This is a genomic window from Bacteroides sp. RCH18 (assembly GCF_058231005.1).
The window spans coordinates 2,018,498-2,479,870 of record NZ_JBIPTC010000001.1; the positions used below are offsets into that span (position 1 = coordinate 2,018,498).

At 44.1% G+C, this 461,373-nt stretch carries 352 protein-coding genes, 3 tRNA genes, 8 pseudogenes and 2 riboswitches (2 of these 365 only partly in view); of the genes and pseudogenes, 157 read left to right on the forward strand and 206 right to left on the reverse strand.

The window, feature by feature from the left end:
* From ACHLI0_RS08065 to ACHLI0_RS08075, 3 genes are all read right to left on the reverse strand, one after another.
* On the reverse strand, positions 1–261 hold the 5' end (the start) of the coding sequence (locus ACHLI0_RS08065; RefSeq protein WP_016269591.1) for a 2-aminoethylphosphonate--pyruvate transaminase. It extends 828 nt beyond the left edge of the window; 261 of the gene's 1,089 nt are visible here — the first part of the coding sequence; it begins with the start codon at positions 259–261; the stop codon falls past the left edge of the window.
* 40 nt (positions 262–301) lie between these two features.
* Positions 302–1,087: a phosphonoacetaldehyde hydrolase gene (phnX, locus tag ACHLI0_RS08070; RefSeq protein ID WP_016269590.1), complete on the reverse strand. Its 786-nt coding sequence runs from the start codon at positions 1,085–1,087 to the stop codon at positions 302–304.
* Positions 1,088–1,336: 249 nt separating this feature from the next.
* On the reverse strand, positions 1,337–2,713 hold the full coding sequence (locus tag ACHLI0_RS08075; protein WP_490748851.1) for a DUF5690 family protein: 1,377 nt from the start codon (positions 2,711–2,713) through the stop codon (positions 1,337–1,339).
* Between the two features lie 190 nt (positions 2,714–2,903).
* Between ACHLI0_RS08075 and ACHLI0_RS08080 the strand changes: the two genes are divergently transcribed.
* A complete protein-coding gene (locus ACHLI0_RS08080) occupies positions 2,904–3,785 on the forward strand; it encodes a hypothetical protein (protein ID WP_258973328.1) in 882 nt (293 codons plus the stop codon).
* 288 nt (positions 3,786–4,073) lie between these two features.
* On the opposite strand, the gene rseP is transcribed toward ACHLI0_RS08080, so the two are convergent.
* From rseP to tsaB, 7 genes are all read right to left on the reverse strand, one after another.
* A complete protein-coding gene (gene rseP, locus ACHLI0_RS08085; RefSeq protein WP_258973329.1) occupies positions 4,074–5,429 on the reverse strand; it encodes an RIP metalloprotease RseP in 1,356 nt (451 codons plus the stop codon).
* 124 nt (positions 5,430–5,553) lie between these two features.
* Positions 5,554–6,726, reverse strand: coding sequence for a 1-deoxy-D-xylulose-5-phosphate reductoisomerase (locus ACHLI0_RS08090; protein WP_074856225.1), 1,173 nt, complete (start codon positions 6,724–6,726; stop codon positions 5,554–5,556).
* A gap of 63 nt (positions 6,727–6,789) precedes the next feature.
* Positions 6,790–7,647 carry a M23 family metallopeptidase gene (locus ACHLI0_RS08095; protein WP_008766371.1) on the reverse strand — a complete coding sequence of 286 codons (858 nt, stop codon included), beginning with the start codon at positions 7,645–7,647 and terminating at the stop codon, positions 6,790–6,792.
* A 12-nt stretch (positions 7,648–7,659) separates the two neighbouring features.
* Entirely contained in the window at positions 7,660–8,199 is a 540-nt protein-coding gene (gene rimM / locus ACHLI0_RS08100) for a ribosome maturation factor RimM (protein ID WP_008761107.1), read from the reverse strand.
* Entirely contained in the window at positions 8,196–9,500 is a 1,305-nt protein-coding gene (gene murA / locus ACHLI0_RS08105; RefSeq protein WP_490748852.1) for a UDP-N-acetylglucosamine 1-carboxyvinyltransferase, read from the reverse strand. Before murA ends, rimM begins: the two co-directional genes overlap by 4 nt.
* A gap of 133 nt (positions 9,501–9,633) precedes the next feature.
* Positions 9,634–10,248, reverse strand: coding sequence for a DUF4290 domain-containing protein (locus tag ACHLI0_RS08110; RefSeq protein ID WP_008761105.1), 615 nt, complete (start codon positions 10,246–10,248; stop codon positions 9,634–9,636).
* Between the two features lie 121 nt (positions 10,249–10,369).
* Positions 10,370–11,065 (reverse strand): tRNA (adenosine(37)-N6)-threonylcarbamoyltransferase complex dimerization subunit type 1 TsaB, encoded by a 696-nt coding sequence (gene tsaB / locus ACHLI0_RS08115; protein WP_008766373.1) that lies wholly within the window; start codon positions 11,063–11,065, stop codon positions 10,370–10,372.
* Between the two features lie 89 nt (positions 11,066–11,154).
* On the opposite strand from tsaB, the gene ACHLI0_RS08120 reads away from it, so the two are divergent.
* The 4 genes from ACHLI0_RS08120 (at position 11,155) to nadD (ending at position 13,638) form a co-directional block, all read left to right on the forward strand.
* Positions 11,155–12,033 carry a YicC/YloC family endoribonuclease gene (locus tag ACHLI0_RS08120; protein WP_055220118.1) on the forward strand — a complete coding sequence of 293 codons (879 nt, stop codon included), beginning with the start codon at positions 11,155–11,157 and terminating at the stop codon, positions 12,031–12,033.
* Positions 12,034–12,113: 80 nt separating this feature from the next.
* Positions 12,114–12,683 (forward strand): guanylate kinase, encoded by a 570-nt coding sequence (gmk, locus tag ACHLI0_RS08125; protein WP_490748853.1) that lies wholly within the window; start codon positions 12,114–12,116, stop codon positions 12,681–12,683.
* Positions 12,680–12,934, forward strand: coding sequence for a hypothetical protein (locus ACHLI0_RS08130; RefSeq protein WP_008761101.1), 255 nt, complete (start codon positions 12,680–12,682; stop codon positions 12,932–12,934). Before gmk ends, ACHLI0_RS08130 begins: the two co-directional genes overlap by 4 nt.
* A 95-nt stretch (positions 12,935–13,029) precedes the next feature.
* Positions 13,030–13,638 (forward strand): nicotinate (nicotinamide) nucleotide adenylyltransferase, encoded by a 609-nt coding sequence (gene nadD / locus ACHLI0_RS08135; RefSeq protein ID WP_490748854.1) that lies wholly within the window; start codon positions 13,030–13,032, stop codon positions 13,636–13,638.
* Positions 13,639–13,642: 4 nt separating this feature from the next.
* Here nadD and ACHLI0_RS08140 read toward each other — a convergent pair whose 3' ends face one another.
* Positions 13,643–14,698, reverse strand: a complete 1,056-nt coding sequence (locus ACHLI0_RS08140; RefSeq protein WP_490748856.1) for a metallophosphoesterase — start codon at positions 14,696–14,698, stop codon at positions 13,643–13,645.
* A 113-nt stretch (positions 14,699–14,811) separates the two neighbouring features.
* On the opposite strand from ACHLI0_RS08140, the gene ACHLI0_RS08145 reads away from it, so the two are divergent.
* Positions 14,812–15,708: a 1,4-dihydroxy-2-naphthoate polyprenyltransferase gene (locus ACHLI0_RS08145; RefSeq protein WP_490748857.1), complete on the forward strand. Its 897-nt coding sequence runs from the start codon at positions 14,812–14,814 to the stop codon at positions 15,706–15,708.
* Position 15,709: 1 nt separating this feature from the next.
* Here the strand turns inward: ACHLI0_RS08145 and rfbB are convergent, their stop codons facing one another.
* The 3 genes from rfbB to ACHLI0_RS08160 all read right to left on the reverse strand — a co-directional run bounded on the left by rfbB (position 15,710) and on the right by ACHLI0_RS08160 (position 18,307).
* Positions 15,710–16,846: a dTDP-glucose 4,6-dehydratase gene (gene rfbB / locus ACHLI0_RS08150; RefSeq protein WP_008761096.1), complete on the reverse strand. Its 1,137-nt coding sequence runs from the start codon at positions 16,844–16,846 to the stop codon at positions 15,710–15,712.
* Positions 16,847–16,862: 16 nt separating this feature from the next.
* Complete coding sequence (gene rfbA, locus ACHLI0_RS08155; RefSeq protein ID WP_011108090.1) at positions 16,863–17,738, reverse strand: glucose-1-phosphate thymidylyltransferase RfbA; 876 nt, start codon at positions 17,736–17,738, stop codon at positions 16,863–16,865.
* Between the two features lie 77 nt (positions 17,739–17,815).
* Complete coding sequence (locus ACHLI0_RS08160) at positions 17,816–18,307, reverse strand: metallophosphoesterase family protein (RefSeq protein WP_055220106.1); 492 nt, start codon at positions 18,305–18,307, stop codon at positions 17,816–17,818.
* Positions 18,308–18,362: 55 nt separating this feature from the next.
* Here ACHLI0_RS08160 and ACHLI0_RS08165 point away from each other — a divergent pair, with 55 nt between their 5' ends.
* Entirely contained in the window at positions 18,363–20,447 is a 2,085-nt protein-coding gene (locus ACHLI0_RS08165; RefSeq protein WP_490748858.1) for an RNA degradosome polyphosphate kinase, read from the forward strand.
* A gap of 1,083 nt (positions 20,448–21,530) precedes the next feature.
* Complete coding sequence (locus tag ACHLI0_RS08170) at positions 21,531–23,783, forward strand: inorganic phosphate transporter (protein ID WP_008766433.1); 2,253 nt, start codon at positions 21,531–21,533, stop codon at positions 23,781–23,783.
* 657 nt (positions 23,784–24,440) lie between these two features.
* Here ACHLI0_RS08170 and ACHLI0_RS08175 read toward each other — a convergent pair.
* Complete coding sequence (locus tag ACHLI0_RS08175) at positions 24,441–24,968, reverse strand: HU family DNA-binding protein (RefSeq protein WP_008766435.1); 528 nt, start codon at positions 24,966–24,968, stop codon at positions 24,441–24,443.
* Positions 24,969–25,259: 291 nt separating this feature from the next.
* On the opposite strand from ACHLI0_RS08175, the gene ACHLI0_RS08180 reads away from it, so the two are divergent.
* Entirely contained in the window at positions 25,260–25,466 is a 207-nt protein-coding gene (locus tag ACHLI0_RS08180) for a DUF4248 domain-containing protein (protein ID WP_490748859.1), read from the forward strand.
* 71 nt (positions 25,467–25,537) lie between these two features.
* Here the strand turns inward: ACHLI0_RS08180 and ACHLI0_RS08185 are convergent, their stop codons facing one another.
* Positions 25,538–28,237: a sensor histidine kinase gene (locus ACHLI0_RS08185; RefSeq protein ID WP_490748860.1), complete on the reverse strand. Its 2,700-nt coding sequence runs from the start codon at positions 28,235–28,237 to the stop codon at positions 25,538–25,540.
* A gap of 539 nt (positions 28,238–28,776) precedes the next feature.
* Positions 28,777–29,430, reverse strand: coding sequence for an RNA helicase (locus ACHLI0_RS08190; RefSeq protein ID WP_490748861.1), 654 nt, complete (start codon positions 29,428–29,430; stop codon positions 28,777–28,779).
* A gap of 303 nt (positions 29,431–29,733) precedes the next feature.
* On the opposite strand from ACHLI0_RS08190, the gene ACHLI0_RS08195 reads away from it, so the two are divergent.
* The 7 genes from ACHLI0_RS08195 (at position 29,734) to ACHLI0_RS08225 (ending at position 34,560) form a co-directional block, all read left to right on the forward strand.
* Complete coding sequence (locus ACHLI0_RS08195) at positions 29,734–30,072, forward strand: SH3 beta-barrel fold-containing protein (protein WP_490748862.1); 339 nt, start codon at positions 29,734–29,736, stop codon at positions 30,070–30,072.
* Between the two features lie 67 nt (positions 30,073–30,139).
* Entirely contained in the window at positions 30,140–30,289 is a 150-nt protein-coding gene (locus tag ACHLI0_RS08200) for a hypothetical protein (protein WP_490748863.1), read from the forward strand.
* Positions 30,286–30,459 carry a hypothetical protein gene (locus tag ACHLI0_RS08205; protein WP_490748864.1) on the forward strand — a complete coding sequence of 58 codons (174 nt, stop codon included), beginning with the start codon at positions 30,286–30,288 and terminating at the stop codon, positions 30,457–30,459. Before ACHLI0_RS08200 ends, ACHLI0_RS08205 begins: the two co-directional genes overlap by 4 nt.
* A 37-nt stretch (positions 30,460–30,496) precedes the next feature.
* Complete coding sequence (locus ACHLI0_RS08210) at positions 30,497–31,357, forward strand: HNH endonuclease family protein (protein ID WP_490748865.1); 861 nt, start codon at positions 30,497–30,499, stop codon at positions 31,355–31,357.
* Positions 31,354–31,791 carry an N-acetylmuramoyl-L-alanine amidase gene (locus ACHLI0_RS08215; protein ID WP_490748866.1) on the forward strand — a complete coding sequence of 146 codons (438 nt, stop codon included), beginning with the start codon at positions 31,354–31,356 and terminating at the stop codon, positions 31,789–31,791. The genes ACHLI0_RS08210 and ACHLI0_RS08215 overlap by 4 nt, the downstream gene beginning before the upstream one ends.
* 383 nt (positions 31,792–32,174) lie before the next feature.
* The gene (locus ACHLI0_RS08220) at positions 32,175–33,494 is read left to right on the forward strand and encodes a DUF4373 domain-containing protein (protein WP_490748867.1); all 1,320 of its coding nucleotides are present in this window, start codon (positions 32,175–32,177) and stop codon (positions 33,492–33,494) included.
* A 151-nt stretch (positions 33,495–33,645) separates the two neighbouring features.
* Entirely contained in the window at positions 33,646–34,560 is a 915-nt protein-coding gene (locus tag ACHLI0_RS08225) for an Rpn family recombination-promoting nuclease/putative transposase (protein ID WP_490748868.1), read from the forward strand.
* Positions 34,561–34,758: 198 nt separating this feature from the next.
* Here ACHLI0_RS08225 and ACHLI0_RS08230 read toward each other — a convergent pair whose 3' ends face one another.
* On the reverse strand, positions 34,759–34,980 hold the full coding sequence (locus ACHLI0_RS08230; RefSeq protein WP_008766446.1) for a carboxypeptidase-like regulatory domain-containing protein: 222 nt from the start codon (positions 34,978–34,980) through the stop codon (positions 34,759–34,761).
* 333 nt (positions 34,981–35,313) lie between these two features.
* Here ACHLI0_RS08230 and ACHLI0_RS08235 point away from each other — a divergent pair.
* Together ACHLI0_RS08235 and ACHLI0_RS08240 are read left to right on the forward strand one after the other, a co-directional pair.
* A pseudogene (locus tag ACHLI0_RS08235) lies at positions 35,314–38,316 on the forward strand (SusC/RagA family TonB-linked outer membrane protein); the annotation flags it as partial.
* A gap of 21 nt (positions 38,317–38,337) precedes the next feature.
* On the forward strand, positions 38,338–39,900 hold the full coding sequence (locus ACHLI0_RS08240; protein ID WP_008766448.1) for a RagB/SusD family nutrient uptake outer membrane protein: 1,563 nt from the start codon (positions 38,338–38,340) through the stop codon (positions 39,898–39,900).
* A gap of 437 nt (positions 39,901–40,337) precedes the next feature.
* On the opposite strand, the gene ACHLI0_RS08245 is transcribed toward ACHLI0_RS08240, so the two are convergent.
* On the reverse strand, positions 40,338–40,736 hold the full coding sequence (locus tag ACHLI0_RS08245; RefSeq protein ID WP_008761074.1) for a response regulator: 399 nt from the start codon (positions 40,734–40,736) through the stop codon (positions 40,338–40,340).
* A gap of 144 nt (positions 40,737–40,880) precedes the next feature.
* Between ACHLI0_RS08245 and ACHLI0_RS08250 the strand changes: the two genes are divergently transcribed.
* The 6 genes from ACHLI0_RS08250 (at position 40,881) to ACHLI0_RS08275 (ending at position 49,822) form a co-directional block, all read left to right on the forward strand.
* Positions 40,881–42,518 carry an ABC-F family ATP-binding cassette domain-containing protein gene (locus ACHLI0_RS08250; RefSeq protein WP_008761073.1) on the forward strand — a complete coding sequence of 546 codons (1,638 nt, stop codon included), beginning with the start codon at positions 40,881–40,883 and terminating at the stop codon, positions 42,516–42,518.
* A 105-nt stretch (positions 42,519–42,623) separates the two neighbouring features.
* Positions 42,624–43,034 carry a DUF6769 family protein gene (locus ACHLI0_RS08255; protein WP_011108102.1) on the forward strand — a complete coding sequence of 137 codons (411 nt, stop codon included), beginning with the start codon at positions 42,624–42,626 and terminating at the stop codon, positions 43,032–43,034.
* A gap of 86 nt (positions 43,035–43,120) precedes the next feature.
* Positions 43,121–44,413, forward strand: coding sequence for an efflux RND transporter periplasmic adaptor subunit (locus ACHLI0_RS08260; protein WP_490748871.1), 1,293 nt, complete (start codon positions 43,121–43,123; stop codon positions 44,411–44,413).
* Positions 44,414–44,542: 129 nt separating this feature from the next.
* A complete protein-coding gene (locus ACHLI0_RS08265) occupies positions 44,543–47,671 on the forward strand; it encodes an efflux RND transporter permease subunit (protein ID WP_490748873.1) in 3,129 nt (1,042 codons plus the stop codon).
* 49 nt (positions 47,672–47,720) lie between these two features.
* Positions 47,721–48,914: a TolC family protein gene (locus tag ACHLI0_RS08270; RefSeq protein ID WP_490748875.1), complete on the forward strand. Its 1,194-nt coding sequence runs from the start codon at positions 47,721–47,723 to the stop codon at positions 48,912–48,914.
* Between the two features lie 83 nt (positions 48,915–48,997).
* Complete coding sequence (locus ACHLI0_RS08275; protein ID WP_490748877.1) at positions 48,998–49,822, forward strand: Ig-like domain-containing protein; 825 nt, start codon at positions 48,998–49,000, stop codon at positions 49,820–49,822.
* 74 nt (positions 49,823–49,896) lie between these two features.
* Here ACHLI0_RS08275 and ACHLI0_RS08280 read toward each other — a convergent pair whose 3' ends face one another.
* Positions 49,897–51,375: a methyltransferase RsmF C-terminal domain-like protein gene (locus ACHLI0_RS08280; RefSeq protein ID WP_490748879.1), complete on the reverse strand. Its 1,479-nt coding sequence runs from the start codon at positions 51,373–51,375 to the stop codon at positions 49,897–49,899.
* Between the two features lie 108 nt (positions 51,376–51,483).
* Between ACHLI0_RS08280 and ACHLI0_RS08285 the strand changes: the two genes are divergently transcribed.
* The 6 genes from ACHLI0_RS08285 to ACHLI0_RS08310 all read left to right on the forward strand — a co-directional run bounded on the left by ACHLI0_RS08285 (position 51,484) and on the right by ACHLI0_RS08310 (position 55,964).
* A complete protein-coding gene (locus ACHLI0_RS08285) occupies positions 51,484–52,236 on the forward strand; it encodes a DUF6249 domain-containing protein (RefSeq protein ID WP_490748881.1) in 753 nt (250 codons plus the stop codon).
* Entirely contained in the window at positions 52,233–52,781 is a 549-nt protein-coding gene (locus ACHLI0_RS08290) for an RNA polymerase sigma factor (protein ID WP_008761066.1), read from the forward strand. The genes ACHLI0_RS08285 and ACHLI0_RS08290 overlap by 4 nt, the downstream gene beginning before the upstream one ends.
* Entirely contained in the window at positions 52,765–53,094 is a 330-nt protein-coding gene (locus ACHLI0_RS08295) for a DUF5056 domain-containing protein (protein ID WP_054958789.1), read from the forward strand. Before ACHLI0_RS08290 ends, ACHLI0_RS08295 begins: the two co-directional genes overlap by 17 nt.
* Positions 53,095–53,361: 267 nt before the next feature.
* A complete protein-coding gene (gene cls / locus ACHLI0_RS08300; RefSeq protein WP_165938090.1) occupies positions 53,362–54,633 on the forward strand; it encodes a cardiolipin synthase in 1,272 nt (423 codons plus the stop codon).
* 37 nt (positions 54,634–54,670) lie between these two features.
* A complete protein-coding gene (locus tag ACHLI0_RS08305; RefSeq protein WP_490748882.1) occupies positions 54,671–55,465 on the forward strand; it encodes a thymidylate synthase in 795 nt (264 codons plus the stop codon).
* Between the two features lie 4 nt (positions 55,466–55,469).
* Positions 55,470–55,964, forward strand: a complete 495-nt coding sequence (locus ACHLI0_RS08310) for a dihydrofolate reductase (protein WP_490748883.1) — start codon at positions 55,470–55,472, stop codon at positions 55,962–55,964.
* Positions 55,965–55,983: 19 nt separating this feature from the next.
* Here ACHLI0_RS08310 and ACHLI0_RS08315 read toward each other — a convergent pair whose 3' ends face one another.
* Positions 55,984–56,463: an Lrp/AsnC family transcriptional regulator gene (locus ACHLI0_RS08315; protein ID WP_008761061.1), complete on the reverse strand. Its 480-nt coding sequence runs from the start codon at positions 56,461–56,463 to the stop codon at positions 55,984–55,986.
* A gap of 152 nt (positions 56,464–56,615) precedes the next feature.
* Here ACHLI0_RS08315 and ACHLI0_RS08320 point away from each other — a divergent pair, with 152 nt between their 5' ends.
* Both ACHLI0_RS08320 and ACHLI0_RS08325 read left to right on the forward strand, forming a co-directional pair.
* Positions 56,616–57,893 carry an IgA Peptidase M64 gene (locus tag ACHLI0_RS08320; protein ID WP_490748885.1) on the forward strand — a complete coding sequence of 426 codons (1,278 nt, stop codon included), beginning with the start codon at positions 56,616–56,618 and terminating at the stop codon, positions 57,891–57,893.
* Between the two features lie 180 nt (positions 57,894–58,073).
* The gene (locus tag ACHLI0_RS08325; protein ID WP_119200048.1) at positions 58,074–58,610 is read left to right on the forward strand and encodes a GNAT family N-acetyltransferase; all 537 of its coding nucleotides are present in this window, start codon (positions 58,074–58,076) and stop codon (positions 58,608–58,610) included.
* Between the two features lie 181 nt (positions 58,611–58,791).
* Here ACHLI0_RS08325 and ACHLI0_RS08330 read toward each other — a convergent pair whose 3' ends face one another.
* The 9 genes from ACHLI0_RS08330 to ACHLI0_RS08370 all read right to left on the reverse strand — a co-directional run bounded on the left by ACHLI0_RS08330 (position 58,792) and on the right by ACHLI0_RS08370 (position 64,704).
* On the reverse strand, positions 58,792–59,262 hold the full coding sequence (locus tag ACHLI0_RS08330; RefSeq protein ID WP_008761058.1) for an ExbD/TolR family protein: 471 nt from the start codon (positions 59,260–59,262) through the stop codon (positions 58,792–58,794).
* A gap of 3 nt (positions 59,263–59,265) precedes the next feature.
* On the reverse strand, positions 59,266–59,859 hold the full coding sequence (locus tag ACHLI0_RS08335) for an ExbD/TolR family protein (protein WP_008761057.1): 594 nt from the start codon (positions 59,857–59,859) through the stop codon (positions 59,266–59,268).
* 35 nt (positions 59,860–59,894) lie between these two features.
* Positions 59,895–60,380 carry a hypothetical protein gene (locus tag ACHLI0_RS08340; protein ID WP_008761056.1) on the reverse strand — a complete coding sequence of 162 codons (486 nt, stop codon included), beginning with the start codon at positions 60,378–60,380 and terminating at the stop codon, positions 59,895–59,897.
* A 6-nt stretch (positions 60,381–60,386) separates the two neighbouring features.
* Entirely contained in the window at positions 60,387–61,190 is an 804-nt protein-coding gene (locus ACHLI0_RS08345; protein WP_008766463.1) for a MotA/TolQ/ExbB proton channel family protein, read from the reverse strand.
* A gap of 75 nt (positions 61,191–61,265) precedes the next feature.
* A tRNA-Ser gene (locus ACHLI0_RS08350) sits at positions 61,266–61,353 on the reverse strand.
* A gap of 120 nt (positions 61,354–61,473) precedes the next feature.
* Positions 61,474–62,250 carry a TatD family hydrolase gene (locus ACHLI0_RS08355; protein WP_016269566.1) on the reverse strand — a complete coding sequence of 259 codons (777 nt, stop codon included), beginning with the start codon at positions 62,248–62,250 and terminating at the stop codon, positions 61,474–61,476.
* Positions 62,244–62,960: a hypothetical protein gene (locus tag ACHLI0_RS08360; RefSeq protein WP_008761053.1), complete on the reverse strand. Its 717-nt coding sequence runs from the start codon at positions 62,958–62,960 to the stop codon at positions 62,244–62,246. Before ACHLI0_RS08360 ends, ACHLI0_RS08355 begins: the two co-directional genes overlap by 7 nt.
* Before the next feature lie 15 nt (positions 62,961–62,975).
* Complete coding sequence (locus ACHLI0_RS08365; protein ID WP_490748886.1) at positions 62,976–63,950, reverse strand: polyprenyl synthetase family protein; 975 nt, start codon at positions 63,948–63,950, stop codon at positions 62,976–62,978.
* A gap of 70 nt (positions 63,951–64,020) precedes the next feature.
* Positions 64,021–64,704: an energy transducer TonB gene (locus ACHLI0_RS08370; RefSeq protein WP_008761051.1), complete on the reverse strand. Its 684-nt coding sequence runs from the start codon at positions 64,702–64,704 to the stop codon at positions 64,021–64,023.
* 222 nt (positions 64,705–64,926) lie between these two features.
* On the opposite strand from ACHLI0_RS08370, the gene cmk reads away from it, so the two are divergent.
* The 3 genes from cmk (at position 64,927) to pfkA (ending at position 67,613) form a co-directional block, all read left to right on the forward strand.
* Positions 64,927–65,616: a (d)CMP kinase gene (cmk, locus tag ACHLI0_RS08375; RefSeq protein ID WP_008761050.1), complete on the forward strand. Its 690-nt coding sequence runs from the start codon at positions 64,927–64,929 to the stop codon at positions 65,614–65,616.
* Positions 65,617–65,634: 18 nt separating this feature from the next.
* Entirely contained in the window at positions 65,635–66,504 is an 870-nt protein-coding gene (locus tag ACHLI0_RS08380; RefSeq protein WP_055220064.1) for a 4-hydroxy-3-methylbut-2-enyl diphosphate reductase, read from the forward strand.
* Positions 66,505–66,632: 128 nt separating this feature from the next.
* Positions 66,633–67,613, forward strand: coding sequence for a 6-phosphofructokinase (gene pfkA, locus ACHLI0_RS08385; protein WP_005678872.1), 981 nt, complete (start codon positions 66,633–66,635; stop codon positions 67,611–67,613).
* Between the two features lie 131 nt (positions 67,614–67,744).
* Here pfkA and ACHLI0_RS08390 read toward each other — a convergent pair whose 3' ends face one another.
* The 7 genes and pseudogenes from ACHLI0_RS08390 to ACHLI0_RS08420 all read right to left on the reverse strand — a co-directional run bounded on the left by ACHLI0_RS08390 (position 67,745) and on the right by ACHLI0_RS08420 (position 76,106).
* Positions 67,745–69,118 carry a PepSY-associated TM helix domain-containing protein gene (locus ACHLI0_RS08390; RefSeq protein ID WP_258973358.1) on the reverse strand — a complete coding sequence of 458 codons (1,374 nt, stop codon included), beginning with the start codon at positions 69,116–69,118 and terminating at the stop codon, positions 67,745–67,747.
* Between the two features lie 67 nt (positions 69,119–69,185).
* A complete protein-coding gene (locus tag ACHLI0_RS08395; protein WP_234134099.1) occupies positions 69,186–69,560 on the reverse strand; it encodes a DUF4374 domain-containing protein in 375 nt (124 codons plus the stop codon).
* Positions 69,540–70,526 (reverse strand): annotated as a pseudogene (locus tag ACHLI0_RS08400) (DUF4374 domain-containing protein); the annotation flags it as partial. The gene ACHLI0_RS08395 and the pseudogene ACHLI0_RS08400, both read right to left, overlap by 21 nt.
* A gap of 121 nt (positions 70,527–70,647) precedes the next feature.
* Positions 70,648–73,038: a TonB-dependent receptor gene (locus ACHLI0_RS08405; RefSeq protein WP_490748888.1), complete on the reverse strand. Its 2,391-nt coding sequence runs from the start codon at positions 73,036–73,038 to the stop codon at positions 70,648–70,650.
* 196 nt (positions 73,039–73,234) lie between these two features.
* Positions 73,235–74,086 carry an SDR family oxidoreductase gene (locus tag ACHLI0_RS08410; protein ID WP_490748889.1) on the reverse strand — a complete coding sequence of 284 codons (852 nt, stop codon included), beginning with the start codon at positions 74,084–74,086 and terminating at the stop codon, positions 73,235–73,237.
* The gene (locus ACHLI0_RS08415) at positions 74,083–75,306 is read right to left on the reverse strand and encodes an NADH:flavin oxidoreductase (RefSeq protein WP_490748890.1); all 1,224 of its coding nucleotides are present in this window, start codon (positions 75,304–75,306) and stop codon (positions 74,083–74,085) included. Before ACHLI0_RS08415 ends, ACHLI0_RS08410 begins: the two co-directional genes overlap by 4 nt.
* A gap of 38 nt (positions 75,307–75,344) precedes the next feature.
* Positions 75,345–76,106, reverse strand: a complete 762-nt coding sequence (locus tag ACHLI0_RS08420; RefSeq protein WP_490748891.1) for a DUF1295 domain-containing protein — start codon at positions 76,104–76,106, stop codon at positions 75,345–75,347.
* Between the two features lie 171 nt (positions 76,107–76,277).
* Here ACHLI0_RS08420 and ACHLI0_RS08425 point away from each other — a divergent pair, with 171 nt between their 5' ends.
* Both ACHLI0_RS08425 and ACHLI0_RS08430 read left to right on the forward strand, forming a co-directional pair.
* Complete coding sequence (locus ACHLI0_RS08425) at positions 76,278–76,436, forward strand: hypothetical protein (RefSeq protein WP_008761044.1); 159 nt, start codon at positions 76,278–76,280, stop codon at positions 76,434–76,436.
* A 3-nt stretch (positions 76,437–76,439) separates the two neighbouring features.
* Complete coding sequence (locus ACHLI0_RS08430; protein WP_062694589.1) at positions 76,440–77,075, forward strand: GNAT family N-acetyltransferase; 636 nt, start codon at positions 76,440–76,442, stop codon at positions 77,073–77,075.
* A gap of 396 nt (positions 77,076–77,471) precedes the next feature.
* On the opposite strand, the gene ACHLI0_RS08435 is transcribed toward ACHLI0_RS08430, so the two are convergent.
* From ACHLI0_RS08435 to ACHLI0_RS08445, 3 genes are read right to left on the reverse strand one after another with little or no spacing between them, the layout of a single operon-like run.
* Positions 77,472–78,815 carry a citrate/2-methylcitrate synthase gene (locus tag ACHLI0_RS08435; protein WP_008766471.1) on the reverse strand — a complete coding sequence of 448 codons (1,344 nt, stop codon included), beginning with the start codon at positions 78,813–78,815 and terminating at the stop codon, positions 77,472–77,474.
* Between the two features lie 25 nt (positions 78,816–78,840).
* On the reverse strand, positions 78,841–80,031 hold the full coding sequence (icd, locus tag ACHLI0_RS08440; protein WP_016269563.1) for an NADP-dependent isocitrate dehydrogenase: 1,191 nt from the start codon (positions 80,029–80,031) through the stop codon (positions 78,841–78,843).
* A 14-nt stretch (positions 80,032–80,045) separates the two neighbouring features.
* Positions 80,046–82,289: an aconitate hydratase gene (locus ACHLI0_RS08445; protein ID WP_490748892.1), complete on the reverse strand. Its 2,244-nt coding sequence runs from the start codon at positions 82,287–82,289 to the stop codon at positions 80,046–80,048.
* A gap of 66 nt (positions 82,290–82,355) precedes the next feature.
* Here ACHLI0_RS08445 and ACHLI0_RS08450 point away from each other — a divergent pair, with 66 nt between their 5' ends.
* A complete protein-coding gene (locus ACHLI0_RS08450; protein WP_490748893.1) occupies positions 82,356–84,299 on the forward strand; it encodes an AAA domain-containing protein in 1,944 nt (647 codons plus the stop codon).
* Between the two features lie 57 nt (positions 84,300–84,356).
* Here the strand turns inward: ACHLI0_RS08450 and ACHLI0_RS08455 are convergent, their stop codons facing one another.
* The 6 genes from ACHLI0_RS08455 to ilvD form a co-directional block, all read right to left on the reverse strand.
* A complete protein-coding gene (locus ACHLI0_RS08455; RefSeq protein ID WP_490749563.1) occupies positions 84,357–86,219 on the reverse strand; it encodes an LruC domain-containing protein in 1,863 nt (620 codons plus the stop codon).
* A 913-nt stretch (positions 86,220–87,132) separates the two neighbouring features.
* Complete coding sequence (gene ilvC, locus ACHLI0_RS08460) at positions 87,133–88,176, reverse strand: ketol-acid reductoisomerase (protein WP_008761037.1); 1,044 nt, start codon at positions 88,174–88,176, stop codon at positions 87,133–87,135.
* Between the two features lie 64 nt (positions 88,177–88,240).
* Positions 88,241–88,984 (reverse strand): acyl-[acyl-carrier-protein] thioesterase, encoded by a 744-nt coding sequence (locus ACHLI0_RS08465; protein WP_490748894.1) that lies wholly within the window; start codon positions 88,982–88,984, stop codon positions 88,241–88,243.
* The gene (gene ilvN / locus ACHLI0_RS08470) at positions 88,984–89,547 is read right to left on the reverse strand and encodes an acetolactate synthase small subunit (protein WP_008761035.1); all 564 of its coding nucleotides are present in this window, start codon (positions 89,545–89,547) and stop codon (positions 88,984–88,986) included. Before ilvN ends, ACHLI0_RS08465 begins: the two co-directional genes overlap by 1 nt.
* 18 nt (positions 89,548–89,565) lie before the next feature.
* Positions 89,566–91,263 carry a biosynthetic-type acetolactate synthase large subunit gene (gene ilvB, locus ACHLI0_RS08475; RefSeq protein ID WP_234119507.1) on the reverse strand — a complete coding sequence of 566 codons (1,698 nt, stop codon included), beginning with the start codon at positions 91,261–91,263 and terminating at the stop codon, positions 89,566–89,568.
* Positions 91,264–91,310: 47 nt separating this feature from the next.
* Positions 91,311–93,113: a dihydroxy-acid dehydratase gene (gene ilvD, locus ACHLI0_RS08480; RefSeq protein WP_490748896.1), complete on the reverse strand. Its 1,803-nt coding sequence runs from the start codon at positions 93,111–93,113 to the stop codon at positions 91,311–91,313.
* 477 nt (positions 93,114–93,590) lie between these two features.
* Between ilvD and ACHLI0_RS08485 the strand changes: the two genes are divergently transcribed.
* Complete coding sequence (locus ACHLI0_RS08485; RefSeq protein ID WP_195440392.1) at positions 93,591–94,166, forward strand: FKBP-type peptidyl-prolyl cis-trans isomerase; 576 nt, start codon at positions 93,591–93,593, stop codon at positions 94,164–94,166.
* A 152-nt stretch (positions 94,167–94,318) separates the two neighbouring features.
* Here the strand turns inward: ACHLI0_RS08485 and ACHLI0_RS08490 are convergent, their stop codons facing one another.
* Positions 94,319–95,608 (reverse strand): L-cysteine desulfidase family protein, encoded by a 1,290-nt coding sequence (locus tag ACHLI0_RS08490; protein ID WP_490748897.1) that lies wholly within the window; start codon positions 95,606–95,608, stop codon positions 94,319–94,321.
* 133 nt (positions 95,609–95,741) lie between these two features.
* On the opposite strand from ACHLI0_RS08490, the gene ACHLI0_RS08495 reads away from it, so the two are divergent.
* Together ACHLI0_RS08495 and ACHLI0_RS08500 are read left to right on the forward strand one after the other, a co-directional pair.
* Positions 95,742–96,827, forward strand: coding sequence for a PCMD domain-containing protein (locus ACHLI0_RS08495; protein ID WP_490748898.1), 1,086 nt, complete (start codon positions 95,742–95,744; stop codon positions 96,825–96,827).
* A 91-nt stretch (positions 96,828–96,918) separates the two neighbouring features.
* Positions 96,919–97,704, forward strand: coding sequence for a porin family protein (locus ACHLI0_RS08500; RefSeq protein WP_490749564.1), 786 nt, complete (start codon positions 96,919–96,921; stop codon positions 97,702–97,704).
* A 15-nt stretch (positions 97,705–97,719) separates the two neighbouring features.
* Here ACHLI0_RS08500 and ACHLI0_RS08505 read toward each other — a convergent pair whose 3' ends face one another.
* Positions 97,720–98,283, reverse strand: a complete 564-nt coding sequence (locus ACHLI0_RS08505; RefSeq protein ID WP_490748899.1) for a calycin-like domain-containing protein — start codon at positions 98,281–98,283, stop codon at positions 97,720–97,722.
* 158 nt (positions 98,284–98,441) lie between these two features.
* Between ACHLI0_RS08505 and aroC the strand changes: the two genes are divergently transcribed.
* Positions 98,442–99,518, forward strand: a complete 1,077-nt coding sequence (gene aroC, locus ACHLI0_RS08510) for a chorismate synthase (protein WP_008766481.1) — start codon at positions 98,442–98,444, stop codon at positions 99,516–99,518.
* 101 nt (positions 99,519–99,619) lie between these two features.
* Positions 99,620–100,984: a dipeptidase gene (locus ACHLI0_RS08515; RefSeq protein ID WP_490748900.1), complete on the forward strand. Its 1,365-nt coding sequence runs from the start codon at positions 99,620–99,622 to the stop codon at positions 100,982–100,984.
* Positions 100,985–101,109: 125 nt separating this feature from the next.
* On the opposite strand, the gene ACHLI0_RS08520 is transcribed toward ACHLI0_RS08515, so the two are convergent.
* Positions 101,110–102,168, reverse strand: coding sequence for a linear amide C-N hydrolase (locus ACHLI0_RS08520; protein WP_008766483.1), 1,059 nt, complete (start codon positions 102,166–102,168; stop codon positions 101,110–101,112).
* 240 nt (positions 102,169–102,408) lie between these two features.
* Here ACHLI0_RS08520 and ACHLI0_RS08525 point away from each other — a divergent pair, with 240 nt between their 5' ends.
* Positions 102,409–103,284: a hypothetical protein gene (locus ACHLI0_RS08525; RefSeq protein ID WP_490748901.1), complete on the forward strand. Its 876-nt coding sequence runs from the start codon at positions 102,409–102,411 to the stop codon at positions 103,282–103,284.
* A gap of 613 nt (positions 103,285–103,897) precedes the next feature.
* On the opposite strand, the gene ACHLI0_RS08530 is transcribed toward ACHLI0_RS08525, so the two are convergent.
* From ACHLI0_RS08530 to mutA, 3 genes are all read right to left on the reverse strand, one after another.
* Entirely contained in the window at positions 103,898–106,060 is a 2,163-nt protein-coding gene (locus tag ACHLI0_RS08530; protein ID WP_490748902.1) for a DNA topoisomerase 3, read from the reverse strand.
* Positions 106,061–106,212: 152 nt separating this feature from the next.
* Positions 106,213–108,360 (reverse strand): methylmalonyl-CoA mutase, encoded by a 2,148-nt coding sequence (gene scpA / locus ACHLI0_RS08535; protein WP_490748903.1) that lies wholly within the window; start codon positions 108,358–108,360, stop codon positions 106,213–106,215.
* A 1-nt stretch (position 108,361) separates the two neighbouring features.
* A complete protein-coding gene (gene mutA, locus ACHLI0_RS08540; RefSeq protein ID WP_055220027.1) occupies positions 108,362–110,263 on the reverse strand; it encodes a methylmalonyl-CoA mutase small subunit in 1,902 nt (633 codons plus the stop codon).
* Positions 110,264–110,581: 318 nt separating this feature from the next.
* Here mutA and ACHLI0_RS08545 point away from each other — a divergent pair, with 318 nt between their 5' ends.
* Complete coding sequence (locus ACHLI0_RS08545) at positions 110,582–112,246, forward strand: putative transporter (RefSeq protein ID WP_008766579.1); 1,665 nt, start codon at positions 110,582–110,584, stop codon at positions 112,244–112,246.
* Positions 112,247–112,335: 89 nt separating this feature from the next.
* On the opposite strand, the gene ACHLI0_RS08550 is transcribed toward ACHLI0_RS08545, so the two are convergent.
* The 4 genes from ACHLI0_RS08550 to ACHLI0_RS08565 form a co-directional block, all read right to left on the reverse strand.
* Positions 112,336–112,971 (reverse strand): cytidylate kinase-like family protein, encoded by a 636-nt coding sequence (locus tag ACHLI0_RS08550; RefSeq protein ID WP_008766580.1) that lies wholly within the window; start codon positions 112,969–112,971, stop codon positions 112,336–112,338.
* 165 nt (positions 112,972–113,136) lie between these two features.
* The gene (locus ACHLI0_RS08555) at positions 113,137–115,188 is read right to left on the reverse strand and encodes a TonB-dependent receptor (RefSeq protein ID WP_490749565.1); all 2,052 of its coding nucleotides are present in this window, start codon (positions 115,186–115,188) and stop codon (positions 113,137–113,139) included.
* Positions 115,189–115,263: 75 nt separating this feature from the next.
* Positions 115,264–116,331: a YncE family protein gene (locus ACHLI0_RS08560; RefSeq protein ID WP_490748905.1), complete on the reverse strand. Its 1,068-nt coding sequence runs from the start codon at positions 116,329–116,331 to the stop codon at positions 115,264–115,266.
* A gap of 180 nt (positions 116,332–116,511) precedes the next feature.
* Positions 116,512–116,724, reverse strand: a riboswitch (cobalamin riboswitch).
* 127 nt (positions 116,725–116,851) lie between these two features.
* Positions 116,852–117,829: a GntR family transcriptional regulator gene (locus ACHLI0_RS08565; RefSeq protein ID WP_008766583.1), complete on the reverse strand. Its 978-nt coding sequence runs from the start codon at positions 117,827–117,829 to the stop codon at positions 116,852–116,854.
* Positions 117,830–117,995: 166 nt separating this feature from the next.
* Here ACHLI0_RS08565 and ACHLI0_RS08570 point away from each other — a divergent pair, with 166 nt between their 5' ends.
* The 7 genes from ACHLI0_RS08570 (at position 117,996) to ACHLI0_RS08600 (ending at position 126,816) form a co-directional block, all read left to right on the forward strand.
* Positions 117,996–120,059 (forward strand): glycoside hydrolase family 127 protein, encoded by a 2,064-nt coding sequence (locus tag ACHLI0_RS08570; RefSeq protein ID WP_490748907.1) that lies wholly within the window; start codon positions 117,996–117,998, stop codon positions 120,057–120,059.
* Positions 120,060–120,251: 192 nt separating this feature from the next.
* Positions 120,252–121,391, forward strand: a complete 1,140-nt coding sequence (locus ACHLI0_RS08575; protein WP_490748908.1) for an ABC transporter substrate-binding protein — start codon at positions 120,252–120,254, stop codon at positions 121,389–121,391.
* Positions 121,388–122,404: a FecCD family ABC transporter permease gene (locus ACHLI0_RS08580; protein ID WP_008759785.1), complete on the forward strand. Its 1,017-nt coding sequence runs from the start codon at positions 121,388–121,390 to the stop codon at positions 122,402–122,404. The genes ACHLI0_RS08575 and ACHLI0_RS08580 overlap by 4 nt, the downstream gene beginning before the upstream one ends.
* Positions 122,401–123,156, forward strand: a complete 756-nt coding sequence (locus tag ACHLI0_RS08585) for an ABC transporter ATP-binding protein (RefSeq protein ID WP_234119484.1) — start codon at positions 122,401–122,403, stop codon at positions 123,154–123,156. Before ACHLI0_RS08580 ends, ACHLI0_RS08585 begins: the two co-directional genes overlap by 4 nt.
* A gap of 63 nt (positions 123,157–123,219) precedes the next feature.
* Positions 123,220–123,432: riboswitch (cobalamin riboswitch) on the forward strand.
* 265 nt (positions 123,433–123,697) lie between these two features.
* Positions 123,698–124,753: a DUF4465 domain-containing protein gene (locus tag ACHLI0_RS08590; RefSeq protein WP_225680244.1), complete on the forward strand. Its 1,056-nt coding sequence runs from the start codon at positions 123,698–123,700 to the stop codon at positions 124,751–124,753.
* A gap of 130 nt (positions 124,754–124,883) precedes the next feature.
* Positions 124,884–126,239 carry an MATE family efflux transporter gene (locus ACHLI0_RS08595; RefSeq protein WP_490748910.1) on the forward strand — a complete coding sequence of 452 codons (1,356 nt, stop codon included), beginning with the start codon at positions 124,884–124,886 and terminating at the stop codon, positions 126,237–126,239.
* A 13-nt stretch (positions 126,240–126,252) separates the two neighbouring features.
* Positions 126,253–126,816, forward strand: coding sequence for a Crp/Fnr family transcriptional regulator (locus tag ACHLI0_RS08600; protein WP_195365109.1), 564 nt, complete (start codon positions 126,253–126,255; stop codon positions 126,814–126,816).
* Positions 126,817–126,840: 24 nt separating this feature from the next.
* Here the strand turns inward: ACHLI0_RS08600 and ACHLI0_RS08605 are convergent, their stop codons facing one another.
* Positions 126,841–127,575 carry a GntR family transcriptional regulator gene (locus ACHLI0_RS08605; protein ID WP_008766589.1) on the reverse strand — a complete coding sequence of 245 codons (735 nt, stop codon included), beginning with the start codon at positions 127,573–127,575 and terminating at the stop codon, positions 126,841–126,843.
* Between the two features lie 129 nt (positions 127,576–127,704).
* Here ACHLI0_RS08605 and ACHLI0_RS08610 point away from each other — a divergent pair, with 129 nt between their 5' ends.
* From ACHLI0_RS08610 to ACHLI0_RS08655, 10 genes are all read left to right on the forward strand, one after another.
* The gene (locus tag ACHLI0_RS08610) at positions 127,705–130,398 is read left to right on the forward strand and encodes an ROK family protein (RefSeq protein WP_490748912.1); all 2,694 of its coding nucleotides are present in this window, start codon (positions 127,705–127,707) and stop codon (positions 130,396–130,398) included.
* Between the two features lie 31 nt (positions 130,399–130,429).
* Entirely contained in the window at positions 130,430–133,573 is a 3,144-nt protein-coding gene (locus ACHLI0_RS08615; protein WP_490748913.1) for a GH92 family glycosyl hydrolase, read from the forward strand.
* 10 nt (positions 133,574–133,583) lie between these two features.
* On the forward strand, positions 133,584–134,744 hold the full coding sequence (locus tag ACHLI0_RS08620; RefSeq protein ID WP_490748914.1) for an MFS transporter: 1,161 nt from the start codon (positions 133,584–133,586) through the stop codon (positions 134,742–134,744).
* Positions 134,745–134,980: 236 nt separating this feature from the next.
* Entirely contained in the window at positions 134,981–138,133 is a 3,153-nt protein-coding gene (locus ACHLI0_RS08625) for a SusC/RagA family TonB-linked outer membrane protein (protein WP_234119477.1), read from the forward strand.
* A gap of 7 nt (positions 138,134–138,140) precedes the next feature.
* On the forward strand, positions 138,141–140,069 hold the full coding sequence (locus tag ACHLI0_RS08630; RefSeq protein WP_061473408.1) for a RagB/SusD family nutrient uptake outer membrane protein: 1,929 nt from the start codon (positions 138,141–138,143) through the stop codon (positions 140,067–140,069).
* A 23-nt stretch (positions 140,070–140,092) separates the two neighbouring features.
* Positions 140,093–141,292 (forward strand): DUF5000 domain-containing lipoprotein, encoded by a 1,200-nt coding sequence (locus ACHLI0_RS08635; RefSeq protein WP_490748915.1) that lies wholly within the window; start codon positions 140,093–140,095, stop codon positions 141,290–141,292.
* 19 nt (positions 141,293–141,311) lie between these two features.
* Positions 141,312–142,541 (forward strand): DUF4998 domain-containing protein, encoded by a 1,230-nt coding sequence (locus tag ACHLI0_RS08640; RefSeq protein WP_054958709.1) that lies wholly within the window; start codon positions 141,312–141,314, stop codon positions 142,539–142,541.
* 106 nt (positions 142,542–142,647) lie between these two features.
* Positions 142,648–145,776 carry a GH92 family glycosyl hydrolase gene (locus tag ACHLI0_RS08645; RefSeq protein ID WP_490748916.1) on the forward strand — a complete coding sequence of 1,043 codons (3,129 nt, stop codon included), beginning with the start codon at positions 142,648–142,650 and terminating at the stop codon, positions 145,774–145,776.
* A 22-nt stretch (positions 145,777–145,798) separates the two neighbouring features.
* Positions 145,799–146,836, forward strand: coding sequence for a glycoside hydrolase family 43 protein (locus ACHLI0_RS08650; protein WP_413555046.1), 1,038 nt, complete (start codon positions 145,799–145,801; stop codon positions 146,834–146,836).
* Between the two features lie 43 nt (positions 146,837–146,879).
* Positions 146,880–150,305: a glycoside hydrolase family 38 N-terminal domain-containing protein gene (locus ACHLI0_RS08655; protein ID WP_490748918.1), complete on the forward strand. Its 3,426-nt coding sequence runs from the start codon at positions 146,880–146,882 to the stop codon at positions 150,303–150,305.
* A gap of 120 nt (positions 150,306–150,425) precedes the next feature.
* Here the strand turns inward: ACHLI0_RS08655 and ACHLI0_RS08660 are convergent, their stop codons facing one another.
* Positions 150,426–151,202 (reverse strand): hypothetical protein, encoded by a 777-nt coding sequence (locus ACHLI0_RS08660; protein ID WP_490748919.1) that lies wholly within the window; start codon positions 151,200–151,202, stop codon positions 150,426–150,428.
* 483 nt (positions 151,203–151,685) lie between these two features.
* Here ACHLI0_RS08660 and ACHLI0_RS08665 point away from each other — a divergent pair, with 483 nt between their 5' ends.
* Both ACHLI0_RS08665 and ACHLI0_RS08670 read left to right on the forward strand, forming a co-directional pair.
* Positions 151,686–151,979 (forward strand): nucleotidyltransferase family protein, encoded by a 294-nt coding sequence (locus ACHLI0_RS08665; protein ID WP_103877828.1) that lies wholly within the window; start codon positions 151,686–151,688, stop codon positions 151,977–151,979.
* A gap of 124 nt (positions 151,980–152,103) precedes the next feature.
* Positions 152,104–152,538 (forward strand): DUF6078 family protein, encoded by a 435-nt coding sequence (locus ACHLI0_RS08670; RefSeq protein WP_490748920.1) that lies wholly within the window; start codon positions 152,104–152,106, stop codon positions 152,536–152,538.
* 210 nt (positions 152,539–152,748) lie between these two features.
* Here the strand turns inward: ACHLI0_RS08670 and ACHLI0_RS08675 are convergent, their stop codons facing one another.
* Positions 152,749–154,110 carry an MATE family efflux transporter gene (locus ACHLI0_RS08675; protein WP_461601529.1) on the reverse strand — a complete coding sequence of 454 codons (1,362 nt, stop codon included), beginning with the start codon at positions 154,108–154,110 and terminating at the stop codon, positions 152,749–152,751.
* 105 nt (positions 154,111–154,215) lie between these two features.
* Between ACHLI0_RS08675 and lysS the strand changes: the two genes are divergently transcribed.
* The 3 genes from lysS (at position 154,216) to ACHLI0_RS08690 (ending at position 158,519) form a co-directional block, all read left to right on the forward strand.
* Positions 154,216–155,946 carry a lysine--tRNA ligase gene (gene lysS / locus ACHLI0_RS08680; protein WP_151209635.1) on the forward strand — a complete coding sequence of 577 codons (1,731 nt, stop codon included), beginning with the start codon at positions 154,216–154,218 and terminating at the stop codon, positions 155,944–155,946.
* A 94-nt stretch (positions 155,947–156,040) separates the two neighbouring features.
* Complete coding sequence (locus tag ACHLI0_RS08685) at positions 156,041–157,036, forward strand: NAD(P)H-dependent glycerol-3-phosphate dehydrogenase (RefSeq protein ID WP_008759775.1); 996 nt, start codon at positions 156,041–156,043, stop codon at positions 157,034–157,036.
* A gap of 145 nt (positions 157,037–157,181) precedes the next feature.
* A complete protein-coding gene (locus ACHLI0_RS08690; RefSeq protein ID WP_008759774.1) occupies positions 157,182–158,519 on the forward strand; it encodes a glucose-6-phosphate isomerase in 1,338 nt (445 codons plus the stop codon).
* Positions 158,520–158,620: 101 nt separating this feature from the next.
* Here ACHLI0_RS08690 and ACHLI0_RS08695 read toward each other — a convergent pair whose 3' ends face one another.
* Positions 158,621–159,121 carry a DUF5035 domain-containing protein gene (locus ACHLI0_RS08695; protein WP_185981448.1) on the reverse strand — a complete coding sequence of 167 codons (501 nt, stop codon included), beginning with the start codon at positions 159,119–159,121 and terminating at the stop codon, positions 158,621–158,623.
* Positions 159,122–159,315: 194 nt separating this feature from the next.
* On the opposite strand from ACHLI0_RS08695, the gene ACHLI0_RS08700 reads away from it, so the two are divergent.
* Genes ACHLI0_RS08700 through ACHLI0_RS08710 form a run of 3 tightly spaced genes read left to right on the forward strand, consistent with a single transcriptional unit; the run spans position 159,316 to position 163,701 of the window.
* Complete coding sequence (locus tag ACHLI0_RS08700) at positions 159,316–160,122, forward strand: DUF8479 domain-containing protein (protein ID WP_151209633.1); 807 nt, start codon at positions 159,316–159,318, stop codon at positions 160,120–160,122.
* 29 nt (positions 160,123–160,151) lie between these two features.
* Positions 160,152–160,826 (forward strand): inorganic diphosphatase, encoded by a 675-nt coding sequence (locus tag ACHLI0_RS08705; protein WP_055220002.1) that lies wholly within the window; start codon positions 160,152–160,154, stop codon positions 160,824–160,826.
* Between the two features lie 4 nt (positions 160,827–160,830).
* Positions 160,831–163,701, forward strand: a complete 2,871-nt coding sequence (locus ACHLI0_RS08710; protein WP_490749566.1) for a bifunctional fucokinase/fucose-1-phosphate guanylyltransferase — start codon at positions 160,831–160,833, stop codon at positions 163,699–163,701.
* A gap of 62 nt (positions 163,702–163,763) precedes the next feature.
* On the opposite strand, the gene ACHLI0_RS08715 is transcribed toward ACHLI0_RS08710, so the two are convergent.
* Positions 163,764–163,836, reverse strand: a tRNA-Arg gene (locus tag ACHLI0_RS08715).
* Between the two features lie 219 nt (positions 163,837–164,055).
* On the opposite strand from ACHLI0_RS08715, the gene asnA reads away from it, so the two are divergent.
* From asnA to ACHLI0_RS08730, 3 genes are all read left to right on the forward strand, one after another.
* Positions 164,056–165,093, forward strand: coding sequence for an aspartate--ammonia ligase (gene asnA, locus ACHLI0_RS08720; RefSeq protein ID WP_008759769.1), 1,038 nt, complete (start codon positions 164,056–164,058; stop codon positions 165,091–165,093).
* A 5-nt stretch (positions 165,094–165,098) separates the two neighbouring features.
* Positions 165,099–165,761, forward strand: a complete 663-nt coding sequence (gene ung, locus ACHLI0_RS08725) for a uracil-DNA glycosylase (protein ID WP_062694581.1) — start codon at positions 165,099–165,101, stop codon at positions 165,759–165,761.
* Between the two features lie 430 nt (positions 165,762–166,191).
* Positions 166,192–166,542 (forward strand): hypothetical protein, encoded by a 351-nt coding sequence (locus tag ACHLI0_RS08730; protein ID WP_011108146.1) that lies wholly within the window; start codon positions 166,192–166,194, stop codon positions 166,540–166,542.
* Between the two features lie 972 nt (positions 166,543–167,514).
* On the opposite strand, the gene ACHLI0_RS08735 is transcribed toward ACHLI0_RS08730, so the two are convergent.
* Both ACHLI0_RS08735 and ACHLI0_RS08740 read right to left on the reverse strand, forming a co-directional pair.
* Positions 167,515–170,226: a putative LPS assembly protein LptD gene (locus ACHLI0_RS08735; protein ID WP_490748921.1), complete on the reverse strand. Its 2,712-nt coding sequence runs from the start codon at positions 170,224–170,226 to the stop codon at positions 167,515–167,517.
* Positions 170,227–170,316: 90 nt separating this feature from the next.
* On the reverse strand, positions 170,317–170,853 hold the full coding sequence (locus tag ACHLI0_RS08740) for an HD domain-containing protein (RefSeq protein WP_011108149.1): 537 nt from the start codon (positions 170,851–170,853) through the stop codon (positions 170,317–170,319).
* 75 nt (positions 170,854–170,928) lie between these two features.
* Here ACHLI0_RS08740 and ACHLI0_RS08745 point away from each other — a divergent pair, with 75 nt between their 5' ends.
* Positions 170,929–172,092: an exo-beta-N-acetylmuramidase NamZ family protein gene (locus ACHLI0_RS08745; protein ID WP_490748922.1), complete on the forward strand. Its 1,164-nt coding sequence runs from the start codon at positions 170,929–170,931 to the stop codon at positions 172,090–172,092.
* On the opposite strand, the gene ACHLI0_RS08750 is transcribed toward ACHLI0_RS08745, so the two are convergent.
* The 3 genes from ACHLI0_RS08750 to ACHLI0_RS08760 all read right to left on the reverse strand — a co-directional run bounded on the left by ACHLI0_RS08750 (position 172,081) and on the right by ACHLI0_RS08760 (position 176,482).
* A complete protein-coding gene (locus tag ACHLI0_RS08750; protein WP_490748923.1) occupies positions 172,081–173,439 on the reverse strand; it encodes a purple acid phosphatase family protein in 1,359 nt (452 codons plus the stop codon). The two genes, ACHLI0_RS08745 and ACHLI0_RS08750, sit on opposite strands and share 12 nt — an antisense overlap.
* Before the next feature lie 732 nt (positions 173,440–174,171).
* On the reverse strand, positions 174,172–175,275 hold the full coding sequence (locus ACHLI0_RS08755; RefSeq protein ID WP_490748924.1) for a PDDEXK nuclease domain-containing protein: 1,104 nt from the start codon (positions 175,273–175,275) through the stop codon (positions 174,172–174,174).
* A gap of 253 nt (positions 175,276–175,528) precedes the next feature.
* Entirely contained in the window at positions 175,529–176,482 is a 954-nt protein-coding gene (locus ACHLI0_RS08760) for a bile acid:sodium symporter family protein (RefSeq protein WP_165938066.1), read from the reverse strand.
* An 80-nt stretch (positions 176,483–176,562) separates the two neighbouring features.
* On the opposite strand from ACHLI0_RS08760, the gene ACHLI0_RS08765 reads away from it, so the two are divergent.
* From ACHLI0_RS08765 to dnaA, 3 genes are all read left to right on the forward strand, one after another.
* Positions 176,563–177,828 (forward strand): N-acetylmuramoyl-L-alanine amidase family protein, encoded by a 1,266-nt coding sequence (locus tag ACHLI0_RS08765; RefSeq protein ID WP_234119470.1) that lies wholly within the window; start codon positions 176,563–176,565, stop codon positions 177,826–177,828.
* A gap of 8 nt (positions 177,829–177,836) precedes the next feature.
* Positions 177,837–178,730, forward strand: a complete 894-nt coding sequence (locus ACHLI0_RS08770; RefSeq protein ID WP_008759761.1) for an MlaD family protein — start codon at positions 177,837–177,839, stop codon at positions 178,728–178,730.
* 351 nt (positions 178,731–179,081) lie between these two features.
* Positions 179,082–180,494: a chromosomal replication initiator protein DnaA gene (gene dnaA, locus ACHLI0_RS08775; RefSeq protein ID WP_055219810.1), complete on the forward strand. Its 1,413-nt coding sequence runs from the start codon at positions 179,082–179,084 to the stop codon at positions 180,492–180,494.
* Between the two features lie 102 nt (positions 180,495–180,596).
* Here dnaA and ACHLI0_RS08780 read toward each other — a convergent pair whose 3' ends face one another.
* On the reverse strand, positions 180,597–181,337 hold the full coding sequence (locus ACHLI0_RS08780; protein ID WP_234119468.1) for an NADPH-dependent oxidoreductase: 741 nt from the start codon (positions 181,335–181,337) through the stop codon (positions 180,597–180,599).
* A gap of 285 nt (positions 181,338–181,622) precedes the next feature.
* On the opposite strand from ACHLI0_RS08780, the gene ACHLI0_RS08785 reads away from it, so the two are divergent.
* The 5 genes from ACHLI0_RS08785 to folB all read left to right on the forward strand — a co-directional run bounded on the left by ACHLI0_RS08785 (position 181,623) and on the right by folB (position 189,776).
* The gene (locus ACHLI0_RS08785; protein WP_090616350.1) at positions 181,623–184,160 is read left to right on the forward strand and encodes an adenosylcobalamin-dependent ribonucleoside-diphosphate reductase; all 2,538 of its coding nucleotides are present in this window, start codon (positions 181,623–181,625) and stop codon (positions 184,158–184,160) included.
* 131 nt (positions 184,161–184,291) lie between these two features.
* Complete coding sequence (locus ACHLI0_RS08790; protein WP_490748925.1) at positions 184,292–186,973, forward strand: 4-alpha-glucanotransferase; 2,682 nt, start codon at positions 184,292–184,294, stop codon at positions 186,971–186,973.
* A gap of 213 nt (positions 186,974–187,186) precedes the next feature.
* Positions 187,187–188,203: an acyltransferase family protein gene (locus ACHLI0_RS08795; RefSeq protein WP_490748926.1), complete on the forward strand. Its 1,017-nt coding sequence runs from the start codon at positions 187,187–187,189 to the stop codon at positions 188,201–188,203.
* 91 nt (positions 188,204–188,294) lie between these two features.
* Positions 188,295–189,266 (forward strand): glycosyltransferase family 4 protein, encoded by a 972-nt coding sequence (locus tag ACHLI0_RS08800; RefSeq protein WP_490748928.1) that lies wholly within the window; start codon positions 188,295–188,297, stop codon positions 189,264–189,266.
* Between the two features lie 141 nt (positions 189,267–189,407).
* Entirely contained in the window at positions 189,408–189,776 is a 369-nt protein-coding gene (gene folB / locus ACHLI0_RS08805) for a dihydroneopterin aldolase (protein ID WP_490748929.1), read from the forward strand.
* A 404-nt stretch (positions 189,777–190,180) separates the two neighbouring features.
* Here the strand turns inward: folB and ACHLI0_RS08810 are convergent, their stop codons facing one another.
* The 4 genes from ACHLI0_RS08810 to mtaB are packed head-to-tail and all read right to left on the reverse strand — an operon-like array spanning position 190,181 to position 193,955.
* Positions 190,181–190,705, reverse strand: coding sequence for a methylglyoxal synthase (locus tag ACHLI0_RS08810; protein WP_008759753.1), 525 nt, complete (start codon positions 190,703–190,705; stop codon positions 190,181–190,183).
* A 4-nt stretch (positions 190,706–190,709) separates the two neighbouring features.
* Positions 190,710–191,738, reverse strand: a complete 1,029-nt coding sequence (locus tag ACHLI0_RS08815) for a glycosyltransferase family 2 protein (protein ID WP_113748191.1) — start codon at positions 191,736–191,738, stop codon at positions 190,710–190,712.
* A gap of 2 nt (positions 191,739–191,740) precedes the next feature.
* Positions 191,741–192,634, reverse strand: coding sequence for a lysophospholipid acyltransferase family protein (locus ACHLI0_RS08820; protein ID WP_490748930.1), 894 nt, complete (start codon positions 192,632–192,634; stop codon positions 191,741–191,743).
* On the reverse strand, positions 192,624–193,955 hold the full coding sequence (gene mtaB / locus ACHLI0_RS08825) for a tRNA (N(6)-L-threonylcarbamoyladenosine(37)-C(2))-methylthiotransferase MtaB (protein ID WP_113748189.1): 1,332 nt from the start codon (positions 193,953–193,955) through the stop codon (positions 192,624–192,626). The genes ACHLI0_RS08820 and mtaB overlap by 11 nt, the downstream gene beginning before the upstream one ends.
* Positions 193,956–194,064: 109 nt before the next feature.
* On the opposite strand from mtaB, the gene ACHLI0_RS08830 reads away from it, so the two are divergent.
* Positions 194,065–195,738 (forward strand): long-chain fatty acid--CoA ligase, encoded by a 1,674-nt coding sequence (locus ACHLI0_RS08830; protein ID WP_008759749.1) that lies wholly within the window; start codon positions 194,065–194,067, stop codon positions 195,736–195,738.
* Between the two features lie 159 nt (positions 195,739–195,897).
* Positions 195,898–196,119, forward strand: coding sequence for a hypothetical protein (locus ACHLI0_RS08835; RefSeq protein ID WP_490748931.1), 222 nt, complete (start codon positions 195,898–195,900; stop codon positions 196,117–196,119).
* Between the two features lie 68 nt (positions 196,120–196,187).
* On the opposite strand, the gene ACHLI0_RS08840 is transcribed toward ACHLI0_RS08835, so the two are convergent.
* The 8 genes from ACHLI0_RS08840 to rpsF form a co-directional block, all read right to left on the reverse strand.
* Complete coding sequence (locus ACHLI0_RS08840; protein WP_258969708.1) at positions 196,188–197,102, reverse strand: sugar phosphate isomerase/epimerase family protein; 915 nt, start codon at positions 197,100–197,102, stop codon at positions 196,188–196,190.
* A 139-nt stretch (positions 197,103–197,241) separates the two neighbouring features.
* On the reverse strand, positions 197,242–198,114 hold the full coding sequence (locus tag ACHLI0_RS08845) for a 3-keto-disaccharide hydrolase (protein WP_008763946.1): 873 nt from the start codon (positions 198,112–198,114) through the stop codon (positions 197,242–197,244).
* 52 nt (positions 198,115–198,166) lie between these two features.
* Positions 198,167–199,642 carry a glycoside 3-dehydrogenase gene (locus ACHLI0_RS08850; protein ID WP_016268292.1) on the reverse strand — a complete coding sequence of 492 codons (1,476 nt, stop codon included), beginning with the start codon at positions 199,640–199,642 and terminating at the stop codon, positions 198,167–198,169.
* A gap of 7 nt (positions 199,643–199,649) precedes the next feature.
* On the reverse strand, positions 199,650–200,768 hold the full coding sequence (locus ACHLI0_RS08855; RefSeq protein ID WP_008763948.1) for a disaccharide 3-dehydrogenase: 1,119 nt from the start codon (positions 200,766–200,768) through the stop codon (positions 199,650–199,652).
* Positions 200,769–201,020: 252 nt separating this feature from the next.
* A complete protein-coding gene (gene susR, locus ACHLI0_RS08860) occupies positions 201,021–202,667 on the reverse strand; it encodes a SusR family glycan utilization regulator (RefSeq protein WP_234120421.1) in 1,647 nt (548 codons plus the stop codon).
* A gap of 80 nt (positions 202,668–202,747) precedes the next feature.
* Positions 202,748–203,191 (reverse strand): 50S ribosomal protein L9, encoded by a 444-nt coding sequence (rplI, locus tag ACHLI0_RS08865; protein ID WP_234120413.1) that lies wholly within the window; start codon positions 203,189–203,191, stop codon positions 202,748–202,750.
* A 14-nt stretch (positions 203,192–203,205) separates the two neighbouring features.
* Positions 203,206–203,478: a 30S ribosomal protein S18 gene (rpsR, locus tag ACHLI0_RS08870; RefSeq protein ID WP_008759740.1), complete on the reverse strand. Its 273-nt coding sequence runs from the start codon at positions 203,476–203,478 to the stop codon at positions 203,206–203,208.
* A 2-nt stretch (positions 203,479–203,480) separates the two neighbouring features.
* A complete protein-coding gene (rpsF, locus tag ACHLI0_RS08875; RefSeq protein ID WP_008759739.1) occupies positions 203,481–203,825 on the reverse strand; it encodes a 30S ribosomal protein S6 in 345 nt (114 codons plus the stop codon).
* A gap of 160 nt (positions 203,826–203,985) precedes the next feature.
* Between rpsF and ACHLI0_RS08880 the strand changes: the two genes are divergently transcribed.
* Together ACHLI0_RS08880 and ACHLI0_RS08885 are read left to right on the forward strand one after the other, a co-directional pair.
* Positions 203,986–204,432, forward strand: coding sequence for a MarR family winged helix-turn-helix transcriptional regulator (locus ACHLI0_RS08880; protein ID WP_008759738.1), 447 nt, complete (start codon positions 203,986–203,988; stop codon positions 204,430–204,432).
* A 139-nt stretch (positions 204,433–204,571) separates the two neighbouring features.
* Entirely contained in the window at positions 204,572–204,748 is a 177-nt protein-coding gene (locus ACHLI0_RS08885) for a hypothetical protein (RefSeq protein ID WP_008759737.1), read from the forward strand.
* A 72-nt stretch (positions 204,749–204,820) separates the two neighbouring features.
* On the opposite strand, the pseudogene ltrA reads toward ACHLI0_RS08885, so the two are convergent.
* From ltrA to fusA2, 4 genes and pseudogenes are all read right to left on the reverse strand, one after another.
* Positions 204,821–206,264, reverse strand: a pseudogene (ltrA, locus tag ACHLI0_RS08890) (group II intron reverse transcriptase/maturase).
* 483 nt (positions 206,265–206,747) lie between these two features.
* The gene (rprY, locus tag ACHLI0_RS08895; RefSeq protein WP_005678712.1) at positions 206,748–207,449 is read right to left on the reverse strand and encodes a response regulator transcription factor RprY; all 702 of its coding nucleotides are present in this window, start codon (positions 207,447–207,449) and stop codon (positions 206,748–206,750) included.
* Position 207,450: 1 nt separating this feature from the next.
* Positions 207,451–208,998 (reverse strand): sensor histidine kinase, encoded by a 1,548-nt coding sequence (locus ACHLI0_RS08900; RefSeq protein WP_008759736.1) that lies wholly within the window; start codon positions 208,996–208,998, stop codon positions 207,451–207,453.
* Positions 208,999–209,263: 265 nt separating this feature from the next.
* On the reverse strand, positions 209,264–211,420 hold the full coding sequence (gene fusA2 / locus ACHLI0_RS08905; protein ID WP_008759735.1) for an elongation factor G2: 2,157 nt from the start codon (positions 211,418–211,420) through the stop codon (positions 209,264–209,266).
* 257 nt (positions 211,421–211,677) lie between these two features.
* Between fusA2 and hemW the strand changes: the two genes are divergently transcribed.
* The 6 genes from hemW (at position 211,678) to ACHLI0_RS08935 (ending at position 218,561) form a co-directional block, all read left to right on the forward strand.
* On the forward strand, positions 211,678–212,808 hold the full coding sequence (hemW, locus tag ACHLI0_RS08910) for a radical SAM family heme chaperone HemW (RefSeq protein WP_258894135.1): 1,131 nt from the start codon (positions 211,678–211,680) through the stop codon (positions 212,806–212,808).
* 19 nt (positions 212,809–212,827) lie between these two features.
* The gene (locus ACHLI0_RS08915) at positions 212,828–213,376 is read left to right on the forward strand and encodes an RNA polymerase sigma-70 factor (RefSeq protein WP_234120409.1); all 549 of its coding nucleotides are present in this window, start codon (positions 212,828–212,830) and stop codon (positions 213,374–213,376) included.
* A 134-nt stretch (positions 213,377–213,510) separates the two neighbouring features.
* Positions 213,511–213,945: a hypothetical protein gene (locus tag ACHLI0_RS08920; RefSeq protein WP_048695600.1), complete on the forward strand. Its 435-nt coding sequence runs from the start codon at positions 213,511–213,513 to the stop codon at positions 213,943–213,945.
* Positions 213,946–213,969: 24 nt separating this feature from the next.
* On the forward strand, positions 213,970–214,842 hold the full coding sequence (locus ACHLI0_RS08925; protein ID WP_490748933.1) for a FecR family protein: 873 nt from the start codon (positions 213,970–213,972) through the stop codon (positions 214,840–214,842).
* Positions 214,843–214,847: 5 nt separating this feature from the next.
* Positions 214,848–217,541 carry a TonB-dependent receptor domain-containing protein gene (locus ACHLI0_RS08930; protein WP_490748934.1) on the forward strand — a complete coding sequence of 898 codons (2,694 nt, stop codon included), beginning with the start codon at positions 214,848–214,850 and terminating at the stop codon, positions 217,539–217,541.
* 6 nt (positions 217,542–217,547) lie between these two features.
* Complete coding sequence (locus ACHLI0_RS08935; protein WP_195365367.1) at positions 217,548–218,561, forward strand: DUF4249 domain-containing protein; 1,014 nt, start codon at positions 217,548–217,550, stop codon at positions 218,559–218,561.
* Between the two features lie 29 nt (positions 218,562–218,590).
* Here the strand turns inward: ACHLI0_RS08935 and ACHLI0_RS08940 are convergent, their stop codons facing one another.
* Together ACHLI0_RS08940 and ACHLI0_RS08945 are read right to left on the reverse strand one after the other, a co-directional pair.
* Positions 218,591–219,268, reverse strand: coding sequence for an ATP-binding cassette domain-containing protein (locus ACHLI0_RS08940; protein ID WP_054960560.1), 678 nt, complete (start codon positions 219,266–219,268; stop codon positions 218,591–218,593).
* Positions 219,247–219,552 (reverse strand): hypothetical protein, encoded by a 306-nt coding sequence (locus ACHLI0_RS08945; RefSeq protein ID WP_055220269.1) that lies wholly within the window; start codon positions 219,550–219,552, stop codon positions 219,247–219,249. The genes ACHLI0_RS08940 and ACHLI0_RS08945 overlap by 22 nt, the downstream gene beginning before the upstream one ends.
* A gap of 194 nt (positions 219,553–219,746) precedes the next feature.
* Between ACHLI0_RS08945 and ACHLI0_RS08950 the strand changes: the two genes are divergently transcribed.
* The 3 genes from ACHLI0_RS08950 (at position 219,747) to ACHLI0_RS08960 (ending at position 221,287) form a co-directional block, all read left to right on the forward strand.
* Complete coding sequence (locus tag ACHLI0_RS08950; RefSeq protein WP_055230131.1) at positions 219,747–220,034, forward strand: LysO family transporter; 288 nt, start codon at positions 219,747–219,749, stop codon at positions 220,032–220,034.
* Positions 220,031–220,639 carry a LysO family transporter gene (locus ACHLI0_RS08955; protein ID WP_490748935.1) on the forward strand — a complete coding sequence of 203 codons (609 nt, stop codon included), beginning with the start codon at positions 220,031–220,033 and terminating at the stop codon, positions 220,637–220,639. The genes ACHLI0_RS08950 and ACHLI0_RS08955 overlap by 4 nt, the downstream gene beginning before the upstream one ends.
* 291 nt (positions 220,640–220,930) lie before the next feature.
* On the forward strand, positions 220,931–221,287 hold the full coding sequence (locus tag ACHLI0_RS08960) for a hypothetical protein (protein ID WP_055219770.1): 357 nt from the start codon (positions 220,931–220,933) through the stop codon (positions 221,285–221,287).
* A gap of 61 nt (positions 221,288–221,348) precedes the next feature.
* Here the strand turns inward: ACHLI0_RS08960 and ACHLI0_RS08965 are convergent, their stop codons facing one another.
* Positions 221,349–222,413: a DUF2027 domain-containing protein gene (locus ACHLI0_RS08965; RefSeq protein WP_055219768.1), complete on the reverse strand. Its 1,065-nt coding sequence runs from the start codon at positions 222,411–222,413 to the stop codon at positions 221,349–221,351.
* 126 nt (positions 222,414–222,539) lie between these two features.
* Here ACHLI0_RS08965 and ACHLI0_RS08970 point away from each other — a divergent pair, with 126 nt between their 5' ends.
* Positions 222,540–223,235, forward strand: a complete 696-nt coding sequence (locus tag ACHLI0_RS08970) for an HAD family hydrolase (RefSeq protein ID WP_490748936.1) — start codon at positions 222,540–222,542, stop codon at positions 223,233–223,235.
* A gap of 40 nt (positions 223,236–223,275) precedes the next feature.
* Here the strand turns inward: ACHLI0_RS08970 and ACHLI0_RS08975 are convergent, their stop codons facing one another.
* Positions 223,276–224,049 (reverse strand): response regulator transcription factor, encoded by a 774-nt coding sequence (locus tag ACHLI0_RS08975; RefSeq protein ID WP_490748937.1) that lies wholly within the window; start codon positions 224,047–224,049, stop codon positions 223,276–223,278.
* A gap of 81 nt (positions 224,050–224,130) precedes the next feature.
* Between ACHLI0_RS08975 and ACHLI0_RS08980 the strand changes: the two genes are divergently transcribed.
* Positions 224,131–224,802 (forward strand): DUF1349 domain-containing protein, encoded by a 672-nt coding sequence (locus ACHLI0_RS08980; RefSeq protein WP_055230125.1) that lies wholly within the window; start codon positions 224,131–224,133, stop codon positions 224,800–224,802.
* A gap of 403 nt (positions 224,803–225,205) precedes the next feature.
* On the opposite strand, the gene ACHLI0_RS08985 is transcribed toward ACHLI0_RS08980, so the two are convergent.
* The gene (locus ACHLI0_RS08985; RefSeq protein WP_490748938.1) at positions 225,206–226,261 is read right to left on the reverse strand and encodes a winged helix DNA-binding domain-containing protein; all 1,056 of its coding nucleotides are present in this window, start codon (positions 226,259–226,261) and stop codon (positions 225,206–225,208) included.
* A 194-nt stretch (positions 226,262–226,455) separates the two neighbouring features.
* Between ACHLI0_RS08985 and ACHLI0_RS08990 the strand changes: the two genes are divergently transcribed.
* From ACHLI0_RS08990 to ACHLI0_RS09010, 5 genes are all read left to right on the forward strand, one after another.
* Entirely contained in the window at positions 226,456–226,950 is a 495-nt protein-coding gene (locus ACHLI0_RS08990) for an RNA polymerase sigma factor (protein WP_016268625.1), read from the forward strand.
* Positions 226,937–227,527 (forward strand): hypothetical protein, encoded by a 591-nt coding sequence (locus ACHLI0_RS08995; protein ID WP_490748939.1) that lies wholly within the window; start codon positions 226,937–226,939, stop codon positions 227,525–227,527. Before ACHLI0_RS08990 ends, ACHLI0_RS08995 begins: the two co-directional genes overlap by 14 nt.
* A 43-nt stretch (positions 227,528–227,570) precedes the next feature.
* Positions 227,571–228,800 carry a 3-phosphoshikimate 1-carboxyvinyltransferase gene (locus tag ACHLI0_RS09000; protein ID WP_490749567.1) on the forward strand — a complete coding sequence of 410 codons (1,230 nt, stop codon included), beginning with the start codon at positions 227,571–227,573 and terminating at the stop codon, positions 228,798–228,800.
* 13 nt (positions 228,801–228,813) lie between these two features.
* On the forward strand, positions 228,814–229,383 hold the full coding sequence (locus tag ACHLI0_RS09005; protein ID WP_008763969.1) for a Crp/Fnr family transcriptional regulator: 570 nt from the start codon (positions 228,814–228,816) through the stop codon (positions 229,381–229,383).
* A gap of 74 nt (positions 229,384–229,457) precedes the next feature.
* Complete coding sequence (locus ACHLI0_RS09010) at positions 229,458–230,174, forward strand: SDR family NAD(P)-dependent oxidoreductase (RefSeq protein ID WP_195365197.1); 717 nt, start codon at positions 229,458–229,460, stop codon at positions 230,172–230,174.
* A gap of 23 nt (positions 230,175–230,197) precedes the next feature.
* Here ACHLI0_RS09010 and ACHLI0_RS09015 read toward each other — a convergent pair whose 3' ends face one another.
* The 7 genes from ACHLI0_RS09015 to ACHLI0_RS09045 all read right to left on the reverse strand — a co-directional run bounded on the left by ACHLI0_RS09015 (position 230,198) and on the right by ACHLI0_RS09045 (position 244,268).
* Positions 230,198–231,196, reverse strand: a complete 999-nt coding sequence (locus ACHLI0_RS09015; RefSeq protein ID WP_490748940.1) for a M28 family metallopeptidase — start codon at positions 231,194–231,196, stop codon at positions 230,198–230,200.
* 160 nt (positions 231,197–231,356) lie between these two features.
* A complete protein-coding gene (locus ACHLI0_RS09020; RefSeq protein ID WP_490748941.1) occupies positions 231,357–234,941 on the reverse strand; it encodes a glycoside hydrolase family 2 TIM barrel-domain containing protein in 3,585 nt (1,194 codons plus the stop codon).
* Between the two features lie 18 nt (positions 234,942–234,959).
* Positions 234,960–236,414, reverse strand: coding sequence for an alpha-L-fucosidase (locus ACHLI0_RS09025; RefSeq protein WP_490748942.1), 1,455 nt, complete (start codon positions 236,412–236,414; stop codon positions 234,960–234,962).
* Between the two features lie 26 nt (positions 236,415–236,440).
* Positions 236,441–238,114 (reverse strand): GxGYxYP domain-containing protein, encoded by a 1,674-nt coding sequence (locus ACHLI0_RS09030; protein ID WP_490748943.1) that lies wholly within the window; start codon positions 238,112–238,114, stop codon positions 236,441–236,443.
* A 17-nt stretch (positions 238,115–238,131) separates the two neighbouring features.
* Entirely contained in the window at positions 238,132–239,103 is a 972-nt protein-coding gene (locus ACHLI0_RS09035; protein ID WP_070102994.1) for a BT_3987 domain-containing protein, read from the reverse strand.
* Positions 239,104–239,134: 31 nt separating this feature from the next.
* Positions 239,135–240,877, reverse strand: coding sequence for a RagB/SusD family nutrient uptake outer membrane protein (locus ACHLI0_RS09040; protein ID WP_490748944.1), 1,743 nt, complete (start codon positions 240,875–240,877; stop codon positions 239,135–239,137).
* 28 nt (positions 240,878–240,905) lie between these two features.
* Entirely contained in the window at positions 240,906–244,268 is a 3,363-nt protein-coding gene (locus tag ACHLI0_RS09045) for a SusC/RagA family TonB-linked outer membrane protein (RefSeq protein ID WP_490748945.1), read from the reverse strand.
* A 477-nt stretch (positions 244,269–244,745) separates the two neighbouring features.
* On the opposite strand from ACHLI0_RS09045, the gene ACHLI0_RS09050 reads away from it, so the two are divergent.
* Entirely contained in the window at positions 244,746–245,021 is a 276-nt protein-coding gene (locus ACHLI0_RS09050; protein ID WP_147331055.1) for a hypothetical protein, read from the forward strand.
* Between the two features lie 167 nt (positions 245,022–245,188).
* On the opposite strand, the gene ACHLI0_RS09055 is transcribed toward ACHLI0_RS09050, so the two are convergent.
* Both ACHLI0_RS09055 and ACHLI0_RS09060 read right to left on the reverse strand, forming a co-directional pair.
* Positions 245,189–246,850: an ATP-dependent helicase gene (locus ACHLI0_RS09055; RefSeq protein WP_009016686.1), complete on the reverse strand. Its 1,662-nt coding sequence runs from the start codon at positions 246,848–246,850 to the stop codon at positions 245,189–245,191.
* The gene (locus ACHLI0_RS09060; protein ID WP_039848520.1) at positions 246,835–248,880 is read right to left on the reverse strand and encodes an AAA family ATPase; all 2,046 of its coding nucleotides are present in this window, start codon (positions 248,878–248,880) and stop codon (positions 246,835–246,837) included. Before ACHLI0_RS09060 ends, ACHLI0_RS09055 begins: the two co-directional genes overlap by 16 nt.
* Positions 248,881–249,716: 836 nt before the next feature.
* Here ACHLI0_RS09060 and ACHLI0_RS09065 point away from each other — a divergent pair.
* The 11 genes from ACHLI0_RS09065 (at position 249,717) to ACHLI0_RS09115 (ending at position 255,608) form a co-directional block, all read left to right on the forward strand.
* Positions 249,717–249,932 (forward strand): hypothetical protein, encoded by a 216-nt coding sequence (locus ACHLI0_RS09065; RefSeq protein WP_039848519.1) that lies wholly within the window; start codon positions 249,717–249,719, stop codon positions 249,930–249,932.
* 11 nt (positions 249,933–249,943) lie between these two features.
* Positions 249,944–250,165: a hypothetical protein gene (locus ACHLI0_RS09070; RefSeq protein ID WP_007366491.1), complete on the forward strand. Its 222-nt coding sequence runs from the start codon at positions 249,944–249,946 to the stop codon at positions 250,163–250,165.
* A gap of 12 nt (positions 250,166–250,177) precedes the next feature.
* The gene (locus tag ACHLI0_RS09075) at positions 250,178–250,774 is read left to right on the forward strand and encodes a hypothetical protein (RefSeq protein ID WP_009016683.1); all 597 of its coding nucleotides are present in this window, start codon (positions 250,178–250,180) and stop codon (positions 250,772–250,774) included.
* 15 nt (positions 250,775–250,789) lie between these two features.
* The gene (locus tag ACHLI0_RS09080) at positions 250,790–251,212 is read left to right on the forward strand and encodes a PcfK-like family protein (RefSeq protein WP_009016682.1); all 423 of its coding nucleotides are present in this window, start codon (positions 250,790–250,792) and stop codon (positions 251,210–251,212) included.
* A 2-nt stretch (positions 251,213–251,214) separates the two neighbouring features.
* On the forward strand, positions 251,215–252,504 hold the full coding sequence (locus ACHLI0_RS09085) for a PcfJ domain-containing protein (protein WP_046147715.1): 1,290 nt from the start codon (positions 251,215–251,217) through the stop codon (positions 252,502–252,504).
* A gap of 24 nt (positions 252,505–252,528) precedes the next feature.
* A complete protein-coding gene (locus tag ACHLI0_RS09090; RefSeq protein WP_005850441.1) occupies positions 252,529–252,786 on the forward strand; it encodes a DUF8466 domain-containing protein in 258 nt (85 codons plus the stop codon).
* Positions 252,787–252,806: 20 nt separating this feature from the next.
* Entirely contained in the window at positions 252,807–253,067 is a 261-nt protein-coding gene (locus ACHLI0_RS09095) for a DUF3873 domain-containing protein (RefSeq protein WP_009016679.1), read from the forward strand.
* Positions 253,064–253,309 carry a DUF6956 domain-containing protein gene (locus ACHLI0_RS09100; RefSeq protein ID WP_009016678.1) on the forward strand — a complete coding sequence of 82 codons (246 nt, stop codon included), beginning with the start codon at positions 253,064–253,066 and terminating at the stop codon, positions 253,307–253,309. The genes ACHLI0_RS09095 and ACHLI0_RS09100 overlap by 4 nt, the downstream gene beginning before the upstream one ends.
* A gap of 45 nt (positions 253,310–253,354) precedes the next feature.
* Entirely contained in the window at positions 253,355–253,663 is a 309-nt protein-coding gene (locus ACHLI0_RS09105) for a hypothetical protein (RefSeq protein WP_009016677.1), read from the forward strand.
* Between the two features lie 174 nt (positions 253,664–253,837).
* Complete coding sequence (locus tag ACHLI0_RS09110) at positions 253,838–254,938, forward strand: DUF262 domain-containing protein (RefSeq protein WP_046147714.1); 1,101 nt, start codon at positions 253,838–253,840, stop codon at positions 254,936–254,938.
* Positions 254,925–255,608 carry an MAE_28990/MAE_18760 family HEPN-like nuclease gene (locus ACHLI0_RS09115; RefSeq protein ID WP_009016675.1) on the forward strand — a complete coding sequence of 228 codons (684 nt, stop codon included), beginning with the start codon at positions 254,925–254,927 and terminating at the stop codon, positions 255,606–255,608. Before ACHLI0_RS09110 ends, ACHLI0_RS09115 begins: the two co-directional genes overlap by 14 nt.
* Positions 255,609–255,707: 99 nt before the next feature.
* Here ACHLI0_RS09115 and ACHLI0_RS09120 read toward each other — a convergent pair whose 3' ends face one another.
* The 21 genes and pseudogenes from ACHLI0_RS09120 to ACHLI0_RS09220 form a co-directional block, all read right to left on the reverse strand.
* Positions 255,708–256,235 (reverse strand): glycoside hydrolase family protein, encoded by a 528-nt coding sequence (locus tag ACHLI0_RS09120; RefSeq protein WP_046147713.1) that lies wholly within the window; start codon positions 256,233–256,235, stop codon positions 255,708–255,710.
* On the reverse strand, positions 256,232–256,738 hold the full coding sequence (locus tag ACHLI0_RS09125) for a DUF3872 domain-containing protein (protein ID WP_046147712.1): 507 nt from the start codon (positions 256,736–256,738) through the stop codon (positions 256,232–256,234). Before ACHLI0_RS09125 ends, ACHLI0_RS09120 begins: the two co-directional genes overlap by 4 nt.
* Before the next feature lie 18 nt (positions 256,739–256,756).
* The gene (locus ACHLI0_RS09130; RefSeq protein WP_046147711.1) at positions 256,757–257,629 is read right to left on the reverse strand and encodes a DUF8464 domain-containing protein; all 873 of its coding nucleotides are present in this window, start codon (positions 257,627–257,629) and stop codon (positions 256,757–256,759) included.
* Between the two features lie 10 nt (positions 257,630–257,639).
* Positions 257,640–258,215 (reverse strand): conjugal transfer protein TraO, encoded by a 576-nt coding sequence (locus tag ACHLI0_RS09135; protein ID WP_046147710.1) that lies wholly within the window; start codon positions 258,213–258,215, stop codon positions 257,640–257,642.
* Between the two features lie 2 nt (positions 258,216–258,217).
* Entirely contained in the window at positions 258,218–259,204 is a 987-nt protein-coding gene (traN, locus tag ACHLI0_RS09140; RefSeq protein ID WP_490748946.1) for a conjugative transposon protein TraN, read from the reverse strand.
* Between the two features lie 46 nt (positions 259,205–259,250).
* Entirely contained in the window at positions 259,251–260,627 is a 1,377-nt protein-coding gene (gene traM / locus ACHLI0_RS09145; protein ID WP_490748947.1) for a conjugative transposon protein TraM, read from the reverse strand.
* Complete coding sequence (locus ACHLI0_RS09150; RefSeq protein ID WP_046147707.1) at positions 260,608–260,916, reverse strand: TraL conjugative transposon family protein; 309 nt, start codon at positions 260,914–260,916, stop codon at positions 260,608–260,610. Before ACHLI0_RS09150 ends, traM begins: the two co-directional genes overlap by 20 nt.
* Before the next feature lie 6 nt (positions 260,917–260,922).
* The gene (gene traK / locus ACHLI0_RS09155) at positions 260,923–261,546 is read right to left on the reverse strand and encodes a conjugative transposon protein TraK (protein ID WP_004308925.1); all 624 of its coding nucleotides are present in this window, start codon (positions 261,544–261,546) and stop codon (positions 260,923–260,925) included.
* Positions 261,547–261,728: 182 nt separating this feature from the next.
* Positions 261,729–262,733 (reverse strand): conjugative transposon protein TraJ, encoded by a 1,005-nt coding sequence (traJ, locus tag ACHLI0_RS09160; protein ID WP_046147706.1) that lies wholly within the window; start codon positions 262,731–262,733, stop codon positions 261,729–261,731.
* Positions 262,734–262,736: 3 nt separating this feature from the next.
* Positions 262,737–263,366, reverse strand: coding sequence for a DUF4141 domain-containing protein (locus ACHLI0_RS09165; protein ID WP_005850484.1), 630 nt, complete (start codon positions 263,364–263,366; stop codon positions 262,737–262,739).
* Between the two features lie 23 nt (positions 263,367–263,389).
* A complete protein-coding gene (locus ACHLI0_RS09170) occupies positions 263,390–263,770 on the reverse strand; it encodes a DUF3876 domain-containing protein (RefSeq protein WP_044129772.1) in 381 nt (126 codons plus the stop codon).
* 36 nt (positions 263,771–263,806) lie between these two features.
* A pseudogene (locus tag ACHLI0_RS09175) lies at positions 263,807–264,391 on the reverse strand (TraG family conjugative transposon ATPase); the annotation flags it as partial.
* A 110-nt stretch (positions 264,392–264,501) separates the two neighbouring features.
* Entirely contained in the window at positions 264,502–266,313 is a 1,812-nt protein-coding gene (locus tag ACHLI0_RS09180; protein WP_490748948.1) for a reverse transcriptase domain-containing protein, read from the reverse strand.
* Between the two features lie 602 nt (positions 266,314–266,915).
* Positions 266,916–268,832, reverse strand: a pseudogene (locus ACHLI0_RS09185) (TraG family conjugative transposon ATPase); the annotation flags it as partial.
* Positions 268,829–269,161, reverse strand: coding sequence for a DUF4133 domain-containing protein (locus tag ACHLI0_RS09190; protein WP_007366512.1), 333 nt, complete (start codon positions 269,159–269,161; stop codon positions 268,829–268,831). The pseudogene ACHLI0_RS09185 and the gene ACHLI0_RS09190, both read right to left, overlap by 4 nt.
* A 10-nt stretch (positions 269,162–269,171) precedes the next feature.
* Positions 269,172–269,483, reverse strand: coding sequence for a DUF4134 domain-containing protein (locus ACHLI0_RS09195; protein WP_009016663.1), 312 nt, complete (start codon positions 269,481–269,483; stop codon positions 269,172–269,174).
* Positions 269,484–269,681: 198 nt separating this feature from the next.
* A complete protein-coding gene (locus tag ACHLI0_RS09200) occupies positions 269,682–270,398 on the reverse strand; it encodes a hypothetical protein (protein WP_046147704.1) in 717 nt (238 codons plus the stop codon).
* The gene (locus ACHLI0_RS09205; RefSeq protein WP_046147703.1) at positions 270,395–270,637 is read right to left on the reverse strand and encodes a DUF3408 domain-containing protein; all 243 of its coding nucleotides are present in this window, start codon (positions 270,635–270,637) and stop codon (positions 270,395–270,397) included. The genes ACHLI0_RS09200 and ACHLI0_RS09205 overlap by 4 nt, the downstream gene beginning before the upstream one ends.
* 19 nt (positions 270,638–270,656) lie before the next feature.
* Entirely contained in the window at positions 270,657–271,004 is a 348-nt protein-coding gene (locus ACHLI0_RS09210; RefSeq protein WP_046147702.1) for a DUF3408 domain-containing protein, read from the reverse strand.
* A gap of 2 nt (positions 271,005–271,006) precedes the next feature.
* The gene (locus ACHLI0_RS09215; RefSeq protein WP_005944168.1) at positions 271,007–271,447 is read right to left on the reverse strand and encodes a DUF3408 domain-containing protein; all 441 of its coding nucleotides are present in this window, start codon (positions 271,445–271,447) and stop codon (positions 271,007–271,009) included.
* A gap of 2 nt (positions 271,448–271,449) precedes the next feature.
* The gene (locus ACHLI0_RS09220) at positions 271,450–272,499 is read right to left on the reverse strand and encodes a ParA family protein (protein WP_082207583.1); all 1,050 of its coding nucleotides are present in this window, start codon (positions 272,497–272,499) and stop codon (positions 271,450–271,452) included.
* A 423-nt stretch (positions 272,500–272,922) separates the two neighbouring features.
* Between ACHLI0_RS09220 and mobA the strand changes: the two genes are divergently transcribed.
* From mobA to mobC, 3 genes are read left to right on the forward strand one after another with little or no spacing between them, the layout of a single operon-like run.
* Positions 272,923–273,348, forward strand: a complete 426-nt coding sequence (mobA, locus tag ACHLI0_RS09225; protein ID WP_005944180.1) for a conjugal transfer protein MobA — start codon at positions 272,923–272,925, stop codon at positions 273,346–273,348.
* Positions 273,327–274,577 carry a conjugal transfer protein MobB gene (gene mobB / locus ACHLI0_RS09230; protein WP_046147701.1) on the forward strand — a complete coding sequence of 417 codons (1,251 nt, stop codon included), beginning with the start codon at positions 273,327–273,329 and terminating at the stop codon, positions 274,575–274,577. The genes mobA and mobB overlap by 22 nt, the downstream gene beginning before the upstream one ends.
* Before the next feature lie 32 nt (positions 274,578–274,609).
* Positions 274,610–276,619, forward strand: coding sequence for a conjugal transfer protein MobC (gene mobC, locus ACHLI0_RS09235; RefSeq protein WP_046147700.1), 2,010 nt, complete (start codon positions 274,610–274,612; stop codon positions 276,617–276,619).
* A gap of 61 nt (positions 276,620–276,680) precedes the next feature.
* Here the strand turns inward: mobC and ACHLI0_RS09240 are convergent, their stop codons facing one another.
* The 12 genes and pseudogenes from ACHLI0_RS09240 to ACHLI0_RS09295 all read right to left on the reverse strand — a co-directional run bounded on the left by ACHLI0_RS09240 (position 276,681) and on the right by ACHLI0_RS09295 (position 295,915).
* The gene (locus ACHLI0_RS09240; RefSeq protein WP_046147868.1) at positions 276,681–277,133 is read right to left on the reverse strand and encodes a hypothetical protein; all 453 of its coding nucleotides are present in this window, start codon (positions 277,131–277,133) and stop codon (positions 276,681–276,683) included.
* A gap of 118 nt (positions 277,134–277,251) precedes the next feature.
* On the reverse strand, positions 277,252–277,857 hold the full coding sequence (locus ACHLI0_RS09245; RefSeq protein ID WP_490748950.1) for an RteC domain-containing protein: 606 nt from the start codon (positions 277,855–277,857) through the stop codon (positions 277,252–277,254).
* Positions 277,858–278,095: 238 nt separating this feature from the next.
* On the reverse strand, positions 278,096–278,518 hold the full coding sequence (locus ACHLI0_RS09250; RefSeq protein ID WP_004291474.1) for a dihydrofolate reductase family protein: 423 nt from the start codon (positions 278,516–278,518) through the stop codon (positions 278,096–278,098).
* Positions 278,519–278,797: 279 nt separating this feature from the next.
* On the reverse strand, positions 278,798–280,120 hold the full coding sequence (locus ACHLI0_RS09255) for a sigma-54-dependent transcriptional regulator (protein WP_004291471.1): 1,323 nt from the start codon (positions 280,118–280,120) through the stop codon (positions 278,798–278,800).
* On the reverse strand, positions 280,113–282,431 hold the full coding sequence (locus tag ACHLI0_RS09260; RefSeq protein ID WP_490748951.1) for a hybrid sensor histidine kinase/response regulator: 2,319 nt from the start codon (positions 282,429–282,431) through the stop codon (positions 280,113–280,115). Before ACHLI0_RS09260 ends, ACHLI0_RS09255 begins: the two co-directional genes overlap by 8 nt.
* The gene (gene tet(Q), locus ACHLI0_RS09265) at positions 282,431–284,356 is read right to left on the reverse strand and encodes a tetracycline resistance ribosomal protection protein Tet(Q) (RefSeq protein ID WP_004291466.1); all 1,926 of its coding nucleotides are present in this window, start codon (positions 284,354–284,356) and stop codon (positions 282,431–282,433) included. The genes ACHLI0_RS09260 and tet(Q) overlap by 1 nt, the downstream gene beginning before the upstream one ends.
* Before the next feature lie 867 nt (positions 284,357–285,223).
* A pseudogene (locus tag ACHLI0_RS09270) lies at positions 285,224–290,851 on the reverse strand (N-6 DNA methylase); the annotation flags it as partial.
* Positions 290,841–291,293, reverse strand: a complete 453-nt coding sequence (locus ACHLI0_RS09275) for a DUF1896 domain-containing protein (RefSeq protein ID WP_046147970.1) — start codon at positions 291,291–291,293, stop codon at positions 290,841–290,843. The pseudogene ACHLI0_RS09270 and the gene ACHLI0_RS09275, both read right to left, overlap by 11 nt.
* A gap of 163 nt (positions 291,294–291,456) precedes the next feature.
* The gene (locus ACHLI0_RS09280) at positions 291,457–293,547 is read right to left on the reverse strand and encodes a type IA DNA topoisomerase (RefSeq protein WP_046147969.1); all 2,091 of its coding nucleotides are present in this window, start codon (positions 293,545–293,547) and stop codon (positions 291,457–291,459) included.
* 60 nt (positions 293,548–293,607) lie between these two features.
* Positions 293,608–295,185 carry a DUF3945 domain-containing protein gene (locus tag ACHLI0_RS09285; RefSeq protein WP_046147968.1) on the reverse strand — a complete coding sequence of 526 codons (1,578 nt, stop codon included), beginning with the start codon at positions 295,183–295,185 and terminating at the stop codon, positions 293,608–293,610.
* Positions 295,186–295,204: 19 nt separating this feature from the next.
* Entirely contained in the window at positions 295,205–295,555 is a 351-nt protein-coding gene (locus ACHLI0_RS09290; RefSeq protein ID WP_009016627.1) for a helix-turn-helix domain-containing protein, read from the reverse strand.
* 3 nt (positions 295,556–295,558) lie between these two features.
* Positions 295,559–295,915, reverse strand: a complete 357-nt coding sequence (locus ACHLI0_RS09295; RefSeq protein WP_046147967.1) for a helix-turn-helix domain-containing protein — start codon at positions 295,913–295,915, stop codon at positions 295,559–295,561.
* A gap of 208 nt (positions 295,916–296,123) precedes the next feature.
* Between ACHLI0_RS09295 and ACHLI0_RS09300 the strand changes: the two genes are divergently transcribed.
* The 3 genes from ACHLI0_RS09300 to ACHLI0_RS09310 are packed head-to-tail and all read left to right on the forward strand — an operon-like array spanning position 296,124 to position 297,824.
* Positions 296,124–296,417, forward strand: coding sequence for a helix-turn-helix domain-containing protein (locus ACHLI0_RS09300; RefSeq protein WP_082207589.1), 294 nt, complete (start codon positions 296,124–296,126; stop codon positions 296,415–296,417).
* A 30-nt stretch (positions 296,418–296,447) separates the two neighbouring features.
* The gene (locus ACHLI0_RS09305; RefSeq protein WP_008151629.1) at positions 296,448–296,753 is read left to right on the forward strand and encodes a helix-turn-helix domain-containing protein; all 306 of its coding nucleotides are present in this window, start codon (positions 296,448–296,450) and stop codon (positions 296,751–296,753) included.
* Between the two features lie 57 nt (positions 296,754–296,810).
* Positions 296,811–297,824, forward strand: a complete 1,014-nt coding sequence (locus tag ACHLI0_RS09310; RefSeq protein ID WP_046147966.1) for a DUF2971 domain-containing protein — start codon at positions 296,811–296,813, stop codon at positions 297,822–297,824.
* Positions 297,825–297,931: 107 nt separating this feature from the next.
* On the opposite strand, the gene ACHLI0_RS09315 is transcribed toward ACHLI0_RS09310, so the two are convergent.
* From ACHLI0_RS09315 to ACHLI0_RS09360, 10 genes are all read right to left on the reverse strand, one after another.
* Entirely contained in the window at positions 297,932–298,294 is a 363-nt protein-coding gene (locus ACHLI0_RS09315) for a virulence RhuM family protein (protein ID WP_009016622.1), read from the reverse strand.
* A 12-nt stretch (positions 298,295–298,306) separates the two neighbouring features.
* Entirely contained in the window at positions 298,307–299,542 is a 1,236-nt protein-coding gene (locus ACHLI0_RS09320) for a site-specific integrase (RefSeq protein ID WP_046147965.1), read from the reverse strand.
* A 518-nt stretch (positions 299,543–300,060) separates the two neighbouring features.
* Positions 300,061–301,029: a FecR family protein gene (locus ACHLI0_RS09325; protein ID WP_490748952.1), complete on the reverse strand. Its 969-nt coding sequence runs from the start codon at positions 301,027–301,029 to the stop codon at positions 300,061–300,063.
* 148 nt (positions 301,030–301,177) lie between these two features.
* Positions 301,178–301,759: an RNA polymerase sigma-70 factor gene (locus tag ACHLI0_RS09330; RefSeq protein ID WP_048694054.1), complete on the reverse strand. Its 582-nt coding sequence runs from the start codon at positions 301,757–301,759 to the stop codon at positions 301,178–301,180.
* A 149-nt stretch (positions 301,760–301,908) separates the two neighbouring features.
* A complete protein-coding gene (locus ACHLI0_RS09335) occupies positions 301,909–304,185 on the reverse strand; it encodes a GH92 family glycosyl hydrolase (protein ID WP_490748953.1) in 2,277 nt (758 codons plus the stop codon).
* 102 nt (positions 304,186–304,287) lie between these two features.
* Positions 304,288–306,177: a hypothetical protein gene (locus tag ACHLI0_RS09340; protein ID WP_490748954.1), complete on the reverse strand. Its 1,890-nt coding sequence runs from the start codon at positions 306,175–306,177 to the stop codon at positions 304,288–304,290.
* 33 nt (positions 306,178–306,210) lie between these two features.
* A complete protein-coding gene (locus ACHLI0_RS09345; protein WP_490748955.1) occupies positions 306,211–307,854 on the reverse strand; it encodes a RagB/SusD family nutrient uptake outer membrane protein in 1,644 nt (547 codons plus the stop codon).
* Between the two features lie 14 nt (positions 307,855–307,868).
* Positions 307,869–310,859: a SusC/RagA family TonB-linked outer membrane protein gene (locus tag ACHLI0_RS09350; RefSeq protein ID WP_490748956.1), complete on the reverse strand. Its 2,991-nt coding sequence runs from the start codon at positions 310,857–310,859 to the stop codon at positions 307,869–307,871.
* 22 nt (positions 310,860–310,881) lie between these two features.
* Positions 310,882–311,946, reverse strand: coding sequence for a LamG domain-containing protein (locus tag ACHLI0_RS09355; protein ID WP_008763984.1), 1,065 nt, complete (start codon positions 311,944–311,946; stop codon positions 310,882–310,884).
* A 134-nt stretch (positions 311,947–312,080) separates the two neighbouring features.
* Positions 312,081–314,654 (reverse strand): Kelch repeat-containing protein, encoded by a 2,574-nt coding sequence (locus ACHLI0_RS09360; protein ID WP_234120387.1) that lies wholly within the window; start codon positions 314,652–314,654, stop codon positions 312,081–312,083.
* A 335-nt stretch (positions 314,655–314,989) separates the two neighbouring features.
* Between ACHLI0_RS09360 and ACHLI0_RS09365 the strand changes: the two genes are divergently transcribed.
* The 4 genes from ACHLI0_RS09365 (at position 314,990) to ACHLI0_RS09380 (ending at position 316,994) form a co-directional block, all read left to right on the forward strand.
* On the forward strand, positions 314,990–315,415 hold the full coding sequence (locus ACHLI0_RS09365) for a YidH family protein (protein WP_151209498.1): 426 nt from the start codon (positions 314,990–314,992) through the stop codon (positions 315,413–315,415).
* A 108-nt stretch (positions 315,416–315,523) separates the two neighbouring features.
* Positions 315,524–316,333: a metal ABC transporter permease gene (locus ACHLI0_RS09370; RefSeq protein ID WP_008759703.1), complete on the forward strand. Its 810-nt coding sequence runs from the start codon at positions 315,524–315,526 to the stop codon at positions 316,331–316,333.
* Between the two features lie 14 nt (positions 316,334–316,347).
* Entirely contained in the window at positions 316,348–316,761 is a 414-nt protein-coding gene (tsaE, locus tag ACHLI0_RS09375) for a tRNA (adenosine(37)-N6)-threonylcarbamoyltransferase complex ATPase subunit type 1 TsaE (protein ID WP_490748957.1), read from the forward strand.
* Positions 316,758–316,994: an immunity 17 family protein gene (locus ACHLI0_RS09380; RefSeq protein ID WP_016268643.1), complete on the forward strand. Its 237-nt coding sequence runs from the start codon at positions 316,758–316,760 to the stop codon at positions 316,992–316,994. Before tsaE ends, ACHLI0_RS09380 begins: the two co-directional genes overlap by 4 nt.
* Before the next feature lie 60 nt (positions 316,995–317,054).
* On the opposite strand, the gene ACHLI0_RS09385 is transcribed toward ACHLI0_RS09380, so the two are convergent.
* The 6 genes from ACHLI0_RS09385 to ACHLI0_RS09410 are packed head-to-tail and all read right to left on the reverse strand — an operon-like array spanning position 317,055 to position 323,192.
* Positions 317,055–318,365, reverse strand: coding sequence for a DUF58 domain-containing protein (locus ACHLI0_RS09385; protein WP_011108171.1), 1,311 nt, complete (start codon positions 318,363–318,365; stop codon positions 317,055–317,057).
* Positions 318,366–318,424: 59 nt separating this feature from the next.
* A complete protein-coding gene (locus tag ACHLI0_RS09390) occupies positions 318,425–319,399 on the reverse strand; it encodes an AAA family ATPase (protein ID WP_225679651.1) in 975 nt (324 codons plus the stop codon).
* 11 nt (positions 319,400–319,410) lie between these two features.
* Positions 319,411–320,685: a DUF4350 domain-containing protein gene (locus ACHLI0_RS09395; protein ID WP_490748958.1), complete on the reverse strand. Its 1,275-nt coding sequence runs from the start codon at positions 320,683–320,685 to the stop codon at positions 319,411–319,413.
* A complete protein-coding gene (locus ACHLI0_RS09400; protein ID WP_490748959.1) occupies positions 320,682–321,296 on the reverse strand; it encodes a DUF4129 domain-containing protein in 615 nt (204 codons plus the stop codon). The genes ACHLI0_RS09395 and ACHLI0_RS09400 overlap by 4 nt, the downstream gene beginning before the upstream one ends.
* A gap of 20 nt (positions 321,297–321,316) precedes the next feature.
* A complete protein-coding gene (locus tag ACHLI0_RS09405) occupies positions 321,317–322,249 on the reverse strand; it encodes a hypothetical protein (protein ID WP_016268646.1) in 933 nt (310 codons plus the stop codon).
* The gene (locus tag ACHLI0_RS09410; RefSeq protein WP_055220261.1) at positions 322,230–323,192 is read right to left on the reverse strand and encodes a stage II sporulation protein M; all 963 of its coding nucleotides are present in this window, start codon (positions 323,190–323,192) and stop codon (positions 322,230–322,232) included. The genes ACHLI0_RS09405 and ACHLI0_RS09410 overlap by 20 nt, the downstream gene beginning before the upstream one ends.
* 100 nt (positions 323,193–323,292) lie before the next feature.
* Here ACHLI0_RS09410 and ACHLI0_RS09415 point away from each other — a divergent pair, with 100 nt between their 5' ends.
* On the forward strand, positions 323,293–324,018 hold the full coding sequence (locus ACHLI0_RS09415) for an RDD family protein (RefSeq protein WP_016268648.1): 726 nt from the start codon (positions 323,293–323,295) through the stop codon (positions 324,016–324,018).
* 9 nt (positions 324,019–324,027) lie between these two features.
* On the opposite strand, the gene ACHLI0_RS09420 is transcribed toward ACHLI0_RS09415, so the two are convergent.
* From ACHLI0_RS09420 to dnaE, 5 genes are all read right to left on the reverse strand, one after another.
* A complete protein-coding gene (locus ACHLI0_RS09420; RefSeq protein WP_225679655.1) occupies positions 324,028–324,633 on the reverse strand; it encodes an HU family DNA-binding protein in 606 nt (201 codons plus the stop codon).
* Positions 324,634–324,935: 302 nt separating this feature from the next.
* Positions 324,936–325,430, reverse strand: coding sequence for a GNAT family N-acetyltransferase (locus ACHLI0_RS09425; protein WP_490748960.1), 495 nt, complete (start codon positions 325,428–325,430; stop codon positions 324,936–324,938).
* Positions 325,431–325,591: 161 nt separating this feature from the next.
* Positions 325,592–325,927, reverse strand: coding sequence for a hypothetical protein (locus tag ACHLI0_RS09430; RefSeq protein ID WP_008759609.1), 336 nt, complete (start codon positions 325,925–325,927; stop codon positions 325,592–325,594).
* 43 nt (positions 325,928–325,970) lie between these two features.
* On the reverse strand, positions 325,971–326,285 hold the full coding sequence (gene trxA / locus ACHLI0_RS09435) for a thioredoxin (RefSeq protein WP_008759608.1): 315 nt from the start codon (positions 326,283–326,285) through the stop codon (positions 325,971–325,973).
* A 68-nt stretch (positions 326,286–326,353) separates the two neighbouring features.
* On the reverse strand, positions 326,354–330,157 hold the full coding sequence (gene dnaE, locus ACHLI0_RS09440) for a DNA polymerase III subunit alpha (RefSeq protein WP_490748961.1): 3,804 nt from the start codon (positions 330,155–330,157) through the stop codon (positions 326,354–326,356).
* A 161-nt stretch (positions 330,158–330,318) separates the two neighbouring features.
* Here dnaE and ACHLI0_RS09445 point away from each other — a divergent pair, with 161 nt between their 5' ends.
* The 3 genes from ACHLI0_RS09445 to ACHLI0_RS09455 all read left to right on the forward strand — a co-directional run bounded on the left by ACHLI0_RS09445 (position 330,319) and on the right by ACHLI0_RS09455 (position 332,089).
* Entirely contained in the window at positions 330,319–331,005 is a 687-nt protein-coding gene (locus tag ACHLI0_RS09445) for a phosphatidylserine decarboxylase family protein (protein ID WP_490748962.1), read from the forward strand.
* Between the two features lie 10 nt (positions 331,006–331,015).
* Positions 331,016–331,723 carry a CDP-diacylglycerol--serine O-phosphatidyltransferase gene (gene pssA, locus ACHLI0_RS09450; protein WP_008759605.1) on the forward strand — a complete coding sequence of 236 codons (708 nt, stop codon included), beginning with the start codon at positions 331,016–331,018 and terminating at the stop codon, positions 331,721–331,723.
* A 66-nt stretch (positions 331,724–331,789) separates the two neighbouring features.
* On the forward strand, positions 331,790–332,089 hold the full coding sequence (locus ACHLI0_RS09455; RefSeq protein ID WP_414203029.1) for a DUF4834 family protein: 300 nt from the start codon (positions 331,790–331,792) through the stop codon (positions 332,087–332,089).
* A 54-nt stretch (positions 332,090–332,143) separates the two neighbouring features.
* Here the strand turns inward: ACHLI0_RS09455 and ACHLI0_RS09460 are convergent, their stop codons facing one another.
* Together ACHLI0_RS09460 and ACHLI0_RS09465 are read right to left on the reverse strand one after the other, a co-directional pair.
* Positions 332,144–332,584: a nucleoside deaminase gene (locus ACHLI0_RS09460; protein ID WP_008759603.1), complete on the reverse strand. Its 441-nt coding sequence runs from the start codon at positions 332,582–332,584 to the stop codon at positions 332,144–332,146.
* Between the two features lie 2 nt (positions 332,585–332,586).
* A complete protein-coding gene (locus tag ACHLI0_RS09465; protein ID WP_008759602.1) occupies positions 332,587–332,820 on the reverse strand; it encodes a hypothetical protein in 234 nt (77 codons plus the stop codon).
* A 67-nt stretch (positions 332,821–332,887) separates the two neighbouring features.
* Between ACHLI0_RS09465 and ACHLI0_RS09470 the strand changes: the two genes are divergently transcribed.
* The 4 genes from ACHLI0_RS09470 to ACHLI0_RS09485 all read left to right on the forward strand — a co-directional run bounded on the left by ACHLI0_RS09470 (position 332,888) and on the right by ACHLI0_RS09485 (position 336,177).
* A complete protein-coding gene (locus tag ACHLI0_RS09470; RefSeq protein WP_490748963.1) occupies positions 332,888–333,253 on the forward strand; it encodes a YraN family protein in 366 nt (121 codons plus the stop codon).
* Positions 333,254–333,303: 50 nt separating this feature from the next.
* On the forward strand, positions 333,304–333,660 hold the full coding sequence (locus tag ACHLI0_RS09475) for an MmcQ/YjbR family DNA-binding protein (protein WP_008764003.1): 357 nt from the start codon (positions 333,304–333,306) through the stop codon (positions 333,658–333,660).
* Positions 333,644–334,408 (forward strand): biotin--[acetyl-CoA-carboxylase] ligase, encoded by a 765-nt coding sequence (locus ACHLI0_RS09480; RefSeq protein WP_490748964.1) that lies wholly within the window; start codon positions 333,644–333,646, stop codon positions 334,406–334,408. The genes ACHLI0_RS09475 and ACHLI0_RS09480 overlap by 17 nt, the downstream gene beginning before the upstream one ends.
* Before the next feature lie 65 nt (positions 334,409–334,473).
* Positions 334,474–336,177, forward strand: a complete 1,704-nt coding sequence (locus tag ACHLI0_RS09485) for a S41 family peptidase (protein ID WP_490748965.1) — start codon at positions 334,474–334,476, stop codon at positions 336,175–336,177.
* A gap of 61 nt (positions 336,178–336,238) precedes the next feature.
* On the opposite strand, the gene ACHLI0_RS09490 is transcribed toward ACHLI0_RS09485, so the two are convergent.
* On the reverse strand, positions 336,239–336,922 hold the full coding sequence (locus ACHLI0_RS09490) for a tetratricopeptide repeat protein (protein WP_490748966.1): 684 nt from the start codon (positions 336,920–336,922) through the stop codon (positions 336,239–336,241).
* A 111-nt stretch (positions 336,923–337,033) separates the two neighbouring features.
* Between ACHLI0_RS09490 and ACHLI0_RS09495 the strand changes: the two genes are divergently transcribed.
* From ACHLI0_RS09495 to ACHLI0_RS09505, 3 genes are all read left to right on the forward strand, one after another.
* On the forward strand, positions 337,034–338,353 hold the full coding sequence (locus tag ACHLI0_RS09495; protein WP_490748968.1) for an MATE family efflux transporter: 1,320 nt from the start codon (positions 337,034–337,036) through the stop codon (positions 338,351–338,353).
* Between the two features lie 73 nt (positions 338,354–338,426).
* On the forward strand, positions 338,427–339,137 hold the full coding sequence (gene pyrH, locus ACHLI0_RS09500) for a UMP kinase (protein ID WP_008759596.1): 711 nt from the start codon (positions 338,427–338,429) through the stop codon (positions 339,135–339,137).
* A gap of 139 nt (positions 339,138–339,276) precedes the next feature.
* Positions 339,277–341,757, forward strand: coding sequence for a tetratricopeptide repeat protein (locus tag ACHLI0_RS09505; protein WP_490748970.1), 2,481 nt, complete (start codon positions 339,277–339,279; stop codon positions 341,755–341,757).
* 5 nt (positions 341,758–341,762) lie between these two features.
* Here ACHLI0_RS09505 and ACHLI0_RS09510 read toward each other — a convergent pair whose 3' ends face one another.
* From ACHLI0_RS09510 to ACHLI0_RS09525, 4 genes are read right to left on the reverse strand one after another with little or no spacing between them, the layout of a single operon-like run.
* Entirely contained in the window at positions 341,763–342,848 is a 1,086-nt protein-coding gene (locus ACHLI0_RS09510; protein ID WP_008764009.1) for a carboxypeptidase-like regulatory domain-containing protein, read from the reverse strand.
* Positions 342,849–342,854: 6 nt separating this feature from the next.
* Positions 342,855–343,910 carry a hypothetical protein gene (locus ACHLI0_RS09515; protein ID WP_490748972.1) on the reverse strand — a complete coding sequence of 352 codons (1,056 nt, stop codon included), beginning with the start codon at positions 343,908–343,910 and terminating at the stop codon, positions 342,855–342,857.
* 20 nt (positions 343,911–343,930) lie between these two features.
* Entirely contained in the window at positions 343,931–345,979 is a 2,049-nt protein-coding gene (locus ACHLI0_RS09520; protein ID WP_490748973.1) for a hypothetical protein, read from the reverse strand.
* 3 nt (positions 345,980–345,982) lie between these two features.
* A complete protein-coding gene (locus tag ACHLI0_RS09525; RefSeq protein ID WP_048693997.1) occupies positions 345,983–346,285 on the reverse strand; it encodes a RyR domain-containing protein in 303 nt (100 codons plus the stop codon).
* Positions 346,286–346,714: 429 nt separating this feature from the next.
* Between ACHLI0_RS09525 and ACHLI0_RS09530 the strand changes: the two genes are divergently transcribed.
* The 3 genes from ACHLI0_RS09530 to ACHLI0_RS09540 all read left to right on the forward strand — a co-directional run bounded on the left by ACHLI0_RS09530 (position 346,715) and on the right by ACHLI0_RS09540 (position 350,845).
* Complete coding sequence (locus tag ACHLI0_RS09530; RefSeq protein ID WP_490748974.1) at positions 346,715–347,875, forward strand: MFS transporter; 1,161 nt, start codon at positions 346,715–346,717, stop codon at positions 347,873–347,875.
* 13 nt (positions 347,876–347,888) lie between these two features.
* Positions 347,889–349,211: a sedoheptulokinase gene (locus tag ACHLI0_RS09535; RefSeq protein ID WP_490748975.1), complete on the forward strand. Its 1,323-nt coding sequence runs from the start codon at positions 347,889–347,891 to the stop codon at positions 349,209–349,211.
* Positions 349,212–349,354: 143 nt separating this feature from the next.
* Positions 349,355–350,845, forward strand: a complete 1,491-nt coding sequence (locus tag ACHLI0_RS09540) for a glycoside hydrolase family 172 protein (RefSeq protein WP_490748976.1) — start codon at positions 349,355–349,357, stop codon at positions 350,843–350,845.
* 571 nt (positions 350,846–351,416) lie between these two features.
* Here the strand turns inward: ACHLI0_RS09540 and ACHLI0_RS09545 are convergent.
* The 6 genes from ACHLI0_RS09545 to ACHLI0_RS09570 form a co-directional block, all read right to left on the reverse strand.
* Complete coding sequence (locus ACHLI0_RS09545) at positions 351,417–353,486, reverse strand: glycoside hydrolase family protein (protein ID WP_490748977.1); 2,070 nt, start codon at positions 353,484–353,486, stop codon at positions 351,417–351,419.
* A gap of 63 nt (positions 353,487–353,549) precedes the next feature.
* Positions 353,550–354,461, reverse strand: a complete 912-nt coding sequence (locus ACHLI0_RS09550) for a BT_3987 domain-containing protein (protein WP_490748978.1) — start codon at positions 354,459–354,461, stop codon at positions 353,550–353,552.
* Between the two features lie 9 nt (positions 354,462–354,470).
* Positions 354,471–356,456, reverse strand: coding sequence for a RagB/SusD family nutrient uptake outer membrane protein (locus tag ACHLI0_RS09555; RefSeq protein ID WP_490748980.1), 1,986 nt, complete (start codon positions 356,454–356,456; stop codon positions 354,471–354,473).
* A gap of 12 nt (positions 356,457–356,468) precedes the next feature.
* Positions 356,469–359,549 (reverse strand): SusC/RagA family TonB-linked outer membrane protein, encoded by a 3,081-nt coding sequence (locus tag ACHLI0_RS09560; RefSeq protein WP_490748982.1) that lies wholly within the window; start codon positions 359,547–359,549, stop codon positions 356,469–356,471.
* Between the two features lie 31 nt (positions 359,550–359,580).
* Positions 359,581–360,891 (reverse strand): SMP-30/gluconolactonase/LRE family protein, encoded by a 1,311-nt coding sequence (locus ACHLI0_RS09565; protein ID WP_490748984.1) that lies wholly within the window; start codon positions 360,889–360,891, stop codon positions 359,581–359,583.
* Positions 360,892–361,046: 155 nt separating this feature from the next.
* Positions 361,047–362,534, reverse strand: coding sequence for a family 43 glycosylhydrolase (locus ACHLI0_RS09570; RefSeq protein WP_055219682.1), 1,488 nt, complete (start codon positions 362,532–362,534; stop codon positions 361,047–361,049).
* Between the two features lie 282 nt (positions 362,535–362,816).
* On the opposite strand from ACHLI0_RS09570, the gene ACHLI0_RS09575 reads away from it, so the two are divergent.
* The 4 genes from ACHLI0_RS09575 to rsgA all read left to right on the forward strand — a co-directional run bounded on the left by ACHLI0_RS09575 (position 362,817) and on the right by rsgA (position 366,709).
* Entirely contained in the window at positions 362,817–363,908 is a 1,092-nt protein-coding gene (locus ACHLI0_RS09575) for a GntR family transcriptional regulator (protein WP_055219681.1), read from the forward strand.
* 256 nt (positions 363,909–364,164) lie between these two features.
* Positions 364,165–365,076 carry a DMT family transporter gene (locus ACHLI0_RS09580; RefSeq protein WP_490748986.1) on the forward strand — a complete coding sequence of 304 codons (912 nt, stop codon included), beginning with the start codon at positions 364,165–364,167 and terminating at the stop codon, positions 365,074–365,076.
* A 51-nt stretch (positions 365,077–365,127) separates the two neighbouring features.
* Positions 365,128–365,688, forward strand: coding sequence for a ribosome recycling factor (frr, locus tag ACHLI0_RS09585; RefSeq protein ID WP_008759590.1), 561 nt, complete (start codon positions 365,128–365,130; stop codon positions 365,686–365,688).
* Between the two features lie 88 nt (positions 365,689–365,776).
* The gene (gene rsgA, locus ACHLI0_RS09590) at positions 365,777–366,709 is read left to right on the forward strand and encodes a ribosome small subunit-dependent GTPase A (RefSeq protein ID WP_008759589.1); all 933 of its coding nucleotides are present in this window, start codon (positions 365,777–365,779) and stop codon (positions 366,707–366,709) included.
* Positions 366,710–366,806: 97 nt separating this feature from the next.
* On the opposite strand, the gene ACHLI0_RS09595 is transcribed toward rsgA, so the two are convergent.
* The 8 genes from ACHLI0_RS09595 to ACHLI0_RS09630 form a co-directional block, all read right to left on the reverse strand.
* Entirely contained in the window at positions 366,807–368,432 is a 1,626-nt protein-coding gene (locus ACHLI0_RS09595) for a PKD-like family lipoprotein (protein ID WP_081030513.1), read from the reverse strand.
* 9 nt (positions 368,433–368,441) lie between these two features.
* Positions 368,442–369,149 (reverse strand): DUF4843 domain-containing protein, encoded by a 708-nt coding sequence (locus tag ACHLI0_RS09600; protein ID WP_490748988.1) that lies wholly within the window; start codon positions 369,147–369,149, stop codon positions 368,442–368,444.
* A 24-nt stretch (positions 369,150–369,173) separates the two neighbouring features.
* Positions 369,174–370,589, reverse strand: a complete 1,416-nt coding sequence (locus ACHLI0_RS09605) for a RagB/SusD family nutrient uptake outer membrane protein (RefSeq protein WP_490748990.1) — start codon at positions 370,587–370,589, stop codon at positions 369,174–369,176.
* Between the two features lie 14 nt (positions 370,590–370,603).
* A complete protein-coding gene (locus tag ACHLI0_RS09610) occupies positions 370,604–373,744 on the reverse strand; it encodes a SusC/RagA family TonB-linked outer membrane protein (RefSeq protein ID WP_055219673.1) in 3,141 nt (1,046 codons plus the stop codon).
* Between the two features lie 73 nt (positions 373,745–373,817).
* On the reverse strand, positions 373,818–376,142 hold the full coding sequence (locus tag ACHLI0_RS09615) for a Gldg family protein (RefSeq protein ID WP_055219671.1): 2,325 nt from the start codon (positions 376,140–376,142) through the stop codon (positions 373,818–373,820).
* Between the two features lie 28 nt (positions 376,143–376,170).
* Complete coding sequence (locus tag ACHLI0_RS09620) at positions 376,171–377,094, reverse strand: ABC transporter ATP-binding protein (protein ID WP_055219669.1); 924 nt, start codon at positions 377,092–377,094, stop codon at positions 376,171–376,173.
* Between the two features lie 31 nt (positions 377,095–377,125).
* Positions 377,126–379,420, reverse strand: a complete 2,295-nt coding sequence (locus ACHLI0_RS09625) for a Gldg family protein (RefSeq protein ID WP_490748993.1) — start codon at positions 379,418–379,420, stop codon at positions 377,126–377,128.
* A gap of 25 nt (positions 379,421–379,445) precedes the next feature.
* Positions 379,446–380,384: an ABC transporter ATP-binding protein gene (locus ACHLI0_RS09630; RefSeq protein ID WP_022300904.1), complete on the reverse strand. Its 939-nt coding sequence runs from the start codon at positions 380,382–380,384 to the stop codon at positions 379,446–379,448.
* 552 nt (positions 380,385–380,936) lie between these two features.
* On the opposite strand from ACHLI0_RS09630, the gene ACHLI0_RS09635 reads away from it, so the two are divergent.
* From ACHLI0_RS09635 to pelA, 4 genes are all read left to right on the forward strand, one after another.
* Positions 380,937–382,019 carry an efflux RND transporter periplasmic adaptor subunit gene (locus tag ACHLI0_RS09635; protein ID WP_008759588.1) on the forward strand — a complete coding sequence of 361 codons (1,083 nt, stop codon included), beginning with the start codon at positions 380,937–380,939 and terminating at the stop codon, positions 382,017–382,019.
* Positions 382,020–382,034: 15 nt separating this feature from the next.
* Positions 382,035–385,067, forward strand: a complete 3,033-nt coding sequence (locus ACHLI0_RS09640) for an efflux RND transporter permease subunit (RefSeq protein WP_490748995.1) — start codon at positions 382,035–382,037, stop codon at positions 385,065–385,067.
* Positions 385,064–386,410, forward strand: a complete 1,347-nt coding sequence (locus tag ACHLI0_RS09645; RefSeq protein WP_490748997.1) for a TolC family protein — start codon at positions 385,064–385,066, stop codon at positions 386,408–386,410. The genes ACHLI0_RS09640 and ACHLI0_RS09645 overlap by 4 nt, the downstream gene beginning before the upstream one ends.
* Before the next feature lie 149 nt (positions 386,411–386,559).
* Complete coding sequence (gene pelA, locus ACHLI0_RS09650) at positions 386,560–387,654, forward strand: pectate lyase (RefSeq protein ID WP_490748999.1); 1,095 nt, start codon at positions 386,560–386,562, stop codon at positions 387,652–387,654.
* A gap of 233 nt (positions 387,655–387,887) precedes the next feature.
* Here the strand turns inward: pelA and ACHLI0_RS09655 are convergent, their stop codons facing one another.
* From ACHLI0_RS09655 to ACHLI0_RS09705, 11 genes and pseudogenes are all read right to left on the reverse strand, one after another.
* Positions 387,888–389,048: an acyltransferase gene (locus ACHLI0_RS09655; protein ID WP_490749000.1), complete on the reverse strand. Its 1,161-nt coding sequence runs from the start codon at positions 389,046–389,048 to the stop codon at positions 387,888–387,890.
* Between the two features lie 125 nt (positions 389,049–389,173).
* Positions 389,174–390,808 carry a fumarate hydratase gene (locus ACHLI0_RS09660; protein ID WP_008759583.1) on the reverse strand — a complete coding sequence of 545 codons (1,635 nt, stop codon included), beginning with the start codon at positions 390,806–390,808 and terminating at the stop codon, positions 389,174–389,176.
* Positions 390,809–391,119: 311 nt separating this feature from the next.
* Positions 391,120–393,111 carry a DUF4954 family protein gene (locus tag ACHLI0_RS09665; protein WP_008759582.1) on the reverse strand — a complete coding sequence of 664 codons (1,992 nt, stop codon included), beginning with the start codon at positions 393,109–393,111 and terminating at the stop codon, positions 391,120–391,122.
* A 56-nt stretch (positions 393,112–393,167) separates the two neighbouring features.
* Entirely contained in the window at positions 393,168–394,427 is a 1,260-nt protein-coding gene (hflX, locus tag ACHLI0_RS09670; RefSeq protein ID WP_016268682.1) for a GTPase HflX, read from the reverse strand.
* Positions 394,428–394,533: 106 nt separating this feature from the next.
* Positions 394,534–395,994, reverse strand: a complete 1,461-nt coding sequence (locus tag ACHLI0_RS09675; RefSeq protein WP_490749003.1) for a SusD/RagB family nutrient-binding outer membrane lipoprotein — start codon at positions 395,992–395,994, stop codon at positions 394,534–394,536.
* Between the two features lie 19 nt (positions 395,995–396,013).
* Entirely contained in the window at positions 396,014–398,914 is a 2,901-nt protein-coding gene (locus tag ACHLI0_RS09680) for a SusC/RagA family TonB-linked outer membrane protein (RefSeq protein WP_490749005.1), read from the reverse strand.
* Between the two features lie 468 nt (positions 398,915–399,382).
* Positions 399,383–399,883: a lipid-binding protein gene (locus tag ACHLI0_RS09685; RefSeq protein ID WP_195380828.1), complete on the reverse strand. Its 501-nt coding sequence runs from the start codon at positions 399,881–399,883 to the stop codon at positions 399,383–399,385.
* Positions 399,884–399,893: 10 nt separating this feature from the next.
* Positions 399,894–400,586 (reverse strand): BT_2262 family domain-containing protein, encoded by a 693-nt coding sequence (locus ACHLI0_RS09690; protein WP_490749006.1) that lies wholly within the window; start codon positions 400,584–400,586, stop codon positions 399,894–399,896.
* Positions 400,587–400,613: 27 nt separating this feature from the next.
* Entirely contained in the window at positions 400,614–402,110 is a 1,497-nt protein-coding gene (locus ACHLI0_RS09695) for a SusD/RagB family nutrient-binding outer membrane lipoprotein (RefSeq protein WP_055219653.1), read from the reverse strand.
* A 12-nt stretch (positions 402,111–402,122) separates the two neighbouring features.
* A pseudogene (locus ACHLI0_RS09700) lies at positions 402,123–405,128 on the reverse strand (SusC/RagA family TonB-linked outer membrane protein); the annotation flags it as partial.
* A gap of 821 nt (positions 405,129–405,949) precedes the next feature.
* A complete protein-coding gene (locus ACHLI0_RS09705; RefSeq protein WP_055219651.1) occupies positions 405,950–407,140 on the reverse strand; it encodes a site-specific integrase in 1,191 nt (396 codons plus the stop codon).
* Between the two features lie 450 nt (positions 407,141–407,590).
* Between ACHLI0_RS09705 and ACHLI0_RS09710 the strand changes: the two genes are divergently transcribed.
* Complete coding sequence (locus tag ACHLI0_RS09710) at positions 407,591–410,686, forward strand: SusC/RagA family TonB-linked outer membrane protein (protein WP_303442654.1); 3,096 nt, start codon at positions 407,591–407,593, stop codon at positions 410,684–410,686.
* Positions 410,687–410,705: 19 nt separating this feature from the next.
* Complete coding sequence (locus ACHLI0_RS09715) at positions 410,706–412,115, forward strand: RagB/SusD family nutrient uptake outer membrane protein (protein ID WP_490749008.1); 1,410 nt, start codon at positions 410,706–410,708, stop codon at positions 412,113–412,115.
* Positions 412,116–412,243: 128 nt separating this feature from the next.
* On the opposite strand, the gene ACHLI0_RS09720 is transcribed toward ACHLI0_RS09715, so the two are convergent.
* The 5 genes from ACHLI0_RS09720 to ACHLI0_RS09740 form a co-directional block, all read right to left on the reverse strand.
* Positions 412,244–412,903: a MarC family protein gene (locus ACHLI0_RS09720; protein WP_010535335.1), complete on the reverse strand. Its 660-nt coding sequence runs from the start codon at positions 412,901–412,903 to the stop codon at positions 412,244–412,246.
* 61 nt (positions 412,904–412,964) lie between these two features.
* The gene (locus ACHLI0_RS09725; RefSeq protein WP_234120486.1) at positions 412,965–413,657 is read right to left on the reverse strand and encodes a YjjG family noncanonical pyrimidine nucleotidase; all 693 of its coding nucleotides are present in this window, start codon (positions 413,655–413,657) and stop codon (positions 412,965–412,967) included.
* 102 nt (positions 413,658–413,759) lie between these two features.
* Positions 413,760–414,614 carry a Cbp1 family collagen-binding glycoprotein adhesin gene (locus ACHLI0_RS09730; RefSeq protein WP_008763834.1) on the reverse strand — a complete coding sequence of 285 codons (855 nt, stop codon included), beginning with the start codon at positions 414,612–414,614 and terminating at the stop codon, positions 413,760–413,762.
* A 34-nt stretch (positions 414,615–414,648) separates the two neighbouring features.
* Positions 414,649–415,323: a 16S rRNA (cytidine(1402)-2'-O)-methyltransferase gene (gene rsmI, locus ACHLI0_RS09735; protein WP_490749011.1), complete on the reverse strand. Its 675-nt coding sequence runs from the start codon at positions 415,321–415,323 to the stop codon at positions 414,649–414,651.
* Positions 415,324–415,329: 6 nt separating this feature from the next.
* Positions 415,330–416,055, reverse strand: coding sequence for a DUF8457 domain-containing protein (locus ACHLI0_RS09740; protein ID WP_490749013.1), 726 nt, complete (start codon positions 416,053–416,055; stop codon positions 415,330–415,332).
* 141 nt (positions 416,056–416,196) lie between these two features.
* On the opposite strand from ACHLI0_RS09740, the gene ACHLI0_RS09745 reads away from it, so the two are divergent.
* From ACHLI0_RS09745 to ACHLI0_RS09755, 3 genes are all read left to right on the forward strand, one after another.
* On the forward strand, positions 416,197–416,796 hold the full coding sequence (locus ACHLI0_RS09745; protein ID WP_008763837.1) for a thymidine kinase: 600 nt from the start codon (positions 416,197–416,199) through the stop codon (positions 416,794–416,796).
* Between the two features lie 18 nt (positions 416,797–416,814).
* Positions 416,815–417,948, forward strand: coding sequence for an AI-2E family transporter (locus ACHLI0_RS09750; protein ID WP_008764031.1), 1,134 nt, complete (start codon positions 416,815–416,817; stop codon positions 417,946–417,948).
* Between the two features lie 94 nt (positions 417,949–418,042).
* Positions 418,043–418,115: transfer RNA gene (locus tag ACHLI0_RS09755), tRNA-Lys, on the forward strand.
* Between the two features lie 97 nt (positions 418,116–418,212).
* Here ACHLI0_RS09755 and ACHLI0_RS09760 read toward each other — a convergent pair.
* The 4 genes and pseudogenes from ACHLI0_RS09760 to ACHLI0_RS09775 form a co-directional block, all read right to left on the reverse strand.
* Positions 418,213–418,329: pseudogene (locus tag ACHLI0_RS09760) on the reverse strand (helix-turn-helix domain-containing protein); the annotation flags it as partial.
* Positions 418,316–419,449 (reverse strand): site-specific DNA-methyltransferase, encoded by a 1,134-nt coding sequence (locus tag ACHLI0_RS09765; protein ID WP_101604254.1) that lies wholly within the window; start codon positions 419,447–419,449, stop codon positions 418,316–418,318. The pseudogene ACHLI0_RS09760 and the gene ACHLI0_RS09765, both read right to left, overlap by 14 nt.
* The gene (locus ACHLI0_RS09770; RefSeq protein ID WP_005778575.1) at positions 419,446–420,813 is read right to left on the reverse strand and encodes a DNA double-strand break repair nuclease NurA; all 1,368 of its coding nucleotides are present in this window, start codon (positions 420,811–420,813) and stop codon (positions 419,446–419,448) included. The genes ACHLI0_RS09765 and ACHLI0_RS09770 overlap by 4 nt, the downstream gene beginning before the upstream one ends.
* Positions 420,810–422,939, reverse strand: a complete 2,130-nt coding sequence (locus ACHLI0_RS09775) for a helicase HerA domain-containing protein (RefSeq protein WP_065739781.1) — start codon at positions 422,937–422,939, stop codon at positions 420,810–420,812. Before ACHLI0_RS09775 ends, ACHLI0_RS09770 begins: the two co-directional genes overlap by 4 nt.
* A 581-nt stretch (positions 422,940–423,520) precedes the next feature.
* Between ACHLI0_RS09775 and ACHLI0_RS09780 the strand changes: the two genes are divergently transcribed.
* Both ACHLI0_RS09780 and ACHLI0_RS09785 read left to right on the forward strand, forming a co-directional pair.
* A complete protein-coding gene (locus ACHLI0_RS09780; RefSeq protein WP_490749017.1) occupies positions 423,521–424,324 on the forward strand; it encodes a DUF6597 domain-containing transcriptional factor in 804 nt (267 codons plus the stop codon).
* An 81-nt stretch (positions 424,325–424,405) separates the two neighbouring features.
* A complete protein-coding gene (locus tag ACHLI0_RS09785; RefSeq protein WP_113748165.1) occupies positions 424,406–424,774 on the forward strand; it encodes a DUF6463 family protein in 369 nt (122 codons plus the stop codon).
* Positions 424,775–425,003: 229 nt separating this feature from the next.
* Here ACHLI0_RS09785 and ACHLI0_RS09790 read toward each other — a convergent pair whose 3' ends face one another.
* The 3 genes from ACHLI0_RS09790 to ACHLI0_RS09800 all read right to left on the reverse strand — a co-directional run bounded on the left by ACHLI0_RS09790 (position 425,004) and on the right by ACHLI0_RS09800 (position 428,337).
* Positions 425,004–426,401 carry a bacteriophage abortive infection AbiH family protein gene (locus tag ACHLI0_RS09790; protein ID WP_490749019.1) on the reverse strand — a complete coding sequence of 466 codons (1,398 nt, stop codon included), beginning with the start codon at positions 426,399–426,401 and terminating at the stop codon, positions 425,004–425,006.
* 1,092 nt (positions 426,402–427,493) lie between these two features.
* On the reverse strand, positions 427,494–427,904 hold the full coding sequence (locus ACHLI0_RS09795) for a helix-turn-helix domain-containing protein (protein ID WP_221647307.1): 411 nt from the start codon (positions 427,902–427,904) through the stop codon (positions 427,494–427,496).
* 43 nt (positions 427,905–427,947) lie between these two features.
* Complete coding sequence (locus ACHLI0_RS09800) at positions 427,948–428,337, reverse strand: helix-turn-helix domain-containing protein (RefSeq protein WP_010535380.1); 390 nt, start codon at positions 428,335–428,337, stop codon at positions 427,948–427,950.
* A 330-nt stretch (positions 428,338–428,667) separates the two neighbouring features.
* Here ACHLI0_RS09800 and ACHLI0_RS09805 point away from each other — a divergent pair, with 330 nt between their 5' ends.
* Together ACHLI0_RS09805 and ACHLI0_RS09810 are read left to right on the forward strand one after the other, a co-directional pair.
* Entirely contained in the window at positions 428,668–431,754 is a 3,087-nt protein-coding gene (locus ACHLI0_RS09805) for a SusC/RagA family TonB-linked outer membrane protein (protein WP_490749022.1), read from the forward strand.
* Positions 431,755–431,772: 18 nt separating this feature from the next.
* Positions 431,773–433,605, forward strand: a complete 1,833-nt coding sequence (locus ACHLI0_RS09810; RefSeq protein WP_490749024.1) for a RagB/SusD family nutrient uptake outer membrane protein — start codon at positions 431,773–431,775, stop codon at positions 433,603–433,605.
* Positions 433,606–433,710: 105 nt separating this feature from the next.
* On the opposite strand, the gene ACHLI0_RS09815 is transcribed toward ACHLI0_RS09810, so the two are convergent.
* From ACHLI0_RS09815 to ACHLI0_RS09825, 3 genes are all read right to left on the reverse strand, one after another.
* Positions 433,711–436,173 (reverse strand): glycoside hydrolase family 31 protein, encoded by a 2,463-nt coding sequence (locus ACHLI0_RS09815; RefSeq protein WP_490749026.1) that lies wholly within the window; start codon positions 436,171–436,173, stop codon positions 433,711–433,713.
* Between the two features lie 88 nt (positions 436,174–436,261).
* Complete coding sequence (locus tag ACHLI0_RS09820) at positions 436,262–437,869, reverse strand: alginate lyase family protein (RefSeq protein ID WP_490749028.1); 1,608 nt, start codon at positions 437,867–437,869, stop codon at positions 436,262–436,264.
* 13 nt (positions 437,870–437,882) lie between these two features.
* Positions 437,883–439,187, reverse strand: a complete 1,305-nt coding sequence (locus tag ACHLI0_RS09825) for a family 43 glycosylhydrolase (RefSeq protein ID WP_490749030.1) — start codon at positions 439,185–439,187, stop codon at positions 437,883–437,885.
* Between the two features lie 324 nt (positions 439,188–439,511).
* On the opposite strand from ACHLI0_RS09825, the gene ACHLI0_RS09830 reads away from it, so the two are divergent.
* Both ACHLI0_RS09830 and ACHLI0_RS09835 read left to right on the forward strand, forming a co-directional pair.
* Positions 439,512–443,549 (forward strand): hybrid sensor histidine kinase/response regulator transcription factor, encoded by a 4,038-nt coding sequence (locus ACHLI0_RS09830; protein ID WP_490749032.1) that lies wholly within the window; start codon positions 439,512–439,514, stop codon positions 443,547–443,549.
* Between the two features lie 86 nt (positions 443,550–443,635).
* Positions 443,636–445,693 (forward strand): TonB-dependent receptor, encoded by a 2,058-nt coding sequence (locus ACHLI0_RS09835; protein WP_490749033.1) that lies wholly within the window; start codon positions 443,636–443,638, stop codon positions 445,691–445,693.
* A 146-nt stretch (positions 445,694–445,839) separates the two neighbouring features.
* Here the strand turns inward: ACHLI0_RS09835 and ACHLI0_RS09840 are convergent, their stop codons facing one another.
* From ACHLI0_RS09840 to ACHLI0_RS09875, 8 genes are all read right to left on the reverse strand, one after another.
* Complete coding sequence (locus ACHLI0_RS09840) at positions 445,840–447,276, reverse strand: Ig-like domain-containing protein (protein ID WP_490749034.1); 1,437 nt, start codon at positions 447,274–447,276, stop codon at positions 445,840–445,842.
* A 26-nt stretch (positions 447,277–447,302) separates the two neighbouring features.
* Positions 447,303–449,240: a RagB/SusD family nutrient uptake outer membrane protein gene (locus tag ACHLI0_RS09845; protein ID WP_490749035.1), complete on the reverse strand. Its 1,938-nt coding sequence runs from the start codon at positions 449,238–449,240 to the stop codon at positions 447,303–447,305.
* Between the two features lie 11 nt (positions 449,241–449,251).
* Positions 449,252–452,335: a SusC/RagA family TonB-linked outer membrane protein gene (locus ACHLI0_RS09850; RefSeq protein ID WP_490749036.1), complete on the reverse strand. Its 3,084-nt coding sequence runs from the start codon at positions 452,333–452,335 to the stop codon at positions 449,252–449,254.
* An 18-nt stretch (positions 452,336–452,353) separates the two neighbouring features.
* Positions 452,354–454,207: a RagB/SusD family nutrient uptake outer membrane protein gene (locus tag ACHLI0_RS09855; protein WP_055219600.1), complete on the reverse strand. Its 1,854-nt coding sequence runs from the start codon at positions 454,205–454,207 to the stop codon at positions 452,354–452,356.
* 3 nt (positions 454,208–454,210) lie between these two features.
* Positions 454,211–457,213 carry a SusC/RagA family TonB-linked outer membrane protein gene (locus ACHLI0_RS09860; protein WP_225720923.1) on the reverse strand — a complete coding sequence of 1,001 codons (3,003 nt, stop codon included), beginning with the start codon at positions 457,211–457,213 and terminating at the stop codon, positions 454,211–454,213.
* Positions 457,214–457,418: 205 nt separating this feature from the next.
* Entirely contained in the window at positions 457,419–457,925 is a 507-nt protein-coding gene (locus ACHLI0_RS09865; protein WP_178069545.1) for a sigma-70 family RNA polymerase sigma factor, read from the reverse strand.
* Between the two features lie 121 nt (positions 457,926–458,046).
* On the reverse strand, positions 458,047–459,990 hold the full coding sequence (locus ACHLI0_RS09870) for a glycoside hydrolase family 97 protein (protein ID WP_490749037.1): 1,944 nt from the start codon (positions 459,988–459,990) through the stop codon (positions 458,047–458,049).
* A 38-nt stretch (positions 459,991–460,028) separates the two neighbouring features.
* Positions 460,029–461,373, reverse strand: partial view of a glycosyl hydrolase family 28 protein gene (locus ACHLI0_RS09875; protein ID WP_055219592.1) — the 3' portion only. 44 nt of this gene lie beyond the right edge of the window; the window shows 1,345 of its 1,389 coding nt (coding positions 45–1,389); its start codon lies beyond the right edge, outside the window — the gene reads right to left on this strand; it ends in the stop codon at positions 460,029–460,031.

Genomic DNA, 461,373 nt, shown 5'->3' on the forward strand with positions numbered 1-461,373 from the left:
GCTGCAAATCAAGAGTTTATCTTTGGGAGTGATCGTTGCACCGAGTACAGCTTCCACGCAGTAAGTGCCGCTGCCTTGCAAAAGGATTGAGGTGTAATCTTCTGTCATTGCGGTGGCAAGGGAGACAAGTTCTTTGCGCAGTTCCTCTACAATGCCGAGGTTGTAATCTTCATCCCATGTACACCAGTCGGTCATCATGGCTTCTTTTACAGTGGTTGAAGTGGTTAGCGGTCCGGGAGTTAATAATAAATATGGTTTCATAATGAAGTTCCTTTTAAAATAAATGATGTTCTTTTTAAACTTATCTGTCGGCATTAATCTGATCAATCAATGCGGGCAATTCCTCGATTGTGCGGATGACGTAAGAAGCGCCTGCGGCCAGCATCCGTTCTTTCACTTCCGCTATGCGGGCTTCCAATTCATCGACGGGCATCGACTTCGTTTCTTCTTCAGTCAATGCCATCTCGTTACTTCCGAGAATGACGCCTACACTCCACACTTTGGCGTTGACGCCTTCCTTAATATCAGCAATCGTATCTCCTACTTTCACCACTGCGTCAAGGCTGGGAATCGCCAGTTTCGTCAGATTCTCAAAGATCATGTAAGGGGCCGGGCGACCGGAAGGAAGCAGATTCGGAGTAGCGCAATAATCCACTCGGTAGCCTTTTGCCTGTGCAGCCGGAAGAACGACATCCATCATCTCACGGGTATATCCGGTAGTGGAGCCGATTTTAAGTCCTTCGGCACGCAACTTTTCCAATGTCGGGATGACACCCGGAATAGGATCGGTATAATTTTCGAGCGAAGCAAACAGGTGTTTTTCGAAAAGACGGTTCAGCTCTGCCACGTCTTCTTCGGTCCATGCACGCTGATTGCGGGCAACAAACTGTTCATTCACTTCGGGCATCGAGAGCAGTTCACGGATATGCTGAATTTTCGGCAATCCCATCGGTTTGCGGGTCTGTACGACGTCAATCACCAGCCCTTTTTCCGCAAATGCTTCTATAAAAGCGGCAACAGGAGCAAAACATCCGTAATCGACAGCTGTACCCGCCCAATCCATAATAATACATTTAATCTTTTTCATTCTTGCTTTATATAATTTATATAAGTTTCGCATGTACTTGTATCCCGTATGGTTTCCCCTCCTTCCGGAAAGGAGGGGTGGCTGAAAGCCAGGGTGGTAGGTGCGCCTATCTGTGTATACAACATACTTGTGCATACACCTACCACCTCCCCCTACGGGGACTCCTCCTTCCAAAAGGAGGAGAAGCTATGCAGAATACTTAAGAAACATAAGTAATTTATTGATTCAGTTCTATTTAAGTTCTTTTTCTCAGATTCCCCGCTGCGCTCTGAACGACTGTACAGCAGGCTCGGTAACAGGAATCAAGCCCGTAGCAAGCTCTTTATCCATCACCTCTTCCTGTCGTTTTCCTTTTCGATAACGCTGTATCATATACAGCAAAGAGAGCGTAAATGCCGTGCAACAAACAATTCCGACTGTCCCCGCCATCGTGTTATAAAACTCCAGCCAGTCCAAATCCGGATTGAAACATTCTTTGAAAAGCAGCACCAGCACCGTACCCGTATATCCGATGGAATCGATCATCGCAATAAAGAAACCGACATTCCCCCTGATGCGGAAACAGGCAATGAACCGGTCGAAGAAGATCGTCTGAAAACTCAGATACGAGAAGTAAAGGCAGAGGCTCTGAATGAACAGCCACGCCAGCGGAGAAAGCTGCAACGTCTCATAATTGAACGCGACAAAGCTGAGTGTAAATGCTCCGGCAATAACCAGCGTGAGCAGGATGGATAACACCTTCACATGACTCTTGACCAGTGCAAGGGAAGCAAAAACCGCTAAAATAATCAGCGTGACCACACCGTCCACTTTGGCAAATATCCACGAGGAGAAGCCTGCGGCATTCACATCGACAATCTTCACCAGAAAATCTTCCTTCACATCCTGAAGCACGGTCAGGAAGAGATTGGCAAAGAAAAGCAGCGTCAGCACGGGGGCAAAGTTGCGGAACAGTTCCCAACGCTGCCGTTTGTCGAGCGTCACACGTTCCACACGCAGCGCCTTATCTTCGGCTGTCGGTCGGGGAAGGTGGTCGAGGATATAGCCCAGCGTTGCCAGCAGGGGCAATGCCACCGCACCGATGAGCGCAGGCATCCAAAATTCGCTCACGTTGAGCGTATTCACTACGAAGAGCCCGATTGATTTCACCGTTCCGCTGCTCACCGCAATGCTCAGTCCGAACAGGGAAGCCAGCAAGTCCGTCACCCGCCTTCCTTCGAGGAAGCTGAAAATCACTCCCCACATACATCCCAAGGACAGGCCGTTGAAGAACAGCGCCAGCACATTGAACGGACGGGGCAGGCATCCGAAAAGAACCAAAGAGAGCTCGGCAACCAAAATGGAGACAAGAATGAATTTCAGGCGGCCTTCTCTCTTCAGTTCTGAAATAAGTTTGATCCCGATGAATTTGGATACCATGTATCCGAAAATCTGGATGATGCTGGTCGCTATCTTATAGTCCATGCCAAACAGTTCCATGCCGTCGAATGTGGCGGCAGTGAACGGTTTGCGAAGCGCATAAACCAATGAGTATGACAGCAGTGCCGCTCCTCCCGCATAGAGGATAAAGAGCAAGTCGGAAAGTTTCTTTTGAGCCGAGGGCGACAGTTTTTCTTTGAAATTCATGATTCGTCATTTTTTTGTTTCCGGTGCAAAAGTAGGGGGGCCGGACGAGTGAAAAAATGAATTTCAATGAATCATATCGTATATATTCGCATTCCGGCGGGGTGTAATATTAATGTAATATTCATGCAATATATTCATAATACATTAGTCATTCCTTTGCAACGAAATCAATTTTACAGTCCCCAAAATCATGAACGAACTGACAGAAATATACAAGCGAATTGAATACTTGCGCAACAACGGAGTGAAGATGAAAGAAATAGCGGACCGGGTGGATATGGCACCCAGCGTATTGTCCGCCTTATACTCCAGCGTACTCCCCGCCTACATCGACCTGCTGAAAACACGCACACCGGACGAAGCACTGGACGAAGCGCTGGCACTGGTCAACAACGTCTCCAAAAAGCGCTTATTAAACAATGTAAGCTCGATGAAACTGTTGCTGCTCGAAATGGAGCCCGAACAGCAAAGCGAAGCGGAAAGCGGCAACCCATTAGTCAAACTGCTGGGAAAGGAGATGAAGGACTCGGTGCAGGAGATTTTCAACTACAGCGGAATGTATCTCAGCTACAGCCTCTCCTCTTCTACCGACAGTCTGAAGATAGAGCCGTACCTGATCTGCACTTCCGAAAACAGCGAATATGTCAAGGTCGGTATGATAAACGCTTATAAGTCAGTGCACTGGGGAGGAGGCATCATCAGCAATCATCAGAACTCCTATCTGATGTTTAACGAAAGGGACTTGCCGCAGTTCGCTCTGGTCACCATTTACCTGCAACTTCCGCACTACGAATTTCCCCATATGCTGAAAGGGCTGTATCTCTGTCTGGACTACAATCATAACCCGATAGCAAGGCGAATCGTACTCGTGAAACAGTCGGACAGCACGGACGTCAATGAGTTTCTGGCAATGGAAGGCAGACTGGTGCCGAAAGCGGAATTAACGCCGGAACTGGAAGTGTATTACAATTATACCTGTCAGGAAGGCGACTTCATTAAAACGTGCACCGTGCCCTCCCCCAAACTGGATGCGACGGACTTGGAACGGGAGAAGAGAATGTTAATGATTTAACATTCGTCTCCGGGCATCCAGAGAGCCCAAAGGAGAAAGGGCGTATCATCGTTGGCAGACTAAGGCATTTATCGTATATAGAAACGGCGCTTTAACGTAGTGTTAAAGCGCCGTTTCTATATATGATAAATAGTACGTTCTATTTTACTGTATTTCAGCAATATACATTGCTTCATCGCCGGCATCCTCCTTTTATCCGCCAGCAGTCCGCTGTCGCCGGGATTGCTGTTCTGACAACTTCCGGTCTGCACGCGGGAGGACGGATGTGTATGCCTTGCCGGTCCCTGCTTAGAAGAAGAACCTCAATATATCATTGAAGTTTGCCCAGATCAGCAAGCCGAACAGAAGCACCATACCGGTCATCTGAGCGTACTCCATAAACTTGTCACTCGGTTTACGACGGGCTATCATCTCGTAGAAGAGGAAGAGCACGTGTCCGCCGTCCAATGCGGGGATCGGAAGAATGTTCATGAAGGCAAGGATGATGGAAAGGAAAGCGGTCATGTACCAGAACTGGTGCCAGTCCCACGTAGCAGGGAAAATGCTTCCGATAGTGCCGAAGCCGCCCAACTGTTTGGCTCCTTCTTTCGAGAAGAGATATTTCATGTTGCCGACGTATCCTTTCAATGTCTTCACACCCAGAGAGACGCCTGCGGGGAAAGATTCAAAGAATGTGTATTCCTTCTTCACCATAGGCAGCAGACGATCCGTTGTCAGACTGGCAACTACGCCCATCAGATAAGCGGAATCCACGCGCAGGGAAGTCGTATCGGTCACACCGCCACGCACATACGTCAGCGTGATCAGACGAGGGTCGATGCTGTCTTTCAGAAGTGCTTCGGCGTTTTTCTTGCGTTCCGCCATCGTCTGCTTGAAATCAGAGAAGGAGATGGGTTTCCCGTCCAATGCGATGATACTGTCGCCCGGCAGGATGCCTGCCTGCGCAGCGGGAGAATTAACCATCACGCTGTCAATCACATACGGAAAACGGAAAGAAGCAAAACGAACGCTGTCCACCATCAGGCGCTGCATCATGTCTTCGGGAATGTAGACGGAGGCTTTCTTGCCGTCACGAAGCACTGATACCTCACGGGCATCGGCAATCTGACTCAGCATATCGCCGTCATAACGCACGAAAGGCACATTGTCGGCAGACAAAAGGATGTCGCCATCCTGAAAACCGACCGCTTTTGCCGTTTCGTTGAAGTCCATACCGAGGGGAGCTTCTTGGACCTTTATATACTGGTCGCCCCAAGCGAAAAGAATCATTGAATAAATAAAGAGCGCCAACAGGAAGTTGAACAGCACACCGCCCACCATGATCAGAAGGCGCTGCCAAGCCGGCTTGGAACGGAACTCCCAAGGTTGCTCAGGCTGTTTCATCTGTTCGGTGTCCATCGACTCGTCTATCATTCCGGCTATCTTGACGTAACCGCCCAGCGGCAGCCATCCTACTGCATACTCCGTATCACTTCTCTTGGGTTTGAACTTGAACAAGGTAAACCACGGGTCAAAGAACAAGCAGAATTTTTCTACACGCACCTTGAACAACCGGGCAAAAAGGAAATGCCCGCCTTCATGGATAATAACGAGCAAGGATAAGCTCATTATCAGTTGCAGGGCACGAATTAAAAATGTTTCCATATAGTCTATTTACAATTTAAAGCCTCATCCAAACCCTCTGCTCATAAGAGGAAAACCGAGGCGCTTTCTAATTTATATTACTTATTTATATTTTTCATTGTTCACGAAATCAGCTCCAGTGCTATCACGGAATCAATTCCGCAGCTATTCTCCGCGCTTCGGCGTCGGTAGCCACATAGTCGTCGTAAGTAGGAGCGGCTACAAATGCGGCACGTTCCATCGTCTTTTCGATCACGTCGCTCATGCCGAGGAAGCTGATGCCGTCCCGGAGGAAAGCGGCTACCACTACTTCGTTGGCGGCATTGACGATGCAAGGCATATTTCCGCCCCGATACATCGCCTCATAAGCCAAGGCAAGGTTGCGGAAACGTTTCGTATCCGGTTGCTCGAACGTCAGGTTCGTGCACTGGGTGAAGTCGAGCCTGTCGAAAGAAGAGCAGATACGGTCGGGATACGAGAACGCATACTGGATGGGCAGACGCATATCCGGCATGCCTAGCTGTGCCTTGACGGCACCGTCCTCAAACTGCACCATGGAATGAATGACCGACTGCGGATGCACCACCACCTCGATCTGGCTGGGCTGCACGCCGAACAGCCATTTCGCTTCGATGACCTCAAAGCCTTTGTTCATCATGGATGCGGAGTCAATGGTGATCTTGGCTCCCATCTCCCAGTTGGGATGTTTCAATGCCTGTGTCTTGGTGACGGACTTCAGCTGCTCCAGCGTGCAGGTCCGAAACGGACCGCCGGAAGCGGTCAGTATCACCTTCTCAATCGGGTTCCCGACTTCTCCAGCTAAACACTGGAAAACTGCCGAGTGTTCAGAGTCCACCGGCAAAATGGGAGTGCGGTATTGCTGTGCCAGCTGGTTGATCAGTTCTCCCGCCACCACAAGCGTCTCCTTATTGGCAAGCGCAATGGCTTTCTTGGCACGGATGGCGTTGATCGTCGGCTTCAGTCCGGCATAGCCCACCATTGCCGTCAGCACCATATCCACCGGTCCGGCTTCCACGATCTGGCAGACCGCGTCGATTCCGGCATATACTTTGATCGGAAGGTCGCTCAGCGCTTCCTTCAGTTGGGCGTACTTTTCTTCGTTGGCTATCACCACCACTTCCGGCTGGAACTTGCGTGCCTGTGCAATCAGCAGTTCTACCCGGTTGTTGGCCGTCAGGGCATAGGCTTCGTAGAGGTCGGGGTGTTCTTCGATCACCTGCAACGCCTGCGTCCCGATAGAGCCCGTAGAGCCTAAAATAGCTATTTGTTTCTTCTTATTCTTCTTTTCTGAATCCATTATTATCTAATTCCTCTGTCACTTGTCACTTATAATCGTATATCCCACTTCTCGTCATTGGCTTTAAAACACGATGTACTTCTCCGGATTGACAGGATGTCCCTTGTACCACAGTTCGAAGTGGAGATGCGGCCCTGTGCTGAGCGTTCCGCTGTTTCCCACCAGTGCGATGGCTTCGCCTCCTTTCACGCGGTCGCCTTCTTTTTTCAGCAGCGAGCCGCAGTGCTTGTAGATCGAGACGAAATCCTGACTGTGCTGTACGCCTATCACGTAACCGGTTTCGGCGGTGTAGGTGCTCAGAAAGACGGTGCCGTCCATAGTTGCCAGCACGCTTTCGTTGGGGTTGGCAGCAATATCCGTTCCAAAGTGTTTCTTATCGGTGTTGAAATGGTCGGAAACCATTCCACGGGTCGGACGATACAGGATCAGTCCGTTGACATCCGGCTGCGAAACGATCGTAGTCAGATTATATTTTTCATTTTCTTCGTATTGGCGGCGAAATTCCTCTTCACGTCTGGTACGTTCCATCAGGGTGTCTTCGCGGGCGGCGGTCAGCGAGTCGAGCGTCTGCACGCTGTCTATGGGCACTTTTCCGCTGAAAATATCCTGTATGTTCATGATGTAGAGGTTCTGCCTGTTGAGCAGTTCCTGCAAGGAATCCACACGGAGCGCGTTGTCCACGATCTGACTGCGGACTTCACTGTTCATATATCCGGGGAGGTAATTGCGCAAAGGGGTGAAGGCAATGATGCAGGCGGCAATCAGAAAAAGCACCGCCAGCACGGACAACAGCACCGAAAGCCCGTTCAGCTTGGATACCCGAAGCCCCACGATTTCTTCAAGCGTATTCTCATTGATAATGGTGAGTTTATACTTGAACTTGAAATTGTTCCAAAATGCTTTACTCCGTTTTCTTGGCATCTTTATTAATTATTAATCTTCCTCCAAATCTTCCAAATTCAACAATCCTTCAGGAAGCTCGACTGTGATGAGCTTCTTTTCCTGATTGATCTCCACTATAAATTCTTCCTGTGCAGGGACGAGGAGTTCTTCTCCGTCCTCCTGTTCGACCACAAAAAGGGTATTCACCGTCGCGGTATCCACTTCGACCACTTCGCCCAGCTCGCCGTGACGAACGTCTTCCATGCGGAAACCGACGAAGAAGTTCCACGACAGTTCGCCGTCTTCTGCCTCTTCCGCGTGCTTCACCGGGAAGTAGACTTCGACGTTGGTGAACATACGCGCGCGTTCCGCCGTATCTATGCCTTCGAGCTTCACCAGTGCGGTGGAGTCCGAACGGAAACGGTATTCTTCGATGAAAAACGGTACGAAAATACCGTCGAGCAAACAGATCAGATAATCGCAGTCCACACGGTCGAAGATGTCGTCCGTGAAGGTAAACTGCAACTCGCCGTGAATGCCGTGCGGCTTGTTGAATAGTCCGATTTTATATACTTCTTCTTTCTTTATCATATTCGAGTGATTCTGGCTCCGATGGCGTTAAGTCGTCCTTCGATGTTCTGGTAGCCACGGTCTATCTGTTCGATATTGCTGATCGTGCTGGTTCCTTCGGCGCTCATGGCGGCGATGAGAAGGGCGATTCCTGCACGGATATCGGGCGAAGTCAGTCGGGCGCCGCGCAGCTTGAAGCCGTGGTTGTGTCCGATTACTACGGCACGGTGAGGGTCGCAAAGGATGATCTGAGCCCCCATGTCGATGAGCTTGTCTACAAAGAACAGGCGGCTTTCGAACATCTTCTGATGGATCAGTACGCTTCCTTTGGCTTGGGTGGCCACTACAAGCATCACGCTCAGCAAGTCGGGTGTCAGTCCCGGCCAGGGGGCGTCGGCAATGGTCATGATGGAGCCGTCGATGAATGATTCTATTTCGTATGTTTCCTGTGCGGGGACGTAGATATCGTCTCCCCTCTGCTCCAGTTTGATGCCCAACCGGCGGAAACTTTCGGGGATGATGCCGAGGTTCTCGTAGGAAACGTTTTTAATGGTTATTTCGCTTTTGGTCATGGCAGCCATGCCGATGAAGCTCCCGACTTCAATCATGTCGGGCAATACGGTATGCTGTGTGCCGTGCAATTCTTCCACGCCCTCGATGGTGAGCAGATTGGAAGCGATGCCGCTGATCTTTGCTCCCATCCGGTTGAGCATACGGCAGAGCTGCTGCAAGTAGGGTTCGCAGGCGGCATTGTAAATGGTGGTAGTACCTTTTGCCAGTACGGCAGCCATCAGAATGTTGGCTGTACCGGTCACGGACGCTTCATCAAGCAGCATATAGCTGCCTTGAAGCCTGTCGGCCGTTATCTCATAGATGCCCCGCGACTCATCATAACGGAAGTCAGCTCCCAAATTCTGAATCCCCACAAAGTGGGTGTCCAGACGACGGCGACCGATCTTATCTCCGCCCGGCTTCGAGATCAACGCCTTCCCGAAACGTGCCACCATCGGACCGATCAGCATCACCGACCCCCGAAGGCTTGAACACTTCTTCAAAAACTCATCACTCTCCAAATAAGCCAGATCGACGTTCTCCGCCTTAAAACTATAGGTACCAACGCCTTCCTTTGCAACCGTTACTCCCATCTCCCGCATAAGCTGAATCAGATTGTTGACATCCAGAATGTCAGGTATATTGTTCACCGTCACTTTTTCAGCAGTCAGCAACGTGGCACAGATAATCTGCAAAACTTCGTTTTTGGCTCCTTGCGGATGAATTTCCCCGCTAAGCCGATGTCCTCCTTCAATTACAAATGAAGCCATTTATTTTAAGTAATAGGTAATAAATAACAAGTAATAAATAACAAGTAATAGGTAATAATAAGTAAGATTCTCAATACACGCAACACGCCGAACGCAGCTATGCTATTACTTATTACCTATTACTTATTACCTTTTAATATCTTCTCCGCGGATTATTATTCCGATTATTATTGTAGTTCACCTTTGGGCGGTAGTTCTGGTTCAGGCGTTCTGCCATCAGTCGGATGATGTCGTCTGTCAGTTGTAGTTTGCCGCCGGAAAGTTCGTAGAGGTCTTCCGCAATTTTGCGATCGTCTACGGTATCTTTGTTCCATGCCATGTAGTCTTTCTTCATGTGGTTGCAGATCATGGCTGTCAGATTTCTCTTGTCGTTTCCTTCGGGAAGTTCGCAGGCTTTCTTGATCAGCACTTCCAGCGTGTGTCCGTAGTGGCGGTAGCGCATGCGGGTAGTAGAATATGGGATCGGTTCCGGCTTGGTCACCAGGTTGTCTTCGCGGATGATTTCGTAGGGATAGTCAATATCCAGCTCAAAACCGGACATGATGGCCAGGTGATCCCAAAGTTTATGCTTGAAATCGGGCACATCACGCAAATGGGGGAACATATTTCCCATAATGTTGATAATTGTGTTAGCACAACGCTGACGCTCGGCACGGTCCTGAATGGTCAACGCATAATCTACCATGTTCTGTATGCTGCGGCCGTACTCGGGAAGCGGCATTCTTTTCTGCTGGGTATTGTATTGCATCTTTTAAATTAAAAGTTTTGAAATTAAAAATTAAAAGTCGGAGGACGACGGTCACTCACTAATCACTGTTTCCCGCCAAAGGCGGTTCACTTACTGAGGCACTTTATTCTACCGAAGTGCGTTATTCAAGAAGCGACTTCTTCGGCAACGAGGCTACAAATTCTTTCAAATAGAAAGGTTCGAAGTAGGCCACGTCTTTATAGTCTTCCCTGGCAACTGCTTTTTCTGCCAGCGGATACATCATCTTCGCCAACGGATGGATGTCATCGATAAAATGCGCATTCGGATGCGTAATCTTCTCACGACACTTGGCGGCTCCATTTCCGTAGAAATAAACGGGCGCTTCGTTCAGAAACTCCAGATAGGAATTCTCATCGACAATATCGGCGGCGATAGCACGCTTCACGTTCAATGCACGGTCGTAAACGGCAGCGTACACTTCCATACGGCGGGCATCGAGCATCGGGCAGAGCAACGCATCTTCCGGCAAATCGTGATACAGCAACACGGGCACACTCAGCACTTCGAGCGTAGGAAGACCGATCAAGGGTACATTCCGTCCGTAACAAATGCCTTTTGCCATCGAAACTCCAATCCGCAATCCTGTGTATGATCCCGGACCGCAACTCACTGCAACTGCATCCAAAGGTATGGCATGACTATCAATGAACGACAACGCTTCATCAACAAATACTCCCAAAGACACGGCGTGTGAAGGGCCCTTCAAGTCTTCTTTCACAAAAATCGTCTGTCCGTCTTGACTTGCCGCTACCGAGCAAACAGTGGTAGAGGTTTCAATATTCAGTATACACGACATAAAAATCAGCTTATTAAATTGTCGCAAATTTACATGATTATTTCCAATTCTTAAAATATTCGTGTACTTTTGCACAAAACTTTAAGTATATGATACAGTCGATGACAGGATACGGCAAAGCTACGGCCGAACTTCCAGATAAAAAGATAAACGTAGAAATCAAGTCGCTCAACAGCAAAGCAATGGATCTTTCCACTCGCATCGCTCCGGCTTATCGTGAAAAAGAGATCGAAATCCGCAACGAAATCTCCAAAATGCTGGAACGTGGAAAGGTGGACTTCAGCCTCTGGATAGAGAAAAAAGAGAGTGCGGAAAGCGCGACTCCTATCAACCAAGTGTTGGTGGAAGGCTACTACAAACAGATTCAGGCGATCTCGGAAAATCTTGGCATCCCCGTCCCCACCGACTGGTTTCAGACGTTGCTCCGTATGCCGGACGTTATGTCTAAGACTGAAATCCAAGAGTTGACGGAAGAAGAATGGGAAATGGTACGTGCCACCGTTCTCGAAGCAATCGGTCATCTGGTGGACTTCCGCAAACAAGAAGGCGCCGCACTGGAAAAGAAGTTCCGCGAAAAGATAGCTAACATCGCACTGCTGCTCGAAAAGATAACTCCTTACGAAAAAGAACGGGTGGAGAAAGTCAAGGAACGTATCACCGACGCGCTCGAAAAGACGCTGAACACGGACTATGACAAGAATCGGCTGGAACAAGAACTGATCTACTACATCGAAAAACTGGATGTCAACGAGGAAAAACAACGCCTCACCAACCACCTGAAATATTTCATCAGCACGCTGGAAAGCGGCAACGGACAAGGCAAGAAGCTCGGTTTCATCGCTCAGGAAATGGGACGGGAAATCAATACGCTTGGCAGCAAGTCCAACCATGCCGAAATGCAGAAAATCGTTGTGCAAATGAAAGATGAACTGGAACAGATCAAGGAACAGGTGCTGAACGTAATGTAATTATTTAATAGTAAGTTGAAAATTGAAAATGTCGACATTTTCAATTTTCAACTTACTATTCTCAATTCTCAATTAAACAAATGACTGGCAAGTTAATTATTTTTTCCGCCCCGTCCGGTTCGGGCAAATCGACTATTATCAACTATCTGCTGACGCAGAACTTAAATCTCGCGTTCTCCATTTCTGCAACCAGCCGCCCACCGCGCGGGACGGAGAAACACGGGGTCGAATATTTCTTCCTTACTCCCGAAGAGTTCCGTTGCCGCATTGAGAACAACGAGTTTCTAGAATACGAAGAAGTGTACAAGGATCGGTATTACGGAACGCTGAAAGAACAAGTGGAAAAGCAGTTGGAAAAGGGGCAGAACGTGGTATTCGACTTAGATGTAGTGGGCGGATGCAACATCAAAAAGTATTACGGTGACCGTGCATTGTCCATCTTTGTACAGCCGCCCTCCATCGAAGAACTCCGTTGCCGACTGACGGGTCGGGGTACGGATGATCCCGAAGTTATCGAGTGCCGCATCTCAAAGGCAGAATACGAAATGACTTTTGCTCCCCAGTTTGATCGTGTCATCGTCAATGATGATTTGGAGGCGGCAAAGGCTGAGACGCTGAAAGTTATCAAAGAATTTCTGAATAAGGAATGAAAGAATCTCTGAAAAAACGAATAGAGAGCATAGAAAAGAAGGAGGGTTCGACCGAAAAATTCATGTATCTGTGCGGCATTATCGGCATTGTAGATATAGTGTTCGGCATCCTTTCACTTTATCTGCATTTTTGGATTGCCGCCGGCATCTTTTTCTTAATTGCTGTGAGGCAGGCTATCGTTTTTCCCAAATGGAGAAAAAAGCTGAGAATGGAAAGGGAAGCCAAGAAGATGACAGAAAGTCAAGGCTGAAAAAGAAAGTCTAAAAGAGAACCCAAAAGAGCAAAAAAAGAACAAAGAATAGAAAGATAAGAAGGCGTCAAGAAGAAAAAAGTAAAAACGAGAAGATGAGAATGGCAGAGAGCAATAAACTAAAAACCGGAATCTTCAGCGGGTCATTCAATCCGGTACACATCGGACATCTGGCCTTGGCCAACTATCTTTGCGAGTATGAAGGACTGGACGAAATTTGGTTTATGGTCAGCCCGCAAAACCCGCTGAAAGCGGGAACGGAGCTATGGCCGGACGACCTGCGCCTCCGGTTAGTAGAACTTGCCACAGAAGAATATCCCCGCTTCCGCTCTTCAGACTTCGAGTTTCATCTGCCCCGCCCTTCATACAGCGTACATACGTTGGAAAAGCTACATGAAACCTATCCGGAACGGGACTTCTACTTAATTATCGGCTCGGATAACTGGGCCCGCTTCGACCGCTGGTATCAATCGGAGCGCATCATCAAAGAAAACCGTATTCTTATCTATCCCCGCCCCGGATTCCCGGTAAATGAAAACGGGCTGCCCGAAACAGTCCGTCTGGTCCATTCGCCTACCTTTGAAATAAGTTCTACGTTTATCCGTCAGGCACTTGATGAAAAGAAAGATGTAAGATACTTCTTGCATCCAAAGGTTTGGGAGTATATTAGAGAATATATCCGACAGAGTATAACGGAGCACTGATCATCTACTCTTTGAGACGATGAAGCGTAATCATTATGATTTCTGCCGGAGCACCGATTCGTACAGGCATCTGAGAAGTACCGATCCCATTAGTAACAATCAATGGCATTTTAGTTGAATTGTACGCCAGTCCGGTCAGAAAGCGGGTGCCGTAGTGGGAGTTCTGTATCGGGGCGTAACCAAATACGCGTACCTGTCCACCATGAGTATGTCCCGCCAAAGCGATGTCCGTGTTGGCCACCGAAACATCCTCCACGTAGTCGGGAGTATGCACCAACAAGATGACGAAGTCGTTGGGAGAAAGCGCCAGCGTGGGCGACACCCCATTTTGTTTCAAGTCGAAAGGATTGCGTACTCCGGCAAGGATAATCTGCTGACCGTCTTTGCGTAATGTATCGACTTCGTGTTCCAGCGGACGCATCCCGTAATGCTTCATCGTGCGGATTATTTCGTCATGGCAGCGTTCATAATCATTATTTCCCATTACTCCGAAAGTTCCCATCGGTGTTTTCACACGGGCCAATGCGGCAAATAACGGTTCTACGTATTCGCAGCCTTCCTGATAGTCTCCTCCCATCAGCAAGACGTCCGGTTTCTGAGCGATCAAAAGATCGACGAGGTTGTTCAAGCCTTTCTCTTTCAGCAGACTCTTGTAATGCAAGTCGGAAATGAAGGCGATGCGGAAGCCTTCGAAGGCTTCGGGGACATCACGGTGGGTGAAGTCATATTCTACGACACGGTCTATGCCGCTATAAGTGGCAGGGACGTTCACGGTAGAAGACGTGATCTTCGTTCCGCGAAGTACTAAATTACGTTCTTCCTGCTCGGTCACAGCTTCTTTCTTCTCTGTTTTCTTCTGCTTCTTCGTCGAAACTTTCAAGTCGGCAAGCTGAGAGTGATCCGGAGCAAACAGGCCGTCGACAGCGGCGGAGCTGTCCGGACGGACGGAATCGACATTGAGCACAGGACGAGGCAGGGTCGATACAACATTCTTCTTTGACTTACAAGATACGAACAGGAATAATACGAATATTATGAACAGGTAATTTATTTTTTTCATCTTCTTTGGTTTATTTTCTTCTATATATAACACATTCCCCCACTATTTGAGGCGCAAAGATAGGAAAAATCATGTATCTTTGTCCGTCAAAACTTATTATTATATATTAAAGCATGGAAGAAGTAAAGCGTAACTCGCTGCGTGCGTGGATATTAGCAGCACGTCCCAAAACTCTGACAGGAGCCATTACGCCGGTCATGATCGGTAGCGCACTTGCCTATATGGATGGACATTTTCAATGGTTGCCGGCCCTTATCTGTTGCCTGTTCGCCAGTCTGATGCAAATTGCCGCCAATTTTATCAACGACCTCTTCGACTACCTCAAAGGAACCGACCGCGAAGACCGGCTGGGACCGGAACGAGCCTGCGCACAAGGCTGGATTTCACCGAGAGCCATGCGAAACGGAATCATCGTCACCGTCCTGTTCGCCTGTCTGATCGGATCTGCGCTGCTGTTTTATGCCGGATGGGAGCTGATCATAGTAGGACTTCTCTGCGTACTCTTCGCTTTCCTCTATACCACAGGCCCTTATCCATTATCCTACAACGGCTGGGGCGATGTTCTGGTCATCGTATTTTTCGGATTCGTCCCCGTGGGTGGAACGTACTACGTACAGGCGCTGACATGGACTTCGGACACAACGGTAGCTTCTCTGATCTGCGGACTGCTGATTGATACCTTGCTGGTAGTCAACAATTACCGAGACCGTGAAGCGGATGCACGGAGCGGAAAGCGGACGGTCATCGTTCGTTTTGGCGAGAAGTTCGGACGTTATCTTTATTTGATGCTGGGGGTGGCAGCAAGTCTTCTGTGTTTCTGGTTCTTCTTCGAAGGACACTTGTTTGCCGCACTTCTTCCGTTACTCTACCTGATTCCTCATGTCCTCACATGGAGATGGATGGTGCAGATTCACAGTGGTAAAAAATTAAACAGCATACTAGGTGAGACTTCACGTAATATGCTGTTAATGGGTATTTTGCTATCAATAGGATTCTTGATCCGACATTGATTTATTTTCCGTACATCTTTTCGTAATAACCTTGATAGTCTCCGCTGGTCACCTCTTCCACCCAGTCCTGATTTTCAAGATACCATACGATTGTCTTCACGATGCCATCTTCAAATTTCGTTTCGGGATACCAGCCCAAGGCGTTCGTGATCTTCGTGGGATCAATGGCATAACGCTGGTCGTGCCCCAGACGGTCTTTGACAAAAGTGATCAGATCGTTGTTGATCCAGTCAACGGAGATTTCTCCGTCTTCACCTTTCACTTTCTTTTTGAGGACCTGACGATATTCCGGTTTCTCGGTCATTAGTTTACGGATAGTGGCAATGGTCAGCTTCACAATTTCAAGATTGGTTTCTTCGTTGTGACCACCTACGTTGTACACTTCGCCCTCTTTGCCTTCGCGCACTACCAAGTCGATCGCTTTGCAGTGGTCTTCTACGTAAAGCCAGTCGCGTACGTTGCTTCCGTCCCCGTAGACAGGCAGGTGTTTGCCTTCGAGTATATTCTTGATAATCAGCGGAATCAGTTTTTCGGGAAAATGATAGGGGCCGTAGTTGTTGGAACAGCGGGTGATCGTTACCGGCATTTTATAAGTGTCGTGATAAGCCATGACTACCATGTCGGCACTGGTTTTCGAAGCGCTGTACGGGCTGTGCGGACAAAGCGGGGTTTCTTCCGTGAAGTAGCCTTCCGCACCGAGTGAGCCGTACACCTCGTCGGTAGATACCTGATGGTAGCGCACTCCTTTTCTCCAGGTAGGATATCCCTGTTCGTCCTTGCCCATCACCCAGGCACGGCGGGCACAATCCAGCAGATTCTGCGTACCGAGGATGTTGGTGATCAGAAACAGTTGCGGGTTTTCGATACTGCGGTCTACATGGCTTTCGGCGGCGAAGTTCACGACATAGTCGAAACGGTATTCGGCAAAAAGGCTGTCCACCACTTCGCGGCTGCAAATGTCTCCTTTGATAAAGAAACAACGTTCGTTGTCGATATCTTTGGCAATAGTTCCCAGATTACCCGCATACGTCAGGGCGTCAAGAACCACCACTTTTATATCGCTGTGCTTGGCCAAGATATACTTAATATAATTGGCGCCAATAAATCCTGCGGCACCGGTCACCAGATAAGTTTTCATATATGATTATTTATGTTTATTTCAAGGGTTGTTTAGACAGTTCTATCAGGTATTTACCGTATTCGGTCTTTTCGAGTTTCTGTCCGAGCAGCAGCAATTGTCCGGACGAAATCCATCCTTGCCGCCAGGCTATCTCTTCGATACAGCTGACGTAGAAGCCTTGCCGGTTCTGAATGGTAGCCACGAAGTTGGAGGCTTCGAGCAGGCTGTCGCAGTTTCCGGTATCCAGCCACGCGAATCCGCGTCCGAACAGTTCCACGTTCAGTGTTCCTTCTTCGAGGTACAGGCGGTTCAGGTCCGTTATCTCATATTCTCCACGTGCCGAAGGGCGGAGAGAAGCCGCTTTTTCCGTCACGGTAGCGTCGTAGAAATAAAGTCCGGGAACGGCATAATTACTTTTCGGCACCAGTGGCTTTTCTTCCAGAGAAATCACTTTGCCTTGTTCGTCGAACTCCACTACCCCGTAAGCCCGAGGATCTTTCACGTAATAGCCGAAGATGCAGGCTCCCTTCTCCACACCGGCAGCACGCCGGAGCATAGCGGAAAACCCTTGTCCATAAAACATATTGTCCCCAAGTATCAGACAACCTGCCTCACCGTTCAAGAAATCAGCTCCCAACACAAAGGCTTGTGCCAGTCCGTTAGGCTGCTCCTGTATTTTGTAAGAGAAAGACATCCCGAGCTCCTCACCTGAGCCCAACAAGTCCCGAAACATCGGCAAATCACGCGGAGTAGAGATGATCAAGACCTCCCGTATCCCTGCCAGCATAAGCGTAGACAGCGGATAATAGATCATCGGCTTGTCGTATACAGGCATGATTTGTTTGGAAATCGCTTTGGAAAGCGGATAAAGACGAGTGGCGCTTCCACCGGCCAGAATAATTCCTTTCATTGTCGTCTGAGTTATTCATTTTACTGTGTGCAAAGGTCGGAAAGAAATCTGACGTGACAAAATGAATTGTAAGAAATCTATCCTGCCAGTTCAATAACTTCGAGGTCTTTGAACGTTCCGTTGTCGATGACAAAGCGCACCATTGTCCGCACTTTATGGAATCCGGACATCCCTGCGGCTCCGGGATTGATGTGCAGCATGTCCAACGTTTTGTCGTATTTCACCTTTAATATATGGGAGTGTCCGCTGATGAAAAGTTTCGGCGGGCGTGCCATCAGGCTGCCGATAATCGAAGGGTCGTACTTGCCCGGATACCCGCCGATATGCTTGATCAGCACTTCCGCTCCGTCCACCGTGAAGCGGTTCACCTGCGGAAACATCTTCCGTATTTCCTGCCCGTCTATGTTGCCGTAAACTGCCCGCAGGGGACGGAAAGCCGCCAGCTTCTCGGCTACTTCTACCGAGCCGATATCTCCGGCATGCCAAATTTCGTCGCACGATTCAAAATATTCGAGATATTTTTCGTCCCAATAAGCGTGGGTATCGGACAATAATCCAATTCTTGTCATAATTTTCTTTGTTTAGTCCTGCAAAGATACTATATTTGGGAAAATCTTAAAGCACATGGAAAGCAAATATAATTATTTCAAACGTGATATCAGCTGGCTCTCATTCAACTATCGGGTGTTGCTCGAAGCGCTGGATGAGCACCTGCCGCTATACGAGCGCATCAATTTCATCTCCATCTACTCCTCCAATCTGGAAGAGTTTTACAAAATCCGGGTGGCGGACCACAAGGCCGTGGCATCCGGCGCAACGGAGAGCGATGAAGAAACCGTACAATCCGCCCGCGAACTCGTGGAAGAAATCAACCACGAAGTAAACCGCCAGCTGGACGACCGTGTACGCATTTACGAAGAAAAGATACTGCCCGCCCTGCGCAAAAACCACATCATCTTCTACCAGGACAGACACGTGGAACCGTTTCACCAGCAGTTTATCAAGGACTTTTTCCGGGAAGAAATCTTCCCCTACCTGCAACCCGTGCCCGTATCGAAAGACAAAATAGTCTCTTTTCTGCGAGACAACCGGCTCTACCTCGCCATCCGCCTCTATCCGAAGGAAAACGGGAACGCCGCCAACCGGCAGCCTTTCTATTTCGTCATGAAGCAGCCGTACGCCAAAGTGCCCCGTTTCATCGAACTTCCGCCCCGTGGAGACAACTATTACATCATGTTCACCGAGGACATCATCAAAGCGAACCTCAACCTTATTTTCCCCGGCTACGACGTCGATTCGAGCTACTGCATCAAAATATCCCGTGACGCCGACATTCTGATAGACGACACCGCCAGCAGCGCCGACCTCGTAGCTCAACTGAAAAAGAAGGTAAAAAAACGCAAGATAGGCGACGTCTGTCGCTTTGTCTACGACCGTGCCATGCCGCAAGACTTCCTCGACTTTCTGATCGACGCCTTCCGCATCCACCGTGACGAACTTGTCCCCGGCGACAAGCACCTGAACCTCGAAGACCTGCGCCACCTGCCCAACCCGAACAAGTCTCTCCGCCGCATCGAAAAGCCGCAACCGATGAAGCTGAACATCCTCGACGAAAAAGAATCGATCTTCAACTACGTCGCCCAAAAGGACCTGCTGCTGTATTACCCGTACCACTCCTTCGAGCACTTCACCCACTTCCTCTACGAAGCAGTGCACAATCCGGAGACGCGCGAAATCATGGTCACCCAATACCGTGTAGCCGAAAACTCGGCCGTCATCAACACCTTGATAGCCGCCGCGCAGAACGGCAAGAAAGTCACCGTATTTGTCGAGCTCAAAGCCCGTTTCGACGAAGAGAACAACCTCGCCACCGCCGAAATGATGCAAGCCGCCGGCATCAAAATCATTTACAGCATCCCCGGACTAAAAGTACACGCCAAAGTGGCCCTCGTCCGTCGCCGCGGACTGAATGGAGAGAAAATCCCCAGCTACGCCTACATCAGCACGGGCAACTTCAACGAAAAGACCGCCACCCTATACGCCGACTGTGGACTTTTCACCTGCCGCAAGGAAATAGTGAACGACCTTTACAACCTCTTCCGCACCCTGCAAGGCAAGGAAGATCCGAAATTCACCACTCTCCTCGTCGCCCGCTTCAACCTCATACCGGAACTGAACCGCCTCATCGACCGTGAAATATCCCTTGCCGACCAAGGCAAAGGCGGACGTATCATCCTCAAAATGAACGCCCTCCAAGACCCCGCAATGATCGACCGACTCTACGAGGCCTCCGAACACGGCGTGCAGATCGACCTCATCGTCCGCGGCATCTGCTGCCTCATACCAGAGCAGTCATACAGCCGTAACATCCGTGTCACCCGCATTGTCGACAGTTTTCTGGAGCACGCCCGCATCTGGTATTTCGGCAACGAAGGGCACCCCAAAGTATACATGGGCTCGCCCGACTGGATGCGCCGCAACCTCTACCGCCGTATCGAAGCCGTCACCCCCATCCTCGACCCTGACCTGCGCGCCAGTCTGATCGAAATGCTCCATATCCAGCTCGCTGACAACCAAAAAGCCTGTTGGGTAGACGACAAACTGCAAAACGTATTCAAAAAAAGAGCATCCGGCACCCCTGCTGTCCGTGCCCAATACGATTTTTATGAATGGCTGAGTAAAAAAGCGCAGGAAGCGCAGCACTCATAACTTTTTGATCATCTCCAACTGCTTGCCCTCCGGTCCGATGTTTTTCGACCGGAGGAAAGCAGTCATTGAGCTACACCCAATGTCAGTCTTGATAATCTTAACAGAATCGTGCTTATTGCTTTCGTTCATCTTCTGAAAAAGCAATTAGCCGATTCCCCTTCGACAATATTCTTTGTCAGCAGTTATCTGACTAACATCACGGGACGAGGGGCAAAGCCTTCGTAGGCAAGAAGTTTTTTCGGACGAAAAAACACCCATACAAATAAAATCTTCGACAAATAATATAAAATTAAATATTTACAAGCAATTCAATATATTACAACACAACCGTCACACTTTTATCATTTCCATGACAAAACTCGGGCAGTCCGAAAACCCAGTTTTGGCTCCATACTTTACAGTTTTGAATTAAATGATAGTCAATAGTATCTTAAAATCTCCTCCTTCGGGAAGGAGGAGTACCCGTAGGGGGAGGTGGTAGGTGAATGCATAATCCTATCATTTACAAAGAAATAGGTATAAACATTATTTTTCCTACCACCTCGGTCTGCGACCACTCCTCCTTCCCGAAGGAGGAGAATAGAGATAGAATCGACTTTTTAGTCACCCCCCAATAGAGATACTACCGTTTGATTCATTTTTCATTCGGATTCATTTTTCATTCGAAAGAAACAAACTGGAAACAACCTTTTTTCTCGGATTGATCCCAAAACTCCCACACCCCTCACACATCACCTCACACATCCCTCACATGCCACCTCACACATCACCTCCCCCCGCACCGCCTCCCACCGCTCCACCCCACCCGCACGGTCCCCCGGCCTACTTTTTTCTCCGTCAAGCGAGCGCCCGCAACGGAGCGTTAAGAAGGGCAGACTGTTTGAGCGGAGCGAGTTTCTGCCCTTTAGCGTAGTGAAGGAAGCGAGTAGGAGAAAAAAGTAAGCCTTGAATTTTTCTTTGGTTCTTTCTTTTGTTTCAAGACAAAAGAAAGAACGTTGTAACACAAATGTAACATGTATGACATCCCCCTGCAACCTCAAACCCCGTCCTTTGCACCCAGAAATAACATACACAACTTTCTTTATGGAGACAATTTACTTATGCATTATCATTTTCCTGTTCGTGCTGGCCGTGTTCGATCTCATCGTCGGAGTCAGTAATGATGCAGTCAACTTTCTGAATTCGGCGGTAGGCGCCAAGGCCGCTTCGTTCAAAACCATTCTTTTCATAGCCGGGATCGGTATTTTCATTGGCGCATCCCTGTCCAATGGCATGATGGATATAGCCCGTCACGGAATCTATCAGCCCGAGCATTTCTACTTTGCCGAAATCATGTGTATACTGCTCGCCGTCATGCTGACCGACGTAGTCCTTCTGGACGTCTTCAACTCTATGGGCATGCCCACCTCCACGACCGTTTCGCTGGTCTTCGAGCTGCTCGGAGGAACTTTTGCCCTCTCCCTGATCAAAGTAAACAATGACGCCACCCTTGCTTTGGGCGATCTGATCAACACCGACAAAGCACTTTCCGTGATCATGGCCATTTTCGTGTCCGTGGCCATCGCCTTCTTCTTCGGTATGTTAGTACAGTGGCTCGCCCGCATCGTTTTCACGTTCAATTACACGAAAAACATCAAATACAGCATCGGCCTTTTCGGTGGGATCGCCGCCACCTCCATCATCTACTTCATGCTGATCAAAGGGCTGAAAGACAGCTCCTTCATGACCCCCGAAAACAAACAGTGGATACAGGACAACACGCTGCTGCTCATCGCCAGCTTCTTCGTCTTCTTCACGGCACTGATGCAAGTGCTTCACTGGCTCAAAGTCAACGTTTTCAAAGTAGTGGTACTGATGGGCACCTTTGCCCTCGCCCTCGCCTTCGCCGGCAACGACCTCGTCAACTTCATCGGAGTTCCCCTCGCAGGCTACTCCTCCTTCATAGACTACACCACCAACGGAGCCGGAGCAAGTCCGGACAGCTTCCTGATGACCTCGCTGCTGGGCCCCGCCAAGACACCGTGGTACTTCCTTATCGGTGCCGGCGCCATCATGGTCTACGCCCTCTGCACCTCCAAAAAGGCGCACGCCGTCATCAAGACCTCGGTAGACCTCTCCCGTCAGGATGAAGGAGAAGAGAACTTCGGAAGTACTCCGATGGCACGCACACTGGTACGTTTCAGCATGACACTTGCCAACGGCACCTCCCGCATCATGCCCGAAAGCACGAAGCAGTGGATCAACTCCCGTTTCCGCAAAAACGAAGCCATCATAGCCGACGGAGCCGCTTTCGACCTCGTCCGCGCCTCTGTCAACCTCGTCCTCGCCGGGCTGCTCATCGCCTTGGGAACGTCGCTGAAACTGCCGCTCTCTACCACCTACGTCACCTTCATGGTAGCAATGGGTACGTCGCTCGCCGACCGTGCATGGGGACGTGACTCCGCCGTTTACCGCATCACAGGCGTTCTAAGCGTCATCGGCGGCTGGTTCATCACTGCCGGAGCCGCCTTCACCATCTGCTTCTTCGTAGCCCTCGTGCTGCACTACGGCGGCAACATCTCCATCATCGCACTGATCGGAATAGCGATTTTCATCCTCATCCGCAGCCAGGTGATGTATAAGAAACGCAAGGCGAAAGAGAAAGGCAACGAAACGCTGAAACAACTCATGCAGACCGCCGACAGCGAAGAAGCGCTGCAACTGATGCGTAAACATACCCGCGAAGAACTCGCCAAAGTGCTGGAGTACGCCGAAACGAATTTCGAACTGACCGTCACCTCCTTTATACACGAAAACCTGCGCGGACTGCGTCGTGCCATGGGTTCCACGAAATTCGAAAAGCAGCTCATCAAGCAGATGAAACGCACCGGAACCGTTGCCATGTGCCGCCTCGACAACAACACCGTGCTCGAAAAAGGACTCTACTACTATCAAGGCAACGACTTCGCCAGCGAACTGGTGTACAGCATCTCGCGCCTCTGCGAACCGTGTCTTGAACACATCGACAACAACTTCAACCCGCTCGACGCCATTCAGAAAGGTGAATTCAGCGACGTGGCCGAGGACATCACTTATCTGATTCAGCAATGCCGCAAGAAGTTGGAAAACAACGATTATCAGAATATGGAAGAGGAAATCCGCCGTGCCAACGACCTCAACGGACAGCTATCGCAACTGAAACGCAAAGAGTTGCAGCGCATCCAAAGCCAGTCGGGCAGTATCCGGGTAAGTATGGTTTATCTGACCATGGTGCAGGAAGCTCAAAATGTAGTGACTTACATCATTAACCTGATGAAGGTAAGCCGGAAATTCCAAATGGAAACAGAAATGCCGTAAGGTGGCTCATCCCCCAAAAGCACACAACAAAAGGGTTTATCTTCAAAAAGTCTATCTGATTAAATAAAATGCATTAGAGATAAACCGGAAAAAGCAAGAAGGGCTGCTCCCAAGTAGAATTGGGGCAGCCCTTTTTATGGTTGGGCGGTTGACTGTTATCCAATCTGCCGGGATATTCTTTTATAGATGTCAAAATTCTCCAACTACCGCATTATCGGGCTCAAAAAACATAATGTAGCAAACAGGGGTATAGGTGACCCATTTTTTGATACTACACTTTTCCATAAATCCTACATCTCAGAGCAGGTATGAATCATTTCGCACAAGAAATGAAATGAATTAAATTCCACTACCTATTACTATACAATTACCTATTACTTTCCCATACAAAAATCCCCTTTATTCAACCCCATATCATAGACAGATACGGTTTTAAATAAAAGGGGATTCTCTAGTTTTTAAGAGAGGAGGTCGGTTTATGAATCTCCCGTCTTTTTAGCTTTCCGACGACGGAAGCGCAAGAGCGCTTCCAAAATATCCAATAACTTTTCTAAAAATAATTTCATAGCTTCCTTCTTTAGAGTTAAAAAACAGAGTGAATGGAGCAATTTAATAAGGGAACCGATCATGCATTAGTGAGTCAGCGATTCAGCCTCATTAAACGGTTGGGTCCGGAGCCTCATCGTCGTCGCCTCCGGGAGTGCTTCCTCCGCCGGGGTTGTCTCCGCCTCCCGAATGATTTTTATCATCGTCGTCCACAAAGCCGCCCGCTACGTCCTTGACGTGGACAAATTCTACTCCGGAAGTCAGTGCACGGGTAGTGACGCCATCGGCAGAACGGGTATATTCGGGAGTAAACTGACAGCGCAGCGAAACGATCTGCGAACTGCTGACTTTACTTTCCAACACGACTCCCTTTCCTCCGGCTTTGGCGATCATCGTAAATGTGCCCAAGCCTTCGAGACGTACTGTGCGGCTGTTGAGCAACTGTTCACGCATCACGGACATCAAGTTTCGAATCACGTTGTGGACATCACCCGGTGTCAGAGAAGCCTTCTCAGCGATCAGTTCCGCCATCTTCTGCGTGTTGACCATTTTCGAGAATTTCACGAGGCGAGGATAATACAGTTTCTGTCCCGCTTTGTTGGCGATATTCGCCTGGTAAGGTTTGTAAATTAATGGCATAAGGTTGTTTTCCTTTCTTTTTTTAATGGTTGATGTAAGTTTTCTATGTGCAATCGATTACGGTGACAAAAGTAGGCGATGGCAAAAAAGACCCGATACACGATGTAACGACTTGTAACGGAAGAGCACCAGTCGGCACGGCTTCGCACAAATACTGCCTCCAAGGGCTTCTGTACAAAGCGACATCAAACGACTAAAAAAGGCGTACCTTTACATTGGCAACGAAAATAAAAGAAAGAAATATAGAAAAGATAGTAAAAGCAGTATCAAAAGACAATAAAAGCAAAAATCATGAAACCAACTTCCGAAGAAAATGCAGCCCTGCCCCGCATACAGGCATACAGCAAAAGCCAACTGGCCACTCTCTACCTGCCCCACATACAGCCCGCCTCCGCACGTCGCACCCTCCGCAGCTGGATCGCCAAGAACACGGCACTACAAAACGAACTCGCCCGCACGGGATATTCCGAGAAAGCCATCCTGCTCACTCCGGCATAAGTAAGGCTCATCTTCCGTTTCTTGGGGGAGCCTTGAAAGGCACGGAACTAAAAAAATGAGCCACGCTCCTCTCAGACCATCTTCTCGCCAGCCGTATAAGGCAGTGTAAACCAAAAGGTACTCCCCTCACCCTGCTGTGAGACGACACCGATCTTTCCACCCAACTTCTCGACAATCGTCCGGCAGATAGGAAGTCCGAGTCCCGTGCCCTGCACAAAGCTATTCAGCTTGACGAAACGACCGAAGATTTCATTAAGATGCTCCGCCGGTATTCCGTATCCGGTGTCCGTGACATAGAAATACAGAAAACCGTCCTCCCGCAGATAATATCCGAACTCGATACTGCCCTGCTCCGTAAATTTCATCGCATTATTGATCAGATTCATAACCACTTGCATCAGACGACTCCGGTCAGTATGTATGACGCATTCGGTCATCTGCACATGATACCAAATACGGACACCGGGCTTTTTATTTCTCAGCCGGATGGTATCTTCGAGCTCCACGAACAGCCCGTGCACATCTATATCGGTATACACAAAATCCAGCGTTCCCGCCTCGATCTTCGAAAGGTCGAGCACATCGCTGATAAGCTGAAGCAGGAGCGCATTGTTGTTCTCAATGATGCGGACATACTCTTGCCTCTCTTCCGAAAGTTCCCCTTCTTCCGATGCCAACAGGTCGGAGAAGCCGACAATGGCGTTGAGAGGAGTCCGGATTTCGTGGCTTATATTGGCAAGAAAGGCAGATTTGAGCGTGTTCGCTTCCTCAGCCTTCACTTTGGCCTCGACGAGTGCTTCCTCCATTTTTTTCCTTTGAGTGACTGTCAAGGACGAACCGACAAGACTCAGAGGCCTGCCGTTCTCGTCCCACTCGTCTACCGCTGCCCGAACTTCCACCCACTCATAATGGGAAGTATCACCTTGTCGGGGGGCGATCCGATATTCCTCCTTCACTTTATGCACTTCGCCATTGATGAGCTGTTCGCAGGCAAGCAACACCCGCTCCCTGTCCGGTTCGTAGATTTTGGAGAAATAGACGGAGGCGGGAATCAGCAGTTGATCGCCGTCGGTCACAGCTTCTTCTTTCATTATATATAGGTGACGGTCGATGTCGCAAATAAACATATCGGTTTCCAATTCCCACCTCCAAGGCGTCATGTCGGCAGCGTCCAGCACGGCAGCCAGCTTGTGATTGGTGGAACGCAGCATCTGCTGGGTCAGCGACAGTTCGGTATTGTCCACGCAAAAGACATCGATGCAGCCCTCCGTTCGGGAACATACGGCAATGACGGTGAGATACGTTTTCGTTTTTTCAAGATAATACTGAAAGGTCATTTCCTTCTTGCCTTTCAGTGCATTATAGCAGTCGAGCAGTTCCGGACTGTAAACTTTGTTCAGTTCACTGTATTTCTTTCCGAGTATTTTTTCTTTCGGCAGAATGTATTTTTCGAAAGTCGGGTTCACTTCCTGATAGATAAAGTCGACGATCCGTCCGTCGGTATCGTACACCAGTTCCTCACGGGCATACATGACGGGCATATTTTCGATCAGACTGCTGTAATTTCGCATGATGTCCAGCCGCTTGCTTCTTTCGGCCAGTGTCCGCCTCAGCCATACCACGTAAAGAACCGCCAAAATGATCATGATGAGAAACATGGCAAGGTAATATTTATATTGCTCGAAAAACGTGGGAGGTTTCATGCAAAAAATCGCATTGGCGGGGCACAGGTCGGGCGACAGACCTGCGTCCAAGTAGTCAGTATAATTGATGACGGGACGGGGTGTGCCCATCGTCACTATTTTCACCTCCTGCTGATGTGGTTCCTCCAGCAGAGTTTTGATCAGCGGGAGCAGATGTTCTTTTATTTCGCTGTCGTTCCAGAAACAGCCGCCGATCAGTCCGTTGGCTTCGGCAGCGTTATTGTGAAGTGTGAAAATAGGTGAGTCGGAATAGTAGCTCAGCAGTCGTGAAATGTTGGAAGTGAGAATCGTATTTCCGTGCTGTTCCTCCTTCTGCCATGACAGAAAAAGGACTGCCGTCGATGAGTCCGACACCTTCAGAGAGTCGACAAGGTCGTCGTTAGTGACTTCGTCAGCTATCAGACAGTCCGACAACACCTGCGGAAATTCCGTTCTCATCACCTCCTCCACTTCTTTCCTGCACTGCGCGCTGATCCAGCGTCTGTCGGACAAAAAGACGATCTTACGCATATCGGGGACGATGGCAGCCATCATTTCCAGCGTCTCCCTCACGTAAAAAGGTACGTAAAACACAGTCAGAGGAATGTCACCTTTATAATCCCTCAACGGCACTTCAGTGCCTGCGGGTGCAATGTATTTTTCCAGATATATTTCGGGCGGCCCTACGGTTTCGCGCTCGGCACAAAGAAGCACGGGGACACCGTGCCAACGTTTGCCGATCGTCTCGTGGAGCAGTACCCATGCCGGATTGCCCAACAGGATAATCAACTTCGGCTCTACGCGGGCATATCTTCTGAGCAGTTCGGATTTGTATCGCTCCAGCCCCTCACCGGTGTTGATGGAAAACATACTCATGTGCTCGGTGTATATATTGGCCGGGGCGTTCTGAATCCGAAAATCTTTATAGACGGGCGCTATAAAATCATCGCTCCAAAGGCAGTTTTCGGTATAAGAATTGATAATCAAGATGTCGTAGGATGACGAATCATCGGCATACATGTTGGTTCGGAACACACTGATCAGAAGAATGACAAGTACTGCCGTTTGTCGAATTATCTGCACTTTCATATATATGATTGCTTTGATTGTTTTTTTAATCTGTCACCGGATAGCTTAAAATATTGCTACTAAATCTTTAAATATTACTATACACGAATATAAGTTCTTTGAGAACTTGGTAAAAACGGCAAATATTTGATTTACAATATTTTACCAAACAAGTCATAAATCAACCGGCTCACCCGAAGGATTCATTCACATTCTCTGTTCAGAAAGCAGAATAACTGCTGTACGAACAGAGAATCTTTTTTCTATATATGTAAACATATAAGAAGTACAAAACACGGTAGAAAGGAGCAGGAAAAAAGATATCCTTTCCATCAAAAGTTCGGGTGACAAATTACGATATCCCGCCTGCAATTCAATCGGATAAAAAACTTATTTTTCAGATTTAGAGGGCTTCTGCATTGATTTTACAATAAGTATGACTACATTTGCAGTGATATACTTTATTAGGTAATAAACAGAAAGTAATCGCTGATAGCAAAGAATTATCTACGAAAGCGGGATACCAAGTTCTCAAAGGACTTACTTCAAATTATTAATAATTAATTCCTTTCACCCGGCTTTTCCTCCTGTTGTTTTCCACCTCTGTCTTCCGGTTTTTCCATCTTGCCATCTTTATCTTTCTTATACAATGATTTATTCTTACTGAAATCAATCTCAATGACAGCTTTGGAAGGTGACAGGACACGACAATGTACCACTCCGGCACCGTTGAGCAGAAAATTCACCACAGAGACCAACAATGCCAACAGATGTTCGGCAAACACGCAATTGACAGACAGGCACGTCGTCATATTAAAAATCGTAGTCCAATTGGACATCGACTTGCACATCCAAGCGCCCAAAATCCGCCTGATCGACGATTCCGAACAGTCGGAATGTTCCCTCAGAAAATTCTCGTCAAACCCATTATCGTCAATAATATCTCTAATTTCCTCGATGATTTCTAACTTTTCTTTATCATCGCTATGCTGCAAACCGCTATATTTTTTCTCCAGCTTATGCTTCAGCTCAATCTTTTGCAGAATCAATGCCCGGTTTATCGCAACTTTTGACTGGACGCTGTCCGAAGTTGCATTTTCTTGGGGAGTATCTCCTTGAGGTACATTTTCTTGCAGTGTATTCTCTTGAGATTTAGTCCTCTGCACCATATTTTTCGGGAATGCAGTAGACTGATTTTCAGTTTTTTGTTTCATGTTCATCTTTTCCGAATTTGCGTTTTGAAGATTTGCTTTTTCTTCACTTGTACTTCTTTGTTTGATACATCTTTGTTTTGTACTACTCTGTTTACCATTATTACTAACACCTGAATTAATTTTCATTTTTTTATTATTTTATTGTTTCAAGTTAATTCGACAAAATTCCGAAAATCCTTTTAACATTCTCCGTCACGCGTGACACTTTCTCAATATATCTTTCATTTTCGTCAAGCGTGAACGAAATATGTTCTACCCATAATCTACTTTTGCCCCGAAATCAATAAAAAACAATTGAACAGTATGACTGAAATTAAAAAGCAACATTCCCTCCAACGGGTGCGACTCATGAGACGGGCCGCCGTCATCCGCCGCAACAATGACATGAACCGACGTGACTCGCTTATCATCGCCCACCGGATCGGTGAATTGATCCGGAAGATGCACAGGGAGAACGTGAAATTCTGCTACACCAAGCAGGACGGAAGCGTGCGCCACGCTGTCGGCACGCTCACCGGGTATCAACACTGTTTTCACCGCCCCTATATGCCTCGACCGGAAAATACGTTTGTAGTCTACTACGATCTCGAAGCCAAAGGGTGGCGCACGTTTCATGCCGAAAATTTCCTTTGCGTCGAATGAGTTTCGAAGAGCAGGTGAGTTTCGGGCAACCAATGAGATTCGGAAAACAAATAAGACTTGGCAACAAATGACTTCAGAAGAACGAAAAGAATGGGAAACGCTTTGCAGGATGTATCATGTGGACTCTTTGTACGAGGCCATTCAAGGGTGTCGGGAGGAACTGGAGTTTCTCGTTCGCTGTGCAGAACGGCTCGAACCCCGTGCAGAGGAGGAATGAGAAAGGGCAAAGACCGGAGTAAGCGGGCGGAACCGTCTCATGTCAGCGAGGAGGCTACGCCGTTTAACAGTCCTTGTTTATGCCTTTTCTACCTTGCAGGCTACGCCGTTTCTGCCTTGCAGGCTGCGCCGTTTATCCCCGGCGGTTTCGGAAAAGGGATTTCTTTTTAACGAAGTGTAATTTTATTAACAATATAAAGAATAAAGTATGGAAAATTGGAGATTTATCGAAGCAAATTCCGACTATATGATTTCGGATCACGGACGGATATTGAGTTTCAAAGGCAAATCGAAGTTGATAATCAGCAGCACCATTACCTCAAAAGGTTATGAGTACGTGGCCATCCGTCAGAAGGGGATATACGTCGGCTACTCTGTACACCGCTTAGTGGCAACAGCTTTTATCCCCAACCCGAAGCGTCTCCCCCAAGTGAACCACCTCGACGGAAACAAGCTGAACAACCACGTCGCCAACCTCGAATGGTGCGATGCCTACGATAACATCATGCACGCCATCCGGACCGGTCTGCGTCCGTCGTCGCCCGCCCTCTCCCCCGTACCCTGTGCCACGACGGACGAGGCAGGAAATATCCTGCAAGCCTATCCATCCATGAACGCCCTGGTAAAAGGGGAGCAAATGAGTCCTAAACAACGCAATTGGCTGGTGCTGCATTTATTGCATCCCGAAAGGCTGAAGCAATCTGCCATGAAGAAAAAGCCAAGAGCCGAAAGAAGCGGTTCGGAAGAATGCTTTCTGATAGCGCCCGAAATGCCTGTGCTGCCTGTCACAGTTGATTCAGTCGGGGAGTTCGAAGCAGGCAATTCACTTGGGATAGGCAAATCGAGAAGTTCAGTCGAGGAGTTCGAAGCAGGCAATGTATGTGTGCAGCCAGTTTCTTTTTCCTTTGTTTCATCGCCTTTTCCTCTTATTTCTCTCTTTGCCCCTATACATCATTCAGTGACGCAGCACTATTACCGCCGCCTGTCTCCCGAAGAATCCGCCATTTTTGGTTTCAACACTTATATATTGCCCAGAGAAAGAGGACAAAGAAAGGAGTTTCTGCAATGAAAGACACCATCATCATCCACTGTTCCGCCACCCGTGCGGGACAGGACATCACCGCTGCCGACATCGACTGCTGGCACCGTGCCCGTGGCTTCTGGTCCATCGGCTATCATTACGTCATCCGCCTCGACGGCACCATCGAACCGGGACGAGACGTCACCCTCGACGGGGCGCATTGTATGGGCTGGAACCAGCGTTCCATCGGCATCTGCTACGTCGGCGGACTGGACAAGGAAGGCCACCCCGCAGACACACGGACAGAAGCACAACGCACCGCCCTCATCCGACTGGTGAAATCTTTGCAACTGGCCTTCCCCAACGTGAAACAGGTCATCGGACACCGGGACACAAGCCCCGACCTCAACGGAGACGGCATCATCTCACCCAATGAATACATGAAAGCCTGTCCCTGCTTCGATGTGAAAAAGGAGTCCTAGGGAGTAGTTGTACGCAATAGTAACTCGAGTAGTTGTACACAATAGTAACTCTATTCTCCTCCTTCGGGAAGGAGGAGTACCCGTAGGGGGAGGTGGTAGGTGAATGCATAATCCTATCATTTACAAAGAAATAGGTATAAACATTATTTCTCCTACCACCTCGGTCTGCGACCACTCCTCCTTCCCGAAGGAGGAGATTCAAGATAGAATCGACTTTCTAGTCACCCCCAATTGAGATAGAATCGACTTTTTAGTCACCCTCAGTTGAGATACAGAACTGACTATCAAGTAGCTTATCACCATACTGAAATGAGCTAAATTAAAATTACCGATTCGCCTTATTCATTATTTATCATTCAATATCACTCTAAATATTCAAAAAGATGGCCCGTATTTCCAAACCCGGATTAGATTATTTCCCGCTTGATGTCAACTTCTTCCAAGACAGGAAGGTACGCCGCATTTCCAACCGTCATCATGCGGCAGGAATTGCCGCACTCACTTCCCTGCTCTGCCTCATCTACAAAGAAAAGGGATTTTACGTCGCATGGAATCAAGATACCTTGTTCGACATTTCGCAGGAAGTGTGTTGCGAAGAGGAGGAGATGCAGGCCATCATTGACGACTGTCTGTCCGTCGGACTGTTCGATACCTATATATATAAGGAGTACGGGATTCTGACTTCGCAAGCTATCCAAGAGCAATACCACAAAATCATTACCGACAGCCGAAGGAAATACAAACTTCCGCTGGAACAGTTTTGGCTCATCAAGGAAGAAGAGGATGGAACGGAAAATAATTCCGCAGAAATAAGAAGCAATATAAATTCAAAAGGTACAGAAGTGGATGAAGCGGAAAGCAAGATAGTAGATGCAGGAGTCAACGCAACAAAAACAGGAGTCAATATCACAGCTACAGAAGTTACTAAAACAAAGCCAGGAATCGGCACGACAGGCACAAACATCCATGCAGCAGGCACAGGAATCTATGCTACAAAAACAGTGACCGACGAAGCAGCTATGAAAATTAATGCTGCAAAAAAACGAGAAATTGCAGCAACAATCCCACAAACAAAACAGGAAACGGATACAGAAATCGAAAGTAAATCGGAAAGAGAAAGAGACAAAGAAAGGGAAAGACAAAGCAAAACCGAAAATGAATGGGAGAAGGATAGAGAGCAGCCGCCCGTTCCGTCAAACGGCGTTTTTCAGGCTGCGCCTGTTGCTGTCAAAGGTTTGTCTTTAGAAATCTCATCCGGAAAAAGAGGAGAGGAAAATAAGGAAGAAAGAAGAAATGGAGGAATAGATCAGAAGGGAGAAGCTAGATATAACGGACCCCAATACGAAAGAAACCAGCTGGAAGAACCCAAGCACAACGGAACCCAGTACGAAAGAAACCAGCAGGAAGAAGCCCCGAACGAAAGCACTGCTTCCGGAGGATTCTCCGAATCCCTGCTGCGCCTCAACATGGACGCCATCGGCATCCGGAACGAACAAACCGTGAAAGGCATCCTCGCCCTCGCCCGACGCAGAAAGCTGGGTGGTCCCTGCGGCACCTTATGGAAAGTCCTCAGCTCCGAATACCGCTCCACCCTGCTCAAAAAGAACGAGCCGGGCGACTACATCCTCTGGGCGCTCAATCACCCGGCAGAATTTGAAGACACCTACACCGGCATCCTCAAAAAGCGAGTCAGAGGGAGATGAGCATTTTTGAGCGCCCACGTCATTTATTTCTCCCGCCAAACGCATCATAAAACAATAATTTATCCTATCTTTGTGGAACAAAGAAAAAGCCTCTTTACCGTATGCAAAGAGAAACCTCTCTTTACAACCTAAAAGAGCAACAACCAAAACAATGAGCAAATTTATCAATCCGTTCACCGACTACGGATTCAAATTAATATTCGGCAGAGAAGTCTCCAAGGATTTACTAATCGAATTTCTGAACGACCTTCTCGAAGGTGAACGAGTGATAACCGACTTAACGTTTTTGAACAACGAACAGCTGCCGGACTACCCGGAAGGACGAGGCATCATCTACGATGTCTACTGCACCACGGACACGGGCGAAAAGATAATTGTCGAAATGCAAAACCGCATGCAGAGCAACTTTAAAGAACGCTCCATTTTCTATCTCTCCCGTGCCATCGTCAACCAGGGCCGGACGGGGCACGACTGGAAATTTGAAATAAAAGCTGTTTACGGAGTCTTTCTGATGAATTTCATCATGGACAAGAACATAAAACTCCGGACAGACGTTATTCTTGCAGACAAGGAGACAGGTGAACTCTTCTCGGAGAAATTCTGGCAAATATTCATCGCCCTCCCCCTCTTCAAAAAAAGCGAAGAGGAATGTGAAACGAATTTTGAACGTTGGATTTATATATTAAATAATATGGAAACTTTAAAACGCCTGCCATTCAAGGCACGAAAAGCCGTCTTCGAAAAACTCGAAGAGATCGCTGATGTGGCTTCTATGTCTCCAAAAGAGAGGGAGCTATACGATAATAGCGTCAAAGTGTACCGGGATTATTTGGTGACAATGGATGCAGCGGAAAAGGAAGGAATAAAAAAAGGGATGAAAGAAGGAATGAAAGAAGGACTGAAGAAAGGACTTGAAGAAGGACTTGAGGAAGGCCTGAAGAAAGGTCGCGAAGAAGCCTTGAACATCTTTCAGACAGCCATCGACATGAAAAAGCAAGGAATTGACAATCAACTCATTGCCGAAAAGACCGGTCTGCCCCTATCGCTCATAGAAAGCCTCAAATAAAGGTAGAACCTAAGCATCCGCCCCCCTGAAAACAAGCCGAGTACCTGCCCGAAAAAGATGACTGAGATCGAAAAAGAAAGGGAAAAGGTTGCGATTATAGTAAGTGAGCCGGGAAGCCAAGTTGCAGAAAGCAGCACTTACTTTCTGATTTACAATAAGATAGGACGAAAAAGGAGGAAAAAGAGAGGCTATAAAATATCAATAAGTCTTAGAAGAACTTGGTACATTCGTGATTGTAAACTTACCATCAATATCCGTGATAGTACCAAGAGTAGTGCCATTCACCAATACCGAAGCACCTACAACAGGCAGGCCATCTTCCTCGGCGGTTACCACACCGGTAACTCGGGACGTCTGCGCTGTCACCAGACCTATACCCACAAAAAGGAAGGTCATAAAGAACATCAATTTTCTTTTCATAAATTCTCTCTTAAATTTAACCTATAAATAGACTTCTAGTCTCTAACAGGGTGCAAAGATAACACTATTTATATCAAAATTAAAAAAGTGTTACGTTTTTAACTATAAAGTATCATATTGAAAGAATTTAATCGAAAAATAGATAAAAAGAGAAGGTAAACAGACGCATTTAGCAATCCTTAAGCATTGATCTCTAACAGAAAGAAAGTGTTAAAACCGCTATTTTCATAAAAAAAACATCAGGAATTCGTTCGAAATGGTATCTTTTTATCATTTTATGCCTTAAATAGCCCCAAAAACACTTAACGCTTCCCGAAAGGGCAACTCCCCGCCGTACCAAGTTCTTCTAAAACTTTGCGCGTTTCCTATGTAGGAATGACTCCGCAAACTGTTACGATCACACAAGGCGTTATCAAAGTAGTATTAAAAAGTGACGCCAAGTCACTAGACGAAGTCGTAGTAACGGCCATGGGTATCTCCCGCGAAAAGAAAGCGCTGGGATACGCCGTTCAGGACGTGAAGTCAGACCAGCTGACACGCGCGGCCAACACCGACCTCGCAGGAGCACTGCAAGGAAAAGTTTCGGGTGTGGACATCTCTCCGTCTTCCGGTATGCCGGGTGCATCTTCCAAGATCACGATCCGCGGTTCCCGTTCGTTCACGGGCGACAATACACCTCTGTATGTCATCGACGGCATGCCAATCTCTTCCGCTGCCGACGTAACGACTACCGACAACGCTAACGGCGCCGCCTACGGTACCGACTACGCCAACCGTTCGGTGGACATCGACCCCAACGACATCGAAAGCATCAACATCCTCAAAGGTCAGGCAGCTTCTGCCCTCTACGGTATGCGTGCGTCAAACGGTGTCATCGTCATCACCACCAAAAGCGGTAAAGGAGTGGCCAAAGGCAAACCGACGATCACATTCCGCAGCAATCTTTCGTTCGATGTCGTGTCCACACTGCCCGAACTGCAAAACGAATTCGGACAAGGCAGCGGCGGCTCATACGACCCTTATTCCGGTCACAGCTGGGGACCGAAAATAGCCGACCTCGCCAACGATCCTACATACGGCGGCAACACCGACAACGCTTTCACCCAGAAAATGGGAAAACGTCAGGGACAATACTACGTGCCCCAACGTGCCGAAGCCGGCCTTGACCCGTGGGCAACGCCGAAAGCATACAACAACATGAAGGATTTCTTCGACACCGGCATTACCTGGAGCAACAACGTCAACGTTTCCCAAAATCTGGACAAAGGAAACTACTCTTTCTCGCTGGGTAACAGCCACCAGGAAGGCATCATCCCGACTACCGGCATGGACAGATACAACGCCAAAATGTCTGCCGAAGTTCAGCTCAGCCCCAACTGGTCGACTGGCTTCAACGGTAACTTCGTGACTTCCAAGATCAAAAAGCAGTCTACCGCCAACTCCGGCGTGACGGCTACCATCTACAACGCTCCGGTGAGCTACAACATGAAAGGAATCCCCTCGCACGTCGAAGGCGACCCGTACGAGCAGAACACGTACCGCCAGGCATGGATCGACGATGCCTACTGGGCTGTGGACAACAACCTGTTCACCGAACGCTCGCAACGTTTCTTCGGAAACGCATTCGTGAAATTCACGACCAAATTCGGCACGGACAACCACAAACTGGACGTGAAATACCAACTCGGTGACGACGCCTACACCACCAACTACAGCGAAATCTACGGATACGGCAGTACAATGGCAGACACCGGCGACGCCATCGAATACCACTACAGCATCAACGAGCTGAACTCGCTGCTGACGGCTTCTTACCGCTGGGACATCAACAAGGACTGGGTATTCGACGCCCTGATCGGTAACGAACTTGTAGAGAAAAGAACGCAATATGCCTTCTCCGAAGGGATGAACTTCAACTTCCCGGGATGGAACCACATCAACAATGCTTCTATCTACCAGAGTTCCAAGTCGTACAACAAGAAACGTACGGTAGGTAACTTTGCCAACCTGTCTCTGGCATGGAAAAACATGGTATACCTCAACGGAACAATCCGTAACGACGTCGTTTCAAATATGCCGCGCGACAACCGTTCGTTCACTTATCCTTCCGTATCGCTCGGATTTGTGTTCACCGAACTCGAACCGCTGAAAAACAACATCCTCACATTCGGTAAGCTGCGCGCATCGTACGCCGAAGTAGGTATGGCAGGCGACTATATGCAAAGCTATTACTACACCCCGAGCTACGGCGGCGGATTCTTCAACGGCACGCCCATCGCCTACCCGATCAACGGAACGATGGCATATATCCCTTATTATAAGGTGTACGACCCGAACCTGAAACCGCAGAACACGAAGTCATACGAAATCGGTGCCGACCTGACATTCTTCAACGGACTGTTCACTTTGAACTATACCTACTCGCGTCAGAACGTAAAAGACCAGATCTTCGAAGTGCCTTTGTCAGGCTCTACCGGCTACGACAGCATGATCATGAACGGTGGTAAGATTCATACCAACTCGCACGAACTTACACTGGGCGTTTCGCCGGTCAACAACCGCAACTTCAAGCTCGACTTCGCCTTCAACTTCTCGAAGATCGACAACTACGTAGACGAACTTGCACCGGGTGTTGAAAGCATCTATCTCGGCGGATTCGTCACTCCGCAGGTGCGTGCCGGTATCGGCGAGAAATTCCCCGTAGTATACGGCAGCACGTACAAGCGCAACAAGGCCGGACAGATCGTAGTAGACGCCAACGGACTTCCGCAGGTGGGCGAAGACGACGTGATCGGCCGGGTTTCTCCCGACTTCCGTCTGGGCTTCAACACGAATATCGAGCTTTACAAATTCCGTATCGCTGCCGTGTTCGACTGGAAACAAGGCGGACAAATGTACTGCGGTACTGCCGGTGAAATGAACTTCTACGGTGTCACCAAAGAATCGGGCGAAAAACGCAAGAGCAACTTCGTCGTCCCCAACACCGTGAAAGAAACCGGAACAGACGCGCAAGGCAACCCGACGTATGCCGCCAACGACATCGAAGTGACTAACGCACAGGCTTATTACACCCGCCTGCGTTCTATCAACGAATCTTATATCTACGATTCATCGTTCATCAAACTGCGTGAGCTTTCTGTAAGCTACCCGGTATACGCCAGCAAATGGCTAAACGTAGATGTAAACGTATTTGCCCGCAACCTCATCGTATGGTCCGAGCTGAAGGGATTCGACCCGGAAGCATCTCAGGGTAACGACAACATGGGAGGTGCCTTCGAGCGTTTCTCTCTGCCGGGAACTGCAAGCTACGGTTTTGGTGTAAATGTAAAATTCTAATTAGCTAAACGAAAGAAGATTATGAAAAGATATGATAAAATAACCGGTGTACTGGCTGTTGCCGCTCTGTCTTTGTTCTCTGCTTGCTCGGAGGACACGATGGACAGAATCAACAAGGACCACGACCACACCACCAGTGTTGCCTCAAGATTTATCTTGGCAGATGTAATCACTTCTACCGCTTTCTCCAACGCCAGCGGTGACATCAATACATACGCCTCTTCGTACATCGAATACGAAGTAGGTGTAGACAACCAGCTTTACTACGCCGAAGTCCGCGAAAACGAGCCGTCGTCCTCGTCTACTTTCAATAACTCATGGAACGGCATCTATTCTTCATTGAAGAACGCCCGCATCATCATCGACCAATGTGGCGAAGGAGGCAGAGATCACGGCAACGACGTCACCCGGGGAATGGCCGAAGTGATGGCCGCTTACAACTGCGCACTGATTGCCGATTTCTTCGGTGATGCCCCGTGCAGTCAGGCTGCGCTGGTGGACGAAAAAGGCTCTCCGGTCTATATGACCCCGAAAATGGATACGCAACAGGAAATCTATACTCAAATCATCAGTTATCTCGACGACGCCATCGCCAATCTTCAGAAAGAAGACTTGGCAGACGTGACCGAGCAGGATTTCCTTTATGCCGGCGACGCGGACAAATGGCTGAAATTCGCTTACGGCCTGAAAGCCCGCTACACCATGAGACTGATCAACCGCTCAAGCAACAAATCGGCCGATTATGAAAAGGTACTGGACTATGTAAGCAAATCGTTCACTTCGGCTGACGACCAGGCTGCATTCGACATCTACGACTCTAACAACATCAACCCGTTCTACGGTTTCTACAACTCTCGTGCCGGATTCGGAGCCAGTACAAGCCTCGGAACCAAGCTGTTGGCCTACAATGATCCGCGTGCCAACCGTGCTTTCTTCACTCCGATCGTCGACAAAAAACGTTCGCAGGTAGCAGCCAACGATCCCAGCCTTGTTCCGGCTCCCAACGGCAGCCCGGATCAGAGTACGTCCAAATACGGTATTTCCGCATTCGTTTACGCCAAAACCGCACCGACTCTGCTGATGAGCTATCACGAACTGATGTTCCTGAAAGCAGAAGCTCTGTGCCGTCTGAACCGTGATGCGGAAGACGCGCTGAAAGAAGCGGTAGTAGCCGGCTTGCTGAATGCGGAAAACAGCATAAGCATTGCCATCAAGGAGTTGGGAAGCGGTTTGAACACCAATTCCAGCGAAGTAATCACGGAAACGTCTGCCGGAAAGTATTTCGACGACGTAGTGAAAGCGAAATATGCAGCCAACCCATTGCAGGAAACAATGATTCAGAAGTACCTTGCCATGTGGGGTGCTTCCGGTGAAGCTACGGAGACGTACAACGATTTCCGTCGTATGAAGGGACTGAACGAAAACTTCATCACGCTGACCAACCCGAACAATTCCAGCAAATTCCCGCTGCGCTACCCATACGGAAACAGCGACACAGCTGCCAATCCGGAAGTGAAAGCCGCTTACGGCAACGGTGACTACGTATACTCCGAACCCGTTTGGTGGGCAGGCGGAAGCCGATAAAAATCGCTCTTAAAATCTCTCAAAGGAGAGACTTTACATAGAGTCGTTTCTGAACTCTAACAAATTAACGGAAACGAACAGAAATAGGCCGACCGTGAGGTCCGCCTATTTTACTTTTACAGCCTTCTGCCGAAAGTGTCGGACAGAGGCATTCCAGACAATACATCCGGATTGATACAGTAATATCCGGATTGACATAGAAACGTCCGGACACAGCTGACGGGGATAATGTGGATTTTCATATAGTAAGAATCCATATTATCCCCGTCAGCTATTTGTTAATATCACAAATACAAAACAGGAAAAAACACCCGAATTGTTATACCGTTTTTCTACTCAGCGATACCGTTTTACCGGATAAAGATCCTGTTTGCCGGAGCAAAGACCGGTTTAACAAACAAAAAAAGATCAGTCTACCGGACAAAAAAAGGATCGGTCTACCAGACCAGTTCGGGGAAATACTTCGTCAGCGTATTGCGCAGAATCGACAGTGTGATCGGTTTCACCAGCACTTCGCTCGCTCCCGCGTTCATCGCATTCTCCTTGTCAGAGCTGAAAGCGTAGGCGGTCTGCATGATAATAGGGATTTCCTTGTTTTCTCCGCGGATGATTTTCGTAGCATCCAGTCCGTTCATTACAGGCATTTTGATGTCCATCAGGATCGCTTTGGCCTCGTTGCCGTATTCCTTGAACAGTGCCACGATTTCTTCGCCATTCTTGGCCCACTGTATATCACATTTCTTTCCGATGATTGCTTTGATCAGTTTGAAGTTGCTGTCGTCGTCCTCAGCCACTAAGATAAGAGGTCTGAATTCATTTGTTTGTCCGCCTTCCATATCGTTTCTATATTATTTTTAAAATTATTCTTTTAAATTACTTTTTAGTCAACATATTTCAGTTAATAATGCTTTTCAGCCCGCAAGTTATAAAAAAGATTGATATATTTCGCTATCTTTGCGCCTCAAATTATAAAGAATTGTATGATTTCGATAGACGGACTAGCCGTAGAGTTTAGCGGCACTACCCTATTTAGTGATATTTCTTTCGTTATTAATGAAAAAGACCGCATCGCCCTGATGGGAAAAAACGGAGCGGGAAAAAGTACCTTACTCAAGATTCTGGCAGGAGTCAGACAGCCTACCCGTGGCAAGGTTTCGGCCCCCAAGGATTGCGTAGTAGCCTATCTCCCACAGCATTTGATGACGGAAGACGGCAGAACCGTGTTTGCCGAAACGGCACAGGCTTTCGCGCATCTGCACGAGATGGAAGCACGGATCGACGCACTGAACAAGGAGCTGGAAACACGGACGGATTACGAAAGTGACAGCTACATGGCACTGATCGAGGAAGTGTCCGCCCTCAGCGAAAAATTTTACTCCATCGACGCAACCAATTACGAAGAGGATGTAGAGAAATCATTACTCGGACTCGGATTCACACGCGAAGATTTTCAACGTCAGACGAGTGACTTCAGCGGAGGCTGGCGCATGCGCATCGAGCTCGCCAAACTGCTGCTGCAAAAACCGGACGTACTCTTGCTTGACGAGCCGACCAACCACCTCGACATCGAATCGATCCAATGGCTGGAAGATTTTCTGATCAATAACGGCAAAGCGGTCATCGTGATCAGCCACGACCGCAAATTCGTGGACAACATCACCACCCGCACCATTGAAGTAACAATGGGCCGCATCTACGACTATAAAGTAAACTACTCCCAATACCTGCAACTGCGCAAGGAACGCCGCGAACAGCAACAGAAGGCTTATGACGAGCAACAGAAGTTCATCGCCGAAACGGAAGCCTTCATCGAACGTTTCAAGGGGACGTATTCGAAGACTTTGCAGGTGCAGAGCCGTGTCAAGATGCTGGAAAAGCTGGAATTGCTGGAAGTAGACGAGGAAGACACTTCGGCACTGCGGCTGAAATTCCCGCCTTCGCCCCGTTCGGGCAGTTATCCCGTCACGATGGAAGGTGTCGGAAAGACGTACGGCGACCATGTCGTGTTCCGCAACGCCAACCTGACAATTGAACGTGGCGACAAGGTGGCTTTCGTAGGCAAGAACGGTGAAGGTAAATCGACACTGGTGAAATGTATCATGAACGAAATCGACCATGACGGCACGCTGACGCTGGGACATAACGTGCAAATCGGATATTTCGCGCAGAATCAAGCCTCGCTGATGGACGAAAACCTCACGGTTTTCCAAACGATTGACGACGTGGCAAAAGGAGAAATCCGCAACAAGATACGTGACTTGCTGGGCGCCTTCATGTTCGGCGGGCCGGAAGAGTCTATGAAGAAAGTGAAAGTGCTCTCGGGTGGCGAACGTACCCGCCTGGCAATGATCAAGCTCCTGCTGGAACCGGTCAACCTCCTGATTCTGGACGAGCCGACCAACCACCTCGACATGAAAACCAAAGATATTCTCAAGCAAGCGCTGATGGATTTCGACGGCACACTGATCGTCGTTTCACACGACCGTGACTTCCTTGACGGACTGGTGACCAAGGTCTACGAGTTCGGCAATAAGAAGGTGACGGAGCATCTTTGCGGCATCTACGAATTCCTCGAAAAGAAGAAAATGGATTCGTTGCAGGAACTGGAAAAGAAATAATAAACAATAAAAAGACATTACCTGCTTTAGGTGAAAGAAAAAGTATTTGTATATTTGTGCAAATTTAATAATAGACTTAGAGCAGATAATGTTCTGCAATAAAGGATGAAAGGGAAGAAACGATTCATAGTAACGATGCTATTCTTTATCAACATCATTATGTTGGTAGCCGCCGTTATTCCCCATCACCACCACCCCAACGGGATGATCTGCATGAAGCAGGACCAACCGGTAGAGCAGCAATGCCCCAACCACCATCATCACCCCGCAAGCGATTCATGTTGCAGCAGCGAATGCATGACCCGCTTCCACTCTCCCATCCCCTCCGTGCACACGGACAGCGGACCGAATTACGTATTCGTCGCCACCCTGTTTACGGATACGATCATCGAACATTTATTACGACCGCAGGAAAGACGAGTCAAAAATTACTACATCTATCGTGAATCCCTGCACGGTACGAAAATACCTCGTACCTCCTCCCTTCGGGCCCCTCCCTACTCTGTTTTTGCGTAATGACGTAAATGCAAGCAAGTTGCATCTGCGTTACTCTATCTTTGTAGCGTACAAAAACAGTAAAACTTAGTAGGAAAACAACATTTATGAAGAAACTTATCTTTATAGGAGTCGTGGGATTATTCGTCCTGGGCTCTTGCAACAGTAAAAATACTGGTCATGAAGGCCATGACCACGAGACCGTCACACACAATCATGATGAACACGAAGGACATGACCACGAAGCGGAAGGTCATGACCACGAAGCAGAAGGACATGACCACGAAGCCGAAGGAGCCGACCATTCACACGAAGGTGAATGCAGCGGAGGACACGATCACGGCAAAGCTGCCACCAGCGAACCCGCCGGCGAGCACAGCGACGAAATCATCCTCCCGAAAGCGAAAGCTGACGCTGCCGGTGTGAAGGTAAATGCCATCACACCGGCCCCCTTCCAGCAAGTGATCAAGACAAGCGGACAGGTACTCGCTGCCCAGGGCGATGAATCGGTGGCCGTAGCCACGGTGGCCGGAGTCGTTTCTTTCCGCGGCAAGGTGACGGAAGGAATGAGCGTAGGTCGCGGCACTCCGCTGGTGACTATTTCTTCGCACAACATCGCCGACGGTGACCCCGTGCAACGTGCCCGAATCGCTTACGAAGTATCCAAAAAGGAATACGAACGAATGAAGTCGCTCGTCAAAAACAAGATTGTGTCCGACAAGGATTTCGCACAGGCGGAGCAGAACTACGAAAACGCACGTATCAGCTACGAAGCGCTCGCCAAAAACCACTCGGCCATCGGTCAGAATATCACCGCGCCCATTGCCGGATACGTGAAAAGTATTCTGGTCAATGAGGGAGACTACGTAACCATCGGTCAGCCACTGGTCAGCGTGACACAGAACCGCCGGCTTTTCCTCCGTGCCGAAGTATCGGAAAAATACTACCCGTATCTCCGCACAATCAGTTCCGCCAATTTCCGGACACCTTATAATAATGAGGTCTACGAACTGAATGAACTGAGCGGCAGACTGCTTTCCTTCGGAAAAACTTCCGGAGACAATTCTTTCTACGTGCCCGTCACCTTCGAATTTGACAATAAAGGAGAAGTGATTCCGGGGTCATTCGTCGAAGTTTATCTGCTTTCCTCCCAACTGGAAAACGTGATTTCCGTGCCCCGCACCGCCCTGACGGAAGAGCAAGGCATCTTCTTCGTCTACCTGCAACTCGATGAAGAAGGCTACAAGAAACAGGAAGTGACCCTCGGCGCCGACAATGGCAAAAGTGTACAAATCCTGACCGGAATCAAACCCGGAGACCGTGTAGTGACCGAAGGCGCATACCAAGTTCGCCTGGCAAGCGCAAGCAACGCCATCCCTGCCCACAGTCATGAGCACTAGCGGCAAGGTGCCGCATCCAAGTTCCCTTGCGGCACACACAGAACTCATTTATAGTCACGCAAGTTTATCCCCTGCCCGGCACTGCTCAAAAGTAAACCGGGAGGAACCAAACTTAATCAATGAAATATCATGCTAAATAAAATCATACATTACTCCCTGCACAACCGACTGGTTGTGCTCTGCGCGGCCATCCTCCTGCTTATCGCGGGGACTTACACCGCCATGCACACGGAAGTAGACGTGTTTCCCGACCTGAACGCCCCGACAGTGGTCATCATGACCGAAGCCAACGGTATGGCAGCCGAGGAAGTGGAACAACTCGTCACCTTCCCCGTCGAAACAGCCGTAAACGGGGCTACCGGCGTACGCCGTGTCCGTTCTTCTTCGACCAACGGTTTCTCCGTTGTCTGGGTAGAATTTGACTGGGGCACAGACATATACCTCGCCCGTCAGATCGTCAGCGAAAAGCTCGCCGTAGTCAGCGAGTCACTTCCCGTCAACGTGGGCAAGCCGACTCTCGGCCCCCAATCGTCCATCTTGGGCGAAATGCTCATCGTCGGTCTGACCGCCGACTCCACCTCCATGCTCGATCTGCGGACGATTGCCGACTGGACGATCCGCCCGCGCCTGCTCTCCACCGGAGGCGTGGCACAGGTGGCAGTGCTCGGAGGCGACATCAAGGAATATCAGATTCAGTTAGCCCCCGAACGGATGCGCCACTACGGCGTATCGATGGGAGAAGTGATGGCCGTCACCCAAGACATGAACCTGAACGCCAACGGCGGCGTACTTTACGAATTTGGCAATGAATATATCGTACGCGGAGTGCTCTCTACCACCAAAGTGGAAGAACTCGGCAAAGCGGTAGTGAAAACGGTGAACAGCTTTCCGGTGACGCTGGAAGACATCGCCGACGTGAAAGTAGGTCCCAAAGCCCCGAAACTGGGCACAGCCTCGGAGCGTGGCAAACCTGCCGTACTCATGACCGTCACCAAACAGCCCGCCACCAGCACGCTGGAACTGACGGACAAGTTGGAGGCCTCTCTGCAAGACTTACAGAAGAATTTGCCTGCGGATGTCAAAGTCTCCACGGATATTTTCCGCCAGAGCCGCTTTATCGAAAGCTCTATCGGCAACGTGAAAAAGTCTCTTTTTGAAGGAGGAATCTTTGTCGTCATCGTACTTTTCCTGTTTTTGGCCAATGTGCGCACTACGCTGATTTCCCTTGTCACGCTACCGCTTTCACTGCTCGTCTCCATCCTCACGCTCCACTACATGGGGCTGACGATCAACACGATGAGTCTGGGAGGTATGGCGATTGCCATCGGTTCGCTGGTCGACGACGCCATTGTCGACGTGGAAAATGTATACAAGCGACTGCGGGAAAACCGTCAGAAGGCGGAAGCCGAACGCCTCAGCACGCTCGAAGTGGTATTCAACGCTTCGAAGGAAGTGCGAATGCCGATTCTTAATTCAACGCTGATCATTGTCGTCAGCTTTGTGCCGCTGTTCTTCCTGAGTGGAATGGAAGGCCGTATGCTGGTACCGCTAGGCATCGCTTTCATCGTGGCGCTGTTCGCTTCTACGGTCGTTGCCCTCACGCTGACTCCGGTGCTCTGCTCTTACCTGCTGGGCAGCAACAAGACGAACAAGGAACTGAAAGAATCCTTCCTTGCCCGCTGGATGAAAGGCATTTACGAAAAGGCGCTGACATGGGTGCTGGCTCACAAACGGGTGACACTCGGCAGCACCATCGTCCTTTTCCTGATCGCCTTAGGGGTATTCTTTACGCTCGGGCGCAGCTTCCTTCCTTCGTTCAATGAAGGCTCGTTCACCATCAATATCAGTTCGCTGCCGGGCATATCCCTGGAAGAAAGCAACAAGATGGGACACCGTGCCGAAGAATTGCTGCTAACAATCCCTGAAATACAAACCGTGGCCCGCAAAACGGGACGTGCCGAACTGGATGAACACGCGCTCGGCGTAAACGTTTCGGAAATCGAGGCACCGTTTGAACTGAAAGACCGCCCGCGCGGCGAACTCGTTGCCGAAGTGCGCGAGAAACTCGGAACGATCACCGGAGCAAACATCGAAATCGGTCAGCCCATCAGCCACCGTATCGACGCGATGTTGTCCGGTACGAAGGCAAATATCGCCATCAAACTCTTCGGAGACGACCTGAACAAGATGTTCTCGCTGGGCAACCAAATCAAGGGAGCTATCAGCGACATTCCGGGAATTGCCGACCTCAACGTGGAGCAACAAATCGAACGCCCGCAGCTGAAGATACAGCCCAAACGGGAAATGCTGGCGAAATTCGGCATCACTCTGCCGGAATTTTCCGAATACGTGAATGTGGCACTGGCAGGAAAAGTGATTTCGCAAGTGTACGAACAGGGCAAGAGCTTCGACCTCATCGTCAAAGTGAAGGACGACGCACGCGACGAAATGGAGAAAATCCGCAACCTTATGGTCGACACCAACGACGGACGCAAAGTTCCTCTGAACTACGTGGCGGAAGTGGTTTCCTCCATGGGACCGAACACGATCAACCGCGAAAATGTAAAACGGAAAATCGTTATCTCCGCCAACGTTGCCGACCGTGACCTGCGCAGTGTTGTAAATGATATTCAGAAACAGGTAGACGCCACTATCCAGTTGCCCGAGGGCTACCACATCGAGTATGGCGGACAGTTCGAAAGCGAACAGGCTGCCAGCCGTGTATTGGCGCTGACATCTTTCATGAGTATTGTCATTATTTTCCTGTTGCTTTACCACGAATTCCGCAGCGTCAAGGAGTCCGGCGTGATCTTGCTGAACCTGCCCCTGGCATTGATCGGCGGCGTTTTTGCTCTTGTCATCACGACCGGCGAAGTAAGCATTCCGGCAATTATCGGTTTCATTTCGCTGTTCGGTATCGCGACCCGTAACGGTATGCTGCTCATCAGCCACTACAACCACTTGCAGCAAGTGGAGGGACTGAACGTATACGACAGCGTGATACAAGGCTCTCTCGACCGTCTGAATCCGATCCTGATGACGGCTCTCTCCTCTGCGCTGGCGCTGATTCCGCTGGCTCTGGGCGGTGATCTGCCGGGCAACGAGATTCAAAGTCCGATGGCCAAAGTGATTTTGGGCGGACTTTTAACATCTACTTTCCTGAACGGTTTCATCGTTCCGATTGTTTATCTGATGATGCATCGCCAGCGTAGCGCCGAAGCAAATTCTCCGTGCGGCGTACCGGCGGAACAAGCATAATTATCAGTTAAATATAGCTACTATGTATATAGAAACAAATAAAAAAAGTATGAAACGAATCATCATCATAGGCTCTTTGGTAAGCTGCGCACTTCTCGCCCTCACGGGCGAAGTGCAGGCCCAAAGCGGCATCGAACAGGTTTTGAAGAATATCGAAACCAACAACAAGGAGTTGCAGGCGAACGCCCAGCTCATCACCTCGCAAAAGCTGGAAGCCAAAACGGACAATAACCTGCCGGACCCGACTTTATCATACGCCCACCTCTGGGGAGCGAAAGATAAAAACGAAACGATCGGCGAACTTGTGGTGTCGCAAAGTTTCGACTTTCCGAGCCTGTATGCCACCCGCAACAAGCTGAATCGTCTGAAAGCGGGTGCTTTTGACAGTCAGGCGGATGTCTTCCGCCAAGAGAAACTGTTGCTCGCCAAAGAAGTGTGTCTGGACATTATCATGCTCCGCCAGCAAAAACACATCTTGGAGGAACGGCTGCGAAACGCGGAAGAACTCGCCAAAATGTACGCCAAGCGCCTCCAAACCGGAGATGCGAACGCCCTCGAAACGAATAAAATCAATCTGGAACTGCTGAATATTAAAACGGAGACTTCGCTGAACGAAACGGCACTGCGCAATAAGTTGCAGGAACTGAACACGTTAAACGGCAATATCCCCGTAGTGTTCGAAGAAAGCGCGTATCCCGCGACGCCTTTCCCTGCCGATTATCAGATACTGAAATCGGAAGTGCTCTCCGCCGACCGCACGTTAATGGCGTTCAACAACGAAAGCCTCGTTGCCCGCAAACAGATCGCCGTCAACAAGTCGCAATGGCTGCCGAAACTGGAACTCGGCTACCGCCGGAACACCGAAACCGGAACGCCTTTCAACGGAGTAGTAGTGGGATTCTCCTTCCCGCTTTTCGAGAATCGCAACAAGGTGAAAATAGCCAAAGCGCAAGCGCTGAACATCGACTTGCAGAAAGACAACGCCACCCTGCAAGTGGAATCCGAACTGGCACAGCTCTATCGGGAAGCCAAAACGCTGCACGCCTCTATGGAGGAATACAGGAAAACTTTTCAGGCGCAACAAGACCTCGCACTGCTGAAACAGGCTCTGACAGGCGGACAGATCAGCATGATCGAGTATTTTGTCGAAGTATCCGTCATTTATCAAAGTCATCAGAATTACCTCCAGCTGGAGAATCAATATCAGAAGGCAATGGCACGAATTTATAAGAGCAAGCTATAAATTCCGCTTTATTTCGCCCGATTATTGAATAAATAAAAAGAATGCATTACATTTGGGGACTGTAAAAAAAACACTAAACTATTATGAAAACTAAAACCCTCTCTTACACCCCCATCTTGTTTTGCATTCTTATTTTATGGAGTGCCTGTAAAGACGATGCCGATGCCCCCCTGCGGTTTTACGACAGCAAATACGAAGTGCCCATGGGAGGAAGACGCTACCTCGGAATCGAAAGTGGAAACGGAGACTACTCTTTGGAAATCGGAAATCCCCGCATCGCAAGTGCCGGAATCGAAAGTGGCTGGAGCGGAGTTCCCGCCGGACGAATGATTTACATATCCGGCATTCTCACCGGAAGCACGTATCTGAAAGTGACAGACAACGCCACACAGGAAACGCTCACTCTGCCCATCAAAGTGGTGGACTACTACGAAGATCTCAATCTGATACACGGCTCGTCATCCCTGCGTCCCAATGGGGACGAGAATCTACTGCCGGGTGTTGACGACATTTTCCTTGTCAGCAACGCTGCCCGTGACGCTTATTTCTTCAAACAAGGACAGCAAACCGCTTTTTCATCGGGACTCGAACTTATCACCAAAGGAACTTATGCACTGAAACAAGGAGAAGACAACAAAGCCACGCTGACTCTTACCTTTTCATTGGATGCCTCACCGGCTACGGAACACCATTTCACCGTATGGGGAAACGCGTACCTGCTTCATCGACTGGACAAGAATTTACATCTGAACTGGGGCACGCCGCCCATTGGAGAAACACGGACATCACCCGCACCGCCTCCGGCCTACACACTGGAAGAAATAACGGAAGGAGCAGAACCGGGAACAGGCAGACAGGTCGGTTTCATTCTGAATTATAAGGAAATACCCACTGGAATACTTCCCTAAATTATAAATGATAAATTAGCTGCGCTATCTCGCTAAGTATTCTATCCGTTCTCCATTTCTTTCGGGAATGATCTTTACAGCGTACGTATCTCCTCCGGCAAATATCCGCTGCGGATACGCCACTCCTGGGGATAAAGATTATTGGCACGATTTCCGATATTCTTCACAAATCCGAGAAAAATATTCCGGTAAGTAAGTAAGATATAACCACGAGGGGCTGTTTCCGACAAGGCAATAGCCTCTTTTCGTAAATAAGCGATAGCCTGTTCATAGCTCACCTCTTCCGTATCAAAAGCATCCTGCCGCAAGAGCGTAGCACTCATCGCCAGCGCATGAGCGGGAATCAAATCTCTCCCTTTCACTTCACCAGTCAGAACGCCTGCCTGTATCACTTTCAGATACTGTTTCATGGCAGCCAGTTCATCGGTATATCGTTGCGGAAATGCGACGATGCCCGCGCCTTCCGCAGACAGGGTGTATCTTTCGGCATTTTCCTGCTTCAGCCAGTTCAGTGCCATCCTCATGTGTTCTTTGGAAACGGGAGAAGCAGCCGCTCCGCCTTTCTTATCTTTTTTCTTGGACGACTTTGCTTTTGAGAATGAATAGGTTGCCGGTTCATCTTCCGCATCCGGTTTGCGAAGTGCCGCCAGAAAGAATCCTTCGCCTTTTGTCTTATGAGGAAGAAAATGACAGACAGACAAACTTCTCTGAGATTCATCCTCTCCATCGAGTAAATTCCCCGTTATATTCCACTCGTCCTGCACCTCCAGCGGCAAGAGTTCCGCACCGAATTCCTGCTGAATCCAGCAGACGTTCTCTTCATCTTCTTTGCTATTATAGGTACACGTACTATATATTAATATGCCGCCCGGTTTCAGACAGGGCCAAATATCCGCAATAATCCGCCGCTGACGCTGCCAGCAGATCTCTACATTCTCCGGACTCCATTCCTCCACGGCTACGGGGTCTTTACGAAACATTCCCTCGCCCGAACAAGGCACATCGGTCAGAATGACATCGAAAAAAGACGGAAGTGCCGAGAAATCAGCCGGATCATTGTTGGTAACCACCACATCCGGATGCCCCCACTTCGTCAGATTCTCCGCCAGCACCTGTGAACGGTTCCGGATCACTTCATTCGCCACCAGCAGACTCCCTTCCGGAAGCACGCTGCGCGCATGGGTTGATTTTCCTCCGGGGGCCGCACAAAGATCGAGCATCACCACCGGAGACTCGACATACTGCCGCAGCACCTGCTCCACAAACATGGACGAAGCCTCCTGAACATAGTAGCAACCGGCATGAAACAACGGGTCGAACGTAAAAGTCAGACGCTCGTCAAGATAGTAGCCATCGGATGCCCAGGGAACTTTATTGAAGGAAAAACGGGCAGAACTGTCTGTCAGCGAGCTTACTCCTTCCTCCTTCATTCTCAATTTATTGATCCGAATGCTGACGGGAGGCTCCTGTTGCAAGGCGGCAGCCAGTTTTTCATATTCTTCATTGCCCAGTAAGGCACGGGTATAGTCGATAAAAGAAGCGGGTAAATTCATTTTTCATTTATTAATTCCTGCAAATATCAAAAATATTTCGTCTCTTTGCAACTTTCTGACATACGAACTACGTCTAACAGACAAAGAAACAAATAAAAGAATTAATATATGAAACGGATTTTAATTGCTTTACTGGTCATGATGACCATTTTCTCGCTGGCAAACGCCCAGAAACAAACAACTGTTGTGAACGACTCTACCGGAAACGTAAAAGTGACCGTAACGAAAGGGAAAGGCAAGGATGCCAAGGTAAATGTCGGCAACACGGCCGTCACTGTGATCGGCATCGATGACGAAGACACCGACACGACAAGTGTAGATACGGGCAAAGTGAGTAGTTCCTCGCGCGGTCCTCACGGAAAAGCGAGCTTCACCATCAGCTCTGACGACGATGACTTCCCGTTCAATAATTTCGGAAATGCAGTCGGAGGAGGTATTCTGGTAGCCATCATCAGCATCATTGCCATATTCGGAATGCCGGTATTCATCATATTTGTAGTCTTCTTCTTCCGCTACAAGAACCGGAAAGCACGCTATCGCCTTGCCGAACAGGCTCTCGCAGCCGGTCAGCCTCTTCCGGAAGAATTCATACGGGAGCACAAATCGACAGACCAACGTACACAAGGAATCAAAAACACCTTTACAGGCATCGGGCTCTTCATATTCCTCTGGGCCATCACCGGCGAATTCGGAATTGGCGCTATCGGACTGCTTGTCATGTTTATGGGACTGGGACAATGGCTGATCGGCTACAAGCAACATGCCAACGAGGAAACCAAGAACAGAGAAACCGCCATCAGAAGCAACGACATCATCATCTCGGAGAGGAACGACGAAGAGAAGAACGAAGAAAATAGATGAGCCAACTCAACGATATATCGCTAGTCGCACAGGTCGTGGTGTTCAAGAACACCAGGGCCTTCGACCAGTTGGTACAAAAATACCAGTCGCCTGTCAGACGCTTCTTCCTGCATCTGACTTGCGGTGACAGCGAATTGAGTGACGACTTGGCACAGGATACATTCATCAAGGCATATACCAATCTGGCCTCGTTCCGTAACTTGTCGAGTTTCTCCACGTGGCTATACCGTATTGCTTATAATATTTTTTATGATTATATTCGCAGCCGGAAAGAGATGGCAGACCTGGATACCAGGGAAGTAGACGCCGTCAACTGCACCGAACAAGCGAACATAGGGCAGACAATGGATGTTTATCAGTCACTCAAATCGCTGAAGGAAGTGGAACGAACCTGCATCACGCTGTTTTACATGGAAGATGTAAGCATCGACAAGATTGCAGGAATAACGGGAATACCGGCAGGGACGGTGAAAAGCCACCTGTCGCGTGGAAAAGAAAAATTAGCAACGTATTTAAAAAGAAACGGTTATGACGGAAATAGATAATGATAAACTTCTGAAAGATTTCTTCGCAGAAAACAAGCGGGAAATAGCCGACAACGGATTCAGCCGCCGCGTCATGCACCACTTGCCCGACCGCAGCAACCGGTTGGCACGCCTTTGGACTGTATTCGTAATGACAGTAGGAGCCACGCTCTTTGTCACCCTGGGCGGACTGGAAGCCGTATGGGAAACACTGAAAGATGTACTCATCGGCATGATCAACCACGGCGCAACCAGCCTTGATCCGAAATCAATCATCATTGCAACGGTCGTCCTGCTATTCATGGCCGGACGGAAAGTAGTATCAATGGCATAACAATGCTTGTCACACTCTGTGCCAAGGACTTGGCACAGTTGTGACACCGCACTGGCACAGCAGTGCCACGCCGTTGGCACAAGTGTGACAACGGCAGGGAACACAGCAGACAGTTCAGATGTATCGAACGAATATAATTCCCCAGATCAAGAGATCCTTGTTCATTTCTTCTGTTAAAGTATAATAAATTTGCTCTCCTCTCCCGATAGCTCCAAACATAGATGTTGTATCTTTGTTACTTTGTAAACTAAAATAGCGAGAAGAGTTTTGAAACTACGTATATTTCTTTTATTTCTGTTTCTGTCTTTATTCCGTGCTCAGGCAGATGTCATCGACAGTTTGATGACGCATCCCAGAGACTCCATAGCTCTGACAAGTGACTCCCTTGTATTACGTTTCTTATCGGAGTCAGGGATTCCTATATCCGACAATAACAAAGTCAGGTTACTGAAAAGCGGACGAGAAAAATTCATTGATTTATTCAGCGCCATCCGCGACGCCAAACACCACATCCATCTGGAATATTTCAATTTCCGCAATGACTCTATAGCCAATGCGCTGTTCGACCTGCTGGCCGAAAAGGTAAAAGAAGGCGTGGAAGTACGGGCCATGTTCGATGCGTTCGGCAACTGGTCGAACAATAAACCGCTCAAAAAGAGGCATCTCAAAAAAATACGCGAACAGGGAATCGAGATTGTCAAGTTCGACCCGTTCACCTTTCCCTACATCAATCATGCGGCACACCGTGATCACCGCAAAATAGCCGTCATCGACGGCGAAGTCGCCTATACGGGAGGAATGAACATCGCCGACTACTACATCAACGGACTCCCCAAAATCGGTACATGGCGTGATATGCACATGAGAATAGAAGGCGATGCCGTCAATGATCTGCAAGAAATATTTCTTACCATATGGAACAAGGAGACTAAACAAAATATTGGTGGAGAAGCATACTTCCCCAAGCATAAGGGGCAGTCGGACACCACCAATGTAGTCGTCGCCATCGTAGACCGTACACCGAAGAAAAACAGCCGTATGCTCAGTCATGCTTATGCCATGTCGATCTATTCGGCACAGAAAAACGTGCACATCGTCAACCCGTATTTTGTGCCCACATCCTCCATCAACAAAGCGCTTCAACGCACCATCGAACGAGGTGTGGATGTCACGATTATGGTTTCTTCCGCCTCCGATATTCCGTTTACTCCGGACGCCGCCCTCTACAAACTTCACAAACTGATGAAAAGGGGGGCCACTGTCTATATGTACAATGGCGGTTTCCACCATTCCAAAATCATGATGGTCGACGATATTTTCTGCACGGTAGGCACCGCAAACCTGAACAGCCGCAGCCTCCGGTACGACTACGAGACGAACGCTTTCATCTTTAACAAAGAAATTACAGGCGAACTGAACGAAATGTTTCGGAACGATATAGAGCACTGTACGCAGCTGACACCGGAATTCTGGAAAAAGCGCTCACCGTGGAAGAAGTTCGTCGGATGGTTTGCCAATTTATTCACGCCATTTTTGTAATTTTGCATCGCACCAACTTATTGGAAAATTATTCGCTATGAAACAATATTTAGATTTACTCAATCGCGTATTAACTGAAGGAACTGAGAAAAGTGACCGTACAGGAACCGGAACGATCAGTGTGTTCGGACATCAGATGCGTTTCAACCTCGACGAGGGTTTCCCGTGTCTGACCACCAAAAAACTGCATCTGAAATCAATCATCTACGAGTTACTCTGGTTTCTGCAAGGTGATACGAACGCGAAATATCTGCAAGAACACGGTGTACGCATCTGGAACGAATGGGCGGACGAAAATGGTGATTTAGGTCATATCTATGGCTATCAGTGGCGTTCGTGGCCCGACTACGACGGCGGATTCATCGACCAGATCAGCGAAGCGGTAGAGACGATCAAGCACAATCCCGACTCCCGACGTATCATTGTCAGCGCCTGGAATGTAGCCGATTTAAAGAATATGAATCTGCCTCCCTGCCATGCCTTCTTCCAGTTTTACGTGGCAGACGACCGGCTGAGCCTGCAACTTTACCAGCGCAGCGCGGATATATTTCTCGGAGTCCCGTTCAATATCGCATCATATGCACTGCTGCTACAAATGATGGCGCAGGTGACAGGACTGAAAGCGGGTGAATTTATCCATACACTTGGCGATGCCCATATCTATCTGAACCACTTGGATCAGGTCAAATTACAGCTTAGCCGCGAACCACGCGCATTGCCTCAAATGAAAATTAATCCGGATGTGAAGAGTATCTATGACTTCCAGTTCGAAGACTTCGAACTGGTGAACTACGATCCGCATCCACATATTGCCGGAATAGTAGCGGTATAAAACCATGAGTAAAATATCAATTATTGCCGCCGTAGACCGCCGAATGGCGATCGGCTTTCAGAATAAACTGCTTTTCTGGTTGCCCAACGACTTGAAACGCTTCAAGGCACTGACTACCGGAAACACCATCATAATGGGAAGAAAAACCTTCGAATCGCTGCCGAAAGGTGCGCTGCCCAATCGCAGAAACGTTGTATTATCCACCCGTCCGGATACGGTATGTCCCGGTGCGGAAGTCTTCCCGTCGCTGGAAGTCGCCCTGCAAAGCTGCAAGGAAGATGAGCACATCTATATAATAGGTGGCGCAAGCGTCTACCGACAGGCACTTCCTCTTGCCGACGAACTTTGTCTGACGGAAATAAACGACGTTGCTCCCGAAGCCGATGCCTTCTTTCCGGAAGTATCTCCGGCTCAATGGCACGAAAAAAGCAGAGAAGCTCATCCCGTGGATGAGAAACATCTCTGCCCGTATGCTTTTGTAGATTACGTGAAACAGTAAGCTATTTTATTCTGTACGATTAATCTTCGTCTTCTATGTCGACCATAATCGGCATCTGCCGCTTTATGGCTTCATGGAAAGAGATTAGTGTCTCCGTACGCGCCAACCCCAAAGGTTGCAATTTATCATGTATGATACTCAGCAAATGGTGATTGTTCTTAGCGTAAATCTTGATAAACATATCATATTTACCAGTAGTGAAATGGCACTCTACTACTTCCGGAATAGCTTCCAAAGCTCTTGTTACCGAATCAAAGGATTCCGGATCTTTCAGATATATACCAATATAAGCACAAGTTTCATATCCTATCTTCTCAGGATCGATCACATATTCCGATCCTTTCAATATTCCCAGATTAGTCAACTTCTGAATGCGCTGGTGGATAGCCGCCCCGGAAACGTTACACGCTCTTGCTACTTCCAAAAAAGGAATACGCGCGTTCCCTGCTATTAATTTCAGAATTTGCTCATCTAAAGCATCTAATTGATGATGTCCCATTTTTGAATCAAATTGTTTTAATCAATGAATCTTTCATGCAAAGTTAGCTATTTTTCGGCAACAAATACTATGATTTATTACTTTTATTTGCAAATATCGAATAAGTCAACAATAGTTTGTACCTTTGTGAAAAACATAAATATACTATTTATATGAAACAAATTTGCAGTATTCTTCTTTTTTTCCTGATTTCGGCAGGAAGTTATGCGCAAAACTTTGCAGATTATTTTCAGAATAAGACATTGCGGGTAGATTATATCTTCACCGGAAACAATAAGCAGCAAACGATCTATCTGGACGAGCTGTCTCAGCTTCCCTCCTGGGCAGGTCGTGAACATCATTTGTCCGAACTTCCGCTCGAAGGCAACGGGCAGATTATCGTCAGAGACCTCGCCACCCGACAGTGTATCTACAAGACTTCCTTTTCTTCTCTGTTTCAAGAGTGGCTGTCCACCGATGAAGCCAAGGAGACAGCCAAAGGCTTCGAAAATACATTCTTGCTTCCCTACCCCAAACAGCCGGCAGAGGTAGAAATCGTGCTGTTCTCTCCCCGCAAGGAAGTGATGACCAGCTTCAAGCACATTGTCCGTCCGGACGATATCTTGATTCATAAACGGGGAACATCGCACGTCACTCCACACCGGTATATGCTTCAGAGCGGTAACGAAAAAGAGTGCATAGATGTCGCTATCCTGGCAGAAGGCTACACGGAAAAGGAAATGGATTTATTCTATCAGGATGCGCAGAAAGCCTGCGAAAGCCTGTTTGCGCACGAACCGTTCCGGTCGATGAAAAACAAATTCAACATAGTGGCTGTAGCCAGTCCGTCGATTGACAGCGGAGTCAGTGTTCCCCGCGAAAATCAATGGAAACACACGGCCGTTCATTCTCATTTCGATACTTTTTACTCGGACCGTTACCTGACTACAAGCCGGGTGAAGGCCATCCACAACGCTTTGGCCGGCATTCCTTATGAGCATATTATTATCCTTGCCAATACGGATGTGTACGGAGGCGGAGGAATTTACAACTCATATACGCTGACTACCGCTCATCATCCGATGTTCAAGCCTGTAGTGGTCCATGAATTCGGACATAGCTTCGGAGGCTTGGCGGATGAATATTTTTATGATGACGATGTAATGACGGACACGTATCCGCTGGATGTAGAGCCGTGGGAACAGAACATCAGTACACGGGTAAATTTCGCCTCGAAATGGGAAGATATGCTTGCACCGAATACGCCTGTCCCCACACCTGTAGCACAACATCAAAACTATCCGGTAGGTGTATATGAAGGCGGCGGTTACTCAGCCAAAGGTATTTATCGGCCGGCATTCAATTGTCGCATGAAAACAAACGAATATCCTGAGTTCTGCCCGGTATGCCAGCGTGCTATCCAGCGGATTATTGAGTTCTATGTCCCTTAATTAAAGGCAGATGCAGGAATTCTTTTTCTTTTAGAATTCCTGTCTGACTCCTGACATAGTAACATCTCATAGTATCATATAACTGATATAATATAACACCCGATAGAGTATAACATTTGGTATAGCAATACCGGGTATAGCAACAAAAAACAATATTGTCAAACTTAAAACCCAAACCGTATGATCAGATTTCAACCGATCACCACATCAGACGTACAACATTACAAATTTATGGAAGAGCTTCTCGTCGAATCGTTTCCACCCGAAGAATATCGCGAACTGGAACATCTTCGTGAATATACAGACCGGATAGGCAACTTCCATAATAATATCATTTTTGACGATGACCTGCCCATTGGCTTTATCACATATTGGGATTTCGATGAATTCTATTACGTAGAACACTTCGCTACCAATCCTGCATTGCGCAACGGAGGCTACGGGAAACGCACATTAGAGCATTTATGTGAGTTTCTGAAACGCCCCATTGTACTGGAAGTAGAACGCCCGGTAGAGGACATGGCCAAACGCCGTATCAACTTCTACCAACGCCACGGGTTTACACTGTGGGAAAAAGACTATTACCAGCCGCCATATAAAGAAGGAGACGATTTCCTGCCTATGTATCTCATGGTACACGGCAATCTGGATGCAGCAAAGGATTATGAAGGAATAAGACATAAACTCCATACAATCGTTTACGGAGTCAAGGAATAAAGGAACAAAGGAATCGGAAGAAACATACTTCGGATAGATTTTAGATCATATCCGGCAGACGAAGTTCAGACATAAAGTCTGCCTCTGCCGGAGAATAATAAACAGAGAGGCTAAAAGAGAAGCTAAAAAGAAAGGGCGTCCAATTGCTTGGACGCCCTTCTCTATATATCAAATTAACTAATTATTTCTCACCACGTTTAGTAGAAGAATAGTTAATCTTCAAAGCGTAAGATTTTCTAAGAGCATTCTTCACGTCTGTGATAATACCCATTTTAGTCTTTTGGTCTACTTTCAGAGACACAGTCATCTTAGCTTGGTCACCCTCATTCATACTTGCACGTTCCTGGAAAATGAAGTCTTGTACTTCGCCAACTTCGGCATAGCTGTCGTTGAGCTGAATACGACTTTCAGTACCCATTTTCGCACGATATTCCTGAGTCGGTTCACCCACATAAATGAATGTTACCAGCGATTTCTTCTCCAGTTTTTCGAGTTCAGTACCTACCGGAAGTGTAAACTGTACCTTTAATGTTACCTCGCGCATTGTTGTTACAATCATAAAGAAGAACAACAAAGTAAAGATAAGGTCAGGCAACGAAGAAGTATTCAATGCCGGCATTTCACGTTTACCAGTTTTATTAAATTTTCCCATTACTTACTTCCTTTTTTCTCCGTATTTTTTAGGTTCTGCCTCAGAAATTCTCTGCGGATAGATTTCACGAATTGCTTTTTGCTGTTCGTCGTTCAATTCCGCATAAGGTCTTTGCCATTTCTGAAGGGCCAGTTCATCTCTCAATTCATTGTATGCAGCAACAAGTTCGTTCTGCACGCTGATGTATGCCTGATAAGAAGATCCACGGTCATTCTGCAAAGAAATTACATGCTTGTCGTTAACGAGAGTCGTACCGAAAAACTCCACATTCTTCTGTGTCTTTTCAGGCATGTGCTCTGCATTGCCGGCATTAGCAATAAATTCTTTAGCTTTTTCCCTTAGTTGCTCAACACCGATATAATCATTACCGCACATCAAAGCATCATCCTTATTCAGGTATACCTGCAAAATGTTACGTTCTTTGATCTTATCTGTATTCTGTTGATCTTGATCTTCGGGTGGTGGAGGCAAAAGTCTTGCCAAACCACGGTCCGTATCCATTGATGTTGTAATCAAGAAGAAGATCAGCAACAAGAAAGCGATATCCGCCGTAGAACTTGAGTTAATATCAGGAACTTTTCTTTTTCCTCTTGCCATTGTAATTACTTATTAAATTGAGTATCCTCAATTGATTATGATATTTTTTTCTTTATGCCACTTGCAATGATTGCAACGATTGTTACAAACAACAAGATGTAGATGGAATAAAGGAACATATCAGTTAATTTCAGCCAGAAAGGAACGTTGTCAGTACCGTCATAACCTGGGATATTCATCGGTGTTCCATCACCAGCAGCCCAAGCAATCACTAAAACAACAACCAAAAGAACCAAACCAAGCAATGACTTAATTGCATTTGCAGGGCTATCTTTCAAAGCTGCTCCAAATTGGAATACAGCAGCAACTACTGTAGCAGCAACAGCCAAACCAAATAACCCATAAATGAGCATCAGTAAGGCATTTGTGTTTGCCGGTTGCCACATTTCAGGATCTACTCCCGCAATGACATCTGCTCCTTGAGCATCACCACCCAGGTAGAAAAGCCCCAGGACAATGAGGATGATGGCAAACATCGCATACAGTGCGTAATACGATACTTTATATGATAACTTACTCATTTCGAATTATTTTTTGTATTTCAGATCATATTTGATTACCATGTCAAGCAAAGAGATAGAAGAGTCTTCCATTTCGCTTGTAAGAGCTTCAATCTTAGCAAGTACGTAGTTGTAGAATACCTGAAGAATCAAAGCAACGATCAAACCGAAAATAGTTGTAATCAAGGCAACTTTCATACCACCTGCAACAACCGTCGGAGAGATATCACCTACCTGCTGGATCTTATCAAATGCCTGCACCATACCGATTACAGTACCCAAGAATCCGAGTGACGGAGCCATAGCGATAAACAGTGTGATCCAAGAACATCCTTTTTCAAGGTAACCAGCCTGTACACCACCGTAAGATACTACTGACTTCTCAACTACATCGATACCTTGGTCGATTCTCATCAAACCCTGGTAGTAGATAGAAGCAACAGGACCTCTGGTGTTACGTGCGATGTCTTTAGCAGCTTCAACATCACCTTTTTCCAAAGCAGCTTCGATAGATGCCATGAATTTTTTTGTGTTGATTTCAGCCAAGCTCAAATAGATGATACGTTCGATACAGAAAGCCAAACCGATTACCAAAGCAATAGCAACCAAACTCATGAAAGATGCAGTACCTTCGATGAATTTAACTTTGATTTCTTTGTGAATACCACCTTCTTCTGCAGCAGGAGCAGCGGCCGGAGCAGCTTGAGCAGCAGCAGGAGCAGCTTGTTGTTCAGTTTGTTCTGCTGCAGGAGCGTCTTGAGCCTGAGCAAGTTGAATTGAGCCAAATGTAAAGGCCCCAATCACAGCAACAATTGCAAATAACTTTTTCATTGTGTGTCTAATTTTTAAGATTAATTAATTGATTATTATTTATTGTATTTACTTCACGTTTCAACTTTTGTTCTGCGGAGAGACGGGGATTCGAACCCCGGATACACTTTTGGCGTATACACGCTTTCCAGGCGTGCCTCTTCAACCACTCGAGCACCTCTCCTTATGAGTTTTCCGCATTTTCAGCTACAAATGTATCCTTTTTTTTCTTTTCCTAAAGCATTATCCCTTTTTTATCTTAAATAAATACTGCAAATTAATATAATTTAAAACCTTTGGAACCTTATTTGACCATTCCGAACACTTTTAGCGCATTTTCGGAAGTGGCTTGTGAAAGGTGCTCCGGGGTGGTCCGATAAATTTCTACCAGTTTCAGGAACGTATCATGCACATTCGCACTTTCATTCCTCTTCCCCCGATTGGGGGCCGGGGTCAGATACGGTGAGTCCGTTTCGAGCACAATCCGCTCCAAAGGCACTGTTAGCAAGGTATCCGGCAGTGAGGACTTTTTAAAAGTGACCACTCCGTTGATTCCCAACATGAAACCGCCAAATTCAAGCAACCGGGCCGCTTCTTCGGCATTTCCGGTGAAACTATGAAAAATACCGGTCAAAGCAGTGTTTTTATAGGGCTCCATTACCTTATATATATAGTCGAATGCCTCCCGCGAATGAACCACGATGGGCAATTTATATTCGAGCGCCCATTCTATCTGTTTCTCAAAAACGTACAGTTGTTCGTTCAGAAAGGTTTTATCCCAATACAAATCAAGCCCAATTTCGCCAATGGCTACAAAATTATTGGGTGCTTCCAGACGCTCCCGGACAATTGACAGTTCCTGCCGGTATGACTCGTTCACCGAGGTAGGATGCAATCCGATCATCGGATAACAGAAATCAGGATAATCCGCACAAACCGACAGCATGGATTCAATCGTCGTACTGTCAATATTGGGCATGTAAATACGCGAAACACCTGCCTGACGTGCACGTTCCATCACCTGTGGCAGGTCATCGGAAAATTCTTCCAAAAAAAGATGGGAATGAGTATCTATTAACATGACAATTTGCTTTCTTCTTTTACTTTTTCGTTGGAACGGTAGTAATATACCAGTCCATAGTCACGACATTTTGCCAACCGGGCTTCATTAGGATTCACTTCCTGAAACTTCGCTTCCACCTGATTCCAGATATCCAGAATCAATTCATCCGCCCGGTCACGCATCGAAGCCAGTTCATCCAGACTCCGGTTGGTGGCAGACTGGTAATTTTTCTGACGTTCGTAGCTATCCAGAAAAATATCATAATGCACTTTTACGCGCGCAATAGTCGGGTTATAAATGGGGATCCCCCCTTGAGAGGTTCTCCGCTGCTCTCCTTCAATGATTTTTCTCCCCCACTCTACCAAAGCTGCTTCACTTAATAAATCCGGTACCACATTCGCTTCCGGAAGATCATAAAGTTCTTTATGCACCGGTTTGATTTCATCGCGAAGCACCGCGAGGTTGAGCACTTGAATAAAATGGGATATATACAGCCGTGCCATCCGCACATTCGCCTGATGCTTGCGACTGGCTCTCGACTGGTTGTCATAACATTGGGTATAGTAAATCTGCGCAGCTTCAAACTTCAGCAGAAAATTACGGGCTTCGAATAATGTTTTCAGTGAGATAGCCAAGTCCCGCACATTATACACGTCACCCTTCTCGACCGCTGCTTTCAGCGCCCGTACTCTGGCTTGATCCGTATTTGGCAATCGTCTGTAAGGCATTTCCCACCAACTTTACTACATTTCCCGATACATCAGTAATTTCACTAAATTCTTAAGTTCTTTCTTCTTCTCTTCGGCAACCGCAACTGCTTCAAGGCTCTCCATAGCCAGCGTATAATATTCGCGCATTTTGTTTTCACAAACGCTACGGATAGTCAACTGATTATAGATCTCCGTCACTGCCGCTATCTTTTCTGCCGGCTGACAGTTCTCTGCATTCAGCCAGCGGTTCAGTTCTTCCAGCTGTTCTCCGCTTGCACGTTCCAGTGCTTTGATCAGCATATATGTCTTCTTATTGCAAAGGATGTCTCCACCGATTTTCTTTCCGAACACTTCCGGATCGCCATAAACATCCAGCAAATCATCCTGTAACTGGAATGCAACCCCTATCTGCATACCAAAATTATAAAGATTCTCCGCATCAGCGGCAGACGCTCCTGCCAGAATCGCACCGGTCTTCAGACTTGCGGCAAGCAATACAGCCGTTTTCAGACGAATCATTTCAATATATTCGTCTTCCGCCACATCGTTGCGCGACTCAAATTCCATATCCAACTGCTGCCCTTCACAAATTTCCAACGCAGTCAGACTAAACAAATCAATGACTTCTTTCAAATGCTCGGGCGCACAACCGGCTACATACCGGAAAGCCAGTATCAGCATGGTATCACCCGACAAAATAGCTGTGTTATCGTTCCAGACCTTATGCACAGTAGGTTTTCCTCTGCGCATATCCGAACGATCCATCAGATCATCATGCAACAAGGTGTGATTATGATAAACTTCGATACCGATAGCAGGATCGTAAATTGATGAAACATCTTCCTTATACAAGTTATATGCCATCAGCATCAATACAGGACGAATCCGCTTTCCTCCCAGAGAAAGGATGTATTCGATTGGTTCGTAGAGTCCTTCCGGAGTCCGGGTTATCTGAATTTCAGATAGGTGGTTGTTTATTTTATCAAGTAATTGAGAAGCTGTAAACATGATGAAAACAAAGATTAATGAATAAAAAGAGGCTGCATTCGCAGCCTCTTAAATGTATGAGTGTTACAAATTACTGCAATCTGAACATTACAGGAACTGTAAATTTAACGCGAACCGGTTTACCACGCTGCATACCTGGTTTCCATTTCGGCATCGTGTTGATCACACGGAGAGCTTCTTTATCCAGATACGGGTCTACACTGCGTACAACTTTTGCATCTACGATACTACCGTCTTTGTTAACAACGAACTGTACGATAACACGACCTTGAGTACCATTTTCCTGTGCGATAGTCGGATATTTGATATTTTTAGCCAGATACTGCATCAATGCTGCCTGTCCACCCGGGAAGTCCGGCATGTTTTCTACAACTTCGAAGATAGTCTGTTCTTCCGGCTCTTCCTCAACTACTTGTACCGGTACGTATTTTACTTCCACTTTCGGTGTGTTATCCTCATTAAGGATGGTAGTTGATTCTTCAATATCTGCCTGGTCATCGACAATTTCCAGCAATTCGGCCACCTTCGGTGCCTCGGGTGGTGGTGGAGTCGCTTGTTCAGGGGTTTCGGTAATAGGAATGATTTCCTCTTCAAAAACAACATCAGCTACAGCCTGGCTTGTATCGATTTTCACGTCACGCTGGGTCCATTCGAACGCCACGAACATAAAAGCCAATACCACCACGTAACCGATCAGCAGCCATGTGGATTTCTTTCCTTCCAGGTCTGCCTTGGGTGATTTTTTAACTTCCATAATTTTGTTAATATAATGATTAATAAAAAAAAGTGTCTTCCTATGTGTCTCTGGGCAAATATACTACATTTTCAGATAACCGTCCGTTTCTTCGTATCTTTTTATCCGGCTTTTTAACTTTTTTAATTCTTTCATACTCATTCAGTTGCTTTTACAGTCAAATCTATGGCTGATTTTCAAAATAAGCGTATCTTTGGCGGACAAATATAAGAAGCAGATAATATGAAAAAGATAACAATCGCAATCGACGGCTTTTCCTCCTGCGGAAAAAGTACAATGGCCAAAGATCTCGCCCGCGAAGTAGGATACATTTATATAGATAGTGGGGCAATGTATCGCGCAGTCACCTTATATAGTATTGAAAATGGGATATTTAACGGAGACGTTATTGATACGGAGAAGCTGAAAGAAGCAATCCGGGATATCCGGATTACTTTCCGCCCCAATCCGGAGACGGGACGTCCGGACACCTACCTCAACGGGGTGAACGTAGAGAATAAAATCCGTACAATGGGGGTTTCGTCCAAAGTCAGCCCTATCAGCGCACTCGATTTTGTACGCGAAGCGATGGTAGCACAGCAACAGGCCATGGGTAAAGAAAAAGGGATTGTGATGGACGGACGGGACATCGGAACCACGGTTTTCCCGGATGCGGAACTGAAAATATTTGTTACGGCCACACCGGAGATTCGTGCCCAACGCCGTTTTGACGAACTGAAAGCAAAAGGCCAGGAAGGCAGTTTCGAGGAAATTCTTGAGAACGTAAAGCAACGGGATTACATCGACCAGCATCGTGAAGTGAGCCCATTGCGCAAAGCGGACGACGCTCTGCTGCTCGACAATTCCAATCTGAGCATCGAACAGCAGAAGGAATGGCTGTCGGAACAATTCGGGAAAGTAGTAAAGGAATAGAGGATAGAAATCGAGTGTATGATTAAAGTAGAGATAGATGAAGGTTCCGGCTTCTGCTTCGGCGTGGTCACAGCCATCCACAAGGCGGAAGAAGAACTGGCAAAAGGAGAAACGCTCTATTGCCTGGGAGATATTGTACACAACAGCCGGGAGGTAGAAAGGCTGAAGGCAATGGGACTGATTACGATCAACCGTGATGAATTCAGACAATTGCGCAATGCCAAAGTGTTGCTTCGCGCACACGGAGAGCCACCGGAGACTTACCAGATCGCCCACAAGAATAATATCGAAATCATCGATGCAACCTGTCCGGTCGTACTGCGGCTTCAAAAGCGCATCAAACAAGAGTTCCGGAAGGAAGATTTTGAAGAAAAGCAAATTGTGATCTACGGCAAGAACGGTCATGCAGAAGTGCTGGGACTGGTAGGGCAGACCGGCGGTCAAGCCATTGTCATCGAAAGTGCGGAAGAAGCCAAAAAGCTGGATTTCACTAAAAGCATCCGCCTTTTCTCGCAGACCACAAAGTCTCTGGACGAGTTTCAGGAGATTGTAGAATACATCAAACTCCACATTTCACCGGACGCCACTTTCGAATATTACGATACAATCTGCCGGCAGGTAGCTAACCGTATGCCCAATCTCAGGGAATTTGCGGCAACGCACGATCTGATTTTCTTCGTCAGCGGGAAAAAGAGTTCGAACGGAAAGATGCTTTTTGAAGAATGCCTGAAAGTAAACGCCAACTCACATCTAATTGATAATGAGAAAGAAATCGATCCTTCTTTACTCCGGAATGTAGAATCGATCGGCGTATGCGGAGCGACTTCCACTCCCAAATGGCTGATGGAAAAAATACATGACCATATCCAGCTATTGATAAAAGATTAAAAAGAAAGATAGAAGAGACAATTTGAATATTTTTAATGGTTTCGACACACGAAAAAAAACTTATGAAACACTGCTTTCAACTTTTTGTTGTACATTTGCCACGTCAAACTAATTAATGAAAGATTGTTATGGGAACAGTTAAATGTATCGGTATTTTGACTTCGGGAGGTGATGCTCCGGGAATGAATGCGGCCATCCGCGCAGTAACACGTGCAGCTATCTACAACGGACTACAAGTAAAAGGTATATATAGAGGATACAAAGGTCTGGTGACAGGCGAAATCAAAGAGTTCAAGAGCCAGAACGTAAGTAATATCATCCAACTGGGTGGAACCATCCTGAAAACAGCCCGCTGTAAGGAGTTCACCACACCGGAAGGCCGCCAGCTGGCTTATGATAATATGAAAAGAGAAGGCATCGATGCTTTGGTGATCATCGGTGGTGACGGTTCGCTGACAGGCGCCCGAATCTTCGCACAGGAATTCGATGTTCCATGTATCGGACTTCCGGGAACGATTGACAACGACCTTTACGGCACGGATACCACTATCGGATACGATACCGCATTGAACACCATTCTGGATGCAGTAGATAAAATCCGCGACACCGCCACTTCACACGAACGTCTGTTCTTTGTAGAGGTGATGGGACGTGACGCCGGATTCCTCGCTCTGAACGGTGCCATTGCTTCGGGAGCCGAAGCAGCCATTATTCCGGAGTTCAGTACGGAAGTCGACCAACTGGAAGAATTTATCAAGAACGGATTCCGCAAATCCAAGAATAGCAGTATCGTACTGGTAGCGGAAAGCGAACTGACAGGTGGTGCCATGCACTATGCGGAACGTGTGAAAAACGAATACCCGCAATACGATGTGCGTGTGACAATCTTAGGACACTTGCAACGCGGTGGAAGCCCTACAGCTCACGACCGCATCCTGGCAAGCCGTTTGGGTGCCGCTGCCATCGACGCTATCATGGAAGACCAGCGCAACGTGATGATAGGTATCGAGCACGATGAAATCGTTTATGTACCATTCAGCAAAGCTATCAAGAATGATAAGCCGATCAAGAGAGATCTGGTCAATGTATTGAAAGAACTTTCAATATAATAAAGGTAATACATTCATATAAGGTAATATAAAGAACGGTGGACGCAATGAGAGATTCAATGGTCCACCGTTCTTGTTTCAATAAAGCTATCACTATTTCCAGGAGTCCGGACCGATATACCGGCATTCTTTCAAGCAATATCTCTTTTCCCCGCGGCAGATAAAGCGATCGTCTTTTCACGCTTTCTCTTATTCATCATTTTCTTAATCCACAAATAATAACCGGTCAACGGCAAGGAAGCACCCACTAATGCAGCCAAAAAAGTAAGTATACGTGTCGTCATACCTCCCCAGTTGCCTACATGAACAGAGTAAATCCAACCGCGTATTTTTCCCGCCTTATCCTGATGCTGATAAAGACTCGTCTCTGTAAATTCACCATTTTCCGTATTAAATGAATAACGGTCAGCAGCACGTTGATTCCCCAAACGGTCGAAAGCAACGCTAGCCGTACCGGAGGAAACACTGATCTGTTTGTATGCCGGATTCTGAAGACTCAGTTTGTCATATATTTCCTGCCAATAAGCAAAGGCAGAAACAACAGGCTTTGGCTGTTCAGTTTGCTGGTGTTTCCAATGTCTGCCGCCCTCATGCAGGTTGCCTTCCTGCCGTTCACTTTGTGAATAATCTGCGGATAAGCCTTCCTGTTTTTCTCGATGCGGCCTGTCCGGACGACCTCTTCTGCCACTTCCACGTTCTTCGGCATTCTCCCGTCCTTCAGTTTCAGCCTTCGGCTTTCCATCCTGCAAAGCCAGTCGGGCATCTCCTTTCGAAGTGCTTTCTTTCTGCCCGTGCCCATGCCCGCCCTGCTGCTGCACTTCCACACCAAAAACTTTATAAAAAGCTGTCCGATACCAAGTGAAAGACCACGTCAGTCCGGTCAGCGACATAGCCAGCAGAAGAACCAGCGCATACATTCCTCCCGCCACATGCAAGTCATACCAAAACCGCTTCCAGCCTTTCGTGCCCGATATCTTCAGACTATTTTTCAATGCCTTACGTGTACGCGGCCACCAGACAATGATTCCGGAAATCAAGACTACGACAAACATCAAAGTGCTGACGCCTACAATCATCTTTCCCCAGAAAATCCCCTCACCTCCCGGATTCATACTATCCAGCAACCAGCGGTGCATCCGAAACATAAACGCAAAGAAACCGCTGCGCTGATTCTTTCCGGTAATCTCGCCCGTATACTGATCGACATACACCGAAGAACGGCGGGGTTTGGAAAGACTCACCTGATAAGTGCGTTCCGGATCAGAGGAAATGCTGACACCCGACACAGAAACATCGTCGGGCAACGTGGCAGCCACCTTTTCCAACAACTGATCAACCGGTAGCGGAGCTGCCTCAACTTGTTTCACAAAGTAAAGTTCCGGCCACATCAGTTCATTTACCTCATTCTCGAACACCAGCATGGCGCCGGAGAAACAGATAAGCGTGATTATTATTCCGAAGGGGACTGAGAGCCACAAATGAATTTTTCGAAAAAACTTTCTCATTGTATTTGTATGGGTTACTTTTGGCACAACCTTGCTGATTTCATGATTGGCAAAGAATATTCAACATTTAGTCTGTGAAAGTAGCGTCAACAGCTGATGAAGAGATGATATTTTCTCCAAAAATACCGTAAGTGGTAAAGCGGGTAATCGTATATTCGTTCGAACGTTTCGCAATACCGCCGTTTGTATTCAGTTCATAGGCTGTGGTTACACCTTCATTTCCCTGATTGTATTGGAGGCGATACAGATATTGGTCTTTGTAGAAAATCCAAGCAGTACCGGTAGCAGTTTCAAATCCGTTATTGTTGCCGGGAGTTACACTGCCACTTTCGAGAGTCGAGGTAGCCAATAAGTAGTTGGCTGTACTGTTGGCCGATGTTACGGTAGCCGATACGACGTAAGTTGAGTGCGAATCCTTGGCAAGTCTACCTATCGCAGTGATTCCGGTAGCGTTGACAGTCAGCCCTTTTGTTGCCGTATGAGTAACCGGATCAATTTTATAAATAGCCGGATGATTGGTTTCTCCGTCTGCAGTAATGGGAATGACGCCGACATAAGCCACGCCGTTCTCACAAAACGGGGTACCGGAGAAAGAAGAGATACGATCCGGTTCAGGCAGTCCGTCTACATAGTGCAGTTCTCCCTTATCACCATTTCCTGTCGCCTTGAAGACAGCCATTCGCGTAGCTCCCGTGCCACGTGAGTTGATTTCGCCTGTGTACATCTGCAACAAGAAATAGTCTCCGGCGATGTGCCAGCAGCGCAGGAATGACTTGCCGCCCGAGAGTTCTTCCAGATTACAGTAATAGCTGTCAAAGTCAGTCGCGCCAGCTTTGATGCGGACCACTCCTGCCGGTAAGTTGGTTTTCTGTACGTCGGCATCCATGATCTTGGCATAACTCGGGGAAAACACATATACGTCTCCATTGTCGGCAGCCCAAATCGTCTGATAATACTGTGAACGCATACGTCCGCAAGCATAACTGATTTTGTCCGTCCTGATCAGCGTCGGGTTGTTGAAGTTTTCATCGTTGTAGATAGCCACCCATGCTTCGTTGGGGTACTGAGTCCACTGCAGTTCCCCTTTCTCATAGCTGGAGCTGTTGCTGCCTCCGTCTTCGGTTTTCACCAGTTCCGGATATTTCACCCACTTTCCATCTTCAAAAGCCGATCCGTATACACTTAGTCCCATAGAAATAGGAGCGGTATAAATTTTATTGTTGGCTTCAAGAATACCGGCGAAAGTAACGTACTCGCCATTTCCCAAAAAGTTTTCGCCACGGATGACATCTCTGTTTTTCATGATCTGGTCAGTCACATGCAGATAGGTAATAGCTATTCCCTTCTGTACGGATTGCGTTTCTTCCGGAGCAACGGCTCCCTCAGTTTCATCACAAGAGGTACAAAGCGTACCTGTCAACAGAGCCATTGCAAAGCTCCACATCAAAAAATTCTTCTTCATCTTTTTTTGAGTATTTGTAGTTAATCAAATTGTTTTTATTTCTCTCAGGTTTAAAATTCTTTCTGTTTCAATTTCCGCCGAAGTACACTCTCACTTTCCCATAGAAGGCACGACCGGCTTTCTGGAGACTGAAGTTATCATAGAGTTTTTCGTCAGTGAAGTTTTTACATTCGAACGATACGTTATATCGTCCATTCTTCAGACTGTAGGTGATGCCCAGATTATGTGAAAACTGTGTAGGCACTATGTCTTTGGTTTCCACCGCTCCCAATGCTTCGGAGTAAAGCGGAAAACCATGTACATACATATTGTCATAGGTAACGGTCAGCGTATTTCCTTTCTTCCAGAGGTTCCGCCAGAAGAAAGAGATGTCCGAATTGGCAAAACGGTAAGGCAGGTTCGGCATACGTGCGCCATAAGTCAGACTTTCCTGCCCGGTCTGCGTTTTCTCCACATTGTCACGCACGTCCATTTGTGTAAAGTTTCCGCCGATACTGACCCAGCAGGAGTAATTATAACGCGCGGAAATATGATAGCCTTTTGTTTCAACACTTCCATAGTTGCTGTAAGAACCGTATGAACGGTTGCTCGTAGTTTCGATACTGCGATAGATATAATCGGAAGTATTCCGGTAAATCAGTCCGGTTTCCACATACAAACCGTGTTTACCCAATTGGCGATTATAGCTCAAATTAAAATTGAGGTTATCACTTTTTTCCGGATTCAGTCCTATTTTTCCCAGTTCAAGGTCTTCGTCACCAAAAAGTTCTTCGTTCGTAGGCAGTCGGTAAGCCTTCTCATAAGAAAGTTTTGCCTGCAATCCCGAGAGGATGAAATAAGTACCGGCCGCGCCATATCCCACAGAGCTTACATTATTGGTGAGACGGACGTAGTTACTCGTTCCACTGGTCGATGCGGACACGGGCCCCGCATTATATTGGTTGTAATATTTCCCGAATACGGATAAATTCCAGTGCTCCGAAGGCATCAGCCTGTATGAAAATCCGGTTATATTTTTGCGGGTCACTTTGGCGATAGTGTTCGATTCATCGACAGAAACGGAGTTGTGGTTTTCACGATGAAAGGCGTTCAAGACGTGGTTCAGCACAAATGTATGCGCAGTGCCGATGTGGTAGTTGGCGGTAAAAGTAGCGTTCCAGTTGTCGTTGTCGGACTTCATATCCTGATATGACTGTTCTCCTTTTCTCCCTTTCAGAGAGGTTTTCTCACCAAGCCAGTTGAAACGGTACGTTGCCGTATCGACATTGTTTGTAAAGTTCCGGTTGTAATTGGCTGTAAATGCTACGTCCAGATTCCTGACGAATAAATTACGTTTACGATATTCCAGGGAAGGCATCAGAGAGTTTCCCTTACGATATTTTTCACCAAATACGACCTTTTGTACCACTCCTGTCTGGATTTCTTTGTACATACGCGAGTACGCCAGTCCGATCATCAGACGATCCGCCCATTTCTTGTCAACCAGCCCTACTTTGCCGACAACAGCCTCGTTGTGATAGTTATCATGAAAGCGTTTCACATGTTCTACCTTGTCCGTATTGATAGCCGAGCCGCCGCCTTCATAAAACTCTTCGACAGGGGTATCCACATAGTAACTGTTGTCAGAATAGTTTTGGAAAGCATTGATTTCGTAAGTCAGTCCATTCTTGAAGGTCTGTCCGAAGTTGACGTACGATTTATGTGTATTGAATGAGCCGTAAGAGTAGGATGCGTCCAGAAACCAGTTTTTCCGGTTTTTATTGGTTACGATATTGATAACTCCGCCCAAGGCATCCGTCCCGAACCCGACAGGCACTACGCCACGGTACACTTCGATGCGGTCAGCAAAGTTAATGGGAATGTTGTTCAGTCCGAAAGAACTTCCTACGCCCTCCTGCGGCACTCCGTCAATAAACAGCTTGACGTGCTTGCCGGAAAATCCGTCCAGCGAAAGAATCATATCCGACCCCACTCCTCCGGCTTCCCGAAGTTTGAGTCCCGGAACTTTTGCCAAGGCATCAGAAAGGTTTTGTGTACTGTTATGCAGACTTTTCGCATCAATTGCCACCGCATTAAAGGCAGATTTATTCACCCGGCTCACTGCAGAAGTGGACACTACCACTTCATTCAGTTCCGTCACCTGCGGAGCAATCGTTACATTGACCCTTATTCTTTCACCGGCTTTCAGTGTCACTTTCTTTTCTACTGTCGTATACCCAATGGCCGATACAACCAGTGTGTAGTCGCCTGCTACCGCTTTCAAGTGATACAATCCCTTTTCATCTGTAGTCGCTCCTCTGTTCGTCCCTTTCAGATATACAGTCGCAAAGTCCACCACTTCTTTTTCTACAGTAGAAATCACTCTTCCGGAAATCATCCCTCCGGATCGCCCATATTGAGAAAATGCTGACACTGAAAATAAGAACGCAAGAAAAACCAGAAAACTTTTATTGATCATCTCTTTTTACTCTATTTACTTAATACCTACTATATAGCTCCGATAACGAATTCTAAAACGATACAAAGGTAGTGACAAATAGAGATGCGGGACAATCCCCATCTATTGGTAAAAATAGATCAACAAAAAGAAGATATCCGGAGATACACAATACCTAAAAATAAGTAATCACAGCATAAATTAAATAAAAACAGTCTTATTTCAACCAGCGTTCCAAAGCCTGTTCCGTTTCCTGCCACAGTTGTTTTTGCTGCACATGGCAGAGGTATTTTTCGGACAGCTGCTTCCTGTGGCTGCTCGCATAAAGCTGTCCGCTGACTCCGGCCACTGCCTCATCCAGCAAGAGGCCGACGGCAGTGGAAGCCCCTTTCTTCGGCGTGCGGATAAAGGGGCGGAAAAAGAGATCCGTCAGCGGGTCAAACCACTGGTGCATAGTGATGATGTTGGTAGAAACAATGCCGGGATCGGCGGCATTGACAGTGATTCCTTTTTCACGGAGGCGTTCCGAAAGTTCGATAGTAAACAGCATCAAAGCCAGTTTTGTATTGCTGTAAACAGGGATTCGCCAAAAACTTCCCTTTCTTCCCTGCCGGAAGAAATCGGGAAAATCGAGGCGACCGATCGCATACGTGCAAGAAACCATGTTTACAATACGGGCTCCGCGTGTCAATGCCGGAAGGAGTTTCCGGGTAAGCAGATACGGCCCCAGATAGTTCACACTGACCGTTCGTTCAAAGCCGTCGGAGGTGATGTGAAGTCCGGTTTCCATCGTTCCGGCGTTATTCATCAGCAGGGAAACGGGGAGATGGCGCTCCACAATCCGGTCGGCAAAAGAAGCTGTCGATGCCATGGAAGACAGATCGACTGCCATGACTTCCAGGTTTACGTTTCCTATCTCGTTCACTAGACGCTGCCGTATCGGTTCCGCTTTGGACGGACGATAGCAAGCCATAATAATATGGTAACCGGCTTCGGCTACGGCACGGGTGATTTCCGTTCCCATGCCGCCGTCGGCACCGGTGATGATTGCCCATTTCTCTTCACTCATTGCTTTTCCAGTTTTTCAATCTCCCGTTGCAGGCAGGGAGGCAGTTTTTCTTTCAGATGTTGGTGGCAGGCCATTTCGATAGTGTACATCCGCCCGATGCAGTAGTTGCTGTGTCCGCAGTTACAGCGCGCCTGCTCTTCCCGCCTCATCCGGTTGACAAACTCCGGTTCGTTGAGCAACGCACGTGCCATCTGGACGGCATCGAAGCCGGCATCCAATACTTCATCTATCTTTTCGCGGGACACTAGTCCGCCCACATAAATCAACGGGGCTTCCGGAAGTGCCGCCCGAAATTTCAGTGCATCCTCCAGGAAATAGGCTTCCCGGAAAGGAACGGTCGGAATCATCCACTTTCCAAACATCCGGACTCCGTATTTCAGCCACCAGCAGTCCATGTAGTAAGCCATCGAACGAATCGGCATCGCTCCCCGCATGACGTACATTGGGGCCTTGCTGACGAATCCTCCGCTCAGTACCAATGCGTGCGCGCCCAATGCCAACAGGCGTCTGGCCACTTGCAGAGATTCATCGGTTTCCATGCCGCCTTTGAAGCCATCGCGCATATTCATTTTTACAATGACTGCCATGTCGCTTCCCGCCGCTGTCATCACCTCGTTCATCACCATTTCCATAAAGCGCATCCGGTTTTGGAGCGAGCCGCCGTATTCGTCTTTCCGGTGATTGGTGTAGGGAGACAGGAACTGGCTGATCAGATATCCGTGTCCGGCGTGTACCTCAACGGCGTCGAAGCCGGCTTCCCGTGCCAAGTGGACAGCCCGTCCGTAGGCTCTGGCCATCTCCGGCAACTCTTCTCTCTTCATGCCACGCACGAATGTAGGAGAATAGAGATTGAAACCGGAAGAAGCTGAAATGGGAGTGGTTCCGCAAATCTTTTTATGGGACATATTTCCGCAGTGCCCTATCTGAATGCCTGCTGCTGCACCTTCCGCGTGTATAGCTCCGGTCACTTCACGCAAACCGGAAATGATTTCCGGACGCAGCCACAGCTGGCGGTCAAAGGAAAGTCCGCTTTGTGTCACGGCTGCATAGGCTACAGTCGTCATCCCTACTCCGCCCGCAGCCACCGAGCGGTGGTAATCGAGCAGCATTTGTGAAGGGGCGTTACCTGGACACATGCTTTCAAAAGCGGCAGAGCGGATCGTACGATTCCGCAGCGTCAATGGACCGAAAGTGACAGGGGTGAAAAGTTTAGATTCCATAGTACGCTATTTTATGTCAATAGATAATTTATTTCAAATCAATAGATAAAAGGAAATACACGTTTGCGTTCGCCTACTTCCGAGCCAAATTCTTCACGGTAGCGATGCCAGATTGCATTGGCACGGGGGACGAGATTGGCCACTGTCCACCAGAAGAATACAAGTCCGGACAGTGAACAGGTCAGTATTGCCCAGCCTGCCCATTCGATGATTTCGCCCAGATAATTGGCGGAAGTAACATAGCGGTACATCCCTTTTTGGGGCAGATAATGACGGGTATCCCCCGGTTTGCGCAAATGACGGATGATATAGTCCGAATGCCAGTTCATCAACATGCCCGCAAAGAAAAGCAGACTGCCCGCAATAAACCATGCGGAAGTGAACCAGCCGGAATGATACATTCCCTCGGGTGAGAGATAAAATATCCATTCACCCTGCATATAGCCGTTCAATAGATTGAACAGGATTCCCATCGACATGATTGCCAGCGGCATTTTACTTTTTCCGGTCAGCAGCAGGGGAAAGACGAAGGCGCGCTGAAAATAATGAATCTGAAAGAAGACAAAGAATGTCAGTATGACCGGATCAAAACGACGCTCCGATTGCATCCACATCCAGCACATGACCAGAAATACGGGGGCTTCCATCAGTATCCACGCCAGCTTGTTGGAAATGGCAACTCCCCAGGAGGCGGTGCGAAATATCCCGTAACCGGCTTTCACAAAGTAGAGGGCGATGAAAACAATCAGAGCGGTCAGACTCATGACGCCCAAAAATAGATTAAAGGCAGCTATACTCATCTTGATTTTCTTTTGAGATTCACAAAAATAACAAAAAAAGAAAAGAATGGTCACAAAAATAACTCAAATAAAAAACAGATCAAACGACAACAGACTTCCGGCATTCTTTGTTTATTCATTAAAAATCAGCTATCTTTGCAGTTGGTTATGAACTAAATAATAGAAAAAGCAATGGCAATGGAAATTAAAGCCATACCGACCTTAAAAGGAAAAGAAGCGGAACACTTCGTTAAGGCAGCGGACAAGGCTTATAAAAATCAAAACAAACAAGACTTCAGCAAACATGTGCTGGAAGCCCGTGCTGTGCTCAAAAAGGCTAAAATGTTATAAAACATGGGATTTCTTTTTGAGAAATGTACTTTTGCCGTACTTGATGAAGATACGATTAAAGAATGTGACCCTTTCTCATGTGGGCACCAAGACTTAGACGACTTCTTTCATAACGATGCTCCTCTCTATAATGCACAGCTATTAGGAAAAAGTTACTGTTTTCGTTCTGATAAAAAGCCTTCGGACATAGTATGTGCCTTCACTGTTTCTAACGATAGTATCAGAGTAAATATCCTCCCCAACAGCAGGGAAAAGAAAGTTCAGAAAGACATTCCCCGAGCCAAACAAATGCGCCGCTATCCGGGTGTATTAATCGGCAGACTTGGAATCAATAAAGAATACAAGCATCAGGGCATAGGCAGTGATCTGATGACTTTCATAAAATCATGGTTCATTGATGCGGGAAACAAAACAGGGTGTCGCTTTTTAATTGTTGACGCTTACAATGAAAATATTCCTCTGAACTATTATCTGAAAAACGGTTTCAAATACCTTTTCTCTACGGAAGCGCAAGAAGTGGAATATACAGGCTTTGAAACCGGAACGCATCTAAAAACACGCTTAATGTATTTTGATTTAATAGACATTATACCTTATCCCAATAATAGCAGCAAAGACGCAATCGACGGTAATTATTAAAATAACAAGTTTGTTCTCAACAGGTCACCTGTCCATAATCTCTCCTCCAGCAAAGGGAAAGATCATAGTTCACTGATATCCAAAGAAATAGAATGTATAATTCATCGGTTGTAGAAACGCCCTTTTAACGTAGCGTTAAAAGGGCGTTTCTACCTGCCAGGCTGTGCCCTTTCTACCAACGATAAATGCCTTAGCCTCCATCGGATGAAAAATACAGCAGCCGCAAAGTGTTAAATGTTAAATGAACATCGGATGTTCTTCCTGAAACAAGTCACCCCAGACGTACAACCGGGTACTACCAAGATGTACAACTGGGGATTACCAAGACGTACATGCAGGGATTGCCGAGATGTACGTCTGAGGTTAGTTATTATTGCATAAAAGGATTTGTTCTTATCAGCGTTTCTTGATGGGGATATAAGCCAGATCATCAAGAACATTTTTATAAGCCGGACGGATAATACGTTTGCCCTCGAAGTTCAGTTCTTCATTGCGGTGCGCACACCAGCCGACAATACGAGCCATGGCAAACAGCGGAGTGAAAATCTCCTGCGGCAAACCAATCATCTCATATACGAAGCCCGAATAGAAGTCGATATTGCTGGAAACCGTCTTTCCGTTGTTCTTCACACGTCCGAAAGTAGCGATGGCACGCTCTTCAAGCAGTTCGAGGAAAGCGAACTCCTCTTCTTTTCCTTTCTCACGGGCAAGGTCACGAGCCAGTTCTTTCAGCAACAGCGCACGAGGATCAGAAATTGTGTAAACAGCATGACCGATACCGTAAATCAATCCGGTCTTATTATACACTTCCTTATTCAGCATTCGTGTGAAATAGGTATCTATCTCGTCCACGCTCTTCCAGTCCTTGATGTTCTCCTGCAAGTGATGGAACATATCGGCCACCTGGATATTTGCGCCTCCGTGAAGCGGACCTTTCAACGAACCGATACCTGCGGCGATGGCCGAATATGTATCTGTTCCGGTGGAAGAAGTCACACGAACCGTGAAAGTCGAGTTGTTACCACCGCCGTGTTCTGCCTGCAAAATCAATAGCAAGTCGAGCGTACGGGCATCCAGTTCCGTATAATCTTTTTTGAGCATATAGAGGAAATTCTCGGCAATAGAGAGTTTCTCCTGCGGATGACGGATGTGCAGGGAACGGCCGAATGTAGCATGGCGGAGCATATTATAAGCATACGCAATGATGGTCGGAAACTTGGAGATAAGATCGATACTCTGGCGCATCAGATTATCGCGGGAAGTATCGTCGGCATCGGGATCGAAACGGTACATTTCGAGTACGCTGCGCGAAAGAATATTCATGATATTATTTCCCTCCAGCTCGATAATATTCATTTTCGTCTTCTGTTCGAGCGCCATATTGTCATTGATCAGTTCGCGGAAAGAAGCCAGTTCTTCCTTGTCCGGCAGGCGACCGGAAAGCAGCAGATAAGCCACTTCTTCGAAGCCGAAACGTTTTTCCTTGATGATGGCGTGGGAAATGTCTTCCACATCGTAGCCCCGATAGAACAATTTTCCCGGAATTGGCTTCAGACCGCCGCCGGGGATACGTTCGTAACCTACCACATTACCAATCTTTGTCAGACCTACCAATACACCGGTGCCATCTTCATTACGCAGTCCACGCTTCACGTCAAACTTGGGGAACAATTCATTGTCAATCCGGGTTGCCTCTTTCATCTCCTCGGAGAGCTTGTAAATCAAATACTCTTTCTTCATAATACTTCGTTTTTAATCGTTACATTTACTTTTCGATTCTTTCCACAATTTCGCGTGTGAAAGCGGTGGTAGACAGGGATGTACCTCCCGGCATAAAGCGAGCCAGATCGTGCGTGGCACGGGCATCGAGGAAACTCTGTTCCAACGCCTTTTCGATAAGCGCGGCCGCTTCTTTCCATCCCAGATATTCAAGCATCATCACCGCCGAAAGAATGATAGAACAAGGATTCACGACATCCTTTCCGGCAATGTTGGGGGCGGTTCCATGAGTCGCTTCAAAAATGGCGTGCCCCGTCTTGTAGTTAATATTTGCTCCCGGAGCAATGCCGATGCCGCCTACCATTGCCGCCAACTGGTCGGAAACGTAGTCTCCGTTCAGGTTCAGCGTGGCAATCACGGAATACTCTTCGGGAATCAGTAATGTATTTTGCAGGAAAGCATCGGCGATGCAGTCCTTTATCACCAACCGGCCGTCTGCCAAGGCGTCGCCGAACTCACGTTGCGCCAGCTCATAGCCCCATTTCTTGAAGCCTCCTTCGGTGAACTTCATGATGTTTCCTTTGTGCACCAGTGTCACGGAAGGCAGATGATGGTCGAGCGCATACTGGCAGGCAGCCCGCACAAGACGTTCCGTGCCCTCACGGGAAACAGGTTTCACTCCAAAAGAAGAGGTCTCGGGGAAGCGGACTTTCGTCACTCCCATCTCGTTTTTCAGGAATTGATAGAACTTTTCGGCTTCGGGAGTACCTGCCTCCCACTCGATTCCTGCATATATATCCTCCGTATTTTCACGGAACACGCACATGTTCACTTTTTCCGGTGCTTTCACCGGAGAATGAACGCCTTGATACCAACGGACCGGACGCAGACAAACATATAAATCCAAGGTTTGGCGCAAAGCCACGTTCAAAGAACGGATTCCACCGCCGACAGGGGTCGTCAGCGGACCCTTGATGCCGATCAGATATTCTTGGAAAGCCTTCATCGTTTCATCCGGCAGCCAAGAGCCTGTCTCGTTGAAAGCGCGTTCGCCCGCCAGCACTTCTTTCCATTCAATCCGGCGTTTGCCGCCGTATGCTTTCTGAACAGCCGCGTTCACAACGGCTTGCATCGACGGAGTTACTTCCGCTCCTACTCCGTCTCCGGTAATATAAGGTACGACAGGCACATCGGGCACCGACAGCGTACCATCTTTTTGCATGGTTATTTTGTTCATTTCTATCATTTTAATTATCTGGCATTCAAGGCAGAGCCGGCACGGAACCAGGCAATCTGCTGTTCGTTGTATGTATGTTGCGCTTCAAAACTCTCTTTCGTTCCGTCTTCATGATGGAGAACGACGGTCAGATTCCGTCCCGGAGCAAAGTCGGGCAAACCGATGACTGAAAGGAGATCGTGCTCCTGTATCTTGTCATAATCCGCTTTGTCCGCAAAGGTAAGGGCAAGCATACCCTGCTTTTTCAGATTCGTTTCGTGGATACGGGCGAAGCTCTTGGCGAGAATCACACGCACATTCAGGAAACGGGGTTCCATTGCCGCATGCTCGCGACTGGAGCCTTCTCCATAGTTTTCTTCGGCCACGACAATGGAGGGGATTCCTTCGGATTTATACATTTTGGCTGTGCCCGAAACGGTTCCGTAGGTGTTTGTCGAACGGTTCCACACGTTGTTCGTTTCGCCATTGAACGCATTCACGGCTCCCATCAGCATATTATCCGAAATATTCTCCAAATGTCCGCGGAAACGCAGCCACGGTCCCGCCATCGAAATATGGTCGGTAGTACATTTGCCCTGCGCCTTAATCAGCAGAGGCATATTGAGTATATCTTGTCCGTCCCAAGCAGGGAAAGGAGTCAGCAGTTGCAGGCGTTGGGAAGCCGGGTTGACGTTGATCGCTGTTTTCGTCCCGCCGGGGGTGATATAGCCTTCATTGCCGGAGGTAAAACCTCTCAAGGGGAGTTCATCTCCTACGGGTTCGGCCAGTTTCACTTTCTCGCCGTCATGGTTCATCAATCTGTCTTTCAGCGGATTGAAGCAAAGATCACCGGCAATGGTCAGTGCCATCGTCAGTTCGGGAGAAGCAACAAAGGCGTATGTGTTCGGATTGCCGTCCGCACGTTTGGCAAAGTTACGGTTGAAGGATGTGACGATCGAGTTCTTCCGCGTCGGGTCGTCCGTATGACGTTTCCACTGACCGATGCAAGGACCGCAGGCATTTGCCATGATCACGGCGCCGATCTGCATGAAGTCATCCATCATTCCGTCTCTTTCGGCAGTAGCGCGGATTTGCTCGGAACCCGGATTGATGATCAACGGGGAAGCCACACTCAGATTCTTTTCCTTCACCTGCCTCGCAAGGGATGCGGCACGGCTGAGATCTTGGTAAGAAGAGTTGGTACACGAACCGATCAGTCCGACTTCCATCTTACGCGGATAGCCGTTCAGTAATACTTTTTCTGCAAATTCAGAGATAGGGGTAGCGGCATCCGGTGTGAAAGGGCCGTTGATATAAGGTTCGAGCGTGGACAAGTCAATGTCGATGACACGGTCGTAGTACTTTTCCGGTTCGTCCGTCACCTGTTGGTCCGCACGGAGCTCACAGTCCACGGCTTCCGCCAGTTCCACGATACGATCTCTGCCGGTGGCTCTCAGATAAGTAGCCATGCGCCCGTCGAACGGGAAAAGCGAAGTGGTAGCTCCTACTTCCGCACCCATATTGCAAATGGTCGCTTTGCCGGTAGCCGACAGGGAAGCTGTTCCCGGTCCGAAATATTCGATGATGGAGTTCGTTCCTCCTTTTACGGTCAGAATCCCAGCAAGTTTCAGGATGACATCTTTCGGGGAAGTCCAGCCGCTCAGTTTTCCGGTCAGGCGGACACCGATAATCCTTGGCATTTTCAGTTCCCATTCCATACCTGTCATCACGTCTACGGCATCCGCACCGCCGACACCGATGGCCACCATGCCCAGTCCTCCGGCATTCGGAGTGTGAGAGTCGGTTCCTACCATCATTCCGCCGGGGAAAGCGTAATTTTCGAGCACTACCTGGTGAATGATTCCGGCGCCCGGCTTCCAGAAGCCGATGCCGTAACGAGAGGATACATCGCACAAAAAGTCGTAAACTTCTTCGTTTGTTTTGGTTGCCGTAGCGATGTCCTCCTTTGCTCCTTTGTACGCTTGTATCAAGTGGTCACAGTGCACGGTGGAGGGAACAGCCACTTTTTCTTTTCCTGCATTCATGAATTGAAGCAATGCCATCTGGGCAGTCGCGTCCTGCATAGCGACGCGGTCGGGACGGAAATTTACGTAGTCTTCACCCCGTTTGTAGTTTTTCACATCGCCCTCATTGAACAGATGGGCATACAGAATCTTTTCGGCTAACGTCAAAGGGCGTTTCAAAACAGCCCGCACGTGTTCCACTTTTCCTTTATAAGCAGAATAAAAAGCCTCTAACATAGTCAAATCATACACCATATTGCTTTTATTTTTTTTAGTCTATCTATAAAAATAACGAACGGCGTTCGAGGAATGTTTAACAAAATGAAATATATTTTCTTCTCAGGAAGAAGATTTATTACCTTTGCATCTATTATGAATAATCATCCGAAAAGTCCAATCATCGACCTTCAGCAACAACAACTCCTGCTACGCATGGAGTATGAACACGAAAAGGAGGAATTCAAGCGGCAGACTGAAACAATGGGTGTCGCCCGCAAAGTGAAACGTGGTCTGTGCTGGTATCCCGCCTCTCCCGGTCGAAGTTACTACAATTCTCTAAATCAACTTGTAATAGATATTACACGTACCGAAAATAAAGAAATCGAGCATTCCTTCGAATTCGGTCGTCCCGTCTGCTTTTTCCGGCAGTCATTTGACGGAAAAGTGAATTACATGAATTTCATTGCAACAGTGAGTTATGCGGACGACGAACGGATGGTGGTCGTGCTTCCCAGTGCGGGCGCCTTGCTGGAACTGCAAACGGAAGAGGTGCTGGGTGTACAACTTTATTTCGATGAAACGTCCTATCGTGCCATGTTTGAAGCGCTGGAAGACACGATCCGCGCTAAGGGCAACCGCCTTGCCGAACTCCGGGACACCTTGCTGGGAACACAAAAGCCGGGATTCCGCGAATTGTATCCCGTCCGTTTCCCGTGGCTGAACAGCACGCAGGAAACAGCCGTAAACAAAGTGTTATGCACACGCGATGTCGCCATCGTTCACGGCCCTCCGGGAACGGGAAAGACTACCACGCTCGTGGAAGCCATTTACGAAACGCTTCACCGCGAACCGCAGGTGCTGGTCTGCGCCCAAAGTAATACGGCAGTGGACTGGATTTGCGAGAAACTAGTGGACCGGGGTGTGCCTGTGCTCCGCATTGGTAACCCTACACGTGTTAATGACAAAATGCTCTCTTTCACCTACGAACGCCGCTTTGAGAATCATCCTGCCTACCCCGAACTTTGGGGAATCCGAAAATCGATCCGTGAAATGGGCAGCCGGATGCGTCGGGGAAGTTACTCCGAAAGGGAAGGAATGCGCAGCCGGATGAGCCGCCTCCGCGACCGTGCCACCGAACTGGAAATCCTGATCAACGCCGATCTTTTCGACAGTGCCCGTGTGATTGCTTCTACGCTGGTCAGCAGCAATCACCGTTTGCTCAACGGACGGCGTTTCCCCACCTTATTTATTGATGAAGCCGCCCAGGCACTCGAAGCCGCCTGTTGGATCGCCATCCGAAAGGCCGACCGGGTGATTCTTGCCGGCGACCATTGCCAGCTCCCTCCTACAATCAAATGTATCGAAGCCGCCCGTGGCGGACTGGACCACACTTTAATGGAAAAGGTCGTGCAGCAAAAACCTTCTGCCGTCTCGCTGCTCAAAATGCAATACCGGATGCACGAAGCAATCATGCGCTTTCCCTCCGAATGGTTCTACAACGGGGAACTGGAAGCCGCACCGGAAGTGCGCAACCGGGGCATCCTTGACTTCGACACTCCCATGAACTGGATAGATACCTCGGAAATGGACTTCCACGAAGAGTTTGTAGGCGAGAGCTTCGGGCGCATCAACAAGCAGGAAGCCAACTTGTTACTGCAAGAACTGGAAGCCTATATCAACCGGATCGGCAAAGCACGCATCCTAGACGAAAGCATCGACTTCGGTCTGATTTCGCCCTACAAGGCGCAAGTGCAATATCTGAGAAGTAAAATCAGAGGAAGCAGTTTTCTCCGCCCTTTCCGCAGCCTCATCACTGTCAACACGGTAGACGGCTTTCAGGGACAGGAACGGGACGTCGTCTTTATCAGCCTTGTCCGGGCGAATGAGGACGGACAGATCGGTTTTCTGAATGATTTAAGACGAATGAACGTAGCCATTACCCGCGCCCGGATGAAACTCGTGATTTTAGGGGATGCAACGACGCTTACCAAGCATGCGTTCTACCGGAAATTAATTACATATATCAAACAAAGCGGCCTATCATAAAATAAGGGAGCCTCCTTCAGTCGAAGGAAGCCCCACTTACAAACAAAACAAACTATATTATTTTCCCAAATACCAATCTTTGTCCTTTGCTCCATTGGACTCAGCCCAGGAGACAAAACGGGGATAAGTCTTGTCTACTGCCTCCCTTTCCTCCGTCGAATAGACCTCCGCATCAGATAAGTTGATTGCAAACGGATATTTTGAAGCAGATACATAATAAATCCCAGCATTCAAATCGGATAAATCCTCACCTGTATGGAACAAGGCTTTCTTCGCTTTCTCCGTAGGTTTATGATTGACTAAATGTACTTCTGTCCGGTCATATCCCGTATACTTAAAAACGCTGATAAATGGATTATATGGAGCTCCTCCTAAGACCTCGTGATCGACGGGAGTCTTAAATTTATTCGTGACATTCACTGTTGATGTCTTCGTATTATCACCTGTCTCAGTTTTAACATCCACAAATACCGGAATAGTAGCAAGAGCCAAATCCTGATCTACCTCAAGAGACGATTCGACATTCGATTTATCTGTATTTAACTGATAAATAAAACTATTGCTATAAGAGGCTCCGGACCACAATGCAGTGAACGTGTCTTTCGTAGAAAGCACTTCATTCTTTGTATTAAAACTTAATACAGAATTGTATTTTACAACTACATCATTCAAATCGTAATCCCCCTTGGACGGCCAGTTATCCTCAAAAGCTAAAATACCTTTGTAGGTCATACTATATGCAATTGAACTATCGTCAGGGTTTCCGGGAGGAGTAACCTCAGGCAAATCCGGAGTGACAATAGCTTCAATAGGGTCTGACCATACATTAAACATCACGTCATTATAATCCTGGTCAGTCCAGTCTTCAAAAGAGAGAACAACAAAATCATTAATTCTAAAAGCAACAGTATGAGTACGTCCATCAGTATTCAACTTTGGAGTTGAATAGAACATTCCTTTTCCGGCACCAATATTTCCTTTCCAAAAAGCTGCATTTCTAATGAACCAGCCAATTTTTATACCTTCGGGAAAATCGGTTCCACGATCCACCCCGTTTTCATCAATATAATGTAACGCGACACATTCCCCTCCTTTTATACCGATTCCAGTTCTTGTATTAGGAAATACAATATATTTCTTGGCTTTCTTTATTTCTTCAATAGAAGCATCCGCCTTGTAACAATAATATCCAAATGTACTGTAAGCACTACTCTTACCGCCAATAAAACGTACCTTTACATGGGCAGGTTCCTTTATTTCAAAATCAACCGACTGACGATATTTTTGCGGACATTTCCCATCTTCCGGAAGTGTACGGTTTATTGCATTCATTATTGATTGAGACAAGCTTAGCGCTCCCTCACTATCCAAATAATCAGGACGACCATTTTCATCCCAGTCACCCAATATATTAAAAGCCTTTGGATACGTAAAATTACTTTCCGCTCGTGTTGGAGCCGCGGAAACAAAATCATACATAGTATCCCAGGATATATCAGCTTGAATCTTATTTCCCTGAAGAGTTGTCTTATAGAGCGCAGGCACTCCGATATAAGAAGAATAAATATAAATGTCACCATCCAAATAACCGGGAATCACTTCCAAGCCGGTATATTTACCATTTCCATCAGTCATTCTGGTCACTTTCGGCACAACATCAGTACGTTTTACAACTTGTCCTTCTTCATCTATTTTAAATGGATTCTCAAAATAGACATCAAAAAGTACTTGATAACCTTCAGGAACCTCATACTGCACATTTAACTGTACCTGTTGAGTTGTACTGTAATCAAAGTTGTTAGGAGTTTGGGGTTCATCCGGACGAGAATAGTCTGTATCTTTACCGATACAACTTGCAATAACAATGCCAAGTAAAGCATAAACAACTATTACTTTCAAAATACATGAATAGCTTCTCATTTTTAAATTTGTTTTAGTTTGTTGAAGCAAAGATAAATATAAACTTGCATATTTTATGCATAATTCTAATATATTTTTAATAAAAGACGAAAATACATATCTTACAGCCTCTCGCAAAGTTGTATAATATAACTATATTTACTGTTTTTTGGACTCACTTTATAGACAGAAATAACAAGTTTCCGCATATCTGATGAAAAGATGACCTCTTCACTCTAATCCTCAGTTAAGTTTATTGAGCACATGATATTGCTTGACAACAGGCTCAATTCTCTCCCCTTGAGCAACTCCGGCAGGAGTTGATGTAATCCTAGTCCCCGCCATAACACCAACATTCAGATATTTATGGATGAGAGGAATTAATCCTAAAACATGCGCCTATGTTGGGTATATCAAAAAGAAGCCCCCTTTCTCACGAAAGAGGACTCCCATTTACAAACAAAACAAACAATGTTATTTTCCCACTAAATTCTGTTCCAAAAGCTCTGTCTTAAATACAATTTAACGCATACTTTTTCCTGCTACAGAATAAAATTCTGCATCATATCAACGAATCACTAATGGAACACGAAATATAAAAAGGACTTGAAATGGTATTACAGCTACCATTCGGTAGAGAATAACTTAAATATCTTTTAATGTAACATTCTGATATACTATTCATTAAAGAAGAAATCATCTTCATACGTATCGATCTTCTGTAAGTAAAAAGTTTCTTCATTGCCTATTCTGTTTTATTTGTTGCCGTAAAGGTAATCATAAATGCTCTTTTTCACCTATATTATCAGTATCTTTTAATCTTTTTTTCTACTTTCATCCTTTTTCTATTACTCAAAAGACCGGTATCTACATAGAAAAGGCGGGAAAATACGCTTTTCCCGCCTTTTGAAAAACTTATATAGTATAAGTCTGATTAATTATTTTCCGGACGAAGTTTACGAACTGTCACGGCAGTCTGCCACATTTCGCTTTCGCGCAATGCTTTCAGTTCTTCTTCCAGTTTCTCACGATAATCCGGTTTGGAGTTAGAGTCGATTGAAATCTGTGCTTCGTTACCAGTCTTCACACTGTGATACAACTTTTCAACGACCGGTTTGATAGCATCGTGGAAGGGGCCCATCCAGTCGAGAGCACCACGTTGAGCTGTAGTAGAGCAGTTAGCATACATCCAGTCCATACCGTTCTTTGCAAACAACGGCATCAATGACTGAGTCAGCTCTTCTACAGTTTCGTTGAATGCTTCGGAAGGAGTGTGACCGTTTTCACGCAACACTTCGTATTGTGCCAGCAACAGACCCTGGATAGCTCCCATCAGTGAACCACGTTCGCCTGTCAGGTCGGAAGTAGCTTCGCGGATGAAAGTTGTTTCGAACAAATAACCTGAACCGATACCGATACCCAGTGCGATTGTTCTGTCCATCGCGTTGCCTGTTGCATCCTGATAGATAGCGTAAGAAGAGTTCAAGCCGCGACCTTCAAGGAACATAGTACGCAAGGATGTACCCGAACCTTTAGGAGCAACCATGATTACGTCGATATCGGCAGGAGGAACTACACCTGTGCGGTCACTCCATGTAATAGCAAAACCATGAGAGAAATAAAGAGCTTTTCCTGCAGTCAGGTAAGGCTTGATAGTAGGCCATACAGACATTACTGCTGCATCAGACAACAGGCACATAATGATCGTACCTTTTTCGCAAGCTTCTTCAATACCGAACAAAGTTTCACCCGGAACCCATCCGTCAGCAACCGCTTTGTCATATGTCTTTCCCTGGCGTTGACCAACGATTACATTGAAACCGTTATCACGAAGGTTCAGAGCCTGTCCGGGACCTTGTACGCCATAACCGATTACAGCGATTGTTTCATTTTTCAATACTTCACGAGCTTTTTCCAATGGAAATTCATCACGGATAACTACATTTTCTACAGTTCCGCCAAAATTCAACTGTGCCATTTTTTTTTGTTTTTTTGTTTTGATGACTTGCGCCATCTGTTATTAATTGATTTTATACTCTATATTATTCAAATATCACTTTGGAACGGCATACTACCTCGCTGCCGTTTTTCTTCACCTCTACATGAAACTCGTTTTCACTCACCTCATCACAGAAGAAAGAGAGTTCATCTCCGAAATAACTTTCAGCCACATACGCCATTTCAAACCGGCGGATACGTTTCGTCTGATACAGTTCTATCGGAAACAAGTCAAGTATGTGCTCGATATAACGAATACTGTTTACGTGTCCGTTGATGTCGATATCACTGTATTTTGCCGTCAGCGTCGCAACAGGCTGATTACTTGTCACCTTGATACGCGAAGGCTTTTCTATCGGGCAGGGTTCATCGCATATATAATCGACGATGCTTCCTCCATGCAATGCCAACAGATCGGCAGGCTTACGGGTATTCAGATTGATCATCGCCCATACGGAACGGGCATAGCCAATCTTCTTTCCATCCTTGTCAATGACGGCAAAGTTACGGTCGGTAAACAGACGATAGATATTCTCTACCCATGTCTGAACCGAGAACTTCTCGTATTGGTAAGGCATCTCGTCCAGCTCGATCGCCAAACGGGAAAGCACCCATGTGTAATTCTCCTCGTTCAGCGTAGCAATACCAAATCCACGGTCGCTGGCATGAAAACCTGCGCAATTCAGCAGATGATTTCCCAGCACGCCCATTGTCAGGCGCCCGTTAAAATCTACGTGGAACGGTTCTGCCACAAACTGATAAGTCCCTATTTTATTTTCTTCACTCATTACTCCTGTTCCTTTTTACTTTGCTTATACTTCGCCTCCTGTCCGTCCAGGAACTCATTCACACGTTCGAAACAGCTGGTAGTAATAGCCACACGACCCGAACGGACAAATTGCAGAACGCATTTCAAAGCCCGAAGTTCTTCGTAAAGGGAAGTAATCTCTTCACTCATACCGTTCTTCTCGACGATAGAGAATACCGGATTCACCTCTACAATGCGGGCATTATATCTGCGGATCACTTTAGATGCTTCCGGAGTCTCCTGAAAAGCAGGAGTAGATACCTTATATAAGGCTATCTCATGGAAATAAATCTCGTCTTCCGTAAAATAGTGCGCCTGAATCACATCAATCTTCTTTTCGATCTGCTTCACCACCTTTTCGATAGTGTCCTTATCAGTCCACGCTGTGATCGTATATTTATGTACTCCTTTAATGGAAGAAGCAGAAACGTTCAAACTCTCGATGTTTATTTGCCGACGGGTAAATACAGCGGTCACCTGATTCAGCAATCCGGCTATATTTTCAGAATGAACTATAATCGTATATAATGTCTTATCACTCATAACTTTCTAAATTAAGGATTAACATTCCAGCAACATCTGATTGACTGAACCGCCCGGAGGGGTCATCGGCAGGACATTGCCTTCTTCTACCACACAGGCTTCGAGCAGGAACGGTCCGTCTGTCGAGAGCATTTCGTCGATGGCCGCTTTCAGTTCTTCCCGTGAAAAAACACGTTTGGAAGGAATATCGTAGGCGGAAGCGATTTTCATGTAATCCGGATTCAGCATCGGAGTAAATGAATAACGGCGATTAAAGAACATGGCCTGCCATTGGCGCACGTTGCCGAGATAATTATTGTTCAGGCAGATAATCTTCACCGGAGCTTTCTGTTCCATGATCGTACCCAGCTCCTGAATGTTCATTTGCAGTCCGCCGTCACCCATAAATACGCATACCGTGCGGTCGGGACGTCCGAAAGTTGCTCCGATAGCTGCCGGAAGGCCAAAACCCATCGTGCCGAGTCCACCCGAAGTAACGATACTACGTTCCTTGGTATATTTAAAGTAGCGGGCAGAGATCATCTGATTCTGACCTACATCTGTCACCAATATGGCTTCGTGGCGGGTCGCTTCGCTTACCGCACGCACCACTTCGCCCATGCTCAGTGAATCCGTTGCAGGATGAAGTTCGGGACGAATGACTTTTTCTTCCTCTACCGCTTCATATTCCTTGAAACTATCGACCCACTCGGTGTGCCGGTTCTTTTTCAGCAGTCCGGTCACAGCAGCCAGCGTCTTTTTGCAGTCGCCCAAAACGGCAATATCTACCTTTACATTCTTATTTACTTCCGCCGGATCAATGTCAAAATGGATCACTTTCGCTTGTTTGGCGTAAGTAGTCAAGTTACCCGTCACACGGTCGTCGAAACGCATACCGACAGCAATCAGTACATCACATTTGTTAGTATTGATATTCGGTCCCAGATTTCCGTGCATACCCAGCATTCCTTTATTCAACGGATGATCGGTAGGCAATGCAGAAAGTCCGAGCAAGGTACAACCTGCGGGCATATCCGCCTTTTCGATAAAGGTACGCAGTTCTTCCTGAGCGCTTCCCAGTTCCACTCCCTGTCCTACCAAGACAAGCGGGCGTTCGGCGTTATTGATCAGTTCGGCGGCAGCCTTTACCGATTCTTCGTCCGTATCGGGAACCGGAACATAGCTGCGGATAAACTCCTGCTTTGTCGGCTCGTATTTTGTTTTTTCAACCTGCGCATTCTTGGCAAAGTCGAGTACCACCGGACCGGGACGACCACTACTGGCAATGTAGAAAGCACGTGCTATTGCCCAGGCTACGTCTTCGGCACGGCGAATCTGATAGCTCCATTTAGCGATTGGCTGAGTGATACCTACGAGATCGACTTCCTGAAAAGCGTCTGTTCCAAGAAAGCCTGTTCCCACCTGTCCTGCAATGACAACGATAGGCGTACTGTCTATCATTGCATCTGCAATACCTGTGATCGTATTGGTTGCTCCAGGGCCGCTTGTCACCAAGCAAACACCGACTTTACCCGATACGCGGGCGTAGCCTTGTGCCGCATGGGCGGCTCCCTGTTCATGGCGAACCAAGATATGGTTCAATGTATTTTGATGGTCGTACAGGGCATCGAACGTAGGCATGATTGAACCGCCGGGATAACCGAAAATGGTAGTCACTCCCTGATGTTCCAGAGAGCGCATCATTGCCTCTGCGCCTGTTATTAAGTCCTTACTCATAGTTCTTTAATGGATAATGGATGATTCATAATGGATAATGAAGTGGATCAGTCTATTAATCTCACTGCTCCCTTATCGGCAGAGCTTACCATGCTGGCGTATGCTTTCAGGCTCTTCGGCACGTAACGGTCACGGGTGACGGGAGTCATCGGGCGGGCAGCCAGTTCTTCATCTGTTAGTCGCACGTTAATCGTTCGGGCGGGAATGTCGATTTCGATGATATCTCCATCTACTATTTTTCCTATATTACCTCCGGCAGCGGCTTCGGGAGAAACGTGTCCGATACTCAATCCGGAAGTTCCACCACTGAAACGTCCATCGGTAATCAAGGCACATTCTTTGCCGAGGTGACGGGATTTGATATAAGAAGTCGGGTAAAGCATTTCCTGCATACCGGGCCCCCCCTTCGGACCTTCGTGCGTGATGACGACAACGTCGCCGCTGACGACTCGGCCTCCGAGGATGCCTTCACAGGCTGCTTCTTGTGAGTCGAATACTTTGGCAGGTCCGGTAAACTTCCAGATGCTTTCGTCTACACCCGCCGTTTTTACTACGCAACCGTCCTGAGCGATATTTCCTTTCAGTACCGCCAAACCTCCGTCCTTGCTATAGGCGTGCTCCAGATCACGGATACATCCGTTCGCGCGATCTTTATCTAATTCCTGATAATAAGCTCCCTGAGAACCAAGTACGAGATTGAATCTGTTTCCTGCCGCACTTGAATATTTGTTCATTGCTTTTTCTGTTACATTCGGGCTGGTAATTGAATATTGATCGATCGCTTCCGCCAGCGACATGCCATCCACACGGAGAACGGAAGTATCAATCAGACCACCTTTTGCCAACTCTGCCAGGATAGCAATGATGCCACCCGCACGGTTAACGTCTTGAATATGATATTTTTGAGTATTCGGAGCGACTTTACACAGGCAGGGTGCCTTGCGTGACAGCATATCGATGTCGTCCATCTTAAAATCGACTCCTGCCTCATGTGCCACGGCCAGCAGGTGAAGCACCGTATTGGTAGAACCGCCCATCGCGATATCCAGCGTCATGGCATTGAGGAATGCCTGACGGGTAGCTATGCTGCGGGGAAGTACACTTTCGTCACCTTCTTCATAATATTTCATTGCATTTTCCACAATCAGTTTGGCTGCGTCTTCAAACAGTTTCGTACGATTTTCGTGCGTAGCCACGATTGTGCCGTTTCCCGGAAGAGCCAGACCGATAGCTTCATTCAGACAGTTCATCGAGTTTGCCGTAAACATTCCGGAACAACATCCGCAGGTAGGGCAGGCATTCTGTTCGATATTCGCTACTTCCTGATCGCTTACGCTGTCGTCCGCCGATTTAATCATGGCATCGATCAAGTCCAGATGCTGGCCGTTCCACTCTCCGGCTTCCATCGGTCCGCCGGATACGAATACGGTAGGGATATTCAGGCGCATGGCAGCCATCAACATTCCCGGGGTGATCTTATCGCAGTTGCTGATACATACCATTGCATCCGCCTTGTGCGCATTGACCATATATTCTACGCTGTCCGCTATGATATCACGGGAAGGAAGCGAGTAAAGCATTCCGTCATGTCCCATAGCGATACCGTCATCGATAGCAATCGTATTAAATTCCGCAGCGAAGCATCCCAGCTTCTCAATTTCCGCCTTCACCAACTGCCCGATTTCATGCAGGTGCACGTGTCCCGGAACAAATTGTGTAAACGAATTGACGATAGCGATAATGGGTTTTCCCATCTGATTCTTCTTCATGCCGTTGGCTGCCCATAATGCGCGGGCTCCCGCCATGCGACGGCCTTGTGTACTAAACGAACTGCGTAATTGCTTTTTCATTTCAATCTATCTTTTAATTAAAGAGCCTCCCTCACATCAGTGAGAAAGGCTCTAAATTCTATCTTTTATGGTACGAATACATACACAAAACCTTTCTCACGCTCTTGATGGCACCACCACGACGCGAATAATATGCAGAACTGCTAGGTTAATAGATGTATGTAATATATTCATATCTTCTTTTCTTTATTTTCGTGCTGCAAAGGTAAGGGCTTTTTTATTATCTCCAAACAAATCGAAGAAAAAAATCACTAAAAAGCGAATAATCGTAAGAAAAGAGCGGTAATAAACCTAAATTTTATCACTTAAAGGTTGAATTTGCAACTATCAGTTAGTAGAGAATGACTGTCCATTTCTGACAAAAGCGCTTAATAATCTGAAATTTACTCCGTATGCACCCGGTGGCAAGCAAATTATTCGTATCTTTGTCCACCCTAAAAATAAGGGATTTATTAATTTAGAAACTATAAATATCAGATGGAAACAGTAGAAAACAAGTACATCACCGTTGCATATAAGCTATATACAGTGGAAGATGGTGAAAAAGAATTGTTCGAAGAAACAAATGCAGAACATCCTTTTCAGTTCATTTCAGGATTAGGCACTACGCTCGAAAGCTTCGAGAACCAGATAACAGCTCTGTCTAAAGGTGATAAATTCGATTTTACCATTCCGGCAGATGAAGCTTACGGAGCCTACGATGAGCAACATGTATTTGATCTTCCTAAAAATATCTTTGAAATAGATGGCAAGTTCGACAGCGAACGCGTAACAGAAGGCAGCATTGTACCTTTGATGACCGGAGACGGTCAACGCGTAAACGCCAGCGTCGTAGAAATCAAACCGGATGCAGTAGTAGTTGACCTCAACCACCCATTGGCAGGCGCTGACCTGATCTTTGAAGGTGAAGTAATCGAAAGCCGTCCTGCTACCAACGAAGAAATTCAGGAACTGGTGAAGATGATGAGCGGTGAAGGTTGCGGTTGCGGATGCGACAGCTGCGGCAGCGACTGTGGCGATGACTGCGGTTGCGAAGGCGGACACTGTCACTAATTTTAAGTAATAGGTAATAAGTATTAAGTATTAATTCCATGCGGATATAAGCGGAGATTAATACTTAATACTTTTTTTATGCCGTTATTCCGGCTATTACTTATTACCTATTACCTATTACTTGTTACTTGTTACCTATTACTTATTACCTGTCAACATCCTCCTTTGTGCGTCATGATATCAAGCACCATCTTATCCGTTTCGTTCATGGCTTGCGAGCCGATTCTTGTCAGGTTACGGATGCTCTGATCGACATCTTCGTCAATAATGCCTTCTACAGAAGTCACACAACGGTCCTCCATTGCCATCATGGCAGATAATACGGCTGTTGAGACTCCGGTTGTTACTTTGAGTGCGCAGCTCGGTTTTGCACCGTCGCAAATCATTCCCGTCAGGTTGGCAATCATGTTTTGAACGGCAAAGGCTACCTGATTATAATTTCCTCCCATCAGCCAGGTGATTCCGCAACTGGAACCTGTGGCAGCTACTACACAGCCGCACAAGGCAGAGAGACGTCCCAGGCTTTGTTTGATATAGATTACAGTGAGATGACTCAACATTAAGGCGCGGATCAGTTCCTCTTCGGTTTTACCATTTTCTTCGGCAAATACGACAACGGGAAGTGTGGCGGATATGCCCTGATTGCCGCTGCCGGAGTTACTCATGACAGGAATCATTGCACCAGCCATTCTGGCGTCGCAAGCGGCGGAAGTATAAGATAGTATATGAGAGAATACGCTGTCTCCCATCACTTTATGTTCATACGTTCCACGGAGCATCTTACCTAAAGAGTGCCCGTAATTGCCTTTAAAGGCTTGTTCGGCGGCCGCTTTGTTCAGACGTGCCGTATCGAGAATAAAACGGATTTCATCCAGAGGGGATGTCAGGGCAAAATCATAGACTTTGCGCAGATTCAGTTCCAGTGAAGCGTCTTCTTCCTCTTCATTGGCAGTCTGTTGCTTGTCAAGCAGTACTTTTTCATCCGTAGCTATATAGACAAAGGTAGTATGTCCGCCGGCAATCACAGCCGTCGCTTTTTGGCTGCCGGCTTTGCAGATTACTTCGATGTACAGTTTTTCCGTGATATCTTCTTTGAGAGAAATACAGATTCGCTTCTCTGCGATAAACTGTTTGCCTTGTTCTACTGCCTCCGGTGTGCAGTCTCTCAATACTTCCAGTTGATATTCCGATTGACCGATCAACGCTCCCAAAGCTACGGCTATAGGAAGTCCGACCATATCCGTGCCGGGGATACCGACTCCCATTGCGTTCTTTAATATATTGGCACTCAATAACACTTCAATCTTTTCCGGTTTCACTCCTAACGTTTCGGCAGCTTTAGCTACACAAAGCGCTACCGCAATGGGTTCCGTACATCCTATCGCCGGAATCACCTCTTTTTTGATCAAGTCTATTATCTGTTTTCTTTCCGATTCAATCATACCCTACAAGGCTTTAGTTTCCACAAAAGTAGAAAATTCTTTTTTATCAAACATCCATTAGTGAACAAATAAAATTGCATATTGTTATAAAATCTCCCAAGAACCGAACTTTAACAGTTAGAATAGTAGAAAAATGAAAGCAAAACACGGTATTGTTTATTTGCTGCTAGCCATTTTCTCTTCTTCTTGCATCCGCGAAGAAGCTCCCAATGCAGAGGCAGATATACTAAGTTGCAGATTGCCGGGAGTAGTCATGACAACGAGTCCGATTATCACTAATAATTCCATCAATATATTTGTAGGACCGGGAACGGACATTTCATCCCTTGCACCCGAATTTACATTGACTCCGGGAGCCACCATCGATCCTCCCAGCGGGACGGCTAGAGATTTCCATTCGCCTCAGCAATATACCGTTACGGCTGCCGATGGCTTTTGGAAGAAGAAGTACACCGTGTCCGTTATTGATACGGAACTTGCTACCATCTATAATTTTGAGGATACGCTCGGCGGACAGAAATACTACATCTTCGTAGAACGGGAAGGAGAAAAAGTGGTGATGGAATGGGCCAGCGGAAACGCCGGTTATGCGATGACCGGAGTTCCCAAGACTGCCGACGACTATCCGACCTTCCAGATTGCAAACGGAAAAACTGGGAAATGCCTGTCCTTAGTAACCCGCAGCACAGGATTCTTCGGCGGACTCATGGGAATGCCTATCGCAGCCGGAAATCTGTTCATCGGTTCTTTCGATGTAGGAAATGCAATGAGCAATCCGCTGAAAGCAACCAAGTTCGGCCTGCCTTTCCGGCATATACCTACTTATCTGGCAGGCTATTACAAGTACAAAGCCGGAGATCAGTTTACAGAAGGCGGCAAACCCGTCAGTGGCAAACGGGATATATGCGATATTTATGCCATCATGTACGAAACCAGTGAATCTGTGCCGACTCTTGACGGAACGAATGCTTTCACCAGTCCCAACCTGGTTTCAATAGCACGCATTGACGACGCCAAAGAGACGGACGAGTGGACATACTTTAAACTTCCCTTCCATATGTTATCCGGAAAATACATCGATAAAGAGAAGCTAACGGCAGGAAAGTATAATGTAGCTATCGTATTCACTTCCAGCCTGGAAGGGGATCATTTCAACGGAGCTATCGGGAGTACATTGCTGATTGATGAAGTCGAACTAATCTATCGCTCGGAAGACTGATTCCATTCGAACAACGATCTGATAGCAGCTATGGAAGGCAGAACAGAGCAACTATAACGAAATAACTAATGATTTAATAATAACAATGAAGATGAAAATCCATTCCTATATATTCAGTTTACTTGCCTGTCTGGGGATAGCCCTCCCCGGCTATTCACAGGTTGACAGAAACGAAACGCTTATCCGTTCCGCTCTTCACGGACTGGAATATGAAATCAAAGCAGGGTTCAGCATCGGCGGTACAGCCCCGCTCCCGCTGCCTGTCGAAATCCGTTCGATTGACGGCTACAACCCGACGCTGGCTATCAGCATCGGAGGCGAAGTAACCAAATGGTTTGCCGTTCAAAATAAGTTCGGAGTCATTTTAGGGTTGCGGCTGGAGAATAAAGCCATGACAACGGAAGCTACCGTCAAAAACTATAATATGGAAATCCTCGGACAGGGAGGAGAAAGAATCAGCGGTGTCTGGACAGGAGGAGTCAAAACCAAAGTCCATACTGCCGGACTGACAATTCCTCTAATGGCTACCTACAAGCTGAGCAACCGTTGGAATATTAAAGCCGGACCTTATTTTTCATATCTGCTTTCAAGAGAATTTTCGGGGCACGTATATGAAGGATACCTGCGCGAAGGCGACCCCGTAGGTCCCAAAGTCGAATTTACGGATGGTAAAATCGCTACTTATGACTTCTCGGACGACCTGAGACATTTTCAGTGGGGCCTGCAAATAGGAGCCGGATGGAGAGCATTCAAACATCTCAATATATATGCAGACCTCACTTGGGGATTGAATGATATCTTCAGAAATGACTTTCAGACCATTACTTTCGCTATGTATCCGATCTACTTGAATATCGGATTCGGATATGCTTTCTAGCTAAGCAAAGACAGATTAATCCTTACCGGATTCCTCCACCTGCTTCACACCGGAGAAAGCAACTTTCACGGTCTGCTGCAATGCAGGCACTTTTACCTGAATATTCATCGTAGCATTTCCACCTTGTACCGTTCCTTCTATACTGGTGGCACAGGTACCCAGAGCGGCAGCATCTCCCTGAAAAGTAAGGTCTTGCTGTCCGATGAAAGTCGAAGCGTCCGTTTCCTTTTTCACTGCACACTTGTCTATCACGATATCACCGAACTTTAATATGTTTCCGTTTATAAACAGCTCAAATTCCTTCAGTTCCATCTTTACTTCCGTATCGCTGACCTGAGAGAAAGTAATAAACTTCGGAAGTCCGTCGGCAATCACAACTTCTTGGTCGGAGCCATCGGGCAGCATTGAAATATCGAGATTTCCCCAATACGTTCCCACCACATCGGGAGCAGTCACCACAGCTTCTTCTTCCGGAGGAGTCGTTTCATCATTGACCGTATTATCGTCATCACTGCTACAAGCCGTCAAAAGAGAGACAGAGCATATCAATGCCCACAAATACAATAGATTCTTTTTCATAATTTTCGGGTTTAGTTATTAAATAATCGTCATTTATAAACTAAAAAGAGGAAAAAAGGTTCAATTTGCTTCCTTTTCCGAAGATATTTTGAATTCACAACCTTCTTATCGAAAACTTTGTTATATTTGCATAGAGTAATTTTAAAAAAGCCACAACTATGTTTAATTCATTTGGCAACATCTTTCGGCTCACCAGCTTCGGCGAGTCTCATGGAAAAGGAGTTGGGGGAGTAATTGACGGATTTCCTTCCGGAATCACAATCGACGAAGAATTTGTACAACAAGAACTAAATCGACGCCGTCCGGGACAATCCATCCTCACCACACCACGCAAGGAAGCGGATAAAGTGGAGTTTCTTTCAGGCATTTTCGAAGGCAAATCAACCGGATGTCCTATCGGATTTATCGTTTGGAACGAGAATCAACATTCCAATGACTACAATAACCTGAAAGAGGTATACCGCCCTTCACATGCGGATTACACCTACAAAGTGAAGTACGGCATCCGTGATCATCGCGGTGGCGGACGTTCTTCTGCCCGCGAGACTATTTCACGCGTAGTAGCCGGCGCATTGGCTAAATTAGCCCTTCGCCAGTTAGGAATCAGCATCACAGCTTATACATCGCAAGTCGGTGCCATCAAATTGGAAGGCACTTATTCCGACTATGATCTCGACCTGATCGAAACAAACGACGTACGCTGTCCGGACCCGGAAAAGGCGAAGGAAATGGCAGACCTTATATATAAGGTAAAAGGCGAAGGCGATACCATCGGAGGTACGCTGACCTGTGTCATCAAAGGATGTCCTATCGGATTGGGGCAACCTGTGTTCGGCAAGCTGCACGCCGCCTTGGGCAACGCCATGCTCAGCATCAATGCCGCCAAGGCCTTCGAATATGGCGAAGGATTCAAGGGACTGAAGATGAAAGGCTCCGAGCAGAACGACGTATTCTTCAACAACAACGGACGGATTGAAACGCATACCAACCACTCCGGAGGTATTCAGGGAGGAATCAGTAACGGACAGGATATTTACTTCCGTGTAGTATTCAAACCGATTGCTACCCTACTGATGGAGCAGGAAACGGTGAACATCGACGGCGTAGATACGACACTGAAAGCCCGCGGACGTCATGACGCCTGTGTACTGCCACGTGCCGTGCCTATCGTAGAAGCAATGGCTGCCATGACTATCCTTGATTATTATCTGTTGGATAAGACAACGCAGCTTTAATAAGTATCAATATGTCAATCTACCCATGTGCCAATACCTGCACAAAAAATCTGTCAGGCTATTGGCACATCGGCTAAATAACCGCCAGTAAACTATTCATTATGAACGAAATTCAAAAATATATCGCAGCGAACGAACCGAAGATTATGGAGGACCTGTTCAGCCTCATCCGTATTCCCAGTATCAGCGCCCTGCCGGAACATCACGACGATATGCTGGCTTGCGCCCAACGCTGGGCACAACTACTGCTCGAAGCCGGAGTGGACGAAGCACTGGTGATGCCCTCCAAGGGTAACCCGATTGTTTTCGCACAAAAGATCGTTGATCCGAATGCCAAAACGGTATTGGTCTACGCCCACTACGACGTAATGCCTGCCGAACCGCTGGAACTGTGGAAAAGCCAGCCCTTCGACCCCGAAGTACGGGACGGATACATCTGGGCACGCGGAGCGGATGATGACAAAGGACAATCCTTTATCCAGGTCAAAGCCTTCGAATATCTCGTCAAGAACGAACTGCTGAAAAATAACGTCAAGTTTATCTTCGAAGGAGAAGAGGAAATCGGCTCTCCCAGCCTGGAAGCCTTCTGCGAAGAGCATAAGGAGCTGTTGAAAGCAGACGTTATCCTGGTCTCGGATACCAGCATGCTGGGTGCCGAACTTCCATCCCTCACCACCGGTCTGCGCGGACTGGCTTACTGGGAAATAGAAGTGACCGGACCGAATCGCGACCTGCATTCAGGACACTTCGGAGGTGCGGTAGCCAATCCGATCAATGTGCTTTGCGAAATAATCAGCAAAGTGACAGATAAAGACGGAAGAATCACCGTCCCCGGATTCTACGATGACGTAGAAGAAGTGCCGCAAGCAGAACGGGAAATGATCGCCCATATTCCGTTCGATGAGAAGAAATACAAAGAAGCCATCGGAGTGAAAGAACTCTTCGGAGAAAAGGGATACAGCACACTGGAACGCAACAGTTGCCGCCCGTCTTTCGATGTATGCGGCATTTGGGGAGGATATACGGGTGAAGGCTCCAAGACAGTCCTTCCTTCGAAAGCGTATGCGAAAGTTTCCTGCCGACTGGTTGCGCATCAGGATCATCACAAGATTTCGCAGATGTTTGCTGACTATATCTTACAAATGGCCCCCGACACTGTCCAGGTAAAAGTAACTCCGATGCACGGAGGACAAGGGTATGTCTGCCCGATTTCCCTTCCTGCCTATCAGGCTGCGGAAAAAGGTTTTGAGATAGCTTTCGGCAAAAAACCGCTGGCAGTACGTCGCGGCGGAAGTATTCCTATCATTTCGACATTCGAACAGGTATTGGGAACCAAAACCGTATTGATGGGCTTCGGACTCGAATCGGATGCAATCCATTCACCCAACGAAAACTTCTCGCTGGACATTTTCCGGAAAGGAATAGAGGCGGTGGTTGAGTTCCATCAGGAATATGCGAAAAGATAAAGGCTGCCTATAGCCGCACGCAGGACACGAAATTAAAAGAAGAACGGTAGACAAGCGGATAAATCCTTTGCCTACCGTTCCTTTTTATTCAAAAAAAGACATCTTACCACATAACTAACTATCAATTACATCACCGGAGTTTCGAAAAGGAAGGTAAATGATTGACTATCCTTCAAATCCTTCACGGCATCTCCTGCGTAAATTTCTCCTTTGGTCAGGGACAACTTCTTCACCCCAGCCTTCGGACTAAAATCAATCTTCTTCAAATCCAGCCAAAACAGGTTCGGAGTTAAAGTAGACTCAAAGTAATACACTTTATTCTTCTGATCGGAAACGGAACGCCAGCGAGTAGAAGAAATGTGAGGCTTCTCCGGTGTATTGATACCAAACGGAACGGAGACATTGCGCATCACACTCAGCACACTGGGGACGGCTATCTTTGCATCGGCAGTCTGCGGAATGGCGTGAATGTAGAAAGAGGCACGCACAAAACGGTCGCTCGAACGGTTCGTTCCCGGCAACATCTGTAATCCGCCCACTTCTTTCCAGTAATCATTGACAGCCAACTGCAATTCATAACGTGGAGAATTGGTCATCACCTGATATTCCTTCCCCTCATGGATACTCAGTTTGCCATCCAGATATTCGATCACTGCCGTGTTACCCGTTTCATCGGTAATAGCCATGTGTAAAGTAGATTCCGGTCCCCCGTTCGGCATACGGGGAGCGTCAATGCGGAAAGTCTCTTTTTTCATTTCATCAACCGCTTCACGCACCGTTGCAAAATTGTCAAGTACATATTGAGTCCAGATACTAATTCCCATTGCCGGACGGGTATCTCCGGGAAGTGAATAAACAGATTCCGGCAGGAAAAGCAGGCTTGCCACCAGCCCTTTTTCATTCATTCCGTCACAAGTACCTATATCATAGCCTGTTGCGATTACGCTTCCATATTTGGAAGTCCAGTTTACTGTTTTTTCTTTATTGTGTCCCGCACGCTGCATTCCACGTGGAAACACATAGATATTTGACATAATGTCTTCTTTCCAGTCCATCGTGCGACCAGTGACCACCATTCCGTCCGGTCCCAGATATACGGCACGCGTACATGCTTCCGCCGGCTGTATACCCATCAAAGAGACGGCAGCTAACACCAATGCAACACCCGTAAGTTTTTTCTTCATATTCCTTCCAAATTAAATAGTTGATACTCTTATATCTATAATAACAAATATACAACGAATATTGCCTGAGAGAGAGAAGAATTTAAGGGAAAAAAGGGAATTTATTCAGAAAAAATCTTATCTGCTCTTATTTGAGTTAAAAAAGCCTGCGGATGGAAGGAAACATTACACATTATTTGCTTTTCAAATGGGATTTCATTATTTTTGTACATAACCTATCATAAAAACTAAGGAGGACAAATGCGTATGAGACAAAAAGTTAGCATATCACGGCTTCCAATTCGTTTGGGAATCTTTCTTTTGCTGCATTTTGTTCCGCAGTTACTCTCCGCGCAAGAAAACAACGACAGCACGCACATACTTCGTAACGGTGCATCCATAACGCCGGACGAGGTACTTAAACAGGCCAACATTAACTTGTTTCCAGAAAAGAGCACTACATATTCTTTATATTCACCCGGACAGTTGGAGCATATACCCCGCTTTTCACTCAAAAGGGATATTTCCCTGCCTTATCAGACCAATCCTTCCCTACTCTTCCGAGGTGATTACAGTACAGGCGGGGTATTGCATCAATTCGATCATGGAGCACTGTTCGGTTCCGGAAGTCAGACAAGTATGGCAGGCATCGGTCGTTTCAACAGTGCTTCACTAGGTTATCAGCACATTTTCAATGAGCAATTCGAGTTACAAGTCCGTGCCAATGCACTGAAAATCAACATGTCACATATCACCGGACAGGCTTTCAGCACTTCGGGCGCCTTCCTTTATCATCCTTCCGACCGTGTCACCTTCAAGGTCTTCGGGTCATACGACATCGGAAATTCTTACGGGATGAGTACCCATAGCTACGGAGCTACGATGTCCGTCGATATGTCCGACCGCTTTGGGATGGAAATGGGAGTACAGCGATACTATGACGCGATGAGCGGACGTTGGGAAACGGTTCCCGTTATGATTCCTTACTACCATTTCGATAAGTTCACACTGGGTTTGGATGTGGGCGGTATTATATATGAAATTCTCCGCAATGCCGTTTTTGATAAAAACAGAGGTATAGGCGGTCCATCTGGCCCGACAATCGGACCACCCCGGATGCATATACCTATACGGTAAAATCCCGTTATCATAATACTGGTTTACATAGATCAATCACCAGTTTCGACCTTTGAAACTTTTAGTTTCACGCCTTGGAACTAATAGTTTCATGCCTTGAAACCATTGGTTTCAAAAGTTGAAACCAAAAGTTTCAAGCGTCTGAAACTATCTGAATGTACTGTTGATTTGATTGACTTGACTGCACGTTTCAATCACATTAACCATATCAGTTATTCCGATTGAGCTGTTCTCTTAGGAAGCATAAAATCAATTATTGGTCAATAATACATGATTTCTCAGTCTTTAATACCTGATTTCTCAGTTATTAATGGTTGAGAAATCAAACGTTAATAGTTGACACATCAGATATTAGCATCCTGTAAATCAAAAGATAACATTACAAAAACGATACTAATCAAGACGAGACAGAGTGAGAGCAACCGTTTGCTCTCATACTTGCCACCACGCTTGCTACCATCCCTAAAACATCGATGAATAAAGGGATACAAGTGGATAGTGAGAGCGTGATAGCAAAACGGCTATCTAATTCCTTATGGTGCGAACAGAAAAGAAGGGACTCTTTTTCTTTGAAAAAAGAGAAATCACTGTTATGTGAGACACTGTCCACAAACTATTCGAAATTCTTTCGGTAAGTACATCCATTTCTCCATTCCGAACATCCGTAAGCTGTCTTCCCTTTAATGATGGTTCCCTTGCCACAAACCGGACACGGTTGTCCGACAAAAGTATCTGCATTACCGGTAGCCGGAGCAGAGGCAGGAGCAGCAGGAGTCGAAGCAGGAGACGGAGCAGATGCAGGAACTTTCGGTTCTGCTTTCGCCTTCTTTTCTTTGGGAGCACTTGCTTTACGCTCACGCTTCTTAGGTTCTTTCTTTGCCTTTTCTTCCGTTTGGGCAACTGCCTCCTGAATAGTGATACGTCGGTTCGTATTATCTGAAAGTACGCTCATCACGATTTCAGATACCATTTGCTTCAGTTCTTCGAGGAATTGACGGGCATCGTAAGTCTTCTTTTCAATCTCACGTAGTTTCTTTTCCCATATACCGGTCAGTTCCGCAGATTTCAGCAGTTCTTCGTGGATAATCTGTACCAGTTCCACTCCCGTAGGGGTGGCTATCAGGTTCTTTCTTTCCTTGCGGATATAGTTCCGCTTGAACAACGTTTCGATAATGGCGGCACGGGTAGACGGACGACCGATACCATTCTCCTTCAGAGCATCACGGAGTTCGTCATTATCCACCAACTTTCCGGCTGTTTCCATCGCACGAAGCAATGTTGCTTCCGTATAAGGTCTGGGCGGTTGCGTCCACTTCTCATTCAAGTCCGGAACATGAGGACCACTCTCCCCCTTGACAAAGGCAGGAAGTACATTTTCATCCTCTTCCTCTTTTTCTTCGGAAGTATCTTTCACATCTTTGGCAAAAACGACGCGCCATCCCGGCTCCAGAATCTGTTTGCCGGTTACTTTAAATTCTATCTTGTCCACTTCGCCCATCACGGTAGTGGTAGAAATCTTACAATCGGGATAGAACACCGCTATAAAACGACGGGCTATCAGGTCATAGACACGACGTTCCATATCCGTCAGATTCTGTGCATAAACGCCTGTAGGGATAATGGCATGGTGATCTGTCACCTTCGAATTATCAAACACCTTTTTCGATTTAGGCAATGAAGCACCCGCCAAAGGAGCAGTCAGCACCTCGTAGTCCCGAAGACCTTTCAATATTCCGGGACACTTCGGATAAATATCGTCACTCAGGAAAGTGGTATCGACGCGCGGATAAGTAGCCACTTTCTTTTCATAAAGCGACTGAATCAGCTTCAGCGTTTCATCGGCAGAATAGGCAAACTTCTTATTACACTCTACCTGAAGGGAAGTCAGGTCGAACAGACGCGGAGCATATTCCTTTCCATCCTTCTTGCCGACATTGGTGACAATGAACGGAAGGTCTTTTATGCGTTCCACCAGCGCTTCTCCCTCCTCCCGGTTGGCGATAGGGTCGATGCCGGGATTGTCTATCTTCTTCTTTCCGCCACTCTTTTCTTCTTCCGCAGCTATTTCTTCATCGCTTTTACGGATCAGAGCAGAAAAGGTGGTATCACGATAATTCGTTTTCAGTTCCCAGTATTGTTTCGGCTGGAAGTTGGCGATCTCCAGTTGGCGGTTGACAATCAATGCCAGCGTAGGAGTCTGCACACGACCGATGGAAAGCACTTGTTTGTTCTGACCGTATTTGATGGTATAAAGACGGGTGGCATTCATCCCCAGCAACCAGTCCCCCATTGCACGGGAAAGTCCCGCTTCATACAAAGATTGAAAATCCGACTGGTCTTTCAACTTCGCAAATCCTTCGCGGATCGCCTCTTCTGTCAGCGAAGAAATCCAAAGACGTTTCACCGGACAGCGGGCACCTGCTTTCTGCATCACCCAACGCTGGATCAATTCTCCTTCCTGGCCGGCATCACCGCAGTTGATGATTTCATCCGCATTCTGCATCAATCCCTCAATGATGTGAAACTGTTTTTCGTAAGTAGGGTTCTCTATCAGCTTGATGCCGAAACGTGGAGGAATCATCGGTAAGCTACCCAAGTTCCATGATTTCCAGTTAGGGGTGTATTCATGCGGCTCTTTCAAGGTACAAAGATGACCGAATGTCCAGGTTACCTGGTATCCGTTTCCTTCTATATACCCTTCTTTTCTTGTATGAGCACCGAGTACTTCGGCTATATCACGTGCTACAGACGGCTTTTCGGCTATGCAAACTATCATTTTTTCTCTTCTTGTTTTTATACTAACAGTCTACAAAGTTACATGATTATTTCTCACTGACCGCATAAAGATGAAAAAAACATCCCGCCTTCAGCCCGAATGGAGCTATAAGGCGGGATAAAAAAAATAGAAAAAATGATTAAATTCCGTGTTTATTCTTCATCCATCAGGATTTCCAGAATCTGGCAAGCAGCCTTCGCTACCGGAGTACCGGGACCGAAAATAGCAGCTACACCTGCCTTATACAGGAAGTCATAATCCTGTGCAGGGATAACACCGCCGGCAATTACCACGATATCTTCACGACCCAGCTTTTTCAGTTCTTCCATAATCTGCGGAATCAATGTCTTGTGTCCGGCAGCCAATGAAGAAACACCTACTACGTGAACGTCGTTTTCTACAGCTTCGCGGGCAGCTTCCGCCGGAGTCTGGAACAACGGTCCCATGTCCACGTCGAAGCCACAGTCTGCATAACCGGTTGCTACCACTTTGGCACCACGGTCGTGACCGTCCTGTCCCATCTTCGCAACCATAATACGAGGTTGACGTCCCTCTTTCTTAGCAAACTTCTCAGCCAGTTCACATGCACGCTTGAAGTCGCCATCGTTTTTACTTTCTGATGAATACACGCCTGATATTGTTCTAATTATTGCTTTATAACGTCCTACAATCTTTTCGCAAGCATAGGAGATTTCACCCAGCGTTGCACGAACACGAGCAGCTTCTACAGCCAGTTCCAGCAAGTTACCCTTACCGGTCTCTACGCATTCGGTGATGGCTGCCAGTGCTTTGTCCACTTCTGCCTGGTTACGTCCTTCTTTCAAACGTTTCAGGTTCTCGATCTGTTCAAGACGAACGGCCGTGTTATCAATCTCAAGGATATCAATCGGAGCTTCTTTTTCCAGACGATATTTGTTCACACCGACAATAGTCTGAGAACCACTGTCGATACGGGCCTGCGTACGTGCAGCAGCTTCTTCGATACGCATCTTAGGAATACCCGTCTCGATAGCTTTCGCCATACCACCCAGTTTTTCAACTTCTTCGATACGTTCCCAAGCCTTGTGAGCCAGTTCGTTGGTCAGAGCTTCTACGTAGTAAGAACCGCCCCATGGGTCAACGTTCTTACAAACGTAAGTTTCTTCCTGAATATAAATCTGAGTATTACGGGCAATACGTGCGGAGAAGTCTGTCGGAAGGGCAATAGCCTCATCCAGCGCATTAGTATGCAAAGACTGTGTATGTCCCAATGCGGCAGCCATAGCTTCGATACAAGTACGTCCTACGTTATTGAACGGGTCTTGTTCTGTCAGCGACCAGCCGGAAGTCTGAGAGTGTGTACGCAATGCCAGTGATTTCGGATTCTTCGGATTGAATTGTTTTACAATCTTAGCCCACAACATACGGGCAGCGCGCATCTTCGCGATTTCCATGAAGTGATTGGTACCAATCGCCCAGAAGAAAGACAGACGGGGAGCGAACGCATCGATATCGATACCTGCCGCTGTTCCGGCACGCAGATATTCCAGACCGTCGGCCAATGTATAAGCCAGCTCGATATCTGCCGTCGCACCTGCTTCCTGCATGTGGTAACCGGAGATAGAGATGGAGTTGAACTTAGGCATCTTCTGCGAAGTATATTCGAAAATATCGGAAATAATCTTCATAGAGAATGCAGGCGGATAGATATAGGTATTACGCACCATGAACTCTTTCAGAATATCATTCTGGATAGTACCGGCCATTTCTTCGAGTTTAGCACCCTGTTCCAGACCTGCATTGATATAGAATGCCATAATCGGAAGTACCGCACCGTTCATCGTCATAGACACGGACATCTTGTTCAAAGGAATACCGTCGAACAAAACTTTCATGTTTTCGAGCGAGCAGATAGATACACCAGCCTTACCTACGTCACCTACCACACGTTCGTGATCGGGGTCATAACCGCGGTGAGTAGCCAAGTCAAATGCTACGGACAAACCTTTCTGACCGGAAGCCAGGTTACGGTGATAGAAAGCATTTGATTCTTCGGCAGTAGAGAATCCGGCGTACTGACGGATGGTCCAGGGGCGAAGAGTGTACATCACTGAATACGGACCACGCAGATAAGGAGGAAGTCCGGCAGCATAGCCGAGGTGTTCCATTCCTTCAAGGTCCTCTTTTGTATAAACAGGCTTCACGTCAATGTGTTCCGGTGTATTCCAGTCAGCGGAAATACCGTTAGCCTTTTGCCATTCAGCACCGTTAGCGGGCTGAAATGCAGCATATATATCTAAGTTTTTAAAATCTTTTCTCATCTTACTTCAATAGTTTGGCGTTAAACTCTTTCAAGGTATCCAATACGTTGACACGCACGTGGATGAAGTTCTCGATACCTGCTGCCTTCAGTTCATCCATACAGGCAGGAGCACCTGCTACGATAAACATAGCACGGCCGTTCAATGCATGGTATGCCGGAACCGCATATTCCGCATATTCGTCATCGCTTGAACAGAGGACTACAATGTCAGCTTTAGCAGCCATAGCAGCTTCTACTCCGGCTTCCACCGTTTCGAATCCGAGGTTGTCAATAACTTCATATCCGGCACAAGCGAGGAAGTTGCAAGAGTATTGCGCACGTGCCTGACGCATAGCCAGATTACCGATAGTCAGCATGAACGCTTTCGGTCGTTTGCCGGAAGCCTCCGTTTCAAGGCGTAATGCCTCAAATTCGCTGGCAGCACGGTCGAATACCAAAGTATCCACATCTTTCTCGCAAGTATGAGCATCACCTCCGCAGCAGCATTTAGCTTCTATCGGCTGTTTCTCGCCTGCTTTTTCATTGAAGTTCGGGAACTGGTTGGTACCCAGCAGCACTTCGCGACGTTGAGCAACTGCCTTATGCCGGGCCTTGTTGCTTTCGTTCACTGCTGCCTGAACTGTACCGGCTTTCAATGCAGCATAGAAACCGCCTGCCTCTTCTACGGCAAGGAAGAGTTCCCACGCTTGTTTAGCGATAGACACTGTCAGGTTCTCGATATAATAAGAACCGGCAGCCGGGTCAATCACTTTATCAAAATGAGATTCTTCTTTCAGTAACAACTGCTGGTTACGTGCAAGGCGTTCAGAAAATTCATCCGGAGTCGAATAGGTCTTATCGAACGGAACGACTGTCATTGAATCCACACCTGCCAATGCAGCACTCATCGCTTCAGTCTGTGTACGAAGCAAGTTCACATGAGCATCAAACAAAGTAAGATTGAAAGTGGAAGTTTCGGCATGAACCGCCATCTTCGCAGCACAACGACATTCTCCATTAGCACCCTTATTGTCGCAATCACGCAGACATTCAGGATGGTAAGAAGCTACAATGTTTGCCCACAGCATACGTGCTGCACGGAATTTTGCGATTTCAAGGAAGTAGTTGGAACTGATACCGAAGTTGAACTTAATTTTCTTGGCTACTGTAGCAGCAGGGATACCTGCGTCTGTCAGCTGGTTCATGTATTCATTACCCCATGCCAATGCATAACCCAGTTCCTGAGAAATGTAAGCTCCGGCATTATTCAGCGAGATTGCATTTACATTCAGTACTCGATAGAAAGGAAGCGGTTGGATAGCTTCGATCAAGGCTTTGGCAGTTTGAACCATATCGCCTTTTTCTTTACCGCGAGTCAGCATCTTGTTAAAGAAGTCATAATTGACAGAACCTCTCAGTTTCTTCACGTCATAATCCTTCTTCTGGAAATAAGCTACCAGCAGACCGGCCAATTCAACTACATGTCCCTGACAAGTAGAGAAGTTCAGTTCTACACATTCAGCCTGAATATCATTCAACAATGTTTCAATGTATTCAGCATTAAGTTCTTTCGCTTTTACGTGGAAAGAAAGTGAATCTACACCTTTGTTCAGAATATCCAGTGCTTTGGCATTGGCTTCCTTCGGACATTCAACTCTGATTTCCTGGCGAACCAGCCACTCATTATTGCTCTTCTTGGTGCCTCTCAGATAGGGAAATTCTCCGGGAAGTGCATCTGTTGTTTTCAAACCCTCCAGATCTTCCATCCGGTAGAAAGGTTTCACTTTGAACCCTTCGTTTGTCTTCCAAACGAGCTTCTTCTCAAAATCAGCACCTTTCAAGTCGGCTGTAACCTTCTCCATCCATTGTTCGGTGGAGACAGGAGAAAAGTCTGAGAAGAGTTTTTCTTTTTTGTCTGCCATAGTTTATTTAAAATTAAAACAAGAATTAATATTGTCTTTATTTTTATTTGTCTCTTTCTAAATGTCAGTCGTTCGACTTGCAAATATAATTAATAAGTTCGAACGATTCCTCTTTTTAGAAAAAATTCGCACTACAGGTTACAGAGAGAAAATGAAGAATGATAAACTATAGAATGAAGAATCTCCATGCAACTTAAAGCTAAACGAAGCAAATTCCTCATTCTTCATTTTTAGTTCTCCTTTTATTTGATTAGCTCCGATGTAATGAGTAATTTTGCACCCGTTTTTAAAAGAACATTATAAAAACTACTAATATTTATGGATTGGTTACAAAGTTTATTGTGGGACCCTAGCTCCGTAGCGCACATTGTATTCCTCTACGCTTTTGTAGTGGCAGCCGGTGTGTATCTCGGTAAAATAAAGATATTCGGAGTATCTTTGGGAGTCACTTTTGTTTTGTTTGCCGGCATCCTAATGGGACATTTCGGCTTCACAGCCGATACACACATCCTACATTTCATCCGAGAATTCGGATTGATCTTGTTCGTATTCTGTATCGGTCTTCAGGTGGGGCCATCGTTCTTCTCTTCTTTCAAAAAGGGGGGAATGACATTGAACCTGTTGGCTGTAGGCATCGTAGTGTTAAATATTGCTGTTGCATTGGGGCTTTATTACCTCTGGAACGGTCGTGTGGAACTGCCGATGATGGTAGGTATCCTCTACGGAGCTGTGACGAACACTCCGGGACTTGGTGCCGCCAATGAGGCCCTGAACCAGTTGAGCTACAACGGACCGCAGATTGCACTGGGTTATGCCTGTGCGTATCCGCTGGGTGTGGTAGGTATCATCGGTTCTATCATCGCTATCCGTTACATCTTCCGCGTCAATATGACCAAAGAGGAAGAGAGCCTGAAAACTCAGAGCGGAGACGCGCACCACAAGCCGCACATGATGAGCCTTGAGGTACGCAATGAGTCTATCAGCGGAAAAACACTGATTGAAATCAAAGAATTTCTGGGACGCAACTTTGTTTGCTCCCGTATTCGTCACGAAGGACACGTAAGTATTCCGAACCACGAAACGATATTCAATATGGGCGACCAATTGTTTATTGTCTGTTCGGAAGAAGATGCTCCCGCCATCACCGTATTTATCGGAAAAGAAGTCGAACTGGACTGGGAGAAGCAGGATCTTCCGATGGTTTCCCGCCGTATTCTGGTTACTAAACCGGAAATTAACGGAAAAACGCTCGGTTCCATGCACTTCCGTAGTATGTATGGTGTCAACGTGACCCGTGTCAACCGTTCCGGTATGGACCTGTTCGCTGATCCGAACCTGATATTGCAGGTAGGTGACCGCGTAATGGTAGTAGGTCAGCAAGATGCGGTAGAGCGTGTAGCTGGTGTTTTGGGTAACCAACTGAAACGTCTGGACACACCGAATATCGTTACTATCTTCGTAGGTATCTTCTTAGGTATTCTTTTAGGAAGTCTTCCGATTGCATTCCCCGGTATGCCGACTCCTTTGAAATTAGGTTTGGCCGGTGGTCCGTTGGTGGTAGCTATCCTGATCGGACGTTTCGGACACAAACTTCATTTGGTGACTTACACCACAATGAGTGCCAACCTGATGCTGCGCGAAATCGGTATTGTGCTATTCCTTGCCAGTGTAGGTATAGATGCGGGTGCCAACTTCGTACAAACAGTTGTAGAAGGCGACGGCTTACTGTATGTAGGCTGTGGTTTCCTGATCACTGTCATCCCGTTGCTTATCATCGGTGCAATTGCAAGACTATATTATAAGGTAAACTACTTCACTCTGATGGGATTGATAGCCGGTAGTAATACGGACCCTCCCGCACTGGCTTATGCCAATCAGGTGACATCCAGTGATGCTCCGGCAGTAGGATATTCTACAGTTTATCCGTTATCTATGTTCCTTCGTATCCTGACGGGACAGATGATATTACTGGCGATGATGTAAAGCGAACTTAATTAAATAAATAAAGCCGGCTAAATTCTTTCTGAATTAGGCCGGCTTTATTATTATCGGGATTTTGTTTTCTTCTTCAATTACATTCCAATCTGTAGCTTTTTAGCCACAAACTCTTCCACAAATCGCACCGTCTCCTCAATTCCCAAAGAAGAGGAATCAACACACAAATGATAAGTAGCCGCTGCTCCCCATGTTTTATAACTGTAGTAATTATAATACTCCGAACGTCTCTTATCCGCTTTTTCTATCATCTCTTCCGCAGCTTCCTCATCAATACGATGCATCTGACACAACCGTGCGATACGATCTTCTTTAGTAGCCGAGATAAAGACATTTGCACAACGGGGATGTTCCCGTAAAATATAGTCGGCACAACGCCCGACGAACACACAGGATTTTTCTGCCGCCAGACGACGGATGACATCACTCTGCACCTTAAATAAAGCATCATTGCTCAGACAGTTGGTACATGGCATTGCCCCTTCACTGATGAAAGGAAAACGCATACCGAACAGTCCGCCGATAATGCCTTGCGAGGCCTTTTCATCTGCTTTTTCGAAGAACTCCTTACATAAGCCGCTCTCTTCGGAAGCCAGGTTGATCAGTTCCTTATCATAAAAGTCGATTCCCAAACGGGCTGCCAACTTCTCTCCTATTTCTTTTCCGCCGCTACCTAACTGGCGACCGATATTGATAACATAATTACCGCTCATAGTACATTTTGTTTTATGGTTTGATAGCAAACATACGACTTTTTTCCAAAAGATGCACCATTATACAAAAGTTATATTTAAAAGAAACAATCGGAAAGCATCCTTTTTCATATATACTCTGCCAATAATACATCTACATGGCACGGGAGTCCGGCTGTCACCCGCCTATTTTTTCTTCTTGCCCCACTTGGGAGTTATACCGATAAAGAACTCGAAGTTAATTCCCGGCATCGGACGAGATAATACTGAAAGATACTCTTCGTCAAAGAGATTATTGACTGTCCCTTTTAAGGATAAATCCGCCCAACGGAGTGAGAATCCTTTTTCAAGGGTCACGTTGCTCATAAGATAGGGTGGAAGATGTCCCGTATAGGATACAGCATTACTCGTCATTGTATAACGTTCGCTATAGTAACACCATTTATAAAGAAGCCCCCAACTGCGATATGTCAGCCTGCCTGATAATGTAGCTGAATATTCGGGTATGTATGGCAACTGCTTCCCTACTGACTGGTCAGCCTTGCTCGTAGGCTCACCTTCATTAATAGAAGGAGTCCACGCAAATGTTCCATTTAATCCAAGCTTCCATGCTTTATCAATCGCAACTGCATAATCAGCCTGTACTTCCACGCCATAGGCGTGTACTTTTTTAAGATTAACGGGTGAATAAAATCCCTTCGACGTAGGTAGCCAAATAATCCAGTCGTTTATATGTTGATCAAACCAAGAAGCCGAGCCGGATAATGTATAAACATTATCCTTACCCACAGAAAACGACAGCCCCGTTTCATAAGTAAATCCACTTTCATTATTCAATGCCGGATTGCCACCCGGCAAAAAATAAAGGTCATTCAATGTCGGAAAACGATAATTACGGGTAATAGAAGCCTTTGCCATTATATTGCCTCTTTTAGAAAGAACATAATCTACAAAAAAGGCAGGAATAATCGGTGCCCATTTAGTCCCGAACATTTCTCCCCGCAGAACCAATGACATACCCAACCGATTGACCGGTTGCCATTTTAATGAGACATTGCCCGACAACTCAACACGCCCTTTATCAAAATAAACAATAGAATCATTCTTCCTTCCCTGACCATACTTATCGTTCTTATTATCATCTCTATTCAGATCTTTATCCAAACTATTCACCAAATGCTGATGAGCCGACACACCCGCTGTCAAAAGGAGTTTATCTGAGAAAAAATACTCTCCATCCAACTGCCCGTAGAAAGTATTGACTTTACTACGCGAACGCGTCATTGTAGCCATTATACCATTTCCCAAATCCCGCTTATAGTCGTATGCCAACCATGTATGCACATAACCTCCCCTTGCCGATACTTTCCAGTTTTCACGCGTATGATCCCATGATAAAACACTTCGCAGTGTATGTTCCCGTTGTCGGTTCTCGAAATCCATAAGATCACCCTGATCGGTCGTCAGTAATGCCAGTTCACGGTTAGAATCAGTATACCACGCATTCAGTCCGAAGCGATCACCTTTACCCGTATTGTAATATACCTCCTGTAAAACGTGCAGATCTTTGTATGCGCCACTACGATTACGTTCTATGGGATAATACTGTTCGATTATATTATATTCATCATCATAAATATTCTCTTTCTTATCATGATTACGATATTTATAATCATTGGGCGACGACTGATAGACCGCCCGCGTCGAGACCTGCCAATGTTTATCTCCATACTTCAATTGCAGAAACTCATCGAAGGTACTAAATGAACCGATACCTTGAACATATTGCATTCCGAAGCCTTCTTGATGAGCAGGCACTGTAGATAATTTTACCAATCCTCCCAAACCACCACCAGCCATATTCACCGACGAAGTGCCATGCAGCAAAGAAGCGTCATCTATAAAATAAGATGGAATCATCGAAAAGTCAGTCATCCCCAACATCGGATTGTTGATACGCATACCGTTCCATGTTACCTGTGTATGTGAAGCGGACGTTCCCCGAAATGATACAGTAGAAAGCGTGGCACGTCCGTAGCTTTTTACAAAAATAGAAGAATTGAAAGTGAGTATATCCGCCATTGACAAGGCTATATTTTCCTTAAGCACAAGTGAATCAAATTTGGTCTGTTGCACACCTATATCTTTCATCGGGCGCTTTCCCAAAATTTCCACTTCACGAATGACAACTCCCTTTTCCGCCCAATTCTTATTGTCGTTGTGTTGTTGTCCACTCATTATGGATGGAAGTAATAAAAGAACTCCTACAAACTGCACTAATAATATATTTCTTCTCATATTCTTCTCTACCGATTACTTCCAACAAAATGCTCCAGGAATAATTCCAACATAAAACTCATCCACAAGTTCCCCATCCTCCGTATAGCGATAAATCATCCCCTGCTGTTGATAATCAATGGCGTCAGCCACATAGACATCTCCGTTTTTCGGACTAACCGCCAGACCATAATATTTCGTATCACGGTACTTGAGAAAAGGACGTACGGGAACACGTTCTTCATCGACAGACATACGCCAGATATCTTTGTTAATCCAGTAAAGCTCATCACCCGCACCATTAAGCTGTACTTCCGAAGGAGCATCTCCCAACTGAAACTTAAATTGTTTCTCTATTTTAAATGTCTCGGCATCAATGCGATAAAGCGACGGCTCCTCATATCCGTATGGACTTCCTTTATACCCTCCATCAGTAATCGTCCACATCTTGAAGTTCTTATCCATCACTAGAGAAGTAGGTTGTATACCTACAGTAAGCTGATCTACCACCTTGTCCGTTGTAGTATCTATCTTTAATATACGATTCTGATAAGACCAGCAATTCACATACACATACTTGCCATACTGCACCATTTGCTCTGTCGAGCCTGTTTCCATCGTCATATCCGGACATTCGATATATCCGGTTATCTGATAAGTTTTGGGATTGACAATAAAAATACGATAGTCCCATATTTGTGTAATATAGGCTTTCTCATCCGAAACAAAATGAATATAGCGTGGAGAAGTAAGTCCCGTTATGCGTCCCACCTCTTTAAATGTATTGGTGCTAATAGCGAAGACTACGTGAGAATTATTCACTACCACCCATCCAATAGTGTCCCGGACAATCATTGATTGTGCTACATCACCCAGCTTCATCGCATTAGCCCGGTAAAAGATCTCATTCTCCACCTTTTTCGTTTCCGGATCATAATAAGATAAGGTAGCATTACCGTATTGAAAATTCCCCTCATTCATAATGAAAAGTCCATCTCCTGTAGCCCTGAAAGGCTCCATCTTGCCATAATCCCATTTCATACAACCGACAAAAGCCGTCAGACAGAAGACAATAAATAAAACAGAAAGTAAAATTCGTTTCATAATTAAAAGTGAGAAAAGGTTATTAACTAACTTGTCGCATCACTCTTCAGACATCTGCCGGCAAATCAAGATTTGCGACAAATATCAAACATAGCATTTGTACCGACCGGTTGAATGAGGAATCAATTGAATATAGGAATGAACTATACCAGTTGATTTCTACCCGAAAACCCGCGGGTATAAATCTGCAGCGTCAAGGCAGGTCTTCTGACTCGTCCCCATTTATCACGCCTTCCCAGTGATGTCACCAGTGGCAAAGAATGTGATAAACTCATCTCCCGAAAGAGAGGACTTACAGCAGCAGGTACTGTCCCGGATTTACACCGGATTCCCTTTTCATCGTTTTGGAAGGTTAGACAACTCCAAATACGAACCTTGCAGGTGCAAAGATACTATAATTATACTTCACGCCTCACTTCTCCCCTGTCTTTTTTTAACAGGAACAAATCTGATGAACAGAATCTTTTAAAATGACGTCACTATGAACATGTATATATGATAAATATAGGATAGATAGTCTTTATAGTGAATTACGAATATTTAAATTCCAAGGATTCTCAATTGTCTCAATCGTTTTTTTATTAATAAGAGAAGCCATCGTGCGTCCCATCAATTTGAAATCAGTAGAAAGAGTAGTAATCCCTCCTGCCAGCACTTCTTTCAAAGGGGTATCATTATAAGATATAATACCGAAATCTTTTCCCGGAACTAACTGCTGACGGTCAGCCTGCTTCAACAAATTGACCAAGTCTCTATCATTAACAACCATAAACACCTCCTGCTTTACAATCTCCCTTCCCTGAATTTCGCCAATGCACTCATGCGTAAAGCCATGCTCTTTACAAAAAGCCCGTAATCCGTCATAACGTTCAAAAGGTTCTTTCGAATCTTTCTGAACCATTACAATATGCTTGTACTTTCGCAAGTTGGACAGACCATACACTAATGCTTCATAAGTATCTTTTTCAAAGTTCTGGAATACAGACGAATATTTCCCTTTCAATTCCGAGTGATAATGATCGAGTAGAAATACGTTTCCGGATAAACTCTCCAGTAAAGGACCAATATCGGCAAATTTGCCGGACATTATAATATAGGTAGTATATTTATGGTTTGCATTATTCACCAAAGTCTCAAACACCTTCCGATTATAGTTATGAAAATAAAGATCAACAGTAGCTGAATTGCCTACTGTCTCCATAAAAGAATTATAAATATCTTCTTTAAATTCATTGAACTCATTGAAAAGCAGAAATATATTGTGTTTGAACGGAACACGCGTACTTACGATATAATACCCGACTCCAGGATTCGATTTAATGATACCTCTCGATTTCAATTCTCGTATTCCGGAAAAAACAGTATCACGAGACAAGCCGTACATTTCTCTAAATTCATTAAGAGAAGGTATCCAGGCACCTTTCTTTAATCGTCCTTCATTAATCCCGTCGATCACATAATCAACTACCAACTTATATTTTGATTTATTGCTTTTCATCGTTCGTTATTTTTGCGCAAAGATACAAATATCACAGCCATACTGGTACGGAGTGGTATGTGTTTTACAACATACAGACCAGTTCGTACTAGTCAAAAAGAATATTCTATCTTTGCGGCAGATTCATCCTCATATAAATTAGAAAGTTAAACATAAAGTTAGAAACATGAAAAGTACAAATCTACTTAAATCCTTGGCAGTGATAGCAACACTATCCGGAACTCCACATAGCGCGGTACAAGGACAGACTGGGAAAGTACAATTTGCGGACATTGAAAACGTAAAAGTGAACGACGCATTCTGGAGCCCCAAATTTAAAACATGGAATGAAGTAACCATCAATGATGTACTAAACAAATTCGAGGGTAAACACACCAACACCCCGGAACAGCACAATGCTTTCTGTAATTTTGATAAAGTGGCCAAAGGTGAACGTGGCACACAGGGACACTTCGGAGAGCCGTGGTTCGACGGACTTATCTATGAATCGATTCGGGGTATTGCAGATTATCTGGTCATGTATCCGGATAAAGCACTGGAAACACGTATTGACAGATATATCGACCGTATCGAAGCAGCACAAATGACAGAACCAACCGGATACTTAGAGACTTATACACTTCTGAAAGAACCGGAACACCGTTGGGGAGACAATGGTGGTTTCCTCCGGTGGCAACACGACGTGTATAATGCCGGCATGATGATTGAAGCCGCTGTGCATTACTACAAAGCAACCGGAAAAACCAAACTGTTGGAAGTCGCCACCCGCTATACAAATTACATGGCAGACTATATGGGACCAGCACCCAAGAAAAATATCGTTCCCTCTCACTCCGGCCCGGAAGAAGCCATTATCAAACTATACTGGCTATTCAAAGAACAACCGGAACTTAAAAAACAATTATCAGTGTCCGTAAATGAAGACGCTTACTGGAAGTTAGCTACTTTCTGGATTGAAAACAGAGGGCATCATTGTGGCTATCCTTTATGGTTGACTTGGGGCAATGGCAAATCCGAAAAATGGATCAGAGATGCCCAATATAATGCTCCTGAGCATGGCGAGCATAGTCGTCCGACATGGGGAGATTATGCTCAAGACTCAATTCCGGTATTTGAGCAACAAACCATTGAAGGACATGCCGTACGCGCCACACTATTAGCAACTGGTATCACTACTGCCGCTTTGGAAAATCATTCACCTAAATACATAGAAACAGCCAAACGCCTTTGGGACAATATGACCGGTAGACGTATGTTCATCACAGGAGGAGTCGGCGCTATCCACGAAGACGAAAAATTCGGTCCAGACTTTTTCCTTCCTCCGGGTGCCTATCTGGAAACTTGTGCTGCCATTGGCGCCGGATTCTTTAGCCAAAGAATGAACGAGCTAACCGGTAAAGGAATGTATATGGACGAACTGGAACGCGTTTTATACAACAGCTTGCTTACCGCAGTTTCACTCAAAGGAGATAATTATACCTATCAGAATCCCTTAAACGCGGAGAAACACAATCGTTGGGAATGGCATGGTTGCCCTTGCTGTCCTCCAATGTTCTTGAAAATCACATCTGCTCTTCCGGGATTCATCTATGCATCAGACAAAAAAGGAGTTTATATTAACCTGTTCATAGGCAGTGAAACAGAAATCAAGCTTTCTTCCAAAAACAGCGTACAATTAAAACAAGAAACATCCTACCCTTGGAAAGGCAAAGTCAATATTTCCGTAAATCCACAGAAAACAGACAAATTTCCGATTAAAGTACGTATCCCGGGATGGGCACAAGGCATTGAGAATCCATACGAGCTTTATCAATCAAACTTAAAAGGAGCGCCCCAACTGTTCGTCAATGGGAAATCTGTTCCAATTAAAATCGTTGACGGTTATGCCGAAATCAATAGAAAGTGGCAGAAAGGAGACCTAATCGAGCTTGAACTACCTATACAACCCCGCATCATCACCGCACACACTAACACAAAAGACTTGAGCAACACAGTTTGTATAGCTTCCGGTCCTATCATCTACTGTTTTGAAGACGTAGATAATCCGGATTTCAAAGATTTCCGATTAAACACAAATGCTCCATTGGAAATCATTTATCAAAAGGACTTACTGAATGGAGTGAATATAATCAAAAGTAACGGAAAAACGACTGCTATTGCTATTCCTTACTACTCGATAACTAATCGTAAAAGAGATAGCAGTCATAAAGTATGGGTACCTAAACTCTAAATTAAGTTGTGAAGTTGTAAAGCAAACAATACCGGCACAGCCAACGTGAACGCCGTAGTATTCGTCAAATAACTTTCCGCATCAATACTGAAAAGTTAGATTCAATCCATTCACCTCCCAGCGAAACTTTCTCGTAAGGGAGGTGAATTTTCTTCTTTTTTACTACTTTTGTCCTCAGATAAAAACATCCGTATGAAATTTAAATCCATTATTTCAACTATCACGCTATTATGCCTCCTTTCTTTGGCAAGCTGCGTATACAATAAAACAACTTCTTTGGAAGCATTCAAGCAAGACGTATACACGCCCGAATATGCTACCGGATTCAAGATACTGGGCGCAAAGAATGCACAAAGCACCTTGATACAAGTATCCAACCCGTGGCAAGGAGCCAAGGATGTAACAATGTCCTACTTCATCTCCCGCAATGGTGAGCTCCCCCCCGCAGGATTTACCGGACCGACCATCCCTGCCGGAGCCCAACGCATCGTATGTATGTCTTCCTCCTACATCGCCATGCTCGACGCACTGGGACAGATGAACCGCATCGTCGCCGTATCCGGCATCAATTACATAGCCAATCCCTACATCCTCGCTCACAAAGATTCTATCAAGGACATGGGTCCTGAAATAAACTACGAACTGTTACTGGGATTAAAGCCGGACGTCGTACTGCTATATGGCATCGGTGATGCCCAGACAGCCGTGACAGACAAGCTGAAAGAACTCGCTATCCCTTATATGTATGTAGGAGAATATCTGGAAGAGTCACCGCTTGGCAAAGCCGAATGGCTGGTTGCCCTCTCCGAACTGACAGACAGCCGTGACAAAGGCATCGAAGTATTCAGTGAAATCCCCAAACGCTATCAGGCACTGAAAGACCTTACCGCATCCGTAGAGCATCACCCTACCGTGATGTTCAACACCCCGTGGAACGACAGCTGGGTGATGCCTTCCACCCAGAGCTATATGGCACAACTGGTCACTGACGCAGGAGCCGACTATATATATAAGGAGAACACCTCCAACAGCTCCGCCCCCATCGGCCTGGAAACTGCCTACGGACTGATACAAAAAGCAGACTACTGGATCAATGTAGGCACGGCATCCACATTGGACGAACTGAAAAACATGAATCCCAAGTTTGCCGATGCCAAATCCGTCCATGATAAAACAGTTTATAACAACAACTTGCGGATAACCGCCACAGGAGGCAATGATTACTGGGAATCGGCAGTCGTACGTCCGGACGTCGTATTGCGTGATCTGATTCATATCTTTCATCCCGAACTTGTATCCGACTCAACCTATTATTACAGACACTTGGAATGAAGCAGCCTCGTAGACACACCACCCTTTTATTCATCACTCTGGGAATAATCGCCGTAGTCTTATTATTAATAGATATGGCGACAGGGGACACTTATATCCCCATCCCCAAAGTATGGGCCGTACTGACGGGAGGCGAATGCGACGAGATGACACGCAATATCCTTCTCTCCATCCGCTTTATCCGGGTAGTAGTAGCAGGGTTGATAGGTATCGCCTTGTCGGTCAGCGGCCTGCAAATGCAGACCGTCTTCCAGAATCCGCTGGCAGACCCTTATCTGCTGGGAGTCAGTTCCGGTGCGGGACTCGGAGTGGCGTTGTTTATATTAGGTGCCCCGTTGCTCGGCTGGGCGGATTTCCCACTTTTGCAATCCGCCGGCATCGTAGGTTCAGGCTGGATAGGGACCGCCGTCATCTTGCTGGGCGTAGCCATCATCAGCCGGAAAGTAAAGAATATACTGGGCGTACTGATCATGGGAGTCATGATAGGCTACGTAGCGGGAGCCATCATCCAGATATTGCAGTATCTAAGTTCGGCGGAACAACTGAAAATGTTCACCCTGTGGTCGATGGGATCGCTCAGCCACATCACAGCCGGACAGCTGTCTATCATGATACCGGTAGTGTGCATAGGTCTGCTGCTCTCCGTAGCCTGCATCAAGTCACTGAACCTGCTCTTGCTTGGCGAAAACTACGCACGCACGATGGGCATGAGCATCAAACGCTCGCGAACGCTTGTCTTCATCTCTACGGCACTGCTGACAGGAACAGTCACCGCCTTTTGCGGCCCCGTAGGATTCATCGGACTGGCAGTACCGCACATCACCCGGTTGCTGTTTGATAACGCAGACCACCGGATACTGATGCCGGGCACCATGCTGACAGGACTTATCGCCATGCTGATATGCGACATCATCGCCAAGAAATTCCTGCTGCCGGTGAATTGTATCACCGCACTGCTGGGAGTTCCGGTTATTTTATGGGTAATAGGTAAAAACTTGCGTATATTCAAATGATTCAACTCAAAGACCTGACACTGGGATACGAACAGCGTACGCTGCTGGAAAAAGTCTCCGCCCACATCACGGGAGGACAACTCGTCGCACTGCTCGGCAGAAACGGCACAGGAAAAAGTACACTGCTGCGTGCCGTCATGGGACTGGAAAAACCCCAAAACGGAGAGATTATCCTGCACGGGAACAACATCGCTTCACTGAAACCGGAAGAACTGGCACGGAACATCAGCTTCGTCACCACCGACAAAGTGCGCATCGCCAACCTGCGATGCAGAGACGTCGTCGCACTGGGACGTGCCCCCTATACCAATTGGCTCGGTCAACTGCAAGGAGAAGACAAGGAGAAGGTGGACAACGCTATGCGTCTGGTAGGCATGGACAGCTATGCGGAAAAGACGATGGACAAAATGTCTGACGGAGAATGCCAACGCATCATGATAGCCCGTGCGCTTGCACAGGACACTCCTGTCATCCTGCTTGACGAACCTACCGCCTTCCTTGACTTGCCCAACCGCTACGAACTCTGTCTGCTCCTCCGGAAGCTGACGCAAAAGGAAGGAAAGTGTATCCTGTTTTCCACACACGACCTGGACATCGCTCTCTCACTTTGCGACACAATCATGCTGATTGATAATCCACAACTCTACAGCCTGCCTACCGGTGAAATGATTACGAGCGGGCATATAGAAAGATTGTTCCGCAACGAGTCAATCACATTTGATGCGCAGGAGATGAAAATAAGAATCAAGTAAAAACATTCCCCCTAAACCACTTATTTTTATAAGTCTTCGTGCTAGTTTTATTTATATTTTCGACTATCTTTGCTCCCGAATTGGTTTTTGAATAGTGATATCGACTATTCAAATGAAAAGGGAATCGGGTGAAAATCCCGGACAGTCCCGCTGCTGTGAAGCTCCATTCAACTTCTTGATATATACTTTTGCCACTGAACTGTCATGATAAATTCAGATCGGGAAGGCATCAGGAAGGGAGTCAGTCAGAAGACCTGCCATTCAGTTTCAAATAGCTGTTTTTACTCGTGGAATAGAAAAACGGCAAGAGTTATTAAATAATTTACTTATGGACATACTCCAATGACCTGACATCCTCCGATGCTCCGGCAGTAGGCTATATATTACCATATATCCGCTGACGAAGCTTCTGTGAGTATTGACGGCACAATTGCTTATTCTGTCATTGGGATAACAGAATCAGAGTCTGCCAATCAGCTTTGATCATGTGATTTTATAAGAGATGCAAAATTATTTTATGTTTAACTATAAAAAGAAAAGTATGAGAAAATTATTTTCCGTTTTAGTATTTATTTGTTTGTTGACAGCCTGTTCATCGGATGATGATCCCATCTCTTATGGAAATCCCTCTGTAGAGTTATCAACAGAAGAAACAGAAGAATTTACCTATGGAGAAAGCCGCGAATTTCCAATCACTCTAAAAGAAGTAGCTTCCACCTCTTTTGAATTACCCAACGGTTGGGAAGCCAGTATTAAAGATAGCAAACTGACTGTAACAGCTCCGGAAAAAGGGAAAACAGGAATGAGTAGTAACGGTACGATTGAAATTACAGCAACCGGGCTTAACGAAACAACAGTTACGGCATCCATAAAGGTAAAAGCATTCTATCTGATAACCTTTGAGGATGTAGATGCCAAATATCTTGCCGGTCCGACAGCATACGGAGATAATCTCTACACAAATTATACCGGTTCAACCCCGGAATTATATAAAGGCTATCATGACGTATCTTCCGATTTGTTTTTCAATACGACGACCCAAGGATATGGTTTTGCATCCGGAGGAATTGCCATCTCGCAATGGAATAACAAGACAAAAGCTGACTATATGAATCAATGCAGCGTTTTTTATGGAGACGATAATCAAAAGAACGGAGGAAATAACGGCTCAGCAACTTTCGCTGTAAGCTATGCCACCAGTTATGGTACATCAGGAGCTTATATGTATTTCCAGACAGAAGGAGCCGAGTACGAAATAGACCATGCCTACATTACTAACAACACTTATGCAGTACTATCTATGACCAATGGAGACGGTTTTGGGAAAAAATTCTCCTATGAAGATAAGGATTGGTTCAAACTCACAATCCAAGGTGTTAATACAGCGGGAACAATTACAGGAGAAGTCGAATTTTATCTGGCAGATTTCCGTACGCAAGATGCAGCCGGCATTCTTACTGAATGGAAACGGGTAGATTTAACACCACTGGGCAAAGTACACCGACTCAATTTTAATATGACAAGCTCCGACGGCGAAGGAATGTGGATAAACACTCCCACTTATTTCTGCGTGGACGACATTGCCATTACATATTAAAAATTTCATATTCCATATCCTGATTAAACAAAAACAAACATGACAGATAAAAATTACCAAATGGTAATTTTTATCTCCTTCCATACCCCTACCTTTGCAGCCGTTTTCAACAAACTAAAGATAAAAAGTCATGAAAGACAGTATTGATTTCGGTAGTATGGACATCTCTAAATTGTTCCGTAAGTTATTAGTTCCTACGGTATTGGGAATGGTGTTCTCAGCTATATTCGTCATCACAGACGGTATATTCGTAGGTAAGGGAATTGGCAGCGACGCATTGGCTGCCGTCAATATTACAGCCCCGCTTTTTATGATTGCAGCGGGCATCGGACTCATGTTCGGAATCGGAGGATCGGTAGTCGCTTCCATCCATCTGTCGCAAGGCAAACGCAAGGCGGCAAGTATCAACATTACTCAGGCACTTGTATTCTCCGCATTCATCGTATTAGTCATGTCCGCTTTATGCTTTTACTTCGTAGAGCCATTAGGACGCTTACTCGGAAGTTCAGAAAGACTGTTGCCGCTTGTCATAGAATATATGGTCTGGTATCTGCCCTTCCTCGTATTCTACGAATTGCTGGGCACAGGTATGTTTTTTATCCGGCTGGACGGATCGCCCAATTATGCCATGATATGTAATGCCATCGCAGCTATACTCAATATTATATTAGACTATATATTCATCTTTGAATTTGGCTGGGGAATGATGGGTGCCGCTTTTGCCACCAGTCTGGGAACAGTAGTAGGCGGATTGATGACCGTAATCTATCTTACACGATTCTCCCGCAACATTCACTTGTATCGTATCAAGCTAAGTTTGAAAAGCTTGATGCTGACGCTCCGTAACGGTGGCTATATGATAAAACTGGGAACTTCCGCTTTTATCAGTGAGGCTTCCATCGCCTGCATGATGTTTTTGGGGAATTATGTCTTTATCCATCATCTCGGAGAAGACGGAGTAGCTGCGTTCAGCATTGCCTGCTACTTCTTCCCCATCATCTTTATGGTGTACAATGCCATCGCACAATCCGCACAACCGATTATCAGCTACAATTTCGGTGCCGGACAACCGGATCGGGTTCAAAAAGCCCTGCATCTTGCCATCCGTACAGCTCTAATTTGCGGAATCAGCTTTTTCATCATCACGGTTCTATGCCGTCAGAATATTGTCTCGTTATTCATTGACCGAAGCTATCCGGCCTTTGATATTGCGATCAATGGCATTCCTTATTTTGGGGTTGGATTCATATTCTTTGCCGTCAATATGATAGGCATCGGTTATTACCAGAGCATCGAACGAGGCCAGAGAGCCACCATCATCACTCTTCTGCGAGGAGTGATATTCATGCTGATCGGGTTCTTTGCACTTCCTCCTGTTTTAGGAGTACCGGGAATATGGCTGGCGGTTCCGCTGGCGGAATTGTTAACAACTCTCTATATTATCGGAATTTATTTCAAAGATCGTTTCATGGTCCACCGGCGATGAGTATCTTTGCATCATGGATGCATTCGTTCAAAAACTTTGCGACAGATACAAGGTATCGGAAAGCGACGTACAGACTTTACTGGACTGTATGGAGGAAGTACATTTCAAAAAGAGAGACCTCATTGTGCGCGAAGGAACAAAGAACAGCAATCTTTATTTTATAAAAACGGGAATATGGCGGGCATATTACCACAAAGACGGAACAGATACCACCATCTGGTTCGCTTCAGACGGAGAAGCTGCTTTCTCCGTCTGGGGATATGCAGACAATGCTTATTCGCTGATTAATATTGAAGCAATGTGCGACAGTGTAGCCTACAGCATATCCCGCGCAACCTTGAATCAATTATATCATTCTTCCATCGGACTAGCCAATCTGGGACTGCGGCTGATGGATCACCAGCTTCTTCTGCAAGAAAACTGGCTTATCAACTCCGGCAGTCCACGAGCAAAGGAACGTTACCTGACTCTTATTAAGGAGACTCCGAAGCTGTTGCAATATGTGCCTTTAAAGTACATTGCGTCTTATCTGTGGATAACACCTCAGTCACTAAGCAGGATTCGGGCATCCTTATAATCTTCACTTTTTATGGGTATAAGATCAAATATTTCTCTCAAACTCAAGTGAATAAATAAAACTGTCCGCACGATAATATCCTATATTCCATTCCAATGGACATCCTTCCGGATCATAAACAAACCTTTTACGCACCAAAATTGGATCTCCGACCTTTATCTCAAGCTTACCAGCAATGTACTTGTCAGCCAGTCTGGCACTAATATCTTCTTTAGAAACTTTTGCAATAGCATGATAATCTCTTTCCAATATCTCATAAAGAGGTCTGGAGAAATCCTCACTTCCTGTCAAACCTATTTTAGGATTAAAATAGGATATAAAATACACGAAAGGGTATTCTTGATTTCCACGTAAACGCTCTAACTTCAGTATTCTTTTTACATCAGGAGCATTAAAAAAAAGGGCTATATCATCTGTAGGTTTTGTCCAGCTAACATGAAGTTCATAATTCATTGGTACAATTCCCAAAGTTTTCATTTCCTGTGTGAAACTCATCCAATTCTGAGCTTTGGAACATACAGCTGAATTTACAACAACTGTACCTACTCCCTTTTTCCTCATCAGTAATCCTTCGTTCACAAGGTTATTAATCGCCTGTCTCAAGGTATTACGAGATATGCCCAATTGTTTAGACAAATCAATCTCATTTGGAAGCATTTTACCTTGTTTATATTCCTCCCCTTTGATAATAGTCCTCAACTGTTCTTCTATCTGAAGATAAAGGGGGATTGCGCTGTTATGGTTAACTAATATCTTCATGATTAACTTTTTTACAAAGATAAAAATAAAAATAAAAACAGGCAATACTTTTTGTTCTTTTCAAGAAAAAGAATACATTTGCAAATGTTTATATGTTCAGACATACTAATTAATTAAATCATAATAGCTATGAAGTATTATTTGGGAATAGACATAGGTGGTACACATATAAAAGGTGGAATCGTCAACCCTCTAACGAATGACATTCATCAAAACATACTATCTCACGAAGAGCTGAATGCCACAGATTCAACATCAAGCATCATTACGAAAGTCAGAAAAGTTATTACTGACATTCAAACTCGTATACCCCTATCTAAATTAGGCGGAATCGGTATAGCCATGCCCGGTCCTTGCGACTATGCCAAAGGGATAGTTGCCATTTATGGTGTGCCCAAGTTTCAGTCACTTTTCGGCCTTAACCTTAAAGAAGAAATTAAAAAAGTATCTGACCTGAATACTGTTTTCATAAATGACGCATCCGCTTATGCCCTTGGAGAGTATTATGCAGGAGCAGCAAAAGACACAAGTAGAAGCATTATAGTCACAATCGGCACCGGACTTGGAAGTACATTTCTTGAAAATGATACTGTTTTGACCGAACTGACAGAAGGAATACCTGAACATGGATATCTCTACAACATACCTTACCGAGACGGAATGGCAGATGACTATTTTTCGACAAGATGGTTTGTAAATACATGGAATATGCTATTTCCAGATAAAAAGGTAACTGGCGTAAAAGAAATCGCATTACGCGCTTCGAACGGAGACAATAATGCACAGTCATTATTTGAAAACTTCGCTTCAAATTTCGTAGAATTCATAACTCCATTCCTACTAAAATTTAAACCGGAGAAACTGATTATAGGAGGAAATATAGCAAAAGCTTCTGACTTCTTTTTAGATAATATTCAATCTCAATTAGAGAAACTCAATTTAATCACTAAAATAGATATCTGTAAATTATGGGATATGTCGCCATTAATCGGATCTGCTATTTACACAAGCAACATACTTGAAAATATGAAAAATACAAAAGAGAAAAGACACACACAGCAATTTATTGCACCCACTAACTCTACTGCCACCCCATCAGGCGAATATGATATATATCCGGCATTTCCATTAGGAAAAGGCAAAATTGGAAAGGGTATAAACCAATTAGCGGACTGGATAGAAAAACATTCCCAAATAATAATTGATGGTTATATTGGAATCTTCTGGGATGAATTAATCATTAAGTTAGGAGAAGAACTCAGAAAAAGAGGAAAGAATGTGCGATTCTTTCATACCAGTGTAGCAATGAAAGATCCACTGACTATTGAAAAAATGATTGCTCCTTATCTTGGAGGAGATAATCCGTTATTCGGCACCATTACTGATAAGCATTTGGTTAATTGGTTTAATGAAAATAAACTTAATTCCATACAACCTGACCCAGAAGCAGATTTAAATATATTTATAGGTACAGGAGCAGCCCTATCTCAATGGAAAGCTCCCCTGATTTATATTGATGTTCCTAAAAATGAGATTCAATTTAGAATGCGCGCCGGAGCCATCAATAATTTAGGATTAGATTATCGAAAAGACAATCAACAGGCTTACAAACAACTATATTTTGTAGACTGGATTGTTCTTAATAAGCACAAAAAGCAATGCCTGCCTATGATTGACCTACTTATTGACGGACAAAGAGAATGGGATGAACTATTAATGATTTCAGGAAATGACCTACGAGAAGGATTACACAAAATGAGCCGCAATTTCTTCAGAGTTCGTCCATGGTTCGAACCTGGTGCCTGGGGAGGACAATGGATGAAAAATCATATTCAAGGATTAAATAAGGAAGTGAATAATCTGGCATGGTCTTTTGAACTGATGGTACTTGAAAACGGACTAATGCTGGAGAGCGACGGATATCGACTTGAAGTATCTTTCGATTTTCTTATGTATAGTGATTATCAGAACATATTAGGAGAATGTTCGGAAACATTTAAGTACGATTTCCCAATACGTTTCGACTTTCTAGATACCTTTGACGGAGATAATCTTTCTATCCAATGCCATCCACGCCCCCGATATATACAAGAGCATTTTAACATGCCATTCACCCAAGATGAGACATATTACATATTAGATTGTAAAAACTCTCCATGTGTATATTTAGGCTTTCAAGACAACATCGTCCCTGAAGAATTCCAACAGACCTTGGAACAAAGTCAACAAAAAGCGACGAAGGTAGAGATAGAAAGGTTTGTTCAAAAACACCAGGCTAAAAAGCACGATTTCTTTCTTATTCCCAATGGCACCATACATGCTTCAGGAAAAGATTGCGTGGTATTGGAAATAAGTAGCGCACCCTATATTTTCACATTTAAAATGTACGACTGGATACGCATGGGATTAGACGGGAAACCACGACCTCTAAACATTCAACACGGAATGAATAATCTATATTTTGAAAGAAAAGGGGAAAAAGTAATCCAGGAATTGATATGCCATCCATATATCATGAAAGAAAATCAGGAGTGTACCATAGAGCATCTACCTACCCATAAAGAGCATTTTTATGATGTATATCGTTACACCTTCAAAGACCGTATTCAAATGAATACAGAAAATAAATGCCATGTATTTATGATAGTAGAAGGAGACTCCGTTTGCATTGAAACAGAGGACGGCATGAAACAACGCTTCAATTATGCAGAGACTTTTGTCATCCCTGCTGCCGCCCGATCATATACAATCATAAATGAAAACCCCGACAAAAGAATAATGTTGGTAAAAGCCTTTGTAAAAGAAGAAATTACTTTGAAATAATGTCTTAATAAAAACATCTTATCCAGCTACTATGAAACGAACTATTTTACAAATTATCTTTTTCATATATTGTATTGCGAATGTATTTCCACAACACAACACAATCTGGCAACTTGGCAAAACAGATAATTCATCCAAGGAGTTTGCCTTAGCACCGGATGGAAAAGATCGATTTATTATCTCCGGCTTTGGGGATAATAAAAAATATTTTTATGCAGGCGCACACACACCGGCCGATTTTCCATACATTATACCGGGACCTACAGCAGAATGGGCTGGCTCTTCTTACTGGGCAGGACAATGCAGAATACAACTTCCTATTTTAATAAAACTATCCGATGTCAATCCACTAAAGAAATATCAATGGAATATTTTTATAGAGAATGTAGAATACGAAGACGGTATGTTCTTAAGACTGGAAGTCAACGGAAAGAATTACGATTCTCCTATACAGCCTGCCACCAAACAGCTAACATATTCAATACAGCCCGGAAATCTAAAGGAAGGGTACAACAAGATTGTAATGCAATTATTCAATGGTAAATCCCTAACTTTTGACGCCATTTGCCTAAACGGACCTCAAGAGACACAAATCAATAAGATAGATGATACTCCTATTATTTCAATGAAAATGGCTGATTATGAATTAGAACAAGGGAGAACAAGAACACAGCCTCTTCTACTGAAAACTATAACTAAAAAATCCAGAACACTTAAAATACAAATCAACCAAAAGGAAATATTCAAACAAGTAGAAGAAGGGGAGAATATCTACGAAATTCCAACCGGAAAGCTTAAAGACCAGTCTAAAATCAAAGTTAAAATATCAACAGAAGGACAAACAGTAGCAACTCAAGAATTTATCCGTAGTAACCAGCGACTACGCAGATCAATTGATTATGTTGATCAGTTTGCCGGTTCCAGTGGTTCACGATGGATGATAGGGCCCGGTCCATGGATGCCATTTGGAATGGTAAAACTTATGCCCGATAACGAAGATGCCCATTGGAAAGCAGGATATGAATATAACGTTGAAAACATTATGGGATTCAGCCACATTCACGAATGGACAATGACAGGACTCTTAATGATGCCAACTACGGGAGATTTAAAAATACAACCCGGAACAGAAAAACAGCCAGACTATGGGTATCGCTCCCGAATTAATAAGAAAACCGAAACAGCTCGAATCGGTTATTATTCTGTTAATCTTACAGATTATAATATCCAAGCAGAATTAACAGCAACTACCCGTAGTTCTCTTCAGCGATACACATTCAACAAAGCAGAGCAGCCACGAATACTAGTTGACTTTTTCTTTCCAGCAGAATACGACTGGAATTTAGAAGATGTATACATAAAAAAAGTATCTGACACAGAAATAGAGGGATGGACCTTGAACGATTGCCGATCAACAGGATACCATGGAGTACAAAGATATAAATTACATTTTGTCATGCAGTTTGATAAGCCATTCAAAACAATGAATGGCTGGATACGAAACAAGGTATATAGCCAAATAGAACAGCTGCATAAATCAAACATGAAGTCTCAACAGATATTTACAGTCGAAAATAACAGTCAAGACAAACTGGACGCAGGAATCTTCCTCGACTTTAACCTTAACACTGGTGATGATGTTATGGTAAGGACAGGCATTTCATTAGTAAGCATTGATAACGCACGGCTAAATCTGGAAGAAGAAATAGCGAAACCATTCGGATGGAATTTTGATAAAGTTGTCACCAATCAACAAGATACCTGGGAAACACTTTTCCAAAGAGTCAGTATCACAACAGACAATTACCTGTTAAAGCAAAAATTCTACACCAATCTTTACCGTTCTATCAGTCCACGGACCATCTGGAATGATGTGAATGGGGAATGGATAGATATGAACGGTAACAAAGCTCTTATAGACAAGCCAGATAAAAGCGTATATGGAGGTGATTCTGCTTGGGGAATGCATTGGACATTAGGTCCATTTTATAATCTTCTCTATCCGGAGTACATGTCCAATTGGATTTACACTTACGAGCAGTTCTATCGTCGTGGTGGCTGGCTCCCCAATGGTAATCCCGGTATGAAATATTTCAGAGTCATGATAGGCAATCCTGCTTTGCCATTGATAGTCTCCGGCTATCAACATGGAATTCGTGACTTCGACAGACAACTCATGTATCAGGCATTAATTCACCAACAAACAGCCACTATGATAAACTATCCCGGAGGAGGACAAGTCGGTAACGAGAGTTATCCCGATTATATAACCAAAGGCTACGTACCTCTATACGATGACGCATGGAATTGGAATTCTCCGCATTATCAATCATACGTTTCCAATACAATGGAATACGCATATCAAGACTATTGCGCTGCTCAATATTTTGACTCTCTTAATAAAAAAGATGACTTCAATACATTTATGAAACGTTCCGATAACTGGAAAAACATATTCGACCCATCAACCGGATATGTACGCCCCCGACGTCCCAACGGAGAATGGATCGAAAACACCAACCCATATCATGCTCCCGGATTTTGCGAAGGCAGCGCTTGGCAATTCACCTGGTACGTTCCTCATGATGTAAAAGGCCTCATCAATCTAATAGGAGAGCGTCAATTCATCGACCGGCTGAATGCCGGATTTGCAACATCCGAAAAAGTAAGCTTCAATGCTTTAGGAGATAATATGGGAGCTTATCCTATTAATCATGGGAATGAAACAAATATGCAGGCAGCTTACCTCTTCTCTTATACCAGTGAGCCGTGGCACACCCAGAAATGGGCACGTGCTATACAAGAAAAATATTATGGAATGGGGCCCCGAGACGCCTATCCGGGAGACGAAGATCAAGGCCAAATGAGTTCTTGGTACATCTTAAGCAGCATAGGACTTTTCCAGATGGATGGCGGTTGCAGCAAAGATCCTGTATGGTTACTGGGGAGTCCGCGATTCGACCGGGTAGAAATTCAGTTAGACAATACCTATTACTCTGGAAAAAAACTTATCATAAAAGCAGAAAATGTATCCAAAGACAATTGTTACATTCAATCTGTAAGATTCAATAACAAGCACCTTAGTAATAACTATATAGAATGGAGTAAACTCAAAAAAGGAGGAACACTTCATTTCATTATGAGTGACCGACCCAATCCAAATGCATTCAAATAAATAAACACATATGAAAAATAAAAGTAAAATACTACCAGTTCTTTTTGGTTTCTTTATTATGGGGTTCTGTGACTTAGTAGGAGTATCAGTCACCTATGCGAAAGATTATTTCAGTTGGAGTGAAACCCAAGCCGGTTTCCTGCCATCAATGGTATTTGTATGGTTTTTACTCATCTCTATCCCGATTTCTATCTGGATGGACAAGAAAGGTAGAAAAACAATATCACTGATAGGACTTTTATCTACTTTTATTGGAATGTTACTTCCATTACTTACATTCACACAGACAGCCTGTTATATCGCCTTTGCACTTTTAGGCATAGGAAATACCATCCTTCAAGTGTCACTTAATCCTTTATTAACCAATGTTATCGCTGAAAGAAAATTATCAAGCATTATGACAGCCGGACAATTCATCAAAGCACTATCTTCTTTTGTAGGACCTATAGTGGCCGGATTCTGCTCTGTTTATTTCAACAACTGGATATTAATGTTTCCCATATTCGCCGCTATTACTCTAATTTCCGGAATCTGGTTATTTTTCACTCCAATAAATGAGAAAGATGACAAAAGATTAACATCCAGTTTCTATCAGGTTATTTCTCTCCTGAAAAATAAAACAATCTGCCTTTTATTCGGAGGCATCATTTGTATTGTTGGCTTAGATGTAGGAATGAATGTATTTACCCCAAAACTTTTAATTGAAAATGCAGAGTTGACTAAAGAGATTGCAAGTTATGGTACAAGCTGGTATTTTGCCGCTCGCACTTTGGGGACCTTATGCGGTGTAATTCTATTAGCAAAGTTTTCCGAAATTTATTATTATCGGATCAATATGTTCATTGTATTAATAGCTTTATCCTGCATTTATTGGATACATTCTCAATACATTATTTTGTTATTAGTATGCATTATAGCCTTTGCAATGTCTAGCATATTTGCCGTCATCTACTCGCTAGCCTTGCATACATTACCCTATAAAACCAACGAAATATCAGGACTAATGATAACTGGAATATCCGGTGGCTCCATCATTCCTCCTCTCATGGGAGTATGCGCAGATTATACCGGAAGCCAATCAGGCTCCATCATTGTCATGCTAATTTGTGTGATCTATCTAATTTTATGTTCGTTTCATAAATTTAAAACCATACGCACAAAACCCTATTAACATTTATTATCAAGGCAACCGTCTATATACAAATTTATATTAAATAAATAAATCTTTCTAGTTTTCCTGCTTTAAATATATATATTTGCAATATGTATATACATATAGACATTACATAATACATATACCATAATCAATTAATACTATGTAGATTAAAATATACAGCCTTTATACACAAGAAATCACATTAAATCTAATATAAAACCCTTATGACTTACTTTTTAAAATCACAGAGTATGAAGAAGCTTTTATGCAACTTGCCACGCTTCGTATTATGGATAGCTTTCCTTTTAATCATTGAAAGCTATGTAACCTTGCAAGCTCAAACCAGTAGTAGTAACAATTCATCCAAAGCAATATCAGGGAAAATTGTGGATGAAACAGATTTGCCTATTGCAGGAGCTACTGTACAGGTGAAAGGATCAACAAAAGGAGCCATTTCGGATATAGATGGCTTATTTACTATTTCATCCGAACCAGGCTCCATTTTGATTTTCTCATTTTTAGGATACCAATCTATTGAATACAAGATAGATAAAGTACCTCAAACCATTAAACTTTTGCCAAAGGTAGATGAATTGGATGAAGTTACTGTGGTTGGTTTTGCTAAACAGAAAAAAGAAAGTGTGATTGGAGCAATATCAACCTTAAAACCTGAAAGATTAAAAATTCCAACCAGTAATCTGACTCAAGCCTTAGGTGGTAATGTTGCCGGAATAATATCTCATCAGTTGTCTGGTGAACCAGGAAATGACAATGTGGAATTCTTTATTCGCGGAGTCACCACTTTTGGTTATTCTAAAAGTCCGTTGATATTAATTGATAATATCGAATCGTCCACTACCGATCTTGCCAGATTGTCCGCAGATGACATTGCTGCTTTCTCTATAATGAAAGATGCAACAGCAACTGCCATTTATGGTGCACGTGGAGCTAATGGAGTCATTTTGATTACTACCAAGCAAGGTAAACCTGGAAAGGTAAAAATTAGTGCCAGAGTAGAAGGCTCATTGTCAACACCTACAAAAAGAATAGACATGGTAGATCCTATCAGTTATATGAAATACCACAATGAAGCCGTACTCACACGTAATCCGTTAGCTGTCCGGCCTCATACCGATGAGAAAATAGCATCAACAATAGCCGGCAAAAATCCCTATGTATATCCGGCAGTAGACTGGTATAATGAATTATTTAATGATAATGTATTCAATTCACGTGCCAATATCAATATGAGCGGAGGTAGTGAAACTGCCAGATATTATGTTTCTTTAGGCATATCGGATGACAATGGTATTATGAAGGTAGATAAACGAAACAATTATAACAGTAACATTGATTTAAAGAAAATCTACGTACGTTCCAACATTGATATTGATGTGACCAAGACGACTACATTTTCTGTAAAATTCAGTGGTAATTTTGATGATTATACTGGTCCTATTGTAAGCGGCAATGATTTATACCGGAGGGCAATGGCAACGAGTCCTGTTTTATTCCCCAAATATTATATGCCTGATGAAAATCATGCGTCTACTTCACATATTTTATTTGGTAACGCAGGAGACGGCAATTACATCAATCCTTATGCAGAGATGATACGTGGTTACAAACAATACACCAAGTCGGTTATTTCTGCCCAAGCAGAATTAAATCAGAAATTAGATTTTATAACTCCGGGGCTTAGCATCAAAGTCTTCGCAAGTACTACCCGAGAGTCATACAGCGGACAACAACGCTCTACTTCACCCTTTTATTATTCAATCAGCTATTATGACAAACTAACCGACACATATACTTTAAGAGAACTGAATCCTAACGGTGGACGGGAAGATTTGGATTATAAAGCAGAAGGGAATCAGGTCAGCAGTTCCTATTATTATGAAGCATCTCTCAACTACAACCGTACGTTCCGGGAAAAGCATAATGTCACCGGATTATTAGTAGGAGTTCTGAGAGAGAATAAGAGCGGAGGTGCGAGTTCGATACAGACATCTTTACCAGCCCGTAATATTGGATTATCAGGTCGTTTTACATACGCATACGACGGACGATATTTTGTAGAAGCTAACTTCGGTTACAATGGTTCCGAGAGATTTGCCAAGAATGAAAGATTCGGATTTTTCCCTTCAATAGGAGCAGGTTGGATGATCTCCGAAGAAAAGTTCTGGAATCAAGATCTCAAAAATATCATCAATAAACTAAAACTAAAAGGGACTTACGGTTTGGTAGGTAACGACAATATTGGTAAATGGGAAGACAGATTCTTTTATATGTCGGAAGTAAATCTGAACGGTAGCGGTGCTAATTTTAATTGGGGACAAGATTTTGAACGGAATGTCGGTACTATCAATATGATACGTTACCGAAATGAAAAAATAAAATGGGAAATTGCTCAAAAAATGAATTTGGGCCTCGAAGTAGGGCTATTTAATATCTTTGACATACAGTTCGATTACTTCACTGAATACCGGAAAAACATCTTTGGCGAACGCCAAACTATCCCGTATGAAATGGGATTCAGTGCACCTCTTTTTGCTAATAAAGGAGAAGCTTCTTCACATGGATTCGAAGTACAAGTAGATGCCAACCACGCATTTAACAAAAACTTCTGGCTGGGAGTACGTGGCAATTTCACTTATGCAACAGGCAAATACGAGTATGTAGAAGAGCCATACCGTCCTTATCCTTGGCTCAGCCACATTGGAAAACGTATCGAACAATCTTATGGACTGGTAGCGGAAAGACTGTTTATTGATGAAGAAGATATTGCAAATTCACCTGTTCAGACATACGGAGAATATATGCCTGGTGACATAAAATATAAGGACATAAATAATGATGGAATAATTAATGACGAAGATATAGTTCCAATTGGATTTGCCAAATCTCCAGAAATTGTATACGGCTTCGGAGTGTCGATGGGATACAAGAATTTTGATATTTCTTGTTTCTTTCAAGGAGCAGCCAGATCTTCTTTCTTTATTAATTCCAAAGCAACGAATCCTTTCATGCAAATGGATCTCGGAGGAAACAACCTCAATGGTATGATGCAAGCATATGCGGATGATTACTGGTCTGAATCGAATCGTAATATATACGCTACTTTCCCAAGATTGTCAACTACTGACATTGCAAACAATAACAGAAACAGTACATGGTGGTTACGCGACGGTTCTTACTTGCGTTTAAAATCAGTCGAAATCGGATATACATTACCTAAAAGGCTGACCAGCCATCTAGGTATGTCCAATTTGAGAATCTATGCCAGCGGACTAAATCTTTTCGCATGGAATCGTTTTAAATTATGGGATGTAGAACAAGGAAACGACGGAATGCAATATCCTATTCAGGCAGTTTACAATTTTGGTATTAACTTAAGCTTCTGATTACATTATGAAATACAAACATTTATTCACTAGTACATTATTGGCGATATTAATCACATCCTGCAACTATCTTGATATCGTGCCGGATAATATCGCAACGCTTGAAATGGCATTCAACACTCGGGCTAATGCTGAAAAATATTTAGCCACCTGCTATAACTTCGTACCTGCAGCAGCCAATCTTGATCACAACTCCGGCCTCATCTGCGGTGGAGAAATGTGGTATCTGAAACCAGAGTCCCACTACTATAAAAATATAACCTCATTCAACATTGCACGTGGTATGCAAAACTCTAACGACCCCTTACTAAATTACTGGGATGGAGGTCAGGGAGGCTACAACATATTCAGAGGAATCCATGAATGCAATATTTTTATAGACAACATCGATCGCGTACCTGACATGCGTATGGAAGAGAAAAATAAATGGAAAGCCGAAGTGATGACTCTGAAAGCATATTATATTTATTATCTCATGTTGCACTATGGGCCCATTCCTTTACTTAAAGAGAACATCAGCGTAGAAGCAGACTTAGATATGATGCAACTGGAGAGAGAAACGATAAATGATATCGTCACTTATACAACTGATTTATTGGATGAAGCCATGAACATCCCTTCCGGATTAACATTCAATGTGACTTCTCCACGCACGGAATTAGGGCGTATCACATTACCTATTGCGAAAGCAATCAAGGCTAAATTACTAATACTGGCTGCCAGTCCTTTATTCAACGGCAATACAATGTATGCTGAATTTGTCAATTCAGAAGGGATACCTTTCTTCGACCAAGAGTATAAAAAGGAAAAATGGGAGGCGGCAGCCGCAGCGTGCCTGGATGCCATCAACACTGCCCACGAAGCCGGAGCTTCTTTATACAAATTTGATGAGAAGCTAAATTATACTCCTTCATCAACTTTACAACAAGAGTTGACACTACGCAACACAATTACCGGTCGCTTTAATTCTGAAATAATATGGGCATTAGGTTCCAATGCAACAGATGGAATACAGAATCTATGCCAAGCGCATTTAACCAGCTATTCATTGGGGAACAGAATGATTCGTAGTTGCTCACAACTTGTGCCGTCATTAGAAATTGTAGAACAATTCTATACAGCGAACGGAGTCCCGATGGATGAGGATAAAGATTATGAATATGAAAACAGATATAAACTGACAACAACTCCGGAAGATGATCCTATTCATTTTACACCAAACTACACAACTATCAAGATGCATTTAAACAGAGAGCCTCGTTTTTATGCCTATATTGGTTTTGATGGTGGAAAATGGTTCTCCATCGAATGCTGTAACGACAATGAAACGAGCTCCTATCCTATCAAATCAAAGAAAGGAGATATTGCCGGCGTTTCAGACGAACTATATTCACCGACAGGTTATTTCACAAAGAAATTGGTTAGTTATCAAAACGTAAACACCAGTGCGACCAATATCAATTACGTATATTCTTTCCCGATTATTCGCCTGTCCGATCTATACCTGTTATATGCAGAAGCTCTCAACGAGCTTAATGAAACTCCGACTACAGATGTATACTACTATGTACAACAGGTCAGGAATAAAGCCGGTCTGGATGAAGGAGGTTCTTTGGTAAATACATGGCGTAATCATTCCAACCGCCCGGATAAGCCAACCACCCAAAGAGGAATGCGTGAAATTATACAGAAAGAGCGAATGATAGAGCTTGCATTCGAAGGCCATCGTTACCATGATGTACGCAGATGGAAGTTAGGCTCTACATATCTGAATACTCAGATAAAAGGCTGGTCGGTATTAGAGCAGGACCCGGAGTACTTTTATAATGCACGAGTTCTCTTCACGAGAAAATTCATGCCAAGAGATTATTTATGGCCTATTAAGACCAATTCTATCAACAGAAATCCGAAACTTGTTCAGAATCCTCAATGGTAACTTTTAACATAAAAATGACAAAGATGAAAAATATAGCTTTTATACTTTTAATACTTGCAGCAGTTTGTTTTGCAAACTGCGCCGGTGATTACGAGGCCGAACCACGCGGTACGAATGATGGAAAAGCTCCGGCACCGATTACTAATATATCGGTGAAGAATGTAAACGGAGGAGCTATTATTAAATATACTCCTTCCGATGATGTCGATTTATTATACGTCAAAGCTATCTTCACTAATACCCGCGGAGAGCAGCAGGAAGTAAGATCTTCCATGTATGTAGATTCTTTGGTAATAGAAGGGCTGGGGGATACACAAAAGAGAGAGGTCAAACTTTACTCTGTAGACCGCCACGAAAACTATTCCACACCGGCTATCGTGACTATTGAGCCTCTGACTCCTGCAGTCGTTCAGACACAAGAATCATTAAAAGTGACTGAAAGTTTTGGAGGTTTCTTCCTCGATTTCAATAATGCAGCAAGAAGTGCATTATCTTTCTACATTTACAAATGGGTAGATGAGCACAATGAATACGAGATCTATGACGTATACTCCTCACAACAGGAAGAAGGCCGCCTGACTATAAAAGGCTTAGAACATAAATTATTGAAATTAGCCATCTTCGTTAGGGATAAATGGGAAAACACTTCCGACACATTGTATGCCGAAATTACTCCTTGGAAAGAAAGCTTATTAGATAAAACAAAATTCCAACTTGTTAAAGTTATGGATGATGTCAGCTGGGATTACCACGAAGGCTATCATTCCCGTCTATGGGACGGACAAATAGGTGGATGGAACTGGGGACATACCGAATACCCGATACCTTTCCCGCATGCCTTCAGTATTGATTTGAATGTCAATGTACGTCTCAGCCAATTCCAATTCTGGCAACGTCTGGACAGCCAAGACTTATTATATGCCCATGGAGCTCCCAAGTACTTCAAATTATATGGCTGCGAAGAGGGTAAAGATTTGCAGAATCCAGATAACTGGGTGGTATTATTTGATGGAGAAATGAAGAAACCATCCGGCGGGGCATTTGGTGATGCGCTTACTCAGGAAGATATTGAGGAAGCCCAAAGAGGCCATGTATTTACCCTTAACCAGGATGTACCATTCATTCGCTACTTCCGGTTCCAGAGTTTGATGTCATGGTCGGGAATGGAAACGTCAGTTATGTCAGAAATCACTCTTTGGGGAGATATCCAAGGCGAAGAATAACCTTATAAAATAGACAGAAATGAAAAAAGTAATATATATAATAACTACTATTCTCCTGTGTATGACCTCCTGCACAGATATTCATGATACCTATTCTGAATATATCAAAGACGGAGAACAAATTTATGTAGGAAAGCTAGCGGATGTAAATATACAGCCGGGATTTCAGCGCATGATGATAAAGGGGTCTATGAAATATCTGGCCACAGCAAAGACTTGCATAATAGAACTTGTAGGTTACGACAAGGTTTTCACAACAGACATTGACAGAACGCAACCTGAATTCAGTTATGAAATCAAAGATGTGGAAGAAGGCAACTATTACGTTAAAATAACCACAAAGGATAAAGAAGGTAATACCTCACTATCCGAAACCTACAATGTAGATGTATACGGAACGGAGCACATAGCGACTTATTATCCCAAGCGAATTACCGATATACAATTCGTCATTGCCGACAACTCGCTCAACTTAATTTGGAATCAGGCAGACAATGTGGTGGAAGCAATAGTTAAGTACTATGATTCAAATGAGCAACTACTAACTTTAACAGTGAAAGGAGATGCTGCTTCAACCAATTTACCTGATTGGAAAGCTACTTCTATATTAACAGTAGAAACACGAATCCTACCCAGCGAAACAGCATTGGATATCGTATCCCTGCCCATTTCAGAATACACTTTGCCCGACGATCCGATTGTAGAAATCCCCAGAACTAACTTTGCCAACGCAAATATGCCTTCAGATGTTGTAAACGGTTATGGCGGTTCAGTAGAAAAGTTATGGAACAATGATACATGGAATTATGACAGCGGTTATCATGCCGGCGATAATCAAGGAGTTCCTCATCATCTGACCATTGACATGGGACTTACAGCAACGATTACCGAATGCGAACTGTTCTTTACCGGATATGAAAGAACAGACTGGATGCCTCGATTATTCCAAATATGGGGAATTGAAGATGTAGAAGACCTGGAAAGCCATGAACCGGATGTTCCATCTATAAACCCGGCTTGGGAAGAAAGTGCGAAAGCAAAAGGATGGAAACAGCTGACTACAAAAAACATTTCTGTTTCCGGTTGGCAACCCAGTATTAAGTTCGCCTGCGATAAAGAACACGAAAATATAAGATACATCAGATACCGTATTGTAGAATCACTCTCAGCTCCACACGTAGGAATGGGGGCCTATGGTTCCGCCAGCGAAATCAAGTTCTGGGGTAAAAAGGTTAGTTTGTTACAGTGATAACAGTTGAATTTGTTTTTGCATAGGAGTGTATACAAAAAAAGAATGATACATTCCTATGTAAAAAACAAATTTGTATCTTGAATCCAAAAGACCGAAAGTTAATATGAAAAGAATACCATTGAGTTTATTCACGTTTTTATTCCTCCTATCCGGATTATGTGCAGCACCTACCAAGACTGTCTGGCAAATCGGGGAGAAAAATCATAGTGCCAGTGAGTTGGCATTGTCCCCTGACAAATACAAAGAGTTTCTGGCAAACGATTTTGGTTGGGAGGACAGGTTTTATATCATTGGATTGTCTTCCCCTCAAAAAGATTTTCCTTATGTTCTGCCGGGACCTGCCGATCATTGGGGAGGAACAAGTTATACTGCCGGTATACGGACTCATGTTTTAAACATACTCTTTGGTATGAAGGAAGTCCCCGAAACGGACTCATGGAAATTAATCATAGACCTATTAGATACTCACCACGAACTTCCGGCGCTATTTAAAATAACGATCAACGGAAAATCATGGAAATATGCCCTTCCCAAAGGAAGTGGAAAATCAATAGACGGTGACTATTCACAAATCAAACCGCATACGATCGAAATTCCTCTGAACTCCGGAGTGATCAGAAAAGGAAGCAACTCCATCACGCTTACAAGTCTCGAAGGTTCATGGATTCTCTTCGATGATATCAGACTTATGGGGCCGGATAATGCCGAACTAAATGAAGTCAACAAATCCGTTTATCTCCGGGATGTTAAAGCTGCGGACTTTCAAACCACCAGTCCTGTAGCCCAACCACTATTAGTAGACATAGAACATCTTTCCGGGCATCCTCTCCTTGAAGTGAAAGTAGATGGAAAAAAGATACTGGAACAACGTTTGGAAAAAGGAAGATACATACTAGAAGCTCCGATGCCAGTTGTCAAGTCTCCCAAGACAAGCCATTACATCATATCCGCCGATGGTGCAATCTTAGATAAAGGAATGATCAGGCGCGCACCTCACAATACAATCACACTGGCCGATTACATCGATACACGAATGGGAACTGCGCACTCTCGTTGGATGATAGCACCAGGCCCGTGGATGCCATTCAGCATGGTCAAATTAAGTCCGGACAATCAGGATAGCGGTTGGCAATCGGGATATGATCCTTCATTCGAGAGCATAGGTACGTTTAGCCACATACACGAATGGACCATGGCGGGTCTGGGCATCATGCCTGCCAACGGTCCTTTAAAAACGGAGATAGGCAGCCAGTCTTCCTTAGTCAAAGATGCCAATTCGTATCGTTCAGCCATCGACAAAACAAGTGAAGAAACGAAAGTCGGATATTATAAAGTAGACTTGACCGATTATCAAATCAAGGCGGAACTGACTGCCACCTCCCGGTGTGGTTTTCAGCGTTATACATATCCGCAAGATAAGGATGCCCGTGTCATGATCGACCTGAAAATCCCTAGTGAATACGATTACCAGATTGTTGAAGGAAGTGTAAAGCAAACAGGAGCACGACGGATCGAAGGATTCAGTAAGCAGCTATCCAAAAACGTATGGTCGGCGGATGCGGATCAGAACTATACAATCTATTTCGTGATTGAGTTCAATAAAGATATCAAGAAGTTTGGAGGATGGCACGATCATACTTTATGGGAAACAGACACTATGACAGCCCACTACCCTCAACGATTCGGCTGTTATGCCGAATTTGATACTACCGATCATCCGGAAGTTATGGTACGTTCCGGAATATCTTATGTAGATATGGCAGGGGCTTCCAACAATCTTTCCAATGAGATAACGGAACCATTCGGGTGGAATTTTGAAGCTGTACGCAAACATCAGTCGGATAGTTGGAATAATATTTTAAACAGAGTTCGGATATACAGCAACGATTATCGGGAAAAAGTAAGATTCTACACCAATTTATACCGTGCGTTCTGCCGGAATACTTTCAGTGATGCAGACCGCAGATGGGTGGATGCAGCAGGCAACATTCAAAAGCTGGACGACCCGGATGCTGTCGCTTTGGGATGCGATGCCTTCTGGAATACTTTTTGGAATCTGAATCAGGTATGGAATCTGATTGCTCCCGAGTGGTCATCCAGATGGGTAAAATCACAGTTGGCGATGTATGACGCCAATGGATGGCTGGCAAAAGGTCCCAGCGGAATGAAATACATACCTGTCATGGTGGGCGAACATGAGATTCCCCTTTTAGTAAGTACTTACCAAATGGGAATACGGAATTACGATGCGGAAAAAATGTTCCGGGCAATCGTAAAGATGCAAACTACCCCAGCCCAACGTGTAGCCAATGGTTTTGCCGGCAACAGAGATCTGGAAACTTATCTGCAACATCAATATGTACCTGCCGACAAAGGACGTTTCTCTAACACATTAGAATACTCTTATGACGACTGGACAGTCTCTCAACTAGCAAAAGCACTGGGAAAAGAGGAATATTACCGAACATTCTCCGACAGAGGCAACTGGTGGAAAAACGCAATCAACCCGGCGACAGGTTATGCCCAAATGCGCTACAGCAATGGAGAATGGGAAAAGAACTTTGATCCGTTCAAATCAGGAGCTAACCATCATTATGTAGAGGGAAACGCCTGGCAACTTACTTTTTTTGTACCTCAGGACGTTCCCGCACTCACCGAAATTATCGGTAAAAAGCGCTTCATCGACCGGCTGTCGTGGGGGTTCAAAGCCAGTGAACCATGGAGGTATAATGCCCCGGGAGACCAGTATTGGGACTTTCCAGTAGTACAAGGTAACCAGCAATCCATGCATTTCGCCTTTCTATTCAACTGGGCAGGCCAACCGTGGCAAACGCAACAGTGGAGCCGTTCCATTATCGACCGCTATTACGGCTTTGACACATCAAATGCTTATTTGGGAGACGAAGACCAAGGACAAATGAGCGCTTGGTTCGTCATGGCTGCATTGGGATTATTCCAGACGGACGGAGGGTGTAACGCAGAACCTGTTTATGAACTGGGAAGTCCTCTGTTTGAAAAAATAAAAATAGATTTGGGAAAACATTTCGGTAGAGGAAAGCAATTTATCATCAAAGCTAGCAATACTTCGCGGGAAAATAAGTACATCCAGTCCGCCAAACTAAACGGCAAGAAGTTGAATTCTTTCAAGTTTCCGGCAAAAGAACTGCTCAAAGGCGGCACATTGGAACTTGAAATGGGAGATCGTCCGAATAAAAATTGGGGAATCAAATAACATCATAAAAAAATAGTAACAAATGAAAAAGATCTTACTCAGTCTTATCACAGCAGCCATTTTATTATCATGTCAGTCATCACATGACACATCACACAAGTATACAGCCATCACTCCGGGAGTAGAATGGCTCGACACCAACAACGAGAAAATAAATGCTCACGGAGGCGGTATATTATATCACGAGGGAATCTACTACTGGTATGGCGAATGTAAAAGTGATTCCACTTACTGGAATCCCAATGTTCCTGGTTGGGAATGTTATCGTACGGAAGCCGGTGGAGTAAATTGTTACTCTTCCAAGGACCTTCTCAACTGGAAATATGAAGGACTCGTTCTCCAACCGGAGATGTCCGATACACAATCCGATCTCCATCCTTCCAAAGTGCTGGAGAGACCTAAAGTTATATACAATGATAAAACCAAGAAATTTGTAATGTGGCTGCACGTGGACAGTGACGACTACAATAAAGCCGCTGCCGGAGTCGCTGTTTCCGATTCACCGACCGGTGTTTTCACCTATCTGGGTTCTATGCACCCGAACGGTCAAATCAGCCGGGACATGACCCTCTTCAAAGATGACGACGGCAAAGCCTATCATATCTACTCTTCCGAACAGAATTCTACATTATATATCAGTTTACTGTCCGACGACTACCTGAAACCTTCCGGCACTTTCACACGCAATTTCGCAGGTAAATTCCGGGAAGCACCAGCTGTGTTCAAACACAACGGACTATACTACGTCATCAGTTCGGGATGTACCGGTTGGAGTCCCAATGAAGCGGAATATGCAGTAGCTACCCAAATTTCAGGACCGTGGACCGTAAAAGGAAATCCTTGTGTAGGAAAAGATGCAGACAAAACCTTCTATGGACAAAGTACCCATGTACTGCCGGTTCAAGGAAAGAAAGACGCATACATAGCCATGTTTGACAAATGGAATAAAACAGACCTAATTCACTCCACCTATATCTGGTTGCCTATACAGTTCCGTGAAGACGGAAGCATGGCTATTCAATGGCTGGACAGCTGGTCACCTGATACATACGAATTTTAATTAAGATATAGCAACAGCATATCATTTTCTAAAAGGAACTCACATGAGAAAGATAAAAATTAAAGAAATCGTTTGTATCATCGGATTGTTGGGAACTCTCACAGCTCATTCTCAAAATACAGTCTGGCAAATAGGAAACAAAGATAACTCCGCCAAAGAGTTCAAGTTTTATAAAAACGATTATCGGAACTACATCAATGATGTTTATCTATACGAAGTAGGGAAAAATCATTCTGCTGATTTTCCTTACTTTCTGCCGGGGCCTAGTGATGCCTGGGCAGGTGGCATATCAGGGCAGGCTGTTATTGGCTTTTCATTGGCCGAAGCTCCTTCTCCGACAACCCAAATACAACTACGACTTCTATTTGCAGAAACTCATCCTTCCTCACCTCCCCGACTGGAGGTGAGGCTCAACAGGTTCGAGAAATCCATCCAAACACCCGAAGGCACAAATCCAGAATATCTGAACACAAAAGAAACAGCTTCAAAAGAGTTATCCGTCACACTTGACATTCCGGCTGATGAGTTCAGAGCAGGAAACAACACACTCACGATCCAAAACATATCAGGTAGTTGGGTAGCATTCGACCAGATAAAGCTGACATCTGACTCTCCTCTGCAAACAAACAATCTTACGACCAAAGCCAGTCTCGTATCTTCCGCCTTCTCTCCTGTATTGGTGGTCGGAAAGAAAAAAGAACTGAGACAGCCGGTCAAAATAAAAGCAGTCAACTGGCATCATAAAAAGAGACCGGTGGAACTGCAAGTCGGTAATTTCCCACCGGAAAGATACGTATTGTCCCCCGGAATAAATAACATTGAGACATCCATTCCGGAAGTCACCGCTCCATGTGAGTTACCGATCATACTGAAAGAACAAGGAAAAACCGTCAGCAAAATCAATGAAAAGGCAACTCCTGTCAAGAAATGGACAGTATATCTCGTTCAGCATACTCACACAGATATAGGCTACACCAAACCTCAAACCGAAATCCTGTCGGAACATCTCCGGTATATAGATTATGCCATTGAATACTGCGAACAAACAAAAGACTACACAGATGATGCGAAGTTCAGATGGACCTGCGAATCGGCATGGGCTGTAGACGAGTATTTGAAAAACAGACCGGAAGAACAAGTGAACAAACTAAAAAAATACATTGCCGAAGGACAAATAGAAGTTGCTTCCATGTATTTCAATATGTCGGAGATTGTAGACGAAAACTCTTTCAAGACTTTCCTTCAGCCTGTCAAAGAATTCAGAAAACACGGAATTCCCTCTGCGCTGGCCATGCAGAATGACGTCAACGGAATTGCATGGTGTCTGGCAGATTATCTGCCGGACCTCGGGATAAAATACCTGTGGATGGGAGAACACCATTACAAATCGCAGGTTCCGTTTAATATGCCGACTGTCTTCCAATGGGAATCTCCGTCGGGTAAACCGATCCTGACTTACCGTGCCGATCATTATAATACCGGCAATTTCTGGGGAATAGAGCAGGGAGATATTCAAAAGACAGAACCGAAGTTATTACATTATTTATCAGAACTGGAGCGTAAGCATTATCCGTTTGATGCAGTAGGCGTGCAATACTCCGGTTATTTCACGGATAATTCACCACCCTCCATCATTGAATGCAAACTCATCAGAGAATGGAATGAAAAGTACGCATATCCTAAGTTACGAAGTGCCACTGCATCCGAATTTCTGGATTATGTAACGAAGCGATACGGGGATAAAATTCCTGCATACAGAGCCGCATATCCGGACTGGTGGACGGACGGTTTCGGTTCTGCCGCAAGAGAAACAGCGGCTTCACGCAAAACTCATTCGGATATGACAGCGGTAGAAGGGCTGCTGTCTATGGCTATATTAAAAGACAAATGCCTGCCACAGGCCACTCATCAACGAATAGAGCACATACATGAAAGCCTGCTATTCTATGATGAACACACGTTCGGAGCATCCGAAAGCGTCAGTGATCCGTTGTGCGAAAACAGTCAGGTGCAATGGGGAGAAAAGTCAGCCTATGCATGGGAAGCAGTCAAAAGAACACAAATGCTGTATGAAACCTCCGTCGGTTTACTTCAAGGAGACCTCCGCAGAGGCAAGAACCCGACCCTTACGATTTTCAATACGTTGAACTGGAAACGTTCGGAGATGCTGACTGTATATATTGATTTTGAAGTGATCCCCCGAAACCAATTCTTCGAAATAACAGACTTTCAAGGACATTCGTTGAAAGTTCAACCGATCCGTTATCGCAGAGAAGGGTGCTACTATGCAATTTTCGCAGAGGATATTCCGCCTATGGGATACAAGACGTTTGAAATTGTCTTCAAACAACCGTCTACTGATACAGGAACTATTACAATAAACAATGCCAGTATCGAAAATCATTTCTACAAACTACAACTCAACCCGGACAAAGGAACGATCCAAAGTTTGTATGATAAAGAATTGAATTGTGAACTGGTCGATAGTTCGTCTCCATGGGAACTGGGTGCTTTTATCTATGAGAAATTAGGTAATCGTGACCAATTGGCCCAATATCGCCTGGATGATTACAACAGAACAGGATTGAGTGAGTGCCGGATCATCGACATTTCGAATGGACCTATTTATCAACGTATCCTGTTGCAGGGAAAATCTCCGGGAACAGACGAAGCATTCGGGGTCAATCTGGAAATTAAATTATATCATGATACCAAACGAATAGAACTGGAGTACGCAATCAAGCGTCTGCCGGAAACGGATCCCTCAGGGATATACGTTGCTTTTCCCTTCCAACTGCCCGAAGGGAAACTGGCATTCGACGTTCAGGGCGGAACAGTTATATCTGGCAAGAATCAACTGGAAGGGACATCTACAGACTGGAATACTGTTCAAAACTTTGTATCGGTACAAAATAATCGGGCGCAAATTATTATAGGAAGCAGCCTCATCCCCCTCTATCAACTAGGAGACATAAATCTCGGTAAATTTCAATATCAGAAACAATACGAAAGGCCTCATGTCTACTCGTGGGTGATGAATAATTACTGGAATACCAACTTCAAAGCTTCCCAAGAAGGAGAGTTCCGTTGGAGTTACCATCTGACCTCTTCCGTTGACCCATCTAACAACCTTGCTACCAAGTTTGGCTGGAGCTCACGTATTCCTCTATATGCGCGGGTAATGCCGACAGGAACAGAGAATCATAAACCCACGGAGTACTCAGCCTTCCATTTTGAGAAAAACAATTTCCTGATGACTTCATGTACCCCCTCTAAAGAAGAAGGTTATATACTACTGAACATTAGAGAGATAGATGGAAAGAGAACCAACCTCAGGATTTTAAATGAAGACGGGCAAACCGTCCCCTTCACAATAGTAAACGCTATTGAAGAGAAATTGGAAAATGAAACGTCAGAACATATATTTGAGGGGTACCAGAATAAATTTATAAAGATAAAACGTTTTTAATCAAAAGAATCAAATGCGTAGTCTACCCTAAAAAAACGGAAGAATCATCACCACAAAGAGACGAGGAGATGTCAAAAGTCAGTAGCAACTCTCCTAATACTATTGACTTTTGCTCCCTCATCATCTGTCAGAACGACCGGAAAGTATCTGCTCCAAACTTTCATCGACCACTCCCGCCAACTGAAGATTGGACAGCAAGCGGTCATAAGAAATCCTCCCTACTCCTTCCATTTTCAGCAGCCATCTCCATCCCTTTCCCGATACTAATTCCAGCAGTTGTCCTACCGTCCGGATTTCTTCTTTATACAAGACATTGGTCAGCCTCGTATCGGCCACCTTACCGACAGACAATTGGAGAATCCTTTCTTCCTGATTCAAATTTATATTCTTGCTTTTATCCGCCAAAGACTGAAAACGGGCATCTATGATATGTTTCCGATAAGTAGCCAACACATTCTTTCTCAATTTCAGTCCTCTGAGATGAGAATTATAAATCTGTAACGCCCTGCCATAAGTAATTCGATGCCGACCGGCAACTTTCTCTATTGATTCCCCCATAGAGATGGAGTAGAAAATATCACGGGCTCCGGGATGAACAATCAATTGGGAAAGTTCACGAATAATAATTTCATATAGAGGTTTACACGTTTTCTGTGTTCGCAATACATATAGCAGATCATCATATCTGGAAATAATAAAGTCGCGTTCCAGCTTTTTCTCTTCCACAATCTTTGCCAGATAATCCGCTTGCAGTCCAAGCCTTTTGTGAGCTTCGAGATAGGCAGTCAGACTTTCGTCATCCAAGAACAGTTGGTTGCCCATCCGGCAACTGGTAATGTAACCGAGATTCGCCCAGTTTCGCAGAGTTGCTTCCTGAACGCCATGTCTTTCAGACATTTGTTTTGTTGTGAGCCAATAGGACATAAAAAAACGGAACTAAGTTAATACTCTTACCTAGTTCCGTACCTTTTATATTATAAAAGAGTACGGAGCTGTCACATCCCGTCAACAGGAGGTAGTAGCAGCTACCCAACACGTACGGGCAGACAGCCCGTACCCTATGAGAAGTCATAGAAGTACAGGCGTCTTCCCGGCACGTGTTAAAAATCTGCTACAATTTCCTGTTGAGCCGAGGAAACGCACAATCGCACACCTTTAAACGGTATGCTACGTTCCGATGACAAAGTTACAAATAGTTTTCAGAAAATAACAAAAGAGGTCTATAAATGTTTTTGGAAAATCAGAGACCAAAAGAGATTCTGTACGGTTTCATCTACTTATTTAACAGATAATAAATCAAAGCAGGTTATCGCTCCTCATTTCTTCTTTATATCAAAATTATTGCTATCTTTGTTCCAGTAATCAGAATATGAATAAAAGATGAAAACAACTGCTGAAATACTTGATATATTACGTGATTTCAAGGCACACTATGCTGAGAAATACGGAATCATTACTTTAGGGTTGTTTGGTTCCGCTGCCAGAGGGGAACATGACGAAAAAAGTGACATAGATATTTGCATAAAATTACAAGAACCTAATTATTTTATAATGTTGGACATAAAAGAAGATTTAGAAAAAATACTAAGTACCAAAGTTGATATTATTTCATTAGGTGCTCTTATGCGTAATTTCTTCCGAAAGAATTTGGAACAAGATGCGGTCTATATCTAAAGAGAAACTATTATTTAAATAGGTATCCTCCATTACTTACTACCCTGAATCATATAATTACCGATACAGAAAATGGTCAATATGATTCTATTTTTGAATAACAAAACAAAAAGCGATCAAAATCATGGACGAAAAAATTGATTATAATGACATCCCCAAGAATTATTTATACTGCACCCACAACAAATGTTCACGCCACAGCAAATGCCTCCGCTATCAGGCTGCCCTCTGCATACCGCAAACGACTCCTTACTATTCGGCAGTAAACCCAAACCACATAGCAGGCAACGAAACCAACTGTACTTTTTTCAGTCCGTTCCGCACTGTCCTCTTTGCCTCCGGCATGGATCATCTGCTCGATAACATTCCGCATGCCATGGCCGTCACCATACGCAAAGAAATGTACTCCCTAATGGGACGTAACATGTATTATCGCATCCGCAACAAAGAGCGCCTTTTACACCCTGACGAACAAAAGCAAATTGCCGCCATCTTCTCAAAACATGGAATCAAGTTTAAGCCTGCATTCGATAAATACATAGAGAAATACGATTGGTAAAAGTAAAGATAAGCAATCATTATCAGACTATTACTAAGTAGTATTATTCTCACCACAATGAGAAGATTTTCTCATAGGTATGAGAATTTTTTCTCAATGCAATGAGATTTTTTTCTCACCACAGTGAGAAAATTTTCTCATCGTAGTGAGAATGGTTTGAGAAAAGTAAGAAAGATAAGTTATTACAGTAAAGGAGTCTTCGGTTTACTTTTAATGAGTTTTATCAGCCGACAGTGAGAACTGACGGAACTGCCACCAAAGCATCCCTCCTGCAATCAGACTGGCAAGGCAATCAGAGATAGGCATACTGATCCACACGCCGAGCTGCCCGTAAAACCGGGGAAGAATCAACAGGCAAGGAATCAGTACAAGCACCTGACGCGAAATAGACAGAAAGATAGCCTTACTCGCCATGCCGATACTCTGGAAGAAGTTGGAAGTCACCATCTGAAAACCGACAATCGGGAAAAACATCACAACAATCCGTAAGCCCTTTGCCGAGATATTCACCAATTCTTCGTGCGTCGTAAAGATGGAAACAGCCAGTTGCGGAATAAACATTCCCATCAGAAAACCGATGGTCGTAACAATGGTCGCGGCATAAATCGTTATTTTCAGCACTTGCGTCACGCGCGGATACTGTTTGGCGCCAAAGTTATAGCCGGCAATGGGCTGCATTCCCTGATTCAAACCCATCACAATCATGACAAAGAGGAATACCAGGCGGTTGACAATGCCGAAAGCTCCGATAGCCAGATCCCCTCCGTGCTGTTTCAGCCCTTTATTAATAAGGATGACGATAAAGCAGGCGGCAAGATTCATCAGGAAGGGAGCCATACCGATGGCCAGAGAATCAAAAACAATCTTCTTTTTCAGACGGAAAATGCCTTTATGAAAATGCAGAAGTTCGTCTTTATTACTAAACAGCTTAAACTGCCAAAGAAGTGCGATAACCTGTGCGGTAATCGTAGCGATAGCCGCACCCTGTATTCCCCAGCCAAAGCCGTAAATAAAAATAGGGTCGAGTATCGTATTAATGACCACGGTAGCAATCGTGGCATACATCGCCTTCTGCGGATGCCCTGCGGAACGAAGTACCGCATTCAGGCCCAGGTAAAGATGGGTGATGACATTTCCCCAGAGGATAACCACCATATAGTCGCGGGCATAGCCAACAGTCGCCTCACTTCCCCCGAAGAAATAAAGAATCGGATCGAGAAAGATCAGGGTAAGAACCGTAAAAGCCAGTCCGATGATAATATTTAATACCAGCACATTGCCAAGCACCCGTTGTGCCGTATCATAATCTTTCTGTCCCAGCTTTACCGATACCAGTGTAGCCGCTCCCACACCTACCAGCGAACCGAAAGCCGCCGCAAGGTTCATCAGCGGAAACGTAAGTGCCAGGCCCGAAATAGCCATTGCCCCCACCCCGTGACCGATAAAAATACTATCTACCATATTATAAAGAGAAGATGCCGTCATGGCGATAATTGCCGGAATGGCGTACTGCATTAAAAGCTTCCCGATTTTTTCCGTACCCAGCGCAGTGGGTGTCTTTTGTCCTGTCATACCTATTGTTTTGAGGGCGCAAAGATACAAAAAAGAGACGGATTACAGGATATATGAGAAAAGTTTCGTATTTTTGCCTCCAAAATTGAGTTAATACATAACGAAATGAATATATTAGAACTAAGTGAACAGGAAATTATTCGGCGCAATAGTCTGAATGAGCTTCGTGCAATGGGTATCGATCCGTACCCCGCTGCAGAGTATGTAACCAATGCTTTCTCTACTGATATAAAAGCAGAATTTAAAGATGAAGACGAACCGCGTCAGGTTTCTGTAGCAGGCCGTATTATGAGCCGCCGCGTGATGGGCAAGGCTTCGTTCATCGAACTGCAGGACTCTAAAGGTCGTATACAGGTATACATTACACGTGACGACATCTGTCCGGGAGAAGACAAGGAATTGTACAACTCTGTATTCAAACGCCTGCTCGACTTAGGTGACTTCGTAGGTATCGAGGGTTTCGTGTTCCGTACACAAATGGGCGAAATCAGTATCCATGCCAAGAAACTGACCGTACTTGCCAAGTCTATCAAACCGCTGCCTATCGTAAAATATAAAGACGGCGTAGCTTACGACTCTTTTGAAGACCCCGAACTCCGTTATCGCCAACGTTATGTGGACCTGGTAGTAAACGACGGTATCAAAGAGACATTCGAAAAGCGTGCCACCGTAGTGAGAACCCTGCGCAACGCCCTCGACGAAGCCGGATATACGGAAGTAGAAACTCCGATCCTGCAATCCATCGCCGGCGGAGCAAGCGCACGTCCATTCATCACTCACCACAACTCACTGGATATAGACCTCTACCTGCGCATCGCAACGGAACTTTATCTGAAACGACTGATCGTAGGTGGTTTTGAAGGTGTATACGAAATAGGAAAGAACTTCCGTAACGAGGGAATGGACAGAACCCACAACCCCGAATTCACTTGTATGGAACTTTATGTACAGTACAAGGATTACAACTGGATGATGAGCTTCACCGAAAAGTTGCTGGAACGCATCTGTATCGCCGTGAACGGAAGCACCGAAACCGTTGTAGACGGAAAGACAATCAGCTTTAAGGCTCCTTACCGCCGTCTGCCTATCCTCGACGCTATCAAAGAGAAGACTGGATACGACCTCAACGGCAAGAGCGAAGAAGAAATCCGTCAGGTCTGCAAAGAACTGAAGATGGAAGAAATCGACGACACCATGGGCAAAGGCAAACTGATTGATGAAATCTTCGGTGAATTCTGCGAAGGCAGCTACATCCAGCCCACTTTCATCACCGATTATCCGGTGGAAATGTCACCGCTGACGAAGATGCACCGTTCCAAACCGGGCCTGACCGAACGTTTCGAACTGATGGTGAACGGCAAGGAACTGGCCAATGCCTACTCGGAGTTGAACGATCCGCTGGATCAGGAAGAACGCTTCAAAGAACAGATGCGTCTTGCCGACAAGGGTGACGACGAGGCAATGATTATCGACCAGGATTTCCTGCGTGCTTTGCAATATGGTATGCCTCCTACATCCGGCATCGGTATCGGTATCGACCGTCTGGTGATGCTGATGACAGGACAGACCACCATTCAGGAAGTACTGTTCTTCCCGCAAATGCGTCCGGAGAAAGTAATCAAGAAAGACCCTGCCGCTAAATACATGGAACTGGGTATTGCAGAAGACTGGGTGCCGGTCATCCAGAAAGCCGGCTACAACACAGTAGCTGATATGCAGGATGTCAATCCGCAAAAGCTGCACCAGGACATCTGCGGAATCAATAAGAAATACAAATTAGAACTGACCAATCCAAGCGTGAACGACGTGACCGAGTGGATAAATAAACTTAAATAAGTTGAGAGTTGAGAGTTGAAAATTGAAAATGTTGTTCAAGCAACAACTTCCAATCTTCAACTCTCAACTTTCAACTTTCAACTTTCAACTAAATATGAAACTACCCGGTAAGATAGCGATAATGGGCGGAGGAAGTTGGGCTACAGCCATCGCAAAGATGTGTCTGGCTCAGGAAGACTCTATTAATTGGTACATGCGACGAGACGACCGCATCGCTGATTTTAAGAGACTTGGACATAATCCCGCCTATCTGACAGGGGTGAAATTCGACACGAAGCGTATCACTTTCAGTTCTAACATCAACGATGTCGTGAAGGAATCGGATACACTGATTTTCGTCACCCCCTCTCCTTATCTGAAAGCTCATCTGAAAAAGCTGAAAACAAAGATTAAGGATAAGTTTATTATCACTGCTATCAAAGGAATCGTACCCGATGACAACGTGATTGTATCGGAATATTTCACAAAAGAATATGGCGTACCACCCGAAAACATCGCTGTCCTTGCAGGTCCCTGCCACGCAGAAGAAGTAGCGTTGGAACGCCTCTCTTATCTGACCATCGCCTGCCCGGACAAGGACAAAGCGCGCATCTTCGCCCGCCGTCTGGGAAGCAGCTTCATCAAGACTTCCGTCAGCGACGACGTAGCCGGCATCGAATACAGTTCGGTGCTTAAAAATGTATACGCCATTGCCGCCGGCATCTGCAGCGGACTGAAATACGGCGATAACTTCCAGGCAGTACTGATATCCAATGCGATTCAGGAAATGAACCGCTTCCTGAATACGGTACATCCCCTGAACAGAAATGTAGATGATTCTGTTTATTTAGGAGACTTATTGGTGACAGGATACTCCAACTTCAGCCGTAACCGCACGTTCGGTTCGATGATAGGCAAGGGATATTCCGTTAAAAGTGCGCAGATTGAAATGGAAATGATCGCGGAAGGATACTACGGCACAAAGTGCATCAAAGAGATCAACAAGCATCACCACGTCAACATGCCGATACTGGATGCCGTATACAATATCTTGTATGAACGCATCTCACCCATGATAGAGATCAAATTGCTGACTGATTCTTTTAGATGAGAAAAATAAATAATAGGTAATAGGTAATAAGTATTAGGTATTAACCGTAGCCACCTAAGCTTTGCGTCTCATGCATAATACTTAATACTTATTACTTAATACCTATTACTTATTACCTATTACATATTACTTAAAATTGATAGATATGATTAGCTTGAACATTGAAAAAACATTTGGATTCATCTCCAAAGAAAAGGTTTCTGCTTATGAAGCCGAGGTAAAAGCTGCACAGGAAATGCTGGAAAAAGGAACAGGAGAAGGTAACGACTTCCTGGGATGGTTACATCTGCCTTCGTCCATCAGCAAAGAACATCTGGCTGACCTGAACGCTACTGCAAAAGTATTAAGAGACAACTGCGAAGTAGTGATCGTAGCAGGTATCGGTGGCAGCTATCTGGGCGCACGTGCCGTAATCGAAGCGCTGTCTAACAGTTTCACATGGTTACAGGATAAAAAAACTGCTCCTGTCATGATCTATGCCGGACATAACATCAGCGAAGACTATCTGTATGAACTGACCGAATATCTGAAAGACAAGAAATTCGGTGTTATCAATATCTCCAAATCAGGAACGACTACCGAAACCGCTCTTGCTTTCCGTCTGCTGAAAAAGCAATGTGAAGACCAACGCGGCAAAGAAACTGCCAAGAAAGTCATCGTTGCCGTGACAGACGCCAAGAAAGGTGCTGCGCGTGTGACTGCCGACAAAGAAGGATACAAGACATTTATCATTCCGGACAACGTAGGCGGACGTTTCTCTGTGCTCACTCCGGTTGGTTTGCTGCCGATCGCAGTTGCCGGATTCGACATCGACAAACTGGTTGCCGGTGCTGCCGATATGGAAAAGGCATGCGGTTCTGACGTGCCGTTTGCAGAAAATCCTGCGGCTATCTACGCTGCTACCCGCAACGAACTGTACAGACAAGGCAAGAAGATTGAAATCCTTGTCAACTTCTGCCCGAAACTGCACTACGTAAGTGAATGGTGGAAACAGCTTTACGGAGAATCCGAAGGTAAAGACAACAAGGGTATTTTCCCCGCATCTGTTGACTTCTCTACCGACCTGCACTCTATGGGACAATGGATTCAGGAAGGCGAACGTTCGATCTTCGAAACTGTGATCTCACTGGATAAAGTAGACCATAAACTGGAAGTTCCTTTCGATGAAGCTAATCTGGACGGTCTGAACTTCCTTGCCGGCAAACGGGTGGACGAAGTGAACAAAATGGCCGAACTGGGAACTCAGCTGGCTCACGTAGACGGCGGTGTACCTAATATGCGCATCGTTCTTCCGGAACTGAGCGAATACAACATCGGCGGTCTGCTGTACTTCTTCGAAAAGGCTTGCGGCATCAGCGGCTATCTGTTGGGTGTGAATCCTTTCAACCAACCGGGCGTGGAAGCATACAAGAAAAATATGTTTGCTTTGCTGAACAAACCGGGATATGAAGAAGAATCAAAGGCTATTCAGGCTAAACTGTAATATCCAATAACTGACAATAAAAAGAAGCGGCCTCTCCGGAGACCGCTTCTTTTTATTCTATTTCCTTCGTTACGTTAAAGTAACTCACTCCCTTTCAGGATTCATTCATTCTCAACGACTTCTGTTTTCAAGTCAATCACTTCCTGCGCTCCTTCACACTCCGCCTTTGAAGAGAGATAAAAAGATAATTGTACATCACCATTTTTATCTACATGCTCAACAGTGGCATGAACCAGCACCTTAGTCTTTGTCACGCCATCTTTGAAGCGCAACTGCCCTTTTTCTTCGTCTGTCAGATTTCCTTCGGTAGTGACTTCCGTCTTTTCATAACGGAGCTCAGTCTTCATCTCTTCACCATTCTGAAGCTGGAAAGATTTCAATTCGGCTCCATTGCCGTCCAAGACCAAAAACGCATCGACCTTATCTCCCACTTTCAAAGCAGGCATTTCACTCATCCGGTTTGCATAGTCTTCGCGGATGGTTTCTCCATCGCCTTGATCTACTTTCACATATAGCTTTTCTATCGTGATAACAGGGCTTTCTCCGCTATCCGAACAAGCACCCAGAAACAATGGCAGCAGAAATAATACTTTCTTTTTCATGCTATCGACTAGTTTTATCATGCTACAAAAATACATATTATCTTCTAAACGACAAATTATCATACGATTTATCATCCAAAACACAACCAGCAACTATCTCCTCCATTCTGTTATATCTCTCATATTTTATGACTATCTTTGCTTCGTATATCTCTTTTTATCCCAAGAACAAATGAATGCTAAATAAAAGAACAATGGAAAAATTAGTAAGAAGACCGAATGCAGTGATATTGTTTATCAGCTTGTCACTACTGATGATGTTAACCACCGGTTGTCAGGAAATCAAACTCAAAGCAGCCATTGAGGTTGCCAACAAACAATGCCCGATGGAAATGGGCGAGGCCGGCAAAATCACCAGCATCGTCTTTGATGGAGAAAACGTAGTGTATACCTTTTACTTAAACGAAGAGATTGCCAACATCAAAGCCCTGCAGAAAAATCCGGAAAGCATGAAGACTTCCCTGAAAACCATGTTCCAAAATCCGTCTAAAGAAGTGAAAACACTACTGGATCTCGTAGTGAAATGCAAAGCTGGTCTGCAGATGATATTTATAGGAAAAGATTCAGGAGAACAGGTAGTCTGCGAACTGACAACGGATGAAATTAAGGAAGCTCTCAATGCGGATGTCAATGCTTCCGAAAGTGAGCTGGCAAAACTGGAATCACAGGTTCATATGGCGAACTTACAGTTCCCGATGAAGGCTAGTGAGGAAGTGATAATCGAGAAGGTCGAGCTCAACGATGAAGCAGTGATTTATATCTGTCGCGTTGACGAAGACCTGTGTGATATGGACCAGATTGAAGCAAACGCAGTAGAGGTAAAAAAAGGCATTGTCGAAACATTAGCCGATCAGACGGATATTGCTACCCAACTATTCATCAAATACTGTGTGAATTGTAACAGAAATATAACCTACAGATATATCGGCAATCAATCGGAAGTTCAACACGATGTGGTCATTACCGTATCTGAACTAAAAGATCTGCTGAAAAAAGAATAAATACCAAACAGATTCCATCTAACTCAATTATGAAGAAGAAACTGAAAGCCGTCCTGTTCGATATGGACGGCGTACTCTTTAATTCAATGCCCTATCACTCCGAAGCATGGCATCAGGTAATGAAAACCCACGGCCTTGATCTGAGCCGTGAAGAAGCCTATATGCACGAAGGACGCACGGGGGCATCGACTATCAATATCGTATTTCAACGTGAATTAGGAAAAGAGGCCACACAAGAGGAAATAGAAAGTATATATCACGAAAAAAGTATCCTGTTCAATTCTTACCCGGAAGCAGAACGTATGCCCGGCGCATGGGAACTTTTGCAGAAAGTAAAGAGTGAAGGGCTGACTCCTATGGTAGTCACCGGTTCGGGACAGCTTTCTTTGTTGGAACGTCTGGAACACAATTTTCCGGGAATGTTTCAGAAAGAGCTGATGGTGACCGCTTTTGACGTTAAATATGGCAAGCCCCATCCGGAACCTTATCTGATGGCTCTTAAGAAAGGAGGCTTGAAAGCGGATGAAGCTGTTGTGATTGAAAACGCACCTTTGGGCGTGGAAGCAGGACATAAAGCCGGAATTTTCACAATCGCGGTCAATACCGGTCCGTTGGACGGACAAGTGCTGCTGGATGCCGGAGCCGATCTGCTGTTTCCTTCTATGCAGGCACTCTGCGACAGCTGGGATACAATCATGTTATAAACCAATAAACACCGATTCTACTATGCAAAAGTTATTATCCTTACCTCCCAACTTAATTGACAGTTTTCATCAACTGGAAGAAGTGAATCATACTGACTGGTTTTGTACATCAGACCCTGTAGGCAGCAAGTTAGGTTCCGGCGGCGGAACAACCTGGCTGTTGCAGGCGTGCCATCAGGCTTTTGCACCGGAAGAGACTTTCAGCAAATGGATTGGAAACGAGAAAAGGATTTTGCTGCATGCGGGAGGACAAAGCCGCCGCTTGCCCGGCTATGCTCCTTCGGGCAAAATACTGACTCCCATACCGGTTTTCAGCTGGGAGAGAGGACAAAAGCTGGGACAGAATCTGCTGTCACTGCAACTTCCGCTATACGAAAGAATCATGAAGCAGGCTCCGAAAGGCTTGAACACGCTGATAGCCAGCGGAGACGTATATATCCGTTCGGAAAAACCGCTGCAAGACATTCCGGAAGTAGATGTCGTATGTTATGGCTTATGGGTGAACCCTTCACTGGCTACTCACCACGGGGTATTCGTATCGGACCGCAAGAAGCCGGAAGTGCTCGACTTCATGTTGCAGAAACCTTCTTTAGAGGAATTGGAAGGATTATCGAAGACCCATCTTTTCCTGATGGATATCGGTATATGGATATTAAGTGACCGTGCCGTAGAGGTACTGATGAAACGGTCATTGAAAAAAGGCACGAATGATATCAGCTACTACGATTTATATTCGGATTATGGTCTGGCACTGGGAGAGCATCCCCAAACGGCAGACGACGAAGTAAACAAACTTTCGGTAGCAATCCTGCCTTTGCCCGGCGGAGAGTTTTATCATTTCGGAACGAGTCGGGAACTGATTTCTTCCACGCTCGCCATACAGGATAAAGTGCGTGACCAAAGGCGTATCATGCACCGCAAAGTAAAACCGAATCCTGCCATCTTTATACAAAACTCGTTTACCAAAGTGGAATTATCTGCGGAGAATGCCAATTTATGGATTGAGAACAGCCACGTAGGAGAAGGATGGAAATTAGGTTCACGACAGATTATTACAGGAGTTCCCGAAAACCATTGGAATATAAACCTGCCGGACGGAGTCTGCATCGACATCGTTCCTATGGGAGACGCAGCCTTTGTCGCACGGCCTTATGGGCTGGATGATGTTTTCAAAGGTGATTTAAGTAATGACTCGACCACCTACTTGGGGAACTCTTTCACACAGTGGATGAAGGAAAGAGAGATTGGGCTGGAAGACATAAAAGGACGTACAGATGATCTGCAAGCTGCTCCTGTTTTCCCCGTAACGACTTCCATCGAAGAACTGGGCCTTTTAATACGCTGGATGATAGCCGAGCCGCAATTGAAAGAAGGAAAAGAGTTATGGCTGAGAGCTGAAAAACTATCCGCTGACGAGATATCGGCACAAGCGAACCTGGAACGTCTTTACGCACAGCGCAGCACTTTCCGCAGAGATAACTGGAAAGGATTATCCGCCAATTATGAGAAGAGTGTATTCTATCAACTTGATTTGCAAGACGCCGCCAATGAATTTGTCCGGTTCAATCTGGAGGTTCCCGCTGTCTTGAAAGAGGATGCCGCACCCATGGTACGTATACATAACCGGATGCTTCGGGCACGTATCCTGAAGCTGCAAGGCAATGACGGCTGCAAAGGAGAAGAACAAGCCGCGTTCCAACTACTCCGTGACGGATTACTGGAAGCTGTTGCCGGAAAAAAGAACTATCCGAAGCTCAATGTTTATTCGGATCAGATCGTATGGGGACGTAGTCCGGTGCGCATTGACGTTGCAGGAGGATGGACAGATACACCTCCCTACTCTCTCTATTCGGGAGGAAGTGTAGTCAATCTGGCGATTGAGTTGAATGGGCAGCCGCCGCTACAGGTATACGTCAAACCATGTCACGAGTTCCATATCGTACTTCGTTCCATTGATATGGGAGCTGTGGAGGTTATCCGAAGTTATGAGGAATTGCAGGATTACAAGAAAGTCGGTTCGCCTTTCTCCATACCAAAGGCAGCACTTACCCTGGCAGGATTTGCCCCATTATTTGCGGCGGAATCTCATGCGTCATTGGAAAAGCATCTGAAAGCGTTCGGTTCAGGACTGGAAATCACTTTACTGGCCGCCATTCCTGCAGGTTCGGGACTAGGTACCAGTTCTATCCTTGCATCTACCGTACTCGGAGCTATCAATGATTTTTGCGGACTGGCATGGGATAGGAACGACATCTGCAATTATACACTGGTATTGGAACAATTGCTCACCACCGGCGGCGGATGGCAGGATCAATACGGCGGCGTATTCCCCGGCGTAAAACTGTTGCAATCCGAATCCGGCTTCGAACAACATCCATTAGTACGGTGGTTACCCGACCAGCTCTTTGTGCAGCCGGAATATCGGGATTGCCATCTGCTTTATTATACCGGAATCACCCGTACAGCCAAAGGCATCTTGGCTGAAATTGTCAGTTCCATGTTCCTTAACTCCGGAATGCATCTTAGTTTATTAGCAGAGATGAAAGCTCATGCGATGGATATGAGCGAAGCTATCCTGCGGGGTAATTTCGAAACTTTCGGCCATCTTATCGGCAAAAGCTGGATACAAAACCAAGCATTGGACAGTGGCACAAATCCACCGGCAGTAGCAGCTATTATTGAACAAATCAAAGATTATACGCTGGGATATAAATTGCCCGGTGCAGGAGGTGGCGGTTACTTATATATGGTGGCTAAAGATCCGCAAGCGGCCGGATGCATCCGTCGGATATTGACCGAGCAGGCTCCTAATCCGCGTGCACGCTTTGTTGAAATGACGCTTTCCGATAAAGGATTGCAGGTATCGAGAAGCTAGAAGAAAGGTCATATAAGAACAAAAATCCCTTGATAACTGCTGATTATCAAGGGATTTTCATGTGACCCCGGTGCGATTCAAACGCACGACCTTCAGAACCGGAATCTGACGCTCTATTCACTAAGCTACGGGGCCATTTCCTAAATGCGATGACAAAAGTATAAAAAATCTTCTCATCTTCCTAATGATTCATCTTTTTTTATAGTTCTTAAGTCAGTATTGCCCCTTAACATTCTGTTATTTTGAAATGCTTTAGAGCATATACTTTATCAATTTGACAATCTTTTAGAGAATATCCAATACAGATATTAATATTATTCCTATCTTTGCCGACAATTAACAATCAACAATCCTATGAGTTACTTGATAAAACCAAAGAACTATAAACCGTTACTCGACTTAAAACAAACAGAGTTGGGAATCAAACAAATAAAAGAGTTCTTCCAGTTAAACTTGTCATCCGAATTGCGCCTCAGACGCGTGACAGCCCCTCTTTTCGTATTGAAAGGAATGGGTATCAATGACGATTTGAATGGTATAGAACGTCCTGTTTCATTCCCTATCAAGGATTTAGGTGACGCACAAGCAGAAGTCGTTCATTCATTAGCCAAATGGAAAAGATTAACTCTCGCCGATTACAATATCGAACCGGGATACGGTATCTATACCGACATGAACGCCATCCGTTCTGATGAAGAACTCGGAAACCTCCATTCGCTCTATGTAGACCAATGGGACTGGGAACGTGTCATCACCAACGAGGACAGAAACGTAGATTTCCTGAAAGAGATCGTAAACCGTATCTACGCTGCCATGATCCGTACAGAATACATGGTATATGAAATGTATCCGCAGATCAAACCTTGTCTGCCACAGAAATTACATTTTATCCATTCGGAAGAACTACGCCAACTCTATCCGAACCTGGAACCCAAATGCCGTGAGCATGCCATCTGCCAAAAATATGGTGCCGTATTTATCATCGGTATCGGTTGCAAACTAAGCGACGGCAAAAAACATGACGGACGTGCACCGGATTATGATGACTACACATCCACCGGCCTGAACAACCTGCCGGGACTGAACGGTGACCTTTTACTTTGGGATGATGTACTGCAACGCTCCATCGAACTGTCCTCTATGGGTGTTCGTGTAGACAAAGAAGCGCTACAACGCCAGCTCAAAGAAGAAAACGAAGAAGAGAGACTGAAACTTTATTTCCACAAACGATTAATGGACGACACACTTCCACTATCTATCGGTGGCGGTATCGGTCAATCCCGTTTGTGTATGTTTTACCTTCGCAAAGCTCATATCGGAGAAATACAAGCCAGTATCTGGCCCGAAGATATGCGTAAAGAATGTGAAGAACTTGATATACACCTTATATAATTGCTATGAACGTACAAATAGAAGAAAGCTGGAAAACACACTTACAGCCTGAATTTGAAAAAGATTACTTTCGCACACTGACAGAATTCGTAAAAAGTGAATATAGCCAGTATCAGATTTTCCCTCCGGGAAAACTTATTTTCAACGCCTTCAACCTCTGTCCTTTCGACAAGGTGAAGGTAGTAATCATCGGACAAGACCCGTACCACGGACCGGGGCAAGCACATGGACTCTGTTTCTCTGTAAACGACGGAGTACCCTTCCCTCCTTCTTTGGTCAACATCTTTAAAGAGATAAAGGCAGACATAGGTACAGACGCTCCTACTACCGGAAACTTGACTCGCTGGGCTGAGCAAGGAGTATTATTGCTCAACGCTACTCTAACTGTACGCGCTCATCAGGCAGGCTCTCATCAGAATCGTGGATGGGAAGCTTTTACAGATGCCGCTATCCGCGCATTAGCAGAAGAACGGGAACATCTTGTATTTATCCTGTGGGGAGCTTATGCCCAACGAAAAGGAGCTTTCATCGACCGCAACAAACATCTGGTACTTAGCTCTGCTCATCCCTCTCCCCTTTCTGCCTACAATGGTTTCTTCGGCAACAAACATTTCAGCCGTGCAAACGATTATCTGAAAGCAAACGGAGAAACGGAAATAACATGGTAAGAAGTTGAGAGTTGAAAATGGAAAGTTGAGAGTTGGCTGCACAATAAATGATGACGCTGCATAGTAACTCTCAACTCTCCATTCATCTTATTATTGCTAGATATTGTTATATATCTGTCTACACTTTTCTATTCTTAAATATCCGCATTAGCTTACCTTACACAACACTAAGTCTATTTAATCTTAAAAAATATTTCTCATACATAAAGCTAGCCAATAGATCAATCCTATAAAACAAGATTAAATCCAAACACCATATAATATTATCAGTATTTATTTCACTACTACAAAATATACAATGAACTATTGTTCATAAATTCTATAGAATTGAAAATCATTAATTTAAGTTCAGTTCTTTTTCCATAAATAATTCTACCTTTGCTTTGTACTCATGAGACAAAAAATTATCAACCTTTAAACCAAAAGTAAAATGAAACGAACAAATTTATTTTTCGGTTTGGCATTTGCATTATTCTGCTCATTGCCAATGTATGCACAAACAGTATCTGAAGATGTAGATATCAACACTACATCAGAATCTGCAACTCCCAGATTTGTCAACATGTTCATTAATGATAATGGTGCCATTTATCCCATTTACGTACCCAATTTATCTGAAAACACAAAGATTCAGGAAGTTTGGAATGAAGCCTCTGCTATCTTGGGCACAAGGTATTTTGATCTTTACTATAATGGTCAAAAGTTAAGCTTAGACAAGAGTTTCGCTGATTATTGGATCACAGGTAATATTTCTGTTTACCTTGAAGTTAGAAGGCGTTAAGTTAACAATTACTTTTCTTACAGAGAGAGTGTGTTGTCCGGAGCACACTCTTGTAAACAAATACTTTTTCTTAGTCTATTTCTCTCTCTTGCCTAAATAAATTATATATACTATATTGATCAAACACATGCATTTTCATTTCTTCATCGCCAAAATCTGTATTTAATAGACTTTTATCTATTTCGTATCTGAATTCAAATTACAAAATACAAAATTAAGTGATTATATATAAATGATAAATATATTCTTAGATAAATATTCATCATTCATAAACTTAAGTTCATCAACACCTCTATATTTGCATTTTTTATTACTAATACATATTAAACGCATAGCATTTTCCATTACATTTATAACAAAAAGCCTACCATAACTCATAATAAAACGAATAATATGCATAGTAAAAATGATTTCAACATTGAAAATTACATAAAAGCTCTATCCACATACATACCAGCGTCCTCCATGGTCAAACTAAAAAAAATCATATAAAGCCTTCACTTTTACAAAACACCCTAAATCAACTATTCTTGAAAACAGACAACTGAATGATTCATTTTGCATCCTTATATGTGGGACCATAAGACATTACACAATAGATAGTAACACAGCAGAAGAACAAACATTACGATTCACCCTCTCAGGCAATTTACTGTGTCAATATGGAACCGCTACAGAAGCTACAGAATATTTAAGCTGCCTATCTGAATGTACCATTTTATCTGTCTCAAATACAATTTTAGCAGAGATAGGAGAAGAAACAAATTTGAGAATATACTGTCAAAATATTATAAAAGAAAACTTAGAGTTAGAAGTGGCTCTATTAAGAATGCCACCAGAAAAGCGATATATAAAACTATGCAAACAATATCAAAACATATTTCTGACGGTACCATTAAAATACATTGCGTCATTTTTAGGAATCACTCCCCAAGCTTTATGCAGAATTAGAAAGCGTTTACTAATAACACCCTAATACCACTGAATATTACTTTGCGTCTGACTTCTCTGCTCATACTTCAAGTCCTGAAGGATACTTGCATTGGCGCGAATGGTAACATTGTAGTATTTCCAGCGTCCGAATGGTGAAAGGCTGGCAGACAAGTTAAAGCAGTGCAAGTCACGAGAAATCGTACAGGATGTCTGCGTTATTTCCTTCGCTTGGAAATCGTAACCCGAATTGAATGAAAGCGACCAGTTATTGGAAATCTTCACATTTCCGTTCATATTAATATTGTGGGTATAAGTAAACGGATAACGCATTGAATAACGGTTGATAGGCTTAGTCCTGTCCTCACGAATATTGAATGAATAACTGAAACTTAAAGACCAAGGCATCTTGAATACCTGATAACCGTCCGGGTCGGCTTGCGCCTTCTCTACCTTCTTGGTCGTAGTTCCATCTTCCGTTCCTTCAGAATCTTCTCCGTCTCCATCTTCAGAATCCTTCTTATTCTTATCCTGTTCAGCGTCTTCCTTCGGACCGAACCACTTTTTCCAGGTATCGTTATTAAAGGTATAGTTGAAAGAAGAACCATATCCCTGAAAACGTCCGAAACGTCCATACGACCATTCTGTTCGATTACCTTCGACCACATTACCACTTTTATCAAACGTATAAGCGTAAGTAGCAAATGATGCATTCATATTGAAAGTATAATTCTTTGTCAGTTTCAGTCGAAGATTCATACTCAAGGGACTCCATGGCTTTTCCTTTGCAGCCATATTATATGACATATTCACACTCAAATCATCAATCAAGCTGACTTTCTTTAATGTATCCTTCTTTGCATCAAAATACTTCATCTCTAAATTATTAGCCAAAGAGAAACTAACCGTCCCTGAACCTTCACGCGAAGGAACCCCAAAAGGCTGCCCCGTAAAAGGAGAATAATATTGAGTATTTCCGTTATTATCTGTATACTCTTCCCAGTATTTACTAAACGAAGGAGCACCACTAATGCTAACCTGCGGAGTGACAACGTGGCGAATCTGTATTTCCTTCTTCTTCATGAAAAGAGGTTTGTACATACCATACAGCTTAGTACTTAAAGACAAACTGGCTGAATAGTTGGAAACACGATAAAAGCCATTAATAGTATCATTCAGATTCTGTTCCAAACGCCCCGTTTCCTCATTATACGTCTGATTTATCTTGCGGGTGTACCAACGCTCCGTATAATTCACCGAAGGATTGACCTGCAAATACTTGAACAGTGTAAAAGTAGCACTGATAGGAATATTATGATTCATTGCATTTTCCCATCCGCTGATACCGGTCTTGAACAGACGGTCGTCCTTAGTACGGATACTGTTCGTCAGACGTCCTGTATAACTGATTGATATTTTCTCATACCAACGCTCGGCTCCGGCAGCCTTCTTCCGCTTGAAAGGGAACAGACGGCTCAATGTAATATTAAGGTCAGGAAGCGTCACTGCAATGGATGAGTCACGCATAGTCTGCGCAATATTGGTCGTTCCCGACAAGGTCAGACCGATATCGGGGAAACTGCGGGAGTAACTGATACTTGATGTCTTTGTATTCTGAGTCAACAACTGAGAGTTATAAAGGTTGTTGATGTTAGATCGTTCGTAACTACTGGTCGAGAAGTTCACACTAGCGGAGAAAGTACTGTTCGGACTTGCCTTGGCATCCTGACGGTGGTTCCACACTACCTTGAAGTCTTTGGCAACCGTATAATCCGGCATTCCTTTGTCTCCGGTCTTGGTCACCTGATAATCCGCCTGCAATGTACCGGAGTATTTGTACCTCCTATTATAATTGGTCAATCCGGAAAGTCGCCATGAACCTTTCGTGAATATATCTCCTGTCAGCTTCAAGTCCATGATGTCACTCATAGCGAAGTAATATCCGCCTTCCGCCAGACCGAAGCCACGGCTTGAATCATCCATATACGTCGGCATTATGAAACCCGAAGAATAGCTGCTGGAGAAAGGGAAGAAGAAAAACGGCACAGCCAGCGGCAGGGGAACATCTTCCACCACAAGATAGGCAGGTCCTGTCACTACATTCTTCTTGGGACGCACTTTGGCTCTTGTCAGCTGCATGTAGAAGTGAGGATGGTCATGATGATCACAAGTCGTGTAGCGACCGTGCTCCATAAAGATTTCATCATTTGCTCCTTTTTTGGCTCTGCTACCGGTCACATAACCTTCACCCTGCTGAGTGATGATATCGGTGATTCCCGCTTTCTTACTCTTGAAGTTATAGCTGATTGTTTCCGTATCGTATGCAGTTTCACCTTCTTTAAAGACAGGTTTACCTTTGATCGTTCCCGTCGTGTCTTTAATACCGTAGGCATGTACCGTACTACTGTCCAGATTCATGGAAATCACTTCCGCTGCCAGCTCGATGTTCTGGTAGTTGACTTTGCCGCTACCATAAAGCGTAGCGGCACCTCCCAATGTAAAAGTGGTGGAGTCGTTAGATTCATAAATAACCGGTGCATCGAGCGGTTGTTTCTTTGTCGGTGCTACAGAGTCGACGCGTACCACAACTGTATCCGCCCCTAACGAATCTTTCCTGTTAAGGGAATCCGTTTGTGCAGTGTTGGAGGCAATCATCCCTCTTCTTCGACGCTGAGACGTAGCCTCATCAGGAAGCATCAGCAAGACAATCAGCAATATGAATGATATAATTATTTTTGCTCTCAATGGCGCCATTAACTAATAGTTTTACGCTTGAAGTGGCAAAAGTACACAATCTTCATCAATAATGCGTGAGAATCTCCGTTATTTAATTATTTTTTAGTGCTATAAAAACAAAGAGCACCACCCATCAAAGCGGTTTAGACCTTCTTCACCATATTTTGCAATGCTTTTCCGGGCTTTTTCTACTGTCTTTTCTTCGTCAAGATGAGTTTTAGAAAAGAATTTATCGGCAAAACAGATTATTTGCTCTTCCAGAGTGACGGGCACCATCTCACGATGGGGAACAGGAAGCTGGCGTTCTATGATTTCTTCCAGTGTCAGTCCGGCTCCGGTGTGACGTTCGCAAACCAGTGCATGGCGTTCAAAACCTTCCTTCCGTAAAAGGTCTGCACCCAGATAACCGTGTGCGATGTAGGGATGCTCTCCGAAACATTGGATGGTGGGAGCATCGGTCATAAAGATTCCTATATCGTGCAGAAGCGCGGCTTCTCTGACAAAGCTGCGGTTGATAGGTAAATTAGGATGTGCATCTACAATCTTCAAAGCTTTTTGGGCTACAGAAAGGCTATGTATTAGTAGAATGTGTCGTTGTTCCGTATCCTGCGGATAAAATTTGTCGATGATTTCTATTGGATTCATACTTTTTCACTAGTTATTACTTGTTCCCTTACTGATAAATGATATTTTTGTGCAATATTACAAAAATTTACTGATATGCAAGCCAGAAGTTCCCTCATTCTTTTCTCTCTGTTCATAATACTTTGCTCTACATACGCCAGTGGGAAAGTAATTACGGGTGCCGAGCGTATGGATCAATACCTGCCGTTAATCAAAGGAAAGCGGGTAGGAATGGTGGTAAACCACACTTCCATCGTCGGCACAGAGCCAATTCATCTGCTGGATACTTTATTGAAACAAAAAATCGATGTAGTGAAAGTTTTTGCACCGGAACACGGTTTCCGCGGCAACGCGGATGCCGGTGAAACAGTAAAAGACGGAAAAGACAGCCGTACGGGAGTAACCATCGTCTCGCTCTACGGAAATAATAAAAAGCCGACTGCCGCCCAACTGAAAGATATCGATGTCATCTTGTTCGACATCCAGGATGTGGGCGCACGTTTCTATACATATATCAGTACGATGTATTATGTAATGGAAGCTTGTGCGGAAAACAAAAAAGAGATGATTATACTGGACCGCCCCAATCCATGCGATTACGTAGAGGGACCTGTATTAAAAGCCGGATATAAAAGTTTTGTCGGAATGCTGCCTTTGCCGGTTCTTCACGGTTGTACTATCGGAGAACTGGCGCAGATGATCAATGGAGAAGGATGGATGACTACCCAGGCAAAGACTTGTCCGCTGACTGTGATTCCCGTAAAAGGGTGGAAACACGGACAGCCCTATGTACTTCCCGTGAAACCGTCTCCCAACTTGCCCAATGCACAATCCATCCGCCTTTATGCCTCACTTTGCCCTTTTGAAGCAACACGTGTCAGCGTGGGACGCGGAACGACCTTTCCTTTTCAGGTGTTAGGCGCACCTAATAAAAAGTATGGCGATTTTGCCTTCACTCCGCGCTCCCTGCCGGGATTCGACAAAAATCCGATGCACAAAGGAGTCACTTGTTATGGCGAAGATTTATGGAACGTAACAGACGTAAACGGTTTCACGCTCCGTTACTTTCTGCGTTTCTACCGTTTATCTGGCGAAGGCGCAGCATTCTTCTCCCGCCCCCGATGGTTTGACTTACTGATGGGAACGGATTCGGTACGCAAAGCGATACTTAAAGGAGAATCGGAAGAGGAAATCCGTGACAGTTGGCAAAAGGAGTTACAGACTTACCGTGAGATAAGACAAAAGTATCTACTTTACTAAGGAACGGTTCCTCCACTTCTCTGCATTCTGTTCGAACTCTTCGGCTTTCTTACCTCTCAGTCCGACAGGTTTTTCAAGTATCTCCGGAATGTCTTGTGCATTGTCAATAACTTGAATACCGGAAGCGTTCTTCACAATACAGACATCATCGTATAATGAGTCATTCTCCAGATAAGCTTGCATCCGGAGCGTGTCTCCCGTCACGTCGATATGCTGGTAGAAACGGCGATTCGTCCCGAAACGATCATACTTATCATTGAAAGATAGACGGTAACTCTTCGGGGAAGCGTGGCTTACCAGATACAACGGGGTGGTCATTTCGCCCTCATCGTTCTTATTAGTCATACGGGCATAGTTATGCTCATGTCCCTGAAGCACCAAGTCTACTCCATATTCACGGAACAGTCCGTCGAACATCCAGCGCACGGCAAGGTTGTTCGTCTTACCCTTTATAGAATATACCGGATGATGGAGCATGACGATCTTCCATTTCTTTTTCGAAGCCTTCAGCGTTTTCTCCAGCCATTCCCGTTGAGAGAAGAGGAACCAAGGATCTCGGTTACTGTCCAGCGTGATGATAGTGGCATCGTTGTAATCAATAGAATATACATTATTATTTTTATACCTCGATTCGAGCAGATAAGAAAAGACATAAGCAAATCGTTTCTCCAAAACACGTACCAGTCCTTTTACATATTCATGATTTCCCGGAGAAACCAATATCGGTTTGGTGGGAGCTATGGAATCCACGCTCTGATAGGCTTCATCCCAGTAACAGTTCATCGGACGCTCTGCAAAGTCACCGGCAAACATATAGAAGTCCGCCTGCGGATAGCGATGGCGCACATTTTCCATAAAGCCACGTGTCTTTCCACGCAAAGTATCCTGCACGTCACCTATAAATACAAAGGAGAAATGATCAGTCGAATCGGGTTGCATCGTGAACGAATACCAATCGGATGAGCGATCGTCATTCCATACCCGATAAGAGTAGGAATCGCCATAAGAGAGTTCTTTAAACTTTGCCCAGTTGGCATAACCGAACCCGCCCAATGTACGGAGAAATTTGGAAGAGCCGCCAACGAGAAGAGTATCTCCGGAACCGATCTTTGTATATTCCAGCTTTGCCTGCTTGGAAACGCCTCCGCACACCCAGCTCACATTACGGGACAGTTCGCCGTCATTTCCGAATGTCAGAAATACCCGTTGCGGGTCTTCCGTCAGCACATAGCGTATTTCAGGGATATTGTGGAACCAGACTTTCCAGCGTATCTTACAAATGACACCACCGGCAATCAATATCAGGAGAACAATGCCCCAAGCTATTTTCTTCTTCGTAATCTTCATTTTTCCGATTTTAAAAACTGGTAGCAAAGATAAATATAGTGTCCCATAAATCGGAAATTATGTCCTTTTTTAACCTTTAACAAATTCACCTCTACATGAGAATTTAAATATCTAAAATTGCTGTCATCTGTCACCAAAAGCTAAATAACACATTGATTATAAGCTAATAAAGAGGTGACAGCAGGGCGTGACAGCATTGTGACAGCACATTTTGTTGTCACAATGCCGTCACGCTTTGCTGTCATATCCTGCTACTATCATATATTGCTCCTTGGAATGATAAATCAAAGAATAGCTTAGTCTAGTTGGTTTCCATGCGATGAAACTATAGTTCCAAAGCATTGAAACCAATAGTTTCAAGCCGCAGAAACTTTAGTGCCAAGCTGAAGAAACTAAAGTTTCAAGCCTTGGAAACTCCAGTTTCAAGACGATGAAACTAAAGTTTCATCAAGCAAAAAACAATAGTTCTACAGTAGGAAACTATCAGCAGTAAGGTAGCTTCAATCCCTTGTTTTTCTCTTTTTCCACAACTGCCAGCTGTTAATAATATTTTGCCACATATTATATACACATCACCATACAGATCTGATTATCAACAAATAAATCCACCTATTACTAATAGCAGGCAACAAAATAGTAACAAAAAAAACGAAGAAAATCGCTTAGTGGTGGGCTTCGTGTACAAAGGCAACAAAAGGAAATTACCTGCCGAAAAAGAGATAGGCTTTCGCTCTACAATAACTTTCTCAGTTCCTCAATATCAGGCAAGGCGTTACGAAGGTGTTCCGGCATATCTTTGGATGTACGGTAAGTAGCGACTCCCATCGGCTTGTTATAATCACGAACTGCAAATTCTACAAAAGTTTGATTCATTTCTCTGCAAAGTATTATTCCGATAGAAGGATTCTCGTGCGGTTTTCTCACATATGAATCCAAAGCGGAAAGATAAGTATTCAGTTGTCCTAAATACGAACTGCGGAATTTCCCGGACTTCAATTCAACCGCCACCAAAGAATTAAGTTCCCGATTGAAAAACAACAAATCAATGAACATTTCCTCTCCAGCCACTTCAACACGATATTGATTGCCTATAAAACTGAAATCCTGCCCAAAAGTCATAATAAACTTCTTCACGTTGGCAACAATCGACTTTTCTACTATCTTTTCGTCTAAATCCTCTTCCTGCTCATCCAGTTCCTCCACATTGATGAAATCAAGCAAGTATTCATCTTTGAATGAACAAACAGCTTTTAGCGCTTGCTTAGTATCAGGCAATGTTTGTGAAAAATTGTTAGGCAAAGTTCCCCGGTGGCTGTACAGGTCTGCTTTTAAGTAATCCCTTAAAGTGTATTTACTCCAATAGCGAATAGCGCACTCATGTATATAAAATAGCCTTGCTTCCAAAGTCTTAGCTTTGGATATTATTTCGATATGATGACTAAAGCCGATTGATAAGAAATCAGTCCAGTTAAATTCGGTAGCCAGTGGCTGGCGAATTACGCTCAACAGCAATTTTTCATCTAATACCAAATCGCCAGCCAATGGCTGGCGATTTAGAACAGGTTCCCATTCTTCATAGAAAACTCGCATATTCTTTATATTCGAAGTTGAAAATCCCCTTAGCCCCGGCAATTCTTTTTGCAACAGAGAAGATATTTGCTCTATTGCTCCTTTACCCCAAAAGCCTATACGGGAATTTTTCGACACGTAACGTCCGATGCCATAATAAAGAGATAGCTGTTCTTTGTTCACCGATGTGGCTGCACGGTACTGGCTGCGCAGAATAGCTTCTTTTATGGTCTTTACCGCTTCTCTATAATTCTGATTTATATCCATTTGCGTTTTGTTATATGCGACAAAAGTACAAAAATAATGCTGGCGAAAAGAGAACAAAGGTGTTTTTCTCTTTTCGCCAGCATACATATTTTGCTGTTCATGGAAGAAACAATGCTCCTACAGCCGAATCATATTCTGTTGAACCATAATGATAGCTATCTATACGCTCCTCTATATAAGTAGGAAAATAGGAAAAACAAAGGAAAAGAGAGATACAAACAACAAATGACTAAATATCAATATCTTATATTCACTATTTTATCTCTTTCTTTCTCTTCTTCCACAGCTGCCACGAATTAATAATATTTTGCCACAGTACATACGAACCGGGAGCAACAGACGATAACGGGTTCAGATAAGTATGCGCCATCCAGATAGCAAGAATCGTATTCTTCTGCCCCAGTGCCTGCCCGCCACTGATGCGGTCATTATAGACCGAGCCGATAGTCTTTCCCAAAAAGAACTGCAAGCAACAAGCAATCAAGGCACCGACCGCAATCATTATTTCCGTAAAACCATCCGCAGGATCGTTCAATAACGAATACAGGGTCTGAGCCGTCACGATAGCCAAAGAGACCGCCCACAAATAAAAGGCAAGTTCATGATATCCCAGTAACTTCTGATGCACTTTCGGCAAGAATTTACTCAACAGCCATGCTGCAAGGAAAGGACAGATCAACAAGGGGAATACCTTACTCAAAATAACCAGAAATGCTCCCCAAAAACTTACATCCGGATTTACCTCTATCAAAGGGAAGAGAATAGGCACCGCGATAGCAGCACCGATATTACCCAACAATGTATAAGTAGTCAGACTTGCCGCACTCCCTCCCAACTTGGAAGTAATCACCGCAGCAGCCGTAGCCGTAGGACAAATAATACATACCATCACCCCCTCCGCTACAATCTTATTGAAACGGTAAAGCAATAAATAAGCAAGGAAAGCACCCCCGATCTGAATCAGCAACAACCATGCGTGCAACGGTTTAGGCTTCAAATCATGCGGTGATACCTTACAGAAAGTCAACAGTAACATCGTAAAGATAAGATAGGGAGTCAGAAAAGAAAAGTAGATAAATATCGGATAACCGACAGCACCTACCAGCATCGCAATAGGCAACGTCCAATTCTTCAAAAACTTAAGCATCGTCGTATATTTTTTCTTGGAGGTGCAAAGTAACAGAGATTTCGGGAGAAAAGCTACCATTAAACCGAAAAAAACACAAAACTTAAGTGTAAATCATGAGTTTTCTGCAAAATTCTACTACATTTGCACCGTATTTAAATATGAAACCGCATAGAACCTACATATTATATATATCAATCTGCCTCTGGCTACTTGCTTCTCCCCTATGTATCGGCGATTTATGGGGGAAAGATTTCGTAGTAGTCATCGATGCCGGACATGGCGGTCACGACCCCGGTGCCATCGGGAAAATATCCAAAGAGAAAAACATCAATCTGAACGTCGCACTAAAACTGGGAAACCTGATCAAAAAAAACTGCGATGACGTCAAAGTGATCTATACCCGCAGCAGGGATGTCTTTATCCCCCTGGACCGACGGGCAGAAATAGCCAATAACGCAAAAGCCGATCTCTTTATCTCTGTCCACACCAACGCTCTGGCAAAAAACCGCACCGCCAAAGGAGCTTCTACATGGACACTGGGTCTGGCCAAATCCGATGCCAATCTGGAAGTAGCCAAACGAGAGAACTCGGTAATCCTATACGAAAGCGATTACCAGACCAGATACGCCGGCTTCAACCCGAACTCGGCAGAATCCTACATTATCTTCGAATTTATGCAGGATAAATACATGGAACAAAGCGTACATCTGGCATCACTTGTACAGAAGCAATTCCGCCATACCTGCAAACGGGTAGACCGCGGAGTGCATCAGGCCGGATTCTTAGTGCTGAAAGCAAGCGCCATGCCAAGTATCTTGGTAGAACTGGGATTTATCTCAACCCCGGAAGAAGAACGCTATCTCAACTCGGAAGCCGGAGCCAACACAATGGCCAAAGGCATCTACCACGCATTCTTAAACTACAAAAGAGAACAGGAAATACGCCTGACCGGAGCCAGCAAAACAATTATCCCAACCGAAGAACCGGCTACAAGTGCTCCGGAAATCGCCCAAGCGCAGAAAGACTCCGAAGAAGTGGACAGCACCCCGAAACAAAGGGAACTGATGGCCGAAGCAAGTACAAAACCCGCCACTGCCACAAAAACAGCTCCCAAACGGCCTATTGTCTCAGAAAGCGCAACCAATGACAGCGAAATAACGTTTAAGATACAGATACTCACCTCCTCAAAGCCTCTTACAAGGAATGACAAACGACTGAAAGGACTGAAGGATGTGGATTATTACAAAGAAAAAGGACTGTACAAATATACGTATGGTGCTTCCAGTGATTATAACAAAGTGTTACGCACCAAGCGTACCATCTCGGCACAGTTCAAAGACGCATTCATCATCGCCTTCCGAAACGGCGAAAAGATGAATGTCAACGAAGCGATAGCCGAATTTAAAAAAAGAAGAAATAAATAGAAAATAAAATGAAGTACATTACAAAAGAAGTTCGAATAGGAATTGCAGGTATCGTAGCATTATGCGTGCTTGTCTATGGAATTAATTGGCTGAAAGGCATACATATGTTTCAGCCTTCAAGCTATTTCTATGCCAAGTTTCAGAATGTAAACGGACTGACCAAGTCGAGCCCCGTATTTGCTGATGGCGTTCGTGTAGGTATTGTACGCGACATCGAATATGACTATGTAAATCCCGGAAATGTGATCGTTGAAGTCGAACTGGACACCGAACTCCGCATCCCGAAAGGAAGTAGCGCAGAACTTGTATCCGAACTGATGGGAGGCGTACGCATGAATATTCTTCTCGCCAATAATCCGCGTGAAAAATATGCCATAGGCGACACCATCCCCGGCACATTGAACAACGGAATGATGGAAAGCGTAGCGAAACTCATGCCGCAAATTGAGAGCATGTTACCGAAACTGGATTCCATCCTCACCTCACTGAACAACATCGTAGGTGACAAGAGCATCCCTTCTACGCTGCACTCTATCGAAACGACTACCGCCAATCTCGCTGTAGTCAGCTCTCAGATGAAAGGACTCATGAGCAAAGATATCCCGCAGCTGACCGGCAAGCTCAATACCATCGGAGATAATTTTGTAGCGATCAGCGGTAACTTGAAGGAAGTGGACTACAGCGCCATATTCCAAAAAGTTGACGCAACACTCGCTAACGTAAAAATGATTACAGAGAAGTTGAACAGCAAAGATAACACTATCGGACTGCTCTTCAACGACCCTGCTTTATATAACAATCTGAACGCTACCACAGAGAATGCGGCGAGCTTACTGGAGGACCTGAAAGCACACCCCAAACGGTACGTTCATTTCTCTTTATTCGGGAAGAAAGACAAGTAGCAAATCTTTCTTATATAGATTTTATCTAAATAAGCAGGCGGTATATAAAAGGGAGTATAACCTCTGCAAAAGTCTATCTACAGACCGAAATAATATTCCCGTACAAACAGGTACGGGAGGTATAAAAGAGCAATAATAAAACGATAAACAACTAAAATACAGATACTTATAATTTTGCAAGAGAGGGGAAACAGACAGTGTTCCGACACAACTCTATAAGTCATTGAAAGTAAACACATTATTGTTTGCCCGAGAAAAACAAGAAAAAGCTAATTTGTTTTTTCCAAATAAGATTCCCAATTTTGCAAACGTAGAAGTTTCGCTTAATTTAATAAATGTATTAAAGTCACTATGATTGAATCAAATCATGTTGTACTTTGGAACCGCTGTCTCGAAGTGATTAAAGACAATGTTCCAGAGACGACATATAATACTTGGTTTGCCCCGATTGTTCCATTAAAATATGAGGACAAAACATTGATCGTACAGATCCCGAGCCAGTTTTTCTATGAAATACTGGAAGAGAAATTCGTGGATTTGCTGCGAAAGACATTGTACAAAGCTATTGGCGAAGGCACCAAGTTAATGTATAACGTCATGGTCGACAAGACTTCGATTCCGAATCAAACCGTGAATCTCGAAGCAAGCAATCGTTCTACAGCTGTTACTCCTAAAAGCATCGTCGGCGGCAACAAGGCGCCTAGTTTCCTGAAAGCTCCTGCTGTACAGGACTTAGACCCGCACTTGAACCCGAACTATAACTTCGAGAACTTTATAGAAGGATACAGCAACAAACTTTCAAGAAGCGTAGCAGAAGCGGTTGCGCAAAATCCAGCAGGTACTGCCTTCAATCCATTGTTCCTTTACGGAGCGTCCGGAGTGGGGAAAACACACCTGGCAAACGCAATCGGTACTAAAATCAAAGAATTATATACCGATAAAAGAGTATTGTATGTTTCGGCACATCTGTTTCAGGTGCAATATACAGACTCCGTACGTAATAACACGACCAACGACTTTATCAACTTCTACCAGACAATTGATGTATTAATCATTGATGATATTCAGGAATTTGCCGGAGTAACGAAAACTCAAAATACTTTCTTCCATATCTTCAATCACTTACATCAAAACGGAAAGCAGCTCATACTGACTTCCGACCGTGCCCCGGTATTATTGCAGGGTATGGAAGAACGTCTGTTGACCCGTTTCAAATGGGGAATGGTGGCAGAACTGGAAAAACCGACTGTCGAACTCCGCAAAAACATCCTGCGGAACAAGATACACCGCGACGGTCTGCAATTCCCACCGGAAGTGATCGACTATATCGCTGAAAATGTAAATGAGAGCGTACGCGACCTGGAAGGTATCGTCATCGCCATTATGGCACGCTCTACTATTTTCAACAAAGAAATAGACCTGGATTTAGCCCAACATATTGTACACGGCGTAGTTCACAACGAAACAAAAGCAGTTACCATTGACGATATACTGAAAGTAGTATGCAAGCACTTCGATCTGGAAGCTTCGGCTATTCACACCAAATCCAGAAAGAGAGAAGTGGTTCAGGCACGTCAGATTGCAATGTACCTGGCTAAGAATTATACGGATTTCTCAACTTCAAAAATCGGTAAGTTCATCGGCAATAAGGATCATGCGACTGTACTGCACGCTTGCAAGACTGTAAAAGGTCAACTGGAAGTAGATAAAAGCTTTCAGGCTGAGGTACAGGAGATTGAGTCGTTGCTGAAGAAGAAAGCATAATTCAAGTATTAGGTATTAAGTATTAGGTATTAACCGTAGCTGTATAAAACAGATCGGAGTAATCCGCATGGATAATACCTAATACTTGATACTTAATACTTATCATTGAAATCCTTGTTGACGAAGCACTTTCAACAAGTTCTCAGACATAAATTCATTGTCTTTTTTTGTATAACGTACATCCGTAAATACTTGTGCCAGAGTTTCTTTCTTATTTTCTTCTACAAACTGTTTATTTTCCGGCAGTGATTCTTTATACTCGTACAAGCGATCGATGTCTTCCGGAGTATAATCATGGTAAACTTCCTGATGCACGGCAGCTTCCAGAGGTAAGCGGTCTACCTGGGCCGGAGTACCGTCCGGATAGCCGACTGTGATTGTCGTAATAGGGAATACCAGTTTCGGCAGTTGAAGTGTATCGATGATCATTTGCGGGTTATAAGTAGTCGTTCCCAGATAACAGATACCCAAGCCTGCCTCTTCTGCCAATGTGCAGAAGGTTTGCGCAACCAACAAGGTATCCATAGATGCATTCATAAAAGACATTAAATTATCGTAGCCGGGAACAGCGTTTCTCTGTTCACACCACTTGCTGAAACGACGGAAATCGGCACAAAAAGTAAGCACGACAGGTGCCCCTTTTACCATCGGCTGATTGAAATGAGCAGGAGAAAGTTTCTCTTTCATTTCCGCGTCACGAGTCACAATTACACTATAAAGTTGCATCCCTCCCATCGTAGAAGCGCGGAAAGAGGTTTCGAGCAAATCATTTAACAAATCGGGAGCAATATCTTTTTGCTGGTATTTCCGGATTGTTCTTCTGTTCTTTACGGTTTCAAACATATCTTTTTTTTTGCAAAGATACAAAAAGAAATATTATTTTGCCATATCAATGAAATAATCTAATTTTCTTTTTGGAAAACTTAAAGTCATGAACAAAAAGCGAAGTTATCTGTTAATCAAAGACTTAACAAGAGCAAATGGAAAACTTAAAGCCTGTTGATAAAATGTTGCATTTTTATTTTGATAGATAAAAAAACATTCTTAGCTTTGCAGCCACATTTGTTACTGATAAGTAAACTTCTACACATTACTTATTAAATAATAAAATCTAAGACACATTGGATCGTGGAAAAACAAATTTATTCTTATGACGAAGCCTACGAAGAATCTTTACGATATTTTCAAGGCGACGAGCTTGCTGCAAGGGTTTGGGTAAACAAGTACGCAGTAAAGGATTCTTTCGGAAACATCTATGAAAAATCTCCGGAAGATATGCATTGGAGAATTGCCAATGAAGTAGCACGTATCGAGGCAAAGTATCCGAATGCACTGACAGCAAAGGAACTGTATGATCTGCTGGATCATTTTAAGTACATCGTTCCGCAAGGAAGCCCGATGACGGGTATCGGTAATGACTATCAGGTCGCTTCACTATCCAACTGCTTCGTAATCGGGGTAGACGGCGCAGCAGACTCTTATGGCGCTATCATCAAAATCGACGAGGAACAAGTACAGCTCATGAAAAGACGTGGAGGAGTAGGTCATGACTTGTCTCACATCCGCCCGAAAGGTTCTCCCGTTAAAAATTCGGCATTGACTTCCACTGGTCTCGTTCCGTTCATGGAACGTTATTCCAACTCTACCCGCGAAGTAGCTCAGGACGGTCGTCGTGGTGCACTGATGCTGAGTGTGTCTATCAAGCATCCGGATTCGGAAGCCTTCATCGACGCCAAAATGACGGAAGGAAAAGTTACCGGAGCCAATGTTTCCGTAAAGCTGGACGACGCTTTCATGCAGGCGGCAGTTGACGAGAAACCTTATATACAACAATATCCGATTGAATCGGCAAATCCGACTACCACTAAAGAAATAGATGCTTCCACCTTATGGAAGAAGATTGTGCACAATGCATGGAAATCGGCAGAACCCGGTGTTTTATTCTGGGATACGATTATCCGCGAATCCGTGCCCGATTGCTATGCAGATTTAGGTTACAAGACTGTATCTACCAATCCATGCGGTGAGATTCCATTGTGTCCTTATGACTCTTGTCGCCTGCTGGCTATCAATCTATATTCTTATGTAGTAAATCCGTTTAAACCGGATGCCTATTTTGATTTCGAACTGTTCAAAAAACACGTTGCGCTGGCTCAACGCATCATGGACGATATCATCGACCTCGAACTGGAGAAGATCGAACGTATCATGGAAAAGATCGATCAAGACCCGGAAGGCGAAGAGGTAAAACATGCCGAACGCAACTTGTGGAACAAGATATATAAGAAGAGCGGTCAAGGTCGCCGTACAGGTGTGGGCATTACTGCGGAAGGTGATATGCTTGCTGCTTTAGGACTACGCTACGGAACGGAAGAAGCTACCGAATTCTCTGAAAAAGTACATAAGACAGTGGCCCTCGGTGCCTATCGTTCTTCGGTTGAAATGGCAAAAGAACGCGGTGCTTTCGAAATATACAGCAATGAGCGTGAACAGAACAATCCGTTCATTCAGCGTCTTGCCGAAGCTGACCCGGAACTGTATGCAGAAATGAAGAAATATGGCCGTCGTAATATTGCATGTCTGACGATTGCTCCTACAGGAACAACCAGTCTGATGACACAGACGACTTCCGGTATCGAACCGGTCTTCCTGCCCGTTTACAAGCGCAGAAGAAAAGTAAACCCGAACGATACGAATGTACACGTTGACTTTGTTGACGAGACAGGCGACGCATTCGAAGAATATATTGTATTCCATCATAAGTTCGTGACATGGATGGAAGCTAACGGATACGATCCTGCCAAGCGTTATTCTCAGGAAGAGATTGACGAGCTGGTGGCCAAGTCACCTTATTATAAAGCGACTTCCAATGACGTAGACTGGTTGATGAAAGTAAAGATGCAGGGAAGAATCCAGAAATGGGTAGACCACTCTATCAGCGTAACTATCAACCTGCCGAACGATGTAGACGAGGATCTTGTCAACCGCCTGTATGTAGAAGCATGGAAATCCGGTTGCAAAGGATGTACGGTATACCGCGACGGCTCACGCTCCGGAGTCTTGATTTCAACCAAATCGGATAAGAAAGAGACACTCCCTCCTTGCAAACCGCCTACGGTAGTAGAAACACGCCCAAGAGTACTGGAAGCCGATGTGGTTCGTTTCCAGAATAACAAAGAAAAATGGGTGGCTTTCGTAGGACTGCTGGATGGACACCCTTACGAGATATTTACCGGTTTGCAGGATGACGACGAAGGTATCCTGTTGCCGAAAAGCGTAACCAGCGGACGCATTATCAAGAATGTAGACGAGGACGGAACCAAGCGTTACGACTTCCAGTTCGAAAATAAACGTGGATATAAGACGACTATCGAAGGATTGTCAGAGAAGTTCAACAAGGAATACTGGAACTATGCGAAGCTGATCTCCGGTGTACTCCGTTACCGGATGCCGATTGAGCAGGTTATCAAGCTGGTAGGTTCTCTGCAACTGAACAGCGAGAGCATCAACACTTGGAAGAACGGTGTAGAACGTGCATTGAAGAAATATATTCAGGACGGAACGGAAGCCAAAGGAAAGAAATGCCCGAATTGCGGTAATGAAACTTTGGTCTATCAGGAAGGCTGTCTGATCTGTACCACTTGTGGTGCTTCCAGATGCGGTTAACATGTGGCGTATGTTAATTAATATATAAACAAAAGATTAAAAGGAGTCCTAATACGGCTCCTTTTATTTTTTATTCAAAAAAATGTCTTATACTTGCATAGTCATTAGTGTCTAATCAAAATCTAATATATATGACTGTATCATTTAACATCGAATATCGCACCAGTTGGGGAGAAGAAGTCAGGATTGCCGGACTGCTGCCGGAGTCGATCCCCATGCATACCACAGACGGCATATACTGGACGGCAGACGTGGAACTGGAAGTTCCCAAAGAAGGAATGACTATCAATTACAGCTATCAGATAGAACAAAACCAAATCATCATCCGCAAAGAATGGGACAGTTTTCCGAGACGTCTCTTTTTATCCGGTAACTCTAAAAAGAAGTATCAGATTAAAGACTGCTGGAAAAATATCCCCGAACAATTGTATTACTACAGCTCGGCCTTCACGGAAGCCTTGTTAGCCCATCCCGACAGAGCTGAAATTCCGCCTTGTCACAGAAAAGGGCTGGTCATCAAGGCATACGCCCCACGCATCAACAAAGACTATTGCCTGGCAATTTGCGGAAATCAGAAAGCATTGGGAAACTGGGACCCGGACAAAGCGATTCCCATGAGCGATGCCAACTTTCCGGAATGGCAGATCGAGCTGGATGCAAGTAAGCTGAAATTCCCGCTGGAATACAAATTCATCCTTTACCATAAAGAAGAAAAGAAAGCGGACTGCTGGGAAAATAACCCCAACCGCTATCTCGCCGACCCGGAACTGAAAACAAATGAGACGCTGGTCATCTCCGACCGATATGCATATTTCGATATTCCCGTATGGAAAGGGGCCGGTATAGCCATCCCAGTCTTTTCACTGAAATCAGAGAACAGTTTCGGAGTAGGAGATTTCGGAGATTTGAAACGCATGATTGACTGGGCTGTAAGCACCCAACAAAAGGTAATACAGATATTACCGATCAATGATACTACCATGACTCATGCGTGGACCGATTCTTATCCATATAATAGTATCTCCATTTATGCTTTCCACCCGATGTATGCGGATATAAAGCAGATGGGAACACTGAAAGACAAGTCAGCCGCAGCGAAGTTCAACAAAAAACAGAAAGAACTCAACGGCCTGCCGGCGATGGATTACGAAGCTGTCAACCAAACAAAATGGGAATACTTCCGACTGATCTTCAAGCAGGAAGGAGAAAAAGTATTGGCCTCCGGAGAGTTCAGCGAATTCTTTAATGCCAACAAGGAATGGCTGCAACCTTACGCTGTTTTCAGCTACCTGCGCGATGCCTTTCAGACACCTAATTTCCGTGAATGGCCCAGACATTCCGTTTATCATGCACAAGATATAGAGAAGATGTGCCGGCCGGAATCTGTAGATTACCCGCACATCGCACTTTATTATTATATCCAGTTTCACCTGCACCTGCAATTGGTAGCCGCTACGAAATACGCCCGCGAACACGGTGTCGTACTCAAAGGAGATATCCCTATCGGCATCAGCCGCAACAGTGTGGAAGCATGGACCGAACCTTATTACTTCAATCTCAACGGGCAGGCAGGTGCCCCTCCCGATGATTTCTCCGTGAACGGACAAAACTGGGGATTCCCCACGTACAACTGGGACGTCATGGAAAAGGATGGCTACCGCTGGTGGATGAAGCGTTTCCAAAAAATGTCAGAGTACTTCGACGCTTACCGGATTGACCACATCCTTGGTTTCTTCCGTATCTGGGAAATCCCGATGCATGCCGTACACGGATTACTCGGACAGTTCATTCCCTCCATCCCTATGAGTCGGGAGGAAATCGAAAGTTACGGTCTCCCCTTTCGGAAAGAATATCTGATTCCATATATTCATGAATCCTTCCTCGGGCAAGTATTCGGTCCGCATACCGATTATGTGAAACAGACTTTTCTTCTTCCTGCCGAAGCACCCGGTATTTATCACATGAAACCGGAGTTTGCCACCCAACGGGAAGTGGAGAGTTTCTTTGCGGGAAAGAATGATGAAAACAGTCTTTGGATTCGGGATGGACTATACACATTGATCAGTGATGTTCTTTTCGTACCGGATACGAAAGAAAAAGATAAATATCATCCACGCATCGGAATACAACGCGATTTCATCTTCCGTTCACTCAATGAGCAGGAGCAGAATGCGTTTAACAGACTGTATGATCAGTATTATTATCACCGCCACAACGAGTTCTGGCGCCAACAGGCTATGAAGAAACTGCCGCAACTGACACAATCTACACGTATGCTGGTTTGCGGAGAAGACCTGGGCATGATTCCGGATTGTGTTTCGTCCGTCATGAATGATCTTCGCATCCTCAGTCTGGAGATTCAGCGGATGCCAAAGAATCCAATGCACGAGTTCGGCTATTTAAATGAATATCCATATCGGTCGGTTTGTACCATCTCCACTCATGATATGTCTACTTTGCGAGGTTGGTGGGAAGAGGATTACCTGCAGACACAGCGTTACTACAACACGATGCTGGGACATTACGGAACCGCACCGACGGTCGCCACTCCCGAATTGTGCGAAGAAGTGGTGCGCAACCATCTGAAAAGCAATTCCATACTTTGTATTCTGTCCCTGCAAGACTGGCTGAGCATTGATGGCAAATGGAGAAATCCGAATGTACAGGAAGAACGGATTAATGTACCAGCCAATCCGCGCAATTATTGGCGTTACCGGATGCACCTCACTCTGGAACAGTTGATGAAAGCAGAAGAGCTCAATGACAAAATACGTGAGCTGATAAAATACACCGGCAGAGCTCCCAAGAAATAAATATCTTTAGGCACGGGTGACACGGATTAACACGTTTTTTAGACCTATAATCTCTTAAAACTGTAAATCCGTGTCATCTTGTGTCTGAATAAAATCAGCTGATGGTTTTGACACCTCTGTTTCTCTACCATGCGGCAATTCTTTATCTTCCTTCATTCCGTTTTTTCCAATTAATCAAGTATCTTTGCAACGCAAAAACGCAACGCAAAATAAATGGGAGACAATCAGCATCAGCGTATTGATTTTGTGGACTTAACCAAGGGAGTCTGCATTATTCTGGTAGTGATGGCGCATATCGGAGGCGCTTTCGACCAGCTTGACAAGCATTCCATGCTATCCTGCTTTCGTATGCCTCTCTATTTCTTTATCTCAGGAATTTTCTTCAAGCCTTACGAAGGATTATCCGGTTTCATTATCCGAAAGACCAATAAGCTAATCATTCCCTTTATCTTCTTCTACGTCAGCGCTTTTCTACTAAAATACATTGTATGGAAGATTGCACCGGGAACTTTCCATCTCCCTGTATCATGGAGAGAATTACTGTTTGTCTTTCACGGGCACGACCTCATCAAGTTCAATCCTCCCATCTGGTTTCTGCTTGCTCTGTTCAACTGCAATATTCTGTTCTATCTGATTCATTATCTACGTGAAAAGCATTTATCTCTGATGTTTGCAGCAACGTTACTGATCGGATGCACAGGATTCTTCCTAGGCAAATTTCACATCGAACTTCCTTTGTATATAGACGTTGCCATGACTGCCCTTCCCTTCTATGTAGCAGGCTTTTGGGTTCGCCGATATAATTTCTTCCTGTTCCCCAGTCATCGGTTCGACAAGATTATTCCCGCATTTGTTCTGCTGGCACTGGTCGTAATGTACTTCACCGCCACCACGCCGGGTATGCGGACCAACAATTATCCCGGCAACATATTCCAGGTATACATTGCCGCATTTGCCGGAATCTTTATGATTATGCTGATCTGTAAGAAAATAAAAAGAATAAGTATCGTTTCTTATCTGGGGCGATATTCCATTATCACACTCAGTATTCATGGACCGATTATACACTTTGCAAGACCGATCGTTTCGCATTATATTCATAACGACTGGGCAGAAGCAAGCGCACTGCTCCTGCTGACATTGGCTATCTGCATTCTCTTTACCCCTATCCTGCTTAAGATAATTCCGCAGTTGGTAGCACAGAAGGATTTATTAAAAGTCAAACAATAAAACATTGTGCAAGCCAAACTTTTCTTAACTCTAAGTTTAATTATCAAATAATTTACTACTTTTGTTCCAAAGAACTATAGACCGAGAACAAATGAATATAACGATTGTCTTAGGAGATAAAATTCCATCTATAAAATACGGCGGAACTCAAAGAGTAATGTGGTATCTGGGTAAGGAACTTAATAAGCGCGGACACAAAATTACCTTTATCGCAGGAAAAGGTTCCTCCTGTCCTTTCGCTAAAGTGATAGAACTGGACCCTAGCGTACATCTGAACACCCAAATCCCCACAGACGCGGACATCGTACATTTCAACATTCCCGTTCCCGAAGGAATCACCAAGCCGCACTTACTGACCATACACGGTAATGGAATCCCAGCCAACGCAGACCGGAACATCGTTTTTGTCTCACGTAATCATGCACAAAGACTCGGAAGCGAATCATTCGTTTACAATGGACTGGACTGGGATGATTATGGCCCTGCCAATCTCACCCTTTCCAGAAAGAACTACCATTTTCTGGGCAAAGCAGCCTGGAAGGTCAAAAATATCAAAGGAGCTATCGCCGTCGTCCAAAGTATCAAGAACGCGCAACTGGACGTTTTAGGCGGTTATCGCCTCAATCTCAAAATGGGCTTCCGATTCACATGGAATCCACGGATTCATTTTCATGGAATGGTAGATGATTCAAAGAAAAAAGTTATTATTGAGCAGTCAAAAGGGCTTATTTTCCCCGTTACATGGCACGAACCTTTCGGGCTGGCAATCACAGAATCCTTATACTTTGGAGCTCCCGTATTCGGTACTCCCTACGGGGCGCTTCCCGAACTCGTTTCACCGGAAGTCGGTTTTCTGACTGCTCACGGACAGGAAATGGCCGAACATATACAGTCAGCACAATATTCTCCGAAAGTCTGCCACGAATATGCCAGAGATTTATTCAATTCAAGCGTCATGGCAGAAGCCTATTTAAAGAAATATGAAACTGTACTGAACGGCGAACCTTTGAATAAAGAAGTCCCCCATATTATAGATATCGCACGACGTCTTCCATGGGACTAAAAATGGCAGTTGAATTACATAGCTGATGAGTAAAATCTCATTTAAAGCCTTTCATTCATTTAATAAGCGAACAAAAATGATCGAAAACACTTTATAAAAAGAAATAAAGCCTTACCTTTACTTTTTTAGAAAACAAAAGATATGAAGATAAACAACAGCTATATTTTGCTGAAAGACATCCGCTGCTTCGCTTATCATGGAGTAGCCCCCCAAGAGAATATCATTGGAAATGAGTATATTATCAACTTGAAGTTGAAGGTAGATATCAGTCAGGCTATTCAAACAGACGACGTGGTGGATACGGTCAACTATGCCGAAATACACGAAGCCGTGAAAGCTGAAATGTCCATCCCGTCGAAGTTGCTGGAACACGTATGCGGACGAATAGCTAAAAGACTATTGGCAGAATTTCCCACTATTGAAGAAATAGAACTGCGTCTTTCCAAACGGAATCCGCCTATGGGAGCAGACATCGACTCAACCGGAATAGAACTGCATTGCAGCAGATAAGTACCTTTGCTTTATCAGTTTGTGTTATTATCAAGAAGCACATCAGTCTGTCATCCTATCATTCGGACTGCCACATCCGGTCAACTTATTCACAACACCCTATCATTCTGCTTGTGCCAAGTAATGGGCACAGTTGTGCCAAAGGAGTGTCACGGTTGTGACAAGGGTGTGGCACAGTTATGACAAAGGCTTGGAAACAGTTGTGCCAAAGGCGTGGCATCGTCGTGCCAAAGGCATGGCACAAGAAAGGTCTTTGCTCTTGCTCTCATTCATATATATAGCAAGCACTCACTTCCTGCGCTCTCCCTTCGGAAAGACACACTTCAATAATAAATAAACAAGTAAGGCTGCCTCATTTCTACTTGAAGCAGCCTCACACTATCATATTTTCAGTCTATAACGACCTATCTCTTCTTTCTTTTTCTTTTATTAACCGATTCTACAGCTTCCGTTACCACGGATTTGTTTTCGAATCGTTTCGTATAACTGGAATAATCCGGATGGGTACGTTCGTAATCGGGGTCCATAAACAGAGGACTGGAAATGATATGATCCGCCGTAGAACGGTTGCAGCAGAAAACGATGTTCTCAACACCAGCCAGTCGGGTTAATGCTTTAACATCCGTATCATGTGGCTGCAAAGTCATAGGGTCAGTGAAAAAGAATAGATAATCAATCTGACCGTCCACAATGCGCGATCCCATCTGCTGGTCACCTCCCAAAGGACCGGATTTCAGAATTGTGAAGTCCCACTCCACTTCAGGATGCTTCTCCTTCAGTGCTTCCAGAATCAGAGTACCCGTAGTACCTGTACAATAGAATTTATTTCCCATCAACAGTTCCGAGTTCCACAGCACCCATTCGATGAGGTCTTTTTTCATGGCATCATGTGCTACCAGCCCGATGCCTCTCCTTACTTTTGGTTCCATTTTGTTATCCTTTTAAATCCGACAATTGAGAGAATCTTTTGCACCCTCCCACATAAAACTGCCACAAGATACTACTTTTTATCCGTTCAGGGATTGGATTCAAAGAAGTTTTTCTTAAGTTTTCTTTACGGGAAGAAGAAAATGAAGGACAAATCTGTTTGTATTCTTTCCGGGCACGCATCACCGCACGGGCATTGTCCAACTGTCCCTTCAGCAGAAATGTGAATGCGGCCACGTAATCGAGACAAGTCCGGATACGCATCACTTTATTTAACTCTTCGTCCGAAAGATTCTTATAGAGCATGACAAGATTATTACGAAAATTCAAAAAAGTCTTGCGGGGATTCTCCTTTTTCAGAGTTGCACCACCGACGTGATAGACCGTACTTTGAGGAATACAAACAATTTCCCGACCACGGGAACGTAGTCGCCAGCATAAATCTATCTCTTCCATGTGGGCAAAGAAACGTCCGTCCAGTCCGCCCGCCTCACGATAATCCGCATGACGGATAAACAGGGCAGCTCCCGTTGCCCAGAAAACCGGCAGGATCGTATCATACTGTCCTTCATCCTTTTCGACCACTCCCATTATACGCCCACGACAGAACGGATAGCCGTACTTATCTATAAATCCTCCGGCTGCTCCGGCATATTCAAAATACTCTTTTTGCCGCTGGCTACGGATTTTCGGCTGACAGGCAGCTACCTCCGGATGGGCATCAAGATAGGAGATCATCGGTTCAAGCCAATGTTCGGTCACCTCAACATCAGAATTCAGAAGTACCACATACTCCGCTTCTACCTGCTGCAAAGCCAAGTTATATCCATCTGCGAATCCATGATTCTGATCCAGCACAATGATCCGGACACAAGGAAATTCCTCCCGAAGCATTTCCACAGAAGCATCCGTAGAGCCATTGTCGGCCACACAGACTTCTACTTCTTCGCTCTTCGAATAGCGGATCACGGACGGAAGAAAAGTACGAAGCATATCGCACCCGTTCCAATTCAGAATGACCACCGACACTTTCATCCTTACCCCCTTTCACATTCAGCCTTAGAAGCTTTCCAACGTTTATGAGACCACAGCCAATAAGCCGGCTCCCTGCGAATCGTCTGTTCCAGATAATTTGCAAACATTTCTGTAATTTCACCCTCACCCGTCTCCTTTGGTTTCTCTGTCATCAGCTTAAATTCAGCTACGCAATACCCTCTGCCGGGTTTTGTCAGATCACAATAGAACACAGGGAAGTTCATCATTTTCGCAATGCGCTCCGCACCATTCAGAAAGGCGGTTTCCTGTCCCAGAAAGGTAGTCCAGTATTTTTCGTTTCCGCTGGGCCACTGGTCAGTAATCAGACCGACAACCATCTTTTTGCCTTCGCGCTTCAACCTGATAATTTCGCGTGCCGTAGAATGTTTCGGAACGTTATAGCCTCCGAAGCGGGAACGGATGCGCTGGAACAATTCATTCAGATACTTATCTTTCAGAGGTTTATAGACTTGCATCGGTACATCACCCGGCTTCATAATAGATCCCATCCCGATCAGCCATTCATAATTGGCATAATGAGGAATCATTACGATGATTCCGCCATATTTCTCGGTCAGTTCCAGATATTGTTCCGTATTCTTATAAGTCATCCGCTTATAAAGGTCCTCGGGTGACATATGAAGCATTTTCAAGTCTTCAAGCATATAGTCGGAAAGGTAACGATAGAAACGGCGTTCGATCTGCAGCCTCTCTTTCTTATCCTTCTCGGGAAATGATTTCTTCAGATTCTCCCGTACTACTTTCCGGCGATACCTCCCTATACGGTACATCAACAGGTAATTGAAATCCGAAAGTAAATACAATATCCGGAAGGGAAGCGCCGAAAACAGCCACATCCCGCTATATACCAGCCAATAGATAAATCTAGACTTCATAATTCATCAGAATTGTGCCTTTAAGCGCTGTCATATCTTCATTAAATTCTCCCAGTCGGACGTTAATCATCTGATTGTCCAATGATTCGTCATTCTCCACTTCTACGCGGATATAGTTAGCGGTAAACCCGTGCATCGGCGTACCTGCTTTTGATTTTTCCATCAATACCTGCATGATCTGCCCGATATGACGGGTATAGAAAGCCCGTGTCTTTTCATCAGAAAGTGTCAACAAGCGCTGGCTGCGCTGATGTTTCTCTTCCGGCGAAACCACATAATCGATCTTCAGGGCCTGCGTCCCCGGACGTTCGGAGTAGCTGAATACGTGCAACTGTGTCACATCCAGTCCGGAAATAAACTGATAAGCCTGTTCAAAATACTCTTCCGTCTCTCCGCGAGTACCCACAATCACATCGACTCCGATAAAGGCATCCGGCATCACTTCCTTGATTTTCTTTACTTTAGAGGCAAAAAGAGCCGTATCATAACGACGGCGCATCAATTTCAGCACTTCATCGCAACCGGATTGCAACGGGATATGAAAATGAGGCATAAATCTACGGGAACGGGAAACAAACTCAATGATTTCATCAGTCAGCAGATTGGGCTCGATAGAGGAAATGCGGTAGCGTTCGATGCCTTCTACCTGATCCAGTGCTTTCACCAGATCAAAGAAAGTCTCACCGGTAGTCTTACCAAAATCGCCGATATTCACGCCTGTCAGTACGATCTCTTTTCCGCCTTCGGCAGCGGCCTGCCTTGCCTGCTCCACCATAGAGGCAACAGTACCGTTACGGCTGCGTCCACGGGCAAAAGGAATGGTACAATAAGAACAGAAATAATCGCATCCGTCTTGTACTTTCAGGAAGAAACGAGTACGGTCGCCCCGTGAACACGAAGGCGAAAACGAACGGATATCTTTGGTGGTAGTGGTAAATGCCTCTCCCTCTTCATGCTTATGGAGGTCGCCGAGATACTGCAACAAGTCTCCTTTCTGCTCGGCACCCAGCACTACATCTACTCCTTTTATCTTTGCCACGTCACCGGGTTTCAACTGTGCGTAACATCCGGTCACTACCACAAAAGCTCCGGGATGCTGCTTGACCAACCGATGAATAGCCTGACGGCATTTCTTGTCTGCCATCTCCGTCACCGAACAAGTATTTACCACACAGATGTCTGCTTTTTCCCCTTTGCGTGCAGTCCGGACTCCTGCCTCCCGCAGGATTTTACCGATAGTTGAAGTCTCTGAAAAGTTCAATTTGCAGCCTAACGTATAATAAACGGCTGTCTTATTTTGAAATACAGTGGTATCTATCATAATCTGTTATAACGCATATTTCCTGCAAAGTTACACATTATTATTAGTAAAACACTTTAGGATACGAAAGTTTATTCCTATTTTTGCACAATTCACTAAAAAACGTGCAATGATTAAAGAGAATTTCATTAAACTATACGAAAATAGTTTTCGGGAAAATTGGGATTTACCTTGCTATACCGATTATGGTGAATCCGTTCATTATACTTATGGCCAGGTAGCTGGAGAAATCGCCCGTATGCACCTGCTCTTCAAACACTGCAGCCTGCGTAGAGGAGATAAAATAGCCGTTATCGGCAAAAATAATGCCCACTGGTGCATCGCCTACATGGCAACCATCACCTACGGAGCCATCATCGTCCCTATCCTGCAAGACTTTACGCCCAACGATGTGCATCATATCGTCAACCATTCCGAGTCCGTTTTCCTCTTTACCAGTGACAGCATCTGGGAAAGCCTGGAAGAAGAAAAGCTGACCGGACTGCGCGGAGTTTTTTCGCTCACCGACTTCCGCTGCCTCTATCAGCGGGACGGAGAAACCATTCAGAAGTTTCTGGTACACCTCAATGATGAAATGTACGCTGCCTATCCAAAAGGATTCACGCGCGAGGACATTCAATACACTACGTTATCCAATGATAAGGTAATGCTGCTGAACTACACATCGGGAACTACCGGCTTCAGCAAAGGGGTAATGTTGACGGGCAACAATCTTGCCGGCAATGTCACTTTCGGCATCCGCACGGAGTTACTTAAAAAAGGAGATAAAGTGCTTTCTTTCCTGCCACTGGCACACGCCTACGGTTGCGCTTTCGACTTTCTGACTGCAACTGCTGTCGGAACTCATGTCACCCTGCTCGGTAAAACGCCTTCTCCCAAAATTATCATGAAGGCTTTTGAGGAGGTAAAACCGAACCTGATCATCACTGTTCCGCTGGTCATCGAGAAAATATATAAAAATGTCATCCAGCCGCTCATTAATAAGAAAGGTATGAAATGGGCGTTAAACATTCCTTTGCTCGATACCCAGATTTACAATCAGATACGGAAAAAGCTGATAGACGCCTTGGGCGGACGTTTCAAGGAAATCATCATCGGAGGCGCTGCCATGAATCAGGAAGTGGAAGAGTTCTTCTACAAAATAAAGTTCCCTTTCACCATCGGTTATGGCATGACCGAGTGCGGACCACTGATCAGCTATGCTCCCTGGAATGAATTTATTTTAGGCTCTTCCGGCAAAGTGCTGGATATCATGGAGGCACGCATCTATAAAGAAAATCCGGAAGCGGAAACCGGAGAGATTCAGGTACGTGGCGAAAACGTGATGGTGGGATATTATAAGAATCCGGAAGCCACGCAGGAAGTGTTTACCGAAGACGGCTGGCTGCGCACCGGCGACCTTGGTACTATGGACGCCAGCGGAAATATCTTCATCCGCGGACGACTCAAAAGCATGATTCTGAGTTCGAGCGGACAGAACATCTTCCCCGAAGAGCTGGAAGCCAAACTCAATAACCTGCCATTCATTCTTGAAAGCCTCGTCATCGAACGCAACAAGAAACTGGTGGCACTGGTCTATGCGGATTACGAAGCGCTTGATTCTCTCGGATTGAACAATCCGGATAACTTGAAAACCATCATGGATGAAAATCTGAAGAACTTAAATAATAATGTAGCTGCGTATGAAAAAGTCAGCAAGATTCAGCTTTATCCTACGGAATTTGAGAAAACCCCGAAAAGAAGCATCAAAAGGTATCTATATAACAGTATAGCTGTCGATTAGTATGTTTTAAAACATGGATTGAAGGCGTAATATAACAAGCTTCTAAAAAAAATTATAAAAATAGTTGGCTTTTCGAGAACAACATATTGAAAAAGTACATAACTTTGCAGCGTTTTAATAAAGCAATTGATTGTATTACGTTTTTAAAAAGCAAAGAAAATGAAAAAATTAGTTTTGATGGCCGTAGCTATCGTAGCAGTATCATTCGCATCTTGTGGTAACAAAGCAGCTGACGCAGCAAAAGCTCAACAAGATTCTATCCGCATCGCTGACTCAATCGCAGCTGTAGAAAATGCAGCAGCTGAAGCAGAACAAGCAGCAGCTCAGGCAGCTGACTCTTTGAATGCAGATAGCACTGCAACTGAAGTTGTAGCTGAATAATTCAGAACAGCCTAGAGAGAATTGAAAGTCTGACATGCTAAAAGCATGCACAGACTTTTTTTTATACCTTATTTAGCGTATGAGCTTTTAACAAAAGGAGCATTCAACAAATAATCCAGACTTACCTCAACACTTTTCTCTACGGGCATACTGTAGCTTTCTATCTCTGCAACAAGATGCTTCACACCAGCTGTCTTTGCATTCTTGAAAATAGCGTCGAAACCAACCATTCCGCTCTGCCCGATCTCTCTGTGATCCTTGATATGGAACATTTTAAAACGACCGGGGTATTTATTAAAATAATCTACCGGACTGTTTTGCCCGCGAACTACCCAATAAACATCCATCTGGAAGAAAACATATTCAGGATTGGTATGCTCAATCATGTAATCATACATCACTTTATCTTCTACCTTCTGAAATTCATGAGCATGATTATGATATCCGAACGACATCCCTTGCTGTTTACAACGTTTGCCTATTTCATTGTAATAAGCACAATATGTATCCAACTCCTTAAGTGTTTTAGGCACATCCATCCAAGGAGCTACAATGTAACTCATGCCGGCAGCTTTATGATCGGCAATACACTGGTCCCACCATTGAAGTGAACTTGAAAAATCACCGGAAGCTAATTCTTCTTTCGACAATCCTCTTGTGCAATGTGAGGATAAAACCTTCAGCCCGGCAGATTCAACATCTTTTTTAAATTGGTCGGGAGTTCTGTCGTAAAACTTTCCATTATTATAATTGGCGGCTTCCACACTGGTATAACCCATTTTCGCCAAGTTCTTCAGAAGAGTAATATAAGCGGCGTCACATTTGCCGTCCTTATTGTCCACCTTATTCAATATATCCCTGACAGAATAGAGTTGAATCGCTACTTCTTTTTTAGCTTTCGCTTTTGTTTTAGACTGTGCCATGGCCGTAAACGGAATCATTAAAAGAAGAGCCAGCGCACATAGATTTATTTGGAGTTTCATGTTTGTAGATAAAGGGGTTCATGTATTAAAATAAAAAAGCTGTGTCAGAAGTTCGTCGGGCATATCATTCTGTCATTCAGAACTAAATGCCATGTTGATGTTACTTTTGACACAGCCTATCTTTGAATTATTTATGTGATCAGTCCAGAACTTTCACGCGGATATTGCGGAACCATACGTCATCACCGTGATCCTGCATTCCGATAAATCCTTCGTGGTTTTCACCACCGCAATTATTCAGCAGTTCGAAAGCCAACGGCCATTTGTCCTGGCTGAACTTGCTGGCCTGCAAAAGGTCAGTCCATTGTTTGGTCCACAAGTGATATTCGAGTACATTCTCGTCATTCTGTCCGTGAACAACCGTACCTTTATAAACCATGATCTTAGCCTTGTTCCATTCGCCGAAAGGTTTCGCATTCTGAGGAACTGCCGGAATCATGTCATATAAAGAAGCCGACTGACGGTTATTATCTTTCCCCAATTTAGCATCCGGATGATTGTCGTTGTCCAATACCTGATATTCAGGTGCGGAAATATAAATAGGTTCGAGCACGTCGTTGCCGTCCTTATCTTTAGAAGTCACTTCCTGAGCTAAATAGAAGATACCGGAGTTACCGCCTTTGGAAACCTTCCATTCCATTTCCAGTTCGAAGTTTTTGAATTTGTGGGCAAAGATCAGGTCTCCGCCATCACCATCCTGTGCTTCACCGCCACCGGAACCGTTAAACTTGATGCAACCGTCTTCGATAGTCCATTTGGAAGGAACTCTGTCCTTGCCATAACCACGCCATCCATTAAATGTTTTGCCGTCAAAGATAGTGATGTAACCATCCGCATCTACCGGTAATTGCAAGCTATCCATCTCTGCTGCTTTTAATGATTTTGAATATGATACTGCTACTTCGTTTGCCGATTGCTCTTCCTGAGCACTCCCTGCTTTCTTCTGACCGCTGCAGGAAACTAAAACTCCCGCTGCAAGACAACAAGCTAATGGATAAAATACTTTCTTCATAATAATAACTATTTAATTTTTAATCTTTAATTCTTAACTTACTTTTATCGTGTTATCGTGGCATATCGGGCAACTTCCATCCTTCACGATAATTATGTTTCACCAGTTCGGCTGCGAATTGTTTCGCGTTGATCGGATCTGTCCAGGTCTTGTTGAATGACGGGTGACCATCATGAATCGTAAATCCGTCCTTAATGCAGGTTCTGAGTGTTTCGTTATCACCGATATTAGTGAAGCACATATTAGCGCCGTCCCATTCCAATGTCTTGTTCAAACCTTGCAGACGGATAGCCAATACACCCATTACCACCATTTCATTCATCGGTCCCGATTCGGAGAAATCCGCTTTCGGCATCACGCGGTTGGATTTGTCTTCCTTACAAGCGCGTACCCAGTCCATTTCATGAGAACACTTGACGCGACGGCATACTTTCGGTGCATTGGGCACACGACCTGACAACAAGAAAGGTTGTTCTCCGTAGCAACCGCAAATCAATGTATCTTTTGTTCCGTGGAAAATAGTCAGACCACCACCGGGGCCCATCAGTTGTTTTCCTTCCGGGAAACCTTTCGGACGTTCCGGCATCATACCGCCGTCATACCAGTGTACCTCAACTTCCGGCAAGGCAACTTTCGGCATATTGTCGCGAGCGGGGAAAATCATCTTCACGTGTTGGGCCTGAGGAGCGCAGGCACTCAGTAATAAAGTAGAAGAACCTTCCACCTTGGTAGGATAACCCAGTTTCAGAGCTCTGAACGGCTGATGCAGAATATGGCAGGCCATATCTCCCAGTGCACCTGTACCGTAATCCCACCATCCACGCCAGTTCCAGGGATGATAAACGTTGTTGTACGGGTTCAATTTGGCAGGTCCGGTGAAAAGATCCCAGTTCAATGTGTTGGGGATGCGGTCTGCCTTTTCGGGTGCATTCAGTCCTTGCGGCCAGATAGGACGGTCGGTGGCGCATTCCACTTTGGTTACTTCACCGATTTCTCCATTCCAGATCCATTCGCAAACCAGGTCGGTACCTTCGCCTGATGCTCCCTGATTACCCATTTGAGTGACTACTCCGGTAGAGGCGGCGAGCTTGGTCAGCAAACGGGATTCGTAAACGGAGTGGGTCAACGGTTTCTGGCAATATACGTGCTTGCCCATTGTCATGGCGTCTGCCGTGATAATAGCATGAGTATGGTCAGCGGTAGCAATGATTACGCCGTCAATGGATTTGCCCATTTCATCGTACATCTTGCGGTAATCCCAGTATTTCTTCGCATTCGGGAATTCATCGAATACGCCTTTGGCATATTTCCAGTCTACGTCACAAAGGGCTACGATGTTCTCGGTGCCCTTCACGTTGTTGATGTTGGCATGCCCCATACCGCCGATACCTACGGCTGCGAGGTTCAGTTTGTCGGTTGGGGAAACGTGCCCGTGGCTCATACCTAAAATAGAGCTGGGAGCAATGGTGATTCCTGCTAAAGCAGCAGCCCCCGTTTTAAGAAATTTTCTTCTTGAAAAGTCTGACATGGTTTTATTATTTTAAGGAGTTAGTTATTTGTGGTGGATTACTATGCAGCAACCCATATCCATTTTTCATGTTTTTTCTGCGTTCGCGTATTTGTTCAAGAGTCTGTAAATTACCGATAGCCGGCAAGTCATTCATACGAGCATCCTGCAGGAATTTCCACGCATACTCGGATGCAATAGTCGAGTCATACATTAAAGGCAAACGAGGGTTTCGCTTACCGGTCAATATGGAATCGGCGAACAAATCGCACAGCACGTCAATATTCTTACCACCAAAAGGTTTTTCCACACGAAGTGTCTGATGTACTCCGTGTAAATCGACGACAGCTGTTTTGAAATCATGCGTCATACGCACGATACCTTCCGTACCTATAATATCTACATAAGAATTGTGCGTCTGATCTTTCGATAATTGTCCATAGACAAAACCCTGGGTTATATCAAAGACTACGCCATTTTGAAAAGTTCCGTGACATTGTACCCACCAGGGATCTTTATAATTCCACATGTTCACGCCTTGTGCATTCCATGTTCTATATTCACTTTCGGCATACCAGCGAACGATGTCAACATAATGCATTCCACAATCATGGAAAGCGGGGCCTTCATATTCATGTCCTTCACCCGGTGCCAGTCCCGGAGTCATGTGGCAAATACGGATAATGGCTAACTCACCTATTTCTCCCTTCTGGATATATTCCTTCATCAGATTATGATACCAGGAATTTCGCAGATATAAGTTTACCGTAGAAAGTACATTGGAGTTTTCTATCATATCCACCACCTTCCACTCCTTTTCCATCGTATCTGCAACAGGTTTTTCCGCGATGATATGTTTTCCGTACCGAATAGCCTTTTCTATTTGTTCGAGCCTTGAGTCTGCCAATGTGAAGAGCCCGACAACCTGTACACTCTCGTCTTCAAAGATTTTTTGATCATTCTCTACTACAAGAGATTCAGGAGATATTTTTTTAGCAAGTTCGCGCGTGGTAGGATCTGTATCGCAAATATAGGCAATCTCCCATCGCCCGCTTTTCCGCATCGCCTCCCAATAGAATCTTCCCATTCTACCGAAACCGATTATTCCTACTTTTATTTTTGTGTCAAGTGAAAATTGTGCATCCATAAAAAATTGCGAATTTAAGTACAAACAACATAAAAGGTATCAATTTTCATCTGTAGGCAGATTGTTCGAAAACTGATATCGCAAAACTAGCCAAATAAATAACGCTTTATTTAGTCTACACAATTTTATGTAGATTACAGAAACCTGCTTAAGTCTATAAATCAATAAATTATCTATATTTCAGGATATAAAAAATGTAGATCGTTTGGAAAGTACTTTCTTTGCAGAATGGCACAAATTCGTTTATATTGGTCAGATTTTCATAATTTCATTTTCAAATTCATCCCGGTCCACCGCAGCCTTGTTTCGCATTTTAGTACGATAATTATAAACAGTACTTGTGGAGCAACGAAGGAAGTTGGCAATCTTTCCGCTATCCGTAATGCCCAAACGTAACAACGCATAGATACGAAGTTCCCTGTTCAACAAAGCGTCCTGCTTTAGAATAATCTTCTCATCATCTTTCAGCAAAGCATTGAAATCTGAAACAAAAGTCGGATATAAATTCAAAAAGACTCTGTCGAAGCGGGTATACAGAGCATCAAGTTCATCATCAATCAATGCAGAAGATTTCAGCTTTTTAATCAGTTCCTCATAGCACTTATTAATGGCTATTTTATACAGCATATTCTGATACTTCTCCATTTTATGAATATAACTGAAGCACACATCGAAAAACTGAGCGATATAATGCTCCTTTATATTATTAATCTCGCACAGCTCATCATTCTTACCATTCAACTCACTATTCATGCTGTTCAGTTTGTCATTCAGTCTCAAAAGTTCCTCATTACTTTGTGCCAGCGCCCGTTTCATCCGCAACGTTTTTTTCATCTGAACATAAATAAACACGACCAACACGATTAAAAGAAAAAGAGAAACGCTGGTTGAGATAAGAAAAGTAATCAGATTCGATTTAGACCTAGCTTCTTCCGTCTGATAGGCCGTATTAATGATAGAATAGAATTTATAGATTTCCATTGCCCGGAAATGAATGCCGGAGGAAACGACATCATCAATAGCCGACTGAGTAAATTTGAAAGCATCCGCTAAATTATTTTCCTCATATTGTATCAGTGCAAGTGCCTGCAGGGAGGCTGTTTCGCGTGTGGCATTCTGAATATCAGCAATGGCGGACATCATAAGATATTTCTTCGCATCATCCTCTCTTTTCAAATAGCGGCTCAGCATGGCATACGAATGAGTAATCATCGCATAGTTAGGAGTGCCTACCTCCTCAGCATTCAGCAACTCATCCAAAATCTTGATCGCCTTTGTTGAATCGCGTCCTGCATAAGAATAAGCCCGTGACAATTTATAGTCAAAGGAAGTATGATCCATAAGAGCATACAGTGAATCCTGATAAGCTTCCCGTTTTTTTCCGTACTGATTATTGGTAGCAGAAATCGAATAATACTCCCAAAAACGAGCATATGTATCATAATAAGTAGCTAATAATGAACGAGGAAGTTCTGATGGCTTCATTTTTTCAAGAAGTAATTCTGCATCTCTATATCTGCCGCACATGGAATATACAAGGCTGAGTTGCAAAGAAGACTGGTATTTCAAATAGTTTCTATTTAACTGACGAGCGATTTCAAGGTTCCGGTCGACATAATGGATGGCAGAGTCAATATTAAACTTCTTATACTCATTGTATAATTGGAGATTCACCTTATATTCCCGATCGGGAGTCAGTCCAGAGTCCTTCAGTAAACATTTAATCCGGGCGATTCGCTGCTCTTTCTTCTGGACGAAGAGAGGCTTCGCATCTATCATTTTATGCAGAGAGTCAGCCAGTATTTTCAATTCGTTATTTGCATAAAGAGCATTGCCAATTCCCAGAGCAACCAGGAACAGCAAAACGATTCTCTTCAGATAACAACGGTTGAATTTCATATTATTAGCAAAGATGATAAAAAAAAGCGATTTATCCATCAGAACAAATCGCTTTTTTAATATATGAAGTAAATTTGCTCTTATTCAGCAACTACTTCGAAAGGAATTTCTACAGAAACTTCCTTATGAAGTTTAACGATAGCTTTGTAGTTACCAACTTCTTTCACAGTGTCTTTTACAACGATGATCTTTCTGTCAACTTCGTGACCCAGTTTTGCCAATGCTTCAGCAATCTGGATATTGCTAACAGAACCGAAGATAGTACCTGTTGAACTAACTTTTGTTGCAATAGTCAAAGAAACGCCTTCCAACTTAGCAGCCAATGCTTCAGCATCCTTCTTGATTTTCTCAAGTTTGTGAGCACGTTGTTTCAAGTCTTCAGCCAACATTTTCTTTGCAGAAGGAGAAGCGATGATAGCTTTTCCAGTCGGGATCAGATAATTACGACCGTATCCGGATTTCACGTTTACGATATCGTTCTTATAACCCAAGTTTACGATGTCTTCTTTCAATATAATTTCCATACTTTTCCTCCTTCTTATTTCATCATGTCAGTTACATAAGGCAACAATGCCAAGTGACGAGCTCTCTTCACAGCCTGTGCGATACGACGTTGGAACTTCAAAGAAGTACCAGTGATACGACGTGGAAGAATCTTTCCTTGTTCGTTCAAGAATTTCTTCAAGAATTCAGGATCTTTGTAGTCGATATAACGGATACCGCTCTTTTTGAAACGACAGTATTTTTTCTTCTTAACGTCTACTGAGGGCGGAGTTAAATATCTGATTTCTGATTGAGTCTGTTGTGCCATGATTAATCCTCCTTTTTGTTTGATTTAACACTTCTTCTTTTAGCAGCATATTCCGCAGCATACTTGTCCATTTTGAAAGTCAAGAAGCGGATAACGCGTTCATCACGACGGAAGTTAAGTTCCAACTTGTCAATGACAGTAGGATCTGCATTGAACTCAACCAATTGATAAAAACCTGTTGACTTCTTCTGAATTGGATAAGCCAATTTCTTCAGTCCCCAGTTTTCTTCATTGATAATCTCAGCACCTTCAGCTTGAAGAATACCTTTGAATTTTTCTACCGCTTCCTTCATCTGAACATCAGACAAAACGGGAGTTAAAATGAAAACGGTTTCGTATTGATTCATACTCGTTTAATTAAATAAATAATTTATTTTATTTTAAAATGCGGGTGCAAAGTTAGGCATTTTATTTTGAACTACAAATATTTAATCTTTTTTTGTATCCTAATGTAGGAATTATCCGGGAAGTGGCTTACCTTTGCAAAGTTGTTTAAACAATAATTTCATGATAGAGCAATTTAATTTCGATATCCGGCTTATATTCGCCATCCTAAATGGTAAGGTTTCCGCAGCAATCAACCGGAAGCTATATCGCAATTTCCGTCAGAACGGTTTGGAAATCAGCCCTGAGCAATGGACGGTTCTTATTTTTCTATGGGAAAAAGACGGCGTTACACAACAAGAGTTGTGCAATGCAACTTTTAAAGACAAACCCAGCATGACCCGTCTCATAGATAACATGGAACGGCAGCATCTTGTAGTACGTATTTCCGACAAAAAAGATCGTCGCACCAATCTGATCCACCTGACAAAAGACGGAAAAGAACTGGAAGAGAAGGCACGCATCATTGCGGGGCAGACACTGAAGGAAGCTCTGCATGGCATCACTCTCGAAGAACTGAGCATCGGGCAAGAGGTCTTAAAAAAGGTATTCTACAATACCAAAGACTAAACAGATAAACAATCGTTTAATTCATAAAATCCACTAAATCTGTCTTTATAATGGATTTTTCACCTAAATTATTTCGCCCGTTAAAGAATTATGCTTTAATTTGTGACTGGAATATTATAATCTATTAAAATACACACGCATGAAAGGCTTATTAAAGAATTTGGGATTGATATTAATCTTGATCGGAGTGGTCATCCTGTTGGCTTGTTCCTTTACCGGCAATGTAAACAACAACGCGGTTTTGGGCAGTTCAGTATTTCTCGTAGTACTGGGACTCATTTCTTATATTGTCATTAATAAGAAGATCGCTGATTAATTTATTAGAAATCAAATCGAGTAGGAGGAAAACGAAGTAGAAGTTTTCCTCCTACTTTCGTTTTCCGACCTCTCACACCACCGTACGTGCCGTTCGGCATACGGCGGTTCTCTTAACTGCGATGCAATTGGGTATAAAGAATTATCATTGACGGATAACCCGCCATTACAAGCTTATCTGTTGTGATTGCTCTATGCAATATCCAACTATCCGCAATGCGCCAATAGCCTTTACGGGTATTCGCCCATTCCCAAGATTTCCGACGAGGGATGCCACACTTCTGCAAGCTGGCAAAACGTGTACGTACCCGCTTCCAACTCTTCCATATATACATTCTAAGACGACGATTGTACCACTTCGCTGTTTTGATTATAAAATCTTTCATATCGGCATAACGATAGTATGTCAGCCAACCTCGGATGTATTGCGTCAGGTGGAGTTTCAGCCAAGCGTAGCCTTGACCACTACTACGGCTGGTCAGGTGCTTGATGGTGCGTTTGAACTTGGATTGACTTTTCTTATGAAGATTAAGACCACATTTACGGTCGGCTCTTCAGTAGAAGGAGTGTCCAAGATACTTCTTGCCGCAGATGGAACCGACTTCTGTCTTCTCTTTGTTTACTTTCAAGAATAACTTCTTTTCTATAAACTCGGAAATACTATCACGGACTCGCTCCGTTGCCCGAAGACTATGGACAAGGATCAGACAATCATCGGCATAGCGGACAAACGGGTGCCCCCTGCGTTCCAATTCCTGGTCCAACTCATTAAGAAGAATATTGCTCAATATAGGACTCAATGGACCACCTTGGGGGACGCCCTCGGCAGTCTCCGCGTATTTGTGAGATACTACAACTCCTGCATTAAGGTATTTGTGTATCAAAGATATTACACTGCCGTCCTTGACGGTTCGGGATAAGACCTCTATCAGTTTGCTGTGGTTAACACGGTCAAAGAACTTTTCCAAATCCAAACCGATACAGTAGCGATAACCTTGGTCTGCATATTCCTGCACCTTATGCAGTGCATCGTGAGCACTACGATGAGGGCGGAAGCCGAAGCTGTTGTCACTGAACTGAGGTTCGTAAAGCGGTATCAACACTTGGCTGATTGCCTGCTGAACAAAGCGGTCTACCACTGTCGGGATACCTAATGGGCGAGTTTTACCGTTGTCTTTCGGAATTTCTAACCTGCGCACAGGGGACGGACGATACTTCCCCCTGCGTATCTTTTCCAACAATTCGTCTTTATGGAGGGTAAGGTATGGCAACAGTTCGCTCGTCTCCATCTTATCGACACCTCCCACTCCTCCATTCCTTACGACTTGGCGGTATGCCGCATTCAAGTTCGATGGACTTAGAAGGAGTTCCAACAGATTGTTTTCTTCCAATTGCACTTCCACAAGCTGCTCATCTTTTATCTCCATAAAAGTCTGCACTCCCACATACTCGTCGGATGCTGTCCTATCCATTTGTGGGCAGTTCGTTTTACTGATTTTCCGCATTGACTCTTTCATAAAGTATTAAATGGTACTTGTTTGATTAAAAGTTCAGTCCTTCACCGACTGCCGATTTTTTTACCTTGTCGGTTACTATGACCTCTGCTGACTTCTCACGGTTCGTTATTACTGCTTGACTGTATTTATTTATTTTTCCTCGCCCGTGAGACCTCCCCAGTTATGGACATATTCTTTCCATCTTATGTCTGCTTGATTTACTTCGGATGTTCCGGACAACTATAGGACTTCGTTTTGTTTAGCAAACTTATCCACATCCTTAAGCCTTAATATCAAGTTTCTGTACGTCAGACCAGATATTTGCCGCAGGCTTCCTTCAGATTCCACCTCACGATGGACACCCTTGCCGTTGGCTATATACTTCCCGTTGTCAGGGCGCTTTAGGGACTTACACCCGTTAGAATATGTTCGTGCTGGGCGAACTAAAAAATCCCGGGAACGAATGTTTCCGGGATTTTTTATTTGTGGTTATCGGAGTACTCATTAAGATTCAACTTCCGGTGTGATCAGCTTATAGCCTTTTCCGTGAATATTGATAATCTCGATAGAGTCATCTTCTTTCAGGTGCTTACGCAACTTCGTAATATACACATCCATACTACGGGCATTGAAGTAGTTATCATCAATCCAGATAGTCTTCAGAGCAAAGTCACGTTGCAGAATTTCATTAGCGTGCGCACAAAGCAGTCCGAGAAGTTCAGATTCTTTGGTAGTCAGCTTCGTCTGCTTGCCTTCTGTAGCCAGAATTTGTTTCTGAGTATCGAAAGTAAACTTACCGATCTTGTAGATATTGCTTTCTTTGTTCTTCTTTCCACGAACACGTCTCAAGATAGCTTCAATTCTGAAAGTCAACTCTTCCATACTGAATGGTTTCGTGATATAATCATCTGCACCAATCTTAAATCCTTCCAGGATATCTTCTTTCAGCGTTTTTGCAGTCAGGAAGATGATAGGTATCTCAGCATTCGCAGCACGGACATCCTGTGCCAACGTAAAGCCATCCTTTTTAGGCATCATAACGTCAAACACGCACAAGTCATATTTATTCTTCAAGAAAGCCTTATAACCGGCTTCTCCATCAGGATATAACTCAGCAGAATAACCTTTTGCCTGTAAATATTCTCTTAAAAGCATGCCAAGATTTTCGTCATCCTCGCATAATAAAATACGCAGTTTCTCGTCCATATCAATTATTTTTTAATAAAGGTAATGCAATAATAAATTTAGTTCCTACGTTCAGGTCGCTTTCTGCTCTAATGGTTCCCTTATGATCGGTAATAATTTTCTTCACATAAGCCAGCCCCAGTCCAAAGCCCTTCACATCGTGCAGATTACCCGTATGCACACGATAGAACTTTTCAAATATCTTTTTCAGGTTTTCCTTTTTGATACCGATACCGTTATCCTGTATCGAAATCATCAGTTTACCCGATTCATTCCACGTTTTCACTTTCAGTTCCAGATCCTCTTCCGCTTTCTTATACTTCACCGCATTATCCATCAGATTGAAGATCACATTGGTAAGATGCATTTCATCTGCAAATATAACAGGATCGGCTGCCTCAAGGTTCGATGTTATCTTACCATTATATCGTTCCACTTTCAGTGCAAAGGTATTGATCACTCCCGAAATCAGTTCATTCGCATCAATCTCCTTCATCTTCAGTGTTGCCTTCTGCCGGTCGAACATTGACATCTGCAGCACCTTTTCCACTTGAAAGCGCAAGCGCTTGGTCTCATCATTTATGACTCCCGATATATGCTGGAACATTTGCGGTGATTTTGCTACCGCGGGGTCCTTCAACATCTGCGCTGCCAGCGAGATAGTTGATATCGGCGTCTTGAACTCATGCGTCATGTTATTGACAAAGTCATTCTTCATTTCCGTCAACTTCTTCTGACGGAATACGATATAAATCGTAAAGATGAATGTCACCAACAACACCAACGTAAATATCAGTGACGGAATCATGAAACTGATCGAATCAAAAATATAGTCCTTCTTTCCCGGGAAATGCACTTTCAGAATACTCATCTTTGCAGGGGGGTCGTTTTTAAACAATGCCTGCTGATAGGATTCTTCACTTCCTTTTGCTTCATAATCTGCACAACGGTATACTTCACGTCCATCCTTGTCAATCACTGCAAAATGATAAGGCAAGTCTATACCATTATTGTATAAGTTCGATTTCAGATAATCGTCAAGGTCCCTGAACCGTACTCTATCACCAATCGACTTGTCACTCGCACGTCTAATCATGTCCAACACTACTTCATCCAACAGTGCCCGCTGATACATATAGCGATTCTTGATAGCTTCCAACATCGAATTAGAAGTCTGAGGAATCGTGTTTCGTCCACGTACCATCGCTTTAGGAAGTTCAGACGGTTTGATCTTCATCACCCTCAATTCAAAGTCAGAAATAATCTTGCCATCCCGTGACTTCACTTGAAATCGCTGTGTCCCCCGAACTACATTATTCTGCCCTAATGAAGTATTGTTTTCAGTCAGCGCTTTTCTTTCAGCATCCGAAATATCCTCAACCAACCAGCGCATAGTTTCTGCATATTCTACATCCTTGGAAACCTGATCCAGACTGTTGCGCACAGCCGAATCAAATTGCTCCTTCCGGGTTTTCATCATTTCCTCTATATAACTGACCTGCAAATACAACAGACTAAGGAAAGAAAGCCCCATTACAATACTTAATATCCAAATTGTTGACTTCTTCATAGCAACAAAATTAACACTCCCTAATTAACACTCCTAATGCATTAACTTGATTTAACCGGAAGTTCCCGGAAATTAACCGTAAAGAGCTATTTAGGTTGTATTCTGATTACTACAACAATATAACTCCTCCTTTGGTTTGCAAATTTAATAAAAAATTAAATCTTTTCCTTGCGATTTTCCATCTTTATTAATCATAGTTAAACAAAAACCGCTGCCTTTTACTTAAAAAAGACAACGGTTTTAACAGTTTTGAGAGAATTATTGTTTATTCCTCTGTTTGTTTAGCTTCAAAATCCTTAATCAACTTATCCTGAACATCTGTCGGAACAAGTTCATAACTAGCGAACTTCATGATAAATGAAGCACGTCCGCCGGTAAGTGAGCTAAGTGCTGTCGAATATGAAGACATTTCCTTCAAAGGTACTTTAGCAACAAGTTTCTCGAAACCTTTTTCGCTGCTCATACCCATAATCATGGCACGGCGTCCTTGAAGATCTCCCATCACATCACCCATTCTGTCGGACGGAACAAATACTTCCACATCATAAATCGGTTCCAAAATCTTCGGACCGGCATTCTTGAAGGCTTCACTGAATGCGTTACGTCCGGCAAGCATAAAGGAGATTTCATTTGAGTCTACCGGGTGCATCTTACCGTCATATACGATTACACGTACGTCACGGGCATACGAACCTGTCAACGGGCCTTGTTCCAGGCGTGACATGATACCTTTCATAATAGCAGGCAAGAAACGGGCATCGATAGAACCACCTACGATACTGTTAATAAATACCAGCTTACCGCCCCATTCCAATGGAATTTCTTCAGTACCTCTCACGGTAATCTTAAATTCCTGTCCATTGAATTTGTAAGTATCGGGCACAGGCATACCTTCTTTATAAGGTTCAACGATCAGGTGAACTTCACCGAACTGACCAGCACCACCGGATTGTTTCTTATGACGATAGTCGGCACGGGCAGCCTTCGTAATCGTTTCACGATACGGAATCTTCGGTTCCTCAAATTTAACCTGAAGTTTTTCATTATTTTCCAGACGCCACTTCAACGTACGCAAATGGAATTCTCCCTGTCCGTGTACCAGTGTTTGCTTCAACTCTTTCGATTGCTCGATCACCCATGTCGGATCTTCTTCACGCATACGATTCAAGATGGTCATCATCTTTTCCACGTCCGCTTCGTTCACCGGTTTGATAGCACGGGAATATTTAGAATTCGGATATTTGATAAAGTTGAATTTATAATCGCAGTCTTTACCGTTGAGTGTATTGCCTGTCTTCACATCTTTCAGTTTTACGGCAGCACCAATATCACCCGCCTGAAGTTCTTCCACTTTCACACGGTTACCACCGGCTACGACATAAATCTGAGCGATACGTTCTTTCGAACCACGGTCGGCATTCAGCAAGTCATCACCTTCACGAACCTTGCCGCTCATTACTTTAAAGTAAGATACTTCACCGATATGCGGCTCGACACTCGTCTTGAAGAAGTACAAAGATTCGGGACCGTTTACGTCCGGAGCCACTTCCTTACCATCTGTGTTTTCCACTTTCGGCATTTCAGACACAAAAGGAACTACATTGCCAAGGAATTCCATCAGACGGCGAACGCCCATGTCCTTACCACCGCAAACACAGAATACAGGGAACATACCTCTGGCGATCAAACCCTTACGGATACCTTCACGCATTTCATCTTCTGTCAGAGAATCTTGTTCGAAGAATTTCTCCATCAGTCCTTCGTCATTTTCGGCAGCGGCTTCTACCAATGCTTTATGCATTTCCATAGCCTTATCCATTTCTTCTGCCGGTATATCTTCAATCGTAGGAGCACCGCCTTCGGGTCTCCACGAATATTTTTTCATCAACAATACGTCAATCAAGGCATTAAAGCCCGGACCGGTAGCAATAGGATATTGGATGGGAACCACCTTAGATCCATACGCTTCTTTCAATTGTTCGAGGATATTATCATAGTCGCATTTTTCATTATCAAGCTGGTTGACTAGAAAAATAACTGGCTTATTCAATTTTTCAGTGTATCGGAAGTGATTTTGTGTACCGACTTCGACGCCGTATTGGCCATTGAGAAGAATAATTGCTGTGTCGGTCACATTAAGTGCAGTTACCGTACTGCCAACGAAGTCGTCCGAACCCGGACAGTCTATAATATTAAGCTTTTTATTGTTCCATTCTACGTGGAGAACGGTAGAGAAAACGGAGTAACCATACTCTTGTTCAACAGGGAAATAATCGCTAACTGTGTTTTTTGCGGCAACAGATCCGCGACGTTTTATAACACCACTCTCGAAAAGCATCGCTTCCACGAGAGTGGTTTTCCCAGAGCCAGAACTTCCCAACAAGGCAATGTTCTTAATTTCATTAGTCTGATATACTTTCATAATATATAAGATTTTAGTAATTACTCAGTATGTTTCTCGCATACCATTAATTTAGTGTTGCGCAAATTAGGGATTTATTGGGGGAAAAGCAATATTTATGACAGTGTTACTAAACAATGTTATGTAACATAAGGTCCGTTTTATGGGTAGCAGACAGGCCAGACTTATACCTAATTCCCGTTAATTGTATCAATTGCTCAGAAAAAAGGTTTAAATTTGCAGGCTATAATCAATTGGTAACAAGCTAAACATCTACTATGGCAGGTATTTACCTTCATATTCCCTTCTGTAAGACACGTTGCATCTATTGCGACTTTTATTCGACTACCCGCAGCGAATTAAAGACGCGTTATGTGCACGCCCTCTGCCGTGAACTGGAAATACGGAAAGAATATCTGAAAGGCGAACCTGTAGAAACCATTTATTTCGGAGGAGGAACTCCCTCTCAACTGGAGGAAGCTGATTTTAAACGCATCTTTGAAACGATACAGGAAAATTACGGAATGGAACACTGCCGGGAGATCACTCTGGAAGCCAATCCGGACGATCTGTCGCAGGAATATCTGAAGATGTTATCCTTTCTCCCTTTCAACCGTATCAGCATGGGGATACAGACTTTTGATGATACGACACTCCAATTACTGAAACGCCGCCATAGCTCCCAAACAGCCGTCGAAGCTGTCCGCAGATGCAGAGAAGCAGGATTTCAGAATATCAGCATTGATCTGATTTACGGACTGCCGGGCGAAACAAAGGAACGGTGGGTAAACGACCTCCGGCAAGCTATCCGCCTGGATGTAGAGCATATTTCTGCTTACCATTTGACTTACGAAGAAGATACACCTATATATAATATGTTAAAGCAGCATCAAATAGAGGAAGTAGACGAAGATTCCAGTCTGCAGTTCTTTACATTGCTGATCGAACATTTGCAGAATGCAGGATACGAGCATTATGAAATATCCAATTTCTGCCGCCCCGGCAAATACTCCCGTCACAATACTTCGTACTGGAGGGGAATACCGTACTTGGGCTGCGGACCGTCCGCACATTCATTCAATGGAACGACACGCGAATGGAACGTATCTTCCATTGACCTATATATAAAAGGTATAGAAGGAAACCGGCGCGACTTTGAGACAGAAAGCCTGAACCAAACGACCCGTTACAACGAATTTATCATTACCACCATACGCACCGTATGGGGTACACCTATAGAAAAACTAAAACAAGAGTTCGGTAATGAGCTGTGGGAATATTGCCGGAAGATGTCTGCCCCCTATCTGGAAAATGGAAAACTGGAAGTGCACGAGGGGGCTTTACGCCTGACACGGGAAGGAATTTTCATCTCCGACAGCATTATGAGCGACTTGCTTTGGGTTAATTAAAAAACTAAACGATCAGCCGATGACCGAATCAGAAGTAAGGAAGTTATTACGGCAAATGAAGGAACTGGACTCGCAAACAGCCTTCCGCGACTTCTATAACATGACTTACGACCGACTCTTCCGCATAGCCTATTATTATGTGAAACAGGAAGAATGGTCGCAGGAAATCGTACTCGACATCTTCCTCAAACTCTGGAAGCAGCGCGACACCCTTCTTGATGTGAAAAACATTGAGGACTATTGCTTTATTCTGGTCAAGAACGCTTCTCTCAATTATCTGGAAAAAGAGTCGAAGTACGCCACCATCCATTCCGATTCCCTGCCGGAGCCACAGGAACGAAGTTATTCTCCGGAAGAGTCATTAATCAGTGAAGAATTGTTTGCAATCTATGTGAAAGCACTCGACCGGCTTCCGGAACGTTGCCGGGAAATATTCATCCGTATCCGTGAAGAAAAACAAAGTTATGCCCAAGTAGCAGAAGAATTGGATATCAGCATAAAGACAGTTGATGCCCAGCTACAGAAAGCTGTCTCCCGACTGAAAGAGATGATTTCGTCCAGCGGATAACCGGATATCACCCGAACCGTTCAGCACTTCTTTTTAATATTAACTTTTATTTGCACAAAAGGCGTAGGGAGTTTCTGTCAATCTCCGGTCTTTATCAGCAAATAAACCGATTAATCACTAAAAAAGATTGAATGATGAAAAAGTTTAATGACGCAAACGTTGGACTCTTTGTCCTTTTAACAGCATGCCTGAGCCTATTTTCCTGCAACAACGACAATGACAATTATCCTAAGAATTATGTAGGATTTGAAAAATCTACCCGAACAGTAGAATGTGATAAGAATCAATCCGAGAGTGAGTTGCAGATTAAAATTATTGCCACCGACAAATCCAAAGAAGACAGGACAGTGTTACTTGCCACTCCTGCTTTGCCGGCGGGACAGGCACCGATTATGAAACTGACAGAAACCAAAGTCACCATCAAGGCGGGACAGAAATCGGCAACGACCACCATTAAGTTATATCCCAAAAAGATGGTACTGAAACAGCAGAACATTACCTTATCCTGTACTCCCCAGTGGAAAGAAGGCAGTGTAAGCAAGCTGACGATTCTGCTGAAACGGAATTAGAAAGAAAGCTAAATAGAAAAAGATATGAAATATACCGATAGAGAATTAGAAGACATACTGAACAAGCTCATTGCTTCCACCCGCTCACCGAGAGGACGTTTTTCAGCAACATCCAGTTATCCGCAGCTGGAGAAAAAGCTGAATTTCCGCAACCGCCGGTTGTATCTGACACGCACATTTGCGGCAGCGGCAGCAGTAGTTTTACTGTGTCTATCGGTATGGGCAGCTTATCTGTACATGCAACCGGCAACCATACAGACTGTTACCACTTTGGCAGAAACACGCACTGTCCATCTGCCCGACGGCACTTCCGTCACGCTAAACCATTATTCTTCCCTTTCCTATCCGGAACGGTTCAAATCGGATAACCGGGAAGTGGAGTTGAGCGGAGAAGCCTATTTTGAAGTAAGTAAAGACCCAAAGCATCCGTTTATAGTGCAGACAGAAACGATTGACGTTCAAGTATTGGGCACTCACTTCAATGTGGACGCCTATCCCGATAATCCGGATGTAAAGACGACTTTATTAACAGGGTCGGTTGCAGTCAGCAATAAAAACAACTCAGTACACATGGTGCTGAAACCGAATGAGGTGGCTATATATAATAAGGTGGAACAAAAGCTTACCCGCAAGGTACTGGAGAATGCCGGAGATGAAATTTCATGGCGCCATGGGGAGTTCATATTCGATGATCTGCCGTTGCAGGAGATTGCCCGCGAACTTTCCAACTCGTTCGGAACAACCATTCACATTGCCGACTCAACCTTGCGAAATTATCGGATCACAGCGCGATTCCGTAATGGAGAAGATTTGGATGCGATTTTATCTGTCCTGCATAATGCCGGTTATTTCAACTATTCACGAAACACTCAACAGATTACTATTACTAAAAACTAGACTAAATGAGAACTATTCACCAAGGACACCTACCTGTCAGAACGCTCGTTCTGATAGGTATGGTGATCCTTATCACCGCACAGGCATACGCACAGAATGCAAATGCCCGACTCACAATCACATTGCGAAATGCTACATTGAAGGAGTTCGTCAAGTTAATCGAAAACTCTACAGGATATTCTTTTATCTACAGTGAAGAAATCAGCATCAGCCATAAAATCAATCTGAAAGTGAAAGATATGCCTTTGCATGAGATACTGGATCTCGTATTCAAGGATGAACCGATCAGTTACAAATTCTCTGAGAGATACATTCTCCTGCAAAAGAAAAGGGTGCAAAAGCCGGTAAGCCGCAAGTTTACTATCAGCGGATATGTTACCGACGGGACGTCGTCCGAGACGTTGATTGGTACTAATATCATTGAGAGTCATCAATATCAAGGCACTACTACCAATCCTTACGGCTTTTATAGTATCACTCTACCCGAAGGAGAAACGGAATTACGTTTCTCTTATTTGGGATATACCACAGAAACACATCATTTCACCCTTGCTCAAGATACTCTGCTGAATATTCGTATGAAAGGAAACGCACAATTAGAAGAAGTAGTGGTCGTTTCAGATAAAGCAGAAGCAGGGACAGTTGCCACACAGATGGGAGCTGTCGAGATTCCAATGGTGCAAATCAAGAATACTCCAAGTATATTAGGAGAATCAGATGTAATGAAAGCCATTCAGTTAATGCCCGGAGTACAGGCAGGAGTAGACGGATCGGCTGGATTATATATACGTGGTGGCAGTCCCGACCAAAATCTGATCTTACTTGACGGAACTCCGGTATATAACGTAGACCATATGTTCGGCTTCTTTTCCGTCTTTACTCCTGAAGCTATCAAAAAGGTCACTTTATTTAAAAGTTCCTTTCCTGCACGCTTCGGCGGACGCCTTTCTTCCGTCATTGACGTACGCACCAATGACGGGGATATGAAAAAATATCATGGGACACTCAGTATCGGCTTGCTAACCAGCAAAATAAATTTGGAAGGACCGATTGTGAAAGACAAAACATCATTCAACATATCCGCCAGACGTTCGTATATTGATTTAATAGCCAAGCCATTCATGCCCGATGATGAGAAATACAACTATTACTTTTATGATATCAATGCAAAGATCAATCACAAGTTTTCCGACCGGAGCCGTTTATATCTGAGTGCTTATAACGGGAAAGATCACTTCGCTACCCAATATGATGATAATAGCGATTTCAAGGACGGAAGTAAAATGAACTGGGGAAACACAATCATTTCCGCCAGATGGAACTACATTTTCAATAATCGCCTGTTTAGTAACACGACAGTTTCCTACAACAACTACCTATTCAATGTAAGTGCATATTCGAATAATCAATATTCACTCACCAATAACACAACCTTCATCAACCGATACTCTTCAGACTATCGTTCAGGTATCAATGACTGGAATTATCAGATAGATTTTGATTACAACCCATCTCCTATGCACCATATTAAATTTGGAGCAGGATATATCTATCACCGTTTTCGTCCGGAAGTGATGACCTCCAAAATATCAGACAAGGTAGACTCTGAGGCATTTCGCGACACTACTTACCACAGTATGAACAACAGCCGGATTTATGCACATGAAGTATCGGCTTATGCAGAAGATAACCTAAAAATCGGTACTCGTCTACGGCTTAATCTTGGATTACACTTTTCTCTGTTTCAAGTACAAAAACAAAGTTATTTCTCCTTGCAGCCACGTGTCTCAACACGTTATCAACTAAGTAAAGACGTAATCCTCAAGGCATCTTATACAAAGATGAGTCAATATGTACATCTGCTTTCGTCCATGCCCATCGCTATGCCTACTGATTTATGGGTGCCTGTCACAAAAAAAATCAAACCGATGCGATCCCACCAGTATTCATTGGGGGGATATTATACAGGTATCAAAGGTTGGGAGTTCTCAGTAGAAGGCTATTACAAAGACATGTACAATGTGCTGGAATATAAAGACGGAGTCAGTTTTTTCGGTTCTTCCACCGGATGGGAAAGCAAAGTTGAAATGGGGAAAGGACGTTCGATGGGAATTGAATTTATGGCTCAAAAAACGCTCGGGAAGACAACAGGCTGGTTGTCTTATACCTTATCCAAAAGCGACCGCAAATTTGCTAAAGGTGCTATCAACAATGGAGAGCGATTTCCATACAAATATGATCGGCGCCATAATATTAATCTGACTCTCAACCATAAATTCAGCGAACGTATTGACATCGGTGCCTCGTGGATGTTTTACACAGGAGGAACCAGTACTATTCCCGAAGAAAAAACAACCATCATCCGTCCTGGTAATGGAGCAAACAATGGCTTTATTCTGGGATTCGATAACTACTACAATCCTATTTATAACAATTCCCCTAATGTTGGAGAGGTCAATTACATAGAACATCGCAATAATTACCGGCTGCCTGCGAGCCACCGGTTGAACATAGGGATTAATTTCAATAAAAAGACCAAGCACGGAATGCGTATCTGGAACATCAGTCTTTATAATGCATACAACTCCATGAATCCGGCATGGGTATTTCGCTCTCATAATGACGATGGAAAAAGTGTGATCAAAAAATATACCCTGCTCCCCTGCATTCCATCTTTTACTTACACTTACAAATTCTAAGTTAACATGAAAACTTATATATATCATCCGCTTATCCTGCTAGTTATAATACTGGTGACAGTATCTTGTGAAAATGAACTCCCTTTTAATATAAAGGATAATCCTCCTAAATTGGTAATGAATGCATTCATCAACGCCGACAGTCTGACAAATGTCTTATTCCTCAACCTGACGGGAAAAGACTACGCCAACCACATTGAAAATGCCACTGTAGAGGTTCACGTCAACGGAGAGTTAAGAGAGACCTTGCGCCCGCTCCCGATGGAAACTGAGTATGACAAGCAATGCCGGTTCAACATCACAGGCAAATTTGCTTCGGGAGAAGTAGTGCGTATTGATGCCATGACCGATGACGGCAAATATCATGCCTGGGCAGAAGTCACCGTTCCGCAACGCCTTGATAAAATAGAAAACATCGACACGCTCACCGTCCCACTAACACAAAACGGACATACTCAAGACTACATGCGCTACAAAATAACTTTTAAAGACCGCCCGAACGAGGCAAACTTCTACCGCATTATAGTAGATAAACAAATGCGACTATGGGGATACAACCACGAAGAAGGAGGAGAAGATTACCTTCACTGGACAAAGCATATCAGTTATTCATTTATCGGACGCGAAGACATAGTACTGACAGACGGTCAACCTTCCACAGGAGATGACGAAGACAACGGACTGTTCGACACAGCTAAAAACATTTATGGTGTCTTTGATGATTCGCGATTTAGAGATACCTCCTATACAATGACGGTCTACAACGATCCCGCCATCCCATACAACAACAATTACAATGGATATTATGAAGGAATGGATGTCATCATCCGTTTGTTGAGTATCACGGAAACAGAATATTATTATCTGAAAGCACTCAATCTAGTCGATTCCGACGTTTATGACGAGACAATTAACGAACCTCTCAGATATCCCAGTAATGTACATGGAGGTACGGGAATGGTAAGTATCAGCACGGAAGTATCTCAAACGGTTCGAATCAGGGAAAACACCCCGAAATGACTTGCATAAAATAAATACAGGAGCAGGATTCATAAGTAACTTTCATCTAAAAGATACCCCTGCTCCACCAATCCCCGCTTATCAGTTAGTTCCATCAATACTCCCTCCCGAATCAAGACAAGTCGATTGACAATCTCTAAGACTTTTTCGTAATTATGATCAGCAATCACTATCCCTTTCTCTTCCGAATGTTTTTTTATTAATCCGATCAGTTTATCTACCAAATGAAAGGATAAATAATCGAAAGGCTCATCCAACAGGACAAATTTAGCATTGCCCAGCAAAAGCAACTTAGCTTCCAAATATCTCCGTTCACCTCCGGAAAGTTGGGAGACACGCCGTTCCATACACGACTGGGCAACTTCATCATCCTCATAAAAGTCGGGAACGACATTAGCATCCAGGTAACAGTCTACCAATTTCTTTATCTTTTCATGCTTGGGCAAGTAGCCTTGTTGCGGCAGGAAGGCTATTGTCCTTGCATGTTGGTAAGGAGCCGAAAGGACCTTACATTCATCCAACCGGATAAATTTCCGGTCTGCTTTCATTGTTCCGAAGATTATTTGCATCAACACGGATTTTCCTGTACCGTTCCTGCCGAACAATCCAATAACATCACCTGTATTTATTTTCAGGTAAACATCAGTCAGCAGTTGCCTGGTACCGAAATTCTTAATAATACTATCTATTTCAAGCAAGTGATGCATAATTTTACAATCCAAAGTACAGACCAATATACAGCAAACACAAAGACAATCAAATTCCGTTTCAGAATTCCGGAATTATAATAGAAAAAGTAGGCTTCCTTTTCAAGAAACTCCTTATAAAGCAAACTGGCAACAATTCCCCAGCCACCCAATAGATAAGGAAAAGCTTCCCAAAACAAGCTCCAGTCAGCTTTTGATACAATAAGTGCACCTAATATAGACAGCGGAACGTTTATTTTCAACGTACTGTAGAAAAACAAATAATATAGTTTTAGTCTCCGCATATATCTTACATTAATTTGACGGCTATAAATATATGAATTTAAATTAGACATCTTACTAAAAACCAGGCTTCAATTTCTGTTTTTATTCCAGATTCGCTAAAAATTTCCTTTCATTTTACGAACGTCTCCACCGACTTTAATTAGGAACAACGATCTATTTCAATTATCTTTGCAGCCAAAAACAGGCACTTACTATGTTTATCATCATCGGAATTATGCTGACAGGAATGCTTTTGGGCTTCCTGCTACGTAATAAAAGACTATCTTGGATACATAAAATAATCACCCTGCTGATATGGGTCCTGCTCTTCCTCCTCGGGATTGATGTAGGAGGAAACGAGGCTATCATCAAAGGACTGCATACATTGGGACTCGAAGCACTCATTATCACACTGGCGGCAGTGACCGGCAGTATACTTTGCGCATGGGGACTCTGGTACCTATTATATATAAGGAATAAAGGAAAGGAGACGGAAGTATGAAAGGAAGTCTGATCATCGTCTCATTTTTCATTCTCGGTACCCTCTGCGGGTTTTATCATCTGATTCCCTACGATTTTACGGATAGCAAACTAAGCTATTACGCCCTTTGCGGACTGATGTTCTGCGTAGGTATCAGTATCGGCAATGACCCCAATACTCTGAAAAGTTTCCGTTCTCTGAATCCACGTCTGATGTTCCTCCCCGTCATGACGATACTAGGCACATTGGCAGGATGCGCCGTAGCAGGCATTTTCATGAGCCAAATAACCTCTTCAGACTGTATGGCAGTGGGAGCCGGATTCGGCTACTATTCCCTTTCGAGTATATTCATCACCGAATATAAAGGTCCGGAATTGGGAACAATCGCATTGCTATCCAATATCATGCGTGAAATCATAGCATTGCTGGGAGCCCCGTTACTCGTGAAATATTTCGGCAAACTGGCACCTATTTCTGTAGGAGGAGCTACCACAATGGACACTACTCTCCCCATCATCACCCGATGTTCCGGAAAAGAATTCGTAATTATTTCTATCTTTCATGGTTTTGTAGTTGATTTCAGTGTTCCATTTCTCGTCACCTTCCTTTGTTCAATATCATTTTAACAGCAATATTCCTTAAAATTCAGTTATATTACATTTTCGTTTCCGCACACGTATTGCAAAAATGTTTCAGAATAAGGTATTTTTGTATCAAAAAGCAGTTGATTTCTTGATTTACATCAAGAAATCAACCGAAACAAATTCTTTTCCTTTTCTTTATTTTTATGCTATAAAACATATTACTATATTTGCATAGGTAAAAAGAAAAAACTAAGCGCTTAGATCAGTTTTCAATAGGTATTAGATTTGTTTTTAGGAATAGTTTTTAGGTATAACAATTAAAAAGTAGGTATTATGAAACGTTTAGGATTAACATTAGTGGCAGCACTCTGCCTCGCTGCTACGACTTTTGCAGCAGGAAACCAACCTACAACTGCAAAATGGGAAGGTAACATCAACGTAAATAAATTAGGTAAATATTTGCAGTTAAGCTCTGTTCAGAGCGAAGAAGTAGCAAACATCTGCGATTATTTCTCGGAACAGATGTCAAGAGCCACTACAGCCAAGAAAGATAAAGAAGCAAAATTGCGCAACGCTGTATACGGCAACTTGAAACTTATGAGAAAGACGCTCAGCGCTGAACAATATGCTAAATATGCCGCTTTGATGAACCTCACTTTACTGAATAAAGGCATCGACCTAAGTAAGTAAAATTGAATCATATAACAAGAGAAAGGGTGGAGACCGGTTAAGTTCTCCACCCTTCTTTTTATCATTTGATAGTCACCATGGTAGCCCCGAAACCATATTCCTGAAAAGAGGCATCCTGATAACGGTAATTGCTGTGCTTCCGTTTCAATTCATCAATAATAGCTTTCCGAAGCACTCCGTCTCCTTTTCCGTGGATAAACACAATTTTCTGCTCGCGCTTCTCTTTATTCGCCTCTATCACTTCACGGAATTTGTCCAGTTGGTAGTTCAGAATTTCGCTGTTACTCATTCCGTGCGTATCATCAAGCAGGGAATCAATATGAAGGTCTACCTCAATAATCCCATTTTTCCCGCCTTGACCGTGGTTCGGCTTCACAATAGGCTGCGACTTGGGTTTATCCACAAACTTTTTCTGCAACAGAGCTGACTGAATCTCTTCCGCCGATACATACACCTGTTTGGCAGGCACGTCATCTTTCACAATATCATAAATCAGAGCAGGTTCTTCGAAGAAATCGGAAGCACTGAATGTATGCAGTTTATAGAATTTCACCGTATCAATCCGCAGCTCTACGCTGACAGCAGGTTTGATGGCGGCAGGCTTTCCATCCTTGAAAGCGATCAGCTGGACAGCTACCCGTTCCATTTCATTCAATACATCCTTGGTGAATTCTTCCAGTAACAGTTTGGTATTCGGCTCTACCAGTCCATGTGAACGGTTGTTCCAAGCCTTTCCTTCCGCACTCAGATAAGTGTAATACAGATAGTAATTGCTGTCATTCACCAGATATGCCTCGAAAGGAGTAGTCATCATCGCTTTGGCATCTTCGGGCACATAAGCCAGAAACACATTCAACGTATCTCCGCCACGCACTTCCGGCTGACGCTGTATAACCGGCATTTCCGGTTTGGCCGGCTTCGCGGGTTCCTCCTGCTTTGGAGCTGTCGCGGCAGGCTTACGTTTTATATTATAATCATCCGCCTCAATCACAACACATTCACGTATCGGCATCGGGATATCAAAACCATCCGCATCTTCCACCAGTACAAAGTCTTTTCCTTTGAATCCTGTTACGACTCCACCGCCTACCTCACTGAGGAAACGCACCTTATCTCCTATTTTCATTATTATATCTCCTATTAAAATTCAAACTTAAAACGGGTAACAAAGATAGGGATTTATATGAAAATACAGTAACTTTGCCCGCAAAATATAACGGAACGATTCTCGTCCCCATTAACGACAAGACCGATGAAAGAACTTATTAAAGTCATAGCTTTTGATGCAGACGACACGCTGTGGAGTAACGAACCTTTTTTTCAGGAAGTGGAAAAACAATATACGAATTTGCTGAAACCGTATGGCACTCCCAAAGAAATCTCAGCCGCCTTATTCCAAACAGAAATGAATAATCTGCAAATTTTGGGATACGGTGCCAAGGCGTTTACCATTTCAATGGTCGAAACAGCACTACAGATCAGCAACGGAGAGATTGCGGCCGACATTATTCGGCAAATTGTCGATTTAGGGAAATCCTTATTGAAAATGCCTATCGAATTCCTGCCGGGAGTCAAGGAAACGCTGAAAACGCTGAAAGAAACGGGAAAATACAAGTTGGTAGTAGCTACAAAGGGAGATTTGCTGGATCAGGAGAATAAGTTGGAACGTTCGGGATTATCTCCTTACTTTGACCATATCGAGGTGATGTCCGACAAGACGGAAAAAGAATATCTCCGGCTATTGAGTATTCTGCAAATAGCTCCTTCCGAACTTTTGATGGTCGGCAATTCTTTTAAATCGGATATTCAGCCGGTCTTATCTTTAGGTGGATACGGAGTGCATATTCCTTTTGAAGTCATGTGGAAGCATGAAGTAACAGAAACGTTCGCACACGAACGCTTGAAACAGGTGAAAAGACTCGATAATCTGCTATCTTTACTTGGATAAATACTCTATCCGGATAAATCCCGGATAAATTCAAGAAATATTACAGCAATTTCATCAGCTCCGCTGCCCGACAAGCTTCTATCGAGTTGCCGACAGAAAGTTTTTCCAAAATATTCTGTCGGTGGCGGTTGACTGTATTCACACTGATATAAAGAGTCGCTGCTATTTCTTTGCTCGACAGCCCTTTCCGTATGCAGCGCAGTATTTCCTTTTCGCGTTCCGAAAGGATATTGCGGTGCTCTTCCGAAAGGGATAATGTTTCTACTTCCCCACGTTCCATCTGAGTTATCGTAGCATAAATGCCTTGTTCCGGCCGTTGGTCGGCAGATAAGGAATAAAGGCAGAAGATCAGCCAGACATTGCCGGCAGGGGTGTTCTGCATGATTTGCACCAGGTTGTCAATGTATTGATAAACGCCTTTTTCATTCACCATACGCAGTCTGCATCTGCCCCGATATTTCAGCCGTTCATCGGGAGACATGGAAAAAGTCTTCTGAAAAAACTTGTATTCCATCAAACGCTTTTCTACCAAATCTTCCGGATGGATGCGCCGGTAGATACAATCTTCGTCCATCGAATCAATTACGCTTAAAGCGGCCTCTTCGGGAGTAAGTCCCAGGAAATGCGCCCACGGATGGACAGTAACGTAACTTTTCCGGTTCGAAAGATCGGAAATGACGGCACATCCTCCATTAACTTCCGTCAATGAGCGGACAAACTGCTGGTGTTGTTCCACTATTCTATTATCCAATGCTTCGTGCGCTGTCGGATGCGTAGCATAGACTTCATCTATTTCCTTTTGTAGTACGTCCATCGTATAAAATGGTTATTATTCAGTATTGTCGCAAGGACAGGCATGACCTATCTTTGCACCACAAAGATAAATAAATAAGAAATGAACATGAAACATTTAAAAATCAAAATCATGTCAATCGCGTTATTGGCGGCAGCAACTTCTTCTATGGCACAAAGTCTGGACAAAATGAACTGGCTGAATGAGCCTCAGCAATGGGAAATAAAAGAAGGCAAAACACTGGTTATGGATGTACCCGCCAAGACGGACTTCTGGCGAGTTTCCCACTACGGGTTTACGGTGGACGATGGACCTTTTTATTATGCCACTTATGGCGGAGAGTTCGAAGTGAAAGTAAAGATTACCGGAAACTATGTGACTACTTTCGACCAAATGGGATTGATGTTGCGCATCGATCACGAGAACTGGATAAAGGCAGGGGTAGAGTACGTAGACGGCAAACAGAATGTAAGTGCCGTAGTCACCCACCACACCAGCGACTGGAGTGTAGTGCAACTACCGGACGCTCCTCGTTCTTTATGGATTAAAGCGGTCCGCCGACTGGATGCAGTGGAGATTTTCTTCTCCCACGATGATAAGGAATATACGATGATGCGTACTTGCTGGTTGCAGGATAATTGTCCGGTTATGGTCGGATTAATGGGAGCCTGCCCCGACGGGAAGGGATTCACAGCCACATTCGAAGAGTTTAAAGTAACTCCTTTGGCAGATCAGCGGAGACTGGAATGGGCTAAAAAACAAGCCGACAAATAAAGAAAGGCAGTTCTTCCAACAAGCTCCCTTAGATGGCGGAGCAAAATGACGGTACACAATCACACTTCACGGACAGTCTTGTTGAGCCAATCAATAGCGATTCACTCAGAACAATTACCCTTTAGGGAGATGTATGGCTAAACAAGTATTCCATCAGCCAAAATAATCGTCATTCTTGGCTATTTTCTTCCGTTGCACCTAGGTACAACAATTGTCTCACCTTGGTTAAACAACTGAAGCACCTAGGTGCCTCTTTCGTCTCACCTAGGTGCAACGAAAAAAAATCGCTATTTATGTAATTAATGAGTAACTATCGTCGGCTAATGGATAGTAACAGAACCCGGTTCCGTATCCTAACGGAACTTTCCACTAAACACTCCCGCTTTACCAGTGTCCCATCAAGCTATTTTCCCAAAAAACGGGCAAATTTCTGCCGCTCCCGTTCCAACGTTTCTTCATCCATATCGGCCACCTGCCTGAACCATGAATATTTCAGGTCCACACTTTTCTTCTTTTCCGATTTATCCCAGTTTCCTATGACCTGGCCGTTATGAAGGACAATCGGGAAGAACAGTCCGTTGTTAGTAAACGCTTTGGGATAATGTTCAAGCGGCAGAACATCCGTCCGGTCTTTATATCCCAGCAGATATTCATCATAGGAGGGCAAAAGATGTATATGTCCCGAAAGTTTGCCACGAGTCCGGCAGGTGTCATGAATATACCATGTCTGTTCTTTCCATTGTTCGGTTGTCAGTTCCGAAGCAATCAGATAAACAGCCTGTTTTGCATCCGAAACCGGCAGCCCCGACCACCAAATGAAATCCTGCAAAACTGCCGGAGAATGGCTACGGAAATAACTCCGTGCCAAGCGTGCCAAAGACTCGTCTTTCGTCAGTTCGGGCATCGACGGAACCCGTTCTTCCAAAAGTGCGTACGTGCATTTGCTTCCTCTGTCCTCGCCACTACAAATAATGCCTTCCTGCTCCGCACGTGCCATAAAGCGAGTCATACGGTGATTGTCCGCCACAATCCCCGAACGGTTAAAGTGTTCGGCAATCTCTTGTTTTGTCAGGCTTTTCTTTCCACAAAGAATCTTCTCCAACAGGTCATGTGCTTTCGTATACACTTCATTCGGGATGTCCAAATCATATCCTTTCGCAAAAGAATCATTTGCCGAAATAATACGTTGCGCGGAAAGTTTCAGCATCCAGCGGATATCCTCTGCCGCCACCAAATGCCACGTAGGACGCATCACATGAGTCCTCAGAATTTCTCCTTCATGCAACGCCTTCTCTACTGTTTGAATTGTAGCCGATTTCAGACGCATCCCTACTGCCCACTTCACCATGGAATAGTTCTGTGCCTGCATGGCTCCCATCCAAGACACCAACTCTTTAGGTTCACGGAAAAGCGGATTTGATAACTGCTGATTCAGCAAACGGATATTCGGTATATTCATAAATCAGTTATTTTATTTACCACAAATATAAAATCTTTTCGCTAACAAATCATTATATATGATTAATTGATAAGCAGAAAGAACTTTTTTTATCCGCCGGACAGGAATTAAATATCATTTTTTATTTCTTCTTTTGTAAGAATAATCCCCCGTCATACGACTAACTCTCCAAAACACATTAAAATTAAAATGAAGTGGAAGAAGAATTTATCGAACTAATCAACCGGTATCAAGGGATATTGCAGAAAATATGCAATATCTATTTCTACCAGCATCCGTTCCGTGAGGATTATTATCAGGAGATATTAATCCGGCTGTGGAAAGCATACCCCAAATTCAAGCAGGAGAGCACCGTTTCGACATGGCTCTACAGAGTCACGCTGAACGCTGCCATTGATCTTGTGCGGAAAGAATCTGTGCAGCCCGTTTACAAAGAGTTATCGACACAGGAATATGCCATACGTGACAGCCATCCGGAAGAGAACACCGCAACGGATAAAAAAGAGCAGCTATATCAAGCCATCAACCGGTTGTCCGAAATAGAAAAAGCGATTATCATTCTTTATCTTGAAGGCTATGAATACAAAGAAATCGCCGCCGTTATCGGCATTTCCGAGAGTAATGTCGGAGTGAAAATTAATAGAATCAAGAAACAACTCATTAAACAATTAAACAATGGAAGACAATAATTTGAAAGAATACTGGGAAAAAATACATACCGGCACAGAAATAAAGCCAATGAATATAAAAGAAGTGATACGCAAGAAGCATTGTCGTGCCATTTCCCAAACCTTGCGTCGTCAGAAAACGCTGATCTCTTTATTTGCCATCCTGCTGGCATTCTCCGTAGGGGCCAGCATCTGGGATACGGTCATCATGGGAAGCGCCTCGATCTCCCTATGGACCGGAAGTGCCTTTCTGCTGTTTCTGCTGGTTTCGGCCATTGGACATTATCAGCTCCTCACAAGGTCGGCAGACACATATTCACTGAAAGAGTCCGGAGCAATGCTTAAAAGACAGCTGGAACGAAGAATCAATATTGATTTTATCATATATCTGATATTCTTTTACGGAACAGCCATCAGGTTCGTGATTCAATATTTCAATGACTACGAAGGACTAAAGGGACTTACATTCATTCTGATACTCTTTACGGGCATCCTTCTTGCCATTCCATGGCTCATGAGGTATCAGCAGAAACATCGGTACAGATATTATTTCAACTCTCTCGATAAGAGTCAGAAGCTGTTGGAAGTCTCCGAATAAATCTCTACTTTTGTACTCCATAACAAAGAATATACTTAGAATGATGCTCTATAAACTTATTTCCCCTTCGATGGTAAAGGCAACAATCCAGTTGCCGGCTTCCAAAAGTATCAGCAACCGTGCACTCATCATCAATGCGCTGGGTAAAGGCATTTATTCGCCGGAAAACCTGTCCGATTGCGATGATACTCAAGTCATGATAAAGGCCCTGACCGAAGGTAAAGAGACTATAGACATCATGGCAGCCGGAACCGCTATGCGCTTTCTGACCGCTTATCTGAGTGCCACTTCGGGAGAGCGGATTATCACAGGCACCGCCCGCATGCAGCAACGCCCGATACAGATTCTGGTCAACGCCCTTCGCGAGTTGGGAGCTGAAATAGAGTACACCCATAACGAAGGATATCCGCCTCTCCGTATCAAGGGCGCAGAACTGAAAGGAAATGAAATCACGCTGAAGGGAAACGTCAGTTCACAATATATATCCGCCCTGCTGATGATAGGTCCGGTGCTCAAATACGGACTGACACTACACTTGACAGGAGAAATCATTTCCCGTCCTTATATCAATCTGACACTGCAATTAATGCAGGACTTCGGAGCAAAGGCGGCATGGACTTCGCCCAGCAGCATCTCCGTAGCTCCGCAACCGTATCAGAGTGTCCCCTTCACCGTAGAAAGCGACTGGAGCGCTGCTTCTTACTGGTATCAGATTGCCGCCTTGTCTCCGGAAGCAGAGATTGAACTGTTGGGATTATTCCGCAACAGTTATCAGGGAGACAGTCGGGGAGCGGAAGTTTTCTCCCGTCTGGGAATCACGACGGAGTTCACTCCCCAAGGCGTAAAGATCAAAAAAACAGGCAAGGCACCGGAACGACTGGAAGAAGACTTCGTTGACATTCCGGACCTGGCACAGACGTTCGTTGTAACTTGCGCTTTATTAAATATCCCTTTCCGCTTCACAGGCTTGCAAAGTCTGAAAATAAAGGAAACAGACCGCATCGCCGCATTGAGAACCGAACTTAAAAAGCTGGGATACCTCATCGAAGAAGAAAATGACAGTGTATTGATGTGGAACGGCGAACGTTGCGAACCGGAAGCGGTTCCTGTGATTGCGACCTACGAAGACCACCGGATGGCGATGGCATTCGCACCGGCAGTAATCACCTTCCCTAAGCTGCTGATTGCTGACCCGCAAGTTGTTTCCAAATCGTATCCCGGTTATTGGGAGGATTTGAAACTTGCCGGATTCCAAGTGATAAACGAAGGTTAATCATTGTCGTACTGTGGAGGATTTCAATAAATATACTTCCCATATCAACTATTCCCCTATTGTAGATTTTACATTACAGCAGGGAAAAGAGACTTCTTATAAAAAAGGAGAGTACTTTGTACGGCAAGGAGAAGCCTGTAAGATCATGGGGTTTGTTGTTTCCGGCTCTTTCCGCTATTGTTGCGTCAACAGTCTGGGCGAAAGCAGTATTGTCGGATATACGTTCGACCATTCTTTTGTCGGGAATTATCCGGCTTTCCAGTTGCAGGACCAATCAAATGTAGATATTCAAGCGTTATGCGACTGTACGGTGTATGTGATCAACCATTCCCAACTGGCAGATTTCTACGACATTAACAACGACCACCAAAAACTGGGACGCCGGATTGCGGAAACTCTTCTGTGGGAAATCTATGACCGGATGATTTCCATGTACAGTCTGACACCGGAAGAACGTTATCTGGATATTATCAACCGCTGTCCCGACCTGCTGAAACTGATTACTTTAAAAGAACTCGCCTCTTATCTACTTATTCGTCCGGAAACGTTGAGCCGCATCCGGAGAAAAGTAGTTCGGAAGTAAATTCTTGATTTCAATCAAGATTTTATTCAGACTCCTCCCCTACCTTTGCAGGCAAACATAGTCTATTTTAATTCATGAAGAAAATAATAATTGTAGGCGCAACCTCCGGCATCGGTCGTGGATTGGCAGAACAGTATGCCCATGAAGACTGCCTTATCGGCATCACCGGTCGCCGTGAGAATCTATTAAAAGAGATTTGCGCACAAGATAAAGATAAACTATTCTATCAGGTATGTGACATCACTCACACAGAAACGACCCTTTCATCGCTGGAAACGCTTGTACAAGAAATGGGAGGCATGGATATGCTGATTATCTGTGCCGGAACGGGGGAACTGAATCCGCAGCTCTCTTATCAGCTCGAAGAACCGACCTTATTGACCAACGTAGTGGGATTTACCAATATCGCCGACTGGGGATTCCGGTACTTTGAACAGCAGAAAGGCGGACATCTGATTACCATTTCCTCAGTAGGCGGAACACGCGGCAGCGGTGTAGCACCTGCTTATAATGCTTCAAAAGCCTATCAAATCAATTACATGGAGGGACTTCGGCAAAAGGCGGCAAAGCTACCCTTTGCTGTCTACACCACTGACATCCGTCCGGGATTTGTAGATACAGCGATGGCGAAAGGAGAAGGATTGTTTTGGGTTACTCCTGTCGATAAGGCCGTAAAACAAATCAAAAAGGCCATATCAGCCAGGAAAAAGGTAGCCTTTATCTCCAAAAGATGGAAATATGTGGCATGGTTATTCAAACTGATTCCTTCCGCCCTTTATTGCAAGATGTAAAACAGCCTTTCAGTGAGGCTGAGTTACCATGAAGCTTCATTGGCCATCTTCCACATATTAAGAAAAGAAGCCTTGGTGATTTCCACTATCTTATCCCAGTTTAACCGATCAGCATGATCGGATGGCTGGTGATAATCGGGATGTCCGTCCGTATGATACCAGATAATAGGAATACTTGCTTTGGCAAACGTTCCATTGTCGCTGCCCCCTACCGGATTATCCCAGGCACGATAGTCCGGTTCCAACTGTAAACCATACTTCTTAATATCCTTTTTCAGCCAGTCTCCAAAAGAAGGATGAGCAGCTGTATAGAAATAGACGACATGTTTCGGTTGTTCCGGTTTATTGTTGCGACCTATCATATCAAAGTTGAGATATCCCTTGATCTGCGAAACAAAAGGGCAAGTCTGTACAAAATATTTAGAACCGAGCAATCCCTTTTCTTCTCCGTCCCAAAAGGCAAAGATTACATTTCGCTCCGGTTGTTGTCCGCTTGCAAGAAATGCCCGGGCAATCTGCAATACAGCCGAAACACCGGAAGCGTTGTCATCCGCTCCATTATAAATCTGATCTCCGTCAAGTGCCGGGTCTATCCCCAAATGGTCAAAGTGAGCGCCTACGATGACATATTCCTTCGTATTCTTACCGGGAATCATAGCCAGTACATTCCTCATAGATAGTTTTTGATGAACTTCCTGTTTCAGCTTCGCTACAGAGTCCGGATGAACTTCCAGGCGTCCTTTCTTCTGACGTTCTTTGCGGTAAGCATCAAAAGGCTGGAAGTAGCTTTCGTTCAGAGGTTGGATACCCATCCATTGTAAGATAGATGCTAAATACTCAGAGGAGACATACGAACTGTGGAATCCGGCTTCACGTCCCTGTAATTCATCACTTGCAAGGAAGCCGATAGTCGCTTCGGCAGAAGAACGGTTGATCGTGTTCAATCCTTTTTCTTCGGGAGACTGTGCAAATGTTACTGTTCCTACAAGTATTAATCCGAATAATATAATTCTTTGTTTCATCGTGGTATATAATTTAAAGTCCATGTTACAAAAGTACGAAAAGAACACAGAATCTATCCTTAAATACAAAAAAAGAGTAAGCAGTTGCCATCTTTTATAAGATTTGGCTGCTCACTCTTTCTACCAACTATTAAGACCTTGTTATCCTGTCAATCTTTCCTTATTTTGAAAAAGGAGACATGCGGAAAGCATATTTATAAACTGTATTCTTCTGAATTTCATAAGCGGGACGGGGACCCGGACCGCAACTGGCATTACCCAAACCACGCTGTATGCAATCCAGATTCAGTACCACCTCCGCACGATAAATATCAGGCAAGGCATGACCGTACTTGATTTCAAACAAGTCCTTATCCGTATAATGCAAAGCACTGAAATCAAATGTATCGGCAGCAATAATCTTGATTCCTTTACCTGCTTTATTAGTCAAAGTTAGCCAGCGGGTATCACAACGCCCACCCATCGTCTGAGAACGGGCATAACTCTCTTTCATATCATTGACAGCAGACTGGTATTTACCAAAATACGCCGCATTCTTCCGATCCCGATAATTTTCTATCGGACCGCGACCATACCATTCCAACTGCTCCAACGAAGGATTAAAGAAAGCCTGCAACGACAGACGGGGAAGATTAAAGTCATCATTCGTTGTAAAAGAAGCATCCACATCTATTTCACCATTACCATACAAACGGTAAATCAATGTATAAGGCACTTTCACATCTCCGACGGTTTCCTGCAACAGAATCGTTACAATTGCCGACTGATTATCTCCCGACCATTTCCAATCGAAACTGATTACTTCCGTTTGGGTATCCTGCCACTTACGCACATCGTTATTGATAAAACGAAATGTATTCAGCGACCATCCCTCACGCAGATGAAGCATATTATCACCATGATAACGCACACCGGTCAGCTTGCCTTCTTTCTTATCAAAGGTGATTTCTACACCGGAACTGCGGAAGAACAAATAACGCTTCTCCTCTTCCACCACTTTAAACGGAGATTCTTTGGATGAGGCGGAAACTACCACCGGCTGTAGCCCGGTATTCGGAGATTTCTGAAGCAGAAGTTGTTCCGTAGCTACGATATGTCCGGCTTTTGCCCATACGCAATCCTTCTTTAGTTTTACTTCAAGGTTCAAGTAATATTCACCCTCTGGAGTTAAATAGCGGGAATAAGGTATCTGCACCGCACGATGTTCTCCCGGCTTACCATCAGGCAGGCTGAACTCTTCTTCCGCTACCGGCACACCATCTTTCAAAATCACATAGCGGAGATTAAAATCATGCAGATTCAGGAAAGCATAGCGGTTACGAACACCGATACTGTTTTCAGCATTCGGTTCCAATGTGATATATTGGTAGACTTTCTTCACTTCCCACAACTTAGGAGTAACCTGACGGTCAGCCGTCACAATCCCGTTACAACAGAAATCATTGTCGTTAGGGCGATCACCGAAGCTGCCTCCGAAATAATAATGATCGGCAGGCTGTCCGGGCATATTAATGCCCTGATCCACCCAGTCCCAAATGCATCCTCCGATCATACGTTTCGAATGATACTCGATATAATCCCAGTATTCTTCCAGATTACCGATGGCGTTGCCCATCGCATGAGCATATTCACAAAGGAAATAAGGCTTGTGACGGGGTTGCTCGTCCTGTTCGATCATACTTTCAATCGAAGGATACATACGGGAATCCATATCGGCCACATCGTTCATTCCTTCATAATGGATATAACGGTCGTCTATCGCTTTGGCAGCCCGGTAGGTAGCCTCAAAGTTACGCCCGCCGCCGGACTCATTGCCCATTGACCAGAAAATAACCGAAGGATGATTCTTATCCCGTTCCACCATGCGCACCATCCGGTCGACGTAAGCTCCTTCCCAGCTTTCACGGTTTGACAGCGACATGTTGCCGTGACACTCAATATCGGCCTCATCCATGACGTACAAGCCATAATAATCATACAGCGCATACATCTTCGGATCGTTCGGATAATGACTGGTACGAATCGTGTTGAGGTTGAAACGTTTAAAGAGAAGAATGTCCTCTATCATGCTTTCCACCGGAACGGCTTTTCCGAACTGCGGATGTATGTCGTGACGGTTGGCTCCTTTAAAAAGAATCAATGCATTATTGATATACACCTTATTATTCCGGATTTCTATCTTACGGAAGCCATATTGCTGGCTCGTCGCTTCAAGCACATTGCCTGCGGCATCAAGCAGTTCCAGTTGGACGGTATACAGAGAAGGAGTCTCAGCACTCCATAACCGAGGGTCGCGAATCGTAGTCGTACCTTCACAGACGTTTTCCTGTCCGCCGGTTATCTTTCCGGCAGATATGGTAAACGAACTCACAGGCTTTCCTTCCGGATTCAGCAAAGAGACACGTACGGCTGCTTCCTGTACTTTCTTTCCGTAATTATGCACATCCGTTTTCACTTTCAGTTCCGCTTTATCCAGACGGTCGCTGATCTGAGAAGTCAGGTGAATGTCACGTAGACGGACTTTCGGACTGGCTACCAGATAAACATCCCGATGAATACCACTTAAACGGAACATATCCTGATCTTCGAGGAAACTGCCGTCACACCAGCGGTAAACTTCCACGGCAACCGTATTCTTACCCGCTTTGACGTAAGGAGTGATACGAAATTCTGCATCATTACTGGAACCTTGCGAATAACCGACTTTCTTACCGTTGATCCATACATAAGCTGCACTATAAATTCCATCGAAATGGATAAAGACTTCTTTGTCTTTCCAGTCCGCAGGAAGAGTAAACTCACGGCGATAAGATCCTACCGCATTCGGTTCTTTCTCTACAGTATATCCACGCTGTCCCTGTATAAAAGGAGGATTGTTGCGGATGGGATAAGTAATATTGGTATAAATAGGTGTACCATATCCGTGCATCTCCCAGTTGGAGGGAACAGGAATCTCTTTCCAGCCGGAAACATCATAACTCGTTTTATAGAAATCCACCGGACGTTCCGAAGGTTGCTTCACCCAGTTAAACTTCCAGTTTCCATTCAACAGCAGATAACGGGAAGAGCGGGTACGCTCCCAAGGACGGGTATAAGTGGGATCCGCCTTCATCTCTTCCGAATTGGCGAACGGAATAAATGTAGCCCTGCCTTCTTCTTTATTGATTGCATAGATACGTTCATTCTCCCAGTCATTATGACTCGTTGTTTTCAGGGCTTCCGCCACTACTTTCAGGTTCGATTTCCGTATCTGCCACTGCTGGTTACTTTTCGAAGCTTCCGGTTCTAACTGAAAGACAGGTTCTCCGACCAGTCCGGCATCAGGAAATCCTAAGTTATAGCCAGTCCCGACATTGGTTAATACGTAATTCCCATTCGGCAAAGCCGTTATTTTCCATTGCTGGTTCGGATTTTTAGGGTCTGCCGACCATTGAATCACGGAACATTCTACTTTTCCTTTACCACTATTATCTATATTCATCTGAGTCAAGGGGCTGGTTATCGTATAGCATCCCTCTTGTTCGCATGGAGTCAGGTTCCAGACCTGCGATTCTTTGTCTGCCTCCCGCTTACTGATAAATATTTTCGTATTCGTATCCAGACTCTCCTGATTGTCCAGCACTAATCCGTTGACCGTATGGATTTCATATCCTTGTTTAGGGTCAAACTGCTGCGCCACAACTGCAGAGGCGGAAAACGACAGTGCAATCAATGCACTTCCCAAGATTTTTAATCGTTGCATCATTTAGTAGTCTAATTTATATTATGATTTGAAAACCGGTGACTGTTTATATACGCCAAAAGTATGGATAGCCGGACAAGCTTTACCGTCCTGAATACGCAAACGTACCTGCTTTGCTTTCACCGGTGCCAGACGTACAATCCATTTATGACCAATGGCCTGCTTGTCCGTCGCCTCCGGAATGGTGATCCAGTTTTTGCCATCAACAGTGTACTCCACACTCCACTTCGTCGTCCGATGTCCCAGTTCGATAACTTCTTCGATCATCAGACAATCAAACTCAATAAGCTTGGGCAAGGTAAAAGTTATATCCGCTTTTACCTCTCCGTCTTTTCCGGCAAAATAAGTGTTTTTCTCACTGTCCAGCATTTTCTCCGGACCATACTTCGCGCCCCGTACATTGGTCGCTTTCACTTTGGCTCCTCTCAACAGGTTCGAACTGAAAGTCTCATCAATCCCCTGTTTTAACAAGGCGGCGTGCAGCGAATCGGTCGGATGAATCAAACCACGTCTGTCGGGCGGGAAATTCAGAAGCAATACACTATTGCGCCCCACAGAGGTACAGTAGATATCCCAAAGTTCACGGACACTCTTCACACGGCTATCCTCTTCGGCATGATAGAACCAGCTGGGACGTATTGAAACATCTGTTTCCGCCGGAATATACGCATCACCATCCAGCATACCTTCATTCAAACCTTTGTAATACTGAGCTTCATCACGAATAGCTACTGAGTCAGTTGTCGCCCAACAAGGATCACCCGCTTCTCCCGCTTCATTCCCCATCCAGCGGACATCAGCAAACGGATAAGAATTCTTTGTACCGAAGATAACGCAATCCGGCTGTTTCTCACGGACAATCTTATACCAATGACGATAAACAGGCGTTGTCAATTCGTCGGCTCCGGCGCCGTCCCACCATGTTTCCCATATCTTGCCGTAATCACTCATCAGTTCGCCAAGCTGGTGGGCATAATATTCCTTGTAACGTTCGGTCGTATATAAAGGTGAAAGGTGTTCGTGACGGTCATGAGGTCCCAGATAGATTCCCGCCTTCAATCCATACTCTTCACAAGCATCGACAAACTCGCGGACTACATCTCCTTTACCGTTCTTCCACGCTGCATTCTTCACACTATAATCTGTGTACTTGCTAGGCCACAAGCAAAATCCGTCAGCATGCTTGGCAGTCAGAATAGCAGCGGGAATCCCCGCTGCTTTTAATGTCTGCATCCACTGCCTGCAATCCAGAGCTGTTGGATTGAAAATTGCCGTACTTGCCTTCCCGTCTCCTTCATTCACATATTCTTCAAATGTATTGATTCCAAAATGAAAGAAAGCGATCATCTCCCGATTGTACCATTCAAGTTGACGGGCACTCGGAACCAACCCGCAAGGAGCTGGCGCTTGTTGAGCTATGACCGGCAGAGAACTGAACGCAGCAACTGCCGATGTAACTAATACTTTTATGTTCATAATAAATAACTTACGAGTATATTCGTTTATTTAGGACCCAGATTTTGTTTCACCAGCTGCACGAATTGATCGACCGGAACAACACGCACATTGTCATTCAATCCATCAATGACGGTTTTGATACTTTGCTGGTTCTTTGTCCAGCAATGTACAAATACAAAAGTATATCCGTCGGCACTATGCGGATTGGCAGAGCGGCTATTGATCTGAGAAATGACAGTCGATTCTTCACCTCTGTTCGAGCCACCGTCGATGCCTTCCCATAATACGCTTCTCTGCTCAATCACCGGCTTGCCATTATCCGAAAATTTGATTCTTCCATCTCCTTTTTCTCCATATCCTGTGTAGAAAATCGCATCGATATTAGGCTGAGCCAGATACTTGTTATAGACTCTGGGATTATCCATAATCTTCTGATCCAGAATATTACAGATATTCAAGCCTGACTTATCGACATACTCATTCAACTTAGCCAGATAATCGTCCAGGTCGGCATCCGACATCTTACTCGGGAATATATAGCTGCTGCCACTCGGACCCGCTACAAAGTAATCGCCTTCTTTGCTATTCTCATAGTACCAGCGTAAAGCAGCCGGAGCCAAATCGTACAGAGAAGGTGAAATGGTATATCCGAGCGGGAATTGGCCGTGCAGGTCATGATCCATGTATCCTTGTTGTCCCCAAAGGTTAAACGCGATATTATCACCGTCACTGACGAGGAATGTCACATAATGCACATTCTCTTCGGTAACCACTTCTTTAGTTGCCGGACGCTGTTTCAGTCCTGTTGTATCATATATACTACTCAACGTAGCCAGGTTAGCCGCCTGATCGGTCGGCAACATAGAAACACCCAGTTGAGAAGCATTATTCACCATGCCCCATTCATCCAGATCATAATAACCGAAACAATAAGCTCCTTTATCCAGATCTTTCAGTATAGAAGTACGCCACGACCAATCCTCGCTCGCATTGTAGTCATAAAAAGCAAAAGCATTGGTCATTGTGATATAATCGCGCAGGTGATGGAAGATTTCCGGTTTCATATCGGCTGCCAGACTCTTGTCCAACTGGTCTTTATAATTCTCGTACAACCACTTCTCATCATAAGACCTTACGTCCATAAGTTCGGTTGTCACTCCCATTGCCTTTACCTTATCGACAAGAGATTCCGGTACCGCAATCCCCCGAAGCAAACCACATAAAGAAGTGGCTACATTGATCGAATGAGATTGTCCTTCCGAATAGGGCGTATAGACAATATATCCCTTGATTACTCCGGTTTCGACATAATGCTGCACCAACGGAGCCAAAGCGTTATAAGTATTTACCGGAATTCCGTACTTGTTCTGCATCTGCTTCAACCATACGGAAGAAGGACCGCCTTCATTGATATAAACCTGATCGCCCGTCACTCTTGCTGCAAGCCCTGCCAAAGTGGAAAGAATTACTTTCTCGCCATCATTCAGCCCTGTGATGGAAATAGAGTTCAGAGATTTCAGTTCACGACCTTTCAGATGTATAAATCCCCTGTCCAGCGGTTCTGCCGGATCTATCAGCCCATCACCCGGTTCTTCACCCGGACCTCCCGGATTCTCGGTAGACGGAGTATATTTAGGAACGACCACACCTGCCGTCGGATCTTCCATACAGGAGATTAACAGGCAGAATGTCAAAAGTATATAAATGTATTTTTTCATGGTAATCGTCTTTTCTGTTATTTAATAATAGAAATCGCATTAATCTCTGCCACTGCTGTTGCCCATTTGCCACTATACACGGCAGTTATTGTCAGACGGAAATAACGTGCCTGCTTAAATCCCGGGAAATAGGAACGGAATTCCTCTTTTGCCCCGGCAGGAAGGTCACTGTAAGTACCTGCCGACTCCCACTTCGAGCCATCCAGACTGGTTTCCATCGTCATCTCCTGCGGCCATGCTTCACCATGATCTCTGGATACATACTGAAAGCCCAGCATTTTCACTTCCTGCCCCATATCTACTATGATATGATGCGGCGGCTGAGGCTCGTTGCCTTTCCATTGTGTATGCCAGAAAGTTCCTTTCAGTCCGTCAAAAGCGTGGATAGCGTGACCGTTATCCGACCCTTCGCCGCTCGTTTCTTCCGAAGAAACTTCTACTACCTGCCATGCACTGCGGTCGGCCAATGGCATCGCCCATACATCTTCCGCACCACTCAAAAGGTAATATACCGTCTGCTGAATATGATCCGCCTGCGCACCTTCTACCGAAGTGATAGTGACCGGCAGCAAATAAGAATCAAACGGCTGGATTTTTCCCTGTGCATTTACCGTAAGCACCAGATCGGCAGAAGAACTCTCCCCGGCCGGAATCACAGTTTCTGTTGTCAGCGTATAGCAATCGGAAGGAAGCAAAGGATAGTCTGTCCCACACAAAGAATTATACTCCTGCACCTTCGCCTCATCCACAGTCAACTGCACCTTTACATCTCCCCCCACTTCCTTACCGGAACGGGTCACATAGTCACTGGCAGTCACAGCCACATGAAATACTTCTCTCAGTTCTTCACCCAAATCGAAGTTTTTAATCTGCAAAGCTTTGGCTTCCGGAATATATACTTTACAAACATCATCATCACTACATCCACTCAGCAAGGCAAACGAACAAAGTACCGCACTTGCCGCCATGACAAATCTATTTAGTTTCATACGAATAATCTTTCAAGGTTTACATTCTTTATTAATATCCGGGATTCTGCCCGTTTACCCATCCGTCTTCACCGCCGTTTTGCTCGCGGATCACCGGATTCTTGTCTATCACATACTGCGGAATGGGCTGATAATACATACGTGGCAGGAAGGTACGTTTACCAACTTCATGATAATTGTATTCCCACACACCATCTCCATTGGTATCTTCTATTTTCATACCACCAATCGGTTTATTCATCACTCCGTTTTCACCATCACAAATCTTCCAGCGAAGAATGTCCCACCAACGCTTATCTTCAAATGCCAGTTCTATACGGCGATCTCTCCGAATGATTTCCCGCAACTGATTTTCTGTAATTCCCTGCGGATAAGTATCGTCGATAGAAGGCATATTTCCTCCACGGGTTCTTACCATATCCAGATATTCGACGGCAGTCGGTTTATCTCCGGCTTCCAAAGAAGCTTCTGCATACATCAGCAACACATCTGCATAACGGAAGAAAATATAATTTGCCATTCCGTTACTCATTTGCAGATTGTCCGCTCCATTCACTGATTCGTCAATCGTTTTACGAGTGTAGTATCCCGTATTCGTAACGTCACTATCCGAAGAAGTATCAATCTCATTGGGACTACCTACCCCTACACGAGTGATAATCTCTTCACCCTGCCACATCGATCCGTCATACAGGATGCTCTGATTGAAGCGTTTCTCACGATTTTTATAAGGATTATTCTTATTGTAACCGGATGCAGGGTCAGTGATAGGCAATCCGTTGGCCATGCAATAGTCGTCAACCAGTTCCTGTGTAGGCTGCATATTACCCCAACTGGACTGTACTCCTTTTACAAACACCGGACCGAACAGGCCTTCACGACGCCCACCATTCTGCTTAGACATCTGGAAGTCGAAGATCACTTCATCGTTATTGTTGGTAGCTTCTGTCCAAAGGTCCAGAATAGTCGGTTGCAGATGATAGACCTGTAAGTCAATTACATCTTTCAAGGTAGCCGCAGCTGCTTCCCAGCGTTTCTTGTCTTTGCCCGGATTACGCAATTCACTGGCATGAAACAGTTCCACCCATCCTTTCAACGTCAGAATTGCTCCTTTGGAAGCACGTCCCAGATCGGAACCGCTACGGCGCGGAGGAAGATCATCTTTAATCTCGTCCAACTCTTTGTCGATAAACTCAAATGTTTTCTGTGCAGTCTCACGCGGATAAAAGATATCCGTACTCACGTTATTATCCAGCACTTCCGTGATGATAGGCACACCACCGTACGCCATCCAGAGATAGTGATAGAACCAGGCACGCAGGAAACGCGCTTCTGCAAGGCGTTCTTTCTTATAATCTGCCGAGAAATCGGATTCTGTTACTTTCGTAATGAAAAGATTACAGGAGCGAATACGCTCATACTGTCCTTTGGCGTCGTCATTGTTCTGACGTCCCCATTTCCACATATCCCAAGGGCCGGGTATCCAGCTGGTAGGAGATAATGCTCCGGTATAAATCGTTGTACGGGCATTCATCCATTCCGCACCTACGTATGAATTATCCGAATATTGATCCAGATTCTGTGTTTCATTGTTCAGATGCGGCAACTGATTATAGATATCATTCAGAAACATATCGGCATTTTCTTCCGATCCCCAAACCGTTGTATCTCCAAAACGGTCTTTCGGCTCTATCTCAAGCCAGTCTTCACAAGCAGACAGCAAGGCCAATGAGCCTGCCAGGCAAACTGTTTTTATTATATTATGTATTCTCATATTCTATCTTGTTATGATGGTTAACTAATTAAAAAGTAATATTCAAACCAAAAGCATATACAGCCTGCTGCATATAGTATTTACCATTAGCGGATTTGGCTTCCGGGTCGATCAGCTCTTTCATAAACGGAGTCCATGTCCAGAGGTTTTGTCCGGAAGCATATACGCGGGCAGAGCTGATACCAATAAAGTTCAGTGCCGAACGAGGCAAGGTATAGCCGATTTCAATGCTCTTCAAACGGATATAAGTAGCATCACGTACCCACCACGAAGAAGGTTGACGATGGTTATTCACCGTTACCTCACTGGTCAGACGGGGATAGGGTGCGTTCGTGTTATCCGGCGTCCAGTGATCACTGAATTGTAACTTAGTAGCCGAACCAGAATCAAAGAAAGGCATTACCAAAGTCTCACCTAATGAGATACTGGTACGGGTAGCCCCTTGAATCAATGCGTTCAGGTCGAAGTTCTTCCATTGGACAGTAGGAGCCAGACCGAAAATAATTTCGGGCGCCCAGTTAGAGAAACCGATCACTGTCTGGTCATGCTCGTCAATCTTTCCATCAGGCACGCCGTTAGGACCGCTTAAATCTTCGTAGCGCAAATCACCCGGATATACCTGCCCCCAGGGTTGAGTAGCGATGCCTGCCTTTAAGGAACCGTCAGGATTGAAATCATCGTAAGTAAAGTAGCCCAAAGCATTGTATCCGAACATTGTTCCGTCGGGACGTCCTGTTCTGCGACGATTCGGGTTATTGAAGGTAGCTTCCGTCTCAAATACTTCATCCAGAATATTACGTGCGAAAGTGAAAGTACCTTTTGCACTGATCATCCAGTCTTTGCCGATACGCTTGTTGAAATTCAGAGATAAATCAATACCCTGATTGTGCATACTTCCCGCATTGACCTGTGACAAAGGAATACCATATTCTGCCGGAACTAATGCATTCGGAGCCATCAGCATATTCGAACGCTTCTCATAGAAATAGTCAGCTTCCAGAGAAAGCATACCGTTCAATACGGAAAATTCCACACCGAAGTCAAACTTCTTGGCTTTTTCCCAAGTGATATTCGGATTTCCCTGTAAGTTCTCCCACATACCCATCATAGGTACGCCGCCAAGATTTACAGCGTTTCCGAATCCATAATCACTCATATATTGATAAGAACTACCAGCCAAGTTTCCGGACTCACCATAAGAAAGGCGTAATTTCAGTTTATCCATCCATTCGATGTCCTTCATAAAAGATTCTTCCCGCAAGTTCCATCCCAGTGAGAAAGCAGGGAAGAAACCAAAACGTTTGCCCGGAGCAAAATAGTAGTGTCCGTCATAACGACCGGAAACTTCCGCCATATAACGGTTATCATAATTATACCCCAAACGGAATGCGTAACCTACCTGACGTTCTTTCCAGGACGTACCGCCGTTGCTGATATCGGCAGGGTCACTGCTTCCCGCATTGATTTCATCTATGTTAATATTATAATTCAGACGTTTGGCACTCATATTCCATACGTTTCTTTCGCGTGCTTCAATAACTCCGAGTCCGGTAACCGTATGCTTGCCGAAAGTCCGTGAGTAATTAATCATTCCCTGATAAGTCATGCTCACGCTTTCTTCAAATGATTGTTCAAGATTCGGTTTTTCCGGTCCCTGGAATCCTTCCATGAATTGATACGGAGTTTGTGATGCATCCAGTGTGTATACAGGTATCGGTGTCAGATATTTCTTTTTCTTCACACGATACGGGTCGTAGTTGATTACTCCTTTGATGCTTAACCCTTGAATGAAGGGAAGTTGCTGCTCTATAGAGAGAGAAGTATTCAGTTGGTCGGCCGGCTCCTGACGGTATCCGCTGCGATAAGTCAGCCCGAAAAGTGACTTACCTACATATTGTCCCCACAGACCATTCGAGTACTGAATAGCTGAGATAGGAGGAGTACGATAAGCCTGATACATGATGTCGCCTGTATCGGCACCCGGATAATTCTTCTTTTCGTGCCATCCACCCAGACTTAAACTGATTTTCGTATATTTGGTGGCATCCACGCTTAAATTAGCCAACAAATTGAAACGCTGGTAATCGGTAGTGCTCCACATTCCTTCCTGATAAGAATATCCTAAAGACACATAGTACTGGAATTTATCGCTACCACCGGATAGCTGTAAGTTGTGATTCGTAATCACAGAATTGTTTTGTACCAAGTCACGCAGACCGTTGCTATTAGGATAGCGGTCAGGATCGGCATCCGGATCTCCGGCACAGGTCTTCCGGTACATTTCCAGATCATGCTGTGAGTAAGCATAATAATTGGGATAACCTGCATTCATAGCCGCTTCGTTTTTCATCAAAGCATATTCATACGAATTAACCTGGTCAGTGATACGGGTCGGGTTCTGAAAACCGATATATCCATTGTATGAAAGTACTGGGGCACCGCTTTTTCCCTTTTTTGTAGTCACCAATACTACCCCATTGGCACCAGCCATACCATAAGGAGCTACGGCGGCCGCATCTTTCAGGATTGTAATATCCTCGATCATATTCGGATCGATACGTGAAAAGTCACGGGGAACTCCATCCACTACGACCAATGGAGATTGGTTGCCTAACGTAGCCACACCACGGATTCTCAAATCAGAACCATCAGCTCCCGGTTCTCCCGATCCTTGCTTCGCAATGACTCCCGCCATACGGCCCGCCAAACTATTAGAAATATTGATAACCGGCTTTTGCGCTACATCTTTTGTCTTCATGCTTGATACAGCAGCCGTAGAAGATATCTTCTTCTGCGTACCGTAAGCCACAACCACTACTTCTTCCAGAATTTCAGAATCTTCTTCCATCACAATCTGAATGGCATTCTGATTGTTCACCGGAATATTCTTTGTGGAAAAACCCACATACGTAACCGCTAATACCGAATTGGAAGGCAATGATAACGTGAATTTACCATCGATATCTGTGATCGTACCATTAGAAGCACTTCCCTGCTCCATGATGTTAGCTCCGATAATAGGCTCACCACTTTTGTCTACTACGGTTCCTTTGACTATTATTTTTTTACCTATTGATTTTTTCTCTACCTGCGTTTTCTTCAATGAGATGTAATTGTCGGCGTATTCATACGTCAGACCTATTTGCGGCAATACATTTTCAAGCAATGCTTTTACCTGTTTATTCCGGGCATTGATTTTTACTTTCTGTTCGATATTGATGTCTTTTCCGTAGACAAACAAATATCCGGCCTGTTTTTCGACTTCGTGAATCAGTTCTTTTAGCGAAACCGAAGTTTTATTAATATTCACAACTGCTGTCTGTGCCTGAGCCTGATATGTAAAAAGGTTAATAAACAGGACCAAAGCGAGCAGTGAAAAGATTTTTTTCATAACTTTGCTAAGTGAAGTTACGAAAAGAGTGTAATTTATTGGAAATGAGCGTAAGTTAGTTGCTCTTGATAGTAATAGGTTACGAATTAGTTAGTTATCTACTGCATTATTCCTCTGCGCGTTGCGTAACCTTCAAAGAACTCTTCGTATGCAAAAGTAGCTATTTAATCCGAGAGTTTGATATAAACTCCCGAATTTTTTATTCCCACATTTATAAGTTTTTCCGTAAAAGCGGTTTTATCCGTTGGTACACCATTGCCCAAAACAAGTTTTGAACAAACATGTGCCGACTATCGCATAGCCGGAGAAAAGGGCATTGCCATACGCCTAAACGACGATGTTTAGACTGATGATGCAATGTCCCTTTCTTTTGTGGCTATGCCAAGAGGTACTTTTACGGGTTTTCAGATGGTTTTTCTTTTTTGCTGTCCATTTGTACCGGAAGCGGAAAGGTGGTCGAGTGTATAAGCTTGCCCCATGAATGAAACAAACGGCCATACACAGTCGGGCAAATCAGTAAGAATGACAGTTGCCGCCCTGCGAAACAAGCATCGTCGGAGCGGAAACATTCATACTTCCTATATGGCACAGAGCAACATCTGTTTGGTTTCCATAATAGGCGGCTCACCTCGTCCAAGAACAGCGACTCCCCTTTACCTCTTGAAAATATCCTACTATTGTACAGTCCACCCCATAATCGTACCTTTGACGTATCCGAATAAGGTGAACAGTGCTAGTTGTACGAAGAGCTAAACGTAGTGCTCCACTACAAAGGATTTGACGAAAGACCTTCTTTGATCGTGCAGGTGATAGGCAATATATTTCCAGCCCATGCCATTCCTGCCTAACATCAGCATGACTAAATCGGTAGGCATAATCATCCTTAATCGTTTTGAGCCATTACATAGATTAATTTGTCCTTATGAAATATTAATAGGCTTACCTTCAAACTTGATTCGGTTTTCTGCACTTAGAGTAGGTACATTGATAAACAATCGTTTAATCGCACGACTGGCTGCTACATAATATACGCGATGCGCATTGTTGCCATTCAGGTCTGGTGTCAGCAAGAACTCTATGTCATCTTCTTCTTTCAGAACGACAAACACGTTATCATACTCCTCTCCTTTTGACTTATGGATAGTCTTATGCTTGTCGTTTGAATCACCATACTTCACCCCAAGGGCAGCATCGGCATATGTATGGTCCATGTAGAAATCCTTGATTGTCTTCTTTTTTATCTTAGGCATCTTGACATGTAAATCATTCACTAGAAAATTGTAGAAATCCATCATGCTTCCGTCTTTGTAATCCTTATAGCCATTCAGCAAGTGTCTTAGAAGCACGATAGTTAGTGACCTTTCGCGATCTATAATGTCTAACTGATGCCAAGCATTTCGCAAGTCGTTCATTCTTGTGTATTCCACGGCTTTTATCAACGCCTTTATCACCATCTGACGCTCGACATTGCTGTCAAAATCCATCTCTAATATTTTCTCTGCCTTGCGCATCCCATTCTTATTACGCATCGAATTAGCAAGTACGTTTTGAAAGGCAAGAGATTGAATTTCGTCAGTCCCACTTTTTTCTATGCTCTGTTGATAACAATTTAGCATATCGCCCACAAGTAATTCAGGCACCATTCCTTCTGCTCCATTCAGCCAGTCTTGTGAAAAATCAGTTCGGACAATATTCAACAATTCTATAATCTGCTTCGTGCTACGCCTATTTCCTCTTATCTCAAACTCTTGCATCTCTGGCAAAGCAAAATTGTCAAATTGCTGCACTGTAGCACCAAGAAAGTCATATATGGATTGAGCCTTGTCGCCAACAACACCAATAATTACCCCATCATTGCCTAATAGTGTCAAGAAATCAACTACAAAAGGAATTGTATCTTGAAATTCGTCCACAAAAATATACGGATATCTAGCTTTTATTAATTTATATATGTTTGGGTATCTTGAAAGCAGAATATGAGAGAAATACAAAATGTCATCAAAAGACATATAACCTCCACTCCAGAGCCATCTTTTGAACCCCATATACCAGTCATTGCCCACATACCGCTTGCCACTCTTAGTGTAATAAACCTGTGGGTAATTGGGTTTGTAATGTTTGTACTCATGGTTTTCATAACGCCAGTTTGCACTCTCCAATCCTTTCAAATAGATTTTGGCATCTAACCATGACCTACCAATACGGTTTAGTACGATTTTAGCTGTTCCTTCTGATTTAAAATTAGAATCATCTATCACTACAAGTTCATCTAACTTCAATTCGAAATCTTCAGCTACCAAGTGAACGTAGGGTTTTACCACATTGGCATACAAGAAACTGTGGATGGTACATACCTCAACCACGTCATTCCCAATATTCAAACGTGAGGTGATAGTATCAGTACCCACATTGGTATAGGTGATACAAGCTACTTTTTTAACAATATCAAGTTTGTGACTGTTTGACACCACATTCTTGATATGATTTATCAGCCAATGCGTCTTTCCCGCACCGGGACCAGCACAAACCTTAAACGGTTCGTCTATAGGTATGGTTTGTTCTGATGTTATGATAATAGCCATGTTAATGCGTTAACAATATATTGGGGTACATGGAACTCTTTTCTATCTGCTACAGGTTTATCTAGATTAGCCATAAGTACCACGTTTAGTTCCAGCGCATTGCTGCCTTTTGAAACAGAGTTCAAATAGCGTGATGCAAGTAAAGCTTTTCGTTTCTCCTCATCCGTCCACTTCGATGCACCTATGGATGTCTTGATACGTGTATTTGCTTCACTATTTCGCATTTTACTCATCATCTTGTTCATATCCTGTTCTGCCATCATAGCTTTTATCTCCTTCAAATTGGAAACGGAGTTAGTCAGCAACAGTTCACAATCGGGATTCTCACGCATTATGTCATACTCCAGCGTTTTCCCATATGTTACATCTTGCCTATAGAACCGAATATTTGGATGGGCTGCATATTGAGCTACCTCAGTATCTGCATGATGCTTATAGTTGTAGTTAGCTGTATCTATATTGTATTCGTATGGGTAGCAGGCTTCATAATCCTCGTCAGGTTCATTCTTTTTCCTACAGGGATCAATGTCAGTCAAGCAGACAATTTTCTTGTTGATGGTGTATGGATTGTTCGTATCAAACAATTTTAGGAAGTGGTTGAAATAGCGACCACCCATATTCACCACCAACACATGCTCATCTGTAAGATTCTTATTCAAATATCTGGCAAAGACTGGAAGTAACAACTCTTCTGCAACGCCCTCGACAAATATCAATTTGTTGGCAAAGAACATATCCGCTTTAGTAGCATCTATAAATCTCTGAACATATTGCTTGGACACCACATCATCATCATTATCTTCTTTATAAATGACACGTGGATAGCCAACATTGATCTGCCCTAATACGGGTGAAGTTAGACAAATTAAGTCATCCAGTTTTACAGCGGAGGCAATCTGGGTAGAATGTGAGGTCATGAATATCTGACGCACATGTCCATTTGCTTTGTTATCCTGCAAAAACTGTAGAAACTTATATTGCATGGCTGGATGCAGATGTGCTTCACATTCCTCTACTGCAAGAAATGAGATTACCTTAGCATTGCGCTTCATGTAAGTAATGCTACTGTCTGCCTGCATCTTTGCAAGCAAAAGCGACATATAGATTAGATTGTTATAACCTAACCCATTATATGTTGCTGGTACTTCGATACCAACAGTATACTTGATAATCATTCTCAATACCGCAAACATCTCATTTTCCGTCACTTCACCATCAAAGTCCGGCACGGCTCCGTTGAATGTTGCTCCTGTATCCAGTGCGTACTTTAGAAATACGTTTTTGCCATTATGCAATCTATCTTGTAAAGTCTGCATCAATGGACTAGACTGTTGGACAAAATCATTTCTTAGGGCTTTCAACTGTTCCTTAATCTCATCCTCGGTCTTTGTGGCATCATTCTTAACTGAATAATCAATAAAAAAATTTAACACATCCCTTAGGAGTGGATTATAACCGGCGTATAGGTCGTGACTAACATCCCGAATAGCGTCAAGGAATTGGAAGTCCATCTGTCCCAAAGCATCATTAACACTGATACCTGCGGCCTGATTACCTCCAGAGCGACTGCTTCTATATAGTCTGATATAGTCGCGGTCAATTATTTTCCATATTTCTTTGGCAGTTGTTACACCTGCAACATCTGCCTTATAGTTGTCCTCTTGATCATCAGCCAATTTAAACTCGTATCTCAATTTTGCCTCTTCGCTCAATGCAGGATCTGTCATCATACCGGAGAATAGCCCCATTTCGGCAGAATCCAAGGCTTCTCCTTGACTCCTGTGAAATATAAGAGTTATTTTAATCCGTGGAGACTGCTGTTGAAGCGTAACCACATCTGTCTCATAAAATAAGTCACATGTACCCAACCGACGACCGTCACTATAGCCAAGCACTAAACCTATTGCACGGAGCAAGTTACTTTTTCCTGTATTATTATGACCTATTATGACATTCACTCCTTCGTGGAAGGGAACCGAAGCATCCCTAAAATTACGAAAGTTTGAAATTTTAATCTCCTTAATATACATATTATATTCCTTACCAAAATATAGTTTAATTTCCACAAAATTACTAATAAATCAGGAGATTAAGGTAACATCGCTATGATTTTTTCTTAATCTAGTTGGTTTTTCGGGATATTCGTTGGCACACGATTCTTAAACTTGTTTGGGCGATGGTGTGCCGACTATTGCAATGCCTCTTTCTTTTGCGTCTATGCCAAGAGGTGCTTTTACGAGGTTTCAGATGATTTTTCTTTTTTGATGACCTTTTGTGCCGTAAGCGGAAAGTGAATGCAGAGTGTGTCAGCCTGCCTCATGAATGAAACAGGCAGTCACACACAGCGGGCAAATCGGGAAGAATGACTGTTGCCGTCCGGCAGAACAAGTTCCATCGGATCGGAAACATTCATACTTCCTTTGTCGGGACTTGCCCTTTTCACGCTTCCGGTGATGTCTTTTCCCTTTTTCGTGGTTCCTTTTTTACGGATTTTCTCCTGAAGTTTTTTCTACCCAATCTGCCTCCACTTCCGTTTACCTCCATTTTCGCGTCTTTCAGTGAGCCGCATCAGGCAGTCATTTCCGTTCTGGGCGCAAAGGTAATTCCGGGATTGGACGGAAATGCAAGGTCAAGCCTCCTGTTTTCGGTAAAAATCTCCAGCCCTGCGGGTAGTATTTTTCCCGAAAAACCTTGCATTCCCTAATCCCTACCTTTTCAAGCACCCGAAACGAAAACGACCGATGCGACAGAAAGACGCATAAAAAAAATGTCGGATAAACGAGAGGCAGATAAGATAGTTTGAAACTCAACTCCCTCAGCTCTTGAATCCGCATTAAAAAACAAAAAAATCAAAAACAGCGAAGATATGACGGCAACGGCAGATTTCAGACAAATGGCGCAGTACATAGGGCTTGCGATATGCGGCTTGATGGTGCGCACCGCCTTCGGGATGTTCGGCATCCTTTGGGGCATCATCGCAGAGATTGTAAACGGAATGTTCCGAGTGGCGATAGGCGTAATCGTGGCTATCCTTTCCGCAACCGCCTTCTTCGGTTTCATCCTTTGGTTATTCACCCTTTAATCCTTACCGACATGGCAAAGAGAAGCAGCAAAACGGCAGCGCAGCAGTGCAGATACTACGAGGTGGACAACATCTTCGTGTACATGGTGGAAACGTACATCAACGGCAACATATCCGTGTTCCGTGAACTCTACCGAGAACTGAACAAGGACGCACGGAGGGACTTTACAGACTTCCTTTTGAGCGAGGTGGAGCCGACCTATTGGAGAGAGATACTGAAACAGACCATCTAAAACGACAACAATATGCGAACGATAACAAGGACATACGACCTTTTCCGATTAGCCGAACTCTCCGCAGCAGCGAGAGATACCGCATACAATGAATGGCTGCGCACTTTTGAATACGGTTGGGACAGCGACAACCGCAACACGCTGGAAGCATTTGAAAGTGTGTTCAAAGTCAAAGTGAACGATTGGAGTTACGACACGTGCCGTTATTCCTACCGCTTCACCTCACGTTACAGCGGAGAGGAAGAGGAACTCAGCGGCATACGGCTTCTGAAATACATTGTCAATAACTATTGGCATACGCTATTCAAGCCGAGAACCTACTACCTCAAAGGCAATTACAATAAAAGGCGCAAAAGCAGGGTATTCACGGACAACTGTTGCGTACTGACAGGCTATTGCGCAGACGAGGACATCCTGCGACCCATCTACGACTTTCTGAAAGCCCCCGACACCCGAACCACTCTGTACGACCTCATGGACAAGTGCCTTGACAGCTTCTTCAAGTCGTGCCGTGACGATATGGAATTTCAGTGCAGCGAGGAGAGTTTCGAGGAGAGTTGCGCAGCCAACGACTACGAGTTTTTGGGAAACGGAAAAATGTATAACTGATAAAATGACAGCGATATGAAAGGGACAGACCATTTCAAGAGAACGATACAGATGCACTTGGAGCAGCGTGCAGCGGAAGATGCGCTATTTGCGAAGAACTACCGCAACCCTGCCAAGAACATAGACGATTGCGTCACCTACATTCTCAACTACGTGCAGCGGAGCGGTTGCAACGGCTTCACGGACGGGGAGATATTCGGGCAAGCCGTCCACTACTATGACGAGAACGAGATAGAGGTAGGCAAGCCTATCCAATGCCAAGTGGCGGTGAACCACGTTGTGGAACTCACGGCAGAGGAAAAGGCGGAAGCACGGCAGAACGCAGTCCGCAGATACCAAGAGGAGGAACTCCGCAAGTTGCAGAACCGCAGCAAGCCGAGAACCGCCACCAAAGCGACCGCACAAGAAGTACAACAACCCAACCTATTCAATTTCTGATTATGAAACCGAGAACACCCATACAGCAGGAAGTCGCACGATTGAGCGAGCGACTGCCGAAATTGACCGCCATACAGAGGGCATACGCTTTCCGCCATTGCTTCAAGCATTACGCCATCAAGAGGGCGGACGGCACGAACATCTGCACCGAGTGCGGACATTCGTGGAGGAGTGAACACGACCTTGCGGACACCGTTTGCGGATGCACCTGCCCGCATTGCGGCATGGAGTTGGAAGCGTTGCGCACTCGAAAGAGCGTGTTCAGCGAGAACGAGTATTTCTCCATCGTCACTACCTGCAAGCAGTACCAAGTGATACGCTTCTTCTTCGTCAAGTCCCGATACAAGGCAGGGCAGAGAGCCGAGTATTCCATTTATGAAGTGGTGCAAAGGTGGATTTCGCCCAAAGGCACAACCGTCACCGTCGCCCGACTGCGTGGTATGTCCATACTTTACTACGACCTATGGGCGGAATACAGCGACATGGAGGTACGCAAGAACAACAAACTCCGTGCATACGATATAAACCCCGTCTGCACCTATCCCCGACAGCGTTTCATTCCCGAACTGAAACGCAACGGCTTCAACGGCGAATACCACAACATACTGCCTTACGACCTTTTCACGGCTATTCTTTCCGACAGCCGAGCCGAAACGCTGTTGAAGGCAGGGCAATACCCTATGTTGCGCCACTATATCCGCAGTTCCTTTGACATGGAGAGGTATTGGGCATCCATAAAGATATGTATCCGCAACGGCTACACCATTGCTGACGGCTCCATGTGGCGTGACACCATAGACCTCCTGCGGCATTTCGGCAAGGACACGAACAGCCCGAAGTACGTCTGCCCCTCCGACCTCAAAGCCGAACACGACAGACTTATGCACAAGCGCAACAAGAAGATAGAGCGCAAGAAGTTGGAGGAACGCATCCGCCAAGCGAAAAAACACGAGAAGGCATACCGCAAACTCAAAGGCATATTCTTCGGCATCGCCTTCACGGACGGCACTTTGCAGGTGCGTGTGTTGGAGAGCGTGGCGGAGTTTGCAGCGGAAGGGACGGAACTGCACCATTGCGTGTTTTCCAACTCCTATTTCCTTGAAAAGAACTCCCTTATCTTATCCGCCACCATTGACGGCAAGCGCATAGAAACGGTGGAGGTTTCCTTGAAGACATTGGAAGTGGTGCAAAGTCGTGGTTTGCACAATTCCAATACCGAGTACCACGACCGCATTGTAAACCTTGTGAACAGCAATGTGAACCTTATCCGCCAGCGGATGGAAGCGGCATAGTATAAACCTATAATACCCAATAGTATGGAAGTAAGAATTGAAAGCATGGTTTGTCTGTGGGACGATAAAATCCCCACGATGTTCCTTGAATTTGTGAACCTCCTCACTCTTGCAACGAGTGAGGAGCAGTTAAGACGGAGTGTAAAGGACTTTGCCGAGAAGCACGGACTTGACAGGTTTTTCCTTTACGGCTTCGGCTCCCACCATTTCTACCTGCACCAACGCTATACGAGTGACCCCGAAATGGTTATGCGTAACAGAGTTTTGTCAGTACATTTTTAATCATCCTAAAATCAACGATTATGGCAACACGAATGACAATCAACGGAGTAAGCACCTGCACGGAAGCAGGTACGGAGAAATACGAGCGTTTCCAATTAGGTATCGGCAGACGCAAGCGGACACTTGTGCAGTACGACTACCGCCACCCCACAGACGGAGAGTTGTTCTCTTGTGTCAAACCTACGTTGGACGAGTGCCGAGCCGCACGGGACAAGTGGCTCACGGCAAAGGAAGGACGGGTTGTTGAGGGCTATGCCCGAAAAAAGGAGGACAACCGATGAACGCAGCCTATCAAACGCTGATAGTGAAGTTCAGCGAGCCTATCAAAGTATTGGACGGCATCTTTGACGATGCCGAAGCGTGGGGAGTTGATACCCTAAAAAAGTGGATAGATGACTATGAAAGTAGCAGGTTCACCGCCATCAACAGCCATACGGCAGTCATCACAAGCGAGTACAATATGGAGTGTCTGATGGAATGGTTGAAACGAAACACACCCATTGCCGAGATAACAGAATGTTAAACAAGTTGGCGGTGTCCGCACCGCCAACTTAAAACCAAGAAAAGCATGATAGCAAAGACTATTTTACAGCAGATAGGCGGCAGACGCTTTGCCGCCATGACGGGAAGCAAGGACTTCATAGATATGGGCAATGGCTTACGCATGAGCCTTGCGAGGAACAAGACGAGCGCAAACCGTCTTGACATCATCTATGATGCAGGATTAGACCTCTACAATATGCGTTTCTACCGCAAGACATTCAGCAAAAAGACATTCGAGTGCAAGACGAAGGACATCGAAACGCACGAGGGCATATATTGCGATATGCTGGAAGAAATGTTCACGATGGTAACGGGACTCTACACCCGTTTTTGAGTGGCGGCGGCGAAAGCCGCCCTACTTTCTTTCGGTGAGCATGATGGCGGACAAAGAAAGTAGCAAAGAAACCTTTGTTCAATCTGCGATAAATAAAGGCGTGAAAATCTACCTGTATGTGGCTACTTTTTTGTACCTTTGCAAGGTTATTTCATTCATAATATAATATTGCATATGAATACATTAAGTGCAGAGAGACAAAATAACATTCAAGAACAATTATCCAATGAACAAAAATTGGTTTCTTTTGATATGCGAGAACTCACTATAGAGTTTTATGTCACAAAGTATCTTACAAATATAGATAAAGATGACAATGAAATATATGTACCTGATTATCAACGTGAATTTGTTTGGGATATTACCAGACAGTCTCGATTTATAGAATCATTGTTATTAGGATTACCTGTGCCTTTTATATTTACGGCAGAAATTCCGGAAACAGGGCGTCTTGAAATTGTTGATGGTTCTCAACGTATTCGTACAATGGCTGCATTTTTATCTAATGATCTTCAATTAAAAGGGCTTGAAAAATTGACGGAGTTTAATGACATTCGATTTGGGCAATTACCTTCGGCTACCCAACGAATGTTTAAAAATATTGCTATTCGTATGATAGTTCTATCTTCTCGTGCCACAGAAGAAGTACGAAAAGAAATGTTTGACCGTATCAACACCAGTAGTGTCCCTTTGGTTCCAATGGAAACACGTCGGGGTGTTTATCGGGGTGAATTCATGACTTTTATAACAGAACTTGCTAAAAGTGAAAAATTTAAATCCTTGTGTCCTTTTGCTAAGTTTTCAGAAAAACGACATGAAGAAGAAGAACTAATCCTGCGCTTTTTTGCATTCATTGATGCGTATCCTGACTATCGTCAGGTTGAATATAAAGGGGTAGCTAAATACCTTGATGAATATCTTGATAACGGAAATAAGAATTTTGCAGAAAACGAACTAAAAAGTAAAAAGGCTGCATTTGACCAGATGGTTGATTTTATATCAAAAACTTATGAAGGACAAGGGTTTGCCAAGAAACCAAATGCAGTAGGTGTTTCTAAACCATATTTTGAAGCAATTGCTATTGGCGTCTATATGGCTTTACAAGAAAATCCCAATATTCAGCCCCATAAATTAGATAGTCTTATTGTTGATAAACATAATAGAAATGGTTTCTTTGAAACCATAGAAGGACGCTACCGCACTCATACGGCAAAAAAAATATTGAATAGAATAGATTACGTGAAAAATTCATATTTGGCAGATGCAGAAAAATAAATTCAATCAAAGCATTGAGGATATTAATGATTTTTTCTCTTTATTAGAATTTATTGATTCTATTGAAACATACAAAAACATCATGTTGCCAAATCCAACAACGACTTCTTCACTATTAGTTACTTCAACTCAACAAAAATGCATGAGAAGTCATGCTGTTTTGATGTTATACAATATAGTCGAGGCAACAGTTGTAGAATGTATTTTAGCAATATTTGATGCTATTAAAGACGATCATCTTAAATATCATGAACTTGAAGATTCTTTGCGTGACCAATGGTTAAGATCTATGATGACCACTGGAGATTCAATTAAAACTCGTATTGCACGAACTAAAGAAATAATAGGCAACATTAGCTCTGATATACTTTTTGCTGATGCGATAGGACGTTTTAATGGGAATGTCGATCTTAGAACGATTCTTAATATATGCAAAGATTTTAAATTACAATTGAGAGCCATACCAAATAAAGATGGAGTCGCCACTACATTGAAAGCAGTTAAGGATGCACGAAACCACCTTGCTCACGGAGATGTAAGTTATTCTAATTTTGGATCCACTATATTGCTTTCTGATATAATAAAGTATAAAAAAGACACATTAGATTTTCTTTCATTTTTTATAAATCGAGTTGAGGAATATATTTCAAACAAGGAGTATAAAAAATAAAAATGGATATACAAACAAATAGGAGTATTTTTAGGAAGATTATGGTCAATATTTAGAACTCCGATGAAGTTGCCAACTTCATCGGAGTTTCATCTATGGTCATGGGATATACAGCAGTGCAAACTCCGCCTTTCTCCGTTTGAGCAGCATGGCGTGCCGTTTCCCCTTGTAGTTGCAGAAAGCGATATATTCCCGGTAAATGTTCCTGTCGCCCGCCTCCAATTTTCGGATCAGCGTGCTTTTGGGTATCTTCCCGCTCCCCAAAAGCCGGTATGGACCGACATTGTAGGCGAGCGTGGCAAGGAGCAGACTGTCACGCCCGAACTTGCGGAACATGGCGCAAAACTTCCGCAAATCTTTCCGCAGGAGCGCGTCTGCCTGCCGCTTAGTCATGGTACGTGCCGAATACCTTTCCCCCGGCTGCACCTGATGACCCCAGCCCACGTATGGGTGGTGTTTCTCCGAGTGCCAGCCTTCAAAATACTTCGTACAGCGAACCGCCCGCTCAAAAGGCGGCAGGCGGTAGATTGCCGCCTGCCTGTCCGTCCCCTTCTGACGGCTGTCCCGTGCGGACACGGAGCAGACCGCCAGAAGCGAACAGAGAATAGCCATGAATACACGTATCATCGTGTGAGGGGCTTGAAGTTGCCGATGGGGATAACAGAAATAACCCCGTCATCCTTCACATTCCGGTTGTTGAAGTCAAATTCCAATTCGTAGGAATTTTTGAAATTGTCCTCCACCACCACGATGAAGTTGTGCGCCTCGTCGCCCTCTGCCGTATAGTACAGCCGGAACTTCTCGTTTTCAAGCAGGTAGCGGTCGTTGGGCAGGAAAGTGATGCCGCCCGCCATTTTCAGCGTGCCTTCCCCCTCGAACTGGAAATACCGGATGGTGTAGAGCGTGTTGGCAAATTCGCCCGTCTTTTTCAGCTCACAGCGGATTTCCACCGTCTGCCCCTTTGTGACCTTGTTCGGCACGGGCATGGTTTCCACCGTGAACGGATAGGATTGCTGGATGTCCATGTCATCGTCACACGATGCGAGCGTAAGCGACACGGCGGCGAACAGGCAGATTGCCAACGCCTTGAAGATGGATGTTCTCTTGTTCTTGTTGTTCAGTATGTTCATTGTCCTTTGATTTTTAAGTTATTGTTCATTTTTTGCTGTCAGTTGCAGATACTCGTTCAAGTCCTTGCAACTGTCATAGAGTGCGGAACGGTCGCAGACACGTTCCCCATAGTGTTTTTTCAGCGTTACCAATGTCCTCTGTCCGGCTTCGTCACGGTCAAGGAAGCAGTCGATGCGCCCGTACCCGTATAAGTGCTTCACAGCCTTACCCACGTTGGCAACGGAGTTCAGCACAAGGCAGTCGCCCGTTTCCAATCCGAGCGTAAGGGCGGACAAAAAGTCCATGAAACCCTCGAACACGCTGCACACGTCGGAGGCGGTATCTTCCGGTTTTATCAGTGACACATCTTTCGGCGGTACGCAACCCTTGAAATAGCGGCTCCGGATTTCGTAGCCGCCAGCCACGTTCGGGAAACCGATTGCGAAATACCGCTTTCCACGCACGCCATAGTTCAGGCGGCAACAGTGGCGGTATGCAACGGCATAAGGGATGCCCCGTTCCGCCAGATAGTCCGTTAATGGTGAGCGGAGCAGCGGGACGGCTTCCACTCCTTCAAAGGCAGGTTCGAACGGCTCCGGCAGGTACAACGGCTTTTCTGCTGCGGCAAACGGCATACGGGCGGTTTCCGCTATGAATCTCGCCTGCGCCATGAAGTCCTCGCTTCGGACAAACTCCCCGGCAAGCGTGAAGATGTCACCGCCCTTGCCCAAGCCGAAGTCGTACCAGAGTCGTTTCGCCACGTTCACACGGAAAGAGGGCGTGCGCTCATTGCGGTACGGCGCACGATACCAAAGTTCGTTTCCGCTCCTTCGGATAGGTTCATGCCCTAACCGTGCGAGAAAGTCCGCGAGGGATATTTGCCTCATGGCATCTATATCCGTCCGTTCCATGCGGCATGTGTCAGTTGATGACGAACTTGACTCCCAGCCCCCATTGGCAGTGGAACTTCTTCGTATCGCCACCCCACAGGCAACGCTCCCGGAGGTTGGTGAGCAGGGCAATACGGTCAGCCACGTAAAACTCCACATCGAGCGTCAGCGCACCGCCGTAGATGAAAGCGTCCCGGTCATGCAGTGTCGAGCCGTCATGCAACACCTTTTCGCCCCAATTCACCGATTCATACCCGGCGAGAGCCGAAACCCCCGCATAGACGAACACGATTTTACGGGCATCGGAAAGTATCTTGAAATAGTAGCCGCCCTCCGCCGTGAACTGCGCTACGGGTATGGCTGTGTCCTTGTACGGGTTGTTCTTCAAGAGGTATTCGCCACCGAACACCCATTTGTTCCCCTTCTTCGTGTAGGTGGAGAGAGCCGCCCCGAAGCTATACCCCCCGTCGTTGCCGCCGGGTTTGAATCCGTCCGCCAGATTCGCCCTTACCTCGATGCCCTGCATCTTCGGCAGGCATCGCTGGGCGTGCGCCTGCCCTGTGAACAGGGCAAGCGACGCTATGATTATTGCGATGTACTTTCTCATGGTCAGCGCACTTGAAGTTCGTTGATGGTATTGGCACGCACCAAGTCCTCATTCTCGATCACGAAGGACTGGTGACGACCTCCGTTCTTCTCGTTCAGTTCCACCACGAGGCATTTGCCGTCGGGGATGGTAAACTTCGCCATAGTGAAGACCGTGCGCTCGCTTTTTTTGCCCGGCACGAGCGTGACGTAATTCTGCGCGCGGAGCGGCAGGATGATACGCTCCTGTACGGCGGTACGCTTCGCCACCTTCTTGTCCACGATTTTCCACGTGATGTAGTCCACATCGAAAGGCACGTTGCTTTGGTTCCTGATTTCCGTGTGGAAATACAGAAGCCCGTTGTGCGTGTAGATGCCTTTCAGAAGGTACTGGATGCCGAAACGCTTGCAGCCGATATGCTTCACCTCACGCTTGTTCTGCTTGTGGATGGATTTCATGATAAGGCGCACCAGCATCGGGCTTTCACTGCCCAGCTCTTTCAGGTAGATTTCCTGCGCGTTGTTCGGGCGGTTCACCGCCTCGCCGTCATGGATGAAGTCGCACATCTCCACGTTGAGCAGCAGCGGTTCGGCGGCGTACTTCACGTTGAAGGTGTAGAAACTCCCGTCCTCCGTGATTACGGACATGTTGGTTTCGTTCGGGAAGTTCCTCACGGTAGCCTTCACACGGATGACGTTTTCCGCTCCGTCGGCTTTGCCCGCAATCAGGTCGGGCGATCCTAAATCGACATAGCGCACCTCCGCCGGGAAGATGACATGCACGGTCTTGTCGTAGGTCACTTCCAAGCCGTGCGGAGGGACCATGCGGTCAAAGCCCAGCTTTCTCGTCAGCCCGTGATACAGGTCGCCGTCCGCCTCCTTCTGCGGATAGACCTCCTTTGTCAAGGTCAGTTCTTCATTGCCGTTGGTCGTTTCAACGGTTCCGTTTTCCTGCGCGTTGGCAGTTGCGATGCCCATAGCGAGGGCAAACATCATGATTACTTTTCTCATTACTTTGGATTTTTAGTGGTAAATAAAAATTTGATTGATTGTTTCCTTAATTCACTTCCTGATAGAGCATAACCCTGTACCCGGCTTTCAGATGCACTTTGACGGTGCGCATCTTCTTGGCTATATACTGGCTCGTGCCTTGTATCAGCCCTTTGCCCAAGTCGGAGGCGAGCTGCGCCCCGGCATTGGCGGAGATGTTGATGCTGCTGCCGAGCGAGCCGCCCATGTTGGCGGCAACCTCCCGGACAGCGTTCATCTCCATCGAGTTGGGGATGAATATGCCGGGCTGCCCGTCCGTGTCATAGACCTCCAACTCCACCGGGATAATCGTACTGTCGTGTTCCAGCGAGGTGATTTCAATGCCGAGCCGTTCGCCCTGAATCTTGGCTGCACCGACCACCACCGCATTACGGGGGATGATCCGGTCTGCCACCGCCATCGGCTCCAACAGCCGCAACCTGACCGCCTGCCCGTCCGTCACGCTCTGCGCCCCATAGACGCATGCCGGTATGGTGTTCCTGTCCGATACGGTCGTGATACCTACCGCCGTGTTGAAACTGCGGTTGCGTTCCTGCGAGAAGGAAGCGACAAATTCGGCATTGCTCATGGGCTGTCCGAGCGAGGACACCGCCTGATGCGTCACCTGCCTGACGGGTTTTGCCGTGTTCTTTCCGGCTTTCTGCACGGGGGACGGCTCTGCGGTCTGTCCCGCTGCCGCCTGCGTGCCGTTCTGACCGCCCATGTACTTCGCCGCCAGCTCGTAGGATTTTTCCATGAGTGCCACCTGCTCGTCCATCGTGGAGCTTCTCTCTTTTCCGCTTTCCAGTTCGGATTCGAGGGTGGCGATGCGTTCCAGCAGTTCGTCTATCTCCGCATTGTCGTTCTTCGGCTGCTCGTAGAAGTTGCCGAGCGTGGCATTGAGGTCACGGTAGGCGGCTGCCGAGGACTGGATGGTCTTCGGTGCGGGCTTCACCGCCTCTTCCGTTTCGCCGGGATTGGCAAGGTCGAAGTCGCCGTTCCCATCCGCTGCCGCAGTTTCGCGGTCGAACAGGTCGCCCAACTGCTGCATGGCGCGGCTGCGGTTCTCCTGCCTTTCCTCCATCGCCCCCTGCTCGTAGGCTTTCGCCTTGTCACCGATAATCCGGCGGTTCTCCTTGTCCGCGTCGGGCATCTCGATGTTGTAGCCGCCCGTTCCCGGCTCCTGCTCCTTGCCGGAGGACGGAGCGAATATCAGCCACATCGCCCCGATGAATACCAGCACCATAGCGGGCAGCACTATCATTTTCTGACGTTTCAGCCGTTGGGCTTCGGTCAGCGGCTTGCGCTCCTTTTTCGGTTTTCCCTTCTTGTCGGGTGCAGCCGTGCTTTCCGGTTTGTTCTCCGCCTTGTTTTCGTTCTTGGGTTCATTCTTCGTCTGTTCCATATAAATAAGGTATTAAGTGATTGTCCGTTTGTTGCTGTGCAGGCAGTTCCACCCGTCCGGCATGGTCTATCTCCATCCGGCTGCCGTCATTCCTGCCGATGTCATACACGGCTTTGCCGAAGGTGTAGAGGGCAAGCGCGGCGAATGCGGCGAGCATTGCCAGCACGATGCGCCTGCGTGTCTTCGGCGGCAAACCGTCCAGATAGCCCCTGAGCCTTGCCACCAGCATTTTCTTTTTGTCATGGAGTTTCCAATATGCGCCCCAAAATGATTTCTTGATTTTCTTCATATCCGTTTACCTTTTGATGGTTTGTAAATCCTTGTTCTCGATGATAGTGAATCCCTCGATGGTGAACCCGTTCGGGTTGTCGTCCGAACGGGACGAGTTCAAAAGGCGGCACGTGGTCACGAGGCTGCGCTCGGTGACGTTGCTCTGCCGGATGATTTTCTGCGTGGCGTAGGTCACGGCACGGTAGGGATAGCCGTTGAAGTCGCACACCACGCTGTCCACCTTCAGCACTTGGTTGATGTTCCCGGCGATGATGCGGTTGTAGTACCCCTTCTCGGCGAAGTCCGAATAGTAGTTGTACACGCTCTTGTCCGCCAGCAGCAACGCACGCTTCACGTTGTGTTCTATCGCGCTCTTTTCGGGCGAGAGCGTGAAAAACAGCTCGTGGAAGCGGCGCACATGCTCCCTCGCTTCCGCCGGACGGTTCTGCGAGAGGTCTTGCGAGAGTGCCAGCATCAGCGACTTGCCGTTGTCCAGCACATATATCTTCTCACGCTGCCGCTCCGCGAAGCGGTAGGAACTCCACACGCTCCATACCGTTATCACGGCGCACAGCGAGAGGAAGACGATACCGAACAGGCGTATCTGCCTGAACGATGATTCGATGTTTTTGAGTGACTTGAATTCCATTGTCTGATTTTATTTTTCGGTTCTTAATTCGTTATACAATAGGATCGGTATGCGGTCGTTTGCCACATACGTATGTAATGAGCTACTGCATACGTATGTAGCAGCCTATTACATACGTATGTCATGACAGGTGACATACGTATGTTGCTTTTATGCGGATGCCTGTCCCGTAATTCATGCCTCTATTTCAGCAGCTTGCCGATGCGTCCCACCGCGTTGCCTGCGGCTGCACCCGCCACGCTGCCCGCCATGCCTCCGGCGCGTCCCGCCATCTGGTTCACGTTGCGCCCGTAGCCGCCCATGCCCCCGGCTTGGATGATCCAGCCCGCCACCGTCGGAATGGTGAAGTAGCCGATGATGCCGATTATCATGAACACGATATACACCCCGTCGCTTGAATCCAGCGAGAAGTTGGGGTCGGTCTGCATGCGCTCGATGTCGCTCTGGAGCATCAACACCTGAATCTTGGCGAGTATGGTGCTGAATATGTCCGACACGGGGAGCCACAGATAGACCTGTATGTACCGGCAAAACCATTGCGTGAGCGTGCTCTGGAAGCCGTCCCACACCGATATGGCGAAGGCTATCGGACCGAGTATCGCCAGCACCACAAGGAAAAAGGTGCGGATGGTATCTATCACGAGGGCGGCGGCTTGGAACATCAGTTCCAGTATCTCGCGGAAGAAGTCGCGGATGCCCTTCTTCATCTTGTACATCCCCCGGTCGATATACATCCCCGCCATCGTCACCATGTCGGAGGGCGACCAGCCCAATTCCTCCAGTTGCTTGTCAAACTCCTCGTTGGACACGAGGTAGGCGGTTTCGGGATTGCGCACCATCGCCTCGTATTCCAGCCTGTCCTTCTGCTCCCGGTACTTGTTCATGTCCAAAGTCTGCGTTTCGAGCAGTTTCGCCGTACCCTGCACGACGGGCGAGAGGACGCTGTTTATCGTGCCGAGCACCACCGTAGGGAAGAACATGATGCACAGACCGACGGCAAAGGGGCGGAGCATCGGGAAGACGTCTATGGGTTCGGCTCTCGCCAGCGACTGCCATACCCGGTAGGCGACATAGAAGAGCGCGCCCAGCCCGGCGATGCCTTTCGCCACGCCCGCCATGTCGGCGCACAGCGGCATCATCTGCTCGTAGAGCGAGCGGAGAATCTGGTGAAGGTTGTCGAACTCCATAGGCTACCAGTATCTTTCGTTCATGCTCCCGTACAGCCCCATGATGCGGTCGAGGTCGTTTTTCTTCTTCGCACGCAGGTAGCTCACGCTGATGTTCTTGTTGGTGTAGTAGCTCACGAGGTTGCGGTAACGCTTCATCTTGGAGTGGCAGCGTTCCACCACGTCCATGCGCTCCTTGTCCGTCATGGAGAGCGTGGTGATGTTCACCACGTTCTTCAGCTCCGTCAGCACGTCGTTTGATTCCTCCAGCAGCTTCGTGTAGCCGAAGGCGATGGCTCCGAGTTCCTCCACCGTGAAGTTGTCGTCGCGCAGCATCTTCTGGAAGCTGGTCACGTAGATGTCCGTGATGTCGCCCACCATCAGGATGGTCTGCTGCACCTTGCGGGCGTCCTTGACCAGATTGTTCACCGATTTGAGGGCGTCGTAATACTTCTTTCCCTGCTCGTAGATTTTCACCGTTTCCTGAAAGTTGTTCACCATGTTCGTGGCGGTCTTCGAGGTATGGATGATGTTCTTCGAGGCGTTGATGATGCCCTGCGCCAGATTGCCCGGATCGCTCACGACCCATTGGGCGGAAGCCCTGCCCGCGAAAAGCAGGCACAGGCAGATGACGAATGTTATTCTTGTTCTCATGTTTCTTTGGATTTTAGCGGTTCTTATTTTCCTGCCGGAGTTTCCGGCTGCGGCTTCACACGCACGTAGTCCCCGTTGGGTGAGAAGGTCAGCACGTCGGTGGCTTCGTTATACGCTACGTCGATGCGGAAGCCGGTGTTCATGAACAAGTTGCCGTTCTCCTCCTGCAAGAGGTAGGTTTCCGGTTTCAGTCTGCGGCGGATGCCGCTCCGTCTGAATACCGTCACCTTGTAGGCTTCGCCCTCCTTGTAGATAAGCACGTCGGGCTTCCCCTCCACGCTTTCCCAGTTCCCGCACAGCAGGTCACGGCGGTTCTCCGCCACGTCGCAGGATTGCAGCACCATGACCGCCAGCCCGATTAAACACTTGCTGACTTGCAGCATTTTCGTTCTTGATATACTCATACGCATTTTCTTTTTTGGTTGATGAATCGTTTTTACTTATTCCTTGTTTCTCCGTCTTTCGGCAAGCTGCCGGATGGCGGCTTCAATGTCGCCGCCCAATTGCTCCGCCAGACGGTACACCTCCACCTTTTCCGTTTCCTCGGTGGTGTACGCCAGATACTCTTCCGCGCTCACCTCGGTGGCATAGACCGCCGACTGCGTGCCGCCCAAGCCTATCCACACCTCCTTGTAGAGCCGTGAGGGGTTGTTCGCCATGTTGATGGAGAGTATCTGCGACTTCTCCTTCTCCGTCAGTCCGAGCAACGCCTGAATCTGGTCGAACTTGTTCATGTACTTGCGCTGGTCGAGCAGGATTTTACAGTCCGAGTTGTTGATGATGCTCTCCTTGACGACGGGCGAGGAAATGATGTCGTCCACCTCCTGCGTCACCACAATTGCCTCACCGAAATACTTGCGCACCGTCTTGTACATATAGCGCAGGTAGTCAGCCATGTTCGCCGATGAGAGAGCCTTCCAAGCCTCTTCCACGATAAGCTGCTTTCTCACACCTTTCAGACGCCGCATTTTGTTGATGAAGGCTTCCATGATGATGATGGTCACTACCGGGAACAGTTCGCGGTTGTGTAGGCTAAGCACCCAACGCCTTTCCATATTACTATGGTAGGTTTTCAAATGCTCGCCCCCGAACCGGACTTACACCTTTCAGCGTATCCGGCTCTCCATTAATTCCGTCAGTCCATCCAACCGCCATCCACTTTCTTATGGCAACTCCGACAAAGTGCGATAGTCTTGCGTTTCCGTGCAATCATGTGTTTTTCCCAATCCTCTTTTCCTTGCAGATTTTTGAGTTTTCTAACATGGTGCATGTCCAGCTTGACATTTTCTTTGCCACATAGTTCACATCTACAAGCCTTTAGACGAGCTACAAGGTTTGTCGGTGTAAAATAATAGCGTTCGGGCATTTTGTCGTAACATTGCGCATAATCCTGTTTCTTGCGTTTGAAACCGTCATGATAAAACTGGCGCATCAAGGTTTTACCTTTATTATTCTTGTAGTACACTGTAAACACCTTGTCCTTCTTATACTTCTTGCAGATTTTCACGACCGTACTTTTGTATTTGGCAGCGAAAGTCTTGTACATGCTATACTCCATGATGTACTTAAAAGAGTGAAGTGTATGACAGTTATTTGCAAGTGAATAAAAGTTGTAAAAACCTCTTATCTCCGAATTGTACCTTTCCAAGATTTCCAAATCATCGTTGTTGATGAGATAGGTACGGTGTTTGGATTTATATTGTTCTTTCCCATTATGCACATTGATTTTCAGTGCGTCATAGTCCAGCAGTTTCTTTCGTACCGTTTCAAGGGGCATTTTCAGATAAATCTTATTGTTGTAAGGTCTCGTCAGTTTGCCTGCCTTGTTCCTCTTGGTCTGTGTAGATTTTCGGACATAGATTTCATATCCGAGAAACTTTGCCGATTTTCTTCCGTGCGTGATAAGAGTTTTCTCTTCCGAAAGTTCAAGGGCGAGCTTTTCTTGCAAGAACACTTTGATGTCTTGCTTGATAGTTTCCGCCTCTGCTTTCGTCCCTATCACAGCACAGAGAAAATCATCTGCATAACGTACATATTTCAGTCGTCTGAAATTCTCGTCCATGTCCACGCCACAAGAAATAGCCGCTCTTCCTTTGTCATAGGCTTTTATTTCCTTGACTATGAATTTGCGTTGTTCCTTGTCCTTTACCTTTTCAAGTTTCAGCACTGCTAACCTTTTCCCATACTCAAATTTGATACGCTCGGGATTGTCTGCCCGTTCTTTACCCTTATCAAAGCGTTGGATATATTCACGTACATAACGGTCTAATTGGTCAAGGTATATGTTTGCCAGCATAGGGCTGATAATTCCACCTTGCGGAGTACCGCTGTATGTTTTATGATATGTCCAATCTTCGAGATACCCTGCATTTAGAAACTTGCGGATTAATCTCAGGAAACGTTCATCGGAGATGCGTTTTTCCAAAATGGAAATCATTACACCGTGGTCAATGTTGTCAAAGAAACCTTTGATGTCTCCCTCAATAAACCAGCGTGCTCCGTTAAATGTCCGTTGGATTTGTCGCAAAGCCGTATGGCAGCTGCGCTTAGGTCTGAACCCATGTGAGTTCATGTCGAAACTACCCTCGTAAATTGCTTCCAAAATCATTCTGACTACCTCTTGCAGAAGTTTGTCATTGAATGTAGGTATTCCCAAAGGGCGTTTCTTCCCATTTTTCTTGGGAATATATACCCTCCTTGACGGTATTGGCTGATATGACTCGTCTTTTAACGAACTTATCAGTTTTTCAATGCGTGATATACTCATGCGGTCAATGGTCTTATTGTCCGCACCTTTGGTCATGTTGCCTTCCTTTGCGTATATATGCTGGTAGGCAACGTAGTACATCTGTTCATTGAACAGCAGGCGGTAAAGCCTCTCAAATTTGTAGTCTGGTTGTTTACTGTGCTTTGCCAGACTGTTTAATACTCTTTCTGAATTTCTCATAATGTCTCGCACATTTTTCATTAATTGTATTAAAAGAATTAACTGCCTCCCTTTGCCATGTACAGGGCGTTACCCTGCTCAGACTACTACGGAGGCTCCGTTGCCATGTCGGATATTCAAAGGTCTGCACCTTATAGCCATTTTATTGGCATTCCGATTTAGGCAATCCCCGTTTGCTTGCGTAGTAACTACCGCTTAACAGATTGTCGGATATGACTTTCGTCCTTTTCTGCTTATTGCAGATGCGTCGTGACAAGTACATGCTACATCCTCCTCAAAGACTGGAAGACGAGTGTCACGATACAACGAGTATGAATTTCCCTCTTCGGGATAATTCAAATAGCTACCTTACGTTGCAGGTACAACCAGATACCGCTTGGACTATCATTCAATCAGTATAGACTTTATCCTTTATCTGTCTTTTCATCCTACCATTCAGTCGCAGTTTGGTAACTAACTGACTTATGGCTTTTCCTGCATGCTACACTCCCCATCGTCTTTCGTTGAATGGATAAGCAGGCGGATGATAGGTCATTTCAATGTACACTTACCTAATCCCTTGCTAATGGGACTGTTACTTACGCAGCCTTGACGGGCGCACCCTTGATGGAATCAATCTCGAAGACGATGAACCGTTTGCCCAGCAGGTCGATGTTCTCCGCCGAGTTGAGCAGGAAGTCGTAGCGTCCGCCCCGATAATACTGCCGCATGGTGGTGAGCATGTTGTCGATGTTGAAGTCCTCCTTTTCCACCTTGATGTCACGCTCCGCCAGTTCCCTGCGGTAGTCGTCGCGCATGTACTCGTAGAAGGTGTTGAACGAGGGGACGATGCTCCGGTCAGCCCTGATGCGCTCGATGTAGGCACTCACGGCACTGCCCAATTCCCCGCTTTCGGTTTTCGTCACCTTGTCGTCCTCCGACTTCCAGAGCGTCAGCAGCAGCGTCTTGATGCTGTCCTTCTTCTCCACGTCGAACACGTAGTCGTCGGTATAGAACGGGTTGAAGCTGATGGGCTTCTCCTCCGTGTAGGTGAAATACACGCCGTCCGCCCCGTTTGTCTTACGCCGTATCATCTCGCATAGCCCCTGATAGGAGTTTCCCGTGTCCACCAATACCACATGCGCGCCCTGCTCGTAGTATTGGCGCACCAAGTGGTTCATGAAGAACGACTTGCCGCTGCCCGAAGGACCCAATACGAACTTGTTGCGGTTGGTGGTGATGCCCCGCTTCATCGGCAGGTCGCTGATGTCGAGGTGCAGCGGTTTTCCCGTGAGCCTGTCCACCATCTTGATGCCGAAGGGCGAGAGCGAGCTGCGATAGTTGGTTTCTTCCGTGAAAAGGCACACCGCCTGTTCGATGAAGGTGTGGAAACTCTCTTCCGCCGGAAAATCCGCAGCATTGCCGGGCATCGCCGCCCAATAAAGTGTCGGGCAGTCAACGGTATTGTGGCGCGGCACGCACTCCATGCTTGCCATCTGGCTGCCCACGTCGTTCTTTATGTGTTTCAGTTCCTCCGCGTCGTCGCTCCACGCCATGACGTTGAAGTGCGCCCGCACCGAGGTCAGCCCGTAGGAGTGCGCCTCGTTCAGGTAGCGGTCTATCCACTCGCGGTTGATGCTGTTGCTCCGGCTGTATCGGGATAACGACTGCATATTCCTTGCGGATTTCTCGAATTTTTGAAGGTTCTCCTCGCTGTTGTCGATAATCACGTACTGGTTGTAGATGTGGTTGCAGGAAAGCAGCAACCCCACCGGGGAGGCGAAGGAGAGGCGGCAGTCCGAGCGGTCGGTGGAGAGTTTCTCATACCGGGTGTCGGTAGCCACCGTGCCGGGCAGGTCTTCCGCGTCGGACAGGGTGTGCAGGCACAGGCGGTTGTCGCCGATGCGCATTTCCCTCGCCGAGAGGTCAATGTCCTGCAAGGTCGTGTCGCCTTCGGGCATGAGCGAGAAGTAACGCTCTATCAGTCCGGCTTTGCCGTCCGTCCCCACAATCTCGTCGGTGGAGAGGCGGCGCAGCCTGACGAAGCCGCTGTCGTTGATGATGCGCTCGAACTGTTCCGCAGCCTCTATGAACTTCGCGGCGGTTTCCTTATTCAGCTCCTTCGGGATGATATGCCCACGGCACAGCGTGCTGAAATTGCTCTGCATCCGGTTACGCTCCTTCGTCGTCTTGGTCAGGTAGAGGTAGCAGGTGTGCTTCAGGTACGGACGCTCGTTGAAGTGACGCTCGAAAGAGCGGCTCAAAAAACTCATGTCGTCCTTGTGAAGTTCCGGCGTGTACTTCTCCTTGATGAACCAGTCCTGCTTGTGGACGACGGAGAAGTCCGGCAGCACCTTGATCGCCTTGCACCAGCAGCCGTGTATCGCCTCGTACTCCGCACCCGTCACGGTGTAAAGCTCCGGCAGCTCCACCTCGAAAGCCACCGTGATGTCGGCGTCTTTGGAGATGATGCAGCCTTGCTCCACCGCCAATAGCGGGAACTTGTTTTCCAGTGTTGTCATTTTGGATGTATTCCTCATGTCGTTTCTTCCTTTCGTTTCCGTTTGAATAATCGGGTGATCCGCCGCCGGTTGATAAGGTATCGGGGATGGCTCCTTGTTGCCCCTAATTTCATAAGCCCGTGTTCGCCGTACCGGGCGTTCAGCGCGAAGGTCTGCCATACGAGGATGGAGGACGATGCCACGCCGAAGCCGATACATACCCACTGGTCGATGCCGACCATGTAGAGGATGACGAACAGGACGAAGAGAGCCAGCAGACCTCCGCAGAAAATGAAGAGGTACTGAGCCTTCAAGCCCTTGAACTCTACCGGACGGCCGATACCCTTGTTTATCGGGTATTCAGCCATACATTATTTATTAAAGGAAGAATGAGCGCAGGATGGTGGCGGCGACAATCAGGAAGATGCACGCCCCGAACCACGAGGCGGCAGTCTTGGAGGTGTCGGGGTCGCCGGACGAGAACTTCCCGTACACTTTCACGCCCCCGATAAGCCCGACTACCGCGCCGATGGCGTAGATGAGTTTCGTGCCGGGGTCGAAATACGAACTCACCATAGAGGTGGCTTCGTTGATGCCCGCGATGCCGTTTCCCTGCGCGAAGGCGGAGGCGGTTGCGGCAACCAGAAGTGCCGCTGAGAGGATAAGTTTCTGTCTGTTGTTCTTGTTCATAAACTGTTCTTGTTTTGTGCCGTCAAAAGGGTGGATGGTCCTTTGTCGGGCGGTTGATACTCGGTTACTTTACTTTGGTTTAGTGGGTTGCCCGTTTGTTTCTACGGACTTGGGTGTGTCCGTTGCGAACCGGACGTGCCTTGCACTTCCTCACCGCATGGGTGTAATTTTACATTTTCATTACCATTTCTTTTTTCGTTATACATAGTCGCGGATGTCGAAGTCCTCAATACTGTCCGGGACGACAAAATCCTTTTTCGGTTTCTTCAGCCGGATTTCAATAAGCCCCTTGATGCGGATGCTCATTTCAGACGAGCCGTTCATCAGCTTCTCGTACAGCTCCGTCCCTTCCATGTCGGTGAAGACCTTTGCCGCCCGCTCCCGTTCCGTCGTTGTCGCTTCTGGGTTCTTGGCGGTTCTGACTGCATCGTCTATCTCGTCGAAGCTGCTTCCGGATGCCCTCGGCGCGTCGGGCGTTTCTTCCTCCGGCTCGTCCTCCCCGAACTCCAGTTCCGAAGGCGTGAGGCTCGTGAAGGTTTCGTCGAGTTTATCCTCCGGAACTTGGGCGGGACGGGACACGGTTTCCGTGTTTCCGTCGTCAAAAGTAGCCTCTTCCTCCGTCAGTTCAATGCCTTTTTCCGAAGTGGCGGCTTCTTGCGTCGGTATGGCAGCGGTTGTCCGGGTCGATGCCATCCTGAAACGGCTCTTGCCGATGATGTCCGGGGTGTCTGCGGGCGGTGTGTCCCTTACCGTTTCGGGCTTTGCCGCCGTGCCGCCCAACGACCGCCACACTCCGGCTATGCTTCTGAGGAAGCGGACAAGTCTGGTTTCCATGATCCTGTCATAAAGGAGCAGGAACAGAAACCACAGGTTGCAGCCGACCGATACGGTCAGCAGAATCATAGTCATGTTCATAGCTCTACTTTGGGGACTGAATCCAACATACGGTTGATTTCGGCACGGTGTGTCTGGAAATGTTCGTTAAGCACATTGTCCAGATAGTCGGCGATGGTCAGGTTTCCCTTACCTAATAAATAGGTGATTTCGGTTATCACGCTGTGGTTTGCCAAACTGATGTACACTTGCTTTCCCTCTCTCGCCTTGATTCCTGATTTTTTCAGGAAGGCGCGATAATCTTTCTTCTTTCCTTTCATGTCTGTTACTTTTTTAGGATTAAAATACTGCGTCGTAATTCTGGGCGTAAAGGCTCTTTATCGCCTCCTCGCACTGGTTGAAGTGGTGCGTAAGCACATGGTCGATGTAGGCGGACAGCGACAGCCGGTCATGCCCGATCACACGGGTGATACGCATGATGCGGTCGTGGTACTCCGGGCGCACATACGCCATCTTTCCCTCGCGTGCCTTCACTTCGGCTTCACGGATGAACAGCCGTTCATAGTCCTTCTCACCGCATTTGCCGCCTAACGGCACGGGGGACAGGATTTCCACACTCGCCTGCACTTGGGCAAGCATACCGCCGCCGTCATGCTGCGGACTTCTGTTTTTCTGGTTCTTTTCCATATTCAAATCAAGTCTTCACGTTGTTTCTTGTACAGTTCGTTTATTTTCTCCTTGTGCTGTTCCAGATGTTGGCGCAGCACGGTGTCCACGTAGCCGCCTACCGAGATTTCACGCCCGGCGATGTCGTTCACGATTTTGAGAATCTTGCTGTGGACGTCGCGGCTGATATAGACGCACTGGCGCGTCTTTATCTCGTTGCGGCGGAGGAACAGCCCGGAATAGTCGTCCTCCTGCCGTTTGCGGCGGACGGTGTCCCTCTGCGGTTTTTCCTTTGCCGTATATTGCACGGGCGGCGGTTCCGTTTCAGGGACGCTTTCTTCTTCGGGGGCAGGCGCGGGCGGCTCCTGCGCGTGGTACAGGGTCCCGTCCTGCCTGCGTCTGCCGATGGAGGCTATCAACAGTTCCTCGTCAATGCCTTCGGTGTTCACTTTCCTGCTGCCCATGATTATTGAGGTCTGATGATACGGCTTATCTCTTCCGAGAACTCACGGATGCCGCTCCCTTTCAGCAGGGACGCATCCATCGGGAAGATGGTCGAGCGGAACACGCTCTTGCGCTCTTCCGAGAGGTCGCGCCGGAACTTCTTGCTGTCGGGCAGGCGGGTGGACAGCACCGGCAGCCCCATCTCGGCGATCACATCCTCATACAGGTCGTAAAGCCCGTTCTTCTCCCTGCCGTCCACCATCGTCCAGAACAGGTACAGCCCTTTTGTTTTCGCCTGTCCCGTCGTCATGAGGTTGTCACGGAACATCACGGCGAATTGCAGGGTGCTTTCCACGACAAAACGGTCGGCACTCATGGGCGCGAAGATGTAGTCCATCTGCGAGAGGGTCTTGACCACGCCGTTGCTTTTCAGGGTTCCCGGCATGTCGAAGAACACGACGTCGGGTTTCACCTCTTCTTCGGCAAGCATCCTTTCGGCATCATCGAGGGCGTTGAGGGCGTCGCTTGCGATGACCGGGTAGGCGTTCTTCCTTATCTTGCGGAAGTGGTTACACGCGAGTGCCTTGAAATAGAGGCTCCCGCCGATAAGTCCCGTTTCACGTTCACGCAACCCGTGTATGCTGTGCTGCGGGGCGTCGCAGTCTATGACGGCGACATTGTGTCCTTTCACGTTGTGGAGGTAATTGGCGGCAAGTGCCGTGACGGTGGATTTGCCGATGCCCCCTTTCTGTGTTGCGAATGCAACGAATGTTTCATTACTCATGGTTCTGTTGGTTTTAATGGTTGATGAATTGTTTTCCTGCTCCGATACGGAATCGGTGACATGTATATCCGCATCCGCGAATCTCTGTCTGTCCGGTTCGTCACGTATCCGCTTCAACGGTGAAGCAGAGGTTCGGATAACTGATGAATGACGACATTGCGTCATGAAGTCATTGAATCCGTGAATCACCGCGTCATTGGGAAACCGGGTATCCGAAGGTTCGGGTATCCGGTCTGGCAAATATCCGCCGAAGCGGTTTGCCGGGTATTTGAAAGCCTCATTTTTCATATCTTCAAATCGTTCGTTTTTTGAATCATGCTGCAAATAAACAAGGATATTTTTGAATCCGTACCACTTCCCCTGCAAGTGGCGGCATATTGCGCCGGTTGGCTCTGATTGTCCGGTTCAAGCCTCTGTCCGATACCGCTTTAAGGGCGTAACTTTGCACCCGAACGGCAGGGTTCGCCGCAGGTGGCGCAGCCCGGAGTTTGAAAGGCATTCCCCCAATCCGTCCCCGACGGATTTTTATGTTCGCCTGAACATAGCAAGATGTCTTTTCAGCCGCTCAAAACGTTTTGAGCAGCCACGAAAAGCACTTGCCCTTGCAGGGGGCGGGCTTCCTCTCCGAAGTCGGGAAGCCTTTCAAACCTGCGGTGTCTGTGACCCCAAGCGGCGGCTTATGCCGTCCATCCGCTAAATCCAAAGTTTTATATGAAAGAGAAAAGAAACAAGACCGGGAGAAATCCCAAACTTGATCCGGCGGTGTTCCGTTACACCGTCCGTTTCAACGAGGAGGAACACAACCGTTTCCTCGCCATGTTCGAGAAGTCGGGCGTTTACGCCAAGTCGGTTTTCATCAAGGCGCACTTCTTCGGGCAGCCGTTCAGGGTGCTGAAAGTGGACAGGACGCTGGTGGATTACTACACCAGACTGTCCGATTTCCATGCGCAGTTCCGCGCGGTAGGCACGAACTACAACCAAGTCGTGAAGGAACTGAGGCTGCATTTTTCCGAGAAAAAGGCGATGGCGTTGCTCTACAAGCTGGAGCAGCAGACCGTCGAACTCGTGAAACTGAGCCGTCAGATTGTGGAATTGTCGAGAGAAATGGAGGCGAAATGGTCGCAAAAATCAGTGTAGGAAAGTCGCTGTACGGCGCGCTTGCCTACAACGGAGAAAAGATCAACGAGGCGAAAGGGCGTCTGCTCACCACCAACCGCATCTACAATGACGGCACGGGGACGGTGGACATCCGCAAGGCGATGGAGGGCTTTCTCGCCTGTATGCCGGAGCATACGAGGGTGGAGAAACCGGTACTCCATATCTCGCTCAACCCGCATCCCGACGACGTGCTGACCGATACGGAATTGCAGGACATCGCACGCGAGTATCTGGAGAAACTCGGCTACGGGAACCAGCCGTATCTTATTGTCAAGCACGAGGACATAGACCGCCACCACCTGCATATCGTGACAATCAATGTGGACGAGAAAGGCAGGCGGCTCAATCAGGATTTCCTTTTCCGCCGCAGCGACCGCATCCGTCGGGAATTGGAACGGAAGTACGGGCTGCACCCGGCGGAACGTAAGAATCAACGGATAGAGAACCCTCTGCGCAAGGTGGACGCTTCGGCGGGCGACGTGAAGAGGCAGGTCGGAAATACCGTCAAGGCTCTGGGTGGGCAGTACCGTTTCCAGACGATGGGCGAATACCGCGCCCTCCTTTCCTTATATAATATGACGGTGGAGGAAGCGCGGGGAAACGTGCGCGGACGCGAGTATCGCGGGCTGGTCTATTCCGTCACCGATGATGCCGGGAACAAGACGGGCAACCCGTTCAAGTCCTCGCTTTTCGGGAAGTCTGCAGGCTATGAAGCCGTGCAGAAGAAGTTTGCACGTTCCAAGCAGGAGATTAAGGACCGGAAACTCGCCGACATGACGAAACGCACCGTCCTTTCCGTGCTTGAAGGCACGTATGACAAGGAGAAGTTCGTTTCGCGGCTCAGGGAGAAAGGCATCGACACCGTGCTGCGCTACACGGAGGAAGGACGCATCTACGGAGCCACGTTCATCGACCACCGCACGGGCTGCGTGCTGAACGGCTCGCGCATGGGCAAGGAACTTTCCGCCAACGCCTTGCAGGAACACTTCACGCTGCCTTATGCCGGACTGCCGCCTATTCCGCTTTTCGTTCCGGTGGAAACAGGAGAGGATATGCGCGGACATACCGCATCCGACTACGGGAACACAGCGGGCGGTGTCGGTCTGCTCACTCCCGAAGGTCCGGCTGTGGATGCCGAGGAGGAAGCCTTTATCCGGGCGATGCAGCGCAAGAGGAAAAAGAAGAGGCGCAAGGGTTTGGGAATGTAACCGGAAGTATCAATATCAAAATTTTTCAATCTATGTCACAACAAGAAGACGATTTGAGGGCATTGGCGAAAATCATGGATTTTCTGCGTGCCGTGAGTATTATTTTAGTGGTCATGAACGTGTACTGGTTCTGCTATGAAGCCATACGGCTCTGGAGCGTGGACATCGGCGTGGTGGACAGAATCCTGATGAATTTCAACCGCACGGCGGGGTTGTTCCGTTCCATCCTCTACACGAAACTGTTTGCCGTCCTCCTGCTTGCCCTGTCCTGTCTGGGAACAAAGGGCGTCAAGGGAGAGAAAATCACTTGGGGAAGGATCTGGACGGTTCTTGCCGCAGGGTTCGTGCTGTTCTTCCTGAACTGGTGGATACTGGCATTGCCGTTGCCGGTGGAAGCGGTGACGGGGCTTTACGTGCTGACCGTCGGCACGGGCTATGTATGCCTGCTGATGGGCGGTCTGTGGATGAGCCGCCTGTTGAAGCACAACCTCATGGATGACGTGTTCAACAACGAGAACGAGAGCTTCATGCAGGAAACACGGCTCATCGAAAGCGAGTATTCGGTCAATCTTCCGACACGGTTTTACTACAAGAAGCGTTGGAACAACGGCTGGATTAACGTAGTGAATCCCTTCAGGGCTTCCATCGTATTGGGTACACCGGGCAGCGGAAAGTCATACGCGGTGGTAAACAGTTTTATCAAGCAGCAGATTGAGAAGGGCTTCTCGATGTATGTCTATGATTTCAAATTCAGCGACCTGTCCACGATTGCCTATAACCATCTGCTCAACCACCCGGAGGGCTACAAGGTGAAGCCGAAGTTTTACGTGATAAACTTCGACGACCCGCGACGCAGCCACCGTTGCAATCCCATTCACCCGGATTTCATGGAGGATATTACGGACGCTTACGAGAGCGCGTACACCATCATGCTCAATTTGAACAAGTCGTGGGTGCAAAAGCAGGGCGACTTCTTCGTGGAATCGCCCATCATTCTGTTTGCCAGTATTATATGGTATTTGAAAATCTATCAGAACGGCAAGTATTGCACGTTCCCCCATGCCATCGAGTTCCTGAACCGCCGTTACGAGGATATTTTCCCGATACTGACCTCTTATCCCGAACTGGAGAACTATCTCTCACCGTTCATGGATGCTTGGCTCGGAGGGGCTGCGGAGCAGTTAATGGGGCAGATCGCTTCAGCGAAAATCCCACTGTCACGCATGATTTCCCCGCAGCTCTATTGGGTAATGTCGGACAGCGAGTTCACGCTGGACATCAACAATCCCGAAGAGCCGAAAATTCTCTGCGTGGGCAACAATCCCGACCGTCAGAACATTTATGGTGCGGCTCTCGGTCTGTATAACTCCCGTATCGTGAAGCTCATCAACAAGAAAGGGATGTTGAAGTCGTCGGTCATCATCGACGAGCTTCCGACGATATATTTCAAGGGGCTGGACAACCTTATCGCCACCGCGCGAAGCAACAAGGTTGCCGTGTGTCTGGGCTTTCAGGATTTCAGCCAGTTGGTGCGTGACTATGGCGATAAAGAAGCCAAAGTCGTGATGAATACTGTCGGAAATATCTTCTCCGGTCAGGTGGTGGGCGAAACCGCCAAGACGCTATCCGAACGGTTCGGAAAGGTGTTGCAGAAGCGGCAGTCCATTTCCATCAACCGGCAGGACGTTTCCACCTCCATCAACACGCAGATGGACGCGCTTATCCCGCCGAGCAAGATTTCCGGGCTTACGCAGGGAATGTTTGTCGGTTCGGTGTCCGACAATTTCAACGAACGTATAGAACAGAAGATTTTCCACTGTGAGATTGTCGTGGATGCCGAGAAGGTCAAGCGCGAGGAGAAAGCCTACAAGCCGATACCCGTCATTACCGACTTCACGGACGAGGAGGGCAACGACTGCATGAAGGAAACGGTGCAGGCGAATTACAGGCGTATCAAGAAGGAGGTGAAACAGATTGTCGCCGACGAGCTGGAACGTATCGCGGGTGACGAAAATCTGAAACATCTGTTGCAGCAGAAATAGCCGGCAGGCGGCAACAAAAACGGGCGGGGCAAGTTTGATACCTTGTTCCGCCCGTTATTCTTTACCCTTCATTTTCCGGATTTTCCTCTTTCAGCAATTTGTTTATGGTCGTTATCGTATGGGTCTGAAAGTAGGTCTTCAGTTCCGCGTCATCTTTCAGGAGTATGCCGCATTCCTCATCGTAAGTTCCGATGATATATTTTTTAAGTTCGGAGAAACCTTCTGCAAACGGTATCTGTCTGTATTCATGCCAGTATTCGGTTACTGCTTCGGTGATAAACGCCTTCAACACGGATTTTCCCTCTTTGTCCAGTTTCTTGAAGCGTGTCGTTTCACGGCTCATGGGCAACGGTTCCGGCAGAATATCCTCCGGATTCTTGCCGCTACGCATGGCGGACATGCAACTCTTGCAGATATGTTGTGCGTGACCTTTGCCGCTGAACTTCTCGTTCGCCTTGTAGTCACCGCAGATACGGCAATAGTGTCCCTGCTGTTTCTTCTTCTTTTTCGCCATTTGATTATCAAATTTCTTTTCCGGTTGCAAATATCGGCATATTATTTCTATGGCTGTCAATAAACGGAAATAAAAGACGGGGAAATACATGATTATCCATGATTTACCCGTCCTTTAATTATCTTCTGGTTCGTTCCATTTCCTCGTCGCGGAGCATCCTCTCGTTCAGTTTTTCCTGCATCCTGTCAATGAAATAGGTGCGGCTTTCGTTCTTCCGGCGTTTGATATCAGTGTAGAAGCGGTAGCAGTCTTTAGAATCAACCCCGAATATCTTATAGAGAAGTGGGGCGAGCTGTTTGAGCGGCATATTGCCGTTGTTGATGCAGCCCATCACGTCTATGCCGTAGATAAGTTCCACGAGGTCGATGGCATTGCCCGTCCATTGAAGAAGGCTGGCGGTGGTTTCTGTTGCGTTGTTGGCGGATATTAGTGGTGGCACTTGGGGCGTGGCAAGGAATTTCTGCATCTTTCTTACGAAAGACAGAGCCTTGCTGACGTAGGCGGCAATCTCTCTTTTTTCTTCTGACAGATTACGTACGGGATGGTGCTGCAACTCGATTTCGATGTAGGCAAGCGCGATGACGGTAAGGTTCATGTCCATGCCGCCGTTGCACAGTTCGATCACTTGGGTGGCGAAAGCCGTGTATGCCGTTTCCATATTGCAGTCGCCGGCTTCGTTTATCAGGCGGAAAAAGTCGGTTTCCGCCAGCAAGAAATAATTCATGGTTCTGTCAATTTTGAAAATTACACTTTGTTTTCTGCGTGCGCACATGAATATAATTGGCAAAAAACGCGGCAGAAAATAAAAAATCCAACACTCAATTTTACAAAGTGCTGGATTTCAGAGGTATAAAATTCAGTATTTTTTCACAAGGACAAATTATCTCCGACTTAAATTGTTTGTAATCGGAACATTTATTCTATTCCTGAAAATAGAAATGTATGCTTGCCGCACATTTTGGCTATCTTGCTTTTTTATCAAGGATATAGATAATGCGACATACACCGTTGGGATAGCTTTTCAAAGAGGAAAGCGTCCAGTGTTGCTCTGGCAGAGCCGACTTAAAAAAATGTCGTCCGCTTCCGGATATGAAAGGAACGGTGTATAGTATGATTTCATCCACAGCGTGCATCCGCAGCAGTCCGTTTATATAGTCTGCCGTGTCCGGTGTGGCTTCCGCGAGGTAACGGATGTTTGTGCAGTCTTTTCTCCATTCGTGCAGCATTGAAATGGAATAGTCCGGTGTCACACGGTAAAAGGCTTTCTTCCTGATTTCATCAAGACCGCAACGGTCAAGGCACAAATCCTGATGTGCTTTATCATATAACTCTGAAGAAAGACATCCGTCCATCGTCAGTACGGCGAGAATCTGAACTTTACCCATAATCGTTTCCTTTCGTTAGGCAAGGGTAAAAAAGTAGCGTGCAATTCACACTACCTTCAAGCGATGGCTCTGGTAAAGCCTTTACGGAGAGTACGTGAATGCACGCTATGCGTAAGCATAGCATAAGCATCACGCAATCGTCTCCGTAGTTCCAATTTACCAGATTTTCGCTTGAAACGCCTTGCGGTCTTATCCTATATGTTGGCGGCGAAAAGCTCCTGCCAATCGCCGTTTTTCTCAAATGTTATGCAAAGATAGCCAAATTCAGTGAATTACGGGCTATGATTGCTTGAATTTATATTTAAGTCCATACTCTTCAAGTTTGCTGTATAGTGTTGTCCTGCCTATGCCGAGCAGTTCTGCGGCGACACTCCGGTTGCCGTTTGCCTGTTTCAACGCACGCAATATCCGCTCCTTATCCTCCGCGTCATTGCGCAAGGCGAAGCTGACAGTAGAGGTCGGTTTCGTCACGGCAAGTTCCAGATGCTCTTTCATGACAACACCTTCCTGCGCCTGCAATACAGCACCCATAACTTTCTGCCGAAGTTCCCGCACGTTGCCCGGCCATGCGTGTGTCAGCAACGCTTTACGTGCTTCGGAACTGAACCCGCTCACGCTACACTCCAGCTCTCTGTTTGCCATATCACGGAAGAACTCTGCCAGCGGCATAATGTCTTCTTGACAGTCACGCAACGGAGGAACGGTTATCCCGAAGTCGTGCAGGCGGTACAGAAGATCCTGCCGAAAACGCTTTTCATTCACCGATACCTCCAAATCTTCATTGGTAGCAGCGATGATGCGGACATTGAAATTCCGGTCTGCCTTGTCTCCGACCGGGCGATACCGCCTCTCCTGTATGGCACGGAGCAACATCTGTTGGGTTTCCAACGCGAGGTTTCCTACCTCGTCCAGAAACAACGTGCCGCCTTCCGCCTCATGGAAATATCCTTTCTTGGCATTGTCCGCACCTGTAAATGCACCTTTGACGTGTCCGAAGAAAGCCGACGGTGCAAGCTCTTTGGAGAGTGAACCGCAGTCCACCGCCACAAATGGCTTGCCTGCACGTTTGCTCTTGTCATGCAACAGGTGGGCAATATGCTCCTTGCCCGTGCCGTTCTCACCAAATATCATCACGCTCATATCGGTGGCGGCTACCAGCCTTATGCGGTGCATGATTTTCTGAAAGGCGGAACCTTCACGGGCGAATATAGGCATACGGCGTTGTCCTGCCTGACGTTCTTTCAGTATGGAACGGATCAGGGGGACAAGTTTATCCTCCACAAGCTGTTTGGGAATATAGTCTATCGAGCCGAGTTTCATGCTTTCCACGGCGGTATTAACTTCGGCGTAGTCGGTCATAATGATGAAGGGCTGCATCTTTCCCTCCTTTCGCATCCAGCACAAAAGGTCTATGCCACTGCCGTCAGGCAGACGCAGGTCGGCAACCACGATATCATTATCTGTTGCCTGTTGCAGATGTTTCTTCGCGGTTGAGAGGTGGTAAGCCTTCATATTGCGGTAGCCCTCCCGTGACAGCATATTGCAGACATATTCGCAATACACGATGTTGTCTTCCACCACAATTATTTTTGTCTTATTCATCTTCGTATTTTCTCCTTTCCTCTTCTGCCAACCGTATTATTTCCACTCCCTTATCCAGCACGGCAGTCACGGCATGGCTTAACGCTTCACCATCCGGGAGAGCATCGCCACGAAGCAATCCGTAAAGTACATTCAGCGGTTGGTCGGCACGGAGCACCTCCCACGAACTGCGCAGGTGGTGGATCATGGAATCCAGCTTTTGCAGGTCTTTTTCTTTTGCTGCATCCCGTACCGCCTGCATTTCCTTTTCTGTTTCAGTTATCAACTTTTCCAGCATGACGGCTTCATTGCCATAGGACAATAAGGCGGAAAAGTCCGGTTTCCCGTCCGGTGTCGCTTTTATGGCACACCTGTCGGAAACCTCCATCAGTTCCGATATGGAGAACGGTTTGAACAGGCATCCGGCAAAGCCTTTTGCCAATAGTTCCCCTTTGTTACAACTGCCCGAAGCGGTTGCCACAACCACCGGGATTGTTGGTGAATTGCCCACGTTGGACGAACGCAACAGTTCCAGCAATTCGAAACCGTTTATATCGGGCATATTCAAGTCTGTCAGCAACAGGCTGTATTCTTTCTGGCGTATCATTTCCATCAGTGCCGCAGCATCGGTGCAAGTGTCGCAGTGTATTCCTTCTTGGGAATACATCTCTTTCAGCATCAGAAGTAATACCTCATCATTGTCAATGGCGACAACATCATGGAATTTATTGTTATGATAAACAGGTGTATTGCTTGTATATCCAAGCTGTTCTTCAGCTTCCTGCATAGAAATTTCAACTGTGAAACGACTGCCTTTCCCTTTCTTGCTGTCTAAACGGATTGTTCCGCCAAGCATCGACACAATATTACGCATTATGGCAAGCCCAAGCCCGAAACCCTCCTTTGCGGCGGCATTTGATAGACGTTCAAACGCACCGAACGCTTGTTTCTGTTCCTCTTCTGTCATGCCTGTACCTGTATCTTCAACGACCAGTGTCAGAACTCCATTATCATATTCAGTAATCAAAGAAACACCGCCTTCTTCTGTGAACTTGACAGCGTTTGACAGCAGGTTATTCCCGATTTGTATTATTCGCTCTTTGTCGGTCAATACAATGGCATCGTGTCCAGTCTTCACGGACAAGGACAGCCCTTTGTTCACGGCAACAGGCATGAACTCCGTTTCAAGTGTGTGCGTGATTGCTGAAATCCGGCAGGGTGACAGACGGGGCTGTTCCTTGCCGTTGTCCAGGCGGAAGAAGTCAAGCAAAGTGTTAAGCATATCCCGCATACGGTCGGAGGATTGCAGTATGTTTTGGATATACTGCCCGGACTTATCCTCACACTGTTCTTTCCGTATCAGTCCGGCATAGCCTGTTATTGCTGTCAGCGGTGTGCGCAGTTCATGGGTGATAGTATGTACCGCCTTCTTCCTTGACGTTATCAGTGCCTCGTTCCGTTGTACGGATTGTTCCAGTTGCCTTATCAAATCAGTTGTCTTGTGCTTGTATTGTTTAATGCTTTTTGCATCACGATGTATGATGATGTAGGAAATTAACAACAATAGAAGAACGAATCCCATTAAACCGCCTACTTGCATAAATGACTTTTCACGCATGGCAACTATTTCGTTTTCCCGGCTTTGCAGTTCGGTTTGTACCTTTTCTTCTATTTGGCAAATCAATTCTTGCAGTTGTCTGTTAAGTTCTGCATTACGAGCTGCAAGGCTGTCGGCTTGTTCCGACAATTGGCGATCCTGCACTTTCTGTTCGCTGATTACGTTTCTATTGACCGAATGAAGGATAGTGGTTGATACTGCTGGAGTTACTTCCTTTTTTTTGCCGAATATGCCTAAGAAACCTTTTCGTTTTGGCTTTTTGGACTGTTCCTGCACACTTTTCTGTACAATAACCGGAATTTGATTGGCTATCTTCTTGTTAATAGATTGTTGTTCATCCATTAACCGGACTATCTGGAACATCTGTCGTTCCTTATCCTCTAAAAGACTGCGCACACTATCGATGCGCTCTGCTGGATAGGTGGCCTTGAAACGGCAGAGCATACTGTCCATTGCCATACGCCGTGCATGGTAATGCTCGATATCTTTATCGTTCCATTCCAGTATTGTTTCACCCAATAGAGAAAATTTTATCATTTGAATATTGATATTGTTTATTTCTTTTCGGAGCTCGTCTATTTTTTTATTGCCAAGTTCTAATGCTTCTATCTCCTGCCATTCATAGAGGCTATTATATGCCATACATCCGATAAGAATGGAGATAAGTATATATCCCAACCGTATTGCCTTATAGAAATTTCCTGACCGCTCCATTATTTTAATGACATTGATTTTTGGAACATGAATAAAAGTTTATCTTTTTCGTTCATGCGGATATTATCAGAATAACCGTCTTTTGTTATTTGATACCCACATGGCTTAACCATAAAAATGCCTAAGCCCTTAGTGTACGAACTTACTTCTGAGGCATAGTCTTTACTTGTATTTAATGGAACTTTCCCTTTAATATGACACCACTCATTATTACAACTGATGTCTTCAATCTCAGACATCAGTTTTTGCAAATCTGTAATAGCTTTGGAACTCGCTACTTGGGGTATCTGCAACTCAAAACAGAGCATCGGTTCGAGAATGTCCACACCTGACTGTTGCAAAGCCAGCCTGAAGACATAAGGGGTCAGCTGTCTGAAATCAGCAGGTGTACTTACCGGGCTATAATACTCGGCTTGAGTAAAAGTTACTTTCAGATCTGTCACTTCCCATCCATGTAAACCAGATTGGCAAGACATACGAATCCCTTCAAAAACGGCATTTTGAAAAGAATGGTTCAGATAACCATAGGAGATGTCACTTTCGATTTGCAACCCTGCCCCTAACGGTAAGGGTTCAAGAGTCAGCCCTATTGTGGCCCAGTAAGGGTTGGGTGGTACTTCGATCTGAATAATCTTATTGACCTTTTTTATAGGTCGTTCTTTGTAGATAGTCTTGATCTCATCAAAATGGACCTTTACGGAAAATCGTTCTTCCAGCAATGTCTGTATGATTTCCTTTTGGGTCAAACCATATAACGAGATTTCCAATTCATCACTATATGAGTTTATGGAAAAGGACAAAGACGGGTCTTCAATCCACAATGTATTCAGAGCGGATATCACCTTGCTTCTCTCTTCGGGCTTATTTGGCCGGACGGAGGATTTGAGAGCGGGATGCTGATGAGATAATCCTTGAATCAAACAAGGTTTAGCACCTAAATAATCTCCGATTCGAAAATCTTCTATATCTTCTACAATCGCGATATCATTGGCACCCACTTCATCAACATTTATCTCTCTGCCCTGATAAATAGTCTTTAGATTTTTAATCTTGATGAATTTTTCCGAATCGTTGATTCTTACAACGTCTCGAAGTCTCAGACTTCCGTCAATTATTTTAAGAAAACTTCTTTTATGCCCTTTGGGGTCATGCTCTATCTTATAGAGATAAGCTGAAAGTCTGTTTGAGACTGATGCCGGAGGAAGTATAAAAGAAGAAATGGCGTCCAACAACTCATTGATACCGATATTGAACATTGCTGATCCATGTAGCACCGGATAGACTTTGGCTTTTGCCACAAGAGCGATTATCGTATTCCAATAATCAGCCGGTGAAATTTCGCTATCCGCCAAATATCGTTCTAATATATCGTCGTCATGGTTGCATACAAATTCTTTGTATTCTTCCTTTATATATGTTTGGGAGCAAACCGGATAAACCGATCCATCGACAACAGTTTGCATAAACAGGACATCTTGCGACAGATTTGTTTTTATATCCATATACAAACGCTCCAAATTCACACCGGCACGGTCAATCTTATTGATAAATATAATTGTCGGGATTTGCAGCTTTTGTAAAGTACTGAACAGCAACTTTGTCTGCGCTTGTATGCCTTCCTTTGCGGATAAGATGAGGACTGCTCCATCAAGCATTTTGAATGTCCGCTCCACTTCCGCAATAAAATCCATGTGTCCCGGAGTGTCAATGATATTGCATTTCACTCCATTCCAGATAATAGATGTCGTAGAAGCCCGGACAGTAATTCCTCTACGTTTCTCTATATCCATAGAGTCCGTTATGGTGTCACCATTATCCACACGGCCGCACTTTTCCGTTGCTCCACTGGCAAACAGCAGATTCTCGGTTACGGAAGTTTTTCCTGCATCAATGTGAGCAAGAATTCCTAAATTTATAATATTCATTTGGATTAAGCAATAATATACTACAGTAGATGCATTGTCGAAACGCACCTTTTAATACCTCCTCGTAGCATATGAGAACTACAGGATTACTAACTCGTATTAATATGTATATTATTACTGCCGCATAACGATTACAAAATTACACAAAAAAATATATCTAACAAAAGTGGGAGGATTTTTTAACTTTTTACCATAGACATTTTATTAGGGAAGCGTAGGTTCAACTGGCAAGTACAAATAAGTAGAAATGTTTGAACAACACCGTTTTAGGAAGTTGAAAAATCAAGTTTCTCTCTCGGTATAGCGTTTATTTTGGCCAATATCTTCTTTAGTTTAGCATTTGTGTATTTCCCATTCGTGTTCTATTTAGCTCCTTATTATGAGTATGTAGCAAGTTACTTATCAAATTCAGCCTCTTTGAGGGTCAAATATGGTTTTGCAAATGGTGACTGACAAGACATAAACAAGGTCAGCAGGAATTTTTCACATAAATGGACATGAATGTATATAACCTAAAATAAGAATAAATTTTAATAAGGGCTGCCCAAAAAGAAAAAAATGCAGTTGCCATCCTATAGATACTTGCAGAAAGGATAAAATTTACTTTTAGACCTTTTGGGATAGCCCTTATTAATACTTCAGATAAAATTCCTTAGGTTATATTTTCAATCCTTTGGACCGGGTTTCCTCCTTGGCATACAGTCCCGGACGCCCGATTATGACATGGTTGGCAACGATACTATCCGCCGGACTGCGTATCTGCGGCGGTGCATTTTCGGGATATTGCGCCTGCCTGTTCCTCACATCTTCCGCTTCCGGCTTGAGCTGTTGCCCTTCATTCTCCTTTTCTGCGACTTCGGGCGTGGGTGGCGCAAGCTCCAGCTGAATTTTTCGGTCAAGGGCGGCAAGTTCGGACTTCAACTGCTTCAGCTCGTCCTCCTTCTTCCACACCTTACCCGCTATCTCCTGTAACTGCGGTATCTCCATCTCCAGCACCTCGTTCTTCGCCTTGTACTGGTCGATGATGGAGGGTATCCTCTCCATCGCGTTGAGGAAGTTGCGGGCGGCGGCCAACGGGTCAGCCATCGCCAGATGCCCGTTGTTGTAGGTGTACTTGTAGTTCCCCTCGACCACGAAGCGGTTGTCGGTGAACTCCAATCCCTCTTTGAGTATCCTTTCGCTCACCACCTTTATCGGAAAACCGTAAAGTTCACCGACCTGCGTGTACAACCCTCCGGTCGTGGCATTCTTGGCTATCTCCTGCAAACGCTTTCCGATGACCTTCTCATCGGCGGAATCCACTCCGTCCACCTTTATTATATTAAGGCGGTTGCCCTCCTTGTCGGTCTGCACCACCGACAGGAAGCGGTTCCAGTCCTCCGTCATGGCATCTATGAAAGCCGTGTTGTTGCGCAACTCGCCGGTCTTTGACTCCAGCTTGAACTCCGAATCACGCTTGCCCTTGTTGAACGACTTGCGTTCCCCTTCGAGCGATGCGATCCGCTTTTCCAGTTTCGCCTTGTCCAACAGGTCGGTATTGCCGGAGAGCAACGCCATGTATTCCGAGAAATTCATGCCCGATTTTTCGTCCATTGCCCCCTCGTCGATGGTACGCGCACCCATCGCACCGCTTTTGAGCTGGCTTATGAAAGTCTGCTTGCAGTGCAGGAGGTTGAACTTGTAGCTGTCCAGTGACTTCTCCACCGCGTAGATGATTACATCCACGTTGTTCCCGGCGAAATGTTTGGCAATCTCATTACCTGCCCTAACTCCGCGTCCGTCACGCTGTTGCAAGTCGGACGGTCGCCACGGCGTATCGAGATGATGGATAGCCACACACCGTTTCTGGGCGTTCACACCCGTTCCGAGCATAGAGGTAGAGCCGAACAGCACACGCACCGTCCCGGCGTTCATGGCGTCTATCACCGCCTTCCGCGCCTTGTCGGTCTTGCACTCCTGAATGAAGCGCACCTCGCTTGGCGGTATACCGTAGTCCTCCGTCAGTTTGCGCTTGATTTCCGAATAGACGTTCCACCCGTCGCCCGGCTGGTATGTCCCCAAATCAGAGAAAACGAACTGCGTGCCTTTCTGGGCGTCGTATTTTTGATAATACTCCGCGATCATCTTGGCACAGTGACTCGCTTTGTTGTCGGGATGATCTTCGTAATTCGGGTCTATCATGCGCATGTCGAGTGCCATTTTCCGGGCATAGTCCGTGGCGATGAGCATCTTCGCCTTTTCTTCCGTTTCCGAAAGCGGCAGCCTGCCCAACAAGGTGGCATCGCCCGTCTTGGCGAACTGCATCAGTTTCTGTATGAAGTCCTCCTGTTCCGGCGTGGGCGGTATATGGTGCAGTATCTCGTTCTTGGCAGGACGGTCAACGCCCACATCCTCCGCCGTGCGGTAGTCCGTGATTTCATTATAGAAGGCGGCAAGCTCCGGCACTTTGATGAAGTAGCGGAAACGCTCCTTCTGGACCACATTGTTCGTCACGTTAAATTCAAAATCCGTCGTCTTCTTGGCAAATATCGCCGCCCAAGCGTCGAAACACCTTATGTCCTGCCGTTCCAGCTCCTTCGGGCGCAGGTACTTGAACAGCAGGTACAATTCAGTCAGTGAGTTGCTGATAGTCGTGCCGGAGAGGAAGGTCGCACCCAAGTCTTTTCCTGTGCGCTCCTGTATGGTGCGTATGGCAAAGAGCATGTTAAGTGCCTTCTGGCTTCCCTCGCTGTTTCCCAATCCCGCCACACGGTCGTGGCGCGTGTTGAAAGTCAGATTCTTGAACTGGTGGCTCTCATCTATGAAGATGTGGTCGATGCCCATCTGCTTGAAATCCACCACGTCGTCCGTGCGTGACTTTATGGCGTGTTCCACCTTCTCCAGCTTCGCTTCAAGGTTGTGCTTGCGCTTCTCCAATCCTTTCAGCATCGCCCGCGACACGTTCTTTCCCTGCTGCCGTAGCACTTCGAGGTTTTCCTCCACCGTGTCAAGCTCTGCTTGCAGGATGCGCTGCTGCAATTCCGGCGACTGCGGTATCTTGCCGAACTGGTCGTGCGACATGATGACGCAATCGTAGTCGTTGTTCTTGATGTTGTTGAAGAAACGCACGCGGTTGGCGGTCGAGAAGTCCTTCTCCGAGGCGTAGAGAATCCGTGCGTTCGGGTATGCCGCCTGATAGGTGGCGGCAATCTCCGCGACATTGGCTTTCAATCCGATAATCATCGGCTTGTGTGCCAAGTTCAGACGCTTCATCTCATGCGCTGCAATGCACATTATCAGCGTTTTACCGGTTCCTACCTCGTGGTCACAAATGCCGCCGCCGTTCTGTTTGAGCATCCAGACGCAATCCATCTGCGACGGATAGACGCTCTTGATACCCCGGCTTGCCAGTCCTTTGAGGTTGAGGTCGGGAAAGGTCTGGTGCGATCCGTCATACTTCGGACGCACGAAACAGTTGAACTTGCGGTTGTACATCGTTGTCAGCCTCTCCTTGAACTGCGGCGACTGCTCTTCCAGCCATTCCGAGAACCCGTTGCGGATCTCGTCGATCTTGGCGTTGGCGAGCTGTATGCCCTCGCTGTCACGCACCTTGATGTCATTGCCATGCTCATCCTTTCCTATGGACTTCATCATGTCAGGGCAGGTGTTGTGCAGGGCGTGTTTCAACAGGTGCATGCCGTCATAGTTCCGGTAATAGCCCTTCACTAAAAACTCGTCCGTGATTTTCATGGTGCGGTAGCCGCACGCCACCGAAAACTCGTCCATGCTTGCGGAGTAGGCGATTTTCACGTCCGTGTCGAACAGGTGGCTCATATAGGCGGCGTACACGCCCGTCGGAATCCAGCGTTCCCCGAAATTGAAGTCGAGGTCCTCAAAGGCGATGCGCTGCGGCTCGGCTTCTTTCAGAGCCTCCAACGCCTGCTTCACTTCCGGCATACGTCCGTTTTCGGGGTTGTCGCCTATCCATGCCTCGATGCGCTCCGCCTTCTCTATCACGTTCCCGGCGATGAACCTGTCCTTTATCTCGTAACCGGTTACGAGCGGGTTGTAGAAGATGCGTCCTTTGAGGGCGTCAAGCAATCCCTCTTCCGTGCTGTCGGTTATCTCCCGCATATAGTCGAGATTGACCGTGCCGAACTTGTTGAGCGATGCGGATAACGCCTCTTCGGGAGAGCTTACGTTGGCATGGCTCTCCACAGAGAAGGAAACGGGACGTTCGAAGATGTCCGCCTTGACGAACCTGCCGTCCTCCGCCCGTTCCAGCGAAAGGATGTCGCGTCCGGCGGCATCCATCATCAACAGTTTCACGTTATGCTTGGCATTGAGGTTGCCGTAGCGCATGACAAACTCATCGTAGCAGGTATTCAACGCTCCGCGTTGCGCAGACCCTTCATCGTGATACTCCGCCTCGTAGCGGTAAAGCCGCTCGTATGCGTCACGGAGTGACACATACAACATCGCTTTCTCCTTCTGGTAGCCGGTCAGGTCAAGCGGTTGGAATGTCGCGCCGTAAGGCGTGAGGCCCTTCAAATAACCGAGATTGCGTGAAGCATCCAGTACCATAGAGCCGTCACGGTAGTGCGGCTCCAGCATACCGTTGAACGGACGGGGAGAAAGGTCGAGAGGTTCCTCCTTCGGCTTTTCCGTTTCAAATTCAGGGAAAAGGGAAGTTGTTGTCTCACTTGCGTTATTGTCCGTAACGGGAACGGTTGCGACTTCCGGCTGTGCTTCGGGTCGTTTTGTCGCTTCCTTTTCCGGCATGTTAGTGGCGGGAGCGGCTTTCACCGCCGTCCCGTCCACCCGTTGTTTCTCCTGATGCTGTGCCGCCAGCCTGCGAAGCTCCTTGCGTCGCTCCGGCGTGAGGTCCATCATCATTTCATAGAAGCCGTTGATGGGCGGATTGGTGTCCCAATCCAAAGTGGCGTAAATATCATCCGGATCGGCTTTGGCTGCGACACTCACCGGCTTTGTTTCATGGCTGTCCCTGTTCTCCGTCAGCGGTGCGGCAGACGGCTGTGGCGGTGCGGTCGTAACCTGCGCCTGTGGTTTGGGAGGCATACGCCTTGCCGGGCTTCCCTTTTTCGCTGTCTTTTTCTTCTTGGAGGGTGCGTCCTGCTTGCGTACTTCCTCGGTCATGCCCCAGAGGTCGAGCAGGGAGAGCTGCACGCCCTCCGAATAATCGGGGCGGCGCGGCTCTATCTCCGGCTTTTCTTCCTCCGGCTGCGGTGCTGCCGCTTCGGGTTTCGCTGCCATTTCATGACGTGGCTGTATCTCAGGAGTGACAACCGGTGTGGAAATGGTTTCTGTAACCGTGCTTTTCCCTTGTGCCGGATGCAGGCTGTGCATTTCATACAGTTTTCTGTCCAACTTATACAGCTCGATATCCATATGTTCCCGCAAGTCCTCCGCCATTTGCCCGATGCCGCCCCGGTGCATGACTTTATAGGCAGGTTTCCCGTAAGGGTCCGTGCCGCTTATCAGATCCGAGTGGGGAATCATGCCGATGCTGCCGACATACCCGTTCTGGAAACTGCCTATCGGTGTCTTTTCCGTCTGCACGAACAACTCTTCATAATCGTACAGCTCCCGTTTCTTGCCGCTGTTCTTTTGAAGGATAATCAGGTCGCTGCCCACCTCCGTACCCGCGTTGTCCGTGAAGAGGTTGTTCGGCAGGCGTGCGACACCCACCAGATTGGCATTACGCATCATATACTCGCGTATGGGCGCGTTGGACGGTGCGTCCAGCACTCCATGCGAGGTGATGAACGCCACGATGCCGCCCTCACGCACCGCGTCAAGGCTTTTCAGGAAGAAATAGTTGTGTATTGCCTTCTGTGCGGAACGCCTTGCCGGGTCTTGGCTTCCTGTAAACTCCGGGTCGAACACAGCCACGTCGCCGAACGGGATGTTCGAGATGGCAAGGTCGAAATAGTCCGTGAAGGGCTTCTCTATCTTCTCGAATCCCTGCACCCTTACCTTTTGGTCGGGATGCAGGTGTCCCAATATCTTGCCCGTCATCAGGTCTTTCTCGAAAGCCATGACATCCGCGTCCGGCTTGTTTTCCAGCACGGCATCCACGAATGCGCCCACACCCGCCGACGGCTCCAGTACACGGTCGGGACGTATGCCGTGTTCATGCAGTACGTCCGCGATAGTGCCGGTTATCTCCGGCGGGGTGTAGAAAGCGGTCAGCACGGACTGCTTCATGGCATCCACGTACCGCTTGTACTCCGTATCGTCCTTGCTGTTTTCACGCACCAGCCTGTGCAGCTCCACCGTCGGGGCAAACAGTTCGAGGTCCGATTTCGCCCAATGCACGGCATCCGTCAGTTCCTTTGCCGGGTTCAGTATGCACTTCAACCCGCCGAAACCGCAATACTTCCGAAGTATGGCTTGTTCCTCGGCGGTTGCCGTCCTCCGTTCCCTGTCAAGGATGAATGCCGTCCGTATCGCCTCGATGTTGTCCCGCAGCCGTTGTTTGCGGTTAAACGCCATATTCCCCGATATAAAGGACGACGGCTCCCGTCAGCTCCGTGTAGAGCAGGTCGTATTCGGGCGACAGGGCGAAATTGTCGTCCGAAAGGTCATAAGCGGAGAATACATTACCGACAGGCGGCAGCAGCTTTCGGATGAAGGCCTCGCGTTTCTTTTCCGGCACTTCTTCGGCAAACTCGTTTTCCACGACTTCGCGGAGGATGGCGTACTTGGAATAGCGAAGCCCCCGCAGGAGCGTGTCCATCGCCAACTCCTGCGCCCCTTCGGGCGGATAGCCTTCGAGCCGCGCACGCTCATACGTTTCGGCGGCACGGTCGGCGCGTTCCCGGATGAAGGCATCATCGGAAGCCTGTTCAAACTTGTTCGTGCGGAGATAGTCCAGCAGGTACAGACCGTAATAGGAAAAGTCGGTCTGACCCTCGTTTTTCTTCTTGTTGTTCATTACTTTGGAATTTAGTGGATTGGTAATGACGGGGATAATCGTCTGGAAAGGAGAAAGAAAAGGCACTCGGTATCCCTCCGAGTGCCACCACTAAATCCAAAGTATGAGTGTAATCCGGTATCGAAGAACAATTCATTACTCTGAACCAGTGGCAAAGTTAATACTATTTCTTCCGTCCTGAAAATTTCCTGCTCGTTTTCCTTTCGGGGAACACGAAAGTCGTGTTATAGTCCCCGTCAAAGGCGACTATGGCATCGAAGCTCTTGCCCTGCTTGCTCTTGAAGCCTTTGAGCAGCTTCGTATGCCCGTCGGTGAGCAGCTCTTTGATCTCGTCGTCGGAAAGGGTGCGGTTCGCCTTCAGGCGGAACACGGGCAGCCCGCACTCCGCATTGTCGCAGCGTACCACCTTGCCGTAGAACTGCATGCTGCCCGTCCCGCACTTGGGACACTTGCAGCCGGAATCCCTGCGGGAGAACAGCTTGTTGCACGAGAGCAGTTCGGAGGTGATTTCGCGTGTGTACGCCTCTATTTCCCTGCGGAAAGTGTCTGCGGGCAGTTCCCCGCGCTCGATGCGTGCCAGATTCTTCTCCCATTCGCCCGTCATGGCTACGTCGGCGATGCGCATCGTCTTCACGACAGAGTAAAGGGCAAGCCCTTTTTCAGTCGGCACAAGCGATTTCTTGCAGCGTTCCATGTAGCCGCGCTTGAAGAGCGTTTCGATAATCGCCGCACGGGTGGCGGGCGTGCCGATGCCGCAGTCCTTCAACGCCTGACGCAATGCGTCGTCCTCTATGTCCTTGCCCGCCGTTTCCATTGCCGATAATAGTGTGGCCTCAGTATGCAGCGGCTTGGGTTTGGTCTTTCCCTCCGTGATGGAGCAGCCTTTCAGCGTCAGCGTGTCGCCTTCCTGCCAATTGGGGATGGCGGTTTCTTCCTTGTCCTCCCCGCCATAGACGGCGCGCCATCCGGCTTGCCTGATAACGCTGCCTTTCACCGTGAACTCCACTCCGGCACACTCCGCCGTGACGGTGGCGGTGTCCTTGACGCATTTTTCGGAGAACGCCTCGATCATGCGCCCGGCAACCATCTGATAGACGGTACTGTCCTCTTTGGAGAGGAACAGCGGTTTCTCGCCCGTGACGAGCAGGGCGTGGTGGTCCGTCACCTTACCGCCGTCCACGCTTCTGCGTGTCGGGACGCATTTCGGCTGCACCTTGCCTTTCCATTCGGGCAAAGCCCCGATGAAGGCGAGCAGCTTGGGGATTTCGGCGAACACGTCTTCGGGGATGTAGCGGCTTCCGGTTCGCGGATAGGTGATGAGCTTCTTCTCGTAGAGCTTCTGCGCGATTTCAAGCGTCTGTTCCGCCGTGAAGCCGTGCTTGGCGTTGGCTTCCTTCTGGAGCGTCGTCAGGTCGTACAGCAGCGGTGTTTCCTCCGTCTTCTCCTTGCGTTCGGCTTTCGTGACGGTGGCTGTGCCAGCCGACTTCACCTTATTATATAGTTCCGTCGCAGGCTCTTTCTCTTTCCACTTTTCGGAAGAGGAAAACTTCACCGTTCCTTCATTGCAGCCGTCCGTTGCGATATGGAGCTGCCAGAAGGCTTCGGGTGTGAAGCGGCGATTCTCCCAATAGCGTGCGCACACCATCGCCAGCGTGGGTGTCTGCACCCGCCCGACGGAGTACGTGCCGTGTCCGGCGGCGATGGAGAGTGCCTGCGTGCCGTTGATACCCACGAGCCAGTCTGATTCGCTCCGCGCTTTGGCAGCAAGATAGAGGTTGTCGTATTTGCCGCCTTCTTCAAGGTTTCGCAGTCCCTCGCGGATAGCCTTGTCGGTAAGCGAGCTTATCCAGAGGCGGACGAACGGGGTGGTGCATCCGGTGTAATGGTAGAGGTAGCGGAAGATAAGTTCACCCTCGCGTCCAGCATCGGTCGCCACGATGATCTGTTCGCTTTCCTTGAAAAGACGGGTGACGGTTTTAATCTGAGCCACCACGCCGCTGTCGGGCTTGTAGCCCTTCTCCGTCTTTACCTGACGGGGGACGAGCGTGAAGGTGTCGGGGATGACGGGCAGGTTGTCACGGACAAAGCCGCGTATGCCGTAGCCGTCGGGCATGGCAAGCTGCACGAGGTGTCCGAACGCCCATGTCACGGCGTAGCCGCCTCCCTCGAAATATCCTTCCTCTCTCTTTGTCGCGCCCACGATGCGGGCAATCTCACGTGCCACAGAAGGCTTTTCTGCAATGATTGTCTTCATATTTTTTCTGTCGTTTTGAATTTTACAAATGTTACTTCGGATTTAGTGGCGGACACGGGATTACATCTTCATGCCCTTGTTGTTTCTTTTCTGCTGCTGTTGCTGTGCGGTGTCCTTTGGGGCGGTCTGTCCCTTCCGCAACGGCTCCTTCAGGTTCTTGGTAGCCTCGTTGGTCTTGCCCTCGCTGTTCACTGCCACCTGTGTGCGGCTCTCGTTGGACGGGGCGACCTTCTGCGCGTTGTCGGGATTGGTGTCGTAGCGGTACGGGCGTCCCTTCTCCGAATTGAACTTGATGTACATCGTGGCGTGGAAGCCTTGCTTGTCGGTCACGTTCTCTAATTTCACGGCTTTGCCAGCCACGTAGTCGGCTTTCTGCTGTTCGGTGAAGTCCACGCCGCTCCATTTGCTGATGGGGCGGATGCTGCCGTCGGCGTTCGTCCACGTGTTGCGGCGTTGCTCCTTGTTCGTGCCCCCGGCATTCTCCGTACCCTGCGCCTGTCCTTGTGCGGGGTTGTTCTTCGTTTCCTGCGTCCGGGCGGCACGGGGGGACCTGCTGGTTCCCGGCACGAACTCCACGCCGCGCTGCTCCACGTTCACTTGCAGGGTGGTGAGGAACTTCCTGCCGTCCTTGCGCTCGATGAGCTTGTCACGCACGGGCAGCCCGGCACGCAACATGTCCTGCTCCTGCTTGGTGATTTCCGTCTTGCCGATGCGCTCCGGTATGCGCACCTTGTTCGCCGGGACATCCGTGATTTCGTTCGTCTTGCGGTCGATGCTGACGAACGAGGGGATGATCTCGCCCGTTTCCCTGTCCACGAGGTCCACGACCCTGCCGAGGTTGCCCGTTTCGCACAGGTTCTTCCGGTCGTCGTCGGAGAACTTGTGTTCCTTGTACTCGTCGAGTTTCTGCTCCTTGCGGATGAAGTGCGGCACAAGGCTGACATTACCCTCGCCGTCCCTCTTGAAGGAGAGGCGGGCGTCCAACTCGAAAGCCTCTCCACCGAAATTGGGCGACACCCTCACCAAGTCGGACTTGCCGTAGTTGAGCATCCTGTCAAGGTTGCCCGACTTTTCAAGGTCGTCGCGCTTCACGCCCCATTTCTCCTCCAACTCCTGCCAATTGATCTTGCTCTCGTCGATGGGCTGGTAGCCCCGGTTGCCCTGCGTCTGCTGCGGGCTTTCCTGATTCTGTTCGTTTTTCTGTTCCATTTCTTCCTGTTTTTTAGGTTCGTCATCTTGTTTCTGTTCCGGTTGTTCCTGCTTTTCGGCGGACTGCTCCTCCTGTACTTTCTTTTCGTAGCCGGAGGTGTCCACCTTGTGGGGCGCAAGCATCTCCTTGTTGCCGTCGGGGTCTTTCAGCAAGTCCTTGATAACCTCCAGCAGCTTGTCGGCTTGGTCCGCCGCGACACGGTAGAAACCGAAGCGGCTGGGTTCCTTGCACTGCCGGAAGAAGTTCTTGAAGAAGTTGTCCAGCACGTCGCCGTGCCGGTCGAATTGCAGGAAACTCTGCGCGTTCTCCGCTTTCGCGGGGATGCGCTTGGGGGAACCGTCGGCGTTCAGCCCGGCTACCACGCTGATTTCGCCCGTCTTCTCGTCACGGACAACCAGCACGTCCTTTTCGTCTTTTTTCTTTGCCATCTGAAAAATGTTTTAATGGTTATTTTTGAAAGAAATTATGGATACGAGCCTTGTAGAAGGCTATATCTTCCTTGCGGAAGTCCTTTACATGTTCGGAGAGGAACGTCAGCACGTCCGCCTCGCTGTAATAGGTCTTTTTGCCGAGTGTCTTGTAGGGCAGCGCGCCGATGCTGCGGTAGCGTTGCAGGGTGCGCTTGCTGATCTGGAGCAGCATGCACAGGTCTTGGTTGTCGAAAAGCCTGATCCCGTCCATCGGGTTCGGGGCTTTGCCGGACGGCTGCATGGAGAGCAGCATCTCGTCCTGACGGTCGAGCCGTTCCATCACCTTCTGCATCCAGTTCTCAAAATTGTTGCGGGTAAGCAGTTCCATGTCCTATGTCCTCCTTCCTTTGGGTTTGCCGCCCGTGCGCAGCGTGTGGTTGCGTTTCATCTGTTCCGGTGTCGCGGCATCTCCCGTGACGGTACTGTCTTCGAGCAGGCGGTCTATCTCCGACTGCCGGTAGCGGCACTTGCCGCGCAGCACGACATAGGCGATGCGCTGTTCGCTGCGCATGCGCTGGAGGGTGCGGCAACTCACGTTCAGCAGGTGCGCCGCCTCGCGAGTGGTGAGCAGCCTGTCGGGGGATTCTTCCTTCCTCCCGCCGGAAACGGCACGCACGTGTGCCGCTATCTCGGCTATCTGTTCCGTCAATGCGGTGAAGACGGAACTTTCCATCGTTATCACTTTCATATTCAGTCCTTTCTTTTGGTTTCTGCGGCAAAATTCAGCAATAAACCAAAGGGGCTTTAACAGCTCACTACGTGGCTCACGTAAGATTTTTACGGATAATGGCTCCGTTACCCGGACAGACGGCGCAACAAGCTGCCTTTTAGCGGGAAACGGTGCATGTTCATAGCGGCTTCGTTACCTTTGCGGCAAACTCTGAAATGTTTTGCTTATGGAAATAGTATCTATCGAGAAAAAGACCTTCGAGATGATGGTGGCGTCCTTCAACGCCCTCGCGGAGAAGGTAGCCGCCCTGAGGCGCAGGAGCGACGGCGGGCGGCAGGAAAGATGGCTCACGGGCGAGGAGGTCTGCGGGCAGTTGAGAATCAGCCCGCGCACGTTGCAGACGTTACGCGACAAGCGGCTTATCGGCTACTCGCAGATAAACCGCAGGTTCTATTACAAGCCGGAAGAAGTCAGGAGACTGATTCCGCTTATCGGTACGCTCTATCCCGGCGGCAGATAATCTTATTATTCACCCACTGAATCCAAAGTTATGATGAACGAGAACAACGATGTTTTTACACTGGAGGACGAGCCGCTTGCCACAGTGGTGCAGAATATGCGCAAAGGCTCTAAATGGCTCTCCGCATTTTTGGAAAGTTACCGTCCGCCGCTGGACGGGGAACGTTACCTGACGGACAGGGAGGTGGCGGACTTGCTCCGTGTCAGCCGCCGCACCTTGCAGGAGTACCGCAACAACAGGGTGCTGCCCTTTATCCTTTTGGGAGGGAAGGTGCTTTACCCCGAATCCGGGTTGCGTGAGCTGTTAGAGGTGAACTACCGCAAGCCGCTGGAATAATGTTCTGGCATTCCGGAATAAAATGCGTACCTTTGTAGTTAAAAATGAAATACCATTATGCTTCGGAGTGAATTTGCAAAATTGTTAGAATCCACAATAATTCCTGAAGGAATAGAGCAAGAGGACATAAAATCTCGAATCTATCCAATAAGTGCAGCATTGATGTCAATGTTGCCGCAAAAACTGTATAGATATAGGAGTTGTTCAACATTAAACCTTGATGCTTTTGATAAGGATTTGGTTTATGCTGTTACTGCTGATAAGTTTAATGACCCCTATGACACTCTTGTTTATTATAGTTTGGATAATATTCAAGAGCAAATGAGAGCCTGTTGTACAGAAGAATTTCTTGAACAATTCAAACAGATACTTGAAAATAAAGATTTTGATTTTCCTCCAAGTGTAATCCAATTTTTCGGAAAAAACAATTTGGCAGGTTTTAAAAAACAGGTAATATCATGTAATGGTATAAATCCATTGAGATTAGCTCTTTTTAGTGCTGCAATGGAAAACATATTGAAAGAAATCCTATTAAAAATGGGGGATACATTAAAGATCGTATCTACGATAGCATGTTTAAGCGAAAACATAGATTCTGTTATAATGTGGAGCCACTATGCCCAAAATCATGAAGGGTTTGCATTGGAATATGATTTAAGGTTCTTATTAGAACAAGGAGAAATGAATTGTTGTATTTTGCCTGTTATATATGATAACGACCGTTTTGATGCAAATAGCTTTATTCAATGGTATATAGCAAAGAGTTTGGGGCTGGATGTTAAAAATATAGATTCACTATCACATTTGAAAATGGCTATTCACAAATCCACACAGTGGGAATATGAAAATGAATGGCGTATTATTCATTCCGAGAAACAACCTGCCACACATTCTCGTGCAACAAGCCTGAAAATTGTTCCTAAAGCAATCTATTATGGAGAGAGAATTTCAAATATCAACAAGAAAATATTGCATTATATAGCACAAGAAAAAGGAATTGCGGAATTTGATATGTACATTGATTGTGGCTCATTAAAGTATGAGATGTTATATAAGCCATCTCAATTTTGATACCTCATATTCTTTAACAAATAATTCGTATATTCCAAATTGACTATCTTAAAGTTAAAACGGACAGCTTGATGGTTGTCCGTTTTTAATTGATTGTCATCGTCTTTTCAGCAGTAACCGCCTTTTCCGCTATGTACGAATACCATGTAGGCGATATGCTTGTCTTTTGCGAGTGCCTTGTCCATCAGCCAGCGGCGGAAAAGATGGGCGTGGTAGGTGTTCAGCCGAAAGGCGACAGGGATGATGATTTCCAGCGAATACACGTCGGCTGAAAGCCCGTTTTCAAGCCGCATGTAGCGGCACACCTCGTAGTCGTTCAGCACGTCCGGCTTGCGGACGGCTCTGATGGCGGCGTTCACTGCCGGGACGCCCGTGTGGAACAGTCCGGCGATTTCTGTGGCGGTCATCCATATCTCGTTACCGGTTACGCTGACCGTGTTGTCCTCTATGATAATTATATCACGTTTCATGGCTTCTCTGTTTTAGATGGTGCAACCTGCAAATTCCTCGATGCCGTTCAACCTTGCGGCAAGATTCTCCATGTCTTGGTTGAGCTTCTCTTTGGTGATTTTCGCGTATATCTGTGTAGTCTTTATGCTCTTGTGTCCCAGCATGGAACTCACCGTTTCGATGGGTACGCCGTTGGAGAGGAACACCGTCGTGGCTGCCGTGTGGCGGCTCTGATGCCACGTGATGTGCTTGGTGATGCCGCAACGCTTGGCGACGGAACGGATTCCGGCAAGGCACGTGTTGTAGTGGGGAACGGGGAAAATCCTGCCGTTCCCGCACAGCCCCCGGTATTTGTCGATGATGCGCTTTGCGATGTCGAGCAGGCGGATATTGGATACCACGCCCGTCTTCTGGCGGTTGATGTTTATCCACTCGTGTTCGTCGAAGTAGGTATGGATGTTCTCTTCCGTCAGGTTGCGCATGTCGGCGAACGACAAGCCCGTGAAGGCGCAGAACAGGTAGAGGTCGCGGTAAAGCTCCTGCTTGGCGTTTTTCAGCCTGCCATCCATCAGCAGCCGGATTTCCTCTTTCGTCAGGAAACTGCGTGTCGTTTCCTCCTTCTTGATTTCATACTCGCGGAACGGGTCGCGTGTGAGCCACTCGTTGTTGATGGCGATGAACACCATCGTCCGCAAGGGGCAGACATACAGCCACACGGTGTTGGTGCAGCAGTGCTTGTCCGTGCGAAGGAACATTTCGAAGTCGGAGATGAAAGCGGACGTAAGCTCTTTCAGCGCGATGTCCTTCACGCGGTAGCGGATGGTGAGGAACTCTTGCAGGTGCTTGTAAACGGTCTTGTACTTCAAGAGCGTGCCTTTGGCTTTCATGCCAGCATCCACCTGTTTCTCGTAGTCCTCGTTGTGCTGGCGGAACACCTGCATCAGCGTGTGGTAGCGGTGTTCCAGTCCGAGAAAGGCGTTCTTGACCTTCTCCGCCGTGACGAAATTGTCACGCTCCATGATTTCCTGATAATGTTTGTTGATGCGCACACGCATCTTGTCGAGCATGCGGTTCGTTTCGAGTGCCGCCGAGCTTCTGCCCGTGACACGTCCCCCTTTGGTGTCCCACAGCTTGGGATCGACGGTCAGTTTACAACTGAACTGCGTCTGGCTGCCGTCCACCGTGATGCGTCCCATGACGGGTACTGTCCCGTCCTTTTTCACTACCTGACGTTTGAGGTAGTAGATTACTGAAAATGTACTCTTCATCGTCCTTAATTTTTTTAGGTTCAAAATTAGTTGGTGAAGAGTCCGGTGTCGGTACGCAAAACGGGGAGGAACGGCGCAATCTTTTTTCGTAACCGGATTTATTGCGTGGGTTGTCAGTAACTCACTAATCTTTAACGCCTTGTTTCGCTATCCGTGTCCGTTTGTCGCCCTTTCGGGCATGGTTACGGACAAGTAACGTAGCGGCGTCCTGATTTGGCTTCAGCGGTGATTGCGATGGCTTCACGAATAATCGGAAACCCGACTGAAACCCTTGTAACTCAATTCTATCACTATATCTTTCCGCATTTCACTTTTTTGTAGTAACTTTGCTATTAGATTTTGTTAGTACTTAATTTTAGGTTCACAAAAATGTGAAACAGAGAAAGTATTAATAGCCGAGGAATTGGGGAGAGTGTTGCACCACTTTCCCCCTTTTTATTCCTCGTTTTGATGTCTATTTACTTTCGTTTTATTCTACTCCGTTGTGTTACATAGGCATTAAACTTTTAATCAGATTATTAATATATCGTTATCTCTCGCTGTGACAGTATTTTGTACTCAAATAAGTCCGCACGGCTAATCGCTTTCAGAATCGTTTCAATCTGATCGCTTTGCCGGAACTTACCCGAAATAATCTTACTCAACAGAGATGGATCATCTACAGTAAAATGAATATCATACCATTGCTCCAATCTTTCCAGCACTTCGCCCAACGGTAATTCTTCAAAGTCATAGATTCCTTGTTCACGGTATTCCTTTCCTCCAAAATGAGAAGAGGACTTAACCAGTTTTCCATCTATCAAAGATACTTTCTCGTCAGGTAATAAGTTTACCGACTCTTCAGGATATCCGGTAGAGCTGACTCTCACTTTACCCGAAAGCAAGTCTGTCTCAAACTTCTCGCTATTGCTATAAGCATATACATTAAATTCCGTACCAAGCACTCTTACATCATACTTCTGCGTTTGTACTGTAAAAGGACGGGAAGCATCCTTTGTCACTGTAAAAAATCCCTCTCCATCCAGTTCTACCATACGGGCATCGGACGAGAAAACAGAAGGCCACCTCAATGTAGAAAGTGAACTCAACCATGCTTCACTACCATCCGGCAGAGTTAAATGTACCCGTTGCCCCTTCGGAACTGTAATCTCCGTATAAGAGGGAGTCTCCGAACCAACAAGCATATACCAGGCAAGCATCCACGTCAGAGCAATCATAGCGGCTGCCGAAGTAGTATATCGTATGACTTGCAACACCCGTTTCCGCCTCAGCTTTTTCTCCTGGCGGTTCATCAGTGCTTCCAGATTCCGTTCGCCTTTCAAAGAATCATCTTCTCTGGGTAATAATCCGGACAGACCTACGATATTTTGCATTTCTGCAAATTCCCGTTTCATATCTTCGTTCTTTTCCAGTTCCTGAAAAAGCTCCCGTTTTTCCTCTTCGGTCGGTTCTCCGAAAAAGTATTGATTCCATTTCTCGTTCATCATATTGCGCGCTTTTAATAAGAAGACACAGCAACTTACATTTACCACCAAAGGAAAATGAAAAAAATCAAAGAAAATTTTAACGGGAGAAAAATACAGTTATCAAAAAGAGTGGATTTATCATTCCAACGGAGTGAAAAACAGTGCAGTTTCAGATTCCGAATAAAAGCAATAAAGGCATACAATGACGCAATTCTTCCCGAAGTTTCCTCAAAGCGATAGCCATTTGACCTTCTACCGTATTCTGCGAAATGCCAAGGGATTCGGCTATTTCACGATATTTCATACCCTTCAGCTTACTCATGACAAATATTTCCCGGCAACGTTCCGGTAAGCTATCAATTGCACGGCAGATCTGTTTTTCTACTTCATCTATCGACATTTGAGAGTCATCAAGTAGTTGCAGACTATAAAGTTTCAGTTTAAACTCCTGCTCCATAATATCAGAAAGCGGCTGTCTGCGGTCTACTATAGAAAGTTGTGAACGAAGGAAGTTCAGACAGCGATGCTTGACAGCGGAGAAAAGATATGCATCGGGTTGTTGCAGTTCCGGAAGTATCTCTTTACGTTCCCATAAATAGAGGAAAAAATCTTGTACTATATTCTCTGCGTCTCCCATAGCTCCTACATAAAGGGAAGCGAAACGAACCAAACGGGCATAGTAGGAAACATAAAGCTTTGAGAAAAGCTTTTGTGCCGTCAAGGGTTCGGAAGATGGAAGAGAATGTATCATAAACCTCATATTAGATGCACAAAGGTAACAAAAGAAACAGCAAAGACAAAGCCTGACTTTAAATTCCTATTGTATGACCGGTACAGATCAAATCAATTAAGATTCTCTCCGTACCGGTCAATGAAAAGTATACTAAAACCCTATTGAAACTACTTGGAATAAGAATATGGGAAGTCTGCCGGTTGGGTACCTCTTTGCTGATTCGGTACGCTGTCCATCGACAGATTCAGTTCTCCGCCCTGTTTCAGTTCATCATGCGTCAGATAGTTGCGTGTGAATTCTTGTCCATTCAACAGAGCTTTCCTTATGTATGGACGGTCTGCCGCATTATCTGCTGCTGAAACGACGAAGTTTTTCCCTTCGGGAAGATGCAGAGTTACCTTTTTAAATAACGGAGAACCTACCGCATATTCAGGCATTCCCGGACAAACCGGATAGAAACCCATAGCAGAAAATACATACCAGGCAGATGTCTGCCCGTTGTCCTCGTCGCCACAGTATCCTTTACTTCCGGAATTGTAAAGTTTGTCCATAACATTACGGAGATGGTACTGTGTTTTCCAGGGCTGACCGATATAATCATACAAGTAAATGGCATGCTGCACTGGTTGGTTGCCATGCGCATATTGTCCCATATTCAAGGCAACCATCTCAGCTATTTCGTGGATAACGAAACCATAGGTTCCATAGTTATAGGTGTTCGGAGCCACAAACATAGAGTCGAGTCGGGCTATCATCGGTTCATGTCCGCCCATCAATTCGGATAAGCCTTCCGGATCGTGAAACACACTCCAAGTCCAGTGCCAGGAACTTCCTTCTGTGAAAGGGCCGCCCCATTCCGTAGCATCAAAACGATCACGCCAGTTGCCTTTGGCATCTTTTGTCCACATAAAACCGTGTTCTGGATAATAGAGATTGCGGTAATTCTGAGCTTTCTGATAATACTGGTCTGCGATATCCTGTTTACCCAGCGATTCCGCAAAGCGGGCGATACACCAGTCAGCATAAGCATATTCGAGTGTTTTGGCTGTAGCTTCGGGAACTTCCGGATAAGGCACATAACCGAGCTTATCATAATACTCGAAGCCGTCACGCCCTACAGAAGCTATTTCCGCATGACGAGCTTGTGTCTGATGAATCATCGCTTCCAGAGCTTTTTCGGCATCTACCGTTTGTATCCCCTTCATCCATGCATCGACTAATAAGGAAACAGAGTTATTGCCAATCATACAACCACGATGACCGGGACTCGCCCATTCCGGCATAAAGCCACTTTCATTATAAGCATTAAGGATAGATTGCGTCACACGTTCCGAAACCTCCGGATAAAGTAACGTGAACAACGGATGAACCGCACGGAACGTATCCCAAAAGCCATTGTCAGTATACATATAACCGTCATGCACGCTACCGTCATAAGGACTGTAATACACAGGATTTCCTTGTGAATCAAACTCATAGAACTCACGTGGAAAAAGTAATGTACGATACAGGCAGGAATAGAAGGTACGAAGTTGTTCGTCTGCTCCTCCTTCCGCTTCTACACGTCCAAGGTAATTATTCCACTGTTCACGGGCTTTCCCGCTGATCAGTTGTACATCCGTATCGGCTACTTCACGATTAAAGTTGATGGCAGCCTGTTCGGGACTGATAAAAGAAGAGGCTGTACGTATGGTCAGCTTTTCACCTGCCGGAACATCAAATTTCAGATAGGCACAAGTATAATCGGCCGCTACATCGGTTTGATGGTGCAACAAAGTATCTCCATTGTAAGTACCGTATTCTATGACGGGATGACTGAATTCCATCATAAAGTAATTAGCGAAGTTATCCGGCACACCTCCGTTATTATAACGTGTCGCACCTTTTACCAGCCGTTTTTCCGGTTCAATCGTTATTGAACTTCCTCCGTTGTATGCATCTACCACTACATACTGGTCTTCCTTTTCGGGGAAAGAGACTTCGAATACAGCTCCGCGGGAAGTAGCAGAAAGAGACGTCTGCAATCCGTTATTGAATGTAACACTGTAGTTATAAGGAGTCGCTTTCTCCTGTTGATGTGAGAAAGGAATCAGACGTTCTTTGTGACTCATTTTCAGTTCTCCGGCAAGCGGCATAATGGAAAATGTACCATAATCATTTATCCAGGGACTGGGCTGATGTGTCTGCCGGAAACCGCGCATCAGACTGTCAGTATACGTATACATCCATCCGCTGCCATTCTCCCCCGTCTGCGGACTCCAGAAGTTCATCCCCCAAGGTACCGCCACAGCAGGATAAGTATTACCATGCGAAAACGCAAAAGTAGACTCGGTACCCATCAAAGGATTCACGTAGTCTACAAACTCTACCGTCTTCTTTGACTGCTGACACGAAGTGAGCAGAAAAGGAAGACAGATTGATAAGAAAAACAATCTTGTAACCATATCTATTATTATTTGCTTAAGTTTCACAAGCCTTCTGTATCACTTCTCCTTCCACGTTAAAACAGAGAAAGCCATGCAGAGAGCCTGTGAAACTCAGGTTAATTAAAATACCTCACTCAGATACTTCTTCGTCTGTTCCGGACGCTGGCTCATACGCAAACGCCACACCAGTTCCTGCATATTTACGACTTCAAAACTATCGTTCAGATGTCCTGCACAAAGCTTTGCCGCTCCGGCTCCACGAATATCCCCGGACTGGTTCTCAATCAGCGGATCTTCCGTCTGTCCATGATCGGAGAAATTACTCCATGCATGCACACATACGACAGAAAAACTTTCCTGCTGTGCTTCCTGTTTCAATCTTCCGGCAATATAGGCAGGGGTACCTTCACGTTCCGCATTCCGGTTTCCAAAATTCCACAAAGAGTATTTCACCGTAATGACCGGGATATCATACCCTGCTTTATTCGTTACCCAAATAACATCTCCTTCACCTCCTGCATAAGGGCTATACTGAAGCGCTACGATACCTTCCAACTGGTCATTGGCATCTACATAAGCCTGAAATGCTTCTTTGGCAGCCTCTGATTTTACGTTCATAGCCATTACACCCAACAGTTTCACACGATGTTGACGCATATGCGCCGAAAGGCGTTCTGCCACGACTTTCAGATTCTTCACCCGGTCGCCATTCTCGCTATAATTGTCTACGTAGTAGTAACCGCCTCCCAGCATTTCCAAAATAGAGCAATTCGGCTTTTGCTGACTCAGCAGATTATCGAATTGTGCCGGTGCCATCATCGGAAGCACTGAAGCAGCAATACCATACGTCATCCGTACTTCTTCCGACTCCGCCGCATTATAGAAATCTTTAAAGTCATTCATCATCCACTGGATATTGTCACCATCGGAAAGGAAGAAAGAAACGAAATTCTTTTTCTTTGTATAATCCAGAAACTGCGGATTCTTCACGCGAGCCAATGTCGATTTCTGACGTTGAGAATAAAGCAATGAAGTCAAGGAGTGATTGTAACTCCAGTCACAAGGGATCATCGGATGACCGCTTTTGGAAACCAAATCGACAAAAGCATCTTCACTTACTCCCTGTTCCCATCCGTAGACAGGTGCATTCGGTTCCAGCCAGGCAAGGATTTCTTTCAGCAAAGCTGTGTTTTGTCCGGCTATCGAAGTTCCCTGACGCTTATTCAAGTTCAATACGAAAAGTTCATTCTTAATAGCAAACTCACGCAATTCACCGGTTTGTACAGGCATAATCACCAATGCTTTGTTGCTGCACTTGTCTTTGAACTCCGCCCATGCCTGTGCAGTAGTTTTGCTTCTTGCATCATATTTCATGGTATATCCTGCTTCTTCATAATATTCCTTGTCACGGACATCCACAATAATAGAATTATAAACATGAGAAGCAACAGATGCTACGACACCACTCTCCGGATTATGCTCAATATCCGTCAATACATATCCGTCGAACATTCCTTTCAGCTGAATAGTCACTCCATCGGACGGACCATAATCATTACGTGCCAGTTCCAGTCCGCTCTGCATCCCCTGTTCGTGGATACCCATATCTTCGAGTGCCTGCTTAGACAGTTTATAAGAATCACTACCACCGTGATCGTGCAGCCAAACGGCTATTTCACTTGTTCCCTGTTCTACGGCACGATTAGCCAGACCGGCCAATGACTGACACATCAGGTGGTACTGCAATCCGCGTACTTTCTCTGTTTGTCCCAGCTCATTACGGCTGCCTACCGTTACGACTTCCACACAATTCCAGTACTTCTTCGGTTTCACCTTCATTTCCGGCATATAGTATTGACCCACATTACTGATCGGATCATAAGCATCTGTATAAAGGGACGTGTTGCTTTCTTCGTTCAATCCTTGATTGATTTCCGGTGATTCGTACACTTCACAACTAGCCATTGTCAAGCTGAGCAACAGTGCAGCGCCACATATAGTCGTTTTCATAATTACTTCTTTCATTTGTTAGTTAACCATTAATCAATAACCTTCATTCTGCGATAATCCATCTACCTTGTTCCGTTCATCTTGCGGAATGGGGCGTACCAGATGGTTCTTGTTCAAATTATCATACTTCACCACAAACGGATTGTATGCGGGTACACGTGTCAGCAGTGTCTGAGTACGTTTCAAGTCAAACCAGCGGTCATGCTCTCCCATCAACTCACGGGCACGTTCATCCATAATAACGTTTATATCCAGATCTGTCAACTTCATTGCTTCATAAGCGGTCGCATTTTTAGCGGCACGCTTACGTATACTGTTGATGCGTTCCAATGCCAGTTTCTTGTTTCCGGCACCCAGATAAGCCTCAGCACACAACAGGTAGGTATCACCCAAGCGGAAAATGACATCTTCACGAGAACCGCCTTCGCCCCATTGTATCTTGGTATCGCTGAACTTACGTACCATCGGCATACGATCTGAAGCAGTTTCCAATACAGGAAGTGCCGTAGATTGCGGATACCACACATATTCATCGTCCTGCTTGAACGGATAAAACCTTTTCGCATTATTACTCATACCCGATTTATCGTTCCAACGGGGGAAATAGATTCCCAGCTTACCGTAATCAGCATTATCCGGATTGTTTATGTAATATTCACGTTTGAACGTCGCATCGTAACGGGTATCCGCTTCCGGGTCCGTATAAAGCTCGTGCGCTTTCGGATTCACCCAGTATTTACGGGAAACACTAGAGTAATCATTCTGATTCTTAATGAACAGATCCGGCTCCAATGCTACAATGTTAAATCCAAACTGTGCCTGTTGCGGATTTCCATCACCCCGATAGTTCTTATCCAGTCCATATTGAATCGCCCAGATTACTTCCGAATTAGCCTGATTGTTTTCATCGAACAAAGCAGCATAGTTTTCCTGCAAAGCATAACCGGAGGCCGGATTCTCTACCAGCAAATCAAATGTCGTTGCTGCATTGGAGAAGTCGTCTGTTTCAGCAAAGGATTTGTAAGCACGTGTCAGATACATTTTCCCTAAAAAGTGAATGACTGCGGCGTTCGTTACCTTTCCGGCTGAAATCGTGGTCATGTCCAGTTTATCCTTTATATCATTCAGTTCGGTAATGATGAAAGTGTAAATAGCCTGTTCACCGGTACGTTCCGCCTGCTGGATAACGCTCGTATTCTCTTCGGTGAGCAAAGGTACGGGACCGAATGTTTCTACCAGATAATAGTAAGCCATTGCCCGGAAAAAGCGGGCTTGTGCAGTCAGCGAAGTATAATCGCTTCCTGCAATATCCGGTGTGCAGCGATTCAGCAGGATGTTACTTTCCTGCACAATCTTATAGAGTACTTTCCAATAATCGCCTACAATCGGAGCGGTGGAGTTGAAAGTCTTGTCATAGCCGTTGAACATACGTTCAGCAGGTTCTTCGGAAATAGCCATGTAGATATCAGTTCCGTAATACTGCAATTCGCCTGTATTGAAAACATTGCGGTAACGGGCATTGATATCTGTCAACAATTTCTGTTGTCCTTCTTTAGTATTATAGAAATCGTCCGTTACTGCCGAAGGGTTATAACTATCCAGAAAATCGGAGCATCCGCTTAGCAAACAGATTGCTAACAGTGCCAAATATTTAATTTGTTCTTTTACTCGTTTCATAAGGTTTCAAGTATTTAGAAGGTTAAATTCACTCCAAAAGTAAATGTCATCGGATAAAGCGACAAAGACTTGTATACGTCTTCACCAATCGTTTCGGGATCCGGACCGAGATAGTCGGTGAAAGTAAACGGATTCTGCACATTGATGTAAGCACGTGCATTTTTCATTTTCATCTTCTTCATCCAGTTTTCCGGAAGGGTATATCCCAACGTGATATTCTGTATTTTCAGGAACGAACCGGAGATCTTACCTAATACCTGAGTATGGTAGGATTGCGCACCGATCTGCTGGTATTCATTACTGTGGTTTTCCGGAGTCCAGTACTTCACATTCAGTTTGTTCCAGTGTTCATTATCCCATGCGGTAAACATATAAGTGAAGTCATCATTGTAGACACCACCGATACGTGCATACATATAGAAAGACAAATCCCAGTTCTTGTAAGTAAAGGTATTGGTCATACCCGCTGTCCAGTCGGGTGACGGAGAGCCGAGTACTTTATAGTCACGTTCATCAATCACATAGTTCTCGTCCAGATCAGCTACACGGATATGTCCCGGCACTTGTCCGTATTTAGCAGCCAGTTCCTTATCTTCCGTCTGCCAAATTCCTACCTTTTCCAGATCATAGATCACCTTCATCGGCTGACCGATGAACCAACGGTTAGCCAAGTCATCCTTTTTATCACCGTAGAGGTCTACAATCTTATTACGGTTCAGAGAGAAAGTCAGATTTGTCTTCCACGTAAAGTCCTTCTTTGAGATGTTCACCGTGTTCAGCCCTATTTCCACCCCTTTATTGGAGGACGTTCCTATATTCTCAAGGATAGAGCCATAGCCGTTGAGGTTACCTACCGAACGGGCGAAAATCAAATCTTTCGTAGTACGGTTATACACATCAATCGTACCGTTGATACGGTTATTCAGGAAGCCGAAATCAATACCGTAGTTCCACTCCGAAGTCATCTCCCAACGAAGATCTTTGTTACCTTTGCGGTCGCCTAGTCCGAAAGCATTTTCACCTTTACCTCCATAGATATAATGTGTCAGGTCCAGCTTTGTCCAGGTAATATCATGGTCAATACTATTGTTTCCCGATTTACCCCAGCTGACGCGGAGTTTCAGACTATTCAGCCAGTCTACGTTTTTCAGGAAATTCTCATTCTTCATCTGCCAGCCGACAGCTGCCGACGGCATAAATCCCCACTGATTGCCGGTAGCCAGACGGGAAGTTCCGTCATATCGCCCTGTTACAGTAAACAAGTACCGATCCATCAACGTATAGTTGACACGTCCCATGAAAGAAAGCATGGATGACTCCCAATAGTAACTCTTCACATCACGAATTTCTTCGGCTGTTTCGATCGCATGCCAGTCCGAGTTGTAAGGCAGACCGTCGCCACGCATTTCGGAACCCTTATGAGTTTCTTTCTGTACGCTATACAAACCGATAGCATTCAGACGGTGAATATTCTTCCAGGTTTTATCATAAGTAATGATATTGTCCCATACCCAGTTCATATTCCGTCCTTCTTTCCGGTAAGCTTCCGGTGCATTGAGACCTCCTTTGGCTTGTGTCATCGTACCTACCCATTCTCCGTAAACATCCGAATCATACTGAACCGCAATCTGCGATTTAAAGCTCAGTCCTTTGATCGGCTGATATTCCAGATAACCGGAGAAGTTGGTATAGTTTGCTTCTTTCTCTCTTTTATTATTTTCAATCTGAACAAATGGATTGATCTTGCTGGAAGTCGGCTGACAATTAAACAGGTAGCTTCCGTCCTTATCATACGGACTGACCGTAGGCGGCAGGAAATAAGCGTTAATCAATGCATCATTCGCTCCTTCATTCGTGTTATTCAGAGAAACATAGCTGTTAATCCCAGTTTTGAATTTATCAGAAAAACGATATTCCAACCCAACATTAGCCGTAATACGTTCAAAGCTTTCATCGCCTACCATACCGTCATCCTTCAAGTATCCCAAGCCGAATGAGAAAGAGAGTTTGTCTGTACCTCCGGTAGCGGAAACAGAATGACTGGTAGTCAATGCATTCTGCGACAGTTCACGTAACCAGTCATAGTATTCGCCATGTTTGATACGGCGTTTTTCATCATCAGTCAAGAAGTCCGGACGGCTCAGTGAAGCATCACCATACTTCTTTTTCCACAAAGCGGTGCGATAGTCTACATATTCCAGTCCATTGCCCATGTTACCAATCATTTCAGGAATACGGGTAGGAGTCTTGAAACCAACGTAACCCGAATAGTCGATATTAAAGCCCTGACGTTTGTTAGCCCCTTTGGTAGTGATAATCACCACCCCGTTTGCACCACGCGAACCGTAGATTGCACTTGAAGAGGCATCTTTCAAAATGTCGATAGATTCAATATCGGCAGAGTTCAGATGACGCATTCCTGTTTGGGAAGGTACTCCGTCAATCACGTATAAAGGTTCATTCGAGAAATTGAACGAGTTGATACCGCGAATCTCTATTTTCGTATCCGAACCGGGACGATTGGAAGTCTTATTCACAAGTACACCACCGACACGTCCGTTCAGTGTTTCAGTGACATCGGTAGTCACCAGTTTACTTAATTCTTTGCTGGTAACGGATTGGATAGAACCTGTCAAATCTTTCTTTTCTACCGTACCATAACCAATAACGACTACTTCATTCAACTGCTTGGAATCATCTTTCAACTGAATGGTAAGGCTCGACTGATTCTGGTTTACAGTCAGTTCCTGCGTCACGTATCCTATAAAAGAAACAGCAATCGTTTTTCCTTTCGGAACCTGAAGACTAAAATTACCATCCAAGTCAGTCACCGTACCGGTAGACATTCCTACCACCTGAACGCTGGCTCCGGGCAACGGTTCTTTTAAAGCGTCTACTACCACACCTTTTACTGTAAGCACCTGCTGTGCCTGCACACTTACCCATCCGCACATCAGAAGTAGCAGGCAGAGGAAAGCCTTTATTTTTATCGTATTATTTTTCATACTCTTCGTCTGTCTATTAAGGTTAGTTCTCAACTTTAAACCATTTGTAGTTACCTACAATTTTCGCAACGTGTTTTCCTGTCTTATCCGGAATGTTGGTAACGTCTTCGGCCACTGTCGTGAAATCCCATGCACATACCAGTCCGCTTTCTGTTCCCGTTACATCCGAGTTCATCAACGTTTTTACTTCATTCGCCGATTTCGCAGTACTCCACATACGGAATTTCTTAATAAATCCGGTCATACAGCGTGAGTTGTCAGTCGGTTCCTGGAATGCCCACATATTCTGGTTACGGGTGTTAGGCATATAATTCTGTAATACTCCGGCATCATTCTTCACATCATTTGTCTTACTGAAGAATAATTCACCATTGACATACATCTTCAACTGTCCTTCAGACAAAGTATTATCCCACACCGTCACGACATGATTCCATTTACCAAAATTATCAGGATAAGCGCGGCCTTCTTCCAATACGCGGCCTTCCTGCGGTCCCATACCGATCGTTGTACGAAGATTTGAGCCTAAGAAGTTGATCATCCATCCTTCATTCGGCTGCTTACCGTCAAAAGTAGAGAGGAAACTTCCAATTCCCGACTCAAAGAAACCGGCATCATACTTCACCCAGCTTTCTACGGTGAAAGTATTACCGCCACCATAGGCAGGATCGGAACCAAATTCAATACGCCCTTTACCGTCAATACCAAATACTTTTAATTCGGCAGGCGTACCCGGTTGCAATGTCTGTTGATAGGAATCCTGAAATTCGGCAATCGCTTTTTCGGCGGCTATACAGTAGTTATCTATTTCATACTGTAGAACAAAGTAGCCTGCCATACCTTTAGAAATACCTGTTTGCAGTTCTTCGACAGCTTTTTGCAGGTTCTGGGCATTTGCCAATGGGAAAGTACCGTCACTTGTACCGATCTTTGCGGTATCAAGCATGTTTGTCATGTCGGTCAGATGCGTGTACATGCATTCAAGTGCAATAGGCCGCACCGAATCGCCGTTATCGCTCTTGCACGAGCTGATACACCAAACCAACAAACTGAATAAACAAAGTTTCATAAAGAATCTTGTTTTCATACGTATTAGGTTTTTAAATAAAACAATAAGTAAATAACATCGCTGCAAACATAATGTAGCGAGGTTAAGCAACTTATTAGTGATGGGTTAATAACGGATTAATAAGCGAATAAATATCATTAACCGATATGTTTTTATCGATGAAAAGGAGGATTTTTGCTCATCAGTTCTGCATAAGAAGTAGAATATTCTTCATTCATCATTTGCCTGTACTCACGCACAAACAGGGAATATTGCAGAATCGCTTCTTGTGACGAACCTGTATGGTTAAGGGCATGCATACCATAAGCCAGTGCCAGCTCATTAACCGGATCAACCCGGAAAAGCACATTACAGAAACGGATGACGGCATCATACTTACGCTGCTGATACAGACGTTCGATTTCCAGTGGCAGGAAGGAAGACAAGAACTCTTCTACTTTCTGTTTGAAGTGATCCATCATTCCCGCATCCATACCATCAAGGAATTTGCCACGCATTAATAAAATGCCGAGTTCATTCTCGACCTCTTCAGCATTCTTCAAGGTGCGAAAACGGAAATAATCACAATAACAGTCAGTAAACACTAGTCTGAAATATCCCTTGTCGTGTACAAGTTCCACTCCATCCAGCTCAGCCAGATTTTTGCGAATCTGATTGATCGTTACCCCTTTCAGGTTTTTCACCTTGTCGTCGGGTTTATCGGCCCAGAAAACCTCATTCAAGGAGGCAGATAATACTCCATTATGGGTACTATGAAGCAAGATATAGATGAAAACCTGCCGTAAACGGGAACTGAACAAATGAGTAATATCCCGCCCATTCCGGTCAATTACCGTAAAAGGACCGAATAAATAAACTGCATTCGGACGAACGATGGATGATTCAAAATCTTCTTTTGCAGGCATTTCTTTTCCCAGTACACTTTTATCCGGTTCTCTTCCGACAGGTGGTGACATGAGCACAGAAGATGATTCCGGAACCGCATTTCTTTGTTTTCCCCTCTTTCTCCTGACAAACAGCACACCTCCGGCAAGCAATAATACTCCTATTCCTGCCATTATCCATAACCAACGAATCTCCAGAGAAGACCTGGAACCGTAAGAACGGATTTCATCCAGAGAAACCGGAGGGGCGGACAACACATAAGTCCGAATCACCGTATGCCCCTTCTTGTCAAATTCTGTGGTTGTACAGTAATACTCATGCGTCAATGAATTATAGTAAAGGTTAGCATTCGTCATAATCTCTTCCGAACGCATCGGGATGGAATCTCCCAAAGCCTTTATCGTTCCATCATCAACCGTCAAGCGATAAAGTTGCAGATAGGTATCCGAAAGATATTCCGGATAACACAGGGCATAGATATACTTCTCATCAGGAGTCAGTATCATATCACGGGCGACGACCAAACGATGGTCCGAAGCGTTCTGCCACAAACGTCGCACAGACTGCTGCTTTCTGTCAAGCAGATAAAGATCGTGAAGATAATTTCGGCCTACACTCTGCTCACCCGATTCGTTTCCCATCCCACCAAAGACATAGACATGCTCCCGGTTCTTATTGACTGCCATACCCGAGAAATAACGGGGGATAATCCGGTCGCCGGAATAAGAAAGGGTATCCCAACGGTCACCCTCGATATCATATTCGAGGAATGTATTATTAAAACGCTTATTACCAAAACCGCCAAAAACGAGATACTTCCCGGTTGTTTCATCCCAAAAGCCGTCATGATGGTGCAACTGTACCGGCAAGGCTGCTACTCCGGTCTGTTTCCACTCCTGATTATTCAGATCGAGCGCCGCTACCGTAGCATCCCCCAACGGCAGGTTATTCAATTCATAAACATAAAGTTTACCATCCGTTGTATTCATGAAGTGAGTAGCCAACTGCAATTTTACGGGTAGTTTGTTGCTATAAGAATACTTTTGTGGCTGACGTTTCAACAGATTATAAGTAAGAAGTGAATCCTGGCTGAAAATAATCAGCCGCTGACTGTCCGGCTCAAAAGTGATTCCCGAAGGAGTCTGAAAAGAATACTCAAAAAGTTTCTCCCAATGATAAGAACCGTTGATGAGCCACACCGGATTGACAACCGTACCCAAAACCTTCCCTGTAGAAGTATGCACTTCTTCCCCTTCATTTTCATTCAGAGGGAAAGTATATGAATGACTTCTATCACCTTCCAGCTTCAGATTGCGGATGGCAAAAGTGGGCATATCCAAAATATAATCATAACGTCCGAAGAAGAGGTGCGGACAAAAAGTATCTTTCAATCCTAAAGAAGTAATCTTCTTTTCGTTATCTCCGATACGAATCGTAAGTACGTCCTGTTGCAAATCGAATGCAAAAGACACAGGAATCCATTGATAAGCCAGTGCATCATTGCGCAGATTTAAAGAATAATGATTCTCTTTTCCGTCGGTATTAAACTTGAATGTACTGTTCTCACCATCCAGATAAGTATACGTAAAGCTATATTTAGTTTTCCCCTGATCTTCCTTCAGCAGAAAAACATATCCAAAAGTATCAAAATCGCGAATAGAAAGTTCAAAGCTCAACTGAAAGTTTTTCGTAAAACAAGGTATCTCCCCTTCCTGAAATATCTGAAGAGAAGTCCTTTCTTTAATTTCTTTATCATTAGCCTGAAACAACAATCCTTGCGAATAAGCAAACAGAGTCATTCCAGTCAGTAGGAATAAGAGGCAAAGCCTACGTCGTATCATAGTCTTTCGATTTATTATCACAAATATACAGGATTATTTTAAATAACCGCCTAAGCAGATGAAAATCACCTTTGTCGGTACCCTACAGTTCCGGCTGTTTCTTTCTTTAATCCACCCTTTTTTCTATCACCCAGTCATTTCCTTCCGCCCATATACTTACCTGATATCTTCTCCTGTTACCGTGTATAAATAAGACAGTCAACCACTTCTTATGCTTCATCGTCTAATATATATTTAAGTTAGCAACGTGCAAAAGTAAGAAAAGAAATAGATACCATCCATGATAGAATGCAAATTAATAAGTAACTTTGCAGAAATTTGAATCAGTACAGACTATGTGGATACTTATTATAAGTTTGGTGTTGCTAGGAATCATCGCATTGATAGCCGGATATATCCGCAACAAAAGACTGCAACAGAAGATAGAAAAAGGTGAGCTAGACCGTATGCCAGAAGTGAAAGAAGCAGATATAGAATGCTGCGGACAACACGAAGTGTGCGAGAAAGATAGTTTGCTTGCCGCCGTAAGCAAGAAAATTGAATATTACGATGACGAAGAACTGGATCAGTTCATCGGAAAGGAAGCCAATGCGTATACTGACGAAGAAACAAACCAATTCAGGGATGTGTTATATACCATGCAGGACATTGATGTCGCAGGCTGGGTACGTAGTTTGCAACTACGGGGTATCGAGTTGCCGGATGACCTCAAAGATGAAGTCTTTCTGATTATCGGAGAGAGAAGGAAGGGGGAGAGGTAATAAGTATTAGGTATTAAGTATTAGGAGGGCGTTGAAGTTGTTTTATTGATGGACGGCATTATTCTTGCTTTGATTTTTAATTTTCAATCTTTAATCTTTAATTAAAAAGTGGATCTACTTCGATATACATTCTTCCAACACGCTTTGCTGGGCAGCTTACTGGCAAGTATTGCCTGTGGGATTATCGGTACTTACATTGTTACCCGCCGTCTGGTATTTATCAGCGGAGGAATCACACACGCCTCTTTCGGAGGGATAGGACTGGGACTGTTTGCGGGAATTTCTCCCATACTGTCAGCCGCCGTCTTCTCTGTATTGTCCGCCTTCGGTGTCGAGTGGCTGAGCCGGCGGAAAGATATGCGCGAAGATTCTGCGATTGCCGTATTCTGGACGCTGGGAATGGCTTTGGGAATCATGTTCAGTTTCCTGTCACCGGGATTTGCTCCGGACTTGTCAGCTTATCTTTTCGGTAATATCCTGACCATCAATCAGGCGGACTTGTGGATGCTGGGCATATTGGCTCTGATATTAACCGGATTCTTTTATCTGTTTATCCGTCCTATCGTATATATTGCATTCGACCGCGAGTTTGCCCGTTCGCAAAAGATTCCGGTAGAGATATTCGAATATGTGCTGATGATGTTTATTGCGTTGACCATCGTCGCTTGTCTGCGTATGGTAGGCATCGTTCTCGCAATATCGCTACTCACCATTCCGCAAATGACGGCCAACCTCTTTACCTACAGTTTCAAGAAAATCATCTGGCTGTCCATCGGTATCGGTTTTCTGGGATGTCTGGGCGGTCTGTTTATTTCTTACCACTGGAAAGTCCCTTCGGGCGCTTCGATTATATTCTTCTCTATTCTGATTTATGCCGTTTGCAAGATCGGAAAGAGTTGTTGCAAGAAACAGTCATAATAATAGAATAGTATATGGAAATCAAGATTCAATCACTGGAAAGTATCCATGAGGCAGCCCGGGAATTTATCGCTGCTATGGGTGATAACACCGTTTTCGCTTTATATGGTAAAATGGGAGCCGGCAAAACAACCTTCGTCAAAGTTCTTTGCGAGGAATTAGGTGTATCAGACGTTATCAGTTCTCCTACTTTCGCTATCGTTAACGAATATCGTTCGGACGAAACCGGAGAATTGATTTATCACTTCGACTTTTACCGCATCAAAAAGCTAAGTGAAGTATATGACATGGGATACGAAGATTATTTCTACAGCGGCGCCCTTTGCTTTATCGAATGGCCGGAACTGGTAGAAGAATTACTACCGGGAGATGCCGTAAAAGTGACGATTGAAGAACTGGAAGACGGAAGCAGAGTGATCAGACTATGACCGGACAATATATCGTACAAGGAATTTTTGCGCTAGCGGGAATCACTTCCCTGCTAGCTTCCTTACTGAACTGGAACTGGTTCTTCACCACACGCAATGCCCAGACAATCGTCCGGAATGTAGGCCGCGGCAGAGCGCGGCTTTTTTACGGCATACTGGGAGTCATTATAATAGGAATGGCTGTATTCTTCTTTGTAGAAACACGGAAGGCAATGGGCCAACCCCTTTTCTAAACAAACAAGAAGCCCGATAAGGAAATAAAAGAACTACATCAGACCAATCGACGACTCCTACTACAGCAGTTGCCGTGATTTCATCTCCAGATATTTATTGATTACGTCAATCGACAGATTTTCGGGTGTCGTCAGCAGAGAGTAAATGCCATGCTGCTTTAATGTAGAAACGATCAGTCGCTTCTCAAAAGCAAACTTTTCGGCAATCACGTGCCGGTAATAATCTTCCGTATCCCTCGCCGGACTTTCGATGTACGCTTTCAAGTCAGCATCCTCAAAGAAAACCACCAGCAAACGATGTTGACGGTTGAGCTGCTGCAAGTAAGCCAACTGGCGATTCATGCTGCTGATACTGGCAAAGTTGGTATACAGAACCAAAAAGCTACGCTTATTGACGTGCTTGTTCAGATGTACACAAAGAGCCGAGAAGTCCGTTTCACCGAAAGTAGTCTGCTGGCTATACAACTTTTCAAGCAGCGTCTGCATATGTCCGGGCTGCTTGGAAGCCGGAACGAACGTATCAAAATGCTCGTCAAAAGTCACCAACCCCGCTTTATCCTCCTTCCGCATCGCCACATACGAGAGCACCAGTGAAGCATTAATCGCATAATCGAGCAAAGTCATTCCCCGAAAAGCCTGCTGCATCACCCTGCCTTTATCTATCACACTGTAAATCTGCTGAGAGCGTTCGTCCTGATAGACATTTACCATCAACTCATGCCGGCGGGCGCTCGCTTTCCAGTTAATAGTCCGGTAGTCGTCTCCCTTTACATATTCCTTGATCTGCTCAAATTCCGTTTGATGGCCTACCCGGCGGATACGCTTGATACCCAGTTCGGTAAGGTTATCACTCATTGCCAGCAATTCGTATCGGTGAAGCATCAGATAGGAAGGATATACCTTGATATCCTGCGCCTGCCCACAAGTGTACCGACGGGAAAGCAGCCCGATCTTATCGGTCACAAATACACGGATTTGACCGAAAGAGTATACTCCGCGACGGGTCGGACGAAGATGGTAACTGATTGTTTTCCCCTCGTTCGGCTGAAGGGTAGTCCGGAAACAGACATCCCGATTCTGGAAGATAAAAGGTATTTCATCTATGATCTCCAGAGAGAGAGGACGCGAATAAGTACTTTCGACACGAATGCTCACTTCATTGTCATCACCATTGGAGAAACGGTCGGAACATCGACGGAATGCCTGAATCCCCTGGGTACGGTAGAGAATATATCCGTCTGCCGATACCAACACGAATAAGGCAAAAAGCGCCCACTGCCCGATGACAAAAAACGGAGCAAACAGATATCCGCTACCCAATAAGAGGATAACCAGAATAAGGGCAATATAGAAACGACGGGTTAAGTACAATTTCGGGTTCTGAGTTTTGAGTTTTAAGTTTTGAGTTACGAATTATAGAGATTCGGTTCTTATTTGGGAACCTCCACTTTATCAATCAGGCGTTGCGTAACCTTTACCGGAGAATATCCTTCCATTTCCGCTTCCGCCGTCAGGATCAGACGATGCTGAAGCACATACGGAGCAACGAACTTAATATCTTCCGGTGTCACGAAGTCACGTCCCTGCAAAAGGGCATACGCCTTGGAGGCTTGCAACATTGCAACTGATGCACGCGGAGAAGCGCCAAGATATACAGCTTTGCTGGTACGCGTCTGCTGCACAATCAATGCAATGTATTGGAGCAGCGTACGGTCTACAAATACCTGATTCATGAAGGCACGCAGTGACAGGAGTTCTTCTTTGGTGATAGCAGGCTTGATATCGTCCAGCTTGATTAATGAAGCGTTCGTATGGTGACGTTCCAGAATATCCACTTCTTCTTCCAGCGAAGGATAGTCCATCGTTATTTTCATCAGAAAGCGGTCGAGCTGCGCTTCGGGAAGTTTATAAGTTCCTTCCTGTTCCACGGGGTTTTGTGTGGCAAGGATGGTGTAGAGTTCACCCATCTTATGAGTAATTCCGTCAATACTTATCTGACGCTCTTCCATCACCTCGAACAAGGCAGCCTGCGTTTTGGCAGGAGCACGGTTGATCTCGTCCACCAATACGATATCGGCAAAGATCGGTCCCTGATGAAAGTCAAAATCATTGGTTTTCATATTGAACACAGTGGTACCCAATACGTCGCTCGGCATCAGGTCCGGCGTAAACTGGATACGGCTGAAGTCCGCATCGATCAGACGAGCCGTCAATCGGGCAAGCAATGTCTTTGCAACTCCCGGCACACCTTCTATCAGTACATGACCATTGGCAAGGACGGCTGCCAGCACCAAGTCCACCGTCTGTTCCTGACCGACAATAACGGAAGCAATCTGATCCTTCAATTCCTGTATCTTCTCGGAAAAGAGAGTTAAATCCACTCGTTGTTCTGTATTCTCTTCCATAAATATCTTCTTTAAATATGATTGATTATTTCATTCATTTTATCAATAAATCCCTTCATTTCTTCGCCGGAAAGGACACGTCCTCCATAAATCACCGGTCTGATTTCGCGAATCAACCTGCTGATTTCTTCCACCTCCATCCCCGTCTTCTGAGCGATCCGGTGGAAAGAACGTTCATCGTCCGCCACTTCCTCCACGTCTACCTGAATCTCTCTTCTCAGTACTTCCGCAAAGTAGGTGAACTTCTTATGAACCAGATTGGCATGGTCATTCTTCTGATAATAAAGCGTGCCTATCAACTTGGTAAATTCAAGGGATTTGTTTTCCGGTTCCTGTATGACAGGTATTGCCCGTTGCCGCCTCCGCGCTGTAAACACCATAAAGAGCAAGATAGCGAACATCGACAGATAGATCGCCCAGCGAAGCGGCCTTTGCGACAGAAAATAACGCAAAGGAGATCGCTGCGTCTGTGCAGTCTCCTTCATATATCCTTCGGTGCGGACAATAGGCAGTTCTCCCATCTGCGACAGGATGCGGAATATGTAAGTCGCATTTTTCTCATCCAGCACTCCGTAATTGGTAAAAAGCAAAGGAGTAGAAACCAGAATGATTTCACCCTTCCCCCACGGACGAACCATAGCCACCAACGGATGATAATTGCGGGAAACGGTCATAGAATCCAGTTCATCCAATGCGTGCCCCATACCGCTTGCCAGATTGACCTCCGCCAGTTTACGTACCGGCAGCGAATCATAACGGCGGAAATAGGACTTGCAGAACTGCGGATAAAAACGGAACACCTGCCGAGAATAGACATCCGGATCACCGATCCAATAAATACTGTCCCGCTTTAATAACGAAGCAGCATATTTCTTCAGATCGACCGACCTGAAATAAGAATAGGTACAATCAAACTTCAGCGTATCCTCCAAAGTCTTGGTAAAAGAACTGCTTACCAGCATGATCTTATTTCCCCGGTCCGCCATTTTGAGCAGAGCTTCTATATCCACCCGCCCGAAAGGTAAATTAGTGGCAATCAGTAGTATTCCTTTATTGTGAACGGTATCTTCCTGTTCCATCTGATAAAAAGTCTTTCGGGACAGTGTATATCCCGAAGGCAGGGAAACAGTCAGCAGACTGTCGAACACAGCGCATCCGAAAGGCTGCTCATCGTAATGGCTAAAGGTAGGCACCCATACAAATTTCTTCGGCAGATGATACTCTATGGCAAACATCAGCAGCAGAAAAGCAAGGACAAAGAAGATAAACCAGCGGCTTCCCCTCATGAGCCCCCTCCTTTCCCGATTTCTTCCTGCAAGGATTTCATGGAATTGAACAGTTCCTCCGTACCCTCAAAGTTACCGTAACGAACCCTCAGGAAATGATTGGTCAACTGACGGAAAACGGGCATCCGTACTTCATTGATATACTGTGTCGGTGTTTTATAAGGCTGCCAGTCAATGCGTTTCTCGTCGCTAAGCCGTTTCAATGTCTGCAAATAAAGCAGACGCACCGCCTCCCGATAATCGGAACGGGAAAGCGCATCGGCAATCCCTCCCGAAAAATCCACACCGTAAATCGTATCTTCCCCCACTTCATAAGGTAGTTTATTCTTGGGCGAACGCATGAATAACTCCGGACGCTTCTTATAAACAAACCATATAATCAGGAGCAGAATAATAATGGCCAGACATATTAATATAAGTTCGGAATATTCTTCGGCAAAACGGCTGCCGAATATCTTCCGCAACAATTCCCCAAACTGCCTGCGAAACCATTCAAAGATATTGATTTCAGGAGTTATCAGTTCACGATTGTAGTCATACGCCGATTCGGATTGCCATTTGGCAATCTGCACGGTGTCGCAAACCAATGTATCAGCCGGGGATGTCAGCATCTATTCTGAATTATATATGTTTAGAGTTTATCGAAATTATCAATATCGCTCTCTACAGTTACACTATCTACCACTTCGGAAGCGTGACCATACTGGTAAGCCATTCCGACAAAAGTGAAAATCATGGAAAGATAAGCGCCGAATGCCTGTACAATACCAAGCAGATAAAGGATAAAGCTATATCCTGCCGATACTGTCGTCTCGCTTCCGACATCACTTAATGAGAAGAAGTATTTCACCAGTGTAGCGATATACCACGGCATCATAGTCACTCCCTGCAATACATTAGCAATAAATCCCATGATCAGAGATATCAAGAAGACACCTCCCCAAGTGGCAAAACCCAGCCGGAATGTCTTTTTGAAAGACTCCATCACTGTAATATCTTCAAACAGGTAGATAGGCGCCCATAACGCAAGCGGCACTACAAAAGCGATAAGAAGCGGAATGGTCAGAAACAAGGTGAACAGTGACAGAAACGCCAGCAGACCTACTACAAGCCCCACCAAAAGCATGACTAAGATGGAGAAAAGGGTCATTACAAGCAGTCTCTTGATATTGCGGAACAATAAAGGCTTCAAAATGCCCAACGTGATTCCCTCCAAGCGTTCTTCACGTTCATTATAAGTACGGATCAATGCATAGATCATGGAGGTCAGCAAAATGCTGCCTATCATAAATACAATCATATACAGACCGTAATAGGACATAAATCCCAATAAAGATGCAGTATCCGGCACTGTCGCAGTCTTGGACATAGCAGTCATGGCAAACGCTCCTCCCATCAGTCCGTTCAGACTTAACGCCTGAATAAGGCTTACAGGCAAAAGCAGATAAGTCGTAAACTTCAACAGTATTTTCCAATTCTCTTTTATGAAGTCAAAAGAAGCGTTCAACTTATCACCGAAAGAACGTTTCACGTACATTGCAACCTTAGGTTTCTGTGATTCCATGTTTTTTTCTATTTGGTAAATAAATATAGTAAAAGATGATAAATGCAAGGGATGTAAGGATGATGCCGAGCCTCAGCATATCCGGAAGTTCGGTGTGACGGGTGATAAAGCCTTCGATAAATCCCGCCATGATAAACACGGGCACCGTACCGATTACAATCTTCAGCCCTCTTTTCGCTCCTCTGCGGAAAGATTCGAGTCTCGAATAGGTGCCGGGAAACAGCCAGCCGTTGCCCAAAGCAAGTCCGGCAGCACCGGCTACGATGATCGCCCATATTTCAAGAGTTCCGTGCAGCCAGACGGCAAGTGCCGACTCCCAAAGCAGGTCGTGCTGATAAAAGAACATCTGAAATGAACCGAGCATAATTCCATTCTGAAGAAGTATAAACCCCGTACCAAAACTGGTCAGTATCCCCGAGGCAAAACACAGGAAGGATACTCTTATATTATTGATTGTAATGCCCAGAAACATCGGAGCTTCGGGAGAACCGTTGTATACTGCCATCGGCTCACCTCTGGCAATATTGTCCAATGTCATATCTACATACTGATTGCCCATTATCAAACGTACAAACTCCTGATCATTGGCGGCAGATACTGCCCCGATCAACGCACTGACGGCAAAGATGATAAAAGAGATCAGTAACTCACGCCGTGCATCATGCATGGTCTGCGGCACTTCCCGTGTCCAGAAAGTGATAATGCGTGTCCATTTCTCACGCTTGCTCCGATAGATTTCATTATGCAGGGCTGAAGCGAGATTATTCAAATAAATGGTAATGCGGGAAGTCGGGAAATGGGTCTGTGCAAAAGCAAGGTCGGCAGTCAGTTCCGTATAGGCGTCGGCAAGTTGGTCAGGGGACAGGTTTGCAGCCTGTTCCACCACCTTTTCGGTCCCTTTCCATTTTTCAATGTTCCGACGGATAAACGTAACTTCCTTCATGCTTTTCAGAGATTTCGGATAAGTTTTGTCCGAAACCGGAAGCAAAAGTAAAAGAATTATGATATATTTGCAACTTAAATCTAAAAATGTTTAACCAAGAATGGCAGAATCTACGATTATTACCGGTCAGTTTGTTCGAATCAGCCAAACGCCCGCCAGTATCGGCGAACGATTGCTGGCTTTGGTCATCGATTATTCCCTGATTGTGATTTATCTATATTCTGTGACGACACTCATTGTTAAACTGCATTTATCTTCCGGAGTCGGTACGGTCTTTTTTCTGTGCCTCGTTTATTTGCCTGTACTTCTTTACTCGTTCCTCTGCGAAATGTTCAATCACGGGCAGAGTTTCGGAAAACGTCTGATGAATATACGCGTCGTAAAATCAGACGGTTCTACTCCCAGCATCAGTGCTTATCTGTTGCGCTGGCTTCTCTTCATCATTGACGGTCCCGGCACGGGAGGTTTAGGACTTTTAGTCGTTCTGCTGACTAAAAACAGTCAGCGACTGGGTGATTTAGCAGCCGGAACGATGGTGATCAAAGAAAAGAATTATCGCAAGATACACGTCAGCCTCGATGAATTTGACTATCTGACCAAGAATTATCACCCGACGTATCCACAATCTGCTGATTTATCATTGGAACAGGTGAACGTAATCACCCGAACGCTGGAGTCCGGTGAAAAGGATCGGGTAAGGCGCGTTACGTTACTCGCCAAAAAGGTGCAGGAAATCTTATCTGTTACTCCACGAGAGAATAATCAGGAAAAGTTTCTTCAAACGGTACTTCGGGATTATCAGTATTATGCGTTGGAGGAAATCTAAAATAAGAATTTACACAACACGTATATACACTACCGTCTTCCCAGTCCCATATTTCTGAATAACTCCCTTTTCAATGAAAAGATTCAATTGCCGTATAGCCTGTGTTTTATTCATTCCGGTGATAGCACAATAATCTGCCCGATTGATACAAGGATGTTTCTCCAAAAAGTCCTGCAATCTTTTCAGACATTCTTCTTCTGATATGTTCATATTGGAACGTGTAGGGGAAGATATTCGTTCTAAATCCATTTTAGAGTTCAGTTCTCTCTTATATGTTTGCTTTACCTTTAATTTGATATTTTTCAGATGGACAGATGGAGAGCGCACTTCTTTTCTGTCAGTGATTTCTTTCTCCAAAGAGAGGGTCAGAGAAAAATGCCCCAAATCTCCAAACTCCACAATATATCCTCTGGACAGCAGCGTCTGCAACTCGTCGGTGATCGCTTCCACTGCTCCAACTAATTGCGCATGAGGAATATGGTGCATCATGGATACCCGTTCCACAAACTCTTTGGTTGTATATGTTCCGCTTGGCACTACCCGTGCATGCAGCAACTTCTGTTCTTCGGTACCCTCTTTATCCGGATTCTCATAAAGGTCGTAATAAATGCTCATAAGAATAATTTTATGTTTGGCTGTTAATAACTTATCGGTTACTATTTAAGCAATTAGTCGTTTGCTTGGTTATTTTCTTTCGTTGCACTTAGGTGCAACGAAAGAGTTACCTAGGTGCAACAATTGAAGCACCAACGTGCTTCAATTATCAGACCTTAGTGATACGCAATAAAACAACGAACAAAGATACTAAAAATCTGAAAGCCCCGAAACTATTTTTCACATGGGTGTTTAATAAAATAAGCAGATAGCAGGTACAGTGTATTCTGAGGAACACAGACTGAATTTTACAGCAATGGAAATTACGGATTAATAAAAGCTTTGTGGTTGCTTTTTAATATTCTCTTATACTCCATACTGTACATATCAAATCCTTCCGCCCAATAATTCTTTTTAATGTCATTCAAAACAAACCCTTGTTTTTCATAGAATCTATAGGCTACTTGTGAAGTCCTAACGGTTATCTTTTCAACACTGGAGATAGATTCCAGCACTTCAATTCTATGTTTCAACAGCTTTGTTCCTAGTGATTTACCTTGAAAGGCGGGATGTATCATATCCCAACTTATTTTCCCTATGGTGCCGTTTTCTGCAAAATTTATTCCTCCACACCCAACGATTTCTCCATCAACGAGTAAAACATAGTATTGTTCTATTTCTTCATCCAAATATTTGCTTAAATCATTCGCCTCCTCTTCTGCGAAAAAATCGGGAGTATTCAGCTTGATTAAATTCATTATAGCATCTTTATCTGTTGGCAGATATTCTCTAATTATAATTGATTCGTTGTACTTCATAAAGTGTTTTATTTAAAACTATAGAACAAAGGTACTGCCAATTTACTTGACAGGAAATACCGGAAAGCGAAAACATAAGGATGGAAAAAGAAATAGCCTGAAAGACGCGAATCTTTCAGGCTATATTCCTTTCATTTATCTACAGTGGTGACTAGCGACAATTAGTCCACCTGCCCCAGAGAGTTTCCATATTCCATTTCTCCCTGAACCACAAAAAGGATTTCTTCGGGATCATATTCTCCCATTTCGTCCTTCTTGGCTTCTTTCACGATGTAAGCTACGACCTCTTCCAAGTCGATGTTTACGTAGCCGTCGTTATCGGGCTGAGCGTCAAGAATGCCACTTTCTGAGTAGTACTCGTCTATCAGATCGAGAAAATAGTACAGTTCATCGTCCTCGAACTTCTCTTTCAGTTCCTGAGGCAGATAGTTCTTGATAAACTCGACGGTCTTTTCGTCATCGGCATCTTCTAATAAAAAATCATCTTCCAGTCCCATGGTTGTAAGTATTAAGTAATAAGTATTAAATATTAGACAAAGTCTAGAGAAGGTTCTTCACTTTTTCCACGAATACCGGTTTGGCGACTGCGCCTACCTGCTTGTCTACAATCTCACCATTCTTGAAGAACAAAACAGTAGGAATGTTGCGGATACCATATTCGGCAGCCACATCGCTGTTATCATCCACATCGCATTTACCGATGATGACTTGTCCTTCAAACTCCGCAGCCAATTCTTCAATAATAGGAGCCACCATTTTGCAAGGGCCACACCAGGGAGCCCAAAAATCCACCACAACAGGCTTTCCTTCTGCAAGGATTTCCTTATAGTTGCTGTCTGTAATTTCTAAAGCCATTTCTTTTTAAGTATTAAGTATTAATTATTATGTATTACTTCGTTTGTAGATTTGCGCTACAAAGATAATCAATTTATACGGAATCCAAGTTCGGGGCGCTCCTTTAAATATGTTATTAAATCTCTGCCTACCGAAAGCTTGACCGGACGGGAAATCAGATCGACCGACATACGGCTGTCCGTATCGTCCGTCACCTTGAAATAGAGTTCCGTATTACCGGGATGTTCTTTGGTCAAAGTCGCCAGCTCGGTAATAAGTCCCGAATTTAACACTGACAGAGGAATGATAATGGTGATCTTCTGCACCAGTTCTTCTTTCACATCGGGCAGAAGTTCCATCGAAGTGATCTTGACTTCCAGCTCGTCCTGCCGCCATTGCTTGGCCTGACAACGGGCTTTGATATACAGGAACGTCCCTTCATTCAGATATCCCTGATAAGTCACCCAGTCATTTCCCCAGAAAGGTATTTCCGTAGAGCCCGAATAGTCTTCGATCTTGGCAATGCCATACGGATTACCATTCTTGCTGACTCCACGACGGACACTGGTCACAATGCCACCCATTGTAATCTCCCGGCCTGCCAAAGCCGCCTTATCTTCCAAATCTGCCATACGGGTATTGCAGACGTGATCCAGCACAATCGCGAACTCATCCAGCGGATGGGCGGAAAGGTAGATACCTACCAGGTCGCGTTCCTTGTTCAGACGTTCGAGGTCGCCCCAGCGCTCTACTCCCTGAGGTATTTCGGGGGTGGCGATATCGACGACATTCGCTCCGCCGAACAATGAATTGATGGCAGCTCTCTTGTCTTCCTGATAGCGGTTGCCGTATCGCATTAATGTTTCGAGGAATACTTCGCCCTTAGAGTTGACGGCAAAGTACTGCTCCCGCTTCAATTCGGGGAAACTGTCGAAACCTCCCGCCAACGCCAGACATTCCATATTCTTTTTATTGCAGGCATTCAGATTGACACGTTGTACGAAGTCAAAGATACCTTTGAATGGTCCGTTCTTGGTACGTTCTTCTACAATGCTTTGCACGGCAGCTTCGCCTACGCCTTTCACCGCTCCCAGTCCGAAACGGATATTACCGTCGTGGTTGACCGTAAACTTCAGGTTACTCTCATTCACATCCGGACCGAGCGTCTGGATACCCATTGCCTTGCATTCGTCCATCAGCTTCGTGATATCGGTAATGTTGGACAAACTTCGGCTCATGACAGCCGCCATGTATTCCGACGGATAGTTCGCTTTCAGATAGGCTGTCTGATAAGCCACCCAAGAGTAGCAAGTAGCGTGCGATTTGTTGAACGCATAAGAGGCAAACTTTTCCCAGTCGGTCCAAATCTTTTCAAGTACTTTCGGGTCATGCCCGTTCTTGCGTCCGCCTTCGATAAACTTAGGCTTCATGTGATCCAGCTTATCACGCAGCTTCTTACCCATCGCCTTACGAAGGGCATCGGACTCACCACGGGTAAAGTCCGCCAGCAGACGTGACAAAAGCATCACCTGTTCCTGATAGACCGTAATGCCATACGTATCTTTCAGATATTTCTCCATCACCGGAATGTCATATTCAATCGGCTTACGGCCATGCTTACGGTCGATGAAGTCCGGAATATAATCCATCGGCCCCGGACGATAGAGGGCATTCATGGCGATCAAATCTTCGAAGGTAGAAGGCTGCAATTCGCGCAGGTACTTCTGCATTCCGGCAGATTCAAACTGGAACGTTCCGATGGTACGTCCGTCACTATATAATTTGTAAGTTGCCGGATCGGTAATATCGATCTGGTCTACGTCTATCTCCAGACTACGACTCAGACGGATATTCTCAACCGCCTCCTTAATAATAGACAATGTTTTCAATCCGAGGAAGTCCATCTTGATCAATCCGGTATCCTCGATCACCGAACCTTCATACTGGGTAACGAGCATCTTTTCGCCCGTTTCCTTATCGTCAGCCGTACTTACTGGCACCCAGTCGGTGATGTCGTCACGACAGATAATCGTACCGCAGGCATGCACACCGGTACCACGAACATTACCTTCAAGCATTTTGGCATACTTAAGAGTGTCTCGCACCAACGGGTCGGACGATGCCTCAGCCGCTTGCAGTTCGGGGACGTATTCGATGGCATTCCGCAGGTTCAGCTTCTTGTCGGGGATTTTATCCGGCACCAGCTTTGCCAGACGGTCGGACTCCGAGAGAGGAAGTTTCTGTACACGGGCAACGTCTTTGATAGCCAGTTTGGTAGCCATCGTACCATACGTGATGATATGCGCTACTTTTTCCTGACCATATTTATTGGTTACCCAGCGAAGCACTTCACCACGACCGTCGTCATCGAAGTCCACATCGATATCGGGCAACGAAATACGGTCCGGATTCAAGAAACGCTCGAACAGCAAGTCGTATTGGATAGGGTCGATCTTGGTGATACCCAGACAGTAAGCCACTGCCGAACCGGCAGCCGAACCACGTCCGGGGCCTACCGATACGCCCAGTTCCGAGCGTGCGGCATTGATAAAGTCCTGCACTATCAAGAAGTATCCGGGGAAACCCATCGTTTTCATGATGTACAACTCGAAGTTGAGCCGTTCTTTCACTTCTTCCGACAAAGGGTCGCCATATATTCTTTTCGCACCGTCAAATGCTAACTTTGCCAGATAGTCGCCTTCAAGTTTGATACGATACAGTTTCTCATATCCCCCCAAACGTTTGATCTTGGCTTGTCCTTCCTCTTCGCTCAGCACCACATTACCATTTTCGTCCTGTGTAAACTCATCGAACAGGTCTTTCTCCGTATATTTGGCACGATATCCTTCTTCTGTTCCGAAGTCTTCAGGAATAGCGAAGGTAGGCATGATAGGTGCATGGTCAATCGAATAATATTCGACTTTATCTAGAATTTCCAGCGTATTGCTCAGTGCCTCGGGAACATCTGCAAAGAGTTCATTCATCTCTTCACGGGTCTTCATCCATTCCTGTTTGGTATATAGCATACGGCTAGGGTCATCCAAGTCTTTACCCGTACTCAGGCAGATCAAACGGTCGTGTGCCTCGGCATTCTCTTCATCCACAAAGTGAACGTCGTTGGTGCAGATCAGCTTGATATTATACTTCCGGGCATACTCCTGCAAGTATTTGTTCACATTTACCTGTAGCGGATAACATTCATGATTGGCACGGGGTACAGTCGCCTTATGACGCTGCATCTCCAGATAGTAGTCATCACCAAACAGGTTCTTATACCATTGGATCGCTTCTTCGGCTTCGGCAAACTGCCCTGCGGTAATACGCTTCGGCACCTCGCCACCCAGACACGCCGAGCAGACAATCAGACCTTCGTGATACTTCTCCAGCTCACTGCGGTCGGTACGCGGACGCATATAGTACCCGCGCGTCCACGCGTGCGATACTAATTTAATAAGGTTATGATAACCTTTCTCATTCTTGGCAAGTACAATCAGGTGATAACCGCTTTGGTCCGGCTTCCCTTCTTTCAAGTCCATCGTACGGCGGGCGACGTACATCTCACAACCGATAATCGGTTTAAAGAGCTTGTTCTCCGCCTCCACGATCTTCGCCTTGCAGGCAGCTATCTCCGCCTCCTTATCCTCACACTCCACTGTGCCGGCCTCAATCCCTGCAATCCGCTTCTTCAGATCCTTGATTTCCCCTTTCGGACCGCTATTCTTCTTATTGACATAGTTCGTAAATTCCTTGATGCCGAACATATTTCCATGATCGGTCACGGCAATACCCTTCATCCCATTTTTCATGGCTTTATCTACCAGACGGGCGACACTTGCCTGACCATCCAGTAGAGAATATTGCGTATGAACGTGTAAATGAACGAAATCCTGCATAATGATAAGTAGTTAATTTGAAGGCATAAAATTACTACCTCCCGCGTTATAAACAAAAATAATCCTCAAAAAGTTATCAACACTCGCATTTCTCTGCTCATTTACTTGCTGTTTTTTTAAAATAAGTATATTTTTGCACACAATATCATTAAACAGCATTCATGGGCCGACTAAAAAAATTAAAAAAGATACGTATTCACCGCGAAGGAACACATATATTATGGGCTAGCTTTCTGCTACTGCTACTGATTAATGCGGCCCTTTATTGGGGAATAGATTGCAAAATTCCTTTTTATGTGGTTGCAGTAGCCAGTATTGCAGTATATCTGCTGATGGTTAACTTCTTCCGCTGTCCGATTCGACTTTTCGGGAAAGATACAGAAAAGATAGTCGTCGCTCCTGCTGACGGCAAAATCGTAGTCATTGAAGAAGTGGACGAAAACGAATACTTCCATGACCGCCGGTTGATGATCTCTATCTTCATGAGCATCGTTAACGTACATGCCAACTGGTATCCGGTGGACGGCACCATTAAAAAGGTAGCCCACCACAACGGTAACTTCATGAAAGCATGGTTGCCTAAAGCCAGTACGGAGAACGAACGTTCTACCGTAGTCATAGAAACTCCGGAAGGAGTGGAAGTGCTGACCCGACAAATCGCCGGAGCCGTGGCACGGCGCATCGTCACCTACGCAGAAGTAGGAGAAGAATGCTATATCGACGAACACATGGGCTTTATCAAATTCGGTTCCCGTGTGGATGTATATCTGCCCCTCGACACGGAAGTCTGTGTCAACATGGGACAATTAACGACCGGTAACCAGACGGTTATCGCCAAACTTAAATAATTCGGTCACAATGACAAATGTTATAAAGAACAATATTCCGAATACAGTAACCTGCCTGAACCTTTTCTCCGGTTGTATCGCTTGTGTCATGGCTTTCGAAGCCCGTTATGACTTGGCACTGCTTTTTATTGTTCTGAGTGCAGTCTTCGATTTTTTCGATGGCATGCTGGCTCGTATTCTCAATGCACACTCAATCATCGGAAAAGACTTGGATTCACTTGCAGATGATGTCAGCTTCGGTGTGGCTCCCTCGCTGATTGTATTCTCCTTATTTAAAGAGATGTACTATCCGGCAAATATGGAATTCCTTGCTCCTTACCTGCCATACGCAGCCTTTTTGATTTCCGTATTCTCAGCATTACGACTGGCTAAATTCAACAATGATACCCGGCAGACCAGTTCTTTCGTAGGCCTTCCTGTTCCGGCAAACGCCTTATTCTGGGGATCGTTCGTTGTAGGGGCGCATGACTTCCTCGTTTCCGAGAACTGCCATCCTGTCTACCTTATTTTATTGGTTTGTCTGTTTTCGTGGTTGCTGGTGTCAGAGATACCGATGTTCTCGCTGAAATTCAAGAATCTTTCATGGAATACAAATAAAATCAGTTTCATTTTCTTGATTGTATGTATCCCATTCCTTGTTTTCTTGGGTATCAGCAGCTTTGCAGCGATCATTGTCTGGTATATTTTACTTTCACTTTTTACAAGAAAAAGTAAATAAACAATCTCTTGGCACGTTTGTTGTACTATGAGTTTTATCGAAGTTACAACATAAAATCATAGCCCAATGCATATACTTTTATTCTTACTTCTTTTCCTTGCTGCCATTGTCATATTTGGCCTTTCGATTGTCGGATTTGTATTAAGAGCCATTTTCGGGCTTGGCCGTGGTTCGTCTTCCCGGACGAAGCAGGCAAGGAGTGGACAAACCGGCCAGCAGCAACATCGTCCCAGCTATAACCAAAACACGGACAGCCGTGCCGATAACGAAGAGGAAATCTTCGCTGAAAATAGCCCAAGAACCAAACATAAGAAAATATTCACTCAGGATGATGGTGAATATGTGGATTTCGAGGAAGTAAAATAATATAATATAGAAAGTGGTTAGTAACGTGTAGCCAGCAGTTTACTAATCACTGTTTCATCTTCTCTTAGAAGCGAAAAAATCCTTCATCAATGTGGCACATTCATCTGCAAGGATTCCTTTTACAACGACCGTTTTAGGATGCAGCGCCTGAGCCGCATATCGCTGATACCCACGCTTATCATCTTCCGCACCAAAAACCAGTTTGCCGGTCTGCGCCCAAGCAATGGCACCGGCACACATCACACAGGGTTCTACTGTAACATACAACGTACATTCGTTCAGGTACTTTCCGCCAAGTACGTTGGCAGCAGCAGTGATAGCCTGCATTTCGGCATGGGCTGTCACATCATTCAATGTCTCTGTCAGGTTATGGGCACGGGCTATGATCCGTTCTTTGCAGACAACCACTGCCCCTACAGGGACTTCGCCCCGCTCTGCAGCCTTGCCGGCTTCTATCAATGCCTGTTTCATGAAGTAAGTATCGTCCAGTGTCATCATCAGCGTCTCATGTCATGTTCTCCGAAGAGGGTAGGATAATCTTCTTCCATATTTTTATGGATAAACATGAGAATAGTTTCACGAAGCCAGCGTGACTTATTCGTTATCTTGTATTTTTCCAGATAACGATCGACAATCAACTGCTCGTCTTCGCTCAACAAAATGCTCATCCGCCGTTCCCGTTTGGTATACTCAGCGTGCATTTTCAGGCACTTTTTGCTCCTTTTTCTCATATCTTCTGCAAAATTACTTTTACTTCTGTAAAAACAAAGAATAAAAGCTGTAAATTTGCAAAAAAAGATGGCTGAACACAATGAATTAGGGAAAGCAGGAGAAAATGCCGCAGTAGCCTATCTCGAAGAGCATGGTTATCTTATCCGCCACCGGAACTGGAGAAAAGGTCACTTCGAACTGGACATCGTAGCCGACAAAGAAAACGAATTGGTGATAGTAGAAGTGAAAACACGCAGTAATACTTTGTTTGCCCAACCGGAAGAAGCCGTCGATTTACCAAAGATTAAACGGACAGTACGTGCTGCCGACACATATATAAAACTATTTCAGATTGACATTCCGGTACGTTTCGATATCATCACTGTCATCGGCGAGAACGGAAATTTCAGAATAGACCATATAAAGGAAGCTTTTTATCCTCCTTTATTTTAATAGGAAACAAGTATTTTAACTAAGAGCAAAAACATAAAATCGAAAGACTTATGAATGTAGAAACGATCAGGGAATACTGCTTAAGTAAAAAAGGGGTTACCGAATCATTCCCGTTTGATGATGTATCGCTGGTTATGAAGGTGCTGGACAAAATGTTTGCCCTCATCGACTTGGAAGGAGCCAACTCCATCTCACTGAAATGCGATCCGGAACGTGCCATTGAACTGCGCGAACATTATGCAGGCATTGAAGGAGCCTACCATTTCAACAAAAAATATTGGAATGGCGTTTACTTCGATAGAGATGTAGACGATAAATTAATAAAGGAACTCGTCGATCATTCTTACGAGGAAGTTATCAAGAAATTCACTAAGAAACTGCGTGCTGAATATGATGCCCTCCCCTGATATGTCATTTCCTGTCCCATTGATTCACATCAGTGAGACAAACTCTACAAACAGTTATCTGCAGACTCTTTGTGCCAAGCAACAGGGAGTTGCAGCATTTACGACTGTAGTTGCCGACTTCCAGACATCCGGACGTGGGCAACGTGGCAATTCGTGGGAATCTGAACCCAAAAAGAATCTTCTTTTCAGTTTTGTTCTTTTCCCGGATTTCTTGGAAGCACTCCGGCAGTTCTTGATTTCTCAGATTGTGTCTTTGGCTATTAAAGAGGAACTAGATAGCTATGCTGACGATTTTTCCATCAAATGGCCGAATGATATCTACTGGAAAGACAAAAAAATATGTGGGATGCTGATCGAAAATGATTTGATGGGGCGCAATATCAGTCAGAGTATTTCCGGAATCGGGATCAATGTGAATCAGGAAGTATTCCATAGTACTGCTCCAAATCCGGTATCGCTCCTGCAAATCACAGGAAAGCAGTATGACATTTTCGAAATTCTCAGGAATATCATGCTTCGCGTTCAATCCGGTTATGAATTGCTCCGGAACGGTGACACTGAACTCATAACCCACCGATATGAAAAAGCTCTTTTCAGAAAAGAAGGGATGCATCGGTATAAAGATGCTGATGGAGAGTTCTTTGCGAGAATTATTTGCGTAGAGCCCGAAGGGAAGCTGATTCTGGAAGATGATGCGCAAAGAAAAAGAGGATATATGTTTAAAGAGGTAGAATATTTATTGATATAACACATACATTCTAAACAATAAAACATTACCTTTGAGTTTGCTATATAAAAAACACCTTTAATTTTATGAAGAAAATACAGAATGTCAAGTTACTTGGTCTTTTGACCATTTTATTATTCCTCAACATATCTTGTAAAGATGATGATACTTTACTACGAGGTAGTGGAATTACAGAACAAAGCTGGTCTACTAACCAAACATATTTTGCCTCAGCAGAGCAAACCCTCACTTTTACTTTCACAACCTTGTCTAGCTGGACTGCTCAAAACAGTTCCACTGCATTATTGTCATTAGACAATACAGCAGGAAATTCAGGGGAAAATACCATAAAAGTTACAGTACACAAGTCTTCACAGGAACAGGGCACCATTACGATTAAAGTAAATGGATATTCATCTGCCAGCAATATCAAAATCCAGTTGAGCGATGATGATGTGCAAGGTTACGAGATTAACTATAGTGTGGATCAATATTTAAAAGAAATGTATTTGTGGAATGATGAATACAAAACATTAACTCCTAATTTCAGTCAGTCCTATAATGAGTTCCTGGAAAATACATTGATGGGCATGAAGACTAATACTCTAGATAAAAAGCTATATAATAATGGCAACCAATCATATTATTCTTTATTCTCATTTATCCAAAAGCTAGATCCAGACTTGCAATCTTCCCGCAGTGCAAAAGAGAAAAAAACACTAGAATACAATTATGGATTTGTTAATCTATTACCTGTTCAATATAGTGAAACACTTGTATTTCTTGCAGTACAAGGAGTGCATAAAGAATCATCCGCAGCAAAAGCTGGAATCAAGCGGGGAGTTGAAATAACAGAAATCAATAATCAAAAGATAACAACTAGTAATTGGAGAAACAGCTATTCAAAGCTATGGAAACCTTCTTCCACGTCTACTATAGAAGTGAAAGACAGAGAAGGAAACACTTACACTATTGATTCCAGTCCTATTTATGCAAACCCAATTATTTATAATCAAGTTAATAATAACATTGGGTATCTAGTATACTCTGCATTTGAATCAGGCTTCGACCAGGAACTATTTGATGTATTCAAGGATTTTAAGACTAAAGAAATTTCCGACTTAATATTAGACCTTCGCTACAATGGAGGAGGAGATGTAACATCTGCTAATCTTATAGCAAGTTGTATCGCAGGAGAGGCTTGTAAAAACGAAGTATTCGCTACATATAGATATAATGATGAACGCATGAAAATTCTTGGAGGCCAGCGTCCTATTAAAATATTCGAATATACTAAATATGCAAATCTGAATAATATTTCTCTTTCTGCTGGCGGACTAAATTTATCACGGGTCTTTTGTCTCGTAACTAATAATTCAGCATCAGCAAGTGAGTTAGTAATTAACTCCCTAAGAGGAATTGGCATTAATGTTATCCTTATCGGCACAACCACACATGGAAAAAACGTAGGTATGGAAGGGGTAGAGCTTACTGCAGGAACAGACAAATACTTACTTTTCCCCATCACTTTCCAAGCCTACAATGCTAAAGGTTTTGGCGATTTCGAAAAAGGCTTTACACCTAATTACGAAAAAGATGAGGATAATCCCAATGGACAGAATTTTGAAGGATATGGAGAATTTGGGACAAATAATGATCCGCTATATGCCCAAGCTATAAGTTTGATAACAGGAAATGATTTAGCTAGTACTATTACAAGATCCACCAATCAGACTAAGTGCAAAGCTATAGCTAAACCGAACTTAAATCGCATAGGAATGTTTAAATAAATAAGACCTTGCCAACCAACTATTATTCTATTAGATAATTAAATGGAAAGAGGTGAACCGCTCAGCGATTCACCTTTTTCTCTATCCTCAAAATCTTATCTAACGTCTTCTGAGCCTCCGTCGATGGGAACCGTAGCACTACTTTCTGTAAAGAGCTTCGTGCTTTCTCATATCCGGTAGCAAACAATTTCGACAACCCGTCCCGATAACGTGCATATTGCATTTTTGTCGGTGAAGAAAGCTTTTTGTAGTCACTTTCCAGTTTTTTCTTCTCCTGCTCCGCCATCAGATAATAATAATTACCGAGAAAAATATTGGCTGCCAGATTATCCGCATCCAACTTCAATATATTCTCGTACATACGCAACGCATCCTTCTCCTGTCCACGACATACCTGCATTTCGGCAACAGCCTCCAGATAATCTACATTATCAGGGTCCTTCTGCGACAGTTCTTTATAAAACAAAAAGGCTTTATCATAATTCCGATTCTTCTTATAGGCAAGAGCCAACTCATTAGAAAGTTTCGAGCTGATCTCACTACTCTTGTCTATACTCGTCCAATAGAACATTTCCGAGCGGTCTATATTCAGACTGATAGCCTGACGGAAATAGCTAACCGCCTGTCCATGCTGTCCGGCCTCAATAGCAGCCGTGACTTTATGCAACATTTCATCGGCCGTCTGTGCATTCAGCATCAGCGGCAACGAAAACAAAGAAAAAAGAAGGAGAGTTAAGGTTTTCATAATCAGTTACATTGTTTCTAGTTCGTGACACGCAAAGATACAATAAAATAATAAAATATGTACCTTTGTTCGCAAAAAGAACAATCTATTTGATAAAAGTGTTTCTACAAGATGATAAATAAAAAGACAACCTCCGAAAACAGACGAATATTACAGATTGCCGTACCATCGATTATTTCGAATATTACCGTGCCATTGCTGGGACTTATCGATGTCACCATCGTAGGACATCTCGGCTCTCCGGCATATATCGGGGCGATTGCCGTAGGAGGAATGTTGTTCAATATCATCTACTGGATCTTCGGATTCCTACGTATGGGAACAAGCGGCATGACCTCACAAGCCTACGGGCAGCATGACTTAAACGAAATCAACCGGTTACTGATACGTTCTGTCGGCGTCGGACTCTTTATTGCCCTATGCCTGCTGATCCTTCAATATCCTATCCTTAATGCGGCATTCACACTCATACAGACTACAGAAGAAGTAAAGCAACTGGCAACTACCTATTTCTATATCTGTATTTGGGGAGCTCCGGCAATGCTGGGCCTTTATGGATTTGCAGGCTGGTTTATCGGAATGCAAAACTCACGCTTCCCGATGTATATTGCCATCACGCAGAATATTGTCAATATTATCGCCAGTTTGTCTTTCGTCTATCTCTTGGATATGAAAGTGGCAGGAGTCGCTGCCGGAACCCTTATCGCACAGTATGCAGGTTTCTTTATGGCCATACTATTGTATATGCGTTATTACAGCACACCCCGAAAACGTATTGTATGGAAAGACATCATACAGAAGCAGGCAATGTACCGTTTCTTCCGGGTAAACCGTGACATCTTTTTCCGTACCCTCTGCCTGGTAATCGTAACGATGTTCTTCACCTCTGCTGGAGCTGCACAGGGAGAAGTCGTTTTGGCAGTAAATACACTGCTGATGCAATTGTTCACGCTCTTCTCTTACATTATGGATGGATTCGCCTATGCAGGGGAAGCGTTAGCCGGGCGCTATATCGGCGCAAGAAATCAAACGGCTCTCCGCAATACGGTCAATCACCTTTTCTATTGGGGCATCGGACTTTCGGCAGCATTCACCCTTTTATATGCAATAGGCGGAAAAGGATTTCTCGGGTTACTGACAAATGATGTTTCGGTAATAAGCGCCTCAGACACTTACTTTTATTGGGCGCTCGCCATCCCATTGACAGGTTTCTCCGCTTTCTTATGGGATGGTGTGTTTATCGGCGCCACCGCCACCCGCCAGATGCTTTATTCGATGTTGGTTGCTTCCGTCAGCTTTTTTATTATCTACTATGCCTTCCACAATCTCTTGGGAAATCACGCTTTATGGCTGGCTTTCATCACTTACCTTTCATTGAGGGGAATCGTGCAGACCTTCATCGGAAGAGAAATAGTGAAGAAAGCGATATAAAAGTTATCGCGCAACTATGAGGTCTATCCAACAAATTATCTCTATATTTGCAGTAAACTAAATGTAAAAAGATATGGCAAAGTATAAAAGAATTCTGCTGAAGCTCAGCGGAGAAAGCCTGATGGGGGAAAAACAATACGGCATCGACGAAAAAAGACTGGCGGAATACGCCGCACAAATCAAAGAAATCCATGAACAGGGAGTACAAATCGGCATCGTTATCGGCGGCGGAAATATCTTCCGTGGACTAAGCGGAGCCAACAAGGGCTTCGACCGTGTGAAAGGTGACCAGATGGGTATGCTGGCAACTGTCATTAACAGCCTTGCATTAAGTTCCGCATTAGTAGCAGCCGGAGTGAAGGCCCGTGTACTTACAGCAGTCCGCATGGAGCCGATCGGTGAATTCTACAGCAAATGGAAAGCGATTGAATGCATGGAAAACGGTGAAATCGTTATCATGTCCGGCGGTACGGGAAATCCTTTCTTTACCACAGACACCGGCTCTTCACTGCGCGGCATCGAAATCGAAGCAGACGTAATGCTGAAAGGTACCCGCGTAGACGGCATCTACACAGCCGACCCGGAGAAAGACCCTACAGCTACAAAATTCAGTGACATCACATACGATGAAGTACTGAAACGCGGTCTGAAAGTGATGGACCTCACAGCTACCTGTATGTGCAAGGAAAACAACCTGCCGATTGTTGTTTTTGACATGGACACGGTAGGAAACCTCAAAAAAGTAATCAGCGGAGAAGAAATAGGAACAGTAGTACACAACTGATCCTGACTCCCTGCCAATATACCCGGGGCTGACTAAAAAGGATATAATCAGCTTTCAGACTTTTTAGTCAGCCCCGATAACTTTCTCTCTCCACATTCCTTTTGTTGACTTGCATATACATCATTAAGAAATAAAAGCTATGAAAACCAAAAACGCTTGTTTCTGGATATTCTTATTACTATCCGGAAGTGCTTACGCACAAATGTCTCAAAAAGGTACAGTACAGATTTTTAATTCAAATAAGTCCCCACTACCGGGAGTACAACTGACAGCTACCGATGCCCCTGCCACCGATACGGATGCCAGCGGGAATTTCCAGTTCAACTTCAGCAAACAGAAACCGGGAATGGCTATCGCTTCTCCGAATGTATATAAGAAAGGATATGAACTGGTGAATAAAGACATGATCAACGGGTGGATTCTATCCGAAAAACGTCCGTTGAGCATTGTGATGGCTCCCGAAGGTACTATAGAAGAAAGCAAGAACAAGTATTATTCCATCTCCGTTGCCCACTTTTCGAAGAAACAAGAAAAAGCCATTGAAGAAATCAACCAGCTATATATAGCACAGAAAATCAGTCTGCAGGAGCGTAGCGACCGTCTGAAAGCGATGGCGGAGGAATCCAGATCATTTATGAATCAGATCGATCAGTACGCTGAGAAGTTTGCGAGAATAAATCCGGATGACATCAACGCCATTGAGAAGCAAGTACTGGAACTGGTCAATGCCGGAAAACTGTCTGAAGCCATCGAGCTATACAACAAATCCGGAATTATCACTCAAGCCAGAGAGAAGCTGTCACAGAAAACAAAAGCAGAGGAAGACATCGACAAACTGGCCGAAACAATGTACCGATATGCCGACCTCTGCGCCCTGACCGGAGGAATGGAAAACGAGAAGAAAGCAAATGATGCCTACAAGTTCGTAGCCGAAGCACTTCCCGACAGATTTACATACGTATTTAAATACGCACTGCAGAAAATAGGACTGGAAGACAGTGATACCATGGAATGGCTGGACAAATGCCAGAAACTTTCATTTGACGAGAAATCTCTCGTACAAGTACTGAACATAAAAAGTACCCTTGCACGTCATCATCAGAAAGACTATATCAAAGCCTTGGAGTATGACATCAACGCACTGGAAATCCTGTCCAACAAAAATATCTCCATGCCTTCGGGCGATTACTATGCTATCTACCATCAGACGTTCTATTCAATGGGAAAGACATACGAAGCCATGAACGAATTCAAAGAAGCAAAGGAAATCTATGAAGACCAGATCAAAGAAATTAGTGAAGAGATAGCAGACAGCGACAATCAGCTGTTCATAAATATTCAAAGTTCTCAGCTTGCCAACATATACAGTTCTCTGACAGACATTTACAAGAAGGAAGGCAATGTCTCTAAAGTCAACGAACTGTCAGAGAAATTATTCGAGCTAAATAAAAAGAATGCAGGAAATAATGAAGAAGCCATACTCGAAGCTGAAATAGGAAGACAGGAATACCTGTTCCATCAGGCAGTAGAGAAAGCGGATTACAAACTGGCAGCCAGCAGTATAAAAGAGATTCTGGCAAAAGCCGAGAAACTGTATAAGATGCGTCCCTTGTCCCGTGCCTACTGGTATGCTTTATGGAACTTCGCCTACATCAGCGTAAGCACAGAAACAGAACCGGAAAACTTCCTCACGACCATAAAAGCATTTGAAGACAAGGTAGCCAACGAATTCAAAATCAACAGCGAAGAACAAAAGACCTCATTATTGTACAATATCGAGAAACAATACATTCTATATTACTCCAAAAACGGAAATAAACCCGAAGAAAGGAAGCATGTGGAACAAGCTTACCAATATGCCGAAAAACTGAATCAGTTGAATCCGGCAAGATTTGTTCTTGAGATTATCAGTGCGCAGGCATCGTATATCGATATGCTCCTGGAACTTTCCGAACATGACAAAGCTCTGAAAGCCGCCATCGACCTGGAAGCATTATACACCATGCAAGGAGTATGGGGATTTCAGGACTTGAGAACAGAGAACAGCATAGGTACCGCAATGGTCTGCGGAGGACTGTATGAATTAGGAGTGGAACATCTGGAAAAAGTAAAGAAAGACAGGGAAAAGCACCTGAAACAAAAGCCGAACGACGTGGATATGATGGGCAGTATCACCACTACCTACAATAACCTGTCGTTGGGATACGGCAAACTTAAAAAATATGCCAAAGCACTGGAAGTGCAAAAGAAAGCATACGAAATCATCAAGACACTGTATCCGCATAATAAAGCCCAACTTGGCACGAACTATCTACTGATGACTCTCAATACAAGTATCGCCTACTATCAGAACAGCAATAATGCGGAGGCTCTGACATTTCTGCAAGAGGCGGAAAACATCGCAAACGAACTGAAAGAACTCAATCAGCTTTTCAGCTCCTACCCTCTTGTTGTCCGGTTTGCTAAAGGAGACCTTCTGGCCAAATTATCCCAACCCGGCTCCGAGGAATTATTGAAAACAGGGCTGGAGTATAAGAGCGGCACGCTGCCTAACGATGCCGTTCTGCTCTACCTTATCAATGACTACCGAACCAACAATAATAGCATTTACAGAAAGTAAAGGCATTACTTTCTCAGAATAATCTTCCATGGGACTTTATCGGATACCGGTCCGGTGAAGTCCCATAATTGATATCCATCCTTGTATACCGTCACCCGTTGCTCCTCTTTTTGTTTCTCGGCAGGTATGGGCAGTTGAAAGTTTCCCATTCCGTCAGATACCGTTTTCATGTCCAGCACTTGAACAGTAGCATCCGCCAGCGGACGGTTATCCTCATCTTTCACAGTACCGAAAATCATCGCCAATGAAGAATCACGACTGATGCCAAGAGTCACATTCTTTTCCAGGCTCAGTACCGTATCTACCGTCACATATCCTTTCGATTCTATCTTCAGACGGGCATTCTCACCCAGATATTTAGTATGAATTTCTTTGAAGACAACCTCGTCAGAAAGTCTGTCCACATGACGGGTTTCGCTCTTATCGGCATACTCCAATGTTATATCAGCGCCATAAAAAGGCAAAGACGACTTGGAAGTATCCGTAAGACGCACCGTGGAAGTGACCGGCGAATAATAATAGAAAGCAAAGAAAGCCAGTGCCACCACCAGTACAGGTACAAGGACATACAATAATACGAACCTCAATGTCCGTTTCACATCTACCGGATCGGGCTTGATAAAGCCTTCATTCTCCAAAATCTGCAATTGTTTGTCGAACTTGAGACGCAAATCATCATAATTGGTATACAAGTCGCAGAAGTGTCCGAGATTCTTCTCGCAATAAGATTTAAAATCTTTGAGAGACTCATCAACGATCCCCTCCTCCTTGAAATAGACAAATATTTTAGGTTTTGCAGCCTTAGTCTTCAGATATATTTCATGGGCCACTTCCAGTTCTTCTTTGGTATAGCGCCCCATCCGTGTGTGGAACAGAAAAATCACAATATCACATTCACGGATATAGTCATTATAGCGATCCTGCAGACGACCTTCATTCAGCGAACTGCTGAAGTCCATCCACGTACGCTGGTCGAAGTCGATATTCCGGTCACGATAAAGCTTATTCTTATCCGAAAAGTACAAGTCAAACATCTGTTTGTCTTCATTCAACTCCGCTGATGATGCAATAAAAATCTTGATCTTCTTCATCTGTTTCTATATTTTTTCCTTTATACTGATCCATTTCTTTCGGTCTTCGATTCGTTCGAAAACCAACTGTGCCTTTTTCTTCAGTTCTCCTTTCAGTTTGACTTCTTTCAATGACTGCTGAAGGCTATTCTCCACCAGCTCAATCTCTTGCATACTTTGCGTATCCTTTACGATCAAGCTATACTGATCCAGAACTTCACTTGGGTCATTCCGCTGAAAGAACCACTCTACCGACATTAATTTCAGCTTGATATCCGCCGCCATCTCATAAATCAAGTGAGCAACAGAGTCACACGCCACTTTATCATCGGCTTGCTTCAGCAACTGGAAATTATTCACTAAGGATGGAAGAAGCAGTTTCATATCTTCTTTTGCTTCCTGTCTGACTGCAATCTTCAATGTCATGGCAGAATCAAGTTTCATCTCTTCATAAAGACGAATAGCTCCATGCACATCACCATGATCGAGCAGTTCCATTGCCTGCTTTTCCATAGCATCAAGCTCGTCACGATTGATACAGGCAAATTTAAGCGCATATATTTCCAGACGTTTCTGCCATTCCATCATACTTTTAGACATGGAATCAACTTTCTGATCATATTCCACAGCGGACAATGCGTTCTGTTTCTTCAGTTCTTCCAGTTCAGCCAATGTTTTCCGATATTCTTTCTCGCTATTGGATTCGCCTATATCGTAATATTTCTTGCGCAACGCATTGATGACTTCGGTACGCCCTAATACAATTTTCAGTTCGGAGGCAGACGATATATTCCAGTTGGCTACTTTCTCGTAATTGACTATTTTGAAACCTTTCTTATAGATATCATTAATCATCAACGGATCGCCCGGCAAGGAAGCGGTGAAATTCAGTATAAACCGCCCTTCCTGATCGCTGTCCGTAGGCGAAGCACCCGCTACTTTTATTTCAGCACCGGCTACGGGCTTGTTATTGCTACTCATTTCCATGACAATTCCCTTCTGAGTGGTTTGTGCCCAAGTGCACTGAAAGCCAATCAAAAAGATAGAGAGCACTAAGAATATTTCCTTTTGATGATTCCCCATATCACAAATCCTAATCCATTTTATAGTTTTTCGTCCGGCTTCGCAATCAAAAGCAGATGCCGTGTCAAAGCAATATCATATTTCTCACTGCCATTCCGCAAATCGTTGTAAGGGCGAATGTCATAATGAGCATATTCTTCATCCCGCTTTTTATTCTTCAAGGCTGCCTTTTGTTCTATCTCTTCCTGTTCCTTTTTTGTCACAGGTCTATATCCCAGTAACAGTTCTTCCACATTCCACCGGTTGTGTTCCACCTCTGCCAAAATCGCCACCTGCTTTTCGCTAAGTTGCTTTCCGTTGTCCCAATGTTCCTTGGTGTAGCCGATTGAACGCAATTTGGTAGGAATGGCATTCGCATTGTAGATGTTAGACCATTTCTTTACCGTTTTGCACTTCGGATTGTGCCATAGTTCATCCATTTCTTTCGCAGATGGCAGTTCTGTCAAGACTTTATCTCCTTCACACTTTTCATACACCGCATTTACACGCTTGGCATACATCTCGTCTGCCATGCACAAGTCGAAACAATCATCCAACATCCCGAACGGACGAAGATTCTTGAAACGCTGATTGGTTCCTCCTTTTCCCTTCAACGGATTACCGGATAATTTTTCAATGATAGCCGATGTTATCCGTTGCTGAACCAGCACCGGAACACCTTTCTCATAGACACAACGCGGGAGATAGACAGCAGAAGAAATAGACTGATGAGTCAGGTTCAGGCAGACTGCAACCGTCATCAGCGCATCCTCATCTTCACACCAGTCTGTAATCAAATCACGGACTTCCGGCGATTCGATAGTTCCCTGTACAAACTGCCATTCTATGTCTATAAAATCTGTTCCTAGATGAGCATAGGTCTTAGCAGGCTCATCTTTGCGAACCATTCCAGTTTTTGTATCTATAAAGGTAGAATAAGATACATCAAACAGGTTTTCATACGCTTGTTTGAAGCTGTTCATCTCACGCATTGCTTCATTATCGATAAAAGTGATGCGCGTTTTCTTCTTTTTATCCCGGATAAAGTTAGGATAGTGGGCTATATGGGCAGCCTCGACAGCCAGAGCAATTCCCATCCTCGACATTCCCACAATTACCAGATGCACATATTTCTCTGATTCGTAAGTGACAGGCTGATAATCCAAAGGCAGATAATTAATCTCACGGATACTACACGCATTTCGCACAAATACTTTTTGCGCCCATGTTTCGTAAAAGTTAAACGGACAGAAATCAATATATTCCTTTATATCATCATCAATATCCGAGAATTGGAAGACGGCAAAAGTAGATTGATATTCAAAAAGTACGTTGCACTTCAAAGGAGGTTTCCGATTCTCTTCCTTGCAAAGTTCGCCTATCAGATTCAGACAGTCGACATTCATCGAGTCATGATAATATTCCACATCATCCAGCTCTCCGCTATCTCCCAATATAAAGACTTCTTTCGCATCCGCCACATACAACTTTCTCAGTTCTTCTTTAGAATCTCTCATGGCATGAACCAAAACGATTCTCTTCTCCTCGTCCTTTGTGAGATTGGAAAATAATTCCATCCGTACTTCATTGACGTCTTTGGAAGTCTGAATGACTAACGTGCAATCCTTCTCCCGTTGACATAACTGCCGTATCAGACAGGGCAACATCGCATCTGCACCGATAATCACAAAATGATCGGATAGTTTATAATGAATCAACCCGTTTCTGCAATTCTCCACCCGCCTTTCAATGATATTGGAAAGCGTGGAGATCAGCAATCCACCTAAAACGACGGAACCCAGCAAACTAATAATCAATGCCCACGGGCGGTCTTCCGGACTTATACTGATCAGATTGCCCGAATCTACAAAGTTATTGTATACATTCCACAGAGTCTTCTGAAAAGAATGGTTCGCCGCAGAGTCGGCAGCCAGCGCAGTCATCTCTTCGGAAGGAGTCATCTGATGCTTGCTTCCCCAGTGTACTCCCAGACAAGATAGAACTATCAGCGAAATGACTATAATAATCAGGAAACGTATCTGTTTCCAGGCCCCGCCATAAATAATCCGGTCAAACCAACGAGCATTCATAACTTACTCCTCCCTTTCTATTCTGAAACCTAATTTCTTCACCATCTTGATCGTATTCATAGCCGTATTCCGATCGTACTCTTTTTCTTCTTCCGGCAACTCATCATAAGGCACCAGACAAGGGTGCTTTTTATGGATATCATCGCGTTTTCCGCCATAAGTCCAGCCTTCGTCCATCCGGGCTTTTGCCCACACTTCATGTACATTTTCAGCGATGCGCTCTGATAATTGGATTAAAGATTCGGGAAGATCGACCGATGAAAGGTCCATCGGTTCGGGGGTGTAATCCAGTTTATTTTCTTTCATATTTTATATTCTGTATTTATCTAATGTATTAAGATGCAAGGCATGTCACTTTTGCAAATATAATAATTACTAATAAGAATCACCCAAAATCTGCTGAACAAATAAGTTCACATACACATCCTCATCCATTCAACCATCAATATGTAAACTATTAAATTATCATATATAAATCAATTATGTATATTATTTATTTGCATTTAGAAAACAAACGATTATATTTGCAAAGTCAATTAACCCATAAACATAAATACCTTTAGTAATAAGCAACATGAAACACGCCAGAATTCAACAAAAAAGATCAAACATATACATGACAGCAATATGTATATTACATTCTTATTCAGTCACATATTTCAAGGAGTTTTCTAGAATAAATTGAATCTCAACTAACACACTTATAATACTAATATTAATTTATATCACATCATTATGGAAAACAAATATAATATTAACAAGATCATCCCCATCATGCTTGCCTTCTTTACGATGGGCTTTGTAGACCTGGTAGGAATTGCGACCAACCATGTAAAGCAGGACTTTACATTATCCGATACGATAGCCAATACATTCTCGGTCACAGTCTTTCTCTGGTTTCTGATTTTCTCGGTACCGACCAGTATGTTAATGAATAAAATCGGAAGGAAAAAAACGGTTCTTTTAAGCATGATACTGACACTTGTCGGACTGATTATTCCTAATTTGATTTATGACAGCATCAGCATGTTCATCGCCTTTTCTTTTATAGGAATCGGTAACACAATCATGCAGGTATCCCTCAATCCTCTATTAGCCAATATGGTAAATCCTGATAAACAATCCAGTTTTCTCACATTAGGGCAATTCGTTAAAGCCATAGCTTCTGCCATCGCACCGATTCTTGCAGCAAAAGCAGCCCTCTACTATGGAAACTGGAAATTGCTCTTTGTCATATTTGCCGTAGTAGATGTAATTGCTATCCTCTATCTGATGAGTACCCCAATTAAAGAACCGACAGAAAAGAAACAATCTTCTTCGTTTCGCGAATGTATCAGTCTGCTTAGTAACGTCATCATCGTTCTTTTTTTCCTTGGGATTCTGGTTCACGTAGGTATAGATGTCGGAGTCAATATTACAGCTCCCAAACTTCTACAAGAAAGAGCCGGTATTTCACTCTCGGAAGCCGGATATGTAATTAGCCTGTATTTCTTCCTGCGTACCATCGGATGCTTTTCCGGAACATTTATTTTGGCATGGTTCTCACCAGTCAAGTTCTTCATGATCAGTGTATTCATGATTATGACTGGTATTATAGGACTTTACTTCAGCCAAAGTTTACTTGCTATTTATATATGCATAGGGCTCATTGGCTTTGGTAATTCTAATATATTCCCGATTATTTTCTCAAGCGCATTGAGCTATATGCCGACCCGACATAATGAAATCTCCGGATTAATGATTATGGGGATCATAGGAGGTGCTATCTTCCCTGTTTTGATGGGCGTTGCTTCCGACACAATGGGAGGACAAACCGGTGCAGTGATCGTATTAACAGTTTGTGCCTGCTACTTGTTATTCCTAATGACCAAAATGAAAAAGACCAATCACGCTTAAAAGAGAAGAAGATATGTATTTTATAGGAATCGATATTGGGACAAGCTCCATTTGCGGAGTTGTCTATCATACATCAACTCAAAACGTCATTTCCATTACAAAAGAGAATTGCGCAACAATCCCTTCCTCCAAAAGTTGGGAGAAAAAACAGGATGCAGATACAATCATTGATATTGTAATCAATATGATCCGAGAATTTCAGTCGCAATATAAAGATATCAAAGGCATAGGAATAACGGGACAAATGCATGGCATAGTTTATACTGATATTCAAGGCAATGCAGTAAGTCCGTTATACACTTGGCAAGACGGAAGAGGTAATCTGAATTATAGAGAGAATCAAAGCTATGCCGCTTACCTGAGTGATACTACCAGCTGTCCGGTAGCAACGGGATATGGATTAGTAACTCATTTTTATAATGTTCAAAATGGACTGGTCCCGACAAATGCAACCAGACTTTGCACTATCATGGATTATGCGGTAATGAAACTATCCGGGAAAAAGATTCCCCAAATAGACCCTACCAATGCTGCCAGTTTGGGCTTTTTCGATAAAAAAGAACTTGTTTTTGATATGGAAGCCATACAAAAAGCAGGAATTGATATAACAATGGTACCAGAAGTAGCACCGTCAGCCTCCTTGGCTGGTTACTATCATAAGATACCGGTATATACAGCTATCGGAGATAATCAAGCCAGCTTTCTAGGTTCTGTACGAGACATAGAACATTCTATTCACATCACCGTAGGAACCAGCAGCCAAATGTCTATATATACCGATCATTATATGGAAATAGAGTCACTGGATACACGCCCTTTGCCTGGTGGCGGTTACCTTTTGGTAGGCGCTGCTTTGTGCGGAGGATACTCTTTTGCCCTTTTAAGAAAATTCTTCAACAACACTTTAAGTCTTTTCACAGGAAAAGAACTTTCCAAAAATGACTTATACACAATAATGACCTCAATCTCTTATCAAAAGGATTCGAAAAACGACCTGGTCATAGATACTTTATTTGATGGAACACGCTCGAATCCATATGAAAGGGGGAAAATCACCAATATATCTACCTCCAACTTCACTCCGGAGAATTTAATCATCGGATTTGTCAAAGGAATCAGTCAGGGGCTTTACAATTATTTCCAGCTATTACCGGAATCTCTCAAAAAGAATAAAACGATCTTAGTAGGTTCCGGCAATGGAATTAAAAAGAATTCACTTCTTTATGAAGCACTCGAAGATCGTTTCAACCGTCCAATGCAATTATCTACCATTCAGGAAGAAGCTGCTTTTGGAGCCTGTCTGTGCTGTATGAGAAAAAGTCATTACAGCCGATAATTCATTTATTAACTTCAAAATTAGACATGATGAAGACTACTACTTTATATTATTTATGTAACCTTGCGATTCTTTTTTCTCTCTATTCCTGCAAAGAAGTTACTTATTCTTCCTGCAAAAATAAGATTAGTTTAGAATCATTAATGGACGAGATGATTGACATAGAAGCAGAGCCATGTTTTCCCGCTCCAACCTTTACAACGAAGCATATATCCAGTTATGATCGCAGGTCAGTAATACCAGGCACTCCTTCGTGGCATGCCAATCGTGACAATACAGGATTCATTCGTTATGAAGCCAACAACGGACGGGTAGAAAAAGTATTATTTGACGAAGAAGGTCCTGGTGTACTCACCCGAATACTAACCACCGGTGGCTCCGGTGGCGCTAATCTACGCATCTACTTTGATGGAGAAAAAGAAGCTAGCATCCTTATTCCAGCTTATGACATTTCTCTATTTCCGCTAGATATCCCCGAAGGGTTATTATATAAGCACGAACACTATTCTACCACACAAGGAAGCAGTTTCTACTATCCCCTCCCTTATGCACAAAGCTGTAAAATAACGGTAGACAATGTAGATCGCGATTACTTCTTCCATACGTCCTGCCGCACGTACCCCAAAGGGACTAAAGTTCAAACTTTTACCCTCAAGGACGGAGAGGCTCTACAAGATAAGGCACAAAAACTCAGTGAACAACTCATGTATCCCAAAGCATATACTGAAAATCCCGAAATTAAAGAAAGCATATTAACCGCCCACTCATCTCTAAACATGACACTGCCCGATGGAGAAAAAGCCATCCGAAACCTTTCGATTCATGTATCAGAGATTGATTCCGCCAACTATTCTTCAATCATGCGTAATTTGATAGTCAAAATCTCATTTGATGGTGTTCAGACAGTATGTGTACCATTAAGTGACTTGACAGGAGCTGGTATGGGAGCACCCGCTGTCCGCAGCTATTATCTGGAAGCAGATGGAAAAGGATATTCAAGACTACGCTTTGTCATGCCTTATCGACGGGAAGCCAGTATTGAAGTCGAGAATATCTCTGGGAACTCTGCCAAGATCAAGATAGAGGCTTGCATTTCTGCATGGAAATGGTATGCCAATACACTCTATTTCCATGCCGGATGGAAGCAAGAAAATGGGTTGGAAACTAATCGTGGTTTGGATTATAATATGGGAACTTTGCAGGGAAGGGGCGTTTTTAAAGGCGATATGCTCTCTTTGTATAATCATTGCCCACGCTGGTATGGGGAAGGTGATGAACATATCTGGATAGATAATGAAAAGTTTCCTTCCCACTTCGGTTGTGGCACGGAGGATTACTATAATACTACTTTCGCACCTATACATCCTTATTTCAATCCCTTTGGCGGTGCTCCCCGGGAAGACGATGAGGCATCGAGAGGATACAATACCTTTGTCCGTACACGAAATCTGGATATCATCCCTTTCAATGAACGTTTACAATTCGATTTTGAATTAATCAGCTGGGACGGCGGGCAAGTAGATTATGCATCTACCCTGTTCTGGTATGGTGATTTAGAGACTAGAATGACGAATATTTCTGATAGCAAAGAGGCTTTATATCCCCTTCCTCCCGCTATCTATACAGACAAATAAACAATATATCGTTAGGGGTCACCTTTCACACCCACTTATCCATCGACTTTTTAGTCAACCTCCTCTTCATTAGAGGCAACGAAATAGCAAATATAAAACAAACACAACGCTTATCATTCCAAAGTATACTGGCATTTGTAGTCTAATATACTAATAGATAAGTTACGCTTCATTCATAGCAAACTTACTTTGATCTAATAGTAAACTTGTTAATCCCTTGGTTCAAACTATAAACGCAAGCCCCATTTTTATAAACGAAATTTGTAATTGTAAAAATGCAATCTTCATTTATAAAAACAAAGCTTGCATTTAAAGATTGATTACTACCCAAAACAACTTTACTATTAGAGATTAATAAGTTTATTAAGCATGACGAGTAACTTTATCATTAACAGACGAGAGTTGAACTTATGTAGAATAATGAAAAAGAGATAAAGGATTGGAGAGGAGTAGTCTAGCAAAGGAGGAGGAGTGAATAGGCTGGTGAAAGATAAATGAAGAGTTATCCTTCACCCTCTATCCCCCATGAATACGGAGAAGTGAAGGGTGAAGGACTTTTATAAAAACAACTTTATTCTGCAAAAGGAGACAAACGAACATTATTCACTTCCATATTTTCAGAATGGAATTGCAAACGTTCTACAGTCAGCTTCTCACGATAAGAAACCATCGTGCGTTTTCCTGCAATTTCTGTGTCCACCAAAGAACCGTCAAACTTATCAGATGCTTTCACGAGCATGCGTACAGTAAATGTTTTGTCTGCATCTATCAGATTCTCGATTGCATAATTCCGGCCTTGCTGTGGAGCACCTCCTTCGCGTAAAGAGCGTTCACGAATAGATTCACCACCAGCCAAAGTATATTGCGCACGTTTTTCTCCATTATCCAACTTCCATTCGCACGCATCTTGTATTCCCTTATCGACAGAAGGCAACAAGTTAACAGTCAGTTTACCATCAGAGGCGACAGGTGTTACATTGAAAGTCAACAAGAAAGAACCGGACGGTACTTTTTCTATTTTATCAGAACTTCCCGAAAGAGTAATGACATCCGGTGAAATGGCAGGAACCAGTTCATCCATCCACTTTGTACCAATACGTCCTCCTTCCGGCAACTGTACCATTTCGTGAATCACCAACGGACCACCCCAAGCCTTCATCCACATCCAACCTGCCATGACAAAACGATTGTTCGAAATCTCAGTTATAGTAGGCACACAGGAACCGTTATAAAAATCGAGGCCCTCGGCCACCACATCCCGATAAACAGAATCCGGCTGCGCTGTTTGTTTAGACCATAAACGGGTAAAGCCTCCAATTATATAATCATAGTCTCCCCAATGAAAGAAGAAAGTACAATCACCACCCAAAGGGAAATTCTCATCCAGACAGCGCCAACCGCCACTGACGGAATCAGAGGCCCATGTACCCCGAGCTCCATAATTAGCCAACATTTTCAGGTCACCTTTCGGGTCTACATAAATACTCGGGTTTTCGCAAGGATGGAATAATATACCTGTCTTACGAAAATGGACACCGTCATCACTGACCGAATAAGAGGAACCAGCAGCCACACCGGCCATCTGATGGCGGTTGAAAGAGCCGCTGTATCCATTTTTATCCAAGTATTCATACAATTCAGGAAGAGTAGTCTGCTCACGCGGATAAATACGGGTTGTATGATAACCATAACTGATACAAAGCTGATTATTGAAAATAAAAGGAGTGCCAGTACCGAACGTCTCCCATTGTTCTTCGATAGGTACGGCTGCTTCATGCTCTGTCCAATGACGAAAATCCTTTGTAGAGAGATGTTCAAAGTAATGTCCTCCACGACCAAATTTACTTTGATGTCCACGACGATCGTACAAGTAGAAAAGATGATAGGTTCCGTCATGATAAAGACTGACTACATCTCCTACCCACGCATTATGTCCGGTCGGGGTCCAGTACTGTATTTGCGGTTGCAATTCAGCAGTTGTTCTTTCCATCCGTTCAGGCTGTAGAGAAGGGTAATAGATGGCTGCTTGTGATACAAAGTGAGAATCAATCTTCCAGTTTTTCATTTTCTCAGGGAGAGGATATCCTATTGGAAAATCATTATCCAAAAGCTTACCGTCTACATACATGGTCCAACGAACACCAGAGAAATTCAAAACTACCTCGTGTTCTGCCAAAGGTTGATCCAGCATTGCCAATGGAATACCAATTATCATTCGTTCCATGTGTCCGTCAACAGGAGACTTTAGTTCCAATCCGGCTTCAAGAACCGGAACCGATCCGTCCGGCATTTTATAAGCAGGGTAATTCTGTTTGTTACGGTCCAGTGGATTATGCTGGCGAAGGCAAACATCTAGTATTCCCGGAATTTCGAGAATATGGCGGTCGAAAGTCGGGACTTCCAGATTCACAGTAAAGGCGATGGCAAAACCTTTTTCTATCTCCTTAATGGCAGGCAATGAGTCGGTTTGCGTGACAGCACCCAGTTTTGCTTGTGCCGCTGACGGAAAATTCATGTTCCATGAATTATTCAGTAACTCAATGCGGGCAGAATCTTGCATTTCCTGCCGTCCGCAAGAGGCAAATCCCCCATTCAACAGTATTCCGATAAACAGATATCCCAATAGTGTTTTTTTATTCATATATCACATTCATTTTATATTTAAAGCATTTGGGACTGTACATTAAGCCAGTCCCATTTATATCTAGTCTTCCTTTATTTCCCTCAACAAAAATCCCTTTATGTATCTCCTTACAGGTTCCGCCTCCGGATTACTTTTATCAATATAAGAATAATCAAGGAAGAATTTCATAGACTTCGAGTTTTTGCCTAAGTCCTTTATTTCTACAATATTAGTTTCATTGTCCTTCTCTTTATTGGGCGATGCAAACTCTAGTTCAATATCAGGATTAACAGCAGACAGCGTGAGTGTACTATCACTATTGACTACCATATTAATATTGTAATATTCCTGTTCACTCGCCTTATCAAGATAAGCCGCTGTAAAGTAACAAGTATTTGGAGTAATCGTCCTCAATACTTGATCTCCAGTGATCAGCATTCCACCTTCGGAGCTATTCAATTCCAATGTCCTGCTATACTTCCCAGAATAATCATTTTTAAGGACAATATTAACTAGAGCCTTATTATAACCATTCTTGCCGATGCTATACTTGGACACCGAAACTATTTCAAGAGGCAGAATGTAGTTATGATACTTATTCATCTTGTCAATTCTAATTTTCACCGGAAGCAAACCATATTCCGAACCAGCCGGAATAACTACTATATTGCTTTCCATCTCATAGCATTCTTCCGGAAGAAGCTCATAATAAGAACTCTCATCGTATCTGAACTGATCGAAATTGTATTCTTCCAGATTGGCAGGCGACACTTTCAGTTCTGCTTCCACATCTTCTTTCAGAATCGAAGTGCCACTAAGAGCTACACTTACATAAGCCGTCATTTCATCTTTTCCATTATATGGAAGCTCCCATTCATGATAGCCATTCTTGATAATAATAGCAGACTTTTCAAACTGTTCGTCAGGCAGATCATTGCATCCGGTCAGCATTGCGACCAGCAATATACATAAATATGAATTAATTTGTCTCATCGTCTTCATTTATTTTTCCCAACCGGGGTTTTGTGTCAGTTTCTTATTCTTTTTCAGTTCACCTTTCGGGATAGGCCACAAATACATTTTCGGAAGAAATATCTTCGGCATCTCCGCCAGTCTTTCTTCATAGAACAGCGGTCTTTGTTCGTCCGAATTATTTTTATCGACATTCAATCCCATTACCGGGGCCCCTTCTTCTATATCCGCATCTTTCCAACGCCGCAAATCGAAGTAGCGAGAAGATTCGAGGAAGAACTCTACTTGACGTTCACGTTTCAACTCTTTTTTAAATGATTCATAATCGGCATAAACCGCATCCGGCAGGTCTGGCAATCCAGCCCTGAAACGTACTCTACTGAATCCATAACGCATGCCTCTCCCCGATTCTATCGATCCGGTTTCTCTTTTAACTTCGATCATTGTCTGATCATTATAAGAGGGTATTTGGTATGTTTGCCCCGAAACTAATTCATTCAACGCTTCAGCATACCACAACAGGACATCTGCATAACGAATCGTCGGTTCGACTTTATATTTCAACTGACCACCCGTATTCCATGAGTCATCCGGATGATAGTACTTTTTCACCCCAATTCCTGTTCGCAAATAAAAATCAGGTTCCGATAGTCTCTTCCCACTGGGATCATTCTTATAATAAAAATATTGTAATCCTATTTTCTGTGTTTCCGTTGTACTTCCGTTCTCCCATACACAACCGTTATATGCCAAGGATGCATACAAACGAGGTTCCCGATAAGCATAGCGCAAAGAAACATTCGCACCGATATACGGATAATCCGAATTGGAGAGAGAGAATTCTTTTGGCCGATAAGGATATTCTGCACTTGGCGAAGTGATTGGATTTCCGTCACACATCAAATAAGCCTTTTCCTGTTTGAGGGTAGCGGCTATCGTATTCCAGCCGTTCATTTGTCTCGGCGCAGCATGTTTCGCAATATCATTTAAATCACTGCCGGTATAACTTTGGCGTGTAAATATAAATTCAGGATTCTTAGATGCCGTAATTTCTCCGTTGAAACACTGCTGATAGGATTTAAAAGGGTCTATTCCGCCACTTCCATTGGGATAAGGAATGGTAGATGAAGGTATATTCGGTGGAGGCAGAACGGTTGTTTCATCCGCTTTCACTGTCAGAAGTTCATACACTCCCAGGTCTATTACATCTTTAGCGGCAGCGGCAGCTTTCGCCCATTTCTCCTCACTAGTCGTTTGGGCAATCAGTTCGCGTCCCTGATCATCTGTGAGAGATTTTAAATCGGTATTTCCATTATACAACGGACTGGCCGCATATAAAAGGACTTTAGCTTTCGCCGCAAGTGCAGCCCCTCTTGTAGCTTGTCCCCATCGGGAGGCATTGCGGGTGACAGGAAGCACACGGGCAGCTTGTGTCATTTCCTGGCAAATAAAATCAACACACTCATCATACGTATTTCTCGCTACGGCAAGAGCATCGTAACTCAAACTGACATCCTGCCCTTCTTCGGGCATAATAGGAACTGGACCATACTGCTTGATCAGCAGCCAGTAAAAATAAGCACGCAAAAAACGAGCCTGAGCTTTCATGTCTTCTATTTCGCTATTCCCCAATTCGGGACAACCTTCTACTCTGTTTATAAAAATAGAAGCTCTTCGTATTCCTTGATATAAATGCCCCCAACGATCTTCATAACCATCATTTGCCGTATACTCACAATTCTGATAGATACGACACCTGGGCCACCAGTCTCCAAAGATCGCTTCGTCCGAAGCAAAGCTAAAGCAGTTTGTTCCTTTATTTGCAATTTCCGCTCCGGCATTATTGAGATAACTGTAGGTATTCCACAACCACTCTTCCGTATAGTTCTTTCTCAAAAACACGGTATCCAGGGTAAGCATATCATTCACATATTTATCGATGGATAAATAATCGCTACAGGAACTAGTCATTCCCAATGTTACGATTGTGACAAGAATTATATATATCTTTTTCATCTGTTATATCTATTAGAAGTTAAGAGTCAATCCAAGTGTAAAGTTCTTCTGGATAGGATATCTGGCACCATTGTCAGATGCCAGTTCAGGATCCCACCAACCAAAACTATCCCATACGGCAAGGTTATTACCCAAAAAATAAATGCGTGCTCCCTCCATTAATAATTTACGGGAGATTTTCTTTGGAATGGTATAACCAATAGTGAGATTCTTCAAGCGCAAATAACGTCCGTTGCGTAACCAATGAGTAGAAGCTCTGTTGTTATTCTGGCTGTTGCCATAAGTAAGACGCGGAAAAACAGCATTGGGGTTTTCTGTATCAGGCGTACCCGATATCTCTCTGGAAATCCAACGGTCAGCAGGATTTGAAGCCACTTTCATAATATTTCCCGCCTCTCCTTCCTGGAATGGATATACACCCCAGCCGCCAACAAAAAAATCGCAACTGCCAGCACCTTGAAACAAAACACTGAAATCGAATCCTTTCCATTCTACACTCAATCCCATACCGTAAATCAACCCTGGATTATGCGTATAGCCGATGGGGACAACATCATCATCATTAACTACTCCGTCGCCATTTACATCTTTGTATTTAATATCACCCGGTTTCACCGGACCAAACGAATGAACAGGACTATTCTCTATATCAGCTTCATCCTTGAATAACCCCAAAGCTATCAGTCCTCTGGTCTGGCTCCAACGGTATCCTTTAGTCATTTTATAGTTCAGTTCATTAGCTGCTTCATCATAGTCAATCACATTTGTACTGGAATAAGTGATGTTTCCACGCAATGTATAACTCACATCTCCTATCTTATCAGAATAGGCCATCGTTCCGTCAAAACCCATATTCTCCATTTTACCAACGTTTGCCCATGGTATCTGTCCACCACTCAACCCGACAGTACCCGGTATATGGTCACGTTTCATAAAGATATTCTTTCTCGTATCTTTAAACATATCTACTGTCAACGTGAATTTACTAAAAAGCCCGATGTCGACACCTATATTATGCTTAGTGGCTGTTTCCCATGTCAGATTGGGAGTACCGATCGTTTTAATAGCAACTCCACCCACACCAGTCTGACCGGTCTCACCAAAGTTGTATCCTCCTTCTCCGTCGACCACTGAAATATAAGGAAAACGAGTATCACCCGCCAGACGGTCATTACCCACTTCTCCATAAGAATATCTCAATTTCAGATTATCCAACCAAGATCTGGTATTAGCCATAAAAGCCTCGTTAGAAACAACCCATCCCATAGCTACAGCAGGGAAAAAGCCAAAACGTTTTCCTTTCTCAAAGTTCTCGGAGCCAGTATATCCAAAGTTGAATTCTGCCAGATATTTATCCATATATGAATAAGTTGCTCTACCAGATAAGGCTATATTACGTCTCGGAACAGCAGCAAAGATATTACTACCCGCATCATTTCTTGCATATTCCTGTTGATAGTACAACAACAAGCCGCTTACACGGTGCTTCTCTGCAAACAGACGTTCATAAGTCAGATTCATTTCTCCATAGTACCTCCTGTCTCCCCATGAACTGGTGCTTTGCGTCAAAGGTCTTTCATCCAACACTTTAGTAAGTACTAGCTTACCTTTCGCATCCCGTTCTTTTTCTGCCCGATATAAAGTAGGATTTTTCAAGCGCTCTACATAGTTCTCACTGAAAGAGTCATACGAAAAGCGAATGTAAAAACTAAGTCCTTTTGTCAAGAAGTTCAGATTTTGTTTAATAGCAATATTGGTCTCTATCTTATTCTGCCACATCTCTTTATACCCCATCTCATTCAGTTGAACATAAGGATTGGTCTGAACTCCCGTCCCATAAGTAGGAAATAGTCCATTGGAATAAATTTTAGGAACAGTCAGTGGAGTAAGAGCCGCAAAGGAACCATACAAATCGTCGGAACTTGCATTCCCCGGTTTATTCTGTGTGGCAATCCAGCCGGAAACTCCCAACTCGACCGTTGTAGTCTTTGTGACATCTACATCTACATTAGAACGGAAATTATATCTTTTGTAATTTGCATTAGTGTTGTAGTTCTTCATTTTATCGGCTTTGTATAAGCCATCTTCATTGTAGTATGCTCCTGATATAAAATAACGGGCAGTGGTTCCACCACCACTTATGTTCAGCATAGCCCGGCTACTGGTTGTCGTTTTGTTTAGTATTTCTTTCTGCCAGTCCATGTCCGGATAAAGATCCTTATCCAGCCCATAAGCAATAATATCCATATCAGCCTCAGTATATTTAACATCTTCTCCCCGGCTCAATCTGGCTTCATTTGCCATAGCAGCATACGTACTGGCATTTACATATTCAGGTAAACGGGAAGGAGTAGTAATTCCATACTCTACCTTTGCATTTATATTCACCTTACCGGCTTTTCCTTTTTTAGTTGTAATGATAACTACTCCATTAGCACCACGATTACCATAAATAGCAGAAGCATCTTTAAGTACAGAAAACGATTCAATATCTTCTACGCTTACTTCATTCAGACTACGTTCCACTCCATCCACAAGTACTAATGCGGAAGCATTTGCACCAAAAGTACTGATACCACGTATCCAGAATTCAGACACATTATTGCCCGGTTCGCCTGTACGCTGTGCTGCTATAATTCCGGCAACATTACCTGCCAATGCATTACTTAAATTGGCAGAAGAGTTGTTTTTAAGCACCCCAGTTTCCACAGAAGTGATAGCACCTACCACGCTCACCTTTCGCTGCGTACCTGAACCGACAACTGTTACTTCTTCCAGAGCAGTCGTATTCTCTTTAAGCGTTACATTGATTACTTTTTTCCCATTGACCAGTATTTCCTTTGAATCGCATCCCAAAAAAGAAAATACCAATACATCATTTGCACCTGCCTTTATCTTATAATTACCATCAAAATCGGTTGTTGTACCAAGTCCCGGCTGGTTCTTTACTACGATAGCCACTCCAATAAGAGGTTCGTTATGACCATCGATCACCTTTCCCGTCACCGTTATCTCTTGTTGGGCAAATAAATTTAACGTAACGAGAAACAATCCGATCCCTATAAGGAATCTTTTCAGATTTGTATTTTTCATGTCGTGAGTTATTCTTTATATAACAATTCTTTTACTCATACTTTATCATGCGAATACGATGATTTTTCGCATCTGCAACATACAGTGTCCCATCTTTATCGAAAGCCACGCCCATGGGTTCATTGAACTTCGCATCCAAAGGTTTTCCATCAAGAAATCCTTTCTTCTGAGGAACACCGGCAAAAGTTGACACCATGCCATCGGGAGTAATCTTCCTAATAGTATGGTTAAGCAGCTCGGCAACAAATAAATTACCTTCTTCGTCTACAGCCCCCTGAAACGGCAACCAGAAACGTGCTGCAGTACCTACTCCGTCGGCGTGTCCCGAAGAGAATTGAGTTCCGGCAAAAATGGTCGGATTATCCAAGCCCTTTGTCTGAAAATTATAGTTTGATTTATAAATAGCATTAGTATCTGCTCCTATCAGATAAAGAATCTTTCCGTCTCTTGTAAATGCCAGACTGACAAAATTATTATCTCCCAATGTAGTAGCAACTACTGATTGCCGGGTTTCCTTATCATATCTATATACTGTTCCACCAGCCTTTATTGCATAAAAGATAGTTCCATCTACCGGATTCACAGCTATATCCGAAGCAGATCTTGCTTTAAGCAATTCACGTGCATTCATGAAACCATTGTCCCGAGTAACGGTAAAGACTCCCGTTCCATTATCATTCCCCGACTCATTGGTAATATACAAGGTCTTCTGATCAAGCGAAAAATCCAGCATTACAGGATTGGACATGCTTCCAGAACCACGAAAAGGAGAAGTAACCTCATTCCTGGTTTGCGATATAACTCTCAATCCTCGGTTACTCTCTATCAGATAAATGTCACCTTCAGCATCGACTTTGAGTGTTCGTGGTTCAATGAACCGTGCTTCATCTAATCTGCCGTTCACTATTTCACTGCCTCCGTCATTATTTGTATATCCGCATAAGGTAGAAACAACCTGAGAAAACTCATAATCGAAATTTTCCTCAAAAGTATAAGTTTGTTTCTCGGCATCCTTTCCTATTTCCACTCTGACCGGACCGATATCTGCCCGTCGGGGAACCACTGCATAAATTCGTGTATCGGCAACACCAATAACCGTAGCACTTTTATCATTCACATAAACTCTAACCAAAGCTGTATCCGAGCCAAAGTTAGCTCCCCGTATCACCAGTTTCGTTCCTACACCTCCTTCTTTAGGCAGAAACTCGTCGAACCCAACCGGTTTGCTTGGATCGTAAGTTTGAGGCGTATCGCCATTGCCCTTACAAGAAACCAAAAAGATAAAAATGGAAGCTATAAGGAGCCCCCCATTCTTCCAATACAAAAAGTGTTTCTTTTTCATGTAGTAAAAATTTAAAATTATTAGATAGTAGATTCGTATATTATTAGTCATAAGAATGGCAGAACACAATCTGTTTTCACACTGCATTCTATTAAAATCAAACAAAAAAATATCTGGAAAATTGTTATCCTGAAAACAAGAATTTCACCTAACTATTACCATCCCGTATTATCCCATTTATATATCTTAATACCTTTTACTACGGCACTTCCGTTTTTCAGAAAGAAGAATAATTTTTGCCCTTTTTTTTCTGGTAATCTATTAATAATAGATCGCTTACCATTTATATTCATATCAATAAATTCGTCTTTCAATATCACATCCAAGATGATTGTCTTTCTCAGATCTTTCACTGTATTGATTCCTGTATTGTAGATGAAAGCACTTTCCTTATTGGCATTCAATTCTACTTTATACCCACGATCTCCTTTATCTGCAGCCCGTACAAATAATCCGATCTCATCATAATTGCTTAAAGGTTCTATTTCCATCGTTATCCGATAATTGACAGGTAAATCTGATAAAGACGCCATGCTGACACCATTCGGAGAATTCAGAGTCAGTTGACCTTTCGAATACGAAACATTTTTGCTGCCAGCCGGAATTTCTATCTTTGGCATTTTCAGAGGAGACATAGCAGGAAGAGACTCCGTCAGGAATTTGGTATACAGCGTGCCGTCCGGTTCCTGTACCACTTCCCTCAATAGCATATTTCCACCCCAGATCGGACCATCAAAATCTTTATTATTACTTCTACAAGGCATGTATGCTACCGCTATCCTCCGATTGTTTTTATACTCCGCTGTCTTATAAACACTCGCCCACGATTCTACAAAAGCTTGTGTAGTAGGGTATTCCCAAGGTCCGTAAGGTTTTCTTGATTTAACGTAATAAGTATCCCCTCCAATGCTATACAGCAAATAATACCAATCATTCCATTTGAAATAATCGGAGCATTCCGGAGTAGCCACCTGTCCTGTCAACGGAGATTCAATCTCTTTCCAATCTTTTAAATCTTTAGATACAAGATGAACCAGATAACCACCAAAGCCATCTAACTCGGGTTCCTTTTTATAGCCCGAAATAAACAGATGATATACATCTTCTTTATCTTTAAATACTTTAGGATCACGAAATTCTCGACTGATACACTCCTTTGGAGCATAATAAAAAGGATTGGGTTGTTGTTTTACAAAAGATTTGCCGCCATCTTCACTCATAGCATAACTTAATTGCTCGTGTACTCCTTTATCATCTTTCACCCGGGTAGAGTAGAACGCATAAAACTTACCCTTATCCGCTATAACCGAACCTGTACAGATCGATTTTTCCCATTCCTCATCTATACCAACAGCTACCGGATAATGTTTCCAAGTGACAAGATCTTCAGAAGTGCTCAGCGCCCATTGATGACCACCCAGACCACCCAAACCTGCATGATGACCTTCATCCAGGAGCCAATAAATATAAAATGTGCCTTTATAATAATAAGGCATACAATCACCTGTAAACAGATGGCTTTCTACAGGTTTAAAATACTGTATTCCTGTAATTCTCTGAATAGCAGGATCGTAATCCTTTACCACTTGTGCAAACACGCCGATAGAGAATAACAGGGAAATAAAGAGTAGCTTTGTTTTCATAATAGCATTATTTTAGGTGTTTGTTAACCATATGTTTTTATCAATGTGATTATTCACTCTGCAAACATAAACTATTTTTTCATCATATGCAAATACAAACAAAACAAATTTATATTTAAATGCATATTTATATATATCATATATGTAAATCAATCAAATTACATATTCATCATTACATACTCAATTCAAACCTACTGTTAATAATTACATTTATTCAGCAGCACGAGAGAGAATCCACAAATTCTTATTATATTTGCATTCTATTATTAAAAACTTGAAGTAATGAAAACAAAGCCAAGCTACAAATCAATCTATGACATCTTAAAAAAAGACATCTTGGATGGAATATACCCAACCGGTTCATTATTACCGACTGAGCTTACCTTAGCCAACCAGTATTCTGTTTCAAGACCAACTATAGCAAAGGTTTACAATCAGTTGCAAACTGAAGGTTACATTACGAAAAAAAAAGGACTAGGTACTATTGTTAACCATAAATATACTTCTACCACTTTATCCTTCGGATTATTACTTCCCGGAGCTGGAGAGTCCGAGATTTTTTCTATTATTAATGACCAGTTATTAAAACAATCGGAAGCGGGCAAATTCAATTGTTTATGGGAGGGAGCCACGGCAAGCAATGCAAACATAAGGCGGGAATTGATAGAAGCCTGTTGTGACAACTATATAAAAAAAGGAGTAGATGGCATATTTTTTTCTCCATTGGAAAGAGTTGCTGACGCAGACGAAATCAATATCCGAATCTGCGATAAGATAGAAAAAGCAGGTATTCCCCTTATACTTATAGATAGAGATATATATAATTTCCCCCAAAGAAGCAACTTTGACATTGTTTGCCTGGATAATTTCAGCGCAGGATGTATCATGGCTCAGCACTTAATAGATCAAGGATGTACTCACATTCATTTCTTTTATAGACCTGACTCCGCCAGTTCCGTAAACATGCGCTTATCAGGAGTTAAAGAAGTGATACAGAAAAATAAACTGGCATTTAATGAGAAAAATGTGCATTGTGGAAATCCAGAAGACATTAATTTTGTAAAACAGATGCAAATAATATCCGGCAAAACGGGTATCATTTGCGCAAATGATTCTACAGCCGCTGTTTTAATGTCTACCTTAGCAGACATCGACGTACAAATTTCTTCGGACTTACTGATCTGTGCTTATGACAACATGAAATACTCCATGCATTTGAAACACTCATTGACTTCTTTCAAACAACCATGTGAAGAGATTGCCAATGTCAGTGTGGAACTCATGTTCAGAAGAATCAATAATACTAATGCTTTTCCGGTAACAGTGAATCTTGCAGGAGAAATCATAGTTCGTGATTCAAGCAAATTCGGTTAACAATTATCCATAATACAAAAAAGTAAAAAATAGGCATCTCACTATGGGATGTCTATTTTTACTTTATAAAGATAGCTAAAATCTATTTTCTGCCTAAGATTTGATTCTTCTCATGTATTACATGACCGTTTTTCTACAATATTCAAGATTATCTGCCCTCATACGAAAAATTAAATTATACTATCAACCCCCTAAACTATTGTTTATCATCTGCAAACTACGTACTTTTGCACGCCATTTTTAAGAGGCCAAAATAATGAATAACAAGACCAAAGGTTTTATCTATGGAGCCATTGCCGCTGCAAGCTACGGTATGAATCCTCTCTTCGCACTCCCGCTCTATGCTGCCGGCATGAGTGTAGATACTGTTTTATTCTACCGTTACGCATTTGCCGTAATCGTATTGGGTGTCTTGATGAAGTTGCAAGGGCAGTCTTTTACCCTTCGTAAAGCCGACATTCTCCCCTTGGTTATCATGGGACTGCTGTTTTCGTTTTCATCCCTGCTTCTATTCATAAGTTACAACTATATGGATGCCGGTATTGCTTCTACTATTCTGTTTGTTTATCCGGTGATGGTAGCTGTGATTATGGGCGTCTTTTTTAAAGAGAAGATTTCTGCAATCACTATTTTTTCTATCTTGCTGGCACTTTCAGGAATTGCCCTGCTCTATCAGGGAGATGGAAATAAAACGCTCTCCACCGCAGGAATTATTTTTGTTTTATTGTCGTCTCTCTCCTATGCCATTTACATCGTAGGAGTCAACCGGTCTTCATTAAAAACATTACCGACCACCAAACTTACATTTTATGCTATATTATTCGGATTATCGGTTTACATAGTCCGTTTGAATTTCTGCACGGAATTGCAAATCATACCATCCCCCTTATTGTGGGCAGATGTCCTGGCACTAGCCATTCTCCCCACTGCCGTGTCATTGATTTGCACCGCATTAGCCATTCATTATATAGGCTCCACTCCTACTGCAATACTCGGTGCATTGGAGCCTGTGACAGCGTTATTTTTCGGGGTTCTCCTGTTTCACGAAAAACTGACTCCCCGATTGATGGTCGGTATTTTAATGATTATCACTGCCGTTACATTGATTATCATCGGCAAGTCACTTATAAAAAAGATGAGTGTGCTGTTGCAGATAAGCAAAAAATAGTATACTTTTGCTAATCAATCAACCAAATAGCAACTTTAATTATCAAAAAATATGGTAGACGTAAAGACTTGCCTTGACAATGCACAAGAAAAAATGGATATGGCTATAATGTATCTCGAAGAAGCATTGGCACATATCCGCGCTGGAAAAGCGAGTACCCGACTGTTGGATGGTATCCGCGTAGACTCTTACGGAAGTATGGTTCCTATCAGTAATGTAGCAGCCGTAACTACTCCCGACGCTCGAAGTATCACCATCAAACCTTGGGATAAAAGTATGTTTCGTGTCATCGAAAAAGCTATTATTGACTCCGACCTTGGCATTATGCCCGAAAATAATGGTGAAATTATCCGTATCGGTATTCCTCCTCTGACGGAAGAACGTCGTAAACAACTCGCTAAACAGTGTAAATCTGAAGGTGAAACTGCCAAAGTAAGTGTACGCAACGCTCGTCGTGATGGCATCGATGCACTGAAAAAAGCTGTGAAAGACGGGCTGGCAGAAGACGAACAGAAGAATGCTGAAGCCAAGTTACAGAAAATTCACGATAAGTATATCAAACAGATTGAAGATATGCTTGCTGACAAGGATAAAGAAATCATGACCGTTTAATGGGAAATGGAGAATGAAAAATGGAAAATGCAGCCCCACTGCCCATTAATCATTCTCCATTATCCATTCTCCATTATCCATTAAATAAATGAAGGGATTAGTAATCAAGAACACGGGCAGTTGGTATCAGGTGAAGACCGACGACGGACAATTTATTGAATGTAAAATCAAAGGAAATTTCCGGTTAAAAGGTATTCGCAGCACCAATCCGGTAGCCGTGGGCGACCGCGTTCAGATTATACTCAACCAGGAAGGCACTGCCTTTATCAATGAAATAGAAGACAGAAAGAACTACATCATCCGCCGTTCTTCCAATCTTTCCAAACAATCTCACATTCTTGCCGCTAACCTCGATCAATGTATGTTAGTGGTCACTGTCAACTATCCCGAAACATCCACTATTTTTATCGACCGTTTTCTCGCTTCTGCCGAAGCATATCGTGTACCTGTCAAACTGGTATTTAATAAGGTAGATGCATATAACGAGGAGGAACTCCATTATTTGGACGCTCTTATTAATCTCTATACACATATCGGTTATCCCTGTTTCAAAGTTTCTGCCAAGGACGGGGATGGAGTGGATGCCATAAAAAAAGATCTGGAAGGCAAGATTACACTTTTCTCCGGTCATTCGGGAGTTGGAAAATCGACACTTATCAATGCTATTTTACCGGGAACCAAAGTAAAAACCGGTGAAATCTCGACCTATCACAACAAAGGTATGCATACGACTACTTTTTCTGAAATGTTCTCCGTAGACGGGGATGGATATATTATCGATACACCGGGAATCAAAGGATTCGGCACGTTCGATATGGAGGAGGAAGAAATCGGGCATTATTTCCCTGAAATATTCAAGGTTTCCGCTGATTGTAAATATGGTAACTGTACACATCGGCATGAGCCGGGATGTGCGGTGCGTGAAGCAGTGGAGAGACATCTTATTAGTGAGTCTCGTTATACTTCTTATCTGAATATGCTGGAGGATAAGGAGGAGGGGAAGTATCGGGCGGCATACTAAGAACTACAGCAAGGTACGAATAACGCAAACGGGCACGGCTTCTTTGAAGTCATGCCCGTTTGCGTTATTCGTACCTGTATTGCTTTTACTTTAACCTTTAATAAAAGTTCGGCGATTGGTTCTGAACATTATACTGTATATCCTTAATCGTCCCCAACTCCCCTGCGGGTAAACTCCATAAGAACAACTTTTCTTTATCCATAAGATGATCTTTTGCCAATGTCATGTTTAAGACATGGAAAGACCCATCTTCGAGACCTACCCCCAGCTGTGTGCCACTGATGCACTCTCCATTCATGGCAACAATCGGGCTGTCAAATTCATAAAGCTTGAAGAAGCCCTCCGCACTATTACTATCCCGCTCTGTAATATCATACAAATAAAGAGACTTGCCACTGGACATCAACAGATAAGGATGTATAGAGGCATCGAAACCGAAGGAATATCTCAATATACAGAAAATACTATTCTCTTGCATGATTCCTCCCAATCCGGGTAGTATCCCTTGTATATCCTCCGTGACATCCATAGCTCCTGTCGTATAATCACGATTCACTCTAAAATGCTGATGATAATAAACACCGTCCTTCTCTATTATAGAGAAATATCTGTTAGCTGCCGGATACAGGTATTCACTTGGATTCATATAGTGCCCCGTATAAACAACCTTATAGCCGTCCATCCGATCCAATCGGGTAAATCCTTCCGACCATCCCTGTTCACCACTTCCATGCTGTGCCACTACGATTTTAGCCAGCGTATTTCCATAAGAACCTTTCCAATCAGAAATGATCAAATAACGTTTCTTATAAGTATCATATAACAAGCAAAAGTTCTTACTATTGCTGATATCGCCCGGTATGATGCGAATTCCTTGCAGTACTTCCCCTTGTTCGTCTTTCACGAAAGAAGGAAGGAAACGGTTGGAATGAAACAGTTCATTGGTACTTTTCACTCGTTTATAGAGTCGTCCCTGTTCGTCAGCCACCAAGTCTACCCATTGCATGAACATAACATCCGAAATCGTAGGGATCTCACCCGACATGAATAATCCGGCAGCCCGAATTTCTTCCTTAAACGTATACGCGTTGATGTCTACAAAATCGCTTTTGCAAACCGCCATGATCTGTGTACTATGACGGTTGTTGCGAAAATGCTCATGTATCTTGAACACATCTTTCGGCAACACTTTCCCATTCTCTTTCTGATAAAGTCCGATATATGGCGTAAACTGATCGTTACCATCCGTATAAGCACCCATCAAAAAGCTAAGACAAGGCTCCCCTTCTTTTTCACTGAGCACTAAGAAGCCGGAACCGGCATAAGGATCCAACACACTCAAAGGGAAAGTAGCCCGAAAATGATTACCTGTATCCAAATCCTCCATGTCAAAAAGAACATATCCTGAAAGAACTTCTTCGGTCGTATAATTGAGCTTTTCTTCGTTTCCTATGACCTTGTCCTTGAACAACCAAGTATACGCCAAGTTCTTCTTATCTTTTTCATTTTCAAAGGAAAGGATTGGCCTAACTTTCACCACCTGACCAGCTGTAACGGTCAAAGAAGTGATCTCCGATTCCGTACCATCATCCTTCTCTAAGAGAAAGCCAGTAATTGTGATTTTCAACAAATTATTATAATCATAATTTCCTTTATCCTCATAGCAACCCGACAGGAGTAGACTCATGAGGCATAAAAACGCAAATATCTTTTCTTTCATCATTCTATTGTTTTAATTAACAGGAACTACTAGAGGCCGTCCATCCTCTTCACACCAGCCATACTTACTGATATCTTCCTTAAATTTCATAGCCAACAGCCGAATCTCATCCGCATCATAATCAGTCAAGTCGAGTACCTCACCATCACAACTTTCTATAAAATACAGATATTTGGCAGCCGTCCATTCACCTAAGTAGTTATCTACAATATCCTGATCCCACCAAAGAGGCTTACTCAGTTTATTATCAAAAGAAACAGATGCCGTAATAGCTTTGGTATACGCATTAACTCCTAAAAATTCCGCTAATCCGAATGTCTCATTGGGCACCAAACGGACAGTTACTTTGACGGTCTCGCTATCAAGATGTGCTGTTTTATGTAGCGTGATCTTCAGGTTATCTTCCAAGACGCCAGCATGAAAGGTCTGCAAATTCTCGACAGTAAAGTCCTCTGCATTCGCAGTCGTTTCATCACTGACCACTTCCACAGCGAAAGCCTTATCTTCCGCCAAGTAATATCCGGCTAGTCGCACTTCAAAAAAGACATCATAGTCATTTACACCCGGATAGTGCTTAAAAGTCATGGTCGCCAAGTGTCGGTCCTCATCATTGGGTATATAGAGATAGTGCGTTGACGTATCATATAGTGCCAATTCTTCCTTACTGCACGAACTGAATGCAAGGAAAAGCACACTCAATATAAACATGTATTTTTTCATATATCACTTCTATAGGATTTACAATTACAAACTTTCATTATCGGGATGTGGCAAAACAAACTGATCAGTGCTGGTCATATCATAGCTAGGAGTTATATTCAATTTCTTATAATAATAGAACAATTGTCCCTCACTAAAATATTCGCGGCGTACCTCATCAAGCAGTTCATCTTCAAAGTGACCAGTCAACTGACCGGAAGAACAGTTGTAAGCTGCACGAAGTTTGTCCAACTCACTGATCGCATTTTTCTGATCCTTCTGATTGTTATAGTATTCAGCCCGAATAAAGTACATTTCTCCCAAACGAATCATCGGAAGCATATCTTTGACGTATGTTGCCAACTTTTTCTGTGTAGCCACATTCTTCAGACTAAACAATCGAGAACTTTCCATTATCACCAAATTGGCGCGAGTGTCGTTTTCGGAATCAAAAATATCACTCTTCGACCATCCTGCCAATGCCAAGCTCGACTCTGTGTTATGATAAGGCTCATAGATCGTCCACAAATTCTGATTAGAGAGACAGAATATGACGTTATCGTACAACTTCATATTTCCATTGGATACAGCAGCGGCCGTACTCATGGAAAAGATCTTATCGTTCCCCGCCTTTGCGTCAATGACAGCTGTCGCTTCTTCAAAAGCTTCCTTATGCATACCGGCATAATTATATACCCGCGCCAACAAAGCACTGATGGCATAATAATTCATCCGATATCCCCGATAAGCAAAAAACAGATCGTCAGGATTCGCATACCCTTCTATACGGTTTTGTGTAAGGAGCCAATTCGAATTAGCCAAATCATAAGACTCTACCAACGTTTTGGCCTTTTTCAAATCCGCAATAGTTTTTTCCACAATTTCCTCATTGGTAAAATAAGGCTGAAAAGTGCAAGGGTATGTAGTCACATAGGGAATATACTGACGTTTGTCCTGCATGGCCATAGATGGAGCAAAAAGTCTCAACATATCAAAGTGAAGATAAGCGCGCAAGGCCAGCGCTTCCCCTTCTATTAAATTTCGTTCCAATTCTCCTCCCGCAAACTTTCCTACAGATTCCGTTTCAATACGCTGAATAATGTTATTACAGTTCGCCACGTTATTATAAGCTTTTGACCAGACTACCTCTATCAGATCTTTTACTTTTTCATTCTCATACTGATATCTAACAGCATACCGATATTCAGTGATATTAGTCAGCAAATAAGAGGTATACATCTGTGCAAGCACATCCAGAAAGCCCCAACTCAATTCTTTTCCGTACAAACCGGTTTCAGACATTTGTTGATAGACCCCGTTTAATGCGATACGATAGCCATCACCGGTTTGAAACAAATCTGTTTCCGTGGTCGTATCTTTAGGCTCAAGATCTAGCCAGCCACTGCAAGCCTGTAATCCGGCAAGCAAAGGCAAAGCTATTAATAGTTTATAAATTTTCATACGCTTTATCATCGTTAGAAACTGGCTTTTAGTGAAAAATTAATAGTTTTTGAATATGGATAGCTCAATCCCCTTTCCAACTCTACGGAAGACCAACGCGCTAAATCATTAGCACCTACACTGACACGCAACATGCTTAATCCTATAGGTTTAATCAGTTTAGAATCAATATCATATTCCAATGTAATAGAGTTTAAGTTCACCCAATTGTAATCCTGAACAAATCTGGATGTAGGCTTGACCGTCGCATTCCCGACATAAATGCTGGCCTGTATTTTTTTAAATGCAGAGACATCGCCAGGCTGCTTCCAACGCTTTGTCAGCACTCTGCTATCCACATTTTCGTTTAAAATATCAACGCTTTCTACCTTATCCGCCAATGTCCTGTTATAACGTTGCCCACCAAACTCATACATAAAAGTAGTATACACACTAAAACGCTTCCAAGTCAGATTGAAGCCTAAAGTTCCTCTTGCGGCAGGTTCTTCATCGCCCACTACGACTTGATTGGATGAATCCCAATATTTAGTGACAGTACCATCGGCATTCAAAAAAAGTTCATCACCGGTAGCTGGATCAATGCCCAATGACCTCATCGCCCAAATAGCAGTCTGTGAAACCCCTTCCGAATACTTCTTATAGCTTTTGGAGCCTGTAGAACTAGCACTTTGTTGGGGATTGTTCAAATAATCATCCACCTTATCATTATAAGCTTTCAGACTCTCTGCTATTTTCACCAATCGGTTTTTATTATGAGATAAGTTCGCAAACAAATTCAGATTCCAATCCCGAGTCCGGATTACATTTGCACGAACATCCAACTCGAATCCTTTATTTTCGATCTCTCCTATATTATCCATATAGGTTACAAATCCGGAATGGCTAGGAATTGTTACGGAATTGATACAGTCCACGGTTCGTTTCACATAATAACTCCCTTTCACATACAGAATATTTTTCAGTATGCTGACTTCCATACCGACATCCAACGTATTAGTCGTTTCCCAAGTCAGACCTTTATTCCCCAATGCGTATAACACAGCTCCATAACCGGTCTTATACCATTGATCGGAAAGAATCCGATAAGTTGTCTTTGCATCATAAGAGGCGAAATTCACTTTACCGACCTGTCCATAACTAGCACGTAATTTTAATAAGTCGAAAACGCCCTGCTCCTTAAAATATTTATAATTATGAATATTCAATCCGGCGCCAAAACTCCAGAATGGAGCATATTTGTTGTCAGAACCGAATTTTGAAGACCCATCCATACGTATACTTGCATCAAACAAGTAAATGTTGTCATAACTATAGTTGACCAAACCGATTAACCCCATCAAACGAGAGTGCTCCTCACTTTGTTGCGGTTTATAAGGCATCTCCTGCGCATAATTAGGAGAATGTAGACTACCCGACGGGAATCCTCTATAACTGGCAGATAAACTCTTAGTCTGATTTTCCATGACATTCATTCCCGCCGAAACATTCACATTGTGCTTATTAATAGAACGATTGTACGCCAAGGATGCTTGCCAGTCAAGTGTGAAGCTATTTCCAGATCCAGTTGACAACTCTCCGGAAGAAAGATTAGTCGCACTTAAAGGATTCGAATTTTTTTGAGAATGCGGATCTAAGAAACGTTCGTTCTCATTAAATTGACGAGTTAAACCCAAAGTAGTTTTAAATAATAAATAATTATTTATATTCCACTGGGCACTCAAATTATTGATCACTTGCTCGTAAGAGGATTTACTATAACTACCCAGCGTAGCCTCATAAAGAGGATTATATCTGTTAGTTTTGAGCCCCCAATACTCCAACGTTTCCAAAGGATTACCATGCTCGTCCTGATAAATGTCATAAGGCAACTGAGAAGTATAATCAGAGAAAGAACCATAAGGCGAATCTTTTGAACTGTTCACATCATAAGTAAAGTGATTTCGGAAAATGAAATTACCAATCGAATATTGAATATACGCACCGGCACCCCACACGTCACGCTTCGAACCTTTCATGACTCCATTGTTCTTATTCAGATTCAGCTCTACGCCAAAACGCAACTTGTCCGATCCCCCATCCACATAAAGGCTATGATTCATATTAAGAGAGGTCTGCAACGGTTTATCCAGCCAGTATGTATCGACTCCATTAAGAACGTTATATAGCTTCTTGTAATAAAAGTTCCGATATCGATTCTCCGAGTCGACCCCTCCTAGCGGATCTTCAAAGGCTCCCGCAATTCTTTCAGCTTCCAATTTATCCGCCGCATTCAGCAAATTATAATCACTCAAATCCGGCATTTCCACCTCTCCTGTCAGGCTATAAGAAACGTTAAGTTTACCGGGCTTCGGAGTGACAGTCGTAATCACAATCACACCATTAGCGGCACGCGAACCATACATAGCTGTCGCAGCGGCATCCTTCAAAATCGTAACACTTTCGATGCGTGAAGGATCCATATCATACAACTTCGTAACGCTAATCTCGAATCCATCCATTATAAATGTCGGAAGGTTCGGATTATTGACCAAAGAAGACTTAGAAGTCACATCTGTCACATCCAGTTCCTTTATCCCAATTCCCGACTTACCACGAAGATAGACTTCCGGTAAAGCGTTCGGGTCAGAACCCCACATGTTATTTTCTGCAATGCGAAATGAAGGGTCAAATGCCTGAATAGCCGATATGACATTGGTCTTTGAGACTTTTTGCAACTCTTCTTTCTTGATGGAAACCGTATTACCGGTAAAACTCTCCTTTCTCAGATTTGCATAACCTGTCACTACCACCTCGTTCACCTCATTCACGTCCTCCTTCATGCGAACCTGAATCTCCTTTTTCTGGTTACCTTTCACTGTTACTTCTTGAGTAACCATTCCAATAAAAGAGACTATCAGAACAACATCCTCTCGTGGGGCACTAAGCTTAAAATTCCCATCAATGTCACCGACAGTACCTCCCTGCACTCCTTTTACCCGGACGTTTACTCCAGGCAAAGAATGGCCTTCCGTATCCGTCACCTTACCTTTAATAACACGGTAACTATTGTCCTGCACCTTAACAGTGACCTTCGTCTGCGCACCAGCAAAGGATGTGTACGAAAGCAACGCTACCAGTAATAAGCAGCTGACAATAAAACTTCGCCTTTTTCTCATAAAAAAACTGTGTTGTATTTAGTTATATATGCATTTAACAAAATTGATTCTCACTGATTCCTCTCAATAAGGATTATTTTTTACGACGACGCCACCAAGTGATGATGTATCCCGCTAACAATCCTACAGGAATAATTCCCATAAATAAGATGCGAACAAAAACTAAAGCTCCCTGACCAGAGATGGACAGCTTATCGTCATACGGATGAGGACGATCATCATTTACGGGGAATTGATTATAAGACAATTCACGGAAAGCTTCAGTAATCAGCGTAAAGTTAGAAGTGCTCAAATCATTCCGATTAGTAGTCAATTCACTATTCGCCATACAATCTGCATCACCACATACATAGATACGCTGTTCTTTATCACCTACTTGGCGAGTTAAACGCACCACCAAAGGAATAGAATCAGCTCTTTCACCTGTTTCCGGATTGATTTCCGGTTTGTCATCCACAAAATCAGTTGTTTGCTGTTCATTCCAAGCCTTTGCAGTAGTAGCAAATAAGGCTGAAGACTTAAAGCCGCAACTATCATTAAGTACTAATTCTACAGCTCCAGGCATAGAAAGTTTAGAGCCATATCGCCCCATTGTATAATAACCTTTATTCTCTGTTATAGCTGTTTCTGTAGGATTCACAAATAATTGATTGGGAGCATATCCCTCTGTCTCTTCCACTACAATGCCTGGCATAAATGTAATACCCAAATTTTCAACTAATGGATTCATCAATGGTTGACGCCGTGGTTCGCAAGCTATAATCATGTTACCTCCGCGAGCTATAAAACGTTGTATTTTAGCTATCTCATCCGGTGTGTATGCTTCACGTACATCTGCAATAACAATAATATCAATATTATCAGCAATATCTGTTGCCATAGAATCCGCCTTCAAATCCAAAACACTCACTCCGAACCCTTGATTGATCAGAGAATATCGGAAAGTGAGATTTTTTGCAAATGCACTATAATCACGTTCACCGCCTTTGTAAATATCACGTTCACCATGTCCTGTGATAAAGGCAACCTGTGGAGACTTGACAACCATCGTTTTCAAGGCAGCCGTAATTTCAGATTCACGAGGATCACGCTGATTATCATCATAAATTCGTAAAAAAGCTTTCTGACCATTTTCACGTTCGAAAAGATAAACAAAACGATTGCCTTCTTCTTCCAGATTAATGCCCTTAGAGTCTGTTACTTTCTTGATTTCTTCCGGAGAAAGGAACATATTAAAATCCAAATCATAAGTATCACACAAACGCTGAGCTATTTCTTTGTCTGATAGTCCGGAGAATTGTGCATAAAGACGAGGATTATCCGTATGGTCATAATAATACACATACTCCATCTTCATTTCCGGTTTGAAACGGATATAGTCTTCAAACTTACGCATTTCCCAATTCCTGTTTTTCGGCATTCCCTTGTTGAAATTATCATCCAGCAGGTTAACGAACATCGTAAGAGTCAATCCACCATCCAGCTTCGTCATTACTTCCTGACTTGGAGGAGTCAAAGTATTTGCCTTAGTTGCTGTTGCATCATAGTAACACATTAACTTAGGCTGGGAAGTCACATAACCGACCAATAATGTAACACACAACACACCGATATACTGCACCATCTTACTTAAACTATTGGCTGTAGTACGTTCGAACTTCAATTTCAAAACAGAAAGTGACAAGAACAGTACAACCACAATAATAAAATAGAATGCATCTTCACTACAAATCATACCATGAAGAAACTTGTCCGAGCGTCCTGCCAAAGATAACCAATAGGTAAGATCACGAACAAAATCAATGTCCTGTCCAATATTACCCATGAAATTGAGAATAGCAAGAACAGTCAATGTTCCAACAGCCGCAACCACCTGATAAGCAGTCAAAGTAGACATAAACAAACCTATAGCTGCATAAGCACATACCAACAAAAAGATTCCAAGTATTCCGGTCAAAGCAAACGGAAAATCAAAGTTCTCCACAATACATGCACTATAGATAAAATAGGCAAACAAGATAGCAACCAGAATCAATGCATATACCAACATAGATATATATTTACCTAGAATTATCTGTATATTGGTAATAGGGGAAGAATACAGCAACTTGATGGAACCACTGCTATACTCCTTACTCATCAATCCCATTGTAAGTAATGGTATATAAAGGTACAAGTTATCCTGCATACTTGAATAAACACCATTGTATCCTAACAATAAAGCACTGGTCAGGTTATAAGGGCGGTAGTTTAGTGCCAAATAACGTAATTGATCGGAAATCAAGTCGGAAAATGTCAGTCCGGCCTGAAATGCAAATATGATAAGGATCAACCATGCAATAGGTGAACAAAAGAGAGTATTCAGTTCAGCCTTTGCTATTTTCCATATAGTTTTCATACTTAATCTTTATTTTCTAAGTTTGTGTTTACTTCTTTCCAGAAAGACGGGCAAAAATCTCATCCAAAGAAAGACGTTCTAACTGAATCTCTTCCAGTTGCCATCCATTAGCGACACTAGTAGCAATCATTTTCTCGGTTATTCCATTCGTTTCAGCTATATGAAAGCGGTAGTGACAATCCCCCAAACAATCGACAGAAGTAACTCCTTTTAGCTTGACAAGTTCTTCTATTGCCGGAGCATTAACCAATGTTGCAGTGAAAGAAGTAGGAGCAACATAATTATCAAAATCATCCATACTTCCAGAGAAAACGACTTTTCCATGTTCAATCATACGAATTTCATCACAAGTAGCCTGAACTTCCGGTAAAATATGCGTGGAAAGCATTACTGCATGATCGGTAGCAAGTTCCTTAATTAAATTACGGATTTCGACAATCTGATTAGGATCAAGACCATTTGTCGGCTCATCCAGCACAACAAATTGCGGATGATGAACAATAGCCTGTGCAATGCCAATACGCTGCTGATAACCACCGGACAGATTACGCAGGAGACGTGAACGAAAATGAGTTACTCCGCAACGAGCCATAGCACGCTCTACGGCTTTCCCAATCTCCATGGGTTCCATCAGACGAAGATTTGCACAATAAGTAAGATACTCCTCAACTGTCATATCCGGATATAAAGGCGGGCGTTGAGGCAAAAAACCTATGAACTTCTTTGCCTCTACCGGATTCTCACGCAGATTGATGTTATTAATCCAGACATTTCCTTCTGTCTGATTCAAAACCCCACATATAATATTCATAGTTGTGGACTTACCGGCGCCATTGGAACCCAACAGACCGAAAACTCCCTTACTTTTTACTTCAAGATTTATATCGCGGATAGCCCAATCTACACTATAACGGTGAGAAAGGTGCTCTACTCTGACAATAGCTTCTTCCATGATGTGTTTGTATTTTATAAGGAACTCTTTATTATCTTCTCTTTCTACGAACAAGGATCGTAATTCCGCAAGCGGCAAAGATTAGCGGCAAAAGTGCATAGCAGCCATATCTCACCGTTTTACGAGCATCACGTCCTATAGATACTGCATTATCTTCCGGATTAATCCGCTCTGTATCTAACGGATATTCATCATAAGAAAGCCATTTAAAAGTTCCGGTAATTACTGTAAAATTATTAGATGAATAACCATTGCGGCTTTTGCTCATTTCTCCATTACTTACACAATCCGCATCTCCTGTTATGACGATACGTTGTTCTTTATCACCAACTTTACGGTCAAGCGCCAAAATTGTAGGAATAATACCTTGCTTCTCACCCGTTTCAGGGTTATACTGCGGTTTATCATCTAAGAAGTCTGTTGTTTGCAACTCATTCCAACATAAAGAGTCTGTAACAATCACCGGAGAGGCATTGAAACCTTTAGAAGGGTCAAATACCAAACCAACAGCATCAGGCATTGTAATGACAGATCTGAACTCATATGGACGGGTATAAGGTTTAAAACGCTGCGCAGCTTCTTTAGTTATATGCCCGGCAATCAATGACGGAGAATCATTCTCTTTCATTTCAACCAATGTTCCTGACATAAAAGTCACTCCCATTTGTTCAGTTATGGGATTCATTATTTCCTGACGACGGGCATCACCTAAAATGAAAAGATTTCCTCCACGAGCGATATACTTATTCAAACGATCATTTTCAACTTCATTGAAAGGCGTTTTCATATCTGCTATCACTACAATATCTATATCTTCCGGTACTTCCTGATCTTCCAAAGACAAGGTTACTACATCGAATCCCTGATTTCTCAAAGAGTAACGGAAATATTGATTCTCCGCAAATTGATTATAGTCCCGATCGCCCGTTTTATAAATATCACGCGTCTCATGACCAGTAAGAAAAGCAACTTTCGGTGACTGTACCACAAAACGTTTCAAAGCTGTAGAAATTTCGGTTTCCGACGGATGTTTTTCATTATCATTAAATAAACGCAAAATACTCTTCTGACCATTATCCCGTTCTACAACACGTATAAAATGATTTCCTTCATTCCGCAAATCTATTTTCTCACGAATCTGTTCCGGAGTCAAAAACATATTAATATTCAAATTCAAAATGTTTGCCATTTTTTGAGCTTTTTCCTCAAGAGTATTACAGCCTTCAAGACGGAAATCCAATTGAGAATTAGCCTCATCATAATAGTAAACATACTCCATCTTTGTATCCGGTTTGAAGCGAATATACTTTTCAAACCTCTCATAATCATTCTTCAGCTGACTTGGCAAAGCAATAGCATAATTATCATCCAGCAGATTCATGTAGCTGGTTATTTTCAAACCACCATCTATTTGCTTCATAATATCCTGACTCGTTTTCGTCAGTGTATTACGCTTTGTTGCTGTTGAATCATGATATAATTTCAAAGTAGGTAATGTAGAAATATACCCCACCAATAAAGCAGATAAAACCACAGCACCATAAGTTCCCCATGTTTTCCCACGAGATACTTTACGACGTCCGGCACGCAGTTTCAATACAGAAAGAGTTAAAAACAATGCAATAATTAATAAGAAGTACAACAGATCTTCACTGCAAATCAATCCGTTTATAAATTCATCCGCACGTCCGGATATGGATAACCAATATGTGACATCACGCACAAAAGCATAATCCTGTCCAACTTCACCAACATAATTCAATGCAGCCAATACAGCCAAAGTTCCCATAGCGGCTACTACTTGATAAGAAGTAATACTGGACATAAATAAACCTATAGCCCCGTAAGCACAAATCAGCAAGTATATACCCAATATTCCGGTAAAGAGTAAGCCTAAATCGGCATTCGTAATAGTGATGCCACAAAATACCCCAACAACTAATAAGGGAAGAATCAATACTAAATTGTAAATCAACACCGACAAGTATTTACCAAAGATAATCTGGCTGTCAGTAACCGGAGATGAGAACAGCAGTTTTATAGAACCACTACTATATTCCCTACTCATCAACCCCATTGTTAACAAAGGGATATATAGATAAAGGTTACGCAGGAAGCCCGGAAAGATTCCCATCCAACCTGTAAAAATAGAGGCTGTCACATCCCAAAGAGTATATCCTAATGCTTGTCCCTGTACCTGACGATCGAACGCATTTCCAAAAGCCACACCCACCTGCACAGCAAAAATAACTAGAATAAGCCATGCCACCGGGGAACAAAATAAGGAACGCAATTCGGCAATAGCTATCCGATATGTAGTTTTCATATCAATGTTTTATTATATTTTGTGATTAATCGATTTTTATTCCTTTTCCGGACAACTGTGCAAAAACAGTATCCAATGAGTCCCGTTCAAGAATAATTTCGCTGGGGCGCCACCCTTTCTCCACGCCCATTTCCGTTATACGTCGTGTCATGCCATGATCGTTTCCATCAAAATGACAACGGAAACGAGTAGCAGTCAGCTTTTCGACTTTAAGGATACCCGGAATTTTCTCTAATTCTTCTGTTTGCGGAGGATTCTCCAGGATAGTCACCAAAGTACTGGGAGCCATGTAATTATTGAAATCACGGATAGTTCCGGAAAATACAACATTTCCATGTTCAATCATCTTAATTTCATCACAAGTGGCCTGTACTTCCGACAGGATATGAGTAGACAGCATCACTGCACGGTCTACCGCTATTTCTTTTATTAAGTGACGGATTTCGACAATCTGATTCGGATCAAGTCCGTTGGTGGGTTCATCCAGAACAACGAACAGCGGATTATGTACGATTGCCTGGGCAATACCGACACGTTGTTGATATCCACCAGACAAATTACTGATGAGACGTTTGCTATAGTGCATTATTCCACACTTTTCTTTCGCACAATCAACAGCAGCTCTGATACTTTTAGATTCCATGTGCCTGAGTTGTGCACAATAAACCAAGTACTCATCTACCGTAAAATCAGCATACAAAGGAGGCTTTTGAGGAAGGAAGCCTATAAACTTCTTGGCTTCAACCGGATTTTCTCTCAAACTAATACCATTTACAAATACTTCACCCTCTGTTTGGTTCAGTACCCCACACATGATGTTCATAGTGGTTGACTTTCCTGCGCCATTAGACCCCAACAGACCAAAAACTCCTTTTTTCTTGATCTCCAGATTAATGTCCCGGATAGCCCATTGTACGCTGTAGCGATGTGACAGGTGCTCTACCCTCACTATAGGTTCATCCATAATTAAAAAAGTTAAATACCCTAATAAAAATTAAACTCACGACAGGTTTAATTAGGCTATTATAAAAAAAGAATACGTGTTTTAACCTTGTGATTTTCTTGTTTATAAATTCCTAAAAAACTTTGCGAAAGTATAAACCTTTATATTTATACGCAAATTTTTCAGGAAGACATTTTTTATTAGCAATTTGCCGAAAATCGAAAGAAATGACATATAGTCAGCATAATACACTCTAAATTCGCACTATAAACTCAATCTTTATTTTAAAAAGCGACAATAATCAGACTTTTTGATTCCAAAAGTCAAATAGTTACAAACACAACTTTAACCTTATTTAAGTTTTAAGCAAAGTTTTGCGAGTTTTAACGAATTGATTCTAAAATTTGGAAACCGATTAACAGATAAAACAATCCGGATTTCTGCTCTCATCAATTATTAAGGCCAGACTCTACGTTAACCTTCTTTTACTATTTCCGGCATTAAACCTTTTCTTTCAGGTGTCGTCTAATCACAAGAAGATATTATATAACGTGCTATATACTATACTAAACCATGAATAAAAAAACTAAATGGGGCATCATTATTCTTATCGGTGCCGGAATTATCGGTGGAGGAATTTATTCACAGTTACCTAAAACTAACGACGAACTGGCTGCTGCTGACAAGGTAAAAAACACCCAAAAGAATGGGAAGAAAATTCTGAACGTCAACGCCAAAGTCATTAAACCTCAACTATTAACAGACGAATACACCACTACCGGCGTACTTCTGCCGGATGAAGAAGTTGATTTGTCTTTTGAGACTTCCGGGAAAGTAATAGAGATCAACTTCGAAGAAGGAACTCCCGTAAAAAAAGGACAACTTCTTGCCAAAGTGAACGACCGCCAGCTACAGGCACAACTTCAACGGTTGGTTTCACAACTAAAGTTAGCTGAGGACCGTGTATTCCGACAAGATGCTCTGCTCAAACGAGATGCAGTCAGTAAAGAAGCTTATGAACAAGTAAAGACTGACCTGGCAACTTTAAACGCTGATATAGAAATAGTAAAAGCGAACATTGCCCTAACCGAGCTCCGTGCTCCATTTGACGGAATCATTGGTCTTCGGCAAATCAGTGTCGGTTCATACGCTTCACCGACAACTATTGTTGCCAAACTGACAAAGATTACTCCGTTGAAGGTTGAGTTCTCAGTACCGGAACGCTATGCAAGCCAGATTAAGAAAGGGACGAACCTGAATTTCAGGATTGAAGGGAAACTAGATGCCTTCAGCGCAAAGGTATACGCAGTAGAGTCAACGATCGACCCTAACCTGCATCAATACACAGCACGCGCACTTTATCCCAATACCAATCGTGCCCTGCTTCCCGGTCGATATACAAGTATACAATTGAAAAAAGAAGAAATTCCGAATGCGATCGCCATCCCGACGGAAGCAATCGTGCCGGAAATGGGAAAGGATAAAGTCTTCTTGTATAAATCAGGAAAAGCCGAACCTGTAGAAGTGACAACAGGCATCCGTACGGATGCTGAAGTACAAATTGTAAGAGGACTTCAAGTAGGAGATACCATTCTTACATCAGGAACACTGCAACTTCGTCTGGGACTTCCTGTTACATTGGATAATATTGACTAATACCTGCCATGCCTTATGAATATATCTGAATTAAGTATACGCCGTCCGGTATTAGCTACGGTACTGACAATCATTATTCTCCTTTTTGGATTTATCGGATACAGTTATCTGGGTGTCCGTGAATATCCATCGGTGGACAACCCGATCATTTCTGTCAGTTGTTCTTATCCGGGAGCCAATGCCGACGTAATTGAAAACCAGATAACCGAGCCACTGGAACAAAATATTAATGGTATCCCGGGCATCCGGTCTCTATCCAGCGTCAGCCAGCAGGGACAAAGCCGTATTACGGTAGAATTTGAACTTTCAGTCGATCTGGAAACTGCAGCAAATGACGTACGTGACAAAGTTTCCCGTGCCCAACGTTATCTACCCCGGGACTGTGACCCACCGACTGTATCAAAAGCGGATGCCGATGCGATGCCTATTTTGATGGTTGCCCTCCAAAGCGACAAACGCTCACTGCTTGAATTAAGTGAGATTGCAGACTTGACCGTCAAAGAGCAGTTACAGACCATCTCTGATGTAAGTAGTGTATCCATCTGGGGTGAAAAGCGTTATTCCATGCGCCTTTGGCTCGATCCGGTCAAGATGGCGGGATACGGTATCACTCCGATTGATGTAAAGAATGCAGTAGACAATGAGAATGTCGAACTTCCTTCGGGTAGTATTGAAGGAAACACTACTGAGCTGACAATCCGTACGTTGGGATTAATGCATACCGCCGATGAGTTCAATGATCTTATTGTAAAAGAAGACAATAATCGTATCGTCCGCTTCAGCGATATCGGACGCGCAGAACTTGGGCCTGCCGACATCAAAAGTTACATGAAAATGAACGGTGTACCCATGGTAGGTGTTGTTGTTATTCCACAGCCGGGAGCCAATCACATCGAAATTGCCGATGCTGTATACAAACGCATGGAGCAGATGAAGAAGGACCTGCCGGAAGATGTGACGTATAGCTATGGTTTTGATAATACCAAATTTATCCGGGCATCTATCAATGAGGTAAAAGAGACTGTATATGTAGCCTTTATTCTGGTTATCATCATCATCTTCCTTTTCTTACGCGACTGGCGGGTGACGCTGGTTCCATGTATCGTAATTCCCGTATCGCTGATTGGAGCATTCTTCGTCATGTATCTTGCCGGATTCTCCATCAACGTGCTTTCCATGCTTGCCATTGTGCTGGCTGTGGGACTGGTGGTGGATGACGCCATCGTAATGACGGAGAACATCTATATCCGTATTGAAAAAGGAATGAGTCCGAAAGAAGCGGGAATAGAGGGAGCCAAAGAGATCTTCTTTGCCGTTATTTCAACGACCATCACACTGGTTGCAGTATTCTTCCCGATTGTCTTCATGCAAGGTATGACAGGACGTTTGTTCCGGGAATTCAGTATTGTAATTTCGGGTTCTGTCATTATCTCTTCATTTGCGGCACTGACTTTCACTCCGATGCTGGCCACGAAGTTACTCATCAAACGTGAAAAACAAAACTGGTTCTACACTAAGACGGAACCGTTTTTTGAAGGGATGAACCGATGGTACAGCCGTTCGCTCGCTGCTTTTTTGCGTAAGCGCTGGCTGGCACTTCCGTTCACTTTTATAACCATCTGCCTGATCGGTTTCTTATGGAATGCTATTCCGGCAGAAATGGCTCCACTTGAAGACCGGTCGCAAATCTCTATCAACACCCGAGGTGCAGAAGGTGTCACTTATGAATATATCCGTGACTATACCGAAGATATCAACCAGCTTGTAGATTCTATTCTGCCGGATGCGGAAGCGGTAACAGCACGTGTATCCAGTGGTAGCGGAAACGTACGCATTACACTGAAAGACATGAAAGACCGCGACTACACGCAGATGGAAGTTGCGGAAAAGATATCAAAGGCCGTACAGAAAAAGACCATGGCACGCTCGTTCGTACAACAGCAGTCTTCTTTCGGCGGACGCCGGGGAAGTATGCCTGTTCAATACGTACTCCAGGCTACCAATCTGGAGAAGCTGCAGGAGGTATTACCACAGTTCATGGCCAAAGTATATGAGAATCCGGTTTTCCAGATGGCAGACGTAGACTTGAAGTTCAGTAAACCGGAAGCCCGTATCAGAATCAACCGTGACAAAGCGAGCGTAATGGGAGTCAGTACTAAAAATATCGCCCAAACGCTGCAATACGGATTGAGCGGCCAGCGTATGGGATATTTCTATATGAACGGAAAGCAGTATGAAATTTTGGGTGAAATCAACCGCCAGCAACGAAACAAGCCTGCCGATCTGAAAGCTATCTATATCCGCAGCAATAATGGCGATATGATACAGTTGGACAACCTGATTGAGTTGGAAAACGGTATCGCCCCTCCCAAACTGTACCGTTACAACCGATTTGTATCAGCCACAATTTCCGCCGGACTGGCTGACGGAAAGACCATCGGACAAGGACTGGATGAAATGGATAAGATTGCCAAGGAAACATTGGACGATACTTTCCGTACCGCATTATCCGGAGACTCCAAGGAATACCGTGAAAGTTCTTCGAGCCTGATGTTTGCTTTTATACTGGCTATCCTTCTGATTTATCTGATCCTCGCAGCACAGTTTGAAAGTTTCAAGGACCCGTTAATTATCATGTTAACAGTGCCTTTGGCTATTGCCGGAGCCTTGGTATTCATGTATTTCGGAGATATCACAATGAATATTTTCAGTCAGATCGGTATTATCATGCTGATTGGTCTCGTGGCTAAAAACGGTATCCTGATCGTGGAATTCGCCAATCAGAAACAAGAAACAGGCGAGGATAAAATGAGCGCCATCAAAGATGCCGCATTACAGCGTCTGCGCCCGATTCTAATGACAAGTGCTTCTACTGTACTGGGACTTATTCCATTGGCATTTGCCAGCGGAGAAGGCGCCAATCAGCGTATCGCCATGGGTACGGCTGTAGTAGGTGGTATGGTTGTTTCCACACTGCTTACGATGTATATCGTACCGGCCATCTACAGTTATATTTCGACTAACCGAATCAAAATAACAAAAGAATGAAACAGAAAGGTATTTGCATGAAACAAATCATATACATAGTTACCGCATGTGTCTTCGTATCAGTTTCTCCAGTGAAGGCACAGCGAATCTATTCCTTAAGAGACTGCTTGGAAGAAGGGTTGCAAAACAATTATTCTCTGCGCATCGTCCATAACGAAGAACAGATCAGCAAGAATAACGCGACACTCGGAAATGCGGGTTATCTGCCTACTTTGGACTTTTCTGCCGGATATACCGGAAACCTGGACAATATCGAGACGAAAGCCCGTGCCACCGGAGAGGTCACCAAAAATAATGGAGTCTACGACCAGACAGTTAACGTCGGCCTCAACCTCAACTGGACCATCTTCGACGGATTCAATATCAGCACTACATACAAGCAACTAAAGGAACTGGAACGGCAGGGCGAAACCAACACCCGCATTGCCATTGAAGACTTCATCGCCGATCTTGCCTCGGAATACTACAACTTCATCCAACAAAAGATCCGTCTGAAGAACTTTCATTATGCGATGTCACTTTCCAAAGAACGCTTACGTATAGCAGAAGCGAGCCATCTTGTCGGTAAATTCTCAGGGCTGGATTATCAGCAAGCCAAAGTGGACTTCAATGCGGACAGCGCCCAATACATCAAGCAACAGGAATTGCTGCACTCCTCGCGCATCCAACTTAATGAATTGATGGCCAACAATAATGTAAATCAGATTATCGTCATCAAAGATTCTACCATTGACGTACACAGTGACTTACTGTTCGACGATTTATGGAATGCTACCTTATCCACCAATGCTTCTTTGCTGAAAGCCGACCAGAACACCGTACTGGCACAGCTGGATTACAAAAAGATCAACTCCCGCAACTACCCATACCTCAAACTGAATACCGGCTATGGATATACCTTTAATAAGTATGATATCAATGCAAACAGCAGAAGAGGCAACTTAGGCTTTAATGCCGGAGTTACTGTCGGTTTTAATATCTTCGACGGCAACCGCCGCCGTGAAAAACGCAACGCAACCCTTGCCTTCAAGAATCGTCGTCTGGAACGACAGGAACTGGAGTTAGCCCTTCGTTCCGATCTCAGCAACTTGTGGCAAGCATACCGTAACAATCTTCAGCTGCTGAATCTGGAACGGCAGAATCTTGTGACCGCCAAAGACAATCATGATATCGCCATGGACCGTTATATACAGGGAGACCTTTCCGGTTTTGAAGTACGCGAGGCACAAAAGAGTCTGCTGGATGCCGAAGAACGTATTCTCTCGGCAGAATACAACACCAAACTTTGCGAAATCTCACTACTTCAAATCAGCGGAAAAATAACCAAATATCTGGAGCAATAAAACATTGATTCTCCTGTTTTCATTGGGCTAATCATCTGATAAAGCGATTAGCCCAATTTTTATGCCATAAAGAACAGATATTACCCTTCATTCCCAACCTTTTCTTCTACATTTGCACGCACCATAACATTCACTTAACAATAGAAGTCATGAAACAAACAGCCTTTTTCTTTCTGTTACTTTTCATTCAGACCGGAGTTTCAGCCCAAGCAACAGATTACAGGAAACAACAGAATTACAAAGAATGGGTACACCTCGCTCCCAAGTTCGATGATGCCTTTTTCCGGACAGAAGAAGCACAACGTATCGGAGACAATGTATTGCTATACCAGCAAGTCACCGGAGGCTGGCCCAAAAACATCTATATGCCGGCAGAACTGACTGAGCAGGAATATGCCAAAGCAAGGAATGCGAAAGAAGACGTCAACCAAAGTACCATTGACAACAATGCCACAACAACTGAAATCCAATACCTGGCCCGTCTTTATCAAGCTACACAAAAAGAGAAATACAAAGAAGGAGTACTGAAAGGTATCCAATATCTGCTCAAAGCACAATATGACAATGGCGGATGGCCTCAGTTTTATCCGCGTCCTACAGGATACTATATCCAAATCACCTACAATGACAACGCAATGGTCAGAGTCATGCAGCAGTTACGGGAAATCTACGAAAAGCAGTCCCCTTATACCTTCATCCCCGATGAAACCTGCCAGCAAGCACGTAAAGCCTTTGACAAAGGAATAGAATGTATCCTCCGGACACAGGTTCGCCAAAACGGGGAACTGACAGTATGGTGCGCGCAGCATGACCGCATCACACTGGAGCCCTGCAAGGCACGTGCGTACGAGTTGCCTTCATTGAGCGGACAAGAATCTGACAATATCGTGCTTTTGCTCATGTCTCTCCCCCATCCATCGGAAAAAGTAATTGAATCGATAGAATCAGCCGTCAAATGGTTCAAGAAGTCCGAAATAAAAGGAGTACAAAAAGAATACTTCACCAACAGTGATGGAAAAAGAGATTACCGGATGATCCCTTGCGAAGATTGCCCCGTACTATGGGCACGTTTTTATGAACTGGACACCAATCGTCCTTTCTTCTCCGACCGCGACGGAATTAAAAAATACAATATCTCAGAAATCGGACATGAACGCCGGAACGGATATAGCTGGTACAATAAAGACGGCAGCAAAGTACTGGCAAAATATGAGAAATGGAAGAAGATATTAAATAGGAAATAATACCGGAGGATGCGATAAGAGGGGATGTCAAAAGTCAATAGTAACTAACCTCTCCTCCTTCAGGAAGGAGGAGTACCCGTAGGGGGAGGTGGTAGGTGAACACATAAGCTATTGATATTCAGCGATGCAATTAACCTACCACCCCGGCTTTCAGCCACCCCTCCTTCTTGAAGGAGGGGAATTTAGTTACTATTGACTTTTGATAACCTCTCACCTATTTCTATTTTCTATGACTATCCTACTATATATTTAGCAACCTTTCCTGCACGATAGATCAGCCATACCAATCCCCATGAAACAGCGAAAGCAAGAATAGCGGCTACAGGTATCTGTAAACCAATCGGCATATCAATAGCTCTCATCAGCACGACCGACGGCCCTGTAAAGAAATAATGTATCATATAAATACCAAATCCGCAAACAGTGAGATTAGCCAATGCCTTTTTCATCCTTTCCGAGTTCACTTTCACTTTCTTTGCCAACATAAACACAGGTATCGTCATCATTACAACATTAAGAGAACAATAGGTAAAGAAGAGTTCCAGCATCTCATCCGTATATTCCGGCAATGCGGTTATATGTCTGAAACCTAAGAATGTCACCGCATAACCGACTGCAAACATCGGAATGCCAATCGCCAACGTCTTTTTCAAGCTCCATTCCAGATTCTTCAGATAATGCCCCAGCAACAGATATCCATTGAAACCGGCAAAAGCATACAGCATTCCAAAAGAGTTCCATGAACAGGTTCCCCATAAATAATTAGAAACAAACTGATAATAATAAGGAAGCAGCAAAGTTACCCCCCAAGCCAGCAGAAACATTAGTTTGGCACGTTCCGAAGCCTTCTCTACCCAAGCTGAGAAAACCGGCAAATACAGATACAGCCCGATTAGCAGATAAATATACCACATATGCACGGCTAAGATGGAGAAGTTGAACGGAATCATCAAAATATATTTCAAAGATACAGAGAATGACTGCTGCATCACATCCTCTCCCGCATACGGGAAGAAATCAAGAATAATCTGAGGATTCAGCCCCAACAGACCTGTAATCCAAGGGAACAGATTATAGAGCACCGACCATATCAGGAACGGATAAAAGACGCGGGGAATACGTTTCTTGTAAAAAGTAGAAGCATCACCTCTTACAGGCAGAAGCAACGCACCGGTAATCATCACAAACAGAGGCACACAAGGACGCAGTACAGATCCGTAGATAGCACCCCAAAGTTTTATTTCTCCGATATTCGGAGCCGTGCCGGGATAAAAATTAAACGGATCGGTGCAGTGACAGCAGACAACTGTAAACATAGCAATAAAACGAACGACATCCAACCAGACAATATGCTGGTTCTTTTGATTGGATATATTCATCACAGGTGGTTTCATGGTGTTTTAATTATTAGATAAGCAAGTTTATAAAAAAAGGGATACCCATACGAACACTGACAGGTATCCCAAATGAATGTTTATGTAATCAACCGCAAGAATTACTTGCTATTACTTGTTACTTATTATTTGGCACAACGTGGTTTAATCTGTTTGAAGAAGTCATTTCCTTTGTCATCTACCAAAATAAATGCCGGGAAATCTTCCACTTCAATTTTCCAGATTGCTTCCATGCCCAGTTCCGGATATTCTACGCACTCAATGCTCTTGATGTTGTTCTGAGCAAGGATTGCAGCCGGTCCGCCGATAGAACCCAGATAGAAGCCGCCATATTTCTGACAAGCATCTGTAACCTGCTGGCTACGGTTACCTTTCGCCAACATAACCATGCTGCCACCGTGGCTCTGGAACAGCTCAACATACGAGTCCATACGTCCGGCAGTTGTCGGGCCCATTGAACCGCAAGCCATACCAGCCGGAGTCTTGGCCGGACCAGCATAGTAAATAGGATGATCCTTGATATACTGAGGCAAATCTTCTCCACGATCCAGACGTTCTTTCAGTTTAGCGTGAGCGATATCACGGCCAACGATGATAGTACCGTTCAGTGACAGACGAGTAGATACAGGATATTTGGTCAGTTCTTTCAGAATCTCAGCCATCGGACGGTTCAGATCAATCTTCACGACATCACCCTCACCAGCCTGACGCAATTCTGCCGGAATCAGGCTACCCGGATTTGAATCCAGTTTCTCAATCCAGATACCATCTTTATTGATTTTACATTTGATGTTACGGTCGGCAGAACAAGATACGCCCAGACCTACCGGACAAGAAGCACCGTGACGAGGCAGACGAATGATACGAACATCATGTGCCAGATATTTACCGCCGAATTGTGCACCCAGACCGATCTTGTGAGCTTCTTCCAGTACTTGTTTTTCCAGTTCGATATCACGGAAAGCACGGCCAAATTCATTTCCCGTAGTCGGCAGATTATCGTAGAAGTGAGTAGACGCCAGTTTCACTGTCAGCAGGTTCTTCTCAGCAGAAGTACCGCCAATCACAAAAGCGATATGATAAGGAGGACAAGCGGCAGTTCCCAGAGTCTTCATTTTTTCCACCAGAAACGGAACCAGTGTACCGGGGTTCAAAATTGCTTTTGTTTCCTGATACAGATATGTTTTGTTGGCAGAACCACCACCTTTCGTTACGCAGAGGAATTCGTATTCCATGCCTTCGGTAGCTTCGATGTCAATCTGTGCAGGCAGGTTACATTTTGTATTTACCTCATCATACATATTCAGAGGCGCATTCTGAGAGTAACGCAAGTTTTCTTCAGTATATGTCTTGTAAACACCCAGTGACAGAGCTTCCTCATCGGTATAGCCAGTCCATACCTGCTGTCCCTTTTCACCGTGGATAATAGCAGTACCGGTATCCTGACAGAATGGAAGTACCCCTTTGGCAGCCACTTCCGCATTACGCAGGAAGGTCAGTGCTACGTACTTATCGTTCTCGCTGGCTTCCGGATCGCTCAGAATCTTAGCAACCTGTTCGTTGTGCGAACGGCGAAGCATGAATGACACATCACGAAAAGCTGCATTTGCCATCGCAGTCAAGCCTTCTTTTTCAATTTTCAGGATAGGATTTCCTTCAAACTCGCTTACCGATACATAGTCTTTTGTAAGCAGATAATACTCAGTGGTATCTTTTCCCTTTTCAAACATGGGCTGATACTTAAACGGAGGTGTTGCCATAATTTCTTATTTTATTACGTAATGTTAGTTAGTGAGGCAAAGGTAGTAATTAAAAATAAAGAATGATAACGGAAGAATGAAGAATTAAGAATGAATAACGCAGAAAGGAACTATGCCCACCGCAACAAGAATTTATTCTCATTGCAGTGAGAACTTTTTCTCATACCTATGAGTATTTTTTCTCACTGCGATGAGAAAATTTTCTCATTGTGGTGAGAATTTTTTCTCATCGATATGAGAATGGTCTGAGAACTTTATATCACAATAACTACTGTTAATGAGGCGACTAACCAATAAGCTGACTTTAGATTTTACTCTTGAATAGACCCGATTCTTTTGATCAATTCATTGCCAAGCGCAGTTTTGTCCTCAATATGCTTCAAGACAGCCGTCACAAACGTGTTACTTTCAAAATCACCACGTACTTGTTCGAAGTCCTGCTTCATTTCATCGTGAGAACCGTCGGCTCCGAATCCTGTCATCGAAGACAGCGAGAACTCTTTACGGGCATCATCATATACCATTTTATCAAGGCCGACTACCGCCTCTTTCCACGCTTTTACGATACGGATTATGTCTTGTGCCGTTATTTCGTCCGGATTCAAGCCGTAAAACTCCTGAATCTTGTTGTAAGCCCAGGTCCACTCATACGTATAATAATTCTCGTGCATTTCCGCAAAGCTGGCGTTGATGGACTTCAACCGGTTGACAGAACCGTTTTCGATGCCATCGAGCAGGCGGTCTATTTCACTTTTAGGAGCGATCAGTCCGGACATATCCACCCATTCGCCGGTTCCGATTTCCGTGTCCGGTTTCAGACGCTGACGTATTTCTTCGTTGCTCTGGAAATTAATGCCTTCCAGGCGTTTTATGATGGAGTTACCCAAAAACTTATGAATAGCGATCTCATAAAAACGAATACCATTATTTAAAGAGGAGTTCTTGATCTTTGCGCTCTGATAAGAATAGATTTCGGATGTTTCGCCGGATACCCGCTTAAGCTCTTTCAGAATAGAACGTCCCTTGAACATTTTCTGAATGGTGTATGGACTCAGAAGATTATAATTGATATAATCCAATCGGTTCGGGTCTTTCCGCTTGTCACGTTTCGGCCACTTCTGAGCATCACGAATGGTGCCCACACTTCTCAGATTCACTCCCGGAACCAGATAAGTCGTGTTCCGTTGCTCGATCAGATAAGAGAAAGGAAGATTGGAGGTATCGGCATGATTAACGTGACGTCCCATTACCAGAGAAAAGGCTCCGACACGTGCCGGCCATAAGATATAGGAGTCGGAGGTCGTTTTGGCCCCTCTTTCCATGGTTCCCTGATGGATAGGTCCCAGTTTATACATATGATTGCTCTGATTCGATCCCGATCCCGCATTCATAAACGAGAACATACCGGCAATCAATAAAGTCGATTTGTGGTGAGTCACCGTGAAAGGTCCCGCAAAGATGGCGCATGCCTCCCCGTTCTCTCCCTGGCAGTTACTGAAAAACAAGGAATCGGAGGCTGAATAGTTATGTCCCAGTTTGCAAGACTGACCGACAAAACAACGGGTCAGCATCGTTCCGTCATCTACTTCGGAGCCGGAAGAGATTATGAAATCATCACATATCACTCCATGTCCGATATGTACAGGTGCTGTTACATTACTGTTGACGCTACCGTTTGTCAAACGGCAAGTACCGCAAATATGGCAATAATCACCGATCCGTACATTCTTGATAGACCCTGTGTTCAGAATCATCACATGATCACCTATACTACCTACCGCAGAAGCATGCTTGTTGGAATAATAATCGGCAATCGCCTTCATGCGATTAATCAGTTCCGGACGGTGACGATACAATGCAAGTATGTACGCCTGGTGTGCCGACAGTTTATCATTGATCAGCACTTCACGTCCGCCCGTTTCATTGAGCACTGTCGCTTCCACCCCATTACCAAAGGTGCTTAGCCCGTCTACCAAAATGATATCCACATTTTCAATGAAGGTATCATTTCCGATTTCATAATTAGCAATGTAGTTTTGAATGTTTTCAATGCAGCAGTTATCCCCTACTACCACATTGTGCAGAGTTACATGACGGAGTCCCGAATGTTTTCTGATTCCTCCGGGCAGTGTAAATTCGGCATCAAATACACCCAATTTCACTTCACCCGAAAAGCGGGTATGGTGAACATACTCACAGTTAAACCCCTCGGCAACCAAAACATTTCCCCAATCATCAGCCAGACACGACTGGCTCTTCAACTGAAGCACTTCGTCCTCAGTCAATTTACGATAGTCTTTCATATAGATAAAAATAGATATGTACCGCCTCCCCCAATCAGTAAGCGGTACATTGATTATTATTCTTCCTCTTCGTAAGTCTGATAAAGAAAATCGTTATAGGGGTACTTTTGAACATGCAATTCTTTCACTCGCTGATAAACTACATCTTTCAGTTCGTCTATATTGATTCGTTCGCGGGCGGAAATAAAGAGGCAGTTGTCTTCCATCTTTGCCATCCACGTCTTCATCAGTTCTTCGAGTGTTAAGTTTTCCTTTGTTCGGGGGGTAAGGTCGTCCGGCGCTTTCTCCACGTAGGTGTAGGCGTCTATTTTATTGAATATAAGTATCATGGGTTTGCCACCGCCGCCAATGTCGGCAAGTGTCTTGTTCACCACTTCGATCTGTTCTTCAAATCCGGGGTGAGAGATGTCTACTACATGCACCAGTAAATCGGCTTCACGCACCTCATCCAAAGTCGATTTGAATGAGTCTACCAGGTCAGTGGGCAACTTACGGATAAATCCGACCGTGTCCGACAGAAGAAACGGCAAGTTATCGATGATCACTTTGCGTACCGTTGTATCGAGTGTAGCGAACAGCTTGTTTTCGGCAAACACTTCGCTCTTTGACAGCAAGTTCATGATGGTCGATTTTCCAACATTTGTATAGCCGACCAATGCAACACGGATCATGCGTCCGCGGTTCTTACGCTGAGTAGCTTTCTGTTTGTCTATTTCCACCAGACGTTCTTTCAATAGTGACATACGGTTGAGGATGATACGGCGGTCCATTTCAAGCTGTGTTTCACCCGGTCCGCGAAGTCCCACAGAACCTCCTTTACCGCTTCCGCTACCGGAGCCACCACCCTGACGTTCCAAGTGAGTCCAGAGTCGTTGCAAACGTGGTAACATGTATTTGTACTGAGCCAGTTCCACCTGCGTTTTCGCATTGGCAGTCTGTGCACGCATCGCAAATATATCGAGGATCAATGAAGTACGGTCTAGTATCTTTACTTTCAGTTCGGCTTCAATGTTACGTATTTGTTTCGCGGAAAGTTCATCGTCAAAGATGACCATTCCCACTTCACGTTCTTCTTCCTCTTCTGTCCGTATATATTGTCTGATCTCTTCCAGTTTTCCTTTTCCGACATAAGTAACCGAATTGGCTGTCGGTAATTTCTGTGTAAATCGTTTCACTACCTCCGCCCCAGCCGTCTCAGCAAGGAAAGCCAATTCATCCAGATACTCGTTCGTTTTCCGCTCATCCTGCATCTGAGTAATGAGTCCGACAAGTACTGCGGTTTCTACTTTGGCTTCGGATATTATAAATTCTTTCATTCTTTAACTTCTACTATATAAATCTAAATATGGTCGCAAATATAACAAAAAAAAAGAGGACAATGTTGTATTGTCCTCTTTTTCGTAACCATTTATAGTAATTCAATTATAAATCAAACCATAACTTTTCCCAGATCTTCGGAGATTCTTTCGGTGCATTGATATTAGCAGTCATCTCTTCCGGGCTATACTCCCATCTTCTGATCAGTTCTTTTGAAGTTGCATCTTCCGGCACTTGTAAGGTCGGGACTTCATTTCCAGCAGTACCAGAACGTCTCCACTGTACAAACTCCTCAAACGGACGATCCATTAAATCAATCCACTGCTGCATATGAATCTCATACAGTGCTTTCTCCTGAGTCAGCGCTGTCAATTCCGGCAAACCTGTAACATATGTATTAATATCCGCTTCCGCTACTCCATAAAATGCACATGCTTCCCGAATGCCTTTCTTATACAATTCATTAGCCTTCGACAAATTCTGAGCAACTCCCAAACCACGCGCATAAGCTTCCGCTTCCAGAAGCAACTGCTCCTGGCAAGAGTATATTAACTCCGGCGCATCTTTTCTGAAAAGATAACTGCTAACAACAGATGATAACATATTATCTTTGTCATCAGTAACAGCAGGTTCACGGTTACCTAAGCCTCTGTATACACCGTCGGCCCCCGGTTCAAAATAACAAGGAATACGGGGGTCATTACGTTCCTGCATCGGCTTCAGCATATAGTTGCTGGCAAAAAACAATATCTGTGTACCGCCAACCAATTCTATTAGTTCATACTTAGGATTCTGATTACCCGGTTCTGCAGAATAAGGGAACACCAAATTATCAGATGCTGATGATACCATGCCTCCAGCCTGTAACAACGTACCAATGGCAGTAGCTTTAGAAGGATCTTTGTCCACCATAACCATCAGTGTTCTGAACTTTAAAGATTTGGCCAAAGTCATCCATTTATTCATATCACCTTTATAATAGATATCGTATTCATCAATCGCATTGGCATCATTCAAATCCATGATCTGCAGTGCTTCATCAAGCAATGACAACACCCCATTCAATACACTTTCCTGAGAATCAAATTTCGGATATTTAATTGTTCCGTTCCAAGATTCAGTGAAAGGGATATCCCCCCATAGCATCGTCGCTTCATACATATGTTCAGCCAACAGAATCTTACACTGTGCAATAGCATTGTGATTCACCGGATCTGCTTCTTCCGCATTTTTAATAGCCAGCATCAAGTTATTACCACCGACAGAGTAATAATGTTTCCACGTATTTCCTGTACTATAAGGGGAAATGGTATATACCGATTCATCCCAGCCACCATAATCAAGTCCACCGTCAACCTGACACTGTGAACTCATTGATAACGGAATATAGAAGTCACCACCGGTACGTGTTCCGGCCCAGTTTACGGCTACATAGTTAAACAAATATCCGGGATCAACTTTCTCGGCAGTATTGGGGTCATGGTTGATATCAAGCCAGTCGCTGCATGAAGTAAATAACCCACATGTCAAAGCGCTCAATGCATATGCTAATATTTTCTTTTTCATAATCATGTTCGTTTAATTCTTACAATGTTAGTCTGAGATTAAATCCGAAACTTCTGGTAGAAGGGATACTGTTAAACTCTACACCGCCTCCGATCTGAGAAGGACCGAAGAAGTTAGCTTCCGGATCAATATGCGGCACATGATCTTTGATGATCCATAAGTTACGTGCCTCGAAGCCTAAATCCAATGATTTAACAAAGAAACTCTTAAACCATTTACGCGGAAAACTATAGGACAATTGCACTTCTCTAAGTTTCACAAATGATGCATTATAGATATTTCCTTCATTATTACTGGAGTTCGCCACATGCTGCCAGTAGTCCTGCATACTCTTCACCGGAACATCATTAGGTCTGTAAGTTCCGTCATCCTGAAGAATAACACCCGGTTCAATGAAAGAGGCATCTTCACGGTGAGCCACTGTTTCTGCAGCCAAACCACTGCTTCTCAAATTAGCTACTGTTTCCGAATATAAGGAACCTCCATGACGGATATCAATCAAGAAACTAAGAGTCAGCCCTTTATAAGTAAGTGTATTGTTGATACCCATTGTAAAGTCAGGATAAACGTCTCCCAAACGTACGTTATTGACTGTTTCTCTCAAACCTGTCTTAGAGTTGATTACATAATTACCTTGATCATCACGCTTCCAGGCAGTACCGTACAAACCGAACGAATCACCTTTGGCAGCCTTAATCTGCAAACCGCTCAATCCGCTAGTCAATGTATATTCATCAAGTCCTTCAGCCAACTCTTCTACAGTCTGCTTATTAGAAGCAAACGTTGCATCCAAGTCCCATTTAAAGTTACGTGTTTCTACAGGAGTCAAGCCCAAAGTTACTTCGACACCCTTATTGGCAATCTTTCCGGCATTGATATTATTAGCAAAGTAACCTGTTGACAACGGGACATCAATACTTACAATCTGATTCTTTGTGATATTGCTATAATAAGTCATATCCAAACGAATCTTTCCCCCAAAGAAACGTAAATCAGCTCCGACTTCGAATGAACTTTGGTTCTGAGGTTTCAAGTTTTCATTCGGCAGAACACGAGGCCCGGTAAAACCAACCAGTCCCATGTGTGGAAAAGTATTGACATTACCCAGATATTGCAAAAAGTAAGTACTAGCTGGAGTATATTTAAATGCCAAATTGTACGGATCTTCGTCACTACCCACATTCGCATAACTTAAACGAATCTTACCGTAATTCAGGATGTCTTTATTCTCCATCAATTCTGTGAAAATAAAGCTACCGCTGATAGATGGATAGAAATAAGAACGGTTATTAATAGGCAGAGTAGACGACCAGTCATTACGTCCTGTTACATTAATAAAAAGCATATCTTTGTATCCCAAGCTAATATCTCCGTATAAACCGACAAGACGTTTCTTTTCATAATAATTCACCGGAGTAGTAGATTTCGCATTAGTATATGTATACAATCCGTCAACTACCAGATTCTGAGCTTGTACATTCTCATTCTTCCATTCTTCCTGATAGAGATTATGACCTACCATCGCCTTAAAATGATAATCATTGGCAAAAGTCTTCTCATAGGAAACCATTAAGTCATTATTTATAATTCTTTTATACAAATTCCAAGTCTGGAACTTACCATTTAAGGCTCCTACAGTACCCTTTGCGTAAAGTTTACGTCTTCCCTCTGTATAGAAGTCAGTTCCGGCATTGTTAGTGATAGTCAATCCTTCAATCGGCTTATAAGTCAATGTGATATTACCGATCATACGATCCAGATTATTAGTAAATTTATTCTTATTAATAATCCAGTACGGGTTATTACTTTTGCCTTCCGGATCCAACGTAACCTGTTTGCCATTTTCATCAATCCAGTTCTGCTTAATATCATGAATATCAATCGTTCTTGGCAATCCATTGATTAAAGGAATCAGCAAGTTGCTATCATTTGCCCCCTGTGCCGGACGACCTTCAGAATCTGAACGTATATATTGGGCAGAGATGCGTCCTGTGAAGTTGCTAGTAAAGTTCATACCTGCATTCACAGAGAATGCATATTTGTTATAGTCAGAACCTGGCACAACACCGGTCTGATTAGTAGAAGTAAAGCTCAAACGGAAATCAGCCTTTTCACCACCTCCGGCTACTGACACATTATTAATATAGCTCATTCCGGTTTCATAGAAATCCTTCACATTATCAGGATTTGCTTTCAAGGTCACTTTATCTCCTTTATAATCTGTAAATTGCTGATCTTGTACCGATGAAATCTTCGGTCCCCATCCATTCAGCATTTTTACATTATATACTCCGTAGCTACCTTGTGCATACTCATTCTGGAAATCAGGCAATTTAAGTACATTCTCAAATCGTGTTGAAGAGTTTACCGTAACAAATACCGGTGAATTCTTCTTCCCTTTCTTAGTAGTAATAACAATTGCACCGTCTTTTGCACGCGCTCCATACAATGCAGTTGCAGCTGCCCCCTTCAAAACGTTGATAGATTCAATATCGTCAGAGTTGATATCTCCTGCACGGTTACCTACATCGACTATACCATTGGTTCTGTCAGGATTGTAAGAACCATTGTCGATAGGAAGTCCGTCAATAATAAATAAAGGGGAAGAAACTGTGCCAATAGAAGAAGCACCACGAATCTGTATGCTTGAACTACCACCTACCGTTCCAGACGACTGTGCAATTTGCAAACCTGCAATCTTACCGGACAATGAATTAAGCACATTACTTTCACGCGCTTTAGTTATCTCATCTCCTTTTACACTGGATACTGCATAACCTAAAGATTTTTCAGATCGCTTAATACCCATAGCTGTTACCACTACCTCTTCAAGATTCTGAGAATCAGACTTTAACAAGACTTTCAAAGTAGGTTTGATTACGACTTCTTGTGTTTGCATACCAATATACGAAATCTGCAAAGTCTTTGCAGAACTAATAAATTTATATATAGCTGATAATCAATCATGTATATAGGGGATAAATCAGTAACACTAGTCGATATTTTATCAATCAGAAATAGCTTATATATCTATTTGACAGTTAATTACCCTAATTCAGCTAATGTTTACTCTCTTTTATGTAATACCATTTCTCTACCGAAATGAGAACTATTTACCTTATAATCAATATTATATCTATAAAATAAGGAGCTATTATAAATAAAAAATAGTATCATGCCATAAGAGGCACCTTTATTTGTATACAATTAATCAGGTAATGGATGTTGCTAATTAAAAACATTGTCCCATTCATTTTTCTTTTAAAGGCAAGGAAATATTGTAAATATTAGAGATTGCTCATATATTGATCTGTCTTAGTTGAGGTTAGATTGCAAAAAAGGCTGCTCCGATCATTGGAACAGCCTTCTCTATATTTAAACTCTTCTGTTAAAAATCGTCAGCAGGGAAACCTGTTCGACGGAAGCCTGAAACCTTATAAGTTAATCCATTTTCATCGTCGTCGAACTGTACCATATATACGATACTGTCAGCAGGCATACCGCTAGGAGTTGTGGCAGCATTTTCCAGTACCTTGCCATCAGTTATCTTCACTTTGGATTCATATGTTACATTATCCACAAAGCCTGTTGTCGAGAAAGTCCTCGCTGCATAATTCACGTTTACTTTCAGTTTATATTCCCAGAAGTTTCCTAAATCATCCAGCCACATTTCAGTTTCACTGTTGCTGGCTGTATTGTAAGTACTCATTTGCAGATGTCCTGCTCCAAAAGGATCTTCTACTTCTTTCCCGTCAATAAATGCATTCACTGTCACCCACCAGTCTCCTGCCATTTTTTCAACAGCAGTACCACCTGGTTCTGTATCGTTGTCGCATGCCACGAATGTAAAAGCCAGTGAAGCTAAAAGTAATATCATATATTTCTTCATAATCGTATTTTTATTGTTTTACTATAATGTCAAAAGATAGCTGACCGGCATAAGCAACAGTCCATTTCAGAGTCCCAGTCGCAGTGTCCAATAATGTATTAGTCATTTGATCCATGGAATCTCCCCAACCTGCAACATAACTTTCCAGAGGAGTAATGGTATTATCATCATTCAATTCGAATTTGCCAACCATTGCATAATCCGGGCCATAGCCGGTACGCTGGTCATACCAGCCTCCTAAGAAATCGCTGATATAAAAAATCCCCGGTTCCATCTGCAAAATCACAATCTCATATCCACTGAAAGCTACCACAGAAGGGGCGGTACGTTTACTTCCTTCGGCTACGGTATAAATTCCGGATTTCAAAGGAGAAGCAGTATTATCTGCCACATATACTGTTCTTGTAAATGTTTTGGCAAAACCATCCTCATTGTATGCCGCATATACTAAATTGTAGATTCCCGGAGTGTTGACATCAACACTACCTTTTATCTGAACAGATTCAGTGATATCCTCTCCGTTCATTTCCGCATAATATCCCGGCTCCACAAAGGGTTGCCCTTTTTCTAAAACGATCTTTTCATCACCCTCTCTTTCCAACGTAACAAAATAGGTGACTTTAGAAGTGTCATCTGTTGATTTGTCGCAAGCTCCAAAGACAAACGGCAAACATACTAATATGCTGTATATTATATTTTTCATACGTAAAACTTACTAAGTTATTGGTTACTATTTGATATCCCACCAAACCGGAGTACTTCCCGGTACTCCTGCAGGAGTATTCACATTTTGCTGACGTGCGCTTAATGGATAAGTCATACGTTTCATCAGTCCACCCGCTTCCAGACCATTAGTCCATGGAGCAACCAACTCTCCCGGAGTGTATACTGACTCATTAGCCTGTATCTGTGCTGCTGAATAAGAAGACAGTTTCGGACAATCTGTACGACGAATCTCACTCCATGCTTCCATATGATCCATGTAGAAAAGAGATACCCATTTCTGCATATATATCAAGTTTAACTTGTCTGCCTGTGTAGAAGCAGCAGACCATGCACACGCTCCTTCCAAAATGGTATTCTCTTGACCTGCAAATCCACGAACGGCAAAGTCTGCAGTTACACCTGCTTCATAAGCACTCTTTGCATTCGCATCATCATTGTGAAAACGAGCATATACCTCAGCTATCAGGAATTGTAATTCAGCCTGAGTAAAGAAATAGACAGGTTTTGTGGCCCCGATAGAGTAATCAATCGCACTTACGTTTTTGTTTTTCCAGTTGTCAGTACCCAGAATGCTTTGCATATGTGTTTTTCCTCCGGGAAGTTGACCTACATACTTTCCATCCGCATCTGTTTTACTAATACCATAAGCGATTCGAGGGTCTCCCGTACTGCTTAAATAAGATACTAACGGATAGGCAGCACAATGATTACCGGTCAATCCGACCGCATTCGTATTATACCATGGATTCCGTTTGTCTGTTTCATCCAAGAAACAATCCAGTTTCACGTCACCGGTAAAGAATTCGTTGTTTTGTACTAAGGTCTTCACTTTCTCTGTATACGAAGCCGCATCTATGTTGGCATCAATGAAACGCAGATACATACGGAGGCGAAGAGCATTGGCAAAACCTTTCCATTGAGCGATATTTTTGTTGAATATCAAATCCGGCACATCCATACCACTTCCATCCAAAGCAGCTTCTGCCGCATCTATCTCACCTAATATACCTTTATATACTGTTTCACCCGTATCCCACTTAGGTGTGGCATTGGCATTACCTTGCAGAGCTTCCGAATAAGGTGAGTCACTAGTATTATCTACCATTATCTGAAAGGCATATGCTCTCAGTATGGTAGTAGCGAATCGGTCGGCAGGGTTTGTGGTCTTTTCCAGCACCTGCTTTGCATCTTCCAAAGCTCCTGCAAACAGGATTCTATACGAATAATCCATTTGCTGGGAAGATTCGGTAAATGTATATTCACATAGAGTGTTATACTGATTCGACTCCGGTTTCTGTTCATAGTACTGAGCGAAAAAGCCAGCGTAATTATAAATTTCTCCGCCTACCGCCGAAGCAATGGAAGCACTGATAGAGGGGAATATCAAATCCGCCGTTACCTGATCATTCATCGGGTAGTTCGGGTCGTCATTGATGTTCAGGTCGCAACCTGCAAACAATGCTGTTGTTGCTAATGATGCATATAATAATATTTTTTTCATTTTTATTCCTGTTTAAAATTTAACCATTAAGTTGAAACCGAAACGACGTGAGCTGGGATTAGCCGTGTATTCTCCATAGTTACCTTCAAGGTCATTACCAAATGAAGTCATTTCGGGATCAATAAATGTATTGCTGGATGGAGTCCAGACAAATAAGTTATTGCCATATGCAGACACTTTTACTGCCTGGAAAGGAGTTTTTGCCAACCATCTTTTGGGCAGGTCCCAACCTAATACAACAGAACGAAGCTTGACGTATGATTTGTCTACCAGGAAGCAGCTTCCCATATCAGAACCACCGTCGCCCCAGTATTTATAAATGTTAGAGCTTGTAATAGGAGTTGTATTTTCTACATAAGTAACGTTTTCTCCATTCACTATTTTATTTACTGAGTTAGGAACAATCAAAGGATTACGGTCATTGTAGGCAGTCTGTATCGCGTTACCGGTAAAATAGTTTATATCTTTAGTACGTGAATACATCACTCCGCCCTGACGGATATCAAAATCAATGCCTAAGCTTATACCTTTATATTTCAAGTTAGTAGAAACACCCATTTGATATTTGTTATTCATATCTCCGCAGATTCCGAATTCGCTGGCTTCAACCGGAAGACCTGTTGATGAATTTACGACAATACGTCCTTGCGGATCACGTTCGGCTACCTGAGCCTTGAAAACACCAACAGGCATGCCTGTTATAGCGTACATACTGGTACCTCCATTGAGCCCATAAATCGTTGTAATGCCACCCAATTCTTCCGGCAAACTGATCACCTTACTCCAGTTCTTTGTGAAGTTCCATGTCAGTTCCCAACTGAAATCTTTTGTTCTTATCGGAGTGCCGCTGATCAGGAGTTCTATACCACGGTTACGAATCTTACCCAGGTTCATATTCTGTGCTGTATAGCCTGAAGCAGGGTCCATAGCCAAAGAGAAAATCTGCTTATCGGTATTCCTATTATAATAAGATACGTCAAAAGAGAGGCGGTTTTTGAAGAAAGCCATATTTAAACCGACTTCAGATTCTGTGGTCATTTCCGGACTTAATGTATTACTTCCGAGTACATTTCCTGCAGAATAAGCGTTGACACCTCCCAGGGGGAAAGTCAGAGAACCGAAAGGTATTCTATTGGAAGATTGTGCATACACAGGATTAACCATATACACATCAGCATCGTTACCTGTTTTACCCCAGCTGGCGCGTATCTTACCAAAAGTTATCACATCTTGCAGATTGTCATTCAATAATTCGCTGAAAATAAAACTACCGGTAATACCGGGATAGAAGAAACTGCGATTTTCTTTCGGAAGAGTAGAAGACCAGTCATTACGGGCAGTTACCGTTAAATAGAGCATATTCTTCCATGAACCTTCAAACTGTCCGAAAACACCCATCAGACGTCTGAGTTCCATGTGCTGTTCTACTATAGGAGTTTTGCCGGAGTTCTTCAGATTAAACCATGTAGGAATCGTTAAATCATTAACTTCTGAATATTGATAAGAGACTTTACGTTCATTGCCATTGAAACCGACCAGTGCATTGATATTAAAATCGTTAACCGGCATATTGAAATTAACCATAATATCCTGGTTTATCTCGCGACGACGGGTTATCTGCTCAGAATATTGTCCGGTTTCACCAGAGAAAGGACTGCTGGAGCCCTGACCTTCTCCATTAGGAGTACCTTCATAATAAAGAGCGTACAGATTCGGTTTTCCTTTGTCACTTTGTCCTGTTGTAGTATCCAAGCCCATACGGTACGTAAACTTGAAGTATTTCAGGAATTCATAATCCAATTGAAATTTTCCGTAGAATCTTTCAGATTCATATTCATTCAAATAGTTATTCAAAATATAATAAGGGTTCATAACTCCGTAGGGGGTATAATAATATCCCGGAGTGTTGAACGGATCATTCTGGTCTTCCAGTCCTATTATGCTGATATCTCTTGGTGTCTGATATAAAGAGTTTAGCATGGACAAACCTTGTCCCGTAGTAGCAAAGTTATTCTTTTGATAAGCGTAATTCAGTGAAGAAGAGAATGTCAACGCTCCTGCCTTATGGCTGCCGCGTGCAGAAAAAGTGTATTTATCGTAGCTGTCGGCATCTGTCGGGATCATACCATCATCGCTGATCTGAGAGAAGGATACATAATAATCACTTTTATCTGTAGCTCCATTGAATGAAAGGCTGTTGCTATATCTGAATCCCGCATCAAAAAAGTCTTTAATGTTATCAGGCATTGCCACATAAGGTTTCAGTTTCTGAGAGTTGTTGTACACATTACCCCACAACTGCATGGAGCCATCGAAACGAGGTCCCCAGGAACCGTTCTCCAATTCTGTATGGTTGCCGTTCCATCCCATACCAAATTCATTTTGAAATTCCGGCAGACGCAGAACAGTTGACCACTGAACTCCGCCGTTATACTCGATTCCAACCCCTTTTTCTTTCCGGCCGCTTTTGGTAGTAATCATGACTACACCGTTGGCAGCACGGCTACCATACAAAGCAGTGGCCGCAGCACCTTTCAAAATAGTCATGTTTGCCACATCATCCGGATTGATAGCGTTGGCACCGTTTCCAAAATCATATCCGCTATTCAAGCCATCTGTAGAGTATACGGTAGAGTTATTCAAAGGTACTCCATCCACGACATATAGTGGCTGGTTGGTACCGGAGAGTGAGCTAACTCCACGGATAATGACCGAATTAGAGGCTCCGGGGTCAGATGAAGTGCTGGAAATCTGTACACCTGCAATCTTACCTGCCAAGCTTGACATCACATCAGATGTACGGCTTTCCGCAATTTTTTCTCCACCCACTGAAGTCGCAGCATACCCTAATGCTTTTTCAGATCTTTTAATACCCATTGCTGTAACAACAACTTCATCGATCTGTTGAGCATCCGACCTAAGTACTACCTTTAAATTAGGCTTAATCGCTACTTCTTGAGTTTGCATACCGATGTACGAAATTTGCAAAGTCTTTGCAGAACTAATTCTTAATATAAAGTGCTGATTATTATAATAATGAAAAATATAACCCTAATAGTTATATATGTTATTGTATCCATATATAGACGTGATAATCAATTATTTATCAGCGGTACAGCTACCCTTTTCTTTAACGAATGATACCCTGTTTCTATCCATTTTAATCAATTAGTTCATTCATTATAAGCAAGTTATATCTTTATTTTATTTATATAAGGTATTATTATTGGATACTATTTTTATATATCCTGAATATTTCCCACCACCAATCATAATGAATGATTACTTTTTAGCGTGATAGTAGAAATAGATCAAATCTGAAGAAAAGCATATTTAGTTATGGTATAATTCAAAATATGCAGAACTTGCTTGGGAGAATGACAAAAATCGGCAGGATTTTAAAACAGCAGATCTACAGATGAAATATATCTGCCGGTTTTTGTTCCCTTGTGCTATGTGATTACTTATATCAGCTTGCACCTTTGAATATAAAAGAAACGTTTAATTTCGATATGATATATTTCCCTGTGACAGGAAAGTCTATCAGCTAGAACAGAATTAGAAATTAAAACTACTTTTGGCTCTTCCTTTTAAAGCAATTAGATGTTCCTCGGTGAGTAACGATCTGTTCCTTTTAAAGGAACGGATCGTTCCTTTAAAAGGAAAGAGTCCTGACATTGCACTTTTTATGTATATTACAGTCATTTATATGCGACAAATCATTTGTAAATTGCATATTCTTACATTGATTTATGCATTATTTCTGCCATATTGTTAGATTTTAAATCAACTCTGTTGATGCCAATCTTAAAAACAGGACATTTCCAGACAATCACTGCCTAGCCTTTTGGTCTATTAACTAATTTAGAATAGGCTGCTTTCTCAAGGTCATGCACAATAGTCATGTCCATGATATTGGCATATACCTGAGTTGTTTTCACACTTTTGTGTCCCAGCAGCTTTTGTACAGTCGTTATATTTGCACCACTGTATATTAATAAGGTGGCGTTTGTATGTCGGGCTGTATGGAATGATATCCGCTTGTCTATTTCTGCCAGCTTAGCTAATGCATTCAAGTCTTTATTCACATTAGAGTTATCTTTCAGTCTGAAAAATCCGTTCAAATCGTCTTTGTAATTCTCCAACACCCGCAGTCCTTTACCTTCAAATAATAAATATAAAGGAAGGCGCACATCAATACCTGTTTTAACGGACTTGTAGATCAGCCACGTCTCCTGATGGAGTTCGACAATATTCGCGGCAGTCAGATTTATAAAATCAGAGTACCGCAAACCTGCGTAACAACAAAATAAAAAGGCATCCTTTGATTTTTGTAATTTCGTAAACTTCCCTTCCAGATTCACCTCCTCCATTTTATTCAGCTCTTCCGGTGACAAGTGCGTATGACTCCCTTCTATGCTTTTGATTTTATATTTTCTGAAAGCATACTTTTGAATATCCATGTACTCTTTATTTATAGCCACATTCACATATCGTTTTAAATGCTTCATATGCTTGGCAATGGTATTGAGATGATACCCCTTGGACTGTAGATAATTATCAAATGAAGACACAAATTCGAATGTCAAATCAGTGAATACAATGTCCTTTTTATACTCTTGCAGCAATTCTAAAGTGGAAAGATGATTCTGCCTGGTGCTCTCTTTTAAAGAAGAGTTGTTGACTTCCTCTTTAAAAAAGGTCAGAAATGAATTCCCATTATTTTCCGGTTTTTCAATAGAGTCTTTCAACGAATCTAAGGATATTGATCTTCTCTGTTGCCATAATCCCAGTTCTTTCTGCTCAATGTCAGCTATAAAATCATATAGCATTCGATTTAATGCATCTGAATTAGGATGGTTTTTTACCATTCTACGTTTTACGTCCCACTGGTCTGGTTTGAGGTACACCCTGGTTGAGAAGTACATTTTTCTCCTGTTTAAGTAAGCTTCTACTTGTACCAATGCCATTCCCTTTTTGTTCAGCTTCTTTTTTCTGTTAAACACAAGGCTGTAACTAATCTTCTTCATTCTATTGTCTTTTAGTTAATACTAAGAACAAAATAAACTAAGTTCTGTGCTATAATTAAGGTTGAACCTGCATTAATTTCTGCAAAAATTAAAATTCAATAATTAAGTATTTACATAACTTTAATTTAAATGCTATTTTTTTATCGTCATTTCTTTGTGATAAATCAAAAAGAAACGTTTGCAGGGTAGTTTTATATCCAAAAACAAGCAAATAGAATGTTAATTAGTACACTTTGCATTCGCAAAGTGACATCCTATGCTTGATAAATCACAATATTTATAGCAAATAAAGATGTTTATCAGCATATTTTTGATGTTATAAATAACAATATGTTATATATGCAACCTTTTTTTATCAAATTAATTGTTAGTTTCATATTTATTAATAATTTTGCAACTTGTTAGAGTATAGAGACAATTAATGTAAAGTTGAACTTTAAGAGAGAATTTATGAAAAGAAAATTAATGCTGTTATTGGCATGCCTTTTTGTGGGCATAAGCCTAGTAACTGCTCAGACTCAGAAAGTCACAGGCGTTGTGATTTCTGAAGAAGATGGGCAACCAGTTGTTGGAGCCTCTGTGTTGGTAAAAGGTACTACTCAAGGTACAATCACAGACATCGATGGTAATTTTAATTTGGCGAACGTACCAAGTTCTGCAAAGACTTTGCAGATTTCGTATATTGGTATGCAAACACAAGAAGTGGCAATCAAGCCAATGGTGAAAGTTACACTGAAATCCGATGCACAAAATCTTGATGAGGTTATTGTTGTGGCTTATGGTACTGCGAAGAAGTCTTCATTCACAGGATCAGCTGCTGTCATTAAGGCAGATAAAATCGTTTCCGGTTCCAAAGAATCTTTTGACAAGGCATTGTCCGGTAAAATGGCAGGTGTGCGCACAGCCTCAGCAACTGGTGACCCAGGGTCTATGGCCGAAATCAACATTCGCGGTGTCGGTTCTATCAGTGCTTCTAAAAGCCCGTTGTATGTTATTGACGGTGTTGTAACGAAGGCTGATGACGACATGAACTACTACGGTAAGACTCAAAGCGTATTGAGTACACTGAATCCTGAAGACATCGAGAGCATGACTGTTCTGAAAGATGCCGCTGCTGCTTCATTGTACGGTTCACGTGCCGCAAACGGTGTTATCATCATTACCACAAAGAAAGGTAAAGAAGGAAAAACGAATGTCAGCTATTCAGGTGAAGTAGGCTGGAACAAGATGGCTGTAAATGCTTTCAATATGATGGGATCAGCCGACTTGATTGACTACACCCGTGAATCATTAGCCAACTGTCTGGTTACTTACGGAATAACAGATAGCAAACAAGCAGCATTGAACAACATCGATAACGGAGGTGATATGTTCATTCCTCTGCTCGACTCACCGGCTACTGTTGCTGACTTTATACACGACCCATCCGGTAAAGTAAATACGAACTGGAAGAAAGAAATCTATCGTACTGCTTTCACTCAAGATCACCAGGTATCTATCAACGGCGGTTCGTCAAAGACTCAGTTCTATGCCGGAGTTGGCTACAATAAGAGCGAGGGTATCGTTCTTGGTAGTGACTTCGAACGTATCTCCGGTCGTCTGAACGTTAATCACAAAGTAAATAACTGGCTGAACGTAGCTCTCAAGCAAATGATAGCTGCTACATCGCAAGATGGTTTCCGCGACCAGGGAGACCAGGCCCAGGGAATGGGTACTTCTTCTCCGATAGGTATTTTATTCGCAATGGACCCGACTGCTCCGGTAAAGAATGAAGATGGTTCATATAATAAAAATGCAGCATGGGGTAAAGTTACCAACCCGCATCTGATGCTAGGTGGTAAAGACAGCGATACAGCTCTGGAGTGGATTCAGACCAAAATGTTCCGTAGCATGACCAATGCAGATGTAACAATCAAATTCTGTGATAAGTTATCACTTAACTCTATCTTTGGTTATGACTATGTAGACAACAAGCACTTTGAATATTGGGATCGCAACAGCGTTAACGGTGGTTCCGTCAGCGGAATGGGTTCTCGTTATACCTTCGAAAGCCGCGTAGCTACCAGCTCTTCTACATTAAACTACACGGATACTTTTAAAGATATGCACAATCTGAACTTGATGGCCGGTTTCGAAGTTGAAAACAGAGACCTGCTGCAGATTGTAACTGTTGCCAAACGTTATTCAAGCCACTATCCCGAATTGGCCAACGGACAACCGGACCAGGCTGCAAGTTCAACCTTGGGAGCCGGCATGATGTCATACTTTGCAAGTGGCAATTATAACTATGATAACAAGTATTATCTTTCTGCCAGTTTCCGTCGTGATGGTTCGTCACGTTTGAGTGAAGACAATCGTTGGGCTAGTTTCTGGTCTGTATCCGGTGCATGGAGAATGAGTAAAGAAGGATTTATGCAAGATATGCCGTTATTTACCGACTTCAAGATCAAAGCATCTTATGGTACAAACGGTAACTTGCCCTCAGATTATTATGGTTACATGGACCTGTATACAGGTTCCGGCTACGGAAGTGCTCCCGCTATTTACTGGTCAAGAATGGCAAACGACAAATTAAGCTGGGAAAAATCCAAGAACTTCAATATGGGAATTGAATGGAATATGTACGACCGCGTAAATCTGTCTCTGGAATATTACAATAAGAAGACTACGGATTTGCTGTTCGAAGTACCGACTTCATTAATCACCGGCTTTGACTCCCGTTGGGAAAACCTGGGTGCATTGAAGAACGACGGTTTCGAATTGGAACTCAATTCTAAAAATATCAGCAACAAGAACTTTACGTGGACTTCAAACTTCAACCTGACTTACCAACGTGCATTGGTAGACAAACTTCCTGAAGGAAAAGATATCCAGTATGGAGACGGAGAAATGTATCTGCACCGTGAGGGAGAGTCAATGTATACATTCTATCTGCCCGAATGGAAAGGTGTAAATCCTGAAACAGGTTTAGGAGAATTCTGGTTAGATCCTGATGATCACTCAAAGGGAGTGGTAAATGACTACTCCGAAGCAGGTAAGGGAATTGTAGGAAAAGCATTGCCTGATGTTATCGGTGGATTCAGCAACACTTTCACATACAAAGACTTTGACCTGTCATTCCTGATCACTTATCAGTTTGGTGGTGACATGTTCGATTATCCGGGATATTTCTCTCATCATGATGGCGTAAGAATCGGTTCCATGAACCTGTCAGAAGATGTAGCCGGAAACTACTGGAAAAATCCGGGTGATAAAGTAGACAACCCGATGCCTATCTACGCTAACCCTTATCGTTGGGACAGATTCTCAAGCCGCACAATCAAATCGACTGACAATATTCGTCTGAGAGAAATGACAGTAGGATATACTCTGCCGGTATTGAAGAAGCACATTTCCAACTTCCGCATCTACTTCAGAGCAAACAATCTGGCTATGTTGTGGTCGAAGACTAAAAACATTGACCCGGATGTAGCGATCAATGGTTATCGTCAGGCAGATACACCGGCATTGAGAAGCTGTGTATTCGGCATTAATATCAAATTATAATCTATAAACAGACTGAATAATGAAAAAAATATATTTACCCATTCTATTACTGACGTTGGCAGTATCCTCATGCGATACTTTCGACAAAGTGCCTTCCAGTGAATGGCCTTCAGAAGGTGCTATTAAGACTCTTGAAGATTTACAGTTTGCAGTTAATGGTGTTTATGAGTCTCAGACTTCTTCTATAGACGCGGGAACTAATCCACGTGGCAGCTACGCAGGTGATTTCTTCTTGTACGCCGACCAAAGAGGCAGCGACTTCAAAGCCATCGGTAGCAATAAGCAAACAGTTGATGTATATGCCTACCAGGCTACTAAGAATAGTTCTGATTCATACTATTTCTACAAACGCTTTTATCTTTCTCTGGCAAGAATAAACAAAGTTTTGGAGGGAGTTAAGAAATCCGGTCTGGAAGGAGCTGAAGTTGATGTTCAGGTAGGCGAATTGTATGCTTTGCGGGCACTTTTCCACTTTGACTTGGCCCGCTTGTTCGCTAAACTTCCTTGTAATGCACAGGCCAGCGATCCAGGTATCGTATTGTCTACAGAAGTTTTCGAATCCGGATATACAGCAGAAAGAGCTACTATTGCGAAAACTTACGAAACCATCCTGGATGACTTGAAGACTGCATTGGATAATCTCCCAGAAACCAGCAAGGTAGTAACTGCCGGTCATATCGACTATTGGGGAGCCCGTGCACTGAGAGCCCGTGCATATCTCTACATGAATGAGAACAGTAAAGCACTTGAGGACGCCAAATATGTAATCGAAAAATCTCCATACAAGCTGTACACCAGAGACGAATACGAAACAGTATGGACCAAAGTTGGAAGTAGTGAAAGCATTTTCGAGTTCCTGATTACCTCACTCTACAATGCACAACGTAACTCTCTCGGATTCTACACACATGCCGAAGGTTATGCAGAAGCCGGTATCACCGATGCATTCAAAACTTTCCTTCAAGAACGTCCGGACGATGTTCGCAGCACTCTGATTGCTGAAGAAAGCGACGGTGGAGATAACGAAGGCTGGTATATCCAGAAGTATCCGGGACGCGACGGAGAAATATATGTAAACAATCCGAAAGTAATCCGCCTGTCCGAAGTATATCTGATCGCCGCAGAAGCTGCATTAAAAGCAGGTGGTGCTGATCCTGCCAGCTATATCAATGACTTGCGTAAGCAAAGAATAGCCGACTATGAAGACGTTGCCTCTGTTACTATCGATGATATTCTGACAGAACGCAGACTGGAACTTTATGGTGAAGGTCATAACGCCTGGGATACATGGAGAAACAAAAAAGCAGTAACGAATGCTCAGGTTCCGTCCGGTCCGATCAACTATGACGACTATCGTACTGTAATGCCTATTCCGGTTTCCGAGATCAATGTATCTAACGGTAAGCTGAAACAAAACGAAGGCTACTAATACACTGAAACCATTTTAATAACGAGCCCGTTTAACTGCTTAAAGTTAAACGGGCTCGCTTTTTATTTTCCATTTCCGAATTTACACATGAGTGTAATCTTATCCGTTCCTCCCCAAAATACAGACTTCTACTTGCAGATACCGCTCAGTCCTTCTCTCACAATATCCGCCAATATCGGCTTCGCTCCACTCACAAAGCATTCCACTGCAATCACCATCAGAATCAATCCCATCAAACGCATCATCACATTATTTCCGGTCTCTCCCAGTACTTTCACCAGTCGGGTAGAAGCACGGAGAATAAAGAACGTCAGCAGATAAATCAAAGCGATTGTTCCGATCAATATACCTTTCATGGCGTAAGTATGAGAGTCCTGCATCAAAACGATGGCATTAGCGATAGCCCCGGGACCACACAACATCGGAATTCCAAGAGGAGTAATGGAAATGTCATCGGCATAGGTTTTAATCTCTTCATCTTTAAGTTTCATCGGAGTATAGCGTGCCTGAAGCATATCAAAACCAATCTTAAAGATAATTACTCCACCGGCAATACGGAAACCATTGGTAGAGATACCGAAGAATTTGAAAAGGAACTGCCCGGCAAAGACAAACACCATCAACGTTATAAACGACACGATGGTGGCACGGCGCACAATAGCCTGTCGTTCCTTATCTGTCATTCCGTGTGTCATGGTCAGAAAGACCGGCATTGTCCCCAAAGGATTGGTCAGCGTAAAGAACGAAGTAAAACAAAGTAAGGCAAATGGCAGAAGCGTACTATCCATGATGTTATCGTATTTTATACATTTATTAAATGCAACAAAAATACGACTTAATCCATAAAACCTACAATAAATTCATTAATTCTTTCAGTGAATGGATATGATAGGTAGGCTGAAAAGGAAAAGCGGTTCGTTCCGTCACATTATAGAAAGCCTGATGCATCCCTACCCCATGCGCTCCGGTAATATCGGCTTCCCAACTGTCACCGATCATTAACGATTCGCGTAACTCGGACTGGGTGGCAGATAAAGCAAAATGAAAGATTTCGGGCCAAGGCTTCAAGACTCCGAGGTCCTCCGAAAGAATGATCTTCTTAAAATAACGATCTACTCCTGCCGAACGCATCTTGCGCGACTGCAGTTCGCGGAAACCATTGGAAAGGATATACAGATTATATTGCGGCGCAAGATACTCCAACACTTCTTTGGCATGGGGCATCAGGCCGCTTTTGGTAGGAATAATGGCAAAGAAATCTTCCGAGAAACGTTCTGCCAAAGCCTCATCCTCCACTCCTACTGCCTGTAAGGGATAAAAGAAACGCTGGCGGTTTAGTTCCTCCTTTGTCACCTTTCCCTCTCCATATTCAAGCCAGAGTTCAGTATTGCGTCGTTGATACAGTGTGTAATAATGATCGAATGAATCAAAATAGCGGTCAAATGAATATTTCTGATATACTTCTTCAAAGGTGTCGCGTGCATTTCGTGAGAAAGCCCAGATGGTGTCATCCAGGTCAAAAAAGAGATTTTTATATTTCATTGGCTCCGTGATATATATAATATGAGAAATAAAAAAGCCAATGTGCTAATTTCTTGAATTCAGGAATCAGCACATTGGCAATTCTAACCAGATATGTCTACCTTATTTTACCTGAATAACCAAGTATCTGGATACGCTCCAGAATTCGGCAGGATTAGTAATTTTCAAAGTCAGCTGACCTTTGTCATCTTTCACCAGTTCATAAGAACCTGTCGGATGAGTAGTCAACAACTCAGCACGTTTGGAGTACAACTTGATTTCTTTTGTTGTACGGATATCGATCTGAGTAAAATAATCCTTGTTGAAATCAGCGCTCTTCAGCACGTCACCGCTCTGAAGAATCTTCTGGGCTTTCAACTCTGATTTTGTTCCGAATACGAACCATGCGGCATTCAGACTCTTATCCTGTTCGGCAACGGTTTTAGCTTTCGCTTCGTTCTCGGCAGCCAAAGATTCTTTGGCAGCAGACAGGTCGCTGACAGCTGCATCCAGTTCCTGGATACGAATGTTCTTAGACGCCAGTTCAGTCTGAAGTTCTTCGATACGTTGTTGTTTAGCTTTCAATTCAGCAGTCAGAGCTTCTACAGCTTTCTTCATCTGAGTAGAGTTGTACTTGCTGTTTTTCAGCTGAGCTTCCAGTTTTGCAATCTGAGCTTTGTTTTCTTCCATTTGCTTGGAGATGAATTCAATGTCAGAAGCAATCTGTTGCTTGGCACTGGCTGAATTTTCGGTAATAGTACCACGCTGCAAGTCCACACGGCTTTCGGCAGCATTGATCTTACGGAATCCTTCCTGCACTTCATTGAAAGTTCCCATCATATCATCCAATTCAGCGTTACGCTGTGTCAATTCCATTAAAAGAGAGTCATTTTCAGCCTTAAGGTCTTTGCTTCCACCTTTAAAGTCACACGAAGCCAACATGGCTGCGCACATAAATAAAACTGCTAACTTTTTCATACGTTTACGTTTTACGTTTTTAAATGAAGTTATTTTAATCGTCTATTCCTGCTAATACTATCACAATCTCGCCCCGGGGCTCGGTAGCGGTAAAGTGTTCTATCAATTCCGCCAAACTTCCCCGAACGGTTTCTTCGTGGAGTTTGGAAATTTCGCGAGACACGGTTGCCTGACGTTCAGTGCCGAAATATTCGGCAAACTGTGTCAACGTTTTCAACAAGCGGTGAGGCGATTCATAAAACACCATAGTACGATGTTCTTCTGCCAATGCCTTCAGTCGTGTCTGTCGTCCTTTCTTCTGAGGGAGGAACCCTTCGAAGCAGAACTTTTCATTCGGCAGTCCCGATGCTACCAATGCCGGAACAAAAGCTGTCGCTCCCGGCAAACATTGCACTTCGATACCGTTGCGCACACATTCGCGGACTACCAAAAATCCCGGATCAGAAATCCCGGGTGTTCCGGCATCCGAAATCAATGCCACGGTTTCACCTGCCTTTATTCTATTAACAACACTTTCCACCGTTTTATGTTCATTAAATTTGTGGTAAGATTGCATTGCATTCTTTATTTCAAAGTGTTTCAGCAAAATACCGGAAGTACGTGTATCCTCTGCCAAAATCAGATCGACCTCTTTCAGCACCTTGATTGCCCGAAAGGTCATGTCCTCCAGATTTCCTACCGGCGTAGGTACTACATATAACTTTCCCATAAACTTTTATGCTGATTGATTAAAATACTTTTTTAGCAACTCCAGAAAGTCGGTCATCGCCTCATTCTCTTCGTTTACGCTGACTTTCGAGGCAAGAAATGCCACGGCAGTCTTATAAGAACTCATGACTGATATCTGCTCGATAACACGGTTCATCAGTTCGGGGTCTCCGCCGAATATCTCACGTGAGAAACGGAAAGAATCATTCAGGCTGATGGAATGACGTAATCCGGCAGCCATCTTTATGCTTTCGCCCAATACGGCAGTTTTCGGCTCCTCTATCAGAAGCGATTCGTCGTCTTCCGACTCATCTTCCGCTTCTTTCTCTTCCATTTCGTCTTCGACAACAGGTTCCTCAATAACTGTTTCTTCCACAACAGTCTGCGGTTCCTGTACTATCACAGGTTCATCTTCTCCCGGTGCTGTCGCTTTATTCTCTTCCACGACCGGTTCTTCTATCGCCGGACATTCAACTTCCTCTATTACAGGGGCTTGTTCTTCAACAATGGGAATGGGGGCTTCTGTTTCCGCTTCCGCTACAGGAGAAGGCGAAGCTTCCACCGGCACAGCACTTATCTCTTCCGACAACTGTTCCAAACGCTCCTGCATACGTAGGATGCTCCGCTTCAACAGTTCAGACAAAGTCTGAGTCGGCTCTTTAGAAAACGTATTCATGAGTAGCTTCAGCTCATGAACATCCAGCTCAATATCTATTAATAGCTTCTGTTTCATTTCCATCCATTGTTATTATGGTGCGAATGTAGGAATAATTTATGCAATAACTTAAAATAATGGATAATTTAACAGTTCTTGTACATCGAATTGTTTACCTTTGTCCACTCATTTATTTAATCAAGAAAGCACAAAAATCACATGGTATTATTTTCAGAAGACCACATACAAGAGACCAGAAGAAGAGGTAGAATAGAGGTAATCTGCGGTTCAATGTTCTCCGGAAAGACGGAGGAGCTGATTCGTAGAATGAAGAGAGCCAAGTTTGCACGCCAGCGTGTAGAGATATTCAAACCGGCCATCGACACCCGTTATTCGGAAGAAGACGTGGTATCACACGACAGTCATTCCATCGCGTCCACCCCTATCGATTCATCGGCAAGCATCCTGTTGTTCACTTCTGAAATAGATGTAGTCGGCATCGACGAAGCACAGTTCTTTGATGACGGACTGATTGACGTATGCAGACAGCTTGCCAATAACGGCATCCGTGTCATCATCGCCGGACTGGATATGGACTTCAAAGGGAATCCCTTCGGACCGATGCCTCAATTATGTGCCATTGCCGACGAGGTCTCCAAGGTTCATGCTATCTGCGTGAAGTGCGGTGATCTGGCATCTTTCTCTCATCGTACCGTCAAGAATGACAAGCAGGTACTTCTAGGAGAAACAGCCGAATACGAGCCGCTTTGCAGGGAGTGCTACCTCCGTGCACGGGGAGAGGATGGACAGAAGATATAAACTCTATTTAAAACATATATGGAAAGAAAGAAGATAACATTCGACAGTTTTATACGTGGTTCCATCGGATGTGTACTGGTGGTAGGGATACTAATGCTTGTAGAACGGCTCAGCGGAGTGTTATTACCTTTCTTTATAGCCTGGCTGATCGCCTACATGGTTTATCCGTTAGTCAAGTTTTTCCAGTATAAGCTACGGTTAAAGAGCCGTATTGTTTCTATCTTCTGCGCCCTGTTTCTGATTACTCTTGTCGGAGTATCCTTATTCTATTTGTTGGTGCCTCCCATGGTTTCGGAAATAGGCAGGATGAATGACTTACTGGTAACCTACCTCACCAATGGAGCCGGGAATAATGTGCCCAAGAATCTTTCCGAATTCATTCATGAGAATATTGATCTTCAGGCGCTCAACCGTATATTAAGCGAAGAGAATATTCTTGCAGCCATCAAAGATACAGTGCCCAGAGTGTGGGCCCTGCTTGCGGAGTCGCTCAATATCCTGTTCAGCATTCTCGCCTCCTTTATCATATTATTATATGTAATCTTTATATTGCTGGATTATGAAGTCATAGCCGAAGGATGGCTGCATCTGCTGCCCAACAAGTATCGTACCTTCGCATCCAACCTCGTACATGATGTACAGGACGGCATGAACCGGTATTTCCGTGGTCAGGCACTGGTTGCCTTTTGTGTGGGGATTCTGTTCAGTATAGGCTTCCTTATTATCGATTTTCCGATGGCTATCGCTCTAGGACTTTTCATTGGAGCGCTTAATATGGTTCCTTATCTGCAAATCATCGGTTTCCTCCCTACGGTCCTATTGGCGATCCTCAAAGCTGCCGATACGGGAGAGAATTTCTGGATTATCATTGCATGCGCACTGGCAGTCTTCGCCATCGTCCAAATTATACAGGATACTTTCCTCGTCCCCAAAATCATGGGAAAGATTACGGGGCTGAATCCTGCCATCATCCTTTTATCCCTTTCTATATGGGGTTCATTAATGGGAATGCTGGGCATGATCATTGCCTTGCCCCTGACCACTTTGATGCTTTCCTACTATCAACGCTTTATTATCAACAAAGAAAGAATAAAATATGATGAAGTAGAAACTACTGATAATCAAGAAACAAGCGATAAAGAGGAAAAATAATTGGAACTTTTTTCTACGAAACACTTGCAAATTAAATAAAAGTAACTACCTTTGCACCCGCAATCAGGAAATAACTGATTCGCAAATAAGGATTGATTCAGTAGCTCAGCAGGTAGAGCACAACACTTTTAATGTTGGGGTCCTGGGTTCGAGCCCCAGCTGGATCACTGAAATTCAAAAAAGCAATTTAAGAAATCCCTGATAATTAAACATTATCAGGGATTTCTTTTTTTCTAGCAGATAGCAAGAAACATCTGTTTCAAGTATATTATTACTTTTTCTGAAACTTGAAGGACTACATCCCTTGTATTTCTTAAAGAATTTACTCAAATGGCTTTCATCAGTAAATCCTAGTTCTTCGGCAATCTCAATTATTTGTAAGTATAATATCAACTTCGCCAGGTTTCATTGATTTATCTCCAAATAGCTTAGTCTGAGTTCGTGTATCTTCTTTAAGAGGCTTTTTTCGTATTTTAACTCTATGATTAGGAAAATATTTTTTTAATATTTCTAAAGTTGTATCAAAAGTAAATTGCCGTGCGTCTGTTCTTACATATATTGTCGCATTATCTTTCATTATTCCAGCACATAAGCCAAACACATTATCAAGTAAATTATAATATTCTTGTTTATTAACAAATCTTCCTTTATGCTTATCTTTAAGGTATTGTGGATTTTCACTCCCTCCCAACATCCAAATTCTCAACCATTGATCTGCATGATAATCAGTAATAGAGCAATATGGAGGTGAAGTAAACAATAATGAGAATTTTTTATTAGAAGCTTTCACTTCATTTGCTACATCAACCAATTTTATTGTACTATCACCAAATATTACTTGGCTATTAGTAGATATATTAGGGACTCCTTTATCAAAACGCCACTCTATTTTTTTTGCAATAAATTCATACGGGTTTATTTCTGGAGGAACTTCTAGTTGTTGTTGTTTCCACCATTTTACAGAATAAGCCATTCCCATTGATTTAGTCATGCGCATCTGATTTGACAGACCTTCACCAAGTTTCCCATGAAGATAGACAAGAATTATAGACATCAGTGTCGCGTCAACATTATTCTCTTTCCAATCTAGATACTTACGTGCTGCTAATAGAAATTTTAAGACTTCATCGCAAAAACAAATCCGATAGAACTCTGGCATTTTTTTTATACTTTGAGAAAAATAGTTGCGCTTAGAATAAATATCATTTAAGCGAGCAAGAACTTCATGTTTAAAAGCAGGCTTAAGCTTTACCTTTCCATATAGCCAACCAACAGGATTTATTTCAATCCCCAGACTCACGCGCCCTAAAACTCCTCCAGCAAAAACACTTGAACATCTGCCAGCAAACGGATCTATTATACAGTCTCCTTTTCTAGAATACTTCTTTACAACATCAAAAGCAAAATCTAATGGAAACATTGCATAATATGGTCCAAAACGCGCCCATCTAGCTTCTGCCGTTTGATGTCCATTTAATATATGTGCATTATTACCACTCATTCTTCTGTCCTTTCTCTGATTTCGCGCGCAATATCTTCAAAAATCCGTTTTCCTAAATTCAATGGTATGGCAGCTTCCGCATGCGCAGAAATAAGAGGTGAAATAGAATTTGGATAACGATTAGAAACAAGCTGATCAAGCAAACTCATAACATCTCCCAAGCGAGTAAATTGATTAATATTTGCTGTTGTTGTATCTTTTTGAGCTTCATTAAACCAAGCTACTACAGGAACTAGTTTCTGCCCAGATTTTGCTTTATAAAATAGTTTTCTACCAAAATAAGTATCTTGTCCATAAGGTTTTGCGCTTTCTGAAAAAATGATATTACGTTTGATATAATGATCGGTAAGCAATAGCCCAGACTGCTTAGGGAACTCATCTATTACTCCATCTTTACTTGTATCAATATCAGTAAAATGATTAAAGAATGTCCCTGACTTTTCTAGTCCTACTATTAATAAATCATCTCCATTTATTCGCTTCTGAAGGTCATTTATTCTTTTCAACTCAACTTCAATTACTTTAGTTAACCATGAAGATGTGCTAAATACAGCGAGAGGACCATCCATTACAAATGCGACACGCCGAAGAGTGCTTAACCATCCTTTCTTCTCAAAAGATCGTAAAATATGTACTAACCACAATTTTTCAAGAGTGGACATTATTTGTCCAAATAATTCTCCATTACTACCTCCTGGATTCATCAATTCATGTAAACGAAGTGCATCAGTAGAAAACAAAGGCTCACCAGAATATGGGCAATTGTATTCACCATACCCGTAAGTCATATCTTCATCAACACCATCAATTGGACTATGAGGCAAATTTCTTTCAGGGAAACGTTCCCGCTTTATGCGAAAAAGATGTTCATAGGTATCGAGCAAACTTTCTCCTTCCGAAAATATAACATTACATTTTAATTCTTCAAACAAAGCTCTCCTTAAAGACGATTTTGCACATTTTTCAGAATCAAGAATTATGTTACATCCTGGAAATACACTTTCAATTGTCGAAGCTTTTTCTGTCTCTCGAAATTTTTTCGGATCAATAAAATCATCTTTTTGCAATTGCGTCACAAGTTTTAAATCTATTAAAACAGAAGCAATTGTTACATACCCAAATTCAGCACCAGGAAATCCATTCACAGCTTTTGCCGTATGACAGCTTCCATCAATGGCTAGAATCAAATCAGGCTGAACTTTACTTTTGGGCAGATCTTTTTCATGCACAAAAATTTCTCCCAAAGTATCCAAAGTTTCTTCCGACTTATGGATGCGCATACGATTTTGTAGAGCCTTGATTTTGGCGCTGTCAAGAACTCTTCTCAACGGCTCATAGCTAGCAAATTCTCCTTCAAAACTCATTTCTTTTCAACTTGAAATTTATCAATCTGAACAGGTATAACAAAAGGATTACTTAATGTTTTAACCCTTAAAAAGCCTTTATCCTGTGCACGACGAATAGAAGGCTCAAAATCTGCAAAATCATAATATTTACAGAGTTCCTTCGTCTCATCTGTATTATTCAAATGGGCAATAAACCAATTTGATGTATTACGCAATATATTTTTTTGAATACTACTAACTTCTTGTGTTGCATAAACCATACCAATTCTATATTTTGCACCCTCCTTAGCTGTTCTTACCCATATATCCGACAAATCTAGATTATTTCCTGCTGGCAATATATTATGAGCTTCTTCGATATAAATTAAAATTTCTGGTATATTAGTTGCTCCCTGCGTAAATAGCTTCTGGTTTTCAAAAAATATTCTAGACATAATTCGACTCGCAGAAGATTTGTTAAGTACAGGATCACCACTAGATTGATCAACAATAACAAGCTTTCCTTCTTTAAGATGATTATATATATCTTGTGCATAGTCATTAGCAGTATCCGGACTATGTTGCTCTTTAGCTTTTCCTATTTGCCTTGAGCCATTTGGATAATTAAACATTGTTAATATTTTGGCAAGAGAATCATCTGCCCAATTATCTCCAGTTGATGAGGTTTTTATATATTCAGCTTCAAATTGGCTATAATTACTCTTAGAATCATTGATGTAATCCGCTAGACCATCAAATATTTGAACCATTTTAGCCCAAGTACAATTATTGGAATCTTCCAACTTTTCTGCGACAGTTTTATATATGGCTGCATTTTTAGAAACATCCTTTTTCAAATTTTCTATTAGTTTCTTGCCAAATAGTTTATCTGTAATTGGCTTTATACTTTTAGGCATATCAAACCCTGCCTTATATAATAATGTTCTGTATGCTAAGACTCTCCTATTATATCTAGTCATAGCACTTTGATCATTTCTGTCAGGCTCTTCAAAACGAACTTGCACGAAATTTTTTATAAATTTTGCAGTATCTTCTGAAAGAATGGAATCAATAATATCTTTCCCTATTTGCAAATTCTCATCCAGATAAAAGTTTAGCAACATTAACATTCGTTCGCTATCATTGGGATGGCTAGTTATTCCGTATGTTACGACTTCATTTACTTTTTGGGCATTTGGGACTAATTTCCAAACATTTTTTAATGCATTAGGATTTCCATTTCCATCTTTATCTTGTGTATTTTCGTTCGCATACTCTCCGTTTGGATCAAAAATAATCTGACCTATCCTTAGAGCACAATCCTCTACTCTTTTGGGAGATCGCAACTCAAAAACAGATTTTGCTATAATTTTAGTCGTGTTTGATTTACCAGTCCTAGTCATACCAAATAATGCAGACTTTTGACTTAACAAATCTGCAGGATAAATATAAACAGGAACATCATCTACCTGCTGATACTTTCTGTTTGTAGAAGCATATCGTACAAAGCCTAATTTTACTTTTTCTGTATTGTGATATTTTTCTCTTTGATCTTGTTTATTTATTGGATCGCAATAATTAACAATTTCCTCTAATGCTACCGAATTAGGCTTATAGACTTTGAGCCCTCTATTAGGATAATAATTAGAAATATCACTACCGAATTTAAGAGCTAATGGTTCTTCCAAATTTGCAGCATTTTCTTCCAAGTAAAAAGTTCCTATAATTCTACATTGTACTCCAGCATAACCTAAAAGAACACGTGTTTTGGCATCCATTGCCCCATCGCTATCCCAATGTTTTTCTATTTCACCACTAACTCTTTGAGCTGTTTCAACTCTAATTCTTTCTGCTTCCTTATCTTGTGGCAATGAAGCACTATCCATTACTCTCAACAAAATAAAAGATGCATCTTCTGATTTAAAGTCTATATCTGAAGCATTAGATGGATCAACTCTTGTTGCAATGAGGAAACTTAAACTTGGAATACCTCCTACTTTCTTTCTCTCATTATCATGAATAATAACTTTCGCTGTTTCATAGTTTATTGAAAAAAGTTCTCCGACATATTCTTCTAGTTGAATTAACTTTTCAAACCACTGTTTTGTTTCCACTTTTTTATCATTATCTATTCTTTTAGATATACCTTGTTCTAATCCTGTCATAAGCCACTTTTTAATACTGTAACAACTTGTATGGTAGTACCCTAGTACTATTTTGCAAAGATACATTTTTTTTATAAGTCTCAAAACATCTCATCATATCTCAAAACATATTTATTTAAGCCAACACTTAGCATCACCATTATTTTGTAATACTACAAAAAGTAGCTATCTTTGCTTTCAGTATTCTCCATGAGCAAACGACGGCAAAAGCACGTAGAAAATTAGTGGGTTAAATCATGGGATATGCTTGAATCTAAAAATATAAAGTTTTAAATATCAGCACGGTAACTCTGAAAAGAGAATTCCAGGCGGATCACTAAAATAAAAGAGCAATTCAAAGTTTTTTTTGAGTTGCTCTTTTTCATAACGCAGGATGTGCAATATCTTAAACCAAGGATGATGGTAAAAAGAATAAAGAGGCATACTCAGTGTCTACCCGAAAGCAGCACAATAAGGAACTGAATTTTCTATTATAAAGAATCTAAAACAAATACAAATGTCGAAATCGTACAATAGGAATCCTATACGATTGCTTATATTTGTACTATCAGATCGTTTTTCAACAGATACCCTTTCTAAATATGTACAAAGAATACTTACCATGCCATATACTTGCTCCCTACGTTGATAGATATTGGGAATTCAAAGGCCAAACAGAACAAGGTATGCAAATAAAACTATCTACAGATGGATGTACGGACTTTATGTTTATATTAGAAAACACTGTTAATCATGGTATTATAATGCAGCCTTATCATTCTTATTTTATTGGTCCCATGAACGTCTGTTCGACATTAATAACATCATCAGGTACTATCAATACATTTGGAGTTCGCTTTCGTCCATGCGGACTATCCCCTTTTATGAAAATTTCTCTCAGCGAATTGACAAATATAAGGTTAAGTGTGAATGACTTAAACACTATTTTTAGCGATTCTTTTGCTGAAAGGTTATTCGAAGAACAGGGTATTCAGTGCAAGATTAATTTAATAGAACGCTATCTGAAAGAGCACCTATATAAAAGCAGCCATACAATGGATGCACAAATCGCATATGCTGTGAATCAAATTAATATGTATGAAGGCAAGATATCCATAAGCCATTTAATGGATGAAGTAAATCTTTGCCAACGACATTTTGAACGAAAATTCAAGTTACATACAGGTTTCACTCCTCAAAAATATAATAGTATAGTAAAATTCAAGAATGCGATTAAAATATTGAGGAACGAATCATTCGACAACCTTTTATCAGTAGCGATAAAAGCCGGATATTATGATGCTTCTCATTTATCAAGAGAAGTAAAAAAGTTATCAGGTAGTACTCCTAATTTCTTTTTATCATTGCCACCCGATAATGAGGCTACTATCATTTATACAAAATAAAAAAAGTCGAATTCATCCAATACTCGTGTCTTACTATCCTTTATATTTGCAGCATTAACTAAGTATATAAACAGTGAGAACATGAAACTTTGGAAATATAGTGGGACATTTTTAACAGCGACAGGAATCATTCATACGATTTATGCACTATTTATCGGAAAAGATGCTTTTTCGGAAATGCTCAGAAATGGATTAGTAAATTCTATTGGAGAGAATTATAGTCAAAGTTTCGCCTTTTGGTTCTTGATCTGTGGAGTAATACTTATCCTTTTGGGGCAAACGCTTCAATATTATATCAGAAAAGAACAAAAACCGGCACCCGTATTTTTAGGTTACTCTATTTTACTGCTTACCATAATCGGTTGTATTATTGAACCTGCCTCCGGTTTCTGGCTCTTTTTGCCGCAAGCAATTATTATTATTTATTCAAATAAAAAAAGAGGATTGTGATATCCTTCAATTTTGAAAAGAGGGCAGACTTGTGCCTGCCCTCATAACCATTAAACAAATCACATTCGAGTCTTAAAGACCTACTAGCGATTCTGGTTTTAGAAACTCTGCTCAAAGCAGAAAGCGTAACACCTATACAATAGAACACTGCATAATAGCAGCATTAACTAGTCACATACCGCCAAACAGATAGTTTAGAATTAAAGGTATGCGAATGGTGTGAGTCCGGCTACCGCTTTATATCAGACATCTTAAAATGCCGGACATTTTTTCCTTGGGGAATATTCAGATGTCTGCAAAATCTTCTGATATTTATAATATCATTATCACTATAATAACTAAAATTCCAAATCAGATCATTCACATTTCTTACATTTTCAACAATTGCCTTAAAATATGGAAAGTCTACATCACCCAGCGAATGACCAAGCAATGTAATCTCTTTCAAATCATTCAGTGACTCAAAAAAGCCCAAGTTATGATCTATTATGTCATTAGAATGTTTTATGTTCTTCGCATAATAATTTTCCAAACGCTCCTCAATATGATCTACAGCATAATACCTTATTGGATTTTTCCAATTCCCTTTTTTCATATCCTTTAAAAAGAAAGCGAGATAGACCAACTTATCATTGGCAAAATATTTACCCTTCTTATCCTTCAGATTCGGGCGATATCTCCGACGATTTTTATGTTTATGAACCCACTCATCAAAAGCGACTTCATTATCCTCTACATTATGCCCTAAAACCAAAGAGCCAAATTTCTGCCTTCTATCGCCGTGAATATAAAGAATATGTTCCCGGGAAATATTATATTCTGTTTCAAGAAACAATGTATAATTAAAATTCAGGTAAGCAGCGTTCGGATCAAGATACAGCATATTCTTCCTAAACCCTTTCTTGTAATGTATTGTATTAATCCACCGGTGAAACTGATATTGCATTTCGAAGGTACAAGAAGAAACAACATCAGCAACAATATCTATAGGACCTAAATATTCAGCATAACTAAAATTCTCGTCATCTTCGTATAATCGCGGCAAATTCTCATCAACAAAATCAAAAATACGTTCCCTGTTCAGTTCACTAAGATATTTTTCAAAATCCTTCCATAAATAGTCTTTAGCCCAAGTGTTCTTTGGAGCTGGCAATTTGCGTCCGTATTGAAGGCACAAAAGATAATCATTATAATCATCAAAATTATTCATCATAGATCGGGGACCGAAGAAGAGTTCGAACATCTTCACGACAAAATCATTGTGCTTTAATAGGTAGCTGCGAAAATCCATATATGTAGAATCAGCACCATGATATCTGTCAAATCCATTACCTATAATATAAAGATGATGTATGGGATCACCATTAATTGAATATCTTTTTTTTCGATAAGGTTCGAGCATTTCGGCTCTACGCTGCAGGCAATAATCTTTCATCCCACTGACCAATTCTTTCGTTGAAAGGTCAAGTGGACATTGCATCAAATAATCACGAGCATTATATTTGTCCATATAATCTCTAGCTCGTTTAAAGGTAAGCCCGTCTATTCTCATGAATCCATTGCGAGCTCTGTCAATTAGACGGGCTCTATCAAAAGAATATAGAATATCACTATCGCCAATGTTCATAATTATCAAATTTTCAGTCACAGATTACAGCATCTATTGTTCTAGACCAAACTGTATCATTACATAAGACAACAAAGATAATAATTTTCAAAGTTCGCTAGTCGCATTGCCCAAAGATAACTAACCAATTTCATACCGTTTGACCTATTGTTATGCAGTTATGAATAAAATAAAACCTCGTCAGCAAATCATATTTCCATCTATCATTCAATTGTTCAGCCTGTTACAATGCATCTTCTTATTCTTTTAATGTAAACAGACACATAGTCTGCTGATTTGAAATTGTCATTCTATAAAATAATTTATGCCTTTAAGCTAACTCACATAATGTGCGATAGCTAATCCATATCATGTGCGGTAGCTATTGCACATTATGTGAGTTAGCCGTCGCACTATATGCGCCAATCAATATCATAGATAGAAAAGCATGATTGCGACATTCAAATATACAGAGAGAGAACATAATACCCAAAAAAGAAGGTGCATTGTATTCATTTGTATAATAGAGTATTATGGGAAAAAGTGACTATGAGTTACTTACTCTATTGATGTTTCTTGAATCTACTTTCGAGTTACTACAATCATTGCAGACGAACACAATAAACATTTTCTCTATAAAAAATAATATCCGCGGGTGCATAAATTAATTCGTCCGCCTATAGGCAACTTTGCGTCCGACTATAGGCAAACGTAACGTCGGCTATAGGTAAACTTGCGTTCGGCTATAGTCGGACGAATTAATTTATGTACTGAAAGAGATTATTTATTGCACAAGCCAGAGCTAAATTTAGTATAGGAATTCTTTATCCAATAAACGACTTTTAGATTTATATAATTTGAATTCATATTTGGACGATTTAGTTCTTTTGCGTATCGGTTAGCCCATTATTGAATCATTCAATCCATTTTAAATGATAGGCAAGAAGCAATAATTCAATTGCTGACTTCTATCAATTATTTGATTAGAACACATTTATAGGATATCTATCAATTTAAAGCTCCATTTAGTTATTCTTCAATGTCCGAACAACTAAATGGAGCTTTATCATATATTTCTAAGAATCCTAAATAAGGAAAAGGATAAACCTATTATTATTTAGTACCTTCCTCTTTTCCTCCACTATATTTTTCTCTTTCGATTTTAAGTAACTCCTCAAATAGTTTCACAGCTTGGTCCATTGAAAAATGATTGAGATTTTCCACATGAGTAATAGGTCCTATATTAGATGCGCTTACATGGCAGTTCTCATAGAAATTGCTTGTATAGTATAATACAGTTTCTTCTGTAAATTTCTTTAAGCCTTCTTCTGTAACCCCCAATGCAGTAGCCACTTGTTTTAACTTCTCATCATCTATCTTTTCCGCTTGTTCCATTTTGGAAATAGCCTGTTTTGTCACCCCTAGCAACTCACCCAAATCCGTTTGAGTCATACCACGAAGACGGCGTATTCTTTCTATTTTACGCCCCAAATGTGAACTGTTTGTATAAGTTTCTGTTTCCATAATATTTATTTCTTAGTTAAATTAGTTAATCAACTAATAATAATCACCTTTTCTTTAATAATTCAATTTTCTCTCTCTCACTTTGCAGCAGACGTTCATACAATTCCACGATTTTATCCAATGGATTGAACTGCTGGGCTATTGATGTAGCTCCTTGTTCAAAGGTGTTATCTCTAATGTTATTGATATTATATATTGCCTTCTCAACATCAAAATCCTTAATCACCTCAGCAGATATCCCCAATACAGAAGCTATTTGATTTAGAAGCCCTTCTTCGATTTCTTCCTGTTTTTCAATCTTTGAAATGACCTGTTGATTTACACCAAGATCAGCCGCTAAAGCCTCCTGCTTCATACCAAAATAAACACGGATCTTTTGCAGGTTATGTCCGACGTGCCTCCTGTTTGCTTTATTTTTTACTTCGACATCCATATTATTGTTCTTTATGTGATTACATTGAGACAAAGATAGTAAAAATCAACCCATTCTGATTCAAAGTCAACTTTATTTTTTTCAATCCCCAACGCTCTATGCCTACTTTTGTCCAATCAGTCTAAATAAACTGATATTGATCGTGGCGCCACATCAAATACATACACTCAGAGATTGACCGTCAATTCACGGTACAATCGCAGTTTTAACCAATAAAATCTAATAGCCTATGGAGTAAATCAAATCGGTATAATCGGGACATAGATTTAAATCATTCAGAGATTTAACTATTCAAAAACCAATTAGTGAACATACAATTAAACAAAAAACATGAAATCATTTTCTGATAAAACAAACATAGGGACAGACGTTACCCTAAAGACAGTTTATATGATAAGATTCTACCTGCTATTCCTTTTAACAGGAATAATATCGGTAGTCGGAGCCACACAAGTCTACGGCCAGCAGAGCAGAAGCATCTCCGGCGTAGTGAAAAACTCTCAGGGAGAGACGATAATCGGAGCTAATATTGTAGAAAAAGGCACAAACAACGGGACTATTACAAATGTAGACGGACTCTTCACACTACGTGTGTCGCCCAACGCAGTACTCAAAGTATCTTATATGGGATACATAGAACAGGAAGTCAGCACACGTAATAAAAGCAAACTGGAAATCACAATGGTGGAAGATGCCCGACTGATTGACGAAGTGGTAGTAGTAGGATACGGCTCCGTCAAAAAGCGGGATCTGACAGGAGCGGTAACCTCTGTCAAAAGTGCCGAGGTACTGGCTGCTCCTACCAGTAATGTGATGGAGGCTCTTCAAGGAAAGATACCCGGCATGGACATCACCAAAACATCGGGACAGGTAGGCGGTGAAGTCAGCATCCTGCTGCGTGGTTCGCGTTCCATATATGGCAATAACGAGCCACTGTTTATTATCGACGGAATCCCCGGAAGCTATAGTCAGGTCAACCCTTCCGATATTGAAAGTGTCGATGTTCTGAAGGATGCTTCATCCACCGCCATTTACGGTTCGGCAGGAGCAAACGGTGTTGTGATTATCACCACCAAAAGAGGAAAAGAAGGCAAAGCCACAATCAACTTTGACGCGTATTACGGCTTCAGCGGATCGCCCAACTACAAACACGGAATGACTCAGAATGAATGGGTGACTTACCAAAAAGAGGCATACCGATATAAGAACGGTGATTTCCCTTCCGATATGTCTGCCCTACTGGGCAAGCAGGCTTTTACAGATGCGTATAATGCCGGAAAATGGATTGACTGGGTAGACGAGGTTTCCGGTAATACAGCTACCACACAAAAGTACAGCCTTTCGGTAAGCAGCGGAACGGAAAAGACAAGGATATTCGCTTCGACCTCCTACAACCGGGAAGAAGGCCTGCTCAGCAATGAAAATCTGAACCGGTACTCTTTACGGCTCAACATCGACCAGCAACTCTTTTCGTGGGCGAAAGTCGGTTTCACCTCCAATCTGGTGTACCGTGATTTGAATTCCGGCGTGAAAAACACGTTTACCCGTTCCCTCTCTGCTTTCCCGTTGGGGGATGCCTACGATGAGGAAGGCAAGATCAATCACGAATATATCACAGGGCAGTATTCGCCGATGGGAGATTTCATAGAGAATCAATATGCGAACAATACCCGTTCCACTTACCTGAATATGAGCGGGTATGTCGAGCTGACTCCTCTCAAAGATTTCACATTCACCAGCCGGATCAACGGGACATTGAACCATTCCCGACGAGGACAATACTGGGGAAACCAATGCAACGCCAACCGTCCGAGTTATGCGGGTTCGCCTCACGCTTCCATCACCAATGACAACGCATGGAATTACACGTGGGAAAACATTCTGGCATACAGCACGACCCTTGCCAAAGCGCATACGGTAGGAGGTTCTTTAATCACTTCGTGGAACAAGAACCAGTCGGAAAGCAACATGGCTGCCGCAAGCGGACAAATGGTAGACCAATGGTCGTTCTGGCGGTTGACTTCGGGTTCCTCCCCACATGTGGAATCGGACTTCGCACAGACACAGAAAATGTCTTTTGCTTTCCGCCTCAACTATTCATACAAGAGCAAGTACTTATTCAACTTCTCCACCCGTTGGGACGGTGTCTCACAATTCTCCGCCGGACACAAATGGGATGCTTTCCCGGCAGGCGCCATAGCCTGGAGAATTTCCGACGAGGCTTTTATGGAAAAGGCACGAAGCTGGCTGGACAACCTGAAACTGAGAGTCAGCTACGGCATCACGGGCAACTCCGGCGGAACAGACGCCTACAGCACCACTACCCAAGCCTACGTATATTCTGCCAGCGGAGTCTCCGTCAATGGAAAAATCGTTCCTTTCACACAATACTCGGAGACTTACGGCAGCACCGACCTCGGTTGGGAAAAATCGTACAACTGGAACATCGGTCTGGACTTCGGCATACTGAACAGCCGCATCGACGGTTCCATTGAATGGTTCAGAACAACCACCAAAGGATTATTATTCAAGCGTATATTGCCCATCACCAGCGGACTGACCGGATGGGGTTCTCCTCTGTCTATCTGGCAGAATATCGCCCAAACCAGCAATCAGGGCGTGGAAGTGATATTGAACTCCCACAATATACAGCACAAGGACTTTACATGGAACACGACCCTGTCCGCCACCTGGAGCAAGGAGAAGATAGACAAGCTGCCCGACGGTGACCTGATCTCCGAGAACCTGTTTACCGGCGAACCGATTCATGCCATTTACGGCTATAAATATGCAGGAATCTGGGGAAGTGACACTCCAAAGGAGACGCTGGATGCGTATGGCGTAAATCCGGGATTTATCAAGATAGAGACAGTGGATAAAAACGGAGACGGCGGAGTACATAAATACAGCACCGACGACAGACAAATTCTGGGACACACGAATCCGGATTGGATCATCGGACTGAACAACTCCTTCACCTACAAGAACTTCGATTTATCCGTCTTTGCAATGGCACGCTACGGGCAGACAATCAACAGTGACCTGCTCGGCTACTATACCGCAGAGCAAAGTGTGACCAAGAATCAGCTGGCAGGCGTGGATTACTGGACAGAGGACAATCAGGGCGCATACTTCCCGCGTCCCGGAACGGGAGACGAACAAAAAACGGTATATCCTTCACTGAAAGTACACGACGGCTCCTTCATCAAGATCAAGAATATCACTCTGGGATATACCCTCCCCGCCAACATTTCCCGCAAGGTATTGATGGAGAAATGCCGCATCTACGCTACGGCCTACAATCCGTTCATCTTTGTGAAAGACAAGCAACTGAAGGACACAGACCCCGAAACGAACGGTTCGGACGCGTTTCCCACCTATCGGCAATTTGTATTTGGAGTTAATCTCACATTCTAATTAAAGAAGAAAATGACAATGAAAAGTATACATTTAAAAACAGTTTTTTGCTCTGTCCTGCTGTCTGCACTATTCCTGCATTCCTGCTCGCTGGAAGAGTACAACCCGGGCGCATTTACCAATGAAACATTGGCTACCTCGACCGAGGGATACGAAACACTGATCAACCAGTGCTACTTCGCAATGGAAAGGTTTTACTACGGTGCCGCAGACTGGATGTCGCTGACCGAAGGGGATACGGACCTCTGGACGTACAAGGCTAACCAATCGACAAGCTACACCGAATGGTTCTGGTTTTTCGCCGGCACATCGCCCAACACGACCTACACCAATAACTGGTGGAACGGAACATACGACGGAATAGGTTCCTGCAACGAAGCCATCGCCTTAGGCGACAAGCCTCCCTACGCCACAGAAGAGGAACGGAATGCGAAAGTTGCCGAAGCCCGCTTCATGAGAGCTGTCTATTACTTCAACGCAGTGGAACAATTCGGAGGGGTAACCATGCTTACGGAACCGGAAACCAGCCTCAACTACTCTCCTGTCCGCACCGACCCGATGACTATCTACAAAGAAGTCATCCTGCCCGACCTGAGATTCGCATCCGAATGGCTGTCAATCGGGAATCATGCCACGACTACCACTCCGACCAAGAAGGCCGCTCTCGGCTTTCTGGCAAAAGCCTGTCTGCAGACCTACGAGTATGGAAGCACGGAATACCTGCAGGAAGCTCTCGACGCAGCCTTGCAGCTGATCTCCGACTGCGAATCGGGTGGCGGGAAATACAACACTTATATGTATCCTACATACAGTGAAGTATTCGAAGAAAGCAATAACTGGGAAAACAAGGAAGCGCTCTGGAAACATCGCTGGTATGCAGGCACGGACGGACACGGTTCGAGCAACGGTAACTACAAGTTAAACCGCAATGACGAGTATTTCCTGTGTGACATCAATAAGTTCGGTGCCCGTGAAGACAATCAGGAGACACGACTGACATGGGAAGGCTCCGTCAGCGGCATCTTCATGCCTACGCAACACTTGCTGAATCTGTATGTACAGAATGACGGCACGTTAGACCCCAGATTCCACCAGTCATTCACTACCCAATGGAAGGCCAATAAAAGTTATACTTGGGACGAAAGTGCCGTACACATGTACGACAAAGACGAAACAGTTATCGGCAAAACTCTGAAGAAAGGTGATCCGGCCATTAAATTTATCATGCCGCAGGATGCGGATTATTCTACGGAAAAACAGAATGAGCACAAGACCGACTATTTGTTGATTGATTACAACCATGTCTACAGTGATAGGAACAACAATGTGAATATGAACTACTCGTATACAAATGTAACAGGGAATTACAAGAACGACGGTACCAGCGAGAATCTGTTCCGTTACTATTATCCGTCACTAAACAAGCACAACAGCAGTAACTATTACGTTGCAAACGCCTCCAAACAAAGAAACGGAAACTTAAACGCTACGTTTATCATGCGTATGGCGGAAGTCTATCTGATTGCCGCAGAGGCTGACATTTATCTGAACGGAGGAGCGAATGCCGCCAAATACCTGAATAAGGTTCGCGAGCGTGCCGGAGCAAACCTGTTAACGGGCAACATGATGGTTCGTGACGTATTAGACGAAAGAGGACGCGAACTATGCGGTGAATATTGCCGCTTCTACGATTTGAAACGGACAGGGATGTTCAAGAGTTCCGATTATCTGAAAGATACTCACCCGGATCTCGCACGGTTCTTTGATCCGAATTATGCTTTACGTCCCATTTCTACGACCTTTACCGCTACCATTATCAACGGCAGTGAGTATCAGAATCCGGGATATTAAAAAATGATCGGAAAACATCTTGGTTAATATGCATGAAGGGTACACTTCACACACAAATTGAAGTGTCCCCTTCTTAGCAACTTAGTTATTTATGCTTCTCAATTACTATTTCATTCTTATTTTCAACTGTTTACCTTCATATTTAACAATCTTTCCGCCAGTACTTTCCTCCACTCCTATTCCGGCATTCTTGTCAACCTTCACCAATCTCAAATTCCGGCATTGGGGCATTCCCGGATAATTACCTTTACGGTCGGAAATGGTCAACAATTTCTTTTTGTCATCCCATTTTATTTCAAAATTCGAACAAGCTCCCTTCTCATAATTATAATTATCGCCTTCATCTTCATACACCGTAAACGAAGAATCCGCTCCCGGATAAATCCGTATTTCCCAAGCTGCATCTTTCTTTTCCGATGTATATTGCACAACCGGCCCCATTGGAACGATGGCCCCCTGACGAACCAGCAAAGGAATACGGTCGATTGTCGCTTCCATAGTAACCCTTTGTCCACCTTTATATTTCTTGCCTGTCCAAAAATCAATCCAGTTCGCACCATCGGGCAAATATACCTGACGTGTCTTGGCTACATTTTCCAATGGCTGGGAGTCAACCGAATAATACATCGGAGTTGTGACGGGAGCAACCAGGAAAGCAGGACCAAACATAAATTCATCCTTCAAATCAGCAACCTGCGTGTCCGAAGCAAAATCAAAAGCAAGCGCTCTGGTTATCGTATAATTATCGGTATGAACTTTTCCCGCCAAAGAATAAATATAAGGTAATAAGCGATACCGCAAATGAATCATTTGAATCAAACTGTCGTAAAAAGGCTCACCAGGTTTGCCAAAACGCCATACCTCACGGGGAGTATCGGTACCATGACTACGAAATACAGGCAAGAATGCGCCATATTGAAACATACGGGTATACAACTCACGATATCCCATATCAGCCACTCCTTTATTATAATCACCCTTCCAGAACCATTGACCACCTTTTTTAGTAAAGAAAGCACCAATATCGACTGTCCAATAAGGACATCCCGTAGCCATAAAGTTCAGTCCCGCCGGAATCATCCGGGCAAAAGAGTTCCAGGAAGCATAGGTATCGCCATTCCACGTAATAGTAGAATAACGCTGCTGCCCGGCATAACTGGAGCGGGTCAAATTAACCACACGCTTGTCTGAACTTGTAGCACGCTGATTCTCATAAATCCCCATTGCATGATATAAAGAATACAGCTGACTTCGTTCCGCTCCCAATACATCGCTCAGTAGTTTGGTATTTAACTCCCAGCGACGCTTGTGACTATCATTTCCATAATGATCACCCATATGAGTCCAGTCAGCATCCAATGGTTCAGAAGCATCACACCACCAAGCATCGAAACCATTATCAAAAAACTCATTCTTCGCATAGCTCCAATACAACTTCCTTGCCAACGGATTAAAAGCATCGTAAATAGCCGAAGAATGCAGAAGTAGATTCTTCTGTTTAAAATCAGCGTGCTGAGGACAATTCATGGCATTAGGCCATATTGAAACCATTAATTTGGCGTGCAAAGAATGAATTTCATCTGCCAGTTTCTTTTTATCAGGATAATGTTTCGGGTCCATACTCATTCGTCCCCATTGACCTCTGGGCCAGTAGTTCCAGTCCTGCACAATCATATCAATAGGAATCTGCCTTTGGCGATATTCTTTTAAAGTATTGATCAGATCATCGGAACTGACGTACCGTTCTTTCGACTGAATATATCCGAAAAGATAAAGAGGCATCATGGGTGATGCGCCTGTCAGCAAACGGTAATTAGCCACTACCCCATCCAATGTCCGGCCTTTCATAAAGTAATAGTCAATCTCTTTGGCTGCTTCCAGCTCCACATAACTGCCTTCCGAATTGTCTTTGAATACCATCCCGCAACCCGCATCGAACAACAAACCGTACCCGTTGGTCGATACCAGCACCGGAACCATTGCCTTCAGATTATGCTGGCACAAATAGAGTTCCTTTCCCCGAAGGTTCATATAATCCTCCATATGTGAGCCAAATCCATATAAAGCCTCCAAAGGTTGCCAGTCGAAATTTATCCTGTACTTCCAGGTATAACCTATGGTATCACGACGAAGAATATTTTTCACTTCCTTATCTCCATCCGCTGTTTTCTCAATACGTTTGGATTGTTCGTCGTATACGACATGCTCCATCACCTTCTTTTCTCCAACTCTCGGCAACTTGCCGTCTTCCCGAAGCAATAAGGAACCATCCGTATTTAAATAAGAGATAAAACCAGTATTTAAATCAACCTTAACAATCAGGCTGTCCGATTTTAAGACACAACTATCAATCTCCTTACCAGAGGTAAAACGGACAGGTCGGGTAACATGAGGCATACAAACACCTGTGCTATTCCCCTTAAATACATTTTCCCCCGTATATTGTACTCTCACAATATCCGAAGTGACAAATTCAACCTTCAAAACACCTTGCTCCAATTGACAAGACACACCATTCACTAAAAAAGTAACATCCTTACTTTTTGAAAAAGCGGCAAATGTATTCATTAAACCTAGCGAAAGGAGCATTAACCGTGCTAAAGTGAATTTTCTTATTCTAAACCGATTTTTCATATATATATATTTTGTGATTGTTTTACTGAACAGACTGCAACTCCGCATTGGTAAGTGAACGTACCCATTCAATTACCACAGGTTCACCACAAGTATCGCCAAAATCCAGAGTCATGGTTGCATTTGTTAAAGCCTTAGAGAATGAGTATCCATTTTTTGACCGGACATCTGTTATTTTAAATACATATATATCCTCACCCACTTTCATTGCTTTATCCGAATCAAATTCCCAAAACTCCGGCGCCGCACTTATACTATAAGACAAAGTTAACCATTTCTTATTTGCCGATGCCGGAATACCAGGAGCTTTTACCACTATATTGGGATAGGCAGAAGAATCGTACTGAACACGTTTCTGTAGTTTAACTCCCGAAGAGACCAATGACATCACTCCGTTGACTGCCCGATATGAAGCTGTAGAGAAGTTCCATGCTTTCAACTGGGTAAGATCTTCTTCTATCCTTCCTCTGTCTTTTCCGGTATTCAAATCATCACCCAAATAATAAAGCAGACTGCCAAAACCGGTATTGTCGCAAGTAAAACCCGGTCCCTCAGGGCGTACAAGACCTAAAACGATTTTCGTATAGGGCATTTCCAGCCCTTTTCGCAACACATAGTGATTATAGGCTATCTCAAAAACCGAACGGAAACGCCCCATGCCCTCTTTTCCAAAAGTAGAAAGATGTGAATATTTTCCGGTTATATCTTTCCATTTAACAAAGGGAACATCGTACCCCAGATTTGATTTGGCAATGTATTCATATCCTTTCATAATGCGGTTATCCAAAGCACCATACAAATCATCACCTTGTGTCCAGGCCACTTCCGCCATATCAGCAAAGCAACTGACACCAAGCATTACATGCTGTTGGTCACGACCGGCTTCCTGCGATTGCCCGCTTTCGGCAATGTAATTAGGCAGACTTCCGTTATCTTTTCCATGATAAAAGAAATCAATTGCATCATCATAGAGCTTACGGTCATTCAAAAATACCCCGAAAGAAAGCTGCGCCTTAGCTACTGCGGCTCCCCAATTACCATTAGTATAGGGGGGCGTTTGAAAGAATTTGCTTAAAACCGGCTGAAACACCTTTCGGAACATAGCCTCTACACACTCTGTATCCTGCTCACTCCAACCATTCGGATAATGAGTCTCCATATAAGTGTAGCGCATAATCTCAGCCGCATTAACCAGTATAAATCCCTGCAATCCCGCACAAAGCGGAGCATCATTAGTAGGCGGTATCTGCCGAACGGTACGAGCATAAGCTCTGATAATTTCCATGGATTTGTCCGCATGGGCTTTCTTTCCGGTTATCTTCCAAAGAAGGGCATTGTAATAGGCGGAATTAAAATCACGTTCACTAGGTCCTTTGGTGTAACCATACTTTCCATCCCGGCTTATTATTTCGAAAGGTCCTTTCATCTGATAGTCGGCCCTGGCTTCCGGTAACTTTGCGAGAATCTCATACGAACCATAAGCCGGTTGGGCTTTCTGATCAACTAAACGCTTTATCCGCTCCAATGATTTTTCGGAGTGGAGTACTCCAGGATGAATAAACTGTTGGGCGAAAGCACCGGGAATAATGCATACCAAATTACAAAGTAACCATATTTTTCTTAATCTCATAGCAATGATAAGTTTAGTAAAAGAGCAACTCCCACACTGAGGGTTTTGCCGCTCCGGATTTATTTAAAAAGGAAATCTTTACCGATTTGCATACCTTGGAAATCGGAATATGAACGGGTGATCCCTCAATCCCCTCGGCTGTATAATCTGCAACTACCACCCAGTTGTTTTCATCATCAGCAGTTTCAACCTTTATGAAATACCTCTTCCAAGGATATTCAAAACGAATCTCCATGGTATCGATATATGCACTATCCTTAAAAATGGCTGATAAATAGGAATCTTCTTCACCATCTGTTGCTTCCCAACGTGTAGCATAGCTGCCATCCAATACATTTTTCGCCATTAAGTCTTTATTCAGCTCCGAACTTGATAAAATTTCATCCACTTTTATGAATTGCCTGTCATCCTTGTTTAGATCGGGGAATAACTGGGTATGATGCGGCACAATATTATTAATTTCATTTTCCGGATCATTGAAAGTGAGTTCACTCAAACAAGTCTGACGGAAGGCCGACCCATCATTTAAAAACGGCCAACGATGCCGGTGATACAACATATAGGTTTTGTTATCGTAAGTAAACAGGGTATGGTGACCGGGACCATAAACTTTCAATTCTTTATTTGTAGTCAGGATTGGACTATTCCCAGCTTCTTCAAACGTACCAAGTGGATGATCGCCTACAGCATAACATACCTTGTAAGTATCATCAATTGTTTTTCCCTCCGAATAAGTCAGATAGTATTTACCGTTATGTTTCAGCATATACGGGGCTTCAAAATAGTGCGCAGGCGTTACTTCCACCGGTTCTGTCGCAAAAGAAGCCATATCGTCATTCAGCCGGGCTCCGAAACAATGACCGTTAGTCCATCCCCAACCGGATCCCCAATAAAGATAGGCTTTTCCATCATCATCAATAAAGGCTTCAGCATCTATTACATGATAATAGCGAGTGGTATCAAACGATATCATGGGTTTATCTCCCAACGCGTTTTCCCAAGGACCAAGCGGATGGGCAGCTTTACCACACCAGACCTCTGACCCCACAGATACATACATATAAAACATATCTCCTTTTTGAATAACAGAAGGCGCCCATACCATGTTTTTATGGGAGAGAGCCGATGTACAAGCCGCTTTCGTTGGCCAGTTCAACCGATGAAACGTCCAGTTCCGGAAATCCTCGGAAACCCAGCAGGGCAGAAAATCCGCTCCCCACGGATCGACCGTCGCATAGAGATAAAACTTACCTTCATACTGCACCAGCGAAGGATCTGCAAAATATCCCGGAAGGATGGGGTTGTTTATTTCCGTCATTTGAGTTTCAACTTTCTCTTTGGGCTGATTACAACCGACCAAAAGAAAAGAGCATAATAAATAAATTCTTGTTTTTAATTTCATAAATACATCCCTGAGTTTAATGATTAAAGCAATGAATACAGTATTTTAGCATTTACAAAGATACAGATAAATAATATCGATCCTATGTCATATAGAATCATAAACTGGTCGGTCAGACAAACAGTTTTGTTTCCGGCTAAGAAAATGGTTCAAATTGTACTACCTCATGAAGCTATGAGTACTATGAATATACCGTTTTTTTTGTTTTCTTTGTAGTAGAAAAACCAATTCCTATTAATAATGAGATATCTGTCATCCATCCTAGTATTGCTTTTAAGCATAAGCAGTTTTGCTATCAATCAATATAAATTCCGTCTAATAGATATCGTCGATGGTCTGTCCGATAATCAGATACGTGGATTGAGCATCACCCCCGACGGGCGTATTGCTGTCAGAACCGCTTCCATAATGAATATCTATAATGGGACGACCTTTGAATACTTCCATTATGATAAAAAGCAGAAATACGTATGGAATTATAACCGCCCCACCAAAGAATATTACGACAATCAAGGGAGAATATGGATGAAAGAACTCGGATATCTGCTACTTCTTGACCTGAATACCAACAAATTCAACTACAATATATCGGAAGAATTAGCCACACTGGGCATTACCAAACGTCTGAAGAATCTCTTTATCGACGACTCCAAAAACTACTGGTTTCTGACTGAAGATAATACATTTACCTTTTACGATACAACCCAAAGCAAACTTATTACGATAGAAGACGGTCAGAGTGATTTCACCAGACTATACGGAATCCCGATGGAACTGACTCAATACAAAAATCTCTGTTGGATTGTATATAGCAGCGGATTAATACGTTGTTGGGACTATACCTCTCACGAATTTATTTTTCAGGAAACCCGTTTCTTGAATATCATAGGCGACTTTACCGATAGAATATATATCCATCCCGACGCAGTGGGGAATATCTGGCTGATGTATAACAATGCTGTTTACTTTCACCACAGGATAAACAGAGATTGGAAAGAAGTTGCCACGATTAAAGGTATATCCAATTTTTTCACCTGCATGGACATGGATAACGACGGAAATGTATGGGTAGGAACTTCCAAATCCGGATTAAGGTATATTGACGGCAAAACATTCGAAGTAACGCACCTGCCAGGCATGCGTCTTATAAACGGGGGAGTACAGGACAATGACATTTTCACACTCTTTATCGATCCTAATAATGGCATATGGATAGGTACACTTTTTCAGGGATTGTGTTACTATCATCCCAGCATGCAAAAGTTTCAGCTAATTCAGACCATTAATACCGGAACACAAATTACTAACGAAACCATACGCTGTTTTCTGGAAGAAGAAGACGGTACTGTCTTAATTGGCTCTGGAGACGGTTTATATCGTTTCTACCCGGAATCAAAGAAAGTGGAACGATTGTTTAAAGAACAAATCAACGACCTGTGTCTCTCTATCAGGAAAGACCATAGCGGCAGAATATGGGTAGGAACTTATCTGGGCGGATTCTTTTGTATAGAAGGAAAACAAATAAGACAATATCTCAGGTCATCAATCAATCTGGAGAAAGATCCGAACCAAAATATTTCAAGATGTATCTATGAAGATACAGACGGCCGATTCTGGGCCTGTGTAACAGGCGGTGTAGGGCAAATCGATCCGGTTACTGGAAAAATGCTATATATGCTAGCCGATAAATATCCGGAAATAAAGGACTATACTCTAATCTATCACCTCTATCCAATTAACGATGAAACATTTGCAGCAGTAGGAGATAAAGGTATCTACTATTACAATACTAAACGAGACAGTTTGTATATTCCCGGAACTGACAATCCCGATTTTGAACAGAACATCAAATATTTCGGGATATTAAAAGACACCCGGGGACTTGAATGGTTTGCTACCGAAGATGGAATCAGAGTTTGGGACAAAACTAAGTTATATAAACTCACCGTCACTGAAGGGTTACCTAATAATGAAGTATACTCCCTACTTGAAGATGACAATGGAGTAATATGGGCTTCAACACTGAATGGCATTTGTAAAATCGCCCCCATTCAATCCAATGATACTTATAACTTTTCGATTGTAAATTTCGGAATCTCAGATGGATTACAATGGGGAAAATTCTATGATCATTCAGCTCTTAAAGCCAAAGACGGCACATTATATTTTGGAGGAGCACATGGATTTAATTATTTTGATCCCAACAAAATCATCTACAATAATAGTAAGAACAAACCTGTATTAACAGCATTCAGAATCTTCAATTCCCTTATAAAAGAAGAAGAAAAATATAATGGAAAAGTTATATTGGAAGAACCCATAAATAAAACCAAGCAAATAACCCTTAAATACAATCAGAATTTCATTACATTTGAGTTCGCGGGTATGAATTATGTTAACCCATCACAGACATACTATAAATACATGCTCAAGAATTTTGATGAAGATTGGAATGAAATTTCAGGCAATGAACTGGGCAAGGCTACTTACACCGGCCTCCGCCCGGGAAAATATAACTTTATGGTATATACAGCCAATAATGATAAAGTATGGGGAGAAATACCCTACGAATTAACCATTATAATTACTCCTCCGTTTTGGGCTACCTCTTATGCTATAATCATTTATATCATATTGAGCATAGCTATCTTTATTTACATTCTAAAACGATATCAAAGACGGACGCAGAAAAAAATACTCAAGGAAAAAGAGATATATGAACAGGAACAGAAAATAAAACTGGACCTAATGAAATTTCAATTCTTCACCAATATCAGTCATGAATTCCGCACTCCTTTAACATTAATATTAACTCCTCTCGAAACGTTAATAAAACAGCAGAGCGATATGGTATTGAAGAAGAAGCTGGATTCTATCTATCAAAATGCACACCTGCTGCTTAGTCTGGTTAATCAGCTTCTGGACTTCAGAAAACTGGAGATAAAAGGGGAGAAAGTTTTATTCAAGACAGGAAACATCATACAATTCATAAAAGATATATATCTACAATTCAAAGAGTTATCCACTACTAAAAATATCGATTTCACCCTAGAAACATCGGTTGATTATCTCCTGATCAATTACGATCATGATATGATGTATAAAATCATTAATAACTTGTTGTCTAACGCATTTAAATTCACTCCACAAAATGGACATATACAACTTACTGTGAATAAAGCAGACAGAAACGATAAAGAATACATCACGATAGAAGTAAGCGATACCGGATGTGGCATCGATGAAAAAGACCTGCCTCATATATTTGAACGCTTCTATCAGATAAAAGACGATAATGCACCAGCCGGAAGCGGTATTGGCCTGCATCTGGTTAAAGAATACGCCAGATTACATAACGGAGATATAACAGTGAGCAGCCAAATTAACATCGGCAGTACTTTTACAGTATATATACCGGTTGATTTGCCTAAAACCAATGATAAAAATCATCAGGAAGAAGAAGAAAAGAACGGAACAGGTGAAGGTGACATCATACCCGACACAAAAGAAAAAGACGATAGAAAAAAACTCCTTGTTGTTGAAGACAATGACGAGTTTCGCAATTACTTAACCGAGCAACTTAGTGAATGTTATCGTGTCATTGATGCTCCGAATGGAGAAGAAGCTGAGAAATTGATACTATCGGAATATCCGGATTTAATCATCTCCGATTTGATGATGCCCAAAATGGACGGGATCGAATTGTGTCAACGTGTTAAATCCAACATACAAACTTCTCACACTCCTTTCATCCTACTAACGGCCCGTACTTCGGACGAATCAAAAATGGAAGGTTATGAGGCCGGTGCTGATTCTTATATTTCCAAGCCATTCAGTTTCGAACTATTGTGTATACGAATAAAGAAACTAATTGAGCAACAGGAAAACAGGAAAATGTTATTCCATAAAACTATCGAAATAACTCCTAGCAGTATAACTACCACCTCTCTTGATGAGGAATTGGTAAGAAAAGCTCTAAACTTCGTAGAAGAGAACATCGACAATCCGGAATATTCGATTGAAGATTTAAGTAAGGACCTGGGACTGAGTAAAACTCATTTGAACCGGAAGTTGCAATCTATTGTCGATTTAACGCCACTCCAATTTATCCGGTCCATCCGTTTAAAAAGGGCGGCGCAATTACTCACCAACAGTCAATATAACATAAATGAAATCTCTTACATGGTAGGTTTCAACACCTTAAAATATTTTAATTCACACTTTAAAGAGGAATTCCAAATGACACCCAGCCAATACAGGGAAAAGAATAAAGGATAGTTTCCTGTACTGCTATTTTTCTGTATTTATTAGCAGGTCTGTATTTGTAATGGTGTCGTGAGAGATTTTCCGTTTACTAGAATAATATGAAAACAATAAAAATAATCGTTCCTACCATTCTATGTGCCGGAATGTTGCTGCCCTGTATGGCACAATCCTCACTGGTTGATTCCATTCAAGATCGCTTTAAAGATCAATTGATGCTGTTTCCGCAAGAGAAACTTTATCTCCATACAGATAAATCTGCTTATATTGCAGGAGATACAATTTGGTTTCGTGCGCATGTGGTCGATGCAGCTACACACATTCCTGCAACTGTGAGTCGATGTGTCTATGTAGAACTTATCAATCAGTTGGATTCGGTTATTCATCGGGTTAGAGTTTGTTTGAGTGACTCTATTTATTGCGGTTATATGCCAATTCCCATATCTGCTCCGCAGAGTAGCTACCATTTATGTGCTTATACTCGTTTTATGGAGAATCTGAATCAGGATTGCCTGTTTGACGTCGAATTGCCAGTGATAAATCCGGTCATTACAGGAAATATATCTGAAACATTGAAGATAAAAGATGAACAGCAGGATGCTACAGCATCATTGTTCGACTTAAATCACCAAAATGATATTCTGTCAGTAGCTTTATCTCCGGTCGTTTTAGCTAAATTATCACGAGGAGAAAAGTTATATTTGGCCATGCACTGCCGTGGAATCGTATTTTATGCTGAAGCCCTCGAAAAAGAACGTGAACGCTATTTATTTGATATCAGTACCTTTCCGGCAGGTGTAGTCCAGACATTATTACTGGATGACCGGCTACATCTTCTAGATCAACATTTATTGTGTACGAATGAAAGAAAAGGTCCGGATATAAAGTTTACGACAGATAAACCAACTTATAGTCGCAGAGAACAGGTTAACGTTGTCATGAAGCTACTTGATGAGACAGGAAAACCTTTGAAAGGGAATTTTTCCGTATCGGTGACGGATGATGCCAGTGTATGTTTGGATAGTCTCCGCATGATCGCTCCATATTTACTATGGGAATCCGATTTGTCTGCTGACCGGCAGCAATGGCCACGCTACAATCTCAAGAATTTATTAAACGGTAATTATCAACATCCGGACGGTCGTTTTGATGTATCTCCTGAAATAAAAGGAGTCGCTTATGATTTTTATAGCCGCAAAGCAAAAACAGATGCTGAAGTTTCGATTTTTGGCATAGAATCTCTTTTTAGTGCCAAACAACATACAGACTCTTTGGGTAGATTCTGTTTTACCGGGTTTGATTTTCCCGAAGGCTCTACTTTTCTCATAAGAGCAGAAGGCAAAAGAGGTAATAAATCAATCCAGCCGATAGTGGAACCGGAAGTATTCTATCCATTCAAACATTCTGCTGTCAATCACAACGCTAACTCAGCTAAATCTTATGCTTATCGGAATGAAAACCGGGAACGGTTTGATTCCTTGGCCCAGGCAATGAACAGTTATCAGTTGGACGAAGTCATTGTAAAAGCTGACTCTGTAAAGAAGATAGGTAAATCAGTATATCATTCTCTTATGGGAAGGGTAAAAACAGCGGAAGAATTAATGACTCCCCATCCGAGATCGTTGGCGGACATGTTGGAAAGATTTCCCGGAGTATATATAAGCGGGGATAGTGTAATGCTGAGCGGGATTAAAAATGAATTGTTTTTCCTGGATGACATCCCTACTACATTTGAAGATGTAAGGAATATAAACATTGATGAAATAGATGAAATAGAAGTTATAAAAGACGCGTCAACAGCAGTTTTTGGAATGAAAGGAGCAAACGGTGCTATTCTGATCATGACAAAACGGGGAGAAATAACACGCCCCGAACTTGTGAGAAACGTAGTACGTGTATCCCCTTTGGGGTATCAGCGGTTAAAACGTTTTTATCCGGTCTGTTATGATACCGAAGAGAAGCAAAGTTCTGCATTGGAAGATAACCGCTCGACTCTCTATTGGAATCCCTGTGTACCTATAACTGATAATGGAGAAGCTTCTTTTGATTTTTATACCTCAGATAGCGATACACCCTATACAATTCTCGTGCAAGGAGTTTCTGAGGATGGGTGTATCATTTCTTTAAAACGGAAAATATTCCGGACTGTGACCCGATAAATAACATAAAAGAGCCATACCGAACTCTATATAAGTTGCGATATGGCTCTTGTCTTGTCAAAAAGGATAGCCAAGTTTCAAATTACAAGTTTAAACCTAATGTTGAACTATGACATTCCTCTCTACATCCTGAAAAACAATTCCTTTTATTCCAGCAAATAAGCTCTGACCTCAGCCGCACTGACAGATTTTCCTCGATTACTCTTAGTAAACACCAGTTTCAAATAACGAGCTTGCATCGGTTCAAAAGATACACGTCCTGTAATCTCTTTGTTGCTCGAATCACCAAAAACGATCGTTCCTACCAATGGAGCAGTATCGGCATCCAAACCAACATATACTTCTACCGTATGAACGTCCGCTGTATTGTTGTCATTCCGCCTATCCAATTCCAGTTGTGAAACCCGTTCCTCATCACCCATATCAATCACCAGTGCTTGCGGTAAATCACCCTTTCCTGTACCATTGTTCCATATGTTGTGCCACAAAGAAGAAGAGGTGCCATCTCCGTCAATAGCTTTCCAAGGCTCATTGTTCACTTGCCAGGAAGTAGCTGTTGCCGTCCATTTTGCACGGTCAAGCATTCGGAAAGTGCCATAAACTTTCACCACACAGGTAGACGAAGTTCCAGCACCATCAGCCGCCATTGCCGTGATAGTTACCGTACCTGACGAAAGTGCCGTAACACGTCCTTCCGCATCAACCGTAGCTATGGATTCATCAGACGAAATGAATTTAACAGATTTATTTACCGCTGTTTCAGGTAATACCGACCATGCCAGTTGCAGTGGCTCCTCACCCTTAATAATAAACAAATTATCCGAGTCGACAAAGATTATATCACTAACCGTTTCCGGACTAGTTACCTTAATATCAAAAGTGGCTACAATATTTGTCCCGTCCGTAGAAGATACTTTTACTTTTCCAACTCCCGGTTTCAAGCCACTAATCATACCTTCACTGTCTACTGTAAACACATCCGTATTCAATGATTCATACTTCACCGCCGGATTTGCAGCATAATAAGGTATAACTAAAAGCGGCAATTTGGCTGTAGTACCCATCTTCACCCGAAATTCCGTAGCATCATCCTGTAGCTTGATTTTCTTTATCTTATGTGAATTCAACTGTTCATAAACAGAAGTTGTAATCTGTCCGGAAACAATACCATCAGGATGCTTTTCCGTAGAAATAGCCAAATAAAGTTCGCCTGCCAACAAAGCTTGTTCTTCAGCAGCTGATAGCCCCTGATAAGAGGAAATAACAAAACTTATCCCTGCTTCATTAGTGGGATTGTTATTCGAATATTTTAGAAAACGTATCGCTCCATTGCGTTGCGCCCCCTTGTAAATCTTAACACCGACTATCTCATCTTCTCCTTTTACAAACAGATCGGTCCACGACACAAGCAACGTCAATGTTCCTGTTCCTTTGTCATAAAAGCCTTCTACCTCCCCTTTTGTTTGAAGGTCAGCCTTTATCTTATACGTTTCCCCTTCCCCGGAAACCATGCCTTCGCCTTGCACGCAACCGTGAAACAGTAACATCAAGGCAACTATCAATATATAGTTTATAGATTTCATGTTTCTTTATTTTTTATTTATTAACATTAATACCCGGGATTCTGAATCAATGCGCCAGACTTTGACATTTCACTTTGTGGAACAGGCCACCAATACAGCCGATCATCCCATACATGGTTCAGCACCTCTATACGACGATAACTAAAGCTTTCGCCTCCATCATCAAGTACCCTGCGTGTAATCTCCATTCCATGACTAGGACCACCCAACACTTCTTTTGCAATCTTCCAACGGCGAACATCCCAATAACGATGTTCTTCAAACGCCAGTTCTATCTGACGCTCTGTCTGAATCAGCTTGCGCATATCTTCTTTCTTGATGTCATCCATAACACCGTATTTGTTAGATTCCCCTTCTTCTATCTCAGCACGCTGGCGAATCATACGAATATACTCCTTTGATTCTTCCGGAGCCAATGCTCCGTCTGCAACCAGCTCATTAGCAGCTTCTGCAGCAATCAATAAAATTTCTGCATAACGCATCAGGATAGTCGGGCGATAGTCATAGGTTTCCAAGCCACCATTATCCAAAATAAATTTCATGCGATAGTATCCTGTAGTTGTCGCATTTGGCTGATAAATACCATCTTTTATAGCACTTGTCTCATCAGGATTCCCCGTTGTCACCATGTCACCAGTATATGTCCTCATTAACGCATCCTTATAAGCATTCATCATACGATAAGCACCGTTATAAGATACTGTTGCCTTTAAACGCGGATCACGATTCAGATACATATCATCACCATCCTCGTATGTATACTTACTCCGGCTATCACGAATCGGAAAACCATCAGCCATAGGGAAAGCATCTACTAATTCCTGCGTAGGAAAGCCTGTAAGCTTATTTAAATTAGCAAATCGTGAAATACGTGAATTAGGAGAATAATAAGCATCCAATGCTACACGATTCTGGCTGTCACCTTGTTCATTCGAAAGAAAATCGCAAAATATAGGTTCTTTATTCGTCACAGCATCATGCATAAACGCATAATAGAACCGGGGCCACCAGCTTTTGGCCGGTGTAGTGTTGTCTTTTTGACCGGGCCTTAACTCATACCATGAATTTGTATTATTAAGATCTATAAATCTTTTAACTGCATCATAAGCGGCCTTCCAGCGAGCTGCGTCATAATCTCCATAAGAAACCAGCAAGTTCGGATCATCTTCACGTTTACAATTCACTAACGGACTTGCCGCATACAGAAGAATACGCGCCTTCAAAGCCAGAGCCGCCATACCGCATGCACGCCCTTCGCTTTTCCCATGAATGCTTCCTACAGGATTAACAGTTCCCTGACTGTAAATATGTCCCGAACGCTCCAAATAATAGAAAGCACTGTCACACTGGTCTACTGCATACTTAACACTTTCTCCATAAGTAGATCGAGGCACATCAATCTTGTCATTTTCAGTATATACCCGGTCTTCAATCAAAGGAATTCCACCATAATGTTTAATCATCGTGGCTATAAACCATGCACGAAGAAAGAAAGCCTGTCCTTTCCAATATTCAATGGTGGCCTTAGTAAGGGTCTCACCCGGTTTATTCGGGTCTGAACTCAGAATAGCCGCTACCTTCCCCTCATTGTAATTGTTCATGAAAATGTTGATAGCGCGCCATTTATTATACGTATTGTTCCACGCATCGTTTCCCGCATTATTAACATTGACCGTCCCTTGAGCTAAGTACATACCCATGCTTAGTTCCGCCCCTCTTGCCTCCAGTTCTTTGGCAGGAAAATCAAGACCACACTGTCCGAACCGTTTATAGCTATGGGAATAGCCGATTTGACCGTAAAAGCCATTGACAACACCTGCAACTTTCGCACTGTCCGAATAGACCTTCTCCTGCGTTTCAGAAACGTCTACTTTCTTATCAAGATACTCATCACTGCATGCTGCAAAAGTGACAAGTCCGCAAGCAGCAACTAAAAAAAACTTTGTGATATATTTCAGTCTCATATTATTATTTCTTAAAATGCACATTGAACTCCAAACATATAACTTGCCTGTGTAGGATAAACCGAACTGCTCGTATTTTCAGGGTCCATACTCAGCTTCGTCAGATTAGAAAAGTTGAGCAGATTATAACCGGTAACATACAAGCGCACTGCTTTCACTATATCTTTTGTAGTTTTTCGCAGCCAGTCCTGTGGCAACTGATAAGCTATTTCCGCACTTCTCAGACGAATATACGAAGCATCCAAATACCAGAAATCAGAAAGATGGGTATTATAATTATTATTTTCCCAAGTAGTAATTCCCAAACGTGGAAAACGAGCATTCGTATTTTGCGGAGTCCAGCGTTCAAGCATCAATTCTTGCATATTGTTCGCAAAAGGTACAAGATTACCTCCCATATTAGGAATAGCATAATCGAATGCTCCTTGCCACAACATATTAAACGATAATCCTTTCCAGCTACCTCCAAGAGTAATACCATAGGTACAAGTAGGCGTATCGGGTTTAGATATATACGTTTTATCAGCATCAGTGATAAAATTATCACCATTCAAATCAGCATAGCGTAAATCACCGGGTTGCAAATTGCTTGCCCAAGCAGGAGCCGGAATACCTTCTTTCAACTTACCATTTTCATCAAAATCCTCTTGTTGATAAAAGCCAAGGCATTTCAACCCTAACTTCGTGCCTATACGATGTCCGGTTTGTGCCTGATAAGGGTAAGCCGGTGCTTCACTAACATATACCACCTTATTTTTAGCATAAGAAAAAGTAGTACCCACATTGTAACTAAAATCACCTATAGAACCACGATAACTCAACTCACCGTCAAAACCTGAATTCTCGGATTTACCGATATTGCGTTTGGGTAGTGTTTGTCCGATAATAGCAGGTATGTCACCACTTGCAATCAGCTGATCATAACGCTGGTTACGGAAGTAATCTATCGTAAAGCGCAAGCGTCCATCAATCATATTCATATCCAAACCGACATCAAGCTTACGTTCTTTCTCCCAAGTGGCATCGACATACACCAGTTCTCCCTCAGTTGTCGTATTTCCCCAGGGATTACCTCCTCCTTTCCAAATGACATCCGTTGTATTTTTATCTTTTCCAAAAGAATTATCGCTACCGACCAGACCGTATGAGGCACGCAACTTGAACAAGTCGAAGAACGGGAAAGCACTCTTGAAAAACGTCTCTTCCGACAGATTCCAACCTACCGAAACAGCCGGGAACCAACCAAACTTTTTCTTTCCGACAAAACGGTCATTACCGTTATAAGCAACATTGAATTCCACCATATAGCGATGTTTAAAATCATATCCCAAACGCCATGTCATACTCTGGTCATTGTCCGACAAATTCTTTTGATTTATGTATGACTGGCGACTGATAAGATACAACATGTAAAGATGGTGTGTCGCATTGAAAGTACGATCATAATTCAATCTTCCCTGATAAGTAACCTTATAGTTAAAGGTATCATCATTCCCACCTAATGAATAAGTCGGAAATTTTTTAGAACCTCCTCCACGGGCAATATAAGAATTATTGTCCGGATCATACAAATAAGCGGGAAGATCCACACTACGTGTCAATTCACGTCTTTCATTAAAGTTACCGGCATATGAAACCGTAGCCATTGCCGATAATCCTTCGGTAATGAAATCAAGTTTTTGTTCGGCACTCAACAATACATTGAAATTATTCTTATAATGACGCTTGTAACCACAATTGGCATAACGGGCAATTGGATTTACCGGATTTGAAGTATCCACACCAGGATGAGTGGCATACGAAGGCTTACCGTTAGGCAGAGTCAATGGCATTGCATAGGGAGTCAATATGCTGTAATTCTTAATCTCATCAAAAAGCGACCCTTTCACTGAACCGGCAGGAGTGTTCTGTGTCTCAAAACGCCCGTTCAAGTCCAAGCGAATACTTGTCGTCTTAGTCGGTGTAAAATCTAAATTAGAACGGAAATTATAACGCCGGTAATAATAGTTGTTATCAACATCTTCACCAGGCTGAATAGGAGCATAATGTTTCATCATACCGCCTTGAGTATAATATGCCAAAGATGTGAAATATTTCACAAACTTGTTTCCACCACGTATATCTACGGAAAAACGTGCGGAAGAAGATTGTTTGGCAAGCACCGTATTTACCCAGTCTACATTAGGATGACCATAAGGATCGAGACCATTGCGATAAAACTCCAAATCGCTGGGAGAAAACTGAAGAACCGGTTGCTCACTCAGCCCATATGCATCATTTAACTGCGCTTCATTATAAAGGGATGCCGTTGTATAAGCGTCAAGAATTGTAGGCATTTTAATGGCCCTATTAATACCACCTTCAGCTGTAAAGTTAATGGTAGGTTTGCCTTCCTGCCCGCGAGTAGTCTTTATAACCAATACACCATTGGCACCTTTCAATCCATAAACAGCAGTAGTAGAAGCATCTTTTAGAATCGTAATACTCTCAATTTCATTAGCACTGATTTGTGCCAATTGCTCGTACGAATATTCTATATCATCTACAATTATCAAAGGCTTTCTGTCGCCATTCAATGAATTACTTCCACGAATAAAAAAGTCTGCAGCATCGGCTCCCGGTTGACCACTACGTTGCACGGAGAAAAAACCCGGCAAGCGCCCAGCCAACACATTGTTTATACTACCCACAGGTACACGTTTAATCTCCTCTGCTTTAATACTGCTTGCAGCACCAGTCATAGTAATACGTCTTTGCTGGCCGTAACCCAAAATCACAACTTCATCCAACCCCTTTGAGTCCGGTGCCAAAACCAACTTTATAAAAGATCGATTACCCATGGATTCCTCCAAAGTGTGATAACCTACATAAGAAACGGTAAGTTTCCCATTCAAACTCTTCACTTTCAGAACAAAATCACCATTTACATCTACAATAGTGCCATTTGCTTTATTTCCTGTTTCCTGCACGGTAGCACCTACTAGCGGCTCGCCATTCTCGTCCAGAACCTTACCCCTAACTACCGTATTTTGGGCGTAGATTGTTGCTCCCAAGAAGAGGAACAACAAGAATAGTATGATATTCTTTACTTTCATAAATATTCTGTTTACAAATTAGTAACCCGGGTTTTGTACTATATTCGGATTAAATAAAACTTCATTATGATCTATCGGAAGACGATACATACGATCGTCCCAGTAAGGTTTTGCTACCTCCATATTATAATCATAATGAAAAGTTCCATCTTCTTTTTTAGTTATCTTCACGCCATGCAATGGTTTGGAATAAATGTCGTTAGCTATTTTCCACCGACGAATGTCCCAAAAACGGCTTTCCTCAAAAGCAAACTCACAACGGCGTTCATTACGTATCAGTTTAATGAGTTGATCATAACTCATTCCCCTTTTCAAAGTATAAGGATTAAGTCCTGCGCGCTGACGTACCATTTCAATCGACTTATACACTAATTCATCATTGATAATACTTGCTCCTTGCGCTTTATTCAAATATTCGGTTTGTGCCTCTGCATACATCAATAAAATATCAGCATAACGTACCACCGGCCAAGAAGAAACTATCGAAGAGTGGAAATTAGTTTTACCAAATTGGGTATCTTCTTCATTTTCGGCCAAATGTCTTTTCAGATAATAACCGGTCTTCGTCCGAGTCGCTTCCTGCGTCGGCTCTATGGAATTATTGTCTTTCCCACCTTCCGAAACATCTACATTTGCTCTCAGCCAACGGCTATTGTGATAAAATACAGTTTGTGTAAGACGTGGATCACGATTCTTATAAGGATCTTGCGGGTTATACTCACCACTCTCTTTAGCTTCGTCAAGGGATTTTCCATTCTTCATCGGAAATGCATCTACCAATTCTTGTGTAGGACTGGTTTGACCACGACAGGGACGGCCATTACCCGCCCAGGTTCCCATATCTTTAGAGCCCATAGGTGAATTTTTATATCCCCAATTATCGCCATAGAGAGCGTTACCATCCTGCCCTTTTTTCATCCACAATACTTCTCCATTAATTGTTGTACGACTCAATCGTGTGCGATCCTTTTCAAGTATGAACTGATTCGTATTAATGATTGTACGGCAAATATCCGCTGCTTCTTTCCATCTGTTAGGATCATTTTCGGGATAGCCCAGCCAAGGTTCTGCCGCATTACCGGTACCATTAACCAATGGACTCGCAGCATAAAGCAACATACGGGCTTCAAGTCCCAACAAACCCCACTTACGTACATGTTTCCAATTGCTGTCTATTCCCTCGGCAAAGCTATTCTTCTTTTCATCAGGTGATTTGCGTTCACCAATATCTGAATAGGGACGTAAGTTATCCTTCACTGCATCTATTTCATCCTTAATATATTGGACACATTCTGCAAAGCTATTTCTTTGTAATGTACGCAATTCAGGGCTATCCATTGTAAACACTTTGTCGTAAATCAAAGGGACTCCTCCGTAAGTACGTACCAATAGCCAATAGTAATATGCCCTCAAAGCACGAGCTTCGTTAGCGTGATAGGATGCCTCTTCCAAATCCGACCAAGGCACTTTCTCGTAATTATGCAAGAAAATATTACAATAGCGAATAGCCTTATAAAGCAATGTCCAACTTTCACCATACGTATCCGCTTTTCTATACTCTAAAGGAAACATATTAGTAGTTGAATATCCTGAATTTATTACCGACCAGTTAGCATTGGCCCTGTCAGTTGGAATCGCATCATCAGTCAAAACCTCCATAGGTTGTCCATTAAAGCGGTCCATTCCTGCAGGTATAAACGAGTAAGTAAAGTTCAACCATTGCCTTGCGTGTTCACCGGTATAATCATCCTCGTCCCACACGTAAATATCCGACTGTATTTCAAGCGGTTCGTTCTCCATATCCTCACATGAGGAAAAAAAGACACCAAACACAGCCAATACACCAATCAAATTATGTATATATCGTTTCATCTTTTATAATTTTATGCTTATACCAAAGTTAATAGTACGCGTCATAGGGAAACTGCCGCCCCATATTTCAGGATCAATATCTTTGCGTACATCAAAAATCTCAGAAGCTGTCAACAGATTCATACCTTGCGCATAGATGCGTACAGAAGGAATACCTAACTTGCGCGTCAACAGCGTAGGTAACGTATAGCCGACTTCTACATTTTTCAAGCGGAAAAAATCAGCATCATATATCCAGAATGAAGAAGTCTGCCTGTTGTTATTATTACTGCCATACCATACGCGAGTATGAGTGTTAGTATGATTGTCGGGAGTCCAACGTCCTAAAACATAAGAAGTAATAGCACCCTCACCGTTTTTTCCTGAACCGTCCATAAAGTCACCGTTCAAATAAACCTGGCGATTGAGAGTCCCCTGCGCAAATACAGAAAAATCAAATCCTCTATAATTAAATCCCGCAGAAATACCATAATACCCTTTAGCCTTCTTTGATCCTAAATTGGTTTGATCATGAATATCAATAATATGGTCCCCGTTCAAATCTTTATAACGAATATCCCCCGGCATAATCGTACTTTTCACAGCAGATGGCAAGAAAGCATCGTAAGCATCGATTTCTTCCTGACTTTGGAAAATTCCATCAGCCACATATCCATAGGTCATTCCTACCGGATCTCCTAATCGACTCATCCACGGATAAGCCTTCGGAAGTTGCGGAGAATATTCGAATTTAGACTGTTCAAAGCTTAAATTACCATTAATGAAGTAATTGAAATTTCTTATACGATCTTGCCAAGTAAGTACCATTTCCGTACCTGTATAAGAATATTTTTCACAATTAGAACGTGGATAAACATTACCAAGAATCGCCGTCTTGATTTCGGAAGTAGCTACCACGTCAGAGAACTTATTCTGATAATAATCAAATGTAAAGGCTAGACGGTCATTGAGAAATCCCAAATCAATACCCACATTCAATTTCTTAGCTATTTCCGGGTTAAGACGTGAAGCAGTTTTGTTCTCCTCTGTCCATTTGTTATCAAAAGGACCACCATACACATGAACCTTAGAAGTGCTATACGACTGTCTATATTCGGCATAATCACAGATAGCCTGCCCTGTTACTGCATAAGAAATACGTGGTTTTAGTGTACTAAAGATATTCAAATCTTTCACAAACGACTCATTATGTCCATTCCATGATGCTCCTACACCCCAGTAATCGGCCCAGCGATTGTCCGGAGCCAACCAATTATATCCACCACGAGTGTATACAGCTTCCGCCAAATAGCGATCATCATAGTTGTAATTCATTCGACCGGAATAATTGGTATAATTCCTCAAATATCCCTTCTGTACATTTTGATCCTGGATTTGATTCAGATCGGCTACAAACAAAGCGGACACTTTATGTTTACCGAATGAATGATCATAGCCAGCCGCCCCTTTCAAGAAAGTAATGCGATAACGTTGGTCTTTATTTCCAGAATTACCTTGGTCTTTGTCTTCACCTACTTGCTGATAAGAACCATCTTCTTTATATAAATAAGCTGCAAACTCTTTACTACGAGTAGTAAGGTATGAAGTCGCAGAATAATAAGAACCGGTAGCTTCCAGATAAAAACCATCAAGCAAAAAGTCCATATTTTGCTTAATCGTCAAATCAAAAGACATATGGCGGCTGTCTTTAAACTGATGACCATTGTCATATAGCAGACCTTTCAGATTCTGATTTGCCTTCGAGTCCTTATATGAGCCATAAGATCCATCCGGATTATAAACAGGATAACGGTTAGGACGTGTAGTAAGTATATTACTATAAAAAGACCGGGTGCCTGCAGCAGGTTGATTATAACGTTCTTGGCGTCCAGCCAGATTAATCTGCATAAAAGTAGTTGAAGTTACTTTGACTCCTAAATTAGAACGTACAGAAAATCGGTTAGTCTGTGCATTGGTATTGTAACTATTCGCATCATTTGTTTTAAAAAAGCCATTCTCACGATACCAGTCAAGATCTACAAAGTAATTAAAGCTATTTGTAGCTCCAGATACATTAAAGTTGTAGCGATGAACAGGAGCTGTATTATTTAACAACTCATCATACCAGTCCACATCAGGATAAAGGTAAGGATTCTCCTTATTCCGGTATTTCTCTATAACTGCCGGATTATAGGCCTCAATATAAGCTCCCGGTTCACGGAGATCGTTAGCATAGGCCTCATTCACTAATGTTATATAATCTACGGCTCCAAGCAAATCCGGCAGCTTTAGCGCTTTTTCAAAACCTGTTTCGGCAGTAAATGAAAATCTAGGACGACCTACATTACCTTTCTTTGTAATCACATTAATGACACCTGCAGCAGAACGTTGTCCCAGCATCACAGTAGAAAGTCCATCTTTCAGCACCTGTACGCTTTCTATTTGATCTGGGTCCATAGTGTAAAAGTCACGCTCAATTCCATCCACTAAAAATAGATTTGTGCGCGAATTACGCACTTTCCATCCATAAGCAGCAGGCATATCACCACCTTGGCGATAAATGTTCAGCCCCGGCATCCTTCCTTGTATAGCCCCTAAAAAATTATAAGTAGGAGTGGATGTAACTGACGTCCCATTTATAAAGCCAATTGTTTCTGTCAATTCTCCTTTCTTAGAAGTCCCCCGTAAACGGTCGACCACTATCTCTTTATCTTCCGGACCGGGCATCGCACGTGAAGCCATCTGGACAATGAAACGTCCTTTTTTCTTGTAACATGTCTCCTGAGAGTAAAAATCAGGATGAGAGAAACTGAGTTTCGTTCCCTCTGTAATCGGTAAATCAAAATAGCCGTCCACGTCCGTTAATGCTTGCTTTTTCGTCCCCGGCACTTGGACTACCACCCCTGACAAGGGCTTCCCATCAGTATCGGCAACCATACCCCGTATATTCTGAATCTGCTGTGCATACACAGTAGAAGTAAGAAGCAGGGCACTCGCCAAACAGCATTCTAAAATCTTTTTCTTCATTGTACAAGATTGATGTTTAACAAAATATTAATTAACACTAATTTTAAATTGACTGTATAAAATCAAAATATACTAAATCATATATGCAAGAATGCCTTTATGTTCCCTATATAAATGATTTTGTCAGTCCAATATTTAAACAATTACTATACACGATGCAATAAATTGCCATCGCACCAATTATATTGATGCGTTATATATTCACTCAAATGCACATCGAAATATAATTGCGCATAACTTTTCTTCCTATAAACAAATGATTTTCTACAGTACTCTTGCTCAATTGTAGTTCCTCTGAAATCTCACACAAAGTTTTTTCTTCAAATCGACTCATAGAGTATATCTTTCTACGTTGTTGCGGAAACGCACTTAACCTTAATCTTTCTATGGTTAGTAAATCTTTAGCAATAATTTCTTCTTCAGGTCCACAAGTAGATTCAATAAAATTTTCATAGGCACACAATATCATTTCCTGTTTTTTATAATAGCAGCGCAAATAGTCTATCACAAGATTACGCGCTATAGTGAAAAGAAAAGATTGAATGGTCGATTTTTGAAGCATATTATCATAATCCAATAAACGCATAAAAACGTCTTGCACCAGATCTTCAACTTCATATTTACATCTTATACGGCACCTGACATATCGGTATATAACCGGATAATATTCTTTATACGCTTCTTCAATTATCGAATATGCTTTCGTTTCCATGCTTTTCATAACATCACTTTAATTAATCACTGCAAATATGAGTCATCTGATAAAAAAACACAAGGACATTTTAGCACAAAAAATGGGATATTCCTATTCATGAGCAAAATCGTACTATATATCACAACCATTGCCCCTTATATTTCTTGTATTTTATCCGTTCACCTCTCGTCACCGGAACAAAATGAATAGCCACTCCACCACTAGGTTTTAATTTAAATTTCATTTGCTGTGACGAATCCGTTAGAAAACCGGTACATTTAACATGAGTCGAGGTCCTCGCATTATCATCGTCGGTGTACACAATTGCTAAATAAGTTTTATCCGGCTCTAAGAAGTCTAATGTAATTATCTCGTTAGAACCGTTATTATTGGTAATACCGCCAACAAACCAATCATCTTTTTTCCGGCGTGCCATAAAAACTTGTTTACCCGGTTCTCCCAAAAGCACAGTTGAATCATCAAATACTGTTGGTAAATTTTCAAAAAAAGCAATTTCCGGCTCATTATTATAAAAAGATGGTTTATCATACCAAAATAATGTTTGCAACGGACTGTAGAAAATTACTGACGCTGCTAATTGATGTGCGTGTGTTGTTTTCAACCGTTTATCATAGTAACAAATAGTATAGTCAGCAGCACCGGAAATCAAACGGGTAAATGGTAGTATAGTATTATGAGTCGCATCCGGAAATTCTTCATTTCCCCGAATCCCTTCCTGTGTCAACAAGTTAGGATAGGTTCTGCTAAAACCCGATGGACGATACTCATCGTGTATATTTACCATAAGCTGATTTTCAGCGGCCAATTGAACCAAATCATGCATCCAGACTGCCCATCGATGGGTTGCATACTGTACAAAACCAAACTTCAAGCCTACTATCCCCCACTCCTTATATAGAGGAAATAATGTTTTTGCGTGTTTCTGTAAAGCGTGCTGATTTACATATAGCCAGACACCTATTCCCCGTTTCTTACCATATGCAATCACTTTCGCTAAATCAACAGGTGCAGAAACACAGCTCGCATCTGTCTGAAATGTAGTGGCATGCCCATACCATCCTCCATCAAACAGAATATATTGGAGGTTGTGTTCCACACAAAAATCAATGCACTCAATGGCATTTTCAGTAGTTAACGTTGTTTCCCGCAGAATTTTACCGGGTTTAACCCAACTAAAATCAAGTGTACAATCTTGATTCAGATTCAGGATCATATCATTATTATCAAGCAACTTACCGGGTGTTTCCGCTATCAGGATAGCTTTCCAAGGTGTTTTTCCAGGAGTCACAACATCAACCACATCATACATATCCGTTGATATTGTATTTTGTTTCTGAATATTTTTTCTAAAGCGGCTTAAACACCAGTCAGCCACATCGGCATCCGTTATAGAAACCCATAATCCATTGGGTAGCCCTATCGTCATAGGACGTTCATAAATCTCCGTCCATTCGGGTATGATTAATTGCTTATAAGTTCCCTGTGCCCATGAAGCACACCAAGTCTGCGCTCCCTTTTCGAAAGTATATTCTGTATCATCAGCTATGACTTTATGGTAAATAGCATTCGGATGTTCAAGAAAAAGATAACGGAAAGCAACTCCTTCATTATAGACTCGAATTTCAATATCCATAGAATAACCCGAATTATTGCTCTTTTCAAATTTTAGAAGAGCACCATTCCAATTATCTGCAATCAAGCTACGTTCGCCATAAAGTGGTTGCCAGTTATTCCTACAATTCTTATATTCGACGGTACGAAAAATTAAATCGTAATACCATTTGTCTTTTCGTTGAATATCTTCTGCAAGTGCCATTTCCCAGACCTTATTATCAAGTTCTAATCCCATTCGGGATTCTGTTATGACCACTTTATCTTTATACGATATAGAATAATAAAGATGATATTGTTCGTCAGAATCCATCCGCTGATAAAAATGAAAATTTATCAAACTATCAGGGGAGGTTATTCTTATATGCGTTTTTTCTACATCTACTATAGATCCAAAGACAGAAAATATAGAAAATATGAAGAAGCTAAGAAATAAATAAATTGTTCTCATTATATATAGCTGATGTTTCTTTATACATGAAAATTAGCTTACTGAAATGTTACGTTTTCAACAAACTTTCCGACTTTTATATTGGCGTCTTCCAGTATACCAGCTTGTTTTCCGTTAATCATTATATTCTCAAAAGTAATGTTGTCTATTGAACGCTCCTTACTATACCCTTCAATTATTGACGGATTTTCCCCATATCCAGTATAATATATATTTTTGACTTTAACATTTTGAATACCACCTCCGGGTGATACGCTATACTTGGGATTATACAATACCCTAAAATTAAAAAGCTGGCCTTCTTCAATATTATCAATCCAAATATTTTCGAAATTTACATTCTGAACAATATTATCATCAGCCACATTGATAGAAAGGCAGCCTTGATATAACCTGTCATCTTCATCATGCTGTAATATATTTATATTTGAGAAAGTGATGTCCTCCAAAATGTTTCCTTTGCCGTGCCCTCCGATATTTATCGGATGTGCCACATCGGCCCATAAAATAGCATCAGATACCTTTATATTTTTTACATTCCCGTAATATGTCCAGCGATGTGCATAAAGAGCTATGCAATCATCAGAGTTTCGCATAAATATATCTTTAATCTCTACATTTTTGCAGCTCATAAGGTCAATGCCATCGCTCCACCCCTTACAACTGAACGCTTTCAGGTTATTAATCTTCAATCCGTCTACTTCCCCTCCCAATACGGTATAATGATCAGGATTGATAACTGTTATACCATTTACCTCTATATTCTTACTATGCGTAAACTCAAATCCACGTACCGGATTATCAATATATCCCCGACCTATAAATCTTACATTTTCAACATTATTACAGACAAATTTTCCATTCACAACTGCCCCGGGAGCCAGATAAACAGTAGTGTTGGAAGATATGGTAAATGCATTTCCCGGCAAATCTTTGGGACGGTGAAATCCGGGAGCAAAATAGACCACACCAGGATCATCGGGATTAGGTACTTCTGTCTCTGGTTCGTTAGCGAATACATGCAGGTTATTTACTCTATTCTCATTAATCTCAATCGAAAACTTTCCAGGTTTATCCAAAGAGAAATAAATCATATTTTCACGTACTGTATGCTCAATACCTTTTGACAAGGGGCGTATCTTTACTTTATGAATCATTTGATTATTAGGTCTTATACGGAGTTCCACCCTACCGGAAAAGTCGAATTGCACCATCGAGGCCGGTTGTGGGTTATCCATATCTACCAAAACACGATACTCATATAGATCCTGCCACTCTTCTCCGGGTAGACGAACCGAAACTGTAAAGTCATCATTATGCTTGCTATAGACCAATTCTTTGGGAATGGGATAAATATTCAATGTTTGAGCTACCAATGAAAAA

Excerpts from the sequence above, each read along its gene's own strand:
- ACHLI0_RS08855 (WP_008763948.1), bottom strand. The coding sequence starts at position 200,768 with ATGGATGCACAATTTTCACTTGACACAAAAATAAAAGTAGGAATAATC.
- ACHLI0_RS08220 (WP_490748867.1), top strand. The coding sequence starts at position 32,175 with ATGGCCCGTATTTCCAAACCCGGATTAGATTATTTCCCGCTTGATGTC.
- ACHLI0_RS08110 (WP_008761105.1), bottom strand. The coding sequence starts at position 10,248 with ATGCAATACAATACCCAGCAGAAAAGAATGCCGCTTCCCGAGTACGGC.
- ACHLI0_RS09340 (WP_490748954.1), bottom strand. The coding sequence starts at position 306,177 with ATGAAAACGACTATATGTGGCGCTGCACTGTTGCTCAGCTTGACAATG.
- ACHLI0_RS08690 (WP_008759774.1), top strand. The coding sequence starts at position 157,182 with ATGATTAGCTTGAACATTGAAAAAACATTTGGATTCATCTCCAAAGAA.
- ACHLI0_RS08595 (WP_490748910.1), top strand. The coding sequence starts at position 124,884 with ATGAAAGACAGTATTGATTTCGGTAGTATGGACATCTCTAAATTGTTC.
- ACHLI0_RS08845 (WP_008763946.1), bottom strand. The coding sequence starts at position 198,114 with ATGAAGAAAGTATTTTATCCATTAGCTTGTTGTCTTGCAGCGGGAGTT.
- ACHLI0_RS09180 (WP_490748948.1), bottom strand. The coding sequence starts at position 266,313 with ATGAGAAATTCAGAAAGAGTATTAAACAGTCTGGCAAAGCACAGTAAA.
- ACHLI0_RS08420 (WP_490748891.1), bottom strand. The coding sequence starts at position 76,106 with ATGAGTATAGCTGCCTTTAATCTATTTTTGGGCGTCATGAGTCTGACC.
- ACHLI0_RS09640 (WP_490748995.1), top strand. The coding sequence starts at position 382,035 with ATGAATATATCTGAATTAAGTATACGCCGTCCGGTATTAGCTACGGTA.
- ACHLI0_RS08900 (WP_008759736.1), bottom strand. The coding sequence starts at position 208,998 with ATGAAGAAGTCAACAATTTGGATATTAAGTATTGTAATGGGGCTTTCT.
- ACHLI0_RS09095 (WP_009016679.1), top strand. The coding sequence starts at position 252,807 with ATGGCAACACGAATGACAATCAACGGAGTAAGCACCTGCACGGAAGCA.
- ACHLI0_RS08600 (WP_195365109.1), top strand. The coding sequence starts at position 126,253 with ATGGATGCATTCGTTCAAAAACTTTGCGACAGATACAAGGTATCGGAA.
- ACHLI0_RS08765 (WP_234119470.1), top strand. The coding sequence starts at position 176,563 with ATGAAACCGCATAGAACCTACATATTATATATATCAATCTGCCTCTGG.
- ACHLI0_RS08615 (WP_490748913.1), top strand. The coding sequence starts at position 130,430 with ATGAAACGAACTATTTTACAAATTATCTTTTTCATATATTGTATTGCG.
- rfbA (WP_011108090.1), bottom strand. The coding sequence starts at position 17,738 with ATGAAAGGAATTATTCTGGCCGGTGGAAGCGCCACTCGTCTTTATCCG.
- hemW (WP_258894135.1), top strand. The coding sequence starts at position 211,678 with ATGGCAGGTATTTACCTTCATATTCCCTTCTGTAAGACACGTTGCATC.
- ACHLI0_RS08795 (WP_490748926.1), top strand. The coding sequence starts at position 187,187 with ATGGGAGACAATCAGCATCAGCGTATTGATTTTGTGGACTTAACCAAG.
- ACHLI0_RS08605 (WP_008766589.1), bottom strand. The coding sequence starts at position 127,575 with ATGAAGATATTAGTTAACCATAACAGCGCAATCCCCCTTTATCTTCAG.
- ACHLI0_RS09425 (WP_490748960.1), bottom strand. The coding sequence starts at position 325,430 with ATGAAGTACAACGAATCAATTATAATTAGAGAATATCTGCCAACAGAT.
- ACHLI0_RS09035 (WP_070102994.1), bottom strand. The coding sequence starts at position 239,103 with ATGAAACTAAATAGATTTGTCATGGCGGCAAGTGCGGTACTTTGTTCG.
- mobC (WP_046147700.1), top strand. The coding sequence starts at position 274,610 with ATGTCACAACAAGAAGACGATTTGAGGGCATTGGCGAAAATCATGGAT.
- ACHLI0_RS09110 (WP_046147714.1), top strand. The coding sequence starts at position 253,838 with ATGAATACATTAAGTGCAGAGAGACAAAATAACATTCAAGAACAATTA.
- ACHLI0_RS08445 (WP_490748892.1), bottom strand. The coding sequence starts at position 82,289 with ATGGTGTATGATTTGACTATGTTAGAGGCTTTTTATTCTGCTTATAAA.
- traK (WP_004308925.1), bottom strand. The coding sequence starts at position 261,546 with ATGGAATTCAAGTCACTCAAAAACATCGAATCATCGTTCAGGCAGATA.
- ACHLI0_RS08280 (WP_490748879.1), bottom strand. The coding sequence starts at position 51,375 with ATGAATTTACCCGCTTCTTTTATCGACTATACCCGTGCCTTACTGGGC.
- ACHLI0_RS09715 (WP_490749008.1), top strand. The coding sequence starts at position 410,706 with ATGAAAAAAATATATTTACCCATTCTATTACTGACGTTGGCAGTATCC.
- ACHLI0_RS08415 (WP_490748890.1), bottom strand. The coding sequence starts at position 75,306 with ATGGAATCTAAACTTTTCACCCCTGTCACTTTCGGTCCATTGACGCTG.
- ACHLI0_RS08260 (WP_490748871.1), top strand. The coding sequence starts at position 43,121 with ATGAAGAAACTTATCTTTATAGGAGTCGTGGGATTATTCGTCCTGGGC.
- ACHLI0_RS09485 (WP_490748965.1), top strand. The coding sequence starts at position 334,474 with ATGAAGAAAATACAGAATGTCAAGTTACTTGGTCTTTTGACCATTTTA.
- ACHLI0_RS09330 (WP_048694054.1), bottom strand. The coding sequence starts at position 301,759 with ATGATACATTCTCTTCCATCTTCCGAACCCTTGACGGCACAAAAGCTT.
- ACHLI0_RS09395 (WP_490748958.1), bottom strand. The coding sequence starts at position 320,685 with ATGAGGGGAAGCCGCTGGTTTATCTTCTTTGTCCTTGCTTTTCTGCTG.
- rprY (WP_005678712.1), bottom strand. The coding sequence starts at position 207,449 with ATGGACGAGAAACTGCGTATTTTATTATGCGAGGATGACGAAAATCTT.
- ACHLI0_RS08270 (WP_490748875.1), top strand. The coding sequence starts at position 47,721 with ATGAAACGAATCATCATCATAGGCTCTTTGGTAAGCTGCGCACTTCTC.
- ilvB (WP_234119507.1), bottom strand. The coding sequence starts at position 91,263 with ATGAGTAAGGACTTAATAACAGGCGCAGAGGCAATGATGCGCTCTCTG.
- ACHLI0_RS09315 (WP_009016622.1), bottom strand. The coding sequence starts at position 298,294 with ATGAAACGTGATATAATTATCATAGAGGACAACACGGTCAGCGTAACC.
- ACHLI0_RS08960 (WP_055219770.1), top strand. The coding sequence starts at position 220,931 with ATGAAACGTTTAGGATTAACATTAGTGGCAGCACTCTGCCTCGCTGCT.
- ACHLI0_RS08820 (WP_490748930.1), bottom strand. The coding sequence starts at position 192,634 with ATGAAGTCTAGATTTATCTATTGGCTGGTATATAGCGGGATGTGGCTG.
- ACHLI0_RS09150 (WP_046147707.1), bottom strand. The coding sequence starts at position 260,916 with ATGAAGAAAATCAAGAAATCATTTTGGGGCGCATATTGGAAACTCCAT.
- ACHLI0_RS08195 (WP_490748862.1), top strand. The coding sequence starts at position 29,734 with ATGACTGAAATTAAAAAGCAACATTCCCTCCAACGGGTGCGACTCATG.
- ACHLI0_RS09055 (WP_009016686.1), bottom strand. The coding sequence starts at position 246,850 with ATGGCTATTATCATAACATCAGAACAAACCATACCTATAGACGAACCG.
- rplI (WP_234120413.1), bottom strand. The coding sequence starts at position 203,191 with ATGGAAATTATATTGAAAGAAGACATCGTAAACTTGGGTTATAAGAAC.
- ACHLI0_RS09015 (WP_490748940.1), bottom strand. The coding sequence starts at position 231,196 with ATGAAACAAAGAATTATATTATTCGGATTAATACTTGTAGGAACAGTA.
- ACHLI0_RS09455 (WP_414203029.1), top strand. The coding sequence starts at position 331,790 with ATGCATATACTTTTATTCTTACTTCTTTTCCTTGCTGCCATTGTCATA.
- ACHLI0_RS08585 (WP_234119484.1), top strand. The coding sequence starts at position 122,401 with ATGATTCAACTCAAAGACCTGACACTGGGATACGAACAGCGTACGCTG.
- ACHLI0_RS08965 (WP_055219768.1), bottom strand. The coding sequence starts at position 222,413 with ATGAAAATAGGAGATAAGGTGCGTTTCCTCAGTGAGGTAGGCGGTGGA.
- ACHLI0_RS09415 (WP_016268648.1), top strand. The coding sequence starts at position 323,293 with ATGGCAGAATCTACGATTATTACCGGTCAGTTTGTTCGAATCAGCCAA.
- ACHLI0_RS09420 (WP_225679655.1), bottom strand. The coding sequence starts at position 324,633 with ATGAGCATTTATTACGACCTTTATGAGAATCCGGATAAAGAGGGTACC.
- ACHLI0_RS08915 (WP_234120409.1), top strand. The coding sequence starts at position 212,828 with ATGACCGAATCAGAAGTAAGGAAGTTATTACGGCAAATGAAGGAACTG.
- ACHLI0_RS09565 (WP_490748984.1), bottom strand. The coding sequence starts at position 360,891 with ATGAAAAAGAAACACTTTTTGTATTGGAAGAATGGGGGGCTCCTTATA.
- ACHLI0_RS08780 (WP_234119468.1), bottom strand. The coding sequence starts at position 181,337 with ATGTTTGAAACCGTAAAGAACAGAAGAACAATCCGGAAATACCAGCAA.
- ACHLI0_RS08255 (WP_011108102.1), top strand. The coding sequence starts at position 42,624 with ATGAAAGGGAAGAAACGATTCATAGTAACGATGCTATTCTTTATCAAC.
- asnA (WP_008759769.1), top strand. The coding sequence starts at position 164,056 with ATGAGTTACTTGATAAAACCAAAGAACTATAAACCGTTACTCGACTTA.
- ACHLI0_RS08080 (WP_258973328.1), top strand. The coding sequence starts at position 2,904 with ATGAACGAACTGACAGAAATATACAAGCGAATTGAATACTTGCGCAAC.
- ACHLI0_RS09065 (WP_039848519.1), top strand. The coding sequence starts at position 249,717 with ATGACGGCAACGGCAGATTTCAGACAAATGGCGCAGTACATAGGGCTT.
- rpsR (WP_008759740.1), bottom strand. The coding sequence starts at position 203,478 with ATGGCACAACAGACTCAATCAGAAATCAGATATTTAACTCCGCCCTCA.
- ACHLI0_RS08610 (WP_490748912.1), top strand. The coding sequence starts at position 127,705 with ATGAAGTATTATTTGGGAATAGACATAGGTGGTACACATATAAAAGGT.
- ACHLI0_RS08515 (WP_490748900.1), top strand. The coding sequence starts at position 99,620 with ATGAACGAAATTCAAAAATATATCGCAGCGAACGAACCGAAGATTATG.
- ACHLI0_RS08590 (WP_225680244.1), top strand. The coding sequence starts at position 123,698 with ATGAGAAAATTATTTTCCGTTTTAGTATTTATTTGTTTGTTGACAGCC.
- ACHLI0_RS09810 (WP_490749024.1), top strand. The coding sequence starts at position 431,773 with ATGAAAAGTATACATTTAAAAACAGTTTTTTGCTCTGTCCTGCTGTCT.
- ACHLI0_RS08935 (WP_195365367.1), top strand. The coding sequence starts at position 217,548 with ATGAAAACTTATATATATCATCCGCTTATCCTGCTAGTTATAATACTG.
- ACHLI0_RS09290 (WP_009016627.1), bottom strand. The coding sequence starts at position 295,555 with ATGGAACTGCTTACCCGCAACAATTTTGAGAACTGGATGCAGAAGGTG.
- ACHLI0_RS09050 (WP_147331055.1), top strand. The coding sequence starts at position 244,746 with ATGAATGAAACAAACGGCCATACACAGTCGGGCAAATCAGTAAGAATG.
- ACHLI0_RS09740 (WP_490749013.1), bottom strand. The coding sequence starts at position 416,055 with ATGAAACAGAAGCTATTAATAGATATTGAGCTGGATGTTCATGAGCTG.
- ACHLI0_RS09310 (WP_046147966.1), top strand. The coding sequence starts at position 296,811 with ATGCTTCGGAGTGAATTTGCAAAATTGTTAGAATCCACAATAATTCCT.
- ACHLI0_RS08190 (WP_490748861.1), bottom strand. The coding sequence starts at position 29,430 with ATGAAACAAAAAACTGAAAATCAGTCTACTGCATTCCCGAAAAATATG.
- pssA (WP_008759605.1), top strand. The coding sequence starts at position 331,016 with ATGACAAATGTTATAAAGAACAATATTCCGAATACAGTAACCTGCCTG.
- ACHLI0_RS09655 (WP_490749000.1), bottom strand. The coding sequence starts at position 389,048 with ATGAAACCACCTGTGATGAATATATCCAATCAAAAGAACCAGCATATT.
- ACHLI0_RS09675 (WP_490749003.1), bottom strand. The coding sequence starts at position 395,994 with ATGAAAAAGAAAATATTAGCATATGCATTGAGCGCTTTGACATGTGGG.
- ACHLI0_RS09130 (WP_046147711.1), bottom strand. The coding sequence starts at position 257,629 with ATGGAACGGACGGATATAGATGCCATGAGGCAAATATCCCTCGCGGAC.
- ACHLI0_RS08095 (WP_008766371.1), bottom strand. The coding sequence starts at position 7,647 with ATGCCAAGAAAACGGAGTAAAGCATTTTGGAACAATTTCAAGTTCAAG.
- ACHLI0_RS09615 (WP_055219671.1), bottom strand. The coding sequence starts at position 376,142 with ATGAAAACTATATGGAAAATAGCAAAGGCTGAACTGAATACTCTCTTT.
- ACHLI0_RS09535 (WP_490748975.1), top strand. The coding sequence starts at position 347,889 with ATGTATTTTATAGGAATCGATATTGGGACAAGCTCCATTTGCGGAGTT.
- ACHLI0_RS09685 (WP_195380828.1), bottom strand. The coding sequence starts at position 399,883 with ATGAAGAAATATATGATATTACTTTTAGCTTCACTGGCTTTTACATTC.
- ACHLI0_RS08580 (WP_008759785.1), top strand. The coding sequence starts at position 121,388 with ATGAAGCAGCCTCGTAGACACACCACCCTTTTATTCATCACTCTGGGA.
- pfkA (WP_005678872.1), top strand. The coding sequence starts at position 66,633 with ATGGGAACAGTTAAATGTATCGGTATTTTGACTTCGGGAGGTGATGCT.
- rseP (WP_258973329.1), bottom strand. The coding sequence starts at position 5,429 with ATGGAAACATTTTTAATTCGTGCCCTGCAACTGATAATGAGCTTATCC.
- ACHLI0_RS08180 (WP_490748859.1), top strand. The coding sequence starts at position 25,260 with ATGAAACCAACTTCCGAAGAAAATGCAGCCCTGCCCCGCATACAGGCA.
- ACHLI0_RS08505 (WP_490748899.1), bottom strand. The coding sequence starts at position 98,283 with ATGAAAAAGAATCTATTGTATTTGTGGGCATTGATATGCTCTGTCTCT.
- ACHLI0_RS08800 (WP_490748928.1), top strand. The coding sequence starts at position 188,295 with ATGAATATAACGATTGTCTTAGGAGATAAAATTCCATCTATAAAATAC.
- ACHLI0_RS09100 (WP_009016678.1), top strand. The coding sequence starts at position 253,064 with ATGAACGCAGCCTATCAAACGCTGATAGTGAAGTTCAGCGAGCCTATC.
- ACHLI0_RS08405 (WP_490748888.1), bottom strand. The coding sequence starts at position 73,038 with ATGATCAATAAAAGTTTTCTGGTTTTTCTTGCGTTCTTATTTTCAGTG.
- ACHLI0_RS08130 (WP_008761101.1), top strand. The coding sequence starts at position 12,680 with ATGAAAGAATCTCTGAAAAAACGAATAGAGAGCATAGAAAAGAAGGAG.
- ACHLI0_RS09570 (WP_055219682.1), bottom strand. The coding sequence starts at position 362,534 with ATGAAAACAAAGCTACTCTTTATTTCCCTGTTATTCTCTATCGGCGTG.
- ACHLI0_RS09355 (WP_008763984.1), bottom strand. The coding sequence starts at position 311,946 with ATGAAAACAAGATTCTTTATGAAACTTTGTTTATTCAGTTTGTTGGTT.
- ACHLI0_RS09380 (WP_016268643.1), top strand. The coding sequence starts at position 316,758 with ATGACCGGACAATATATCGTACAAGGAATTTTTGCGCTAGCGGGAATC.
- ACHLI0_RS08285 (WP_490748881.1), top strand. The coding sequence starts at position 51,484 with ATGAAACGGATTTTAATTGCTTTACTGGTCATGATGACCATTTTCTCG.
- ACHLI0_RS09770 (WP_005778575.1), bottom strand. The coding sequence starts at position 420,813 with ATGAGTTTTGAAGGAGAATTTGCTAGCTATGAGCCGTTGAGAAGAGTT.
- ACHLI0_RS09325 (WP_490748952.1), bottom strand. The coding sequence starts at position 301,029 with ATGATGAACGAGAAATGGAATCAATACTTTTTCGGAGAACCGACCGAA.
- ACHLI0_RS08340 (WP_008761056.1), bottom strand. The coding sequence starts at position 60,380 with ATGAGTAAGTTATCATATAAAGTATCGTATTACGCACTGTATGCGATG.
- ACHLI0_RS08985 (WP_490748938.1), bottom strand. The coding sequence starts at position 226,261 with ATGAATATACCGAATATCCGTTTGCTGAATCAGCAGTTATCAAATCCG.
- ACHLI0_RS09195 (WP_009016663.1), bottom strand. The coding sequence starts at position 269,483 with ATGAACAAGAACAACAGACAGAAACTTATCCTCTCAGCGGCACTTCTG.
- ACHLI0_RS08840 (WP_258969708.1), bottom strand. The coding sequence starts at position 197,102 with ATGAAACTCCAAATAAATCTATGTGCGCTGGCTCTTCTTTTAATGATT.
- ACHLI0_RS09410 (WP_055220261.1), bottom strand. The coding sequence starts at position 323,192 with ATGAAGGAAGTTACGTTTATCCGTCGGAACATTGAAAAATGGAAAGGG.
- ACHLI0_RS08675 (WP_461601529.1), bottom strand. The coding sequence starts at position 154,110 with ATGACAGGACAAAAGACACCCACTGCGCTGGGTACGGAAAAAATCGGG.
- ACHLI0_RS08920 (WP_048695600.1), top strand. The coding sequence starts at position 213,511 with ATGAAAAAGTTTAATGACGCAAACGTTGGACTCTTTGTCCTTTTAACA.
- ACHLI0_RS09525 (WP_048693997.1), bottom strand. The coding sequence starts at position 346,285 with ATGAAAGAAAATAAACTGGATTACACCCCCGAACCGATGGACCTTTCA.
- ACHLI0_RS09695 (WP_055219653.1), bottom strand. The coding sequence starts at position 402,110 with ATGAAAAAAATATTATTATATGCATCATTAGCAACAACAGCATTGTTT.
- ACHLI0_RS08545 (WP_008766579.1), top strand. The coding sequence starts at position 110,582 with ATGGATTGGTTACAAAGTTTATTGTGGGACCCTAGCTCCGTAGCGCAC.
- ACHLI0_RS09210 (WP_046147702.1), bottom strand. The coding sequence starts at position 271,004 with ATGGAAAAGAACCAGAAAAACAGAAGTCCGCAGCATGACGGCGGCGGT.
- ACHLI0_RS09090 (WP_005850441.1), top strand. The coding sequence starts at position 252,529 with ATGGAAGTAAGAATTGAAAGCATGGTTTGTCTGTGGGACGATAAAATC.
- ACHLI0_RS08165 (WP_490748858.1), top strand. The coding sequence starts at position 18,363 with ATGGAAAGCAAATATAATTATTTCAAACGTGATATCAGCTGGCTCTCA.
- ACHLI0_RS09730 (WP_008763834.1), bottom strand. The coding sequence starts at position 414,614 with ATGAAAAAGTTAGCAGTTTTATTTATGTGCGCAGCCATGTTGGCTTCG.
- cmk (WP_008761050.1), top strand. The coding sequence starts at position 64,927 with ATGAAAAAGATAACAATCGCAATCGACGGCTTTTCCTCCTGCGGAAAA.
- ACHLI0_RS08975 (WP_490748937.1), bottom strand. The coding sequence starts at position 224,049 with ATGGACGTACTACAAAAGGAAATAGATGAAGTCTATGCTACGCATCCG.
- rfbB (WP_008761096.1), bottom strand. The coding sequence starts at position 16,846 with ATGAAAACTTATCTGGTGACCGGTGCCGCAGGATTTATTGGCGCCAAT.
- mobA (WP_005944180.1), top strand. The coding sequence starts at position 272,923 with ATGAAAGAGAAAAGAAACAAGACCGGGAGAAATCCCAAACTTGATCCG.
- ACHLI0_RS08745 (WP_490748922.1), top strand. The coding sequence starts at position 170,929 with ATGCAAGCCAGAAGTTCCCTCATTCTTTTCTCTCTGTTCATAATACTT.
- ACHLI0_RS08410 (WP_490748889.1), bottom strand. The coding sequence starts at position 74,086 with ATGAGTGAAGAGAAATGGGCAATCATCACCGGTGCCGACGGCGGCATG.
- ACHLI0_RS09630 (WP_022300904.1), bottom strand. The coding sequence starts at position 380,384 with ATGGATGAACCTATAGTGAGGGTAGAGCACCTGTCACATCGCTACAGC.
- ACHLI0_RS08810 (WP_008759753.1), bottom strand. The coding sequence starts at position 190,705 with ATGGAACCAAAAGTAAGGAGAGGCATCGGGCTGGTAGCACATGATGCC.
- dnaE (WP_490748961.1), bottom strand. The coding sequence starts at position 330,157 with ATGCAGGATTTCGTTCATTTACACGTTCATACGCAATATTCTCTACTG.
- traJ (WP_046147706.1), bottom strand. The coding sequence starts at position 262,733 with ATGGAGTTCGACAACCTTCACCAGATTCTCCGCTCGCTCTACGAGCAG.
- ACHLI0_RS08925 (WP_490748933.1), top strand. The coding sequence starts at position 213,970 with ATGAAATATACCGATAGAGAATTAGAAGACATACTGAACAAGCTCATT.
- traM (WP_490748947.1), bottom strand. The coding sequence starts at position 260,627 with ATGGAACAGACGAAGAATGAACCCAAGAACGAAAACAAGGCGGAGAAC.
- ACHLI0_RS09480 (WP_490748964.1), top strand. The coding sequence starts at position 333,644 with ATGATGCCCTCCCCTGATATGTCATTTCCTGTCCCATTGATTCACATC.
- ACHLI0_RS08980 (WP_055230125.1), top strand. The coding sequence starts at position 224,131 with ATGAACATGAAACATTTAAAAATCAAAATCATGTCAATCGCGTTATTG.
- ACHLI0_RS08760 (WP_165938066.1), bottom strand. The coding sequence starts at position 176,482 with ATGGTAGCTTTTCTCCCGAAATCTCTGTTACTTTGCACCTCCAAGAAA.
- ACHLI0_RS09125 (WP_046147712.1), bottom strand. The coding sequence starts at position 256,738 with ATGAACATACTGAACAACAAGAACAAGAGAACATCCATCTTCAAGGCG.
- ACHLI0_RS09190 (WP_007366512.1), bottom strand. The coding sequence starts at position 269,161 with ATGGCTGAATACCCGATAAACAAGGGTATCGGCCGTCCGGTAGAGTTC.
- ACHLI0_RS08850 (WP_016268292.1), bottom strand. The coding sequence starts at position 199,642 with ATGTCAGACTTTTCAAGAAGAAAATTTCTTAAAACGGGGGCTGCTGCT.
- ACHLI0_RS08380 (WP_055220064.1), top strand. The coding sequence starts at position 65,635 with ATGATTAAAGTAGAGATAGATGAAGGTTCCGGCTTCTGCTTCGGCGTG.
- ACHLI0_RS09660 (WP_008759583.1), bottom strand. The coding sequence starts at position 390,808 with ATGGCAACACCTCCGTTTAAGTATCAGCCCATGTTTGAAAAGGGAAAA.
- ACHLI0_RS08120 (WP_055220118.1), top strand. The coding sequence starts at position 11,155 with ATGATACAGTCGATGACAGGATACGGCAAAGCTACGGCCGAACTTCCA.
- ACHLI0_RS08225 (WP_490748868.1), top strand. The coding sequence starts at position 33,646 with ATGAGCAAATTTATCAATCCGTTCACCGACTACGGATTCAAATTAATA.
- frr (WP_008759590.1), top strand. The coding sequence starts at position 365,128 with ATGGTAGACGTAAAGACTTGCCTTGACAATGCACAAGAAAAAATGGAT.
- ACHLI0_RS09540 (WP_490748976.1), top strand. The coding sequence starts at position 349,355 with ATGGACGAGATGATTGACATAGAAGCAGAGCCATGTTTTCCCGCTCCA.
- ACHLI0_RS09555 (WP_490748980.1), bottom strand. The coding sequence starts at position 356,456 with ATGAAAAAGATATATATAATTCTTGTCACAATCGTAACATTGGGAATG.
- ACHLI0_RS09105 (WP_009016677.1), top strand. The coding sequence starts at position 253,355 with ATGATAGCAAAGACTATTTTACAGCAGATAGGCGGCAGACGCTTTGCC.
- ACHLI0_RS08310 (WP_490748883.1), top strand. The coding sequence starts at position 55,470 with ATGAGTAAAATATCAATTATTGCCGCCGTAGACCGCCGAATGGCGATC.
- ACHLI0_RS08315 (WP_008761061.1), bottom strand. The coding sequence starts at position 56,463 with ATGGGACATCATCAATTAGATGCTTTAGATGAGCAAATTCTGAAATTA.
- ACHLI0_RS08570 (WP_490748907.1), top strand. The coding sequence starts at position 117,996 with ATGAAAAGTACAAATCTACTTAAATCCTTGGCAGTGATAGCAACACTA.
- ACHLI0_RS09275 (WP_046147970.1), bottom strand. The coding sequence starts at position 291,293 with ATGAACAACAAGAAGAAAAACGAGGGTCAGACCGACTTTTCCTATTAC.
- ACHLI0_RS08435 (WP_008766471.1), bottom strand. The coding sequence starts at position 78,815 with ATGAAGAAAGAGTATTTGATTTACAAGCTCTCCGAGGAGATGAAAGAG.
- ACHLI0_RS09850 (WP_490749036.1), bottom strand. The coding sequence starts at position 452,335 with ATGAAAGTAAAGAATATCATACTATTCTTGTTGTTCCTCTTCTTGGGA.
- trxA (WP_008759608.1), bottom strand. The coding sequence starts at position 326,285 with ATGGCTTTAGAAATTACAGACAGCAACTATAAGGAAATCCTTGCAGAA.
- ACHLI0_RS08830 (WP_008759749.1), top strand. The coding sequence starts at position 194,065 with ATGATTAAAGAGAATTTCATTAAACTATACGAAAATAGTTTTCGGGAA.
- ACHLI0_RS09550 (WP_490748978.1), bottom strand. The coding sequence starts at position 354,461 with ATGAGACAAATTAATTCATATTTATGTATATTGCTGGTCGCAATGCTG.
- ACHLI0_RS09580 (WP_490748986.1), top strand. The coding sequence starts at position 364,165 with ATGAATAACAAGACCAAAGGTTTTATCTATGGAGCCATTGCCGCTGCA.
- ACHLI0_RS08355 (WP_016269566.1), bottom strand. The coding sequence starts at position 62,250 with ATGTTAATAGATACTCATTCCCATCTTTTTTTGGAAGAATTTTCCGAT.
- ACHLI0_RS08750 (WP_490748923.1), bottom strand. The coding sequence starts at position 173,439 with ATGAAGATTACGAAGAAGAAAATAGCTTGGGGCATTGTTCTCCTGATA.
- ACHLI0_RS09835 (WP_490749033.1), top strand. The coding sequence starts at position 443,636 with ATGAAAACAATAAAAATAATCGTTCCTACCATTCTATGTGCCGGAATG.
- ACHLI0_RS08215 (WP_490748866.1), top strand. The coding sequence starts at position 31,354 with ATGAAAGACACCATCATCATCCACTGTTCCGCCACCCGTGCGGGACAG.
- gmk (WP_490748853.1), top strand. The coding sequence starts at position 12,114 with ATGACTGGCAAGTTAATTATTTTTTCCGCCCCGTCCGGTTCGGGCAAA.
- ACHLI0_RS09365 (WP_151209498.1), top strand. The coding sequence starts at position 314,990 with ATGTGGATACTTATTATAAGTTTGGTGTTGCTAGGAATCATCGCATTG.
- ACHLI0_RS09350 (WP_490748956.1), bottom strand. The coding sequence starts at position 310,859 with ATGAAAAATAATACGATAAAAATAAAGGCTTTCCTCTGCCTGCTACTT.
- ACHLI0_RS09705 (WP_055219651.1), bottom strand. The coding sequence starts at position 407,140 with ATGAAGAAGATTAGTTACAGCCTTGTGTTTAACAGAAAAAAGAAGCTG.
- ACHLI0_RS09505 (WP_490748970.1), top strand. The coding sequence starts at position 339,277 with ATGAAAACCAAAAACGCTTGTTTCTGGATATTCTTATTACTATCCGGA.
- ACHLI0_RS08525 (WP_490748901.1), top strand. The coding sequence starts at position 102,409 with ATGCGTATGAGACAAAAAGTTAGCATATCACGGCTTCCAATTCGTTTG.
- ACHLI0_RS08660 (WP_490748919.1), bottom strand. The coding sequence starts at position 151,202 with ATGTCTGAAAGACATGGCGTTCAGGAAGCAACTCTGCGAAACTGGGCG.
- ACHLI0_RS08735 (WP_490748921.1), bottom strand. The coding sequence starts at position 170,226 with ATGGCGCCATTGAGAGCAAAAATAATTATATCATTCATATTGCTGATT.
- mobB (WP_046147701.1), top strand. The coding sequence starts at position 273,327 with ATGGTCGCAAAAATCAGTGTAGGAAAGTCGCTGTACGGCGCGCTTGCC.
- ACHLI0_RS08630 (WP_061473408.1), top strand. The coding sequence starts at position 138,141 with ATGAAATACAAACATTTATTCACTAGTACATTATTGGCGATATTAATC.
- ACHLI0_RS09400 (WP_490748959.1), bottom strand. The coding sequence starts at position 321,296 with ATGCTGACATCCCCGGCTGATACATTGGTTTGCGACACCGTGCAGATT.
- ACHLI0_RS09045 (WP_490748945.1), bottom strand. The coding sequence starts at position 244,268 with ATGAAAAAAATCTTTTCACTGCTCGCTTTGGTCCTGTTTATTAACCTT.
- ACHLI0_RS09170 (WP_044129772.1), bottom strand. The coding sequence starts at position 263,770 with ATGAGTATATCAAGAACGAAAATGCTGCAAGTCAGCAAGTGTTTAATC.
- ACHLI0_RS08560 (WP_490748905.1), bottom strand. The coding sequence starts at position 116,331 with ATGAAACGAATTTTACTTTCTGTTTTATTTATTGTCTTCTGTCTGACG.
- ACHLI0_RS08700 (WP_151209633.1), top strand. The coding sequence starts at position 159,316 with ATGGAAAAATTAGTAAGAAGACCGAATGCAGTGATATTGTTTATCAGC.
- ACHLI0_RS08705 (WP_055220002.1), top strand. The coding sequence starts at position 160,152 with ATGAAGAAGAAACTGAAAGCCGTCCTGTTCGATATGGACGGCGTACTC.
- ACHLI0_RS08670 (WP_490748920.1), top strand. The coding sequence starts at position 152,104 with ATGGACGAAAAAATTGATTATAATGACATCCCCAAGAATTATTTATAC.
- ACHLI0_RS08625 (WP_234119477.1), top strand. The coding sequence starts at position 134,981 with ATGAAGAAGCTTTTATGCAACTTGCCACGCTTCGTATTATGGATAGCT.
- ACHLI0_RS09745 (WP_008763837.1), top strand. The coding sequence starts at position 416,197 with ATGGTATTATTTTCAGAAGACCACATACAAGAGACCAGAAGAAGAGGT.
- ACHLI0_RS08640 (WP_054958709.1), top strand. The coding sequence starts at position 141,312 with ATGAAAAAAGTAATATATATAATAACTACTATTCTCCTGTGTATGACC.
- ACHLI0_RS09690 (WP_490749006.1), bottom strand. The coding sequence starts at position 400,586 with ATGAAAAATATAATATACAGCATATTAGTATGTTTGCCGTTTGTCTTT.
- tsaB (WP_008766373.1), bottom strand. The coding sequence starts at position 11,065 with ATGTCGTGTATACTGAATATTGAAACCTCTACCACTGTTTGCTCGGTA.
- phnX (WP_016269590.1), bottom strand. The coding sequence starts at position 1,087 with ATGAAAAAGATTAAATGTATTATTATGGATTGGGCGGGTACAGCTGTC.
- ACHLI0_RS08495 (WP_490748898.1), top strand. The coding sequence starts at position 95,742 with ATGAAAGCAAAACACGGTATTGTTTATTTGCTGCTAGCCATTTTCTCT.
- ACHLI0_RS08090 (WP_074856225.1), bottom strand. The coding sequence starts at position 6,726 with ATGGATTCAGAAAAGAAGAATAAGAAGAAACAAATAGCTATTTTAGGC.
- ACHLI0_RS09720 (WP_010535335.1), bottom strand. The coding sequence starts at position 412,903 with ATGGATAGTACGCTTCTGCCATTTGCCTTACTTTGTTTTACTTCGTTC.
- ACHLI0_RS09285 (WP_046147968.1), bottom strand. The coding sequence starts at position 295,185 with ATGGCAAAGAAAAAAGACGAAAAGGACGTGCTGGTTGTCCGTGACGAG.
- ACHLI0_RS09085 (WP_046147715.1), top strand. The coding sequence starts at position 251,215 with ATGAAACCGAGAACACCCATACAGCAGGAAGTCGCACGATTGAGCGAG.
- folB (WP_490748929.1), top strand. The coding sequence starts at position 189,408 with ATGAAGATAAACAACAGCTATATTTTGCTGAAAGACATCCGCTGCTTC.
- ACHLI0_RS09490 (WP_490748966.1), bottom strand. The coding sequence starts at position 336,922 with ATGAAAACCTTAACTCTCCTTCTTTTTTCTTTGTTTTCGTTGCCGCTG.
- ACHLI0_RS09775 (WP_065739781.1), bottom strand. The coding sequence starts at position 422,939 with ATGACAGGATTAGAACAAGGTATATCTAAAAGAATAGATAATGATAAA.
- ACHLI0_RS08200 (WP_490748863.1), top strand. The coding sequence starts at position 30,140 with ATGACTTCAGAAGAACGAAAAGAATGGGAAACGCTTTGCAGGATGTAT.
- ung (WP_062694581.1), top strand. The coding sequence starts at position 165,099 with ATGAACGTACAAATAGAAGAAAGCTGGAAAACACACTTACAGCCTGAA.
- icd (WP_016269563.1), bottom strand. The coding sequence starts at position 80,031 with ATGAACAAAATAACCATGCAAAAAGATGGTACGCTGTCGGTGCCCGAT.
- murA (WP_490748852.1), bottom strand. The coding sequence starts at position 9,500 with ATGGCTTCATTTGTAATTGAAGGAGGACATCGGCTTAGCGGGGAAATT.
- ACHLI0_RS08770 (WP_008759761.1), top strand. The coding sequence starts at position 177,837 with ATGAAGTACATTACAAAAGAAGTTCGAATAGGAATTGCAGGTATCGTA.
- ACHLI0_RS08945 (WP_055220269.1), bottom strand. The coding sequence starts at position 219,552 with ATGCGGAGACTAAAACTATATTATTTGTTTTTCTACAGTACGTTGAAA.
- ACHLI0_RS08950 (WP_055230131.1), top strand. The coding sequence starts at position 219,747 with ATGTTTATCATCATCGGAATTATGCTGACAGGAATGCTTTTGGGCTTC.
- ACHLI0_RS08250 (WP_008761073.1), top strand. The coding sequence starts at position 40,881 with ATGATTTCGATAGACGGACTAGCCGTAGAGTTTAGCGGCACTACCCTA.
- ACHLI0_RS09605 (WP_490748990.1), bottom strand. The coding sequence starts at position 370,589 with ATGAAAATTTATAAACTATTAATAGCTTTGCCTTTGCTTGCCGGATTA.
- ACHLI0_RS09635 (WP_008759588.1), top strand. The coding sequence starts at position 380,937 with ATGAATAAAAAAACTAAATGGGGCATCATTATTCTTATCGGTGCCGGA.
- ACHLI0_RS08390 (WP_258973358.1), bottom strand. The coding sequence starts at position 69,118 with ATGAGAAAGTTTTTTCGAAAAATTCATTTGTGGCTCTCAGTCCCCTTC.
- ACHLI0_RS08970 (WP_490748936.1), top strand. The coding sequence starts at position 222,540 with ATGAAAGAACTTATTAAAGTCATAGCTTTTGATGCAGACGACACGCTG.
- fusA2 (WP_008759735.1), bottom strand. The coding sequence starts at position 211,420 with ATGAAAGTATATCAGACTAATGAAATTAAGAACATTGCCTTGTTGGGA.
- ACHLI0_RS09475 (WP_008764003.1), top strand. The coding sequence starts at position 333,304 with ATGAATGTAGAAACGATCAGGGAATACTGCTTAAGTAAAAAAGGGGTT.
- ACHLI0_RS08550 (WP_008766580.1), bottom strand. The coding sequence starts at position 112,971 with ATGAGCGGTAATTATGTTATCAATATCGGTCGCCAGTTAGGTAGCGGC.
- ACHLI0_RS09120 (WP_046147713.1), bottom strand. The coding sequence starts at position 256,235 with ATGATACGTGTATTCATGGCTATTCTCTGTTCGCTTCTGGCGGTCTGC.
- ACHLI0_RS09645 (WP_490748997.1), top strand. The coding sequence starts at position 385,064 with ATGAAACAGAAAGGTATTTGCATGAAACAAATCATATACATAGTTACC.
- tsaE (WP_490748957.1), top strand. The coding sequence starts at position 316,348 with ATGGAAATCAAGATTCAATCACTGGAAAGTATCCATGAGGCAGCCCGG.
- ACHLI0_RS08755 (WP_490748924.1), bottom strand. The coding sequence starts at position 175,275 with ATGGATATAAATCAGAATTATAGAGAAGCGGTAAAGACCATAAAAGAA.
- ACHLI0_RS09575 (WP_055219681.1), top strand. The coding sequence starts at position 362,817 with ATGAAAACAAAGCCAAGCTACAAATCAATCTATGACATCTTAAAAAAA.
- ACHLI0_RS09800 (WP_010535380.1), bottom strand. The coding sequence starts at position 428,337 with ATGGATGTCGAAGTAAAAAATAAAGCAAACAGGAGGCACGTCGGACAT.
- ACHLI0_RS09240 (WP_046147868.1), bottom strand. The coding sequence starts at position 277,133 with ATGGCGAAAAAGAAGAAGAAACAGCAGGGACACTATTGCCGTATCTGC.
- ACHLI0_RS08160 (WP_055220106.1), bottom strand. The coding sequence starts at position 18,307 with ATGACAAGAATTGGATTATTGTCCGATACCCACGCTTATTGGGACGAA.
- ACHLI0_RS09530 (WP_490748974.1), top strand. The coding sequence starts at position 346,715 with ATGGAAAACAAATATAATATTAACAAGATCATCCCCATCATGCTTGCC.
- ACHLI0_RS09870 (WP_490749037.1), bottom strand. The coding sequence starts at position 459,990 with ATGAGAACAATTTATTTATTTCTTAGCTTCTTCATATTTTCTATATTT.
- ACHLI0_RS09080 (WP_009016682.1), top strand. The coding sequence starts at position 250,790 with ATGAAAGGGACAGACCATTTCAAGAGAACGATACAGATGCACTTGGAG.
- ACHLI0_RS09600 (WP_490748988.1), bottom strand. The coding sequence starts at position 369,149 with ATGAAAAAATACATGTTTATATTGAGTGTGCTTTTCCTTGCATTCAGT.
- ACHLI0_RS09515 (WP_490748972.1), bottom strand. The coding sequence starts at position 343,910 with ATGGGGAATCATCAAAAGGAAATATTCTTAGTGCTCTCTATCTTTTTG.
- ACHLI0_RS09300 (WP_082207589.1), top strand. The coding sequence starts at position 296,124 with ATGGAAATAGTATCTATCGAGAAAAAGACCTTCGAGATGATGGTGGCG.
- ACHLI0_RS09815 (WP_490749026.1), bottom strand. The coding sequence starts at position 436,173 with ATGAATACATTTGCCGCTTTTTCAAAAAGTAAGGATGTTACTTTTTTA.
- ACHLI0_RS09520 (WP_490748973.1), bottom strand. The coding sequence starts at position 345,979 with ATGAATGCTCGTTGGTTTGACCGGATTATTTATGGCGGGGCCTGGAAA.
- ACHLI0_RS08175 (WP_008766435.1), bottom strand. The coding sequence starts at position 24,968 with ATGCCATTAATTTACAAACCTTACCAGGCGAATATCGCCAACAAAGCG.
- dnaA (WP_055219810.1), top strand. The coding sequence starts at position 179,082 with ATGATTGAATCAAATCATGTTGTACTTTGGAACCGCTGTCTCGAAGTG.
- ACHLI0_RS09780 (WP_490749017.1), top strand. The coding sequence starts at position 423,521 with ATGTACAAAGAATACTTACCATGCCATATACTTGCTCCCTACGTTGAT.
- ACHLI0_RS08500 (WP_490749564.1), top strand. The coding sequence starts at position 96,919 with ATGAAAATCCATTCCTATATATTCAGTTTACTTGCCTGTCTGGGGATA.
- ACHLI0_RS09510 (WP_008764009.1), bottom strand. The coding sequence starts at position 342,848 with ATGAAGAAGATCAAGATTTTTATTGCATCATCAGCGGAGTTGAATGAA.
- ACHLI0_RS09280 (WP_046147969.1), bottom strand. The coding sequence starts at position 293,547 with ATGAAGACAATCATTGCAGAAAAGCCTTCTGTGGCACGTGAGATTGCC.
- ACHLI0_RS08205 (WP_490748864.1), top strand. The coding sequence starts at position 30,286 with ATGAGAAAGGGCAAAGACCGGAGTAAGCGGGCGGAACCGTCTCATGTC.
- ACHLI0_RS09750 (WP_008764031.1), top strand. The coding sequence starts at position 416,815 with ATGGAAAGAAAGAAGATAACATTCGACAGTTTTATACGTGGTTCCATC.
- ACHLI0_RS08335 (WP_008761057.1), bottom strand. The coding sequence starts at position 59,859 with ATGGCAAGAGGAAAAAGAAAAGTTCCTGATATTAACTCAAGTTCTACG.
- ACHLI0_RS08185 (WP_490748860.1), bottom strand. The coding sequence starts at position 28,237 with ATGAAAGTGCAGATAATTCGACAAACGGCAGTACTTGTCATTCTTCTG.
- ACHLI0_RS08290 (WP_008761066.1), top strand. The coding sequence starts at position 52,233 with ATGAGCCAACTCAACGATATATCGCTAGTCGCACAGGTCGTGGTGTTC.
- ACHLI0_RS09215 (WP_005944168.1), bottom strand. The coding sequence starts at position 271,447 with ATGGGCAGCAGGAAAGTGAACACCGAAGGCATTGACGAGGAACTGTTG.
- ACHLI0_RS08360 (WP_008761053.1), bottom strand. The coding sequence starts at position 62,960 with ATGCCTTACAGACGATTGCCAAATACGGATCAAGCCAGAGTACGGGCG.
- ACHLI0_RS08465 (WP_490748894.1), bottom strand. The coding sequence starts at position 88,984 with ATGAGTGAAGAAAATAAAATAGGGACTTATCAGTTTGTGGCAGAACCG.
- ACHLI0_RS09465 (WP_008759602.1), bottom strand. The coding sequence starts at position 332,820 with ATGAGAAAAAGGAGCAAAAAGTGCCTGAAAATGCACGCTGAGTATACC.
- ACHLI0_RS08170 (WP_008766433.1), top strand. The coding sequence starts at position 21,531 with ATGGAGACAATTTACTTATGCATTATCATTTTCCTGTTCGTGCTGGCC.
- ACHLI0_RS09495 (WP_490748968.1), top strand. The coding sequence starts at position 337,034 with ATGATAAATAAAAAGACAACCTCCGAAAACAGACGAATATTACAGATT.
- ACHLI0_RS08740 (WP_011108149.1), bottom strand. The coding sequence starts at position 170,853 with ATGAATCCAATAGAAATCATCGACAAATTTTATCCGCAGGATACGGAA.
- ACHLI0_RS09845 (WP_490749035.1), bottom strand. The coding sequence starts at position 449,240 with ATGAGACTGAAATATATCACAAAGTTTTTTTTAGTTGCTGCTTGCGGA.
- ACHLI0_RS08145 (WP_490748857.1), top strand. The coding sequence starts at position 14,812 with ATGGAAGAAGTAAAGCGTAACTCGCTGCGTGCGTGGATATTAGCAGCA.
- scpA (WP_490748903.1), bottom strand. The coding sequence starts at position 108,360 with ATGAGAAAAGATTTTAAAAACTTAGATATATATGCTGCATTTCAGCCC.
- ACHLI0_RS09625 (WP_490748993.1), bottom strand. The coding sequence starts at position 379,420 with ATGAAAACTACATATCGGATAGCTATTGCCGAATTGCGTTCCTTATTT.
- ACHLI0_RS08635 (WP_490748915.1), top strand. The coding sequence starts at position 140,093 with ATGAAAAATATAGCTTTTATACTTTTAATACTTGCAGCAGTTTGTTTT.
- ACHLI0_RS09840 (WP_490749034.1), bottom strand. The coding sequence starts at position 447,276 with ATGAAATCTATAAACTATATATTGATAGTTGCCTTGATGTTACTGTTT.
- pelA (WP_490748999.1), top strand. The coding sequence starts at position 386,560 with ATGAAACAAACAGCCTTTTTCTTTCTGTTACTTTTCATTCAGACCGGA.
- traN (WP_490748946.1), bottom strand. The coding sequence starts at position 259,204 with ATGAGAAAAGTAATCATGATGTTTGCCCTCGCTATGGGCATCGCAACT.
- ACHLI0_RS08530 (WP_490748902.1), bottom strand. The coding sequence starts at position 106,060 with ATGATAGTTTGCATAGCCGAAAAGCCGTCTGTAGCACGTGATATAGCC.
- rsmI (WP_490749011.1), bottom strand. The coding sequence starts at position 415,323 with ATGGGAAAGTTATATGTAGTACCTACGCCGGTAGGAAATCTGGAGGAC.
- ACHLI0_RS09220 (WP_082207583.1), bottom strand. The coding sequence starts at position 272,499 with ATGAAAAATGAGGCTTTCAAATACCCGGCAAACCGCTTCGGCGGATAT.
- ACHLI0_RS09855 (WP_055219600.1), bottom strand. The coding sequence starts at position 454,207 with ATGAAACGATATATACATAATTTGATTGGTGTATTGGCTGTGTTTGGT.
- ACHLI0_RS08455 (WP_490749563.1), bottom strand. The coding sequence starts at position 86,219 with ATGAGAAGCTATTCATGTATTTTGAAAGTAATAGTTGTTTATGCTTTA.
- susR (WP_234120421.1), bottom strand. The coding sequence starts at position 202,667 with ATGAAATTCAACCGTTGTTATCTGAAGAGAATCGTTTTGCTGTTCCTG.
- ilvC (WP_008761037.1), bottom strand. The coding sequence starts at position 88,176 with ATGGCACAGTTGAATTTTGGCGGAACTGTAGAAAATGTAGTTATCCGT.
- ACHLI0_RS09305 (WP_008151629.1), top strand. The coding sequence starts at position 296,448 with ATGATGAACGAGAACAACGATGTTTTTACACTGGAGGACGAGCCGCTT.
- ACHLI0_RS09250 (WP_004291474.1), bottom strand. The coding sequence starts at position 278,518 with ATGGGTAAAGTTCAGATTCTCGCCGTACTGACGATGGACGGATGTCTT.
- ACHLI0_RS09805 (WP_490749022.1), top strand. The coding sequence starts at position 428,668 with ATGAAATCATTTTCTGATAAAACAAACATAGGGACAGACGTTACCCTA.
- ACHLI0_RS09360 (WP_234120387.1), bottom strand. The coding sequence starts at position 314,654 with ATGATACGACGTAGGCTTTGCCTCTTATTCCTACTGACTGGAATGACT.
- ACHLI0_RS08245 (WP_008761074.1), bottom strand. The coding sequence starts at position 40,736 with ATGGAAGGCGGACAAACAAATGAATTCAGACCTCTTATCTTAGTGGCT.
- ACHLI0_RS09245 (WP_490748950.1), bottom strand. The coding sequence starts at position 277,857 with ATGAATTATTTCTTGCTGGCGGAAACCGACTTTTTCCGCCTGATAAAC.
- ACHLI0_RS08140 (WP_490748856.1), bottom strand. The coding sequence starts at position 14,698 with ATGAAAAAAATAAATTACCTGTTCATAATATTCGTATTATTCCTGTTC.
- ACHLI0_RS09620 (WP_055219669.1), bottom strand. The coding sequence starts at position 377,094 with ATGGAAGAAGCTATTGTCAGAGTAGAGCACCTTTCTCACCGTTATAGT.
- ACHLI0_RS08320 (WP_490748885.1), top strand. The coding sequence starts at position 56,616 with ATGAAACAAATTTGCAGTATTCTTCTTTTTTTCCTGATTTCGGCAGGA.
- nadD (WP_490748854.1), top strand. The coding sequence starts at position 13,030 with ATGAGAATGGCAGAGAGCAATAAACTAAAAACCGGAATCTTCAGCGGG.
- ACHLI0_RS08695 (WP_185981448.1), bottom strand. The coding sequence starts at position 159,121 with ATGAAAAAGAAAGTATTATTTCTGCTGCCATTGTTTCTGGGTGCTTGT.
- ACHLI0_RS08555 (WP_490749565.1), bottom strand. The coding sequence starts at position 115,188 with ATGAGTGGACAACAACACAACGACAATAAGAATTGGGCGGAAAAGGGA.
- ACHLI0_RS08210 (WP_490748865.1), top strand. The coding sequence starts at position 30,497 with ATGGAAAATTGGAGATTTATCGAAGCAAATTCCGACTATATGATTTCG.
- ACHLI0_RS08665 (WP_103877828.1), top strand. The coding sequence starts at position 151,686 with ATGAAAACAACTGCTGAAATACTTGATATATTACGTGATTTCAAGGCA.
- ACHLI0_RS08305 (WP_490748882.1), top strand. The coding sequence starts at position 54,671 with ATGAAACAATATTTAGATTTACTCAATCGCGTATTAACTGAAGGAACT.
- ACHLI0_RS08685 (WP_008759775.1), top strand. The coding sequence starts at position 156,041 with ATGAAACTACCCGGTAAGATAGCGATAATGGGCGGAGGAAGTTGGGCT.
- ACHLI0_RS08995 (WP_490748939.1), top strand. The coding sequence starts at position 226,937 with ATGGAAGACAATAATTTGAAAGAATACTGGGAAAAAATACATACCGGC.
- ACHLI0_RS08275 (WP_490748877.1), top strand. The coding sequence starts at position 48,998 with ATGAAAACTAAAACCCTCTCTTACACCCCCATCTTGTTTTGCATTCTT.
- ACHLI0_RS09610 (WP_055219673.1), bottom strand. The coding sequence starts at position 373,744 with ATGAGAAAAAGGCGAAGTTTTATTGTCAGCTGCTTATTACTGGTAGCG.
- ACHLI0_RS09060 (WP_039848520.1), bottom strand. The coding sequence starts at position 248,880 with ATGTATATTAAGGAGATTAAAATTTCAAACTTTCGTAATTTTAGGGAT.
- ACHLI0_RS09820 (WP_490749028.1), bottom strand. The coding sequence starts at position 437,869 with ATGAGATTAAGAAAAATATGGTTACTTTGTAATTTGGTATGCATTATT.
- ACHLI0_RS09040 (WP_490748944.1), bottom strand. The coding sequence starts at position 240,877 with ATGAGAATACATAATATAATAAAAACAGTTTGCCTGGCAGGCTCATTG.
- ACHLI0_RS08365 (WP_490748886.1), bottom strand. The coding sequence starts at position 63,950 with ATGTTTACAGCTTCTCAATTACTTGATAAAATAAACAACCACCTATCT.
- ACHLI0_RS08620 (WP_490748914.1), top strand. The coding sequence starts at position 133,584 with ATGAAAAATAAAAGTAAAATACTACCAGTTCTTTTTGGTTTCTTTATT.
- pyrH (WP_008759596.1), top strand. The coding sequence starts at position 338,427 with ATGGCAAAGTATAAAAGAATTCTGCTGAAGCTCAGCGGAGAAAGCCTG.
- ACHLI0_RS09865 (WP_178069545.1), bottom strand. The coding sequence starts at position 457,925 with ATGGAAACGAAAGCATATTCGATAATTGAAGAAGCGTATAAAGAATAT.
- ilvD (WP_490748896.1), bottom strand. The coding sequence starts at position 93,113 with ATGAAAAAGCAATTACGCAGTTCGTTTAGTACACAAGGCCGTCGCATG.
- ACHLI0_RS09390 (WP_225679651.1), bottom strand. The coding sequence starts at position 319,399 with ATGGAAGAGAATACAGAACAACGAGTGGATTTAACTCTCTTTTCCGAG.
- ACHLI0_RS08835 (WP_490748931.1), top strand. The coding sequence starts at position 195,898 with ATGAAAAAATTAGTTTTGATGGCCGTAGCTATCGTAGCAGTATCATTC.
- ACHLI0_RS08955 (WP_490748935.1), top strand. The coding sequence starts at position 220,031 with ATGAAAGGAAGTCTGATCATCGTCTCATTTTTCATTCTCGGTACCCTC.
- ACHLI0_RS08885 (WP_008759737.1), top strand. The coding sequence starts at position 204,572 with ATGAAAGGCTTATTAAAGAATTTGGGATTGATATTAATCTTGATCGGA.
- ACHLI0_RS09445 (WP_490748962.1), top strand. The coding sequence starts at position 330,319 with ATGGGCCGACTAAAAAAATTAAAAAAGATACGTATTCACCGCGAAGGA.
- ACHLI0_RS09725 (WP_234120486.1), bottom strand. The coding sequence starts at position 413,657 with ATGAAATATAAAAATCTCTTTTTTGACCTGGATGACACCATCTGGGCT.
- ACHLI0_RS09860 (WP_225720923.1), bottom strand. The coding sequence starts at position 457,213 with ATGAAGAAAAAGATTTTAGAATGCTGTTTGGCGAGTGCCCTGCTTCTT.
- ACHLI0_RS08370 (WP_008761051.1), bottom strand. The coding sequence starts at position 64,704 with ATGGAAGTTAAAAAATCACCCAAGGCAGACCTGGAAGGAAAGAAATCC.
- rpsF (WP_008759739.1), bottom strand. The coding sequence starts at position 203,825 with ATGAATCAATACGAAACCGTTTTCATTTTAACTCCCGTTTTGTCTGAT.
- ACHLI0_RS08265 (WP_490748873.1), top strand. The coding sequence starts at position 44,543 with ATGCTAAATAAAATCATACATTACTCCCTGCACAACCGACTGGTTGTG.
- ACHLI0_RS08815 (WP_113748191.1), bottom strand. The coding sequence starts at position 191,738 with ATGAAAGTGTCGGTGGTCATTCTGAATTGGAACGGGTGCGATATGCTT.
- ACHLI0_RS08075 (WP_490748851.1), bottom strand. The coding sequence starts at position 2,713 with ATGAATTTCAAAGAAAAACTGTCGCCCTCGGCTCAAAAGAAACTTTCC.
- aroC (WP_008766481.1), top strand. The coding sequence starts at position 98,442 with ATGTTTAATTCATTTGGCAACATCTTTCGGCTCACCAGCTTCGGCGAG.
- ACHLI0_RS08940 (WP_054960560.1), bottom strand. The coding sequence starts at position 219,268 with ATGCATCACTTGCTTGAAATAGATAGTATTATTAAGAATTTCGGTACC.
- ACHLI0_RS08430 (WP_062694589.1), top strand. The coding sequence starts at position 76,440 with ATGGGATTTCTTTTTGAGAAATGTACTTTTGCCGTACTTGATGAAGAT.
- ACHLI0_RS08425 (WP_008761044.1), top strand. The coding sequence starts at position 76,278 with ATGGCAATGGAAATTAAAGCCATACCGACCTTAAAAGGAAAAGAAGCG.
- ACHLI0_RS09115 (WP_009016675.1), top strand. The coding sequence starts at position 254,925 with ATGCAGAAAAATAAATTCAATCAAAGCATTGAGGATATTAATGATTTT.
- ACHLI0_RS09010 (WP_195365197.1), top strand. The coding sequence starts at position 229,458 with ATGAAGAAAATAATAATTGTAGGCGCAACCTCCGGCATCGGTCGTGGA.
- ACHLI0_RS08325 (WP_119200048.1), top strand. The coding sequence starts at position 58,074 with ATGATCAGATTTCAACCGATCACCACATCAGACGTACAACATTACAAA.
- ACHLI0_RS08330 (WP_008761058.1), bottom strand. The coding sequence starts at position 59,262 with ATGGGAAAATTTAATAAAACTGGTAAACGTGAAATGCCGGCATTGAAT.
- ACHLI0_RS08645 (WP_490748916.1), top strand. The coding sequence starts at position 142,648 with ATGAAAAGAATACCATTGAGTTTATTCACGTTTTTATTCCTCCTATCC.
- rsgA (WP_008759589.1), top strand. The coding sequence starts at position 365,777 with ATGAAGGGATTAGTAATCAAGAACACGGGCAGTTGGTATCAGGTGAAG.
- ACHLI0_RS08730 (WP_011108146.1), top strand. The coding sequence starts at position 166,192 with ATGAAACGAACAAATTTATTTTTCGGTTTGGCATTTGCATTATTCTGC.
- ACHLI0_RS09165 (WP_005850484.1), bottom strand. The coding sequence starts at position 263,366 with ATGAGAACAAGAATAACATTCGTCATCTGCCTGTGCCTGCTTTTCGCG.
- ACHLI0_RS08575 (WP_490748908.1), top strand. The coding sequence starts at position 120,252 with ATGAAATTTAAATCCATTATTTCAACTATCACGCTATTATGCCTCCTT.
- ACHLI0_RS09405 (WP_016268646.1), bottom strand. The coding sequence starts at position 322,249 with ATGGAATCACAGAAACCTAAGGTTGCAATGTACGTGAAACGTTCTTTC.
- ACHLI0_RS09335 (WP_490748953.1), bottom strand. The coding sequence starts at position 304,185 with ATGGTTACAAGATTGTTTTTCTTATCAATCTGTCTTCCTTTTCTGCTC.
- ilvN (WP_008761035.1), bottom strand. The coding sequence starts at position 89,547 with ATGAGTGATAAGACATTATATACGATTATAGTTCATTCTGAAAATATA.
- ACHLI0_RS09545 (WP_490748977.1), bottom strand. The coding sequence starts at position 353,486 with ATGAATAAAAAAACACTATTGGGATATCTGTTTATCGGAATACTGTTG.
- ACHLI0_RS09030 (WP_490748943.1), bottom strand. The coding sequence starts at position 238,114 with ATGAAAAAATACATTTATATACTTTTGACATTCTGCCTGTTAATCTCC.
- ACHLI0_RS09200 (WP_046147704.1), bottom strand. The coding sequence starts at position 270,398 with ATGAACATGACTATGATTCTGCTGACCGTATCGGTCGGCTGCAACCTG.
- ACHLI0_RS08880 (WP_008759738.1), top strand. The coding sequence starts at position 203,986 with ATGATAGAGCAATTTAATTTCGATATCCGGCTTATATTCGCCATCCTA.
- ACHLI0_RS09430 (WP_008759609.1), bottom strand. The coding sequence starts at position 325,927 with ATGGGACTGGAAGATGATTTTTTATTAGAAGATGCCGATGACGAAAAG.
- ACHLI0_RS09000 (WP_490749567.1), top strand. The coding sequence starts at position 227,571 with ATGCTCTATAAACTTATTTCCCCTTCGATGGTAAAGGCAACAATCCAG.
- mtaB (WP_113748189.1), bottom strand. The coding sequence starts at position 193,955 with ATGATAGATACCACTGTATTTCAAAATAAGACAGCCGTTTATTATACG.
- ACHLI0_RS09075 (WP_009016683.1), top strand. The coding sequence starts at position 250,178 with ATGCGAACGATAACAAGGACATACGACCTTTTCCGATTAGCCGAACTC.
- ACHLI0_RS08650 (WP_413555046.1), top strand. The coding sequence starts at position 145,799 with ATGAAAAAGATCTTACTCAGTCTTATCACAGCAGCCATTTTATTATCA.
- ACHLI0_RS09020 (WP_490748941.1), bottom strand. The coding sequence starts at position 234,941 with ATGATGCAACGATTAAAAATCTTGGGAAGTGCATTGATTGCACTGTCG.
- ACHLI0_RS09135 (WP_046147710.1), bottom strand. The coding sequence starts at position 258,215 with ATGAGAAAGTACATCGCAATAATCATAGCGTCGCTTGCCCTGTTCACA.
- mutA (WP_055220027.1), bottom strand. The coding sequence starts at position 110,263 with ATGGCAGACAAAAAAGAAAAACTCTTCTCAGACTTTTCTCCTGTCTCC.
- ACHLI0_RS08295 (WP_054958789.1), top strand. The coding sequence starts at position 52,765 with ATGACGGAAATAGATAATGATAAACTTCTGAAAGATTTCTTCGCAGAA.
- ACHLI0_RS09345 (WP_490748955.1), bottom strand. The coding sequence starts at position 307,854 with ATGAAACGAGTAAAAGAACAAATTAAATATTTGGCACTGTTAGCAATC.
- hflX (WP_016268682.1), bottom strand. The coding sequence starts at position 394,427 with ATGAAAGAATTTATAATATCCGAAGCCAAAGTAGAAACCGCAGTACTT.
- rimM (WP_008761107.1), bottom strand. The coding sequence starts at position 8,199 with ATGATAAAGAAAGAAGAAGTATATAAAATCGGACTATTCAACAAGCCG.
- ACHLI0_RS09595 (WP_081030513.1), bottom strand. The coding sequence starts at position 368,432 with ATGATGAAAGAAAAGATATTTGCGTTTTTATGCCTCATGAGTCTACTC.
- ACHLI0_RS08655 (WP_490748918.1), top strand. The coding sequence starts at position 146,880 with ATGAGAAAGATAAAAATTAAAGAAATCGTTTGTATCATCGGATTGTTG.
- ACHLI0_RS09710 (WP_303442654.1), top strand. The coding sequence starts at position 407,591 with ATGAAAAGAAAATTAATGCTGTTATTGGCATGCCTTTTTGTGGGCATA.
- ACHLI0_RS09665 (WP_008759582.1), bottom strand. The coding sequence starts at position 393,111 with ATGAAAGACTATCGTAAATTGACTGAGGACGAAGTGCTTCAGTTGAAG.
- ACHLI0_RS09255 (WP_004291471.1), bottom strand. The coding sequence starts at position 280,120 with ATGAATAAGACAAAAATAATTGTGGTGGAAGACAACATCGTGTATTGC.
- ACHLI0_RS08450 (WP_490748893.1), top strand. The coding sequence starts at position 82,356 with ATGAAATATATTTTCTTCTCAGGAAGAAGATTTATTACCTTTGCATCT.
- ACHLI0_RS08790 (WP_490748925.1), top strand. The coding sequence starts at position 184,292 with ATGACTGTATCATTTAACATCGAATATCGCACCAGTTGGGGAGAAGAA.
- ACHLI0_RS09295 (WP_046147967.1), bottom strand. The coding sequence starts at position 295,915 with ATGAAAGTGATAACGATGGAAAGTTCCGTCTTCACCGCATTGACGGAA.
- ACHLI0_RS08490 (WP_490748897.1), bottom strand. The coding sequence starts at position 95,608 with ATGATTGAATCGGAAAGAAAACAGATAATAGACTTGATCAAAAAAGAG.
- ACHLI0_RS08345 (WP_008766463.1), bottom strand. The coding sequence starts at position 61,190 with ATGAAAAAGTTATTTGCAATTGTTGCTGTGATTGGGGCCTTTACATTT.
- ACHLI0_RS09560 (WP_490748982.1), bottom strand. The coding sequence starts at position 359,549 with ATGAAAAATACAAATCTGAAAAGATTCCTTATAGGGATCGGATTGTTT.
- ACHLI0_RS09460 (WP_008759603.1), bottom strand. The coding sequence starts at position 332,584 with ATGACACTGGACGATACTTACTTCATGAAACAGGCATTGATAGAAGCC.
- ACHLI0_RS09825 (WP_490749030.1), bottom strand. The coding sequence starts at position 439,187 with ATGACGGAAATAAACAACCCCATCCTTCCGGGATATTTTGCAGATCCT.
- ACHLI0_RS09070 (WP_007366491.1), top strand. The coding sequence starts at position 249,944 with ATGGCAAAGAGAAGCAGCAAAACGGCAGCGCAGCAGTGCAGATACTAC.
- ACHLI0_RS08230 (WP_008766446.1), bottom strand. The coding sequence starts at position 34,980 with ATGAAAAGAAAATTGATGTTCTTTATGACCTTCCTTTTTGTGGGTATA.
- ACHLI0_RS09795 (WP_221647307.1), bottom strand. The coding sequence starts at position 427,904 with ATGGAAACAGAAACTTATACAAACAGTTCACATTTGGGGCGTAAAATA.
- ACHLI0_RS08930 (WP_490748934.1), top strand. The coding sequence starts at position 214,848 with ATGAGAACTATTCACCAAGGACACCTACCTGTCAGAACGCTCGTTCTG.
- ACHLI0_RS09470 (WP_490748963.1), top strand. The coding sequence starts at position 332,888 with ATGGCTGAACACAATGAATTAGGGAAAGCAGGAGAAAATGCCGCAGTA.
- ACHLI0_RS08520 (WP_008766483.1), bottom strand. The coding sequence starts at position 102,168 with ATGAAGAAAAAACTTACGGGTGTTGCATTGGTGTTAGCTGCCGTCTCT.
- ACHLI0_RS08485 (WP_195440392.1), top strand. The coding sequence starts at position 93,591 with ATGGAAACAGTAGAAAACAAGTACATCACCGTTGCATATAAGCTATAT.
- ACHLI0_RS08565 (WP_008766583.1), bottom strand. The coding sequence starts at position 117,829 with ATGAAAAGCAATAAATCAAAATATAAGTTGGTAGTTGATTATGTGATC.
- ACHLI0_RS09320 (WP_046147965.1), bottom strand. The coding sequence starts at position 299,542 with ATGAAGAGTACATTTTCAGTAATCTACTACCTCAAACGTCAGGTAGTG.
- ACHLI0_RS09025 (WP_490748942.1), bottom strand. The coding sequence starts at position 236,414 with ATGAACATAAAAGTATTAGTTACATCGGCAGTTGCTGCGTTCAGTTCT.
- ACHLI0_RS08240 (WP_008766448.1), top strand. The coding sequence starts at position 38,338 with ATGAAAAGATATGATAAAATAACCGGTGTACTGGCTGTTGCCGCTCTG.
- lysS (WP_151209635.1), top strand. The coding sequence starts at position 154,216 with ATGAATATATTAGAACTAAGTGAACAGGAAATTATTCGGCGCAATAGT.
- ACHLI0_RS09260 (WP_490748951.1), bottom strand. The coding sequence starts at position 282,431 with ATGGAGCGGTCAGGAAATTTCTATAAGGCAATACGGTTGGGATATATA.
- ACHLI0_RS09830 (WP_490749032.1), top strand. The coding sequence starts at position 439,512 with ATGAGATATCTGTCATCCATCCTAGTATTGCTTTTAAGCATAAGCAGT.
- ACHLI0_RS09205 (WP_046147703.1), bottom strand. The coding sequence starts at position 270,637 with ATGAAAGGAAAGAAGAAAGATTATCGCGCCTTCCTGAAAAAATCAGGA.
- ACHLI0_RS09790 (WP_490749019.1), bottom strand. The coding sequence starts at position 426,401 with ATGAACATTGGCGATAGTGATATTCTATATTCTTTTGATAGAGCCCGT.
- ACHLI0_RS09785 (WP_113748165.1), top strand. The coding sequence starts at position 424,406 with ATGAAACTTTGGAAATATAGTGGGACATTTTTAACAGCGACAGGAATC.
- ACHLI0_RS09765 (WP_101604254.1), bottom strand. The coding sequence starts at position 419,449 with ATGAGTGGTAATAATGCACATATATTAAATGGACATCAAACGGCAGAA.